Raw genomic sequence first — 461,373 nt, forward strand, 5'->3', positions numbered from 1 at the left:
CCTGGAACAGGCACAGGAAGATGAGACCGGGCGCGAGGTACTTCGCCGCGAGCGCGCGGCGGGAGAAGTAGACCCAGTTGACGATTCCCGCCACGAGCACGACCGCCGCGAGGACGATCCACTGCTCGTGGCCGAACAGCACGAGAGCCGCGTAGACGGCGATCGCGTCGACGATCGCGAGGGCCGCGATCTTCACGATCACGGAGGCCAGTCCGCCGCCGGCCTGGTCGGCGATCGACCGCGCGCGCCGCTGGCGCGCCGTGGGCTTCGGGTCTTCGGTCGCCGTCTCGGCGCCGGAGAGGGTGTCGGTCATGGGTTCCTATCGCTGTCTCGTGGGGTCAGCGGCCGGTCGCCAGGGCGGGCGGACCGCTGCGGTGCGCTCGGATGGTCCGCGGCCGCGGGCGGGGACGCCCCCGTCGAGGGGGCGGCCCGCCCGCGTCCGCGATCCGAGCGGGTGCGTCAGCCGATCGCGGCCTGCACGTCGGCGGCGAGCTTCTGCCACGTCGCGACGGGGTCGGCGCCGTTGATGATCTCGGCCTCCGCGATGCCCCAGTACTGCCACACGGCGCCCATCTCGGGGATCGCGGGCATCGGCACGGCCTCCGCGCCGACCGTCGCGAAGCCGCCGATGATCGGGTCGCTCGAGGCGGTCTCCGCGGCCGACGAGAGCGCGGGGAGGATGTTGCCGGCCTCGAAGAGCGCGAGCTGCGCCTCCTCGCTGCCGAGGTAGTTCACGAGGAAGTCGTTCGCGGCGACCTTGTCGTCCGACTCGGCCGACACGAAGAAGCCCTTCACGCCCGCGAAGGGCGATGCCGGCTGATCGGTCGGGCTCGGGACGGGATCGATCGCGACGTCGATGCCCGCGTCGACCGCTGCGCCGACGTTCCACGGGCCGGTCAGCCAGAAGGCCGCCGTGCCGTCGAGGAACGCCTGCTTGGCGATGTCGCCGTCGATGTCGGTGTTGAACGCGCCCTTGCCGCCCTGCTCGCCGAGCCAGGTCGCGAACTCCTCGCCGCCGGCGTTGCCCAGCTGCAGGTCGGTCGCGTCGTAGCCGTTCTCGTTCGTGCCGAAGACGGGAGCGCCGAATGCGGTCTGGAACGGGTAGAGGTGGTACGGGTTGCCCTCCGCGCCCTGCTCGACGACGAACGGGGTCTCGAGGCCGGCGGCCTGGCCCTTCGCGATCATGTCGTCGAAGCTCGTCGCGGCCTCGGGGACGAGCTCGGCGTTGCGCAGCATCGCGACGTTCTCGACCGCGTACGGGAGCATGTAGACGGTGCCGTCGTACGTCGAGGCCTCGACGGCGACGTCGAGGAAGTCGCCCGCGGCGTCGCCCAGCTCGAGCGGCGCCACGACGCCGTTCGTCGCGAGCTCGCCGAGCCAGTCGTGCGCGCCCATCGTGATGTCGGGGCCCTCACCGGTCGGCACCTGCTGGATGAAGTCGTCCTTGATCGTCGCGTTGTCCTTGCCGACGAGCTCGACCTCGACGCCGCTCTTCTCGGTGTACGCGTCGGCCACCGCCTGCAGCGCGTCGACGCGCTCGGCGTCGACCCACACGGTGAGCGTCGACGAGGGCGCCTCGGCGTCTCCGCCGCCCGAAGCGCCTTCGTTCGCGCTGTCGCTCGCACAACCCGCGAGCCCGAGTGCCGTCACGCCGGCCATCGCGACGACGGCCGCGAAGCGTCCCCTGCTGTTCACCTTCATTGGTGTGTCCTCCTGGTTGATGAGCCCGCAACTGTGCAAGCGTTTACAGGTATACACCGTCGAGCACCGATTTGAAAACCGCGAATCTGCGGGCGTGACCGATTCGATACGAATCGCGGGCCGAGTTACGCGCCCGTGAACTGCAAACGCTTACAACCGACGCCGAAATCCTCTAGAGTGGGCGACCATGACCCCTGAATGGTGGCGCACCGCCGCGATCTACCAGATCTACCCGCGCTCGTTCGCCGACGCCTCGGGCGACGGCGTCGGCGACCTCGCGGGCGTGACGTCGCGCATGGACGCGCTCGCCGAGCTGGGCATCGACGCGATCTGGCTCTCGCCGTTCATGACCTCGCCCCAGCGCGACGCGGGCTACGACGTGACCGACTACCGCGACGTCGATCCGCTTTTCGGGACGCTGGCCGACTTCGACGCGATGCTCGAGGCCGCGCGCGCCCGGGGCATCCGGGTCATCATCGACCTCGTGCCGAACCACTCCTCCGACCAGCATGTCTGGTTCCAGGAGGCGCTGACCGCCGCGCCCGGCAGCCGCGAGCGCGCACGCTACCTGTTCCGCGACGGCCGCGGCCCGGGCGGCCACGAGCCGCCGAACAACTGGCAGTCGATCTTCGGCGGCCCCGCGTGGACGCGCGTCACCGAGGCGGACGGCTCTCCTGGTCAGTGGTACCTGCACCTCTTCGACTCGAGCCAGCCCGACTTCGACTGGACGCAGCGCGAGGTGCGCGACGAGTTCCTCGACATCCTGCGCTTCTGGCTCGACCGGGGCGTCGACGGCTTCCGCGTCGACGTCGCGCACGGCCTCATCAAGGAGGACGGGCTCCCCGACTACATCCAGCCCGAGGACGCCGACTCGATGGGCGGCGAGGCCGAGGACGACGTGCCCTACTGGGGGCGCCCCGGCGTCCACGAGGTGTACCGCGAGTGGCGCGCGCTGCTCGAGGAGTACGACGGCGACCGCGCGCTGTGCGCCGAGGCGTGGCGTCCGACCGCGCGCGAGACCGCGCTGTGGGTGCGCCCCGATGAGATGCACCAGGCCTTCAACTTCCCGTACATGATGACCGAGTGGGACGCCGCGGCGCTGCGCACGGTCATCGCCGACTCGCTCGAGGCCTTCCCGGCCGTCGGCGCGCCCGCGACGTGGGTCCTGTCGAACCACGACGTCATCCGGCACGCCTCGCGACTCGCGCTGGGCGCCGACAGCCCGCAGGGCCACGGCATCGGCCCGCTCTCCCCGGGCAAGCCCGACCCCGTCGTCGGCCTCCGCCGCGCCCGAGCGGCGACGACCGTCATGTTCGCGCTGCCGGGAAGCGCCTACATCTACCAGGGCGAGGAGCTCGGGCTCCCCGAGGCGATCGAGCTTCCCGATGAGGCCCGCCAGGACCCGACCTGGTTCCGCACGAACGGCGAGCGCTACGGCCGCGACGGGTGCCGCGTTCCCATCCCGTGGGAGGCCGGCGCGCCGGCGTTCGGCTTCAGCGCGACCGGGGCGTCGTGGCTCCCCCAGCCGGCCGAGTGGCGGGCGCTCGCGCGCGACGTTCAGCGCGACGATCCCGCGTCGACGCTCTCGCTCTACCGCGACCTCCTGCGGCTGCGCCGCGAGGAGTCCCTCGCGAGCGGCGACCTCGAGTGGGTCGACGGATGGCCGACGCACGTCCTCGCGTTCCGCAACGGGCGTGTGACGGTGATCGCGAACACGGGATCCGAGGATGTCCCCGCGCCCGAGGGCATGCGGGTCCTGTGCGCGAGCGGGCCGCTCGGCGAGGGCGTCGTCCCCGTCGACACGGCCGCCTGGTTCATCGCAGGATGACGCGGGATGCCCCGCGTCTCCTACGATGAACGCGTGCATTCCGTGAGCATCGCCGAGGTCGCCCAGCGCGCAGGCGTCTCGACCGCCACGGTCTCGCGCGCCCTCTCCGGCCGCGGCCACGTGTCGGCGGCGGCGAAGGAGGCCGTCCTCGCGGCGGCCGACGCGCTCGGGTACGTCGTCTCATCGAACGCCTCGAGCCTCGCGAGCGGGCGCACGCGCAACGTCGGCGTCGTGCTGCCGTTCCTCAACCGGTGGTACTTCGCCTCCGTGCTCGAGGGCGCTCAGCAGGCGCTCCTCCGGGCGGGCTACGACGTGACGCTCTACAACCTCTCCGGCGGCGGAGAGGAGCGCGCGAGCGTCTTCGAGCACTTCCTCCTGCGCCAGCGCGTCGACGCCGTGATCGCCGTGTCGCTCGAGCTCACGGAGGACGAGGTCGCCCGCCTGCACGCGCTCGGCAAGCCCATCGTCGGCGTCGGCGGGCCCATCCCGGGGGTGCGCACGCTCGCGATCGACGACGTCGCGGTCGCCAAGCTCGCGACGGAGCACCTCACGGGGCTCGGGCACACGCGGATCGGCCACCTCGGCGGCCGACCGGAGTTCGACTCCGACTTCCACCTGCCTGTCCAGCGCCGGCACGGGTACGAGGCGGCGCTCGACGAGGCGGGCATCCCGTTCGACGCCGACCTCGTGGCGAACGCCGACTTCACGGTGCAGGGCGGGTACCACGCGGCCAAGCAGCTCCTCGGCGCTCCCCCGCGCAGCCGTCCGACGGCGATCTTCGCGGCCTCCGACGAGATGGCGATCGGCGCCATCCTCGCGGCCCGCGACCTCGGGCTCGCCGTGCCCCACGACGTCTCGGTCGTGGGCATCGACGACCACGACCAGGCCGAGTTCTTCGGGCTCACGACGGTCGCGCAGTTCCCGCGGAAGCAGGGAGCGCGCGCGGTGGACATCCTGCTCGAGCAGCTCGAGCCGCGCGACGGCTCCGAGCCGCTCGCGGACATCCCGCTGCCGTTCGAGCTCGTCGTGCGCTCGTCGACGTCGCGCCCGCGCGACTGAGCCGACCGGGCGCTCGGGCCGTCAGTCGCGCGAGATCCGCACCATCTCGTCGCGCGGGACGACCTTGATGCGCGCGCGGCCGTGCGGCTGGCCCAGCGCGATCTCATGCGCGTCGAGCCGATGCCACCCCTCGAGGTCGGTCCAGATGACGCCGCGCTCGGCGAGGAGCGCGGGGATGGCGTCGGCCGACGGGTCCTCCGGCTGCCACCACGAGCCCTGATCGTTCACGATGTGCTGCACGGTCTCCATCGCGTCGGACTTCGTGTGCCCGATGAGGCCGACAGGGCCGCGCTTGATCCAGCCGGTCGCGTACAGCCCGGGCACGCGCTCGTTCGAGTCCTCGTGCAGCACCTGGCCCTCGTGGTTCGGGATGACCCCGTGCTTCTCGTCGAACGGCACGCCGGGCAGGGGCGATCCGAAGTACCCCACGGCGCGGTAGAGCTGCCCCATCGGCACCTCGCGCATCTCGCCTGTCCCGATGACGCCGCCGTGGCCATCCGGTCGCGTCCGCTCGTACACGAGGGCGGCGACACGGCCCTGCTCATCGGTCTTCACCTCGACGGGGCGCGCCCAGAAGTGCAGGTGCAGACGACGCGAGGCGGTTCCCCCGGCCCCGTTCGCACCAGGGCGGGTGCGCCATTCCTGGAGGACGCGGTCGATGACCTTGACCTGCTTGTTCGACGCGACGGCGGCCTTCGACGCCTCGTCGTAGTCGAAGTCCTCGTCGTACACGACCATGTCCACGTCGCGCAGCTCGCCGAGCTCGCGCAGCTCGAGCGGCGTGAACTTCACCTGCGCGGGGCCTCGGCGGCCGAACACGTGCACATCGGTGACGGGCGATGCCGCGAGCACCTCGTAGACGTTGTCCGGGATCTCGGTGGGCAGGAGGTCCTCGGCGTGCTTGGCGAGCATGCGCGAGATGTCGAGGGCCACGTTGCCGTTGCCGATCACGCCCACCGACGACGCCGTGAGCGGCCACGTGCGCGGGACATCCGGGTGCCCGTCGAACCAGCTCACGAAGTCGGCGGCGCCGAACGAGCCGTCGGCGTCGATGCCGGGGATCGCGAGGTCGGCGTCGCGCACCGCGCCGGTCGCGAAGAGCACGGCGTGGTAGTGGCGCTTGAGGTCGTCGAGCGTGAGGTCCTCGCCGAAGCGCACGTTGCCGAAGATGCGGATGTCGCCGCGGTCGAGCACCTCGCGGAGGGCGCCGACGACGCCCTTGATGCGCGGATGATCGGGCGCGACGCCGTAGCGGACGAGGCCGTAGGGCGCGGGGAGCTGCTCGAACAGGTCGATCGACACGTCGAAGCTGCGCTCGGTCTTCAGCAGGATGTCCGCTGCGTAGATGCCGGCCGGGCCTGCGCCCACGATGGCGAGACGGAGCTGGGTCATATCGGTCCCTTCGTTCGGCACCGCGGAGGCGGGCGTCAGCTGGAGCGGATGGCGAGACTCTCCGCGAAGCGCGTGAGCGCCTCGCGGACGGCGCCGCGCGGGAGCGCGTCGAGCGCCGCGATGGCGCCCCTGGTCCATTCGAGCGACAGCTCGCGGGTGGCCTCGGTCACCGGGTGGTCGCGGAGCTCCGCGAGCGGCCCGTCGAGGATCGCGGGGTCGGCGCCGTCGGCGATGCGCGCGACGCCCTCGTCGATGCGCGCGAGGAGGCCGCGCGACGCGTCGTCATCGCGACGCGACAGGAGGAGGTAGGGCATCGTCGGCACGCCGGCGCGCAGATCCGTCCCCGGCACCTTGCCCGTGTCGTCGGGGTTCGCCGAGAGATCGATCACGTCATCCGCGAGCTGGAACGCGACGCCCACCTTCTCGCCGTACACGCGCAGGGGCTCGCCGTACTTCTCGTCGGCCCCCGAGAAGTACGCTCCGGCCTGGGCGGCCGCGGCGATGAGCGAGCCCGTCTTGTCGGCGAGCACGCCGATGTAGAACTCGATCGGGTCGTCGCCCGGCTGCGCTCCGAGCGTCTCGTGCATCTGCCCGAGGACGAGGCGCTCGAACGTCTGCGACTGGATGCGCATGGCCTCCTCGCCGTTGCGCGACATGATCACGCTCGCGCGGGACAGGAGCAGGTCTCCCGTGAGGATGGCGACGCTGTTGCCCCAGACCTGGTGCGCGGCCGCGACGCCGCGACGCCGGTCGGCGCCGTCCATGACGTCGTCGTGGTAGAGCGACCCGAGGTGCATGAGCTCGAGGGCCTTGGCGGCCTCGATGACCGGCTGCGTCGCCCCCTGGCCGAGCTGAGCGGTGAGCAGGACGAGCATCGGGCGGACGCGCTTGCCGCCGGCCTCGTAGAGGTACCGGCTCATCGCGTCGACGAGCGGGTCGGCGGCCTTGAGCTCGACGGCGAGCTCGCTCTCGACCTGCTCGAGTCCCTCCTCGATCTTCGCCGCGAGGCGCCGGGCGACGGGTCCGGCGAACACGCGGTCGCTCAGACCGAATCGGCTCGCCAGCTGCGAACCCGGCGCGGAGGGGCTCGGAGTCACCTGCCCAGCCTACCTGCCCGGCCCGCACCGGCGCTCACGGTGCCTTCAGGCCGAGACATCTCCGGATGCCGCCTCGCCCGTCGGCTTGACCCCGCGGTGCAGGGCGACGATGCCGAAGCTCAGGTTGCGGTACCGCACGTCGCCCCAGCCCGCCTCGCGGATCCACGTCGCGAGCGTCGCCTGGTCCGGCCAGTGCCGGATCGACTCGTTGAGGTAGTCGTAGGCCTCGCCGTTCGATCCGACGAGGCGCGCGACCCGCGGCAGCACGTTGTCGCCGTAGAACCGGTAGAGCTTTCCGAACAGCCGCCCGGGCGGGGTCGAGAACTCGTTGATGACGAGCCGTCCGCCCGGCTTCGTCACGCGGAAGAGCTCGGCGATCGCCTTCTTGGGGCGGTCGACGTTGCGGAGCCCGTACGACATCGTGACGGCGTCGAACTCGTCGTCATCGAAGGGCAGGTCGGTGGCGTCCGCCTGCACGAAGGTGAGGTTGCGGATGTCGCCGTGCCGCCGGCGCCCCTCGGCGAGCATGCCGGGCGAGAAGTCGGCGGCGACGACCTCGGCGCCGCTGCGCGCGAGCGACGCGGACGACGAGCCGGTGCCCGCCGCCAGGTCGAGGATGCGCTCCCCCGGCCGAGGCGCGACCGTGCGGGTCGTCGCCGCGCGCCAGAGCGCGTCGTTCCCGAACGTCATCGCGACGTTGGTGAGGTCGTAGCGCGCGGCGACCTGGTCGAACATCCCCGCGACGCTCGCGGGGTCCTTGCCGAGGTCGGCGCGGTTGGGTTCCTTCGGTGCGGCGCTCACCCTGTCGAGTCTAGGTCGTGCAGCACCCCGAACCAGCGGTCGGCGGTGGCGTCGTCGAACGGCGCGACGTCGGCGCGCACCTCCCGCTCGAGGACGAGCGTGCGGGCCTCGAGCTCCTCCTGCACGTCGGCGGGATAGCCGTAGTGCGCGCGGTGCTCGTCCCACTCGTCGCGGTCGTCGACGTAGATGCCGCGGTGGTCGAGGCGGTGCACGACGTCGAGGTCCATGTCGATCGCCGTCGGCTCAGGGCCATCCCAGCGCGCATCCCACGCGAGATCGATGTAGACGCGCGTGAGCGACGGCGCCGCGTTCCGCGTGAGCGTCCACGTGGCCTCGCCCGCGGGGAGGAGCGTGATGCACGCGGCGTCGAGGACGACATCGCGACCGGGGCGCGCGCTGCGCCACCCCGGGAGCTGGCCGAACCAGTCGCCCCAGTCGTCCGACCCGAGATACACGCACTCGTGCACCCAGTGCGGAGAGCCGTCCCACTTGCGCCAGCGGAAGAGCAGTCGGGTTCCCACGGCGGGTCGGTCGGCGCTCACCCTGCCGAGTGTAGACGCGCACGACGTGCGCTCAGCGTGAGTCCCTAGGCTGGAGGCCGTGCCCGACCCGCTCTCCCTGCCGCGCCTGCGCGCGGTGACGCGCCCCATCGACGCCCCCGAGGATCCGCTGCTGCTCGCCTCCGCCGAGGACCCGCTCGTCTGGATGCGCCGCGGCGAGGGGATGATCGGATCCGGAGCCGAGGTGCTGCGGATCGACGTCGGAGAGGACGGCCGGCTCGAGGCGATCGCCGACGTGTGGCGCGCGATCTCGGCCGCGACCGAGGTCGACGACGCCGTCCGCCTGCCGGGAACCGGACTCGTCGCGTTCGGGGCGTTCGCGTTCGACGAGACCTCGCTCGCGCCGAGCACGCTCATCGTGCCGAGCATCGTCGTGGGGCGCCGCGGCGGCCGCGCGTGGATGACGCGCATCTCGCGGCTGGACGGCCCGGAGCCGGCCGCCCCCGAGCCGCTCGCTTATGGCCCGCACTGGTCGGCGACGCTCGGTCCCGGCGAGCTCGACCCCGCAGGGCACACCGCGGCGGTCGCCGCCGCACTCGAGGCGATCGCCGCCGGCGAGGTCGAGAAGGTCGTCATCGCGCGGGACATCGCGGGCACGCTGCCCGCCGACGCCGACCTGCGGCGGCTCGTGCGCGCTCTCGCGGAGGGGTACCCCGACACCTGGGCCTATGCCGTCGACGGCATCATCGGGGCGAGCCCCGAGACGCTCGTGACGGTCTCGGGCGGCACCGTCACGGCGCGCGTGCTCGCCGGCACCCGCCCGCGTGGCGCGAACGCGGATGAGGACACGGCGATCACGGCCGAGCTCGCGACGACCGCGAAGGACCTCGACGAGCACCGCTACGCCGTCCAGAGCGTGCTCACGGCGCTCGAGCCCCACACGTCGGCTCTCGTCGCCGCCGAGCAGCCGTTCACCCTGAAGCTGCCGAACGTGTGGCACCTCGCGACGGATGTCGAGGGCACGCTCGCGAACGGCGACTCGGCTCTCGACATGGTGCGCGCGCTGCATCCGACCGCCGCCGTGGCCGGGACCCCGACGCCCGACGCGATCGCCGCCATCCGGCGCATCGAGCCGTTCGACCGCGGTCGCTACGCCGGGCCCGTCGGCTGGGTGGACGGCGACGGCGACGGCGAATGGGCGATCGCGCTGCGCTGCGCCCAGATCGGCGCACCCGAGGGGGCGCACCGCCCCGTCACCGCGCACGCGGGCGGGGGCATCGTCGCGGGCAGCCAGCCCGAGGCCGAGCTGCTCGAGACGCGCGTGAAGTTCCGTCCGATCGTCGACGCGCTCGCGTAGCCGGCGGCTCAGCCCGCCGCGGCGAGCACCCGGTCCAGGAACGGATTGCGCAGCTTCCCCTCGGGGTCGAAACGCCGCGCGAGCTCCGCGAAGTCGCCCAGGCGCGGCCAGACCGACCGGAGCATGTCGGCGTCGAGTCGCGTGAGCTTGCCCCAGTGCGGGCGCGCACCCCACGGCTCGAGGGCCTTCTCGAGCTTCGCCACGACGGCCTCGACCTCGGCCTGGCGCTGGTGCCACGTGAAGTGCAGGCCGATCGCGTCGTAACCGGAGGCGGGGCTCAGCCAGAGGTCGTCGGCGCGCATCGAGCGGATCTCCATCACCTGCACGAGCGGCGCGACCTCGTCGGCGAGCGCGCGGACGGCCTCGATCGCCCCCACCGCGTGCGTGCGCGGCACGAGGAGCTCCGACTGCAGCTCGGCGCCGTTCGAGGGCGTGTGGCTGAGCTTGAAGTGCGCGAGCCGGTCGAGCCACGCGCCGCGCTCGCCGAGCTGCGGCGTGGTCGCCTCGGGGGAGACGCCGGCGAGCATGTGCACCTGCTCGGTCGCCTCGGCGAGGTCGCCCGGCAGGCGCGGTGCCTCATCGCCGCGCGCCTTCGTCCAGACCTGGTCGATGACGTCGGGGTCGTCCCAGCGATGGAAGAGGCTGACGCTGTACGCCGAGGCCATGAGCACGTCGAACTCCGCGAGCGCGACCTCGAGCGGCAGCCGCTCGTACACGCGCTGGCGGATGGCGAAGGTCGGCTCGATGTCGAGGGTCACCTCGGTGACGATGCCGAGCGCGCCGAGCGAGACCACGGCCCCGTCGAAGTCGCGGTCGCCGCGGCGCAGGGTGACGACATCGCCCGTCGGCGTGACGAGCTCGAGGGCCGCGACCGCGGACGAGAGCGTCCCGACCGTGTCGCCCGATCCGTGCGTTCCGGTCGCGATCGCGCCCGCGATCGAGATGTGCGGCAGCGATGCGAGGTTCGCGAGCGCCCATCCCTCGGCCTCGAGCGCGGGCGCGAGCTCGCCGTAGCGCATGCCCGCGCCGACCGTGACGGTGCGGGCGTCTGCATCGATGCGCGGCGCGGCTGTGAGCCGCGCCGTGGACAGGAGCGTGTCGTCGGTGTCGGCGATGAGGTTGAACGAGTGCCCCGACCCCAGCGCGCGCACGCGGCCGGCCGAGGCCAGCACCGCGCGGACCTCGTCGACGCTCGACGGCGTCTCGACCCGCTGCGCGCCGAAGCGCACGTTCCCCGCCCAGTTGGCCTGCGCCATCCTCGTCTCCTTCATCGCCGTTGATTTGTTGCCACTATAGCGTTATTGAGGGCGGGGCGCATCCGCGCCCCGCCCTCCCGACCGTAGCGCGGCTCAGCTCAGCGCGATGGCCGACCACGACACGGGCTCGAGCCGGACCCGCAGGGTGCCGCCGTCGAGTCGGGCGTCGAGGGGCTTGAGCCCCACGCGCTCCTGGTCGTCGATCGTGTTCTTCGCGTACACGTCGTCGTCCCACAGGGTGACGGCCTCCGCCACCGCTGCGCGCCCCAGACCCGAGACGTCGATCGTCACGTCGACGGCCTCGCGCGAGCGGTTCACGAGGAACACCGCCGAGCCCTCGTCGCCGTCGGTCGCGACCGCGTCGACCGCCGATGCCTCTCCGTACTTCTTCGAGGTGACCGTCCCTGCCTCGACGCGCGGCTTGAGCACGCGGCCCTGCGCGAGGCGCGAGGTGACCGAGAACGGGAAGAACGTCGTCTGGCGCCACGCGTCGCCGCCCGGCTCGGTCATGATCGGCGCGATCACGTTGACGAGCTGCGCGAGCGAGGCCGAGCGCACGCGGTCGTGGTGCTCGAGCAGGGTCATCAGCAGGCTGCCGAAGACGACCGCGTCGGCGACCGAGTACACGTCCTCGAGCTGGCGCGGAGCGATCGGCCAGGTCTCGTTGACCTCGTCGGACTCCTGGTGCTCCTTGAGGTACCAGATGTTCCACTCGTCGAACGACAGCATGATCTTCTTGTCGGTCTTGCGCCGATGCCCCACCGCGTCGGCCGTCGTCACGACCGTCTCGATGAAGTAGCGCATGTCGAGGGCCGACGCGAGGAAGGAGTCGAGGTCGCCGTCGAACTCCTGGTAGTAGGCGTGGCACGAGACGAAGTCGACGTAGTCGTATGCGTGCTCGAGGACGGTGCGCTCCCACTCCCCGAAGGTCGGCATCGACGATCCCGACGACCCGCACACGACGAGCTCGAGGTCCTTCTGCGCGGCCTTCATCGCCTGCGCGGTGCGCGCAGCGAGCTTGCCGTAGTCGTCGGCCGTCATGTAGCCGGTCTGCCAGGGGCCGTCCATCTCGTTGCCGAGGCACCACATCCGGATGTCCCACGGCTCGGGGTAGCCGTGCGCGGCGCGCAGGTCGCTGAGCGCGGTGCCCGACGGGTGGTTGGCGTACTCGAGCAGGTCGAGCGCCTCGAGGATGCCGCGCGTGCCGAGGTTCACCGCGAGCATGAGCTCGCTGCCGATCTCCTGGAGCCACGAGGCGAACTCGTTCAGGCCGATCTGGTTCGTCTCGAGCGCGTGCCATGCGAGGTCGCGGCGGACGGGGCGACTCTCCCGCGGCCCGACGCCGTCCTCCCACCGGTAGCCCGACACGAAGTTGCCGCCCGGATAGCGGATGGTCGTCGCGCCGAGCTCCTTCACGAGGGCCGTGACGTCCTTCCGGAAGCCGTTCTCATCGGCCTGCGGATGGCCGGGCTCGTAGATGCCGTCGTAGACGCAGCGACCGAGGTGCTCGACGAACGAGCCGAAGATGCGGCGGTCGATCGGTGCGACGACGGCCTCGGGGTCGATGCGAATGCTCGCGGTGGACATGCGTACCTCTCGGTTTCTCTCTCAGGGGGTGGCCGGTGCCGGCCAGGGTGTCACGCGGTCGCGCGGTCGACGGCAGGGCCGATGAGCGCCGCGTGGACGAGGAGCGGCGCGCTCGCTCCGAAGAGGAGCGCGATGGGCGGTGCGGTCAGGAGCGCCGCGGCGACGGCGCCGAGCGCGGCGAGGACGACGAGGGCCCGGCCCGGGGTCAGCCAGGGCGCCACGACCGCGAACCGCAGGACGGTGCGGGTCGTCGCCCGCGGCGCACGGGCCAGGGCGACGACGGCGTACGCCGCCGACACGGCGGACACGGCGCCGACGATCGTGACGGCCGCGAGGGCGGCCGACGCGATGCCCGCCGGCAGCGACGACGAGACGGCGACATCGAGCGCGACGACGAGCCAGGCGACCTGGAACCCGGCGCCGACGAGGTTCGCGCGCCCGAACGCCTCGCGATAGGCCGCGACGAACGCGCGGACCGGCGCGGATGGCGCCTCGAGCGCGCGCACGGCGGCGACGGATGCCGGGAAGACGCCGAGCACGACGAGGCCGGCGAGCGCGCCCCCGAGCCACAGCCCCTGCACGAGCAGCAGCCGCGAGACGTGGCCGAGCACGTCCATGACGCGCCCCGACCATCCGATCGCCTCCTCGCCTGCCGCGCCCCGGACATCCGTCGTCGCCACGATCAGCCCTTCGATCCCGTGAGGGCGATCGACTCGATGATCTGCTTCTGGAAGATCACGAAGACCGCGAGGACCGGCACGAGCGCGATGCACGACGCCGCCATGATGAGCGGATAGTCGGTCTGGCTCGCGTACGTCGCGTTGAAGCGCGCGATCACGAGCTGCAGGGTCTGCACCTCGGGCGAGTTCAGGTAGATGATCGGCGCGAGGTAGTCGTTCCACACGGCCATGAACCACAGGATGAACTGCGCCGCGATCGCCGGGCGGATGATCGGGAAGATCAGGCGCCAGAAGATCGTGAAGTGGCTCGCGCCGTCGATCACGGCCGCCTCGATGATCGAGTCGGGCACCGTGTCGAGGTACTGGCGCAGGAAGAACACCATGACGATGTTCCCGAAGATCCCGGGCAGGATGAGCGGCCAGAGGGTGTCGACGAGGCCCGCGCGGGCGAACATCTGGAACTGCGGGATCATGAGCGTCGGGAACGGGATCATGATCGCCGCGAGCAGCGACAGGAACAGCGCTCCCTTGCCGGGCAGGCGCATCTTGGCGAACGCGTAGGCCGCGAGCGCCGACGCGGCACCGCCGATGAGCGTCACGCTCACGGCGACGATCGCGCTGTTGGCGATGCCCGTGAGGAGCGGCCCGGCCGTCCACACGCGCACGTAGTTGTCCCACTGCACGGGGTCGGGGATCCACTGCGGCGGCAGGAAGAAGACGGCCTCGCGGGTCTTGAGCGAGGTCGTGAGCATCCACAGGAGCGGAGCGACCATCGTGATGCCGCCGAGCGACAGGATGATCGCGACGATCACGTTGCCGAGGCGGGAGCGGCGCGTGCGGCTGCCCTCGGGGCGGCGGCCGCCCCTCTGCGGCTGCACGAGCGCGCGCGTCGACAGGCTCTGCGTCGTGGTCGGGGTGGGGGTCTGGAGAGCGGTCATCGTCGGCCTCACTCGATCGAGAACGTGCTGCGCCGGTTGAGCGCGAACTGGATGGCCGTGACGACGAACACGAGGATGCCGAGGACGATCGACATCGCCGTCGCGTAGCCCATGTTGAGGTACTCGAACGCCTGGCGCCAGATGTACCAGACGATCGTGGCCGTGGAGAACTCCGGGCCTCCCGTCGGGGTCATGATGTTGATCTCGACGAAGATCTGCGCTCCGCCGATGATGTTGGTCACGACGAGGAAGAAGGTCACGGGCCGCAGCATCGGCACGGTGATCGCGCGGAACTGCTGGAACGCCGACGCCCCGTCGAGGCTCGCCGCCTCGTACAGCTGCCGGGGAACGGACTGCAGCGCCGCGAGGTAGAGGAGCATCGAGTAGCCGAGGCCCTTCCACACGGTCATGAGGATGATCGCGGGCTTCGCGGTCGCGGCATCCTGCAGCCAGTTCGGCCCGTCGATGCCGACGTACGCGAGCGCCTGGTTCACGAGACCGAAGTCGCCGTTGTACGCCCACTGCCAGAGGATGGCGATGGCCGCGATCGAGGAGATGACCGGGATGTAGTAGATCGTCCGGAAGAACGTCGTGCCGCGCATCTTGCGGTTCATCGCGAGCGCGAGCAGGAGCGACAGGATGAGCCCGAGCGGGATGCCGAGCATGAGGAAGACGGTGTTGCCGAGCGACTTCCAGAAGTACTCGTCGCCGAGCATGCGGACGTAGTTGGCGATCCCGTTGGGCGCGGGGGCCGTGATGCCGTTCCAGTTCGTGAACGACGTCGCCGCGGCGAACACGAGCGGGTACGCGACGAACGCGAGGAACCCGATCACGGGGATCGCCACGAAGAGCGCGGCCGCCCGGTGCTCGCGCCGATGCAGCGCGCTGCGCCGGCGGGTCGCCCTGGGCGGGGCGACGGCGGAGGTGGTGGTCATCGTCGAGCTCCTTCGTTCGACAGGGAGAGGGAGGGCAGGGGCAGCGGCGCCGCGATCATCCGCCGGTCCTCGCCATCTCGGACTGGTCGTTGGCCATGTCGAGGAACTCCTGCATCCTCGGCTGCGCCTGCGCGAGGTACTCCTCGGCCGTGACCTTGCCGTCGATGACCGGCTGGATGTTCGTGAAGAGCTCGTCGTACCACTGCGCGTTGTACGTGTAGGTGGCGGGCAGCGCGCGGCCGTAGTCCTGCAGGACCTGGAGGAACTCCTCCTTGTTGGCCGGCATGGTGGAGTCGTCGGCCGCGTACTCCTCGGCCATGTCGATGAGGTTGGGGATCTGCACGCCCGCGTCGACGAGCGCCTGCTGCGTCTCGCGGTCCGCCGACAGGTACGCGGCCAGGTCGACGGCGGCCTCGGTGTTCGCGGTCGAGGCCGACACGGCGATGCCCAGGGTGCCGATCCAGGACGCGGTCTCCCCCGTCTCGCCGACCGGCCACGGGATGAGGTCCCACTCGAAGGGGAGGTCCTTGTAGATCGGGACGTCCCACGGGCCGACGGGGAAGAACCCGATCTCGCCCTGCATCCAGCGCTGGTAGGTGTCGAGCGTCTGCGCCTCGGCGACCGAGGGCGTCACGGCGTGGACGTTCTGCAGGTCCGCGAAGAACTGCAGCGCCTCGGCGAACTCGGGGGTGTCCACCGTGACGCTCTCGGCGTCCTCGTCGATCCAGTCGGCGCCGTTCGACCACGCGAACGACTGCAGGTTCCAGACCACGTTGAGGCCCGTGCCCCACTGGTCGAGCTCGCCGTCGCCGTCGGTGTCCTTCGTGATCGCCTTGAGGACCTCGACCCACTCCTCCCACGTGTACGGGTCGTCGGGGTCGGGCCGCTCGACGCCCGCGGCGTCGAGCATCGTCGCGTTGTAGCCGAACGAGAACGGGCCGACGTCCTTGGGGAGCGCGTAGAGCGGCCCCTGCCCGAGCTTCTCGCCGTCGTAGCGGTACGAGTCGATGCCGTAGTCCCACATGTTGTCGAGGTCGATCGCGTCGGACGCCTCGACGTACTCCGTGATGTCCTGGATCACCCCCGCGTTCACGTAGGACTCGACGCTGCCCGGATCGATGTAGAACACGTCGGGCACCTGGCCGCCGACGATCGCCGCACGGAGCTTCGTCGCGTACTCGTCGGCCGTTGTCATGATGATCTCGACGTCGATGCCGGTGTCGGCCTCGTACTGCTCGATAGCGGCGGTGTACGCCTCCTCCTCGGCGGGTCCGCCGCGGAACATGAACGTCAGGGTGTCCTCGTCCTGCGCAGCGGCGCAGCCGCCGAGCACCGGCGCGGCGATCGCCAGCACGGCGGTCATCCCCGCGATCGCGATCTTCCTCGGCATCGCGACCTCCTTCTTCTCAGGCGGCGACAGCGCCGCTCGAAACGCTCTTCTCCGAGCCTGGTTTCCAACGTTGTAAAGCCAACGTTGTAAAGATAGACCGCCGACCCCACGACGTCAAGACGACGCGGCGCCGTCAGGCTGCGGGGGCGTCGGCGCGCCGGGTCGACTCGCGCTCGACGATCCGGAACGGCGTCGTGTAGCGGCGCGGAGCCGCTGCGGCGCCGCCCGAGCGGCGCTCCTCGATGCGCGACAGCAGCACCCGCACCGCCTGCTGGGCGATCTGGAGGCGCCCGGGGTCGACGGTCGAGAGGGAAGGCGCCGTGTACCGGGTCTCGTCGAGGTCGTCGAAGCCGATGATCTTGACCTCGTCGGGCACGCGGCGCCCCTCGTCCTGCAGGGCGCGGAGCGCGCCGAACGCGAGCGTGTCGTTCATGCCGAACACGCCGTCGACGGCGACGCCGCGGGCGAGGACCTCGTGCATGGCCTGCGCGCCGTCCAGGCGGTGCCAGAGGCCGACGTAGCCGACGAGGCTCTCGTCGTAGGGCAGGCCGGCGGCCTCGAGCGCCTCGCGGTATCCGCGCAGGCGCAGGGCCGCGGAGCCCTGGTCCTCGCCGAGGTGCGCGCCGATGGCGGCGATCCGCCGGCATCCGGCCGCGATGAGGTGCTCGGTGGCCGCGCGCGCGGCGACCACGTTGTCCATGACGACGTGGTCGCAGGGCGGATCGAAGATGCGCTCGCCGAGGATCACGAGCGGGTAGTCGACCTCGAGGCGCGCGACGTCGTCCTGGCTCATCGCGAGCGGGCTGAAGATGAGCCCGTCGGTCAGCTGGAGGCTCGGGCTGCGCAGCACGTCGTACTCGGCGTCGAGCTCGGCCCCGGTCTGCTCGATGAGCACCGTGACCCCGTGCTCCTTCGCCTCCGAGATCACGGCTCCCGCGAGCTCGGCGAAGTACGGCAGGGCGAGCTCCGGCAGCGCGAGGCCGATGACGCCGCTGCGCCCGATGCGCAGGCTGCGCGCGGAGATGTTCGGCTGGTAGCCGGTCTGCTCGATCGCCGCGAGCACGGCCGTCCGCGTCGACTCCTTGACGTGCTTGTAGCCGCGGACGACGTTGGAGACCGTCTTGATCGAGACGCCGGCGAGCTCCGCGACGTCACGCAGGGTGGCGGCCATGGCGCCCCTCCTCCCCCGCGCCGCTCACAGCGCCTCCGCGAGCGCGGATCCGGCCGCGCGCAGGTGCGTCGCGGGGTCGGCGATCGCCGCCTCGGATGACCCCGCGAGCTCGGTGAGCGAGAGGGCGCGCCAGAGCCCCGACGTGTCGGCGGCGATGCGCCCGGCCACGATCGCGACGCGTGCGCCCGCGGCCTCGGCCAGAGCCGAGACGTGCGCGGGCGCCTTGCCCGAGGCGGACTGGCCGTCGTACGAGCCCTCGCCCGTCACGACGAGATCGGCGCCGGCGATCGCGTCGCCGAGGCCGGTGAGCTCCGCCACGCGCTCCGCTCCCGGGACGATCTCGGCGCCCCACACGAGCAGCCCGTAGCCCGCGCCGCCCGCGGCACCCGCGCCGGCCTCCTCGGGGTCGGCGACGCGCGCGAGCGAGCCGGCGACGGTGTCGCCGCTCACGCCGCGCAGCACCTCGACGAGGCGCGCGAGGCCCGCGTCAGCGCGCGCGACGCCCTCCTCGTCGAGGCCCTTCTGCGGGCCGAACACGGCCGCCGCGCCCCGGCCGCCGAGCAGCGGGTTCGTGACGTCGCAGAGCACCTGGACCCCGCCCTCCGGCAGCGGGCGCAGCCGCGAGAGGTCGACCTTCGCGACGTCGTCGAGGCCCGACGCCCCGGGCGCGATCGACGTGTCGAACGCGTCCGTGAAGCGCGCGCCGAGTGCGGTGAGCAGGCCCGTTCCGCCGTCGGTCGACGCGCTCGAGCCGATGCCGAGGACGAGCTGCGAGACGCCGGCGTCCAGGGCGGCCGCGATCGCCTGCCCGAAGCCGAGCGTCGACGCCTCCCACGGACGACGCGCGTCGCCCAGCAGCTCGATGCCCGAGGTCGATGCGAGCTCGACGACGCCGATGCCGCCCGGGGCGGCGTCGGTCGCGGGAAGGCGCAGCCACGACGCGTCGACGGCGAACCCCGACGGCCCGGTCACGCGGATGGGCACGCGCACAGCCCCGGGGACGGCCTCCGCGAACGCGGCGAGGGTGCCCTCGCCGCCGTCGGCCATCGGCCGCGCGACGATCTCGTCGTCGGGGCGCACCGCTCTCCATCCCTCGGCGAGCGCCGCGGCGACGTCGGCCGCCGCGATCGTGCCCTTGAAGCTGTCCGGTGCGATGACGATGCGAGCCATGCCCCCATCCTCCCGCATCCGCGGAGCGCGCACGGACCGCGGCCATCCGCCGTCGCGCGGTCAGCGCATGGTCGCGCGAAGCCGCGCCTTCTCGGCCTCGACGTCGAAGTCGGCGGCCGGCCACTGCGGGTCGATCTGCTCGAGCGTCTCGAGGAGGAGCTCCTGAACGGCGAGCCGCGCATACCATTTGCGGTTCGCCGGGACGACGTACCACGGGGCCTCGGGGGTCGAGGTGCGGTCGAAGACCGTCTGATACGCCTCCTGGTAGGCGGGCCACTGCGCGCGCTCGTCGACGTCGCCGGGGTTGTACTTCCAGTGCTTGTCCGGGCGCTCGAGGCGCTCCATGAGCCGCTCGCCCTGCTCGTCGTAGGAGATGTGCAGCATGACCTTCACGATGCGCGTGCCCTGCTCGACGAGGCGCTTCTCGAACGCGTTGATCGCGTCGTAGCGCCGCTCGATCTCGTCCGCCGGCGCGAGGGCGCGGACCCTCCCGATGAGCACGTCCTCGTAGTGCGAGCGGTCGAAGACCCCGATGAAGCCCGGGCGCGGCACGCGCTGCTCGATGCGCCAGAGGAAGTCGTGCTCGAGCTCCTCGGGTGACGGCGCCTTGAAGGCGACGAGCTCGATCCCCTGCGGATCCACACCGCCGACGACGTGGCGCACGATGCCGCCCTTGCCCGCCGAGTCCATCGCCTGCAGGACGAGCAGCACGCTGTCGCGGCCGTCGCCACCGTGGCTCTCGGCGTAGAGGCGCTCCTGGTACTCGGCCAGCTGCGTCAGACCGGAGGCGAGGTCGACAGCGCCGTCCTTCTTGTCGCCCGCGTAGCCAGGGGTCGCGTCGGGATCGAGATCGGCCAGGCGGAACCCCGCCGGCGCTCGGAGCGCGGTCAGCGCGTCCTCGGTCCACTTCACCTGGCTCTTCGCGATCATGGTCCCCATCCTGCCGCGCGCGGTCGCCGCGGCGCCAGGGCGGGTCAGCGCGCGAGCGGGACCTCGATGATCCGGCGGCGGCCGACGGTCGAGGTGAGCGCCTGATCGAGCGCGCCGCGCGTCGTGACGCGGTGGTGCTCCCACCCATACGCCGCGGCGAGCTGCTCGATGCGGGCGGACTGCGGCGTGTAGAGCACGCGCGTCATGTCCTCGTCGGAGGCCGTCGCCGCGACCTCGAGCCCGTCGAAGATCGTTCCGCCGCGGTCGTTGCCGACGATCACCTGCACACGCGGCTCGTCCTCGAAATCGGGCAGGAGGAGCGCGCCGGCGTCGTGGAGGAAGGCGAGGTCGCCGAGCAGGACGCGGGTGACGCCCGGCCGGTCCGGGCCCTGGCTCGCGAGCGCGACGCCCATCGCCGTGGCGACCGTTCCGTCGATGCCGGCGAGCCCGCGGTTCGCGTGCACAGGCACCTTCTTGCCCGGCAGCAGCGCGTCGGCGACCCGCACGAGCCGCGACGACCCGAAGACGAGTCGGTCGTGCGGCCAGGTCGCCGCCCAGACCGCCGACACGAGCTGCGCACGGTCGAGGGGCCGCCGCACGGCGTCGAGCTCGGCGCGCACGGCGTCGAGGCGCTCGTGCGGATCCGCCGAGCGCAGCCCGGGCAGGTCGGGCGCGGGCGCGTCGAGGTCGGCGGCATGCGCGTGCGAGAAGCGCATCCACGCGCCCAGCCACGCGTCGTCGACGGGTCCGTCCTCGACCGCGACGGCGTCGGCGGGGCGCGTGCGGCCGTTGAGGTTCAGCTCCTCGCCCCCACGGCGGACGGCCACGACGTCGACAGCGGGGTCGGACAGGAGCGCGGCGACCTCGCGGCTCAGGGTCGGATGGCCGAGCACGACGGCCCGCTCGACGCGGCCGCCCAGCTCGGGGTCCCGCAGCGCAGCGCGGTAGCCGTGGATGATCCGCCGACCGAACCGCGCGCCGCTCACGATCTCCGCGACGAGCGGCCAGCCCGCCTCGTGCGCGAGCTGCTCGGCGTCGGCGCCCGCACCCTCGCCCGCGACGACGACCGTGCGCGGGCCGCGCGGCAGGATCGTCGTCGTGCGCGCGGGTGCGCTCGGGGGGACGCCTGCCGACGGCCCCGGCTCCCGGTCCGGCTCCGGGATGGCGCCCGCGAGCGGCTCGCGGTACGGCAGGTTCAGGTGAACAGGGCCCGGCACGGCGTCCCCCGCCCGCCCCGTCGCGTGCGCGAGCGCGAGCGCCGCGAGCCTCGCCATCCGCTCGTCCTCGCCATCCGCGCCCGTCGGCGTCTCGGCATCCGTCGCGAACCGCGCGAGCGCGTCGAAGAGGCCCGGCTGGCGCGTGGTCTGGTTCGCGCCGACGCCGCGCAGCTCGGGCGGGCGATCCGCGGTGAGGAGGAGCAGGGGCACGCCCGAGTGGTGCGCCTCGAGGGCGGCCGGGAGGAGGTTCGCGACCGCCGTGCCCGACGTGCAGACGACCGCAGCGGGCACGCCGAGCTCGCGGCCGATGCCGAGCGCCGTGAACCCCGCGACGCGCTCGTCGATGCGGACGTGCAGGCGGATGCGACCCTCGCGCTCGAGACGCGCAGCGGCGAGCGCGAGCGCCTGCGACCGCGACCCCGGGCTCAGGACGACGTGCGAGACCCCGCCGCGGACGAGCTCGTCGAGCAGCCGCCACGCGGCCGCGGAGGCCGGGGAGGCGATGGCGTCCGGCATGTCAGCGGAGGCGTCCGTCGCCGTCGGGATCGTCGCGCTTGTCGTCGCGGGTCGGGTCGTCCTCGGCGTCGAGCCGGGCGAGCTCCTCCTCGAGCTGGCGGATGCGCTCGTCCTGGTCGGGAATCGGCCGCACGGTGCCGAGGAAGGTCGGGTCGTCGTCCGGCGCGATCGGGCGCTGGCGCTGCGCGTCGGGGCGTGTGCGCCCGATGACGAACCAGAGGATGCCGCCGATGACGGGGATGAGGACGACGATGGCGATCCATGCGCGCTTCGAGACGCCGCGGTGACGCGACGGCGGCTGCACCGAGCAGTCGACGATGCTGAACACCCAGAACACAGCAGCGGCGACCGCCAGGACGATGAGAGCGCGGGCCATCCTCACATCCTAGGCGGGGGAACCGGGAGCGGCCCGGGTGCCCCGGATTCCCTCAGACGACGCTCCGTAGGATGTCAGCGTGAAGATCCGGTCTGTCGTCGTCTACTCGGTGCTGCGTCTGCTCGCGTTCCTCGTGCCGTTCGGCGTGCTGATGATCTTCCCCGTCTTCCAGCAGCTGTGGTGGCTCGCGGCGATCTTCGCGGCGCTCATCGGGCTGAGCCTGTCGATCCTCCTCCTGCGCCGCCCGCTCGACGACGTCTCGACGGGGCTGTACGCGTCGCGTCAGGAGAAGCAGTCGCGCCGCCGCTCCGCCGCCGAGCTCGACGCCGAGGCAGAGGACTCCGCCACCGGCGCGTGACGCGCCCCGCGGCGTCCCGGCGGTGCGTGTCTCACGCCAGGCCGTGCATGTCTCACGCCAGGCGGTGCATGTCTCACTGCCTGCCGGAAAGACCCGGGCTACGCCGCGGCGAGTGAGACATGCAGAGTGGGGGTCTCACTCCAGGCCGTGCATGTCTCACTCCCTGCGGGAAAGGCCCGGGCTAAGCCGCGGCGAGTGAGACATGCGTGGTGGGCTCAGCCGACGAAGGCCCAGGCGAGGAAGGCGCCGTATGCGAGCGACCCGAGCGACGTCAGGGCGAGGGCGAGGATGAGCTCGCGCGCGGTCTGATACGTCCACACGATGAGGATGGCCGGCCCGACCGCCAGGAGCGCGAGCAGCGCGAGCCACGCGATCGGATAGAAGAACGCGAGGTACACGGCGATCGCGAACGCGAGCGCGACGAGCGCCGTGAAGAGCGCCTGCGTCGCGCGCTTGCCGATGAGCACCGTGAGCGTCCGCTTGCCGGCCGCTCGGTCCTGGTCGATGTCGCGGAGGTTGTTCGCGAGGAGCACCGCGCACGCGAGGAAGCCCGCCGCCACGGCGCCGAACCACGCCTCCTGCGGGAGGGCGAGCGCCTGCACCCACGTCGTCCCGAGCGTCGCGACGAGCCCGAAGAACACGAAGACGAACACCTCGCCGAGAGCGTTGTAGCCGTAGGGGCGCTTGCCGCCCGTGTAGAACCAGGCGGCGACGATGCAGACCGCGCCGACCGCGAGCATCCACCACTGCTGCGTGCGGATGACGATGGCGAGCCCGGCCACCGCGGCGATCCCGAAGAAGACGAGGGCGACGACGAGCACCGACTTCGCAGACACGCGCCGCGACGCGGTGAGCCGTGCCGGGCCGACGCGGTGGTCATCCGTGCCGCGGACGCCGTCGGAGTAGTCGTTGGCGAAGTTCACGCCGATCTGCAGCGCGACCGCGACGACGAGGCACGCGAGCGCGATGACCCAGTGGAAGAGGTCGCCGACGAGGACGGCGGCGCCGGTTCCGATGACAACCGGGGTGATCGCGAGCGGCAGCGTGCGCAGTCGCGCCGCGCCGATCCAGTCTCCGAGCGTGACGGGCTTCGGCGGAGGGGCGACGACGCTGCCGCGCTTCGCCGGGTTGCCGCTGACGTTCTTCCTGCGGTTCTTCGCCTGTGCCACGGCTTCCGATCCTACGACGCAGGCTCGCCCTGCCCGCGCACGAGGCTCCGGATGGCCTGACGGTCGGGCTTGCCGGAGGCGAGCCGCGGCAGCGCGTCGACGAGGACGAGGCGCGAGGGCCTGGCCGGCTTCCCGACGGCCGCGGCGACGGCCGCGCGCACGACGTCGAGGGACGGCGCGTCCCCTGCTCTGCGCGCCGCGACGACGACGGGCGTCTCTCCCCAGCGCTCGTCGGGCGCGCCGACGACGACCGCGTCGGCGAGACCGGGCAGCTCGCGGACGGCGCGCTCGACGCGGTCGAGCGAGACGTTCACGCCGCCGGAGACGATGACGTTGTCGATCCGGCCCGTGACCGACACCGCGCCATCCGCGACCGCTCCCGCGTCGCCCGTCCGGTACCAGCGGATGCCGTCGCCATCCGTCTCGAAGGTGCGCGCCGTGAGCTCGGCGTCGAGGTAGCCGTCGGCGAGCACGGGGCCCGCGATCCGCAGCTCGCCGCCGACCTCGGCGACGCGGACGCCGTCGAGCGGCACGCCGTCGTACACGCAGCCGCCGCTCGTCTCGGTCGAGCCGTAGGTGCGGACGATCCGCGCACCGAGCTCGGCCGCGCGCACGCGCAGGGCGACCGGCAGCGCCTGCCCTCCGACGAGGATGGCCTCGAACGACGCGAGCGCGCGCTGCACCTCGGCGCTCTCGGCCGCGGCATCGACGAGGGTCTGCAGCTGCGCGGGCACGAGGGATGTGTAGGTCGGCACGCGCTCGCCGCCGCGCGACGATCGCATGCCCGAGACGACATGCGCGAAGGCCTGCGCGGAGAACCGCCCGGACAGCACCGCCGGCTCGGTGCCCTCGACGAGTCCGCGCACGAGCACCTGGACGCCGGCGATGTACGTCGGCGCGAGGGGCAGGAGCCACTGCCCCGCGCCGATCCGCTCGCGCGTCGCGAGGGCGCTCGCGGTGAGCGCGTGCCGCGACAGGACGACGCTCTTCGGGACCCCCGTCGAGCCCGAGGTCGTGAGGACGACCGCGGTGCCCGCCGGGACATCCGCGGGCAGGCCATCCGCCGCCCCCACGGCGATCGCGGGGCCTGCCCCCAGTGCGCTGCGCAGAGCCCGCAGGAGGTCGCGCGGGTCGTCGCCCGCGAAGCGCTCGAGCTTCACCGCGCCATCCGGATCAGAAGTGCCACGGGAACGGCGCCCAGTCGGGATCCCGCTTCTCGAGGAACGCGTCGCGGCCCTCGACCGCCTCGTCGGTGCCGTAGGCGAGACGCGTCGCCTCGCCCGCGAAGAGCTGCTGCCCGACGAGGCCGTCGTCGACCGCGTTGAAGGCGTACTTCAGCATGCGGATGGCCGTGGGCGACTTCCCGAGGATGGTCCGGGCCATCGCGATCGCCTCGCGCTCGAGCTCCGTGTGCGGGACGACGCGGTTGACCGCGCCCATCTCGTACGCCCGCTGCGCCGAGTAGGTCTCGGCGAGGAAGAAGATCTCGCGCGCGAACTTCTGGCCGATCTGCCGCGCGAAGTACGCCGAGCCGTAGCCCGCATCGAACGAGCCGACGTCGGCATCCGTCTGCTTGAACTTCGCGTCCTCCGACGCGATCGAGAGATCGCACACGACGTTGAGGGAGTGCCCGCCTCCCGCGGCCCAGCCGGGGACCACGGCGATGACGACCTTCGGCATGAAGCGGATGAGCCGCTGCACCTCGAGGATGTGAAGCCGCCCCCCGCGCGCGGAGTCCGTGACCGAGGTCTCGTCCTCGGAGTACTTGTACCCGTCGCGGCCGCGGATGCGCTGATCCCCGCCCGAGCAGAACGCCCATCCGCCGTCCTTGGGGCTCGGGCCGTTGCCCGTGAGGAGCACGACGCCGATGCGCGGGTCGGTGCGCGCGAGGTCGAGGGCGCGGTAGAGCTCGTCGACCGTCGCCGGGCGGAACGCGTTGCGCACCTCCGGCCGGTCGATCGCGATCCGCGCGATGCGGCCGTCCTTCGACACGTGCGCCGTGATGTCCCGGTAGTCCTCGGAGCCGGGCGCGGCGTCCCACTCGGCGGGGTCGAACAGGTCGGATACGAAGGCGTCGCTCACGTGGTCCAGCCTATTCCGGGGCCCGGGGAGGCGGTTCGCCGCGTTTCGCGGCGAACGGGCTCGGGTTCGCCGCGTTTCGCGGCGAACCCGTCCCGTCTCAGCCGTTCTTCGCGTCGCGCCAGGCGAGCCAGCGCCGCACGAGGTCGAAGTCGAGCTCGGGGCCGCTGATCCCGAGCGTGAACAGGCGCACGCCGGCCGCGAAGAGCTCGTCGGCCTTCGCCTCGTCGCGCCCCTTGAGCTCGTTCGAGACGACGAGCTGCGACAGGTCGCGCTCCTCCTTCTCCCCCCAGCTCGCGAGCACGTCGAGCTTGCGCGCGAGCTCCTCGCCCTCCGTGAAGCTGTGCCAGATGTCCGCGTGCCTCGCGACGAGGCGCAGCGTCTTCTGCTCGCCCTTGCCGCCGATGAGCACGGGGATCCGCCGCGTCGGTGCCGGGTTGAGCGCGTCCCAGCGGCGCTCGATCCGCTCCATCCCCGCGGCGAGGTCCTTCAGGCGCGTGCCCGGGGTGCCGAACTCGTAGCCGTACTCGTCGTAGTCGCGCTCGAACCATCCGGCTCCCGTGCCGAAGATGAAGCGCCCGGTCTCGCCGCCCTTCGCGGAGATGTGGTCGACGGTCCGGGCCATGTCGGCCTGGAGATCCGCGTTGCGGTACGAGTTGCAGTTCACGAGGCAGCCGAACTCGACGCGCTCGGTCTGCTCGGCCCACGCGGCGAGCATCGTCCAGGCTTCGAAGTGCGTGCCCTCGGGGTCGCCCGAGAGCGGGAAGAAGTGGTCCCAGTTGAAGAGGATGTCGACGCCCATGTCCTCGAGGCGGGAGACCGCGTCGCGGATCGTGGCGTAGGAGGAGTGCTGCGGCGCGATCTGGACGCCGAGTCGGACCGGGGTGTCGAGAAGAGGCATGTGGCCAGCCTATGGGCGCGCGGATGGTGCGGGCTCGGACGGCAGGCCGCTCACGGGAGCTTGGCGCGCGCCTCTCTCCGGACGGACGCCGGGAGGCGCTCCCCCACCCGCTCCAGGAAGGCCCGCACCGCGTCGGGCGCGGCGACGAGGGCATCGGCAGTCAGCGCCATGCGGCATGGTACCGGCCGCCCGTGCAATGGAGAGGCGCCCCGCCCGCCGGCGAGGCGCCCCTTCTCGGTCAGCGCGCTGCGCGACGGGCCTTCACGAAGCCGTCGACGATCGACCACCCCGCGACGGCGAGGATCACGACCCCGAGGACCGCCTTCGTGACCGGGAGCGCCGCGCCCGGCAGGAACGCCGCCGTGAACGCGGGGCTCAGCAGACCGTCCTGCACGAGCAGCACGAGGGCCGGCACCGCGAAGGCGAGAGCGGCGACCGCGTTCAGCGCGGCAAGCGCGCTCGTCCACCGCCCCTTCGCGTACACCGCGATCGCGACGAGCGCCGACAGCACGAGGGTCGCGAACAGCCACGCGGTCCCCCAGGGCCACAGTCGCTGGTCGAGCACGGGCATCCATCGCTCGGGCGTCCGCGCGAACCCGACCGCGTTGTCCCAGAGGATGGCCCCCGCAAGCGCGCCGAGCAGGACGAGCGACGCGATGAGGTCGCTGCGCCCCGTGCCGTCGCCGCTCGGCTCGGGCAGCTGATCGACGCTCCACCGCACGCCGGTGTCGGTGCCCGTGCGCTCGAGGATCGCGAACACGAGCGTCGTCCAGAACGCGACATGGACCCCCACGGAGAGGCCGAGCGCGATCGACCCGCCGATCACCTCCCCGATGAGGTTCGCGCTCGCGTCCAAGCCGGCCGCACGCTTCGTGAGCACGAGGGCGATCGCATGGCCGACCATGGCGCACGGGATGACGATCCACAGCAGGAGCTTGAGGAGCCGCCACCACACGAGGTAGTAGCGCGGGCCGATGAGCTGCAGGGGCCGGTCGGCGTAGCGCGCCGCCAGCACGTCGGGGTCGCCGAGCTCGGTGAGCACGGCGCGCTCGGCGTCGACGAACGGCTGTCCCGCGTCGACGCGCGCGTCGATCGCGTCGGCGATCGATGCCTGGAGCTCATCGCGGACGTCGCCCTGGGCGGTGGGCGGGAGCGTGCGGATGGCGGCGGCGATGTACCGCTCGGTGTAGCCGGTCATGTCAGTCCTTCGAGGAGTCGGTGAGGGAGGCGATGGAGGCGGTGAGCGCGCGCCACTCGCCGGTGAGGGTCTCGGCGAGGCGGATGCCCGCCGCCGAGGTGCGGTAGAACTTGCGCGGGCGCGCCTCGTCGGTGTTCCACTCGCTCGTGAGGTGTCCCTGCTTCTCGAGGCGACGCAGCAGCGGGTACAGGGTGTTGGCGTCGGTCGCGAAGCCGTGGCGTTCGAGGTCTTCGAGCAGCCCGTACCCGTAGCCCGCGTCCCGCAGGAGCTGCAGGCATGCGAGCACGATCGTGCCGCGCCGGAGCTCCTGCAGGTGCGTCTCGAAGGCCTCGTTCTCGCTCATGCGCTTCACATTACTGTGTGACACACACTATTGCAATAGACACTACTGACTCGGGTCGCACACGCTGCGTCCCGCGGCGAGGCGCAGGATGGTCCCATGACCGCTCCGCTGCCCCCGCTCGCCGAGATCCTCGCGGGCACGCGCATCGTCTCGCTCCCGCTCGCGACGCGGTTCCGGGGTGTCGACCACCGCGAGGCCGCGCTGTTCGAGGGGCCGGAGGGGTGGGCCGAGTTCTCCCCCTTCCTCGAGTACGACGACGAGGAGGCGAGCACCTGGCTCGCGGCGGCGATCGACTTCGCCTGGAACCCGCAGCCCGCGGCGCATCGATCCTCGATCCCCGTCAACGCGACGGTGCCCGCCGTCGCCGCCGCAGACGTCGCGGCCATCCTCGCCCGCTATGACGGATGCCGCACCGCGAAGGTCAAGGTCGCCGAGCGCGGGCAGACGCTCGACGACGACGTCGCCCGCGTGAGGGCCGTGCGCGAGGCTCTGGGTGTCGAGGCGCGCATCCGCGTCGACGCGAACGGCGGCTGGAACGTCGACGAGGCCGAGCGGGCCCTCCACGCCCTCTCCGAGTTCGACCTCGAGTACGCGGAGCAGCCGTGCGCGAGCGTCGACGAACTCGCCGAGATCCGACGTCGTCTGCATGACTGGGACATCCCGGTCGCGGCCGACGAGAGCGTGCGGAAGGCGGCCGACCCGCTGCGGGTCGCCCGCGCGGGAGCGGCCGACATCCTCGTCGTGAAGGCGCAGCCCCTGGGCGGCACGAGGCGCGCCCTCGACATCGTGCAGGCGGCTGGGATCCCCGCGGTCGTCTCGAGCGCCCTCGACACGTCGATCGGCCTCGCGCAGGGTGCGGCCCTCGCCGCAGCTCTCCCCGACCTGCCATACGACTGCGGCCTCGGCACGGCCGCACTGCTCGCGGCCGACGTCGTCGATCCGCGCCTCGTCCCCTCAGGCGGCGCGATCCCCGTCACCCGGCCGGAGCCGGATCCCTCCCTCCTCGACGCGCACGGGGCATCCGCCGAGCGCGAGCAGTGGTGGCGCGCCCGTATCACCCGCTGCCACGCGCTCCTGACGTAGCGGACGCCGACTGCGACCCGAACCACACACCACCCCACCCAGGTCGCAACTCCCGTCCCCACAGGCGCCGATACCGACGCCAACCGCGACCCCAACCACACACCACCCCTCCCAGGTCGCAACTCCCATCCCCACAGACGCCGATGCCGACGCCAACCGCGACCCGGACCACACACCACCCCACCCAGGTCGCAACTTCCGTCCCCACAGGCGCCGATACCGACGGAAACCGCGACCCGAACGACGTCGCGGTCGCTCTGCGGACGAGATCAGCCGAGACGCGGCGAGCGCGGCGGCACCGCCATCGGCCGCCCGGCCGATGTGACGAAGAGCGGCACCGCGCGGCGCCCGAGCCCGAGCCGGTACTGCAGCTCGCCCTGGGCGAGTGCAGAGTCGAGCACCTCCGAGTGGGGCGCGAACGCGATGCCGCGCTCGGCGGCGAGAAGCCACACCCGCATGAGCGCGCGGCCGGCCTCGAACACCGTCTCCGCGGGCAGGCCGAGCGGCGAGTTGAGGATCCGCGTGAGCGCGGCGCCGGTGCCGAGGTCGAGCTCGTCCGACTCGACGACGAGCACGAAGTGGTCAGCGTCGGCGGCCTCGCCTGCGGCCTGCACCGGCACCTCGAGCAGCACGCGGCGCACGAGATCGCCGCCGATGCGCGCCACCCGGGCCGCGCCGTCGCGCAGCCGGCGGCGTCGCGTGAACCACACGGCGAGTGCCGCGAGGCGCGGCGGCAGGAGGAGCACGCGGTCGCTCAGCCCGTCGAGGTCATAGCGGGGGTGCTGCGGCGACAGCCTCAGCCAGGAGGCGAGCTCCTCCGCGACGCCGGGCCGGGTGAGCGTGTCGGCTGTGCCCAGTGCCGACAGCCGGCGCAGGTCGCCCGCGGCGATGGGCACGAGCCGGATCCACGGCGGCACGACGGCAGACGCCGCCTCGAGGAAGCCGGGCACGCGCCGCACGGCCCCGCGATACGTGAGCCGCCGATCCAGAGCCGTGCGCTGCACGGGCACCTCGCCACCGAGCGTGAGACGGGCGACGGGGTCGCGGCGCTCGGCGCGGACGATCACCGCGGGGTCCGCGAGGGCCGGCAGGGTCTGCACGTCGAGGGCGCGCCCGCGCGCACGCGCCGCGGCGACGGCGGCCTCGGTCCACGCGCCGAGCGCGAGCACGGTGTCGCGGCCCGTGGGGTCGCCCACGCGGAGCGTGCGGCCCTCCGCGACGCCCAGCTCGATCGCGTCCGAGCGGATGCGGGCGTCCCACGGCTGCGTGTTGTGCGCGGACGGCGCGCTCGACGCCGCCGCGACGATGTCGCGAAGATCGGTCATGACTCCTCCAGCCGGCGGCGGTAGAAGGCCGTCCCGTGCAGCGGACGGCCGCCGAGCCGCTCGATGGGTCGGGCCGAGGCCGCGTTCTCGCGCCCGATGTACGTCGTCCGCAGGGTGCGGTAGCCGCCCGCGCGGAGCCGCTCGGCGACGGCGCGCCAGAGGAGCCCGGCGATGCCCCGCCCCTGGCGCTCGGGCACGACGCCGTGGATGACGAGCACGGCGTCGCGGCCGCGCCCGCCGCGCAGCAGTCGAAGGGCCTCGCGCGGCCCGACGCGGCCGCCGGATCCTCTCAGCACGTCGACCGGGTCGGGCACGACGAGCACGAAGCCGACCGGCTCGCCCGTCCGCGCGTCCTCGGCGAAGAGCCACAGCCCGGGGTCCATGAGCCCGACGAGCCCGCTCGTCGCGTCGCGCATCTGCGCGCGCGAGATCTCGGTGTAGTACGGCAGCTGCGCGAAGGCGGCGTTGACGAGCGTCCGCAGCCGGGCCACGTCGCGCGCGAACCGCACACGCGACGCGCGCCGGATCCGGATGCCCGCGGCGGCGAGCTCCTCGGCCGACGGGCCGGATGGCGCGGGAGCGGCATCGAGGTCGGCGATCCAGGTGTCGGATGCGTTCCAGACCGCGAAGCCCGCCTCCTCATACACGCGCGGGACCCACTCGGGATTCCAGGCCCCGTCGAAGAAGCCGGGCTCGTCGAATCCGCTCGTGATCACCCCGCCGGTCTGGTTCGGCAGCAGCGAGACGGGGCCGATCACCTCGGCGCTGCCGTCGCGCCGCCCGCGATCCGCGATGAGCTCGAGCAGGGCCCGGAGGTCGTCGGGCGTCGCCGCCCACGTCGCCCCGAAGAGCGTCGCGCGCGTGCCGAGCTTCTCGTCGAGGGCGCGGTCGGCGTGGATCGTCGTGCGCCCCACCGTCTCGTCGCCGCGGCGTGCGAGGAGCAGCTCGGTGCGGCCATCCGCCGCCGCCGACCCGTCGAACCACGCGCGCACGACGTCCTCGAGGAGCGGCACCGCGAGGTGCGCGGGTTCGCCGCGGCGCGACACCGCGAGGAACTCCTGCAGCTGCGCCTCGGTCTCGACCCGCTCGAGGCGCAGCCGCTCCCCGTCCTCGCCGCCTGGGCCATCCGCCCGAACGCGCGCGGGCGCCTGCGCGGCCGCCGATGCCTGACGCGCGAGCTCGCCGCGCGAGGAGAAGATCCGGATGAAGCCGCCCGTCGCGTTGACCGTGTCGCGGACGATCCACTGCATGAGGTGGCGATGCTCCGGCATGCGCGCGAAGCGCATCATGTCGTCGCGCGTGCGATAGGTCGCGAGCGTGCCGAGCGTGAACGGCCACTCGGCGTAGACGCCGTGCCACACCGTGCCGGGCATGCGGTGCATCTTCGCGACCATGGACCACCAGTGCCGGTTCGTGGCGAGCCACGCGAGCGGATGGCGGTAGCGCGTCGCGCCGAGGAACATCGACTCCCCGTCGAAGATCGTCCAGCGACGCGGCTCGGGGCGACGGCGCTCCCGTCGCGGACGCCGCACCGGCCCGGCGATCTCGGGCGGCTCCCGGCCGTCGCGCAGCTCGGTGGAGACGGGGTGGAAGCGCTCGTTGTGCGCCATCCCGCCGTCCTCCGCGCGCCACACGCCGTTCGTGTAGCCGCGCGGCTCGGCCACGAGGAGCCGCACGCGCCCGCGGTGCGCGCGGGCGGCGGCCTCGGCGGCCGCGACCGACGAGAACAGGACGAGCTCTGCGCGGATCGACCCGTCACGCAGTCGGCGCCGCCACGTCACGCCGTCGCGGCGGCCCGCCGCGCACCGGCCCTCGGCGATCACGAGAGCGGCCGCGCGGCCCTGCACGGGGGCGCGGGAGAAGTCCTCGGTGAACACGTCAGTCCTTCACGAGGTAGACGTTCTTGATCTTGGACTCGCCGCCCGCGAACGGCCCCGTGCCGTGCGCGTGCACCTCGACGCGGATGTCGGCGGTCGTCGGGTCCTCCTCGAGCGACTGCGCGAAGTCGCGCGAGACCGCCTCGAGGTGCGCCACGATCCCGCCTCGCGCGGCCTGAGCGAGCTCGTCGCGCTCCGCCGCGCCGAGGGCCGCTCCCTCGCGCAGCTGCACATGCACGAGCGGGCGCTGCTCGTGCGCGCCGATGTCGACGAGCGCGAGCTTGAACGACTCGATCTGCGGCGCGAACCGGTTGTCCCGGTAGAGCCCGTTCTCGATGTCGATCGGATAGAGGTTCGCGCCCATGTACGAGATCGTGGAGTCCTTCCGCCCGAACAGGAAGAGGAACGGCAGGCGCATGCGCTGCACCGCGAACGCCCGGTGGAACGCGCGCTGCAGCTCGGGGTCGAAGGCGAGCGCGTCGAAGACCTCGGGGAGCGAGATGAGCTTCGCCTCGTCGCCGATGTTGTAGCGGAGCTTCGGGCTCATGACGGCGGTCGAGTTGAGCGTGACGACGAGCTCGCCGGCGCCGTTCACCTCGAGGAAGGTCTCGAGCGGGTTGTACTGGAACACCATCGGGATGCGCGTCTCATCGGGCCCCAGCAGCCGCTCGCGCACCCGCTCGTCGGCGTACATCGACCGCCGCAGCCACACCGCGACATCCGATTCCCCGCCCATCCCGATCGTGAGGTCGCTCGCGCCGTATCCCGAGTACACGCGTCCGAAGCAGACCTCGAGGTAGTCGCGCAGGCCCTCCGTCATGGCCTCGCCGCCGACGAACCCGTTCAGCTGGTAGTCGCGCCACGAGAACCACTCCTCGCGGTCGAGCCGGTCGCGGAGGTGCTTGAGGAACGGCGGGTACGCGCTCACGAGATACACGAAGCGCGGCCCGAAGTGGCGGATGGTGTCGACGATCTTGTCGAGGTCGGGTCCGGTGTTCTTCACCATGGCGATCTTCGACATCGCATGGCCGGTGTTCGTCCCCGTCGCCCAGGCGCCCATCGAGAACGCGTTGATGCAGAACAGCCGCTTCGAGCCGAACAGGAGCGTCACGTACCCCGCGACGTTGCTGTGGATGGTCTTCAGCTCGTGGCGGCCGCGCATCCAGTTGAACGGCGTGCCCGACGAGCCGGACGACTCGTCGACGACCGTGCCGATCGTCTCGATCTCGCCGTTCCAGCAGCGGTCGTCCTCCGAGTGCGCCGTGACGTAGCCGTGCTTGTCGGTCTCGGGGAAGCTGTCGAGCCGGAACCACCGGAAGCGGAACCCGTGCGCACGGAGGTGGCGCTGATAGGCCGGCACGTCGAGGTTCGCGAGCTGGCACATCATCCACGCGTTGAACCTCGCGAACCGCGCCATCCCGGGCTGGAAGTGCCGCGCCGTCCACCGCCAGACCACCGGATGGATGCGGTACAGCTCGTAGAGGTCGGTGATCGCCTTGGCCGAGAGCCGCAGGAGCGTCTGCCACAGAGCCGAGCCCGGCCCCTCGAGTCCGGCCGGCCCCGGGCCGCTGTGCCTGCGCGTCACGACGCCTCCCCCTCCGTCCGCGCCCGATGCGGACCCCTGGGCAGAAACCTAGCGCCCGGCGGCTCCTGTCTGAAGCACGGTCAGCACCGCTCGATGAGCAGCTGCACGACGCGGCCGACCTCCACGCTGCGCAGCTCGCGCGCGGCGTCCGCGTCGAGGCCCGCGATGGCCGCACGACCCGAGACGTCGCCCCACACGGCGAGGATGATGCGCGCGGCCTCGAGCGAGGTCACACGCAGCTCCAGCCGCTCGTTCTCGACGATCTCCTCGATGAGCTGGACGACCTCGTCGACCATCTCCTGCTCCTGCACCGCGTAGGCGACGGCGAAGTCGCGGTCGCGCATCGCGTGGAGATTGATCTCGTACATGAGGAGCGTGCTCAGCCGGTCGTCGCCGATCACGTCGAGGACCCGGATGATCGCCGCGACGTCGGAGGCCTCGACGCCGATCGTCGCGGCGACGTCGATCTCGGCGACACGCGCCCGCGCCGCGGCCACCCGGTCGCGGGCGACGACCTTCGCGAGCTCGAGGAACATCTCGTCCTTCGTGGCGAAGTTCGAGTAGAACGCGCCGCGGGTGTAGCCCGCCCGCTCGCAGATGCGCTCGACCGACGCCTCGCCGAGCCCCACCTCCGCGAACACCTCGGCAGCCGCCTCCAGCAGCCGCGCGCGCGTGTTCTCGCGGCTCCGCGTCCCGCTCCGCACCTCTTCTGCCACCTCGGCCTCCTCCCGCGGAGCGCGCCATCGGCGCGTCCCGCGCTGTTCACGATCTCACACCCGGGATTCAGCCCGGAATCCTGCTCGGTCGATTACGATACAGTCCTGTATCGGATACAGCGCTGTATCGAAGCCCGTCTGACGTGCCCCCGGAGGCGCCACCGTGTCCACTCTGCTGTTCTCGCTCGGCCGCTGGTCCTTCCGCCACCCCTGGCGCGTCCTCGGCGGCTGGCTGCTCCTCCTCGTCGTCGTGGGGGCGGGTGCCCTCGGCCTGAACCGCGGCTTCGACAACAGCTTCTCGATCCCCGGGACCGAGGGCCAGGAGGGCATCGAGCAGCTGAGCCGCACGTTCCCGCAGGTCTCGGGGACGGCCGCGCAGTTCATCGTCGTGGCCGCCGATGGCGACCGCATCGACGATGCGGCCTACCGGGAGCCGATCGAGGAGAAGGTCGATGAGCTCGCCGACTTCCCGGGGGTCGAGGCGACGACCTCGCCGTACAGCGAGATGGTCGACGGCCTCGTCTCCGACGACGGCGAGGCCGCGATCGTGCAGGTGCAGTTCACCGGCCAGAGCTCGACGATCTCCGATGAGACGAAGGACGGCTTCGCCGACGCCGTGCACGAGCTGCGCGGCGAGCTGCCCGACGGCGCGCGCGTCGCGCTCGGCGGCGACCTCTACGCGACCGAGCTCCCCGCCCTCTCGATCGTCGAGGCCGTCGGCGTCGTCATCGCGCTGCTCGTGCTCATCGTGACGTTCCGCTCGTTCGTCCTCGCTGGCCTCCCCCTCGGCATCGCCCTACTCGGCGTGGGCGTGTCGATGCTCGGCATCGTGGCGTCGACCGCGTTCGCGACCGTGTCGTCGACGACGCCGATGCTCGCCCTCATGCTGGGGCTCGCGGTCGGCATCGACTACGCGCTCTTCATCGCGGCGCGACACCAGGACCAGGTGCGCAGCGGCGTCGATCCCGAGGAGTCCGCCGCCCGGGCCACCGGCACGGCCGGATCGGCGGTGGTCTTCGCGGGCGTCACGGTGCTCATCGCGCTCGTGGGCCTGGGCTTCGCCGGCATCCCCTTCCTCACGACGATGGGCATCGCCGCCGCCGTCGCCGTCGCGGTCGCCGTGCTCATCGCGGTGACGCTCACGCCCGCCTTCCTCGGGCTCGTGAAGGGCCGAGCCGCCGGTCGGCCGCCCCGGGCCCGGCGCGCACGGAAGAGCGCGGCGGCCCCGGCGGATGGCGCAGAGCCGGCCGAGGACGCAGGCGCGCGCCCGGGGTTCGCGCTGCGCTGGGTGCGCGGAGTCACACGCCACCCCTGGATCACGACGGTCGCGGTCGTGCTCGGGCTCGGCATCGTCGCCATCCCGTCGGCCCAGCTCGGCCTCGCTCTGCCGAACGCGGGCGTGCTGCCCGAGGACAGCGAGGCGCGGCAGAGCTACGACCTCGTCGGCGAGCACTTCGGCGAGGGGTTCAACGGGCCCCTCATCCTCACCGGCACGATCGTGACGTCGGACGACCCGCTCGGCCTCATGGCGGACCTCGCGGACGAGGTCGAGCAGATCGACGGCGTCGCCCGGGTCGCGCTCGCAACGCCCAACGAGACCGCCGACACGGGCATCGTCCAGATCATCCCCGAGACCGGGCCATCCGACCCCGCGACGAGCGAGCTCGTGCGCGAGCTGCGCGCGCACCACGACGCGTGGCTCGACGAGTACGGCGTCGACCTCGTCGTGACGGGCTTCACGGCGGTCTCGATCGACATCTCCGACCGGCTCGGCGAGGCGCTCCTGCCGTTCGGCGTGTTCGTCGTGGGCCTCTCGTTCGTCCTGCTCATGATCGTCTTCCGCTCGATCTGGGTGCCGCTCAAGGCGACCGCGGGGTACCTGCTGTCGGTCCTCGCCGCCTTCGGCGTCGTCGCGGCGGTCTTCGAGTGGGGCTGGGGCGCCGACCTCCTGCACGTCGCGCGCACGGGCCCCGTGATCGCGTTCATGCCGATCATCGTCATGGGCGTGCTCTTCGGCCTCGCGATGGACTACGAGGTGTTCCTCGTCTCGCGCATGCGCGAGGACTACGTGCACGCGGCGCGGCGCCGCGGTCGCACGCGCGAGGTGGCGGTGGGCGCGATCCACACGGGCTTCGCCGCCTCGGCCCGCGTCGTGACGGCCGCCGCGGTCATCATGTTCGCGGTGTTCGCGGCCTTCGTCCCCGAGGGCGACAGCAGCATCAAGCCGATCGCGCTCGCGCTCGCCGTGGGCATCGCCGTCGACGCGTTCCTCATCCGCATGACGCTCGTGCCCGCGGTCCTCGCGATCCTCGGACGCCACGCCTGGTGGATGCCGGCGTGGCTCGAGCGCGCCCTGCCGCACTTCGACATCGAGGGCGAGGCGGTCGAGCGCGAACGCGAGCTCGCCGACTGGCCGGAGCCCGGCTCGACGGCGGTCGTGGCCGCAGAGGGGCTCGTCATCGCCGACGGCGACCGCGCACTCGTGTCCGGCGCCGATCTGCGGGTCGACCCCGGCGAGGCGCTCGTCGTGACCGCGGACGACCCGGCCCGATCGCGTGCCGTGCTGCTCGCGATCGCCGGCCGCCTGCCGATCGCCGACGGCCGCCTGCGCGTCGCCGGCCATCTCCTGCCCGGACGCGGGGCCTGGGTCCGCGGCCATGTCGGCGTCGCCCTCCTCGACGGCGCGGACGACCCGGCCGCCGACCTGCGCGCCGCGCTCTCCGGCGCGACGCGGCTCGTGGTCGTGGACGGCCTCGACACGCTCTCTCCCGCGACCGGCGACCAGGTCGCGGCGCTCCTGCGGGATGCCGCGCACGCGCAGGACCCGACCGCGCCGCTCACGGTGGTCGCCGCGGCGCGCGACTCCCGGGCGGCCCTCGCCCTCCTCGCCGCCGCGGGCTTCCCCGATGGCGGCACCGCAGACATCCGCACGCCCGACGAGACCCTCGAGGTGACCGCATGACGCCCTTCCGGCCATCCGCAGACCGCAGCCGCGTGCGCTGGCTCGCGGTGATCGGAGCGCTCGCGCTGCCCGCCCTGCTCGGCGGCGTGCTCGTGTCGGCGCTCGACGACCCGACCGCGCGACTCGGCAACATGACGGCCGCGATCGTGAACGACGACGACGGCACCGAGATCGACGGTCAGACCGTGCCGCTCGGCCGCCAGCTCGCCGCGGGGCTCGTCGAGGGTTCCGACGACCTCGACAGCAACCTCGACTGGGTGCTGTCGAACGAGGACGACGCCGAGGAGGGCCTCGCGGACGGCACGTACCAGGCCGTCGTGACGATCCCCGCCGAGTTCTCGGCCGCGGCGATGTCGTCGGCGCAGTCGCTCTCGGGCGAGGACGAGAAGCCGGAGCAGGCGCTCATCGAGGTCACGACCGCCCCCGACGCCCGGGTCGTCGACGGCGCGATCACGAGCGAGATCGCCGCGGTCGCGGCATCGACGCTCGGCACGACGCTGTCGGAGTCGACGCTCGAGAACGTCTTCGTCGGCTACACGACGCTCGGCGACCAGCTGGGCGAGGCGGCCGACGGCGCCCACGCGCTCGCCGACGGAGCGACGCAGGCGCAGGACGGGGCGACTCAGCTCGCCGACGGCGCGACGCAGGCGCAGGACGGGGCGATGCAGCTCGCGAACGGAGCAGATCAGGCGCAGGATGGCGCCGTCCAGCTCGCGAACGGAGCCGGAGCGGCCCGCGACGGCGCGACGCAGCTCGCCGATGGAGCAGGCGCCGCGCAGACCGGCGCGACGCAGCTGGCCGACGGGGCGACGCAGGTCGCGGACGGCATCGGCCAGCTCGGCACGGGCGCCGGCGACCTCGCGAACGGCGCCGACCAGCTCGCGACCGGAGCGACCGACGCCTCGGCCGGCGCGACCCGGCTCGCCGACGGAGCGGGCGCGCTCGCGGACGGGGCGACCCAGCTCGCCGCCGGCATCCGGCAGGCGCAGGATGGCGCCGCGCAGATGCAGACGCAGCTGTCCGACGGGGCGGCGGCCCTCACCGCGAGCGGACTCGTGCCCGACGATCTCCTCGCGGCCGCGAGCGGAGCGGCGCAGGCGACGACCGGCGTCTCCGACGGCCTGGACGCCCTCGTCGCGGGCTGCGCGGCCTCGGGAGCGGCGGCGGAGTACTGCGCGCAGCTGTCGGCGATCGCGGGAGCCGCAGACCAGGCCGAGCAGGCCGCGGCCGGCACCTCGGGCGGCCTGTCGGCGTTCGACGCGCAGGCCACGGCGCAGATCGCGGGGCAGCTGCAGGAGGCAGCGGGCGGCGCGGGCGCTCTCGCCGGCGACGAGGGCCTGGGCGCCCTCGCGACGGGTGCCGACGAGCTCGCGTCGGGCGCGAGCGAGCTGCAGACCGGGACCGGCGCGCTCGCCGACGGGGTCGCGCAGCTCGCGGGCGGCGCCACGCAGCTGGGCGACGGCGCGCGCCAGCTGCAGGGAGGCGCGGCCCCGCTCGCGGATGGCGCGACGCAGCTCGCCACGGGAGCGACCGACCTGTCGGGCGGCATCGGGCAGCTCGCCGACGGCGCGACCGACCTGTCGGACGGCATCGCGCAGCTCGCGACGGGCGCGGCCGATCTCGGCAGCGGCATCGGGCAGCTCGAGGACGGCGCGACCGACCTCGGCGGCGGCATCGGGCAGCTCGCCGACGGCGCGACCGACCTCGGCGACGGCATCGGCGAGCTGGGGTCGGGAGCGACCACGCTCGGCGACGGGCTGGATCAGGCGACCGAGGCTCTCCCCTCGTACACCGACGAGGAGGCCGCCGACCTCGCCTCGGCGGTCGCGGACCCGGTCGCCTCGAGCGCGTCCGATCTCGAGCTCTTCGGCGCCTCGGCCATCCCGCTCCTCATCGCGGCCGTGCTGTGGTTCGGCGGTCTCGCGACGTTCCTCGCGCTGCGCCCCATCGCCGGCCGGACGCTCACCTCGCGCCGCGCATCGGTCCTGCTGGCGGGCGGCGGACTCCTCCCCGCAGCGAGCATCGGCGCCGCGCAGGGCGTGCTCGTCGCGGGCGTCGTGCAGCTCGCGGCGGGCTACGAGGCGTCGACCTTCTGGGCGCTCCTCGGGCTGAGCGCGCTCGCGGGCGTGGCGTTCGCCGCCGTGCACCAGGCGCTCGTCACGATCCTCGGTGGGGCGGGCCGCTGGATCGCGGCCGTGGCCGGAACGCTCGCGATCGCCACGGGCATCGTGTCGACGACCCCTGGCGTGCTCGGCGACCTCGCCGCGGCCCTGCCCACGGCCCCGGCGCACCGCGCCCTGCTCGCGGTCATCTCCGATGCGCCGGGTGCTGGCGCCGCGATCGCCGGGCTCGTCGTCTGGGCGGTGCTGGCGTTCGCGGCGACCTCGATCGCGGTCGCCGCGCAGCGCACGGTGTCGGCGCGCGCCCTGCTCGCGAGCTGAGCCGAATGCAGGGCGCGACGCATCCGAACGCGGATCCGAGGCCGCTATCGTGACCGCATGAACGCCCTGCAGCTGCACACCACCATCCATGCGCGCGGGCCGGCCGCGGCCATCCTGCTCTCGGACGAGCAGGTGGCCGCGCTCGGCTCGGTGAAGAACCCGCCCGTCGTCGTGACGATCGGCGACCGGGCCGCACGGCTGCGCATCGCGCGGATGGGCGGCGAGAACATGCTCGGGCTCAGCAAGGCCGCGCGCGCCGAGCTGGGCGTCGAGATCGGCGACGAGGTCGAGGTCGAGATCGCCCTCGACGCGGCAGAGCGCACGGTCGAGGTGCCGCCCGCGCTCGCCGAAGCGCTCGCGGCGGATCCTGCAGCGAAGGTCGCATTCGACGCGCTCGCGTACTCGCGCCGCAAGGAGATCGCCCGGTCGATCGCGGAGGCCAAGCAGGAGGCGACGCGCGACCGCCGCCTCGAGAAGGCGCTCGCCGAGCTGCGGGGCTGATCGACAGCACGGCGCCCCATCCGACGAGCGGATGGGGCGCCGTGCGCCGCGCGGATCAGGCGATCGCGACGGCCTCCTCGAGGGCCGGTGCGGGAGCGTCGGTGCGGCGACGCGCGAACCGCTTGAGGAGCACGACCGCGAAGGCCGTGACGACGGTGCCGGCGACGAGCGAGAGCGCGAAGCCCCAGATCGGGTCGATCGCGAACCACACGAACAGGCCGCCGTGCGGGGCGCGCGAGCCGACCGAGAACAGCATCGAGAGCGCGCCCGTGACGGCCCCGCCGAGCATCGAGGCGGGGATGACGCGCAGCGGGTCGGCCGCCGCGAACGGGATCGCCCCCTCCGAGATGAAGGACAGGCCCAGGAGCCACGCGGCCTTGCCGTTCTCGCGCTCGGGCGCCGTGAACGCCTTGGGGGCGAGGACGGTCGACGCGAGCGCCATGCCGAGCGGCGGCACCATGCCGGCGGTCATGACCGCGGCCATGATGAGGTACGGCACGCTGTTGCCCTCGGTCGCCGTTCCCAGGCCCGCGACGGCGAACGCGTACGCGACCTTGTTCACGGGGCCGCCGAGGTCGAAGCACATCATGAGGCCGAGGACGATGCCCACGACGACGATGAGGCCGGACTCCGCGAGCCCGTTGAGGCCGTCGGTCATGGCGCTCATGAGCGCCGCGATCGGCCAGCCGAGGAACAGGATCATGAGGCCCGACGCGAAGATCGAGCCGAGCAGCGGGATGATCACGACGGGCATGAGGCCGCGCAGCCAGCGCGGGACGCTGAGCGAGCCGAGCCACCAGGCCGCGAGCCCGGCGAGCACGCCGCCGACGATGCCGCCGATGAAGCCCGCGCTCATGAGCACGGCGACCGAGCCGGCCACGAAGCCGGGCGCGATGCCCGGGCGGTCGGCGATCGCGAACGCGATGTAGCCCGCGAGCGCTGCGACGAGGAAGCCCATCGAGATGCCGCCGATGGAGAAGAAGACGGCGCCGAGGTATCGGAAGAGGCCGCCCTCCGGCAGGTTCCACAGGGCGTTCCCGAGGACGATGTCCTGGGCGTTCTCGTTGATGTCGAACCCGCCGAAGAGGAACCCGAGCGCGATCAGGAGGCCGCCGCCCGCGACGAACGGGATCATGTACGAGACGCCCGTGAGGAGCACGCGCTTGACCTTCGCGCCGAACGACTCCTTCTGCGCTGAGGCGGCGGCGGTCGACGCCGCCGCGCTTCCGCTCACGCGCTCCGCCGCCGGGTCGACCGCGGCCTTCGCGGCCGTCTCGATGAGCTCGGCGGCGTGCTCGATGCCCGCCTTCACCGAGCGCCGCACGACGGGCTTGCCGGCGAAGCGCTCGGGCTCGCGCACGTCGACGTCGACCGCGAAGATCACGGCGTCCGCCTGCGCGATCGTCTCGGCGTCGAAGCGGTCGAAGCCGCTCGAGCCCTGCGGCTCGACCGCGAACTCCACGCCCGCCTTCTTCGCGGCGGCGGCGAGCGCGTCGGCCGCCATGTACGTGTGGGCGATGCCGGTGGCGCACGCGGTGACCGCGACGATCCGCACGGGACGCCCGTCGATCTGCCGTCCGCCGTCGGCGGGAGCCGCCGGCGTCGGCGCCGCCGCGACCGGCTCCGCGTCGGCAGCTCCGTCGCCCTCGCCGATCGCGTGACGGACGATCGCGACGGCCTCATCGGCGTCCTTCGCGCCGCGCAGCGCGGCGAGGAAGTCCTCGTCCATGAGGTGCCGCGCGAGCGTGGAGAGCACGGCGAGGTGCTCCTCGGCGGCGGTGTCGGGCGCGGCGATCATGAAGACGATGTCGCTCGGGCCGTCGAACGAGCCGAAGTCGACGCCCGGCGAGAGCCGCGCGAAGGCGAGCGAGGCCTGGGTGACGGTCGCGCTCTTGGCGTGCGGGATCGCGATGCCTCCCGGCAGGCCGGTCGCGTCGGTCTCCTCGCGCGCCCACGCGGCGGCGAAGAGCTCCTCGGCGTCGCGGGCGCGGCCCTGCGCGACGAAGCGCGCCGAGAGCGAGCGGAGCACGGCTTCCTTGTCGGCTCCGAGATCCTCGTCGAGGCTGACGAGCTGGGGGGTGATGGTGGACACGGTGCCCTCCTGGATGGGTGCGGTGCGGGATTCGGGTGCGCTCAGTCGAGCGCGCGGACGGGGATGTCGCCGGTTGGGAGATCGGCGGGGGTCGCCAGGCGCGTCCCGGGCAGGGCCGCGGTCGCGGAGCCGTAGCGGACGGCGGTGCGGAGCCGCTCGGCGGGGGCGGCCCCGGCCCGGTCGGCGAGCAGGTAGCCGGCGAGCGAGCTGTCGCCCGCTCCGACGGTGCTGAGCACGTCGACGCCCGCCGGGATGCCGGCGTGCCAGACGCCGTGCGCGTCGACGAGGATCGCGCCGTCGCCGCCGAGCGTCACGAGGGCCGCGCGGACCGTGCCGGGCACGAGCTCCCGCGCGAGGCGCGCCGTGGCGGCGATCGGGTCGGCCTCGACCTCGCGGACGAGACGCGACTGCAGCGCGGGCCGGTCGACATCCGGCGCCGAGAGGTCGACCGCGAGCTGCACGAGCTCGTCCTCGTTGGGCTTGATGAGGTCGACGGCGCCGATCTCGTCGGCCTGGGCGAGCACGGTCTCGAGCGCGGGCCCGGTCGCGTCGACGGCGATCCGCGGCGGATGTGCGACGCGGGAGCGCACCGCGCGGATGACGGTCGCGTAGAGGCCGCCGGGGGCGCCCGCGGGCAGCGAGCCGCACAGGGCGAGCCAGTCGGCGCCGTCCGAGGCCGCGACCACGGCGTCGACGAGCGCGCGGAGCACGTCGTCGCCGAGCGGGGTGCCCGCGAGGTTGATCTTCGTCGTCTCGCCGGCGGCATCCGTCAGCGCGATGTTCGCGCGGGCGTGCGCCGTCGTCGGCACGGCGCGGATGGCCAGGGTCGGGTCGAGCAGCGCCGCGAACGGGTCGTCCGCGGCGAGCGGCAGGACCGCGAGGGTCTCGACCGCGGAGCCGTGGAGCACGCGGGCGACGTTGACGCCCTTGCCCGCGGCGTCCTCCTGCGCGGAGGAGGCCCGGTGCACCTCGCCCGGCACGAGGGCGCTGTCCAGCGCGATCGTGCGGTCGAGCGCCGGGTTGGCGGTGAGCGTGACGATCATGCGACCCAGACCTCCGTTCCCGCGTCCTCGAGCGCCGCGGCGAGCGCCGCGTCGGGGGCGCGATCGGTGACGAGCACGTCGAGCTGGTCGAGCCTCGCGAAGCGCTGGAGCGACTCCTCGCCGAACTTCGACGCATCGGCGAGGACGACGACGCGGCGCGCGGCGCGCACGATCGCGCCCTTGACATCGGCCTCGTCGGGATCGGGGGTGCTCGCGCCGAATGCGGCCGACAGGCCGTTGACGCCGACGAAGGCGATCTCGGGCCGGAGGGACGAGATCGCCTCGACCGTCCGCGCGCCGACCGCCGCTCCGGTCACGCCGCGGACCCGTCCGCCGATCGCGGAGAGGGCCACCCCCTCGCTCGCGCTCAGGGCGGCGGCGATCGCGACCGAGTGCGTGACCACCTCGACCCGCGCTCCGCCGAACCGGGCGGGAAGCAGATCGGCGAGCGCCGCGGTGGTCGTGCCCGCGTCGAGGAGGACGGAGCCCGTGAACCCGGAGGGCAGTGCGTCGAGCGCACGCTGCGCGATCCGCCGCTTGGCGACGCCGTGGCGGCCGACGCGCTCCCTGAGGTCGGTCTCGGCGAGGCTGCCGCGGTCGGCGGGAACCGCGCCGCCGTGGACGCGGCGGAGGACGCCGGCCTCCTCGAGGACGGCGAGGTCGCGGCGCACGGTCTCGGTCGTGACGCCCAGGCGCTCGGCCAGATCGGCGACCGCGACGCGGGCGTCGGCGAGCAGCGCCTGCTCGATGAGCTCTCTGCGCTCCGTTGCGTACATGCGACATCCTCCTTCGGATTCCCACACAATACAACCGAAACCCACACAAAGCAACAGAGTTGTGGATCCGCTGGCAGACCGTCCGCCACACGCGCAATCCCCTGGGACCGCTGAGGCCGCCGACTTAGGCTCTCCGGATGCTGCACCTCCGCCCGATGCTTCCCCGCGGGCGTCAGTACGCGCTCACGTGGTCGGTCGACGACACGTGGGGCGGGATGACCTCCGCGATGCTCCACCGCAGCCGCGCGTTCGTGCGTCTCGCCGACCGGCCGGTGACCGTGCTCACGTTCGATCCGGACCCGGACTACCCGGCCAGGGAGGAGCGTCTGCGGCGCGAGGGCATGATCGTCGATGGGATGGCCCTTCTCAATCTGTGGGACTGGCTGCGCGAGAACCCCCTGCCCGGCGGCTCCCTCCGCCCCGACCGGCACCCGTTCACGCCGCTCGCGACCCTGCCGCCGCGTGACGGCGAGCGGCTGTCCGAGCGGCGCCGGGGCGACATCGTCCTCAGCCGCGTGCGCGCATCAGAGGGCGGCGAGATCCTGCAGACCGACCACTTCCGCGCGGACGGCTCGCTGCTCCTCTCGGAGCGCCGGGATGTCGCCGAGCGCGGGACCCCGGGCGGGAAGTCCGTCGTCCTGTGCGACGGCGACGGCGAGCCGGTGCGGTCGTGGGGCCGCATCGCGCACCTCTACCGCGCGTGGCTCGACGCGCTCACCGAGGATGAGCCGTCGTACCTCGTCGTCGACAGCAAGACCGTCGCACGCTGGGCGATGGACTACCGCCGCCCGCACGCGGTGACCATGCACGTCGTGCACGCGTCGCATCTCGTCGGACGCCGGCGGCCGATGGGGCGCCTGCGCGAGTCGCGGAGGCCCGTGTTCGAGAACCTGGACGCGTTCGACGCCGTCGTGCTCCTCACGCGGCGCCAGCGCGACGACGTCGTGGCCCTGCTCGGCGAGCACGCGTGCCTGGACGTCGTGCCGAACGGGCGCGACCTGCCCGAGGCGCCGCCGCTCGAGGGCCGGCCGCCCGGCGCCGGCATCATGCTCGCGAGCCTGACCCGACGCAAGCGCATCGCGCACGCCATGGCGGCCGTCCGCGCCGCCCGCTCCGCGGGCCTCGACGTCGAGCTCGACGTGTGGGGCGAGGGCGAGGACCGCGCGAGCCTCGCCCCGCTCGCCGACGACGGCATCCGGCTGCGCGGGTACGCGCCCGACGCGGCCGCGCAGCTCGAGCGCGCCTCCTTCCTGCTGTCGACGTCCACCTCGGAGGGCTTCCCGCTCGTCCTCATCGAGGCGCTCGCCGCGGGCTGCGTGCCGATCGCGTACGACGTCCCCTACGGGGCGGCCGACATCATCCGCGACGGCGAGAACGGGTTCCTCGTTCCCGCGGGCGACGAGGAGGCGCTGGCCGCCGCGGTCGCGCGATTCGTCGGAGCGTCAGAGGAGGAGCGGATGCGGATGCGCCGTGCGGCCGTCGAGAGCGCGCAGCGCTTCTCCGACGAGGACGTCACCCGCGCGTGGGGACAGGCGATGCGCCGCGCGCACCGCAGGAAGCACCGCCTGCTCAGGCGGTGACGCGGGTGAACGCGCGCTCCGCGCGGCGCCCCGCCGCGCGCGCGGCACGGTGGGAGGGCCGCTCGACGCCGCGGTGGAAGAGCCACCCGACCGCGAGGCTCAGCGGGACGCCCGCGAGGGCGACCAGCGCCCAGTTCTCGTCGCCCCACGCGAACGCGAGCGTCGCGAGGATCGGCGCGTGCACGAGGTAGAGGCTGAACGAGATGTCGCCCAGCCAGCGCAGCGGGCGCGTCTGCAGCACGCGCTCGGCGAGCGGTGAGCACACGGCGAGCAGGATGAGCCCTGCCGCGCCCGCGCCCGCGAGACCCCACAGCGCCTCCCCCAGCGTGCTCGACGGCGGCACGAGCGGGCGCGTCCACCACGACGCGATGAGCAGCAGCCAGGAGGCGGCGAAGAGCGCGAGCCACAGGATGGGCCGCGGCCGACGCCGCGCCCACGCGGTGATCTCGTCGAGGCGGACGGCGATGAGGCAGCCGAGCAGGAACGTCGGCAGGTAGACGAGCGCGTCGAGGTCGAAGGGCCGCTCGTCGAGCACCCGACCGGCGACCATCGCCGCGATGCACGCGACCGCGGCCGGCCAGGCCCAGCGCCGCAGGAGCAGCGCGACGGCCGCGAACACCGGCAGCAGCACGCTGAAGACGATCTCCCAGCGCAGCGACCAGAGCGTGTTCACCGTGTCGTATGTCACGGGCATGAGGGTGGCCTCGTCGAACGCGAGCGCCCAGTCGGGGAAGGTGATGTTGGCGTTCACGATCCAGACGTCGGGCGTCACCCGGGCGGGGTCGCGCGGGATGGCCACGACGAGAAGGACAGCGAAGAGGATGGCCGCCCACACGGGCAGGTAGAGGCGCACGAGTCGCGAGACGAAGTAGCCGGGCCACGAGAACCCCGCGCGCAGCGCAGGGAGCGTCACGACGAGGCCCGACAGCACGAAGAACACCTGCACCGCCTCGGTTCCCGCGAACCCCAGCTTGAGGGGCGACTCGGTCGCCGTCTCCCAGATGAGGCGGGCCGTCCCGTCGTCGGCGAACGGCCGGGCGATGAGGCTCGCGTGGTAGAGCACGACGACGAGCGCGGCCGCTCCGCGCACGCCGTCGAGCGCGTGCAGTCGTGCGGGTCGGGGCGCGGCCATCCGATCAGCCTAGGCAACCGAGCGGGGCGCGGTGCTCAGGCTCCTCCCACGCTCAGCTGAGGCCGCTGTACGCGTGCAGCCCCTCGAAGAACATGTTCACGATCGTGAAGTTGAAGATCACGGCGGCGAAGCCGACGATCGAGAGCCACGCCGAGCGCGTGCCGCGCCAGCCGCGCGTCGCCCGCGCGTGGATGTAGCCCGCGTAGAGCACCCAGATGATGAAGGTCCAGACTTCCTTCGTGTCGAAGCCCCAGTAGCGCCCCCAGGCGTCGTTCGCCCAGATCGCCCCCGCGATGAGCGTGAACGTCCAGAAGATGAAGCCGATGATCGCGAAGCGGTACGCGAGGCCCTCGAGCGCCTCGGCGCTCGGGATGGTCCGGAGCATGCTGCGGCGCGCGGGCGCCTCGGCCGCTTCGACGGCCATCCGCTCGCGCCGTGCCTGCAGGAGCTGCAGCACCGACAGCGCGAAGGCGAGCGCGAGGAAGGCGGTCGCGAGCGACGCGACGAAGACGTGGATGACGAGCCAGACCGACTTGAGCGGGTCCATGAGCGGCGTGATCTGCACGTAGAACAGCGACGACGAGCCGAGCAGCACCGTCACGAGGCCGGTCATGAACGACCCGAGGAAGCGGAGGTCCTTCCAGAACAGGACGCCGAGGTAGACCGCCGTCATGAGGAGCGTGCCGGTCATCGCGAACTCGTACATGTTCGACCACGGCACGCGCCCCGCCGCGAGGCCGCGCAGGAGCGTCGCGCCGAGGTGGAACACGAAGCCGAGCCACGTGAGCGAGGTGCCGATCCGGCCCCACACGTAGCGCGGGGCCGCCGCGACCACGGTCTCGCTCGCGGCGGGCGACGCGGCGCGGGCGCCGACGCCGACGAGCTGCCGGGCGTCCTTCGCGGCCAGCGACGCCTGCGAGCGGTTCGCGAGGTCGACCGCGTAGGCGATGAACGCGAGGACGTAGAGCGAGATGGCCGTCCAGACGAGCACGACGGAGAAGCTGTCCATCGTCACGGGATCGAGCTGCATGGTGTCCATCCTAGGTTTCGGGGGTCGCGCGCGGTCGGGAGCCGAGCGCGAGGATCAGTCGTCGAGCGCGGCCCGGTGCTTCGCGCGCAGCTGCTCGACCGCGTCGGCGAGCGCGGGATCCTCGCCGCGGGCGAGAGCCGCGTACTCGAGGCGCACGCCGTCTCCGTCGGGCGTGGCCTTGACCCACATCCGGCGCCGGGGCACGAACAGCGCGACGAGCAGGCCGAGCGTCGCGAGGACCGCGAACACGAGCACGCCGAGCGCCGAGGGATCGTGGTGGATCTGGAGCGACACGAACCGCTTGACCGACTCGGTGTAGCCGAGGGCCGGATCGGTGCCCTCGGGCGTCTCGTCCTCGAACGTGATCGTGCCCATGCCGTTCGGCAGGTCGGCGGTGTCGCCCGGTGCCAGCTCGATCGAGTCGACGCCCGTGTCGCCGCCCGTGAGCTGCTCGAGCCCCGTCACGTCGAGGGCGTACACCGAGCGCGGCGTGCCGTCGTCGATGCCGAGGTCGCCCGCGTACACGTTCAGGGTGAGCATGGGGTTGAGCAGGTCGCCGTACGCCGAGGCGAACGCGCCCGTGTCGAGCGGCACCTGGGTCGGGTAGAAGAAGCCCACGAGACCGAGCTGCTCGGAGAGGCCGTCGGGCACCTTGACGACGCCGGTCGACGTCATCGCGGTGTCCTGCGGCAGGAACGGCACGGAGTCGCGGTACACGACCTCGCCCTCGGGGTTCCGGACGGTGATCGTCGGCGCGTACCCGTTGCCGAGCAGGTAGATCGCGTCGCCCTCGAGCTGGAGAGGGTGGTTGACGCGCACCGCGTCCTCCGAGGTCGACCCGTCGGGATGCGTGACCGTGACGTTGGCGGAGAAGTCGCCCGCCTGCCCCGACCCGGGCCCGCCGTACTCCTGGTAGGTGACGTCGAACGAGTCGAGCCGCATCGAGTACGGCGTGAGGGCGGCCTCCGACACGAAGCGGCCGCGGTTCATCGACGAGTAGTCGAGCAGCGAGTTGACGAAGGTCGTGCCCTCGACGACGACGCGCTGGCCCGTGTAGGCGAATCCTCCGCCGATGCCGACCGTGAGGAGCACGCCGACGAGCGACGCGTGGAAGACGAGGTTGCCCGTCTCGCGCAGGTACCCGCGCTCGGCCGACACCGAGAACGCGCCGCGGCCGTCGTAGCGCTCGACGCGATACCCCTGCGCCTTGAGCTGCGCGGCCGCGAGATCGACGGCGTGGGCGGCCTCGGCCTCCGGGTCCTCGGCCGCGATGCGGTCCTCGCGGAAGTCGTCGAGGCGCGCGAGCCGCGCGGGCGTGCGCGGCGGCTTCGTGCGCAGGGCCTTCGCGTGGTGCTTCGTGCGCGGCAGGATGCAGCCGATGAGCGAGACGAAGAGCAGGATGTAGATCGCCGAGAACCAGGCGGACTGGTACACGTCGAACAGCTGCAGCGCGTCGAGCACGGGGAACAGATCCGGGTTGTCGCGCTCCCACTGCGTGACGCCGTTCGGGTTCGCCATGCGCTGCGGGAAGATCGACCCCGGAACGGCCGCGATCGCGAGCAGGAGCAGCAGCACGAGCGCCGTGCGCATGCTCGTGAGCTGACGCCATCCCCACCGCAGCCATCCGACGAAGCCGAGCGCGGGCTGCGCGATCGCCTCGTCGGCGTCGACGTGGTCGGAGGGGCGCAGCGGCTCGCTGCCGTCGCGCTGGGGCGCGGTGCGCTGATCGGTCACGGTGTCCTTCCGGGCGGTCACGGTGTCCTTCCGGGCGGTCGCGGCGCCCTTCTCGGCGGTCATAGGGGCGGCTCGATCGTGGCGAACAGCACGCCGAGGCGCGACATCACGTCGGTCCACAGGCCCGTCACCATGAGCAGGCCGAGCACGATGAGGAGCACGCCGCCGACGATGTTCACGACGCGGATGTGCCGACGCAGGAACGCGGTCGATCGCGTGACCCAGCCGAAGCCGAGGGCGACGAGGAGGAACGGGATGCCCAGCCCGAGCGAGTAGGCGAGGCCGAGCACCGCGGCGCGCCATCCGTCTCCCTGGATGATCGCGAGCGACATGATCGCCGTGAGGGTCGGGCCGATGCACGGCGCCCAGCCGATGCCGAGGGCGATCCCGAGCAGCGGAGCGCCGATGAGGCCGAGGTCGCCCTTGACCTGCGGGCGCGCGATGCGCTGCGCGAACCCGAGGAAGCCGATGAAGACGACGCCCATGAGGATGATGACGACGCCGAGGATGCGGGTGATGAGGTCGCCGTAGAGCAGGCTGAACTGCTGCAGGCCGCTGCCCGCGAGCCCGCCGAGCACGATGAGGGTCACGAACACGAGCGTGAAGCCCGCGATGAAGAGGAGCACCCCGCCGACGAGGCGACCGCGCGAGCCGCCCGGCGCCGCGCCATCCGCCGCCCCGCCGCGGGGCGCGACGGCTCCCCCGATGAAGCCGAGGTAGCCCGGGATGAGGGGAAGCACGCAGGGCGACACGAACGACACGAGCCCCGCGAGCATCGCGATCGGGATCGCGAGCCACAGGGCCCCGCCGAAGACGACGGCGTCGAGGCTCACGATGCCGCGCCCGCGGCGGTCATGCCGACTCCGCGAGCGTGTCGGCCACGAGCGTCGAGAGGATGGACGCGCCCTCGAGCTGGCCGATGAGGACCGCGGCGACGCGCCCCTCGGTGTCGAGGACGAGCGTCGTGGGCGTCGCCTGGATCGAGGTCGCGCCGGCGAAGGCGAGCTTCGCGCTGCCGTCGTTGGCGTCGATGATGCTCGGGTACGTCACGCCCCACCGCTCGGCGAACGAGCGCGCGGTGTCGGCCTGGTCGTAGGTGTTGACGCCGACGAACGACACGTTCTCGCCCTGGTACTCCTGCCACACCGACTCGAGGTCGGCGGCCTCGGCCCGGCACGGGCCGCAGGCGGCGTACCAGAAGTTCACGACGGTGACATCGCCCGCGGTGTCGTCGCTCGAGAGCTCGTCGCCCTCCTCCGTGACACCCGACCACTCGACGGGCTCGCCGCGCTCCTCGACGGGGATCTCCTTCACCCGGAAGTCGCTCGCGATGTAGCCCTTGTCGTCGCCTTCGAGGTAGGCCTGCGTCACGGGGTCCGCGGAGCACGCCGCCAGACCGGCGATGAGCGTCGCGACGGCGAGCGCGGCGGCCGCTCTCGCGCCCCGGCGGATGCGGGGAGACAGGCTCGGGACGGCAGGCGTGCGCACGGCTCCCATCCTACGTTCCCGTGTTCGAGGTGCCTGGGTCGATGCTGTATGGCCGGGGCGGTGGCTTCGGGGCAAGGCTCGGCGAGCCTTGCCCCGAAATGCGGCGATCGGGCGCCGGTTCGCGCGAAGCGCGGCAGGCGGGTCAGACTGCGGCGCCCGCCCCCACGCGGCGCAGCTTGGCCATGGGCGCGAGCTCGCCGGGGAAGACGCGCTTGATGCCGTCGCCGAGGGCGGGCTCGATGTCGCGGATGCCGGCGACGAGGGCCGCGAGCTCGGTCGGCTCGATCGAGGCGGCGTGGTCCGAGCCCCACATGCCGCGATCGAGCGTGATGTGGCGCTCGACGGCGGCCGCGCCCAGCGCGACGGCCGCGAACGAGATCGCGAGCCCGCGCTCGTGCCCCGAGTATCCGACCGGGACGCCGGCGAAGCGGTCCTTCAGCGTCGGGATCATGCGGAGGTTCGCCTCCTCCGCCGGCATCGGATACGTCGACGTCGCGTGCAGGAGGACGAGGTTCTCCGTGCCGAGGAGGTCGACCGCCCGGTCGATCTGCTCCATGGTCGACATGCCCGTGGAGAGGATGATCGGCTTGCCCGTGTCGCGCAGCGCCGCGAGGAGTCCGTCGTCGGTGAGGCTCGCCGACGCGACCTTGTGCGCGACGACGTCGAGGTCCTCGAGGAACGCGACCGAGGGCTCGTCCCACGGCGACGCGAACCAGTCGACGCCGCGCTCGGCGGCGTGCGCGCCGATCTCGAGGTACTCGTCGCGGCCGAACTCGACCCGGTAGCGGTACTCGAGGTACGTCATGGTGCCCCACGGTGTCTCGCGCGGCACGTCGCGCATGTGCTCGGGCGTGGAGATCTCCGGGGTGCGCTTCTGGAACTTGACCGCGTCCGCGCCGGCGGCCGCGGCGACGTCGATGAGCTCCCTGGCGATCTCGACCGAGCCGTTGTGGTTCAGGCCGATCTCGGCGATGACGTAGGTGGGGTGCGCATCGCCCAGCGTGCGAGTGCCGATCGTGACCGTCATGAGTGCTCCTCCGGTTGTGACGAGGACGGGATGGACGCGCGGAGCGCAGCGCCCGCGCGCTCGGGCACGAGGCCCGTGCGGGAGCGCAGGACGCGCTCGGCCAGTTCGCGGACGGCGCCGTCGCCGCCCGCTCGGTGCAGGACGACGCGGGCGATCGCGAGCACGTCGGGATGGGAGCGCGGAACCGCGACGGGCCAGCCGACGATCCGCAGGCACGGCAGGTCGTTCACGTCGTTGCCCAGGTATGCGACATCCGCGAGCGCGACGCCCTGGGCATCCGCCCACTCGCGCAGAGCCGCCGCCTTGTCGTCGAGACCCTGGCGCACGTCGACGCGGAGCTTGCGGGCGCGCGCGGCGACGACGCCGTTCGTCTCGGTGGAGAGGATGAGGAAGGGGATGCCGGCCCTGCGCAGGAGCGAGACGCCCATCCCGTCGGAGCGGCTCACGCGGACGAACTCGCGGCCGTCGGCGTCGACGAAGGCGGTGTCGTCGGTGTGGACTCCGTCGAAGTCGGTCACGACTGCCCGGGCGTCGATCGCCTCTCGCCTCAGACCGCTCACGTGACCTCCGTCAGCGGGCGTCTCCCGCTGACCTTCTACGGTCAGCGCACTGCGTGAACGCGAGGGGTCCGGAAGGTGCCCGCGAGGCGACGGCGGGGTGAAGGATGGCGCGGTGCGGGTCTCAGACGGCCCCGACGTCGACCGCGCCCGCGGTCGACGCGGGCTCGACGTAGTCGACCTCGCGCCAGACGTCGCCCTTGCGCTCGAACGAGGTCACGCTCGAGAGGGCGCACCGGCGCGTGCGGGGGTCGTGCCGCAGCGGCAGACCCGCGACGGAGAGATGCGTGATCCAGATCGGCGCCTGGTGCGTCACGATGACGACGTCGCCGCCGTCGGCGGCGTCCCACGCGTCGTCGAGGGCCGCGTGCATGCGGTCGACGACCTCGCGGTACGGCTCGCCCCAGCTCGGCCGCGACGGGCGGCGGAGGTGCCACCAGTTCTGCGGGATGAAGACGGCGCGGCTCATGCGCTTCCCCGCGAACGCGTTCCACGGCTCGATGACGCGCTCGTCGGCGCGCGGCTCGAGCTCGAACAGCGCCGTGAACGGCTCGGCCGACTCGCGCGTGCGCTCGAGCGGAGAGCAGACGAGCTCGGCGAGCGGGCGATCGAGCGAGCGCACGTAGTCGGCCGCTGCCCTGGCCATCCGCCGCCCGTCCTCGCTCAGGCGGAATCCGGGCATGCGCTCGTACAGCACGCGCCGCGGATTGAAGACCTCGCCGTGGCGGACGAGATGGAGGCGTTCGGCGGGCACAGGCCCAGTCTACGAACGCTCAGTCAGCCGCCGGCGCCTCGCGCTCGGCGCGCGGAGCGACGGCACCAGCCGCGCGCTGGCGACGCTGCGCGCGGACGCGGACGACGACGAACCAGACGACCGCGGCCGCGACGCCCACGATGACGACGTTCTGGACGATGTCCATGTACTGCTCGACGATGTGCCAGCCGCTGCCGAGATACCAGCCGACGAGGATGAAGACGGTGTTCCAGATGACGCTCCCCGCGGCCGTGAGCAGCGCGAAGCGCCACACGGGCATCCGCACGACGCCGGCCGGGATCGAGATGAGGCTCCGGAAGATCGGGACGAACCGGCCGAGGAAGACGGCCTTGCCGCCGTGCCGGTGGAACCAGGCCACCGTCCGGTCGATGTCCTCTCCCGAGACGAGCGGCAGGCGCTCGGCGATGCGGCGCAGGCGGTCGACGCCGAACCAGACGCCGATGCCGTAGAGGAGGAGCGCGCCGACGACGGACCCGACCGTCGTCCAGAGGATCGCCTCCCACAGCGCGAATGCGCCGCGATGGGCGGCGAGGCCCGCCATGGGGAGGATGGCCTCGCTCGGCAGCGGCGGGAAGAGGTTCTCGGCCGCGATCGCGACGCCGGCGCCGTAGGGGCCGATGACGTCCATGAGCCCCACGACCGCATCCACGAGAGTGGAGAGCCAGGATCCTCCGTCGGCGGCGGCCGTGATCTCGGTCGTCGTCATGTCGGTGCGGCCTTTCCGTCGGCGCGGGCGGTGGGGTCGGGCTCGACGCTATCGACGGCGCATCCGGGTTCCCTGTGCGAAGGGCCGGGATCGCCTGTGCGCTCGTCGCGCGTGGTTCGGCATCTGCGCGGTTGTCAGCATCTGAGGTGTTGGGTGAGTTTGGCGTGGAGTCTGGTGCGGGAGGTGGGTGCTGGGCGGTGGCGGTGGTGTCGGTCGATCCAGTTGGGGGCGGCGATGTAGGGCACGCCGTGGTGCATGTGGATGGTCCAGCCGGAGGTGTCGAGGTGGTGGTGGTGCCACCAGCAGAGCAGGACGCCGTTGTCGGTTTCGGTGGGTCCGCCTTGGGCGTGGTCTTGGACGTGGTGGATCTCGCACCAGGCGGCGGGGATGGTGCAGCCGGGGATGATGCAGCCTCCGTCGCGGGCGACGATCGCTTTGCGCTGGGTGGGGGTGAAGCAGCGTTGGATGCTGCGCAGCTCGAGGATGCGTCCTTCGGGGGTGAAGAGGGCGCGGAGGATGTCTCCGGTGCATCCGATCCGGCGGGCCACGGTGGCGGGGACGGGCGCGTCGAAGCCGTCGAGGTGCGCGATGCCGTGCTTCGGGCGGGCGAACGCGGACCCCGGGCCGTGGGCCGCGGTGTCATGCACGCCGTCGCCGTCGCCGGTGCCTGTGTCTGTGTCTGTGGTGGTGAGGTCGTCGGCGGTGATGTGGATCATGACGGTGGGGGCGGCGCCGCCGAGGGTGGGGGTCTCGGCGGCGCGTGAGGCGGCCTGGATCATCGCGAAGAACGCGTCGTGGCGTTTCTGTCCGGGGGTGCGGGGGTCGTGGATGATCTCGTCCGGTCCCCACGGGTCTGTGTCGTTGCGGGTCTCGGTGTCGATCCCGTCGAAGAACCCGCCATCGCCATCCGCGTCCGCGCCGTCGTCGGCGTCGGCGTCGGCCGCGATGCTCGAGTCGCCGGCACCGGCAGGGCTCGCAGCGTCTTCCGCGCCGCTCGTGCCCGTTGCGCTGGCGTTCGACGCGTTGCCTGTGCCGTCCGGCCCGTCGCCCGCGTCGTCGTCGTGGTCTGTGGTGGGGGTGAAGGTGACGTGGCGGGCGGGGTTGGTGTGGGCGGAGAGGAGGTTCTGCAGGAGGGCGCCGGCTTCGGGGACGAGGGTGCCGTTGACGCGGAAGGCCCCGTCGGGCAGGGGTGTGAGGGTGAGGGTGCGGTTGCGGATGGGGCGTTCGGGGTCGGGCGGGAGGCCGTCCGCGGTGAGGACGTCCACCCACGCGTCCGCGTGGGCTTTCACGACGCTCCACGGCACGGCCGCGGCCGCGCCGTCCGGGAACGGCGAGGTGGCCTCGGCTGGGGGTGCGGCCTCGTCCAGGTCGGTCGCGATCGCGCCGGTGGCGATCCCGACGAGGTGCCGCTCCATCACCTCGAGCTTGTCGACCTCGGAGGCGGGCGCGCCGCGGCGGGCGGTGGCGACGGCCTTCACGATCAGCGCCGCCGGCTCCGCCCCGAGCAGGCCCGCTTCCACCGCCGCGGCCACCGCCGGGTGCGCCGGCGGCAGGGGGAGCCCGGTGGGGCTCTCCCGGTCCCGGGTGGCTTCATCCAGCCGCACCCGCGCGGATACCGCCGGCCCGGGGATCCCGGTGAGACGCTCGAGCAGCTCCCGCCCGTCCCGGCAGCCGAGCTCTCCCGCGAGGGGCCGTTCCAGGCCCCGCCGGGACCGCCACGCGACCTCTCCTGCCGCCCGCACCCGCAGCGCGTCCACGACCCGCCCCAGCTGCTCCACCCGCGCGGTGAACCCCGCGAGATCTCCCGACGCCACCTCCCCCACCCGTGTGAACAGCCCGTCCAGCAGCCCGACCGCGGCGCACACCGCGCCGGCCGGATCATCCTGCCCCTCATCGGGCGCCCATGGGAAGGCCATACCCCATGATAGAACACAACTACGACCAGGCACAAGCAATTTCTCGAAGATTCTTCGAAGATCCGTCGCCCGCAATCTCGCGTGCCCGGGGCCACAAGAGAAGGGGTCCATCCTAGTCCCGACCACCGACACACACCCTCCGGGACGTGTAAGCGAAACGCTTACATGCATCTGTCGCGACCGAGCGGGACCGCCCCGCGCACTGGCCACACCCCAGGATCGCGCTCGACGGACCGGCGCCATCCGCCGCCCGCCATCCGCCGCATGCCATCCGCACGCCATCCGCAGCGTTCGCTGTTCCGCGCGCCTCCGCCAGCCGCCCCGCGCCCTGCGAGCCCTGGCTAGCCCGCTCCCGCGAGCGGATGGCCAGGACGCGCGCGATCCGTAGAATGGTGCGGTTCCCTTTCCTACCAGGAGGATTCTCCGTGCTGCGCACCCACAAGGCAGGCTCGCTCGACGCCTCGCTCATCGGTCAGACCGTCACCCTCACCGGGTGGGTCGATCGCCGCCGCGATCACGGAGGCGTCGCCTTCATCGATCTGCGCGATGCATCGGGCATCGCACAGGTCGTCATCCGCGACGAGGAGATCGCGCACCCGCTGCGCAGCGAGTTCGTCCTGAAGGTCACGGGCGAGGTGTCGCGCCGCCCCGAGGGCAACGCGAACCCGAACCTCGCGACCGGCGAGATCGAGATCATCGCGTCCGAGGTCGAGGTGCTCAACGAGTCGGCCGCGCTCCCCTTCCAGGTCTCGACCGCGCTCGACGGCACCGAGACCGTCGGCGAGGACGCGCGCTTCAAGTACCGCTACCTCGACCTCCGCCGCCCTGCGCCCGCCGCGGCCATCCGCCTGCGCTCGAAGGCATCGGCGGCCGCGCGCCGTGTGCTCGAGGAGCACGACTTCGTCGAGGTCGAGACCCCCACGCTCACCCGCTCGACGCCCGAGGGCGCGCGCGACTTCCTCGTGCCCGCGCGCCTCAGCCCGGGCAGCTGGTACGCGCTCCCCCAGTCGCCGCAGCTCTTCAAGCAGCTGCTGCAGGTCGGCGGGATCGAGCGCTACTACCAGATCGCACGCTGCTACCGCGACGAGGACTTCCGCGCCGACCGCCAGCCCGAGTTCACGCAGCTCGACATCGAGGCGAGCTTCGTCGACCAGGAGGACGTGATCGCCCTCGGCGAGGAGATCGTGCAGGCGCTGTGGCGCCTCATCGACGTCGAGATCCCGACGCCGATCGAGCGCATCACCTTCGCCGACGCGATGCGCCTGTACGGCTCGGACAAGCCGGACCTGCGCTTCGGCAACGCGATCGTCGAGCTCGGCGACTACTTCGCCGACACGACCTTCCGCGTCTTCCAGCAGGAGTACGTCGGCTCTGTCGTGCACCCCGGCGGCGCCTCGCTCCCCCGTCGTCAGTTCGACGCGTGGCAGGACTGGGCCAAGTCGCGCGGCGCGAAGGGCCTCGCCTACGTCACGTTCGGCGAGGACGGGACGCTCGGCGGCCCGGTCGCCAAGAACCTCTCCGACGCCGAGCGCGAGGGGCTCGCCGCCGCGACGGGCGCTCAGCCCGGCGACGCCGTGTTCTTCGCTGCGGGCAGGACGAGCGAGGCGCGCGCGCTGCTCGGCGCCGCGCGCGTCGAGATCGCCAAGCGCACGGGACAGATCGACGAGAGCGCATGGTCGTTCGTGTGGGTCGTCGACGCGCCCCTCTTCAAGCCGACCGGCGAGGACGACGACGTCGACCTCGGCCACTCCGCCTGGACCGCCGTGCACCACGCGTTCACGTCGCCCAAGCCGGAGTGGATCGACCGCTTCGAGGAGGCTCCGGACGAGGCGCTCGCGTACGCGTACGACATCGTGTGCAACGGCAACGAGATCGGCGGCGGCTCGATCCGCATCCACCGCCGCGACGTGCAGGAGCGCGTCTTCGACGTCATGGGGATCGGCCCCGAGGAGGCGCAGGAGAAGTTCGGCTTCCTGCTCGACGCGTTCCAGTTCGGCGCCCCGCCGCACGGCGGCATCGCGTTCGGGTGGGACCGCGTCGTGTCGCTGCTCGCGGGCGCCCCGTCGATCCGCGAGGTCATCGCGTTCCCGAAGATCGGCAGCGGCTTCGACCCGCTCACGGCCGCTCCGGCCCCGATCACGCCCGAGCAGCGCGCCGAGGCCGGCGTCGACTACGAGCCCGAGGAGGACGACGAGGCCTGAGCCTCTCCCGCCCTCATGCACGACGCCCCCGCCGGATGGCGGGGGCGTCGTGCATGAGGGACGGGTCTCAGACCTCGAGGTCGATCGCCGCGCGCCCGCTGCGGACAGACCCGACGAAGCGCGCCGCCTCGACGTGGGCGGGGTGCACCTGGTACGCCTCGAGCGCGGCGAGGTCGGGGAAGAGCGCGTCGAGCACGATGTCGTGGTTCTCACCCTCGTAGGCGGCGTTGCGCGAGACGGTCAGCTCGAGCAGACCGGGGACGACGCCGACGAGCGCCTCGAGGCGCTCCTTCGCCTCGGCCGCGTGCGCTGCGCGGGTCTCGGGGTCGGACGCGGCGAGCTGGAACAGGACGATGTGGCGGATGGCCATGGCAGAGCCTCTCGGTTCAGGATGCGGCGACGAGGGCGTCGCGCAGGCGGTCGGGGGACACGCGCCAGTGGCCGTGCAGGCGTCCGTCGATGAGGACGACGGGGATCTTCTCCCACCACTGCGCGTGAAGCTCCTCGTCGTCGGCGATCGACCGCTCGACGACCTCGATGCGGTCGGCCGTCTCATCCGGGAGCTCGGCGAGGACCTGGTCGACGACCTCGCGCGCGACGTCGCAGAGATGGCAGTCGGGCTTGCCGATGAGCGTCAGCTGCGTCATCCGGCTCAGGCCTCGATGTCGTAGCCGGCCGCGCGCCACGCGCTCGTGCCGCCCGCGACGTTCGTCGCCTCGTAGCCCCGGGCCGTGAGCGCCTCGACGACCCGGGCGGAGCGTCCGCCGACCTCGCAGATGACGTCGAACGGCTCGGCGGGCAGCTCGTCGAGCCGCATCCCGAGCTCGGACATCGGCAGGTTGACGGCGCCCGGCACACGTCCTGCCGCGAACTCGTGCGTCTCGCGGACGTCGATGAGCGGAACGTCCTCGCGCGAGCGGAGCTCCTGGACCGTGATCTCGTTCATCCCTCCAGTATCCCGTGGATCACGGGCCGTCGCTCCGCTCGCGCTGCGGCTCAGCGGCGCGCCGTGTCGAGCAGCGGCTTGTAGGCGAAGCCCGCGATGAGTCCGCCGACGAGAGGGAACACGAGGAAGACCCAGAGCTGCGCGAGCGCGTCGCCTCCCCCGAAGATCGCCGACGCGATCGATCGCGCGGGGTTCACCGACGTGTTGTCGACGGGGATCGTGACGAGGTGGATGAGCGTCAGGGTGAGGCCGATCGCGAGACCCGCGAGCGCGGGGTTGCCGCGCGTGGGGTGCGTGACGCCGAGGATGACGAGCACGAAGAGCGCCGTGAACAGCACCTCGACGACGATCGCGCCGAGGATGCCGAAGCCGCCCGGCGAGAGCTCGCCGAACCCGTTGCTCGCGAACCCACCCTCCTGGGCCGCGGCGAGCCATCCGTCGCCGGACGAGCCGATGAGCGCGATGACGCTCGTCGCCGCGACGCCGCCGACGACCTGCGCGACGACGTAGCCGGCGACGCCGCCCCACGGGAACCGGCCGGCGGCGGCCAGACCGAGGGTGACGGCCGGGTTGAAGTGCCCGCCGGAGATCGGCCCGAAGGCGTACGCCCCTGCGACGACGGTGAGCCCGAACGCCAGCGCGACGCCGACGAAGCCGATGCCGAGGCTCGTCCCGGCATCGCTCGCGCCGAAGTCGGCGGCGAACAGCGCCGCGCCGACGCCGCCGAGGACGAGGAGGAAGGTGCCCAGGAACTCCGCGACGAGCGTCGCGACGGTGGACGGGCCCGTGGGGTCGGGGGTGTGCTCGAGAGGGGTGGGATCGACGTGACGCTCTGGCTTCGGATCGCTCATGGTTGCCCTTTCAGAGGAGGATCGCCGCGCCGGATCTCCGGCGGGCGGTTCACGCTCAACCTAGCGAATTCCAATATTCCAGACGAGGGCGAGTCATCATGTGACGAGTCGCGACGACAGGTGACGACCGGCGATGACGCCCGGATACCAGAAACGCCGGCCCGTGGATCACGGAGCCGGCGTTCGCGGGGGCCGCTACTTCTTGTTGCGGCGCTGGTGGCGAGTCTTGCGAAGCAGCTTGCGGTGCTTCTTCTTCGCCATGCGCTTGCGGCGCTTCTTGATGACAGAACCCACGGAAACCTCGCTATGTCAGGGGTTGGATGTCCGGTCGCGACGGCCGTCGCTGACATCCGGGATCGGGCACCATGGAAAAGTGCCTCAGAGCATCTTATCCCATGATGGGAGCGGCGCCTGAACGCCGACTCGGAGCGCTCAGCCGGCGTCGGCGATGGGGCGCTCCGACGGCATCTCGAGAGCGGCCGTGACGGCCGACTCGGGGACGCGGTAGCTGCGGCCGAACCGGACGGCGGGGAGCTCGCCCGAGTGGACGAGCCGATAGACGGTCATCTTCGAGACGCGCATGATGTCTGCGACCTCGGCGACCGTGAGAAACCGCACATCCGGCAGTTCAGCCATTCCCCCACGACCCTCTCTGTTCGATCCCGACAACTCTAGAGGCTAGCGGAGACGCCTGTAAACCCGAGTGGCCCGTGTGACCCGGGCACCCGTCAGCGCGCGGCGCGCTCCCGCGCCTCCTTGAGAGCCTGGGCCTGAGCCCTGCGCGCCTGGCGCAGCGCCTTCTCCGCGGCGACGAGCGCCTTCTGCGCGTCTCGGGACGCCTTCGCCGCCGCGCGGTAGCGCTTGTCCTCGAGCACGTCGGCGTCGTCGAGCTCGATCCATCCGCCCTCGCTCGCAGGGGGCTCACCGCGGTCGAGCCGGGCGATATAGCCCTCGACGCCGTCGAGAAGGCGGGCGAGCCCGAACCGGAAGGGATCGGCCTCGTCGAGGAAGACGCCCGCATCGATCGCGCCGCGCAGCGCGGGATACCCGTCGGCGTCGATGACCGCATCGAACAGGGCCGCCTCGCGCGCCGCCACCTCCTCGGGCGCGAGCCCGTCTGCGCGCGCGGCCTCGCTGTAGCCGGCGTTCACGATCCCGCACCACCGCGCCTGCCCGGTGACGGCCAGCGCGACCGCGAGCCGCTCCGACGGAGCGAGGGGCGTCTCCGCCAGCGCGCCGAGGGCCGCATCGAGCCACGCCGAGCTGTTCGGCGTGATCGGCGAGCCCGCGATCGGCAGAGCCAGGATCCACGGATGGCGGAGATAGATCTCGACCTGCGCGCGGAAGAGCACCTCGAGCGCCCGGCGCCAGCCATCCGCCGTCCGATGCTCCTCGGGTGGCAGCCCCGTCGCCTCCTCCTGCATGAGGAGGAGCAGGTCGTCCTTCGCACTGACGTACCGGTAGAGCGACATGGGCGTGAAGCCGAGCTTCTTCGCGACGGCGGCCATCGACACGGCGCCGATCCCCTCGCGGTCGGCCAGCTCGACGGCCGTCTCGACGATGCGCTCGACGCTCATCTCGCGCTTGGGCCCCCGCTGCGGATTCGCGGCGACCCCCCATGCGAGCGCGATGCCGCGGGGCAGCTCGACGGGGGTCTGCTCGATCTCGCTCATGCGTCTCAGCCTAGGCCTGTATATGACATAAACAGTGTGTTACTGTCATAAACAGTTTCACTCATACACAGAAGGGAGACGCCATGCGTCCCGCCATCGAGGTGCGAGGACTGCGCAAGCGGTTCGGCGCGCACACCGTCCTCTCCGGGCTCGACCTCTCGGTCGAGCCCGGAGAGGTCTTCGCCCTGCTCGGCCCGAACGGCGCGGGCAAGACGACGACCATCAGCATCCTCACGACGCTCGTGCACCCCGACGACGGCATCGCGCACGTCGCGGGCCACGACGTGGCGACGCAGCCCGACGAGGTCCGCCGTCGCATCAGCCTGACGGGTCAGTCCGCTGCGGTCGACGACGTGCTCACGGCGTCCGAGAACCTCGTTATGTTCGGCCGTCTCGCCGGCCTGTCGCCCCGAGCCGCCGCCGAGCGCGCACGGGATCTCCTCGCCCGCTTCGCCCTGTCCGATGCCGCCGCGCGGCGCGTGGGCACGTTCTCCGGCGGGATGCGCCGCCGTCTCGACCTCGCACTGAGCTTCGTCGTGACGCCCGAGGTGCTCTTCCTCGACGAGCCGACCACCGGTCTCGACACCCGCAGCCGCCGTGACCTGTGGGACGTCATCCGCGCCGTCGCCGCAGCCGGCACCACCGTCTTCCTCACGACCCAGTACCTCGAGGAGGCGGACCAGCTGGCCGACCGGATCGCCGTGCTGCACGAGGGCCGGGTCGCCGCGCTCGGCACGGCCTCGCAGCTGAAGGCGCGCGTGGGCGGCGACACCGTCGAGCTCCACGACGCCCGTGGCGACCTCCTCCGCGAGGTGCCGACCGACGGCACCGTGTCGGGCCTGCGCCGGGCCCTCGACGTGCTCGACGAGTCCGGCGCCGAGGGCGTCGTCTCGCTGCGACGCCCGACGCTCGACGACGTCTTCCTCGCCCTCACCGAACCCGCGCCCGCCCGGACGCCCCAGCTCAAGGAGTCCGCATGACCGCCGTCGACCTCGCCCGCCCGCGCCTGCGCGGCCTGACCGCCGAGTCGGTCTTCGTCGGGCGCAGCCTCCGCCATTCGCTGCGCGACGGGGAGTCGCTGCTCATGGCCATCCTCCTCCCCGTGATGCTCATGCTCATGTTCACGTGGATCTTCGGCGGCGCGATCGATCCGTCCGGCGGCTACGTCGACTATGTCGTGCCCGGGATCGTCTTCACGTGCGCGGGCTTCGGCGCGGCCTCGACAGCCGTCTACGTCGCCGGTGACATGAAGGCGGGCATCATCGACCGGTTCCGCACGATGCCGCTGCGAGCGAGCGCCGTCCTCACGGGACACGTCGTCGCGAGCCTCATCCGCAACCTCGTGGCGACGGGGATCGTCGTCGGCGTCGCCCTGCTCGTGGGCTTCCGCCCGACGGCCGGTCCGCTCGAGTGGATCGGGGCCGCCGCGCTCATCGCGCTGTACATCCTCGCCATCACGTACCTCTTCGCCGCGATCGGACTCGCCGCGTCGAGCCCCGAGGGCGCCAACGCCTACGGCTTCGTGCTCCTCTTCCTGCCGTACCTCTCGAGCGGGTTCGTCCCGGTGGACTCCCTGGCCGACTGGCTGCAGCCGATCGCGACCTACCAGCCCGTGACGCCCATCATCGAGACCATCCGCGGCCTGCTCTTCGGCACCGACATCGGTGCACAGGGCGCCTGGGCGCTGCTCTGGTGCGCCGCGATCCTCGTCATCGCGGTGGCCTGGGGCGGATGGCTGTTCCAGCGCAAGGCAGGGCGCCGCTGAGCAGGCGGGCGGAGGGCGCGCCCCTCCGCCCGCTCCCTCCCCTGCTCAGTCCTCCTCGTCGAGGCGGTACCACTTCCGGAACTCGCCCTCGAGCTCGCCGTTGAGCTCCTCGCGCCCGTCCGGCACGGCGACCCGCTGCGCCGTGAGGTCGCGCGGCCGCAGGGCGAACCCCTGCCAGTGCATGTCCATCGGCGACTGATCCTCATCGCGGACGACATGGTGGAAGCCCACGGCGACCCAGGAGACGACATCGCGCAGCTCCTCGTCCGCGGAGTCCTCGATGTAGTCGTGCACGCTCTGCCCGCACGTCGACCCCGCGCCGTTGCGGACGGCGAGCAGCTCGCACGGGTCGGCATTCGTGAACGCGACGTCGTACGCCTCCTCCTCGCCGTGGAAGAGGTGATCGTGGGTGAAGGTGAAGGTGTCGCTCTTGCCGAGATCGATCTCGTAGGAGATCGGACGGCCATCGGCGTTGAGCACGCCCGGGGCCAGGACGCGCCACCAGCGCCGATCCTCCCACTGCGCGATCGCCGGATGCTCGATGGCCCGCAGACTGCCCTCCACGATCGGCGCCTTCGGCCCCATCTCCCCCGTGTCCTCCGCGTCGTACTGCTCGACCGCGAGCGCGCCCGGATCGTCGAGCGCCCAGTGGACCCGCCAGACGGCGTTGTGGGAGTGGCTCGTCGCGTGCGCATGATCGCCCTCGCCCACCGCCGAGCCGTGCTCGTGGTCGCTGAAGTCGATCGGCGAGATGTCGCCGGTCGCGCCGAGGTCGGATCGGATGACGCCGTCGGAGCCGAACGAGTACTGCGTGACGTACTCGTACCATCCGACCTTCGAGATCGTGGAGAGCTGCCAGTCCTCGCGTCGCGCGGCGACGACCTCGCCGAACTCCCCCGATCGGTACCCGAGCCCGCCGTCGACGATGAGCGAGCACAGCACCTCGCGGTGACGGGTCTTGCCGTACGTGCCGTCGTCGATGTCGGGGATGTCCGTCGCGATCCGCTCCCCGACGCACTCCGTCTCGGTGAGGGTCTGCATCTTCGTGCCGCCGAAGCCGGCGTCGGTGAGGTCGTACGTGGTGTTCTCGCCCGAGTCGTAGGGGACCTCGAGCTGCGCGAGCGAGATCTCCTCGGCGATGAGGACGGGCTCGGCATCGGTCGGCGTGAAGCGGATGTCCGTGAGCACGAGGCCGCGATCGGGATCGACCTGCCAGCACATGGCCCACTCGGCGCCGTTCTCGAGGGCGTTCGCGAGCGGCTCGCCCTGATCGCAGTCGAACGTCGCGGCGTGCGGCGCCTCCTCGGGCGCTGCCTGCGGCTCATCCGTGCAGGCGGCGAGGCCACCCGCCGCCACCAGCGCGATCAACGCGGCCCCCGCTCGCCTTCGCATGCTCTCGATTCTCACAGAACTCCTCCCCCGCACACGCCGACGGCGGCCCCGTCTCCGAGGCCGCCGCCGGTGTGCGCGTCAGATGGTCAGTCCTTGCGGACCAGCCACTTGCTGCGGGTGGCGCCGAGCAGGATGCCCGTGCCGGCGAGGATCACCAGCAGCGCCAGCGGGATCGCGTCGAACTCGCCGCCGGTCGGCGAGAGCGGGCGCTTCTTGCCGCCGCTGTCGCCGTTGCCGTTGCTCGAGCTGTTCGCGTTCGCGTCGCTGTCGTTGTCAGCGTTCGCGTTGCTGTCGCTGTCCGCGGTGCTGTCGTTGTCAGCGTTGGCGTCGGACTCGTTGTCGGAGTCGGCGTTGCTGCTGCTGTCAGCGTTGCTGGAGCTGTCCGCGTTGCTGCTGCTGTCCGCATTGCTGGAGCTGTCCGCGTTGCTGCTGCTGTCCGCGTTGCTGGAGCTGTCCGCGTTGCTGGAGCTGTCCGCGTTGCTGGAGCTGTCCGCGTTGCTGGAGCTGTCCGCGTTGCTGGAGCTGTCCGCGTTGCTGGAGCTGTCAGCGTTCGCGTCGCTGTCGGCGTTGCTGCTGTCGTCGGCGTCGCCCTCGTTCGCGACGGTCAGCGGCGCCTCGACGACCGCGTCTCCGTCGGTTCCGACGACCGTGTAGTCGCCGGGCTCCGCGTCAGCGGGAACGGGGACGCACGTGCCGGCCGGCAGGTTGCCGTCGGCGTCCGCCGTGACGACCACCGGGTCGCCCACGGGGTTGCCATCGGCATCCGTCAGCTGGATCGTGACCTCCGAGTTCGGCAGCCAGCCACCCGAGACGACGTCGGCGCACGTACCGGGCGCCGCCGGGGTCTCGACCTCGAGCGTCGGCGAGTACACGTCGACGGTGTCGGACAGCTGCAGGCCCTCCGCGTCAGCCGCCGTGACGGTGAAGACACCGGCCTCGGCGTCCGCCGGGATCGGCACGACCGTGCCGGCCGGCACGTCGCCCTCGGCGTCGGTCGTCACGACCACGGGCTCGCCCGCGTCCGCGCCCTCGGGGTCCGAGAGCTGGAGGGTGACCTCCGACTCAGGGGCCCAGCCGCCCGACGTGATCTCCGACTCGCCGCCAGCCGGAACCGGCGACTCCGCGTCGAAGGTCGGCTCACCGGAGGCCGCGATGACCTCGACCGGTGCGGAGACCTCCGCGCCGTTCGCGTCGGTCGCGACGACCGTGTGCGCACCGAGTGCGGCGTCGGCGGGAACCGGAACCGTGGTGCCGGCGGGGACGCTGCCGTCCGCGTCGACCGTCACGGCCACCGGGTCGCCCACCGGCGCACCCTCGCCATCCGTCAGCTGCAGCGAGACCTCGCTTTCGCGGATCCAGCCGGACGACGTGACCTCGGTCGCGTCACCGGCCTCGACCGGAGACGTGGCCTCGATGACCGGCGCGTAGACCGCGAGCGGAGCCTCAGCCGTGTTCTCGTTGGCGTCCGTGCCGACGACCGTGAAGTCGCCCGCGGGAGCGTCAGCGGGAACGGGGACCGTCGTGCCAGCGGGGACGCTGCCGTCCGCGTCGGTCGGGACCGTCACCGGGTCGCCCACGGGGTTGCCGTCGGCGTCCGTCAGCTGGAGCGAGACCTCCGACTCAGGAGCCCAGCCGCCCGACGTCACCTCGGTCGCACCACCGGCCGGAACCGGCGACGTGGCCTCGAGCGTCGGAGCGATGATCTCCACGGTGTCGGAGACCGTGGCGCCGTTGGCGTCCGACCCGACGACCGTGAAGACGTCGTCGACCGTGGCGTCAGCGGGGATGGAGACCGTCGTGCCGGCGGGGACGCTGCCGTCCGCGTCGGTCGTGACGACCACCGGGTCGCCCACGGGCTCCCCGCCATCCGTCAGCTGGAGCGTGACCTCGGACTCGGGCACCCAGCCGCCCGACGTCACCTCGGTCGCACCGCCGGCCGACTCAGGCGAGGTGACCTCGATCGACGGCGCGTAGACCTCGATCGCGGCCGGGTCCGTCTGGACGCCGTTCTCATCGGTGCCGACGACCGTGTAGTCGCCCGCAGGAGCGTCGGCCGGGACCGGGACGACCGTGCCGGCCGGGACGTTGCCGTCCGCATCGGTCGTGACGACCACGGGCTCGCCCACGGGGTTGCCGTCGGCATCCGTCAGCTGGAGCGTGACCTCCGACTCGGGCAGCCAGCCACCCGACGTGATGTCAGAGGCGCCGCCGGCCGGAACCGGCGACTCCGCCTCGAGGGTCGGCGCGATGGCCGCGACCTCGACCGTGTCGGAGACCTCGGCGCCGTTCGCGTCCGTCGCGACGACGGTGAACACGTCACCCTCGGCGGCGTCGGCCGGGATCGGGACCACGGTGCCCGCGGGGACGGTGCCCTCGGCGTCGGTCGTGACCGGAACCGGGTCGCCCACGGGGTTGCCGTCGGCGTCCTCGAGCTGGAGCGTGACCTCCGACTCGGGCAGCCAGCCGCCCGACGTCACCTCGGTCTCGCCGCCGGCGATCTCCGGCGACGTGACGTCGATCACGGGAGCGTAGACCGCGACCGGAGCCGAGATCGCGTTGCCGTTCTCGTCGGTCGCCGTCACGGCGTAGTCGCCTGCCGTCGTGCCGGCAGGAACCGGGATGGCCGTGGCCGGGATGTCGCCGGCCGCGTCCGTCGTGGCCGGAACCGGGTCGCCCACGGGGTTGCCGTCAGCGTCCGTCAGCTGGAGCGTGACCTCCGACTCGGGCAGCCAGCCGCCCGACGTCACCTCGGTCTCGCCGCCGGCCGGAACCGGCGACGTCGCCTCGATGGCGGGAGTGTAGACCTCAACCGGAGCCGAGACATCGGCGCCGTTCGCGTCCGAGCCGACGACCGTGTACGCGCCCGCAGGAGCGTCAGCGGGGATCGGGAGGACCGTGCCGGCGGGGACGTTGCCGTCCGCGTCGGTCGTGGCCGGAACCGGGTCGCCCACGGGGTTGCCGTCGGCGTCCGTCAGCTGGAGCGTGACCTCCGACTCGGGCAGCCAGCCGCCCGACGTCACCTCGGTCTCGCCACCGGCGATCTCCGGCGATGTGGCCTCGATCGACGGCGCGTAGACCTCGACGGCGTCCTCGGCCGTGTTGCCGTTCGCGTCCGAGGCGACGACCGTGTAGTCGCCCGCAGGGGCGTCAGCCGGAACCGGAACCGCCGTGCCGGCGGGGACGTTGCCCTCCCCGTCCGTCGTGACCGTCACCGGGTCGCCCACCGGGTTGCCGTCGGCGTCCTCGAGCTGGAGCGTGACCTCCGACTCGGGCAGCCAGCCACCCGACGTGATCTCCGACTCGCCGCCGGCCGGAACCGGCGAGGAGGCGTCGACCGTCACCGCGCGGGCGACGATCTCGACCGTGTCGGAGACCTCGGCGCCGTTCGCGTCCGTCGCGACGACGGTGAACACGTCACCGGGGGTCGCGTCGGCCGGCGTCGGGACCGTCGTGCCGGCGGGGACGCTGCCGTCCGCGTCGGTCGTCACCGGAACCGGGTCGCCCACGGGGTTGCCGTCCGCGTCCTCGAGCTGGAGCGTGACCTCCGACTCGGGGACCCAGCCGCCCGAGGTGACCTCGGTCGGGTCACCGGCCTCGACCGGCGACGTGACCTCGATCGCGGGAGCGTAGACCGTGACCGGAGCCGAGATCGCGTTGCCGTTCTCGTCGGTCGCCGTCACGGAGTACTCGCCCGCGGGAGCGTCAGCCGGGACCGGGATGGCCGTGGCCGGGACGTTGCCGCCCGCGTCCGCCGTGACCGGAACCGGGTCGCCCACGGGGTTGCCGTCAGCGTCCACCAGCTGAAGCGTCAGCGGGGTGTCGGCCGGCCAGCCGCCCGACGTCACCGAGGTCTCGCCACCGGCCGGAACCGGAGACGTCGCCTCGATCGTCGGCGCGATGACGTCGACGGGGGCCGAGACCTCCGTGCCGTTCGCGTCGGTGCCGACGACGGTGTAGGCGCCCGCGGGTGCATCAGCCGGAACCGGGACGACCGTGCCGGCGGGGACGTTGCCGTCCGCGTCGGTCGTGACCGGAACCGGGTCGCCCACGGGGTTGCCGTCAGCGTCCGTCAGCTGGAGCGTGACCTCCGACTCCGGCAGCCATCCGCCCGACGTCACCTCGGTCTCGCCACCGGCGATCTCCGGCGACGTGGCCTCGAGAGTCGGCGCGTAGACCTCGATCGGGCCCTCGACCTGACCGCCTTCGGGGTCGGTGCCGATGACCGTGTAGTCGCCGGGCTCCGTGCCCTCGGGGATCGTGACGCACGTGTCAGCCGGGACGTTGCCCGCGCCGTCGGTGGTCGCCGTGACCGGGTCGCCGACCGGGTTGCCTGCCGCGTCAGTCAGCTGGAAGGTGACCTCCGTGTTCGGCTGCCAGCCACCCGAGACGATCGCGACGCACGCGCCGGGAGCGGCCGGGGTGAGCGGCTCGAGCGTCGGCAGGTACACCTGGATGGTGTCCTGCGCGGTCTCGCCGTTCGGGTCCGTTCCGACGACTGTGTAGTCGCCCGCCGGCGTGCCGGCCGGGATCGGCAGCGTCGTGCCCGCGGGGAAGGCGCCGGTGTCGTCGGTCGTCACCGTGATCGGGTCGCCGACCGCGTTGCCGTCGGCGTCCTGCAGCTGGACCGTCACGTCGACCGTGGGGTCCCAGTTCTCCGACGTGATCTCGGTCTCGTCGCCGGCCGGAGCAGGCGAGGAGGCGTCGAGCACGGGCGCGGTCGGGTCTGCGACGACGAGCGGCGACGTGATCTCGGCGCCGTTCGGGTCGGTGCCGACGACGGTGTAGTCGCCGGGCTCGGTGCCCTCGGGGACGAGGACGCACGTGTCAGCCGGGATGTTGCCCTCGGCGTCGGTCGTGACGACCACCGGGTCGCCGACCGGGTTGCCCGCCGCGTCGGTCAGCTGGAACGTGACCTCCGTGCTCGGCAGCCATCCACCGGACGTCAGCACCGAGCACTCCGTGGGGAACACGGGCGACTGGGCCGTGAGCGTCGGGGCGTAGACGGTGACCGGAGCCTCCGCGGTCTGCCCGTTCGGGTCGGCCGCGGTGAGCGTCAGCTCACCGGCCGGAGTGTCCGCGGGAACCGGGACGACCGTGCCGGCCGGGAACGCGCCGTTCGCGTCCGTCGTCACGACGACCGGGCCGCCGACGGGGTTGCCCGCAGCGTCCTCCAGCTGGAGGGTGACGTCGGTCGCGGGAGCCCAGCCGCTCGACGTGACGTCGATGTCGGTCCCCGCAGGAACCGGCGATTCGGCGTCCAGAGCGATCGCACAGGCGTCGACCCGGAGGCCGGCGTTGCCGATGTTGAACCGGCCGACGCCGCCCGCCACACCGAAGCTCAGCGCGGAGAGCTGGAGCGACGCGAGCGTCTCGCCGCCTGCCGGCAGCGTGCAGCTCGCGGTCTCCTGGTGGTTCAGCTGAACCGAGAAGACGTTGTCTGCGAAGAGCTCGATGAACGGGTCGAGAACCGCACGGACCGGAGCGGTGATCGTGTCGGTCTTGATCGTCTCGAACGCCTGGTACAGCGCACCCGCCGGGTCCGTCAGCACCGGGCTGAGCAGTCCGACCGCGGTCTGCACGAGCGGCACGGCCGTGCCACACAGAGCGACGCCGCCGAGGCCGCCGCCGACGCAGGGCTCGACGATGTCGCCCGAGAGGTTCATGGCGAACGCCGCCGTGCCCGCGACCGACGTGACGTCGAAGTCGATGACCACGCTGTCGAGCGAGTTGATCGCCGAGTCGAGAGCGACGTCGATCACCTTTTCGATGACGTCGTGGATGCTCGACGCGATGAACGGGTAGGTCTCATCGTCGATCAGCTCGGTGTTGGGGTTCTGGTTGTTGATCCCGATCGGGCGGTCGATGATGCCGTCGTCGTTGCCGCCGATCCGGGCGAGGTCGACCGTGATCGTGCCCTCGCTGAGGTTGATCGACGCGAGACCGTCGTCCGTCTCGATCGGACCGAGCATGACCGCATCGAGCACGTCCTGCTGAAGGTTGCTCGTGATCGTCGTCTCGACCGTCGCTCCAGGCACGAGCGTGCCGAGCCCGAGCGCGGTGTTGATCGTGTCGACGAGCGTCTGCTCCATCTGGCCTACGGCGTCGCTGAGGCCAGCGGCGGCCGTCTCAAGTGCAGGCGAGTGGAGTTCGAGCTTCATGTCGCCGACGCGGTACTGACCCGCGCCGCCGACCGCGTCGGGGTCCTGGAACTGTCCGTCGACGGCCTCGACCCACGCGCCGCCGAGCCCGAAGCTTAGGTCGGCCTGATCGACCGCCGGGTCCGTGACGCCGCCGAGACCGGCCGCCTGGAACACCGAGAGCAGGTTGATGCGCGCCGTGCCGAAGTCGGAATCGGTGCCGTCGAGCGCGAGCCCGCCGTCCGCACCGGCGATGCCGGTGATGGCCTCGCCGTTGCGGCCGTCGGTCGCGGTCGACTCGCTCTGGATGACGCCGAGCTCACCGAACTGGATGAACTGGTCCAGCGGGATGGTGTACCCCGCGCCGAAGTCGATGACCTCGGCTCCGACGAACGAGCCGCTGAACGCCTCGCGGTTCGGGCCGGGATTCGACACCGAGCCGGCGTGTGAGTGCGCGGCGCTGAGGACGTCGTCGCCGTTCAGCACCAGCTCGGCGATGTTCGCCTCGGCCTCGGTCGGCTCGTCCGGATAGGTGTTCAGTCCCGCGGCCATGGCCGCATTCGTGGTCGAGACGATCATCGCCGCGGCGACCGCGGCGGCTGTCCCGGTCAGAAGGCTGGGCAGCTGCCAGCGCTTCCTCCCCCTCGTGCCACCCCGAGCCGGCGGCAGATTTCGCTGTTGACGCATCAACCTTCGCCCTTCTATGTGACGCAACTCCCCCAAGTGCCGACACGGGTCGACCGAGCGCGCTCGTGATGCCAGTATTACGGGATCACATTCAGGTTGTCCACAGCCGATCAGAATGTTCCTCTCAGCGTCGCGAAGGCGCGCTCGAGCGATTCCGCGTCACGAAAATCGCCGGTCAACGGTGAGAGCGCTCCCCTATCGAATGAGAGCGGTCACATCGGCGCCGCGGCGCATGTGAGAGGGATCGGAGGCGCGGAAGCGCCCGCCCGGGGCGGGAGGTGGGTCAGGCCCCGAGACGACGCAGCGCCGACTGCACCACGTTCTTGGCGGACGCCGCGGCGCGGCCGACCGACTCCGCCACTCGTGCGGCCGGCTCCGGCAGGGTCGGCGCGTACGACGCGGCCTCCTCCGCGAGGTCGGACTCGTCGACGAAGAACGGCACGAGCCAGTCGTCGACCGCCTCGAGCGGCTCGGGCGACAGGCTGTAGTAGCGGTGCTGCCCTTCCTCGCGCACCGAGACGAGACCGGCCTCGCGCAGCACCTTGAGATGCTTCGAGACGGTGGGCTGGCTGACCCCCATCTCGGCGACGATCTGCGACACGCTCGTGCCGTCCTGGCCATCCGACGATCGGCGAAGCAGAAGCTGAAGGATGTCGCGCCTCGTGCCGTCCGCGATCACGTCGAAGATGTCCGCCATGCCGATAGGTTAGCCGCGCGCGCCGCGGAGTACCATGATGGGCGACTTCGGCGCGAAGGGGGAGAGCGGATGGCGGCGAGCCGGTCGGCGGCACTGGCCGGCGCGTTCAAGGATGCCGGGCGGGAGCTCGGCCAGTTCTTCCGCGACTTCACGACGTCCTCGCCGGCGCGATTCGCCATCCTCGTGTTCGTCTCGCTGATCCTCATCTTCACGGCGCTGCTGTCTCTGCCGATCGCGAGCGACGACCGCTCGCGCACCCCGCTGTCGGACGCGCTCTTCACGGCCGTCTCGACCATCTGCGTGACCGGCCTGTCGACAGTCGACATGGCGACGCACTGGTCGGCGTTCGGGCACGCCGTCATCTTCATCGGCGTCAACATCGGCGGGCTCGGCGCACTGACCCTCGCGTCGCTGCTCGGCCTCGTGATCTCGAAGCGGCTGGGCCTGCGCGCCAAGCTGATCGCCGCGGGCGACACCAACCCGCTGCGATCGCACGGGGGCGTCGTCAACGAAGGACAGGCCGTTCGCCTCGGCGAGATCGGCCAGCTGCTGCGCGTCGTCGCCCTGTCGACCCTCGTCATCGAGGTGGTCGTCGCCGTGCTCCTCTACTTCCCGATCGTCTGGGCCGGGTACAGCTGGCTCGACGCCGCGTGGATCGCGCCGTACTACGCCGCGATGTCGTTCACGAACACGGGCTTCACGCCGACCGTGGGCGGACTCGAGTCGTTCCACACCGACTACTTCTTCCTGACCGTCCTCATGATCTCGGTGTTCCTCGGCAGCATCGGGTTCCCCGTCATCTACGCGCTCTCGCGGCAGCTCACCCAGCCGCACCGCTGGCCGCTGCACACGAAGCTCACGCTCGTCACCACCGTCATCCTGTTCGTCGCGGGCGCGGCGGTGTTCCTGGTTCTCGAGTACGGCAACCCCGGGACCTGGGGCGAGAGCGATGCGTGGGACACGACCTTCCAGGCGTTCTTCCTCAGCGCCATGACCCGGTCCGGGGGCTTCTCCGTGATCGACCCCGGCGAGCTGTATGAGTCATCGATGCTCGCCGCGTCGATGCTCATGTTCGTCGGCGGCGGATCGGCGTCGACCGCGGGCGGCATCAAGGTGACGACCCTCGCCGTGCTGGCCCTCTCGGTGTGGTCGGAGGCCAAGGGCCGACGCAGCGTCGAGGTCTTCGGGCGGCGCATCCCCAGCGACGTGCAGCGCGTCGCCGTCGCGGTTCTCGCCTGGGGCGCCACGATCGTCGCCCTGTCGACCATCATCATCGCGCAGATCACCAAGGCACCCCTCGCCGAGGTGCTGTTCGACGTCATCTCCGCGTTCGCGACCGTGGGGCTCTCCACCGGCCTCACGGCGGAGCTGCCCGACTCCGCCGTCTACGTGCTCGCCGTCACGGTCTTCATGGGGCGCGTTGGTACAGTGACCCTCGCCGCGGCCGTGGCCGCGACCTCCAAGTCGCAGCAGTACGCGCTGCCCGTCGAAAGGCCCATCGTTGGTTGAGCAGATCCGCAGCGACGCGCCCGTCCTCGTCATCGGACTCGGGCGCTTCGGCGCCGCCTGCGCGGGCGAGCTCGACCGCCTCGACCGCGACGTCCTCGCGATCGACGACAACCTCGATCTCGTGCAGAAATGGTCCGAGCGCGTCACGCACGCCGTGCAGGCGGATGCCCGCAGTCTCGAGGCGCTCCAGCAGATCGGCGCCGGCGACTTCCAGGTGGCCGTCGTGGCCGTCGGCTCGTCGATCGAGGCGTCGGTGCTCATCACCGCCAACCTCGTCGACCTCAAGGTGCCGCAGATCTGGGCGAAGGCCGTCTCGCAGTCGCACGGCAAGATCCTCGCCCGCGTGGGCGCGAATCACGTCATCTACCCCGAGCGGGAAGCAGGAGAGCGCGTCGCCCACCTCGTGAGCGGCCGCATGCTCGACTTCATCCGCTTCGACGACGACTTCGTGCTCGCAAAGATGTACCCGCCGCGGTTCATCCGAGGCCGCGGTCTCAACGAGTCGGGCGTCCGCTCGAAGTACAACGTGACCGTCGTCGGCGTGAAGAGCCCCGGCAAGCCGTTCCGCTACGCCGAGGCGAACACGGTCGTGACGAACCACGACCTCATCATCGTCTCCGGGACGAACGAGGACATCGAGCGCTTCGCCTCGCTCGATCGCTGAGCAGCGCGCTCAGCGCAGCTGCGCGAACGACTCGACGCGCCGGGTCGGCCCGACGACGAGCACGACGTCGCCCTCATGCAGCACCGTGTCGGCGTCGGCGTTGGCCCACTCGTTCGACGCTCCGCGGAACGCCGCGATCGTCACGCCGTGTCGCCGACGCAGGTCGGTCTCGCCGAGCGGCACCCCCTGCACCTCGGCGGGAGCCGCCGTCTTGACGATCGCGTAGCCGCGATCGATCTCGAGGTAGTCCGAGGCGGCGCCACGGACGAGATGCGCGACACGGCGCCCCATGTCCTTCTCGGGATAGATGACGTGGTGCACGCCCAGCTGCTCGAGGATGCGACCGTGCTGCTCGTCGACCGCCTTCGCCCAGATCACCGGGACGTTCAGCTGCAGCAGGAGCGAGGCGACGAGGATCGACGCCTTGATGTCGGTGCCGATCGCGAGCACGACGCGGTCGAACTCGTCGACGGCGAGCTGACGGAGGACCTCCTCCTTCGTCGCGTCCGCGCGCACCACCTGGGTGAGCTGCGCGTTGTGGTCCTGCACCACCTCCTCCGAGCCGTCGATCCCGAGGACCTCGGTGCCCGACGCCATCAGCTCGAGCGCGAGCGAGCTGCCGAACCGGCCGAGCCCGATGACGGCGACCGAGTCGGCCTCGGCGATGCGGCGAGACGTGTCGCCGAATGAGAGGAACCTGCCCATGGATTCGATCCTTTCCGCCGGCGGCATCAGCCGATCGCCGGCCGCTCCTTCGGGAGCTCGTATGAGACGCGGCGCTCGCGCAGCGCGAGAGCCGAGCCGAGCGTGAGGGGGCCGATGCGGCCCAGGAACATCAGCGCGACGAGGATGAGCTTCGCCGCGTCGGGCAGATCGGCCGTGATCCCGGTCGACAGCCCGACGGTCGCGAACGCCGACACGGCTTCGAAGAGGACCGCGTCGAGATCGAGCTCCGTCATCGTGAGGATCGCGATGACGCCGGCCATCACGGCGGCGATCGCCATGAGGACGACGGAGATCGCCTCGCGGTGCACCGCGCGGGACAGGCGCTTGCCGAAGACGTTGACGGCCGTGCCCCCGCGCAGCTCGGTCCAGAGGATGAAGAGGAGCACGGCGAAGGTCGTGATCTTGATCCCGCCCGCGGTTCCGGCCGGCCCGCCGCCGATGAACATGAGCACATCCATCCCGAGCCACGTCTCGTCGTGCATCTGGCCGATGTCGAGCGAGTTGAATCCCGCGGTGCGCACCTGCACGGCGTGGAAGAAGCCCGCGAGGATGCGCGTCGCCGGGTCGAAGGCACCCAGCGTGCCGGGGTTCTCCCACTCGATCACCGTGATGTAGACCGTGCCGAGGACGAGCAGCACGACCGTGCCGGCGAGCACGATCCTCGTGTTCATCGTCCAGTGCAGGGGCCGCCCGATCTCGCGCCTCAGCTGCCGGAGCACGGGGAAGCCGAGCCCGCCGAGGATGATCGCGGCGCAGAGCGGGAGGCAGATCCACGGGTCGCCGACGAAGGACATGAGGTTGTCGCTGTACAGCGCGAAGCCGGCGTTGTTGAACGACGACACCGCATGGAACACCGCGAGCCACGCCGCCTCGCCCGCCGAGGACCCGTAGCCCACGACGAACCGGACGAACAGCAGCACGGCCACGACGCCCTCGATCGCGATCGACGTCGCGAAGATGCCCCACGCGAGCCGCCGGACATCGCCGATGGCGTCGGCTTTCGCCTCCGCGACGGCGTTGAGCCGTGAGCGCACGCTGAGCTTTCGGGCGAGGACGATGCCGACGAGCGACGCGAACAGCATGATGCCGAGCCCGCCGATATGGATCAGCGCGAGGATGACGACGAGTCCGAAGGGGCTCCAGTGAGCCGCCGTGTCGACGACCGTGAGGCCGGTCACGCAGAGCGCGGACGTCGCGGTGAACACCGCGTCGACGGGGTCCGTGAATTCCCCCTCGGCATTCGAGATCGGAAGCCAGAGGAGCGCGGTGCCGACTGCGAGCGCGAGTCCGAAACCGGTGACGATCGCCTGCGCGGGAGCGAGGTGCCGGAGCCGTGCGCGGTGTCGCCGCGACGACGTCGCTGAGAAGAGCACGAGGAAGCACGATACTCCTGCTTCGCGCGTCGCACGGACGACGCGCACTCCCCCGCTCTCGTGGACGCCCTTGCCGTCATCGGCTGGTCGCCGCATGATGGCTCCGTGCCCGCGCAGCGCAGAGCCCCGAGCCGGATCGACGCCGACTGCGTCATCGCGGGCGGCGGGCCGGCGGGCCTCATGCTGGGCCTGCTGCTCGCGCGGGCAGGCATCGATGTCGTCGTGCTGGAGAAGCACGGCGACTTCCTCCGCGATTTCCGCGGCGACACCATCCATCCGTCGACGCAGGAAGCGCTGCACGAGCTGGGCCTGCTCGACGACTTCCTCGCCCTCCCCCACGCGGACACAGAGCGGATTACGGTGAGCTGGCACGGCGAGGAGGGCGTCATCGCCGACTTCTCGCGTCTGCCGCTGCGGCGTCGCGTCATCACCTTCATGCCCCAGTGGGACTTCCTCGACCTGCTCGCCCGCGCGGGCGAGCAGGAGGCGTCCTACCGGCTCCTCCGGTCGACGCGCGTCGAGGGTCTGCTCCGCGACGCCGATGGCGTGACGGGCGTGCGGGCCGTCGGGCCGGACGGCCCGCTCGAGGTCCGCGCGCGGCTCGTCGTCGGGGCGGATGGCCGCGACTCGCGCGTCCGCGAGCGCGCGGGCCTCGTGCCGCGCGGGAAGGCCGCGGGCATGGACGTGCTGTGGTTCCGCCTGCCGAAGCGCGCTCGCGAGCGCCACCCCTTCGTGCAGGCGGGAGCGGGCATGATCATCGCGATCGACCGCGGCGACTTCCTCCAGGTCGCCCACGTCATCCCCGCGGGCGGCTGGCAGGGCAGCGCGGCGGATCTCGCGCGCATGCGCGACCGCATCGCGCGCATCTCCCCTCGCCTGTCAGAGGCGGTCTCCCGCCTGACGCCCTCCGACGTCCACCTCCTGCGGGTGCGGATCGAGCGCCTGCGCCGGTGGTGGTCGGAGGGGCTGCTCTGCATCGGCGACGCCGCGCACGCCATGTCGCCGGCGGGCGGCGTCGGCGTCAACCTCGCGCTGCAGGATGCGATCGCGGCCGCGCGGATCCTCACCCCGGCCCTCCACGCGGGCGGCGCTGTGCCCGGCAGCGTCCTCCGGCGCGTGCAGCGGCGACGCGCGTTCCCGACGATCGTGACCCAGGCCGTCCAGCGCCGGATGCAGGCGCCCCTCCTGGCCGAGCGCGCGCCCGGTGCTCCCCTGCCCCTGATGCTCCGCCTGCTGCGGGATCACCCGCGGCTGACCCACCTCACCGGGAGGTTCGTCGGGATGGGCGTGCGCCCCGAGCGCATCGGCCGCTGACGCGGCTGCGCCCGTCGCGGGCATCCCTCACGACGGGCGCAGCGCTCGGACGCCGCTGCGGGTCTCAGAACAGAGACGACAGGAGCCCTTCGGGGATGTCCACGGGCATCAGGGTGGGCAGCGCGAGCAGCGCGACGAAGAGCGCCGCGGTGTAGATGACGGCCGTGCGGACCCTCACCCTCGCCTGCACGAGGAGGAACGCAGGGACGAACACCATCGCGGCCGCGAAGTACCCCAGGAGGGCCGTGAGGAGGAGGAATCCCGCCATCCACGCGAAGGTGACGAGGGCGTTTCGCGTGGCGTGCGGATCCGCCTGCTCGGGGTGCACGATCTCCTCGCTCAGCTCCGTGAGCACCGCACCGGTGTCGGGGTCGTACTGCACACCCTCCGCGGAGGCCGGGGAAGCCCCGGAACCGGCCCGGTCGGGGCCGCCGGCGCCCGATGCGTCCGCTGCGTCGATCACCGCACGGCGTGCGCGATGCACGCGTCCTCGGACCTCGAGAGCGAGCATGGCGCCCGACAGCGCGACTCCCGCCCAGCCGACCAGCTGCGGCAGGAGCCGAGCGTCGGCGGAGTACTGCGCCGACAGCACGAGCGATCCCGCGAAGACGAGCAGCGCGACGGCGGCGGTGGCGAGCGAGACGATCGAGTTCTTGAGAGGGGCGTCGGGGTCGACGGCGCGGTGCGCCGCCTCCTCCTTCACCGTCCGCCCGCGCACGCGCATCCGGATGGTGCGGAAGACCGCCCAGAGGATCGGCAGCACGAGCACGGCGATGAACACGAGCGTCGCGGGCCGGAGCATCCACTCGAAGCCCTCGTACAGGCTGTCCGTGAGGAAGTAGTAGCGCTCCATCGGGATCGCGAGGACGAACCCGATGAGGAAGGGCGCGCGCGGCACGTCGATCGCCTTGAGGACCCACCCGGCCATGCCGAGGAGCAGCATGATCCACAGGTCGCCCAGCTGACCGCCCTCCTGGAATGCTCCGAGCAGCATGACGACGACGAGTCCCGCTGCCAGCGCCGCGAACGGCACCTTCGTGAGCGAAGCGAGCGGCTTCACCGAGAGGAAGCACAGGAGAGCTCCCAGAACGGAGGCGATCGCGAACGTCCAGATGATCAGGTACATCAGGTCGAGGTGCTCGCCGATGATGTTCGGGCCGGGCTGGATCCCGTAGGTCAGCAGCATGCCGAGCAGCATCGCGGACGGGACCCCGCCCGGGATGCCGAAGAGGAAGGTGGGGATGAGGTCTCCGGCCTCGACCGAGTTGTTCGCGCTCTCGGGACCGACGATCCCGCGCGGGTCGCCCTTCCCGAACATCCGCTTGTCCTTCGCCGTCGCGACGGCCTGGCCGTAGGCCATCCAGGTGCCGGCTGTGGCGCCGACGCCCGGGAGCACTCCCGCCACGATGCCGATCAGCGATCCGCGGAGAACCTGGGCCCAGTGCCGGAGCCACTCGTGGATGCCGCTCGCCCATCCGCCGCTCACGCGCACGGGGTGCGTCTCGGCGCGACGATGGCTCGCCCGCGATGCGATCTCCGCGAGTCCGAAGATCCCGAGCGCGACGGCGACGAGCGAGAGACCGTCGCCGAGGAAGAGACTGCCGAACGTGAACCGCTCCTCGGCGGTGGTCGGAGCGATGCCGATCATGCCGACGAGCAATCCGAGCAGGCCGGACACGAGCCCCTTCACGATGTTCCCGCGCGAGAGCACGGCGGCGAGCGCGACGCCGAGCACCGTGAGCATGAAGAGCTCGGGGCTCGCGAAGGAGAGCACGAGCGGCCGCGCGAGAGGGATCGCGAGCGTGAGGCCGATCGCGCCGATGATCCCGCCCGCCATGGAGGACAGGAAGGCCAGGCTGAGGGCTCGCTTCGCCTGCCCCCTGCGCGCCATCGCGTAGCCGTCGAGCATCGTCACGGAGGCGGATGCGGAGCCCGGTGCGCCGAGCAGCACCGCGGACACCGTGTCGGAGGTGTGGACGACCGCGAGTGCGCCGATGAGCAGCGCCAGTGCGGCGGATGGATCCATCCCGAACGTCACCGGGAGGAGGATCGCCACGGCGGCGGTTCCGCCGAGGCCGGGGATGAGGCCCATCACGAGACCGGCGAGAACGCCGGCGATGAGCATGAGAAGCAGGGAGGGGTCGGCCAGTGAGGCCAGCGCCGCAAGCGCCGCGTCGAGCATGGGTGTCTGTCCTGTCGTCCTGTGCGTCAGTGCACGGTGATGTCGTAGTCGTCCGCGAGGAGATCGAGGACGTAGTCCCGCGTCGCCTCCGAGACGGTGTAGGCGGCGCTCACGCTCTCCGCGACGGAGTCGTCCGCGAGGATCGGGTAGCCGCCCAGCACCTCCGCCGCGCGCTGGTTGAACGCGTCGTCCTCGGCCATGCGCTGCGCGCTCGCTCGAAGGAGGTCGACCGCCGCCGCGGGAGTGCCCTTCGGCACCCACAAGCCCTTCTGATACGTGTAGGTGAGACCGAGAAGCGTTCGGTATGCCTCAAAGGCGTCACCCGAGGGCTTCTCTCCGTGGAGCTCCTCGTAGACCTCCACGACCGTCGGGACATCCGGGAAGCTCGGGTCGCGGACGACCTCGCCATCGGCGTCGAGCTGGCCGAAGCTCATCAGCACGACCGCCTCGCCGCTTTCCACGAGCGGCTCGACGGACGGGCCGTACGCGCTCGTGGTCGTGTAGTCGATGTCGACCTCACCGCGCTGGAGGGCGAGATTGACCGGGCCCCGGCCCTCGAACCCGAACGTGGAGTCCACGTCGGCGTCGAGGAGGTCGAAGGCCACGAGGGTCGTGAGATCGAGGCCGGTCGCCGTGATTCCACCGAAGACGAGCGGCTCGTCCCGGTTCACGAGGTCGTCGACGCCCTCGACTCCCGCGTCGGTGCGGGCGTACACGACGCCGCCTGTGCCGTTCACGAGGATCGGGATCATGTCGGCGAAGGAGTACTTCACGACGTCGCGCTCGAGGACCCACGGCACGACGGTCGTCGCCGTGCTGACGAGCAGCTCGGCCCCGGTCGCGCCCGCGGACAGCGCGAAGTGGTTCGATCCGGTGATCCCCTCGCCTCCGTCCTCGTTCACCGGGGCGAAGCCGGGGTCACCGGGGATGAAGTGGGCCAGGTCCTGCCCCACGAAGCGCGCCCACGTGTCGGTTCCCCCACCCTCTGCGAGCGGGATCATGACCTCGAGCGTCTCCCCCGCGAAGTCCCCGTCCTCCGTGGTCGCCGGCGGATTGAGGGCTCCGCCCGCGAGCATCGTCGCCGCGATCCCGAGAACGGCGAAGACGCCCACGACCGTCACCGTCTTCGAGCGCGGGGCCGGGGGCGGATCGGCTGGAAGGGCGGAGACGTCGTCGTCAGGGCCCACAGGCGTGCTGGGCATCATTGCTCCTTGCGATTGAGATTACGCGCCGACGGGCGCGTCGGATGGCAGTGGCAGCTGGGCGTGCGCGAGCACGCGGGAGGTGCGGACCGTGCCGACGACGTCTTCGCCGTCGATCGTGCGCCGCCAGGTCGAGATCGTCCCCGCGGGCGTCCGCAGCCGGATCCCGTCGGACGCGCTCCCGCGCACCGCGTCGGCCACGATGCCCCCGGGGACCGCGGCCGCCATCGTGAGACCGACGCTGCCGGTGACGGGAAGCGCCGGGTGCGGCAGGCCCATGGAGAGCATGAGGACATCGAGGTCGGCGTCGCTGTCGGCGCCGGGAGTCGATACGATCGCGAGCTTCGGGACCGCGCGCTCAGCCTCCGCCGGCGACGGCGCGAGCCCCATCGCGACGGCGCCCGCCCGGCGGATCGCATCGAGCCGCGCGAGCGCCTCGCGTCCGAGTGAGGCCCAATCCGCATAGCGCGCGCCCGAGAGCGCGGCCGTCTCGGCGCTGACGATCACGAGCGGCGCACCGGCGTCGACGAGGCTCGCCTCGACCTGCCCCTCTTCCACCAGCAGTGTGTCGCGCACGCGCCCTGTGGGAAGCAGCCGTCCGGTCGTCCGTCCTGCGGGATTGACGAAGCCGAGCCCCACCGCCGTCCCGGAGAAGGGGACGCCGGGGATGTCGGTGTCGAGCCGCTCCTCCCACCGGCCGCCCGGAGTCGCGAGCCGCTCCCAGATCACCTGCCCCGTGTTGGTATTGCGGACCCGCACGATCGTCTCGTCCGCGGCCGGTGCGACCCACCCCCGCGCGAGCGCGAACGGCGCGACCACTGCAGAGCAGTTGCCGCAGTTGGAGCCCCAGTCCACCGTGGCCTCCCCGATGCCGACCTGCGCGAACGTGTAATCCACATCGGCCTCGTCGTCGGAGGCGCGGGAGAGGATGACCGCCTTGCTCGTGGTCGAGGTCGCGCCGCCCACGCCATCGACCTGCCGCGGGTCGGGGCTGCCGTACAGCCGCAGGAGGACGTCGTCGACGGACATGCCGGGGATCTCCAGCTGCTCGCGCTCGAACACCCAGCACTTGCTGGTGCCGCCGCGCATCCAGGTTGCGGAGATCGTGCGGTTCATCGGTCCTGCCTTCGAGATCGGGGCGCCGGGTGGCGACAGCACGATCGTGGATGCACCGCCACTGAAACACCAGTTACAGATTCAGCAGTGTCGTTAAGCAGCTCTTCAAGCACGGAACCACAGGGCGCACGGAGTGCCCGAAGTGCTTCCCAAGGCTCGGCGCCGGTCAGCGGCCTACCATGAGAGAGTCGCCCCTGAAGTGGCCATTCGGCTCTTCTGGGCGCCCATGAAGCATCCCTTCACGAGAGGAGCCCGCGTGCTCGACATCAATCGGCTCAGGGTTCTCCTGCGGGTCATCGAGACGGGGTCCGTCACCGCGGCGGCGGACGACCTCTTCCACACGCCGTCCGCCGTCTCTCAGCAGCTGCGCAAGCTCGAAGCCGAGGTCGGCCAGCCGCTGGTCCACCGGCGCACCGACGGCATGATCCCGACCGATGCCGGACTCGTCCTCGCCGGGCATGCCCGCACGATCCTGCGCCAGATGGACGCGGCCGAGTCCGACCTGCGTCGTCTGGCGCGCCTCGAAGGCGGCTCGCTGAGCGTGGGCACGTTCCCCACGATCGGGAGCTCGTTCCTCCCCCTCGTCATCGGACGGTTCCGCCGGGAGAATCCCTCGGTCGCCCTCGACGTCCGCTCAAGCCGGCTCGAGGATCTCGTCGATCTGCTCAGCCGGGGCGAGGTCGGCCTCTGCTTCCTGTGGGAGTACGCGTGGAACCCTCTCGACCCTCGCCAGTTCGACCTGACCCTCGTCTTCGAGGAGCCCACCGTGCTTCTCGTGGGCGCCGAGCACCCGCTCGCGGGGCGTGAGAGCGTGCAGATGAGCGAGCTCGCCTCAGAACCGTGGATCATCCGCGCCGACGACCACCCCGTGGCCGAGCTGCTGCAGAGGTCCTGCCTGGCCGCGGGATTCTCGCCCCGCATCGCCTTCCAGGCGAACGACTATCTGGAGGCGCAGGCGATGGCGAGCGTCGGCCTCGGCGTCGCGCTCGCTCCCGAGAGCGCCGTCGTGACCCGCCACCCGGGCGTGCGCGTGCTGGCCCTCGGCGACGATGCCCCGTCGCGTCGCATCCTGCTCGCGCAGCGGCACGACCGCGTGCGTGCGCCCGCGGAGGTCGCCTTCCAGTCGCTGGTCCTGCAGCTCGGCGAGAGCTGGCGCGCCGGCCGTGCCGAGGCGATCGGCCGCTGACCCGTCACGCGCCCGCGGCGAGCTCCTTCGCGCGCGCGATCGCGGCATCCGTCGCCGTCCGGAAGAGCTCGCTCAGGCGAGCGTCCTGCAGGACCGCGATCGCCCGCTCGGTCGTGCCCTTGGGGCTCGTCACCTGCCGACGCAGCTCGGCGGGGTCCTCCGCCGTCGCGTCGAGGAGCGCCGTCGCGCCGATGAACGTGCCCTCGGCCATCGCGCGCGCATCCGCCTCCGCGAACCCCTGCGCGACGGCCGCGCGCGTGAGCTCCTCGACGAGGAGGAAGACGTAGGCGGGCCCCGAACCCGAGATCGCCGAGAGCGCGTCGATGCGCTCCTCGGGCACCTCGATCACGGTGCCCACCGTCTCGAAGAGGCGGCGCACGACGCGCACATCCTCGTCGCTCGCGGCGGCGCCCCGAGCGAGGCCCGTGACGCCCTTGCCGATGCGCGCGGGGGTGTTCGGCATCGAGCGGAGGACCGCGGTCTCGGAGCCGAGGATGCTCTGGAAGGTGTCGAGCGTCACGCCCGCTGCGAGGCTCACGACGATCGCGTCGTCGCGGAGAGCGGACCCGATCTCGCGGAGGAGGTCGGGCACCATCGCGGGCTTCACGCCGACGAGCACGATGCGCGCCTCCGACGCGGCGCGCGCGTTGCCGTCGGGCTCGTCCTCGAGCGCGATGCTCGTGACCCCCGGGAGCGCGGCGAGCTCGGCCGCCTTCTGCGCCGAGCGGTTGGTCGCGAAGACGCCGCCGTCGACATCGAGTCCGCTCGCGACGAGGCCCCGCAGGATCGCACCGCCCATCGAGCCGGCACCGAGGAACGCGACGGAGGGGAGCGAGTCAGTCATGCGTCAATCCTAGGGATCGCGTGCGGCGCGCCGACGGGCGGGCGAGGCGCGAGCGCCCGCCTTAGACTGCGAGCATGAGCGCACACGGCGGTGGCAAGGCGATCCTGGCGGCCTTCGCGGCGAACATCGGGATCGCGATCGCGAAGTTCATCGGATGGATCATCTCGGGCTCCGCATCGATGCTCGCGGAGGCCATCCACTCGGTCGCCGACTCCGGCAACCAGCTCCTCCTCCTGCTCGGCGGACGCCGCGCGCGGCGAGCCGCCGACCGCGAGCACCCCTTCGGGCACGGCCGCGAGCGCTACGTGTACGCGTTCGTCGTCGCGATCATCCTCTTCTCGGTCGGCGGGGTCTTCTCGCTCTACGAGGGAGTCGAGAAGCTCACCCACCCGCACGCGGTCGAGAACGCCTGGCTGCCGATCGCCATCCTCGTCATCGCGATCGGGCTCGAGAGCTTCTCGCTGCGGACCGCCGTCAAGGAGAGCAACGCCGTGCGCGAGCGCGGGCAGTCCTGGGCGTCGTTCATCCGCCGCGCGAAGGCGCCAGAGCTGCCCGTCGTCCTCCTCGAGGACTTCGCGGCGCTGATCGGCCTCACCCTCGCGCTCCTCGGCGTGGGCCTCACGGTGCTCACGGGCGACGCCGTCTTCGACGCGCTCGGCACCATCTGCATCGGCGTGCTGCTCATCCTCGTGGCGATCGTGCTCGGGATCGAGACGAAGAGCCTGCTCGTCGGCGAAGGCGCATCGGAGGCCGACTTCGAGCGGATCGTCGCCGCGATCGAGGCGGGGCCCGAGGTCGAGAAGCTCATCCACGTCAAGACGCTCTACGTCGGGCCCGAGGAGCTCATGGTGGCCGGCAAGGTCGGCCTCCCGCAGGACATCTCCGTGGCCGATGCGGCGCGCGACATCGATGCGGTCGAGGCGCGCATCCGCGAGGCTGTGCCCGCCGCGCGGATCATCTACCTCGAGACCGACGTCTATCGCGCTCCCCACGAGCCCGGTCCTCCGACGGAGACCTTCATCCTCAAGTCCTCCGACTGACGGCTCGCTGCGCTGACAGACTGGGGCGCATGGAGTTCTGCGTCTTCACCGAGCCCCAGATGGGGGCCAGCTACGACACCCAGCTCGCGTTCGCGCAGCAGGCCGAGCGCGTCGGATTCGACGGCTTCTTCCGCTCGGACCACTATCTGACGATGGGCGGCGAGGGGCTGCCGGGTCCGACGGACGCCTGGACGACGCTCGCCGGCCTGGCGCGCGAGACGACCCGTCTGCGGCTCGGCACCCTCGTCTCGTCGGTCACCTACCGCTGGCCCGGGATCCTCGCGATCCAGGTCGCGCAGGTCGACGCGATGTCGGATGGCCGTGCCGAGCTCGGGCTCGGGACCGGCTGGTTCGAGGCGGAGCATCTCGCGTACGCGATCCCCTTCCCCCGGAAGCGGTTCGGGATGCTCGCCGAGCAGCTCGAGATCGTGAACGGCCTGTGGTCCACCCCGGTCGGCGAGCGCTACGGCTTCGAGGGAGAGCACTACCGGCTCGTGGACTCCCCCGCCCTGCCGAAGCCCGTGCAGGACCGGGTGCCCGTCATCGTCGGCGGCGCAGGCCTCACCCGGACGCCGGAGCTCGCGGCCCAGCACGCGACCGAGTTCAACATCGCCTTCCAGCCCGAGGACGTCATCGCCGACCGCTTCGCCCGCGTGCGCGCGGCGTGCGAGCGGATCGGCCGGGACCCCGAGACGCTGAAGCTCAGCGTCGCGCTCACGACCCTCGCGGGCGGCAGCGAGGCCGACCTCGAGCGGCGCGCGGCCGCGACCCGGACCGACCTCGCGGCGTTCCGCGCGGGAGACGGCTTCGCCGGCTCCGCCGACGACATCGTCGCCAAGGCGACCCGGTTGAAGGAGCTCGGCGCGTCTCGGCTGTACTTCCAGCTGATGGACATGGGCGACCTCGATCACGTGGCGTATCTCGGCGAGGAGGTGCTGCCGCGCCTGCGCTGAGCGAATCGCCGTCAGGGTCTTGCATTCCGATATTTCAGTAGGCGAGGCTAGGGACTGCGCCCGACCGGCGCACCTCTCCCACCTGGGCTCCGGCCCGCAGAACAAAGGAAACGACCATGGCAGATCTCCTCGGCCTCCTCTCCGGACTCCTCGAGACGCTCCTCGGCCTCCTCGGCGGCCTCGGCATCTGAGCCCATCGCTCGAGAGTCCCCGCGGCGCGGCCGCGGGGACTCTCTGCGTTCAGCGGCGCTCGGCGAAGAAGGCGCGCAGGAGCGCCACGGCCTCGTCCTCGAGCACGCCGCCGACGACCTCCGCGCGGTGGGGAAGGCGCCGGTCCCGCACGACGTCGTACATCGATCCCGCGGCCCCTGCCTTCTCGTCCCACGCCGCGAAGACGAGCCGGCCGATGCGGGCCTGCAGGACCGCTCCCGCGCACATGACGCACGGCTCGAGCGTCACGACGAGCGTGCATCCCTCGAGGTTCCAGGATCCGATAGCCTCGGCCGCGCGGCGCATGGCGACGATCTCGGCGTGCGCCGCGGGGTCGTGCGTCTCCTCACGGAGGTTCCGCCCCTCGCCGAGCACCGTGCCATCCGCCCCGAGCACCACGGCTCCGACCGGGATGTCCCCGCGCTCCCCCGCCGCGTCGGCCAGCGCGAGCGCGCGGCGCATCGCGGACACGTCGGATGGCGAGGAATTCACCCTCCGAGCCTAGAACGGCCCAGGCTCTCTGCATCCGCGCAACCGCGTCCCGGTAGCCTTGCCCTATGCGCCTGCACGTCGCCGACCACCCGCTCATCACGCACAAGCTCACGGTGCTCCGCGACAAGGCAACGCCGTCGCCGGTCTTCCGTCAGCTGACCGAGGAGCTCATGACGCTCCTCGCCTACGAGGCCACGCGCAACGTGCGCGTCGAGCCGGTCACGATCGACACCCCCGTCACGGAGACGAAGGGCGTCAGGATCGCCGACCCGAAGCCGCTCGTCGTCCCGATCCTGCGCGCAGGGCTCGGCATGCTCGAGGGGATGACCAAGCTCGTCCCGACCGCGGAGGTCGGCTTCCTCGGCATCGTGCGGAACGAGGAGACCCTCCTTCCGACCACGTACGCCGAGCGCCTGCCCGACGACCTCAGCGACCGCCAGTGCTTCGTGCTCGACCCGATGCTCGCGACCGGCGGCTCGCTCGCCGCGGCGATCAAGTACCTCTTCGACCGCGGCGCGACCGAGGTCACCGCCGTGTGCCTTCTCGGCACCCCGGAGGGCGTCCACGCGATCGAGAGCCTCGTGGGCGACCGCGACATCACGCTCGTGCTCGGCGCGCTCGACGAGGGCCTCAACGAGCACGGGTACATCGTGCCGGGGCTCGGCGACGCGGGCGACCGCCTTTACGGCACGGTCTGAGCCGGGGCGGCCCGGGCCGCGCCTCAGTCCACGTCGAGCCGGTAGACCCGCTCCTCGCCGTACGTCCGGAAGCCGGCGCGCGCGAGGATCGGCGCCGAGGTCGACACGCGCCCCTTGACGAGCGCGGTCGACGCGCCGAACGCGCGGGCGAGGCGGAGCCGCTCCGCGAGCACGGCCCGGTACGCGCCGCTCCCGCGGTCGGAAGCGAGGGTGGCCGCACCCCAGAGGCGCGCGAACTCCCCGACGATCGTCGCGCCGCCCGTGCTCACGGGGCGGCCGTCGATGCGCGCGAGCACGCGGAACCCGCGCCCCGCGCTCCAATCCGCCTCGAGCTCGCGCAGCTCGGCGTCGAGCCCCGCCTCGTCGAGCGGCGCCTGCTCCCAGACCGGCACGTTGACCGCGTCGACGTCGCGCAGCTGCTCTCGTGTGCGCACCGTCTCGACCGCGACGCCCGGGGACTCCCCCGGCGTCGCCTCGTCGAGGGCGAGCGCGAAGACCGTGACGGTGTCCTCGTGCACCGCGCCGCGCCGGAGCAGCGCGTCCGCGAGCCCTGCCGGGCGGTCGGATGCGCCGACCCAGAAGGTCGTGCGCCGCTCGCCCCAGTCGCGGGCGCGCTCGAGCGCGGCGTCCACCGCCTCATCGGCTGTGCCCTCGCGGTCGAACGCCGAGACCCGCACCCCGCCGCCGAAGCGCGCGGGATAGCGCACGGCGACCATCCCGTCGACGACGTGATCGGAGTCGCGCGGCAGCCAGACCCACTCGGCGGCTGCGCGGCGGATGGCGTCGGCGTCGGTCATGCGCTCTCCTCCTGGGCCACGAGGCGGGCGAACGCGCTCATGCGCGCGACGCCGGCGGGCGTGTGCGGCAGGTCGTCGAGCAGGGCGGGCGAGTGCACGAGGTACGCCGCGACCATCGCGCGCGAGATCGCGACGTTGAGCCGGTTCTGGAGCAGCAGGAACTCCGTCCCGCGCGGGGCGTCCCTGCCCGATGAGGCCGCGAGCGTCACGATCGAGATCGCGGCCTCCTGCCCCTGGAACCGGTCGACGGTCCCGACGCGCACGCGCGGCCATCCGGCACGCTGCAGGGTCTGCTCGACGAGCTGCTGCTGGGCGTTGTACGGCGCGACGACGATGATGTCGTCCTCCGTGAGCGGGCGCGGCGGGCACGCGTGGGCGACTGCGTCGTCGTCGATGCGGATGTCGGTGAACGCCCGCCCGACGACCTCGCCGACGATCCGCACGACCTCGTCGGCCTCGGCCTGGGACTCGGTCGCATCGCCCCGATGACGCACGGGCACCGCGTGCAGGCCCGGCGCGACGCCGTCGACCGACCGGCGCTCCGCGCCGGCGCGCGACGCGAGACGCCCGGCGTAGGACAGGTGCGAGACGGCCTCGGACACCTCCGGATGCATGCGCCACGACCGCGCGAGGAAGTAGCCGTGGGTCTCCGGGAGCACCTGCTGGCCATCCATCACCCAGCCGAGGGCCGAGGTGTCCACGGGCTCGGGATGCACCCCCTGGCTCACCTGCGGAAGCTGCTGCGGGTCGCCGAGCAGAAGCAGGCTGCGCGCCGCCGTCGAGACCGCGATGGTCGACGCGAGCGAGAACTGGCCCGCCTCGTCGATGACGAGCAGGTCGAGCCCGCCGCGCGCGATGCGGCCGGTGTGCGTGAAGTCCCACGCGGTGCCGCCGACGACGTAGCCGCCCTGCTGCTCGGAGACGAAGCGGGCCACACCGTTCTTGGGGATCAGCGTGAAGGCGGGGTCACGCGGCTCGGCTCCGGACTTCGGCGCCTTCGCGACGCGCGAGCCGGGCACCCCCGCCGCGACGACGCGGTCGAGCATGTTCTCGACCACGGCGTGCGACTGCGCGACGACGCCGACCCGGTAGCCGTGCTCCATGACGAGGCGCGCGATGACGTGCGAGCCGACATACGTCTTGCCGGTGCCGGGAGGGCCCTGGACGGCGACGTAGGAGCGGTCCAGGCCGCGCACCGTCCGGACGATCGCGGACACGTCGTCGCCGCCGGACGGCGCGATCCCGGCACCGCGCGGCGGGATGCGGCGCAGGATGTCGGTGGCCGGGTCGGCCGGGAGCTCCCCCGCGTCGGCCGCGCGCACGACCGTCTCGGCCCATGCGTCGATGGCCCCCTGCTGGTTGCCGGCACGCGGCGGGGGTGAGGGGGTGAGGGCTACGGGAAGCTCCTGCCACGTCTCGCCGTCGGCCGCGCGCTCCTCGATGACGGCACCGTCGTCGAGGACCTCGATGACGCGTGCCTGGCGGGGCACGTGCACCCAGCGCGGGGAGGCCTGGTTCGGGAACGGAGCGGGTCGCGGATAGAGCAGGTACGGCTCGACGCCCTCGCTCAGTCGCGTTCCCGGTGCGAGCTCGCCGCGGAGCTCGACCACGCGGCGGACGGATCGCGCGCCCTCGGGCATCCCCCAGTCCTCGACGACGCGGCAGCGCGAGGCGTCGACGGCGAGGACGTCGCGGGTGTCGAGCCAGAGGCCGAGCGGCTCCCGCAGCCGCTGGAAGTGCCCGTGCCAGAAGCTCTTCGCCTCGCGCGGGTAGTAGTCGATCGCGGCCGCCGCGAGACGCAGCGCGTCCTCGTCGGCGCTCGGGGCCGACAGCGGGTCTGCCGCCACGCGGGCATCGCGGCGCGCAGCGGCATGCGCGTCGAGCGCGAGCGCGAGCGGAGACGGCGCGTACGCGAGCTCGTCGGGCACCTCGGGCGGGGCAGGGGTCACGCCGGTCTCCCGCGCACGCTCGACGAGCCAGTCGCGCAGGCGCCGGGTCGAGACGCAGTCGTAGCGGTTGTAGTCGGCGAGGTCGTCGAGGATGGCCCGCGCGGCCGCCTCCTGCCCATCGGCCTGCAGGGCGCGCGCCTCGACATAGCGGACGATCGAGTCGTCGCCCTTCTGCACGTCCTGCGTGCGCACCTCGTCGCCCATGTAGAGCGGCTCGAGCTTCTTGATCGAGTACGACCGCGAGCCGATGCGCAGGGCCCGGCGCACGATCGGGTAGAGGTCGACGAAGAGCTCGTCGCGCAGCATCCGGTCGACGTCGGCCTCGCGCACACCGTGCCGAGCGGCCATCGCCGCCAGGTGCGTGGGCTCGTACGGCGCGTAGTGGTAGATGTGCATGTCGGGATGCGCGGCCCTGCGCGCCGCGACGAAGTCGCAGAAGCGCTCGAGGGCGGCCTTCTCCTCCGCGAGGGTGTGCGCCCAGAGCGCGGAGTACTGCTCGCGCAGGTCGACCCATCCGAAGAGGTAGTCGATGCCCCAGACGGCGGCCGAGCCGACCTGCTCGCTGTAGAGCGGATCGCCCTCGAAGTCGAAGAACACGTCGCCCTGGCTCGGGCGGGGCATCGCGCCGAGCGCGAGCGGCTGCACGACCTCGTACGCGGGAACCGGGTGCGCATCGGCCGGCTCGTCGCCCGGCACGCCGGCGGGGCTCTGCAGCTGGAGGCGCGCCTGCGTGCGCAGCGACGCGAAGACGTCGGAGTTCATCCGCGCGGGCCCGGTCTCGGCCGCCGCGAGGTCGTCGATCGTGCGGATGCCGATGTCGCGCAGGCGAGCGCGCTGCGACGGGCGCATGCCCGCGACGAGCAGCAGGTCGCGATGCGCGACGACCTCGAGCTCGCAGGTCGCGCAGCGCCCGCACGCGGACACCTCGAGCTCGCCGCGCTCGTCACCCCACGCGATCGCCTCGGCCGACGCGCCCCGCTCGATCCCGCGATCCGCGATGAGCGCCCGCAGGCGGCGACGGCGCACGTCGAACATCGGAAGCAGGTCGTCCACCCGGTGCGTCGACACCGAGCCGTCGCCGAGCAGGAGGTCGACCTCGTCGGAGGTCGGGATGCCGAGACGGCGCAGCTGATCGACGTATGCCGCGAGCTGCATGAGCGCCGTCACGCGGGCCGTGCGGGCGAGCTTGCTGTCCTGCACGCGCCAGCGGCCACCAGCCTCCTGCACGAGGAAGTCGGCGAATCCGACGAACTCGTCCGTGGTGAAGGCGGCCTGGAACAGCACCCGCGCATCCGACCGCAGCGCGTCGACCGTCTGGGCCGCCACGGCGGCGAGGGCCGCGGAGTCGGCCGACGACACCCGCTCGAGCTCGACCACCCCGGCGCCGAACTCCTGGCGGTAGCGCTCGAGGACGCGCTCCTCGTGGCGATCGCCGAGCCGGGCCGCGCGCTCGAGCATGGCGTCCTCCGGATCCTCGACGGCGGCGACGCGGCCGAGCTTCGCGTCGATCGCCCGCAGCCACGCGAACTCGCACTCGGCGGCGGCCTTGAGGTCGCTCGCGCTCCACACGAGGCGCTGCTCTGTCGGGATGAATCTCACACTCCGACGGTAGCCCGGGTCTCGGACATCCCCGTCCGCCGGCATGACACGATGGCTCTGATGCCCGCGAGCGGAGGAGACGGCATGGACGAGCGACCCGGCCCGTGGACCCGGCTGAGCGCCGCGGCCCATCCCCTCGGCGAGGGATCGCGGCTCATCGACGGCGTCGTGCACTGGGTGGACCTCGAAGGCGGCGTCCTGCACGCCTGGACCCCCGAGGGCGGCGACGCCGCGACCCATCGGCTCGACCGCCCGGTCGGCTTCGCCGAGAAGGCGCCGGACGGACGCCTGCTCGCCGCGGCGGGGACGGGCGTCGTCGAACTCGACATCTTCGGGCGCCACACCGCTCTCGGCGACACCGGTCTCGATCCCGCCCGGCATCGCGTCAACGACGGGACCATCGCGCCCGACGGATCGCTGTGGTTCGGGACGATGGTCCGGGACGGCTCCGATCCCGAGGGCTCGGTCTGGCGCTGGGACGCGGGCACCCGCGAGGTGACGCGCCTCGCGACCGGCATCGACATCCCGAACGGCCCGGCCTTCCATCCCGACGGCGAGACCGTGCTCATCGCCGACACCGTGGGCGGCCGCATCCTGCGCGCCCCGATCGCGGCACCCGACCGCCTCGACGTGTTCGCCGCGGTCGACGGGTCGCCCGACGGCCTGCACGTCGACGCGCAGGGACGCATCTGGAGCGCCGTGTACGACGGCGGGCGCCTCGACGTGTACCGAGCGGATGGCGCGCGGCTCGCGCGCATCGAGGTCCCGGCTGAGCACCCCACGAGCGTCCTCACGACGCCGGACGGCCGCGTCATCGTGACGAGCGCCGCGCAGGGGATGGACGAGCCGGGCCCGTTCGACGGGCACACGTTCGCCGCCGCGATCGCCGACGTGCTCGAGGCCTGAGCCCGGTCATCCGGCCCGGGCGTCGAGGTTCGCCGCGCCCCGGCTCAGCGCCGCGCTGACCGCTTCTGCACGCCGCGCGCGAGGCCGGCGAGACCCGCGACGAGGATGACCGCGCCCGCGGCCAGGACGACGGTCACCGCGGTCGAAACAGGGTCGGCCGTGAGAATCCAGTCGGCCACCGCCGCCTGGAGCGCGGCGTATCGCGTCGCGTCGAGCACCTGCCCCAGCCCGACGAGGGAGACGACGAGCATGAGCGCACCCCAGATGATCGCCGCCCAGCGGATGCGGGGCCGCTCGGCAGGCTCGGGACCCGCGGCCGGGGCGCCCTCGGGGACGCGCTGCTCTTCGCTCATCGTGCACTCTCCTCGTCAGCGGACGGCGTCGGCTCAGCCGCGCCGAACTCGGCCTCGTCGAGCACCCAGATCGACACCTCACCGCCCTCGGTCTGCGTGATGTCCACCGTGCGCAGGGGCGCATCCGCCTCGGCGCCGTCCTGCGCCCACTCGACGATCCCGTCGCGCGGCACCGGCAGGTCCTCCGACTCGTAGAAGCCCGCGTCGCTCATCCGGGTCACCGTGACGCGCGTGTCGTCGTCGGCGTGGATCCGGATGTCCGCCGCGACATCCGGAGGGACGGTCACCTGCGTGAAGCCGGCACGGCGGACGACCGTGGCGCCGCCCTCTCCGCCGCCGTCGGCCATCAGCCACAGCTCGAGGGAGCCGTAGGCGCGCGTCACCTCGTACGACGAGCCGTCGACGGCGATCGTCTGCCAGCTGTTCGCGCCGATCACGTTGTTCGCGCCGAGCGCCGTGCCGGCCCCTGCGGCGAGCGCGATCGCGGCGAGGGCCGCGAGCGCCCCGCTGCGGCGGCGCAGGGCACCCGCGATCACCATCCCGCCGGCCGCGACCGCCGACATCGCGAAGGCCGCGGCCGCAAGGGCGGCCGAGGCGCGCTCGGGCTCGATCGGCCAGGTCCCTCCGCCGAGGACGACGAGGGCTGCGGCCGATCCCGCGACGAGGGCGAGTCCGAGGGTCGACGCGCCGAAGGCGAGGGAGATCCTCGGACGACTCGCCCTGCGGGCCGCGCGCACGCGCGCCGCCTCCTCCGCGAACGCGCGCGCGGCCTGCTGACGGCGGGCGCGCTCCTCCTCGCGGGCGAGGCGCTCCGCGTCGGTCTGCTGCGCGCGCCACGCGTCGTGCTGCTCGCGCCACTCCTCGTGCTGGCGACGCCAGGCGTCGAAGTCGCCGTCGGCGGGCGGCTCGGGCGACGGAGCCGGCTCGAAGGGCGGGACGGCCGGCCCCCCGGCCGTCCCGCGGGCGGCGGGGGTTCCCTGCACCCCGCCGAGGCCCCCGCCCGACACGGGGGACGCGATGCGCCGGCCGGCCCAGATGCCGAGCGCGGCGATGGCCGCGACCGCCGCGAGCCCGACGAGGAGCGCGACGGGCGATCCGTACCCGAAGATCGCGGGCACGACGACGCCGAAGCCGATCCCGAGGATCGGGATGGCGGCCGCGACGCAGACGAGGACGATGAGCGCCGTCCGTCCCGGTCCGAGCGCGGCCACGCCGCCCAGGGGCCGCTCGCGCCGGACGAGCCAGAGCGCGAACGCGGCGAGCGCCGCGACGACCGCGATCCAGAACGAGGCCTCGATGGCGGTCCAGACGATCCGGCCCGGGTACGCCAGCGCGAGGAAGTCCTCCATGAGCGTCGCGCTCGCCCAGCTGGCGAGTGCGCCGAAGCCGATCATGATCGCGATGCCGACGAGGGCCGGGCCCGAGCCGGTCCGCAGGCGGATCGCGATGTCGCCCCGCTCATCCGGGAGCAGGGCCCATCCGAGGGCGTACAGCCACAGCGCGGGGAACCCGAGCACCGCGGCGACGACGAAGATGCCCCGCACGATGACGGGGTCGGCGCCCGTGCGGCGCGCGATCGCGGCGCACACGCCGCCGATCCAGCCCTCCGTGCGCACGAGGCCGAGCGATCGCACCCAGTCGAAGAAGCCTCCTCCCGGACGACGCGACGGCGCCTCGACAGCGGGAGCGCCGCCATCCGCCCCCACGGCGCTCGTCATCTCGGTTCCCCGCGGCTCGCTCTCGGTCATAGTCCGATCCTCGCGCGCTGCGCGCCGGCGCCGCCATGAGGGATCACCCCGGTCCTCCCCTGATTCGCCCGCTCAGGGCGGCCCGCGCGTGGTTGCATGGGGGCATGACCGCCGCGCCTCCCGCCTCGCGCCTCGCGCGCTCGCGCAGCGCGGTGGTCGCGGGCGTCGCCGAGGGCGTCGCGCGGCACCTCGGATGGCGCGTGCCGGTCACGCGGCTCCTGTTCGTCGCGACGGCGGGCATCTGGGGCGCGGGCGCACTCCTCTATCTGTGGCTCTGGGCTTTCACGCCCCTGCAGGATGGCGATGCGCGCGTCACGCGGCGGGCTCCCGTCGCGTGGATCCTCCTCGCGGGGGCGGCGCTGTTCCTCCTCGTCGCGCTCCAGATGAACTACTGGAGCCTCACTCAGGGCGTCCTCCCGCCCGCGAGCCTGCTCCCCGCGGTCTTCGCGATCGCGCTCGCGACCGCCGGGGGCGTGTGGTCGGCCGTCCTCGACCGGGCCGACCCGGCCCGCGGCCCCCAGCAGGACCTCCTCGTCCGCAGCATCGCGTCGGCCGTGCTCGCGGCCGTGGCCATCCTCATCCTCACCCGAACGGGCTCGGTCGCGGCCCAGCTCGCGCCGGTCATGCTCCTCATCGCGCTCGCGGCAGCGCTCGGCATCGCCGTCGTGTGGTCGTCGACCTGGATCGCGCGGTTCCGCGAGCTCCAGGCCGCGCGCATCCAGGGCATCCGCGAGGAGCAGCGCGCCGAGATGGCCGCGCACCTGCACGACTCCGTGCTGCAGACGCTCGCGCTCATCCAGAACCGCGCTGGTGCCTCGAGCGAGGTCGGCCGGATCGCCCGCGCCCAGGAGCGCGAGCTGCGTGCCTGGCTCTACGACGACGACGCGCCCGCTGACAGCGACCTCGCGACCGATCTGCGCGACTACGCGACAGCACTCGAGCTCGACTACGAGGTGGCGATCTCGGTCGTGTCGGCCGGATCGTCGACCGAGCGGGCAAGCGGCGAGGTCGCCGCGGCGGCCCGCGAGGCGATGCTCAACGCGGCGCGCCACGCAGGCGGCGAGGTCTCGGTCTACATCGAGGGCGCCCCGGGAGCCGTCGACGTCTTCGTCCGCGACCGCGGTGCCGGGTTCGACCTCGACGCCGTCCCCGAGGACCGCTTCGGCGTGCGCGAGTCGATCGTCGGCCGCATGCGGCGCACGGGCGGGATGGCCTCGGTCACGCGCGGCGCGGGAGGCGTCGGCACGCAGGTGCACATCCGCTACCCTTCGGCAGGTGCCCGTGCCTGAGCTCACCGTCGTGATCGTCGACGACCACTCCATCTTCCGCTCGGGGCTGCGCGCCGACCTCGACGGCGCGCTCCGGGTCGTCGGCGAGGCCGCCGACGTGCCGTCCGCGGTCGCCGTGATCGCCGAGACCGCGCCCGACGTCGTGCTCCTCGACGTGCACCTGCCCGGCGGCGCGGCCGGCAGCGCGGGCGGCGAGGACGTCCTGCGGCAGGCGTCGCCGCTCTCACCCGGAACCCGCTTCCTCGCCCTGAGCGTCTCCGACGCGGCGGAGGACGTCGTTCGGGTCATCCGCGCGGGCGCCCGCGGCTACATCACGAAGGGCGCATCGGGAGCCGAGGTCTCCCGCGCGGTGCGGGTCGTCGCATCGGGCGACGCGGTCTTCTCCCCGCGCCTGGCCGGATTCGTCATCGACGCCTTCGGCGCGGCCTCGGGCGAGACCGCGGTCGCCGACGACGAGCTCGACCGCCTCTCCGCGCGCGAGCAGGAGGTCATGCGGCTCATCGCCCGCGGCTACGCCTACAAGGAGGTCGCCGCCGAGCTCTTCATCTCGGTGAAGACCGTCGAGACGCACGTGTCGGCCGTGCTCCGCAAGCTCCAGCTCTCGTCGCGGCACGAGCTCACGGCGTGGGCGTCGGCGCGACGGCTGCTCTAGCGGCGGTCGGGCCGGCCCGCCGCGTCCGGTGACAGACTGGACGACGTGAGCGACTTCGACTTCGGCAGCGCATACGGCCACGGCTTCGCCCGCATCGCGGCGGCGACCATCCCGCTCGCGGTCGCGGACCCGGCGACGAACGCCCAGGCGGTCATCGAGACCGCCCGCGAGCTGAGCGACGACGCCGTCGCGGTCGCGGTGTACCCCGAGCTGTGCCTCTCCGGCTACGCGATCGACGACCTCGTGCTGCAGGACCCGCTCCTCGACGCGGTCGACGACGCGATCGCGACGATCGTCGCGGCCTCGGCCGATCTCTTCCCCGTGCTCGTCGTGGGCGCGCCCCTCCAGCGCGGCAGCCGCGTCTTCAACACGGCCGTCGTCATCCACCGCGGCGAGATCCTCGGCGTCGCGCCGAAGTCGTATCTGCCGACCTACCGCGAGTTCTACGAGCGCCGCTGGTACGCCCCGGGCGACGACCAGCGCGGCACGATCGCGGTCGCAGGTCGCGAGGTGCCGTTCGGCCCCGACCTCCTCTTCGAGGCGGCGGATGTGCCCGGCCTCGTCGTGCACGTCGAGGTGTGCGAGGACATGTGGGTGCCCGTTCCGCCCTCGTCGCTCGCGGCGCTCGCGGGCGCCACCGTGCTCCTCAATCTCTCCGGCAGCCCGATCACCATCGCGCGCGCCGACGATCGCCACCTGCTCTGCAAGTCGGCCTCGGCCCGATGCATCGCGGCCTACGCGTACGCCGCGGCCGGGCAGGGCGAGTCGACGAACGACGTCTCGTGGGACGGCCAGACGATGGTCTACGAGGTCGGCACCCTCCTCGCCGAGACCGAGCGCTTCCCGGATGGCGCGCGCCACTCCGTCGCGGACGTCGACCTCGACCGCATCCGGCAGGACCGCCTGCGCCAGGGGACGTTCGACGACAACCGGCGCACCTTCGCCGAGCAGACGCGCTTCCGGACCGTCCGCTTCGAGGTGGATCCGCCGCGCGGCGACGTCGGCCTGCGGCGAGCGCTCGACCGGTTCCCCTTCGTGCCCGACGACCCCGCTCGTCTCGCGCAGGACTGCTACGAGGCGTTCAACATCCAGGTGTCGGGGCTCGTGCAGCGCCTGTCGGCGATCGGCAGCCCGAAACCCGTCATCGGCGTGAGCGGCGGTCTCGACTCGACGCACGCGCTGCTCGTCATCGCCCGCGCGATGGACCGGATGGGCCGCCCGCGCAGCGACATCCTCGCCTACACGATGCCGGGATTCGCGACGAGCGAGCACACGAAGTCGAACGCCATCGCCCTCGCGGAGTCGGTCGGCGCGACCATCGAGACCATCGACATCCGCCCGGCCGCGACCGAGATGCTCACGCGCATGGGCCATCCGTTCGGCCAGGGCGAGCCGGTCTACGACGTGACGTTCGAGAACGTGCAGGCGGGCCTGCGGACCGACTACCTCTTCCGGCTCGCGAACCACCACGGCGGCATCGTCGTCGGCACGGGCGACCTGTCCGAGATCGCCCTCGGCTGGGCGACCTACGGCGTGGGCGACCAGATGAGCCACTACTCGGTCAACCCCGGCGTCCCGAAGACCCTCATGCAGCACCTCATCCGCTGGGTCATCGCACACGGCGAGGGCGTGTCGGAGGCCGAGCGGAAGGTCCTGCAGTCGGTGCTCGACACCGAGATCAGCCCCGAGCTCGTGCCGGCCGGCCAGGACGGCAAGGTGCAGTCGACCGAGAGCACGATCGGTCCGTACGCCCTCCACGACTTCACGCTGTTCCACATCCTGCGCTACGGCATGCGGCCGTCGAAGATCGCCTTCCTCGCCGAGCGGGCGTGGGGCGACGCCGAGGCGGGCGCGTGGCCCCCCGGGTTCCCCGCGGAGGACCACTACGCCTACGACCTCGCGACCATCGTGAAGTGGGAGCAGGTCTTCCTCAAGCGCTTCTTCGGGTTCTCGCAGTTCAAGCGGTCGGCCATCCCGAACGGGCCGAAGGTGTCGCCCGCCGGCTCGCTCTCGCCACGCGGAGACTGGCGTGCGCCGTCCGACGGGAACGCGAGGGCCTGGCTCGCCGAGCTCAAGGCCGCGCTGCCCGACCTCGTCGAGTAGTCACTCGGGGTCGCGGTCGCGCAGGCCGACGCGATCCGGGATCTGCATCGCGAGGCCCGGGAGCCACGTCGCGGGGTCCGGCCACGGGCGCGACGTCGGCAGGCTGCGGAGCATCCGCGCCGCCTGCTCGCGGCGCTCGGCCTCGGGCGCGTGCACGGGCACGATGCGCCGCGGCGCCCGGTGGCCGAGCGCGCCGCACCACCAGTGCCGCCAGATCTCGGGGGCCTCGTCGGGTTCGAGCACGAGGTAGTAGTCGGGCATGAGCGCGTCGCCGCGCTCGAACTGGCGGAGCGTGTCGCCGATCTCCGCCTCGAGCACGCCGAGGGTCGCGCGCTCCTCGAAGAGCTCGATCCACGCGGAGGCCACGTGCTCGAGCGGGTCGGCGTCGTGCACCACCCAGGGGGTGCCGGACGCCGAGATGCGATGCGCCGCGAGAGACGGCTCGGAACCGCGCAGCGAGAGCGCGGAGACGCCGTCGAGTGCATCGACGGAGGCGAGCACGTCGTCGGCACCGGGGCCGACGACGGCGACGATGGTTCCGGTCGTACCTTCCATGCCTCAATATATGCCGGGATCCGGATGCGAGGCCAGACCCCTCCGTCAACCCCGTGAGAGCCGGGCGCGACGGTCGTATCGTGGCGTCATGGACGGCTTCGCGGCGGTCGACTTCGCGTTCGCGCGCGAGGTGCTCCAGCGCGGCATCGCGGCGCTGTACCTCGTCGCGTTCCTCTCGACGCTCAACCAGTTCCGCGCGCTCCTCGGCGAGCACGGCCTGCTCCCGGCGCCCGAGCTGCTCGCGTGGGCGCGCTCCTCCGACCGCGCCGCCCGGGCGCTGCGGCCCACCCTGTTCCGATGGATCCGGTACACGGATCGCCGTCTCGTCGCGCTCTGCATCGGCGGGATGGCCGTCAGCGCGCTGATCGCGGCGGGCCTCCCCCAGCTCGGTCCGCCCTGGCTGCCGATGCTGTGCTTCCTCGCGATCTGGTTCGGCTACATGTCGATCGTCTCGATCGGGCAGACCTTCTACGGCTTCGGATGGGAGATGCTGCTCCTCGAGTCGGGCTTCCTCGCCGCGTTCCTCGGCTCGCACGACCAGCCGCCCGCGACGGCGATCATCGTCCTCTTCTGGTGGCTGCTGTTCCGGCTCGAGTTCGGCGCCGGCATGATCAAGATCCGCGGCGGACGCGAGTGGCGAGACCTCACGGCCCTGACCTACCACCACGAGACGCAGCCGATGCCGGGGCCCCTGAGCCGCCAGGCGCATCTGCTGCCGCGCTGGTTCCACAGACTCGAGGTCGTGGGCAATCACATCGCGCAGCTCGCCGTGCCCTGGCTCGTGTTCGCGCCGCTCCTCGGGCTGTGGCTGCCCGACGCGATCCCGCTTCTCATCGGCGCGTGCGCGGCGGTCGTGATCATCGCGACGCAGCTCTGGCTCGTCCTCACGGGCAACTTCGCATGGCTGAACGCGGCGACGATCGTCCTCGCTTTCTCGGCCGTGGGCATCCCCGCGGGCGACGAGCGCGGCGAGCTCCCCCTGCCCTGGCTCGTGGTCACCTCCGCCGTCGCGGTGCTCTACGTCGTGCTGAGCGGGCAGCCGCTGCGCAACCTCTTCGCGCATCGGCAGCTCATGAACGCGAGCTTCAACCGCTGGAACCTCGCCAACGCGTACGGCGCCTTCGGCACGGTCACGAAGGAGCGCATCGAGTTCGTCGTCGAGGGCACGCTCGACGCGAATCCCGAGCACGCGCAGTGGCACGAGTACGGCTTCCGCGGGAAGCCGGGCGACGTGCGTCGCAGGCCCCCTCAGGTCGCTCCGTACCATCTGCGGCTCGACTGGCTGATGTGGTTCCTCCCGCTCGGCTACCGCATCGACGACTGGTTCCTCGTGTTCCTCGTGCGGCTGCTCGAAGCCGACCGTCCGACGCTCCGGCTCCTCGCGCGCGACCCGTTCCACGGCCAGCCACCCCGCTTCGTCCGCGTCGTGACCTACCGCTACCGCTTCGCCTCGCGCGCCGAGAAGCGCGAGAGCGGAGACGTGTGGGTGCGCGACCGGCGCAGGACGCTCGTGCAGCCCGTGTCGCTGCACGACGTCGCGTGACGCCTGATCAGCCCTCCGCCCAGATCCGCCGCTCGTGCGCGACGCGGACGACCGCGTCGCGGACGAGCAGCACCGCAGGGCGCGACTCCCCCGCGGCCGTCACCGCGCACATCCGCCGCGACGCGAGACGGCTGCGGATCGGCACGGACACGCAGCCCGCGGGCACGACCGGCTGCTCGGGCACGACCGCGAGACCGAGCCCGGCCGTCACGAGACCGCGCACCGTGATGAGGTCCTCGCCCTCGAAGGCGATGCGGGGCGTCCGCTCGCTGCGCGCGAAGAGCGCGTCGAGCGAGTCCCGCAGCCCGAAGCCGCGCGCGAGGGTGACGATCGGCCACTCCGCGATCTCGGGCACCGAGACCGACGCGCGCCGCGCGAGCGGATGGTCGTCGGGCAGGAGCGCGACGAGCGGCTGCTCGAACAGGGGCACGACCTCGATGTCGCCGCCGATCGCCGGGGTGTCGACGACGAGGGCCATGGCGACGCGACCCGCATGCAGCTGCTCGATGAGGAGCGAGCGGGCGCCCTGGTGCAGCTCGAAGCGCAGATCGGGGCGGTCGCGGCGCACGGTGCTCACGACCTCGGGGATGAAGCGCTCCCCGAGCGAGGTCTGGAAGGCGAGCGACACCGTCGACGAGGCCGCGCCCGTGACGGCGCCGACGCCGTCCTCGATGAGCTCGATCGCACGTCGGAACGCGGGCAGGAGCGTGCGCGCGGCGGCGGTCAGGCGGATGCCGCGGCCCTCCCTCTCGACGAGCGCGACGCCGAGGCGCTGCTCGAGGGTGCGGATGGCGCGGCTCACGTTGGGCTGCGGCATGCCGAGGCGCTCGGCGGCGGCCGTGACGTGCTCGGTGTCGCCGAGCGCGACGAGCACCGGTACGAGCGGGAGGACGCCGCGGATCCGATCCGTTTTCATGCTCTCATGGTATGCATCAAGCCGATCCGGTATTGGATCCGCATGCATCGGGCGAGCTAGCGTCGAGGGCATGACGGCGACCGCCTCCCTCCCGACCGCGAGGGAGTCCGCCGTGCCGACGTCGCGCCGCCTCTCGATCGCGATGTGGTGCGCGGGCATCGCGAGCTTCGCGCTCCTCCACGCCCCGCAGGGGCTCCTCACGTTCGTCGCCGCCGACCTCGACCGCTCCGCCGCCGCCGTGGCCTGGATCATCTCGGGCGCGACGCTCGGCCTCGCCCTCTCGCTTCCGCTGTGGGCGGTGCTCGCGGCACGGCGCGGGGTGGCGTGGTCGATGCGCGTCTCGGCGACGACGTCGGCGCTCATCGCGCTGCTCCTCCCGCTCGCCCCCACTCTCGAGCTCCTCGTGGCGGGGCGGTTCCTGCAGGGCGCGGCGCTGGGCGGGATCCCGGCGCTGGCCGTCGCCCTCGTGCACGAGGTGATCTCGGGGCGCCGGGCCGCGGTCGTGGCGGGCGGCTACATCGCGGCGGCCTCGATCGGCGGGCTCTCCGGGCGGCTCGTCGCGCCGCTCCTCGCCGAGATCGGCGGATGGCGCCTCGGCCTGCTCCTCCTCGATCTCGTCGGCGCCGCGATCACGATCACGATGGCCGTCCTGCTGCCGCGCACGGCGCCATCCGGAGCCCCCGCCGGGCGCACGCTCCGGGTGTTCCTGCGGCAGCTGCGCGATGCGCGCCTGCGCGCGCTGTTCCTCATGGGCGGCATGCTGCTCGGGGCGATGATCGGCATGTACAACGCGATCACGTTCCGCCTCGAGGCCCCGCCCTATGCCCTGCCGGCTGCGGTCGTCTCCTTCGTGTTCCTCGCCTATCTCGGCGGGACGGCCGCCGCGCAGCTCTCCGGGCGTCTCTCGCTCCGCTTCGGCCTGCGCACGCCCCTGCTCGCGGGATGCGCGCTCATGCTCGCGGGCGCCCTGCTCACGGGCACGACCCCGCTGCCGCTCGTGATCGCGGGCGTCGTGCTGCTCACGACCGGGATGTTCCTCGCGCACTCCGTCGCGAGCTCGGCCGTGGCGGGCTTCGCGGGCGCCGACCGCGCGAGCGCGGGGTCGATGTACAACGTCTTCTACTACGGCGGGTCGAGCCTGTTCGGATGGCTCTGCAGCGCCGCGTGGACGGCGGCCGGATGGCCCGCGGTCGTCATCGTCCTGGGCGCGCTCGCGATCGCGGCGGGCGGATGCGCGCTCGCGGCCACGCGGCGCTGACGATCAGCCGCGCGCGTTGTAGACCGTGATCGCGCCGGCGTCGACCGCCGCACGGTACGCGCGGAAGACCGCGACCGCGTCGTCCTTCGCGACGCCGTCGATCACGGCGATGCCGCGGGCCTCGAAGGCCTCCGCCCAGTCGGCGACCATCGGGCCCTCGTCGAACGTCGTGATCTCCTCGCACTCCGGCCCCGATCCGGCGATCGCGAGGGTCGTGATGCCCGACCACATCGCCGCGCCGTAGCACTGCACGCACGGGCGCCAGTTCACGACGAGCTCGTGCCGCGGCTGGTCGGATGCGCCGAGGTCCCACGAGCCGACGCGCGCCTGGGCCATCCCGAGCGCCGTCACCTCGGCGTGCCCCGACGTGATGCCCGTGGACAGCACGACGTTCACGCCGACCGACACGATCCGGCCCGTGTCGGCCTCGGCGACGAGGGCCGCGAACGGGCCGCCGTTGCCCTCGCACCAGTTGCGGTCGGCGAGCCGGTTGACGAGGGCCATGCGCTCCTCGAGGGTCGGGATGACATCGGGCACGTCGGCGAGCTCCTCCGCGATCCAGGCGGGAAGGGAGATCGTGTACGAGGTGGCGAGGGGTGGGAACTCCATGACGCCAGCATGCTCCACGCATGTGTCGGCCGTGTGACGGACCGCGGGCGGCCGACAGTTCATCCGCCGGAAACGACAGATTGTGCGGCAGCGCCCATGCAGGTGCATGAACATCGGTGGAATGGGTGGCGGCGTCTGCGCACCGAGGCGGGACGCCGGCCTCCGCCGAGGGAGGCCCGCATCAAGAGGAGAGAACACGTGGGTTCAACGAAGGCCAAGGCGCCGATGTCGAACAGGAGGTTCCTCGCGATCTGGATCCCGATCGTCGCGTTCGTGGCCGTCCTGGCCGTCGGCGCGAACATCGCGATCGGGATGTTCCGCGGGGCGATCGAATCGTTCATGGGCACCGGCACGTACGTCGTCAGCAACACCGCCGAGGGCGCTGAGCTCGACACGACCTACTACGAGAGCGATCACGCGACGCAGGACGACGCCAAGGCGGCGTCGGCCGAGCTCGTCGAGGACATCGCCGACGAGGGCATGACGCTCCTCAAGAACAACGGCGCGCTGCCGCTCGAGACGGGCGCCGTGACGCTCCTCGGGCGTGGCGCCGCCGACCCCGTGTACGGCGGCTCCGGATCGGGAACCGCCGACACGCGCACGGCCGTGAACATCCGCCAGGGCATCGAGAACGCCGGCTTCACGGTCAACGACACGGTCTTCGACGAGCTCGCGGCCTTCGCCGAGGCGAACCCCGCGGCGGAGGGCGGCCGGACGAACATCGTCATGGACAAGCCCGAGGAGTCGAACTACAACATCGGCGAGATGCCGGTCGACGAGTACTCGCAGGACGCGCTCGACAGCTTCGCGGAGTACGGCGACGCGGCGATCGTCGTCATCGGACGCGCCGGCGGCGAGGGCGGAGACCTCGCCACCGACATGACCCCCTGGGACGAGACCGCCGAGCCGGGGCAGCACCAGCTCGAGCTCAACCAGGACGAGAAGGACCTCGTCGCCCTCGCCGAGGAGAATTTCGAGACCGTCGTGGTCGTCGTCAACGCGTCGACGTCGATGGAGCTCGGCATCCTCGAGGACGACCCCGCAGTCGACGGCATCGTGTTCGCCGGCTCGCCGGGTGTCTCGGGCTTCAACGCCCTCGGCAGCATCCTGAGCGGCGCGGTCAACCCGTCCGGTCACACCGTCGACGTCTTCTCGGCCGACTTCACGGCCGACCCGACGTTCGTCAACTTCGGCGACTTCGCCTACGCGAACCTCGAGGACGCGTACTTCGTGGACTACGAGGAGGGCATCTACAGCGGGTACCGCTACTACGAGACCGCCGCGGTCGAGGGCTTCATCGACTACGACGAGGCCGTCGTCTACCCGTTCGGCTACGGGCTGAGCTACACGACCTTCGACTGGAGCGTCGCGGACGCGCGCCTGGGCGAGGTCGACGGCGAGATCTCGATCGACGTCGACGTGACGAACACGGGCGACGTCGCTGGCAAGGACGTCGTCCAGCTCTACTACACCGCTCCGTACACCCCGGGCGGCATCGAGAAGGCCCACGTGGTGCTCGGCGACTTCGCGAAGACGGGGCTCCTCGAGCCCGGCGCGACGGAGACCGTCACGCTGACGCTCGCCGTTGAGGACATGGCCTCGTACGACGCGGCAGATGCCGCGGCCTACGTGCTCGAGCAGGGCGACTACGAGCTGAAGCTGCAGACCGACTCGCACAGCCTCAAGGACGGCATCGAGCCGCTCGTCTACACGGTCGACGAGACCGTCGTCTACACGGACGGACGCGCGAGCGACGAGGTCCCCGCGACCAACCGCTTCGACGACGTGACGGCCGCGTTCGAGGACGGCACCCGCACGGCGTTCTCGCGCGCGGACTTCGCCGGCACGTTCCCGACCGCTCCCGAGGGCGCCGACCTCGAGGCGAGCGAGGCGACGATCGCCGCGTACGAGCCGTTCGACGCCGCGGCCGCCGCGTCCGACGCCGAGGGCGCCGAGGCTCCGACGTGGAACGCCGACAACGACCTGTCCCTCGTCGATCTGCGCGGCCTGCCGTACGACGACCCCGCGTGGGAGGAGCTCCTCGACCAGCTCGACCCCGACGAGGTGCTCACGCTCCTCACGTCGGGCGCGTACAACACGGCAGGGCTGCCGGAGATCGGCAAGATCCGCACGAACGACCTCGACGGCCCCGCGGGCTTCTCGTCGTTCATCAACCCCGACCTCTGGACCGGGACCGCGTTCCCCTCGGAGTACCTCATCGGCCAGACGTGGAGCCGCGACCTCGCGAACGCCATGGGCGTGGCCGTGGGCAACGAGGCGCTGCACATGGGCGCGAACGGCTGGTACGCCCCCGCGGTGAACCTGCACCGCTCGCCGTTCGCGGGCCGCAACTTCGAGTACTACTCGGAGGACCCGGTGCTCTCGGGCGCCCTCGCGGCCCAGGTCGTCGACGGCGCGCTGACGAAGGGCGTGTACTCGTTCACGAAGCACTTCGCCATGAACGACCAGGAGACCAACCGCGTGAACGGCGGCGGGCTCTCGACCTGGGCGACCGAGCAGACCATCCGCGAGCTGTACCTCAAGCCGTTCGAGATGGTCGTGAAGGACGCGCGCGGCGAGGTCGAGTACTACGACGCGGATGGCGAGCTGCAGACGAGCGAGATCGGCTCGACCGCGATCATGAGCTCCTTCAACCGCATCGGCGCGACGTGGGCCGGCGGCTCGTCCGCGCTCATGCACGACGTCCTGCGCGAGGAGTGGGGCTTCCGCGGCTTCGCGATCACCGACTTCAACCTGTACGACTTCATGTACCCCGACCAGGCGTGGAACGCCAGGGGAACGGATCACATGCTGACGTTCGAGGGCTCGAAGACGATCGCGGACTCGACGAGCGCGGCCGCGCAGGACAACCTGCGGTACGCCATCCACAACGTGCTCTACACCGTGGCGAACTCCAACGCGGTGAACGGCATGGCCTCGGGTGCGACGCTCACGTACCAGCTGGCGGGCTGGGAGATCGGCGTCATCGTCGGGACGATCCTGCTCGCGCTGCTCGTCGTGGCCGGCGTGGTCTGGATGGTCGTGCGCGTGCGCCGTCACCGCGCTCGCCCGACCGTCGCCCCGGCCGACGCGGCGACGTACTGACCCAGCCATGAACCGGGGCCGGGAGGGCGACCTCCCGGCCCCGCACAGGAAGACCTCATCGTGAACGACACACCGGCGCTCCTCGCCCAGCTCACCCTCCTCGAGAAGGCCGCCCTGCTGAGCGGTCAGAACACCTGGCAGACGCGCGCGATCGCGCGTCTCGGCATCCCCGCGATCTGGATGTCGGATGGCCCACACGGTGTGCGCAAGCAGGTCGGCTCCGCGGACCACCTCGGTCTCAACGCCTCCGAGCCGGCGACCTGCTTCCCGACCGCGGCCACGATCGCCAACAGCTGGGACGAGGAGCTCGCCGCCGAGATCGGCCGAGCGCTCGGTGCGGAGGCGTCCGCCCAGGGCGTGCACGTGCTGCTCGGGCCGGGTCTCAACATCAAGCGCAGCCCGCTCGGCGGGCGCAGCTTCGAGTACTTCTCCGAGGACCCCGAGCTCGCGGGGCGCCTCGCCGCCGCGTACGTGCGCGGCATCCAGGAGCAGGGCGTCGCCGCGACGCCCAAGCACTTCGCCGTCAACAGCCAGGAGCTGCGCCGGATGGTGAGCAACTCGGTCGTCGACGAGCGGACCCTGCGCGAGATCTACCTGACCGCGTTCGAGATCGTCGTCGAGGACGCGGCGCCGTGGGCGATCATGTCGTCGTACAACCTCGTGAACGGCGCCTACGCGCACGAGAACGCGCATCTTCTCGCCGAGATCCTCCGCGAGGAGTGGGGCTTCGACGGCGCGGTCATCTCCGACTGGGGTGGCGGCAACGACGCCGTCGCCGCCGTGCGCGCGGGCGGCTCGATCGAGATGCCCTCGCCCGGGTTCGACTCGGCCCGTCAGATCGTCGCCGCCGTCGAGAGCGGCGAACTCGCCGAGGCGGACCTCGATGCGCGGGTCGCCGAGATCCTCGACCTCGTGCGGCGCGTCACGACGCGGACGACGCGCGCCCGATCGCGCTTCGACGCCGACGCGCACCACGCCCTCGCCCGACGCGCGGCGGCCGAGTCGGCCGTCCTCCTGCGCAATGAGGGCGGGCTGCTCCCCCTCTCGTCCGGCACGCGCGTCGCCCTCATCGGCGACTTCGCCGAGACCCCCCGCTACCAGGGCGCTGGATCGTCGGCGGTCAACGCCACCCGCGTGACGAACCTGCGGGATGCGCTCGCCGAGACCGACCTCGAGGTGCTCTCGTTCTCGCCGGGGTTCCGCCGGGACGGCCGCCCTGACGCCGCTCTCCTCGCGGGCGCCGTCGCCGCGGCGCGCGAGGCCGAGGTCGCGGTCCTCGCGCTCGGCCTCCCCGAGATCTCCGAGTCGGAGGGGCTCGACCGCGGCTCCCTCGCGCTGCCCGCGGCGCAGGTCGACGTGCTGCGCGCTGTCGCGGCCGCGAATCCGCGCACGGTGGTCGTGCTGAGCGCGGGCGGCGTCGTCGAGACGCCGTGGGCCGATGACGCGGCGGCTCTCGTGCACGCATACCTCGGCGGACAGGCCGGTGCGGAGGGGCTCGCCGACGTGCTGACCGGAGCCGTCAACCCCGGCGGTCGCCTCGCCGAGACCGTCCCGCACCGCCTCGCCGACACGCCGACCGCCGGACGCTTCCCGAGCGTCGACCGCACCGCCGAGTACCGCGAGGGCCCCTTCGTCGGCTACCGCTACTACGAGACCGCGGGCGTCGATGTCGCGTTCCCCTTCGGATTCGGACTGAGCTACACGACGTTCGCGTACTCCGATCTGCAGGTGGGCGACGACGCGGTCTCGTTCACCGTGACGAACACGGGCGGCGTCGCAGGCGCCGACGTCGCGCAGGTCTACGTCGGCCGCCGCGGCACGGGCGGCGTGCCGCGCGCGGTGCGCGAGCTCAAGGGCTTCCGCAAGGTGCGGCTCGCGGCCGGCGAGTCCGCGCGGATCACCGTGCCACTCGGCGCGCGCGCCTTCCGGTTCTTCGACGTCCGCACGGGCGCCTGGCAGATCGAGGAGGGCGACTACCTCGTGCAGGTGGGCCCGAATGTGCGCGATCTGCCGCTCGAGGCCGTCGTGCCCGTCGGGGGCACCGTGCCGCAGCGGACGCCGGAGGCAGCACTCGCCGTCTATGCCACGGGACGCGTGCACGACGTCTCCGACGCGGACTTCACCGCGCTGCTCGGGCGCCCGCGCCCGGAGTCGGAATGGGGCGACGGCCCGCTCGGGGTGAACGATCCGATCGATCGGCTCCGCGTCGCCCGCAGCCCCCTCGCGCGTCTTGTGTTCCGGATCGTCGACGGTCGTCGGCGCAAGGCCGAGGCGTCCGGGGAGCCCGACCTCAACATCCTCTTCCTCTTCAACGGGCCGTTCCGCGTCATCTCGAAGATGAGCGGCGGCCTCGCGACGAGCCGGCTCACCGACGCGCTGCTCACCCTCGTCAATGGGCAGACGATCCGCGGTCTGGGCCGCGTCGTCGCCGCCTTCTTCCGCGGACGCCGGGAGGAGAGGCGCACCCGCGACGCCTTCCTCTCCGCCGCCGACGCACCCACCTCGAACAGGAGCGCATGATGTTCACCGCGATCAAGGACTGGTGGCGAGGCTTCCAGGACCGGCACCCCGAGCTGTCGAAGTTCCTCATGTTCTTCGTGCTCTCGAACGGCGTGACCGTGCTGCAGCTCGCGCTCATGCCGATCTTCCGCTGGGCGTTCGACAGCTTCACGGGTCTCGTCGGGGTCGACTTCCAGGTGCTCCCGGTCGGCTCGAACGTCGACGGCTCGACGTACTTCATGTTCGACTACGCGGCCGGCGCCCTCCCCGAAGGGGGCGGTGGTCTCGCCTACTTCCTGGCCGTCCAGATCACGCTGCTCATCGCGCAGGTCATCAACTTCTTCCTCCAGCGCAACATCACGTTCAAGTCGAACACCTCGCCGTGGGTCGCGGCCGGATGGTACGCGCTCGCCTACGTCGTCATCACGTTCGTCGCGGCTGCCGCGCAGGGGTTCTACAAGGCCCCGATCTACGACCTCCTCATCGGGATGTGGGGCGGCACGGGCGAGGTCGTGGCCGACGTCGCGACGATGATCATCAACTCGGCGATCTCGTTCTGGGTCTTCTACCCGATCTTCAAGCTGATCTTCCGCCAGACGCCCGACGCCGCCGCCGTGGCCGCGCCCACCGCACAGGCAGACTAGAGCCATGCCCCTGCTCTCGATCGTGGTCCCCGCCTACAACGCGGCCGACCACCTTCACCGTGCCCTCGTCCCCCTTCTGCGGATGCGACACGACATCGAGGTGATCGTCGTCGACGACGGATCGACCGACGCCACCGCCGAGATCGCCGACGACTACGCGCGTCGGCGCCCCGACGTGTTCCGGGCCATCCATCAGCCGAACCGGGGGCACGGCGGGGCGATCAACACCGGTCTCGCCGAGGCGCGCGGCACGTACCTCAAGGTGCTCGACGCCGACGACTGGCTCAGCATCCCCGCTCTCGAGCAGGTGCTGCAGATCCTGCGCACCCTCGAGGAGTGCGGCGGCGTCGACGCCGTGTTCACCGACTACGTGCACGACCGCGTCGGGAAGTCCAACCGCGTCTCCCGGTTCGACAGCGTCTTCCCCGCGGGCCGGGTCTTCGAATGGGGCGACACCGAGCGGTTCAGCCGTCGCCAGTACCTCATGATGCACGCGATCATCTACCGCACGGAGATGGTGCGGGCATCCGGCCTCCGGCTGCCCGAGAACACCTTCTACGTCGACAACCTCTACGTCGTCGTGCCCCTCGCGCGCGTGCGGAGCATGTACTACCTGCCGGTGAAGCTCTACCACTACGTCATCGGCCGCGAAGGGCAGTCGGTCGAGGCCGACACGATGCTGCGCCGCGTCGACCAGCAGCTGCGGGTGAACCGCCTCGCCCTGCGCGCGCTCCCCTCTCCCGCCGAGGTCGCGACCGGAGAGGTGCCGGCGCCCCTGTACGCCGCGCTGCTGCACTACATCGAGGCGATCTGCGCGGTCACCTCCGCCACTCTCGCGCGAGGAGGAACGCGTGCGCACCTCGCTCAGCGCGACGCCTTCTGGCGCGAGGTCAAGGCGGAGAGCCCGTGGGTCTACACGAGGCTCCGACGGAGCTTCATGGGCGCGAGCAGCAACCTGCCCGGTCATGCCGGGCGCCGTGTGACCTCGCTCGCGTACAGCGTCGCGCGCCGGGTCGTCGGTTTCAGCTGATCCGAGGAGGGAGAGAGGATGATCCGCATCGCCGTCGTCGAGGACGACCCGGGGAGCATCGACCGTCTCCTCTCGCACCTCGACCGGTTCCAGCGCGAGCACGACGAGCGGTTCCACATCGGCGCGTTCCATGACGGCGCGGACATCCTCGACGACTACCGGCCCGACTGGGATGTCCTCCTCCTCGACATCCAGATGGAGCGCGTGGACGGCATGACCGCGGCCCGCCGCATCCGCGAGGTGGACGGCGAGGTCATCATCGTGTTCGTGACGAGCTCGCCTCAGTACGCGATCAGCGGATACGAGGTCGACGCGCTCAGCTACCTCCTCAAGCCGGTGTCCTACGCGGCCTTCGAGCAGGAGATGGAGCGGTGCCTCGTCCGCCTGCGGCGGCGCGAGCGCCGTCACCTCCTCTTCTCGACCACCGACGGGGCGCGCCACCGCGTCGACGTCGCCGACATCGTCTACCTCGAGAGCGCGAAGCACAACGTGCTGATCCACACGCTCGAGACCGACCACACGGTGGTCGCGACGCTGAAGGCCATGGAGGCCGAGCTCGCGGACGAGGGCTTCCACCGGTGCAACAGCGGCTACCTCGTCAATCTGCGCCACGTCACGGGCGTCGAGGGCAGCGACTGCCGGATGCGCGGCGGCGCGCGGCTGCAGATCAGCCGTCCGCGCAAGAAGGACTTCCTCGCGGCGCTCGCGAGCTACATCGGCTCGCGCGGGATCACGGCATGAGCGACGTCCTCACGAGCGAGCTCGCCGAGATCCCCCGCCTGTTCACCGCTCTCGCCGAGTGGGGCGCCTGCGTCGTGTTCATCGCGATCGTCCGCCGGCGCATGCGGTGGCTCCCCACCGTCGGCGTCGCCCTGGCCGGGCTCGCGGCTCTCGTCGGTCTGCAGCTGTGGGCAGACACCCTCCCTCTCGCGCTGTGGATCCCCGGCATGCTCGGCGCCGCTCTCACGATGTTCGCGCTCCTCTTCGCGTCGCTGCGGATCACCGCGGTGACGGCGGGGTACCTGACGGCGCGGGCGTTCGTGCTCGCCGAGTTCGTCGCGTCGCTGCATTGGCAGCTCGAGCGCTTCTACCTGCCCGACGCGGAGGGCGTCGCCCGGGCGGCGTTCCTCGCCCTCGTCTACGGCGGCGTGCTCGTGCTCGCCTGGCTCGCCGAGCGCCGGCATCTCACGCGCGGAGCGGAGATCGAGGTCGGATGGCGCGAGCTCGTGAGCGCGCTGGCGATCGCCGCGGCGACCTTCGGGATCTCGAACCTCAGCTTCGCCAACGCCAACACCCCGTTCAGCAGCCGTCTCGGCCCCGAGATCTTCTACATCCGCACGCTCGTGGACCTCTGCGGCTACATCGCGCTCTACGTGCAGCACGAGGTGCGCCGCGAGATGCAGACCCGGCGCGACGCGGAGGCGATGTCGCAGCTGCTCCGGAGCCAGCACGACCAGTACGAGCTCTCGCGACGCGCGATCGACGAGGTGAGCCGCAAGTACCACGACATGAAGCATCACCTCGATGCGCTCCGGGCCGAGACCGATCCGGGGCTGCGCGAGCGGATGCTCGACGACCTCGAGGAGTCCATCCGGGACTACGGGGCACAGGTGCGCACGGGCAACCGCGTGGTCGACGTGGTCCTCACTGGCAAGCGCCTGCGCGCCAACGAGGACGGAGTCGACGTCTCGTACGTGGCGGATGGCCGGCTGCTCGACTTCATGAGCCCGCTCGACGTGACGGCGGTGCTGGGGAACGCCCTCGACAACGCCATCGAAGCGACGAAGCGCATCGCGGACGCCGATGAGCGCCTCGTGCGGGTCGCCCTCTTCGCGCAGGACGACTTCGTGATGCTCCGTGTCGAGAACACCTTCGACGGCATCGTGAAGCGCTCGGATGGCCGGATCGTCTCACGCAAGCGCGAGGCCGGCCACGGCTACGGTCTGCGCAACATCGAGGCGGCCGTCGAGCGGTACGGCGGCTCGCTCTCGATCAGCGCGGACGAGCGCTGGTTCTCGCTGCGCGCGCTCTTCCCGCGCTGAGCGTTCCGGGCTCGGAGGTGCTCAGTCGCGCCGCGAGCTCACGAGCGACCGCAGCACGAAGAAGACGACCACGGCCACGACGGCGACGACCGCGAGCTTGAAGATCCAGAACATCACCGAGAACAGGATGTTCACGAGCCACCACGCGATGACGACCGCGGCGATGACGCCCAGGACTGTCCAGATGGTGCTCTTGTTCATGACTCCAGCCTAGGGCCCGCCGATCAGCAGGCCACCCGGTACCGGGTCGGCCCGCCACGACGCGGCGTGCGCGTGTGGTCGAGCCAGGGCGGCGGGATGAACCACGGCACCGCGTCGACGCCGGCGCCCTCGATGCGGATATCCCATCCGTCGTCGTGGATCCGATGATGACAGGCCACGCACAGGAGGATCCCGTTGTCGAGATCGGTCCTTCCTCCGCGCGACCACCACTCGATGTGGTGCACCACAGCGTGGCCGGGCGGGGCGCCGCAGAATGCGCACCCCTCGTCGCGGATGGAGATCGCGAGCTTCTGCTTCGGCGTGAAGAGACGCTCTCTGCGTCCGAGGTCGAGGATCTCGCTCTTGCCGCCGAGCACGCACGGGATGATCTGCGCATCGACCGCCATGCGCCGCACCGCCTTGGCGGTCACGGGCTGCTCGATTCCGTCGATGGTCGCCATGCCGCCGCCCGACGCGTCGCCGTTCTGCTCATCGAGTGCCGCACGGAAGGTGTCGTAGTCCATCCGCACGACCATCGTGGCGATGGGGCGGGTCGGGATGGCGGTGCAGCCGAGAGCATGCCGAGCGACGTCGGCGAGGATGTCGATCTGCATCTGCAGCCGCGTGCGGCGATCGCGCCGCGCCTCGTCGGGCTCGTGCTCGTTCGCGCGCATCCGCTGCGTCACCATGCCGTCGAGCAGCGCGACGATCGGCGCCGCCGTCTCGGGGTCGGCGCGCCCCGTGAAGGACACCGAGCCGTCGCGCTCCGTGCGCCACGCGAGCATGCGCCGATCGCGGCGATCCTGCTCTCGGTCTTCCGCGCCATCCGGATCGAGCCGCATCTCGGCATCGAGCAGCAGGCGCCGCAGCTCGTCACTCGTGAGCCCGGGGGCCTGCGCGACGAGGATCGACTCCATCTCGTCGCAGGCCGCCGTGCCGGCGCGCACGACCACCCGGTCGAGCATGCCGACGATGGCCTCCGCTGCGGCGAGGCCGAGGGCGCCGGCCCGAAGCGCCTCGGCGACATGCGGGTGCTTCGCGGGCAGCCGCTCCCCGACGAGGCTCATCCGCGGCGCGATCGCCTCGCCGACGCGCATGAGCCGAGCAGCCTCGCCCGTCGTCACACCCGTCGTGGCCGAGAGCAGAGTGCCCGGCGAGGAGTACCCCTGCCTGCGCGCGAACCCGTCCTTGCCGAGCTCGCGGCGCGACTGCCGGGCGATCTCTCCCGAGGCCGCGGCGAGCGACGCATCGACGCTCCGCCGGAGGGCGCCGAGCACATCGGTCAGCGCCCTCAGCTCGTCCGGAGCGAGACCATCCACATCGAGGTCAGCGACGTCGGCACGCAGGGCCGCCAGGCTCTCGCTGAGTGCTGATGTCATCCTCGACATGACTCCATAGTAGTTCTGTTCGATTGGTCGCGCAAGAGTTTTTAGAAGTTTTCTTCGAGCTCATTCGCACACGATCGCACGTCCCTCCCCCGCGAACGCAGCCGCAGCATCCGCTGATCTCCCCGCGATCCGCGCCCCGGCCATCCGACAGCTCATAGCCTGGAAGCCGGATCACCGAACGACTGGAGACACCATGGCACGGATCGGCACGAGCGAGCTCGACGTCTTCCCCCTGAATCTCGGCGGAAACGTGTTCGGGTGGACGGCGGACCGCGACGAGTCGTTCCGCATCCTCGACGCCTTCGTCGAAGGAGGCGGCGACTTCATCGACACGGCCGACTCGTACAGCGCCTGGGTTCCCGGCAACAGCGGCGGCGACAGCGAGCGGATCATCGGAGCCTGGCTCGCCGATCGCAAGCCGCAGGGCGTGACCGTCGCGACCAAGGTCAGCCAGCACCCCGACTTCCGCGGCCTCTCCGCCGCCAACGTCCGCGCCGCCGCGGAGGCGTCCATCGAGCGCCTCGGCGTCGAGTCGATCGATCTCTACTACGCGCACTTCGACGACGAGTCGACGCCGCTCGAGGAGACCGTCGCGGCGTTCGGCGAGCTCGTGCAGGACGGCCTCGTTCAGTACACCGCGATCTCGAACTACACGCCCGAGCGCATCCGCGAGTGGATCCGCATCGCGCGCGAGATCGGCGCCCCTGACCCGGTCGCCGTGCAGCCCCACTACAACCTCGTCGAGCGCGGCATCGAGCAGACGATCCTCCCTCTCGCCGAGGAGTTCCACCTCGGCGTCCTGCCGTACTTCTCCCTCGCGAAGGGCTTCCTCGCGGGCAAGTACCGCTCGGCGGCCGATGCCGGCTCTCCGCGTGCGGGCGCTGCGAAGGAGTACATCTCCGAGAAGAACCTCGCCCTCATCGACGGCATCGAGCGGATCGCGCAGGCCCACGGGGTGTCGATCGCGACGATCTCGCTCGCGTGGCTTCGGTCGCGCCCCACCGTCGTCGCCCCGATCGCGTCGGCCTCGCGCGTCGACCAGGTGGCGGATCTCCTCGCCGCCGGACGCCTCGAGCTCGCGCCGGAGGAGATCGCAGAACTCGACCGCCTGTCCGCGTAGCGGCTCGCAGCACCACCCGCGCGCGATGGCAGGATGAGCGGGATGGCTCCCGCGACCGACGACGAACTGCGACTCCTTCGCGAGCAGGCCTTCGGGCGTGGGGCGGACGGCGCGACGCGCGCCGCCGCCCTCGCCCGCCTCGCGGAACTCGACGGTGCGGCCCGGACCGCGAAGGTCGACACCGCGGGTGACGAGGGCGTCGCGGCTGCTTCCCCTTCGCTCGCGGCGGACGGGGCGGCGCGGCCCGGTGCGGCAGCGGACACGCAGAGCGCGGCATCGGAGAGCGATCCAGTGCTGTCCGCTCCAGCGGATGGCGTGTCGGGACGGCGATGGATCGAACGGCTTGCGGTGCGCATGCGCGGGCTTCCCTCGACCAGACTCCTCGCCCTCTGGGCTGCATCGCTCGTCCTCGCCGTCGCGGTCACCCTCGGGGGCATGGCCGCCGTGTCGAGCATCGACGTGCACCGCGTCGCCGTGCTGCACGTCGACCCCGACGGCGAGCTGCCGCCCGAACTCGATATGCCGGGAGATGTCACGGTCTTCGAGGAGTTCCACGGGTTGAGCGTCGCGGTGCACCCGGGGGCGACATTCGGGTACGACCCGGACGGACGCTGCGTTCAAGGGATGGCGCCCTTGTCGGAGGACCAGCCCGGCGCCTACTACGGCTTCGGCGCCTGTGAGGCCGGCTCGTTCCCGGTGGTCGCGACGATGATGGTCGAGGAGTCCTCGCCGGAGTCGGTTCGCGACATCTTCCCCGTCGGAACCGCCCTCCAGTTCGAGCTGTCCGGAGATCAGATCATCGTCCGAGCGGACTGACGGTCTCCTGGGTCACGGTGCTCCAGCCCTGAGGCGTGCGGTCGACGCGCAGCTGCGCGGGGATCTGCTCCTTCATGGCCTCGACGTGGCTGATCACGCCCACGGTGCGGCCGCCCTCGCGGAGGCCGTCGAGCGTGCGCATCGCGACCTCGAGCGTCTCGCTGTCAAGTGATCCGAAGCCCTCGTCGATGAAGAGGGTGTCGAGCGTGATCCCCCCTGCGCGGTTCGTGACGACCTCGGCGAGCCCGAGCGCGAGAGCGAGGGAGGCGAGGAACGTCTCTCCGCCCGAGAGCGACCGCGGTGACCGCGGCTGCCCTGTGAAGCGGTCGAGCACCTCGAGCCCGAGGCCGCTCGCCGCGTTGCGGTATGCGAGCGCGTCAGTGTGCTGGAGCGCGTAGCGGCCATCCGACATCTCGTCGAGGCGGCGGTTGGCGGCTTCGACGATGCCCTCGAGCTCGGCCGCGAGAACGAACGTCTCGAGGTCCATCTTCTTCATGTTCCGCCCGGCGACGGCGTCGGCCAGGTCGCGGATGATCGTCGCCTCCCGCACCGCGGCGGCGATGCTCTCATGCGCCTCCTGCGCCCGGCGGAGCGCGTCCTGCAGCGCCGCAGCGAGTTGACGCATCGACGACAGGTGCGCGACAGCCGCGTCGCGGGCGTCGTCCGCCGCCGCCAGCGCGGCCTGCGCGCCGTCGACATCGATCGGCTGCTCGGGCAGCACGAGGAACTCGAGCTCCATGAGCGCGGCCTTCGTGCTGCGCAGATCGCCGTCGTGGGTGCTGATCTGCTGCTCGAGCTGCTCCTGCGCGGCGACGTCGCGGATGGCCGCACGCGCGCTCTCGACATCGGCGAAGCCCGCGTTGCGGACGGCCCGATCGAGCGCCTCGGCCGCCTCTGTCGCGGCTCGCTCGGCACGAAGCGCATCATTCTGCGCTTCGGCGTAGGCCTCTGCGGCTCCCGCGCGCCGGGTCTCCGCCTCGATGCGATCGGCGACCGACTCGGCATCGCCTCTCGCTGCCTTGACCGTCGCGCGGTTCTTCTCCAGCCCGTCCTCGGCCGAGCGGATGCGCGAGGCCAGCTCGGTCTTCTCGGTCTCCACCGCGGTCCGCTCGGCCCCGAGACGCTGCTCCTCCTCGGCGAGCTCGCGCTGGGCCGACTCGATGGCCTTGAGCTCCTCTGCCGCGGCCGTCGCCGCGCGGAGCTCCTCTGCCGCTGCGTCGCGTTCGGACTCGAGCTGCTCGACGCTCCGCCCGCCCGACTTCGCCTCGGCTTCGGCGAGCGCGCGCTGCGCCTCTCGACGGGTCTCGGATGCCGCGAGCTCGGTTCGGCTCGCATGCGCCTTCCGCTCCTCCGCGGCGTCGATCTCCTCAGCGGAGACATGGTCGTCGTCCCGCTCGGCCGGCGCGGGGTGCGTTGTGGACCCGCAGACCGCGCACGCGACGCCGTCCGAGAGCTCCGCCGCGAGTTCGGCGGCGTAGCCGCTGAGGCGACGCCGATGGAGATCGGCGAGCTCGCGATCGGCGGCGTCGCGCGCACGCAGCGCCTCCTCGGCCGCCGCGGCGGCGCGCTCGTACTCGGACGCGAGTCGTGCAACCTCACGCGCAGCCTCGAGCTGCGCCGTCGCCGAGGTCAGCCGGTCCTCCGCGTGGCGGCGCTGCCCCGCGGTCTCCGTGGCAGACTTCGCCGTCGCGTCGAGCTCCCCGCGTCGACGCGGGATCTCCGCGAGGCGCGCCGCGACCTCGTCGGCGCGCTCCTGCGCTCGTGCGGCTTCGTCGCGCAGGGCGGCGAGGGCCTCCTCGTCGGCGACGAGACTCTGCTCGACGGCGAGAACCGGTCGCCATTCACCGATCCGCTGCTGCGCCTCCGTCGCGATCCGCTCGAGATCGGCGGGCTCGAGGCCCTCGCCCGACGCGAACTCGGACCACCGCTCCGCCGCGCCCTCGACCGCGCTCACAGCGGTCGCGACGGCGGCGAGGGCGCGTCCGGCGCCATCGAGCGCGCCGCGCACGCTCTCCGCCCGGCGCGCCGCGGTGAGCTCCTCCCGCGCGCGCTCGATGTCGTCGATGCGCGCTTCGAGCTCGTCGAGCCGGCGCCGCAGACCGTCACGCTGCTCCTGCTTCTCCCGTTCGCCGCGGAGGCGGTCGAAGGTCTCGGCGACCCTCTCGCGGCAGCGACGCGCCTCGGCCTCCGCGGCCTCCGCGATCTCCACCTCATGGCGCGAGCGCTGCTCGGCGCGCTCGAGCTCGGCGATCCGCATGTCCTCAGAGACGCGCCCGGCCGCAGCCTCCGTCGCCTCTCGGCCCGGGCCATCCGCTGTCGCCGCATCCGCGATCGCGCCGCCCTCGCCATCCGCCGCAGCCTCGGACGAGGACGGAAGCCGGGCCGCGATGCCGTCGGCCTGGTCGAGCACGACCGAGAGGAGCTGACGCCCCTCGGCGACCGTCGCCTCAGCCGATGCCCGCCGCTGATCGAGCTCCCTCTCGTAGTCCTCGAAGCGGCGCGAGCCGAACAGGGTGCGGAGGAGCTTCTGGCGATCGTTGTTGTCGGCGAGCAGGAAGCGGGCGAAGCGCCCCTGCGCGAGCAGGATGACCTGGAGGAACTGCTGCTGGTTGAGTCCGACGACCTCGGCGACGAGGTTCGCGACGTCGCGGTCCTTCACGGCGCTCCAGTCGACGGAGTCGCCGACCACCTCGCCCATCTGAGCGCGTGCGGGAGCCGTGGTCATCCCGTCGCCGCGCTTCTTCGGGCGCTCGTACTCGGGCGATCGCTCGATGCGCCAGCGGGTGCCGCCGGTCGTGAACTCGACGGCGACGCTCGTCGGGTCGTCGGGCTCGCAGTGGTCGCTGCGGAGGCGCTTCTCTCCGCCCTCGTAGCGCGGAACCGAGCCGAAGATCGCGAAGGTGATCGCGTCGAGGATGCTCGACTTGCCGGCGCCCGTGCGCCCGCCGATGAGGAAGAGGCCGTCGGCGGCGTATGCGTCGAGGTCGACGACCTGGCGCCTGCGGAAGGGGCCGAAGCCCTCGATCTCGACGCGGTGGATTCTCATGCGCGCGTCTCCGCGGCCTCGCGGGTCGAGACGACCTCGCCGATGATCTCCCGCTCGACGTCAGTCGCGCCCTCGCCGTTGCGCACGTGCGCCAGGAAGTCGTCGACGAGCTCGCGGTCGGAGCGCGCGCTCTCGACTCGCTCACGGAAGGTGCGACGCTCCTCCTTGACTCCTCCGACGGGTGCGAGCTGGATGGTGGCGCATCCGTCGAAGCGCGCGCGGAGCTTCCGCATCGGCTCGAGCGGCGGGTTCACGTCGGTCAGCACGGCGCAGACCCAGTCGCCCTCGTGCTCGCGGTAGCGCTCGTCGGACAGCAGCTCGTCGAGGGTGCCGCGCAGAGTGACCAGCCGGCGCGGGATGGGGAGGTCGAGCCATTCGATGCGCTCGACACCGTCGGCGCCGAGATCGACGATCCAGGCGCCGCGGGGCTTGTCGCCCTCACCGAAGCTGTAGTGCAGCGGCGCGCCCGAGTAGCGGACGTTCTCGGCGAGGCGCGACCGCCCGTGGATGTGACCGAGCGCGACGTAGTCGGGCCCGTCGAAGTCGACGAGCGGCACGACATCGAGCGATCCCTGCCGGATCTCGCGCTCGACGCCCGCGGTCGGTTCGACGTCGCCCGCGAAGCAATGGGACGCGACGATCGATCGCCCGCCGCGCTCGGAGCGGTCGGCGTTCACGAGGCTCATCGCGTGACGGATGGCGTGCTCCTGCGTGCGCAGGTCGACGTCTCGCCAGACGCTGCGCACGATCGCGGGCTCGAGGTAGGGAAGACCGTAGAAGTGCACGGGCCCGTGCTCGTCGTCGATCGTGACGGGGGTGCCGACCGAGCGCGGATCGGTGATGATGTGCACGCCGGCTGCGCCGAGCAGCGGCGCCTGGAAGCCCAGGCGCGCGGCCGAGTCGTGGTTGCCGCTCGTGACGACGAGCTGAGCCCCTGCCGAGCGGATGGCCCGGAGAGTATCGGTGAGCAGTTCGAACGCGGCAGCGGCGGGCGTACCGGAGTCGAAGACATCGCCCGCGACGACGACCACGTCGATCTTCCGGACACGCACCTCCTCGACTAGGGCATCGAACACGCCCCGCAGCGCATCGAGCGTCGAGAACCCGTGGAAGGTCCGCCCGATGTGCCAGTCCGAGGTGTGCAGGATCCGCATGCTTCAACGGTAAGGAGGGGGTCGGACATTGCCGCGGCGACGCGGCGGGCAGGTGAGCTACTCCTCGGGACCGTGTCGCGGGCCACCCATAGACTGTGGCCGTGTCGGAGGATCGAGTCGTGAAGAAGCAGATCAACGTCGTCGGTGCTGTTGTTGTGAAGGACGGCGAGGTCCTGTGCGCGCAGCGCGGTGGAGAAGGGACGCTCGCAGGAATGTGGGAGTTCCCTGGAGGAAAGATCGAGCCGGGCGAGACCGCGCGGGCTGCGCTTCAGCGCGAAATCGACGAGGAGCTGAGGTGCCTTGTCCACGTCGGCGACGAGGTCACCACAACCCACCACGAATATGAATTCGGCATCGTGTCGCTCACCACGTTCTACTGCGAGCTGTTGAGCGGAACACCCCAGCTCACAGAGCATTCCGCAGTCAAGTGGCTCGCACCGGCGGATCTTGGCAGCCTCGCATGGGCACCCGCGGATGTTCCCGCGGTCGAACGTATCCAGGCTCACTTCGCCGCCGATGGCCGCTGAGTTTTCCTGGGCGAACAGTCAACTTGCCTTTGACGTCGACTACGGATTTCTGAACAGCTCTCGTCTCGCCCCAAGGCAACAGCACCCTCAGGTCATCCTTAACAACGAACGTGACACGGTGCTGCGCACACTCCGCACGGAGCTTGCGCGCAGCACGGACTTCACGTTCTCCGTTGCCTTCGTCTCGCCAAGAGCGATCGCACTTCTCAAGCAGGAGTTGATCGATTTTTCGGGCCAGGGTCGGATCATCACATCCGACTACCTCTCCTTCAACAGCCCCAGAGCGTTCGCCGAACTCCTGCACCTGCACAAGCAACTCGGTGTGGACGTACGGATCCACAAGAGCAATGCCTTCCACCCGAAGGGGTACATCTTCCATCACACCGATGCTGTCACTGCCATGGTGGGCAGCTCGAACATGACGGAGAACGCTCTCGTACGCAACCACGAGTGGAACCTGAAGGTGTCCGCAGCCTCCGGCAGTGACCTTGCCTCGCAGTTCGCCGAGCTCGTGAAGCGAGAGGTTGAGGAGTCCACCCCTCTTTCGCAGGACTGGATCGACGACTACTCGTCACGGTATACCCCGCCCCCATCTCGCCCGCGACGAGACTCGGACCGCTCAGCACTCGAGTCCCTTGTCGCTGAACGCCTCATCACGCCAAACGCGATGCAGCGCGAGGCTCTCCTCTCGCTGGCACAATTGCGGCAGGACGGCAAGAGCCGCGCCATCATCATCTCGGCGACCGGAACGGGCAAGACCATTCTGTCTGCGCTGGATGTGCGCGCCTGCGCACCTCGGCGGATGCTCTTCGTGGTGCACCGTGAGCAGATTCTCGACCGTGCCATGGACGAGTTCCACAAGGTACTCGGAGGGCCCCGCGCTGACTACGGAAAGCTGTCGGGCAACGCAAAGCAGTTCGACCGCCGATACCTCTTCGCGACGGTTCAGACGCTCTCCAACCCCGAAGTCCTCTCGAAACTCGCGCGCGACGCTTTCGACTACGTCATTTTCGACGAAGCTCACCGTGTCGCAGCGAGCGGGCATCGGAAGGTCCTCGAGCACTTCACGCCCCGGTTCCTTCTCGGGATGACAGCGACCCCCGAGCGCGGCGATGGCGTGAACGTCTTCGAGTTCTTTGACTTCAACGTCGCGTACGAGATCCGACTCAACCGTGCGCTGGAAGAAAACATGCTTGCGCCGTTCCACTACTACGGCGTTGCGGATGTGACGTTGGAGAACGGCGTTCAGGTTGACGACAACGCGAGTCTCTCGGTGCTTATCTCGCCGGAGCGAGTTGGCCATGTCATTCACGCGCTCGAGCTGTACGGACAAGCAGGCGTCCCACCCCGCGGTCTGATCTTCTGCAGCCGCAAGGACGAGGCGCACGCGCTCTCTCATGCTCTCAATGAACGCAAGCTGCGCGGCCGTCCCCTCCGGACCCTGGCACTCACGGGAGATGACTCCCTCGCGTACCGAGAGCAAATGGTCGAGAGACTCGAAGCGGGCGAGCTCGACTACCTTCTGACGGTCGACATCTTCAATGAAGGCGTCGACATCCCGTCCGTCAATCAGGTGGTCATGCTGCGACAGACGCAATCATCAATCGTCTTTGTGCAGCAGCTGGGTCGAGGGCTCCGGAAGTCACGGGGAAAGGAATACCTCGTCGTCATCGACTTCATCGGGAACTACGCGAACAACTACCTCATCCCCATTGCGTTGTTCGGCGACCAGACTCTGAACAAGGAGTCGCTGCGCAAGAATCTCATTTCGGCGGAGGAGACCGGAGTCCTGCCCGGTCTCTCGAGCGTCCGGTTCGACCGGATCTCCCAGCAGCGCGTGCTCGCGTCGATCGCCTCCAACAAGTTGGATAGCACCACAACTCTTCGCTTGGCGCTCCGCTCAATGCGGGACCGGCTCGGGCGCACACCCTTGCTCGAAGACTTCTTCCGTTTCGACTCCGTCGACCCTGTCATTTTGGCTACGTCTGGGATCCACTACCCCGGCGTCCTCAAGCGTCTATTGTCGGTCGATCACAGCCTGTCGGAACCCGAAGAAGCCATGCTGAGGCTGCTTACACACGAGGTGTTGCCGGCCAAACGAATCCACGAGTACGTCCTGATCGACGCGCTGCGAGATGCGGGATCCCTCTCCATGGAAGGCGCGACTCAGGCATTGGCGCAAGCAGGGCTCGATGCCCCTTCCCGCGCTGTCGACGCGGCTATCGACACGCTGCGGGTCTCGGGATTTACCCAGCAGGATCAGGCGAAGTTCACTCATGCGATCGTGGAAACACAGTCGACCGGCGCGATCGCGTTGGCACCGGATTTTGCTTCGAGCCTTGCGACGCGGCCCGAGTTCGCCGCTGCTGTCGATGACCTCCTGCGAACGGGGCGCGCACTCACGGAAGCTCGGTACGACACGACGCGGGCGTTTACTCCGGGGCGCATGTACTCCCGGCGCGATGCCGCCCGTCTCCTCGGCTGGCCACGAAACGTCGCGTCGACGATCTACGGCTACAAGACGGATACAGAGAGCGACGCTTGCGCCATCTTCGTCACGCTCCATAAGCCGGAGGACGTTGCAGCAAGTACGGCGTACGAGGACGAGATTCTTGACCGGTCGCACATGCGATGGTTCTCCAAGAGCAAACGCACCCTAAGCAGCCCCGATGTCGCCCCCATCGTGCGGAACGACGTCGAGATTCATGTTTTCGCCCAACGCGACGGGGCTGAGGGAAGCGACCACTACTACCTGGGACAAGCCCGCTCGATATCCCCCGAGCAGAGCACGATGCCGGGGAACAACGGCGAGACGCTAAGCGTGGTCCAAATGATCTTGCAATTCGACGCCCCCATGGACGCGGCGCTGTACGACTACTTCCACCCGGAGCTCACGGCCTAACGCGCCACACGCAACAGCCGGAATTCCCGTCTCCGCAGCAATCGCAGCAGCCACGACGCCGGCGGTCCGAAGGCCCTGAGCCCCTCCTCGACGCCGTACGGCTCCACGGAAGTGATCTCGAACCACTCTCCTCGGTAGAGCACGCGCCCGCCGCCCGCGACGACGTTGCGGTACCAGTTCACCTGCGGACCGTACGTCAGCTCGGCGACGAAGCCCTCGGGCACGCGCGCGAGGATCAGCGGTGCTTCGAAGGTCCGACCCGAGCGCCGTCCGACATGCTCGATGAGCGAGAACGGACCCCGCCCGCTCCGCGCCGCGCGCAGAGTCAGGGGATTCAGGGTGCGGTTGAGCACCTTCAGGAACGACGACTTCATGCGGGTCATGGGATTCCCTTCCGGGACCATCTTGCGCCGTTTCGACGCGCGGAGACCAGAGCGAGGTGGGTCATGAGGTCGGCTTGCGGCGTTTCGACTCGCTTCGCTCGCTCAACGCCCGGAAGGGAGGCATCGCTCAACGACCGGGAGGGAGCGCTCGCTCAACGACCGGGAGGGAGCACTCGCTCAACGACCGGAAGGGAGGCTTCGCTCAACGACCGTGAGGGAGGCATCGCTCAACGACCGGGAGGGAGCGATCGCTCAACGACCGGCGGCGGCCCCGCCCCTACGCACCGTGCTTCGAGATGAGCCGATCGAACGCGGCGTCCAGCTCCGCGTCCACCTCCTGACGCGACGGATCCGCTCGATGCCACTCGACGATCTCGCGCGCGCCCTCCGCGAACGGCGTCGTCGCCGTCCATCCGGGCACGAGCTGCTTGATCCGCGTGTTGTCGAAGATCACCGAGTGCGCCTTGTCGCCCACGAGCCCGGGGCCCATCTCGGGAAGCTCGCGGGCGATCGCGTCCGACGCCACGTGCACGATCTCCGGCTCGCGACCGAGCGCGCGGCCGAGAAGTCGGGCGATCTCATCCCACGTGAGGCGCTCGTCGCTCGTGATGTGCACCGCCTGCCCGAGCGCGTGCGGATTGCCGAACAGCCCGACGAACGCCCGAGCGAAGTCGCGCGAGTGGGTGAGCGTCCACCAGCTCGTGCCGTCGCCGTGCACGACGATCGGCCGCCCGTCGAGGATGCGCTGCAGCGCGGTCCACTTGCCCTCGAGCGGGATGAGCGACGGACCGTACGTGTGGCTCGGCCGCACGATCGTCATCGGGAAGCCCGACCCGCGGTACGCCGCCACGAGCAGGTCCTCGCTCGCGATCTTGTCGCGCGAGTACTGCCAGAACGGGTTCCGCAGCGGCGTCGACTCCACGATCGGCAGCTGCGCGATCGGCTTCTGATACGCCGACGCACTCGAGATGTAGATGTACTGCGCCGTCCGGCCCTCGAAGATCCGGATGTCGTCGGCCACCTGCTGCGGGGAGAAGCTGCGGAAGTTCGCGACGACGTCGAACGTCTCGGCGCCGACCGCGCGCTCGATCGATGCGGCGTCGCCCGCGTCGCCGACGAGCGAGCGCACGCCATCCGGCACCTCGCTCTTCCCGCGGTTCAGCACGGTGACGTCGTGCCCGCGCGCGAGCGCCTCCTCCGTCACGTACGAGCTGATGTTGCCGGTGCCGCCGATGAGGAGGATGCGCATGGACGCCACGCTACTCCCGCCCGCGCTCCCAGGGCTCGACGTCGCCGGGCACGATCACGAAGAGCGGATGGCTGTCGCGCGTGAGGCGCGCGGCATGCGCCTCATGGAGCTCAGGAGAGCGGATGGCCAGCTTGCGCAGCAGGTGACCCCACTCGAATTCGAGCTGGCCCGCGGTCGCGGGGATCGCCTCGACCTCGCCGTGCGGCGGGACCGCGATGCGCTCGGCGTCGTATCGGTAGCCGCGGCGGGTCGCCTCCTGCTGCACGCCGGCGAGGTAGGCGCCGATCGCTGCCTCCGGGTCCGCGTGGACGCGGAAGCGGTCGAGCTGCGGGTGCGCGGTGTACCCCTTCGTCCGCCCCAGGAGCACCGCCTGCGCGAGCAGCCCCTCACGCCAGACGGCGGTGAGCCCCTGCCGATCGAGGAGCGAGGGGTGCAGCGTCCAGAGCCTCACGAAGCGAGCAGGCCGGCGCGCTCGGGATGCTCCGCGAACCAGTCGGCCACGTACCAGCACACCGGCAGCACGCGCCGATCGCCGCGGGACTCGATGTCGGCGACCGCGCGCTCGGTCACGACCGCGGCGTAGCCGTGCCCTCGGAAGCGGGGATTCGTGTACGCGCGCGTGAGCGCGACCGTGCGCCCGTTGTCGCGGTAGTCGAGGATGCTCACGAGGTCGTCGCCCCGCCGCAGCTCGTAGCGCGACGCCTCGGGTGCGTGGGTGAAGTGGAGCTCGGTCACCCTCCGAGAGTACGCCCGCCCACCGACACCGAGGCGCGTGCAGATCGCCCTGCCGGGAGGCTCTCAGGCGCGCACATCCGTCACATTTCTTCACGCAGACCGTCACATCCGGACTCCGTTTGACACACCCCGACACGCCCGGACATAATCGGCGACATGACTGACAGCACACAGCCCTTGTCCGCCTGGGAGGCGAACGGGACTGCCGGCATGATGATGGCCGGCTGTGTTGTCACGTGCTGTCGAATGTGCAGCTGACGTCGGATAACCCCTCAGCAGCACCGCCAGGGCACAGCGAGACCCCCATGGTCGCAACGCCCCCGAGCTCCGATCACCCCGGCAGCTTCGACACCGCCACACCCGGCAACGGCCGAGCTCACGATCAGGCGATCACCGCCGATCCGGCCGCACCTCAGCACGACCGAACCCACCGGGTTCCCCCGCAGAAGGACTCCATCATCATGTCTGCTTCCCTCCTCGAGCGCCCCGCGACCGTCCGCCCCGCCGCTCCCACCGCCCGTCCGACCCACCTCCGTGCCGTCCCCTCCCCCGCCGAGGCGCCGCAGACCGGCCCGCAGCCGGGCGTCTCGCCCCGCGGCTTCGCGCTCTACGTCGGGCTCGACGAGGCCAAGGCCGTCGCCGACGGCGTCTCGCTCTCGACGATCGTCGAGGCGCTCCGCCGCACCATCGCGGAGCTCTCCCCCAGCGCCGAGACCTACGCGGCCGTCGCGCTCGCTCCGCAGAACGCGGGCGGCCGCGACGTCGACGTCGTCCGCCTCGCCCTCAAGGAGCCGGGTGCGGTCGCCCGCGTCCAGCCCGAGACGACCGAGCCCGAGCAGGCCGAGGGCGTCGTCGTCGACATCTCGCGCAAGCGCGTCCTGCTCGACGGGGAGTCGGCCGCCCTCACGTTCAAGGAGTTCGAGCTGCTGCAGTACCTCGTCCTCCGCGAGGGCCGCACGATCGAGCGCACCGAGCTCGTCGAGTCGCTGTGGCAGGCGCAGAGCGAGGACGACGTGCCCGGCGAGCGCACCATCGACGTGCACGTGCGCCGCCTGCGCGCGAAGCTCGGGCGCTACGAGGACATCGTCCGCACCGTGCGCGGCGTCGGCTACCGCTTCGACCGCCACGCCGACGTCACCATCCGGTACGGCGCCGGCGCCCCGTCGCCCGACCGCTTCTGACCCGCGCTGCGCACCGCTTTGTCGGGTGCGGGGCGTAGCGTGGCGGCATGATCCCTCAGGCCGCGCTCGAGTCGCGCTTCGCGCCCCGCGAGCGCGACCCGCGGCCCGACCCCGGCCCGCGCCTCGAGACGGTCTACCGCCCGCGGCGCCCTCTCGACCTCTACGCGACGGTCGCCGTGCTGCAGCGCGGCCCGGGCGATCCGGCGCAGGCCTTCGACCGCGGCGTGGTCTGGCGCGCGACGCGCACCCCCGACGGCATCGCGTGCACGGCGCTGCGGCAGACGGCGGATGACGCGGTGCGCGCCGCGGCCTGGGGCCCGGGGCGCGCGTGGGCGATCGCCCAGGTGCCCGCCCTCTGCGGCGCGCTCGACGATGACGGCGATTTCGACGCACGCGCCCATCCGCTCGTCGCGGACGCGCACCGGCGGCACCCCGGCCTCCGCATCGCGCGCAGCGACCTGCTCTTCGACGCGCTCGCGCAGTCCATGACCGAGCAGAAGGTGACCCTGCGGCAGGCGTTCGGCGCCTGGCGCGCCCTCGTCACGTGGTTCGGCGAGCGCGTCCCCGGCCCGACACCGCGGCCCCTGTTCGCGCCGCCCTCGATCGACGGCTGGCGGCTCATCCCGTCGTGGGCATGGCACAGAGCAGGGCTCGAGCCGCCGCAGTCGCGCACCATCGTCGAGGCGGCCCGGCGCGGACCCTCGCTCGTGCGGGCGACGCTCGCCGCCGCGGATGGCGACGGTCGCGACCGCGCGCTCACGGCCATCCGCGGGATCGGCCTCTGGACCGCATCCGAGACGCGCATCCGCGCGCTCGGAGACCCGGACGCCGTGAGCGTGGGCGACTTCCATCTCGCGCATCAGGTCGGGTACGCGCTCACCGGCTGCCGGACGGACGACGACGGCATGCTCGAGCTGCTCGAACCCTGGCGCGGGCAGCGCTACCGGGTCATCCGCCTCATCCTCGCGTCCGGCGCGAGCGAGCCGCGGCGAGCGCCGCGGCTGCACATGGAGGACCACCGCGACCGCTGAGCGCGGCATGATGGAGGCATGACCCGCGGCCGCACCCTGCTCATCGCCCTCGGCGTGCTCGCGCTCGCCATCATCGTCGGGCTGATCCTGGGCAACGTCGGCCTCGGCATCGTGCTCGGCCTCGTCGTCGGGCTCATCCTCTTCATGTCGTTCGAGTCGCGCCGCGGGCGCAACCAGGGCGTGAACGACGAGGATCACGGCATCGAGCTGTAGGTCAGTAGTAGACCGCGAGCGGCCCGTTCGGGCCCGCCACCACCTGCACCGGGGTGTCGAAGACGCGCGTCAGCACCTCGTCGGTGAGGATCTCGTCGGGCGTGCCGAACTCGACGACCCTGCCGTCCTTGACCGCGCAGATGCGATCGGCGTAGTGGCCCGCGAAGTTGATGTCGTGCAGCACGATGACGATCGTCCGCCCGAGCTCCTCGGCCGCGCGCCGCAGCTGCTTCATCATCTGCACGGAGTGGCGCATGTCGAGGTTGTTGAGCGGCTCGTCGAGCAGCACGTACTCGGTCTCCTGCGACAGCACCATCGCCACGTAGGCGCGCTGCCGCTGACCGCCCGAGAGCTGGTCGAGATAGCGGTTCTCGAGCGCCGTGAGATCGAGGAAGTCGATCGCCCGGCTGATGATCTCCTCGTCCGCCCGCGTCAGACGCCCCTTGGAGTACGGGAAGCGCCCGAACGACACGAGCTGGCGCACGGTCAGTCGCGTGATGAAGTGGTTCTCCTGGCGGAGGATCGAGACGATGCGAGCGAGGTCCTTCGAGGCCGTGCTCGCGACGTCGCAGCCCGCGATCTCGATGCTGCCCTCGTCGATGCCGAGCAGGCGGCCGATCATCGTGAGGAGCGTCGACTTCCCCGCGCCATTCGGCCCGACGAGGGCCGTGATGCCGCCCTCGGGGATCTGCAGATCGACGGGGCCGATCGCGACCTCGGTGCTGTAGTCCTTGCGGACGCCGGTGAGCGAGATCACAGCCTGCCCTTTCTGAGGATGACGAAGAGGAAGACGGTTCCGCCGACGAGCTCGATGATGATCGAGACGACGCCCTGCGCGGCGAAGACGTTCTTCATGACGAAGTACGCCCCGGCCAGGACCACGAAGCCGGTCAGCGCGGCGACCGGGAACACGAGACGGTGGTCGTACGTGGCGGCGAACTGGTAGGCGAGCGTCGCGACGAGGAAGCCGAGGAACGTCATCGGACCGACCAGGGCCGTCGAGACCGCTATGAGGATGGACACGAAGAACAGCATCCGCATGACCTCGCGTCGGTGGTCGATGCCGAGGCTCGTGCTCAGGTCGCGGCCGAGGGCGATCGCGTTGAGCCGGCGGCCGTTCGCGAGGATGAAGATCACCGCGAGGCCCACGAGCGGGAGGGCCACGGGCAGGTAGGAGGCGTCGGCGTTCGCGATGCTCCCGAACAGCCGGGCCGCGAGCACGTCGAACTCGCTCGGCGTGAGCAGCCGCTGCATGAAGGTCGAGACCGAGCCGAGGCCCGCGCCGATGACGATCCCGACGAGGAGCATGATGTGGAGGCTTCCGTACCGCCCCGACAGCAGCCATCCGTAGAGCAGCAGCGAGAGCCCGACCATGAGGGCGACCTGCAGGAGGAACTGCGGCACGCCCTGAAGCGCGACCACGCCGGCCGCGCCGAGGAAGTAGACCGCCGATGTCTGCACGGCCGTGTAGAGGGACTCGAAGCCCATGATCGACGGGGTGATGATCCGGTTCTCGGTGACCGTCTGGAACGTCACCGTCGCGATCGCCTGGCACACCGCGACGACGGACAGCACGACGAGGTTCGTCGCGCGGAGGTTCGCGATGCGCCAGAACCCCTCGGAGCCGACGGGCATCGGGTTGTCCCACGCGAGCAGTCCGAACGCGGCGCCGGCCGCGAGCGCGGCGAGCGCCGCGAGCAGGATGGCGTAGCGGCGCCGCGCGCGGAGGGTCGGCAGCGGCGCGGCGCTGCGGCGGGTCGCAGCGCCTGCGGGGGCGAGGACGGTTCGGGTGTCAGCCACGTCGACGCTGCCTCAGGAGAAGGAGGATGAAGACGGCGGCACCGACGACACCCAGGATCAGGGACACCGGCACCTCGAACGGCATGATGATCGTCCGCCCGACGAGATCGCACACCGTGACGATCGCGATGCCGAGCAGGCAGACCCACGGCAGGTTGCTGCGCAGGTCGTCGCCGCGGACCATCGACACGACGTTGGGCACGATCAGCCCGAGGAAGGGCAGGTTGCCGACGACCACCGTCACGACGCCCGTGGCGACCGCGATGAGGGCGGTTCCGAGGAGCATGATGCGGTTGTAGTCGAGGCCGACGTTGGTCGCGACCTCCTCGCCCAGCCCCGCCACCGTGAAGCGGTCGGCGGCGATGAAGATCGCGATCCCCACCGCCAGGACGACCCACAGCGGCTCGTACTGACCGCGCAGGACGGAGGTGAAGCTGCCCGCGAACCACACGCCGAGGCTCTGCAGCATGTCGGTCTGCAGGGCGAAGAACATGGAGACCGAGCCGACCACAGCGCCGAGCATGATCCCGACGATCGGCACGATGAGCGAGGACCGCAGCGAGACCCTGCGCAGGAAGAGGAAGAAGACCATCGTGCCGACGAACGCGGCGACGACCGCGCCGACCATCCGCGTGAGGATGCTCGCGTCGGGGATGAGCACCATGACCGCGAGGAGGCCGAGCCCCGCCCACTCCGTCGTGCCCGTCGTCGTGGGCTCGACGAAGCGGTTCTGCGTGAGCAGCTGCATCACGAGGCCGCACATCGCCATCGCCGCGCCCGCGAGCACGAGGGCGATCGTCCGGGGGATCCGGGTGATCGCGAACATCTCGGCGCCGTCGTCGGCGCCGAGCACGTCGTAGACGCCGACGAAGAGCGAGAGCACGAGCAGCGCCGCGACCACGGCGACGCCGATCAGCAGCCGAGCGTCGAAGAGACGGCTACGGCGCGCGGGCGCCGCGGTGGGGATGGCCTGAGTCATGGGGTCCTCTGCGTCGACGGCGGGCCCGCGTCCTGCGGGCCCGCCACCGGTTCAGCCGTGTCGGATCACGCGCCCGCTTCGAGGGCGTCGGCGAAGTCGTTGAAGAACTCCGTGTACGTCTGGATGCCCTCGTTCGTGTACGTGTCGGCGGGCATGTACACGATCTGGTCCTCCTGCACGGCGGTGACGCCGGCGAGCGCCTCGGAGTCCTCGAGCACCTCGGCCGCCTGCGTGTACTCCGGGTCGTCTGCGGCGACGGCGGCGTCACGGTCCATCACGAGGAGCCAGTCCGGGTTCGAGTCGGCGATCGCCTCGACGGAGATGTCGTCGCCCTGGTGGTCCTCGCTCGACTCCGGAACCTCGAGCGCGGGGGTGAGACCGAGGATGTCGAACACCGGACCGAGCGTGCGGCCGTTGCCCGGCGCGGAGTACCCGATCTCTCCGCCCGACGTGATGACCGCCATCACCGAGTCGGCCGGGTCGTAGGCGGCCTTCACGCGCTCGATCGCGGCGTCGAGGTCGGCAGCGAGCTCCTCGGCCTCGGCCTGCTTGCCGAAGACCTCGCCGAGCACGGCGACCTGGCGCTTGAGCTCCGCGTCGAAGGGCTCGCCCTCGCGCGGGTCGAGCTCGAGGATCGTCGCCTCCGGCGCGAGCGCCGCGAAGTCGTCGTGGTACTGCGCGAAGCGCTGACCGTTCACGATGAGGTCGGGCTCGGCCGCGACCACGGCCTCGAGGTCGGGCTCGTTGTGCGTGCCGAGGTCGACGATCGCGTCGTCGGTCGTGTACGGGATCGTCTCGGGCATGAGCGACACGGCGGCGGCGGAGAGCTCGATGCCCCAGTCGGCGAGCGTCTCGAACGTGCGGTTGTCGGTCGCGACCACCGACGTCGGCGGGACGGCGACCGTCTGCGTGCCGTTGTTGTCCTCGACCTCGACCGAGGTCGGCTCGGCGGCCGCGGACTCCTCGGGCGCGGCCTCGGCGCTGTCATCGGCGGCCGAAGCGCAGCCGGCGAGAGCGAGGGCGGATGCCGCGACGAGCGAGAGCGCGGCGATCGGACGGGTCGTGGACATAGCGGTGCCTCCTGGGTCGGAGAGCGCGGTGTCATCCGCGGTCTCGTGGGGGACGATGCCGGGAGCGCCGCTCATCCTCGGGACGCTCGATTCAGGTAAGCCGAACCTAACCGGATCGCAGGAAGGCTAACCTAAGTCTTATGCACTTGTCGAATTCCACGGACGCCCGCTTCGCACTCGAGCGCTCGCGCGTCGACCTCCGCTTCCGGTTCACACGGCTCGCCTCCCGCGAGTGGATCGGTCCGGACTACGTCCGGGTGCGCGTTCAGGGCGACGACCTCGCGGGCTTCGGCGAGGGCCTCGGCCACGACGACCACATCCGCATCTTCTTCCCCGACGGCGCCCCGTCGAGCGTCGAGGAGATGCGCGAGGCACCGAGCCGCGAGTTCACCCCGCTGCGGTGGGGCGAGGACTGGCTCGACCTCGAGTTCGCCGTGCACGGCGACGAGGGCGTCGCGGGTGTGTGGGCGGCCGGAGCGCCGATGGGCTCGCTGCTCGGCGTCGGGGGCCCGCGCGGCACGCTGCGCATCGCCGGCGCGCCCGACGCGTGGCTCCTCGCGGGCGACGAGACCGCCATCCCGCAGATCCGCCGCTATGCTGCGGCGATCCCGGATGGCGCGAGCGCCCGCGTGCTCGTGGAGGTCGCGGATGCCGCGCATGAGGTGCCGATCGATGCACCGGTCGCCGTGGAGTACGTGCATCGGGACGGCGCCCGCCCGACATCGGCGCTCATCTCCCGGCTCGAGCAGCTCACCGAGGCCGACCGGCCCGATGGCGACGTCTTCGCGTTCATCGCCGCCGAGCAGGCGGTCGTCAGGGCCGGGCGCGCGCTCGCCGTCGACCGCTGGTCGCTCGACCCCGAGCGCATCATCGTCAAGGGCTACTGGAAGGCCGACGAGAGCGGCGCGACGTACCACGCCGCGCACTGAGGCTCACGGGTTCGAGCCGACTCCGTCGAGCCACTCGGCCCAGTGCGCCTTCCACCACTCCGCCTCCTCGGGCGTGGGCAGCTTCTCGTGCGTGACCGTGAGGCGCGTGCCGTCGCCCGCGTCCTCCGCGGTGAACGCCACGATCCCCGTCTCGACGCCCTCATGGGTGACGCGGAAGCGCAGGTTCTTCGCCGTGGGCCGCGAGAGCAGCTCGGTCTCGACCTCGCCGAGCAGCTCGCGCCGCAGCGCGTCATCGAGCAGGGCGTCGCGCAGGGTGTCGGCCTGCACGCGGAGACGCCGGCTGCGCGAGACGCTGAACGTCCCGTCTGGCATCTGCCCCGGCAGTCGCAGCCCGCGGATGCGCTCGTAGCCGACGGTCACGGACTGCGCCCACCACGCGTCGACAGCGTGCGCGTCGACGAGCCAGCGGGCGATCGCCGTGTGCCCGGCCTCGGGGCCCGGGCCGGCGTCGATGAGGGCGACCCACTCGTCCCATCCGCGCCCTGTGCTGGCCGTGACCGTGGCGTCGTCGACCGTGGGCTGCGCGATCCAGGTGCTGCTCATGCGCGGAGCCTACGCCGCATCGCTGGCGATATCCCGGACATCTCGGGTGGATCCATCCGCTGCGTGCTCACGCACGCCGAGACAGCCGTGCGACACTGGCGCCATGTGGATCGGCTGGGTCGAGTTCGACGTCCTGCTGGGTGACGTGCACTCCCTCAAGGAGAAGCGGAGCGTCATCCGGCCGCTCATCGCGAACCTCTCCCGCCGCACCGAGGCCGCCGCCGCGGAGGTGGGTGCGCACGACCTGCACCGGCGGACGGCGATCGGGCTCTCGGCCGTGGGCGCCGACCTCGCGCACGTGCGCGACGTGCTCGACCGCGCCGAGCGCGTGCTCGCGGAGGAGCACCCCGAGGTGACGCTCCTGTCCGTCCGACGGGGACTCCACTCGAGCGACGATTGAGGAGGTCAGCTCCGCACGGCGAGGATGGCGTCGATCAGCGCATCGGCGACCTCGCGCTTGGAGCCGGCGACGGATGCCGCGACCTGGTCCTGCGCGTCGATGATCGTGAGCGCGTTGTCGGCCTGCTCGAAGCCCTCCGACCATCCGACCGCGTTCACCGCGAGGAGATCGACGCCCTTCCGTCGACGCTTCCGCACCCCGCGCTCGAGAAGGGTCTCCCCCTCCGCGGGCGTCTCGGCGGCGAAGCCGACGACCGTCTGGCCCGGCGTCCGGTCGGCGGCCAGCCCCGCGAGGATGTCCTCGTTCTCGACGAGCTCGAGCGTCGGGGGCACGCCGCCGGCCGCCTCCTTCGTGAGCTTGCTCTCGAACACCGACGCGACGCGGTAGTCGGCGACCGCCGCGGCCATGATCACGACATCGACGCCGGGCGCCACCTCGCGCATCTCCCCGGCGAGCTCGGCGGCCGTGCCGGCGATGCGCACCCGGATGCCGGGGTGGCCCTCGAGGGCGCTCCGGACGGATTCGTCCACATGCGCGAGCACCGCGGTCACCTCAGCCCCGCGATCGGCGGCCGCGATCGCGATGGCCGCGCCCTGGCGACCGCTCGAGCGGTTGCCGAGGAAGCGGACGGGGTCGATGGGCTCGCGCGTCCCGCCCGCGGAGACGGCGATACGGAGCCCGGCGGCATCCTGGCGTCGCGAGAGGATCGCGCGCAGAGCCTCGTGGATCCGCTCGGGCTCGGCCATCCGACCCGGCCCGACGTCGTCCCCCGTGAGCTGCCCCGACTCCGGGCCGACGAAGAGCACGCCGCGGCGGCGCAGGGTGTCGACGTTCGCCTCCGTGGCGGGATGCCGCCACATCTCCGTGTGCATGGCCGGGGCGACGACGACCGGCGCCGTCGTCGCGAGCAGCGTCGTGCCGAGGAGGTCGTCCGCGATGCCCGCGGCCATCCGCGCGAGCGTGTTCGCGGTGGCAGGCGCCACGACGACGAGGTCGGCCGCCTGGCCCAGCGCGACATGGCGCACGCTCGCGACGTCCTCATGCACGGATGTCGTCACCGGATGGCGGCTGATCGCCTCCCAGGTCGGCAGACCGACGAAGCGCAGCGCGTCAGCGGTGGGCACGACGTGCACGTCGTGACCGTCCTTCACGAGCAGCCGCACGAGGTGCACGGCCTTGTACGCGGCGATGCCGCCGGACACTCCCACGACGATGTTCATCGAGTGCGATTCTCCCATCCGTCTGGCCGCCCGGCACCCCTCCGCACGGCCCTAGGCTGAACGGGATCGCTATGTGCACCGTCGTCATCCGCATTCCCGAGCCCGGCGCCACCGCCGAGCCCATCCGCCTTCTCGCCGTGCGCGACGAGGACCCGGCTCGCCCGTGGAACCCCCTCGGCCCGTGGTGGCCGCAGCTGCCGGACGTCGTCGGTGTGCAGGATCGCCTCGCAGGAGGCGCATGGCTCGCAGCCCGGCCGGGCCGCCTCGCCGTGCTGCTCAACCGCGCCGGCGAACCGGATCTCCCCGCCGCTCAGATCGCCTCGCGCGGGGGCATCGTCCTCGACGCGGTCAGCGGCGCCACCCCGCGAGGAGAGCTCCGCACCCTGGGCTTCAACCTCGTCGAGGTCGATGGAGAGGGCGCGTCGATCGTCTCGTGGGACGGGCAGGAGCTGCGACGCGAACGCCTGTCCCCCGGCACGCACATGATCGCGCACACCGATGCGGACGACCCGGCCACGCCGCGCATCGCGGCATGGCACGCGGCCTTCGAGGCCGCGTCGACGGATGGCGATGCGAGCGGATGGTGGGAGCCCTGGCTGACGGTGCTCGCGCAGAGCGCCGAGCTCAGCCCGGAGGACGACCGCGCGATCATCCGCGACAACCGCCCGCACGGCTACCCGACGCAGTCTCTCCTGGCGTGCGTGGCATCGGTCTCCGCGCAGGCGACCGACGTGCGGTACGCCGAGCTGCCCCACGCGGGCGAGTGGTCGCCGCTGAGCTTCGAGCCGCCGCGCGGCTGACTGCCGCGAGGCGGTGTTCGGGTGAGTGCCGTGTGATGCACGAAAGGCCACCCGGCGTTGGGTGGCCTTTCGTTCAGGTTAAGTCCGGCGGTGTCCTACTCTCCCACAAGGTCCCCCTTGCAGTACCATCGGCGCTGAGAGGCTTAGCTTCCGGGTTCGGAATGTGGCCGGGCGTTTCCCTCTCGCTATGACCGCCGAAACATCTGGTGATGTGTTCGACATCAAGCTTTCTCTATGAAAGTTTCTGGTGCCCGTACATCGGGAACCACAAAGTGGACGCGAGCACCGCAGAAGACGGTGTGTTATCAAGTCATCGGCTTATTAGTACCAGTCAGCTGCACCCATTGCTGGGCTTCCACGTCTGGCCTATCAACCCAGTAGTCTGCTGGGAGCCTCTCCACCCGAAGGTGATGGAAGTCTCATCTTGAGGCCGGCTTCCCGCTTAGATGCTTTCAGCGGTTATCCATCCCGAACGTAGCCAACCAGCGGTGCCCTTGGCAGGACAACTGGCACACCAGAGGTTCGTCCAACCCGGTCCTCTCGTACTAGGGTCAGATCCTCTCAAACTTCCTACGCGCGCAGCGGATAGGGACCGAACTGTCTCACGACGTTCTAAACCCAGCTCGCGTACCGCTTTAATGGGCGAACAGCCCAACCCTTGGGACCTACTCCAGCCCCAGGATGCGACGAGCCGACATCGAGGTGCCAAACCATGCCGTCGATATGGACTCTTGGGCAAGATCAGCCTGTTATCCCCGAGGTACCTTTTATCCGTTGAGCGACAGCGCTTCCACAAGCCACTGCCGGATCACTAGTCCCGACTTTCGTCCCTGCTCGACCTGTCAGTCTCACAGTCAAGCTCCCTTGTGCACTTACACTCGCCACCTGATTGCCAACCAGGTTGAGGGAACCTTTGGGCGCCTCCGTTACTCTTTGGGAGGCAACCGCCCCAGTTAAACTACCCACCAGGCACTGTCCCTGAACCGGATCACGGTCCGAAGTTAGATATCCAGAGTGACCAGAGTGGTATTTCAACAACGACTCCACAATGACTGGCGTCACTGCTTCACAGTCTCCCACCTATCCTACACAAGCCACACCGAACACCAATACCAAGCTGTAGTAAAGGTCACGGGGTCTTTCCGTCCTGCTGCGCGTAACGAGCATCTTTACTCGTAATGCAATTTCGCCGAGTTCGTGGTTGAGACAGTTGGGAAGTCGTTACGCCATTCGTGCAGGTCGGAACTTACCCGACAAGGAATTTCGCTACCTTAGGATGGTTATAGTTACCACCGCCGTTTACCGGGGCTTAAATTCTCAGCTTCGCCTTGCGGCTGACCGGTCCTCTTAACCTTCCGGCACCGGGCAGGCGTCAGTCCGTATACATCGTCTTGCGACTTCGCACGGACCTGTGTTTTTAATAAACAGTCGCTACCCACTGGTCTCTGCGGCCCACACACGCTTTCGAAGCAAGTTCTAATACGCGCTGGGCCCCCCTTCTCCCGAAGTTACGGGGGCATTTTGCCGAGTTCCTTAACCACGATTATCTCGATCTCCTCGGTATTCTCTACCTGACCACCTGAGTCGGTTTGGGGTACGGGCGGCTAGAACCTCGCGTCGATGCTTTTCTCGGCAGCATAGGATCACCCACTTTTCATCCCCATCACATCTCAGCCACATGAGCCACGGATTTGCCTATGGCTCGGCCTACATGCTTGGACCAGGACAACCATCGCCTGGCTTGGGCTACCTTCCTGCGTCACACCTGTTAATACGCTAACCGCACCAGCATGGGGTCGCGCGCTCCACCAGACGGTGCCACCCGAAGGCGGCGATGTCTGGCTTTGGGCGCTTAGCACCACTGGATTGATTGGGGCGGTTCTTCGCCGGTACGGGAATATCAACCCGTTGTCCATCGACTACGCCTGTCGGCCTCGCCTTAGGTCCCGACTTACCCAGGGAAGATTAGCTTGACCCTGGAACCCTTGGTCTTCCGGAGGACGTGTTTCTCACACGTCTTTCGCTACTCATGCCTGCATTCTCACTCGTGTGGCCTCCACGGCTGGATCACTCCGCCGCTTCACCGCCCACACGACGCTCTCCTACCCATCAACACGGCTGGACCACGAAGGCCTACCAAAAATGTCAATGCCACAACTTCGGTGGCGTGCTTGAGCCCCGTTACATTGTCGGCGCGGAATCACTTGACCAGTGAGCTATTACGCACTCTTTCAAGGGTGGCTGCTTCTAAGCCAACCTCCTGGTTGTCTGAGCAACTCCACATCCTTTCCCACTTAGCACGCGCTTAGGGACCTTAGATGGTGGTCTGGGTTGTTTCCCTCTCGACGATGAAGCTTATCCCCCACCGTCTCACTGCTGCGCTCTCACTTACCGGCATTCGGAGTTTGGCTGACGTCAGTAACCTTGTAGGGCCCATCGGCCATCCAGTAGCTCTACCTCCGGCAAGAAACACGCAACGCTGCACCTAAATGCATTTCGGAGAGAACCAGCTATCACGAAGTTTGATTGGCCTTTCACCCCTATCCACAGCTCATCCCCTCAGTTTTCAACCTAAGTGGGTTCGGCCCTCCACGACGTCTTACCGTCGCTTCAGCCTGGCCATGGATAGATCACTTCGCTTCGGGTCTAGGACACGCGACTAAACTCGCCCTATTCAGACTCGCTTTCGCTACGGCTGCCCCACACGGGTTAACCTCGCCACGTATCACTAACTCGCAGGCTCATTCTTCAAAAGGCACGCCGTCACCCCAACAAGGAGGCTCCGACGGTTTGTAAGCAAACGGTTTCAGGTACTATTTCACTCCCCTCCCGGGGTACTTTTCACCTTTCCCTCACGGTACTTGTCCGCTATCGGTCATCTGGGAGTATTTAGGCTTACCAGGTGGTCCTGGCAGATTCACACGGGATTTCACGGGCCCCGTGCTACTTGGGATACCACTCGCGGCAGGAAACGCATGTCGACTACGGGGCTACCACCCGCTCTGGCCGGCCATTCAAAACCGTTCGTCTATACGCACCTGTACCACCGAGACCTGCGGCAGCGGTCTCAGAATGGTCCCACAACCCCGAACGTGCAACACCTGCCGGCTATCACACACGATCCGGTTTAGCCTCATCCGCTTTCGCTCGCCACTACTCACGGAATCACTGTTGTTTTCTCTTCCTGTGGGTACTGAGATGTTTCACTTCCCCACGTTCCCTCTACCCGCCCTATATATTCAGACGGGAGTCACCAGGTCAGCACGCCGCCTGGCGGGGTTTCCCCATTCGGAAATCCTCGGATCACAGCCCGCTTATCGGCTCCCCAAGGCTTATCGCAGATTGCTACGTCCTTCTTCGGCTCCAGATGCCAAGGCATCCACCGTTTGCTCTTAAAGACTTGAAATCACATGAGCCAGCAAAGAAAAAATCCTTGCTGTTCGCTTCTTTAAGATGCTCGCGTCCACTGTGTAGTTCTCAAAGTACGGGCGGCACCCCACCCTCCCCGACCAACAGCCGGCTCAGACGAGGCCCACAAGGAAACAGACACCCGAAAGCGCCTGGTCCCTCAGGACCCAACAGCGTGCAGGCGCCCCGCTCACCGAACCCCCCGTTCCCACCCGACCCGAAGGCCAGACGTACTAGAAGGACTCAGCTGCGCTGACGCCTTGTCAAATGTTCCACCCATGAGCAACCCGTCGAGAACATTCGCCTCGAAACGGGCCTCTGCGAACCCCGAAGGGCTCGAGATGCTCCTTAGAAAGGAGGTGATCCAGCCGCACCTTCCGGTACGGCTACCTTGTTACGACTTAGTCCTAATTACCGATCCCACCTTCGACAGCTCCCTCCCACAAGGGGTTAGGCCACCGGCTTCAGGTGTTACCGACTTTCATGACTTGACGGGCGGTGTGTACAAGACCCGGGAACGTATTCACCGCAGCGTTGCTGATCTGCGATTACTAGCGACTCCGACTTCATGAGGTCGAGTTGCAGACCTCAATCCGAACTGGGACCGGCTTTTTGGGATTCGCTCCACCTCACGGTATTGCAGCCCTTTGTACCGGCCATTGTAGCATGCGTGAAGCCCAAGACATAAGGGGCATGATGATTTGACGTCATCCCCACCTTCCTCCGAGTTGACCCCGGCAGTATCCCATGAGTTCCCACCATAACGTGCTGGCAACATAGAACGAGGGTTGCGCTCGTTGCGGGACTTAACCCAACATCTCACGACACGAGCTGACGACAACCATGCACCACCTGTACACCGACCAAAAAGGGGCGACTGTTTCCAGACGTTTCCGGTGTATGTCAAGCCTTGGTAAGGTTCTTCGCGTTGCATCGAATTAATCCGCATGCTCCGCCGCTTGTGCGGGTCCCCGTCAATTCCTTTGAGTTTTAGCCTTGCGGCCGTACTCCCCAGGCGGGGAACTTAATGCGTTAGCTGCGTCACGGAGACCGTGGAAAGGCCCCCACAACTAGTTCCCAACGTTTACGGGGTGGACTACCAGGGTATCTAAGCCTGTTTGCTCCCCACCCTTTCGCTCCTCAGCGTCAGTAACGGCCCAGAGATCTGCCTTCGCCATCGGTGTTCCTCCTGATATCTGCGCATTCCACCGCTACACCAGGAATTCCAATCTCCCCTACCGCACTCTAGTCTGCCCGTACCCACTGCAGGCCCGAGGTTGAGCCTCGGGTTTTCACAGCAGACGCGACAAACCGCCTACGAGCTCTTTACGCCCAATAATTCCGGATAACGCTTGCGCCCTACGTATTACCGCGGCTGCTGGCACGTAGTTAGCCGGCGCTTTTTCTGCAGGTACCGTCACTTACGCTTCTTCCCTGCTAAAAGAGGTTTACAACCCGAAGGCCGTCATCCCTCACGCGGCGTTGCTGCATCAGGCTTCCGCCCATTGTGCAATATTCCCCACTGCTGCCTCCCGTAGGAGTCTGGGCCGTGTCTCAGTCCCAGTGTGGCCGGTCACCCTCTCAGGCCGGCTACCCGTCGACGCCTTGGTGAGCCACTACCTCACCAACAAGCTGATAGGCCGCGAGCCCATCCCCAACCGAAAAATCTTTCCCACCACAGACCATGCGGCCATGATGCATATCCGGTATTAGCAACCGTTTCCGGCTGTTATCCCAGAGTCAGGGGCAGGTTGCTCACGTGTTACTCACCCGTTCGCCACTAATCCACCCAGCAAGCTGGGCTTCATCGTTCGACTTGCATGTGTTAAGCACGCCGCCAGCGTTCATCCTGAGCCAGGATCAAACTCTCCGTAAAAAACGAAAGCAAACACCCACCCGGGAAAACGGGACAGGCACCTGCGAGTTCAATCATGACCAAAAAGGATGCCAAAAACTGACAACCATAAAATTTGATCCAAAGGAATTCTCAACCAGCCGAAGCTGGACGAGGATAATTTGGCATTTGACAAGTGCACGCTGTTGAGTTCTCAAGGATCAGACGCACCCAGCCCCACGACTCCCGCCGTGGCCCTCCGGGGCAACTTCTCTATCTTAGCCGCTCTCTCACCAGGATGCGAATCCGACACGCCGTGTCGATCGCAGCCGCTCGAGGGAACGACCACCACCCCTTCGAGTCGACGCACGAGTGCGTCTCTTCTTCGAGGTGGTTTCTGTCGCAGACCTGGGGCGGGGAACCTTCCGGCTCAACCTCACCGCTTGGCGGCGACAAGGGAATACATTACGCGGATCGGCGGGGTCGGGCAAACCGAGGTCAGCGTCGGGCGTGTCGCGCTCCTGCGCCGAGGCGGGGCGGCCGCCATCACGACCGCCCCGCCTCTCCCCAGCGTCCCCAGCTGTCAGTAGGCGACCGTGAAGCGCTTGCGGTGGTGCTTCGGCGCCTCGATCTCATCCACGATCGCGAGCGCGAGGTCGGCCCCCGAGATGAACGACTCCCCGTCCTCGTCCACGAGAAGCACGTCGCCGCCGAGACGGTACGTGCCCTTCGCCTCGCCGGGGTTGAATGCGCCAAACCCGCCCGCGGGGCTGATGAAGAACCAGTCCAGGTCCTCGGGCGAGGCCTTGAGCGCCTCCAGGACATCTGTCATCTCAAGGGCCTCTGCCTTGAACGCCTCCGGGAATCCGCTGTCGAGTACGCGAGGCCCGCCCTCCGACACGTGCAGCGACCCTGCGCCGCCGATGACGCCGATCCGCGTGCCGGCCGCGCGCGCGGCCTCGGCCAGCTGGGCGATGGCAGGCGCGACCGCGCCCTCCATGTCGCCCCGCGGGGCGACGGCGCTGATCACCACGTCGGCATCCGCGACGGCCTGCTTCACCGTATCGGCGTCGGCGATCGACCCCGTCCGGTACTCGACGCCCTCGATCGTCGTCGCGGGAACCGACCGGCTGTACGAGATCACCTCGTGTCCGCGCCCCACGGCGTTCTCGACGATGTGCCCTCCGGCGAAGCCGGTTCCTCCGAAGACGGCGATACGTGTCATCTGGATGTCCTCCTGTAGTCGGTCCGCGGCGATCACCGCGCAATAGTCACTCTAGGAGAGCCTGTTACTGTGGGGAAGCAGGCACTTTCCTGTGCCCTGGTCACCGCGACGTAAGTGAGGCGTGATGGACGCGTGGAACCCCTACGCGAAGGACTGCCCCAGCCGGCAGCTGCTCGACCGCATCGGCGACCGATGGACCGCGCTCGTCCTCGGCACGCTCGAGGACGGGCCGCTCCGCTTCTCGGAGGTCGCCCGCCGCATCGAGGGCATCTCGCAGAAGATGCTCACCCAAACCCTCCGTGCACTGGAGCGCGACGGACTCGTGACGCGGACCGTGTACGCCGAGGTGCCGCCGCGCGTGGTCTACGAGCTGTCCGACCTCGGACGCAGCCTGCGCGAGCCGCTGCGCGCGCTGGAGACCTGGGCGACGACGCACATGCCCGACGTGCTCGAGGCGCGCCAGCAGGCCGACGCCGCCTGACGCCACCGGACGCCTCAGGACAGCAGCGACCGGATCGTCTCGGCCGCCTTGAGCCCCGAGCCGCTGAGCATGACGACCGTCGTCTCACTGTCGCGGATCACCCCGCGCGCGACGAGCTCGTCGAAGGCGGCCGCGGCGAGCGCGCTGGTCGGCTCGGCGAACAGCCCGCGATCGCACAGCGCGCGCAGGGCGGAGACGATGCCCTCCTCCGAGATCGCGAGAGCCGCGCCATCCGTCTCGCGGAGCGCCTGCAGCATCTGGTCGAGGCGGAGAGGCGATCGGATGGCCGTGCCCTCGGCGATCGTCGGCGCATGCGCGTGGCGCTCTCCCGAGAGGGCGGCGACCACCGGGGAGCATCCCCTGGGCTGCGCGGCGAAGAGCCGCGGCATCCGCTCGATCTGACCGGCGGAATGCAGCTCGCGGAAGCCGAGCCAGCACCCGAGCAGACTGCTCCCGGCGCCGACCGGCACGATGACGTTGTCGGGCGCGCGGAACCCGAGGTCCTCCCAGAGCTCGTAGGCGAGCGTCTTCGTCCCCTCGAGGAAGAGGGCCTGCCAGTTGTGGCTCGCGTAGAACGTCTCGTCGGATGCGCGGATCGCCGCTTCCTGAGAAGCCTCCCGCGGCCCGTCGACGAGCTCGACCTCGGCACCGTATGCGCGCACCTGCGCGATCTTCGCGGGAGACGTCGAGGCCGGCGCGAAGATGCGCACCCCCATCCCACCGGCCGCGCCGTACCCCGCGATCGACGATCCGCCGTTCCCGGAGCTGTCCTCGAGCACGGCCTCGACTCCGCGCTCGCGCAGGTACGACAGCATGACGCTCGAGCCGCGGTCCTTGAAGCTCCCCGTCGGGCTGAACCACTCGAGCTTGAAGAGCGGACGATGGCGCCCCCACTCCCGCTCCACGAGCGGCGTGCACCCCTCGCCGAGCGTGATCGGATGCGCGATGTCGACGGGGAGCGCGGCGTGATACCGCCAGAGCGAGCGCTCGCGCGTCTCGATCTCGTCGCGGGCGATCCCGCGCTGCGCACTCACCATGAGGGGCCGTCCCGCGTCGGAGCGCCAGCGCGGCGTGTCCAGCCCAAAGGTGCGGCCATCGACAGGATCCACGTACACGGCGACCATGTCATCCCCTCTCGGACGCTCGGACGAGCAGACTATCGAGCGGGGAGTCAGATGCTGTCGCGGTACTCTTCGATCGGCGCACCCGGCGTGCCATCCGAGTACGCGACGCGGATCAGCGGATTGCTCAGCTTGAGGTCGACGAGCGACCTGCCCAGCGTGATCGACGCGGCACCGGAGCCGCCGAACGTGACCGAGCCCGCGGCGGACCCGCCGTAGGTGACGGTCGCCGTCGAGCCGGGCTCGCCGACCACCGAGAGCGTGTAGCTTCCGAGCACCTTGATTCCCAAGAGGCTGAGCGTGTAGTTCTCGCTCAGCCCGGCGAACCGGAGGGGATCGGGTGCCGGGGCCGGCGGCTCGCTTGTGGGCGGCGGAGAGGGCTCACTCGTGGGAGGAAGACTCGGGCTCGGCGGCTGTGAGGGCTCGCTCGTGGGCGGCGTCGAAGGCTCCTCGGTCGGCTCTGTCGGCTCGGATGGCGACGGCTCAGCGGGCTCGGACGGCTCGCGGGTCGGCGAGGGCTCAGACGGCTCGGACGGCTCGCGTGTGGGCGCAGGCTCCGAGGGCTCCCGGGTGGGCGAGGGCTCGGAGGGCTCGCGTGTCGGAGACGGGTCCGAGGGCTCCCGGGTCGGAGACGGGTCCGATGGCTCCCGGGTCGGAGACGGCTCGGATGGCTCGGACGGCTCCCGCGTCGGCGAGGGGTCGGATGGATCGCTCGGCTCGCGCGACGGCTGCGGCTTCGTCGTCGGAGACGGGTCGTCGAGATCGAAATCGAAGTCGGGCCACCACGGGAAGGGGCTCGGGCTCGAGTCCTGGTCCTCGTCCCCGTGGTCGTCCTGCCCCTCGCGGTCGTCGCCGTCGCGCTCGTCCTGGGGGTCATCGCCGCCGCCGTTGTCGTCGCCTCCGCCGCCGGAGCGATCGTGGGGCTCATTCGAGCGCAGGTCGTCAGGAAACGTCGACGGCAGGATCCCGAGCGGCTCGAGGTCATCGGCGGGCGGCTCGACCACCTCGACGGCGAGTCCGCCCTCGCCGTCCGCCTCGGGGGTGCTCGCGTAGGTCCCCTGCTGTGCCTCAGCGAAGGTGAAGCCCGACCCGAGGAGCGTCCCGCCGCCGCCTCCCGGAGTGAACGCGGTCGCCACGGCGGCGATCACCGCAGCCGCCGTGCCTGCGGCGACGAGCTGACCCGCGCGGAACGACGATCCGTTCGCGGCGACCTCGGTGCGCACGGGCGTGACCGGCGCGGCGAACGGCAGAGCCGCGATGCCCGAGGCACCGCCGCGGCGCGGAGCGGACCCGTACGACGGCAGGATGAGCGGCGTCACGGGGGCCGTGCCGAGACGGCGCACGGGCACTGCCTCCGGGAGGCTCTCCCGACGACTCCGACGCGCGCCGCCATGCGAAGACGCGGCCACGGCGTCGTCTTCGCCAGCGGTCATAGCTGCTCTCCGTGCCATCCGGTCGCGGACCCGCAGTCAGGGCCACGTCTTCCCCCGTGCCAGCCGGCACAGAACACCGGTATTCTAACCAGCCGTCATCCCGACGCAAGGAATCGCGTCGTCGCGCCGGCTGTCAAGCGCTGGGCGGCGGCGAACGGGGGCTCCTAGCCTGAGCGGATGATCGACCTCACGGCGCCCACGGGACACGAACCGGCATTGCGCGCGCTTCCGCGAGCTGACAGCACACCACCCCGCGCGCTCGTGCTCGGGGCGACGGGCTATGTCGGCGGCAGACTGACGCCGCGGCTCGTCGCAGCCGGATACCGCGTGCGCGTGCTCGTGAGAGACGCCGCTCGTGCACGATCGCTGCCGTGGGGCGACGAGGTGGAGATCGTCGAGGGCTCCGCTGCCGAGGCGAGCGCGGTCGCGCGTGCATGCGACGACGTCGATGTCCTGTTCTACCTCGTCCACTCCATGGGAGCCGGCCGGGGATTCGAGCGCGCAGACGAGCTCGCGGCGCAGACCGTCGGGAAGGCGGCGGCCACGGCCGGTGTCCGTCGCCTCGTCTATCTCGGCGGGCTGCATCCCGCCGATGCCGAGCTCTCACCGCACCTCCGCTCGCGCGTCGCCGTCGGCGAGATCCTCCTCAACTCGGGGGTGCCGACTCTGGTGCTGCAGGCGGGCGTCGTGATCGGCTCCGGCTCGGCATCATTCGAGATGATCCGCCATCTCACCGAGGTCCTCCCGTACATGCCCGCGCCGCGCTGGGTGCGGAACCGCATCCAGCCGATCGCGATCCGCGACGTGCTCCACTATCTGCTCGGAGCCGCACGGGCTCCCAGCGGGATCACCCGTGCGATCGACATCGGCGGTCCTGACGTGCTCCGATACGGGCAGATGATGAACGGCTACGCGATCGAGGCGGGGCTGCGCCAGCGCGCCATCGCCGCGCTGCCCGTGCTCACGCCGACCCTCGCGTCTCACTGGGTGAACCTGGTCACTCCGGTGCCGCGTGCGATCGCGCGCCCGCTCATCGCGTCGCTTCAGAACGAGTGCATCGTGAAGGACGGCGTGCCCGACGACCTCATCCCGCCTCCCGCAGGCGGGCTGACGCCGTATCGCGAGGCGGTGCGGCTCGCGCTCGGCCGCCTCGACGCGGACCGTGTCGAGACGAGCTGGCAGGACGCCGAGGTCTCCGGCGCACCGAGCGACCCGCTGCCGAGCGACCCCGAATGGGCCGGCCGCACCGTCTTCACCGATGAGCGCGAACGCTGCACGCGCGCGTCGGCCGAGGACGTCTGGGAGATCGTGCTCGGCATCGGGGGCGAGAACGGCTGGTACTCCTCACCCGTCCTCTGGGCGGCGCGGGGCTGGATGGACCGGGTTGCGGGCGGGGTCGGACTGCGCCGCGGGCGGCGCTCCCGCAGCGCGGCTCGCGTCGGCGACGCGATCGACTTCTGGCGTGTCGAAGCGATCGAGGACGGCCGTCTCCTGCGGCTGCGGGCGGAGATGAAGGTCCCGGGTGCCGCGTGGCTCGAGCTGGGGGTAGAGCCGCACGGCGCCGGCGCCCGGTACCGGCAGCGAGCGGTGTTCTTCCCGCGCGGTCTCGCCGGACGCCTCTACTGGCTTGCCGTCCTGCCCTTCCACGGATTCATCTTCGCGGGGATGGCCGAGCGCATCACGGCGGCCGCGGAGGCGCTCGGCGGCCTCAGCGCCCGATGACACTCGCGACCGCGCCGACCGCGACGGGCACGGCGAGCAGCGCCAGAAGCGCTGCCCGCCGCAGCCGTGTCGCGAGTCGCGCGCCGTCTGCGCGAGGGCTCAGCTCGCCGCCGGGACGATGAGGCCCGACGTCGCCGTGCGCGCGGCCTCGAAGCGGCGCTGCACGTCGGCCCAGTTGACGACCTCCCAGAACGCCTTCACGTAGTCCGCGCGCACGTTCTGGTAGTCGAGGTAGTACGCGTGCTCCCACACGTCGAGCTGGAGAAGCGGCGTGACGCCGAGGGGCGCGTTGCCCTGCTGGTCGAACAGCTGGAAGATCACGGGACGCGCGCCGACCGAGTCCCACGCGAGCACCGACCATCCCGAGCCCTGCACGCCGAGAGCCGTCGCGGTGAAGTGCGCGCGGAAGCCGTCGATCGAGCCGAACGCGTCCTCGAGCGCGGCCGCGAGCTCGCCCTCGGGCGCTCCGCCGCCATCCGGCGACATGTTCTGCCAGAACACGCTGTGGTTGATGTGACCGCCGAGGTTGAACGCGAGGTCCTTCTCGAGCTTGTTCACGTTGGCGAGGCTGTTCGTCTCGCGCGCCTCGGCGAGCTGCTCGAGCGCCGTGTTCGCGCCCGTGACGTAGGCCTGGTGGTGCTTCGAGTGGTGCAGCTCCATGATGCGCGCCGAGATGTGCGGCGCGAGCGCGGAGTAGTCGTAGGGAAGATCGGGCAGTGCGTATGCGGGCATCGTTTCCTTCTCTCTGGGTGGTTGCGGTCAGCCGACCGCGGTGGGGTTGAGGACGTGGAAGGCGCGATCGAAGTAGACGACCGGCTCGCCGGCCTCCCCTTCGATCACGTCGAGGACTTCAGCGAGGACCAGGGAGGACGCGCCCACGGGGGTCACCTGCAGAGGCCGGCAGCGCAGCGCGAAGCGCGCCGACGGGAGGTAGGGCTCGCCCGTCTCGAGCGTCGACCACCCCTGCTCGGGAGTGAAGCGGTCGGCGCCCGTGACCGCGAAGGCCTGCGCGGTCTCGACGTGGCGCGCGGTGACGAGGTTCACGACGAACGACTCGGCGCGGAGGATGCCGCCGGCGCTCCCCCGCGACCGGGTCACGGAGAACGCGAGGGCGAGCGGGTCCAGTCCGACCGACGCGACGCTCGAGGCCGTGAGCCCCACGGGCCCCTCCGCTGTGCGAGCCGACACCACCGCGATCCCCGCCGGATGCAGACGGAACGCGGTCTTGAAGGCATCGACGGATGGGCTGTGCATGCTTCGACGGTAGAACCTCAGGTGCGCTTGAGGTCAAATCGGCGACCGATCGCGGCAGACCCTCAGGAACCGTCGTCGACGTCGAGCCGCCGCGCGCCCGCGCCCTCCTGGCCCAGCTCGTCGTCGGGGTTGAGCAGGCGACACGCGTTCATCGAGAGGCAGCCGCAGCCGATGCAGCCGGTCAGCTCATGCTCGAGACGCTCGATCGCCTGCCGCCGTCGTTCGAGCACCCGCTTCCACTCGCGCGAGGCCCGCTGCCAGTCCTCCTGCGTGGGCCGTCGGTCGAGCGGCACGTCGGCAAGCGCTCGGCGGACGTCGGCGAGCGGGATGCCGAGCCGCTTCGCCACCGCGATCAGCGTGATGCGGCGGATCATGTGCCGGCGGAACCGGCGCTGGTTTCCCGACGTGCGCGAGGCCGCGATGAGTCCGAGCTGCTCGTAGTAGTGCAGCGCTGACACGGCGACTCCGGTTCGCGCGCTCACCTCGCCGACCGTGAGCAGCTGCTCGGGATCGCGTTCGACCTCCGCCATCCGTCCAGGGTAGAGCGCGCTCGCGCCATCCGATCGCCGGTCTCCTCCAACGTGAGAATTCCGGTAGCGTCGTCCGCGGCACCGCGTCGTGCCCTCCCGCGAACCCGATGAAGGGACACCATGCCGCTCGCGCGCACCACCCCGCCCATGGGCTGGAACAGCTGGGACTGCTTCGGCACCACCGTCACCGAGGCGGAGGTCCTCGCGAATGCCGAGTTCATGGCGAAGCACCTCCTGCCCTACGGGTGGGACACGGTGGTCGTCGACATCGACTGGTCCGATCCGACCGCGCGCTCGCACGGGTACAACGACGACGCGCCGCTCGCGATGGACGAGCACGGCAGGCTCATCCCCGACCCGGGGCGCTTCCCGAGTTCGGCCGGCGGCGCGGGCTTCGGGCCGCTGGCCGAGCGCATCCACGCGCTCGGCCTCCGCTTCGGCATCCACACGATGCGGGGCATCCCGCGGCGCGCGGTCGCCGCCGACGCGCCGATCCTGGGCACCGACGCGCGCGCGTCGGAGGTCGCCGACCCCGCGAACGCCTGCGACTGGAACCCCGACATGGTCGGGCTCGACCATGACCACCCCGCGGCGCAGGCGTACTACGACTCCACGCTCGATCTCTACGCGTCGTGGGGCGTCGACTTCATCAAGGCCGACGACATGCTGTGGCCGTACCAGGCGGCCGACATCGAGGCCTACGCGCGCGCCATCGCCCGCACCGGCCGCCCGATCGAGCTGAGCCTCTCGCCGGGCCGCGACCTCTCCCTCACGCGCCTCGAGCACCTCCGCGAGCACGCGACGATGTGGCGGATCTGCGACGACCTGTGGGACGACTGGCACGACGTCGAGGCGAACTTCGCCCGTTTCGCGCGCTGGGCGCCGCACGCGTCGGCGGGCGGATGGCCGGACGGCGACATGCTGCCGCTCGGCCGGATCGGCATCCGGGCCGAGCGCGGCGAGCCGCGTCACGACCGCCTGACCCCCGCCGAGCGGGTCTCGCTCATGACGCTGTGGCTCGTGGCCCGGTCGCCCCTCATGATCGGCGGAGACCTTCCGACGAGCGATCCCGCCACGATCGCGCTCTTCACGAACGCCGACGCGCTCGCGCTGCTGCGCGCCGAGGCGAGTCGCGAGGTGTTCCGCGAGAACGGCCTCGTGCTGTGGACGGCCGACGGCACCGACGGCGAGCGCTACGTCGCCGCGTTCAACCTCCACGACGAGGCGCGCGACATCGCCCTCGACGCGCAGAACGTCGGTCTCCCCGCCCAGCTCGACGGAGAGCTGCGCGAGCTGTGGACGGGTGCCGAGATCGCGGCCGATCATGCCGCCGTGCGCGGCGTCGCTCACGGCAGCACGGCCATCCGCCTCTCCCTCGCACCGCACGGAGCCGCGCTCCTCCGCTACGTCGCGCGCTGAGAGGTCGGGGTTTCCCCCGGCGGTGCGCCCCCGGATTTTGACGCCTCGGCAGCCGCGACGTATCATTCCCCGGGCTCTCCATGCCCGTTCCCCGATCCGAAGGCAGGTGATGCGCGATGTCCAGTGATAGTCGCCGCGCCGCCGATTCGCCTTCGTCGATCAGCGTCACTCCTCGCTGACGTCTTCGCCCATCGGCGGCGCCTGCCGCGTGCTCGAGCGCGCGGCCTCTCTGCACGTGCGGAGCCCTGCTCGCGCGTGCCTCGAAGTGAGCAGAAAGAGGTGAATGATGATGGCATTGATCGACAACGCGGTGTACGTGGACGGACACCGCACGGCCGACCCGGCCGACCTGACCGCGACCCGCGAGACCATGCGCGATCGCGACGGCATGGCGTGGATCGGGCTCTATCGCCCGACGGCGGAGGAGATCCGCGCCATCGCCGCCGAGTTCTCGCTCCACCCGCTCGCCGTCGAGGATGCGCTCAAGGGGCACCAGCGCGCCAAGCTCGAGCGCTACGGCGACACGCTCTTCGTCGTGCTCCGGCCGGCGCGCTACCGCGATGACGAGGAGCAGGTCGAGTTCGGCGAGCTCCACCTGTTCGTCGGGCCCGACTTCGTCGTCACGATCCGCCATGCCGAGGCGCCCGATCTCGCGAGCGTCCGCCGTCGGCTCGAGGCCTCGCCTCAGCTGCTCGCGATGGGGCCCGAGGCGGTGCTGTACGCCGTGCTCGACGAGGTCGTCGACAAGTACGCGCCCGTGGTCGCCGGCCTGGAGAACGACATCGACGAGATCGAGGACGAGCTCTTCTCGGGCGCCGACTCGGCTTCCCGTCGCATCTACGAGCTGGCCCGCGAGGTCATCGGCTTCCAGCGGGCGACGCAGCCGCTCGTCGCCATGCTCGAAGCTCTCCTGCGCGGCTCCGACAAGTACCGTGTCGACCTCGAGCTGCAGCGGTACCTGCGCGATGTGCTCGATCACGCCCTGCGCATCGCCGACCGCACGGGTGCCTTCCGGTCGATCCTCGAGAACGCGCTGACGGTCGACGCGACGCTCGCCGCTCAGCGTCAGAACGACGAGATGCGCCGGATGACGGAGTTCAATCTCGCGCAGAACGAGGAGATCAAGAAGATCTCGTCGTGGGCGGCCATCCTGTTCGCGCCGACGCTCGTCGGCACTGTGTACGGCATGAACTTCGAGCACATGCCGGAGCTGGACTGGACCTACGGCTATCCGCTGTCACTCGCCCTCATGGTCGGGCTCGGCTTCGCACTCTGGGGCGTGTTCAAGCGCAAGCGGTGGCTCTAGCGACCGCGCCCGTCACTCCGACGGGCGCGCCTCCTGCAGCCACTCGGTGCACGGCTTGAGGTAGAGCACGGCGACCGCGGCCACCCCGAGAAGACCCGTCGGCCCCTGGCCGGTGAAGATCCCGAGCAGCATGTTGCCGATCACGATGACCGTCAGCACGGTGCGCGCCCACATGCGCCCGAACCACACGAGGATCGCCAGCACGAGGTCGACGACGACGACGGCTGCGGCGATGAGGAAGAGCGCGGCGCCCTCCTCATCGCCGTGGTCGGATGCATCGACGAAGCCGAGGATGCCGAAGGTGAGCCCCAGGAGGCACGTGAAGACCATGAGCCCGACTCCGATGTGGAGGGCTGCCGGTCGAGGAGGGTGGGTCGCCGCTCGAGGTGCGCTCATGGCGCACAAGCTAGCGTCGCCGCCGGAACGGCGGAAGGCGGCGCGACGGTGCCCGGGTCTGCTCCCCGCGGAGCCGACGCGCACGCTCACTGCGCCGGCAGGCATCCTCCGTCGGCGATGCCCCCGCCGACATCGATCGTGACGGCCTCCGGCGCGACCGCGCCGAACACGCATCCGCCCGTGGCGGCGACAGCGCCGAACAGCACGTGCCCGGCGCCCTCGCGGGTCTGCACACTGGACAGGCCCTCCGCCTCGAGCAGATCGACGACCGCGTCCGCGGTCACCGGCTCGCCGCTCGTGCGAAGGGCCTCGAGGTCATCGGCGGCGGCCTCGGCGATGTCGCGCGCCGCCTCCTCGACCGCCGGGTCGAGCTCGCCCCGTTGGCGGTAGGCGTCGTTCTGCGCCATCGAGTGCTCGGGGTCGTAGCCGGCGCACTCGGGAGGCAGCTCGACACCCGGCTGCTCGGGGCACGCGGCGGTCGCTGTCGGCGAGGCGGATGGCGCGCGGCCGGCGGCCGGGGTCGCGCACCCCGTCAGCAGAAGCAGGGCAGCCGAGGCGACGACCAGCGTGCGCGTTCTCATCCCGGCAGGCTACGTCGAGCGTCGGGTCGAGCGCTGTCGGCTCTTCGGCGGACAGGGCTCAGCGGCGAGATCGCATCCCGAGGAGCGCGAGAAGACTGCCGAGCCCATCCTCGCTGCCCGGCCAGTGGCGTTCGATCGGCTCTCGCCCCGCCGTGCGGATGGCGTGCCGCAGCACGAGCACGACGATGATCACGTCATCCGCGTAGCCGAGAACAGGGATCACGTCGGGCACGAGATCGATCGGGAGGAGCAGGTATCCGAGGAGGCCCAGGAGCCACCATCGCGTCGGTCGAGGCACCGTGCGATCCGCCGCCAGTCGCCGGATGAGCCGGATCACGTCGGGAACGAGTCGGGCCGCCTCCCGCCAGTCCACGTCTCGCCCCGCCCGCTTCGCCTGGACCCACAGGATGGCGATGAGCCCGAGCCACAGGACGAGGAGCGCGCCGAGCACCGCGAGGAGGATGTCGAGCCAGTCCGGCAGCGGCGTCATGGATTCTGCTCCCGGACGGTCACGATGAACTCGGTGTCCCGCACCTCGATGGGCGTTCCCGTGTCGGCGTCTCGCAAGACGCTCACGTCACCCTCGTCGACGCCCCGCAGCGCGCGGCCGTCCGGCACTCGATCGATCCGCACGAGCTCGCCGCTCGCCGCACGCACGCGCAGGTCCGCGACCGTGCCCACCACTTCGACAACGGCGATGCCGTCTCGGTCGTGGTGAACCTCGTGAAGGCGCTCGCCGTTGCGCACGCATGTCCAGCGCACGTGATCGCCGCGCCGGATGGCCTCGCCGCAGCACTCGTGCTCCCAGCCCCCGACTCGCACGTCCACCACGGCGCCCACGCTAGCGGGCACCGAGATCGCGGATGTTCACACTGCCGCCCCAATCGAGCTCGCGGACAGGTGCGACTCCGCCGATCATGCGGTGCGGAGGGCCGCAGCGGCCTGGTCGAGGGCACCCTTGTCGATCGCGTAGTAGGCCCACTTCCCCCGCTGGTCACGCGTCACGAGGCCCGCTTCCGCAAGGAGCTTCATGTGGTGCGACACCGTTCCCTGGGAGAGCCCGACCGGTTCCGTGAGATCGCAGATGCACGCCTCAGCGCCATCCGCCGACGCGATCAGCGACAGCAGCCTCACACGCGTCGGGTCGGCGAGCGCCTTGAAGACGCGCGCGACGCGCTCCGCCTCCTCGGTGCTCATGATCGACGTGATCGGCGGCACGCAGCACGTGCCCGTTCCGTCGATCACCGCAGGAAGACTCATGTCCACAGTGTCGCACGCATTGACATCTTTCGATAGGTCGGGCACGCTCGTCACATTGACATCTTTCAATCTGAGGAGATCCGATGTCGCTGCTTCCCGTCGTCATCATCGGAGCGGGGCCGCAGGGCCTGGCCGCCGCCGCGCACCTCACCGAGCGCGGACGGGACGCCATCGTGCTCGAGAGAGGCCGCGCCGCGGGCGCCGCCGTGTCGGAATGGGGCCACGTGCGGCTGTTCTCGGCCTGGCCCGAGCTCATCGACGCCGCGGCCCGCCGCCTGCTGACTCCGACCGGATGGACCGCACCGACGGCCGGGTACCCCACCGGCGCAGAATGGGTCGACCGCTACCTCCTCCCCCTCGCCGCCGCCCTCGGCGAGCGCGTGCGCACGGGGGTCGAGGTGACCGGCGTGAGTCGCGTCGGACGCGACCGCGTGGTCGACGCCGGGCGCGACGAGCAGGCGTTCACCGTTCACACGAGGGACGCGGATGGTCGTGAGGCGCAGATCCTCGCCGGCTCGGTGATCGACGCGAGCGGCACCTGGAGCCACCCCAATCCCGCTGGTGCCGACGGGCTCCCCGCCATCGGAGAGAGCGCGGCAGCAGGCGGGATCTCCTATCGCATCCCCGACGACGTATCGGCGTTCGCGGGGCGCCGGGTCGCGGTCGTCGGCGCCGGGCACTCGGCAGCGCATGCCGTGCTCCGGCTGGCCGAACTCGCCCGGAAGACCCCCGGCACGGTCGTCACCTGGGCGCTGCGCCGGGGTGCGGCGGTCTTCGGATCCGGCGACGCCGACGGGCTGCCCGAGCGCGCCGCGCTCGGAGGCCGCGCGCGCCGCGCCGTAGAAGAGGGCCTCGTCGAGGTCGTCGAAGGGTTTCGCGTCGCGGAGGTGCGGGCTCACGCGGATGGCATCGACCTCGTCTCCGAGGACGGACGAGAGCTCGCGGGGCTCGGCCACGTGTTCGCGCTCACCGGCTTCCGGCCGGACACGTCTCTGCTGTCCGAGCTGCGCATCGCCCTCGACCCGACCCTCGAGGCCGTCGCGGGGATCGCCTCGGAGATCGACCCGAACATCCACTCGTGCGGCACGGTCGCCGCGACCGGGGCGCGCGAGCTCGTTCAGCCCGAACGCGGTCTCTTCATCGTCGGAGCGAAGAGCTACGGCCGCGCGCCCACGTTCCTCGCACTGACCGGCTACGAGCAGGTGCGCAGCGTCGCAGCCCACCTCGCCGGCGATCACGAGGCGGCCGCGCGGAGCGAACTCGCTCTTCCCGAGACGGGAGTCTGCGGAGGCGCGGCCGCATTCGACGAAGCCGGAGGAAGCTGCTGCGCGGCCCCGGTCCTGCAGATCGGATCGCGACCGACCCCCGTGGGGTAGATGCGCACGGCGCCATGGTGCCGCGCCGGACCACGCCGGACCAGCCTCGGCCGGCGCCCGCGCATCTGCAATAATCTGCGTATGGATGCAGATAAGCGGATATGCGGAATGGATCTCGACAGCCCGTACGTCGAGCTCGCCGTCGAGGTCTTCCGCCTCCTCGCCGATCCGACGCGCGTCCGCATCGTCCTCGCGCTCCGGAGGAACGGCGAGCTCTCGGTCAACCGCATCGCCGAGGCCGTCGGCAAGTCGCCGGCGGCCGCGTCGCAGCACCTCGCGAAGCTCCGGATGGCGCGGATCGTCGCGACGCGGCACGAGGGCCAGCGCGTGCACTACCGCCTCGAGAACGAGCACGCGTCACAGCTCGTCGCGGACGCGATCTTCCAGGCAGAGCACTCGCTCAGCGACCATCCCCGTCACCATCACACCGAGAGGGCCGGCGCGTGACCGCGCACAGCCACCCGCATCACGACCACGCTCACGCGCCTCACGACCGCGAGCATCACGACCACGACCACGACCACCCGTCGGGACTGCGCGGTCTTCTGCACGGGATCCTGGTGCCCCACTCCCATGACCCCGCCGACGCGATCGACGACGCGATGCGCGCCCACACTGAGGGCGTCCGCGCGCTGAAGATCAGCCTGGCGATCATGCTCGCGACGGCGCTGACACAGGCGGCCGTCGTCGCGCTGTCGGGCTCGGTGGCGCTGCTGGCCGACACCGTTCACAACTTCTCCGACGCGCTGACCGCCGTGCCCCTGTGGATCGCGTTCGCGCTCTCGCGACGCGTCGCCACCCGCCGCTACCCCTACGGCCTCAGCCGAGCCGAGGATCTCGCAGGGCTGTTCATCGTGCTCATGATCGCCCTCTCGGCCGTCGTCGCCGCGAGCGAGTCCATCCAGCGGCTGTTCGATCCGCGATCGGTGTCCAACCTCGGCTGGGTCATCGCAGCGGGTGTCGTCGGCTTCGCCGGCAATGAGATCGTCGCGATCTACCGCATCCGCGTCGGACGCAGGATCGGGTCGGCCGCGCTGGTCGCCGACGGAGTGCACGCGCGAGCCGACGGCTTCACGTCGCTCGCCGTCGTGGTCGGCGGGATCGGAGTCCTGCTGGGGTTCCCGATCGCCGACGCGATCGTCGGCCTGCTCATCTCGATCATGATCGGCGTCCTGCTCATCGGAACGGTGCGATCCGTCGGCCTCCGCCTGCTCGACGGAATCGAGCCCGAGCTCGTCGACCGGGCCGAGCACGTCCTTGCGCACACAGCGCGGGTGGATGCGGTCGAGCGCGTGCGGCTGCGGTGGGTCGGGCACCGCCTGCGCGGGGACGCCATCGTCTCCACGCGCGCGACCATGCTGATCGACGCCGACCGTCTCGCGATCGAGGCCGAGCACGCGGTGAAGCAGGCGATGCCGAACGTCGACGAGATGACCGTCCGCGTCCGCTCTGCGCGCACCTGACGCGGGCCAGCCCCCCCCTCGCCCACGCCGGGATGCGGTCCATCGGTCAACGATGGAAGATGGACGCGTGAGTGGATGGATCGCTCGACGCGCGGAGAGATTCGCGCGCGCGGCGCACGCGGACCAGGTCGACCTCCTCGGGAACCCGTACGTCGACCATCCCGCACGCGTCGCCGCACGAGCCGAGGGCGACCACGTGCTCGCGGCGATCGGATGGCTGCACGACGTGCTCGAGAAGACCGACACCTCCATCGAGGACCTGCGCGCGGAGTTCCCGGCGCACGTCGTCGAGGCTGTCGACGCCCTCTCGATCCGTGACGACGAGCCCGTCGAGGCCTACTACGGCCGCGTGCGCGCCAATCCGCTTGCGCGCGCCGTGAAGGAGCACGACCTCGCCGACAACATGCGCCCGGAACGGCTTGCGGCGCTCGACGCGGCCACGCGCGAGGTGCTGTTCGCGAAGTACGAGCGGGGGCGGGCGCTGCTCGGGCTCGGCGCTCCCGCACGTGAGGAGCAGCCGTCGACTCCGCTCGCTTCCTGAGCCCAGACCTCCGCCGGAGGACCCGGTCCCGCACCAGGTCGAGGCGCTGCCTGACTGATCGCTATGCGTCGGTGAAGAAATCACAGGAAGATAACGCCGAGGGTTGCTCCCGTTACCTCCCCGTTATAGAGTCATCGCACGGCAGCTGTTTTGCTGTGGCAGCTGCCGACATGTGATTGCAGGACACTCTTGGTGCAAGGGACAAGGGCCGGGCGGCTTCCTCTCCGCCCGGCCCTTACTTGTGCCGGCTGAGCCCCGGCGCCCGTCGAGCAGGAGTCGAGCTCCGGGTTGCAGATCCCTTCCACGCCGACCATCCGGGCAAGCGCTTGCCCATCCCCGATCAGCGGGCTAGCATCGTGCCACCCACCTTTGTCCGGACGTAGAGACAATCACACATCCGAGACATCCAGCCCGACCGCGGCATCGATGCCGCCGAGGAGGTTTCGATGACGAACCGCAGCACCCGCTTCATCCGCACGTCCGCCTTCGTCGCTGCAGGGAGCGCTGTCCTCGCACTCGCCGGATGCGCAGGCGGCGCGAGCGGCGAGGCCGACAGCATCACGTTCTGGCTGTCGACGAGCGTCGAGCAGCAGGCGGGCTACGACGCGCTCGCCGAGCAGTACGAGGAGGAGACCGGGACCGCCGTCGAGATCGTGAACATCCCGTACGACGGCTACGGCACGCGCCTGCGCAGCGCGGCGCAGGCGAACGAGCTCCCCGACGTGGCGCGCGTTCCGGGGCTCGATCCTCTGTGGACACCGGCGGCCCAGGATCTCGCCGAGATCGTCGACGACCCGGAGAACGGGATCAACGCCGATCTCATCGTGCGAGGCGACGACGACTCGGTGCTCAGCATCCCCTCGGACGTCACCGCATCCGGCATGTTCATCAACAAGACCCTCTTCGACGAGGCAGGCGTCGCCTACCCGACCGATCCGAATGAGACGTGGACGTGGGACGCGTTCCTCGACGCGACGACGCAGGTGCGGGAGGCGACCGGCGCGCAGTACAACCTGACCTTCGATGCATCGCCGTCGCGCTTCCGCGCGTTCCAGTACCAGCTGGGCGGCGAGGCCATCCAGTGGGATGACGGAGAGATCTCCACCAACGACGCGACGATCGACATCTACGAGCGCTTCAAGGCGATGAACGACGACGTGATCATGCCAAAGTCGGTCTGGACGAGCGGCGCCGACCCGAACGCCCTCTTCAAGAGCGGCCAGGTCGTCGCGTACTTCTCCGGCGTCTGGCAGATCGCGGACTTCAGCTCCACGATCACCGACTTCGAGTGGGCCGCAGTGCCGGCGCCGGCGCAGCCCGTGCACGCGACGGACCTCAACTTCGGCGGGCTGACGGTCGCATTCGACAACGGCGGCGGCCGCTCTGAGGCCGCATACGACTTCGTCGACTGGATGTACGACCCCGAGCAGTACGCGGTGCTCGCCGAGACGAACGGGTTCCTCCCCGTCGAGAACGGGCTCGACCTCGCCTACCCGTTCGAGTCGCAGGCCGCGCTCGACGGGTTCGAGCTGTACACGCAGGAGATCGAGCTGGCCGACCCGATCTCGAGCTCGTTCGCTCAGGCGCAGACACGCTGGGCGCTCGACGACAAGGCCCTCGCCGAGGACCCCACGGTCTCCGAGATGGGGGCGTTCATCAATGGACAGCAGGACGCGCAGACCACGCTCGACAACATCCTCGCGGGCTACGAGGACCAGGTCGGAGGCGAGTGAGCGCATGACGACCGCCCTCCAGGCACCGCCGGCGGCCCCTGGCGCCGGCGGTGCCCGGCGACGCCGACCGCTCCACCGCTACCGGGTCGCGCCGCTCACGCTCATCGCGGCGAACGTCGTCCTCTTCGCCCTCTTCTTCGTCTGGCCCGGGGCGATCGGGCTCGCGTACTCGTTCACCGACTACACGGGGATCGGCACTCCCGATTTCATCGGATTCGAAAACTACGCCGAGCTGTTCGCAGACAGCGGCTTCTACCAGGCGCTCGCGCGCACGTTCCAGTACGCGATCCTGCAGGTGCCGCTGTCATACGCACTCGCGCTCGGCATCGCATCGCTGCTCGTCAGCAAGTTCGCGCGGGGGCGCGCGGTGGCGCGCATCGTGTTCTTCATCCCCTGGCTCATCTCCCCCATCGTGACCGGCGTGGTCTGGCGCTGGATGTTCGGGGAGAACTTCGGCTTCGTCAACTTCGTCATCGGGATGCTCGGCGGTGCTCCCGTCCCCTGGCAGTCGAACGCCGACATCTCGCTTCTCGTCGTCGTCTTCGCCGGCGCGTGGGCCGGCACCGCGTTCAACATGCTCCTCTTCATCGCCGCGATCCGGAATGTTCCGCAGGCGTACTACGAGGCCGCCGAGCTCGACGGCGCCGGCTCCTGGCAGCGCTTCCGGCACATCACGCTGCCGAGCATCGCCCCGACGTCGTTCATCGTGATCCTCCTGTCGACCATCGGATCGATCAAGGAGTTCGCCATGATCCAGGCCCTCAACAACGGCGGGCCCGGAACCGAGAACAACCTGCTCGTGCAGTACATCTACCGAACCGGGTTCCAGAACGGCCAGATCGGCTATGCGAGCGCGGCATCCATGATCCTCATGGTCATCCTCATGGTGATCGCCCTGGTCCAACTCTGGTTCAACAAGAGGAGGGGCGCGGCATGAGCACGCTCACCGAGGTCGTGACGACGGCTCCTTCCCGACGCCGCCGCCCCGCAGCCGACCGCCTGCGCGGCCCCGCCGAGCGCGTGAAGGCGATCGGCGCGACGGCAGTCCTCTGGATCCTCGTGCTCGCGTTCGGCTTCCCGCTGCTGTGGTTCCTGCTGAGCTCGTTCAAGCCCGCCGGCGATCTCTTCTCCTACCCGCTGACGCTGCTCCCCGAGCGATGGGACTTCTCCGGATACGCCACGGCATGGTCGAGCTACGACTTCGCCGGCTACTTCCTGAACACGGCCTTCGTCGCGGTCACCACCACCGCACTCACCATCGTCGCCAGCGCCTGCACGGGATACGCGCTGGCGAAGTACGACCGGTGGTGGCTCAAGGCGTTCTTCATCTGCATCCTCGCCACGACGATGCTCCCGACGGAGGTCATCCTGTCGCCGACGTTCCTCGTCATCCGCGACCTGGGCCTCTACAACTCGCTGTGGGGCCTCGTGATCCCCTCGATCATCACGGCGACGGGCATCTTCATGTTCCGGCAGTTCTTCCTGACGGTGCCCGACTCGCTGGTCGAGGCCGCGCGCATCGACGGAGCGAGCGAGCTGCGGATCTTCGCGCGGATCATGATCCCGATCGCGCGGCCGATCATCATCACCCTCGCCATCTTCTCGTTCCAATGGCGCTGGAACGACTACATCTGGCCGCTCATTGTGCTCAACGATCCGGGGAAGTTCACCCTGCAGATCGCGATCCAGTCGATCGTCGGGGCCGAGAACGTCAACTGGTCCGTGCTGCTCGCCGCGTCTGTGATCTCGATCATCCCGCTCGTGATCATGTACGTCGTCTTCCAGAAGTACGTGATGAACGCCGACATCAACGCGGGGCTGAAGGAGTGAGCGAGGACCTCGTCTTCCGTCGGGCGGTGCTCGCGGCCGCGGACCGCGACATCGCGCGTCTTCTCAGCAGCCCGAGCCGAGCGGATGCCCTTCCCGCTCATCGCGAGCTCATGCGCCGGGCGAAGCTGCTCGTCGCTGCCGCACTCGCTCCCGGGAGCGCCCACGCCGGACGGGCCGATGCTGCCCGGGCGGCGGCCGACCTCGTCATGACGCTGAGCGAGCTGCAGTCCCCCTCCGGACTGTTCGCGGGCGGCGACAACGTCGAGTCGCCGCCCGATTCCGCCTTCACCGTCAGCGATGTCGCCGACGCGCTCGAGCTCATCCGGCGGGCGGATGATCCAGGACCGCTCCGCGAGGTCGCGACGGCGCTCGATCGGATCGCGGAGCGCGCGGCGCCCGCCATGCTGGCGGGCGGCGTGCACACGCCGAACCACCGATGGGAGCTCGCCGGGGCGCTCGCCCGACTCCACCGCCACACCGGCGATCCGGCGCTGCGGAGCCGCGCGGAGACGTGGCTCGAGGAGGGCGTCGACATCGACGCGAACGGGATGTACTCCGAACGGAGCGCCAACTACGCCGCGCACGTGTCGAACCCCTCCCTCACGGCCATCGCCGACATCCTCGGGCGCGAGGACCTGCGGGAGATCGTCGCGCGCAATCTCACGTCCTACCTCGGGCTCATCCGCGGCGACGGCTCCGTCGAGACGGTGCACTCGCGACGCCAGGATCAGCGGGACGATCGCTTCCCTGCCGCCCCCTTCCTCGTTCTCTACCGTCGGTACGCCGTGGAGACGGGCCGAGGCGATCTCGCGTGGGGCGCGGAGCGTGCCCGGGCCTCCGGCGTCTCGTCGGACGCCCTCGCCGAACTGCTCCTCCACCCGGCGATCGGCGAGACGCTTCCCGCGCCGCTCGCACCGGAGCTGCCGAGGCGCGACCGATGGTCCGCAAGCGGCCTCGTCGTCGACACGCGCAGAGAGCGCACCGTCGTGGTGTTCGGCGGGTCGGACTACGCCCGCATGCGCCGGGTCCGGTCAGGGCTTTCGAACAGTCCCACGTTCCTGCGGCTCGAGGCGGGGGCCGCGCGTCTCGTGTCCGCACGGCTCTCCCGGGACTTCTTCGGTCTCGGCCCCTTCCGTCCTGGCAGCCTCGTCGAGGAGCACGGTCGGCTCGTCCTCGACGAGCGCGTCGAGGGACGGTACTACCAGCCCCTCCCGTCCACGGCCATCCGCGCGATGGGCGACTACGCGCTCGCGGACGAGGGCCGCTTCGCGGCCGCGATGTCCTTCGACGCGAGGGAATCCGATGCGGTAGAGCTCGTGACGCGCATCGAGATCACGCCGAGCGACGACGGCGCCGACATCGAGATCTCGCTGCAGGGCCCTGCCCTGGCATGGTCACTCGAGCTCGCCTTCGCTCCGGGCGGCCGCATCGACGGCGCCGCACCGCTCGGAGGCGGTGCCTACCAGCTCAGGGACGGCTACGGCCGGTGCACGATCGGACACGACGTCATCGAGTTCGGCCCCGCGCTGCCCGGCGGCCCGCCTGCGTTCTATGAGCCGGGAGAGGACTACACCTACCTCGGTGGCACCGACGCGCAGTCCGGTCCGAGGGTCTACATCACGGGGCGCGCGCCCGGGGTGGCGCGTCTCACGCTGCGCGCGCGTGGCACCTGAGGGCGCCCCTGCGCCCCGATCAACTCCTATAGGCGCGCATGGAACGCTAGCCTGAGAGGCATGGCCGACCGCAGACTCGCTATCGCCGCGTGGGAGAGCCTCTTCCGTGCGCAGCACGAGGTGTTCGAGGACGTCTCGAACGACTTTGTGGGCGGCGACCTCTCGCAGGCGGAGTACGACGTGCTGCTCACGGTCACCCGTGCACCGGACATGACGGCGCGGCTGCGCGACGTCACGGCGAACATGCTCATCAGCCAGCCGAGCGTCTCCCGGCTCGTCGACCGCATGGTCGGGCGCGGGCTCGTCACGAAGTGCAGCGACCCCGACGACGGGCGCGGCGCCCTCGTGACGGCGACGGAGGACGGCGCCCGCGCGTTCCGATCGATCGCCGCGGCTCACGGCAAGAGCATCGCCGAGCGCATGTCGTGCCTCGACGACGACGACCTGCGGACGCTGCTCGACATCACCGAGAGGCTCCGCGCGGGAAGCTACCGGTCGGCCGACTGATCCGGCGCGACCGGCTCGTCCTCCGCGTGCGGAGTCGCGACGAGCCCCGCGGTCCCGGGCGTCGGAGCCCCCGGCGCCTCGGGTGCCGCGTTCGGCTCTTCGCCGTCGCTCTTCAGGAACTGGGCCGACAGCATCCGGTAGGCCGGCAGGAGGAATGCGCCGAGCGCCAGCAGGATGGCGACGACGCCGGCCGCGACGAACACGAGCGCGATGCCCCGCGCCTCGCCCTCCCCCAGCAGCCAGGACCACTGCCGTTGACCCGCGTCCGTCTGCATGTACGGGATGACCCAGAGCTGGGCGATCGGCGCGATCAGGAACGAGGTGATGGGCGCCGAAGCCGCTTCGAAGGTCATCGCGAACCCGAAGACGCGCCCCTGCTTCTCGTACGGCGTCACCTTCTGGATGACCGTCTGCTCGGCCGCCTCGACGGCGGGCATGAGGCACATGAAGACCCAGATGCCGCCGACGTAGAGCCACGCCCAGTCCCTCAGGGTGAAGACCGCCCCGACGACGCCGACGAGCGCGGCGATGAGCAGCATCGTGCGGATCGGGTTCCTGCCGAGCCCCAGCTTCGCGATCACCGCGCCGCCGACGATGAAGCCGGTCGAGCCCACCGCGAGCCAGATGCCCCACATCTCGACCGAGAACATCTCGAGCCCGTACGGGTCCATGAGCGCCATGTAGACGCCGCCCACGAGGTTGTTCAGCGTCGTGAAGAGCACGAGCGTGAGCAGCCCCGGAACCGCGCGCACCGCCTGGAACCCGCCGGCGACATCCACCCACCGGGTCTGCCCCTCGGCGTGCACGATCTCGCGCTCGGGGATGCGGATGGCCATGAGGTGCAGAAGCGACAGCGCCATCGCGACGAGGGCGATGAGCAGCGTCGTGCCCATGCCGAGGAGGCCGACGGAGAGCCCGCTGAACACGCTCGTGACGAGGAATGCGAGGCCCTGCACGGTGCCGACCATGCCGTTCGCGTTCGCATGGCGGTCGACGGGCACGAGAAGCGTGACGGTCGTCGAGAGGGCGATGTTGCGCAGCTGCTCGACCACGGCACCGGCGAGCATGACGACGGCGAAGATCCAGAACCACGGCTGCGTGAGGTCGACGATGCGCTCCTCGCCCAGCACGAAGAAGAAGATCGCGTCGAGGCAGAAGACGCTGAACGCGATGAGCGTGGCCCAGGCCATGACCGCCTTCTTGCGGAAGCGGTCGACGAGGGTCCCGAAGAACATGCTGAAGAGCGCGATGAACAGCATGTAGGCGCCGCCGATGACGCCCGTCGCGATGACGTTGCGCGTCTCGAGGTAGATCCAGAAGGTCAGGGCCCACCAGAGATAGCTCGTCGTGATGTTCGCGAATGCCGTGTTCACGAGCACGTGCAGGAAGCTGCGCATGCCGTTCTCGGGAGGCGCCGGGTTGCCGTCGCCGGGATGGGTCTGGGTGTCCGCCATGGTCTCTCTCCGTCGTCGCACGCCGTCGTTCGGATACTTGCAAAAGGCAAGTACGTCGTCAAGAGGATCTGTCGAGGAGAAGCTACGCGCCCCCTCGGACATTCCCGCGGACCGCCTCCGGGCTCCGGATCGGGCGTAACGTCGGAGGTACCGCAGGCAGGCTCGAACGGAGGCACGACCCATGACCGACGTCGCCCAGAACATCGTCGCGACCCTCAGGGCGAACGGCGTCGAGCGCGTGTACGGGATCCCCGGCGACTCGCTCAACGGCTTCACCGACGCGCTCCGCAAGGACGGATCCATCCGGTGGGTCCACGTGCGCCACGAGGAGTCGGCGGCGTTCGCGGCGGCCGCCGAGGCGGCGCTGACCGACGACCTCGCCGTCGTCGCGGGCTCGTGCGGTCCGGGCAATCTGCACCTCATCAACGGGCTCTACGACGCGCATCGCTCGCGGGTTCCCGTGCTCGCGATCGCGGCGCACATCCCGACCTCCGAGATCGGCACGAACTACTTCCAGGAGACGCACCCGCAGGAGCTGTTCCGCGAGTGCAGCGCCTACGTCGAGTACGTCGCGGACGCGAGTCAGATGCCGCGCATCCTCGAGATCGCGATGCGCACGGCCATCCAGGAGCGCGACGTCGCGGTCGTCGTGATCCCCGGCGACGTCGCGCTCGCGGAGGCCGCCTCCGACCGCGTGACCGTCATCGACCGGGCGCGCCCGGTCGTCCTGCCGAACGACGCCGAGCTCGACCGCGCGGCCGAGCTGCTCGATGGCGCGAAGAAGGTCACGATCCTCGCCGGCGCCGGCGTCCAGGGCGCGCACGACGAGGTCGTCGCCCTCGCCGACCGGCTCGCCGCCCCGGTCGTCCACGCGCTGCGCGGCAAGGAGTTCATCGAGTACGACAACCCGTTCGACGTCGGGATGACGGGACTGCTCGGATTCGCCTCGGGCTACCGCGCGATGGAGGGCGCCGACGCGCTCCTGATGCTCGGCACCGACTTCCCCTACCCGCAGTTCTACCCCGAGCACGCGACGACGATCCAGGTCGACATCCGCGGCTCCCAGCTCGGCCGCCGCCATCCGCTCGACCTCGGGCTCGTCGGAGACGTCAAGGCGACCGCGGCGGCGCTGCTCCCCCGTCTCTCCGAGAAGCGCAGCCGACAGCACCTCGACGACGCGCGCGACCACTACGTCAAGACGCGGCGCAAGCTCGACGAGCTCGCGGTTCCGCGCCGCGGGGCGCACCCCATCCACCCGCAGTACCTCGCGCGGCTCCTCGACGAGGCCGCTGCCGACGACGCCGTCTTCACCGCCGACGTCGGCTCGCCGACCGTCTGGGCCGCGCGGTACCTCACGATGAACGGGCGCCGGCGTCTCATCGGCTCGTTCAGCCATGGATCCATGGCGAACGCGCTCCTGCACGGCATCGGCGCGCAGGCCGCGCAGCCCGGCCGCCAGGTGGTCGCCCTCGCGGGCGACGGCGGGCTCGCGATGATGCTCGGCGAGCTCATCACCCTCACGCAGAACGATCTGCCCGTGAAGACCGTCGTGGTCAACAACTCGTCGCTGAACTTCGTCGAGCTCGAGATGAAGGCCGCCGGCTTCGTGACCTACGGCACGGGTCTCGAGAACCCCGACTTCGCTGCCGTCGCGAACGCGCTCGGCATCAAGGGCATCCGGGTGGAGCGGTCGGATGCCCTCCCTGCCGCGATCGAGGAGCTCCTCGCCCACGACGGGCCGGCGCTCCTCGACGTCGTGACCGAGCGGCAGGAGCTGTCGATGCCGCCCACGATCACGGCCGACCAGGTCGGCGGATTCGCGCTCTACGCCATCCGCACCGTCCTCTCCGGCCGCGGCGACGAGCTCCTCGACCTCGCGAAGGCGAACTGGCGCCAGCTCTTCTGAGCCTCCCGGGGGCGGCGATACTGGAACCGTGACCGCGAGCATCCCGACCGATCCGCACCGCGTCGAGCAGCCCGTCGTCGACACCGAGGCGGGTCGCGTGCGCGGGTTCTGGCGCCGGGACTGCGCGACGTTCCTCGGCATCCCGTTCGCGCAGCCGCCGGTCGGGCGCCTCCGCTTCCAGGCGCCCGCGCCGCACGAGCCCTGGGATGGCGTGCTCGACGCCACCCGGCAGGGGGCGACGCCCCAGCGCGGGGCGACCGGCATCACGCTCATCCCGGAGCCGTCGGTCCCCGGTCGCTCGACGCTCAACGTCAACGTGTTCACCCCGTCGACCGATCCGGGGGCGGAGCTTCCCGTCCTCGTGTACTTCCACGGCGGCGCCTACGTCTCCGGCTCGATCGCGAGCCCCTGGTACGACGGGCGCTCGTTCGCCCGCGACGGCGTCGTCGTCGTGACGGCGTCGTACCGCCTCGGCTTCGACGGGTTCGGCTGGATCGCCGACGCGCCGAGCAACCGCGGGGTGCGGGACTGGCTCGCCGCCCTCGAGTGGGTGCAGCGCAACATCCGCTCCTTCGGCGGCGACCCCACCCGCGTGACGATCGCGGGCCAGTCGGCCGGCGGCGGAGCGGTGCTCACCCTTCTCGGGATGCCCGCGGCGCAGCACCTCTTCTCGGCGGTCTGGGCGATGTCGGCCACGATCGGCGTGATCACGCCCGAGGAGGCCGAGCGCTTCGGGCGCCGGGCCGCAGCGGAGGGAGGCGTCGAGCCGACCGTGGCGGGATGGCGCGCGCTCACCGAGAAGCAGGTGCGCGACGCCGCGAAGGACCTCATCGCCATGCGCGATCTGCACGGCGCCCAGGCCGTGCTGTCGGATGGCCTGCGGCTGGGTCCTGCGATCGACGGCGAGCTCATCCTCGAGCCGACTCTGCGTGCCCTCGCGAAGGGCGTCGGCTCCGACAAGCCCCTCGTGATCGGCACCACGGACGACGAGTTCTCGATGATCGTCGACGACCACAGCCGGTGGCTCCGCTGGGTTCCGGCCTGGCTCGTCCTGACCGTGCTCGGGCTCCCTCGGAAGCGACGCCGCGCCTATCTCCGGGCGAACGCGGAGCTGCGGCGCGATCGCGGCGTCCCCGCCGCGATCGGCCGCTTCGTCACCGACGCGCTCTTCCGCCGCCACGTGGTGCGCATCGCCCGCGCGCGATCGGCCGCGACCTCGGGCGGCCGCACCTGGGCCTACCGGTTCGAGTGGGTGTCGCCGGCGCGCGGGTGGTCGCTCCACTGCCTCGACGTGCCGTTCTTCTTCGACGTGCTCGACGCCGAGGGCGTCGACCTCATGACCGGCGAGGACCCGCCGCAGGAGCTCGCCGACGCCGTCCACGGCGCGGCGGTCGGCTTCATCCGGACCCGCGCGGCCGATTGGAGTCCCTGGTCAGCGGGCTCGACGCCGTCGCGCGTGTTCGCGTACCCCGCGACCGCGGAGACCGAGTCACTGGACGCGTACGACGGGGCGATCCCGCTCGCGTGAGGCCGCGCGCTCAGCTGAGCGCCGGGATCACCTTCTGCTCGAACAGCTCGACGCCCGACCGGTCGTAGGCGGCCTCGGGGAAGTAGTGGATCGCGTAGGCCAGACCCTGGTCGCCGAGCGCGGCAAGGCGCTCGGTCACCTGCTCGACCGTGCCCACCGCGACCGCTCCCCGGTACTCGCCGATGAAGCCATCCGTCGCGTCACCGAGATGCGGCCGGACGCGCGCCTCGATCGCCGCGAGGCGCTCCTCGACCTCGGACTCGGTCTCGCCGATGACCGTGTTGTAGTTCGCCGACCGGACGATCTCGGCGAAGTCGCGGCCGATGGCGTCGCAGTGCTCGCGAAGCACGGCGCTCTTGTGGGCGAACGCGTCGGGCGCGCCGGCGAAGTTCGTGTACTGCGCGTACTCCGCGGCGATCTTCAGGGTGACCTTCTCGCCGCCGCCCGAGATCCAGAACGGGATGCCGGGGCGCTGGATGGGCCGGGGCTCGACGATCGCGCCGTCGACCTGGTAGAAGCGGCCGTCGAGGGTCGCCTCCCCCGTCTCCCACGCCTGCTTCATGATCTCGACGCCCTCGCGGAGCATCCGGAGCCGATCGCCGATCTTCGGGAATCCGTACCCGTACGCGCGCCACTCGTGCTCGTACCATCCGCCGCCGATGCCCATCTCGACGCGCCCGCGCGAGACATGGTCGACCGTCGCGGCGACCTTCGCGAGGTATGCGGGGTTGCGGTAGCCCATGCACGTGCACATCTGCCCGAGGCGGACGCGGCTCGTCGACGCCGCGAACGCCGACATGAGGGTCCACGCCTCGTGAGTAGCCTCGCGCGACGGCACCGGCGTCGTGTGGAAGTGGTCGTAGACCCACAGCGATTCCCACGGACCGGCGTCCGCGGCCTGCGCGAGCGACAGCATCGCGCTCCACTGCTCGGCCGGATCGATGCCGACGAGGTCGTGACGCCAGCCCTGGGGGATGAAGGTTCCGAAGCGCATGCCGCCAGGGTACCCGCCTTCCCGCGCGCGACATCCGCATGTCATCGGCCCCCCGTAAGGTGTCCCCCGTCGCCACCGCGACGCCCTCTCCCCTCTCCCGAACCAGGAAGGCACTCATGCGCAGGATCATCGCCGCGCCCGCCGCCGCCCTGCTCGTCCTGCTGCCGGCGGCACCCGCCGCATCGGCCGCTCCGGACGACGCAGAGCAGCGCATCCCGCTCACGCTCATGGCCACGACCGACGTGCACGGACACGTCGTGGACTGGGACTACTTCCAGAACGCGCCGTTCCCCGCCGACGACGCACTCGGGCTCACCCGGGTCGCCACCGCCGTCGATCAGGTGCGCGCGGAGAAGGGCGCCGAGTCGGTCGTCGTCCTCGACAACGGCGATGCGATCCAGGGCACTCCCCTCACCTACTTCTACGGGATGGGCGACGGAGCGCCGTCCGTGCTGTCGGGCGAGCTCGAGCACCCCATGGCGACGGCGTTCGACGCGATCGGCTACGACGCGCAGGTCGTCGGCAACCACGAGTACAACTACGGTCTCGACCTCCTCGCCGCCTACGAGCAGGGCCTCGACGCTCCGCTTCTCGGTGCGAACGTCATCGACGTCGCGACCGGCGAGCCCTATCACGAGCCCTACACGCTCATCGATCGCGAGATCGACGGCGAGACCGTCACGATCGGCGTGCTGGGGGTCGTGACCCCCGGCGTTCGGGTGTGGGACAAGGCGATCGTCGACGGCGTGCTGGAGTTCCGCGACGTCGTCGAGACCGCGGCGGAGTGGGTGCCCGTGGTCGAGGAGCAGGCCGATGTGGTCGTCGTGCTCGCGCACACGGGCAAGGGCACCACTGCCGACGCGGACTACGACCCGGCTCTGCTCGAGGAGGACGCCGCCCGCAACATCGCGACCCAGGTGCCGGGCATCGACGTCGTCGTGGCCGGCCACAGTCATCAGGACGAGCCGGAGGAGATCGTCGAGAACGCCGCGGGCGAGAAGGTGCTCATCACCCAGCCGGAGTACTGGGCGCGCAGCGCGAGCCAGGTCGACCTGACGCTCGTCGCCGACGGCGACGGCTTCCGCGTCGACTGGTCGGATGGCCACGCCCCGGTCGTCGTGCCGCACTACGGGCGAGAGGGGATCGGCGAGAGCGCCGGGCTCGCCGAGGCCGTTCAGCGCGCGCACGACACCACGGTGTCGTACGTCAACACCCCGGTCGCGACGTCGACCGAGGAGCTGCGCACCGAGACGTCGCGCTACGAGGACACCCCGATCATCGACTTCATCAGCGAGGTGCAGGCCGAGACCGTGGCGAACGCTCTCGACACGACGGAGTACGCCGACCTGCCGGTGCTCTCCCAGGCGTCGCCGTTCTCGCGGACGGCGCGCTTCCCGCAGGGCGAGGTCACCATCCGCGATCTCGCAGGCCTCTACATCTACGAGAACACGCTTCTCGGCGTCGTGCTCACGGGCGCGCAGGTGCAGGACTACCTCGAGCACTCCGCGCGCTACTTCGTCCAGACGGAGGAGGGCGCCGAGTTCGATCCCGAGAACGGCACGAACGCCCGCTACGAGGATGCCCCTGAGGGCATCCCCGACTACGCGTACGACGTGCTCACCGGGCTCGACTACACGATCGACATCTCGCAGCCGGTCGGCGAGCGCATCACGGGGCTCCGCCACCCCGACGGCACCCCCGTGTCCGACGACGAGCAGTTCGTGCTCGCCGTGAACAACTACCGGCAGAGCGGCGGCTCGGGCTACCCGCACGTCGCGGAGGCGCCCGTCGTGTACGACGAGCGCCTCGAGATCCGGCAGCTGCTCGTGGACTGGGCGCAGTCGCGCGGCGTGATCGACCCGGCCGACTTCTTCACCGAGAACTGGTCCCTCACCACCTCGCCCGTCGAGGAGGCGCCGTCGCCGGCGCCCACCCCGGAGCCGACTGCCGAGCCGACTGCCGCTCCCTCGCCGGAGCCCACTGCCGAGCCGACCGCGGCGCCCTCGCCCGCGCCCACCACAGCGCCCTCGCCCGCGCCCACCGCAGCGCCCTCGCCCGGGGCCGACGAGGATGCTCCGCTTGCGCCGACGGGCGGCTCGACGGTCATCGGCACCGGCGTCGCCGGCGTCCTCGTGCTCGCAGCGGGGGCCGTGGTCCTCGCGGCGCGCCGGCGCCGAGCCTGAGGAGGGGCGGCGGGGGCGGCGTGCGTCGCCCCCGCCGCTCCGCGCAGGCGCGGGCCGGCGCTACCTGCGGAGCACGACGCGCGCGTCGGGGATGCGGTCCCCCATGATCCGGATGGCGTCGGGGTTGTCGTCGATGAGCACCGCGTCGCGGCCGAGCGCTGCGGCGACCGCTCCGGTCGTGCCGCTGCCCGCGAACATGTCGAGGACGCGATCCCCCGGGCGCGAGGAGGCCTGGATGATGCGGCGCAGGATGCCCTCGGGCTTCTGCGTCGCGTATCCGGTCCGCTCCGCCCCGCTCGTCGGCACGATCGTGTGCCACCAGACATCCGTCGGCAGCTTGCCGCGACGCGCCTTCTCGCGCGTCACGAGTCCGGGCGCCATGTACGGCTCGCGGTCGACGGCCTCGGAGTCGAACCAGTAGCGGTCGGGGTCCTTGACGTAGACGAGGATCGTGTCGTGCTTCGTCGGCCATCGGCGGCGCGACTTCGCCCCGTAGTCGTACGCCCAGATGAGCTCGTTGAGGAACGCGTCGCGCCCGAAGACCGCGTCGAGCATCACCTTGGCGTAGTGCGCCTCGCGGTAGTCGAGATGCAGGTAGAGCGTGCCGTCGTCGGCGAGGAGCCGCCAGGCCTCCTCGATCCGCGGCATGAGGAAGCCCCAGTAGTCGTCGAACCGGTCGTCGAAGGTGCGCAGCGCACCCCGCACGCGCTCGTAGCTGCGGCCGTGGAAGCCCGTGTGCGTCGCCGCGCGGACCTCGGCCTCGTGCGCGTCGATCGCCGCGATGTCGGCGCCGTCCGGGCTCCCGAAGAGCGCGCCGTCCTCGAGGACGGGCTCGGGGGCATCCGCCGCCGCCTCGGGCTCGTCCGGCACGTGGATCGAGAAGCCGCGGCGGCTCTCGTCGGTCTCGCGGCCGCGCCCCGTGTTGAACGGCGGGTCGAGGTACGCGATGGTGAAGGCGCCGTCGGGCAGCCGTGCCGCGACGTCGAGGTTGTCGCCGTAGTGGATCGCGACCGCGCCGCGGCCCGGTGTGAGGGCGGCGAGCGGTGCGTCGTCGAGGATGTCCTGACTCACGGGACGCGGTGGAGCCACGCATCGGTCGCGAACTTGGTGCGCACGAGCTCCTCGGCCTCTGCGAGCTCGTCGGGCGCCACGTGCCCGCGCTCGGCGCCGGTGAACGCCTGGAACGACGCGATGAAGCGGTCGATGATCTCGCGGCGCGACATGCCCGTCTGGCTGCGGATCGGGTCGACGCGCTTCGCGGCCGACGCCGTGCCCTTGTCGCTGAGCTTCTCGCGCCCGATCCGCAGGACCTCGGTCATGACCTGGCCGTCGATGTCGTACGAGAGCGTCGCGTGGTGGAGGACCCCGCCGTTCGCGAGCCGCTTCTGCGCCGCCCCGCCGATCTTGCCCGAGGGGCTCGCGATGTCGTTGAGCGGCTGGTAGGTCGCCTCGATGCCGAGCCCGCGCAGCGCCTGCAGCACCCAGTCGTCGAGGAAGGCGTACGAGTCGGCGAACGTGAGGCCCGCCACGAGCGATGCCGGCACGTAGAGCGAGTAGGTGATGATCTGCCCGGCGCCCATGAGCATGGCGCCGCCGCCCGAGATGCGGCGGACGACCTGGAAGCCGTGGCGTGCGGCGCCCTCGGGGTCGACCTCGTTGCGGTACGACTGGAACGAGCCGATCACGACCGCCGACTCGTCCCACTCCCAGATGCGGAGCGTCGGCTTGCGGCGACCGTCGCCCACGCGCCCCGTGAGCACCTCGTCGAGCGCGAGGTTGACGAGCGGCGAGACGGCGGGGTCGTCGATGATCTCCCACTCGAAGTCGGTCCAGGTCGACGCCGTCACGAGCGCGCGGCGCACGGCCGTGCCGACGGCCTCGGGCGTGAACCCGAGCATCTGGACGCCCTCGGGGAGGCGCGCGCGGATGGCCGCGGCGATCGCCGGGACGTCGGCGGTGTCGGGCATGCCGATCAGCGCGCGGTTGATGTCGTCGAGCGCCGTGTCGGGCTCGAGGAAGAAGTCGCCCGCCAGGTGGAAGGAGCTGATCCTCCCGGCCTCGACCTCGAGGTCGACGACCACGAGCTTTCCACCGGGGACCTTGTACTCGCCGTGCACGCGTCCAGCCTACGTCGTCGCGTCGAGACGACGCCGAGAGAGCGAGCGCTCTCTCGCACGCTACGACCGCGCCGGCACGCGCGCGTCGAGCCAGGCGAGGATGTCGGCGCGCACGCGCCCCTGCACGGGCTCGTTGAGGATCTCGTGCCGCCCGTCGTAGACGAGCGTCGTCACATCCGTCAGCCCGGCGCGCTCCCGATACGCCTGCGCGAGCTTGTGCACGCCGCGCGGACCGCCGACCGTGTCGTCGCGCCCGACGAGGAGGAGCACGGGGACGTCGGCCCCCGCCCGCTCGCGGAGGTCGCGGCGGGGGCGCCCGTAGATCCGGGCGGCCTCGACCACGCCGAACAGCTTGACGAGCGGCACGTTGACCGCGAGCGGATCGTCGAGGAACGCCTTCTGCACGGCCGGGTCGGTCGAGAGCCACTCGACGCCCGTCGCGCCCGGCGCCTTCCACGGCGCGTTGAGGTCGCCCGGGTTCAGGGCGCCCGGCCACCGCAGCGACGATCCGACGAGGACGACCGCGTCGTACGCCTCGGGGTGGGCGTCGAAGAGGATCTGCGCGAGGAAGGATCCCCACGAGTGGCCGAGGAGCACGAGCGGGAGGCCCGGGCGCTCGTCGCGGATCCGCCGCGACAGCTGCCAGACCGCGTCGACCGCCGCGCGGTGCCCGCCGACGCCGAGGCGACCGAGCTTCGCCACGTCGCCGTGCTGGCGCATGCCCGTGCGGCCGTGACCGCGATGGTCGTCGGCGTAGACCGCGAAGCCGGCCCCGGTCAGCGCCTCGGCGAGCGCGGCATAGCGCCCCGCGTGCTCGCCGACGCCGTGCAGCACCTGGACGACACCGCGGGGCCGCCCCTCCGGCTCGTAGACGTCGTACACGATGGCGACGCCGTGCGCGTCGACGAACTCGGGCATGCGTCGATCGTACACACCCCTTTACTTAGCAAAGCTAATGAGCTAAGCTAATGGTTGACATGGCTAAACAATCCGCATCGACGAAGCTCTCCTCCGACGCCTCCGAGATCCGGGCCGCCGTCTTCCGCCTCTCGCGGCGGCTCAAGCAGCAGCGCGCCGTCTCGGACATGACCGACGGGCAGTTCGCCGTGCTCGTCGCCCTCAAGGTGCACGGGCCGCACACGCTGTCCGCGCTCGCCGAGCGCGAGGGCATCACCGCGCCATCCATGAACCGGACGGTCAACTGCCTCGAGGAGCTCGGCCACCTCAGCCGCACCGAGAACGGCGATGACCGGCGCAAGGTCGACATCCAGATCACCGAGAGCGGGCGTCGCGTCGTCGAGGAGACCGCGCGGCGACGCGACGAGTGGCTCTCGAAGGTGCTCGCCGATCTGTCACCCGAGGACCGCCAGACGCTCCGCAGCGCGGCGGCGATCATCATGCGGGAGGTCGAGCGATGAACGCGATGTTCCGGTCGTTCGCCTCGTTCAACTACCGCATCTGGTTCCTCGGGGCCCTCATCTCCAACGTCGGCGGATGGATGCAGTCGACGGCGCAGGACTGGGTCGTCCTGACCGAGCTCACCGACAACGACGCGACGGCCATGGGCGTCACGATGGCGCTGCAGTTCGGCCCGCCGCTCGTGCTCGTGAGCGTGACCGGCTGGGTCGCCGATCGCTTCGACCGGCGACGTCTTCTCATGGTCACGCAGGGCGTGCTCCTGCTCCTCGCGCTCGGGGTCGGCGCGCTCCTCCTCGCCGGCGTGATGACCCTGCCGCTCATGCTGCTCTTCGCGCTGGCCTTCGGCGTCGCGAACGCCTTCGACAGCCCCGCGCGGCAGGCGTTCGTGTCGGACGTCGTCGAGCGCCGGTACGCGGCTAACGCCGTGGCGCTGAACTCGGCGTCGTTCAACATGGCGCGCCTCATCGGCCCGGCCGTGGGCGGTCTGCTCATCGTCGCGGTCGGGAGCGGATGGGTGTTCTTCGTGAACGCCGCCACCTTCCTCGCCATGATCGTGGCGCTCATGCTCATGCGCCGCGACGAGCTCGTGCCGCGCGTGCGCAGCCAGGGCGCGGCGCGCGTCGCCGACGGCTTCCGCTATGTCTCGCGCCGCCCCGACCTCATCGTCGCGTTCGTCATGGTGTTCCTCGTGGGCGCGTTCGGCATGAACTTCCCGATCTTCGCGTCGACCATGGCGATCGAGTTCGGGCACGGTGCGGACGGCTACGGGCTGCTGAGCTCGGTGCTCGCGATCGGCTCGCTCACGGGCGCACTGCTCGCCGCCCGACGCGAGCGCGCCCGGCTGCGCGTCGTCATGATCGCAGCGGGCGGCTTCGGCGTCGCGTCGCTCGTGTCGGCGGCGATGCCGAGCTACTGGACGTATGCCGCCGCCCTCGTCTTCGTCGGCTTCGGCACGGTGACGATGCTCACCACCGCGAACGGCTACGTGCAGACGAACTCCGACCCGGCCCTGCGCGGCCGCGTGCTCGCCCTCTACATGGCGGTCATCATGGGCTCGACCCCGATCGGCGCGCCGATCGCGGGGTGGGTCGCCGACGCGTTCGGCCCTCGCGCCGCCATCGTCCTCGGCGGCACGGCCGGCGTGCTCGCGAGCCTGATCGGGCTCACCTGGGTCATCTGGTCGGGGCGCCTGCACCGCGATGCCGACCGCCGCCTCGGCGTCTCCCTCGACGAGACCCGGCCGCTCGACATCATCACGAAGGCCAATCCGACCGTCGCGCCGGAGGAGTTCAGCGACCAGGTGGCCCAGACCACGGCCATCCGCATCGACGACGAGGACGAGGACGAGGACGAGGACGAGGACGAGCGGATGGCGCGACGCGGCCGCTGAGGCTCGACGGCTAGCATGAAAGCGCTTGCCCGCCATCGAGAGAGGCCCCGCCCATGAGCTCCACGACCCGCGTCTGCTTCCGTCTCCGGGTGAAGCCCGAGATGCTCGACGAGTACATCGCGCGCCACAGCCCGGTGTGGCCGGAGATGCTCGAGGAGATCGCCGCAGCCGGGCGGCGGAACTACTCGATCTTCCACCTGGGCGGCGGGGAGCTCATCGGGTTCTACGAGACCGACGACGACGCCGCCGCGCAGGCCTACCTCGCGGAGTCGGAGGTCGCGGCACGCTGGGAGGAGTCGATGGCCCCCTTCTTCGTGTCGCTCGACGGCCGCGCCGACCAGGCGGCCGAGACATTCCCCGAGGTGTTCCACCTCGAGTCGCAGCTCGCCGACGCCCGCGGCGCCTAGCGGCGACGACGAAGCCCTCCTGCGCCGGCCGGCGCAGGAGGGCTTCGTGCTGCGGGAGCTCAGACGAGCGACTTCGCGGGAGCGCCGTAGCGCTCCTCCTCGATCTCCTCGAGCGTCTTGCCGCGCGTCTCAGGCGCCCAGATCGCGCCGACGAGCAGGGCGACCGCGAGGATGGCGATGAGCAGCGCGCCGAGTCCGTGCAGACCCATCGTGGTCAGCCAGACCGGGAAGCCGTAGCTCAGGATGCCGACCATGATGCGAGCGGCGAAGAACAGCACGCCCTGGGCCGACGCGCGGTAGCGAGTCGAGAACAGCTCGGCGGTCCAGAGGCCGTAGAACGCCTGCGCGCCGATGCCCGAGGCGAAGCCCCACAGCACCGCGAACGCGAGCATCGTGACGGCGGAGGCCGGCAGGTAGACGAGCACCACCCATCCGGCGATCCCCATGACCGCGCCGATCACATAGAGCAGGCGACGGGAGACGCGGTCGGCGAAGCGCATGAACCCGAAGTAGGTGCCGAGCACGGTGAAGAGCCACAGCAGCGACTGCAGGAAGAACTGCTGCTGCGCATTGGTGAGGCCCGCCGCGTCGTAGACACGCGGCATGAAGATGCCGGCCTGGCCCGCGACGGTGTTCCAGAAGCCGTAGACGCCGATGAGGAACAGCAGCGCCGTGAGGTTCTGCTTGCGGCCGAAGAGCGCCTTGAGCCCCTTGCCGCCGACCGCGTTGGCGGAGGCGTCGTCGCGCGAGGCCTTCCAGCGCTTCGACTCGGAGAGCCCCTGCCGGACCCACCACGTGACGAAGGCGACGACAAAGAGGTGCACGAAGATGATGCGCGAGCCGAGCAGTCCGAGCGGCTCGAGCAGAGCAGCGAGCAGGAAGCCGATCATCGGGCCCACCGACCAGGCGAGCTGCGCCGTGCCGACGTGGGCCGCGCGCTTGTCGGCGGGCGCCTCCTCGGCGATGTAGGTCCACGAGGCGGGCACGCCCGCGCCGACGGCGATGCCGGTGATGACGAACGCCGCGAGCAGCATCCACTCGTTCACGGCGAATGCCGCGATGAGCACGCCGACCATGTAGACCATGAGGTCGTAGGTGTAGATGAACTTGCGCCCGAACCGGTCGCACAGCGGCCCGCCGATGATCGCTCCGATCGCGGCGCCGAACGCGTTCGCGCTGAGCGCGGCGAGGAGGCCAGCGAAGCCGTCGGTGAACCCGAACTGCGCCTGCCAGAATCCGAGGCTCGTCGCGATCGCGATGATCGAGCCCGCTTCGATGTAGTTGGACATCGCGACCGAGATGGTGGCCTTCCACCCCGTGGTCGATTTCGCTCCGATGCGTGCCATGTGAGTCGTCTCTTCCTTGAATCCGTTCGACGTCGTCCGCGTCCTCGCGCTCCGATGTGACCGCTCTCATAAAACGATTCAACGACGCCGAGTCGGTACCTTACGCGGCGCGGGGACCATCCGCAAACCGCCGGACGACAGAAGCCCTCCGACCCCTGGCGGGGCGGAGGGCTTCTGGAGGAACGGGATCAGCCGGCGAGATCCGCCAGCACGACCTGGAGCTGCTCGAGCGCCCAGTCGATCTCGGTCGCGCGGATGACGAGCGGCGGGGCGATCCGGATGGTCTGCCCGTGGGTGTCCTTGACGAGCACGCCGCGCGCCATGAGCGCCTCGGACACCTGACGCCCCGTGCCGATGGACGGGTCGATGTCGACGCCGGCCCAGAGCCCGGCGACGCGGATCTCGGTGATGCCCTGACCCACGAGCGCCTCGAGCTTCTCCCGCAGGTGCGCACCGAGCAGCTGCGCGCGCTTCTGGAACTCGCCGGTCGCGAGCAGCTCGACGACGCGAAGCGCCACGGCCGCAGACAGCGGATTGCCGCCGAACGTGGACCCGTGCTCACCCGGGCGGATGACGCCCAGCACCTCGGCATCCGCGACGACAGCCGACACCGGCAGGATGCCGCCGCCGAGCGCCTTGCCGAGCAGGTAGACGTCGGGGACCACGCCCTCGCGATCGCACGCGAACGTCTCTCCCACGCGGCCGAGCCCCGACTGGATCTCGTCCGCGATGAAGAGCACGTTGCGCTCGCGCGTGACCTCGCGCACCCGCCGGAGGTAGCCATCCGGCGGGATCACGACGCCCGCCTCGCCCTGGATCGGCTCGATGAGCACGGCTGCCGTGTCGTCGTCGATCGCCGCGGCGAGCGCGTCGGCGTCGCCGTAGGGCACGGCCACGAATCCGGCCGGGAACGGCCCGAAGTCGTCGTGCGCCTCGGGGTCGTCGCTGAAGCCCACGATCGTCGTCGTGCGGCCGTGGAAGTTGCCGTGTGCGACCACGATCTTCGCGCGGTCGTCGGCGATGCCCTTCACCCGGTAGCCCCACGCCCGCGCCACCTTGATGCCGGTCTCGACGGCCTCGGCGCCGGTGTTCATGGGGAGGACGAGGTCTTTGCCGCACAGCTCGGCGAGTGCCGTCGCGAACGGCTCGAGGCGGTCGTTGTCGAACGCGCGGCTCGTCAGCGTGATCCGCCCCAGCTGCTCCATCGCGGCCGCGACGAGGTCGGGGTGCCGGTGGCCGAAGTTGAGGGCCGAGTACCCCGCGAGCATGTCGAGGTACCGCTTGCCCTCGACATCCGTCACCCACGCGCCCTCGCCGCCCGCGATGACGACGGGAAGGGGGTGGTAGTTGTGCGCGACGTGGCTCGTCGCGGTCTCGGCCGTGGTCACTTCGCGCCCCGCAGCTCGAGCGTGCAGCACTTGATGCCGCCGCCGCCGAGCAGGAGCTCGGACAGGTCGATGAGCACCGGGTTGTACCCGCGCTCGCGCAGCTGCGCCTCGAAGCCCTTCGCGCGCGGCGAGATGAAGACGTTGTACCCGTCGCTGGCGGAGTTCAGGCCGAAGACGGCGCCGTCCTCATCCGAGACCTGGATCGCGTCGGGGAAACGCTCCTCGAGGATCGCGCGGCTGCGCTCGTCGAACCCGCCGGGGAGATAGGCGATGTTCGCGGGCCCGGTCGTCTCGTCCTCGACCGGGTCGAGCACGCTCAGTGCCGTGTCGAGGTGGTAGAACCGCGGGTCGACGAGGTTGAGGCTGATCACCTCTCGGCCGAACACGCGGGCCACCTCGGCATGGCTGTCGCCCGTCGACCGGAAGCCCGTGCCCGCCAGGATGACGTCGCCCGCGAGGAGGAAGTCGCCTTCGCCCTCGTTGACCTCCTCGGGCACGACCGTCTCGAAGCCGTTCGCGCGGAACCAGTCGATGAACGCGGGCGCCTCGCCCTGGCGCTCGACATAGCGGAAGCTCGGCCCGTAGGCGATGCCGTCGATCACGAAGCCGCCGTTCGCCGTGTAGACCATGTCGGGGTAGTCGGCGAGGGGCTCGATGAGCTCGACCTCGTGCCCCAGCTCGCGGTAGGTGTCGTAGAGCACCTGCCACTGGGCGACCGCCCGCGCGGTGTCGGTCGGCCGCGTCGGCTCCATCCAGGGGTTGATCGAGTACGACACGGTGAAGTGCTCGGGGCGGCACATCAGATAGCGCCGCTTGTGCTGAGTGCGAGTCGGCGCCTCGGTGGGCGCGGGAGACGCGACGGACATATTTCGCTCCTCGTCGTGGCAACGGGCGGCGGACGCTGTCCAGAGGCCCGGCGGAGCTGGTAGCCGCGATCCGGGCACGCCGAGGTCATTCTTCCACGGTGATCCCGAGTCGTCGGTGAGAACGCGGCGTCAGGGCACCACGACGATCTTGCCGAGGGCGTGCCCACTGTGAGCGCCCGCTGTCGGTGAACGCTCCCGGATTCGGACCGGTGGGGCTGGTGTGAGCTCCTGGGGCCGACACGCGCACACGCGCCCCACCGATCCGGATCCGGACACGCCTGCGCGACGAGGGACACGCCAGCGCGACGCCGGACACGACGTGCTGCCGCCGCGCTGATCAGCCCCCGCGCCGCGCTGAGCGTCAGATCACGTCGGAGAAGCGGTCGTCGGGATTGCCGAAGCGGTGCGCCGTGATCGAGATCGACTGCTCGCGCAGGAACGGCAGCAGCTCGAGGCGTCCGGCCGTGGTGACCTCTCCCGCATAGACCGCGAGATCGGGATCGCCCTCGACGCGTGCGGCGAGCGCTCGATGCAGACGCTCGACGCTCTCGCGCGATCCGACGAGGCGCGCGCGGGACGGCCGCTCGCGTCGGATCCCGAGGATGTCCTCCGAGGTCGGCACCGCCGCGTCGTCGGCCTCCTCGTCGGAGACGTCTCGATCCTCACCGCCCTCGAGGGCCTCGTCGGCGGGCGCGGCTCCGGCCATCCGCTCGATCCACTCCGCGTCGCTCTCGACGAAGACCGGCACGTCGAGCTCGCCGAGCGCACGGCGCACGGCCGCCGGGAGCCCCGACGGCACGCTGAGGGAGAACCAGTCGGCGGCTCGGACGCCCGCGATCACGACCCGCAGCACGGCCTGCCACGGAGCGTCGGCGGTCGCGCGGATCGCGACAGAGGCCGCACGGTAGCGGAAGAGGTTGCGCTCGATTCCGAGCCGCGAGACGTCCTTGACGCGGCCGAACTCGCGGTCCCACGCGATCGCGTCGGACAGCGCGCCGCGCCGCAGCCACTCGAACTCGTCGTACGACAGCGAGGGCTGCGCGGCCTCGATGAGCGCGGCGATGCGCGTGTCGAGCCCGCGCAGGTGCAGCGACTGCGACGACGGGCCTCCGCTCGTCGCGCGCCACGATCCGAGGCCGACGAGGTAGTTCGGCCCGCCGGCCTTGGCGCCCGCTCCGACCGACGAGCGCTTCCAGCCGCCGAACGGCTGCCGCTGCACGATCGCGCCCGTGATGCCGCGGTTGACGTAGAGGTTCCCGGCCTGCACGGTCTCGAGCCACTGCTCGAGGTCGTCGGGGTCGAGCGTGTGCAGACCGGCGGTGAGACCGTAGTCGACGGCGTTCTGCAGCTCGATCGCCTGCTCGAGGCTCGCGGCGTGCATGATCCCGAGCACGGGCCCGAAGAACTCCTCGCGGTGGAAGCGCGAACCGGGCCGCACGCCGATCCGGATGCCCGGTGTCCAGTAGCGGGCATCAGCGTCCTCGAGACGGCGCGGCTTGAGGAGCCACGACTCTCCCTCCTCGAGCTCCGTGAGCGCCCACGCGAGCTTGCCCTGCGGCTCCTCGATCACCGGCCCCATCTCGGAGAGCGGGTCGTGCGGCGGTCCGACGCGCAGCGACCGGGTGGCGTCGACGAGCTGCCGCGCGAAGCGCCGGGAGCGGCCGACCGGCCCGACGAGGATCGCGAGCGATGCGGCAGAGCACTTCTGCCCGGCGTGGCCGAACGCGCTGCGCACGACATCGGCCGCAGCGAGGTCGAGATCCGCCGACGGCGCCACGACGATCGCGTTCTTGCCGCTCGTCTCGGCGAGGATCGGCAGATCGGGGCGCCACGACCGGAAGAGCTGCGCCGTGTCCCACGAGCCCGTGAGGATCACGCGCTCGACGGCGGGATGCGAGACGAGGCGCTGCCCGAGCTCTGGCTCGTCGAGCGCGACGAGGGCGAGCGCGTCTCGGGGCACGCCCGCGTCCCAGAGCGCCTCGGCGACGACCGCCGCGCAGCGCCGCGACAGGTGCGCGGGCTTGAAGACGACCCCCGAGCCCGCGGCGAGCGCGGCGAGCACGCCGCCCGACGGGATGGCGATGGGGAAGTTCCAGGGCGGTGCCACGACCGTGACGGCCGATGGCTGGAAGACGGCCCCGGCCACCCGGTCGAGCTCGCCCGCGTTCGCGGCGTAGTAGTTCGCGAAGTCGACGGCCTCGCTCACCTCGGTGTCGGCCTCGGCGAGCACCTTGCCGGTCTCCGACGCGGCGACCTCGATGAGCTCGGCCCGCCGCGCCTCGAGCGCCCGGGCGGCACGGCGCAGCACGGCCGCGCGCTCGGCCGCGGGGCGCGCGCCCCATTCCCTGCCCGCCGTGCGCACGCGCTCGACGATCTCGTCGAGCGCGCCGGCGTTCGCCACGTGCGACGTCGCGACGGTGTCGGCTCCTGCGCGCGAGTCGGGAATGCGGGCGAGGATCTCCCGCGCCCATTCCCGGTTCGCGGCCAGGGCGGGATCGGTGTCCGGGGTGTTCCGGAACCCCGGCGCGCCTGCCGCCGCCGCGCTCTCCTTTCTCGCGAAGACGGCGGTCTCGACCCAGTCGTCCTCGAAGCCCGCGGCCGACGCGGATTCGCCGGCCGCGATGTCGAGCACGACCTGCGTGAGCTGGCCATCCCCATCCGACGCCGCGTCGCCCGAGCCGCCATCGAGGTCCGCGTCGTCCGCCCGCCGCTGCCCACGGCGCGGCTCGCGCGCGAGAGACGTGTCGTCGGCTCGGCGCACGGCGCCCGCGAAGCGGTTCTCCTCGCGCGCGAAGAGCGTCTCGTCCTCGTGCAGCGAGAAGGCGGCCGACAGGAAGTTCTCGCTCGATGCGTTCTCCTCGAGACGCCGCACGAGGTAGCTCACGGCGACGTCGAACTCGTCGGGGTGCACGACGGGGACGTAGAGGAGCACGCGCCCGACCTCGCGCGAGACCGCCTTCATCTGGCCCTCGGCCATCCCGAGGAGCATCTCGAACTCGATCGCATCGCGCACCGCGCGCTCCCCCGCGAGCAGCCACGCGTAGGCGATGTCGAAGAGGTTGTGCCCGGCCACCCCGATGCGGACGGCCCGCGTGCGCTCGGGCGAGAAGGCCGCCCGCAGGCAGCGGATGTAGTTGGCATCGGTGTCGAGCTTGGTGTCGTACGGCGCCTGCTCCCACCCGTGCAGAGTCGCGTCCACCCGCTCCATCGCCAGGTTCGCGCCCTTGACGAGACGGATCTTAATGGGCGCGCCGTCGCCCTCGACGCGCTCGGTCGCCCAGTCCGTCAGGCGGTCGAGCGCCGTCAGCGCGTCGGGCAGGTACGTCTGCAGCACGATCCCGGCGTGGTAGCCGTGCAGTCTCGGGTCGTCGAGCACGCGCTGGAAGACCGCGATGGTGAGATCCAGGTCGCGGTACTCCTCCATATCGAGGTTGAGGAACGTGCCGTTCTTCGCCGCGGAGAGGTACAGGGGCAGGAGCCGCTCGGCGACGAGCTCCACGGTCTCGTCGAACGCCCACATCGAGAGGCGGCTCGCGATCGCGGACACCTTGACCGACACGTAGTCCACGTCGGGGCGGCGGACGAGATCGTGGATGCCCTCGAGGCGACGGCGCGCCTCCTTCTCGCCCAGCACGGCCTCGCCGAGAAGGTTGAGGTTGAGCCGCGCGCCCTTCTCGCGGAGCTTCTCGATCGCCGGCCCGAGCTTCTCCGGTCGCGCATCGACGATGAGGTGCCCGACCATCCGCCGCAGAGCGGCGCGGGCCGCCGGGACGACCGCGATCGGGGCGACGGGAGCGAGGACGCCGCCCGCCTGCACGGCGCGGCGGAGGTACCAGGGCAGGAAGCGCGGCGCCTTCGGGGCGATGCGGGCGAGCTGCGACGCCGCTGCCGAGAGGCTCTCGGGGCGCATGACCCCGTCGACGAAGCCGAGCGTGAAGGGCAGGCCGTTCGGATCCTGCAGCACGCCGGCGAGCCGCTTCGCGGCCGGATCGACCTCCGCCTCAGCCGCCTCGTGGACCCAGCGCCGCGCCAGCGCGACGGCGCGCTCGACCAGTTCGTCCGTGCCCTCGGATGGTGTCTGCTCGGCCATGCGCTCAGCCTACGAGCGCGATCCCCGCGGCGGCGGGCATGGATGATGTGGGTCTGCTGAGTCGTATGCTCTGCGTCATGGAGGAGGCGGAGGGCGCGCGGCCGACGGAGGCCGCCGCGTCGGAGTCGGCGGCGACCGCCGTGAACGCGGCCGCGCTCAGCGGCGGAGGAGCACCCGCCCTCGGCGCGTGGGCGCGGAACCTCATCGACCGGATCCCCACCGGGTGGAGCGCCACCATCCTCACCGGGCTCGCGCTCGGCGCCACGGCCATGTTCGGCGGTCTCGAGGACGCGCCCGTGCCCCCGCCCACGATCGTCTCGGTCGCCGCGGGCGAGGACCACGTGAACGACGCCCTGCGGATCACGGTGCAGCGCGCGATCGTCATCGACGAGCTGTCCGGGTCGGGGAGCTCCCCCGACGACGACTCCGACGACCGCGTGTTCGCCCTGGTCGTCGACGTCGAGAGCCGGTGGGACCGGCCCCTCTACGCGACGACGACCCTGCAGTCGAGCGTGCTCGCGCCGCACACGGAGCTCGACGAGTTCGACCGGGACGCCGAGATGAGCGTCGTGCGCCTGGAGGACGAGACGTCGGGCGTCGTGCTGCAGCCGCACGTGCCCGAGACCCTGGTGCTGTCCTGGGTCGTCCCGGGCGATCGCTATGCCGACGGCGAGCCCGTGGAGATCGCCCTCCGCGACCCCGAGCTCTTCGTCTACACGACCTTCGAGCACGAGGACGAGTGGACGGACTTCGCCGAAGCCGCGACCGTCTCCCTCACCGTCGAGGACCTTGGAAGCGGGGCATCGTGATCCGGCGCGCAGCCGCCCTCCGCTGGGGCGCCGGCCTCGCCCTCGTCGGCGCGGCCTGGGGCGTCATGCAGCTCACCCCCGACGACGACGTCATGCGCGAGCCGTTCCGCACCTGGGCATCGGTCGGCGAGCACGTCGAGACCCGCACGCTCGCGGGCGCCGTCACGGACGCACGGCTCGGCGAGCGCATCTCGGACGAGAGCGGATGGCGGGACACGGGGATGTGGCTGGTCCTCGACCTGGAGATCGCCGCCATGGAGACCGACGCCGACCGCTCCCTCGAGCACGTGCGGCTGACCCTCGACGACGGCACGGTGTACACGGCGAGCGAGCGCCCGGAGGACTCCCTCTATCGCGCCCCCACCCACGTCGGGCTTCCGCGCACCGGCAGCGTCGCCTTCGAGCTGCCGCTGGAAGCCGCCGACGAGCGGGCCCGCATCGACATCGGCACCGAGCTCGAGCCGTGGGTCGACGCACTGATCTCCCTCGACCTCGACCTCGGCTCCCTCGAGGTGCGGCCGTGGGTCGAGCTCCTGCCCCTCGGATGGAGCGGCTGAGATGCAGAGGTCCTGGCTGCGACGCAACGCCCTCGCCCTGACGGCGCTCGGCGTACTCCTCGTCGGCGCGATCGCCGGCATCGGCGGCCCCGCGTGGTGGTCGCGACACGAGACGATGCCGGTCTTCCCGCACACGGTCGCCGCCGGCGAGACCGGCGCGTTCGGCGGCGCCACCTGGCGCGTGCGCAGCGTGGAGGACGTCTCGACGGAGGTCACGTCGCCGCTGCCGCCCGGCGGGCGGGCGATCACGGTCACCGTCGAGGTGTCGCCCTCGGACGACGAACTCGCCTGCAGCATCATCCGCCTCAGCGAGATCGGCGGCTCGCACCGGCAGTGGAATGCGAACCCGCCCGACCTCGACGTGCCCTACGACCCGGAGGTCGACGCGTTCTGCGACGCGTCCGACGGGGATTTCCTACTTGGCTTGAGCTTCCTCGTCCCTCGCCAGGTCGACGGCGCCCTTGCTCTCGACATCCCGGTCCAGGGCGAGACCCCGGCGTTCGTCCGTCTCGAGCTGCCCCGCTGACAGCACGACGCGATCGAGGGTCGCGTCATAGGCGGACGCGACGAGCGCGAGCCGCAGCGGCTCGACGATCAGCGGCATGATCAGGAGGATCAGCCGATCGAACACGCCCCAGAACGTCGCGAGATCGTGCGGGCCGACGAGGCGCGTGATCGCGTAGAGGAGAACGGGCTCGAGCAGGAGCGTCACGCTGTACAGCAGGATGAACCCGCCGATGAGGACGGGCCCGCCTCGGAGCATCAGCCGGATCGCGCCGTAGATGGGCGCGACGCGCGACGCGGCCATCCCGCCGAGGTCGTTCAGCCGTCGCTGCGCCGACGCGGGAAGGCTCGACAGACGCGTGCGCGCCGCCCGGATGACGCGGTGATCGAGCTCGAGCCCGCGCGCGCTGATCGCGACGCCGTAGACGACGCCCGCGATCGCGAGCCACGCCAGCGGAAGGGAGACGACCTCGACGAGCTGCGTGACCAGCCACCAGAGTGCTTCCCACGCCCACGCGACGGGAGTCGCCGCGCGGGCGATGGCGTCGCCCACGCCCTCGGCCCAGGCCGTCGCGGCGCGGCTCTCGACCCAGTCGCGGACGGGCGCGGAGAAGGACTGGATGATGAAGCCGACGCAGAAGGTCCACACGAGCTCGAAGACCACGGCGACGGCCGCCGTCCACTCGGGCAGCCGGTCGCGGAACCTCGTCCAGAGAGTGCGCCCCGTGAACGCGACCACGATGAGCACGATCGTCAGCGCGCTCACCTCGACCTCGACGATCCGCGAGAGGTCGGCGCCGCTGTCGCCCCAGCCGAGGTCCGTCGCGTAGAGCTCGCCCGCGCGCCGGGCCCAGTCCAGCCGGTCCTCCTCGAGATAGCCGGCCGCCACGTAGAACGCGATGAACGGGATCATCGCCGCGATCAGGGCGTCGATGAAGAAGTCGCGCCGCTCTCGGCGATCGACGGGAGTCGGCGCGACCTGCTGCAGCGCGGCCATCCCGTCCCGCATCACGAGGAGCATCGCGACGAGCGCGACGAGCCGGAACAGCACGCCGAGCGCGAGGAGCATGAGCCCGCCGATGCCCGAGTAGAGCCCCACGTAGGCGGCGGCCTCGACCGCGAGGTGGCGCCCGAGCTGCCCGAAGAGGAACCACGCCAGCAGCGCCGGCCAGTGCGCGAGCAGCAGCCTCCCCATGGTCCCGAGCATCCGGAGCATGCGTTCACGGTACTGCCCCGGGACCGGGCGACATCAGTCCCAGATGCTGGGGGCGGGGCGCCGCGTCGACGGCAGCGCCGCCGCGTCGGCCCACGTGTGGATCCACTCGTCGACCTCGGGGAGGCCCTCGGGCACGTGCACCGCGGCGAACAGGTCGTCGTGCGGAACCGGCCCGCCGGGGCCGAGGAGGCGCGCCCGCACGATGGCGCGCGCGAAGACCTCGCCGTCGACCACGGCGCGGTGCTCCATGTAGAGCGCGCGGTCGTCGCGGCCGATCCAGCGCGTCTCGAGGTCGAACCGCTGCCACAGGTCGAGCGAGCGGCGGAAGGTGATCGTCTCGCTCGAGACGACCGGGTACCAGCCGCGGGCGCGGAAGACATCGGTGAGTCCGGCCTGCTCGAGCATGTCCCAGCGCCCCAGGTCGAACAGCGACAGGTAGCGCCCGTTGTTGAGATGCCGCAGGAGGTCGATGTCGGTCGGCAGCACGCGGAGACGGATGCGGTAGACGTCGGTGAGGGGCCGCGTCCCGCGGCGGCGCCTGCGCAGCTTCGCTCGGAGCATCACGAAGAGGGTTCGCCAGAGCACGTTCACGGGTCCGGACGCTACCGGCGGCGCTCGCCCGGACCGCTTTCCTTGTGCTCGTCCCACAACCCCGCGGCCGGCCATCCCCCTCCGATTTCGCCCCTCCTCCGGGCGCGCGTAATCTGACGGCATGGCCACCGAAACGCACGCCGACGTGCTCGTCCGACCTGTCCGCGATGTCGACGTCGAGGCACTCGGACGCGTGCACGCGAAGGTCTGGCACGAGACCTACGACCAGCTGATCAGCAAGGCCACGCTCGAGAACGTCTCGCCCAAGCGCCTGGCCGAGCTCTGGACCCACTACACGGCCCTCGGCCCCGAGTACCGGATGGCCGCCGCTCTCGTCGACGGCGAGATCATCGGATTCGCGGGCTCCGGTCCGGCGCGCGACACGGACGCCCCGGCCGCCCGGGAGCTGTACTTCGTGTACCTGCTCGACTCGTGGCACCGCAAGGGCATCGGCCGCGCGCTCTTCGACGCGGTCGTCGAGAAGGACGAGCCGCTGTACCTGTGGCTGGCCGAGCAGTACCCCGGCGCCCGCGACTTCTACGAGAAGCGCAACCTGCGCCTCGACGGCGGTCGGCGCGAAGAGGCGTTCCTCGGTGAGACGATCACCGAGGTGCGCTACTCGCGCAGCTGACGCGCGTGCTGCAGATCTGGGCGCTCGCCGGCATCGGCGAGGTCACGGCGGACGACGACCTCGCCCAGCTCATCGGCGACGCGCTCGCGGCGGCGGATGTCCCGGTGGCGGATGGCGACATCCTCGTCGTCACGAGCAAGATCGTCTCGAAGGCCGAGGGCCGGTTCGTGGTCGCCGACGACCGCGAGGACGCCATCACGCGCGAGACCGTGCGGGTCGTCGCGACGCGCACCGCGCCGTCCGGGCACACGACGCGCATCGTCGAGAACCGGCTCGGGATCGTGTCGGCGGCGGCGGGCGTCGACGCGTCGAACACACCCGAAGGCACGGTCCTCCTGCTGCCGGAGGATCCGGATGCGTCGGCGCGCGCGCTCGCGGCGGCGCTCCGGGACCGGTTCGGCGTGCGCCTCGGGGTGCTCGTCTCGGACACCCTCGGCCGAGCCTGGCGCGACGGGCAGACCGACCACGCGATCGGCGCGGGCGGCGTGCACGTCTTCGAGGATCTGCGCGGCGAGGTCGACGCGCAGGGCCGTCCGCTCGTCGTGACCCTCCCGTGCGTCGCGGACGAACTGTGCGCCGCAGCCGACCTCGTCAAGCGGAAGGCGACGGGGATGCCCGTCGCGGTCGTGCGCGGGCGCGGCGACCTCGTCGGCGACCTCGACCTGCCGGGCGCCCGGTCGATCGTGCGCACCGGGGAGCGCGACATGTTCCGACTCGGCGCCGACGAGGCGTACGCCGAGGGCTACGCCGCCGGCCGCGCCGCGCGCTGACCACTGAGTTAAGCATTGACTTATATAAGCGCCAGGTGAAGAATGGGCGCATGCACGCGCTCGATGTCCTCGGGGATCCGGTCCGCCGGCGCATCCTCGAGCTCCTGACCGACGGCGAGACCGCCGCGGGAGACCTCGGCTCGGTGATCCAGGCCGAGTTCGGCATCAGCCAGCCGGCCGTCTCCCAGCACCTTCGCGTGCTCCGCGAGCAGGGGTTCGCGACCGTGCGCGCCGAGGGCGTCCGGCGGATCTACGCGGTCGACCCGCGCGGGATGCAGGCCGCGAGCGCATGGCTCACCCCGTTCGAGCGCTTCTGGCGGGGCCCCCTCGCGGCACTCGACACCGAGCTCGCGCGCGGGCACGCGCGCCGTGCGGAGTGGCCATCCGAGCGCGAAGACGATGACCGGGAGCCTCCCGGCGACAGAGAGGAATGATCATGGTGGACATCCAGGCGCAGCTCGATGCGGTCTCGCGCGAGCTGCGGGAGGACGAGGTCGACGGGCACGCTGCGCACGTGCAGACCATCGCGCAGGAGTACCCGTCGGGCATCGACGACGTGTGGGAGGCCGTGACCTCGCCCGAGCGCATCGCCCGCTGGTTCCTCCCCGTGTCGGGAGACCTGCGGCTCGGCGGCCGGTACCAGCTCGAGGGCAACGCGGGCGGCGAGGTCCTCGCGTGCGCCGCACCGGACGGCGGCTCGGCGGGCTACCGCGTCACCTGGGAGTACGGCGGAGGCGTGACGTGGCTCGCCGTCCGCCTCAGGTCCGTCGCCGACGGCCGCACCCGGCTCGAGCTCGAGCACACGGCGCGCACGGCGGATGTGCCGCCGGGCATGTGGGAGACGTTCGGCCCCGGGGCGACCGGCGTCGGATGGGACCAGGGCCTCCTCGGCCTCGCGCTGCACCTCGGCGCGGTCGAGGGCGCGGTCTCACCCGCCGAGGCCGAGGCGTGGCAGCTGTCGGACGAGGGGCGGGCGTTCACGCGCGCCGCCGCGGACGGCTGGGCGACCGCCCACGTCGCGGCAGGGGCCGACCCGCAGGCCGCACAGGCGGCAGCCGATGCGACCTACGGCTTCTACACGGGCCAGCAGTGATCAGGCGACGTGCGCGCGCAGCCAGGCGCGCACCGTCTCGGTGAACCACTCGGGCGCGACGTTGTACTCCCAGGAGTGATCGGCCGCCGGCGCCTCCTGCACCTCGACGAGCCCGGGGTTCGCCGCCGCGAACCGCTCGGTCGAGTCGAACGGCACCGTGCGGTCGGCCCGCGAATGCACGACCAGCGTGGGCACGGCGAGGCGTCCGGGTCGCGTCCAGTCCAGCTCGTCGAGGTCGACCGGTGCGCGCATGCCCGCGAGCCGCGACAGCAGCGGATGGCCGAGCGCGGCGCACGCGATGCGCGCGGCCGCCCCGGGCAGCGGGACGCCCCCGGCCGCCGCACCCGATCGGATGGCCGCGCGCCAGTCGGTCGCGGGGCCGACGAGCACGAGGCCGGCGATCCGCTCGCGATGCGCGCTGCGCTCCGTGAGCCGCAGCGCGATCCCGCCGCCCATCGACCAGCCCACGAGCACGATCCGCTCGGCGCCCCGTTCGACCGCGAAGCCGATCGCGGCATCGACGTCGTCCGCCTCGTCGAGCCCGAGACGGCTCGCGCCTCCCGGTGCAGGGGCCGCGTCGCCGTCGCCGCGGTACGAGACGACGAGGCTCGACAGGCCCTCGGCCTCGGCGGCGGGCACGGTCCGCAGTGCGCCGTCGCGCGTCGAGCGGATGCCGTGGATGTGGACGGCCCAGGTCGCGTTCTCGGCCGGACCGAAGCGCCACGCGGGCGCGGACCCGCTCGGCGCGTCGATCAGCACGTCGACGTGCGGTCCGACATCCGAGGGGAGGGCATGCACGTCCCCCTCCCAGCTGACGCCTCCTCGACCGGGAGGGCGTCCGGAGACCTCGCGCAGCTCGCGGGTCACCGTCCGAGCGTCCTCGGTGACGACCGGGCCGACAAGGGCGTACCCGTCCTCGTACCGCAGGCCGAACACCCCGGGATGACGCGTCTTGAGCGATGCCGCGAGCACGACCATCCGCTCGTCTGCCGCGAGCACGCGCTCGTCGTCGTGCGGTCGCCAGCGGACGACCCGGCGCGCGAACGCCGCGGCGAGCGCGACGCCGAGGGCCCCGACCGCCGCTCCCCCGGCCGCGGCTCCCCCGAGCACACGGACGACGATGCGGGGGTCGCGCGGAGTTCCCATGGTGCTCGCCAGCGTATCTGTCTTCCGCGGCCTGCTCTTCCCCTCGCCCCGTCGCCGGGGCAGGATGGCGGAGTGTGCGCGACCCGCGCCATCCATCCGCTCTCTCACGACGAGGATCACGATGCCCTCTCCCTCCCTCAGACGCGCGACCGGCGCGGCCGCCATGACGGCCGCGTGCGCTCTCGCCTTCCTCCCCGGGGCGGCGAACGCCGCCGTCGAGCCCGAGACGACCGATCTCCGCGTGCTCACGATCAACGACTTCCACGGTCGGATCGAGGCGAACGGCGACGAGGTCGGCGCGGCCGTCCTGGCGGGCGCCGTCGCGCAGTTCAAGGCCGAGAACCCGAACACGATCTTCGCGTCGGCCGGCGACAACATCGGCGCCTCGACGTTCACCTCGTTCATCCAGGACGACAACCCCACGATCGACGCGCTCGTCGCATCGGGGCTCGACGTCAGCGCCGTCGGCAACCACGAGTTCGACCAGGGCTTCGCCGACCTGCGCGACCGCGTCATCCCGCGCTACGGCAGCGGCGAGTGGGCGGCGGGTGTGGACTTCGCGCTCGGCGCGAACGTCTACGCGAAGGGCACGACCGAGCCTGCGCTCAAGGAGTACGCGATCCGCGAGGTCGACGGCGTGCGCGTGGGCTTCATCGGCACCGTGACGAGCGACACCGCGACGCTCGTGAGCCCCGCCGGCATCTCCGAGCTCGACTTCGGCAGCCAGCTCGAGGCGGCCAACCTCGTCGCCGCCGAGATCGCCGACGAGACCGACGTCGTCGTGCTGCTCACGCACTCGGGCGCGGCGACCGAGGACTGCGCGGCGATCGCCGGCGAGCAGTCGGAGTACGGCGAGCTCATCCGCGAGGCGTCTCCCGAGATCGACGCCATCGTGTCGGGCCACACGCACCAGCTGTACTCGTGCGACATCGCCGACCGCCCCGTCATCTCCGCCCACCAGTACGGCACGACGCTCGGCTCGCTCGAGATCAGCGTCGACGCCGCGACGCACGAGCTCGTGTCGATCGCGGGGTCCACGGTCGACCTTGCGACGCAGGAGCTGGACGAGAACGGCGAGGAGATCGACGTCCCGCAGTTCCCCGCCGACCCCGAGGTTCAGGCGATCGTCGACGCGGCGACCGAGGAGGCGGACGTGCTCGGCCAGGAGGTGGTCGGCACGATCAGCGCCGACATCCTGCGCGGCGGCAACCCGCCGGGCGACGACCGCGGCGTCGAGTCGGCGATGGGCAACCTCGTCGCCGACATCTACCTCTGGTCGACGTCGCCCGAGTACGCGAACTACGGCGGCGAGCCTGCCGACATCGCCGTCATGAACCCCGGCGGCCTGCGCGACGACCTGCTCTACGGCGAGGACGGCACCGTGACATACGAGGAGGTCGCGGCGGTTCAGCCGTTCGGCAACACCCTCACCACGACGACGCTCACGGGCGCCCAGCTCGAGCAGCTCCTCGAGGAGCAGTGGCAGCCCGGCAACGAGCGCCCGAAGCTGCACCTCGGCATCTCGGACGGCTTCGCGTACGAGTACATCGAGGACGCGCCCGCGGGCGAGCACGTCGTGTCGATGACGTTCCAGGGCGAGCCGATCGCCGCCGAGGACGAGTTCCTCGTGACGACGAACTCGTTCGTCTCGGCGGGCGGCGACGGCTTCACCGCCTTCCTCGAGGGCACGGGCACGTCGGACACGGGTCTCATCGACCTGTCGGCGACGGTCGACTACTTCGCCGCGCACGAGGTCGTCGACCCCGCGCCGCTCGGCCGCGCCGCCGAGTACGTCGCGGAGCCGACGCCCACCCCGACCGCGACGCCGACCGCCTCGCCGACCGCGTCGCCGGAGCCGACCGAGACGCCGACGGCGTCTCCCGAGCCCACGGCGACGGCCACGCCCGAGCCGACGAGCGAGCCCTCGACGCCGCCCACGCAGAAGCCCGAGGACGAGCACCTCGCGCCGACGGGGACGGACGTCACCTGGGGCCTGGCCGCGGCCGCGGCCGGTCTCGTCGCGGCAGGCGCGCTCCTCGTCGCCCGTCGACGCCGCGAACGCGCGTAGCGATCACCCCACGGCGCCCCGCGACGATCCGTCGACGCGGGGCGCCGTGCTGTCCCCGCGGAGGGCGCGCCGACGTCGCCGACAGGCGTTCGCCATCCGTTCACGTCGGCGACACCTGCCGACGACAGGGTGGAGCACGGTGCCCGGGCATCCCGACCCGGCGCTCTCTCCGACCACGAGGACAGCGATGCCTTCTTCTCCCTTCCGTCGCGCCGTGGGCGCGGCCGCCGTCGGGGCGACCGCGTGCGCGCTCGCGATCGCGCCCGTCACCGCGGCGAGCGCAGCTCTCGTCCCCGATCCGCTCGTCCATGCCTCCGCGGACGCGCCGTTCGATCTCGTGCCCACGGGCACGTTCGAGACCGGCGTCTTCGACGAGGGCGCGTCCGAGATCGTGCAGGCCCACGGCGACCGCCTCTTCTCGATCAACGCCGCCGAGGGGTCGGTGAGCGTTCTCGACATGAGCGACCCGACCGCTCCCACCCTGCTCTACACGATCGGCGCCGAGGGCTTCGTCGCCAACTCCGTCGCGATCCGCGAGGACGGGCTCGGCGTCGTCGCGCTCGAGGTCGCCGATGACAAGACCGCGGAAGGCGCGCTGCTCTTCTTCGACGCGGATGCCGAGTCGGCGACCGTGCTCGGCACGGTGACGGTCGGCGCTCTGCCCGACATGGTGACCGTCTCACCCGACGGCGCATACGCGCTCGTGGCGAATGAGGGCGAGCCTGCCGACGACTTCTCGAGCGATCCCGAGGGCTCGGTCGGCATCGTCACGCTGCCGGAGGCCGGCACACTCGCCGCGCCCGCACAGGCGGATGTCCGGATCGCCGACTTCCACGCGTTCGAGGGCGGCGCACTCCCCGCCGACGTCCGCGTGTTCGGCCCGCGCCCCCACGGCGACGACCTTCCCGTGTCGCGCAATCTCGAGCCGGAGTACATCACCGTCTCGGGGACGACCGCCTATGCGGCACTCCAGGAGGCCAACGCGGTCGCGGTGATCGACGTGCCGACCGCGACCGTCACCGACATCTGGTCGCTCGGCTTCAAGGACTGGGGCCAGGTCGCCCTCGACCCGTCGGACCGCGATCCCGAAGACGCCCCCACGATCGACCTGCGCACGTTCGAGGGTCTGCACGGGATGTACATGCCCGACGGCATCGCGTCGTACGAGGTGGACGGCGAGACCTACCTCGTGACGGCCAACGAGGGCGATGCGCGCGAGTGGGGCGACTACGTCGAGCCCGCCCGCGTCAAGGACCTCGGCGAGGTCGACGACGAGACCGGGCTCATGACGGGCTACGGGCCCGTGTGCGAGACCGCCTTCGACGCCGCTCTGCTCGAGGACGACCAGCTCGGTCGCCTCGAGGTCACGACCGAGCTCGGCTTCGACGAGGAGCAGGGCTGCTACGACGAGCTCTACGCCTACGGCGCGCGCTCGTTCTCGATCTACACCGCCGACGGCACGCAGGTCTTCGACTCGGGCGCGCAGTTCGAGGAGATCACGGCCGAGCTGCTGCCGGAGCACTTCAACGCGGGCCACGACGACAGCGAGCTCGAGAGCCGCAGCGACGCCAAGGGCGTGGAGCCCGAGAATCTCGCCGTCGGGGAGGTGGACGGCCGCACCTACGCCTTCATCGGCTTCGAGCGCCTCGGCGGCGTCATCGCGTACGACATCTCCGACCCCGCGTCCCCCGCGTACGTGACCTACGTGAACAACCGCGACTTCTCGGTGTCGGCCGCGGACGACATCGAGGCCGCTCCCGAGCGCCAGGCCGAGATCCTCTCGCAGGCCGGCGACCTCGGACCCGAGGGCCTCGACTTCATCCCCGCGAGCGCGTCGCCCACCGGCAAGCCCCTGCTCGCCGTCGGGAACGAGGTGTCCGGGTCGACCACCCTCTACACCCTCGACGACCGCACGACCGAGGGGCGGATCCTCACGATCAACGACTTCCACGGTCGGATCGAGGCGAACGGCGACGAGGCGGGCGCCGCGGTGCTCGCAGGCGCTGTCGCGCAGTTCACGGCCGAGAACCCGAACACGATCTTCGCGTCGGCCGGCGACAACATCGGCGCCTCGACGTTCACGTCGTTCATCCAGGACGACAACCCCACGATCGACGCGCTCGTCGCATCGGCGCTCGACGTCAGCGCCGTCGGCAACCACGAGTTCGACCAGGGCTTCGCCGACCTGCGCGACCGCGTCATCCCGCGCTACGGCAGTGCCGACCTCGCGCTCGGCGCGAACGTGTACCTCAAGGGCACGGACACCCCCGCGCTCGAGGAGTACGCCGTGCGCGAGGTCGGCGGCGTCCGCGTCGCCTTCATCGGCACGGTCACGAGCGACACCGCGACACTCGTGAGCCCCGCCGGCATCTCGGAGATCGAGTTCGGCAGTCAGCTCGAGGCCGCCAACCGCGTGGCCGCGGAGATCACGGCGGATGGCGCCGCGGACGTCATCGTCCTGCTCACGCACTCGGGTGCCGCATCGGAGGACTGCACTTCGGTCGCCGATGAGCAGTCGGAGTACGGCGAGCTCATCCGCGAGGCGTCTCCCGAGATCGACGCCATCGTGTCTGGTCACACGCACCAGCTGTACTCGTGCGACATCGCCGACCGCCCCGTGATCTCGGCGCACCAGTACGGCACGACGCTCGGCGCCCTCGACTTCCAGGTGGACGATGCGACGGGCGAGCTGCTCTCGATCGCCGGCTCCACCGTCGACCTCGTCGCCCAGGAGACCGACGAGCTGGGCGAGGAGATCGACGTCCCGCTCTTCCCGGCCGACCCCGAGGTGCAGGCGATCGTCGACGCCGCGGCGGCCGAGGCGGATGTGCTCGGGCAGGAGGTCGTCGGGCGCATCAGCGCCGACATCCTCCGCGGCGGCACCCCGCCCGGCGACGACCGCGGCGTCGAGTCGACGATGGGCAACCTCGTGGCGGACATCTACCGGTGGGCGACGTCCGCGGAGTACGCGAACTACGGCGGCCGACCCGCCGACATCGCGATCATGAACCCGGGTGGTCTGCGCGACGACCTGCTCTACGGCGAGGACGGCACCGTGACGTACGAAGAGGCCGCGGCCGTCCAGCCGTTCGGCAACACGCTCGTCACCACGACGCTCACCGGCGCGCAGCTTGAGCAGATCCTCGAGGAGCAGTGGCAGCCCGGCAACGAGCGCCCGAAGCTGCACCTCGGCATCTCGGACGGCTTCGCGTACGAGTACATCGAAGACGCTGCGGCCGGAGAGCACATCGTCGAGATGACGTTCGAGGGAGCCCCGATCGCCCCCGAGGACGAGTTCCTCGTGACGACGAACTCGTTCATCGCGTCGGGCGGCGACGGATTCACGACCTTCGCAGAAGGCGTCGGAACGGCGGACACGGGCCTCATCGACCTGTCGGCGACGGTCGACTACTTCGCCGCGCACGAGGTCGTCGACCCCGCGCCGCTCGGCCGCGCCGCCGAGCACGTCCCGGGTGAGACCCCCGCTCCCGAGGCACCCGAGGAGACGCCGTCACCGGAGTCGCCCGCGCCGGAGAGCCCCGCGCCGGAGGAGCCGCAGGGCGAGTCGCCCGCGCCGGAGTCGCCTGCGCCGCAGGAGCCCGCGCCCGAGTCGCCTGCGCCGCAGGAGCCCGGGGCCGAGCAGAAGCCGCAGGGCGAGCTCGCTCCGACGGGTGGCGACATGGCCGTCGTGGGCGGCATCGCGGCAGCCGTGCTCATCGCCGTCGGCGCGCTGCTGTTCGTCGTGCGACGCCGTCGCGTCTGACGCGACCGGATCCCAGACGGGGTCGGGTCTCTCCGGAGATCCGACCCTGTTCGGCATCCTGCGCGCTCGCGGCGCCGGGGTCATCCCTCGGAGTCGGAGGATCCCCGGCCGAAGATCCCCCATGCGAGCAGGGCCGCACCACCGGTCAGCACGAGAAGCGACGCTCCGTGCGTGATCCAGCCGAGCGCCGAGTCCATTCCGAGCACGCTCTCGAGGCCTTCCAGCTTCCGGACCACCATCCACGCGAGGAAGACGATCACGAGCAGCGCGCCCGCGGCTGTCGAGAGCCCGCGTCGGAGGTTGCGCCGCGATCCGTTCAAGGCCCATCCCCTTCGCCGTACGGAGCGCCCTGGTGCGCCAGGGTCCGTGCCACCGTACCCGCCCCGGGCCGTCGCCGTCAGTCGGCCATTCGGCGGACATCCGAGGGCAACATCCCGTGACCACGAGCCGCAGCGGCGGCCACTTCCGTGCGCGGACGATGTCGTCTCACCGAACCGACCCGGAAGATCGAGCGATTCCGTGTCTCCTCGACGGGACGACATCGTCGGACGAGATCAGCACCTCCATGCAGACGCATGGAATAGTCGGCACGCCGCCCGCGTTGCGCCGGATATGACTCCGCAGCCCGTCGACGTCGTCGTCATCGGCGCCGGGCAGGCCGGACTCTCCGCGGCCTTCCACCTCCGCCGTCGCGGATTCGCGCCCGTTGACGAGGGCGGCGAGCGCACCTTCGTCGTGCTCGACGCGAACGCCGCACCGGGTGGCGCGTGGCAGCATCGCTGGGCCTCGCTGCGCATGGGCACGGTCAACGGCATCCACGAGCTCCCCGGCCATCCTGTGCCTCAGGCGGATCCGGCGAGCGCGAGCCGCGACGTCCTCCCCGCGTACTTCGCGGAGTACGAGCGGATGTTCGACCTGCGCGTGCACCGTCCGGTCGCCGTGCGCGCGGTGCGGCGCGAGGACGACCACCCCGATGGCCGCCTGCGTGTCGAGACGGATCGCGGCGCCTGGTCGGCGCGCTTCGTCGTCAACGCCACGGGAACGTGGACGAGCCCCTTCGTCCCGCGCTACCCGGGCCAGGAGCGCTTCCTCGGACGCCAGCTCCACGTCGCGGACTACGTCTCCGCCGACGAGTTCGCCGGGCAGCGCGTGATCGTGGTCGGCGCGGGCATCTCGGCCGTCCAGCTGCTCGACGAGATCTCGCGCGTTGCCGACACCGTGTGGATGACCCGGCGCGAGCCGCGATGGATCGACGACGACTTCGACGAGGCGGCTCGCATCGCGGCGATCGCCGGTGTCGAGGAGCGCGTGAGCCGCGGGCTCCCTCCCGGCAGTGTCATCTCGGTGACGGGCATGCACTGGACGCCCTGGGCGCGGGCCGCCCGCGACCGCGGAGTGCTCGTGCGCCATCCGATGTTCGCGCGGATCGAGGAGGACGGGGTGCGGATGGCCGACGGCACGTTCGTCGCCGCCGACGCGATCCTCTGGGCCACCGGATTCCGGCCCGCGCTGCGTCACCTCGCGCCCCTGGGCCTGCGGACACCCGAGGGCGGCATCCGCGCGTCGCACGGCCGTGCCCTCGACGAGCCGCGGCTCTTCCTCATCGGGTACGGACCGTCCGCGTCCACGGTCGGCGCTAATCGCGCCGGGCGTGCGGCCGTGAATGCGATCGTCGCTGAGCTCGACCGCGCGGGCGCGCAGGCGGCGTGATCGACCCGCCACCGCCATCCGCTACGCTGTCCGTTACCGTCCCGCACCCGGGACCGCGATGACGCGGCACGACCCCTGCCGGCACCTCTCCGCCGCTCCCCCGAGAGCGACCGCTGCCGCCAGGAGGCATCATGAGCCGTACCCGCATCCGCGACTTCCACGACGACGATCTCGACGGGATCGTCCGACTGTGGGAGGACTCCCACGACGATGACGCACCCGTCTACGCACTGTCGGAGGTCATCGCGTCGTGCCAGGCCGACCACGCGGTCGTCGCCGTGCGCGACGACGAGATCGTCGGCGCCGCCGTCGGCCGTGCCGCGCACGCGCAGGGCTGGGTGGTGTTCTTCGCGGTGGCGCCGCACGAGCGCACCGACCGCGTCGAGGCAGGGCTCCTCGACGCGCTGGAGCGGCGGATGGCTCCGCTCGGCCTCGGCAAGCTGTCGATCCTCGTCGCGGATCGGGCGGGAGCGATCGACGGCCTCACCGCGAACGGGTTCGAGGCGCGCACGCAGCTGCGGTACCTCGAGCGCCAGATGCCCGTGCAGCGCCGTGAGCTCGACCTCCTGAAGGGCGTCGGTGGGCGCATCCTCCCCCGCCACCTGTGGGATGCCGTGAGCGGCATGCAGCTCGAGAAGGACCTGCTCGAGGAACGGCTCGTCGTGCCGCTGTCGCGGCCCGACCTCGCCGATCGGTTCGGGGTCGTGCCGCCGCGCGCGGTCATGCTGTTCGGACCTCCCGGCACGGGCAAGACGACCTTCGCGAAGGCGGTGGCCTCGCGCCTCGACTGGCCGTTCGTCGAGCTGTTCCCCTCGCGCCTGTCGGGTGAGCCGGGCGGGCTCGCCGCGGCCCTGCGCGCGACGTTCGAGATGATCGGCGAGCTCGAGCACGCGGTCGTGTTCATCGACGAGGTCGAGGAGATCGCGGCACGGCGTGGAGGCGAGCCGCCGTCGCCCATGCAGGGCGTGACGAACGAGCTGCTGAAGCTCGTGGCGGAGTTCCGCGAGCGCGAAGGGCGTCTGCTCGTGTGCGCGACGAACTTCGTGCGCGCCCTCGACGCGGCTTTCCTGCGACATGGGCGGTTCGACTACGTGATCCCGATCGGGCTCCCCGACGAGGAAGCCCGTCGGGCGATCTGGCGCCGCTACGTGCCGTCGCAGCTCGTCGACGGACTCGATCTCGACGCGCTCGTCGACGCGAGCGACGGCCTCACGCCGGCCGACATCGAGTACGCCGCCCGACGCGCGTCGCAGGAGGCGCTGGCCCGTGCCCTGCGCGACGGCGAGACGGGAGAAGCGGATCTCGGCACCGACGACTACCTCGCGGCGCTCGGCGCGACCAGGGCGACGGTGTCGGAGGAGACGGCACGGGAGTTCCGCGACGACGTGCAGACCATCGCGCGGCTGTGACGGCGCGGCCCCGGCCGCCGAGACTAGCGTCCGTCGTCGAGGCCGGTGCCCGGAGCGCCGGTCTCGACGACGGACGCTAGTCTCAGGCAGCCGCGGCTACTTGCGCAGGCGCACGTCGCCGAAGCGCCGGGCGAACGCCGCGATCCACGCGTCGTTGCGGATGGCGAACCAGCCGACCACGAGGGCCACGACCGAGAGCACGAAGATCCCGAAGCCGAGCCATCCGTCGCCGTCGTTGCCGGCGTACATCGTGTTGAGGTTGCGCACGATGCCCGTCGTCAGCACGAGCCCCACGTGCACGACGACGAACGCCACGAAGAACAGCATCGTCGGCCAGTGCAGGGCCTTCGCGATGCGCTCGGGGAAGAGCGCGCTCAGTCGCTCGCTCTGGCGCGGCCAGAAGGCGCTCAGGCGGAACCCCGTGATCGCCGCGAGCGGAGCGGCGAGGAAGACGATCGCGAAGTAGCTCAGCTGCTGCAGCGCGTTGTAGTTCGTCCAGCCGTCGTGCGTCGGCCAATCGAAGGACGCGTACTGGATGAGCGCCGACAGCGCGTTCGGGACCACCTCCCAGCTCGTCGGCACGATGCGTGCCCAGTGACCCGACGCGAACAGGAGCACGACGAAGACGACGCCGTTGACGAGCCACAGCACGTCGACCGCGATGTGGCCCCACAGCGCGAGACTCATCCGGCGCTTCTTCACGCGCTTCGACGACCACAGCCCTCCGGCCACCTTCTCGTTCCGCACACGCAGCCCCGACCGGATGATGAGCACCAGGAAGAACGCGTTGAGGAAGTGCGTCCACGAGACCCACGCGGGGATGCCCGGGGTGACGAAGTCGGGGAGCGTCGAGTCGCCGGGGTACGCGCGCAGGAACTCCGCGACGGGCTCCAGGCTGGCGACGACGCGCACCGCGGCGACACCCGCGGCGGCGAGGACGAGGAGACCGGCGGCGCCCAGCAGATACGCGAGCGCACGCGGCCATGGCGTGCGGGGGCGGGGGGACGTCACGAGAAGATCATGCCAATCGCGGCACCTCATCCGGAAACCGGATGAAACACAACGCACACGGAGGGCTCGCGGCCGTTCGGCCGCGAGCCCTCCGTGTCGTTCAGACCAGTCGGGTCTTCGGCGAGACGCCGTACGTGTCCTCGGGGTCGTCGTTCACGACGCCCTCGAGCGCCGCGTCGATCGCTGCCAGGACTCCGGGCTCGAGGACGACGCCCGACGCCTTGACCGTGTCGGCGAGCTGCTCGGGGCGCGAGGCGCCGACGAGGGCGGCCGCCACGTTCTTGTTCTGCAGCACCCACGCGATCGCGAGCTGTGGCATCGTGAGGCCGAGGTCCGACGCGATGGGCTTGAGCTTCTGCACGGCGGTGAGCGTCTCCTCGGTGAGGAAGCGCTGGATGAATCCGGCGCCGCTCTTCTCGTCGGTTGCGCGGCTGCCGGCCGGCACGGGCTGGCCCGGCAGGTACTTGCCGCTCAGGACACCCTGCGCCATGGGCGACCAGACGATCTGCGAGATGCCGAGCTCCTCGCTCGCGGGGACGACCTTGCCCTCGATGACGCGGTGCAGCATCGAGTACTGGGGCTGGTTCGACACGAGCTGGAAGCCGAGCTGCTTCGCGAGCGCGTGGCCCTCACGCAGCTGCTCCGCCGTCCACTCCGAGACGCCGATGTACAGCGCCTTGCCCTGGCGGACGACGTCGGCGAACGCCTGCATCGTCTCCTCGAGGGGCGTCTCGTAGTCATAGCGGTGCGCCTGGAAGAGGTCGACGTAGTCGACGTTCAGGCGGCGCAGCGATCCGTGGATGCCGTCGAAGATGTGCTTGCGGCTGAGCCCGGTGTCGTTCGGCCCCTTCGGACCGATCGGGAAGTAGACCTTCGTGAAGATCTCGAGGCTCTCGCGACGCTGCCCCTTGAGGGCCTCCGCGAGCACCTCCTCGGCCGCGGTGTTGGCGTACGTGTCCGCGGTGTCGAACGTCGTGATGCCGGCGTCGAGGGCGGCGTGCACCGTCGCGATCGCCGCGTCGTTCTCGACCTGGGAGGCGTGCGTCACCCAGTTGCCGTAGGTGATCTCGGAGACCTTGAAACCGCTGTTGCCGAGGTAGCGATAGTTGACCATGCCTTCACGCTAGCCGCCCCTGATGGCACCTCGGCGCGAAATCCGGAAACCGCTTGCTTCGACTCAGCCCGCGGCTGCCGCAGCCGCCTGATCGTCCTCCGTGGCGGTTTCGTCTCGCTTCGCTCGCTCAACCCGCGGCGACGGGCGAGCCGCTTCGCGGCTCAGGATCATCCGCCGCGAGCTGACCGCAGGCGCCGTCGATCTCCTTGCCCCGGGTGTCGCGGATGGTCGTCGGCACGCCCGCATCGTTGAGGCGGCGGACGAACTCCATCTGCACCGAGCGCTCCGACGCGTCCCACACCGAACCCGGCGTCGGGTTCAACGGGATGGGGTTCACGTGCACCCAGCCCTTGCCGCGCGCGTTGAGCTTCTCGGCGAGGAGGTCGGCACGCCACGCGTGGTCGTTCATGTCGCGGATGAGGGCGTACTCGATCGAGACGCGGCGTCCGGTCGCGTCGAAGTATGCGCGCGCGGCATCGAGCGCCTCATCGACCTTCCAGCGCGAGTTGACGGGGATGAGCTCGTCGCGCAGCTCGTCGTCGGGCGCGTGCAGCGACAGCGCGAACGTGACGGGGATGTCCTCGGCCGCGAGCTTGCGGATGGCCGGGACCAGCCCCACGGTCGACACCGTGATGCCGCGGGCGCTCATGCCGAGGCCCTCCTTCTTGTCGACCATGACCCGCACCGCCTGCATGACGCGGGCGTAGTTCGCGAGCGGCTCGCCCATCCCCATGAAGACGATGTTCGAGACGCGCTCGGCGCTGTGATCGTCGGCCTTCTTGCCGCCCAGCTCGCCCGACGCGATGACCTGGTTCGCGCGCACGATCTGGTCGACGATCTCGGCCGCCGACATGTTGCGCGTGAGACCCGCCTGCCCCGTCGCGCAGAACGGGCAGTTCATGCCGCAGCCGGCCTGCGACGACACGCACAGCGTGATGCGCCCGGGGTAGCGCATGAGCACCGACTCGACGAGCGCTCCGTCGTGCAGCCTCCAGAGGAACTTGATCGTGTCGCCGCCGTCGGTCTGCAGGCGGCGCACCTCGGTCAGCAGCGGGGGCAGGAGCCCCGCGACGAGCTCCTCGCGCCCTTCCGCGGGGAGGTCCGTCATCGCGGCGGGGTCGCTCGTGTAGTGCGTGAAGTAGTGCTTCGCGAGCTGCTTCGCCCGGAAGCCGGGGAGGCCGAGCTCCTTGACCTTGGCGACGCGCTCCTCGGGCGTGAGGTCGGCGAGGTGCACGGGCGGCTTGCCCCGCTTCGGGCTCGCGAACTGCAGGAGCGGGCGCCCGCTCTCGTCCTTCTGCTGCTGCCACCCCTCCGTGCGCGGGCGCACCTGCCGCACGCCGGTGCTCGTCGGGCGTGTCGTCGTGCTCTCGGGGCGCTCGGTCATTCCTCCAGGGTAGAGCCCCGCCCTGCGAAGCCGCTGGTTCCGGCAGGGCAGGATGGCTGCATGAGCATCCCCGTCGACGACATCGCCGTACCGGACCGCGTGCGCGCCCTCGCGGGGCCCGCGCGGCTCGAGCCCGCCTGGCGGAACGAGCTCGGCGGTCTCACCTTCCGCACCGACGACGGGCGGTACATCAAGTGGGGCCCGCTCGACCTCGAGACGTCGATGGCGGCAGAGGCCGAGCGCCTCGCGTGGGCGGTGCGATGGGCTCGGGTTCCCGAGGTGATCGCGCACGGGTCGGATGGCGCGCACGAGTGGATGGTGACGCGCGCGCTCCCGGGGCGCAGCGCGGTCGCACCGCGGTGGCTCGCCGACCCCGCGACGGCCGTGCGCGCCGTGGGCGAGGGCCTGCGTGCGCTGCACGAGGCGCTCCCCGTCGCCGAGTGCCCCTGGTCGTGGCAGGTGCCCGACCGTGTGTCCAACGCCGCGCGCCGCGGCATCCGCGTGCCCGACGCCCTCCAGGCCGCGCCGCCCGTCGACCGGCTCGTCGTCTGCCACGGAGACGCCTGCTGCCCGAACACCCTCGTGGACGACGCGGGCCAGTGGGCGGGTCACGTGGATTTCGGCGCGCTCGGCGTCGCCGACCGCTGGGCCGATATCGCGGTGGCCGCCATGAGCACCGAGTGGAACTACGGCCCCGGTTGGGAGGACGCTCTCGTCGAGTCCTACGGCGTCGCGCCCGACCGCGAGCGGATGGCGTACTACCGCGATCTGTGGAACGCCACGTGAGCCACGGCTAGAGGAAGACGTCGGGGATGAGGTCCTCGTCGGGCGTCCCGGGCACGGCCGCGTAGCCCGAGAGGTCGGTCACGCCGGCGTCGGCGAGCACGTCCTCGACGATGAGCGTCTGGCCCGAGTACGCGCGCGCCTGCTGGGTGAGCACGACGTGCGCGGCGTCGGCGTAGATCTCCGGCGTCCGGCTGCGCGCCATCATCGCGTCGCCGCCGATGACGTTGCGCACCGCCGCGGTCGCGATGAGCGTCTTCGGCCAGAGCGCGTTCGCGGCGATCCCCGCGTCCGCGAACTCGGCGGCGAGCCCGAGGGTCGCCATGGTCATCCCGAACTTGGCGATGCTGTAGCCGGGATGAGCCCCGAGCCACCGCGGCGTGACGGTGAGCGGCGGCGAGAGCGACAGGATGTGCGGATTGCCGCTCTCGCGCAGGACGGGGATGGCGGCCCGGCTCAGCATGAACGTCCCTCGGACGTTGACGTCCTGCAGGAGGTCGTACTTCTTCGCCGCGAGGTCCTCCGAGCCGGAGAGGTCGATCACGCTCGCGTTGTTGACGACGGCGTCGATGCCCCCGAACGTCCCGACGGTCTCCATGACGGCCTGCGCGATCGCGTCGTCGTCGCGGACGTCGCCGACGATCGCGAGGGCCTGCCCGCCCGCGGCGCGGATGGCATCCGCCGCCGTGTGCACCGTGCCCTCGAGCCGCGGGTGCGGGCTGTCGGTCTTCGCCAGCAGCGCGACGTTGGCCCCGTCACGCGCGGCGCGCAGCGCGATCGCGAGTCCGATGCCGCGGCTCCCACCCGACATGAGGATCGTCCGCCCTGCGAGGGAACCGTCCTGGATCATCCGCTCTCCTTCGAACGTGCACGTGGCGCGCGGGCGCGCGCGGATCCATCCTGCCCCGGCGCGGCACCGACGGGCGAAGGCGTTATCGGATGCGCACAACGCGGCCGCCGCGCTCCCGCCCGCGCACCACCCCGGAGCGGATGCGCCGATCCGCCGCGATCTGCCGTTAGCGTCGGAGTGCGCGGGCCGTGCCGCGCCGCGAGACGAGGAGGTTCGCATGTCGACGTCGCCTGAGCAGACCCCGAAGTGGAAGGTGATCGGCCCCGGCCTGGTCGTCGCGGCGACCGGCGTGGGCTCGGCCGACATGGTCGCGACCCTCGTCGCGGGCTCGAACTACGGCTACATGCTCCTGTGGGCCGTGGTCCTCGGCGTGATCCTCAAGATCGTGCTCGTCGAGGGCGCGGGGCGGTACACGGTCGCGACCGGCCGCACGATCTTCGAGGGGTGGCGCTCCCTCGGGCGCTGGCCCGTGTGGTACTTCGCCCCGTACATCGTCATCTGGGGCTTCGTGTACGCGGCGTCGGCCATGAGCTCGACCGCGCTCCCGCTCGTCGCGCTGTTCGGCGGCGAGACCTGGATGTGGGCGGTCGCGATGGGGCTCGCCGGCTTCGTCCTCATCTGGTTCGGCAAGTACCGCTTCTTCGAGCGCATCACGGCCGCGCTCGTCGGCCTCATGTTCGTGACGATCGTGATCCTCGCGATCATCGCGGCGCCCAATGTCTTCCAGGTGCTCACCGGCCTCGTCCCTCTCCTGCCGGATGCCCCGAACGGCATCTTCTACACGCTCGCGCTCGCCGGCGGGGTCGGCGGCACGATCACGCTCGCGGCGTACGGCTACTGGCTGCGCGAGAAGGGGTGGGACAAGCCCCGCTTCCTCCGCGTCATGCGCATCGACAACACGGTCGCGTATGTCGTGACCGGCATCTTCGTGATCTCGATGCTCATCGTCGGGGTCGAGGTCGTGCAGGCGGCGGGCGTGGCGCTGGCGTCCGGCGACCAGGGCCTTCTCGAGCTCGACGCCGTCCTGCGCGAGCGCTACGGCGAGTTCATCGGAGTGTGGTTCCTGGTCGGCTTCTGGGCCGCGGGCTTCTCGTCGCTGCTCGGCGTCTGGAACGGCGTCTCGCTCATGTTCGCCGACTTCATGGGCAACATCACCGGCAAGGGCTCCGATCACGCCGACTCCCGCGGACACGGCAAGTGGTTCCGCGTCTACGTGCTGTGGCTGACGTTCCCGCCCATGCTCATGCTGTTCCTCGACCAGCCGATCTTCCTCGTGCTGCTCTACGGATTCCTCGGCGCGCTCTTCATGCCCTTCCTCGCGATCACGCTCCTGCCCATCCTCAACACCGATCGCGTGCCGACGGAGTTCCGCAACCGCTGGCACCACAACGTCGCGCTCGGCATCACGGCCGTGCTCTTCATCGTGCTCGGGGTGTACCAGGCCTGGAACGCGATCGCGACGGTCATCGCGGGCTGAGCCCGCGCCGCCTCACCAGCGCGGGTGGATGGCCTCGCGCAGGTGGGCGTCGTAGATCCGGCGCACGCCGGCCTCGAACGCCTCGCCGAGCGGGGAGACGGAGCCCGCGGCTGCGTTGCTCCGCGCCTGGGCGATCGAGCGGGCGCCGGGGATGACGCTGCTCACGCCGGGCTGCTGCCAGAGCCACGCGATCGCCGCCTGCGCGGGCGACACGCCCTCGGGTGCCTGCTCGGCGACGAGCGCGCTGAACTCGCGCGCGGCCTGGACGCCGGTCGCGTAGTCGACGCCGGAGAAGGTCTCGCCCACGTCGAAGGCCTCGCCCGAGCGGTTATATGTGCGGTGGTCGTTCGCCGCGAACGAGGTCGTCTCGTCGTACCGCCCTGACAGGAGACCCGACGCGAGCGGCACCCGGGCGATGATCCCGACCCCGGCCTCCTGCGCCGCGGGGAGCACCTCGTCGAGCGGCTTGAGGCGGAAGGCGTTCACGATGATCTGCACGGTCGCGACGTTCGGCCGCGCGATCGCCGCGAGCGCCTCCGCGACGGTCTCGACGCTCACGCCGTAGTGGGCGATCGCCCCCTCGTCCACGAGCACGTCGAGCGCGTCGAAGACCGCGTCGTCGGCGTACACCGACGACGGCGGGCAGTGCAGCTGGACGAGATCGAGAGTGTCGACGCCGAGGTTGGCGCGCGACCGGTCGGTCCACGCCCGGAAGTTCTCGAGCGTGTAGTTCTCGGGCACCTGATCGACGCGACGGCCCATCTTCGTCGCGACCGCGATGTCGTCGCGCAGACCGCGCTCGTCGAGGAAGCGGCCGATGATCTGCTCGCTGCGGCCGTCGCCGTAGACGTCGGCGGTGTCGAAGAACGTCACGCCGCCCTCCGTCGCCGCCGCGAGCACGCCGAGCGCGTCGGTCTCCGACACGTCGCCCCAGTCGGCGCCGAGCTGCCACGTGCCGAGTCCGACGACAGAGACGTCGCGTCCGGTTCGTCCGAGTGTCCTGTGCTCCATGTCCGCCTCCGCGTCGTGGGTTGTCGAGCCGCGTCCGATTATGCCCGCCCGCGAGGACACCGGGCTCAGCTCGGGCCGAGGATGAAGTTCCACGCGCCCGTCGCGACCGCGACGGCGACCGCGGTGAGCGAGATGCCGAGGCCGATCGCGAGGAGCATCCACTCGCGCGCGCCCCAGGGCGAGCGGCGCGCCCACGTCCGGGCGCGGTCGCTCCCGAAGCCGCGCGCCTCCATCGAGGTCGCGAGGGTCGCCCCGCGACGCAGGGCGAGGACGACGAGGGCGAAGGCCATCCCGAGGACGCGGCGCACGCGGCCGGTATCGGCGACGCCGCGCGCACGACGGGCGAGCTCGAGCTCGCGCCAGTCGTCGAAGAGGAGCCCGACCAGGCGCATGCCGCCGAGCGCGCCGAGCACGAACCGCGCCGGGAGCCGCACGCGCTGCGCGAGACCATCCGCGAGATCGGTCGGATCGACGGTCGCGAAGAGGACGACGCCGGGCAGCGCGAGCGCGAGGATGCGCAGGCACGTCGCGGCGGCGAGGGCGAGCGATCCGTCGCTCACGCGCACGAGCAGCCACTCGAAGTGGACGGTGCCGCTGGGCTCGCCGTACAGCGCGATCGTCACGGCGGCGAGCGGCGCCGCGATCCAGACGGGCGCGGTGCGGCGCCAGAACGTGCGCGCGTCGACGCCGGCGGCGAGGAGCAGCGGGATCTCGAGGAGGAGCGCGACCGCCGCCGAGACGACGTCGATCGTGAGGATGAGCGGGAACGCGATGAGGAGCGCGGCGCCGAGCTTCGCGACCGGGTTCACGTGCGCGAGCGGGCCCCGAGGGATGGGCGGCGCTGGGATCATCCGAGCACCCCCGCTCCGTCGAGGCGGTGGACGCGCGCGTCGAGGGCCGCGAGGACGTCGGCGTCGTGCGTCACGGCGACGACCGCCGACGGAGCGGCGTCTGCTCCGTCGCGCAGCCGCGCGATGATGTCGACGAGCTCGGCCCACGTCGTCGCGTCCTGGCCGAACGTCGGCTCGTCGAGGACGCAGACGCGCGGCCGGGTCGCGAGCATGGCCGCGACCGTGAGGCGGCGCTTCTCGCCGCCCGAGAGGGTATGGGGGTTGGCGTCCGCGAGGTGGGCGAGGCGCAGCGCGGCGAGGAGCTCCTCCCCGCGCGCCGAGATCTCCGCGTCGGGCACTCGGAGCGCGCGCATGCCCACCTCGAGCTCGGCGCGCACCGTGTTCGCGAGGAGCTGGTGATCGGGCGACTGCAGCACGGTGCCGATCCGGGTGAGGAGCTCGCGCGAGCGCCATCGGATGGGCGCGGGGCCTGCGCCTGCCGCGAGTTCGGGTGCCGCCGCCACTCGGCCGTCGACCGGCGGCAGGAGCCCTGCGAGCGTGCGCGCGAGGGTCGACTTCCCCGCGCCGTTGCGGCCGGTGATGCCGAGCACCTCGCCGGGGCGCACCTCCAGGTCGACGGGGCCGGCCACGGCCGTGTCGCGCAGGCGCCCCACCTGCAGCGCTTCCGCAGCGAGGAGAGGAGCGCCCGGCGCGTGGCGCGGCGGGCCGGGGCGACGCGGCGGGATGCCCGGCACCCACACGCCGCCCGACGCGAGCTCGGCGCCACGTCGGGCGAGGACGACCTCGGGCGTCCCGTCGGCGACGACGCCCTGCTGACCGCCGCCGAGGACGATCACGCGATCGACGACGGGAAGCCACACGTCGACCCGGTGCTCGACGACGACGAGCGTGGCACCCGTGTGCGCGACGACGCGCGACACCGCGTCGCGCACCTCGACGACCCCTTCGGGATCGAGGTTCGCGGTCGGCTCGTCGAGCAGCAGGAGCCCGGGGCGCATGGCGAGCGCACCGGCGAGGGCGAGGCGCTGCTTCTGCCCGCCCGACAGCGCGGACGTCGAGCGGTCGAGCGGCACGTCGAGGCCGACGATCGCGAGCGCCTCCTGCACGCGCGACCAGATCTCGTCGTGCGGGACGCCGAGGTTCTCGCACCCGAACGCGACGTCGTCCCCGACGCGCGCGAGCACGGCCTGTGCGTCGGGATCCTGCTGCACGAGCCCGGTCCGTCCGCGTGCGGCCTCCGGCGGCGCGCCGTCGACGAGGAGACGGCCCGCCTGCTCTCCCTCGTCCTCCCCGCCGAGCACGCCGGCGAGCGCCTGCAGCACGGTCGACTTGCCCGATCCGCTCGCTCCGAGGAGCAGCACGCGCTCCCCCGGCCGGATCGACAGCGTGACGTCCTGGGCCGCCCATGCCAGGCGCGTGCCGTACCGCCATCCCCACCCCTCGGCGAGGATGCCGCAGGGGCGGGTCTCCGCGGCCGTCACGTCAGACGCGTCGCGCGACGTCGCGCCCCGCGGCGAAGCGGCTGAGCGCTCCGGTCGCCGCGAGTGCGCGCACGATCGCCCAGCCGCCGAGGCCGGCGATGACGGCGCCCGACAGCGTCGTCGACGCGATGTAGATGGCCGTGAAGGCCGCGTCGGCCCCCGCGTACCAGTTGACGATGTCGTTGATGCCGCAGGCGAGGCCCGCCGCAGCGCCCGCGAGCGCCGCGACGACGGGACCGAAGGCGCGGTACAGGAAGATCGCGAGGACGATCTCGGCGCCGAGGCCCTGCACGAGGCCCGAGACGATCGTGAGCGGACCCCACTGGTTGCCGACGAGCGCCGAGATCACGGCGGCGAGCAGCTCGGTGTAGAGCGCGGCGCCCGGCTTGCGGACGACGAGTCCGCCGATCACGCCCGCGATGAGCCACGGGCCGGCGACGAGGCCGCCGAGCCCGGGCAGGAGCGGGCTGAGCAGCGTGCTCGGCAGCTCGTAGGCGATGTTCCAGACGAGGAACACGACCGCGCACGCGACGCCGATCACGCTCGCGACGACGATGTCGACGACCCGCCACGTGAAGCGGCGGCCGGTCGCGGTCTGTCCTGCGGAAACGGACGTGGACATTCGTTCTCCTTCCTTCGCCGGCATGACCCGGATCAGGTTCGACGGTCGACGCGCGGCTCGCGTCCTCTCAGTCCGGCTCGGCGGACTCCCGTGTGATGTGGGCTGATTCTACTCGCATCCCACGAGCCGCTTCCCGTCTTCGCAGGAGCAGCGGGTACCGTATGCGGGTGGCAATCGACGACATCCCTGCGGCGGAGACCGCGCCGTCGCAGGACGCCGCTGCGGCGCTCACGGCGCTCGGCTGGGTCGACCCCGACGCCGTCGCCGCCTCGCGCACGGCCGGCGCGCTTCCCACGAGCCGCCTCGTGCCCGTCGAGCCGTCGCTCCTTCCGCCGCGCACGCGCCGCCGGTTCTGGCTCGGGCCGACCGTCACTCTCGGTGTGCTCGCCCTCGGCTACGTCGCGTCCTGCGCGGTGTGGCCGCTCGCGAACGTCGCCCCCACCATCTCGGATCTCACCGTCGAGACGCCGATCGGCGAGGAGTTCCCCGTCACCTGGCCGGAGGACGGCATCGCCGCCCTCGCTGCGGAGGGCGGCCCCGGCGGCCCGATCGCCTCGAGCGACGAGGCGCTGCCGATGGCGAGCATCACGAAGATCATCACCGCGCTCATGATCATCGAGCGCGAGGGCCTCGAGCTGGGTCAGGATGGGCCGTCCTACGCCTTCACGCAGGCCGACAGCGACGAGTACTGGGCCTATCTCACGGCCGATGAGTCGTCGCTCGATGTCCCCGTGGGCGGCACGCTCACGCTGCACGAGATGCTGCAGGGCGTCATGCTCGGCTCGGCGAACAACTACGTCGACCGGCTCGTCCTCGAGCTGTGGGGCACGCAGGAGGCCTGGCTCGCCGACGCGCAGGCCTGGCTCGCGCAGCACGAGCTCACGGGCATCACGGTGGCCGACCCGAGCGGCATCGACCCGGCGAACACCGCCGACGCGCGCTCGCTCATCCGCCTCGCCGAGATCGCGCTCGAGGATCCGGTCCTCGCGAGCATCATGGCCGAGGACTCCGTCGTGCTCCCGGGAGCGGGGCTCGTCGAGAACTCGAACCCGCTCATCGGGGACGAGGGCGTGGTCGGCCTGAAGACCGGCTCGCTGTGGTCGACGGGCACGCAGTACTGGAACCTCCTGTCCGCGAAGGAGGTCACGATCGGCCAGACGAGCGTGACCCTCTACGCCGCGGTCGTCGGCCAGCCCGACGACGACAGCCGCGCGATCGTGAGCCGCGAGCTCCTCGCGCAGCTCGAGGAGGGCATGCAGCTCACGACCGCCGTCGCCGCCGAGGTGCCCGTCGCGCACGTCCGGACCGAGTGGGGCGCGCAGAGCACGATCGTGACCGCCGACGAGGCCCAGGTGATCTCGTGGCAGGGCGTCGCGCCATCCACCGATCCGTCGTACGAGGTCGAGCTCGGAGCCGAAGCCGGCGACGAGGTCGGCACGCTGGCCGTGCAGGGCGGGATGGACGACACGAGCGTCGCGCTCACCCTCACCGACGACGTGCCCCCGCCCTCCTTCTGGTGGCGGCTCACGCACCCGCTGTCGCTGCTCGGCCTCGACTGACCCGACCGCCCGAAGCCGACCAAGCATGTCTCGCTCGGCGCGGGAAGCCGACCGAGCATGTCTCGCTCGACGCGGGATACGGCATCCCTATCCCGCCGGGAGTGAGACATGCAGATCGGGCGGCATGCAGATCGGGCGAGACGCGGACGGACGGGGGACAGAGGCGGACCGCCCGTGGCAGAGGCGGACCGCCCCGGGGAGGGAGCGGCCCGCCTTCTGATCAGGCGTCGGCGAGACCGGGAACGACGTACCGCCGCTCGTTGCCGAAGCGGTGCGCCGTGATCGACACCGCCTGCTCGTGCAGGAACGGCAGCATCTCCACGCGGCCGGCCGACGTCACGGGACCGTCGTACACGGCGACGTTGGGGGCGCCGTCCGTCGCCGCCACGACGTCGGCGAGCGCACCGCCGAGGAGGCGGATGCGCCCGCCCGTCTGGGCGAGGCGCGCCGCGCGGGCCGCCCACGCCTCCGCATCCTCGAACGCCACCTCGACGCCTGCGTCCGTCAGCCACGTCGCGACCCGCTCGGGGAGAGCAGTCGGCGTGCTCACGACGAGCTCTGCGCCGACACGCAGCCCCGCGGCCGCCACGCGCACGAGCTCCGCCGCCGGGCGTCCGTCGAAGCGGATCGTCACGGGAACCGGCGCGTACCGGAGCACGTTCTGCTCGAGCCGGAGGCCCTGCACATCCCGCGCGACGCCGAACTCCTCCGCGAACGCGACGACGTCGGTCGCGAGTGCCTTCTCGAGCCACTCCGCGCCATCCGCGGTGCCGAGCGCCTCGACCGCGCGCCGCGCCGCGCCATCCGCCCTGCTCGCCGTCGCGACGGGCGCATCCGTCCAGGTGCCGAGACCGAAGAGGTAGCTCGGGCCGCCGGCCTTCGTCCCGGCGCCGACCGCCGACTTCTTCCAGCCGCCGAACGGCTGGCGCTCGACGATCGCGCCGGTCGTGCCGCGGTTCACGTAGGCGTTGCCGACGTCGATGCGCGAGAGCCACCGGGCGATCTCGTCCTCGTCGAGGGCGTGCAGCCCCGACGTGAGGCCGTAGTCGACGGCGCGCACGAGGTCGATCGCCTCGTCGAGGGTCTCGGCCGTCATGATGCCCAGCACGGGGCCGAAGTACTCCGTGAGGTGGAACTCGCTGCCGGGCTGTACCCCGTCGCGGATGCCGGGCGTCCACAGCGCGCCGGAGTCGTCGAGCTGCTTCGGCTCGCGGACCCACGTCTGACCGGGCTCGAGCTCGGTGAGGGCGCGGCGGAGCTTGCCCTCAGCGGGGCCGATGAGAGGGCCGATCCGGGCGGCGGCCTGCCACGGCATGCCCACCTCGAAGCCCTCGACGGCGTCGACGAGCTGGCGGCGGAACCGCTCGCTGCGGGCGACCGATCCCACGAGGATGACGAGCGACGCCGCCGAGCACTTCTGGCCGGCGTGGCCGAACGCCGAGTACGCGACGTCCTTCGCGGCGAGGTCGAGGTCCGCCGACGGGGTGACGATGATCGCGTTCTTCCCGCTCGTCTCGGCGAGGAGCGGGAGGTCGCGCCGGAACGACCGGAAGAGCTCGGCGGTCTCGTACGCGCCGGTGAGGATGACGCGCTCGACGCGCTCGTGCGACACGAGACGGCGGCCCAGCTCGTTCTCCTCGACCCGCGCGAGACGCAGCACGTCACGCGGGACGCCCGCCTCCCACAGCGCCTCGGCGAGCACGGCGCCGCAGCGTCGCGCCTGCGACGCCGGCTTGAGGATCACCGGCGACCCTGCGGCGAGCGCCGCGAGGGTCGAGCCTGCGGGGATGGCCACGGGGAAGTTCCAGGGCGGCGTCACGACGGTGAGGCGGACGGGCTCGAACGCGGCCCCGTCGACCTCGGCGAGCCGCAGGGCGCTCTCGGCGTAGTAGTGCGCGAAGTCGATCGCCTCGGAGACCTCGGGGTCACCCTGCTCGATGACCTTGCCGCACTCGGACCCCATGACCTCGAGCAGCTCGGCGCGCCGGGCCTCGAGGATGTCGCCCGCGCGATGCAGGATCGCCGCGCGCTCCTCGGGGGCGAGCGCACGCCATCCCTCGCCCGCCGCGACCGCGCCGTCGACGACGGCGTCGACCTCCTCGAGCGTGCGGAGCGTGTGCGCGGCGAGCGTCTCCTCGCCGAGGGTCGACGCCGCCATGCGGGCGCGGATCTCCGCGGCCCAGGCCCGGTTGCCGGCTATGCTCGGGTCGCTGTCGGGCGCGTTGCGGAAGCCGTCGCGCGTACCCTCGGGCTGCGGCTCACGGCGATCCTGCACCCGGTTGGACGGGGGCACGTCGCTCGGCATGAGGTCGATCGACGCGAGGAAGCGGTCGCGCTCGCGCGCGAACAGGGCGGGATCGGCGTCGAGGTCGAACACGGCCGACATGAAGTTCTCCGGGCTCGCGCCCTCCTCGAGGCGGCGGATGAGGTACGCGATCGCGACGTCGAACTCGTCGGGGTGCACGACCGGCGTGTAGAGGAGGAGCGACCCGACCTCGCGGCGCACGACCGCGGCCTGAGCCGTGGCCATCCCGAGGAGCATCTCGAACTCGAGGCCCGGGCCGTCGGCGATGCCGCGGCGCTTCGCGAGCAGCCATGCGAGCGCGATGTCGAAGAGGTTGTGGCCCGCGACGCCGATGCGCACCGATCGCACGCGCTCGGGGTGCAGCGCGTAGTTGAGCACAGCCTTGTACGACGCGTCGCTGTGCTGCTTGCTCGGCCAGGTCGCGAGCGGCCAGCCGTGGGTCTCCGCGTCGACCTGCTCCATGGGGAGGTTCGCGCCCTTCACGACGCGGACCTTGATCGGGGCGCCGCCTCCCGCGACGCGCTCACTCGCCCATTCCTGAAGGCGCATCATCGCGCCGAGCGCGTCGGGGAGGTATGCCTGGAGGACGATGCCGGCCTCGATGTCGTGGTACTCCGGGCGCTCGAGAAGGCGCATGAACACCGCGAGCGTGAGGTCGAGGTCCTTGAACTCCTCCATGTCGAGGTTGATGAACGTGCCGTTCGCGCGAGCGGCCGTGTAGAGCGGCGCAAGCGCGACGACGGCGTGGTCGACGGCCTCGTCGAACGCCCACGGGCTGTGCGGCGCGACGGTCGAGGACACCTTGATCGAGACGTAGTCGACGTCGTCGCGCTCGATGAGGCGTCGGGTTCCGGCGAGGCGCTTGTCGGCCTCGCGCTGGCCGAGGATCGCCTCGCCGAGGAGGTTCACGTTGAGGCGGATGCCCTCGCCGCGCAGGCGCGCGAGCGTCGATCCGAGCTTCTCGTCGCGCGCATCGACGATGAGGTGCCGGACCATCCGGCGCAGGACGGCGCGGCTCGCGGGCACGACGACGCTCGGGAGGACGGGCGCGAGCGCGCCGCCGAGACGGATGAGCCCGCGCAACGGTGCCGGCAGGAAGCGCGGGATGAGCGGCACGAGGCCGGCGAGACAGCGCGCGGCGACGCGCGTGTCCTCGGGGCGCACGACGCCGTCGACGAAGCCGACGGTGAAGGCCAGGCCGTTGGGGTCGCGGAGGACGCCGGCGAGGTTCTTCGCGGCCGCGTCGACCTTCTCGTCGCGCGCCTCGCGCAGCCAGGTGCGGACGAGCGCGATCGCCTCCTCCGCGAGCTGCGGGTCGATGTCGGGGACGTGTGCCGCCTCGTGAGCGGATGACGGGGGTGCGATGGTCATGGCGAGGTCTTTCTCGAGAGGATCGCTCTCATTGTGCGACCGTCCACCATCCGGCAAAAGCGCACGTTTTCGCTCATGACCTTTCGATATTCTCGAACGATGGCGACTCCCTGGAACAGCCGCGGTCTCCTGCTCCTGCGCGAGCTGCGGATGCGCGGCACCGTCTCGGCCGTCGCGGCCGCGCGCAGCTACAGCGCATCGACCGTGTCGCATCAGCTGCAGCAGCTCGAGAGGGAGGTCGGCCTCCCCCTCCTCGAGCCGGAGGGGCGAGGTCTGCGCCTGACGGCAGCGGGCGAGGCGGTCGCCCGCCACGCCGCGCAGCTGCTCGCTGCCGAGGAGGCGCTGCGCGGCGAGCTCGCGGCCCTGGCGCCCGACGCGGCGCCGCTGCGGATCGCGGCGCTCCAGACGAGCGCGCGCACGCTCATCCCCCGCATGCTCGACGCCCTTCGCGACGCCCTCCCCGCGCTGCGCGTCGAGGTGATCGTCACCCCTCCCGAGCACGGCCTCTTCGAGACCGAGGCCGGGGGCTTCGATCTCGCGATGGCCGAGCAGTACCCGGGCCATACGCGGCCGCATCGCGCCGGTCTCGACCGCGAGCTGCTCGGCCGCGACCCGATCCGCTTCGCCGCGGGGCCCGCGAGCGGCATCGCGTCGCTCTCCGACGCGCGCGAGGCGGCATGGGTGATGGAACCCGAGGGGACAGCCGCCCGCGCGTGGGCGGTGCAGCAGTGCCGGGCTGCGGGGTTCGAGCCCGACATCCGGTACGAGGCGACGGACCTCTCCGCGCACCTCCGTCTTATCGCCGCCGGGCATGCCGTCGGGCTCATCCCGGGTCTCGCCGTCGCGGCCGACGAGGCAGAGCCGCGGCTCGTGGACCTGCCCGGCTCGCCGCACCGCGAGATCTTCACCTCGACGCGCGTGTCGGCACAGCGTCTGCCCGGGCTCCGGATCGCCCGCGACGCCCTCGCGGAGGCGTTCCGCTCGCTCCCCGAGACCTGAGTCGCACCTCAGCGGGACGCCGCGACGAGGATGCCGCCGAGATGTGATGGGCTGGAGTCGTGGATGAGACGCAGTGGCTGTGGGTGGCAGGCGCGGGGTGCGGTGTGCTCCTCATCGCGGTCGTGGTGCTCGTCATCGCGAACCGCCGCGGCAGGGAGCGCGCACGTCGTCGAGTGGCGGAGATCGAGGTCGCGAGCGCGACGCGCGCCGCGGAGCTGACCCGCGCGCATGAAGACCAGGTCGCGACGATGGCGGCCGAGCACGAGAGCCGGCTCGCCGCGGTATCCGACGATCACGAGCGCGAGACCATGCGACTGCGCGCCGAGACGGCGGCGTCGATGGAGGTGGCGCGACGCACGCGCGAGACGCTCGCGACGGGGCTGAAGTGGGAGGCCGCATCGCGTCGGCTCATCCTCGCCGCGTGCGAGCAGCTCGGTCTTCGCGGGAGCCTCCACACGAACGTCGTGTTCATGCCCTCCGACGCGCTCGAGACGCGGACCTTCGTCACGCAGATCGACCACGTGCTCCTGCTCGACGGCGCGCGGCTCGTCATCGAGAACAAGCGCTGGCAGGGCGTGCTCTTCGACGGCGTGCGGCCATCCGCCGTGCACGAGGCGTTCGGCAAGCTCGTCGACGAGAACGACCTCGGCGAGCACTTCGCCGTGCAGCTGCGCCGCGATCCCGAGTCGCCGCAGTCGATCACCGTGAACCGCCATCTCGGCGAGCGGGCGCCCGTCGTGCAGGTGCGGCGTCAGGCGCAGCAGCTCTCGCGCTTCGTCGAGCAGGAGCTGTCGGAGCCGATCTGGTTCGACACCTGCGTGCTCTACTCGCACGAGCGGGCCGAGGCGCACCTCCGGCAGCGAGACCAGTCATCGGGCGGGGCGAGCACGTGGGTCGTCGCGGGCGCCGATGGACTCATCGCGTGCCTCGAGTCGTTCGCGAGCCGGACCGGCAACGACGACACGCGGCGAGACGACGCGGCCCTGTTCGAGACGCTGTCCGCCCTCGGCGCCGACGCCACGCGCTTCGGGCCCGACGAGAGCTGACCGGGCGGGCACGTGCGCGCGCTTCTCAGCCCGGGACGTGCGCGCGCGTCCAGGCGTCGATCGCTGCGCGCTCGGTCTGCATGAACGCGTTGATCGCGTCGGTCGCGGCGCGATCGTGCGCGATGGCGCGCCCGTCGATCGCGGTGACGGACTGCACGAACGATGCGCCCATCATCCACACCTGGTCGGCCGCGTGCAGCCGCTCGACCTCGACGTCCTCGTAGGCGACCTCGAGGCCGTTCAGCGACGCCCAGGCGAAGAGCTCGACCTGCGTCGTGCCGTGGAGGATGCCGATCCGCGGATGCGGCGTCACGACGCGGGCGCCCTCACGCAGGACGATCGACGACTGCGGCCCCTCCAGAACGAAGCCGTCGCGGGTCACGTAGACGCCGTTCTGGGCTCCCCGTCGCTCGTACTCGCGGCGCGCCGCCATGTTCGTCGCATACGAGAGGGTCTTGGCGCCGAGAAGCAGCCACGGGGCGCGCTGAGCGGAATCGCGCAGGAGCTCGCGCTCGAGCGTGGCGACCGCGATCTCGGGCTTCTTGGGAGCGAACCCGGGGTCGATGATCGCGAAGACGGTCGGGGACGTCGGCACATCGACCGCCGACAGGGTCGCATCGGCCCCGCGCGTGATCACGAGCTTGATGTGGGCGCGCGCGATCGGGCTCATCCGCCGGATGGCCGCGCGCACGAACTGGTCGAGCGCGCGGACGTTCGGGGCCGGCAGGTCGAGCGCGACCGCTGACTGGAGGAGGCGCCGCACGTGGAGGTGCCAGGCGAGCGGCACGTCGTCGACGATCGTCGTGGCCTCGAAGACGCCGTCGCCGCGGAGCAGCCCGAGGTCGAACACGGACACGTTGGCGGCGGCGGGGTCGATCGCGCGGATGTCGGGCTCGCCCGCGAAGGACGTGTCGAGGAGCTGGTCGGCCCGCCCGAAGAAGACTCCGAAATCGGTCATGGGATCACGCTAGTGCCGGGGTTCAGCGGAGCGCGGCCGCCCACTCGGACGGATCGCTGCCGAACGGGATGGCCATGAGCCCGTGCCAGAGGATGAGAGCTTCGAGCCATGCGCGCTCCGCTTCTCCGAGGGCTCTCACGGACTCGTACCCGCGCCGCAGGCTCTCGCGGGTTGCCACGGAGGTCGGCCGCCAGTCGGTGAACCGAGTGCGCAGGTACACCGACGCGCGTGCGAGGTCGTTCACCCGATGTGAGGTCGCGACCTCGTCGAAGTCCAGCACGGCGGCGACGGTGGACCCGCGGGTCAGGATGTTCGCGGCCCGGAAGTCGTTGTGCACGAGCTGGGGCGGGTCCTCGAGGTCAGGCAGGTCGGCGAGGAGCGCTTCGAGCCGCGAGGAGGCCTCCGGGGCCTCACGGTGATCGTGGTGCGCGAGCCAGGTTCGGATCCGTGCTCGCGGGTCGCCGAGGTCGATCTGGAGGGCGCTGTCACCGCTTTCGCGGCCCAGGGCGTCGTGGAGTCGAGCAAGGCACTGCCCCGCGGCGTGAACGGCGTTCAGATCAGCCGTGTCGAGCCAGACGCCCGACACCTCGGGGAGGACGGCCATGGAGAGCGGACCGCGCGGGCCGTCCTGCACCGCGCGTGCACGACGTTCCGTCGTCAGGATCGGATCCGCCACGGGAACCCCGCGCGCTGCAAGCGATCTGAGGATCTCGGCGGAGGCAGCCAGCCGATCGAACTGCTCCGTCGCGCAGGACCATTTGACGACCAACGGGCCGCTGCCGCTGCGCACCCAGACGATCGCGTTGCGATCGCTGATCACGAGACGGGCGACGCCGTGCAGATCGATGCCCCACCCCTCGCGCAGCGTGACCGAGAGCCACTCCGAGGCGTCGGGAAGACCGGTGAACCCGAACCGTTCGAGAAGCGCCGCGTCGGGAGAGGTCTGCTCCCACAGCATCGACAGGCCAGCAGGCAGGGTCATGCAGCGATGCTACGGGGAGCAGATCTGTGGACGACCGTCATGGTGCGGTTGTCAGCATCTGAGGTGTTGGGTGAGTTTGGCGTGGAGTCGGGTGCGGGAGGTGGGTGCTGGTCGGTGGCGGTGGTGTCGGTCGATCCAGTTGGGGGCGGCGATGTAGGGCACGCCGTGGTGCATGTGGATGTTCCAGCCGGAGGTGTCGAGGTGGTGGTGGTGCCACCAGCAGAGGAGGACGCCGTTGTCGGTTTCGGTGGGTCCGCCTCGGGCGTGGTCTTGGACGTGGTGGATCTCGCACCAGGCGGCGGGGATGGTGCAGCCGGGGATGATGCATCCTCCGTCGCGGGCGACGATGGCTTTGCGTTGGGTGGGGGTGAAGCAGCGTTGGATGCTGCGCAGCTCGAGGATGCGTCCTTCGGGGCTGAAGACGGCGCGGAGGATGTCTCCGGTGCATCCGATCCGGCGGGCCACGGTGGCGGGGACGGGCGCGTCGACGCCGTCGAGGTGCGCGATGCCGTGCCGGCCGGTGTCGGTGGGGTCTGTGGTGGTGAGGTCGTCGGCGGTGATGTGGATCATGACGGTGGGGGCGGCGCCGCCGAGGGTGGGGGTCTCGGCGGCGCGTGAGGCGGCCTGGATCATCGCGAAGAACGCGTCGTGGCGTTTCTGTCCGGGGGCGCGGGGGTCGTGGATGATCTCGTCCGGTCCCCACGGGTCTGTGTCGTTGCGGGTCTCGGTGTCGATCCCGTCGAAGAACCCGCCCTCCCCATCCGTGTCCGCGCCGCCGCCATCGCCGTCGCCGCCGCCGTCGGCGTTGTTGCTCAGGGCGTCGTCGCCGTCCGGGCCGTCGTCGCCGCGGTCTCGGGTTTCGGTGAAGGTGACGTTGCGGGCGGGGTTGGTGTGGGCGGAGAGGAGGTTCTGCAGGAGGGCGCCGGCTTCGGGGACGAGGGTGCCGTTGACGCGGAAGGCCCCGTCGGGCAGGGGTGTGAGGGTGAGGGTGCGGTTGCGGATGGGGCGTTCGGGATCGGGTGGGAGGCCGTCCGCGGTGAGGACGTCCACCCACGCGTCCGCGTGGGCTTTCACGACGCTCCACGGCACGGCCGCGGCCGTGCCGTCCGGGAACGGCGAGGTGGCCTCGGCTGGGGGTGTGGCCTCGTCCAGGTCGGTCGCGATCGCGCCGGTGGCGATCCCGACGAGGTGCCGCTCCATCACCTCGAGCTTGTCGGCCTCGGAGGCGGGCGCGCCGCGGCGGGCGGTGGCGACGGCCTTCACGATCAGCGCCGCCGGCTCGACCCCGAGCAGGCCCGCTTCCACTGCCGCGGCCACTGCGGGGTGCGCCGGCGGGACGGGGAGCCCGGTGGGGCTCTCCCGGTCGCGGGTGGCCTCATCCAGCCGCACCCGCGCGGATACCGCCGGCCCGGGGATCCCGGTGAGCCGCTCGAGCAGCTCCCGCCCGTCCCGGCAGCCCAGCTCTCCTGCGAGGGGCCGTTCCAGGCCCCGCCGGGACCGCCACGCGACCTCTCCTGCCGCCCGCACCCGCAGCGCGTCCACGACCCGCCCCAGCTGCTCCACCCGCGCGGTGAACCCCGCGAGATCCCCCGACGCCACCTCTCCCACCCGTGTGAACAGCCCGTCCAGCAACCCGACCGCGGCGCACACCGCGCCGGCCGGATCATCCTGCCCCTCATCGGGCGCCCATGGGAAGGCCATACCCCATGATAGAACACAAGTACGACCAGACGCAAGACATTTCTCGAAGATTCCTCGAAGATTTCTCTCCACCAGAATCCCACGCGCGCCTGTCCAGCAGTGCGTGAACCTTACCGTGAAGCACCGACATTGATCCGTGCAGGTAAGCGAAATGCTTATGTATAGCCACCGCGGTTGAGACATGCTCCGTTCGCGCGTGTTTGCGTGTGCGCGGCCGTCTCCATTCGGCGACTCCCGGGGGCGGCTTGCGGCGTTTCGACTGCGCTCGCTGGCGCTCGCTCCGCTCAACGACCGAGGGGGGTGAACCCCGCCCTGTTCGCTCCGTTCAACGACCGAGAAGGGAACCTCGCTCCGCTCAACGACCGAGAAGGAGAACCCTGCCCCCTCCGCGAGCGAAGCCATGCCCGGTCCGGCGCACGGGACCCCTCCCCTACGGGCGAGCGCGTCCCCAGGCCTCGAAGGCCGCCTGGACCTCGTCGAAGAACGCGGTCTTCCCGCGCGTGTAGTCGTCGTAGTCGGCCTTCCCGCGGTTCTCCTCCGAGAGACCGCGCTTCACCTGCTCGTAGCGATCGCGCTGGTCGGGATGGGCGCGGAGCCAGTCTCGGAACCAGACTGCGTACCGCCCCCAGGGGGAGTCCATCCGACGCACGTGGAGGATCGTCGTCCCGTCGCGCCCGACGAAGAGCCGCTTCTCCCACACCTCGTCCGCCACGGCCTCGCTGCCGCGGGGCAGGTCTCGGTACACGCCGGGCGAATCCGGCCGTGAGCCGTGGGCTCGCCGATACCCGATCCGAGCGAACGCGGCGTCCACCGCCCCTTCGGCCGGCAAGGGCGAGATCCGCACCTGCAGGTCGACGAACGGCTTCGCCGCGAGCCCGGGCACCGACGTCGAGCCGATGTGATCGAGGACGGCCTCGGATCCGCCCTCGACGTCCTCTAGCGCGTGAGCAACCGCGGCGAGCTCCTCTTGTGCGATCAGAGACCACGACGGATCATGCGCGACAAGACGCGCAGGGTTGCCTGCATCAGACCGGGGCATGACCCGATTCTCCCCCGCGCGCGGGATCCGGCACCGGCCCGCCGCGCACGAGAATGAGCGCATGACCTCCGCTGTCCGGCTCATCCGCTCGTCCTCGCTATCCGACGTCGCCGAGTACGCCTACGCGGCGACCGCGCCGAAGGACGCTCGCCTGATCTTCCTCGCCGGAGCCTGCCCGCTGGATGACGACGGCGCCACTGTCGCTCCCGGAGACTACGTCGCGCAGGCCGCCCGCTGTGTCGAGACGCTGACGACCGCGCTCGCCGACGCGGGCGCGACGCTCCGTGACGTGATCAGCACGCGCGTGCTCGTCGCGTCCTCCCGCCAGAGCGACCTCGTGGCCGCGTGGGAGGTCGTCCGAGACGCGTTCGGCGACCACGATGTGCCGAGCACGCTCCTCGGCGTGACCGTCCTCGGCTACGACGACCAGCTCGTGGAGATCGAGGCCGTCGCCGCCGTCATCGACTGATCGGTGCGCGGGTTCGGCCACCTCGCCCGGATCGCACGCGTCGGCGTCAGAATCGCGCGAGAGCCTCGTCGAGCATCCGGAGTCCCTGCCGTTCAAAGCGCTCGTCGCCGACCCGGTGCGACCAGACAGCGGTCGAGATCGCCTCGCGCAGGAGGGTGAGCGACCAGTCCGGCTCCGTGCGCGGGTCCGCCCCGTAGCCCTCGAGGAAGGCGCCCTCGAGCGCGGGCTCGTCTCGCCACTGCTGCACCGCGAGGCGAGCGAGGTCCGTTGCGGCAGGTCTCAGATCGAAGCGCCCGAAGTCGATGATGCGCACGCTCCCCGTGGCGTCCACGAGCCAGTTGCGGGGCTGCCAATCGCCGTGCGTCGGGACGAGCGGCACATGCGCCGGCGCGGATGACCCCAGCACGGCACGCGCGCGCCGCATGATGGCCGCCTCGATTCGATGCGGCTGCTCGAGCATCGCCAGCACTCGCTCGGTCTGCCGCTGCGCGTAGCCGGCCTCATCGTGCTGCGCCTCCGCGTGGAAGACGCGCAGCAGCCGTCCGGCCTGCCGGTGCACGTCCGGAGCGAACTCGGCGCCGCTTCCCTGCACGAGCCGACCTTCGAGGTACCGCGTCACGAGCACGTTCGCGTCGCGGTCCGCGGCCACGAGCGGTGCCGCCGCGCCCCGGCGCACGAGCGGAGCCGTCGCCCGCTCGTGCGCCGTGATCTCGCGGCCGATGTGGTGGTTCCCGAGGCCAGCGGCCTTGACGATGAACTCGCCCTGCTCCGCCCGCACGTGGAGAACCCGAGTGTCGACCTGCCCCCACGAGAGGTCTGCGATGAGCGCGCTGGTCGGGAGCCATGCCTCCACGAGTGCCGCCTGCGCTCGGGTCGGCAGCGCCTCGCTCCACCAGCCGCCGGTCACGTGACTACGCCCACACCCCGCTTGTACCGCGGCGATGGCTGCCGACGAGGTGGGTGTCGACGATGCCCACGGCCTCCATGAGCGCGAACATCGTGGTCGGGCCGACGAAGCGGAAGCCGCGCTTCTTGAGCGCCTTCGACAGCGCGATCGACTCGGGCGAGGTGGTCGGGATCTCGGCGTACGAGGTCGGCGCGGGCGTCTGCGCGGGTCGGTGACTCCAGATGAAATCGACGAGTCCGCCCTCCGCGCGCAGCTCGACGGTCGCGCGTGCGTTGCCGATGGTCGCGAGGATCTTCGCGCGATTGCGGATGATCCGGGCATCGCCCAGCAGCCGCTCGACGTCGGACTCGTCGAAGGCCGCGACGGCATCCGGATCGAAGCCCGCGAACACCTCTCGGAACGCCGGCCGCTTCCGCAGGATGGTCGCCCACGACAGCCCGGACTGGAACGCCTCCAGGCTCAGCCGCTCGAAGAGGCCCGTCTCGTCGCGGACGGGCATGCCCCATTCCGTGTCGTAGTACGCGCGCATCAGCTCATCGGAAGCCGCCCAGCGCGGGCGGCCGAGACCATCCGGCCCGATGACGAGATCCGCTGAGGCGGCACCGGGGCCGGCCGCGAGGCCGGCCCCGGTGTGCGCGTCGGCCATCAGGGTCGTCGACCCTCGCCGTCGTCCTCGCCTTCCGGAGAGGACGTCGGGATCGCGCCCGTCACGACCGAGACGCTGCCCGCGACGACCGGCGCGGGGCTCATCCCGCCCGGGGCCGGCGCCGAGTCCGCATCGGCGCCGTCGGCCTCCGCCTCCGCGGTCTCGGCCTCCGCGGCGTCGAGGTCGACGACGGCGTGCTCGAACTGCGACTGGTACAGCCGCCAGTACGCGCCCTCCTTGCGGATGAGCTCGTCGTGCGTGCCCTGCTCGACGATGTCGCCGTGCTCCATCACGAGGATGAGGTCGGCGTCGCGGATCGTGGAGAGGCGGTGCGCGATCACGAACGACGTGCGGCCCTCGCGCAGCGCCGCCATCGCGTGCTGCAGCAGCAGCTCGGTGCGGGTGTCGACCGAGCTCGTCGCCTCGTCGAGGATGAGCACGCTCGGTCGGCGCACGAACGCGCGCGCGATCGTGATGAGCTGGCGCTCGCCCGCCGACACGTTGGCCGCGTCCTCATCGAGGACCGTGTCGTACCCGTCGGGCAGCGAGTGCACGAACCGGTCGACGTACGTGGCCTTCGCGGCGGCGAGGATCTCCTCGTCGGTCGCCGACTCGCGTCCGTAGCGGATGTTGTCGCGGATGCTGCCCGCGAACAGCCACGGGTCCTGCAGGACCATTCCGGTCCGCGAGCGGACATCCTCGCGCGTGAGCTGGGAGATGTCCTGTCCGTCGAGCAGGATGGCGCCGCCGTCGAGCTCGTAGAACCGCATGATGAGGTTCACGAGCGTCGTCTTGCCCGCACCCGTGGGCCCGACGATCGCGACGGTCTGACCCGGCTCGACCCGGAACGACAGATCGCGGATGAGCGGCTTCTCGGGAGAGTAGGAGAAGGACACGTTGCGGAACTCGATGACGCCGCGTCCATCGGGCACGGCGGGCGCGTTCTCGGCGTCGGGCTCCTGCTCCTCCTCGTCGAGCAGCGCGAACACGCGCTCGGCCGAGGCCGTTCCCGACTGGACGACCGGCAGCATGCCGCCGAGCTCGGTGAGCGGCTGCGTGAACTGCTGCGAGTACTGCACGAACGCCTGCACGTCGCCGATGCGGATCTGGCCGCTCGCGACCATGATGCCGCCGAGCACCGCGATGCCGACGTACGTGAGCGAGCCGACGAACTGCATGCTCGGCATCATGATGCCCGAGAGGAACTGCGCCTTGAACGCGGCCTGGTAGAGCTCCTCGTTCTCCTCCTGGAAGGCGGCGGCCGTGGAGCGCTCGCGACCGAAGACCTTCACGAGCGCGTGGCCCGAGAACGACTCCTCGACGCGGGCGTTGAGACGCCCGACCTTGCGCCACTGCGTCTGGAACGCCTTCTGCGACGCGGGCCCGATGCCGAGCATGATGAACGCGATGAGCGGCAGCGCGACGAGGGCGACGAGCGCGAGCTGCCACGAGATCGAGAACATCATGATGAGCACGCCGACCACGGTGAGCAGCGAGGTGATGGCTCCCGACAGCGCCTGCTGGAGCGTCTGGGTCATGTTGTCGATGTCGTTCGTGACGCGCGAGATGAGCTCGCCGCGCTGCACGCGGTCGAAGTAGGCCAGCGGCAGGCTGTTGATCTTGCGCTCGACCTGCTCGCGCAGGTTGAACATCGTGCGCACCATGATCACGTTGATCACGTAGCCCTGGATCCACTGCAGCAGGGACGACACGACGTAGATCGCGAGCGCCCAGACGATGACCACGCGGAGCGCGTCGAAGTCGACTCCGGCGCCGAGCTCGAAGTGGGTCATCGCCGCGACGACGTTCGCGAGGTCGTTCTGCCCCGCGGCGCGCAGAGCGGCCACGACCTCGTCCTGCGAGGCGCCGGCCGGGAACTGGTCGGCGAGCGTCAGCGAGAGGACGCCCTCGAAGACGATGTTCGTCGCCTCGCCCAGCACCTTGGGCGCGATCACGGCGAGCACGACGCCGACCGCTCCGAGGAGCGAGACGAGCGCGAACACCCACGCGTAGGGGCGGAGAAGGCCGATGAAGCGGCCGAAGCTCTTGCCGAAGTCGGCGGCCTTGCCGGGGGCGACCGAGTCCCAGTCCCCCGAGTTCAGGCGCGCCTGCTCGGCGAGCTCGAGCTCGAGCTGCTCGTCGATCTCGGCCTGCGTCTTCTTGTCGCTCACGCTTCCACTCCCAGCTGCGATTCGACGATCTCGCGGTAGGTGCGGTTCGTCGCGAGGAGCTCCTCGTGCGTGCCGGAGCCCACCATCTTCCCGTCGTCGAGCACGATGATGCGATCGGCGTCCGTGATCGTCGACACGCGCTGCGCGACGACGATCTTCGTCACGTGCGGCAGCTCGCGCCACAGCGCCTGCCGCAGACGCGCGTCCGTCGTGAGGTCGAGTGCGGAGAACGAGTCGTCGAACACGAGGATGTCGGGGTTGTGCACGATCGCGCGCGCGATCGAGAGCCGCTGCCGCTGGCCGCCCGACACGTTCGTGCCGCCCTGCGCGATCCGCGAGTCGAGGCCATCCGGCATCTCCTCGACGAAGTCCTTCGCCTGCGCGATCTCGAGCGCCTTCCAGATCTCCTCGTCCGTGGCGTCCTCGCGGCCGAACCGCAGGTTGCTGGCGACCGTGCCGCTGAACAGGAACGGGCGCTGCGGCACGAGGCCGATGCCGCTCCACAGCCTCTCGAGGTCGGCCGAGCGCACATCGACGCCCTGCACCTGCACCTGCCCGGCGGTCGCGTCGAACAGACGCGGGATGAGCGACACGAGGGTCGTCTTGCCGGAGCCGGTCGATCCGATGATCGCGACGGTCTCCCCCGGCTCGGCGTGGAAGGTGATGCCCTCGAGCACGGGCGACTCCGCGCCCGGATAGGTGAACGCGACGTTCTGCATCCGGACGGACCCGCGGCGCGGGAACTCGGTCACGGGCCTGTCGGGGCGCAGGAGGGTCGACTCGCTCTCGAGGACGGCGCCGACGCGGTCGGCCGAGACGGCCGCGCGCGGGATCATGATCGTCATGAAGCTCGCCATCATCACGCCGCCGAGGATCTGGCCGACGTACTGCATGAAGGCGAACAGCGTGCCGATCTGGGTCTCGCCCGCGTCGACCTGGATGCCGCCGAACCACACGACGCCGACGATCGTCACGTTGAGCACGAGCATGACGAGCGGGAACATCAGCACGAAGAGCGAGCCGACCTTGCGTCCGACGACCATGATGTCGGTGTTGGCGAGGCGGAAGCGCTCCTCCTCGATCGCCTCGCGCACGAAGGCGCGGACGACGCGCACGCCCGTGAGCTGCTCGCGCATGACGCGGTTCACGCCGTCGAGCTTCTCCTGGTAGGCGCGGAAGAGCGGCACCATGCGGCCGATGATGAGGCCCGCGACGATGAGCAGGGTCGGGATCGAGACCGCGAGGATCCAGCTGAGGCCGATGTCCTGCCGGAGCGCCATGATGATGCCGCCGATGGCGAGCATGGGCGCCTGGACGAGCATCGTCGCGCTCATCATGGACACCATCTGGATCTGCTGCACGTCGTTCGTGTTGCGCGTGATGAGCGAGCCGGCGCCGAACTGCGACACCTCGCGCTCGGAGAACGCGCTCACCTTGCCGAACACGTCGCGGCGGATGTCGCGGCCCGCGCTCATGGCGGCGCGCGCGGCGCAGTAGGTCGCCACGATCGACGCGAGGATCTGGCCGAGCGAGACGGCGAGCATGAACATGCCCGTGCGGATGATGTAGCCGGTGTCGCCGCGGGCGACGCCGTTGTCGATGATGTCGGCGTTCAGCGTGGGAAGGTAGAGCGCCGCGAGCGCGGAGCCCAGCTGGAAGACGAGGACGCCGACCAGGAGCCATCGGTATCGACCGAGGTAGCGGATGAGCAGCTTGAGAAGCACCTGGAAAGGATGCCACCGACCTCCGACATCGGCATCCTCCTGAAGGGGGATATCCGCTGACAGCGGAACAGATCCGGATGTCCGGGGCCGGCCGAGCGAGGCCGGCCGTCGGCTCCCTCAGTCCCCCGTCGGCGCGGCGGCCTCGCGGCGGCCCTCCTCGCGCGCCTGCGCGAGGAGGCGCTCGATGCGGCGGCGCGAGCGACGACGGCCCCACACGCCGGATCCCACGATGAGCGCGATGCCCGCGAGCACGGCCAGCTGGGACCACGGGATCGCCCACATCCCGGTCTCGACGCGGACCGCGTCGACGGGCGTGCCCTCGCCCTCGCCGACCACGGTCGGGACGACCTCGAGCTCGACGGGGACGGAGAAGAGCGGCCACACGTCGTCCACGGGCACGGTGAACGTCCGCCGATCGCCCGGCAGCAGCTCCTGGTCGATCTCGTCGGGGCCAGGGAACGCCGACTGGCGGCCTCCCGCGGCGGCAGTGCCCGTCACCATGAGCCGCGTGTTGCCCGAGTTCACGACCTCGAACCGCACGACCGCGTCGCCCGGGGCCAGCGGATTCCACGACACGTCGTACTCCGACGAGACCGCCTCCACGGATGCGGACGGCGTGAGCTCCCCCGCCACCCGCGTCATGACGCGGAAGCCGACGCGCGACTCGACACCCACCGACGAGCCGTCCTCGCCGACCTGCTGCGACAGGATCGACGCGGCGATCCCCGCGGCGTGGTCTCCGGGGGTCGCGTTCTCGGGAACCGTCGTCGTGAACGGCACGATCTCCACCTCGCCCGCGCCGACGACGACCTCGTCGACCACGTCGATCCACGTGCCCGCGTCGACGGACTCCTCCGTCGACGGCAGCATGCTGAAGCGGCCGTTCTCCTGGAAGTACGCGTCCGCGGTCGTGATGCGGAAGGTCACCTCCTGCTCCGAGAAGTTCCGGATGGCCAGATGCTCGGTCGCGCTCGCGCCCGGGTCCAGCTCCTGCTCGACCCAGGCGCGGCCATCCTCGCCCGACGCGTCGGCCGGCCGCACCGACCACGTGACCGTCCCGTCGTCCTGCGCCTCCGCGAGCGCGGGCGCCGACGCGCCGAGTGCGAGGAGCAGCGCGAGCGCGAGGGCGGAGACGCGCGGCAGGGTGCGTCGGATCGGGGTTGTGGGGGAAGCCATCGTCGGCCTTTCGGGATCGGGTGGGACCGAACGCAGGAGATCCGACCCGGAGCGGGGCGGGAACACGGTTCCCGCTCCTCGATCCGCTCGGATCTCCTGCGCTGCGTCCTGCTTACTCGAACAGCGACAGGGTCAGCGTCGACGTGTACGCACCCGGCGCCGTCTCCGCCGGCACCTTCAGCACCAGCTCAGCCGTCGCCTCCCACGACCCCACTGCCTCCTCGCTCGTGAGCGCCATCGCCAGCAGCTCACGCCCCTGCAGACCCACGTTATTCGGCCCCTCATCCAGAACCGTGTCCACATCCGACCCCACCGCGACCGCACCCGACCCGTCATCGGCCACATGAGGACGCCACCCCAGATGATCCGGCGTGATCTCCGCCTGACCCGCATCCCCCACGAAGCTCGACGCCGTGCCCTCGACCCACCAGAACGCCCCGTCCGGGATCTCCTCCGCCGTGCGCGTATCCGTCACCGTCACCGTCGGCAGAGCACCCGTGAACTCCCGCACCAGCTCCGACGACCCCGACTCCGACAGAGACGTCGACGTCCCCGCCACACTCATCGCCAGAACCCCCGCACCCGTGTCCTCGATCTGCACATTCACATCCACCTCCCCCGACCCCACTTGCTCCTCCGCGAACGCCGCACCCGCGACCCCCGCCAGCAGCACACCGCCCACAGCCGCCACACCCAGCCGCGCCTTCACACCCTGCTTCATCATCGAAACCACCTGCCTCTTCCTTCCGTTCGGTTCACCGACGAAACGCGCCCTTCGCGCCTCGCCCCATCTCGCGCCCGCCGCAGCGGCGGACGCGCCTGCTCATCCGCAGCTCGCGCCCGCGTACGCGACCGTCTTCTCGGTCGTCGCGCCCTGGCCATCCGTCGCCGTGACCGTCAGCGAACCTGCCGCCACCTCGGCGGAACGCGTCGTCACCGCGACCGACGCGGCCCTGCCGGGCGCGATGCTCGCGATCGTCTTCTCCCCGTACGCGCTCGAGACCGTCGCCGACACCGGCCGCTCGCTCTCGTTGCGGACCGAGACCGTCAGCATGACCCTCCCCGCGACGCAGCGCGGCGAGACCGTCGCCGAGATCTCGGGGCCGACGGCGGGCACCTCGTGCGGGGCGACGCTCGTGAGCGTCGGCGTCACGGTCTGGAACAGCCCGTCCTCGCCGATCTCGAGCCGGTCGATCGTCGTCTCCCGGTGCGTGCCGTCCCCGCCGGGGATGGCGAACCGGTGATACGCGATGTACCAGTCGTCGGTGCCCGGCACGTTGATGATCGAGCTGTGCCCCGTGCCCCTGATCCCGAGTGCGGTGTCCTTCTGCAGGATCACGCCGCGATACGTCCAGGGGCCGTCGAGGCTCGTGGCCGTCGCATAGCCGACGCGGTAGTTCTCCGAGCCGGTGTCGTCGATCGAGTACGTCAGGTGGTAGAGCCCGTCGCGGTAGTTGAGGAACAGCCCCTCGCGGAAGTCCGTGAGACCCGCGATGCGCCTCAGCGTGCCCGCCTTGAGCGAGGTCATGTCGTCGCCGAGCTCGGCGATGACCGGACCGTTCGACGGCCCGCCGTTGCCCCACGCGAGGTAGTACCGGCCGGACACCGGGTCGCGGAACGCGGCGGGATCGATCGCCTGACCCGAGGTCACGGCCTCGTTGTTCAGGATCATCGCCTGCGGCTGCGCCGTGAAGGGCCCCGTGGGGCTGTCGGCGACCGCGACCCCGATCGTCTTGCGACCCAGGGCCGTGTTGTGCCCCGAGAAGTAGAACCAGTACCTGCCGTCGCGCTCGATGATCGTCGGCGCCCACGCGTTGCCGCTCGCCCACGGCACGTCGCCGTTCGCGCCGTCGAGGGTCAGGATGGGCTCCTCGGAGCGCGTCCACTCCACGAGGTCCTTCGAGCTCCAGACGAAGAACTCCTTGCCGCCCCACCCCGCGTAGCCGTCGCTGGTCGCGTAGATGTAGTACGTGTCGCCGAACACGGCGATGTTCGGATCGGCGTACAGACCCGGCAGCACGGGGCTGCTCATGACCTGCGCCGAGAACGTCCACGTCGTGGTCTGCCCGTCGGCGGTGATCTCGTATGTCACGGGTTCGGTCAGATCGACGGTCTCCCCCGACGCCGGGGACGCCGTCGCACCCCCGGCGGTGACGAACGTCGGAGCGAGGGAGGACACGTCCGTTCCCGGCACGACCGGCAGGACGACGGTGTGCTCGGCCTGGTCGACGATCGGCGCGACCTTGAGCGCCGCGGGGTCGGCGAGCGACACCTCGCCGATCGCTCCCGGGGCTCCCGCCGTCTCGAGGACCTCGCGCGCCGTGAGGGCGCGGTCGTAGATCGCGAACTCGCGGAACCGACCCGTGAAGCGCGCGTCCTGCTCGTAGAGCGACCGGCCGAGATAGTTCGCCCAGGTCTCGCCGCCCGAGATGTCGCCGGGATCGATCGTGACCCCGTCCTTGGTCGCGACGAGCACTCCGTCGAGGTAGAGGCGTGCGGTCTCTCCCTCGAGCGTGTAGGTCAGGTGCGCCCAGCGTCCACGCGGCAGCGGCGACCCATGGCGCACGGTCTGCTCATCCGTGTAGGTGCGGGTCGTGATGCTCGTCCGATACGCGCTGTCGCCCGTCGTGAAGAGGTACCCGCGACCGGCTCCCGCGGCGTCGGTCGTGCCGAGCCCCCAGATGAAGTAGCTGCCGGACTGCGCCGGGTCGACCCAGACGTCGGCGTCCACCGTGATGTCGTCGAGGCCCGCCAGGAGATCATCCGGCAGGTCGACGTAGTCGTCGACGCCGTCGAAGTGCAGCGCGCCATCCGTCCACGTCGCCCCGTGGATGGCCGCATCGCGTCCGTTGCCCGATACGTCCGTGAGCGTCGCGCCCGCGCCATCCGAGAAGTCGTAGCGCACGACCTCCCCCTCGGCGTTCGAGGAGACGGGATCCTTGCCGGCGTACAGGCCGGCGAGCTCCGCCGCCGTGACCGGGATGACCGTGCCGTGGCGCGGGCTCGCCGGCAGGTCGTACTCGGGCGCGACCGACCATCCGCCCGCCGAGATGTCCTCGGTCACCAGCGGGATGTACCCGCGCCCGCCGTACTCGTCGACGAACAGGTAGTGCCTGCCGCCGCCGTTGACGTCGCCGGGGTTCGACTCGAAGATCGTCGGGCCCTCGACGGCGCTCGTGCCGGCGTCCCGCCCGATGCACGAGTCGATCATGGTCCACTCCTCGAGCGGAGCGCGCAGGGAGGGCGACGACTCCTGGATGATGTCGGAGCATCCGGTCGTGCCGGCGCCCTCGTCCTTCGTGAAGCGGTAGTAGACGCCGTCGGAGCGCGTCACGGTCGAGTCGATCCGCGACATCCCGTCCTGCCAGATCTGCGGCTCGGAGAAGGTGACGAAGTCGCGGGTCGTGGCGTACATCATCCGGTTGTAGGTGCTGCCCGTGTGACCGGGGTCGTCCTCCGCGTAGAGCTTCGATGCCCAGAACACGACGTACGCGCCGAGCTCCTCGTCGTAGTACGCCTCGGGAGCCCACGTGTTGCCGGCCGTGTCGGGTGAGACGCGCACGTGCCGCTGCGCCGACCAGTTCACGAGATCGTGCGACTCCCACACCTCGAGGTACTTGCTGCCCTGGCGCTGCGACGTGTCCCACGAGGTGCCAGAGCCGATCGAGAGGTCGGTCGCGATGAGGTAGAAGGTGTCGCCCTCGGGCGAGCGGATGATGAACGGGTCGCGCAGGCCCTGCTCTCCGTACTGCGACGAGAGGACGGGCAGCCCGCCGTTCAGCTCGTTCCAGGCGAGGGCGTTGTTGCCGTCGCTCGCAGCGAAGTGGATGTTCTCGCCCTCGACCGTGTTGCCCGTGAAGTACGCGAACGCGTAGCCCTCGTACTCCTCCTGGGGGCGCGCGGCGCGCACCGTGAGCGAGAACTCGCGCGTGAGGCCGCCCGCCGTCGCGGTCAGCACGACGTCCTGGTCGGTCGCGCCGCGGGTCACGACGCCCGGGGCGATCTCGCCGTCTGCGCTCGTGCTCACGACGCGCTCGGGTGAGGCCGTCCACGAGATCGGCGTGCCGTGCACCGGCCCCGTCTCGGGGAGCGTGATGTTGCCGCGGACGTCGTCGGCGTTCGGGATGGAGATCGCATCGAGGTCCGCGCGGAGATCGGCCTCGCCCGCGGCGGGGACCGTGGCGGAGAACGCACGCGTGGCGGTCGCGTCGCCCTTCACAGCCGTCGCCGTGAGCGTGACGTCCGCGGATCCGGATGCGGGCCGTGTGACCTCGCCGGACGGCGAGATGACCGACTCGTCGCTCGATGCCCACGTGATCGCGGATCCGTTCGGCGCGGCCGTCGGCAGCGCGAGGTCGGCGGTGACGTTCGAGAGGTCGCCGAGGGAGAGGGCGTCGACGTCGCGCTGCGCCTTGACCTGGTCGGATGGCTGGAGCGCGGCGACCTCGGATGCCGAGAGCGCGGTGTCGTAGATCCGGAAGTCGCGCAGGCTGCCCGCGAGATGGCGGTCGGCGGAGTAGTTCGACCGTCCGAGGTAGTTCGCGGAGGTGCGCCCTCCGCCGATCTGCCCGGGCTGGATGGTCACGCCCGTCTTGCGGGCGACCTCCGTGCCGTCGAGGTAGAGCACGGCGGTGTCGGTCGCGTCGTCGAGCGTGTAGGTGATCGTCTTCCAGACGCCGCGCGCGAGGTTCGCGCCGCTCGTCGCGGTCTGCTCGCCCGACCAGTTGCCGGTCGTGATCGACGTGCGGTACGCGTTGCCGGTCGAGAAGAGGTAGCCCGTGCCCGAGCTCGACGACGCGGGGTTGCCGAGGCCGTAGATGAAGTAGGGGGTGCCCTGCTCGGGACGGACGAGCACCTCGGTGCTCACGGTGATCGACGTGAGGCCCGCGAGGATGTCGTCGGGCAGCTCGACGTGATCGTCCACGCCGTCGAGGCGGATGCCCTCGCCGCCAGTGAGGGTCGCGCCGCCGAGGATCGCCGCATCCCGGCCGTTGCCGGAGCTGTCGACGGCGACCGCGCCGGTCGTCTCGTCGAGGGCGTAGTGGGCGACGAGGTGCTCGTCGGCGGCCGCGGCGTGCACGGGGGCGATGCCCGCCGCGACGATGCCGAGGGTCGTCGCCGTCGCGAGGACGGCGCGGCGCGCGAGACCGCGCGCGCGGGTGGGGGCGACCATGCGCTCTCCTTCGAGGGGTCGTGGCAACGTCGGGTTGTTACCGGTATCAGATGTTAGCGTCACCACTCGCCCGGGACAAGGATTCGTGTCCGGCCTCCTTCATGTCTCACCCGTCGTTGGAAAGGCGGCGCTGAACCCGCCGCGAGTGAGACATGCAGACAGGTGGTCCCCCCGCCCTGGCCACCGTGTCTCACTCGCCGCGGGAAAGGCGGCGCCGAACCCGCGGCGAGTGAGACATGGATGGCGCGGGCTCAGCCGCAGGTGGTGGCCTCGTAGGCGATCTCGCGGACGGCGGAGGTGCCATCCGCGCCCTCCGCGGCGACCTCGACGGAGCCGGCCGGGATCGCCGCCTGACGCGTCGTGAACGAGACGGACGCCCGTGCTCCCGGGGCGAGGTCCTGCTTCGTCTTCACCCCGTACGGCGAGGTCACCGTCGCGGTGAGCACGGTCTCGTCTTCGTTCGCCACGGTGACGGTCTGCACGACGCGGCCCGCGACGCAGCGCGCCCCCACCTCGGCCTCGAGGGCGAGCGCGGGCTCCATGACCGTCACCTCGACGCTCACGGCACGGTTCGCGGGAGCGACCTCCTCATCGGCCTCCTGGTCGAACACGGGCATGCCGTCGACCGCCCAGTGCACCCGGCGCACGAACGTGTCGCGCCCCGTGAGGCCGAGGTTGTCGGTCCGCGCGTGGAAGACGTAGAGCAGGTTGCCGTCCTCGTCGGTCGACCACATGCCGTGCCCCGTCCCCAGCTGCCATGCGCCGTTGAACGGCCCCGACTTCTGGATCGGGTAGTTCAGCTTCGTCCACGCCGCGGGGTCGGTGAGGTCGATCCCCTCCCCCGCCGTCGCCGTGGCAAGACCGGTGGTGTAGGTGTCGCCCACGGTCGAGCCCGAGTAGATGAGGAAGAGCGTGCCGTCGTGCGCGAGCACGTTCGGCCCCTCGGCGATGACGTTGTCCCATGCGTACTCCGGCACGACGATCCGCACCGGATCCGACGTGATCCGCGTCGGATCGGACGGGTCCATCGTCGCGATGAAGACGGAGCCGAGCATCTGCCACACGTAGTACGACTGCCCCGAGTCCTCGACGTACGTCATGTCGAGCGAGATGCCCTGGGCGGCGTTGAGCGCCGTCCCGTCCGCGCGCACGACGTGCTCGGCCTTCGTCCAGTTCGCCGGGACCGCCGGATCGAGGTCGTTCCCCTGCGCGTCCTTCTTCAGCTGGATGATCGAGGAGCGCCCCGTCCACATGTCGGGGCGCCCGTTCGCGCCGTCGTAGCAGGGCATGAAGAGGATCGACAGCGTGCCGTCGATGACGTGGAACTCAGGAGCCCAGAAGCACCCCGTCATCGCCTTGCCGTATGCGTCGAGGTCGCCGTCGCGCAGCAGATCGACCTCGGTGTTGCGCCCCGAGCGGATGGCCTCATCCGAGAGATCCTCGATCGTGTCGGCGATCCGGAACGGCATGTGCGGGCCGTTCGCGGGGTCGATCGGATTCATGTGGAGGTCTTCCGTGGCGATCATGAGGAACTTCGTCTGGCCGTTCCACTCGTAGCGGAAGACGGATGGATCGGCGCGCTCGTCCGCGAAAGGCGTCGGATAGGCCTGCTGCGCGATCGTCCCGGTCACCTCGTACGTGCCGGGCGTCGAGGTGTCCACGGCGGCGAGAGAGGCAGGATCCCAGTCGATCGCGCGCGTCGCGGTCGATCCGTCGTCGTAGGCGAGGTCGGCGCGCGGCGGGAGAACCGACGCTTCGAGAGGAGCGCCCGCGGCGACGTCGACGCCGTCGAGGGGCGCGACGGTCGTGTTGGCGATCCGCCCGAAGCGCACCTGCAGAGCGCGCGCGACGTCATCCGTCACCGCGATCGCGTTGCCGCTCGCGTAGTCCTCGACGCCGGTCTCGGACTCGCCGGCCGTCGCCGACACGGCCCCGCGCTCGACCGGGCCACGCGTCGAGGCGTCGGCGAGGTCGGCGAACGTCGTGTGCATCGCGGCGCCGCCGTCCGAGGTCCAGGAGACGACGTACCGCCGCGTCGCGGAGTCCCAGACCACGGCCGGATCGTTCACGCCGCTCGTCACGCCGAGGTCGACGAGGCCGACCTCCTCGTAGGACAGGAGGTCGGTGCTGCGCGCGAAGAGCATGCGCCCGCTCTGCGTGCCGTCGGATCCGCCGCCGCGCGCCGTCCGCGTCGCCACGATGCCGAACGAGCCGTCCTCGAGATAGAACAGGTGCGGGCTCCTCAGGCTCCGCAGGATGGCCTCGGTCGTGCCGTTCGGACCGGGAGTCTGCGCGGTCTTGGCGAAGAAGACGCCGTAGTTCTCGTTGAGCGGCACCCATCCGCCATCCTGCCCGAGCGCGAGGTGCATGCTCAGCGCGATGTCGGCGTTGTTGGCCTCGGCGGCCGTCGTCGGCAGACGGTCGTAGGCGAGCAGCGGCGTCGACGCATCGGCCGGGAGCACGCGAACCGCGTACGTGCGCGTGGCGCTCGCGCCCGTTGCCGCGTCGGTCGCGGTCACCGAGATCTCCCCGTCGACCGGCTCGTCGGCGTCGGTCGAGATCGCCTCGTCGACCGTGAGGCCCTCGCTGACCGCGGTCGCCGCGATGTCGACGCCCTCGGGTGCGGCAGGAAGGGCCGTGCCGGACGCGACGACCGAGGGGATGACGAACCGCTGCGCGAGCCGCTCGATGCGCTGCGCGGGGGTCTCGTCGGAGGGCAGCACGGTCACCGCGATCGAGGTGCTCGCGCTCGCACCGCGGATCTCGACCGTGGCCGTGAGCGTGACCTCGACCGCCGACCCTCCCTGGAGCGGCGGGGTGACGGCGCCGTCGGGAGCGACGATCGCGGGATCGCTCGACGTCCACGTCACCTGGCCGCCCGCGGTCGGCAGGTCGATGTCGTCGCTCGTCTCGAGATCGGACAGGCCCAGGCCATCCAGGATTCCCTGCGCCTCGGCGCGCAGCTCGTCCGCGTGGACGAGCGCGTCAGAAGCCGACACGTCGGCCACCTCCGCCGCGGTGAGGGCGCGGTCGTACACGCGGAACGACGACAGCGCACCCTGGAAGAGCGGGTCGGGCCACGGCGCGCGGCCGATCGCGTTGAGCGACTGGTCGACGATGTCGGCCGGGGTCGCTCCGAGGGCGCCCTCTGCGACGAGCGCGCCGTCGAGGTAGAGGCGCCCCGTGCCGTCGGCGTCGAGGACCGAGGCGACGTTGACCCACCGGTCGGCCGTGACGCCGCATGAGCCCGACTGCACGAGCCGCTCGGCCCCGGCGGCCTTGAGGCCGACGAGCGGCGAGCGCCCCGAGCCGCAGTTCAGCGACGCGAAGAAGTACTCGGTCGCCGAGGACTCGTTGCCGATGTTCCAGAGGAAGTGGAAGCCGCCGAGCATCGCCTCCGACGCCTTCACCTCCGCGATGACCGTCGCGGCGGTCTCGCCCTTCAGCAGGTCGTCGGGCAGCTCGACCCAGTTGCCCGGCCCGTCCTTCGCCCCTCCGCGCAGCGTCAGGGCGTCGCCGGTCCAGTCGGCGTCCTGCACGTTGCGCACGATCGCGGCTCCGAACGGCGAGCCGGGCGCCGTGTTCGACACCTCCGACCCGGTCGTCTGCCCGAAGGCGTACTGGGCGAGGAGCCCGTCAGACGGAGCGTCGGCGAACGCCGCTGTCGCCCCCGTCCCCAGGATCATCGCGCCGACGGCCATGGCCGTCGCCGCTCGTCGTCGGAAGGTCTGCATCATTGCACTCTCCATCGTTGTAAATCGCCGCGGCTGCGGCGGGCGGTGGTTGAAGTCGCCGGGCATCGGCCGGGTGGCCCGGTTTCGGGGGGGGGTGGGGTCGGGTGGCGAGTCCGGGGTGGCCAGTCCGGGATGTCGGACGGCCAGCCCAGGATATCGGACGGCGAGTCCGGGGTCGGGGGTGGCCAGTCTCGGGTGGCCAGTCCCGATGTCTCGCTCGCCGCGGGAAAGGGGGCGTCTTTCCCGCGGCGAGTGAGACATGCTGACCCGTGCGTCAGCGACCGGGGTCAGCCGCAGGTAACGGCGGCGTAGGGCGCGTCGATCTGAGCGCCGCCGGCCGCCGCGGTGACGACGCCGGCGGGGATGGTCGCGGCGCGCGTCGGGAACGCGACCGAGCCGCTCGCGTCGGGCTGCAGCGCGGCGAGGGTCTTCGCTCCGAAGCTCGACGACAGGGCGACGTCGACCGCCGCCGCTCCGACGTTCGTCGCCTTCACGACGACGGTCGCCTTCCCGCCGACGCAGCGCGTCGACGCCGAGACCTCGAGCGGCGCCGTCACCGCGACGGTCGCCTCCACGGGCGCGCGGGATGCGTCCTGCGCGACGCCCCGCACGGTGAACGTGCCGGGCTGCGCGTATGCGGCCGGGTCGATCGCATCCCAGACGACCGCGACATCTTGCTCCGAGCCATCCGCCATCGTCAGGTGCGCACCGGGCAGCGCCGGCGCCGTGCCCGCGGGCGTCGTCACGGCGATCGCGTCGGCCTCGGCCACCGCGAGGTCTGGCGCGAACGCCTCGAGCACCGTCTCGTACTCCTCGCGGGTCACGGGCAGCACGGTTCCGTGCCGCGGCTTGCCGCCATCGGCGTTCTGCGGCAGGTTCTCCCGCAGCGTGGCGCCGACGGGCTGCCACGCATCGCCGTCGGCGATGTCGTCGGTCGCGAACGGGATGTAGTAGTTCGGCCCCGCGTGGTACGACGGCTGGTCGATGAACAGGTACCACTCGTACCCGTTCACGTCGCCGTCATTCGCCGGGAAGATGCTCGGCCCCTCGCCCTGGGTGAAGATGCCGCCGGGCTCGCCGTTCGGCAGCCCGGTCGCGACCTGGTCCTTCACGAGCGTCCACTCGTCGGCCGCGCCTTCGCCATCCGGCAGGGTGCCCGAGACGGTCGAGAGCAGGTCCGTCGAGCGCTCCTGGCGGATCGTCATGGACGCCTCGTCCTTGAGGAACCGGTAGTACGTGCCGTCGACCCTGGCGATCGTCGCGTCGATCGTCCCGCGGCCGGTGCCGCGCTTCACGTCGACCCACGGCCGCGCCTCGGAGAACGTGACGAAGTCGTCGGTCGTCGCGTACATCATGCGGTTGTACGTCACGGCCGTCCGGTCGGCGGGATCCGTCGTGTCGTAGAGGTTCGAGGCCCAGTACACGACGTACGTGTCGAGCTCCTCGTCCCAGTACGCCTCGGGCGCCCAGGTGTTCCCCGCGAAGTCGCTCGACACCTTGACATGGCGCTGCTCCGACCAGTGCACGAGGTCGTTCGACTCCCAGACCTCCATGTGCAGCGAGCCCGTGCGCTGGGCCGCGTCGAAGCCCCCGGCCAGGCCCGCGACCTTGAGGTCGGTGGCGAGCATGTAGAAGCGGTCGCCCTCCGCCGAGCGGATGATGAACGGGTCGCGCAGGCCCTGCGTGCCCTGCGTCGACGTGAAGAGCGGCTGCCCGTCGTTGAGCGTGTTCCAGCGGAGGGCGTCGTTGCCGCGCGAGGCGGCGAGGCTCACGCGCTCGGCGCCGTCGCCCTCGCCCGTGAAGAAGGCCCACACGTACGCCTCCTCCTCTGCCGTGTCGGATGGCAGGGGCTGGATGGTCAGGGCGATCTCGCGGGTTCGCGTCGCGTCGCCGACGCGGGCTGTCGCCGTCAGGATGACGTCGACCGCCTCCTCGCCGGCCGCGGGCCGCTCCACGACGAGGGTCTGCGTGCCCTCGGCCGCGCCGTCGCGCAGCGAGACCGGAGCACCCTCGGGCACCGTCCAGCTGATCGCCGATCCGTGCGCGCCGGTCGTGGGCACGGAGACGTTCGTCCGCACGTCTGCGGCGTTCGCGATCTCGATCGCCGCGAGGTCGCCATCCGCCTTCTCCGCGTCGGTGAGGTCCTCCGGAACCGTCACGGCGAATGTCGCCGTGCGCGTCTGCGCTCCCGCGGTGAACACCGCGGTCAGGGTCACGGCCGCGTCGCCCGAGCCCGGTGCGGGGCGCACCACGGTCGCCGATCCACCCGAGATCGCGATCGCGGGGTCATCCGAGCTCCACGCGATCGACGTGCCGTACGCGGTCGTCGGCAGCGTGAAGTCGGCCTCCGCGGTCGCGGGCACGTCGACCGACGCCACCGCGCGATCGAGGGCGCCGTCGCTGTAGAGCGCGGCGGCCTCGGTCGGGTCGAGCGCCTCGCCGTACACCGCGAGATCGTCGATGTCTCCCGCGAAGAACGGGTCGCGGTACGTCGAGCGGCCCAGGTAGGCGACGAGGCTGCTGCCGAAGCTCGCGACGTCGCGCGCGATGGCGTGCTCGGCGGCCTTCTCGCCGTTCACGTAGAGGGTGAGTCGCCCGTTCGTCCCGTCGATCACGGTCGTGTAGAGCGCCATCCCGGCGGGCGTGCGCACCCCCGCGGTCGGCGTGCCGGTGGCGCCGGCGCCGACCTCGGTGCCCCACGGCGCCGACGCGCTGACCGTGTTCGTGACGACCGACTTCACGTAGCCGCTCGGATTCGACGGGTTGAGGAGCCAGTATCCGCTCGAGTACGACGCGCCGCTCGCGACGGGCGCGCCGATGAACGCCGCGGCGAGGTTCCCCGGCCCCGACCGGTGCGACGCCCACATCGACACGGTGAGGTCCTTGCGGCCGACGAGGTCGTCTGTCGGCAGCTCGACGTAGGCCGCTGAGCTCGTGGCCGACCCGCCCGGGAGCGACAGCACGCCGTCGGCGAAGGCCGCGCCGGACTGCCGCAGGGCGCCGTGATTGCCGTTGCCGCTGAGGTCGTCGATCGTGACGCCGTCTGCGGGGGCCGCGTCGAACGCGTAGTGCAGAAGGGGCGCGGCGTCCTCGGCGGCGGCCGGAGCCGTCGCCGCCGCGAGCCCGACGGTCAGGGCCGCCGCGATGCCGATCGCGGCGGGTCGGAGCGTTCTTCTCAAGGTCGTGCCTCTCGTCGTCGAGAACGGCGTCGTCATCGGCGCCGGGGGTCGCGCGCAGGGCGCAGGGGAACGCCCGTCGAGGGCGGAGGGGCGCGGCCGGCGCCTCACGCTCGATCGGTCGATGAGGCGCCGGCGCGTCGGTGCGCTACTCGCGACGCCGTGCGAGCACGGCGCGCTGCAGCAGGACGAACACGAGGAGGATGCCTCCCGTGATGATGGTCGTGGCCTCCGGCGGGATGCCGCCGTCGCGCGTGATGAGCACGTTCATGAGACCGAGCACGAGGGCGCCGACGACCGAGCCGAGCACGAAGCCCGCGCCGCCCGTGAGCAGCGTGCCGCCGATGACCGCCGCCGCGATCGCGTCGAGCTCCCACCCGATGCCGGTGATGTTCTGGGCGCTGCCGAGACGGGCGGTGTAGACGACGGCGGCGAGCCCCGACAGGGTGCCGCTGATGACGTAGACCCACATCTTGGTCGCGGCCACGGGCAGGCCCATGAGCGCCGCGGACTGCTCCGAGCCGCCGATCGCGTACACCGTGCGCCCGGTGCGGGTGCGGTGCAGCACGAAGAACGCGATCGCGACGACGACCACGGCGATGAGCACGCCGGGGGTGATCACGATGTCGTTGACCTTGGGCCCGTCGACGACCTTGATCTGCGTGCCCAGCGTGCGCAGCGCGGAGTCGTCGGCGAGGCGCTCGGGCACCGTGCTGAGCATCGACGCGAGACCGCGGCCGAGGAACATCATCGCGAGGGTCGCGATGAACGGCTGCACGTGGAAGTACTGGATGAGCACGCCCGAGATCGCGCCGAACACGGTGCCGATGAGGATCATGAGCACGGTCGCGACCCAGGGGTCCCAGCCCGCGTTGATGAGCAGCACGCCGGCGACGCTGCTGAACGCGATCACGGCGCCGACCGAGAGGTCGATCCCGCCCGTGAGGATCACGAACGTGAGGCCCACGGCGAGGATGATGAGGTGCGCGTTGTTGATGAGCAGGTTCGACAGCGTGTTGAACTGCACGATCTGGCCGTACGCGGCCTCGCCGTAGATGATCATCCCGACGAAGATCACGACGGCCGCGGCGGTCGGGAGCGTGTCGAGGTGGAGGGACAGCCGCTGGAGGATCGGGCTCAGGCGGCCGGGCTCCTGCGCGGGTGCGGGAGCCGGGGGCGTGGTGAGAGCGCTCATGCCGCGACGACCTCTCGCTGGGCCGGGCGGGCTGTGCGCGCCCGGCGCTGACGGAACACGCGCCGCACCCGCTCCGACTGGAGGAGGCAGAGCGCGACGATGACGATGGCCTTGAAGGCCGGGGTCGCCGACGACGAGATGCCGAGGAAGACGACCGTCTTGTCGAGCGTCGCGATGAGGATGGCCCCCACGACGGCGCCCGTGACGTTGAACTTGCCGCCCGCGAGCGACGTGCCGCCGATGACCACCGCGAGGATCGCGTCGAGCTCGAGCTGGTAGCCCGTGCGCGACACGTCGACGGTCATCACGCTCGCCGTCGCGAAGACCCCCGCGATGCCCGCGAGCACCCCGCCGACGATGTACACCGTGAACAGCAGCGCGCGGCGGTTGACGCCGGCCAGGCGCGCGGCCTTGGCGTCCATGCCGATCGCCTCGAGCATGAGGCCCAGGGCGCTGCGGCGGACGAGGAGGCCGACGGCGATCACGATGAGCAGCGCGAGCAGGAACACGACGGGCAGGCCGAGCACGTACCCGTTCGCGATCCACCGGAACGCCTCGTTCGAGGCCGTCGTGTTCTGGCCTCCCGTGATGACCTTCGCGAGACCGCGCCCCGCGAGCATGATGACGAGCGTGCTGATGAAGGGCTGCAGGCCCACGACCGACACGAGCACGCCGTTCACGGCGCCGAGCGCCGCGCTCACGACGACCACGAGACCGAGCGCGGCGAACGCCGAGCCGAGTGTGTCGGGTGCCGCGCTGAGGAACTCCATCGACACGGCGCCGGCGACGACCATCACGGATCCCACCGAGAGGTCGATCCCGCCTGTCGCGACGACGAGGCACATGCCGACCGCGATCATCATGATCGGCGCGGCGGCCCGCAGGATGTCGATGACGTTTCCGACGAGGTGGCCCGACGATCCGACCGTGACGGCGAGATAGCCGGGGTCCTTCGCCAGGTTGACGGCGAGCAGGAGCACGATGGCGACGACGCCCCACACGTACTGGCTCTTGAGCAGTCCCCTCAGGACCTCTCGGGAGCGGGATGCGCTCTCGCTCATGATGCGACCTCCTCGCGGATGGCGCCATCCGCGTCTGCACCGTCGAGGCCGTCCTCGGCGATGATCGTGACGATGGAATCGGCGGAGACGCCGGGGCCGCCGTCGATCTCGGCGATCTTGCGGTGGTCCTTGAGGACGACGATGCGGTCGCTCTGCCGGACGACCTCCTCGAGCTCCGACGAGATGAAGACGACCGAGAGCCCCTCGTCGGCGAGAGCGGCGACGTACTCCTGGATCTCGGCCTTGGCGCCGACGTCGATGCCGCGCGTCGGCTCGTCGAGGATGAGGATCTCGGGCTCGGTCGCGAGCCACCGGCCCAGCAGGACCTTCTGCTGGTTGCCGCCCGAGAGCAGGCGGATCGGCCGCTCGGGATCGGTCGGGCGGACGCCGAGGGCCGAGATGTACTTCCTCACGAGCTCATCCTGCTCGCGGCGCGGCAGCGGGCGCGCCCAGCCGCGCTTGGCCTGGACGGCGAGGATGAGGTTCTCGCGGACGCTGAGGTCGCGGATGATGCCCTCGTCGCGGCGGTTCTCGCTCGAGAACGCGATGCGCTCGGCGAGCGCCTTCGCCGGCGTCGAGATGTCGGCCTTCTTGCCCCGGAGCGCGACCTCGCCCGTGTCGGGGCGGTCGGCGCCGAAGACGAGGCGCGCGAGCTCCGTGCGCCCCGATCCGAGGAGGCCGGCGAACCCGACGACCTCTCCGCGGTGCAGGTCGAGGTCGACCTCCTCGATCGCGCCCTTGCGGCTGATCCCCTTGGCCGAGTACAGCGCGTCGCCGCGCACACGCCGTGCGGGCTTGGCGTCGAGCGACGCCAGCGTCTGGGCGTCCTTGCCGATCATGGTGGAGATGAGGGTCGCGCGGTCGATCTCGCGCGTGCGGAACTCGCCCTCGAACCGGCCGTTGCGCAGCACCGTGAGGCGATCGCTGATCGCGTAGACCTGGTCGAGGAAGTGCGAGACGAACAGGATGGCGACGCCCTGGTCGCGCAGGCGGCGGATGACCGCGAAGAGCTGCTCGACCTCGTTCGCGTCGAGGCTCGAGGTCGGCTCGTCGAGGATGAGCACCTTGCACTGCGCGACCATCGACCGGCTGATCGCGACGAGCTGCTGGATGGCCAGGGGCAGGGTCGCGAGCGACTGCTTGGGGTCGAGGTGGCCGAGCCCGAGCTTCTCGAGCGTCTCCCCGGCACGGCGGTGCGTCGCGCGCCAGTTGATCCCGAGCGGGCCCTTCACCTCGTGGCCGAGCATGACGTTCTCGCCGATCGTGAGGTTCGCGCAGAGGTTGACCTCCTGGTATACGGTCGAGATGCCCGCGCTCTGCGCGTCGGCCGTGCCGCTCAGCCGCCGCGGCTCGCCCGCGATGCGGATCTCGCCCTCGTCGATCCGGTAGACGCCCGTGAGCGCCTTGATGAGGGTCGACTTCCCGGCCCCGTTCTCGCCCATGAGCGTGTGCACCTCGCCGGGGAAGAGCCGGAAGCTCACCTCGTCGAGGGCCTTCACGCCGGGGAACGATATCGAGATGCCCTCCATCTCGACGATCGGACGCGATTGCGTCATCGCATGCTCCACATCTGTCGCCGCGAGCGTGCCGCGGGTGGTCTGAGCGTGCGGGGCCCGCGAGGGCCCCGCACGTCGGGCGCGTGCCCGATCAGTACTTGCGGTCGGGCAGCGCGGTCTCGGCGGCCTCGGGCGAGTCGAAGGTCTCGCTCGGGACGACGATGCTCGGCTCGACGTCCTCGCCCGCGAGCACCTTCTCGACGACGTCGAGGGCGGTCTCGCCGAACAGCGGGTTGTACTCGGCGACGAAGCTGAGGTCGCCGGCCGCGAGGGCCTCGAGGGCGCCCTGCGTGCCGTCGATCGTGGCGATCTTGACGTCCTCACCCGGCGTCAGGCCCGCCTCCTCGACGGCCTGGACGGCGCCGAGGCCCATCTCGTCGTTCTGCGCGAAGATGAACTGCACGTCGTTGTCGTTGGACTTCAGGACGGTCTCGACGACGCCCTTGGCCTCCTCGGTCGACCAGTTCGCCGTCTGCGCGCCGATCTTCGTGAAGCTCGACTCGGCGCCGACGACGGCGTCGAAGCCCTCGTTGCGCTCGTTCACGACAGAGACGCCTGCCGGGCCCTCGAGCACGAAGTAGTTCGCGCCGTCGGGGAAGGCCGACACCGCCCACTCGGCGACCGCCGTGGAGACCTCGATGTTGTCGGGCGCGATGCGCGTGACGTAGAGGCTCGTGTCGTCGGGCTCGATGCCGCGGTCGAGCAGCACGACGGGGATCTCCGCCTCCTGGGCCCGCTTGAGCGAGTCCTCCCAGCCGGTGGCCTCGGTGGCCGACAGCAGGATCACGTCGACGCCCTCGTCGACGAACGACGTGAACGCGTCGATCTGCGACTTCTGGTCGAGGTTCGTGGCGGGCGCGTACTTGAGCTCGTAGCCCGCCTCCTCCGTGAACGTGTCCTGGATGTTCTGCTCGTTCGCCTCGCGCCAGGCGCCCTCGGGCCCGACCGCGACGAAGCCGATCGTGGTGACGTCGTCGTCGCCGGCCGCCCCGCCCGAGCAGGCAGCGAGACCGAGCGACAGGGCGCCGACGGTCGCGAGACCGAGCACCTGGAAGACGCGCTTGTGTGCAGACATGGTTCTCCTCCTCGAGACACCGGGCGCAGGGCCGCCCGGCGATCCGGATCCGTCGTGGATCCGCTGCCGATTGCAGTGACGCGTGGTGCGCCATGCTCGAGATGTTACCGGGAACAATTTGTTCCGTGCAAGGGCGAGATCGGATCGTGACGGGATCAGTCCCCGAGATCCCCGTCGAGGTCGGCGGCGATCATCTCGACGATCGTGTCGACGGTCACGCCGGGGCCGTTGCTGAGCTCGCCGATCTTCTCGCGGTCCTTGAGCACGACGATGCGATCGCTCAGGCGCACGACCTCCTCGAGCTGCGACGAGATGAAGACGACCGCGACGCCCTCCCCCGCGAGCTGAGCGACCTTGCGCTGGATGTCGAGCTTCGCGCCGATGTCGATGCCGCGCGTGGGCTCGTCGAGGATGAGCACGTGCGGGCGCGTAGCGAGGAGGCGCGCGAGCATGATCTTCTGCTGCGTGCCGCCCGAGAGCTCCTCGACGGGGCGGTCGATGTCGGACGGCGACAGGCGCAGGGCCTCGAGGTACGTCTCGATGAGCGCGTCCTGCTCGCCGCGCGACAGCGGCCGCGACCATCCGCGCAGCGCCTGCAGAGCGAGCACGATGTTCTCGCGCGCCGTGAGCCCGCCGATGATCCCCTCGTCGCGGAGGTTCTCCGTGGAGAGGGCGATGCGGTGGTGGAGCGCGGCGCCCGGGCTGCTGAGCTGCACCCGCCGTCCGTCGACCCAGAGCTCGCCGCTGTCGGCGCGCTCGGCGCCCGCCATGAGGCGCGCGAGCTCGGTCCGCCCCGAGCCGCGCAGCCCGGCGAAGCCGACCACCTCGCCACGGGAGAGCTCGAGATCTGTCGGCTCGAGCGTGCCGCGTCGTCCGAGCGCTGAGGCCGACAGGGTCGGCTCCCCCGAGGCCGCGTAGTGGTGGGACAGGCGCTCCGAGCGCAGCGCCTTGAGCGCCTCGATGTCCTCGCCGATCATCTTCGAGATGAGGTCGGCCCGGTCGAGATCGTCGGCGGCGTACTCCCCCACCACGCGCCCGCCGCGCAGCACGGTCATCCGGTCGGCGATCGCGAAGACGTGCTCGAGGAAGTGCGAGACGAAGAGGATGGCGACGCCGCGGTCGCGCAGACCCCGCACGACCCGGAGGAGCGTGCGGACCTCGGCCGCGTCGAGGCTCGCGGTCGGCTCGTCGAGGATGAGGACGCGCGGCTCGAGCACGAGGGCTCGCGCGACGGCGACGAGCTGCTTGACCGCGGGCGACAGAGCCGTGAGCGGCGCGCGGGGGTCGACGTCGTCGAGGCCGAGCCGCGCGAGCACCTCCTGGGTGCGGGCGCGGTTGGCCTTCCAGTCGATGCCGAGGCGGCCTCGGATCTCGTTGCCGAGCATGACGTTCTCGGCGACCGTGAGGTGCGGACTGAGACGCGTCTCCTGGAACACGGTCGCGATGCCCTGTGCGCGGCTGCGCGCGACGCCCACGGGAACGCTCTCGTCTCCGTCGATCCGAACCTCGCCCGAGCGGATGGGCACGGTTCCGGTGAGCGCGCCGATGAGCGTGGACTTGCCGGCGCCGTTCTCGCCCATGAGCGCGTGCACCTCGCCCGGGCGCAGCGTGAGGTCCACGTCGTCGAGGACGCGGACCCCCGCGAACTCGACGCAGATCCCCGTCATCTCCACGACGGGCTGACGCGCGGTCATCGCCCCTCCCGCGGCGCGGCCGTGGAGGAGCGCACGAGGAGCTCGGCGGGGATGCGCGTCACGCGAGGGATCTCGCGCTTCTCGATCGCCGCGCGCAGCATGTCGACCGCGGAGACGCCGAGCGCGTGGAAGTTCTGCCGGATGGTCGTGAGCGGCGGCAGCACGTGCGCCGAGAGCGGCACGTCATCGAAGCCGACGACGCTGAGGTCGTCTGGCACGGAGAATCCGCGGTCGGCGAGCCCGTGGATGAGCCCGACCGCCATGTCGTCGTTGCCCGCGAAGATCGCGGTGTAGTCGGGCAGCTCGCGGATGCCCCTGGCGAAGTCGTAGGCGAAGTCGGCCGTCCAGTCGCCGACGACGATCGGGCGCTCCCGGATGCCCCACGCCTTCGCGCGTGCGTGGAACGCGCGCTCGCGTGCGCGGGCGTCGAGCCAGTCGAGCGGCCCGGCGAGGTGCAGGATGTCGCGGTGCCCGAGCGAGACGAGATGGTCGACCGCGAGGGTCGTGCCCTCCTGCTGGTCGACCGAGACGGTGAGGAACGCCGGGTCCTTGTCGGGCTTGACGACGAGCACCGGGACGCCGATCGAGATCTTGCGGAGGGCGGCGATCGACGACGAGCGCGGGGCGACGACGCACAGGGCGTCGATCCCCTGGGTCGTGAGGTTGTCCACGGCCTCCTGCGGCGTGATCTCGTCGCCGCCGCGCAGGGCGATCGCGCCCACGGAGTATCCGGCCAGCCGCGCGGCCGACTCGACGGCGCGGAGCGTGCTCGTCGGGCCGAACTCGACCGCGCTCTCCACGAGCACGCCGATCCGCTGGCTGCGCTGCGTCGCAAGGGCACGCGCCGCCATGTTGGGGCGGTAGTCGAGCTCCTCGATGACCTCGAGCACGCGGCGGCGCGTGGCCTCCTTGATGTAGGGGTAGTCGTTGAGGACGCGCGAGACCGTCATGTGCGAGACGCCGGCGAGCTGGGCGACCTGCCGGATGTTCGGCTTGTCCGCGCTCGTGTTCGCCACCGGAGTCCTCCATCGGTCTCGCCGTCGCCGGGAGCGGGACGGGGGCCGCGCGCGACGGCGCGCGGCCCCCTCAGCCTAGCGATCGCGGCGGCCTGTGAGCGGGAACAAGCCCCGGCCATCCGCTCTCCCCGAGACTCCGCGTCCCCGACTCTGCATGTCTCACTCTCGGCGGCTTCGCGCCCGCCAGAGCCGCGGAGAGTGAGACATGCAGAGTCGGAGTGGGTGGAAGGGGCGGCGGGGTCAGGCCCCCGCGCGGCGCTCGGGGATCCAGATGCGCATCGTGGAGGGACCCCGCTCGGCCCACTCGTGATACGGGATGAGCGGCACGTCGACGATCTGCTCTTCGTCTGCGACCTCGGGGTCTCCGAACGGCCACGGCAGGTCGACGGGGCGGCGGATGGCCAGGCGCGCGACGACGCGTCCGTCCTCTTCGCGCAGGGGCGCGTCGGGATCGATCGCCACGACATCGACGCCGATCCCCTCGGGGAGGTCGACCGATTCTAGCGCCAGCACCTCGGGGCCGCGCTCCACCGCCACCGCGCCCCGGATCGCGTCGATGCGCGCGTCCGGCCGCGTGAGCCGCGGCGCGACAGGGAGGCGCAGCGTCACGACATCGCCTGCGGAGAACGCGCGACGCACGGTCGCGTACCCGGGTTCCGCCGCGAGCGTCTGGACCCCGCCGTCCGCCGAACGGACCTCGAGCGCTGCTCCGACCGCCCAGCTGGGCACGCGGAGCGAGAGCGCCCACTCCGCGTCCGCTGCGGCGTCCACGGTGACGCGGATGTCGCCGGCCGCGGGGTAGTCCGTCTCCACGTGCAGTGCGACGTCGTGCCCGGCGACCGTCGTGGAGATCGTGGCCGGAGCGTACTGGTGGATCTGGAGCCCCTCCTCGTCGACGGTCGCGACGTACGCGGCGAGGCTGGCGAGGGTGCGGGCGACGTTGGGCGGGCAGCACGACACCTCGAACCACGGCGCGCGCAGCGACGACTCCGCACGCGCGGACGGCGCATCCGGGTCGGCGACCTCTCCCGGCGTGCGCTGGTGCAGCGTGTTCGCGTAGTAGAACGCCGTGCCAGCGGACGAGGGCGAGGTCGCGACGACGTTGTACAGCGTGCGCTCGATGAGGTCGGCGTACTTCGCCTCCCCTCGCTCGAGCAGCAGGCGCCAGCTGAACTGGACCGATGCGATGCCCGCGCAGGTCTCGGAGTAGGCGCGGTCGGGCGGCAGCTCGAAGTCGGCGCCGAACGCCTCGTCCTGGTGGTGGGCGCCCTGCCCGCCGGTGATGTACGTGCGGCGGGCGACCGTGTTGTCCCACTGCCGCACGAGCGCCGACGACAGCTCGCCGTCGGCCGTCTCGACCGCGACGTCGAGTGCCCCCGACGAGAGGTAGTTCGCGCGCACGGCGTGGCCGCGGAGGACGTCGGCCTCGCGGATCGGGATGTCGTCCTGGAAGTACGAGCGGCCGAACTCGATGTCCGCGAGCACGCCCGTGCCGTGCCGGTCGACGAAGAGCTTCGCCTGCGCGATGTAGCGGGGCTCGCCTGTGACGCGACCGAGCTCGACCAGTCCCATCTCGATCTCCGCGTGCCCGCACATCGACGGGATGCCGTCCTCGCCGAACACCTCGCAGACGAGGTCGGCGGCGCGTGTCGCGATCTCGAGGAGCCCGTCGTCGGCGCCGGGCTTCGTGCGTGCCCGCGCGACCGCGGCCTGGAAGAGGTGCCCGAGGCAGTAGAGCTCGTGCCCCCATTCGAGGTCGGACCACCTCGGGCCCTGACCGGGGCGGCCGAACCGCGTGTTCAGGTACCCGTCGGGCTCCTGCGCCGCGCCCACGACCGAGACGACGTCGCGGAACGCGCGCTCGAGCTCGTCATCGGGGGCACGGCCGATCTCCCACGCGAGCGCCTCGAGGTACTTGTAGACCTCGGAATCGGAGAACTCACGACCACGGCGGCCCTCGGGCGGCCCACCGGCGACGGCGAGCTCGAAGTTGCGGATCCAGCCCTCGCGCTCGAGCCACGTGCCGATGTGCGCGAGGGTCGCGCGCCGGTTCACGCGCTGCCGAGCACCCCAGAACCCTCCCGTGATCGCGACCTCCTCGATCCCCAGGGGACGCAGCGCGCCCGAGCTCGGCAGGACAGGAGCGGCAGCCGCCGCGGTCGCGCGGTGCGATGTGGTGAGTGTCATGATCATCCCTTGAAGGCGCCGGACATGAAGCCCTGCACGTAGTGACGCTGGAGAACGAGGAACAGGAGCACGCAGGGCAGCGCGAGGACCGCGACCCCGGCGAGCGTGGCGCCGTAGTCGATCACGCCCATCGTCTGGCCGCGCAGATTCGCGACCGCGAGCGGCAGCGTCATCCGATTCGTGTCGCTGATGAGGATGAGGGGCGCGATGAAGTCGTTCCACGCGGTGAGGAAGGCGAAGAGCCCCACCGTGATGAGCCCCGGCTTGGTCGCGGGCAGCAGCACGCGCCACAGCGCCGAGAAGCTGTTGCAGCCGTCGACGAGGGCGGCCTCGTCGAGCTCGCGCGGGATCGACTCGAACGAGATCCGCATCATGAACGTGGAGAACGGCAGCTGGAACATCGTGAGCACGAGGGCGACGCCCACGGTCGTGTTGCCGAGGCCGAGGCCGTTGAGGATCACGTACAGCGGGATGAGGAGGGTCGCGTACGGGACCATGAGGATGGCCAGGGTCGTGAGGAACAGCGCGGTCTTCCCCGGGAACGAGAACCGGGCGAATGCGTATCCGCCGAGGAACGAGATCGCGAGCGTGAGGATCACGGTGAGGCCCGACACGACGAGCGAGTTGCCGAGGTAGACCCAGATGCCCGCCTGGAACTCGGCGAGCGTCGCGTAGTTCCCGAGACCCCAGCCTTCCGTCTGACTCGTGCCGGCGCGCGGCGCGAACGACGACACGACGGCCCAGACGAGCGGGTAGAGGAAGACGGCCGCGAGCGCGGCCGAGAAGATGCCGAACGGCGCCCTCGCGAGCAGCCGGCGCCATCCGCCCTGCCGCGGCGCGCGCGACGCGCCGCGGCCCTCCGTGACGATGACCTCGGTCTCGGTCGGAGCGAGCGCGGTCATGTCAGCTCTCCTCTCCGCCGCGGAGCGCCCGCAGCTGGAAGACGTTGATGACGACGAGGGCGATGAGCACGATGACCGACAGCGCCCCCGCGATCCCGAGGTCGTTCTGCCCCTGGAAGGCCATGGAGTACATGAGCTGCACGACCGTCATCGTGGAGTTGTCGGGACCGCCCTTGGTGAGGATGTAGAACTGCTCGAACGCGAGCAGCGAGCCCGTGACGCACATGACGATCGTGAGCGCGAAGGTGGGCCGCATGAGGGGCATCGTGACGTGCAGGAAGGTCTGCAGCTTCGAGGCCCCGTCGATGCGCGCCGCCTCGTACACCTCGCCCGGGATCGCCTGGAGGCCCACGAGCATGAGGAGCATGTAGAACCCCGTGAAGCGCCACACGATGAGGAAGACCGTCGCCCAGAGCGCGCCGCCCGGCGTCCCGAGGATCGTGAAGCCGGATGACTCCATCCACTCCGCGAACGGACCCGCGATCGGCGAGTACAGGACATAGAAGAGGAGCGACGCCGAGGCGAGGCCGAGGGCGCTCGGCACGAGGAAGGCGGTGCGCAGGAACGACCGCCACCGCGACGACTCCTGGACGAGCAGGGCCAGCCCGAGGCCGAGGCCGATGAGGAGGACCGTCGCGGCGATCGTGTAGATCACCGTGAAGCGGATGGCCTCCCAGAACAGGCGGTGGTCGACGGCGGCGACGTAGTTGTCGGGGAAGTTCCAGCCCCGGAAGCCCGCGAGCAGCGGCCAGTCGCCGAGCGACATGGCCACGACGAGAACGAGGGGGACGACGAAGAGAACGCCGACGAAGAGGGCGGTGGGCGAGGCGTACAGCCATCCCTGGATGGCGTGCGCGCGCTGCGCGCGGGTCCGCCCGGGACGTCGCGCGGTCGTGGCGGCGGTGGTCATCGTGGATCCTTCTGTCCGATGCCGTCGGGGCGCTCCGCTGCGGGGAGCACCCCGACGGCGGCTGTCACTGCGAGAGGATCTCGGTGATCGCGGCGTTGTCCTCTTCGAGGGTTCCGCCCTCGCCGAGCACCTCGTTGCGCACGAGGGTGAGCCAGGGGCTTCCCGCGGCGTTGAAGGCCTGCTGGAAGCTGACGGCCACGGGGGTGTCGCCCTGGGCGGCGACCTCGTTGATCGTCACGAGGCGCGGGTCGGCCGATGCGTGCTCGTTGTCGGCGAGGTCTCCGCGGGAGACCACGTTGCCGTTCGCCGCGAGGACGTCGACCTGCGTCTCCTCCGACATCATCCACGCGAGGAAGTTCCACGCCTGCGCAGAGAGCTCGGAGTCCTTCGAGATGCCGATGCTGTCGCCTCCGACGAAGGTCGAGGCGCCGCCGTCGACGCCGGGGAGGCCCGCGACGCCCGCGTCGAACTCGAGAGCCGGGAGAAGCGTCGCCGGGTACGGCATGATGCCGACCTTGCCCTCCTGGAAGCCGGCGACCCACGTGGCGCCGGTCTCGTCCTCGGACCCGGGCGCGACGACGCCGTCGTCGACGAGGCCCTTCCACGTGCGGTAGATCTCCTGCGCCGCCTCGCCGTCGAGGAGCGACTCGGTGCCGTCCTCGCTGAGGACCTCCTCACCCGACGCCCAGATCGACGGGAACCACGTGAAGAGCAGGCAGCCGCCGCAGTTGAGGCCGGTCGAGGTGCCGGAGACGCCGTCCAGGCCGAGCGCGTCGACGTCACGCGCGATCTCGGCGAACTCCGCGATCGTCTCGGGGGCCTTCTCGGGGTCGTGGCCCGCCTGCTCGACGAGCTCCTTGTTCCACATCATGACCGACAGGTCGAGCACGAAGGGCAGCGTGTACTCGGCATCGTCGATCGTGCCGGCCGACATGTGGCCCGCGTTGATCTCGTCGGCGTAGTCGAGCTGCTCGACGAGCGGCGAGATGTCCTGGAAGAGGCCCTGGCCCGCCCAGTTCGGCACGTAGACGACGTCGGCGGCGAACAGGTCCGGCAGCCCGCCGGACCCCGCGGCCGCCCCGACCTTCGCCACGTAGTCGTCGTTCGGGACGACCGTGAGCTCCACCTGGTTCTCGTGCGTGGCGTTGTACTCCTCCACGAGCAGCTTGGCCTGCGCCTCGATCGGCGCACGCGTCCACAGCGAGAGGGTGGAGCCGTCGTCTACGCCCTCGGCGGGGATCTCGTCGACCGCGGCCTGGCCTCCGCTGCCGCCCGAGCACGCCGTGAGGCCCACCGCGAGCGCACCCGCGACGGCGAGTCCTGCGGCGCGCATCGCTGTGCCGCGCCGGATGGTCGTGATCATGTGTCTGCTCCTCTGGCTCTTCGTTGAGCGAGCACGCCGCCGTTGCCGCCGATGCTCGACATGCCGCACGAAAGCTTTCGAAACGGCTTTCGTTGAATCTAGCGGCGACACTTCGGGCCGTCAAGCACGACCGCGCAGAAGTCCATGTAACGGTTTCGAGACTGTGGCACGCTAGAGCGATGAGCACGGAGCGCAACGGGCGGGCCGCCACCCTGAACGACGTCGCGCAGCGCGCGCGCGTCTCGGCGGCGACCGCCTCCAAGGCACTCAACGGCCGCACCGACGTCGCAGCGGCGACGAGGGCTCGCGTGCTGGCGGCAGCCGAGGAGGTCGGGTTCACCCCCAACGCGGTCGCGCGCGGCCTCACCGCCGGGCGTACGAGCACGGTGGGACTCCTCACGAGCGACCTCGACGGCCGCTTCGTCCTGCCCATCCTCATGGGTGCCGAGGACGCCTTCGGCGCGGGGCGCATCGACGTGTTCCTGTGCGACGCGCGCGGCGACGCCGTCCGGGAGCAGCATCACCTGCGCGCGCTGCTCAGCCGCAGGGTCGACGGGATCATCGTCGTGGGCGACCGCACCGATCCCCGCAGGAGCCTCGGCCGCGCGCTGCCGGTCCCCGTGGTGTACGTCTATGCACCGTCCAGCGATCCGCGGGACCTGTCGCTCACGCCCGACAACGTCGAGGGCGGCCGTCTGGCCATCCGCCATCTGCTCGCGTGCGGCCGCAGCCGCATCGTGCACATCGGAGGCGATCCCTCCTATGCCGCCGCGCAGGATCGCCTGAGCGGAGCACAGGAGGCGCTCGCCGCGGCCGGCACGGCCTTCGCGGCGGAGCCGATGCTCGGCGAGTGGTCGGAGCACTGGGGGCGGGCGGCTGCGGCCCTTCTGCTCGAGCGCGATCCGGAGATCGACGCCGTCTTCTGCGGCTCGGACCAGATCGCGCGCGGCGTGCTCGACGCGGCGCGCGACCTCGGACGCGACGTGCCGCGCGACCTCGCGGTGATCGGCTTCGACAACTGGACGGTGCTCGCAGAGAACTCGCGTCCGCGCCTGACGACGGTCGGCGTGGACTTCGAGGCGCTGGGTCGCACCGCCGCGCAGCACCTCTTCCACGCGTTCGACGACAACGGGATCGAGAGCGGCGTCCTGCACACGCCCGTCCAGCTCGTCGTGCGCGGAACGACCATCCCGGTCGACTGAGCGCGGGACACGACGCAGGAGATCCGCGGCCACGCCCCGGAATCCGGTTCCCGCGGCTCAGGCCACGGGAACTCCTGCGCTGTGTCCCGCACACCGCACCCCGACGCCCGCAGCAAGCCCTGCATGTCTCACTCTCGGCGGCTTCGCCCCCGCCAGAACCGCGGAGAGTGAGACATGCAGAGCCTGCAGAGCCCCGACATGCTGAGCGCGCAGAGGCGTCAGAGCGCGATCGGCGTCCGGCTCGTCAGAAGGCCCGCGTCGGCGAGGAAGCGCTCGAGCGCGATGACGGCGATTCCGGTGGACACGGTGCTCCCGCCGATCGTCGACACGCCGAGCTCGACGTCGGCCCCGGCCGTCCCGGGCGCCTGGTCGCGCAGGTGCTCGCGGGTCGCCGGCAGCAGGCGGTCGCCGAGCGCCCAGGCCGTCCAGCCGGTGAGCGTCACCACCTCGGGGTTGACGACCGCGACGAGATCGGCGAGCGCCGAGCCCAGGTACCAGGCGGTGCGCGCGATCGTCTCGTCGACCGCCGCATCCTGCTCGGGCCCATCCGCCGCCCCGGCCATCGCCTCGATGAAGTCGCGCTGCGAGTCGAGCGCGAGAAGCGGATGGTCCGGGGCGATCTCGCGGAGCGTCTGCCGGATCCCGGGCGCTCCGACGTAGGCCTCGACGCAGCCGCGGCGGCCGCAGCGGCACCCGCGTCCGTCGAGCGCGAGCAGCGAGTGCCCCCACTCCCCCGCGAGATTCGTCGCTCCGCGCAGGATGCGCCCCTCGAGCACGATCGCGGCGCCGACGCCCGTGCCGAGGTTCACGGTGACGAGACTCGAGTGCGACCGGCCGCGCCCGAGCCACAGCTCGGCCGTCGCGATGACCTTGAGCGGGTTGTCGATGACGAGCGGCAGCCCCACCCGCTCGCGCAGGCGGTCGAGCTCGACGGTGTGCCAGGTCCAGTTCGGCACGAGCACCGAGACGCCGGCGGGCGCCTGCACGAGGCCCGGGAGCGAGACCCCGACGCCGAGCACATCGCGCCGGTCGACGCCGCCCTGCTCGAGCACGCGGTCGAGCGCGCTGCCGATCGCCTCGACGACGGAGTCGGGGTCGAGGAGGTGCTCGTCGCGCTCGACGTCGACGAGCGCGATCTGGGTGAGCGCCGTATCGAACAGCTCGGCGCGCACGTAGGTCTCGGCGACGTCGATGCCGACCACCCGGCCGCGATCGGGGTTCATCGCGAGCGTCGCCGTCGGCCGCCCGATCCGGCCGACCGTGACCTTGGTCTCGACGACGATGCCCTCGACGAGGAGCTCGCCCACCACCGTGGCGACGGTCGCCGGGCTGAGTCCCGTCGTGCGGGCGATCTCGTTGCGCGTGGTCTCGCCCTGCGACAGCAGGACATGCAGCACGTCGAGCCGCGACTCGCTCCGGATGTCGCGCGACGTGCGCCTCGAGACAGCCATGTTCACTCCCGCACCGCGGCCATCCGCATCGGGTCCGCCGCCGCGGCGGGCGATCCCGGCGACCGGTCCCCCGCCGGTCGTCGCCAGTATGTCACGGCCCGCACTCCACGATCGTCTCGGGGAGCCCCTCGGCCCGGAGGCGCACGACGGCGCCGGCGTCCGCGCGCACGAACACGGCGAGCCGCCCCTCGAGGGTCCGCCGCTGCGAGCTCGCGTAGGGCGTGACGTCGGCGAGGTCGCCGTTCTCGATCCCGAGCAGCTCGCCGCCGGAGACCTCGACCGAGACCATCCGCTCGTCCCGCGCCGATCCTCCGTCGGCGTCGCGCAGCGCGCACTCGATCTGCACGAGACCGTCGAACGGGGCGCCGTCGAGAGCGAGGCCGGCGTCGGCGCAGCGGCGCGCCGCATGCTCCGGGGCCTCCCAGACGACCGCGTCGAGGCGATCGGCCGCCCCGCGCGCGCGGAGCTCGTCCTGTGCGACGACGGCGCCGTCGCGGATGATCTCGAGCACGAGCGGCGCGGAGCGCACGTCGGTCTCGGCCGTCCAGAAGCCGCCCTCGTCGTCCCATGCGAGCGGGATCGCGTCGCCTCCGCACGTGAGCCTCGGCTCGCCGCCGCCCGCGAAGCAGAGCACCTCGACCCGCTCCCCGCCCTCCCATGCGCGCGAGACGGGATGGCTCCAGAAGCTGCGCGGACCCTCCCCTGCCGGCCGGGTCACGAGATGCGCGACGGGCTCGTCGGTCCACCAGCTGCGCCGCAGATGCCACGTGTGCTTCGCGAAGCCCGCGAGCGTGAGCAGTCCCGCCCCCGAGCCGCGCACGGGCCATCCGTGCGCCTCGCCGAGATAGTCGATGCCGGTCCACAGGAACTGCCCCGCCACGTAGTCGGCTCGCACGACGTGCTGCCAGTCGGCGTAGCCGTGGCCGTTCTCGCTGCCCAGCAGAGGCTTGTCGGGGAACCGCGCGTGGTCGGCCTCGTACAGGTGCTCCTTGTAGTTGTAGCCGACGACGTCGATGTCGTCGAGGAAGCCCGTGAGGCTCGACAGCTCGGGGAAGGCCGCCGCGATCGTCACGGGCCGCGTCGGGTCCTTCGCGCGGACGATCGCCGCGAGCCGCCGAGCGATCGTCGTCAGGCGCCGGATGTCCGGGCGCGACGGATCGTAGACGCGCTCGGCCGCGGGCTTGCTCGCGTCGTTGTTGCCGGTCATCTCGTCGAAGAGGGGGCTCGCGTACGGGTCGTTCGGGTAGTCGATCTCGTTGCCGATGCTCCACGCGATGATCGACGGATGGCCGCGATGCGCGTCGATCATGGCCGCGAGGTCGCGCTCGTGCCACTCCGGGAAGTCCTTGGCGTAGCCCTCGTGCCGCGGCGGGTACACGTTGTGCCCCTGCCACCACTTGTTCTTCGGGTTCTCCCACTCGTCGAAGGCCTCGTCGATCACGAAGAGGCCGAGCGCGTCGCAGAGGGCGTACAGCTCGGGGGCGTGCGGATTGTGTGCCATGCGGACGGCGTTCGCGCCCATCTCCTTCAGCCGCAGCAGGCGCCGCAGCCACACCGCCGGAGGCACGGCGGTGCCGAACGGCCCCGCGTCCTCGTGCAGGCACACGCCCGTGAGCGTGCGCGGCTCGCCGTTGACCGAGAAGCCCGCGTCGGCGTCGAAGGCGACCGTGCGGATCCCGACGGTCTGCGTGTAGCGGGCGGATGGCCCCCGATCGGGCACGAGGGTCGTCGACAGACGGTGCAGATGCGGATCGGTATCGGACCAGAGCTCGGGATCGGGCACGCGCGTCTCGCTCTCGACGTCGGCCGCGCCGCCCGCTGGCACCTCGACGGCCGCGTCGAAGGCGTGCACGCGCCCCGATGTCAGGGAGCGCAGCTCGTGCCGGACCTGCACCGACACCGGCTCGGGGCCGTCGTTGACGAGGGTCTGGACGACGCGCACGACGGCCTCGTCGGCGTCCGCCGACAGGGTCGTGAAGGCTGTGCCGTACTCACGGAGGCGCACGGCCTCGTGCACCTCGATCTCGACGCCGCGGGTGATCCCCGCGCCGTTGTACCAGCGCGAGTCGGAGAGGTCGGAGTGATCGACCCGCACGCTCAGCACGAGGTCGTCGTCGGGCGCGTACGAGAGGATCTCGGTCAGGTCGAACGAGAACGCGGCGTACCCCGACGGCCGTCCGCCGAGGTGGTATCCGTTCGCCCAGACCTGCGCGTTCTTGTAGACCCCGTGGAACACGAGGCGCACATGCGGGGCGTCGGCGAGCTCGCCCATCGGCACGTGGGCGCGGTACCAGCCGACGCCGCCCGGCAGATATCCCGTGCCGCTCGAGCAGTCGCGCGAGAACTCCTGCTCGACGCTCCAGTCGTGCGGCACCCTCACGGCACGCCATGCGGTGTCGTCGAAGCCCTTCTTCCACGCGTCGGGCTCGTCGCCGAGGTGGAAGCGCCAGGGGATGATGGGGTTCGCGCGCACGCGCCTACCTCTCGCTCGAAGAGTCGATGTACCGGCTGAAGACCCGGTCGAGCACGCTGCCGATGACGATGGCGAGCCCGCCGAATCCGATGAGGAGCCACAGCAGGCCGTAGCCGGTGGCCTGCGGGGAGAAGATCGTGACGACCGCCGACAGCACGAGGACGGTCAGGATGAGGAACGTCGAGAGCGGGTGCCGCAGGGAGAGGAGCCGCGCGTTCCGGAGGACCTCGGGGATGGTCCCCTCGAAGGTCGCGAGATAGGGGAAGACGTAGACGGCCCACGCGACGCAGAAGAACACGACGACGTACCAGATCGCGAGGAGGGCGAACTCGAGCATCGGCGGGACTCCGATCCCGTTCACGACGACGAACCATGCGGCGAGCGCCGCGCCGACGAGCAGCATGAGCAGCCACAGGGACGTCGCCTGGCGGAGGTTCCGCCGGAAGGACCGGAGGAAGTCGCCCGTGACCGATTCGCACGCGCCCGTCGCGAGCCTCCGCCCCGTGAAGCTCAGCGCGGTGAGCGATGCGCCGATCGTCACGACGGGCAGCGACGCCACGATGAACAGGCCGTTGAGGATCATCGCGTCCGCGACGCGCGTGAGAAACCGCATGAGCGCGGAGTCCGCCGCGAAGATGCCGTTCATCCTCTCCCCTTTCGAGATCGGGCGGGCCCGCGGTGCGCGGGCCCGCCCTTGCCGATGCAGGCGCTCAGTCGCCTGCGGTCACTGGCTCTCCGCCCAGGCGTCCATGTCGGCCTGGACCGAGGCGAGGGCGTCCTCGTAGCCCGCGTCGCGGAGCTTCTGGCGCATCTCCTCGATCGCGGCCTCGGGGTCGTCGAACTTGCCGTACTGCAGCTGCGGGATGTACTCCGAGAACACCGCGCCCATGGCGGCGAGGGTCGGATCGATCGCGTCCTTGTTGAACAGGAGGGTCGAGTACGGGTAGTCCTTCGCCTCGGCGTCGAGCTGGTCGTAGAGCTCCTGCTTGTTCTCCGCGTCGGTGACCCGCGGCAGCTCGTACTCGTCCATGCGGCCGGCCCAGAAGTTGGCGCCGAGCGCGTCGGTCGACGGGTCGTAGCCCTCGGGGTTGTCGAGCTTGCCGTCGTCCGTGATGACGTAGTCGGTGCCCTCGATGCCGTAGTTGATGAGGCGGTACGACTCCTCGTCGTTGCGGAGCATGTCGTACACCTCGAGCGCCTTCTCCGGGTTCGCCGAGGTCGCGCTCACGGCCATCGCGCCGTGCGTGAGGATGTCGCGGAAGTAGTTGCCGTTCTCCTGGCCCCAGTAGAAGAACTTGGGGTCGGATCCGGGCTGGCGCTCGTTCATGTTGTGCACGATGCCGCCCACGAACGTCTGGGTGTGGTGCTGGTCGGCGCCCGACAGGCCCGAGTAGAAGAGCTCGCGGGTGTCGCCGTCGTAGTTGAGCGCGTCCTCGCGCCACACCCCGATGTCGTTCCACTCCTTGGCGAGCTCGGCGGCCTCGAGCAGCTCGTCGCCCTCCATGTACCAGGACGTGACCGTGTACGGGTCGGACTCGGACGTCTGGAACGGGTAGTAGATGCCCGCGCTGATCTGCTGGATCGTCTGCAGGTCGGTGTGCCCCTGCAGGTAGCCCGTGAGGGCGGCCTCGTTCGTGCCGGCGACATCCCACGGGTAGGCCTCCGGCTTGTTCTCCTTGACCCACTGGAAGTAGGTCGTGAAGTCCTCGAAGGCCGTGATCTCGCCGTTCTCGAAGCCCGCCTCGGCCGCCCAGTCCCCGCGGTAGAAGAACCCGTGGTTCGTCCACTGGGTGAAGTTGTCCTCGGGGATGAAGTAGATCTGCCCGTCGTCGAGCTTCGTGAGATCCCAGTGCCCGTCGGCTTCGACCTGCTCCCACGTCTTCGGCGCGTGCTCCTGGAGCATCTCCTCCGACAGCGGCAGGAAGGCTCCCTTCTCCGCGTTCTCCCACGCGAACAGCCAGTCGGTGGCCGTGGTGATGAGGTCGATGTTCGAGTCGCCGGAGAGCAGCTGCACGTTGTACTGCGTCTGCCAGTCGGCCCACTCGACGTAGTAGAGGTCGAGCGTCGCGCCCACCTCCTCGGCGAGGCGCTCGTTGAGCTTCTCGAGCATGGCCTCGACGCGCCCGTTGGTCGGCTTGTCGCCGAGCACGAGCATCGTGATCTCGGCGGTGCCGCTCGACTGCTCGCCGCTGCCGGCGGTGCACGCCGACAGCATGCCCGCGCTGACGCCCACGGCGAGCAGCGCTGCTCCCGCTCGGACGATGTTCCTTCTCATGTGAGACTCCTTCGGCTCATTCCTGGTGGAGGGGTGGGATCGGGTTCAGCCCTTGACGGCGCCGACGGTGATGCCGGTGACGAAGTACTTCTGGACGAACGGGTAGACGAGGAGGATCGGGCCGGTCGCGATCACGGCGCTCGCCATCTTGAGGGTGTTGCTCGGCAGCTCGGAGATCACCACGTTGTCGCCGGCGACCGAGTTGCGCAGCGCGTTCGCGGTGTTGATGACGTTGTAGAGGTAGTACTGCAGCGGCTTGAACTCCACGGAGCTGCCGAGGTAGAGCGATGACAGGTACCACTCGTTCCAGTAGCCGAGAGCGAGGAAGAGGCCGATCGTCGCGAGCGCCGGCTTCATCATCGGGAGCGTGAGCTGCGCGAAGATCCGGAAGTCGCCCGCGCCGTCGACCTTGCCCGACTCGACGATCTCGTACGGGACCGTCCGCATGAAGTTCTTCATGAGGATGATGAGCCACGGCGTCATGAGCAGCTGCAGGAAGACCGCGAGGTAGCTGCCGCGCAGCCCCAGGTCACGCCCCACCCAGAGGAAGGTCGGCGCGAGGCCCGCGGAGAACAGCGTCGTGAAGTAGATGAAGAACGAGATGACATTGCGGTACCGGAAGTCCCGGCGGAACAGGGCGTACCCCGTCATCGAGATGATGAAGAGCCCGATCGCCGTGCCCGCGACCGTCATGATGATCGTCACGGCGTAGGAGCCGAGGATCTGCCGAGGCGAGTTGAAGATGTACTCGTACGCCGTGAGCGTGAAGCCCTTCGGCCACAGTCCGAACCCGCTCTTCATGATCTCGGACTCGCTCGAGAACGACGCCGAGATGATGAGGATGAACGGCAGCGCGCAGAACAGCGAGAAGAGCGAGATCGTCACATACGAGATCGCCTTGAGCGTGTAGTCGCTCTTCGCGAGCTTGATGGTCGTCGGCCGCCCGGTCGGGCCGCCGCGGCGCTTCCTCGCGTTCGCGGTCGTGACCGCCTCGGTGACCGTGGGCGGGGGGACGAGCGTCTCAGAAGATTGCATAGTCCTTGTTCATCCTTCGCACGACCCAGTTCGCCGTCATCACGAGGGCGAAACCGAAGAGGGACTGGTAGAGGCCGACCGCGGTCGACGTCGTGAAGTTGTTCTGCGACATGACCATCCGGTACACCGAGGTCTCGATGATGTCGGTGGTCGAGAACAGGGCGGCGTTGTTGCCGATGAGGTTCCAGAACAGGCCGAAGTTGCCGTTCATGATCCCGCCCAGCGAGAACAGCAGCAGGATGATGAACGTCGGCTTGAGGCTCGGCAGGATGACGTAGCGGATCCGCTGCCACGCCGAGGCCCCGTCGATCGCCGCGGCCTCGAACAGCGTCCGGTCGATGCCCATGATCGCCGCGAAGTACACGATCGACCCGTACCCGGTGCTCTGCCAGAGGTGGACGAGGATGATGATGAGCGGCCACGCGCCCGCCGTGCTGTAGATCTTGATCGGGTCGCCGCCGGTCGACTCGATGAGGGCGTTGAGCGCGCCGGTGTCGTAGTTGAGCAGGTTGAACGCGATCACGCCGATGAGCACGACCGAGATGAAGTACGGCAGGAACATCACCGTCTGCGTGACCTTCTTGAAGTACTTCGAGGCGATCTCGCTGAGCATGATCGCGAGCGCGATCTGCAGGATGTTCCCCAGCACGATGAACGCGAGGTTGTAGAGGATCGTGTTCCGCGTGAGCAGCCAGAGCTGGCCCGACTTGATGAGGAACTCGAAGTTCTGGAACCCCACGAACGGGCTGCCGAAGATGCCGTCGCGGTAGTTGAAGTTGGTGAACGCGATCCAGATCCCGGGGAGCGGCGCATAGCTGAAGATCGCGAAGAACACGATCGCCGGGATGCACATGAGGATGAGCACCCTGCTGTGCGTGAGATCCTTCAGCAGCCGTCGTCTGGGCTGCACCCTGTCCGTCACGGACATCCTCTGCCTCTCTGCAGTCGGAGCGTCGGCTCCATCGCCGACGGGTGTCTCTTCGAGGATAAATCTAACCGTCGATGAAACTACGAAGACAGTAGCGATCCCCTGCCGGCTTGGCAAGAGCCGCCTTCGGGAAGCGGTCGGATTCGGTCGCGGGTGCCCCGGCCGCGGCCGGGGCACCCGCGCGCGCTCAACCGCAGCTGGCGGCGGGGTAGCCCACCGTCACGGGCACGCCATCCGCTCCCGTGAAGGTGGTCTCGCCTGCCGTCGCCGAGGCTGCTCGGACGGCGATCGCGGCCGAGGCCGCGTGTCCTGGCGCGAGCTCGTCGAGGACGCGCCCTCCGTACACGCTCTGCACCGCGACATCCGCCGCGCCGTCCGCCGTGTTGCGCGCGGTCGCGACGAGCTGGACCTTGCCTCCCACGCAGCGGCTCGTCACGGCGGGCTCGACCGCGGCGTCGACCGCGCCGACCGCGAGCACGGGGATCTTGAGGTACGAGCCCGGCGTCGCGAAGACGAGACGCACGGCCGAGGCGAGCACCGGCTCGAAGGTGAACGACGTGGGCGAGCCGTTCGCGCTCGGGACGACGTCCTTCGCGGTCGTCGGGTGCCAGGTGCCGTGCGCGTCGCGGTACTCGACGCTCACGCCCGTGATGGTGCCCTCGCGGTTGGTGAAGCCGACCCGATCCACGATGTGGGCCTCGGCGGGCTCGATCGTGAGCGTCGCCTGGTCGCGCTTCGTGCTGTCCCACGTCGACCACGAGGTCGCGGCGCTGCCGTCGCACGCGTTCGCGGGCGGCATCGTCTCGTACTGCGTCTGGTGGAAGCTCGCCGTGAGCGTCGTGCCGTCGGCACCGCAGACATCCCGCACTCCCTCGGCGCCCCACAGCTGCACCTCGGAGATCGACTGCCACACGTTCGTCGCGGTCTTCAGCTGCAGGCGGACCCCGCTGGTCGCCGGGATGCCCGACACGTCGAGCTTCGCGACGGGTGCGGTGGCCGAGGCGTCCTGCGCGAGGTCGACGCTCGCGTTCGCCGACACCCAGGCTCCCGATGCGTCGAGGTACTCTGCGGCGATGGTCGACGGCCACGTCGCGCCCGCGCCGTCCTTGTAGGTGTGCACGACGACCTCGTCGACGTCCTGGGGGAAGGCCCACGTGTACGACAGCCAGCTGCTCTTGGGGTACACGCCGCCCCCGACCCAGTCGTCCCAGCCCTTGCCCTTGACGTTGCCGTCGGCCGTCGTGCCGGCGAGGTCCTGGCGACTCGATGCCGCCACCGCGGCGTCGAGCGCGAGGTTGACGATGCCGGGCGTCGCGACCTCGATCGTGCGCGTGAACGTGCGCCCCGCCGTGAACGTCGCATCGGCCGCCAGGGTGCCGGTGATGAGCTGCGTGCCCCGCTCGTCGAACGACGTCGCGCTCCACGTCACCGCGACCTCAGCCGTCGCACCGTCGACGGCGACCGGGACGGTCTCGGGCAGCTTCGCGGAGAAGTCCTCCCCCGGCTCGACGGTCTCCGGCAGGCGGTCGTCGACGACCGACCAGATGCCCTCGCCCAGACCGTGCTCGTCGAAGTACGACGCATCCCAGCCGGCGCCCCAGCGCTCCGGGTCCTCCGTCGCGGGATTGCGCATCTCGGCTCGGCCGTTCTCGCCGATGGTGATCGGCAGCCACACGTAGGTCGAGTCGGCGGCGCCGGAGTTCCAGCGATCGCCCATGTAGACGAAGCGGCCACCGCCCAGGTCGAGCACGTTCGTGGACTGCGAGCCGAACGTCGTGCGGCGCACGTCGCCGACCGAGAGGAGGCCGTCGCCGCCCTCGGGGATCGCGTTGTACGCGACGTTCTCGTAGGCGTCGTCGGCCTGGACGCCGCGGATCCACGGCCCGAGGATCGTGTCGGCCGTGTGGTACGTCTGCGGGTTCGGCGCCCAGCCCGTCGCGCCCGATGCGACGACGTAGTACCGGCCGCCGTGCTGGAAGAGCGCGGGCGCCTCGAGCATGCCGCACTCCTTGACGATCTGGAAGTCCTCCCCGCGCACGGGCGCCTCCGGAGTCCCGTCTGCGAAGAGATAGGGGAAGCGGCCGTCCTCCGAGTACTGCCCCGCGTCGGCCATGTCGGTGTCGGTCGTGTGGGTGACGTTCGTGTACGACGCGTCGAGCTCCGCGATGTAGAGCGAGCGGTTCTCCTCTGAGGAGTAGACGATGTACGCCGTGCCGTCGTCGTCCTGGAACACGGTCATGTCGCGGGCCTGGCCGGGAACGGCCGCCGAGATGCACGCCTTGTAGTCGGTGCGGTTCGGCATCCGGTAGACGCCGGTCATCTTGAAGGGCCCGGTCGGGCTGTCCGAGACGGCCACGCCCGCCATCGAGCGGGCGTACATGCTCCCGCCCGGGCTCGTCTGGCCATCCGAATGCCACCACAGCACCCACTTGCCCGTCGCCTCGTTGAAGAGCACCTTGGGCCGCTCGAAGATCGTCGTGTACTCGGCCGCGTCGTTCGTGTTGAGGTGGTAGTTCAGCTCGGCGATGCGCTCCGTGCGCGGCTGACCCGCCTCGTCGACCGTGTCGTAGAGGGCGTCGAAGTACTCCGTCTCGAGTTCGGAGGCGTCGGACACCGAGCGCAGCACGACGCCCTGGTCGACCCAGTTCACGGTGTCGTACGACTTGTAGGCGTGCACGCCGGGGCTGCCGTAGTAGCCGTTGCTGCGGTCTTCGCCGTACCAGTAGTAGACGGTGCGGCCGTCCTCCTCGGCGGTCACGATCTGGCCGCCGTGCGCCTGGATGTGCGCGCCGTTGTCATCGAGCCACAGCGGCTGGAAGTAGTCGGGCGCGCTGCTGCCCGGATCCTGGATGGCCGGATACGACGTGTACGTCGTCGGCTCGCCGACCGGGACCTCGGCCGTCGCCGGCCCCGCCAGGGACATCGTCAGGGCGGCGGCGAGAGTCAGCCCCGCCGCGGCCGTCATGGTTCTCTTCAACATCACTCCCTCGTGAGCGAGGCGACGCCGCCTCGCGGATGTTTGCGTGAACATCAGTCAAGCGGGAGTCCGCATCGCGCGGCAACCATGCCTTCGTGGAAGCGATCGCAATCGATCATGCGGGCGGATGGCCGGGATGGACGGCTCGCCTCCCGGCGCCTGTGGCCGCGATCTCGCTAGGGCAGCGTCGTGTACCCGTCGGAGGCGAGCTGCATCCACAGGGCGAGGTGGAAGTCCTGGTCGTTCGCGAGCGGATCCGCGCTGTGGGCGGGCACTCCATCCACCGAGGAGGGCATCACGAAGGCGCACGTCGCGGAGCCGTCGTCGCCGTAGTTCGCCATGTTCGCCCGCAGGATCCGGTCGGCGAGCGCATCCGTCGCCGATGTGCGCAGCTCGGAAGGCAGGCGCAGGAGCACCCCTGCCGTGAGGGCGCTCCAGTAGTGAGGGAAGACATCCCCCCACTGCCTGCGCTGACCGAACCAGTACCCGTCCCAGTGCCGGATGGCGATTCCGCCGAGGCGCGCGTGCGGCTGCGGGCCGCCGAAAGCGAGCAGCCACGGAAGCCGTTCGCGGATGGCCTCGAGCAGCGCCTCGTCGCCGGTGAGCGCGTGCGCGTCGATCAGCAGGTTGAGCAGCGGCGCCACGATCGCCTGCTCGTAGGCGACCTCGTGCCCGGGAAGGTCCGCGCCGCGGGCGGCGTACTGCCGCGCGCTTTCGACGACGGCCGAGCGGAGCGCGCCCGCCCGACCGGAGGCGCCCGCGACGGCGAGCGCGCTCGCGACGGCGACAGCGACCTCGGAGAACCCGATCGTGAGCACCTTCCCGATCCCGAGCTCGAGGGCGCGCTCGAGGATCCGCGCCGCGAGCTCGAGGTCCTCCGCGCGCCGGCGGTGCGCGTGCCGGAGGAGGAAGAAGCGCGCGAGCCAGGGCGAGTCATAGAGCCGGATGCCCGCGTGATGCTGCTGGGAACCGCGCCGCGGGGCGGCGGTGTCGTCGAGGAGGTGCTCCCGCGCAAAGCCCGCCCAGCCGTCGAGCGCGTCGTCGACCTCCGCGCCGAGCCAGCCGCGGGCGACACCGTGCTGGAGCATGATCGCCACCCCGATGCGCTCGGACCCGTCGGTCCAGTCGGACCAGCCGTTCGTGAGCTGCGTCAGGCGCGTGCGGGTGTCGACGGGCAGGATGGCGTGGGAGAGCAGTCCTGGGCGCTCGCGGCCGAGCTGATACCGCATGACGAACTCCGCCCGCTTCCGGACGGCGTCGGCCACCGAGTCGTGGAAGAGCACCTCGCTGCGCGCGCCGTCGCCCAGCCGGATCGCGTAGAGACCGTGCACCCGAGCGGTGATGCGCGCGCCGGCGGGCTCCGTCACCACCTCCACCCCGCCCGCCGCCCGGACCTCGCACGGCGTTCGGATGGAGATGGGCTCCCCGACGGTCGCCGCCAGCGCCGAGAACTCGGCGGGCGCGTGGGTCGCCTCGATGAAGGACGCGATGTCGCTGTGCCAGCCGAGCTCCCAGCCGAGCACGTATTCCGCCCCGGCGTCGAGCGCCAGCGCGGGCTGACCGCCGAAGGCATCCGGGTTGCGCGCCCGATCGGTGACGTTGAGCACGAGATGCCCTCGCGCGTTCGAGATCGTGTTCGCGTTCCGCGTCTCGACCGAGTACGACCACAGTTCACCCTCGGTCACTCTCAGCCCGAGGACGTGCCCCCGACCGTCCATCGGCTGGGCGGCCACCCACGCCCATCGTCCGCCAGTGAAGACGTGCGCGTGCACCCGCCTGGTCAGAGCGTCGAGCGCGCCAGGGTAGAGGTCGGCGAAGGGAGTCTGGACCCCGAGACCTGTGATCCGGATGGCGCTGTCTGAGGTGTTTCGGAACCGATAGGTCTCCCGCAGCAGGTCGCCACCGCGACGCTCGACGTCGACGACCAGCGGGCCGACCTTGTACGCGGCCCGCACGACGTCGCCGTCGATCTCGAGCTCATGCGGAGCGTTCCATCGGCCGGCGAACGTGTCCGCGACGACGTGTCCGCTCCCCCATGCGTGCTCGAGGGAGTGCCAGGGCGTCCGCCCGTCGAGGAGGTAGGTGCGCTCGGGGGCGGTGTCGTCGACGAACTGCTGCGGGCTTCCCGTCTCCGCGTCGAGGAGAGCACGCCCCGAACCGAGGCGCAGCTCGATCTCGCGCGCCACGGCGCGCTCGACGGGGTCGACCGCGATGGTCGTCTCCTGGTCGATGGTCTCTGTGGACGTCATGCGGTCGCTCCGTCTCGTCGTGCCATGTCAGCCCTTGATCGATCCGGCGACGCCGCCGATGACCTGCCGCTGGAGGATGAGGTAGAACACCACGAGCGGCAGGACCCCGAGGACCATCATCGGGAAGAGCGAGGTCCAGTCGATCGAGAACTGGCCGATGTTGCGGTACACCTCCTGCAGGATGACCTGCTTCTCACGGGACTGCAGAAAGTAGAGCGGGCCCATGAAGTCGTTCCACGCGCTGAGGGTGTTGAGGATGGCCACGGTCACCACGGCGGGGCGGAGCAGCGGGAACACGATCGTGACGAAGGTGCGGATCGTCCCCGCGCCGTCGATGCCCGCCGCCTCCTCGAGCTCGCGCGGAACGGTCGTCGTGAAGGCGTGGAACAGCAGGGTCGCGAAGGGCAGGTTCACCGCGACGTTGATCAGGATGACCGCGAGCAGGCTGTTCATGAGGCCGAGCGCCTTGACCACCTCGTAGAGGCCGAGGATCGACATCTGGTACGGGAACATCAGCCCCGAGAGCAGGGTGAGGAACGCGATCGAGGCGACTCGGCTCCCTGACTTCCGGCTGAGGGCGTACCCGGCCGGAGCCCCGAGGAGCACGACACCCGCAACCGACCCGACCGTGATGAGGAAGGTGTTCAGGAACGCACGCGGATACTCCATCTTCACGAAGGCATCGACGTAGACGGTCAGGTCGAACGACGCGGGCAGGCCCATCGGATTCGCCGCGGCCTCGGCCGGCGACTTGAACGTGGTGACGACGAGGTAGTAGATCGGCACGAGCACGAGCACGGCGAGGATGCTCAGCACGATCAGCGCGAGGATCGAGGTCCGCCGGCGGCTGCGTCGGAGGGAGGGCATGCGGATGACGGTGGACGCGCTCATGAGTACCTCGCCTCGAGTCGACGGAACAGACGCAGGAGCAGACCGCCAATGAGCAGGCTGACGATGAGGAAGAGCACGCCGAACGACGCCGCGAGGCCGTAGTTCCCCTCCGAGAACTTGCGGTACATGAGGGTCAGGACGGTCTCGGTCGCGAAGCCCGGACCGCCGTTGGTCATCGAGATCACGATGTCGAACACCTTGAGGCCGGAGATGAGTCCCGTGACGAGCGTGATCTGTAAGGCCGGGATGAGGCCCGGCAGGGTGACGGTGCGGAACGATCGCCACCGCCCCGCGCCGTCGAGCGCGGCCGCCTCGTAGAGATCGGGGTTGATGGTCTGCAGGGCCGCGAGGTAGATGATCATCTGGTAGCCGAACCACTGCCACACCTGGGTGACGATGATGCTGCCGAGCGCGAGATCCGGGTCACCCAGCCAGTTGACGTTCGACAGCCCCACGGAGCGCAGCAGCACGTTCAGCAGGCCGTAGTCGTTCGACGAGAAGATGTAGCTCCACAGGTATCCGACGACGAGCACGCTCAGCACGGCCGGGCCGAAGAAGATCGTCCGGAATCCGCTGCGGAACGGGATCCGCCCGTGCAGCAGCAGCGCCACGGGCAGCGCGATGGCGTTCTGCAGGACGACGACCGCGACCGCGTAGAGCAGCGAGTGCTGGATCCCGGCGAGGATCTGCGGGTGGGTGAGCGCTTCGACGTAGTTCTCGAGCCCGATGAAGGCGACGTCCTGGCTGTGGTTGCTCTGGTCCGTGAGGCTCAGCACAGCGGTGCGGACGACCGGGATGATGAAGAACACCGCGAAGATCGCGAGCGCCGGCGCGACCATGAGGATGTAGGGGGCGTTCGCCCGAAGCCGTGGCCGGCGGGCGCGGGCGCCGCGCCCGATCGAAGCCGAAGGCTCAAGGCGCGGCCCGCGCGCGGCGGGCGCCGGGCGCAGCTGCTGCGTCGTCATGCGGTGTCTCCTGTCCGGGGCGCGGCCGCATGCGGCGGCCGCGCCCTCGCGGCTCAATAGCGGGTCGAGTCAGCCTGGCTGTCGAGCTGGGCGATCAGATCGTCCGTGGTCTGCTGTCCGCTGATCACGCTCTGAAGTCCCTTGGTCAGGGTGTCGAGCATGGTCTGGGCCGGCATGTTCACACCCCACCGGTCCCATGCGACCGCGACGCGCCCTTCGTCGAGCAGAGGGGCGACGAGCTCGTACTCCGAGGGGAACGTGCCCTGGACGCCGTCGAGGTAGCTGAACGCGCCGAGGTTCGCGTCGACGACCGCCTGCCGCGCCTCGGGCGACGCAAGCGCACGCAGCGCGGTGAGCGCCGCGTCCGGCTGGTCGCTGTCGGCATTGACGCCCATGCTCGCCGCCGGCCCGCCCAGCAGCCACTGGTTCTCGGCGTCTTCGCCGACGTGGGAGAACATGCCGAAGTCGAGACCGGCGTCCTTGATCGCCTGGTAGTCCCACGGACCGCTGATGTACATGGCCGCCTCGCCGTTGGTGAACTCGGCGACCGCCTGTGACAGCGGAACGCCGACCATCTCCGGCGTGAGGACGCCGTGCTCGATCACCTGACTCCAGTCCGAGAGGGGATCGTTCCAGTTGCCATCGAGGGCCGCCTCGCCGTACGCGAAATCCGTGTCGAGCTGCACGCTCCCGTCGCCGTTGTTGTAGTAGGCGTTCTCGAGGTAGCCCATGAGCGAGTGGATGGCCTTGTCGCTGTCGGCGAGGCCGGCGGCCATCGGCTGGATCCCCGCAGCCGTCAGCTTGTCGGCGGCGTCGAGGAACTCGTCGAACGTCGTCGGCACCTCCGCGCCTGCTTCTTCGAAGAGCGCCTTGTTGTAGAAGATGCCGGAGAACCAGCCGTAGGAGGGGACCCCGAAGACCCGACCCTCGGCATCGCTTGCGAGAGCGAGGCCGACCTCGCTGAAGCCCTCGATGACGTCGTCGTCGCTGAGGTCGACGAGATTGCCCGCGGCCACGCGCGCCGGGAAGCTCGCGCCGTCCATGATGATGTCCGGCCCCTCGCCCGAGGCGAGCTGCGTGCTGAGCCAGGTGTTGTACTGATCCAGGGGGACCTGCGTGTACTCCAGCGTGATGCCGTCGGCGGCGAGGAGCTCGTTCGCCGCCTCGAGCGTGCTGCCGATCACGCCGTCTTCATACCAACCGGCGATCGTCACTGTGCCCGCGTCGTCGCCATCGTCCGTCGCTGACGAGCACGCGGCCAGGGCGGCCGAGGCGGTGAGTGCGACCGCCGAAGCAGCCGCTGCGCGCATCCAAGCTCGACGTCGAGTCATCGGAGTTCCTTCCATGCCGTCGCCAGCGGCGGCCGATTCGTGATTCGATGCGCATCGATTCGATGCGCATCGACAGACTAGACGCCGAGGCGGGTGAACGCAAGCACACGCACGACGCCTGCGCGCCGCGATCAGCGCGGCGGCGCGGTCGTGCGACGTCGTGTGAGTCTCGGCGAGACGAGCTGCACGCCCCGTTCAGCCGGGCGCCCATCCAATCGCGCGAAGAGACTCTCCATCGCGAGCCGAGAGACCTCGCGCGGCTCGGGCGAGATGTTCGTCACCGGGATGCGGAATGCCTCGGCCGTGCTGTCGGTGCAGACGCCGACGAGCGAGACGTCCTTCCCGGGCGTGACCCCGGCAGCCTGCAGGATCTGCAGGGTCATGTCGATCGCCTGCGGGGTGCGGGCGATGACGCCCGCCCGCACCGCCGCGAGCTCTGCCGCCTGCGACTCGAAGCGCGTGAAGCCCGCCCACCCTTCGGCGTCCGGCTGATAGGTCGATACCGCGATGCCTGCGTCGGCTGCCGCGCTCTCGACGCTCTCGGCGAACTGCGCGACGAAGCCGAACTGGTCTGCCCGAACCACAGGACTCTCGCCGATGAGCGTGATGCGCCGATGGCCCGCCTCCGCGAGTTCGCGAACCGCCAGACGGCCGGCCGCCTCGACGTCGACGTCGACGCAGTCGAGATCGCGCGGGTCATCCGGTACGCCGATGAGGACGACGGGCACCTGCACGGAGTGCGCAGCCGGGACGCGGTCGTCGTCGCGGCGGATGTCCATCAGCACGATTCCGTCGACGATCGCGCGTCCCGCGAGCCGCTCGAGGCCGGCAGGGCCCTCGTCCTCGGTCACGAGCACGACGTCGTAGTCCCGCTCTCTGCAGTAAGACGAGATCGTCTCGATGAAGGGCAGCAGAGCGGCCACATCCGTATTGGCGGCGAACCGGACGACGAGTCCGACGACATTCGTCCGACGACCCGCGAGGGCCCGGGCGCCGGCATTGGGGTGGTAGTCGAGCTGGCGCATCGCGGCCTCGACGCGCGCGCGGGTCTCGGCGGAGATCGATCGCGTGCCGCTCATCACGTACGAGACCGTGCTCTGCGAGACGCCAGCCAGCCTCGCCACATCCGCGCTCGTCGCCATCCAGACCTCCTCGTCGAGTCTAGGACTCCCGTCGATGCGCATCGGCTGCCGCGAGGCGGGGCGCGAGAAGAGCGAATGGCTTGGACGGCGCGCACGGCGGGACACCACGCAGGAGTTCTGGCGCGGAAAGGGGCGGGAACCGGGTTCCCGCCCCTTGATCCGCTCGGATCTCCTGCGCTGTGTCCCGCTGAGCACCGGCGGCGTCGGGGTCACCCCCGGACGGTCCGGAGGGCGGCGGCTCGTGGCCGCCGCCCTCGCGTCACCGGCAGGTGAAGGCGGCGTACTCCGCCGAGGAGGTCCCCGTCTCCTCGCCGGCCGTCGCGGTGGCGTCGACCGCGCCCGCCGGAACCTCCTTCTCACGGGTCTTGAACGCGACCGAGACGCTGTCTCCCGGCTCGACGCCCGCGAACGTCTTCTTCCCGTAGGGCGAGCGGATCTCGATGTCCGCCGCCGCGCTTCCCTCGTTGGTCGCCTTCACCGCGATCACGCCCTTCGCGCCCACGCAGCGGCCGTCCACCGACACGGCGACCGAGACGGGGCTCTCACCGCCGCCTGCCCCGACGATGACCGAAGCGGTCGCCGTCTTGTCGCCCGCATGGTCGCTCTGGACCGTTCCCGCCACCTCGAACTCGCCCTCCGAGGCGTACTGGGCAGGATCGATCTCGTCCCAGACCACCGGAAGCGTCTCCTTCGAGCCGTCGTTGTACAGCACCGACGTGCTCTCCGGCAGCGCAGGTGCGACGCCGACAGCGGTGTGGACGGAGACCGTGTCGACCTGGTTGATCGTCAGCTCGTGCGTCGAGCGCACCCAGACCGTCGCTTTCGCGGTCGCCGAGGCGCCCTCGACGATGCCGCGCACCTCGAAGCTCCCCTCGGCCGCGACCTGGTCCTCCGTCACCGGTGCCCACGTGACCGCGGCGAGCGCTCGGCTGTCGTCGGCGTACGTGACGCCGACCTGCTGCGGCAGGGTCGGGAGCGCACCCACATCCGTGCGGACGTGGGTCTCGTCGATCGCCGCGGGGGCCGCCGAGAAGACGTCCCATTCGCTGACGCCGACGGCCGAGTACGATGTCCCGGCCGCATTCGGCGAAGCCTCGAAGGTCGCGCGCAGTGCCGTCGTCGTCACCATGTCGAACGTCGTCGCGTTGGTCCCGGTGCGCTCCGTCCCGTAGCCGGATGCGTTCGGGACGTCGACCCACGCTCCCTCGGCGTCGAGGTACTGGATCTTCCACGATGTCGGCACCGCGACGCCCTCGCCCGTTCCGGCCGCGGAGTCCGTCCAGAACATGATCTCCGACCCGGCGACGCGCACCGGCTCCTCCCACGTGTACTGCAGCCATTGGGAGGCGGGACGATCCCCGGACCAGGTGCCCCAGATCTGGGCCTGATCGCCGCCCTCGTTCACACCGCTGCCGTCGTTCACAGCCGTGACGCGGTTCCATCCGGCCGTGTACGAGGCGGTCGGGGTAGCCGACGGTCCGACGTCCGTTCCGCCGTCTGCGGCCTCGCCGCGGATGACGACGTCGTCCGAGACCGAGTGCTCGCCATCCGTCGCGGTGAGCCGAAGGCGGTACTCGCCCGCGACCGTGAAGCGCACGATCGTGTTCGCGCGGTCGGCGTGCTCGATGAAGGCATCGCCACCCTCGGGTGCGGACACGACGCTCCACGAGACGGTGAGCGGATCGGAGGGAGCACCGTCGTCCTTCACGATGCCCGTGAGCTCGGCTCGTCCGGCGCTCACCGCTCCCGCCTGCGTGTAGGCGAGGACGCTCGGGGCGGCGTTCTCCGCCGCCCCGACCGGCTCCCCGGTCCGGAGCACCTCGAGCTCCTTGAGCCCGGTCTTGTACCCCTCTGCGTGCGCCACGGAGATGCGGATGCGCTGCGTCGTGATCTCGGGGAACCGCGCCTCGTTCAGGTTCGGCTGCGGCACGGTCGGCGCCTCGACGGCACCGGGCACGGCTTTCCATCCCGCGCCGTCCCAGTACTCGATGCCGTACCGCGAGGGCTCGGCGTAACCGGACGCCGTCGCGCTCGAAGACGTGTCGTAGAAGTACGCGCGCACCGTGTCCACGGCCTGCGGCGATCCCAGGTCGATCTCGAGCCAGTCGGTGGCGTTCGGCGATCCGGCCGTGCCCCAGAAGGGCTCGTTGATCGTCGTGCCGTTGACTGCGGCATTCGCGGGGCGGCCGTCCGCCGAGAACGACGCCGTCACCGGGCTCCCCTCAGCCAGATTCTCCGCCGCGTGCGAGGAGATGTCCTGTCCGGCCTTCGCGAACAGGTCGACGACACGGGAGTCGTCCGCGTACGCCACGTCCTGCGGCGACCGGAGCGCAACCGGGGCGGCGTCGATGACCTTCGGTTCGGACACCCCGTTCACGACGTCCTCCTCGAAGGAGACCTGGCCGGTCGCGGGGTCGTAGACGACATGGGTGAGAGCGTCGACCGTGAACGCCCGCTCGCCGTCGACGAACACGGAGTAGCCCTCGGGCACCGAGTCGCCGTACGGGCGCTCGCCGTCTCCCGGCTCATCCCATGTGATCGTGAGATCGCTGCCGTGATACGAGACGTTGTTCACGGTGAAGTGCGGCCAGTCGATGTCGATCGGGTAGAGCTCGATCCTGTCGTCCGTGCGGGGCTGCAGACCCATCGCGTCCTCGATCATCGTGAAGTTCGTCGTCCCGAGGATCGTGTGGTGGATCCATGAGCGGTACCCGATGCTCTGCGGATCGGCGTCCCCGTCGGCCCAGAACTCATTCGCGTCAGGAAGGCGGTTGTCGCCACCGTTCTGATAATGCGCCCACGCGTTCCAGTAGAGGAGCTTCTTGTACCACTCGGCGTCGATGGCATCGCTCGGGTACTCCCGGAGCGCCGCTGCGACCATCCGGAACGTGACGGTGGAGTTGATGATCGAGAAGTTGTTCGTGCCGGGGTGCCCCGCGGCCGCCGCTTCGGCCTTGTCGGCCTGGTTCGCTGTCGTGAAGGGGAAGATCGGGTACTCCGCGTCATCGGCGAACAGGCGGAGGGCGTCCACGTAGTCGTCGGCGTAGTCCTCCTCGCCCGGCTTGGGCATGAGGCCGACCGAGAACGGGTAGTAGTTGTTGATCTCCTTCCAGGGGATCAGCTCGCCTGTCTGGAGATCGCGGTGCTTGATGAGGTTCTCCTCGGCGTCCCAGAGGTTCTCGAGGACGCCGGTCTTCACCTTCTCGGCGATCGCGTCCATCTCCGCCGACTTGTCGTCGCGGCCGAGCAGCCCGTAGGCGGCCGACGCCGCACGGGCGCCGCTATACACGTAGGCGGACTCGGCCCGCTCATTCGCGCGCCGGAAGTAGTCGAACGACACGGCGTCGGCGTCGTTGCCCGTCCACGCATTCCAGTTCGTCTCGAGGAGCCCGTTGCCGTTGGAGTCGTACGAGCTGAGCTGCCCCTTCGCGTCGCCCTCCGCGTAGCGCGCGAGGTTCTCGACGATCCCGAGCGGGCCGCCGTGCACCTGGTACGACTTCCAGGCGGCCTCGGCGATGTACTGCGTGTGGCTCGCGTTCCAGTTCGCCGGGTCACCCGGGTTGTCGACGAAGCGCCCGCCCTTCGACGTCTCGCCGGTCGACACCCATCCGCCGTACGAGTAGATCGGGTTGCGGAAGTACTTGAGGTCGTCGATGAACATGCCGACCGTGAGGTCGATCGCGTTGTTGTAGCCGAGCGCGCCCTCGACGGCGGTCGGGAACTGGTACGCGTTGCCGGGCGCATTCGCATCGAGGTAGTTGAACCGCAGGAGCCACCAGCGGTAGAAGAGCGTCTTGTCGATGTCATCCTCGGGGGTGTCGAGGTACGGCACGTTGTCGGCCCACCAGCGGTTGTACGCCGTGACGTGCTCCGTGTACGTGTCGGAGGGCGAAGCGGCGGCGATCGCGTCGTACGCGGGGCGCGACTCCGCGATCTCCTCGGTGACGAGGCCCAGCTGCAGCTTGGTGACGGCGCTCTCCCCCGCGCCGATCGAGAGTGTGGTCTCGAGACCGCCGTCGACCGGCGCGAACCCGTCCCCGGAGAATCGCGGATGGACCCTGGTGATGTCGTTGAGGGCGTCGAACGTTCCCGTGAGCTCGTTCTCCTCGGCCACCGTCGCGTACGGCGACACGGCGCGGAGCCCGACCTCGACGGCCGCTCCGGTGGATCGCACCTCGAGTTCGGTAACGAGGACGTTGGCGTCGGTGATGAACTTCGTCTGGACGATCTCGACGCCCGCGTCGGCGTTGCGGTGCACGCTGCGCCAGTAGCTGGGCGTCTGCTTGCGCGCGGCCGCGTCCTCGGTGAGCGTGATCTGCTCGCCGCCCACGCTCGCGGTGACCGTGTAGGCGTCGCGGCCGTCGACCGCTTCCCAGTACGCCAGCTGGCCGCCGAATCCGAGCTTCGCCGGGTCGTGCACCTTCATGAAGGCGGCGCGCCCTCGGCTGAACAGCCACTGGTTCTCGTCGCCGAAGCTTCCCGCGGTCCCCGTTCGCGTGAGCATCCGATCGAACCAGAAATCCTTTTCGGTGCTGGCGCCCGCTCCCGCAGCGAGATCCGCATCGAAGATGGCCTGCAGCTGATTGCCGACGGTGTATCCCGTCCCCGTGTCAGGAACGGGGTTCTCGCTTCCCGAGAAGACCGGGTAGCCGAGATCGCTGTTGGCTGCGAACGCCGGCGAAGCCGACAGTCCCACAGCCAGCGTGCATGCGACCCCGACGGCGATCCATGCCCTCGCGGGCCGACGGGATCTCTCCTTCATTGACCAGACCACTGTGTCTGCTCCCTTTCTCGCCGAGCTTCGGCGCACGCTCGTCACCCTAGGGACGGCGCAGGAGCGACCGCAAGCCTTTTCGAAAGCTTTCGGTACGAGGAAGAGCGGATGGCCGGGATGGCACGGACAGCGCGCGCACGGCGGATGGCGGGCCGAGACACCACGCAGGAGTTCCGACGCGGAAAGGGGCGGGAACCCGGTTCCCGCCCCTCGATCCGCTCGGATCTCCTGCGCTGTGTCCCGCTGTCACGCGGGTCCGCCTCCCCTCAGCCGCAGGAGAGCGGGCCGTACGCGGCGGTGAGCGTCTCCGTCACCGCCTCGCCGTCGATCTCGCCGGTGATCTCGACCGACGCCTCGCCTTCCGGCACCGACGCCTCGCGGGTCGAGAAGCTCGCCGACCGCTTCTTCTCCGCGTCGACCTGCAGGGTCTTCGCCCCGAACGGCGTGGTGATCTCGACCGACCCGTCCGCGACGGCGCCGTTTCGGACCTCGACGACCGCGACCGCCTTGCCTCCGACGCACCGCAGCGACGCAGTCGCCGACGCCTCGAACGAGGGCTCGTCCGCCTGTGCGACCGCGAGCCAGCTGATCACGGGGTCCTGCGAACCGGTCTTCCGCACGGTGTAGGTGACGGTCGTCGGCTCGGTCAGCGTGAACGTCACGTCGCTCGTCGCCCGCGTCGTGCTGCTCGAGAGGGAGACCGGCGCCCCGGCGACGGTGTGCGTCCCCGTCGAGTCCGTGAACGACACCTCGGTCGCCATGGGGCGGTTCTGCCCCCACCACTCCGCGAACCCGGCCGTCAGGGTGTACTCGCCGGCATCGAGAGGCAGCCGGTAGCGCACCGTCTTGCCCGCGCCCGCCCACAGGCCGGTGGAGAAGATGTCGTTCACATCCGTCCCGCCCTTCACGTTGAGCCCGTCGTTGACGAAGCCCCACGAGGCCGCGTCGGCCGAGGCCCGGTCGACGGCGTCGTTCGCGAGATCGAACGTGCGCGACACGGCATCGAACGCGGGTGACGTCTGACCGCTCGGCACGCCCGAGTCGATGAAGTACCGGATGCCGTCGGGCACGACCTGGAAGCGGGCGGAGATCTGCTGCTTCCGGCCGTCGGCGATCGGCTCGGTCGTCCAGCCGAGCACGGTCACCGCCGCGTAGGGCCGACGCTCGGCCTCGTCGCTCCCTGGCGCCCACTGCACCGCACGCTCGACGCCGTCGATGACGACCGATGCCGGAAGGTCGCCGCCGACCGAGACCGCCCCGGCCAGGCCGAGATCGCGCACGTCGTCCGTCACGTCGGCCGGCCGCAGCCCGTTGGCCGCGGACTCCAGCCGCGCGGCGAGCTGGGCGGCGCCGATCGCGTCGAGACCGGCCTGGCCGTCGACCGCCGCCTCGGCTGCCGCGCGCGCGGCGGCGAACGCGGCCCACGAGGCCTCCGAGTAGTCCCCCTGCTCGTAGCCGGCGGTGTCGTCGAGTGCGTCGCGGATCTCGTCGGTGTCGACGGTTCCGTCGACGACGCCCGAGATGACGGAGTAGCCGTCGATGACGACCGTTCCCGAGACCACCTCGATCGCGACCGTGTGCTCGCCGTCGGGCAGGCCGCGCAGGGAGTACGCCGCCTCGCGCTTCGAGGTCGCGCGCAGCGTCGCGCCCTCGACGGGCTGCCCGTCGACCGAGACGCGGATGCGCGCACCCGCGGCGTTCCCGCCGATGAGGTCGACGCCCGTGCCCGAGAACGCGATCGTCGCCGTCGCGCCCGCGGCCGACGTGGTCGACGTCGAGCGGTACCAGTCGTCGGCGCTGCCGGCCGTGGCCTTGTGCGCCCACGCCCCGGTGTACGCCACGCGGGAGTCCATGTTGTCCACGAGCTCCGAGGCGTAGGCGGTGTAGCCGTCGACCTTCTCCACGCGCAGGTCGTCGAACGCGACCTCGTGGAACTCCGTGCCGAGGTTGACGCGACCGGCGTACTCCGGGTTGGGGTCGGTCCACGTCGCCACCTGCTCGCCGTCGACCCATGCCGTGATCTGCGCGCCCTTGGCCTCGATCGCGAGACCGTAGCCATCCGCTGCGGCGACCGAGCCGCTCGCGACCGTCGTGTCGTGGCGCGCGAGCGTCCACGCGCCCGCCTTCGTGATGCGGATGCTGTACGCGGCGTCGCCCGCGCCCATCCCCTTCTGCTGCCGTACGCCCAGGCGCGCGAGCCCGCCCGCCTCGTCGACGAACGACACGTCGACGGACGCCCGGTAGTTCTGCCAGCGGAAGTCGCCGACGAGCGTGTTCGGCTGGCGCACGTTCCAGGCGCGCGTGTCCTTCATGGACTGGTCCATCCGCTGGAAGAGCACGCGGTCTCCGGTGCCGTCGTCGCCGACCTCCCACGCCCCGGTCTGGTCGACCATGTAGCGGGGCTGGTGGCCGCGCGAGGTCAGGTAGTCCTGCTCCTCCGTCCGCGCGCCGTTGTCGACGCCGACGCGCACCGGTCCCTCCTCGTCGTACTCGAAGTCGTCGGCGTAGAGCACCTCGTCCGATGCGTCGAGAGCGCCGCCGGTCTCGTCGGTGTCGAGCACGGCGCGCTCGGCCTGCTCCGGAAGGCGCTCGGCGAGGTCGGCGTCGCCCGAGCGATCGAGCGTCGTGAAGGTGATGATCGACCGCGGCGCGACCGTGAAGGTGTACGAGCCGTCGGACGCGGGCTGCAGCTCCTGGGCGAGGTGCAGCATGTTCGCGTCGTAGGCCTCGCCGGCGTCGGCCGCGCGGGTCTCCCAGAGCTCCGCCGTGAGGTCGTCGCCGAGTGCGAGGGCGGATGGCGCGATGCGGTAGGTCTTCGTCTGGTCGCTGTCGTTCACGACCACGGTCGAGAAGTCCGAGGCGTCGGGCGCCGCGAGCGTCATGTAGCTCGGCGCCCCGTTCGACCCGTCGAGGTTCTCCGTGCCCAGGACGCCGCTCGCGCTCGCCTCGGGGATGGTCCGCCAGATGCCGGCGGTGTTGTCGGCGTTCTCCCACCCGGTCTTCGCGAACGACGTGAAGTGGCGCATCACGTACGTCGCCGCGTCGTAGTGGATGGATCCCGACCACGGGTCGCGGGCGCTCAGCAGCTCCTTGTGGCTGTACTGCGCCCCCTCGTAGAACGAGCCGATCGCGGGCTGGAAGATGTAGTGCGTGCGCTTGGAGTTCGCGTACCCCTTGACGACGCGGTTCGCGAGGTCGAGCGCGCTCTGCACGCCGCCGATCCCCGTCGACGCGCCGCCCGGGCCATCCGTGTTGTTCACGCGGTAGTCGGTGTAGCCGAACGAGCCCACGCCCTCCGAGTACCAGACCTCGCGATCCTCGCCCGTGGGCGTCTGTCCCGTCGCGAGCTTCGTGTACGGCTGGTAAGTGCTGCTCGTCGGGTCGCCGTCGAGCCGGTCGTCTGTGTTGTAGTGGTAGCCGACGGCGTCGACGATGTCGAACAGCTCGGGGTCGTCGAGCAGCGCGGGCCCGATCTTCTTCGTCTGGTTCTCGTCGGACGCGACGATCCGAATGGACCGGTACGCCTCGCCGACGGCCTCCTGCTCGTCGGCGGGGATCCCGTAGCGGGGGTCGGCGAAGTCGGTGTCGTTCGCGACGCGGTCCGCGTACCACTTCACGAACGCGATGTCGGGGTTCGTCGTCTCGTTGGTGTCGGGGTTCACGTAGTCGACGATGAAGCCGTACTTCTCGTACGCGTCGAGGATGGTCTCCTTGTACCAGGTGTACATCTCGTCCTGGCCGGTGCCGGCGCTCCAGGCGGTCTGCACCCACTGCGGCATCGTCCAGCGCAGGATCGACACCTTCACGTCGGGGTTCACCGTCTTCGCGTCGGCGGCCAGCTGCCATCCGGGCGAGCGCGACGCGTCCGCGAGCTCGTCGGGAGTGCGCATCGTGGCGGCGTCCGCCCCCGTCGAGTTGTTCGTGTCGGAGCCCATCTCGATCTTCACGTGGCTGATCAGCGGGTACTCGCCGCCGAACAGCACATCGATGAGCTGCCAGTACGCCTCGGGGTGCTCGGCCTTGTAGTCCATGAGCAGGTTGCTCGTGGAGTTGGCGCTGAGCACGCCGAGCCCCTTGAAGGGCAGGCCCGCCGTGTTGTCAGGGCGGATGTCGCCGCCGTCGACGGCGATCTGGACGGTCTCGTCGGCCGCCTGGGCGGCGGGCGCGACGAGGGCGGATGCCGTGAGCGCGGCGAGCGCGACGGCGGCGGCTCCCGCGGTGCGGGCGGGTGAGGGCATGCGAAGACTCCTTCGTCTTGCGGATGGGGGCGTGCCGCTCGAGGCAGGTGCCTCTCGGACGGAGCGCCTCAGGCGGAGTGCCTCAGGCGGCGATGACGAGCGATTCGAGCAGGACGGGGTGGGCGAGCGGCTCCCCCGCGGCGACGCGGCGGAGCTCGGCGATCTCGGTGTCGATCATGCGATCGACCTCGGTGCCGACGGACCCGGCGATGTGCGGCGTGAGCAGCACGTTCGGGTGGTCGTAGAGCGGATGGTCGGGCGGGAGCGCCCACGGGACGGTCACGTCGAGCACCGCGTGCAGGTCTCCGACGAGGATCCGCTCGGTGAGCGCCTCCTGGTCGACGATCTCGCCGCGGGCCGTGTTGATGAACGTCGCCCCGGGGCGCATCGACGCGATGAGCGGGGCCGAGATGAGACCGCGCGTCGACGGCAGCGAGGGCGCGTGCACCGACACGACATCGCTCTCGGCGCACAGCTCGGCGAGCGCGACCGGTCGCGCGCCGAGTGCGGTCACCGCGTCGTCGGACAGCGTGGGGTCGAACAGGAGCACGTCGAGGTCGAAGGGGCGCAGGAGCTCGACGACGCGGCGGCCGATGCGCGACGCGCCGACGATGCCGACGACGCGCCGGTAGTTGCCGACGACGCCGAGCCCGGCCTGGTCGATGAGCTCGCGGCGCTCACGGTACTCGCGCGCGATCTGCACGATGCGCTTGTTCGACATGAGGATGGCCGCGAGGGTGAACTCGGCGACGGGCACGGCGTTCGCGTCGACGGCCGAGCTCACCTGGATGCCGCGCTCCCACACGACGGGGTCGAGCTGGTCCTTCACGGATCCGGCGACGTGCAGGATCCAGCGCAGCCGAGGCGCGCGATCGAGCACGGCCGCGTCGACGCGCGGCGTGCGCCAGCCGGTGATGAGCACGTCGGCCTCGGCGAGCGCGGCGAGCGCCTCGGGGGTGTCGAACGCGTCGACGGTCGCGAGCAGCTCGCCGTGGGCGGCCAGCTCCCGAGCGAGGTGCGTCTCGGACTCGGGGGCGAACGCGCCGGAGCCGACGGCGCTCACGATGCGCGGGCGGATGGTGATGGCGGGCGGGTTCATGGTGGTCCTTCGGGAGAGAGGGGAGGGTCAGGACTCCGCGGGCGCGAGCACGGGCTGCAGGGTGTAGCGCCCGCCTGCCCACACCACGTAGAGGCACGCGGCTGCCGTGAGCCCGATCCCGAGCGCGGGCGCGGCGACGACGACCGCTGCCTGCACGGCGACGACGGCGAACGAGGCGACGGTGAGCGGCCAGCGCCGCACGGCGAGCACGAGGCCCGCGCGCAGCACGTCGCGCAGCCGCGCGTGCGGATCCTCCGCGACCGCGACCATCCCGACCATCCCCATCGCGATCGCGAGCAGGGCGACGACGATGAGCAGCGGGGCGACGGCCGCGCCGGCGCCGGTCGGCACGAGCACGAACACGTCGACGAGGGCGACGGTCACGACGGCGCCGACGAGCGCGGAGAGCGCGAGGGCGCGTCGCCAGGTCGCGCGCAGCGAACGGGCGAAGGCGCGCAGGACGCCGGTCTCGCCGTCGGCGTGCGCCCGGAACGTGCCGAACGCGGCGGCGACGCCGGGCCCCGCGAGCACCGCGGCGAGCGCGAGCGCGGGCCACGAGAGGGAGGGGTCGGTTGTCAGGAGCAGCGCGATGAACGGCAGGGCGACCGCGGCGAGCGCGAGGTTCACGCCGAGCGCGAGGTGCACGACGCCGAAGAGCGTCGCGTACACGCTGTGCGGGATGCGCTTCATGATCAGCCCTTCATGCCGCTCGTCGCGATGCCCTCGACGAAGAACCGCTGGCCGAGGAGGAAGACGATCGCGATCGGCAGGATCGAGATCACGAGGCCCGCGAAGAGCACGCCGTAGTCCACGTCGTAGAGGCTCGAGACGAAGTTCTTGAGACCCAGCTGCATCGTCCACAGGCTCGGGTCGCGCAGGTAGATGAGCGGTCCGAGGTAGTCGTTCCACGTGTTCACGAAGGTGAGGAGCGACAGGCTCGCGATCGCCGGCACCGACAGCGGGAGCATGATCCGGCGCCAGATGCCGTACTCGCTGAGCCCGTCGAGGCGCGCCGCCTCGGACAGGTCCTCGGGGACGGTCTCGTAGAACTGCTTCATGAGGAACACGCCGAACGCGCCGAACGCCTGGAGCAGGATGATCGACCACAGCGTGTTCGCGAGGCCCGCGTCCGACAGCAGGATGAACTGCGGGATCATGTACGACTGCCACGGGACGGCGATCGTCGCGACGTAGAGGAGGAACAGCGCGTCGCGCCCGGGGAAGCGGATCCGAGAGAACCCGTACGCCGCGAACGAGCCGGTCAGCACCTGCAGGGCCGTGACCGTGACCGAGAGGACGAGCGTGTTGCGGATCCACGTGACGATGTCGGAGCGCGTCCAGATCTCCACGTAGTTGTCCCACACGAACACCTCGGGGATCCAGCGGATCGGCACCGAGAAGACCGCGTTGGCCTCCTTGAGCGAGCTCATGATCATCCAGAAGAACGGAGTGAGCATGGCGGCCGCCGCCGCGATGAGCGCGACGTAGAGGAGCGCGCGGGCGATCGGGTGCGCCTTCCCTCCCGCACCGCGCGGGCGGGGCTTCGGGTCGATCGAGAGCCGGCGACGGGTCGGCTCGGGGGCGACGAGGGTCATGGTCTCGCTCATCACGAGTCCTTCCGCTTGTTCCACAGGAACTGCGCGATCGTCACGACGATGCACAGGAGGAAGAGCACGACGGCCGCGGCGGACGCGTAGCCGAACTGGTTCTCCTCGAAGCCCTTGCGGTAGATGAACTGCGAGATCACGGTCGTCGACTGGCCGGGGCCGCCGTTGGTGAGCACGAGGATGAGGTCGAAGATCTTGAACGAGTTGATCGTGAGCATGACCGTGACGAAGAACATCGTCGGCCGCAGCATCGGGATCGTGACGTTCCAGAACCGCTCGAAGACGTTCGCGCCATCCATCCGGGCCGCCTCGTGCAGCTCGCGTGGCACCGTCTGCAGCGCCGCGAGGAAGAGCACCATGTAGTAGCCCATGTCGCGCCAGGTGCTGATGATCACGACCGCGGGCATCGCCCATTCGGCCGAGGTGAGCCATCCGGGCGGCTCGGCGATCCCGATGAAGCGGAGGATCTCATTGATCGGGCCGTACTGCGGGCTGAACAGGAGGTTCCACACGAGCGCGATCGCGACGATCGACGTGATGTAGGGGAAGAACGCGGCGGTGCGGAAGAACGCGACGCCGCGCAGCTTGTTGTTGAGCAGGAGCGCGAGCCCCAGCGACACGACGATCGTGAGCGGGATGTGCAGGACCGAGTAGTACAGCGTGTTGACGAACGCGGTCCGGAAGCTCCCGTCGCCGAGCAGGCGCTGGAAGTTCTGCAGCCCGACGAACTGCGACGATCCGAAGATGTTCCAGTTCGTGAGGGACATGTAGAACAGGACGACCACGGGCACGAGCGTGAGGACGGCGAACCCGAGGAAGTTCGGCAGGATGAAGCTCCACCCGATGAGGGTGTTGCGCATCCGCAGGCGGGATGGGCGACGCCGTGCAGGCGGCGCCGTCGCGGTGGTGGTCATGATGCTCCTAGGTCCTGGTCCTGATGTCTCACGCGCGATGTCGTTCACTCCGGTCGTTGAGCGAGCGAGGAACGAGCGAGTCGAAACGCGGTGCCTCGTCTCGAGGTCGGCTTGCGACGTTTCGACTCGCTGCGCTCGCTCAACGACCGGAATGCGGGTCGCTGCGACCTGTGTTGAGCGAGCGAGGAACGAGCGAGTCGAAACATCGCTGAGTGCTTCGACTCGCTGCGCTCGCTCAACGACCGGGAAGCGGGTCGCTGCGCTCGCTGAGTGCTACTCGGTGCCGACCTCGTTGGCGACGCGCTCCTCGGCCTCCGCGATCGCGGCGTCGACGTCAGCCGAGCCCGACAGGATGGCCGAGTGCATGTCGGCGAGGATGTTCTGCACCGCGGCGGTCTTGCTCGAGGTCGGGCTCTCGGCCTTCGTCTCGTGGGTCTGCACGGCGAACGCCGACAGCTCGTCCTGCGGAGCGCCCTCGACGCCGAAGTACGCCTCGACGACCGGGTCGGTCAGAAGCGCGGGCGAGATGCCGATGCCGGCGAGTGCCGTCGCGGCCTCCTCGCTCGCGGCGAAGGCGAGGAAGTCCTTCGCGATCTCGACCTTGCTCTGGTCGATGTTGGCGTTGATCGCGAGACCCGTCGGGTCGCCGAACGTGACCGGCGTCGCGTCGAGACCGGTCGTGGAAGCGTCCTGCTGCGGGATCGGCGCGATGCCCCACTCGAAGTCGTCGGCCTCGCCCGAGGCCTGCTGCGCGATGAGGGTCGCGACGAACCACGTGCCCATGGGCAGCATGGCGGCCTTCTGCTTGCCGAACTCGCCCTGGTAGGTGAGCTGGTTCGCCGTGACCGTGTTGTACGCCTCCTGGGCGCCGGCCTCCTGCAGCGCGAGGACGCGCTCGTAGTACGGGGCGAAGTAGTCGTAGTCGCCGCTCAGCAGGTCGGCTCCCTCGGTCTGCGCGGTCGCGAAGCCCTGCACGGTCGACTGCCAGCCGTGCTGGTACGCGCCCTTCGCGGTCGATCCCGCCTCGCCGAGCTTGGTCGTGAGCTCCTCGGCTGCCGCCTCGTAGTCGTCCCAGGTCCACGATCCGTCGGGCTGGGCGACGCCGGCCTCGTCGAAGAGCGCCTTGTTGTAGAAGAGGACCCACGAGTCCTGGCGGTACGGCACCGCGTACGCCGTGCCGTCGACCTCGTACGACGCGGCGCCGCCGATCCCCTCGGGCAGCTCGACGTCGGACACGTCGAGCAGCTGCCCGCCCTCCTGGAAGGTCGTGACGTACTTGACCTCCTTCTGGGTGATGATGTCGGGGCCCTTGCCCGCAGCGAGGTCGGCCGTCACGAGGGTGTTGTACTCGGCCGGGTCGTAGTCCACGATCTCGACCGTCACGTCGGGGTTGGCCTCCTCGAACAGGTCGGCGAGGAGCTGGAATTCGGGCGTCGTCTCGACGCTCCAGCCGGAGAGGGTCAGCGTGACCGGCCCGTCGGGATCGGCCGCCGGCGTGCCGCCGCTGCATCCGGCGAGGGCGATGGCCGAGGCCGCGAGGCCGGCCGATGCGGCGATGATGCGCTTCTTCATGGGAGTGCTGCTCCTTTGCTGCAGGATTTTCGGGTGTTCGGGGATCACCGCTGCGCGGGCTGCGCGAGGCGGAGGTCTGAGAGGGCCGTCGTCGTCTCGACGCCGTCGGGCCAGGTGATGTGCGCGCTGTCGCCGTCGAGACGGAGCTGCACGCTCGGCAGCTCCTCGGCGCCCGAGAGGGCGAGTTCGACCGCATGCCACTCGCCGACGACGACCGCGCTCTCGAGAACGGGGACGGCTGCGGTCTCGCCGAGCGGGCTCGCGTCGCGTCGCTGCTCGACCCGGGCGCTCGCGACGTGCCCGAGCGCGCGGATGGCGCTGGTCGCGCCCTCGACCGACGCGATCGCGATCGCGTCGGGTGCGGTCTCGACGCGCGCGTCGACCCGGGCGCCCGCGGCGGGCCATCCGCCCCAGCGCAGCCGCCATCCGGCGAGGCTGCACTCGGGGTCGTCGACTCGCGCGAGGCGCACCTCGTGCGCGCCGCGGAGGATCGACACGACCGACAGCCGCGCGACCGCCTCTGCCGTGCCGCGCAGGCCCGAGCCGTGCGCGACCTGGTCGGCATCGGCCGAGAAGGTGTGCGCGACCGCGGTCGATGCGCCGACGCCGACGCCGTCGCCCGCGCGCACCCCGTGGCAGGACATCCCGGCGCGGTGGGTCGCGGCGCCGGTCGGGTCGACGAGCGAGACGGACTGCTCGAGCGGCTCGCGCCATCCGCGCGCGTCGAGCAGCGGACTCGTGGCGGTCGAGTATCCGAGCCGCGCGTACAGCGGCGAGTCGGCGACGAGCGCCCCCTCGACCTCGTGGTCCGTGCCGTGGTTCGCGACGCGCACGATGCCGTCCCGGGCCGTGCCCGAGACGATCCACCCCGGCGCCGCGATCGCGCGCACGAAGTCGCCGTGCTCGACGGGGAGCGGCTCCGCGGGAGCGTCCCAGACCGGATGGTCGGCCGGGAGCATGATCCCGAGCAGGCCCTTGGCGGCCCAGTAGGGCGAGCCCGGCCCCGAGTACGACTGCGCGAGCTGGCGCCATTCGCCGTGCCAGCCCATCGTCAGCACGCCGCGGTCGTCGGGGATGCCCCGGTCGGCGAAGTGCGACACGATCCGTGCGGCCGCATGACGCAGCGCGCCAGCGGAGACCGACGGCACGTCGGCGACGACGCCCGCCCAGAACGGCGCGGCCGCCGCGAAGCGGTAGATGAGGCTGCGGCCCTGGATGAGGGGCGAGCCGTCGGCGCCGACGAGGTGCACGGCGTCCTGCAGGAAGCGGTCGAGCGACGCCCGGTCTGCCGCGATGCGGTCGCCGGCGAGATCGGCGGCGCCCGCCATGCGCGCCCAGAGCACGGGGTAGAGGTGCAGCGCCCAGCCGACGTAGTGGTCGTACGAGCGCGCCGCGCCGTCGGCCATCCACCCCTCGCCGCGCGCGAACGTGTCGTGCAGCGCGAGGTCCGCGGCGATGTCGTCGGCGGACCAGGGGCCGCCCACCGAGCGCAGGAAGGTCTGCACGACGACGCGGAACCACAGCCAGTTGATCGGCGGATAGGTGTCGTCGCCGACCGCGGGAGCCAGGTAGTCGATCACGCGCTTCTGCGTGAGCGCGTCGAGGCGATCCCAGATCCAGGGGCGGGTCAGATCGAGGATGAGCGCGATCGACGCGGCCTCGACCTTCGCCTGCGCATGCTCCTCCATGCGCACCCAGCGGTCGGGCGCGTCGGGATCGACGCCCGCGCGGATGCCCTGGGAGAAGAAGTCGATGAGGTGATCGACGCCGCGGCCGCGCTCTCCCGCGATGCGGAAGCCCGCGATGAGGAAGGTGCGCGCGAAGCCCTCGAGGCCGTCGACGTCGCGTCCGTAGCCGCCCTCGGCGCCGGGGATGAGGATGCGCCCGCGGCCGGCGGAGCCGTGCGCCATCGCGCCCTCCAGGAGGCGGTCGGCGTAGGCCGTCCAGTCGGCGCGCGTCCACTCGGACGAGTGCGCTGCGCGGGCGGGTGCGGGTGTCACGGGTTCCCCTTCGAACGGCGTGCGGGCGGGCTGACGTTGAGGAGCGTATCAATCAGATCCGCTCTTGCAAACACAATCTTGAACGGGCATGATCGTTTCTGATCACTTCGGCGGATGTCGCCGAGGGCAGGAGGAGATCGACGATGACCCCTTTCCGTGGACCGCTCGCGGACGCGCTCGCGCGCGCAGCCGGCGTCGAGCTGGACGCCCTCGACCGGGCCCTCGCCGAGCGACTCGCCGAGCCCGACGCCGCTCTTCCGCCCGCCGATCTGCGGCGCGCAGACCCCGCTGCCATCGCCGCCTTCCGCGCGCGGGCCGAGCGCGAGCTGCCGGAGCCCTGGCCGCAGCCCCGTGCGCACGACGCGGCCCGATTCCACGGCGACGGCGACCGCGTCGCCTGGGAGGCGCCCGCCTTCGCACGCCAGGAGCGCCTCACGCGCGTCGCGGTCCTCGCGGGCGCCGGGGGCGAGGAGAGGTGGCTCGACGAGACGCTCGACGGCGTCGTGATGCTCTGCGAGCAGAGCTCGTGGTGCTGGCCCGCGCACGATGACACGCGCGATCGGCACGGCGCCGTCCTCGCGACCGTGACCGACCCGTATGTCGATCTCGGCGCGGGCGAGGTCGTGTCGCAGCTCGCCTGGCTCGACCACGCGGTCGGCGAGCGGCTCGAGGCCCGCTTCCCCGGCATCCGGGCGCGCGTGCGGCATGAGGCGCACGTGCGGATCTTCGAGCCGTTCCTCCGCCGCCGCGACTGGCGGTGGATCGGCCTCGACGGACACGTCCACAACTGGAACCCCTGGATCCACGGCAACGTGCTCGTCGCCGCGCTGCGGCTGCTCGACGCCCCCGAGCAGCGCGACGAGCGGGCGCGTGTCGTCGCCCTCGTCGTCGAGGGCCTCGACCGCTACGTCGCCGCGCTGCCCCTCGACGGCGCGATCGACGAGGGCTACGCCTACTGGTGGAACGGCGCGTGCCGCCTGCTCGAGGCGCTCGACGTGCTCGCGCACGCGACCGGCCTCGACGTGACCGGCGACATCCCGTCGCTGCGCGAGACGATCGCCTTCCCGCATCGCATGCACCTCGGCGGGCCGTGGTTCGTGAACGCCGCTGACGGGCAGGCGCGTCAGACCGGGCCGCAGCCGTGGCACGCGCTCCACCGCGCGGCGCGGCGCGTGGGCGACGACGCGGCGGCCGCCTTCGCCGCGCTCCACCGCGATCCGTCGCGCCCCGCCGTCGCCGAGCCGGAGGGTCTCGGCCGGGTGCTCCGCGGGCTGACCGATCCCGCGTGGCTCGCGGCCGCCCCGGGCTCCGACCCGCTGCCCGCCCGCGTGTGGCTCCCGTCGACCGAGATGCTCGTCGTCCGCGAGCGCGAGGGCGAGCCGCGCGGCCTGACCGTGGTCGGCAAGGGAGGGCACAACGCCGAGAGCCACAACCACGACGACGTCGGGAGCGTCATCGTCGCATCCGACGGAGTGCCCGTCCTCGTGGATGCGGGCCGGCCGACGTACGAGGCGCGGACGTTCAGCGACGCGCGGTACGAGCTCTGGCCCATGCAGAGCGCGTGGCACAGCGTCCCGTTCATCCGCGGACGGGGGCAGTCGGAGGGGCGCGAGCGCGCGGCGCGCCTCGTCGACGTCGGCGACGCCGAGCTCGTCCTCGAGCTCGCGGACGCCTACGACGTGCCCGAGCTCGAGAGCTGGCGCCGCGCCATCCGCCTCGACCGCGCGCGACGCACGGTCGCGATCGCCGACGCGTGGCGTCTCGCGCCCGAGGACGGCGCGACCGAGGTCCGCCTGCTCGCGGCCGGCGACGTCAGCCTCGCGGCGGGCGCCGCGCGGATCGTCCCGCTCGACGGGGCGCGGTCCGTCGAGCTCTCGTGGGACCGCGCGGCCCCGGCCCGGCTCGTCGAGCAGCCGCTCACCGACCCCATGCTCACCCATGTGTGGGGCGAGCGCCTCGTCCGCATCGACATCGACGTGTCGGGCCTCGCCGAGCTCACGGTCACCGTGCGCCAGGATGGATCGACCGAGGAGGGACGATGACCGATCAGAGCGCGCCGCTCGCGGCCTCGCGCCGCGACCTCATCCTCGACGCGCTGGCGCGCGCGGGCGCCGTCCGCGTGTCGCAGCTCACCGAGGACCTGGGCGTGGCGGCCGTGACGCTGCGCCGCGACCTCCAGCAGCTCGAGGAGGAGGGCCTGCTCATGCGCGTGCACGGCGGCGCCGTGCCGCCGCCGGGAGGCGTCGTCGCCCGGCGCCCCTCCCCCGACCGCGCGTCGGCCGCGAGCATCGGCGTGCTCGTGCCGTCGCTCGACTTCTACTGGCCGCAGGTCGTGCGCTCGCTCGAGGGCGCCGCCCGCGAGCACGGCGCGTCGATCCTCCTGCGCGGCACCTCGTACGACATGCAGGACGAGCGCCCCGTCCTCGAGCGGATGGTCGAGGCAGGCGATCTCGCCGGGCTGGTCGTCGCGCCCAACACCGACACCGAGTACGCGCAGGACGTCATCGCGTGGCTCACCTCGTCGGGGATCCCGTTCGTGCTCGCCGAGCGCGAGGCGGTGTCGCGCCCCGACGGGGCACCGGTCGAGTCCGTCACGACCGACCATGCGCTCGGCGCGGTGCTCGCGGCGCGTCACCTCGCGCAGCTGGGCCACCGCAAGGTCGGCCTCCTCATCTCGCGCAACTCGCCGACCTCGCGCAAGATCATCGCCGGATGGACGGCCGCGTGCCGTGAGCTCGAGCTCACCCCCGCGGAGCACGTGGAGCGGATCCTGCCCGACCGGGGCGCCCCCGGCTTCTCGAAGGGCGTCGACGAGATGCTCGACAGCGTGCTGAAGGCCGGTGTGACCGCTCTGCTCGTCCACTCCGACCGCGAGGCCATGGCGATCGTCGACCTCGTGCTCTCGCGCGGCCTGTCGGTGCCGGGCGACCTCTCCGTCGTCGCCTACGACGACGAGTTCGCCGAGCTCTTCACGCCCGCCCTCACGGGCGTCGCTCCCCCGCGTGCGGCGATCGGGCGCGCGGCGCTCGAGCTCCTCTTCGCGCGCATCGCCGACCCGTCGCGTCCCGTGCACCGCGTGACGCTGAGCCCCGCGCTCAACGTGCGCGCGTCGACGGGGGCACCGGCGTAGCGGCCGGCTCCGCGTCGGCGGCGCGGCCGGGTCAGTGCCGCAGGGGCTCGAGGCCGAGCGCCGGCGCGAGCCGCTCGAGCGACCCGAGCGGGTCATCTCCGAGCGGCTGCAGCGCCACGTGGTCGGCGCCCGCGCCGAGGTGCGTGCGCAGCGCGGCGGCCGCGGCCTCGGGGTCGGGGTTCGCCGCGACGGCGTCGATGAGCTCGTCCGACCCGCCGCCCGCGAAGTCCTCGTCTCTCGCGCCGAAGCGCTTGAGCGCGTCGACGTAGTTCGACAGCCCGAAGTAGCGCTCGAGGGAGGCCCTGGCCGTCGCGCGTGCGGCCTCGGCCGAGTCGGCGAGCGCGACCTTCATCTCCGGCGCGAGGAGCGCGTCGCCGAGCACCTCGCGCGCATGCGCCGTGTGCGCGGGGACGGTGAGGTACGGATGGGCGCCGAGCGTGCGCTCCGCGGCGAGCGCGAGCGTGCGGTCGCCGAGCGCCGCGAGCACGCGCTGATCGGGGCGGACGCCCTCCGCGTCGAGCACGTCGAGGTACGCGTTGAGCGCGGCGAGCGGCTTCTCGCGGCGCGGCGTGGCCTCGCGGTGCCCCGAGCCGATGCCGAGGACGAGCCGGCCGGGATGCGCGTCCTCGATCCGATGGAACGCTCGGGCCACGCTCTCGGCGTCGGCCTGCCAGATGTTGACGATGCCGGTGGCGACGATGATCGAGGTCGTCGCGTCGAGGAGCTCCTCGACGATCACGAGGTCCTGCGCGGGCGACCCGCCCACCCACAGCGTTCCGTATCCGAGCTGCTCGACGCCCTGGGCGAAGGCGCCGTCGAGGCGCGCCGCGGGGCGCCACACGCCGTAGGAGCCGAACTCCGCCTTGTCGGTCATGCTCACCTCTCCAGGTCGGGGAACAGCATCCGCTCCGCGCGGTGCGCGAAGGCCGTGCCCACCGTGTCGGGGTGCACATCCGCCACCGTAGCCGGGTTCCAGCGCGGCTGCCGGTCCTTGTCGATCACCTGCGCCCTGATCCCCTCGACGAGGTCGGGCTGCGTCGCGAGGTACCAGCACATGAGGTGGTACTCCTGCTCGAGCGCGTGGCGCTGCGACGGCAGCGCGCGAGCCGAGCGGATGGCCCCGAGCGTGACGACGAGCGCGGTCGGCGAGCGCTCGTCGAGGGCCGCGAGGGCCGCGGCCGGCGACGGGTCCTCGTCGGCGGCGACGCCCTCCGCGACCAGCTGCTCGAGCCGCTCTCGGATCTCGGGGAGCGTGTCGGCCGAGAAGGCGCGATCGATCCACGGCTGCGCGCGCTGGATTCGGCTCGGCTCCGGCGTCTCGTCGAAGAGCATGACGAGCTCGGTCGGCGTGGCCGGGTCCGCGCGCATCTCGAGGGCGTCGACGACCGACGGGATGCGGTCGCTCGGGACGTAGTGGTCGGCGAAGCCGCAGTGGATGGCGTCGGCGGCGTCCATCGTGTCGCTCGTGAGCGCGAGGTACTCGCCGAGACGGCCTGGCGCGTGCGCGAGGAGCCACGAGCCGCCGGCGTCGGGCGAGAATCCGATGCGCGTCTCGGGCATCGCGAGGCGCGAGCGCTCGGTCACGATGCGGACGTGCGCGTTGCCGGCGAGCCCGATCCCGCCGCCCATGGTGACGCCGTCGGCGATCGCGACGATCGGCTTGGGGTACGCGGCGACCTCTGCGTCGACGCGGTACTCGACGCGGAAGAACGGCTCGGCGGCCGGCTCGCCGCCGTCGAGCATGCTCGCGTACAGAGCTCGGATGTCGCCGCCCGCCGAGAACCCGCGGTCGCCGGCGCCCTCGAGCAGCACGATCGCGACATCCGGCTCATCCCGCCATCCGTCCAGGATCTCGCCCACCGCCTGGAGCATCTCGAGCGAGAGGGCGTTGATGGCCTCGGGGCGGTCGAGCGTGATGCGCCCCACCCCGCTCTGCATCTTCGCGGCGACTCTGGCCGAAGGCGTCGTGTCCGTCACGCGTGCCACGTTACCCGGCGCGCGTCCCGGCCCCGGCCGCGGGGTGCCCACGGAGGGGTTTGCGCCGATGTGCCACGGTTCTCAGCGGGATTCCGACAAGATAGGGGGAACATGCATGCAGATGAAGGGGTCACCATGACCGACGGCAAGGTGCTCGAGTTCACGGGCGTCACGAAGACCTTCGACGGGATCGCCGCTGTCTCGGACTTCACCGCCCGCGTGGACCCCGGCTTCGTGACCGCGTTCCTCGGCCCCAACGGAGCGGGCAAGACGACGACGCTGCGGATCCTCCTCGGGCAGCTGCGCGCCAACGCGGGCACCGCGACGATCGGCGGCAAGACGTTCGCGCAGCTCTCCAGCCCGCGCCGCGTCGTGGGCTGGGTGTCGGAGTCGCCGACGTTCCGGGCGCGCCGCACGGCGGTCAAGCACCTGAGCACGGTCGCCCGCCAGGCCGGTGTGCCCTCGTCGCGCGTGGCCGAGGTGCTCGCGCTCGTGGGCCTCTCCGAGGTCGCCGACATGCGCATCTCGGGCTACTCCCTCGGCATGACGCAGCGACTCGCGGTCGCGGAGGCGATGATCGGCGACCCCGGCGTGCTCGTCCTCGACGAGCCCGCGAACGGACTCGACCCCGAGGGCATCCGGTGGATGCGCCTCCTCATGCGCCGCCTCGCCGACGAGGGCCGCACGGTGCTCGTGTCATCGCACCTGCTCAGCGAGATCCAGCAGGTCGCGGATCGGCTCCTCGTCATCTCGAACGGCTCGCTCGTCTTCGCGGGCGCCATCGAGGACCTCGAGGACGCGTCGTCGCAGACGGTCGCGGTCGACTCGCTCGACCGCGCTGCGCTCTCGCGCGCCCTGCGCGACGCGGGCTACGAAGTCGAGCTGCTGCGCTCGGGCATCAACGTGCAGGGCGCCTCGGCCGCGGAGATCGGCGCGCTCGCCGCGCAGGCCGGTGTCGCGCTCACCACGCTGCAGCAGCGCAGCCCCAGCCTCGAGGACGTCTTCATCCAGCTCGTGAGCGGCGAGTACGTGCCGCCGATGACCGCGGCGCTGCCGCCGACGGCGGGTGCGGCGGACGGCGCGGTCGCGGACGCCCCGGGTGCGGATGCCTCGGGTGACGCGGACGCGGACGCGGATGTCTCAGGTGACGCGGACGCGGCGCCTGCGGATGTCTCGGATGTCGCAGCTGCGGATGTCTCGGATGGCGCGGCTGCGGATGTCTCGGATGGCGCGGCTGCGGATGTCTCGGATGGCGCGGCTGCGGATGTCTCAGATGAGGCGGACGCGACGACCGTGGACGCCGAGGCCGACCGCCGCGAGGACGCGGAGTCGAACTCCGAGGATGCGGGTCTCTCCCCCGCCGAGGTCGGCGTGACGGCTGCCGCGGGCGCCGCTGCCGGAGTCGGCGTGGCCGCCATCGTGACCGACGCGACCGACGAGCAGCCGGCCGACGCCGACTCGGGGGAGACTGCCGACGCCGACGAAGCTCGCCAGGGCGCCGACGCCACCGGTGAGAACGCGGACGCCGCCGAGGAGGGCGAGGCGGACGCCGAAGACGCCGCACCCCAGGGCGCTGCGGACGCAGAGGGAGAGACGGCCTCCGACGAGACGATCTCCAACGAGACGGCCTCCGACGGGACGGCCTCCGACGAGACCGAGGACTACGCGCCGGCGGAGTACGAGGCCGCGGGCGCGGAGGACGACGCCGAGGGCGACGACGCGGCAGCGGAAGCGCTCGAGCACACCGCCCCCGAGGACGCGCCGTTCGTCGCCGACGCGCCGGCGCCGGTGCCCACGTGGCACATCCCGGCCGCTCCTGCACCGACCACCGACGCCGACTTCGAGCGCGAGGTCGCCGAGGCCGACGCCTTCCTCCAGGCTCCGGCCATGGACGGCGACCCCGGCGCCGCGCACGCGTGGGACGACGAGGCTCCCGCGGCTCCCGAGCACGTCGCCGAGAGCCACGAGGACTGGACGCCCGAGGGCGACGACGCCGACGCCCCGGCCGACGCCTTCGCCGCCGATTCCGATCCGTCGGAGGCTCCCCACGACAGGCACGAGGGCGAGCAGGATGCTCCTCGCGACGACGCCGACAGCCCCGACGTGCTCGAGGAGCCCGATGCGGTCGTCGAGTTCGACGGTGGCGACGACGCCGAGGACGCCGAGGCGGCTCCGTTCGCGGGCGGCCTGCCGGGGTCGGCGCGTCTGGCGAACCTCCTGGCCGGTGGCGACGAGCCGGTCGGCGGCGCGGCCGCGTTCCTGGGCCATGACGCCGACGAGCACGAGCCGGGCGAGCCGACCATCGCCATCCCGACCATCGACCACCTCTCGACGGAGACCGTGGCCGTGCCGATGATCGGCGCCGAGGAGTCCACCGAGGAGGAGGACGCGGCCGTCGTCGAGGGCGAGAACGAGGAGGGCTTCTCGTTCGACGACATCCTGCGCGGAGCGGGCGTCGACCCGGCGACCTACGAGGGCACTGAGCAGCCCACCGAGGACGACGCCGACTGACGACGGCGCCGCCGGCTCAGATCGCGGGAGCGGGACGCGGGGCGGGGCGGGGTGTGCGCTGCGGCTCCTTCGCAGGCTCCGCGCCGAGTTCGACGGCCTCGGCGGCCTCGTCGAGGTTGAGGCGCAGCGCGCGCGTGAGCGCGAGGCCGTGACGTGTCGAGATGACGAGACGCTCGAACTCGCCGTCGCCATCCAGATCGATCACGACTCCGGGCAGACGGCGCCCGCGCACCGCGACGAAGTCGTCTCCGGTCTCCGTCCGCCACGTGCCGAGCGCGGTGAAGCCGGGCAGGAACGTGCCGCGGGCGCGCACGCCGCGCAGCCAGGTCCACGGGTCGTCCGTGAGCTGCACCTTGACGATCGACGAGCGCTCGACGCGGATGCTCGTGCGGCGGAACGCGAGGGCGCGCTCGGTGGCCGACAGCGAGATCTCGAGCTGCGCGTGATCGAGGAGCAGGGTGACCATGGCATCCATCCTGCCAGCGGACTCCTCCCGAGAGGCTGGTGAGTTCGCACAGCTTCGCCGCGGCCGTGCTGTCCGCGGCGGCGCCCGTCGCCGCGCACGGTGCGAGACTGGATCGGTGACCCTGCTCAGCGCGAACGCTCCGGCTCTCGCCGCCGCTCTGCGAAAGGCCGAGCGCGGGGAGCGCCTCGACGCCGACGACGCGCTCGCGCTCCTCGAGGCGACGGGCCCCGATGCCGAGCGCGTGCTCGATCTCGCCGCGCGCACGCGCGACGAGGGGCTCGCCCTCGCGGGCCGCCCCGGTGTCGTGACGTACTCGCGCAAGGTGTTCATCCCGCTCACGACGCTGTGCCGCGACCGCTGCCACTACTGCGTGTTCGTCGACACCCCCGGCCAGCTGCTCAAGAAGGCGAAGCCCGCGTACATGTCGCCCGAGCAGGTGCTCGCCGTCGCCCGACAGGGGCAGGCGCTCGGCTGCAAGGAGGCGCTGCTCACGCTCGGCGATCGCCCCGAGGACCGCTGGCCCGAGGCGCGCGCCTGGCTCGACGAGCACGGCTACGCGTCGACTCTCGAGTACGTCGGCGCGATGGCCGAGCTGATCGTCGATGAGATGGGGCTCCTCCCCCACCTGAACCCGGGCGTGATGAGCCCCGACGAGCTCGCGGCGCTGCGCCCGTTCGCCCCCTCGATGGGCGTCATGCTCGAGACGACCTCGCGCGCGCTCTTCACGGAGCCGGGGCGCGTGCACCACGGCTCGCCCGACAAGGACCCCCTCGTCCGGCTCGAGCTGCTCGAGAACGCCGGCCGCGCCCGCATCCCCTTCACCTCGGGCATCCTCGTCGGGATCGGCGAGACGCTCCGCGACCGCGCGGAGTCGATGATCGCCCTCCGCGACGTGCACGAGCGCCACGGGCACGTGCAGGAGGTCATCGTCCAGAACTTCCGCGCGAAGCCGCGGACCGCGATGCAGGACGCGCCCGACGCCGCGCTCCACGAGCACGCGATGGCCGTCGCCGTGACGCGGCTCGTCCTGGGGCCGCGCATGCGCGTGCAGGTGCCGCCGAACCTGTCCGACCCGCAGGAGTTCGCGCTCCTCCTCCGCGCGGGCGCCGACGACTGGGGCGGCGTCTCGCCGCTCACCGCCGACCACGTGAACCCCGAGCGCCCGTGGCCGCACCTCGACGACCTCGCGGCGCGCACGGCAGAGCTCGGCTTCACGCTCCGCGAGCGCCTCACGGCCCACCCCGAGTACGTGCACGCGGACGCCTGGGTCGACGCGGCCATCCGCGGTGCGACGCGCGCCCTCGCCGACGAGAGCGGGCTCGCGCGACGCGCGGCGGATGGCGGCATCGTGCGACCCGAGGCGCGCTCGCCCCGCGCGGGACACGACGCAGGAGTTCCGGGCCCGCAGGAGCCGGGAGACCGCTCCCCCGATGCGGGCGCGGTCGAGACTCCTGCACTTTGGTCGCCCGGCGGGCTCATCGCCGCCGTCATCGAGCGCGCCGCGCAGGACCCTGGAGCGCTCGACGACGCGGAGTGGGAGCGCCTCCTCACCGCGACCGGCGACGAGCTCGAGGCCCTCGTGCAGACGGCCGACGACGTGCGCCGGTACACCGTCGGCGAGACCGTGAGCATCGTCGCGAACCGCAACATCGCCTCGACCGGCTTCCGCGCGCGAGGCGGCCGGGCGGATGACGAGTTCGACCTCCCGCTCCTCGAGGACGCCGCGCGCGACGCGGTCGACCTCGGTCTCACGGAGATCTGCGTGCAGGGCCTCCTCGCGCCGGGCGAGGAGCCTGAGGCGTACCTCGAGATCGCTCGCGCCGTGAAGCGCGCGGCCCCGGCCATCCATCTCCACGCCTTCCGCCCGCAGGATGTCGCCGACCTCGCCGACCGCGCGGGGCTCGGGGTCGACGGCGCGCTCGCCGCGCTGCGCGAGGCGGGAGTCGATACGGTGCCGGGAACGGGCGTCAAGATCCTGAGCGAGCGCGTGCGCGCCGAGGTCGCGCCCGGCGACCTCGAGATCGACCGCTGGATCGAGACCATCACGGCCGCCCACCGCGCGGGCTTCCGCTCGACATCCGTCCTGTTCTACGGGCACGTCGAGACCGCCGCGGAGCGCATCGCCCACCTCCGCAGGCTCCTGGCCATCCAGCGCGAGACCGGAGGGTTCTCCGAGTTCGTGCCGATCCCGATGCCGGGCTGGGGCCGGCCGCTCGTCGACGGCCGCAGCCCGCGTGATGAGCACCGTGCCATGGTCGCGGTGTCTCGCCTCATGCTGTCGGGCGCCATCGCGCACGTGCAGATCCCGTGGACGCGCCACGGCCTCGAGCTGTCGGCTGACCTCCTGCGCGCGGGCGGCGACGACCTCGGCGGAACGCTTCTCGACGGACGCGTCGCGCCTCGCGCGGGGGTCGAGGCCGGCCTCGAGCTGCCGCTCGACACGGCGCGCGGCATCGCGAAGCGGCTGTTCCGGCCGTTCCGGCAGCGGACGACGACCTACGGCGACGTCCAGCGGAGCGGCGGATGATCCGCGTCGGCACGCTCATCGTCGGCGCCGGCTTCGCAGGCCTCGCGGCCGCGCTCGCCCTCCGGGCGCAGGGCGTCGACGACTTCGCGATCATCGAGCGCGCCGACGGAGTCGGCGGCACGTGGCGCGACAACACCTATCCCGGCGTCGCGTGCGACGTGCCCTCTCACCTGTACGGGCTCGCGAGCCATCCGTCCCCCGACTGGACGCGCGTGTTCGCTCCCGGCGCGGAGATCCGGGAGTACCTCGAGCGGATCGCGCGCGACGAGGGGCTCGACGCGCGGATCCGCTTCGGCACCGCGCTGATCGACGCACGGTGGGATGGCGACGAGTGGGCGGTGCGCACCGGCCCGGGACACATCGCAGGACCTCCGAGCGGCTCCGCGCGCGGGAACCGGATTCCCGGTGCGGCGGGCGAGGAGGATCCTGCGTCGTGTCCCGAGGAGATCCGGGCGCGACATCTCGTCCTCGCGTGCGGGCGGCTCACCGAGCCCCGGATCCCGGACGTCGTGGGGCTCGAGACCTTCCCCGGCCCGCTCTTCCACTCCGCGCGGTGGGACCACACGCAGGACGTCGCGGGGCGCCGGATCGCGGTCGTCGGCACGGGGGCGAGCGCCGTGCAGCTCGTGCCCGCCCTCGTCGATGCGGGCGCCGAGGTCGTGCTCTTCCAGCGCACGCCCGCGTGGATCGTCCCCAAGGGCGACCGGGTGTACGGCCCCGAGGAGCGCGCCGCCCTGCGCGAGCCGTCGGCCGCCGCGCGCCTGCGCGACGAGCTGCTCCGCGAGGGCGAGGCGCGCTTCGCGTCGCGCTCTGGCGACCGCGCGGCCGCCGCCGAAGCCGAGGCCGTCGCGCGCGCCCACCTCGCCTCGCAGGTGGCGGACCCGGCCCTGCGCGCCGCTCTCACCCCGGACTACGCGTTCGGCTGCAAGCGCGTGCTCCTGAGCGACGCGTTCTACCCGGCCGTCGCCTCGGGTGCCGTGCGTCTCGTGCCATCTGCCCTGGCCGCCGTGGAGAACGGCGCGCTCGTCGCGGCCGACGGCACGCGGCACGCGGCCGACGCGGTCGTCCTCGCCACGGGCTTCGCCTCCACCCGCCAGCCCTACGCGCCCCTCGTGACCGGAGAGCACGGTCGATCGCTCGACGCGCACTGGTCCGACGGCATGCGCTCGGTCGGCTCGACCCTCGTGCACGGCTTCCCGAACCTCTTCATCCTCGGCGGGCCGAACGCGGCGCTCGGCCACAACTCGGCCGTGCTCATCCTCGAGGAGCAGGCCGCCTTCGCCGCGGCTCTCGTCGCCCGGGGACTCGACGTGCGCGTGAGCGCGCAGGACGAGGCCGCCTACACGCGGGAGATCGTCGAGCGCTCGACCGGGACCCCGTGGGTGTCAGGCGGCTGCGAGAGCTGGTACGTCGACTCCCGCAGCGGCCGGCTCACGCTCCTCTGGCCGGGGACCGTCGCCGCCTTCCGCGAGCGTCTCGCGCGCGTCTCCCGCGACCTGCTCGAGCCATCCGCCGTCCTCACCTCCGAAGGAGCCCTGCCATGACCATCCCCTTCCGGTTCGGCTACAAGGCCTCATCCGAGCAGTTCGGGCCGCGCGAGCTGCTCGACTACGCGATCCTCGCCGAGGAGGTCGGGTTCGACTCGGTCTTCCTCAGCGACCACCTTCAGCCGTGGATGCACGAGGGAGGGCACGCACCCGCCGCGCTGCCCTGGCTCGGCGCCGCGGCCGAGCGCACCTCGCGCGTGCTGCTCGGCACGTCGGTGCTCACGCCGACCTTCCGCTACCACCCGGGCGTCGTGGCGCAGGCGTTCGGCACCCTCGGCGCCATGCACCCCGGGCGGATGATCCTCGGCGTCGGCACGGGCGAGGCGCTCAACGAGGTCACCCTCGGCCTCGACTGGCCCGAGTCGCCCGAGCGGTTCCAGCGCATGAAAGAGGCGATCACGCTCATCCGCCGGCTGTGGACCGACGATCGCGTGACCTTCGACGGCACGTACTACTCGGTGCGCAACGCCACGATCTACGACCGCCCGGACGAGCTCGTGCCCATCTACATCGGCGCCTCGGGCCCCGCGGCGACGCGGCTCGCCGGCCGGATCGCCGACGGCTACATCACGACGAGCGGCAAGGCTCCCGAGCTGTACAGCGAGAAGCTCCTGCCGGCATTCGACGAGGGGCTCGCCAAGGCGGGCCGCGACCGGTCCGACGTCGACACGCTTCTCGAGGTCAAGGTCTCCTTCCGGCACGACCGCGCCCAGGCGCTCGAGAACACGCGCTTCTGGGCCCCGCTCGCCCTGAGCCCCGAGGAGAAGATGGGCGTGGACGACCCGCTCGAGATGCAGCGCCTCGCCGAGCAGCTGCCCACCGAGCGCGCCGCCTCGCGCTTCATCGTGTCGGACGACGTCGACGAGCACCTCGCGGCGATCCGCACCTGGATCGACCTGGGCTTCCGGCACCTCGTCTTCCACGACCCCGGTCACGACCAGGAGACCTTCCTGCGCCTCTACGGCGAGGAGGTGCTGCCTCGGCTCCGCGCCGAGTACGGGGCGTGAACGGCGACGCGGGCTTCGCCTGGCACGTCGTCATCCCCGTGAAGCCGCCCGCACGGGGGAAGTCGCGGCTCGAGGCGCCCGGCGTCGATCGCGCGGCGCTCGCCGACGCGATCGCGCGTGACACGGTCGACGCGGTCGCGCACGCCTCGCGGGTCGCCGAGGTCGTCGTCGTCACGGCGGCCTCCGGATGGCCGGAGGGCCTCGCAGACAGCACACCCCCGCCCGCGCGCGCACGGCCATCCGCCCCCATCCGCGTCGTCCGCGAGTCCGAGCCCGCGGGGCTGAACGCCGCCATCCGCCGCGGGCTCGCGACGATCGACCGCGTCCTCCCGCGGGCGGTGCTCCTGGGCGACCTGCCCGCGCTCCGACCGGCAGACCTCGATGCCGCGCTCGCGCTCGCCGGCGCGGCGCGGCTCGGGCTCGTCGCGGACGCCGAGGGCACGGGATCCACCCTCATCACGGCGCGCGCGGGCACCGCACTCGTGCCGGCCTTCGGAGCGGACTCGGCCGCGGCGCACCGGGCGGCGGGGCACGTCGACCTCGGGGTGGCGCAGGACTCGACGCTGCGCCGTGACGTCGACACCGTCGAGCAGCTGCGCTCCGCCGCCGCACTCGGCCTCGGCTCGCGGACCGCGAGGCTGCTGGGCTGAACAGCGTCGCACCGCCGCGGTGCCTCATCGCGGGAGGCCCCTTCTCGCGCCGATCGCGGCCTCGCCCTGTTCGCCTGGCGGCCGGAGCGGTGCCCCGACGCGAACGCGCCCGCGTCGGCCCCCTGGCGCCGGCGCCCTCTCCTCGGGGAGAGCGCGTCGACGTAGGCATCGACCCGGCTTCGACGTGACGCGAGGACGAGGTCGGTTCCGCTCCCCGCCTCCTCGATGATCGCGCGGCGGTTCTCGGCGATGCGCGCCGCGGCGCCGGCCCCGAATCCGCGGACGAACCCGCTGCGCGCGCGACGGCGGTCGCTCTCCGTGCACCAGTCGTACGACGCTCGCTCGATGAGCCACCATGCGCGCATCGCGACGAGCGCCTGGACGCGCAGGCTCGCGATGAGAACGCGCGCCTGCTGCACGTCGGACGCGAACCCGACGAGATACGGCACCGATCCGCGAGCGGAGTCGGCGATGAGCGGCCGGATCGTGCCGAGGGCGCGCGCGACCCCGCCGCCGAGCTCTCGGAGGTCGCGCGCGTAGGCGCCCGTGAAGAGCATCTGCTCCTCGACGACGGGGTCCTGCGTCTCGCCCAGTCGAGCACGTCTCTCATCGAGCAGCGCCTGCCCGATCCCGTACTTCACCATGAGGCGCTCGGCGTGCTCGGTGAGCGCCTCGGCCTCCTCGGGCGTCGTGCTCTCGGCCTTCGCGAGCAGCTTCGCGATGAGGTCGAGCTTGGCGTCGGTCATGGTCTCCTCCTCGGTCGGATGCGTCACATCCTCGGAGGGACCACCCCCGTCGGCGGCTCGCACGCGGTTCGCCTGGGGAGGGCGCGCCGGCGGGAGCCGCCTGTGCAGAGGGCGTCGCGGCTCAGGCGGTCGCGGCCGCGGCGGCCCGCGCGGCCGCGGGCAGCGCGTCGACGATGCGAGCGAGCGCCTCGTCGTCGTGCGCTGCCGTGAGGAACCACGCCTCGAACACGCTCGGGGGCAGGGCGACGCCCGCCTCGAGCATCGCGTGGAAGAACGGCGTGTAGCGGAACGCCTCCTGCGTCTTGGCAGTCGCGTAGTCGGCCGGCGCCTCGGGCAGGAACGCGAGCCCGAAGAGGTTGCCGGCGCGCGGGATCGCGTGGACGACGCCCTCCGCCGAGAGCGCGGCGGCCAGCGCGTCGGCGACCGTGGCCGCGGCGGCGTCGACGGCCGCGTAGACCTCGGGAGTGGCCAGACGCAGCGTCGCGATGCCGGCGGCGACGGACAGCGGGTTCCCCGAGAGCGTGCCGGCCTGGTAGACGGGGCCGACGGGAGCGAGCTGGTCCATGACGGCGCGCTTGCCGCCGAGCGCTGCGAGAGGCATGCCGCCGCCCATGACCTTGCCGAACGTGATGATGTCGGGCTCGAAGGCCTCGCCCGCCTCGACCTGGAGCCCCCAGTGCCCCGCCGGGTGCACGCGGAAGCCCGTGAGCACCTCGTCGAGGATGAGCAGCGCTCCCGCGTCGTGCGCGATCTGCGCAAGCGCCGCGTTGTAGCCGGGCGCCGGCTGCACGACCCCCATGTTGGCGGGCGCGGCCTCCACGATGATCGCGGCGATCTCGTCGCCGCGGACCGCGAAGATCTCGCGCACCGCGTCGAGGTCGCCGTACGGGGCGACGAGCGTCTGCGCCGCGATCGGCGCGGGCACCCCCGCCGTGCCGGGGAGGGCGAGCGTCGCGACGCCGGAGCCCGCCGCCGCGAGGAGCCCGTCGGAGTGCCCGTGGTAGTTGCCGTCGAACTTGAGCACGAGGTCGCGGCCGGTGACGCCGCGCGCGAGGCGGATGGCGGTCATGGTCGCCTCGGTGCCCGTCGAGACGAGGCGCACCTGCTCGACCGGACGGAGGCCGCCGGCCTGCACCCGGCCGACGATGAGATCGGCCAGCTCGACCTCGCCCTCGGTCGGAGCGCCGAATGACAGACCGCGCGCCGCCGCCTCCTGCACCGCGGCGACGACCTCCGGATGCGCATGACCGAGCAGAGCCGGGCCCCACGAGGCGACCAGGTCGACGTACTCTCGGCCAGCGGCATCCGTCACGTACGCCCCGCGCGCCGACGCGAGGAACCGGGGCGTCCCGCCGACCGAGCCGTACGCCCGCACGGGCGAGTTCACGCCGCCGGGGATCACTTCGCGGGCGTGCTCGAACAGGACGTCGTTGCGATCGGTCATGCGTCCATTCTCCCGCGCCGCGGATGGGCGAATCGTGCGAGGACGTTCGCCGCGAAACGCGGCGAACCCGCCGCGCCCGGACGACGCCGCGCCTCCCGGATCAGCGCAGCCAGCGCGCGGCTTCGACGGCCCAGTACGTGAGGATGGCGTCGGCGCCGGCGCGGCGGATGCCGAGGAGCGACTCCTCGATCGCGCCGCGGCGGTCGATCCAGCCGTTCGCGCTCGCCGCCTCGATCATCGCGTACTCGCCCGACACCTGGTACGCCCAGACGGGCACGTCGACGGCCGCACGCACGTCGGCGAGCACGTCGAGGTACGGCAGCGCGGGCTTCACCATGACGATGTCGGCGCCCTCCTCGACGTCGATCACCGCCTCGCGGACTCCCTCGCGCGCGTTGCCGGGGTCCATCTGGTAGGTGCGCCGGTCGCCCTTCAGCTGCGAGTCGACCGCCTCGCGGAACGGCCCGTAGAACGCGCCCGCGTACTTCGCCGAGTACGCCATCACGATCGTGTCGACGAAGCCCTCGGACTCGAGCGCCTCGCGGACGGCCGCGACCTGGCCATCCATCATCCCCGAGAGCCCGAGCAGCGTCGCACCCGCACGCGCCTGCGCGAGGGCCATCGCGGCGTACCGCTCGAGCGTCGCGTCGTTGTCGACACCGCCCTCGGGCGTCAGCACGCCGCAGTGCCCGTGGTCGGTGAACTCGTCGAGGCACAGGTCGGCCTGCACGACGAGGGCGTCGCCGACCTCCGATGCGAGCGCCGACACGGCGGCGTTGAGGATGCCCTCGGGATCGTCGGCGCCCGATCCCACCGCGTCGCGCACGGCCGGCACGCCGAAGAGCATGATGCCGCCGACTCCGGCCTCCGCCGCCTCGACGGCGGCCCGGCGGAGGGAGTCGAGCGTGTGCTGGCGCACCCCGGGCATCGACGAGATCTCGACGGGCTCGGCGATGCCCTCCCGCACGAAGGCGGGCAGCACGAGCTGGGATGGCGCGAGGTGCGTCTCGCGCATGAGCCGGCGGACCGCCGGCGACTGGCGGAGGCGTCGCGGCCGGTGCACGGGGAAGGTCATCGGCGCGCCTTCATCCCGGGGATCCGGACGACGTCGGTCGGCGTCGTGGGCGGGATGGCCCTGGCCTCCTCGGTCGGCTCGGGCACCGGGATCTTCGCGAGGGAGTCGATGAGCGACTCGATGGTCTGCCGTGGTGCGACGAGGTGGATCGGCAGCCCCACGGCGTCGGCGTCGCGCGCGGTGCGCGGGCCGATCGCGGCGATGATCGTCTGGTCGGGGATGTCGGGGAACTGCTCGCGCACCTGCTCGGCGACCGAGCCGCTCGTCACGAGGATGGCGTTGATGCGGCCGTTGAGCACGTCGCGGTGCGCGCGCTCCGGGGCGGGCACGCCCACCGTGCGGTACGCGACGACGCTGTGCACGTCGTGCCCCGCTGCGATGAGGGCGTCGGTGAGGACGGGCTTGGCGATCTCGCTGCGCAGGGTCAGGATGCGGCGGGGCTCCGACTCCCGGGCGAGGAGCTGCCGCGCGAGTCCGGCTGCGGAGTTGTCGGTGTCGGGCACGAGGTCCACGCCGTACCCGACGGCCTGCAGCGCGGTCGCGGTCGTCTCGCCGACCGCCGCGACCTTCGTGCTCTCGGGGATCGTCGCGCCGTAGGAGTAGAGGACGTCGACGGTCGTCGCGCTCGTCACGGTGAGCCAGTCGAACATGCCGTCGGCGAGGTCGCGCAGCGCCTGCTCGAGAGCGGCCTTGTCCTCCGTCGGGGCGAAGTTGATGAGCGGCGCGATGACCGGCGTCGCGCCGTCGGCACGCAGACGCGCCGCGACGCCATCGCCCCACGGGCCGCCGCGAGGCACGAGCACCCGCCATCCGGCGAGAGGCTTTCCGGTCATGTGTTCCACTGGCTTCGTCATGGTGTGGTCGAGGGGGAGACGAGGTCGGACGCCCCTCGGTCGAGAAGCCGACCGGCGACAGCGGTGCCGATCTCGCTCGCTCGTCGGGGGACGACGCGCCGGGCGGAGTCCGCACCGTCGCTTCCGCCCTCAGGACGAATATACTCCTGCGCCACGGCCTCGGCGTGCTCGACGGCGATCTCCTCGCCCGGCTCGCGGCCGTACGCGACCGCGGTGACCGAGAGCTGCTCGCCCCGGAGGACGGCGTGGATCCCGAGGGGCGCATGGCACCCGGCTTCGACGCCCGCGAGGATCGCCCGTTCGACCGTCACGGCGAAGCGGGTCGCGGGGTCGTCGAGGGCGCGGATGGCCGCGAAGAGCTCCTCGTCGATGTCGCTGCGGGTCTCGACGGCGAGAGCTCCCTGCCCCGCGGCCGTCGGCCATCCGCCCAGGTCCTGCGGCTCGAGAGCGAGGTCGATGTCGGCTCCGAGGCGCGACAGGCCCGCCGCGGCCAGCACGATCGCGTCGAGCTCGCCGTCGCGCACGCGCTGCATGCGGGAGTCGACGTTGCCGCGGATGTCGTGGAGCTCGACACCCGCGTTCGCGCGCCGGACCTGCGCGATCCGGCGCGGCGAGCCCGTGCCGATCCGCGCACCGGGGGCGAGGTCGCCCAGCCGCACGCCGTCGCGCGTGAGCACGACGTCGCGTGCGTCCGCACGCGCGGGGGTCGCCGCGATGACGAGGCCGGGGGCGTCGGCGGTCGGGAGGTCCTTCAGGGAGTGCACGAGGAGATCGCACTCGTCGCGCAGCAGCGCCTCGCGCAGGCGCGTCGCGAAGACGCCCGTCCCGCCGAGCTGCGACAGCGACGCGCGCGACGTGTCGCCCTCCGAGACGATCGGCACGAGCTCGACGGGCCTCCCCGCCTGCTGCTCGAGAGCGCGGGCGATCTGCGACGACTGCGCCGTCGCGAGAGCGCTCCGGCGCGTGCCGAGACGGATGGGCGTGGTCACTGGAGCACCTCGGGCACGGCCGACGCGGGGATGCGTCGACCCGTGAAGAACGGCACCTCCTCGCGCACGTGGCGACGGGCCTCGGTGTAGCGCAGCTCGCGCATCATGTCGACGAGCTCGTTGAGCTCGTCCGACTCCATCGGGAGCATCCACTCGTAGTCGCCCAGGGCGAACGACGCCATCGTGTTCGCGACGACTCCCGAGAACGCGGCGCCCTTGCGGCCGTGGTCGGCGAGCATCGTGCGGCGCTCGTCCTCGGGCAGCAGGTACCACTCGTGGCTGCGCACGAACGGGTACACCGTGAGCCAGCCCTTCGCGGGGATGCCGCGGAGGTAGCCCGGGATGTGCCGCTTGTTGAACTCCGCGTCGCGGTGGACGGCCATCGCGTTCCACGTCGGCAGGAGGTCCTTGAGCAGCTCGGTGCGGCGCAGCCGGCGCACGGCCCGCTGCAGGTCCTCGGCGACGGCGCCGTGCAGCCAGACCATGAGGTCGGCATCGGCGCGCAGGCCGCTGACGTCGTAGAAGCCGCGGATCGTCACGCCCTCGCCCTCGAGCAGGGCGACGATGTCCTCGAGCTCGGTCGCGTCGGGCTCCGTCACGGGGCGGTCGGGGTTCCGCCGCCACACCGCCCAGAGGCTGTAGTTGTCGCCGGTCGTCTCGGGTGCTGCAGACATGACTCCATCATGCTCCCGCGTCGCGAGAAGGCGAAAACGAGGCCCTCCCCCTTGACGGGAGCGGAGGGCCTCGCCACCGATCAGCGCGCGATGATCCGCGCGACGCCCCAGATCGCGAGCCCGACGGCCGCGGCGACGCCCGCCGCGGCGGCGGCTGCCGCCACTGGGCTGCGCTGCGCGAACGCGCGCGCCTTCACCGCGCCGCGCTGGCTCGCCTCGGCCGCTCGACGCGGCAGGTTGCCCTTGACCTCGATCGCGGCGAGCGCGGCCTTCAGCTCCGCCCGCGCGAGCTCGACCGGGTCGGAGATCCCGCTGGGCACGACCGTCTTCGCGAGCCGCTCCTCGGCGCGTGCACGGTCAGAACTCATCTGCGACCTCCTTGACGATGGCGACGTCCGTCTGCACGGCGCGGGCGGGGTTCTCGCTCTTCGCGAGGTGCTTGAACCGGAGCAGGCCGAGCAGCGCGAACACCGCGGCGAGCACGAGGCCGACGCCGAACACGATGAGCGCCGACGCCCACACCGGCAGCCACAGCGACAGGAGCGCGACGACGAACGCGAGGAAGGCCGGGATCGCCCAGAACACGAAGAACAGGGCGACGATCATCCAGCCGGTGCCGAAGCCCGCGTCCTTCGCGGCGGCGATCGCCCACTTCTTCGCCGCGTTGACCTCGGCGACGACGAGGTTGCGGACGAGCTCCGGCAGGTCGCCGATCAGCGAGAAGAGACTGTCGTCGGCGCGGTCCCGCACCGGCGACGGCGGAAGCTGCGCCATCAGCCGGCAGCCTTCCGCTGCGCCTCCTGCTTGACGTCGTCGGCGGCGTCCTCCGCCTCGCCGAGCGCCGCATCGAGACGCTGCCCCGGGGTGCCGGACGTCGTGGCCGCCTTGACGACCTTGATCGCGCCGTTCCAGGCGGCGCGGGGGATCGCGAGCGCGCTCGACTTGGCGAGCTTCGTCGCCTTCTCGGCCTGCGCCTGGACGATGGGGAGCTCCCACACCTCCTGCGCCTTCTCCTTGATCTGCTCGTAGCGCTCGCGGCCGGCTCGCGTGCCGAGCACGTAGCCCACTCCGAGGCCGATCACGAGTCCCAGCTTCCCCCGCATCGGGTTCTCCTCACGTCGTTTCGGGTGCTGCCCTGGTGTCCCACAGTAACCGTGTATGCCGCTTTCGGCATCCGCCTTGCGCGAGAGCGCCCGCGGGTGTACCCGGGTCAGGTCACGAGAAGAGCGCGCGGCGTCGCACGCGCTCCGCCTCCGCGATCGCGTCGGGCACGACCTGAGCGAGTCCCGTCCCGGCGAGCCAGGCGCCGACGGCGCCGATGCCGGGAGCGGTCTGGATGGCCGCGCGCGCCTGCGCGGTCGCGGCCTTGAGTCCGACGGTCGCGGCCGGCTGCGCCTGGAGGAAGCTCTCGCGCCGGGCGCCCGCGAGCTGATGCGGCGCGAGGGCGACGCCGAGCAGGGCGCTCGCCTCCTCCAGCGCGAGGGCTGCCGCCTCGTCGTCGTCGAGGCCCGCGGTCGCCGGCTCCTCGTTCTGGGTGCCGAACGAGACCCGGACGACGTGACGGTGCGCGCCGGCGGCCTCCGCGACCCACTGCCATTTCGCGGTCGCGTGGGTGAGTGCCTTCGCACGGTGCGATCCCGGGACGGTGAGCACGCCCGTCCCCCGCGGCTTCGCGTCGAGCTCGGGGGCGTCGAGGACGAGTGTGACGATCTCGACGACCGGGCCGGGCCGTGCCGGCTCGGCGGCCAGGCCGGTCACGTGCGGCGCGAGGAGGCGACGTGCGCCCGCCTCCCCGATCGCGACGACGACCACGTCCGCCTCGATCGGCCCGTCGTCGACAGCGGCGTCGCTCACGTCCTCGTCGCGCTCCTCGCGCGCCGCGAGGCGGATGGTCCAGGTCGCACCCGCGCGCTCGAGCCCGTCGACGGCGGCGCGGGTCCTGACCTCGGCGCCGAGCACCTCGAGACGCTCGACGAGCGCGTCCGCGAGCCGCGCCATCCCGCCGCGCAGACCGAGCACGGCGCCTCCCGGAGCGGACGTGCGCGCGCCCGCGAGGTCGGCGACGGCGCCGGTGAGCGAGCCGGTGCGGGTGAGCGCCGCGTTGAGCCCCGGCGCCGCGACGTCGGGATCGATGTCGTCGGGATGCGCGGAGTACACCCCGGTCGTGACGGGCGCGACGAGCCGATCGAGGGCCTTCTCACCGAGCCGCGACCGCACGAGGCGCCCCAGGCTGTGCTCGTGGCCGATCGTGAGCACGGGCTTCAGCCGATCGAGGTAGGCGCGCCAGGCGCCGCCCCAGCCGAGGATCCGTCGGACGTCGTCCGCGAAGGGGTTGGCGGGGATGCCGAGCACGCCGCCCTTCGGCAGCGGGGCCGCCCCCACGCCGGGCACGCCGGCGACCCACGCGCCGCCTGCGCCCGTGCCCGGCGCCACGACGTCGTCCGACAGCCCGAGCTCGTCGATCAGCGCGCGGACGTGCCCGCCGCGGGTCGCGAAGCTCTCCGCGCCGAGGTCGAGGACGAGACCGCCCACCTCGGCCGAGCGCAGCACGCCGCCCGGGCGCTCGCCGGCCTCGAGCACGGTCACGCGCATGCCCACCTTGGCGCACTCCCACGCGGCGATCAGGCCCGCGACGCCGCCGCCCACGACGACGACGTGCTTCTCATGAGCGTGGGCGTAGAGCTCGTCGAGCTGCTCCGTCACGGTGTGCCTCCTCCGACGATCAGACCGAGTGGACGAGCTCGACGATGCGCGTCAGCACCGTCGGGTCGGTCTCCGGCGGGACGCCGTGGCCGAGGTTGACGATGTGCGCACGGGCAGCGCGCCCGCGTTCGAGCACGTCGCGGACGTGCGCCTCGAGCACCTCCCAGGGCGCGGCGAGCAGGGCGGGGTCGATGTTGCCCTGCAGGGTCGTCTCGCCGCCGACGGTGCGCGCGGCCTCGTCGAGCGGCACGCGCCAGTCGACGCCGACCGCGGACGCGATGCCCCCGAGGCGCATGTCGGCGAGCACGGGGCCCGTGCCGACGCCGAAGTGGATGACCGGCACGTCGAGGCCCTCGACGGCGGCCGTCGAGTGCGGGAGCACGAATGCGCGCAGATCGGATGGCGCGAGCGAGCCCGCCCACGAGTCGAACAGCTGCACGGCCGCAGCCCCCGACTCGATCTGCGCCTGGAGGAACGCGCGCGAGACCTGCGCGAGCCATCCGGCGAGCGCGTGCCATGCGCCGGGGTCGGCGTGCATCAGGGCGCGGGCGCGCAGGTGCTCCTTCGACGGCCCGCCCTCGACGAGATAGGCCGCGAGCGTGAAGGGCGCCCCCGCGAAGCCGATGAGCGGCGTGCCGGCGCCGTCGAGCTCCGAGACGACGGCGCGCACCGCGGCGCGCACGGGGTCGGCGGCCGCCGCGACCTCCGCGGGGTCGATGGCCGTCACGCGGTCGACGTCGGCGCGCGTGCGCACGGGGTCGGCGAAGACGGGCCCGCGCCCGGGGACGATCTCGACCTCGATGCCGGCGAGCCGGAGCGGCACGACGATGTCGCTGAAGAAGATGCCCGCGTCGACCCCGTGCCGCCGCACGGGCTGCAGCGTGATCTCCGCCGCGAGGTCGGGCGTGAGGCAGGCGTCGAGCATGCGCGTGCCGACGCGGAGCTCGCGGTACTCGGGAAGCGAGCGGCCCGCCTGTCGCATGAACCAGATCGGAGCGGTATCGGGGCGCTCGCCGCGCAGGGCGCGCAGCAGCGGCGCATCGGGGGAAGGCATGCCCCCATCCTCCCATCCGCGCCTTCGGAGTCGCGGAAAGCGCCGGTTAGGCAACCCTTCCTTTTCATGAATCATTCAGAAGAGACTTTTACGCGGGGTAGAATGGCTGTCGTGCTGTTCTGCCTGTCTGCGAGTCACAAGACCGCGCCGTTCGATCTCCTCGAGCGCCTGAGCACGCACACGACCGCCGTCGCCCCGCTCATCGCGGGCCACAGCGAGGACGTCAAGGGCACCGTCGTGCTCTCGACCTGCAACCGCTTCGAGGCGTACATCGACCTCGACGTGCCGTCCGGCGCCGCGCGCGAGGCCGGCCTCGCCGCCGCGCATGAGGCCATCCGCACGGCCACGGGCGTGACCCCCGAGGACCTCGAGGGCGCCTGCGAGGTGACCGCGGGCACGAAGGTCGCCGAGCACCTCTTCTCCGTCGCCTCGGGGCTCGAGTCGGTCATCGTCGGCGAGGGCGAGATCGGCGGCCAGGTGCGCCGCGCCCTCGACGAGGCGCGCGAGCACGGCACCACCTCGAGCGAGCTCGAGCGCCTCTTCCAGCGCGCGACCGAGACGCAGAAGGGCGTCAAGAACGGCACCGCCCTCGGCCGAGCAGGCCGCTCGCTCGTGCGGCTGGCGCTCGACCTCGCGGGCAGCCGCATCGCCGACTGGACCACCCAGCGCACGCTGCTCGTCGGAACCGGCTCCTACGCGGCTGCGACGCTCGCCGCCCTGCGCGACCACGGCGTGACCGACATCACGGTCCACTCGCCCTCCGGCCGGGGGGCGCGCTTCGCCGCGAAGCACGGCCTGCTCAGCGTCGCGAGCGACGAGTTCGCCGCGGTGGCCGCGTCGTCCGACCTCGTCATCACCTGCACGTCGCGTGAGGAGCCGGTCATCGACGCTGCCCTCCTGCAGGGCGCCGGGTTCGACGGCGCCGCGATGATCATCGATCTCGGCATGCCGCGCAACGTCGCCCCCGATGTCGCGACCGTGCCGGGCGTCACGCTGCTCGACCTCGAGACCATCCGCCTCCACGCGCCGCTCGAGGAGCTCCAGGCGACCGAGGCCGCGCGCGCGATCGTGCAGGACGCCGCGGCGCGCTTCCACCTCGCGAGCCGCCAGCAGAGCGCGCAGCCCGCGATCGTCGCGCTGCGCCAGCACGTGTTCGAGCTCACCCAGGCCGAGGTCGACCGTGCCCGACGTCGCGGCGACGGCGAGCAGGTCGAGCAGGCGCTGCGCCACCTCGTGGGCGTCCTGCTGCACACGCCGACCGCGCGTGCGGGTCAGCTCGCGGCCGAGGGACGCTCCGACGAGGTCTTCGACGCGCTCGAGACCCTCTTCGGCATCGACGCGCGCCCCGCTGCGGCCGCGGCCGAGGCGCCGGTCTGCCCGTTCACGGGCGACGCGCAGGCCTCCTGACCCCTTCCGGGACTTCCTGACGCCTCCCCCGGGACACATTGCAGGAGTTCCGCGGGCCGCACTGTCGACCATCCGCGCGATCCCGCGCACGCGCTGCCGCCATCCGCTCGATTCTCCTGCGCTCTGTCTCGCCCCGCGCGCCCGGCCGGGGCCTGAGAGCATAGGAGCATGGCTCTCACGATCACGGGCGACGACGCCGCAGACACGCTCCTCAGCGAGAACCCCCTCGCGCTCCAGCATGTGCGCTGACCATGGAGCCGACATCACGACCTTCGCGCTGGGACGGCGATGTCCGTCAAGCGATGGAAGGCCGAGCGAACTTCCGGGTGAGCACGCCGGTCACGTTGATCGCAGCATGCCTGTGGGACTGCGGCGAGGATGAGCTCGCCGAACGCGCGCTCATAATGACCGCAGACGATCATGCTGCCATCGAGCGGATCCAGGCGGTTTATGAGGATGCGAACTATCCGCTTCCCGTGTTGGGCCGGCGCGCCACTCATCGGCACGTGACGGCGCTCGCGGCGATCGCCTACTTCGAGGGCAGTCTCCGGCCACTTGCTCGCACCCGCAGTCGACCACGTCGAAATCGTCCGGCCCGATTCGATGGGAAGCCGTCCGACCACGACCACGACCACGACCACGACCACGACCACGAGGAAGACGCATGACCCTGCACATCACGGGCGACGACGCCGCCGACACGCTCCTCAGCGAGAACCCCCTCGCGCTCCTCATCGGCATGCTCCTCGACCAGCAGGTCGCGATGGAGACGGCGTTCGCGGGGCCCGAGAAGATCCGCGAGCGGATCGGCGCGGTCGACGCCGCGACCATCGCGTCGTATGACCCCGAGGCCCTCGTCGAGGCGTTCCGCCAGACGCCGGCGGTGCACCGCTACCCCGGCTCGATGGCCGAGCGCGTGCAGCAGCTGTGCCGCGCGATCGTCGAGGACTGGGATGGCGACGCCGCGCAGCTCTGGACCCGCGGTGCCCCTTCGGGCGCCGAGGTCCTGAAGCGGCTGAAGGCCCTGCCCGGATTCGGCGACCAGAAGGCGCGCATCTTCCTCGCGCTCCTCGGCAAGCAGTGCGGTTTCGACGGCTCCGGATGGCGCGAGGCCGCGGGCGCGTACGGCGAGGACGGCTCGTTCCGCTCGGTCGCCGACATCACGAGCCCCGAGTCGCTCGCCAAGGTGCGCGAGCACAAGCGGGCGATGAAGGCCGCCGCGAAGGCGAAGGCCTGACGGGCCGCGACGCCGTCGAGCAGCTCGACGGCGTCGCGGCCCGCGCGGAGGCGCTCGCTCAGCTCGGACCGGGCGGGAGCGACGGGATGGCCCTGGAGGTCACGAGCTGAGGACCGCGTCGCGCGACGCGACCTCGGCGGAGAGGCGGTTCGCCGGGCGCGGCAGGCCGTAGTGCTCGCGCAGGGTGCGCCCCGTGTACTCCGTGCGGAACAGCCCGCGCTCCTGCAGGATCGGCACGACCTTCTCCGCGAACGCCTCGAGCCCGGACGGCAGCACGGCGGGCATGATGTTGAACCCGTCCGCCGCGCCGGTCTCGAACCACTCCTGGATCGTGTCGGCGACCTGAACGGGGGTGCCGGTGAAGGTCCGGTGCCCGCGGCCCCCGCCCAGTCGCCCGATCAGCTCGCGGACGGTCAGGCTCTCGCGCCGGGCGAGCTGGACGATGAGCGTGTAGCGGCTCTTCGCCCCCTCGATCTCGTCCTCGTCAGGGAGGTCGTCGGGCAGCGGGCGGTCGAACGCGAGCGACTCGGGGTCGACGCGGAGAGTCCTCGCGAGCTGCTCGCGCGCATACTCCGGCCGGATGAGCCGATCGAGCTCGGCCTCCAGCTCACGGGCCTCCTCCTCCGTGTCGCCGAGGATCGGGACGATGCCCGGGAGGATCTTCACGTGGTCGGGGTCGCGGCCGTTCTCGACGGCCCGCCGCTTGACGTCGTCGGCGAAGGCCCGCGCCTCCTCGATCGTGGGCTGGGCGGTGAAGACCGCCTCGGCCCAGCGCCCCGCGAACGCCTTGCCGTCCTCGCTCGATCCGGCCTGGACGAGCACGGGGTACGCCTGGGGGCTCCGCGGCGCGTTGAGCGGGCCGTCCACACGGAAGTGCGGACCGCGATGGTCGATCGCGCGGACCCGGTCGGCGAGCGTGTGGACGCCCGCCGCCTTGTCGGCCACGACCGCGTCGTCCTCCCACGAGTCCCAGAGCTTCGTCGCGACCTCGAGGAACTCCGAGGCGCGCGCGTAGCGGTCGCGGTGCAGCGGCTGGTCCTCCAGGCCGAAGTTCCGAGCGGCCGCCTCCCCCGCGGTGGTGACGATGTTCCATCCCGCCCGGCCATCCGAGATCCAGTCGACCGACGAGAGGCGCCGGGCGAGATTGAACGGCTCGTTGTACGACGTCGACGCCGTCGCGATGAGCCCGATGCGCGAGGTCGTCACGGCGAGGGCCGCGAGCAGGACGGTCGGCTCGATGCGCCCCTGGGGCCGGCGCCCGACGTCCCCGAAGAGCACGGGCGAGTCCGCGAGGAACAGCGAGTCGAAGCGCGCGTCCTCCGCGATCCGGGCGAGCCGCTGGTGATAGGCGAGGTCGAGCAGCGCGTGCGGATCCGCATCGGGCAGCCGCCAGGACGCCTCGTGGTGCCCCGTGTCGTGCAGGAACAGGTTCAGGTGCAGCTGTCGCGTGGTCATCTTTCCTCCTTGTCGGCCGCGGTGGCGGCACCGGGTTGCGGGGAGACCCCCAGAGACGCGAGCAGCTGCTCGCGGTAGCGCGCGAACGCGGGATCGTGCGGACTCCGGTCGCGCGGGAGCTCGATCGGGACGTCGAGGGCGAAGCGGCCCTTCTCGATGACGAGGACGCGGTCGGCGAGCAGGACCGCCTCGTCGACGTCGTGCGTGACGAGGAGCACCGCGGGATGGTGGACATCGAGGAGGTTCCGCAGGAGGGCGTGCATCCGGATGCGCGTGAGCGCGTCGAGCGCGCCGAACGGCTCGTCTGCGAGGAGCAGCTGCGGCTCGCTCACGAGCGACCGCGCGAGCGCCGCGCGCTGCTGCTCGCCGCCGGACAGCTCATGCGGCCAGGCGCGCTCGCGGCCCGCCAGCCCGACCTCGGCGAGGACGCCGCGTCCGCGTTCGGCGGCGCCCGCCCCGCTCTGCCCGAGGGTCACGTTCTCGAGCACGCGGAGCCACGGCAGCAGCCGGGAGTCCTGGAACACGAGCGACACGCGCTCGGGGACGAGGACGTCCCCGCCGCCGTCCACCCCGTCGTCGAGGCCGGCCACGGCGCGCAGGAGGGTGCTCTTCCCCGACCCGCTGCGCCCGATGAGGGCGACGAAACCGCCCCGCCCGATGCGCAGGTCGATGCCGTCGAGGACGGTCCGGCCGTCGAACCTCCGCGTCAGGCTCGAGATCTCGACCGCCGCGGTCAGCTGCCCAGGGTGCGTCGCCACGAGAGCGCCCTCCTCTCGAGCAGGCGGACGAGCGCATCCGAGGCGAAGCCGAATGCGCCGTACACGACGAGGCCGACGAGGATGATGTCGGACTGCGCGTACAGCTGCGCCTGAGACATCATGTAGCCGATTCCCGACGTGGCGTTGATGGTCTCGACGACGATGAGCGCCGTCCACGAGCCGACGACCGCGAGACGGAATCCGACGAAGAACCCGGGGAGGGCGCCCGGCAGGAGGACCGAGCGCACGTACTGGCGTCGGCTCAGCCCGAGGGATTCCGCGAGCTCGATGTAGCGCCGGTCGATGCCGGTCAGCCCGCTGTAGGTGTTGATGTAGACCGGCACGAGGACCCCGAGCGCGACGACGACGACCTTGAACTCCTCGCCGATGCCGAGCCACAGGATGAGGAGCGGGATCAGCGCGAGGTTCGGGACCGCCCGCTTCACCTGCAGCGTCCCATCGATGAGGGAGTCGCCGAGCCTGCTCAGACCCGCGAGCACGGCGAGCACGACGCCCGTGACGGTCCCCACCGCGAGACCGAGCAGCGCGCGCCCCAGCGAGGTGGCGATGCTCTCCCCCAGCCGGCCGTCGGCGATGAGCTCGCCGGCCGTGCGGAGCACGGCATCCGGCCCGGTCAGCAGACGCGGATCGAGGAGGCCCGCCCACGCGGCGGCCTGCCAGACGATGAGCACGAGCAGAGGCCCCAGCAAGCGCGCGCCGGGGAGGCCGGGGCGGCGACCGAGTCGACGGCGACGGCCCTGGCGGACGAGCCCGGGCGCCGAGCCGACGGGCGCGGGGGCGATCGCGATGCGCCCCACGGGGCGGGCGATGGTGGTCATCGTGCGCCTCCTCGGTACTCGGCGGCCACGGCCGCGGCCGCGTCGCCCTCGAACCGGCGGTCGAACAGCACCTCGGCGTCGAATGTCTCGACGAAACCGCCCTCCGCGAGGAGATCGATCGACGACTGCGCCCAGTCGACGGCGACATCCCAGTCCTCGGGGAACAGCGGGCGGTTGGCCGTCTCCCAGATGCGGTCGGCGTCCGCGGCCGTCACCCCCTCGGTGTCGACGTAGTAGAACTGCTTCCACGCGTCGGCGTTCTCCCAGGCCCAGACCTGGCCCTGCGCCCAGACGCGGATGTAGTCGCGCACCGCGCGCACGTTCTCCTCGTCGGCGAGCAGCTCGGTCGGCACCCAGAGGACGCTGAGCAGGTCCGGTTCCTCCGACGGGATGGCGATGGCGCCATCCGCCCCGTACTGATCGATGTACTTCGTGACGGCCGGCTCGCTGAGCGGCGCGACGTCGACCTGCCCCGACTGCAGCGCGGTGAGGAACTGCGTGCTCGGGAGGGGGACGAGCTCGACCTCGTCGTTCGCGATTCCCGCCGTCCGGAGAGTGCGGAGCACCGTGTCGCCCTGTGACTGCCCCTGCGAGAACGCGATCTTCTTGCCGCGGAAGTCGTCGAAGCTGTCGATGGAGGAGCCGGCGGCCGTCGCGTAGACGTACGACGGCTCGGGGCGCTCGAGCACCGCGACGATCGTCGCGTCGAACCCGATCGCGTGCGCCTGGATCGGCGGGATGATGGCGTTCTGCGCGATGTCCGCGGCGCCCGCCCGGAAGGCCTGGATGACGTCAGGCCCGGCAGAGACGTTGACCCACTCGCCGACCGTGAACGCGGGGCCCTCGAGGTCGGCGCCCGCCGCCTCGAGCTGGAGCTGCGTCGTGCGGCCGGCGACGCGCAGCGTCGTGTCCGCTTCGGGCGCGCCGGACGGCAGGGCGGTCGTGTCGCGCTCGGCGCCGGCCGTCGCCCCCTGGCTGGCCGTCGCGCAGCCCGTCAGGGCCACGAGCGCCGCCGCGGTCATCATCACGACCGCCCGTCGGCTGATCGTCGATGTGCGGAGTGTCCCGTTCATTGCTGTCCTTCCCGTGCCTGTCGTCGAGTGCGTTGGGAGAGATCCTGGAAGCCGCGTCGGCCGCCGTCCAATGCCGTGAAGTCGGGAGACGCCTCATGAAGTCGCGTGTCTGCGCATTGCGGCATGTGACGCGCTGCCGAAGGGCCCGTCGACGGCGGGCGAGCGCTCACCGGGCGGCTGAATCCCACTCACCGGGAGAACGGCCCGGCTCCGCGGCGGGGCTCTGACAGCATGTCCCGGTGCATCGTCGCGCACGGGGGCGCGGCGAGACGACCCGAGGAGACGACGACGTCATGACCGAGACCGCCGCGCCATCCGCGCGCACCCGCAGCCGCACCTGGATCGGCATCCTCTGCTTCCTCATCGTGGTGTTCGAGGGGTACGACATCGTCGCCCTGGGCGCCACGATCCCGGTGCTGACCGATCCCGCCATCGGGGGCTTCTCGGTCGGCGAGATGAACCTCGTGAACACGGTCTCGCTCGTCGGGGTCGGGCTCGGCGCGGCGATGATGGGGCGCATCGCAGACCGCTTCGGCCGCCGCACGCCGCTTCTCATCGCGGTCGCCGTCTTCTCCGTCTTCACGATCGCGTTCCCGCTCATGCCCGACGCGGTGTGGATGGGCGCGAGCCGCCTCATCGCGGGCCTCGGTCTCGGCGGCTGCATGCCCGTGGCCCTCGCGATGATGCAGGAGGTCGCTCCGACGGGGCGGCGCGCGCTCGCGAACAACATCCCCATGATCGGCTACCACCTCGGGGCGGTGCTCGCCTCACTCGCGGGGCGGTTCGCCGGCGCGGAGTGGTCGCTCCTCTACTATCTCGGCGGTGGGCTCGGCGTCGTCCTCTTCGCCGTGCTCTGGCTGCGGCTGCCCGAGACGGCCCCCGCCGAGCTGCGCGCGCAGGCCGAGCGCACCTCGATCGCCGACGTCCTGAAGCCGCGCTACGTGCGCTCGTCGATCGGACTCTGGGTCGCGACGTTCATGGGCCTCGTGCTCGTGTACGGCCTGAACGCGTGGCTGCCGAAGATCATGGGCGCAGCGGGCTACCCGGTCGCCGACTCGCTCATCATGCTGTTCGTGCTGAACCTCGGGGCCATCGCCGGGCTCGTCATCAGCGCCTTCGCAGCCGACGCACGCGGCATCAAGGGCGTCGGCATGATCTGGTTCGGCGCCGCAGCGGTTCTCCTCGTCGTGCTGTCGATCCCGTTCGACTCGCAGCTCGTGCTCACGACGGCGATCTTCGTCACGGGGGTCTTCGTCTTCAGCGCCCAGACCCTCATGTACGCGTTCGCGGGGCACGTCTATCCGCGCACCCTCGTCGCGACCGGCATCGGGCTCACCTCGGGCATCGGCCGTTTCGGCGCGATCGTGGGTCCCTGGGCGACCGGGCTCATGGTCGCGGCCGGAACCGCCTACCCCGGGGCGTTCTACCTCTACGCCGGCGCCGCGGTGCTGGCCGTGATCGCCGTGCTGCAGATCCCGAGGCCCGGCGCCCGCGCCTGAGGGCGGACGCGCAGAAGCGCCCCGTCCGGCTCCGGATGACCCGCTCGGCCGGACGGGGCGCTTCTGCGCCGATCAGGCGCCGCGGAGGCGCTCGGCGAGGTAGGCGTGCAGACCCTCGAGCGGGATGCGCTCCTGGCCCATCGTGTCGCGGTCGCGGACCGTGACCGCGCGGTCCTCGAGCGAGTCGAAGTCGACCGTGACGCAGAACGGCGTGCCGATCTCGTCCTGACGGCGGTAGCGGCGGCCGATCGCACCGGCGTCGTCGAAGTCGACGTTCCACGAGACCCGCAGCTGATCGGCGACCTCGCGGGCGAGCGGCGAGAGGCGCTCGTTGCGCGACAGCGGGAGGACAGCGACCTTGACCGGAGCGAGGCGCGGGTCAAGGCGGAGCACGGTGCGGGTGTCGGTGCCGCCCTTCGCGTTCGGCACCTCCTCCTCGCGGTACGCGTCGACGAGGAACGCCATCATCGAGCGGGTGAGGCCGAACGACGGCTCGATGACGTACGGCACGTACTTCTCACCCGAGGCCTGGTCGAAGAACGAGAGGTTCGAGCCGGAGTGCTCGATGTGGTTCGACAGGTCGAAGTCGGTGCGGTTGGCGATGCCCATGAGCTCGCCCCAGCCCTTGCCCGCGAAGCCGAACTCGTACTCGACGTCGATCGTGCGGTCGGAGTAGTGCGCGCGCTCGCCGTCCGGGACGTCGAACTTGCGCATGTGCGCCGGGTCGATGCCGAGGTCGACGAACCAGTTCCAGCATGCGTCGACCCAGTGCTCGAACCACTCGCCGGCCTCGGCCGGGGGCACGAAGAACTCGATCTCCATCTGCTCGAACTCGCGGGTGCGGAAGATGAAGTTGCCGGGCGTGATCTCGTTGCGGAACGCCTTGCCGACCTGGCCGACGCCGAACGGGGGCTTCTTGCGCGCGGCCGTCACGACGTTCGCGAAGTTCACGAAGATGCCCTGGGCCGTCTCGGGGCGCAGGTAGTGCAGGCCCGACTCGTCGTCGACGACGCCCACGTAGGTCTTCATGAGGCCCGAGAACGAGCGCGGCTCGGTCCACTGGCCGCGCGTGCCGCAGTCGGGGCACACGATGTCGGCCATCCCGTTCTCGGGGGCACGGCCCTTCTTGGCCTCGTACGCCTCGATGAGGTGGTCCTCGCGGTGGCGCTTGTGGCACTGGAGGCACTCGACGAGCGGGTCGGTGAAGGTCGCGACGTGGCCGGACGCCTGCCAGACCTTGGTCGGCAGGATGATCGACGAGTCGAGGCCCACCATGTCGCCGCGGCCGCGCACGAACGTCTGCCACCACTGACGGCGGATGTTCTCCTTGAGCTCGGTGCCGAGGGGGCCGTAGTCCCACGCGGACCTCGAACCGCCGTAGATCTCGCCCGCTTGGAACACGAACCCGCGATGACGGGCGAGGGCGATGACTTTGTCGAGGCGGGACTGCTCGGCCACGGTGGCTCCAATGGTCGGAAAGGGGGCGAGGGCGCCGTGAGCGGTTCCGCGACGGGATCCGGGCACCCCCTCAATCCTAGTCCGCGGGTCCGGCGGGGTCGGCCTCCGCCGGGCCCGCGCCGAGCGCCACGCCGCCGGCCTGCGCGCGGGCGAGCGCGTCCGAGATCGCAGCGGACGTGTGCGCGAGCTGGTTCAGGGCGACGAGGACGCGCGTCTGCGCCGCCGCGCCCTGCAGCAGCGCCCGCGCGACGGCATCCCGGGTGCCGTCCGTGCGGATGGACGCGATGTCCTCGCGGGCGAACTCGGCGAGCATCCGCGCGTACCGGGCGAGGGTCTCCCGCCCGAACGTGACGCCGACCGCCTCCGCATCGCGCAGGGCCGCGGAGAGCGCGTCGCGCGCGACGCTCGTCGCGTCGGGCCATCCGACATCGGCGAGCAGCCTCGGCACGCGCGCGTCCTGCCCGGCGTCGCCCGCGCGCAGCCCCGTCGCGATGAGCTGGCACTCCTCCATGATGTCCAGGAGCGGGACGCCGGGGTCGTCGATGCGCACGACGAGCGCCCGGATCCGCGCGATCGGCAGGTCGAACTCCTCCCGCAGCGTGCGCACGAGCGCGATCCGCTCGACGTGCCCCTCGCCGTAGACGGCGGTGGTCTGGTTGCGGAGCTCGCCGGGCGGCAGGATCCCTTCCCGGATCCAGAACTTGAGCGTCGCGGTCGATGTGCGGGTGCGCGCGGCCAGTTCGCTGAGCTTCATGCCCCTCCTCGGATAGCGCGGCGGCCCGGCGCTATCCAGGATGCGCCGCATTGGATAGTGACTCTATCTTGTGAGCATGGACCCGCACGCGCTCCTCATCCCGATCCACGCGATCGCGGCATCGCTCGTCATCCTCCTCGCGCCGGTCAACATCCTCCGTCGTCGCAAGGACCGCGCCCACAAGACCCTCGGCCGCACGTGGGTCATCGCCATGTACCTCGTCTGCGTCTCGGGGATGTTCATCTACACGATCGGCGGCTTCACCGTCTTCCACGCGCTCGCGATCTTCACGTTCGCCACCACGACCCTCGGCGTGATCGCCATCCGCCGCGGCAATGTGCGCTCGCACATCGGCAACATGGTGGGCTCCTGGCTGGGCGCACTCGCCGCCGGCGCGTTCGCGGCATTCGTCCCCGGCCGCTTCATCCCCACGCTCGCCGTGTCGGACCCCGTGGTGCTCTGGTCGGCCGTCGCCGCGATCGTCATCGCCGCGACGGCGTGGGTCGCGTTCGTCCTCGCGCGCTTCGGCGCCCCGGCCCGCCGTCGCGTGCCGCGGGCAGCGCTCATCCGCTGACGGCGGGAGGCGTCACCGGGCCGCCTGCGCCGCTGCCGCGGCACGCGCGAGCCACGCGGGCGTCGCGCCGGGCCGCTGCGGCGGCACGAGCCGCCCCGCCTCGCAGTCCTCGACGAGCTGACGCGCCCGGCGCTCGCGCGTGGTCTCCTGCTTCGCCGACATGATCCAGTGGCGGACGGCCTTGCGGTAGCCCGGCGTCGCCTCGGCGAGGAAGGCGACCGCGCCCGGCGAGGCGTCGACGATCGCCTGGAGCGGGGCCGTGAGCTCGGCCTCGGGATTCTCGTGCGAGTACGTCCCGGTGCGCGCCTCGGTGCGGCGCTCGAACGCCGCGATCCCGGCGGGGTGCATCCGCCCCTCCGCGAGCAGCCGCTCGACGTGCGCGATGTTGACGCGCGACCAGGTGCTCCCGCGCTTGCGCGGGGTCCAGCGCTGCCGCCTCGAGTCGTCGTCGATCCTCTGCGAGACCGAGTCGATCCATCCGAAGCACAGCGCCTCGATCACGGCGTCGCCCCACGTGAGCCCGCGGTCGGGCACATGCGCGAGCCGCAGGCCCATCCACAGCTCGGTCGCGGTGTCGTGGTTCCGCTCGAGCCACGCGCGGAACTCCGCGGCGTCGCGGAAGAACACGGCGGGCCGCTCGGGGGTCCCTCCCGGAGTGCCGGGCTCGGGGGAAGTGCTCACGCGAACAGGATGGCACGCGGCGCCGACACCGACGCGACGGTGCGGATGGCGGGTGCCGATGGAGGGCGGATGGCGGGCGCCGATGTCCGGGGCGGATGGCACGATGGGGGCATGGCAGCGGCTGCGGCGTCCTCTCCCCCGATCGGCATCGTGTTCCGTCCCCAGTCCCCGCCCGAGGACCTCGTCGCCGTCGCGCGTGCCGCCGACGCCGCGGGGGTCGCGGAGCTGTGGCTCTGGGAGGACTGCTTCCTCGAAGGCGGCCTCGCGACCGCGACGGCGGCGCTCGTCGCGACCGAGCGGCTGAAGGTCGGCATCGGCCTGCTTCCCGTGCCGCTGCGGAACCCGGCGCTCGCGGCGATGGAGGTCGCCACGATCGAGCGACTCGCGCCGGGCCGGTTCATCGCCGGCTTCGGGCACGGCGTGCTCCCGTGGATGGGCCAGGTCGGCGCGAGGGTCGCGTCGCCCCTGACGCTGCTGCGCGAGTACGTCGGCGCCGTGCGCTCGCTCCTCGACGGGGAGACCGTCGACGTGGCAGGGCGGTACGTGAAGCTCGACGGCGTCTCGCTCGGATGGCCGCCCGCCACCGCGCCCGAGATCACGATCGGAGGGAGCGGGCCGAAGACCCTGCGCCTGGCCGGAGAGATCGGCGACTCGGTCCTGCTCGACGCCTCGATCGACGTCGAGGGCCTCCGCCGCGCACGGGGGATCATCGACGAGGGACGCGAGGCCTCAGGGCGCGGAGGCCGCGCCCGCGTGCGCGTCTACACGGAGATCGACCCTCGGGCCGATGCGCTCGAGAACCGCATCGCCGACCGCATCGGCGAGCTCGTCGACGCCGGGGCCGACGCCGTCGCGTTCCAGGGCACGGACGAGGCGCCCGACCCGAGGCCCCTGCTCGACGCGCTCCCGGGCTGAGCCGCGCTGGTCACCCCCAGGGACTTCCGCCCTCGCCCGTCGTGAGCGGGCGGAGGTCGCGCGGCGGCGGCCACGGCAGCTCGATGAGCTCGTAGGGCACGTCGATCGCGCCGAAGTCGTCGGTCTTCACGACGACGCGTCCGGGAGCGACGACGCCGCCCTCGAGCCGATCGGGAGAGAACTCGACCAGGCGGACGCGCACGTCGCGGCCATCCGGCCGGCGCAGCATCCACACATCCGCCATCCACGACAGGCCCTGGCGCTCGAGCGCCTCCTCCGCCTCGAGCCAGTCGACCGAGCTCGTGATGTCGGCGCCGAAGAGCGACACGGCGACCCAGCCGTCGCCATCCGGACGCACCCAGCCCACGAGCTCGCCGTCGGAGGCGCGGCGGTGCGGGATCCAGTCGGGCGTGATCATGTCCTCACCCTAGGCGGAGCCCGTGTCCGGAGCGGAGCCTAGGGTGGAGAAGGTGCGCGACGACGACAGACCCCGAAGCAGGCTCGCCCACCCGCCGCGCTGGCTCACGGTCGCCGTGCTCGCGTTCGCGGGCCTGTGCTCCGCGTTCATGTTCACGCTCGTCGTGCCGCTCCAGGCCGAGCTGCCGACGCTCCTCGACGCGTCGCGCGAGGACACGTCGTGGGTCATCACGATCACCCTGCTCGTCGCCGCCGTCGCGACGCCCATCTCCGGGCGTCTCGGCGACATGTACGGCAAGCGGCGGGTGATCGTCGTCCTGCTCGCGCTGCTCATCGTGGGCTCCCTCGTCGCGGCCCTCTCGAGCTCGATCGTCGGGGTGATCATCGGCCGCGCCCTGCAGGGAGCGGTGACCGGCGTCGTGCCGCTCGGCATCGCGATCATGCGCGATGTTCTGCCTCCCGACCGCCTCGGGACCTCCGTTGCGCTCATGAGCGCGACGATGGGGGTCGGCGGAGCCGTCGGCATGCCGGTCGCGGCGTACCTCGCGCTCAACGCCGACTGGCACTCCCTGTTCTGGCTCGCGGCCGCTCTCGGCGTCGTCGGGCTCGCGCTCGTCCTGGCCTACGTGCCGGAGGACATCCTGCGGGCGCCGGGCCGCCTCGACGTGGTGGGCGCGATCGGCCTCGCCCTCGGGCTCACCGGGCTGCTGCTGTTCGTCTCCCGCGGCGCGGAATGGGGATGGACGTCGCCCGCCGCGCTCACCAGTGTCATCGGCGGGCTCGTGGTGCTCGGCGTGTGGGGCGCGTACCAGCTGCGCACGCGCGACCCGCTCCTCGACCTGCGCGTCGCGGCTCGTCCGGCGGTGCTGTTCACGAACATCGCCGCGATCGGGATGGGCTTCGCGCTGTTCTCGTCGAACGTGACGTTCCCGCAGATGCTCGAGCTGCCGACGGAGACGGGGTCCGGTTTCGGGATGGACATGGTCGGCGCCGCGCTCATCGTCATGCCCGCGGGCCTCGTGATGATGGTGATCTCGCCGCTGTCCGGATGGCTCGAGCGCACGATCGGGCCGCGGCCGCTGTTCACGGGCGGCGCGTCGTTCATCGTCCTGGCCTACGTGTTCGTGCTGCTGTGGTCGAGCGAGATCTGGCACATCTTCGTGGCGAACCTCCTCATCGGCGTCGGGATCGGGTTCACGTTCGCCGCCATGCCGATGATCATCATGCGCGCCGTGCCCGCCGACGAGACCGGGGCGTCGAACGGCCTCAACGCGCTCTTCCGCTCGGTGGGGACGTCGAGCGCGTCCGCCGTCATGGGCGGCGTGCTCGCGGCCATGAGCGTCGAGGTCGGGGGCGCGACCATCCCCACGCGCGAGGCGTTCGACGTCTGCTACTGGCTCGCGATCATCGCGGCCGCGGTCGCGGTGGCGCTGTCGCTCTTCATCCCGCGCCACCCGACCTCAGCCCATCCGTCGCTGCCGAGCTGACAGCCGACCGGCTCACTCCCAGGGCATCGCCGCGGGGAGCTCGACGGAGAAGCGCTTGGCCAGCCACGCGGCCGCGAGCGGCACCCAGTGCGCGGCATCGTCGTCGATCATCGGCTCGGCAGGGGCGGTGGCGCGCGTCGCGAGCGAGAGGCCGTGCTGCCCCGCCTCGAAGGCGTGGAGCTCGAAGGGCACGCCGTGCGCGGCGCATGCCGACGCGAACCGGAGGGAGTGCTCGACGGGCACGAGCGCGTCGGCGACCGTGTGCCACAGGAAGGTCGGCGGGGTCTGCGCGCTCACGTGCAGCGCGGGGCTCGCCGCGTCGAGCAGCTCGGGCGCCGGGTCGATCTCGGCGAAGTACGCGACGGCGGCCATCTCGCGGACGGCGCGCTCCGCGGGCGGCATGGCATCCAGACGGGCGTGCTGGAAGCGGTAGTCGCTGAGCGCGTAGCCCATGATGAGCGCGGCGGGCCGCAGCTCGTCCGGGGTCGCGTCGACCGCCTCGGTGACGAGGGCGTCATGCCATCGCGTGCCGTACATGCCGGCGTTGTGGCCGCCGGCGGAGAACCCCGCGATCGCGATGCGGTCGGCGTCGACGAGCCACTCCGCCGCCCGTGACCGGATGTGCTTCATCGCGAGGGCGACGTCGATGAGCGGGTTCGGGAAGACGCTGTGCGCGCGGGGCTCCATCGCGCGAGCATCGACGTTCCAGTCGAGCGGCCCGCCCGCGCCGTACACCGAGTAGCGCAGCACGAACGCGTGATACCCGAGCGCGGCGAACGCGAGGGCGACCGGCTCGGCCTCGCGATCGGAGCAGCCCATGTACGCTCCCCCGGGCAGGATCAGCACGGCGGGGCGGGCGCGGCCGTCGAGCAGCTCCGGGGAGTCGTCGAGGACGTACGTCGTGAGGGTCACGTCGTCGCGTCCGTCGTGGAGGGCGATGCGCTCGTGCTTCACGGTGCTCCTTCGCAGTCATGCCGCGGGTGCGGCGTCTCCAGCATCGCGTCACCGCGCGATCGGCGCCATTCGCCTCTCCCGCATGCGCATGAGGCGACGGCTCACACGAGACGCAGATCGGCCTCGATCGCCTGCGTCGCCGCGATCAGACGCGGGAGGTGCTCGTCCCGGAGGCGCTCGATCGGAACGCGCCCGGCGCTCGCGGACACGTTCACCGCCGCGACGACCCGGCCATCCCGGCCGCGCACGGGAGCCGCGACCGATCGCACGCCCGACTCGAGCTCGCCATCCGTGATCGCGAATCCCGCGGCCGCGACCTCGTCGAGCCGGCGCGCGAGGGCCGATCGGTCGGTGATCGTGCGCTCGGTGAGGGGCTCGAGAGCGGATGCCGCGAGCAGGGCATCGCGCTCATCCTGCGGCAGGTGCGCGAGCAGCACGCGGCCCATGCTCGTGGCGTAGGCCGGGAAGCGGGTGCCGATCGTGATCGCGACGCTCATGATCCGACGCGTCGGAACGCGCGCGACGTAGACGATGTCGCCGCCGTCGAGGACGGCCGCCGAGACGCTCTCGTCGACCTCGCGCGAGAGCCGCTCGAGGTGGGGCTGGACGATCTCGGGCAGCGACAGCGCGGAGAGGTAGCTGAAGCCGAGCTCGAGGACGCGCGGCGTGAGCGCGAACTCCCGCCCCGTGCTGCGGACGTACCCGAGCGTCTCGAGCGTGAGCAGGAACCGCCGGGCGGCTGCGCGGGTCATCTCCGTCCGGGCGGCGACCTCGCTCAGGGTGAGGCTCGGGTGCTCCGCGTCGAACGAGCGGATGACCGCGAGGCCGCGCGCGAAGGACTGGACGAAGTCGCCGCGGCCCTCTTCGACGTCGTTCGTGCTCATCCTCGCGACCCTATCGCCCTCCGAGCCACCCCGTGTCTCACGCGGTGCGGCCATCCGGGCCCGAAACCCGCGTGGAATGAGACATGGGGGTGGTGGCGGGGCTTCCATGTCTCACCTGGTGCGGCTATCCGGGCCCCATTCCCACGCCAACCGAGACATGCACGCACCCCGGTCCCGCGTACGTCGCCTGCGGCTCAGCGCTCGAGGACGACGGCCAGCCCCTGCCCGACGCCGATGCAGAGAGCGGCGACCGCCACTCCCCCGCCCCGGCGCTTGAGCTCATGCGCGGCGTGCCCGATGATGCGTCCGCCCGAGGCGCCGAGCGGATGCCCGATCGCGATCGCGCCGCCGTGGATGTTCACGCGCTCGGGGTCGATATCCCACTGACGGATGCACGCGAGGCTCTGCGAGGCGAACGCCTCGTTGAGCTCGACGAGGTCGACGTCGGCCCACGTCTTCCCCGCTCGGCGGAGGGCGATGTTCGCCGCCTCGACCGGCGCGACGCCGAAGAGGTGCGGCTCGTTTCCGAAGACGCCTCGGCCGGCGATGCGCGCGAGCGGCTCGGCGTCGATGGCCCCCTCGGCGCCGAGGAGCACGGCCGACGCCCCGTCGTTGATCGACGAGGAGTTGCCCGCGGTGACCGTGCCGCCCTGCTTGAACAGCGCCTTGAGGCCGCCGAGCTTCTCGACGGTCGAGCCGTCGCGGATGCCCTCGTCGCGGGCGAGCTCATGCCCGTCGACCTGCACGATCTCCGCGTCGTAGCGACCCTCGGCCCACGCGCGGGCCGCGAGCTCGTGGCTGCGCACGGAGAAGGCATCCTGGTCGTCACGCGAGATGCCGTAGGTCTCGGCCAGCAGCTCGGCGCTCTCGCCGTTCGAGATCGTCCATTCCCGCGGCAGAGCGGGGTTGACCATCCGCCATCCGATCGATGTGTTCCACATCGTCTGGTTTCCGACCGCCGGGAACGGCTTGGCCGACTTCTCCACGACGAACGGCGCGCGGCTCATCGACTCGACCCCGCCCGCGAGCACGATCCGGTCGTCGCCGGCCTCGATCGCGCGCGAGCCCTGGATGACCGCCTCGACCGACGAGCCGCAGAGGCGGTTCGCCGTCGCGCCGGGCACCGTCACGGGGAACCCCGCGAGCAGCGCACCGAAGCGCGCGACGTTGCGGTTGTCCTCGCCGGCCTGATTCGCGTCGCCGAACATGACGTCGTCGATCCGTGCGGAGTCGAGACCCGTGCGGTCCACGGTCGCCCTCATGACGACGGCGGCGAGGTCGTCGGGACGCACCCCCGACAGCGCTCCGCCCGCGCGCCCGAACGGGGTGCGGACGGCGTCGTAGACGAAGCTCGCGGTCATGCCGCCACCTCCTGCAGAGAGAGCCCGGTGAGGGACTCGAGGCCCTCGATCGTGTTGTCGCCGAAGAGCTCCCGCACGCGGAAGCCCTCGTCGGTCACATCGAACACCGCGTGATCGGTGTAGACCCGCGTGACGCAGCCGACGCCCGTGAGGGGATACGTGCAGGCGGCCACGAGCTTCGACTCGCCCTGCTTCGTGAGCAGGTCGGTCATGACGAACACCTGCTTCGCGCCGATCGCGAGGTCCATCGCGCCGCCCACGGCGGGGATGGCCCCGGGCGCGCCGGTCGACCAGTTCGCGAGGTCGCCGCGCTCCGACACCTGGAACGCGCCGAGCACGCAGATGTCGAGGTGCCCGCCGCGCATCATCGCGAACGAGTCGGCGTGGTGGAAGTAGGCCGCCCCCGGCAGCGCAGTCACGGGTTGCTTGCCCGCATTGATGAGGTCGGGGTCGACGCGGTCGGCGGCAGGAGCCTCGCCCATGCCGAGCAGGCCGTTCTCCGTGTGCAGGATGATCTCCTGATCGGATGGCAGGAAGTTCGCCACGAGGGTGGGCGCGCCGATTCCGAGGTTCACGTAGGAGCCCTCGGGGATGTCGGCGGCGATCCGTGCCGCGAGCTCGTCGCGGCTGATGCGGGTGGTCATCGTGCGGCCTCCTCGGCGAGCGGACGTCCCTCGATGTCGACGCCTCCGACGAAGACGCCGTCGCGCAGCCACGCGCGCTCGCCGACCGCCACGACGCGGTCCACGAAGAGACCCGGGGTCACGACCATCTCGGGGTCGAGCGCTCCGAGCTCGACGACCTCGTCGACCTGGACGATCGTCGTCGTGGCGGCCGTCGCCATGATGGGCCCGAAGTTGCGCGCGGTCTCGCGGTAGACGAGGTTGCCCCAGCGGTCGGCGCGGTGCGCGCTGATGAGCGCGACGTCGGCCCTGATCGGATACTCCAGGACGTACATGCGCCCGTCGATGTCGCGGTGCTCCTTGCCCTCCGCCAGCTGCGTGCCGACGCCCGTGGGCGAGAAGAAGGCGCCGATCCCCGCGCCGGCGGCGCGGATCCGCTCGGCGAGATTGCCCTGGGGCACGAGCTCGAGCTCGATCTCGCCCGCGCGGTACAGACCGTCGAAGACCCAGGAGTCGCTCTGACGAGGGAAGGAGCAGACGATCCGGCGCACGCGTCCCGCCGCCAGGAGCGCTGCAAGGCCAGTGTCCCCGTTGCCGGCGTTGTTGTTCACGATCGTGAGGTCGCGGGCTCCGTGCGCGATGAGCGCGTCGATGAGCTCGACGGGCTGTCCGGCGCGCCCGAAGCCGCCGATCATGACGGTCGCGCCGTCCGCGATCCCCGCGACGGCGTCCTCGACGCTCGCGACGGTCTTGTCGATCACCGGTTCCTCCTCGATCGGTTCGCTGTGCGAACGTATGTTCGCTATACGGCCAGTGTACCGAGCGGATGTTCGCCGCGCGACCCCCGGGCGCACGCCGCGTCGGACTCATGCGCACGCCGCGTCGGACCCGTGGTGCGGATGTCGCCTGCCGGGGACGACACGCGCACACGAGCCCCAGCCATCCGATTGCGCGTACGGGGTCGGGGCCCAACGGCCGACCATCCGTCACTCTTCGACATGCGATGCGGAAGTCGCACCGTGCCCGCCGTCGCGACGGCGGGCACGCCCGCAGAAGGAGCGAGGAGCAGCATGACGACCATCGAGACGACGACCGCCGGAAGCCTGCCGCGCACGAAGGCCCTCATCGAGGCCAACGCCGCGCGCACGTTCGAGGAGGACGGCTTCACGCTCACGTCGACGCCCGAGTACGAGGCGCTCGTCGCGGAGGCCGTGCGCGATGTCGTCGAGCGCCAGCGCGCGGTCGGGATCACGCAGCCGGGAGACGGCGAGTTCGGCAAGGCGATGTCGAGCCCCGTCGACTACGGCGCATGGTGGGGCTACTCGTTCCAGCGCGTCGACGGCCTCTCGCTCACCGAGGTGAACGCGTTCAACGAGCCGCCCCGCCGCTCCGAGCCGGGCAACATCGTGCTCACGTCGTTCCTCGACCGCCGCGACCGCCAGGCCTTCGCCGAGGTGTACCACGACCCGGAGAACGGCGTCGAGACCGGACGGACGGCCACGGCGTTCCCCACGACGACGGGCCCGATCTCGTACCGCGGGCAGGCCGCGACCGCGGCGGATGTCCGCCACCTCGCCGACGCGCTCGGCGAGGGCGAGACCGGATTCCTCACGGCGATCGCGCCGGGTTCCGCCGCACGCGTGCGCAACGACTACTACGCGACCGAGCTCGAGCACATCCGCGCGTGGACGGACGCCCTGAAGGAGGAGTACCGGGCGATCACGGACGCCGGTCTCATCCTGCAGCTCGACGATCCGTCGCTCGCGGAGAACTGGGACCAGATCAACCCCGAGCCGAGCGTCGAGGACTACCTCGCGTTCACGCAGATCCGCATCGACGCGATCAACGAGGCCATCGCCGGGCTGCCGAGGGAGCAGGTGCGCCTGCACCTGTGCTGGGGCTCTTGGCATGGGCCTCACACGACCGACATCGAGCTCAAGCACATCCTCCGCACCGTGCTCGGCGCGAAGGTCGGCCAGATCTCGTTCGAGGCGGCCAACGTGCGCCACGAGCACGAATGGGCGGTGTGGGAGGAGAACAGGGATCTCATCCCCGACGACCTCGTCCTCGTGCCGGGCGTCGTGGGTCACTCGACGAACCTCGTCGAGCATCCGGACCTCGTCGCGCAGCGCATCGAGCGCTTCGCGGCATCGTCGGCCCCGACCGCGTGATCGCCGCGACCGACTGCGGCCTGGGCGGCCGCGTCCACGAGCAGATCGCGTGGGCCAAGCTCGAGGCCCTCGGCGAGGGCGCGCGCCGCGCCGCGAAGCGGGTCTGACGGCCCCGGCCGTCAGCGCGCCCGGGCTCGCGACCGAGGACGGGCGGGCGGGATCGGCGGGGCCGGGACGGGGGCCCCGACGTGCCCGACGAGCTCGCCGATGCCCTCGACCGTCATCCGCACCTCGTCGCCCTCGCGCAGCGGCGGCAGGGTGCTGCCGCGCCCCCAGAGCTCGCCGAGGCAGCCGCCGTTGCCGACGGTGCCCGAGCCGAGCACGTCCCCCGGGACGACGCGCGCATTGCGCGAGGCGTACGCGACGAGCTCGGCGAAGGGCCATCCCATGTTCGACACGAGATCCTCGCCGTACCGCTCGCCGTTGACGGACACCTCGGCGCGCAGGGCGAGGAAGCCGTCCTCGTCGCGGAAGCGCTCGAGCTCGTCGGCCGTGACGATCCACGGGCCGAGGCTCGTGGCGAAGTCCTTGCCCTTGCACGGCCCGAGGCGCACCTTCATCTCCCGCGACTGCAGGTCGCGGGCCGACCAGTCGTTCATGATCGTGTAGCCGAAGATCACGGCGTCCGCCTCGGCCGGCGAGAGGTTCGCACCTGCGCCGCCGAGCACCGCGGCGACCTCGAGCTCGAAGTCGAGGCGCTGCGTCTCGGGCGGGGCGATCGTCTCGCCGGGACCGGCGATCGTGTGCGGGTTCGTGAAGTAGAACGTCGGCGCCTGGTACCACTCGGGCACGACCTCGCTCTTGCCGTCGACCGACGCGCTGACCCCCTCGACGTGCTCCTCGAACGCGACGAAGTCCCGCACGGACGCCGGCGACAGCGGCGCGCGCAGCGTCACGTCGGCGAGGGGCGCGACCGGATGGCCCGCGCGCTCGCGAAGCGCGGGGAGCGCCCCGAGCCCTGCGGCGAGCACGTCGCCCACCGTGAGCGCGTCGGGGAACGGGATGACCCCCTCGTCCTCGATGAAGCCGTCCTCCTCGCGGCCGGCGCGCGTCCACCGCCCGATCCTCATGCCCGCGCCTCCGCGATCGGAGCGCTCGCGGCATCCGCCCCATGTACGCCCGCGGCGAGCGCGTCCGCCGTGCGGGAGAGCACGGCATCGGCATCCGCGAGCCCCGCCCCCTGCACGAAGCCGACGGGGTCGTCGAGCCCCATGTCGAACGGGAAGTCGCTGCCGAGCACGACGCGGTCGACCCCCGCGACCTCGACGAGCGCGCGCAGCGTGCGCTCGTCGTGCACGACCGTGTCGAACCAGAGCCGGCGCAGGTACGTCGACGGCGGCTCGGCGCAGCCCCGCGCCTCGGGGCGCACCGCCCACGCGCGATCCGAGCGGCCGATCACCGTCGGCAGGTAGCCCCCGCCGTGCGCGGCCACGATCCGCAGCTCCGGATGGCGGTCGAGCACGCCCGCGAAGATGAGGTGCGAGAGCGCGACGGCGTTCTCGGTGGGCTGCCCCACGGTGTTCGAGAGGTAGAACCGGTCGAGGCGCTCGTCGAGCGAGCATCCGAACGGGTGCAGGAACACGATCGCGCTGAGCTCGGCGGCGCGGGCCCAGAACGGCTCGAGCCGCTCGTCCGACAGCTCGACGTCTCCCGCGAACGAGGAGATCTCGACACCGAGCAGCCCGTGCGCGAGCACCGCGTCGTCGAGGCACTCGACGAGACGCGACGGGTGCTGCAGCGGCACGGTGCCGAGCCCGCGGAGGCGGTCGGGGGCGGTCGCGATGTGCGCCGCGATCTGCCGGTTCGCCTCCTTCGCGATCCACACGCCGAGCTCCTCGTCGGCCCACGGATGGAAGTGGTTCGGCGACGGGCTCACCCACTGCTGCGCGACCCCCTGCTCGTCCATGGCCGCGATGCGCGCGGCCGGGTCGGTGAGCAGCGGGATGCGCGCGCCGATCATGCGGCCGGATGCGGCCAGGCTCTCCGGCCCGTTGCGGCGCGCGTCGAGCGCGTTCGCGGCCGCGAAGCCGTCGGGGTCGCGGCGCGCGACCTCCTCCTGCAGAGCGGGCAGGAGGAGGTGCGCGTGGACGTCGATCGCGCCGCTCATGCGGGCTGCGCCATCTGCTGCGCGACGCCGAAGATGAGGCCGGCCGCGTCGGCGTCGCGGTTGTGCTCGAGCTGCCAGCGTCCGAGCTGCACCGACGCCTCGACGACCGCGGTCGCACGCGGCACGCGGCGCGCGTGGAACGCGTCCCAGAGGCCCTGGTCCACGGTGTCGGCGGCGATGAGGAGCTCCGCGAGCACGATGCCGTCCTCCATCGCCTGCGCGGCGCCCTGGGCGACCGTGGGCGGGCAGCTGTGCGCAGCGTCGCCGATGACGACCGTGCGGCCGCGGTTCCACGCGCCGTCGAGGATGTGCGCCGTGAACCACGTGTAGTTGATGCGGCTCGACTCGGACAGGCTCTCGCGGATGGCGTTCCACGGGCCGCCGTAGGCCGCCGAGAGCCCCTTCATGATCACCACGGCCTCCGCCGGGGCCACACCGAAGCGATCCTGGGCGTCCTCGACGAGGAACGCGTACATCGTGTCCTCGCCCGTGGGCGTGTAGCCGGCGATGTACGCGGGGCCGCCGTAGTAGAGCTGGCTCTGCGTGACTTCGGCCGGACGCGGGACGAAGGCGCGCCAGATGCCCATGCCCGTGTGCTCGGGCTGGGTCTCGATGCCGATGAGTTCGCGCACGGTCGAGTGGATGCCGTCGGCCCCGATGAGCAGGTCGTACTCGCCGACGGGCGCACCGCCGACGTCGACGAGCACCCCGCCCTCGGTCTCGCGCACGCCGGTGACCTTCGCACCGTAGTGCACGCGCACGCCGAGCGACTCGGCGCGCTCGACGAGGATGCGCGCGAGGTCGGGCCGGTACATGCCCATGCAGGCGGGGAAGTCGGGGCCGCCGGTCTTCACCTCGGGAAGCTCGGCGATGACGGGCGCGTCCGGGCCCGGCGCGCGCAGGGTGAGCCCCTCGAACGGGTAGCCCTGGGCGGCGGCCTGCTCCCACACCCCCAGGCGGCCGAGAGCGCGCAGCGCATTGCCCTGCAGCGTGATCCCGGAGCCGAGCGCCGACAGCTCGGGCTTGAGCTCGTACACGTCGACGGAGACGCCGGCCTCGGCGAGCGGGATCGCGGCGGCCATGCTGGCGGCGCCGCACCCGGCGATCGCGACCTTCGTCACTGCGGTCATGGAAGAACCTCCTCGTTCTCGGATGTGTCTGATGCGGATGGCCCGCGGATGTCGGATGGTCAGAGGATCGCGAGCGGGTTGACCGGCGACCCGACCGCGCCCGTGATCGGGATCGTCGCCGCGGTGAGCAGGAACTCCCATCGTCCCCGTTCCCGGCACGCGTCGGCCAGCCGGTCGAGATCCCACATCTCGCCGACCGTGAGCCCCATGTTGGGGATGACGACCTGGTGCAGGGGCTGGAAGGCCGCGTCGAACTCGTTCGGGCGCACCTCGAAGCCCCACGTGTCGGTCGCGATCGCCGCGATCTCCGAGCGGTGCAGCCATCCGGCCGTCGTGAACGACAGCCCGGCCGAGGGGCCGCCCGCGTAGTCTCCCCAGCCCTCGCGCCGCGCGCGTGCGAGCCGGCCGGTGCGCACGAGCACGATGTCGCCGCGGCCCACGCCGCTCGTCGGGCCCTGCGCGGCGATGCACGCGTCGAGCTCGGCGGCCGTGATCGCGTAGCCGTCCTCGAGCTCGCCCGTGTCGGGTCGCAGGAACGCCCCCAGGTCGAGCAGCACCCCGCGGCTCACGAGCCGGTCGGCCGTGTGCTCGATGCCCGTGACGAGGTCGCCGTCGCTCGTGACGACATCGCCCGCGCGGCGCCCGTTCCACGCGAAGCCGCGGTCGAAGATGTGGCCGAGGCCGTCCCACTGCGTCGAGCACTGCAGCGGCATCGCGATCACGTCGTCGGCGCCCCCGATCCCGTGCGGGAAGCCCTGGGCGCCGCGCTCGGCGTCGGTGCCGGTGTCGAGCATCGTGTGCACGGGGTTCGTTCGGCGTCGCCATCCCTTCTGCGGTCCGTCCATGTCGAACGACTGCGCGAGCGAGACGACGAGGCCGTCCTGCACGAGGCCGGCGGCCGTCCGCCGCTTGGCGTCGTCGATGAAGTTCAGCGTGCCGACGACGTCGTCCTCGCCCCAGCGCCCCCAGTTCCGGTACGCCTCGGCCGCCGCCGCGATGTGGCCGGCGGGGTCGGCGCGGTCGAGCTCCTGCGGATCCTCGGTGGGCGTCATCGCGCGGTCCCCTCGGCGACGCAGCGCACGACCTGGGCGCCCAGGCCCGAGATCGCCCCGGTCATGACGTCGCCGTCGCGCAGGAACCTCTTCCAGTGCTGGCCGTTGCCCGCGGGGCTGCCCGTGAGGAGCAGGTCGCCCGGGAGCAGCGGCATCGTCTGGCTCGCCGCCGAGACGAGCGCGGGGATGTCGAAGAGGAGATCGCTCGTCGAGGAGTCCTGCATCGTCTGCCCGTTGAGCTCGAGGCGCACGCGCGCGTCCTTCTCGTCGACGAGGCCGGCCGGCACGAGGAACGGCCCGGTCGGCAGGAAGCCGGGCGCGTTCTTCGACCGGTACCAGTCGGTGCCGATCTCCTTCATGTCCTTGCGGAACACGAGGTCGCGCGTCGTGATGTCGTTGACGATCGTGTAGCCCGCGACGTGCTCCATCGCGTCCTCCCGCGAGACGCGGAACGCCTCGCGGCCGATGACGACGGCGAGCTCGAGCTCCCAGTCGTGCACTTCGCTGTAGGGCGGCAGCGCGAGCGGCACGTCGTCGCCCACGACGCACGCGGGCAGGCCGATGAAGAAGTACGGCTCGCCGCTCGCCGCGCGCTCGTCCATCATGTCGGCCGCGAACGCGCGCGCCTCCTCGGGCGTGCGGTCGGTGTTGTTCGTGAGCCCCGCCGCGACGAGCTCGATGACGTGCTGACGGTAGTTCGCCCCCGTCTGCAGCACCTGGCGCGGCTCGACCGGCGCCGTGAGCACGACCTCGTCCAGCGGCTGCCATGGGCCGTCGGCCTCGGCGAGCGCGGCCATCCGCTCCCAGCCGGCGAAGGCGTCCGCGAGGAACGCGTTGAGGTCGGGGGCGCCGAGCTCGTCGGGCCCCACGGGCCGGATGCGATCTCCGGCCACGAGGCCGAGGCGCACCTCCGCGCCGTCACGGTAGCGCGCGAGCGCGAAGCGGTTGTCGAGCCGCGGGTGCGACGTCATCGTCATCTCCTCATCATGAAGCGGATGGCCGGAGTCCGGCCCTGGGGACGCGGGAACGCGGGTCGCGTGCGCGACCCGCGTTCCGTCGGCGTCAGCCCCGGCCCTGGACGGCGTAGGGGTTGAGCAGGGCTTCCTTGATCTCGTCGGGCACGCCCTCCTCGGTGGCGGACGGGCCGTTCGCGGGCGGGAACGACTCCGTCATCGACATCGGCATCGCGCCGTTGCGGTAGAAGTTGTTCGAGCCCTGCGAGGGGCGCCACGTGTTCGCCTCCCAGTCCGGCACGTAGTTGCGGTAGCCGCCCGTGTTGAGCTCGATGCGCAGGCTCGAGGGCTCGCGGTAGTAGAGGAACGTCTGCTCGCCGATGCCGTGGATGTTGGGGCCGTACTCGATCGGCGTGCCGTTCTCCATGAGCACGTCGGCGGCGATGAGCAGCTCCTCGCGGGTGTCGACCCAGAAGGCGTAGTGGTTGATGCGGCCGTCGCGGTCGGAGCCGTCGAGCACGACGCCGAGGTCGTGCGACTTCTCGTTGGTCGTCAGCACGCTGAACACCGAGATGGGCGCCTCGTCGAGCACGGTGCGCGCCATGAAGCGGAAGCCGAGGACGCGGACGTACCACTCGACGAACGCGTCGACGTCGCGCGCCGCGATCGTGACGTGGTCGAGCTGGCGCGGGGCGCCCGCGTGAGACGAGCGGCGCGCCGGGCGGTCGGGGTAGATCGACGCCTGGTCTGCGCCCGAGACGTAGTGCTCGACGTCCCAGTGCAGCGTCATGCGGTGACCCTGCGGGCCGACGAAGCGGTAGGCGCGGCCGATCGCGTGCCCCTCGAACCACTCGCCATCGACGCCCTCGGCCTCGAGCCGGCGGACGGCCTCCTCGAGCGCCTCGGGGCTCGTCGTGCGCCATGCGGCGGTCTCGAGCGCGGGCTCGTCGCCCGGGACGACGACGACGCTGTAGCGGTAGTAGTCGCCCCAGCAGCGCAGGTAGACGGCGCCGTCGATGCGGTCGACGACCTGCAGGCCGACCTGCTCCTCGTAGAACTTCACCGACGCCTCGACGTCGGGCGTCGTGATGGCGACGTAGGACAGATGCGAAAGCAGTTTGATCATCTTCGATCCCTTCTCGGGTAGGTCTGCATCCACTCTCCGGCCATCGGGACTATCAGGGAACCCGAATTCTTCGATCCCCGGCATCACTCTGATTTATGACTCGATGGGCCGCGAGCGCGCTCTTCAGCGCGGCCGATGACCGGCATTCGGATCGCTGATATCGCCCCCTCCCGCTCCCCCGCCGCGCGCTAGATTCGAAGGAACGACAGCGGCGAAGGCGCCGCGCGCGACGGTGGACGAGGGAGTGACACGACGTGATCGACAAGCAGATCCCGACGGCGGCCGAGGCGGTCGCTGACATCCCGGATGGCGCGAGCATCGCGGTCGGCGGCTTCGGGCTCTCGGGCAACCCCATCGCCCTCATCGAGGCCCTGCTCGCGCAGGGGACCACCGACCTCTCGATCGTCTCGAACAACTGCGGCGTCGACGACTGGGGGCTCGGCGTGCTCCTCGGCGCTCGCCGCATCCGCAAGATGACCTCGTCGTACGTCGGCGAGAACAGGGAGTTCGAGCGGCAGTTCCTCTCCGGCGAGCTCGAGCTCGAGCTCACTCCGCAGGGCACGCTCGCGGAGAAGCTGCGGGCGGGCGGCGCGGGGATCGCGGCGTTCTACACGCAGACGGGCGTGGGCACGCAGGTGGCCGACGGCGGCCTGCCGCGCCGGTACGCCGCCGACGGCTCAGTCGCGGTCGCCTCGCCCGCGAAGGACGTCCGCACCTTCGGCGAGCGCGAGTACGTGCTCGAGGAGGCCATCACGACCGACTTCGCGCTCGTCCACGCCTGGAAGGGCGACCGACACGGCAACCTCGTCTTCCGCAAGGCGGCCCGGAACTTCAACCCGCTCGCCGCGATGGCGGGCCGCGTGTGCATCGCGCAGGTCGAGGAGCTCGTCGAGCCCGGCGCCCTCGACCCCGACGCCGTGCACCTGCCCGGCGTGTTCGTGCACCGGGTCGTCGAGGTGGGCACCGACATCGAGAAGCGCATCGAGAAGCGCACCGTCGCGACCGAGGGGAACTGACATGGCACTCACCCGCTTTCAGATGGCCGCGCGCGCCGCGCGCGAGCTCCACGACGGCGAGTACGTGAACCTCGGCATCGGTCTTCCCACGCTCGTCCCGAACTTCGTGCCCGACGGCGTGACGCTTGTGCTCCAGTCCGAGAACGGCATCCTGGGGGTCGGGCCCTACCCGGCCGAGGACGCCGTCGATCCCGATCTCATCAACGCGGGCAAGGAGACCGTCACGACGCTCCCGGGCGCGGCCTTCTTCGACTCGAGCCTGAGCTTCGGGATGATCCGCGGCGGCAAGATCGACGCGGCCATCCTCGGCGCCATGCAGGTGTCGGCGTCGGGCGACCTCGCGAACTGGATGATCCCCGGCAAGATGGTCAAGGGCCCCGGCGGCGCGATGGATCTCGTGCACGGCGCCGGCCGCGTCATCGTCCTCATGGAGCACGTCGCCAAGGACGGGTCGCCCAAGATCGTCGACGCGTGCTCGCTCCCGCTCACGGGGCGGGGCGTCGTCGACCGGATCATCACCGACCTCGCCGTCATCGACGTGACCGCGGACGGGCTCGTCCTCCGCGAGCTCGCGCCGGACGTGACCCTCGACGAGGTCGTCGCGGCCACCCAGCCGACCCTGATCGTCGCCCTCGAGGAGGAGGCAGCATGAACCCGCAGGACATCGTCATCGTCGCCGCAGCGCGGACCCCGCAGGGGCGGCTGAGCGGGCAGCTCTCGTCGCTGACCGCTCCGCAGCTCGGCAGCGCGGCCATCCGCGGCGCACTCGAGCGCGCGGGCATCGCGCCCGGCGCGGTCGACGCCGTCATCGTGGGCCAGGTGCTCCCGGCCGGATCAGGCCAGAACGCCGCCCGCCAGGCCGCGGTCGGCGCGGGCATCGGCTGGGACGTCCCGTCGCACTCCGTGAACAAGGTCTGCCTCTCGGGGCTGACGGCCGTCATCGACGCCGCGCGGATGATCGCCGTCGGCGACGCCGAGGTCGTCGTCGCGGCCGGCATGGAGTCGATGTCGCGCGCCCCGCATCTGCTCATGGGGTCGCGCACGGGCTGGACCTACGGCTCGGTCGAGGTTCTCGACCACATGGCGCACGACGGACTCACCGACGCGTACGACGGCGTGAGCATGGGGCTCTCGACCGAGAACCACAACCCGCGCTACGGGGTCGAGCGCGCGGCGCAGGACGAGGTCGCCGCGCTGTCGCATCAGCGTGCCGCCGCGGCGACCGAGGCAGGCGTGTTCGACGACGAGATCGTGCCAGTCGAGATCCCGCAGCGTCGGGGCGAGCCCGTCGTCGTGACGCGGGACGAGGGGATCCGCCCCGACACGACAGTCGAGACCCTCGCGCGGCTGCGCCCCGCGTTCGCCGAGGGCGGGAGCATCACGGCCGGCAACTCGTCGCAGATCTCCGACGGCGCGTCGGCCGTGGTCGTGACGACGCGCGAGCGGGCCGAGCGCGAGGGATGGCGCGCGCTCGCGACGATCGGAGCATCGGGCCAGACCGCGGGCCCCGACAACTCCCTCCAGGCGCAGCCGGCCGCGGCCATCCGCCGTGCCCTCGAGAAGCAGGGCATCGACGTCGCCGACCTCGATCTCGTGGAGATCAACGAGGCGTTCGGCGCCGTCGTCGCGCACTCGGCACGCGAGCTCGGCCTGTCGTCCGACATCGTGAACATCCACGGCGGCGGGATCGCGATCGGGCACCCGATCGGCGCCTCCGGCAACCGCCTCGTCGTGCACGCCGCCCACGAGCTCGCGCGCCGCGGCGGAGGGACCGCCGTGGTCGCACTGTGCGGTGGAGGAGGCCAGGGCGACGCCCTCGTGCTCACGGCGTGATCGAGGCGTTATCGACCGGCGCTATGGTGATGGCGCCGGTGATCGACGGCGGTGATACGATCCGGGTACGCTCATCGCCGAGCGGACCCGACCCGAGGACCACGCCGCCGTGCCCGATCAGCCGCTGCTCTCACGACTCGACCTGAACCTGCTCGTCTCGCTCGACGCGCTGCTCACCGAGCGCAGCGTGACGCGCGCCGCCGAGCGCCTCCACCTGAGCCAGCCCGCGCTGAGCGCGTCGCTCTCGCGGCTCCGCGCGCACTTCGACGACCCCATCCTGGCGCGACGCGGCAACGCGTACGAGCTCACGCCGCTCGCGATGCGCCTGACCGAGCACACGACGACGGCGCTCGAGGCCGCGCGTCGGGTCTTCGAGAGCCAGGCCGCGTGGAACCCCGAGCAGTCCACGCGCGAGTTCGCGATCTTCGGTTCGGACTACGGCTTCGCGACGGTCGGGCGGACGGTGAGCCGCATCGCCCGCGAGCGGGCGCCGGGCGTGCGCTTCCGGTTCATGCTCCACAACCAGACCATCGTCGAGGACGCCGCCACGCGCCTGCGCGCCGCCGACGCCATGCTCATCCCGCACGGCTTCCTCACCGACCTGCCGTACGCCGATCTGTGGCAGGACGACTGGGTCGGCATCGCGAGCGCCGACGACGCGCGCATCGGCGCGCAGGCCACGATGAAGGACCTCGCCGAGCGCCCGTGGGTGTTCACCTACCAGTCGCGCGAGGCGTTCACGTCGGCGAGCCGCCAGCTGCAGCAGCTCGGCATCGAGCCGCGCGTCGAGGCGGTCGTCGAGAGCTTCCTCGCCCTCGGCCACTTCGTCGAGGGCACCGACCGGCTCGGCATCGTGCAGTCGGCGCTCGCGCCGATCGTGGAGCGCTCGGCGGCGGTGCGCACGTTCGCGCTCCCGTTCGACGCGACGCCCGTGCTGAACGCCATGTGGTGGCATCCCGTGCACGACCGCGACCCCGAGCACCAGTGGATGCGCGAGCTCTTCGTCGACGCCGCCGCCGAGCTCGGCGCGCGCGCCGACCCGAAGCGGCTTCCGTAGACTCGGGCCGTGGCGCGCGCACGCCGCGCCGCAGCGGGAGGACGACGCGAGGGTGACGGCACGGACGGCTTTCGGCTGGTCTCGCCTGGCGGCGGCGGCCCTGTGCCTGGTCGCGCTCGTCCACCGGCTCGCCTGGGGCCTCAGCTCGCAGACGATCGCCGGTGAGAACTTCCTCGCCTACCTCACGATCCAGTCGAACATCGCCTTCACGGTGCTCGCGACGATCGCCGGGGTGATCGCCCTCCGACACGATGAGGACCCGCCCTGGCTGACCACGGCGCGCGCCCTCATCCTCAGCTGGACGATCACGGCCGGTCTCGCCTTCGCGCTCATCGTCTGGCAGGCGGGGCTGCGCGGCATCCGGATCGACGTGCCCTGGTCGGACGTCGTGCTGCACTTCGTGCTCCCGATCTGGACCATCCTCGCGTGGCTCTTCGGGCCCGGCCGCCGCGCGGCGTCATGGCGCGTCGTGGCGTTCGTGCTCGTGTACCCGCTCGTGTGGGGCGGGTTCACGATGTGGCGCGGCGCGATCGTCGGATGGTTCCCGTACTACTTCCTCGACCTGCGGCAGGTGTCGGGCTTCGCGGAGTTCGCGGTCACGTGCGCGATCGCGCTCGCGATCTTCGCGGGCGTGGCATCGGGTCTCGTGCTGCTGAGCCGCATCCGGCCGACCGTCCGCGACGCGGACGGTCGCCCCTGACGCGCGCAGGGCCATCCGCTCGATACGCTCGGAGTTCGCCCCCGATGACGGATGTCGGCGGCGCGATCGACGAGGAGGACCCCCGATGAGCCGGTTCGCGATCGGGGAGCACGACTTCCTGCTCGACGGAGAGCCGTTCCGCGTGCTCGCGGGCGCGCTGCACTACTTCCGCGTGCACCCCGACCAGTGGCGCGACCGCATCCGCAAGGCGCGGGCCATGGGGCTGAACACGATCGAGACGTACATCGCGTGGAACGCGCACGCGCCGCGGCGCGGTGAGTTCCGCCTCGACGGGGGCCTCGACCTCGGCCGCTTCCTCGACGACGTCGCGGCCGAGGGCATGCACGCGATCGTGCGGCCGGGGCCGTACATCTGCGCCGAGTGGGACAACGGCGGCCTGCCGGCCTGGCTCTTCCGCGACGGCGCCGGGGTGCGCCGCTCCGAGCCCCGGTATCTCGACGCCGTGCGCGAGTACTACGCGCAGATCGCGCCCGTGCTCGTGCCGCGGCAGATCGACGCAGGCGGGCCGATCATCCTCATGCAGGTCGAGAACGAGTACGGCGCGTTCGGCGACGATGCGGCCTATCTGCGCGAGGTCGCCGACCTCACGCGCGCGATCGGGATCACCGTGCCGCTCACCACCGTCGACCAGCCCACCGACGAGATGCTCGCCGCGGGCGGCCTGCCCGACCTGCACCGCACCGGCTCGTTCGGCTCGCGGGCGACCGAGCGGCTCGCCACGCTGCGCCGTCACCAGCCCACGGGGCCGCTCATGTGCTCGGAGTTCTGGTGCGGATGGTTCGACAGCTGGGGCGAGCACCACCACACGACCTCGGCGGAGGACTCGGCGCGCGAGCTCGACGACCTGCTCGCGGCGGGCGCCTCGGTGAACATCTACATGTTCCACGGCGGCACGAACTTCGGATTCACGAACGGAGCGAACGACAAGGGGCGGTACATCCCCATCGTCACGAGCTACGACTACGACGCGCCGCTCGACGAGACGGGCCACCCGACCGCGAAGTACCGCGCGTTCCGCGACGTCATCGCGAAGTACGCGCCGGTCCCCGACGAGGAGCCAGCGGCCGTCCGGCCCGACGCGCCCGTCTTCGACGTCGCGCTCGACCGCGCGCTCTCGCTGTGGGATGGTCTCGAGCTGCTCGGCGCGGAGACCTCGGTCGACCACCTGCCGACGATCGATGAGCTCGACCACTTCGGCGGGTTCACGCTGTACCGCGCCACGCGCCCGATCGAGGCGCCGGGCGTGCTCGCATTCGACGAGGTCCGCGATCGCGCCCAGGTCTTCCTCGACCGGAAGCCGGTCGGGGTCCTCAGCCGCGATCACGGCGAGCGGCGCATCGCGCTGCCCCACGGCGGCGTGCTCGAGTTGCTCGTCGAGGACCAGGGGCGGGTGAACTACGGCCCGCGCCTCGGCGAGCCCACGGGGCTCATCGGTCCCGCGACGCTCGACGGCGCGCCGATCGACGCATGGGAGGCGGCACCGCTCACGTGGGAGCGCCTCGACGAGCTGGCCGACCGCGCGAGCGCACACGGATCCGCCGCGCACGCGGGCCCCGGCGTCGCGTTCGGGATGTTCGACGCGCCCGCGGGCCGCGACCTGCTGCTCGACACATCCGGATGGGGCAAGGGCGTCGTGTGGGTGAACGGGTTCTGCCTCGGCCGGTTCTGGTCGCGGGGCCCGCAGCGCACGATGTACGTGCCCGGCCCGGTCGTGCGCGAGACGGGCAACCGGATCGCCGTGCTCGAGCTGCACGCGGGCGAGGCGGTCGCGCGGTTCGTCGCGCAGCCCGACCTCGGCCACACCGAGCTCTGAGACCGCGCTACCCCGCGGACGGGGTCGGCTCGGACGGCGTCGGCTCGGACGGGGTCGGCTCGGGCGTGGGCGACGCCGGCGCGAAGAACCCGAGCGACTCGAGAGCAGCGGACTGCGCGTCGCCGTCGTCGAGCGCCGCGAACGCCTCGGCCTCGTCGCCGCCCACGAGGCCGACGAGCACGGGCTCGCCGGTCGCGGGCGCGAGATTGAACCAGGTGCGGATGGCGCCTGTCCCGCCGGCGAGGTGCCAGATCGCGGCGTCCGTCGCCCAGAACCGCTCCTCGAAGCGGAGCCACACGGTCTCGATCGCGCCCATCCCGAGCGCCGCCACGGCTCCCCGCTGAGCGGCCGGCAGCTCGGGCGAGAACTCGATCCCCTGGTGCTTGAGCACGCCGAGCGGCACCGTGACGACGACCCGGTCGTACGACAGGGCCTCGCCCGTCGCGAGGCGCAGGCTCACGCCGCGGTCGTCGTGCGCGATGCGGACGACGGGCGACGAGAGCGTCACCTGGATGTCGTCGAGCGGCCCCTCGACGAGGCCGGCGAGATCGCCCGCCGCCGCGCGCAGCGTGTCGGCGGGCAGCGGCGGCGGGAACCAGCACGAGGCATCAGCCGCACTCGCGCCCGTCGTCGCCGCGAGCCAGGCGAGCGACGCGGCGAGCGCCTGATCGTCGAGGTCGGCGCCTGTCGCGAGCAGTGCGGCCTCGAGCGGCACGTCCGCGGCGCCCGCGCTGCCGCGTTCGACCGCCTCGCGCACGGCGTCGAACGCGAGCGTCGCCGTCTCGCCCTGCTCGGACCATCCGGCGGCCGTGTCGAGGTCGATGTCGGGGATCCCGAGCAGCCGCAGGCGCCCGAGGAACGCCTCGTCGTCGTCTCCGAAGGTCCACGCGCCGAGCTGGGCCGGGATCGGCCACGGGTCGTCGGGCACCGAGTGGAGGCGCCCGCCCACGCGGTCGCGCGCCTCGAACACCGTGACGTCGTGACCGGCGTCGGCGAGCGCGCGCGCCGCGACCGCGCCGGCGATGCCCGCTCCCACGACCGCGAGGCGCTCCCCCGAGCCCGCGGCCGCGAGCACCTCGTCGGCCGCGCGTGAGCCCGAGCGGTGCGCGCCCATGACCGTCGCCGGCTGATCGGTGGCGGTCGCCTCGCCCGCGAAGAACACCCGGTCGCCGACCGGCTGCGCGAGCGCCTCCCGGTGCTGCGGCGTCGCGCCGACCGCGATGAAGCTGCGCGCTCCGCGAGCGTACGGGTCGGCCGACCACGTGCTGCGCAGCCAGGCGGAGGGCACCGGCACGCCGTTCGACGGCGTCGGGATCGGGGCCGGCGTCGACGGCGCGGGCGTCGACGGCGCGGGCTGCGGATCGCCCGTGCACGACGCGAGAAGCATCGCGACGGCGCCCGTGCCGGCGCCGACGAGCAGGGTGCGGCGCGTGATCCTCATCGTGTCGCCAGACTACCCGCCGGCGTCGGGTTCGATCCGGTACCGGAACGTCCCCCGGTACGCGTACACGCGGCCCACGACGGGCGCGTCGACCGTCAGCTCCACGCGCTGGCGGCCGTCCGCGTCGTCCCAGCTCTCGCGGAGGCGCACGACGGGCGCCACGCGACGCGGGAGGCGCACCCGCAGGCGCCCCCAGCGCAGCCCGACCGACCGGCTCACGAGCACGAGCGCCCCGTCGTCCACCCGGACGTCGAACACCGCCGCGAGCGTCGGGGGCTCCCCGAGCCGATCGACGACGCGCCCTGTCTCGGCGAGCGCGACGGCGTCGACCATCGTCCAGTCGCCGCCCGGGAGCCGCAGCTCCCTGCGGGCGAGCGCGCGGCCATCCGCCGTCCGGTTGACGATCCGGAACGGCACGTCGCGCGCCCAGCCGGCCCACACGACGCCGCGCGCCTCGAGCACGCGCAGCAGGGGATGCAGCCAGCGGCGCGGCGTGCCCACCGTGTCGAACACGCCCTCCCCGACGCCGACGCTCCCCTCGGGGATCGTCGAGAAGTACCGCCGCAGGGTCGGATGGAGCTCGTCGATCCGCGCCCCGAGCGCCCGCGCGTACGGCGATCCGGTCACGCCGCGAGCCTACGCGTCGTCGGAGAGGACCTCGTTCGCGATCCGGAACGCCGTGTTCGCGGCGGGCACGCCCGAGTAGATCGCGGACTGCAGGATGACCTCGCGGATCTCGTCGACCGTGAGGCCGTTGCGGAGGGCCGCGCGCAGGTGCATCGCGAGCTCCTCGTGATGCCCGTGCGCGATGAGCGAGCTGAGCACGGCGACCGAGCGCGACCGGCGATCGAGGCCGGGGCGCGACCAGATGTCCCCCCACGCGTAGCGGGTGATGAGGTCCTGGAAGTCCGCGTTCAAGGGCGTCTGATGCGCCGTCGCGCGCTCGACGTGCGCGTCGGAGAGCACCGCGCGGCGCACCGCCATCCCCTGGTCGTAGCGCTCCTCGTCGGTGAGCCCCTGGCCGTCGGGTCGGGTCATCGTGCGATCCCCTCGAAGTGGCGGATGAGCTGCTCGGCGACCGCCGCCGGCTGCTCGGCGGGCGCGAGGTGGCTCGCGTCGGGGATCACGACGGAGCGGCCGTCCTGCACCCCCTGCGCGATCGCCTCGGCGTGGGCGGGCGGCGACACGGGATCGTGCGCGCCCGCGACCGCGAGCACGGGCACCGCGATCTCGCCGAGGCGATCGGCGACGTCGTACTGCGCGAGGGCCTCGCAGCACAGCGCGTAGCTCTCGTCGTCGGCGTCGCTCAGCGCGTGAAGCAGCCGCCCGCTGAGCACCGGCACGCGGGCGATCGAGCCCGGCGCGAACCACCGCTCGGCCGAGCCGCTCACGAGCACGGGCGTGCCCTGCGCGCGCACCTGCGCTGCACGGTCATGCCACGCCTGCGGCTCGCCGAAGCGCGGCGACGCGCACACGATCGCGGCGCGGGAGACGAGGCCCGGGTGCCGTAGCAGGAGCTCGAGCCCCGTCGCGCCGCCCAGCGAGACGCCCGCATAGAGGAAGGGCTCGCCGACCGCCTCGGCCACCGCGTCGGCGAGGTCGCCGACCGTGAAGGGCTCCGCGACCGGCTTCGCAGCGCCGTGCCCCGGGAGGTCCCACAGGGCGACGCGGAAGCGCGCGGCGAGGAGCGGGGCGACGCTCTCCCAGAGGATGGTCGAGGTGCCGAGCGAGGGCCCGAGCACGACGAGCGGGGCGTCGGCGGGGCCGACGGGGGCGGTGAGGGCGATCATGCGCTCTCCTCCTCGGTCAGGGGCGAGTGGTCGGCGGCATCCTCGGTCGCGCGGTCGACGGAGGCCCCCGCGAGCCCCGTGTACCGCGCGGGGTCGAGGAGGTCGTCGACGTCGACGCCGTCGACGCCCGCCTCGGCGAGGGCCGCCGCGACGAGCGCACGCAGGTCGCCGCCCGCTCCCGCGGCCGAGACGATGTCCTTCACGCGATCGCGCCCGAGCACGGGGCCCAGCGCGACGGACAGGCGCTCGGCGACGATGAGCCCTCCGGTCGCGGCGAGGTTCCGCTCCACGGCGTCGCGGTTGACGCGGAGCCCCGAGACGAGGTCGACCGCGTGCGCCGAGGCGCCGAGGGCGAGCCGCAGGAGCTCGCGCAGCGTCGGCCACTCGGCATGCCATGCGCCGTCGGGGCGCTCGTCGACGGCGAGGCCGGCCGCCGAGTGCAGCGTCGCGGCGAGGTGCGGGGCGCGGATGGCGGCGGAGCGGATGAGCACCGACCGCGCGGGATTCTGCTTCTGCGGCATGGCGGACGAGCCGCCGCCCGTGCCCTCGGCGAGCTCGCCGATCTCGGTCCGCGACAGCGTCGCCACGTCGGCGGCGATGAGGCCGAGCGCGTCGAGTGCCTGCGCGAACGCGTCTCCGGCCTCGGTCACGGGCCAGCGGGTGACGTGCCAGACGCCGTCGGGAGCCGCGAGGCCGAGCGCCGTCGCGAAGGCGGCCGGCAGCTCGCTCGCGCGTGCGCGCCCCGCGACCTCGACGAACGAGGCGAGCGTGCCGCCTGCTCCGCCCAGCTGCGCGGGGAACTCCAGCGCGGCCAGCCGCGCTCGCGCCCGGCGGACGGCCCGCAGCCAGTTCGCGGCGCGGAGGCCGACGGTCGTGGGCACCGCGTGCTGGGTGAGCGTGCGCGCGGCGGCCGGCACGTCGCGGTACTCCTGCGCGAAGTGCTCGAGCGACCCGACGACCGCGTCGAGCGAGGCGAGCACGTGCGCCGCGGCATCCTTCGCGACGAGCATGAGCGCCGTGTCGAGGATGTCCTGGCTCGTCGCGCCCCGGTGGATCCACGGCTTGACGTGCGGCCCCGCGAAGATCCGCAGCTCGTTCGCGAGCGGGATCACGGGGTTCCCGCCGGCGACCGCGGCCAGCGCGAGCGCGCGCACGTCGGCCACGCCGAGAGCGTCGGCCTCGGCGCGCACGGCGTCGACGTCCGTCACCGCCCCGACCGCGATGTAGGCCTCGATGAGCGCGCGCTCGGCGAGCACGAGAGCCGACAGCACCGCGGCGTCCGACACCCGATCCTCGCGCCCGGCGGTCACCGGCGAGAGGAGTCCGGCGTCGAAGCGGTCGGGGTCAGTATGCAAGGAAGACGGTCTCCTCATCCCCCTGCAGCCGGATGTCGTGGTGCAGGTAGCCATCGGACGTGCGTGTCGCGACGAGCGTAGCGCGCTCGCCCTCGTCGAGGGAGGCGAGGAGCGGGTCCTGCGCGAGGCGCTCGGGCTCCTCCGGCAGGTAGATGCGCGTGTGCAGCTTGTTGGGAAGCCCGCGCGCCCACAGCACCACCGCGAAGAACGGCGCCTTGCCCTCGATCGGGCCGGGGTTGCGTGTCCAGAACTCGTAGTGGCCCTCGTCATCCGTGAACGAGCGGCCGTAGCCCGTGAACGAATGCCCGTCGCGGCGGAGCGTTCCGCGCGCACGCGGCACCGTGCCATCCGTGTCGGCGCCGAAGATCTCGACGACGGCGTCGGGAATGGGGTGCCCGTTGCCGTCGCGCACGGTGCCGCCGAGCACGATCGCGCCGGGGCTGTGCGGGAAGGCGACCTGCGCCATCCCGTCGAACTCGAGCCCGAACTTGAAGAACGGTCCGACGGTCTGGCCGGCGGTGGGGGCGAGCGTCTTCTCGCCGAGGTCGCTGCGGGTCATCAGTGCTCGTCTCCCTCGGGCTCGAACCACGTCGCGTCGGGGCCGTCGACGACGATGTCCCAGCGGTAGCCCATCGAGAACTCGGGCACCGTGAGGTCGTGGTCGTAGGTCGCGATGAGCCGCTCGCGGTCCTTCTGGTCGCGGATCGTGTTGTAGATCGGGTCGAGCGCGAACAGCGGGTCGCTCGGGAAGTACATCTGCGTCACGAGGCGCTGCGTGAAGCCGCGGCCGAAGACGGAGAAGTGGATGTGCGCAGGACGCCACGCGTTGACGTGGTTCTTCCACGGGTACGGGCCCGGCTTGATCGTCGTGAAGGAGTACTCGCCGTTGGCGTTGGTGATCGTGCGGCCGGCGCCCGTGAAGTTCGGGTCGAGCGGAGCGGGGTGCTGGTCGCGCTGGTGGATGTAGCGGCCAGCGGCGTTGGCCTGCCACAGCTCGATGAGCTGGTTCGCGATCGGACGCCCCCAGCCGTCGAGCAGACGGCCGCTCACGGTCATCCGCTCGCCCTGCGGCTCGCCCGCGTGCTGCAGCGTCAGGTCGGACTCGATCGCCGCGACATCCCGCTCGCCGTAGGCGGGCGACCACAGCTCGATCGTCTCGGGGTCGACGAGCTTCGGGTTCTTCGTCGGGTGACGCAGGATGCTCGACCGGTACGGGGGGAAGTCGTAGAGCGTGCTGGGCACGTTCTCCCCCGCGGCCACGCGCGCGGCGGCGTCGGCGTGGATCTGCCGGATCTCCTCGGTGATCTCGGCCTGGCTCACCTGATCGGGCGAGGCGAGCAGCGACTCGGGGGCCGCCGCGGTCTGCTCTGGCGTCATGGTGTCTCCTTCGACGAGCTGCCGGTCCAGTGTGGCGCGACCGCCGCGCTGGCGGGCGGGATTCTCCCGGTGAGTGGGAGGAGGGGTCGGCGAGGGGCGGCGTTGGGGGCGAGGGGCGGCGTTCGGGCGGCGTTCGCGGGACACAGCGCAGGAGTTCCGGGCGCGACGCGGACGGTGGGCCGCGTGATTCCGGGGTCGGGCAGCCGCGAAGGCGCGGGAAGTCCTGCGTCGTGTCCCGGGCGGATGGCCGGAGCGAGCTCGTCAGCTCGCGTCGCGGAGCTCGCGCGTCAGGGCGGCGGCCGTCTGCCGCACGAGAGCCGCGAGGCGCCGCTCATCCGCCGTGTCGATATGCGCGACGACGCCGATCGCCGTGGGCGGGAGACCGCGCACGTGCCCGAGCATCGCGGCGATCGAGATGTTGCCGAGGGTCATCTCCTCGCGCGCGACCGCGTAGCCGCGGGCCTTGGTGGCGGCGAGGTCGGCGCGCACGGCCTCCTCGGTCGTGAGGGAGTGCACGGTCTCGCGCTCGAGCGGCGCCCGGAAGAACTGCCGCAGCCACTCCTCCCCCTGCTGCGCGAGCATGGCCTTGCCGACGCCGACGGTGTGGAGCGGGTGGCGACCGCCCATGCGCGACAGGGTCGGGATGGATCCGTGGCCTGTGACGCGTCCGACGTAGAGCGCGGATGCGCGTTCGGGCGTCGGCGCGTCGAGCACCGCGAGGTGGACGTTCTCGCCGGTCGCCTCGTAGAGCCGCTGCATGTGCGGCAGCGCGGTCTCGCGCAGCCGGAGGGACAGCGGCGAGAGCTCGCCCAGCTCCCACAGCCGCGGCCCGACGATGTAGCGCCGCCCCGGAGCGCGGGCGAGCAGGCCGTGATCGACGAGCTGGGCGAGAATGCGGTGGAGCGTCGACGACGACAGCCCCGTCTGCTCCGACAGCCGCGTCGCGCTGAGATCGGGCTCGTCGGCCGTGAAGCACGCGAGGATCCGCATCGCCCGCGTGAGGACCCCTTCGCCCTCTCCCTCCACTCCCATGTCTCGATTGTCGCGCCTCTGGGCCATCCGAACCCGCACGACGCGAGACATGGAGACCTGGCCGGATGGCCTCCCGCGTCCCCCGAATCGGATCCGTGCGACAGGAGTCGCCCCCTGCGCACGACACGCGCACACGCGCCCCAGCCATCCGATTCCGGTCACGCACGAAACGAGACATGCCCGGACGGCGGGCGACAATGGCCCCATGGCGAACTCCCCGTCGGGCGACTCGGTCACCGAGCGGATCGTGCGCGTGCTCGAGACGTTCACGACCGACCGCACGGTGCAGACGACCGCCGAGATCGGCCGCCGCGCCGGCCTGCCGTCGTCGACGGCGCATCGGATGGTCGCCGACCTCGTCGCGTCGGGGCTGCTGGAGCGGGATGGCGAGCGCCGCATCCGCCTCGGCCTGCGCCTGTGGGAGCTCGCCGAGCGCGGTTCCCTCGCCCTGCGGCTGCGACAGGTCGCCCTGCCGTTCATGGAGCGCGTGCAGAGCCGGATCCGCGAGCACACCCAGCTCGCAGTGCTCGAGCGGGGCGAGGCGCTCTTCCTCGAGCGCCTGTCGTCGCCGACGTCGGGTGCCAACATCACCCGCGTCGCCGGGCGGCTGCCCCTGCACGCATCGTCGTCGGGTCTCATCCTCCTCGCCTTCGCACCGGAGGAGGAGCGCGAGCGGGTGCTCGCCGAGCCGCTCGCCGCGGTCTCACCGGAGACCGTCGTCGACCCCGTCGAGCTGCGGCGCCGCCTCGGCGCCATCCGGCGCGACGGATTCGTCGTCGCGGAGGGCTCGATCGAATCGGTGTCGACGGGCGTCGCCGTTCCGGTGCGGGATGGCCGGGGCCCGGTGATCGCGGCCCTGTCGGTCGTCCTGCCGCGCGAGGCGCCGACCGCCGGCGCGGTCGAGGAGCTCCGTGCGGCAGCGGCGGGGATCTCCGCTTCGCTCGGCGCGTCCCGGCGCTGACGCCGCGCGGGACGCGATTCCCGTTGAACGGGAACAATCGCGCAGGCGGGCCGTCCCGCCCGAGAGACTCGTGCCATCCCGACCACGTCGAAGGAGACGGACATGACCGAGCGCACGCGCGTCGCCATCATCGGAGCCGGCCCGGCCGGCCTCCTCCTCTCGCACCTGCTGGGCCGTCAGGGGATCGAGTCGATCGTCATCGACCAGCGCTCGCGCGAGCAGATCGAGACGACCATCCGCGCCGGCATCCTCGAGCAGGGCACGGTCGAGATCCTCAGCGAGACCGGGGCATCCGACCGCGTGCACACCGTCGGGCGGCGCCACGAGGGCATCGAGCTCGCGTTCGCCGGCGAGCACCATCGCATCGACTTCGCTGCGACCGCGGGCAGGGCCGTGTGGCTCTACCCCCAGCACGAGGCGCTCAAGGACCTCATCGCAGCGCGACTCGCCGCCGGCCAGGACCTCCGCTTCGAGGTCACGGCAGAGCGTGTCGAGGACGCCGAGTCGGATCGACCCCGCCTCATCGCGCGCGACGCGTCCGGCGCGCCGGTCGAGATCGAGGCTGATTGGATCGTCGGCGCGGATGGCTCGCGCTCGGTCGCGCGGTCATCGGTCAGCGGGCAGCGGGCGGGGTACTTCCGCGAGTACCCGTTCGCGTGGTTCGGCATCCTCTGCGAGGCGCCGCCGAGCGCCGAGGAGCTCATCTACTCCAACTCGGCCGAGGGCTTCGCGCTCATCAGCCAGCGCAGCCCCGAGGTGCAGCGGATGTACTTCCAGTGCGACCCAGAGGCCGACCCGGATGCGCTGACCGAGGCCGAGCTGTGGGAGACGCTGCAAGCGCGCGTTCCCGGCACGACGCTCAAGGAGGGTCGCATCTTCCAGCGCGACATCCTGCGGTTCCGCAGCTTCGTGGCCCACGAGCTGCGCCGCGGCCGCGTCGTGCTCGTCGGCGACGCGGCGCACACCGTCCCGCCGACGGGCGCCAAGGGGATGAACCTCGCCGTCGCCGACGTCGTGCTCCTCAGCGAGGCGCTGCGCAGCGCGCTGGCCGACGGCGACGACGCGCTCGTCGACGCCTATCCCGAGACCGCGCTCCAGCGGATCTGGAAGGCGCAGCACTTCTCCTGGTGGATGACGAGCATGCTGCACCTGCAGCCGGAGGCGAGCGACTTCGACCGCCGGCGCCAGCTCGGGGAGCTCCGCACGGTCGTCGAGTCGGAGGCCGGACGCACCTACCTCGCCGAGGCGTACACCGGATGGCCGATGCCCGGCATCGAGGCCGTGCTCGGCCGGTAGGCACCCCGGGAGGGACGCGCGGCCGCCGGTGCGTGCGGCGGCCGCGGCGCGTGCGGCGGCGCGTGCGGCGGCGCGTGCGTGCGTGCGTGTCTCACCCCCTGCGGGAATCCAGCCCGCTAACCAGCCAAAACCGAGACACGACCACTCAGGCCCCTACCAACCCGCCCGCGCCCGCCGCCGGAGAAAGGCCGAAAGACCGGGAGCAGGAGACAGACCGCGCGCAGGAGAAAAGACCGAGAGCAGGACGATCGGGCGAAGATCGTCCTGCTCTCGGCGGATTGTCCTGCTCCCGGAGCGGGACAAGCCATCGCCCCAGAGCGGAAGCAGCTCAGCCGGCCGCCGGCACCGCCCGCACCGCCCGCGCCGCGCGCACGGCATCCGCGTACACCGCGGCACTCGGCTTGGGCGTGCGCGCGAACGTGTCGCGGTCGACCGACACGAGGCCGAGCTTGGGGCCGTAGCCGAAGATCCACTCGAAGTTGTCCATGAGCGTCCAGTGGCAGTAGCCGAGCACGGGCGTGCCCGCCGCGATCTCCTCGCCGAGGGCCTCGAGCGCCGCCGGGATGAACGCCGCGCGCTGTGCGTCGTCGTCGGTCTGGATGCCGTGCTCGGTCACGAGCACGGGCACGCCCGACACCTCGTGCGCGTAGCGGACGGCGCCCGCGAGCGACGCCGGCTCGATGACCGTGCCCATCCCGTTGCGCGGCCCGTCGGGGACGACCTCGCCCGAGGCGTCGTGATAGGTCCGCTCGTAGTTCTGCACGCCGATGAAGTCGTCGTCGCGGGCGACCTCGAGCCAGTGGTCGTAGACCGCCGCACGGCGCGCGTCGCGACGCGCCTCACCGCCGGGCAGCGCGACCTCGTCGGAGATCGCGATCGAGACGCCGACGAGGAGGTCCGCCCGCCGGGCCTGGACGGCGGCCTTCGCGGCGCGGTGCGCGACGGTGAACGCCTCCTGGAAGTCGGCCTGCGCCTCGGCCGGCAGCACGTTCGACGCGAAGTAGCGCTCGGCGCCGGCCGCCCGCGCGGCCGCGGCGAGCATGTCGCGCTTGAGCTGCTCGGCGACAGGAGGCAGCTTGCCGCCCGCCTGCAGCAGCTGCTCGAGGTTCGGCTCGTTGAGCGTCACGACCGCCTCGAGGCGGTCCCCGAAGCGCGCCATGACGCGGTCGGCCTGCTCGGCGAACAGAGCCGCGGCGTCGGGGGCGAGCCAGGACCCCGCGGCCGAGAACCAGTGCGGCGACGCGAAGTGGTTGAGCGTCACAAGGGGTGCGAGGCCGCGCTCGAGCGCGGCGTCCACGACCCGCTCGTAGTGGTCGAGCTCCTTCTGCGACACGACGCCGCGCTCGGGCTCCATGCGCGCCCATTCGACCGAGAAGCGGAAGGCGCTGAGCCCGAGGCCCGCGACGAGGTCGAGGTCGCTCTCGAAGAGGTCGTATGCGCGGCAGGCCTCACCCGAGCGCTCCCGGAACAGCGTCGGCGTCGTGTTCTCGAGGAACCAGATGTCGCTGTGGACGTTGCCGCCCTCGTTCTGGTGGCCGGCCGTCGCGACGCCCCAGAGGAAGCCGTCGGGGAAGGAGGTCATGTCGTCACTGCTTTCTTCGGGATTCGATCGAGGAGGGATGGCCGCCCGCGCGGGGCGGCCATCCGAGGTCAGCGCGCTCCGCGCACGAAGAGGATCACGAGGCCGCCGATCACCGCGGCGATCGCGCCGGCGATGAAGAGCGCGGCGAAGTTCGGGCCGGCCGGCCCCGCGCCGATCGCGAGGAGGGCGGGCGCCGCCGCGGCGACGATCGTCACGGGCAGGTTGTCGGCGATCTTGAGGATGCCGAGGTCCTTCGCGGGGTTGTCGGGGTCGGGGAGCACCTGCGTCGCGAGCACGAGCTCGACCGCGAAGTACACGCCCTGGCCGAGGCCGACGACCGTGCACGCCACGAGGTAGAAGCCGAAGTCGGGCGCGAGCGAGGCGAGCACGAGGCCGACGGCGAGGATGACCGCGGCGACGAGGATGAACGGCTTGCGGACGCCGAGGCGGTCGCTGAGCTTGCCGACGAGCGGGGCGACGAGCATCGTGATGCCGAGGTTCACGACGACGGTGAGCAGGATCATCGAACCGAGAGCCGCGGGATCGATGTGAAGCTTCTGCATGAGGAAGATGGGCTGGTATCCGTTCAGCGCGGCGACGCCCGAGAACACGAGCATGCGGCTCGTGAAGACCCACGTGAACGCGGAGTGCTTGAGCGGGTTCACCCAGAACACGCGCAGGGCGGCTCGCAGGTCGAAGGGCGGCTGCGGGAACTCCCACTTCGGGTCGCGGACGACCACGGCGAGCACGAGCATCCCGATGACGGCGAGAGCGGTCGGGATGCCCACGAGCGGGAGGAGCTGCTGCCCGAACGGCACCGCCACCGCCATCCCGAAGAGCGCGCCGATCGGCGTGCTCATGCTCACGAGGGCCGTGGCGACGCCGCGCTGGTCGGCGGGCAGCTGGTCGGTGAGGAGCGCCATGACCGTGACGTTGGCCGCGACGAACCCGGTCGTGATGAGGAGGTGCGCCGCGACGAACACGGGCACACTGGTGGCCGTCACGAGCAGGATGGCTCCGAGCACGAACGCGATCGCCCCCACGACGAGATACGGACGGCGCCGGCCGAAGCGCGACCGCGTGCGGTCGCTCAGTGTGCCGACGATGGGCAGCGCGAACAGCGTGAGGATGCCCGCGACGGCGCTCGAGATCGAGATCGTCGTCGTCGCGGTCGCGGCGTCGATCTCCGTCGCCTTGAGCGCGAGGGTGAGGAGCGCCGCCGACATCTGGGCGGCGGCCGCGCCCACCATCGCGAGGACGAGGAAGAACGTGAAGCCGCGGGGGCGCTTCACGCTCTGGCGGAACGCCTCGGTCGGGGTGACCTCGCGCAGGGTGTCGGTCGTGATCGCGGGGGCCGCGCCGAACGGCGTGGCCGCGGGGGCGTCTTCGGGAATGGTCATGGTGGCTTCCTTGCCGATGGGGGCCGTCGGGTCGGCCGTCTCTTCGTCGATGGGGTCCCGTCGCCGGGATGCGGGAGACGCTAACACGAAAAGTTGAAGGGTTCAATGTTTTTGCGCGGATCCTGGTACGGTGCTGACATGGCAGGGCCCCGAGGCGAGTACCGGAAGAGCGCGGAACGCCGCGCGCAGATCCTCGACGCCGCGTTCGCGATGTTCGCGAAGAACGGGTACACCGCGAGCTCGGTGAACGAGATCGCGCGCGCCGTGGGCATCACCCAGACGGGGGTCCTCCACCACTTCGCGGGCGGCAAGATCGCCCTCCTGCGCGCCGTTCTCGAGCAGCGCGACGCGCGCGCCGAGGGCGTCCTCGAGGCGCGGCGCGGCCGCGACTTCCTCCTCGGCCTCGTCGAGATCTCCCGCGCGCAGGCCGCCCAGCGCGGTGTCGTGCAGCTCTACCGCAACCTCTCGGCCGAGGCGGTCGACCCGGACCATCCCGCGCACGAGTACTTCCACGCCCGCCTCGAGCGCATCGCCGACGCCGTCACCCGCGCGTTCGCCGAGGTGCGCGACGACGGAGGGCTCCGCGACGGCGTCGACCCGCGCACCGCCGCGCTGCGCACGATCGCGATGACGGAGGGCCTCGAGCTCCTCTGGCTGAACGGCTTCGACGTCGACATGGCCGACGACATCCGCGACGTCATCGACGGCTATCTCGTCGATCCCCTCTGACCCGACCACGACCATCCGCGGACGCCGTCGTCCGCCATCCGTCAGGAGCCCCATGAGCATCGCCGCCCGCCCTGTGACCGTCGAGCACCACCGCGAGCCGATCGGCATCGGCGAGACGCGTCCGCGCCTGTCGTGGATCGTCGACGCCGACCAGCCCGGATGGGCGCAGCGCGCCTACGAGATCGAGATCGTCTCCGACGCGGGCGCGTTCACGACCGGACGCGTCGAGTCGGTCGATCAGGTGCTCGTGCCCTGGCCTGCCGAGGCGCTCGGCAGCCGGGCGCGCCGCTCGGTGCGGGTGCGCGTGTGGGGCGCCGAGGGCGACGCGTCGGACTGGAGCGCGCCGACCGTCCTCGAGACGGGGCTGCTCGACTCCGCACTGTGGGAGGCGCGGATGGTCGCTCCCGCGCTGCCCGAGACGGGCGACGGCGGCGAGCCGGCCGCGCTGCTGCGCGGCGAGGCCGAGCTCCGCGGCGGGATCGTGCGCGCCCGCGTCCGCGCCACGGCCCGGGGCGTCATGACGCTGCGGATCAACGGGCGCCCCGTCGGCGACGACGTGCTCCACCCCGGATGGACGAGCTACGCGCGGCGGCTGCGCTATCGCACGTGGGATGTCACCGAGCTCGTGCACGAGGGACGCAACGCCCTCGGAGTGCACCTCGCGGACGGCTGGTACCGCGGGTACCTCGGGTTCGGCGGCCTCCGCGACCTCTACGGAGACCGGACGGCCGCGCTCGTGCAGCTCGAGGTCGAGCACGCCGACGGTTCCCTCACGGTGGTCGGGAGCGATGAGACCTGGCGCTCGACCCTCGGGCCCGTGACGCGCGCCGACCTGTACATGGGCGAGACCTACGATGCGCGGCGCGCCGTCGCCGGATGGGACGAGCCCGGCTTCGACGACGCCGCGTGGGATGCCGTGTCGACGGTCGCGTTCGACCCCGCGACCCTCGTCGCGCCCGACGGTCCGGCCGTCCGCCGCACCGAGGCCATCCGCCCCGTCGAGGTGCGCACCTCGCCGACCGGCCGGACGATCCTCGACTTCGGGCAGAACCTCGTCGGCCGCCTCCGGGTGCGCGTCCCGGCCGACGCAGGCGAGATCGTGCTGCGGCACGCCGAGGTGCTCGAGCACGGCGAGCTCGGCACCCGACCGCTGCGGCGCGCCCGCGCGACCGATGTGGTCCTCGGCGATGGCGCCGCGTTCACGTGGGAGCCCGCTTTCACGTTCCACGGCTTCCGGTACGCGGAGGTGAGCGGATGGCCCGGCGACGTCGATCCGTCGGCGTTCGAGGCCGTCGTGCTGCACACCGACATGCGCCGCGTCGGCACCTTCTCGTGCTCGGATCCGCTGCTCGACCGTCTGCACGAGAATGTCGTGTGGGGCATGCGCGGCAACTTCCTCGACGTGCCGACCGACTGCCCGCAGCGCGACGAGCGCCTCGGCTGGACGGGCGACCTGATGGCCTTCGCGCCGACCGCCGCGTACCTCTACGACACGTCGGGGATGCTCACCGGATGGCTCGCCGACCTCGCCGCCGACCAGCACGACGACGGCAACGTGCCGGTCTACATCCCCTGGGCCGACGTCGACCCGAACATGCCGCCGCTCGGGGCCGAGGCCGGCTGGGGCGACGCCGCGACGGTCGTGCCGTGGACGCTCTACGAGCGCTACGGCGACGTCGAGATCCTCCGCCGCCAGTGGGGTTCGATGACCGGATGGGTCGAGGCGCTCGCCGCGCGAGCGGGCGACGCCCTCGACTTCTCCAGTGGAGGTTTCTCGTTCGGCGACTGGCTCGACGCGGCGGCGCCCGACGACCAGCCGTGGGCTGCGCGCTTGCCGTGGCAGGCGGTCGCGACCGCGTACCTCGCGCTGTCGGCGCGCATCCTCCGCGACGCCGCCGCCGTACTCGACCGCCCCGAGGACGAGGCGCGCTACGCGGACCTCTTCGCCCGCACGGCGGCGCGCTACCGCGACGAGTACGTCACCCCCACGGGGCGCGCGGCGTTCCCGTCGCAGACCGCGTACGCCCTGGCCATCCGCTTCGGCCTCCTGCTCCCCGAGCAGGAGGAGCACGCGGGAGAGCTCATGGCCGCCCAGGTCGCCGCCGACGGGTTCGCGATCGGCTCGGGCTTCCTCGGCACGCCGCACGTGCTCGAAGCGCTCGCCGACACCGGTCACGCCGCGACGGCGTGGCGGCTCCTCCTGCAGACGGAGTGCCCGTCGTGGCTCTACGCCGTGACGATGGGGGCGACCACCGTCTGGGAGCGCTGGAACTCGATGCTCCCCGACGGCTCGATCAACCCCGGCGAGATGACGTCGTTCAACCACTACGCGTTCGGCGCTGTGGCCGACTTCCTCCACCGGCGAGTCGGCGGACTTGCTCCGGCAGCGCCGGGCTACCGCCGCATCCGGGTCGCGCCGCTTCCGACTCCCGAGCTCACGTGGGCGCGCACCGCCCACGAGACGCCCTACGGTCGCGCGGAGGCGTCCTGGACTCTCGAGGACGACGCCTTCGCCCTCGAGGTCGTCGTCCCGCCGTCGACGGAAGCCGAGATCGTGCTGCCCGACGGGTCAGAGCCGACGATCGTCGGCTCGGGGACGCACCTGTTCGCGTGCGCGTTCACCGCCGGTGAGGCGGCCGCGGTGGCCGCGTCGTTCACGGGCTAGCGGCGGCCTGGCGTCCGGCGGGCGGAGCGCCTCGCGCAGGCACCCCGCCGCGCGGAGAACCGCACGATGAGCGCGAGTGCCAGGGCGGAGGCGGCCATCGCCGACCAGCCGATCGCCGAGACGGCGGCGAGCGACGCCGCCATGCCGACGCCCGCGGCGAGCATGCCGAGGGCGAAGAGCAGCCCGAGCGCGCCTGCGCCCCGACGGAGCGCGCGGCCGATGAGCCAGCCGGCGACGAGGATGGGCCCGGCGACCGAGATCGCCGCGACCCCGATCGCCGTCGGCATGATCCACGCTTGGCCGGTGAGGCTCGCGTAGATGAGGGCGCCCGCGCCCGCGCCGAGACCCGCCGCGAGCCAGATGCCGAGCCACAGGGCGGCGCGCCGCGGCGGTGCGGTCCGCTTCGGGCTGGCGGGTGCCGTCGCGCGCTCGGCGCGGGCCTCAGTCGGACGGGTCTCCTCGAGTGCGATGCGGGTGCGCATGACTCGAGGAGACCATCCGAACCTCAGACGACGCTCAACGCGCCGCCGCCTGGCGCTCCGTCGCGAGCGTGCGGATGAGCGCGTGCTGGCGGCGCAGCTGATCCGAGGCGCGGTACGGGTGCTTGTGCCCCTCGTACTCGCTCGAGAGCCAGCCCGTGTATCCCGATTCGAGGACGATGTCGATGATCTCGGCCCACGGGATGTGGTGGTCGACGAGCTCGTCGTCGATCTCGTGGAACTTCGCCTGGAAGTACACCGTATAGGGCATGACGTCGCGCAGATCAGAGACCGGCACCACGGGCACGACGGGGAACGCGGGCGCGCCGCCCGTGCCGAGCTGCGACGTGATGCCGGGCTCCTCGCGGCGGAACATGCTCTTCTGGAACACGCCCGTGTCGATGAGCAGTCCGAAGTTCTCGGTGCCGGTGCGCTCGATGAACGCGATGTACTCGTCGACCACGGGCGACCTGATGACCGACGGCCAGTGGATCTCGGGGCAGATCGTGATGCCGAGGTCGTGCGCGAGGTCGAGGTTGCGCTCGACGGCCTGGTCCCAGATCGGATCGACCTGGAGGTCGCTCGTCACGACGCCGATCTTGGGACGCACGAACGAGAACCCGAGCGTCGCGGCGAGACGCAGGTCGAGCGCGAGCTGCTCGGCGCCCTCCTCGACGGTCATGCCGCGCCCCGGGAACCGGCGCGTGTCGAGCCACGATCCGTACAGTGTCGGCGTGAGCCCGAGCTCGGCATTGCGGGCGTGCCACGCGTCGATGAAGGCCGTGGATGGCTCGGGGTAGCTCTCGACATGGCCCTCGCCGAGGATCTCGATTCCGGTCGCGCCGAGATCGGCGATGTCGCGCGCGCAGTCGTCGAGGTCCATGACGACGCCGAAGTCGCCGGTGTAGCTGTAGACCGAGACGCCCAGCTGGAACGGGAGGGCGCTCATCGGACGATCACCGCCTTCCGGGTCGCGGTCCAGGCCTGCGGCTGGAGCTCTTCGGGGATGTACGACATGCGCATGCGCAGGGTGAACGAGACGTCGTGGACGCCCGGCGCGAGGCCGCCGTCCTTCGCCACCGTCAGCACCGCCGCGTGCTCGAGCGGCCAGCGGACATCCGTCGACTCCCGCAGCTGCGCGAACGAGTACTCGCCGCTCGGGAGGCCCCATGTGATGTCGGAGGCGTCGAACTCCTCGCCGTCGACGACGAGCGTGGGCTCCTCGAGCAGGTTCGCCCAGACGCCGCGGTAGTAGGGGCTGCGCACCTGCAGCTGGAATCCGGTCGGGCGGTCTCCGCCGACGTTGCGGAATCCCTTCGACTGGATGAGGGATTTCTCGAGCATCCTCGCTCCTCTCGCGCCCCGTCGTGGGGCTCACTTATGTCGAGAATAGTCATAAGATCGCGTGAAGCCAACGTTGAGAGGATCCGCAATGACGCCGTCCGATGCCGACGAGCTCCGCGCGCGCAATCGCGCGGTGGTCGAGGCCTTCTTCTCGTCGAACCTCGACAACCCCGAGGAGCGCATCGCGCTCTGGCACCCCGACGGCGTCAAGGAGCTGCCCTTCGCACCGCGCGAGCTGCCCAAGACCCGATGGGAAGGGCGCGACGAGATCGTGGCGAACACGGTCAGCAACGCCGGCATGTTCGCGAACTGCGTGCACCAGGACCTCGAGATCTTCGCGTGCGAGGATCCTTCGCTCTTCTCGTGACGAGCCGGATGGTGCCGGAGGCGACGTTCCTGGGCGAGCCGTACCCGCAGTCGTTCGTGCACCTCCTGCGCGTCGAGGACGGCAGGATCATCCTGCAGCGCGAGTACTTCGACTCGGGTATCCTCGCCGACGCCGAGCGCGCCGCCCGCGCGAAGGGGCGCACGCCGATGGTCTGAGGGGCCCGCTCGGGCGCCTCGGCCGTCGCCGCGTTTCGCGGCGAACCGGGCGCGGATCGACGCAGGACGCGGCAGGAGCCTGGGACTCCTGCCGCGTTTCGCGTCCAACGGATGGCCGTCTGCCGCGTTCCGGGGCGAACGACAGGCGAACCCGCACGCCGGCCGACGCCCCCCCCCGCATCGGCCGGCGCGGTCTTACAGGCGCGCCGCGGCGTCCTGCGCGGCCCGCACGGCGAGCGCGACCGACATGAGCGTCGGGTTCATCGTCGTCGCGGTCGGGATGGTGCCGTTGCCGCCGACGTAGAGGTTCTCGAAGCCCCACACCCGCGAGTGCGGGTCGGCGACCGAGGTGCCGTCCTCAACGACGCCGAGCCGGGTGGTGCCCTGGTAGTGCAGGCTCGATCCGTTGGGCATGAGCCGCGGCTCGGCGATGAAGACGCCGAGCCCCTCGCCGATGCGGCGCAGGCGCTCGGTCGCGTCGGCGATCTCGGCCTCCTCCTCGGGGCCGAGCGCGTACTCGATGGTCATGTTCGGCAGCCCGCGGTAGTCGAGCTCGTCGTCTGAGAACGTGACGCCGTCCTCGAAGCGCGGACGCTTGCGCATCCCGTAGCCCATGTTGACGTAGCCCCACCGGTTGCCGGCGTGCGGATGGCTCTCATCGAGCGGGAAGGGGGGCTGCTCGGCGTACATCACCTGCAGGGAGTACGGATGGCCCGGCTCGGCGAACGGGATGCGGTTGACGGCGGCGACGGGGTCGACCGGGTTCGCCGCGCGGCGCGCGAGCTCCGCCTCGAGATCGGCCTCCGAGGCGAACCGCGACATCTGATCGCCGGACAGCGCGACGGTCGAGATGACGACCGGGTGCTCGGTGAGGTAGCGGCCGAGTGCGCGCGGCCGGATGCCCGACGCCCACAGCAGCTGCGGGGTGCGGAACGCGTCGGCAGCGACCACGACGAGGTCGGCCTCGACCGTCGAGGTCTCGCGGGTGCGGAGGTCCTCGACGACGACGCCGGTCGCGCGCGCGCCGTCGACGACGATCTGGCGCACGAGCGACAGGTCGCGCAGCTCGAAGCGCGCCGCGATCGGGGAACCCGGGTCGACGAGCGGGCCGAGCACGACGTCGGCGCCGGCCCAGCGGACCGTGCCGTCGGGCTGCGGGTCTCCCGCGACCGGCAGCGTGCTCGGCGCGGGGTCGGAGCCCGCTGCCTCCTCGAGCAGCGAGCGGATGGCCGCGCCGACCGCCGAGTCGGCGAACGCGGCGCTCTGCACGTGCAGGAGCTCCTCCGCGCGCTGGATGAGCGCATCCCACTCCGCGTCGTCGATGAAGTCGACGCGCTCCGAGCCGGAGGGGCGGGGCGTCGCGCACGTCCAGTGGGCGCCCATCCCGCCGACGTTCGTCGAGGCCGCGGCCGCCGGGAAGGTCGGTGCGTGCGCGGCGCCCTCCCCGCCGAAGTCGAGCAGATGCGTGCCCTGGCGCGCCGTGAACATCCCCTCGACGACCGTTCCGGCCGGGATGCCGAGCGACTCGCGCAGGGCGCCCGCCTGCGGGCCCTGCGACAGCTCGCGCGCCCGCGCCTTCTCGTCAGGCGACGGGATGTTGCGCACGCTCTCCCCCGGCACGGCGGTGAGCTGCGGACCGGCCTCGAACATGACCACACGGGCGCGCGGATGGCGCTCGAGCAGCTCGCGCGCGAAGGTCGAGCCGATGGGTCCGCTGCCGACGACGGCGATGACGGGCTGGTCGTTCATGGAGTCTCCTCGCGGGATGAGGCGGGGCCGCCTGCGGCGGCCTGGGGGATCGGATGGCCGCGCCCGACGAGGCGGGTCGGCTCTGCGGCGGGCGGATGGGCAGGGGCGTGCTCGTCCGAGAGGCGCCCGGCAGGCAGGAGGAGCGCGATGACGAAGCCGAGGAGGTAGACGAGCGCGAGAGCGCCGAAGACGGGCCCCATGACGTCGCCGTACGCGCGGGCGACGGCGTCCTGCACGGCCGCGGGCGCCGCGTGCACCTCCTGCGGCGTGAGCGCGGCGACCTCGGAGACGAGGGCGGCGGCCACGCCGGCGCCGATCACGCCTCCGACGATCGCGGTCGCGACCGTGGAGCCGATCTGGCGGACGAGGTTGACCGCAGCGGTCGCGGCCCCGGTCGCCGAGCGCGGCGCCGAGCTCTGCGCGACCGCGACCACGAGGCTCATGAAGAGGCCCGTGCCGATGCCGACGAGCGCCATGAGCGCCATCGGCACCCACAGCGGCAGCCCGAGCGGGAGGACGGCCATCGCTCCGAGGCCGAACGACGCCAGCAGCGGACCGGCGATCGCGAAGCGCCGGTAGCGCCCCGTGCGCCCGACGAGCCATCCGCTGAACAGGCTCGACACGAGCATCCCGAACACCGTGGCGATCGGCACGAGACCCGAGACCGTCGCGCTCGTGCGGTACGCCATCTGGAAGAACGTCGGAAGGTACGCCGTGACCGAGAAGAGCCCGACGCCGATGACCGCGGAGAGAGCGGTCGACGCGGCCATCCGGCGGTCGGCGAACAGGCGCAGCGGAACGAGCGGGTGCGATGCGCGGAACTCCACGAGCACGAAGACCGCGAAGCCCGTCGCCGACAGCGCCGCGCACGCGAGGCCGGCGCCGAGCGCGGCGGGGTCGCCGAGCCAGGTGACCGCGAGCACGAGCGAGACCATGGCGACCGCGAACGCGAGGGCCCCGGCGACGTCGATGCGCCCCCGCTCCGCCCCGCTCTCGACGTGAGGCAGCGCGAACGCCGCGAACGCGAGCGCCGCTCCGCCGAGCGGCAGATTGATCCAGAAGACCCACGGCCATCCCCACGTGTCGACGATCACACCGCCGAGCACGGGGCCGGCGAGGATCGCGACCGGGAAGGCCGCGCCGATGACGCTCATGTACCGCGCGCGCTGCCGGGGCGTCGTCACGTGCGCGACGATCGTCTGCGACATGAGGTGGAGACCCGCCGATCCGATGCCCTGGACGACGCGCGCGACGATGAGCGCCGTCATGCCGGTGGCGAAGCCGCACGCGAGCGACGCCGCGAGGAACACCGCGAGCGAGACGAGGAAGACCAGGCGCGGGCCGATCATGTCGCCGAGGCGGCCGATGACCGGCATGAGCACCGTGCTCGCGAGCGTGTAGGCCACGATGATCCAGCTCATCTGCGCGAGCGCGTCGAGCTCGCCGGCGATCGTCGCGAGCGAGGTCGAGACGATGGTGTGGTCGAGCGCGCCCAGGAACGACACGACGAAGAGCGCGCCGACGAGGAGTCGGATGCGGAGCGGAGAGAGGTTCATCAGCGGATGGCCCGTACGACTGGGCTGTCGACTCGACCTGGTGTGCCCCGTCGGCCTCGGCGCCGACGGGAACGAGCCCTCGCGGGCCCCGATGTCCCCGCCAGCATATCAGCTTCAGTAGAAAAACTACATAAGTAGGTCGAAAGTCATCCTTGACGTGCGTGCAGCCAGTCGCTCACGACGTCGAGCGTGCGGAGCGCACCCGCGTCGCCCGGCTGGTCGATGTGACCATGCGCGGCGCCCGGCTCCACGTGCAGCTCGACCGTCCCTCCGGCCGCACGCACCGACCCGGCGAACGACTCGCCGGATGCCCGGAGCGCGTCTCGCTCGCAGACGACGACGAGCGCGGGCGGGTATCCCGCGCCGCTCCCCTCGCCCGGGAACGCGTGCGGATCGCTCAGGGCGTCGACGGAGCCCGCGAAGTTCAGGGCGAGCTGCGCATGGGGTGATGCGGGATCGAGCGGCACCCCCGGGTTCGCGCTGTTCGCGTGAAGCGCAGGGTAGACGGCCAGGAGCCCGCCCGGCAGGGGCCCCTCTGCGCCGTCGCGCACACGCGCGGCCACGCCGACCGCGAGGTTGCCGCCCGCACTCGCCCCGCCGAGCACCAGTCGATCAGCCGGGAGCCCCAGCAGGGCGGGCGCGGAGCGCCAGGCCGCGAGCACATCGTCGGAGGGCGCGGGGAAGTGCGCCTGGCCGAGGCATTTCGTGTAGTCGACGGCGAGAACCGGGATCCCGCGTGCCGCGAGCTCCCTGGCCACCCAGTTCGACTCCGGCATGTCGAGGTGCCCGCCGATGAACCCGCCGCCGTGCACCCAGACGAGCGCGACGCGCGCTTCCGCCCCGGGGCGCCGGTAGAGCCGCACGGGCACGCCGCCCTGCGGGCCGTCGACCGTGTGCTCGACCGTCTCGATCCCGCGCAGATGCGGGAACCGCCGCTCGAGCGACGCCGTGTCGATGTCGGGGCGCGGATCCTCCGGCTCCCCGTGCTCGGCGAGCCAGCGGATGGCTTCGCGCACGGGGAGGCGCCGGAAGTCGGGCAGGCCGGCTGCGTCGGCGTCGCTCATGTCAGTTCCCTTCGGAGAGGACGGCGCGCACGCGCTCGTCGTGCACGAGGTCGGACAGGTCGGTCGCCCCGCCGTGCACCGCACGCCGCAGGGCAGCTCGCGCGGCGGACTCGCGCACCCGAGGGAGCACGAGCTCGCCGTCCGCCGAGGCGACCCGCACGTCGACGCCACGGGGATCGACGCGCACCTCGACCCGCTGCTCGCCGAGCGTCCGCGCCACGATCGCCGGATGGCCCGAGGTCGCGCCCGCGAGGAGCGTCACGGGGACCCCGTGGGGCGTCGCCAGGAGGGCGAGGACGCCTGCCGAGCTGCGCGTGCACGCGGACGGCGCGAGAGGCCCGGCGAGCACGCGGCCCCAGCCGATCGCGTCGCGGAGCCACTCCGCCGCCGCGTCGGTCGGCAGAGCCGCCTCGACGACGACAGCGCGAGCCGCGGCAGCCGCGCGGGACGCCTGGTCCGGCAGCGGGCGCAGCCGCTCGCGCTCGACCGCGCACTCCGCTGCGCCGAGCACGTCGAGCGCCTCGGCCGGAACGGACACCGGCTCGGCCACGAGCGGCGACGTCGAGCGGCTGCTCCCTGCGAGAGCGTCGCGCAGCCGCGAGACCCATCCGTCGGCGCCGTCGACCACGACCACCCGCTCGCCCCCGGGCTCCGCGGTGCGCCCGCGGCCGGGACCGACCGTCAGCGGCAGCTCGATCGCGGCGACCCGGAAGCGGTCGGCGGACTCCCGCGCGGACGCGAGGTCCACGCCGATCATGCGGCGCTCCGCACGGCGTCCGCGACCGCATCCGCGAGATCGATCGCGTAGTGCGCGTCGGCCGCGATCTCGTCGTACTCGATGGGCGCGTCGCCATCCAGTGCCGCCGCGAACGCGCGCCAGAGTGCGACATAGCCGTCGTCCGCAGCGCGCGGATGGCGGATCAGCCGGCCGTCGTCATGCCGGATCCGCACCTCGGCGGAGCCGTCGTGCACGAACGACGGCGGGAAGTCGATCTCGACGCCATCCCCCTCGGTCCGGATGGAGACGCGCCACAGCGCCTCGGCGCCGTCGGGCACCATCGCCGTCGCGAGCTGCACGAGCACGTCGCCCGCGCGGAATCCGATCGCGTATCCGATCGGCGGCACGGGGCGTGCGAACACGACCTTGTCGAGGCGGGGCGCGAGATCGCGCAGCAGCGGGGCGTCGTGGATGGCGAGGCCGAGGACGAGCTGGCGGATGACCGCCGCAGCGAAGCCGGTATCCGACCAGTCGGGCGCCGAGCGCGCGGGCGCGGCCACGCCGCGGTCCGCGAACTCGGTCACCGCCGCGTGATAGCGGTCGTTGGCCGGCAGCGACACCGTGACGGAGATGCTCTGAACCCGTTCGCGCCGTGCGATGAGGAAGTGCTTGGCGCGCCCCCACGCGGGGTCGTGGAGGTGATTCGTCCCCACGATGAGCGCGACCCCGGCCTCGCGGCAGGCGCGCAGCACCGCGTCCACCTCGCCGTGCGCGAGAGCGAGCGGCTTCTCGCACAGGACGCCGCGCTTGCCGGCCGCGACCGCCGCGAGAACCTGGCCCGCATGACGCTCTGGCGGCGACGCGATCACGACGACCTCGACGGCCGGGTCGGCGAGCAGCTCCTCGGCGCTCGAGGAGGCGCGGGCTCCGAGCGGCGCCGCGATGGCGGCCGCCCGCCCGCTGCCGGCGTCCGCGACGTGCACGACCGCGAAGCGATCGCCCAGGCGGGCGAGGGTGGGGACGTGGAGCGCTGCCGCGCCCGGGCCCGCGCCGATGATCCCGACTCCTGTGGGCATGCGACCTCCTCGTCGTGCGCACTTACGTTAAAAGTACACGTAAGTTTCGGCGCGATCGACAATAGATCGCGCAATCTCGCGGGCACTGTGCCAGAATCCGAGGATGGCGAACCAGTCCACCCTCCGATTCGGGGCCCAGACCGACGAGGTCACGAGCCTGCTGCGGATCGTCAATCTCGTCCGGACCGGCGAGGCCACCACGCGGCCCGAGATCGGCCGGCTGACCGGACTCGGGCGCGGCGTCGTGTCGCAGCGCGTCGACCGCGCGATCGAGGCGGGCTTCCTCGAGGACGCCGAGCTGGGCCCGTCCTCCGGAGGGCGCGCGCCCCGCGTGCTGCGCTTTCGATCCGAGCAGGCGCGCATCCTCGTCTGCGCCCTCGGCGCCCTGCACATCCGCGTCGGCGTGACCGATCTCGACGGGCGCGTGATCGCCGACGATCACGCACCGTGGGACATCACACGCGGGCCGGACGCGACGCTCGACGCCGCGATCGAGATGGCCGAGACCGTGCTCGCGCAGACGGGGGACGCCCCGATCTGGGCCGTCGTCGTCGGCGTCCCCGGGCCCGTCGACTTCAGCTCGGGGCGCCCGGTCGCTCCGCCGATCATGCCCGGCTGGAGCGGATTCGACGTCCGAGCGCGCTTCGAGGAGCGGTTCTCCGCGCCCGTGTGGGTCGACAACGACGTGAACCTCCTCGCGCTCAGCGAGCGCGACCGCCGCCGTGCGCAGAACGTCGACCTCATCTTCTGCAAGATCGGATCCGGCATCGGCGCCGGGCTCCTCTCGCAGGGGCACCTCCACCGCGGTGCGAACGGCGCGGCCGGCGACATCGGCCACGTGCGCGTGCTCGGCTCGGAGGAGCTGTGCCGGTGCGGCAAGATCGGCTGCCTCGAGGCCGTCGCGAGCGGATGGGCGCTCATCCGCGACGCGCATCGCGCGGTGGCGGAGGGCGACGAGGGAGCCCTCGCCTACTTCGTCAAGAACGACGAGGAGCTCATCCCGGAGCACGTCGCGATCGCCGCCACCCACGGCGATGCGCTCGCGATCTCGCTCATCCAGAAGTCCGCACGCGTCGCCGGGGAGTCGATCGCGACGCTCGTCAACATGTTCAACCCGGCGGTGATCGTCATCGGCGGTGCGATCGCGTCCGCGGGCGAGGTCTTCCTCGCGGAGGTGCGCCAGCGCGTGTACGAGCTCTCGCTGCCCCTCGCGACCCGCGACCTGCAGATCGTGAACTCCGCGAACGACCCGACCGAGCCCATCCGCGGCGGCGCGCAGCTCGCGATCGAGCAGCTGTTCGACGCGACCTTCCCGCGCTGGTTCGCGGACGGCCGGCCCACCATCCAGGGGGTGCTCGCCGCGGCCTGAGACCACTTCTTACGAAAAACAACGGAAGTGTGTATCTTCTGGGTCTAAGTCACACGAAGGAGTGTCATGACCCCGAAGCCCATCCGCACGCTCATCGTCACCGGGATGACCGACGTCCACCACGACTGGAGGAAGACCACTCCGGCCCTCGTCGCGCTGCTGGAGTCGACCGGGCGCTTCGATGTCCGGGTCTCCGAGGAGTTCCGGGGCGCGACCGCCGAGACGCTGCGCCCATACGATCTCGTCGTCCTCAACTACTACGGGCGGCGCGACCCCTGGCGCGACGTGCCCGAGGAGCGCTTCGGCGAGGAGACGGAGCGCGCGCTGTTCGACTTCGTCGCCTCGGGCAAGGGCCTCATCGCCTACCACCCGACCCTTGCGGGAGGCGTCGGCTGGCATCCGGAGTACGAGCGCCTCCTCGGCGGCGTGATGCGCGAGGACACCTCGCGGCGGGCGCCGAACAACGACTTCCTCCTCCGCACGGCCGAGGCGCACCCCATCACGGCTGGATGGCCCGCCGAGTTCCCGCACTACGGCGACGACCTCTACGTCGGCCTGCGCTGGCCCGATGGCGTGCGGAAGACGATCCTGCTCACCGGCTGGGACAACCCGCTGCGCTACACCCAGGTGCCCGCCCAGTGGCGCGCGCTGCCGGGCATGGGCGAGGAGCACCCCGTCGCCTGGACGGTCGAGTACGGCGCGGGCCGCTCGGCCTCGATCGGCATCGGCCACGACGTCGCGGCGATCGGGCACCCCGCGTTCCGCGCGCTCTTCCCGCGAGCCGCCGAGTGGGCGGCGACGGGGGAGGTGACCATCCCCACGCCCGAGGATCTGGGCGAGCCCGTCGAGGGCGGCGACTGGTGGCCGACGACGCTCGAGCCGATGGTGCGCCGCATGTTCGACGAGTGGGTCGCGGCGGGCGAGCCCGCGACGCAGAAGGGCGGCGCATGACGCTCCCCGTGCTCCGCGACGACGCGCTCGTCTCGGATCGGGAGGGGTTCGCCCTGCGCCTGTCGCTGCCGTGGATCCGCTCGCTCCCTCTGTCATCGCTTCAGGACCTCGCGGTCTCGGTCGACGGAGAGCCGGTCGGCGCGCGGGTGCGCGAGGGCCACCCGGAGTGGTGGTTCCTGCAGGACCGCGTCGAGGTCGTGGCTCCGGGGCCGCTTGCCGACGGCTGTCACGAGGTCGAGGTGGCGTTCTCGCTCCTCATCCCCTATCTCCCCGGCGCTCCCGGCCATCCGCTCGTTCTGCCGTTCCGCGCGCGGCGCGTGCTCGAACTCGACGCGGCGCCGTCCGCTCCCTCCCCCGCCGCGGCGCCGCGCGCGCCGGAGCGGACGGCCGCGGCCGCGGGCCGATGGACGCTCGCCGCGAGCGCCTTCAACTGGACGCCCGAGGTCATCCGCGCCGAGCGCTCGGCGCCCGACATCGCCGTCGCGATCGCCGCCGAGGGCACGGCCGATGTCCTCGAGGTCGAGCTCGGGCAGTCCCTCCGATCGTTCCCCGCGCCATCCGCTGACGAGGCGACAGGGCTCGGCACGCGCATCGCGGATGTGGGCGGACGCGTCAGCATCGCCGGGGCGAGCATCGACGACTGGACCGGCGACGGCGAGCGCCGATCGGAGGACGAGCGGCTCGCCTTCCTGCTGCCGCAGCTGCACGCGGCGCACGCCCTCGGCGCCGAGGGCGTGCGGCTGCCGATCGGGCAGGCCGGCGAGGCGCTGCTGCGCCGGCTCCTGCCGACCCTGCAGGAGCTCGACCTCACGCTCTACGAGGAGATGCAGGGGCACCAGACGCCCGAGCGCGAGGCCGCCGCGGTCGACGTGGTCGCCGGGATCGACGACCCGCACGTGCGCCTCCTCGTGGACATCAGCATGCTCATGCCCGCGCTCCCGAGGACCTACCTCGAGCGGATGTCGGCGCTGCCGCCCGCCCTGCACGCGCGGCTCCGCGAGGAGTGGCGCGACCCGGGCACCTCGGCGGCGGTGACGGCGGCCCTGCGCGCGGGCGAGGTGCCGCCCGAGCTGCGGACGCTCTTCATGAACCTCATCGTGCGGTTCGGCCGATCCGAGGCCGCCGTGCTCCGCCCCATCCTGCCGCTCGTCGGCGCCTTCCACCTCAAGTTCTGGGACCTCGAGGACGACGACGGCCGGGTCAGCGCGCCCATCCGCGACCTCGGGGCGCTGCTGCGCGGCTCGGACTTCCGCGGCACGCTCTGCAGCGAATGGGGCGGGCACGAGTGGCTCGACGACGACCCGACCGAGACGACCCGCGCCCACCTCGCGCTCGCGCGCGAGGCGCTGGGCGCACCATCCCCCGAGTGAAGGAGCTCACCATGGCCGAACCGACCATCCACGACCTCGCGGAGCAGGTCGCCGACCTGCGCGCGCAGCTCGCCGAGGCGCAGCGAACCGCGCAGGCCGCGCACGACCGCGGCGCGATCGAGAACCTCTTCAACAGGTACATGTACCTGCACAACGCGTTCCAGGACGAGCAGATCATCCCGCTGTGGGTGAAGCGCGGCACCGAGGGCATTCGCGCGCGCTACACGAACGCGGGGCAGTACACCGACTACGACAGCGTCATCCGCTACCACCAGGGCCGCCCCGCGCCGGTCGGCAAGCTCATCCTCCATGCCACGACGACGCCCGTCATCGAAGTGGCCGCGGACGGGAAGACGGCGAAGGGCGTGTGGCTCATGGCCGGAACGGAGTCCGGTCTGACCGACGTCGAGGTGGCGAAGGAGAGCCCGGAGTACATGTACTCGCCCGGCCTCGTGGCGGGCAAGCGGGTCTGGGCTCACTGGGTGTGGTGCAAGCACGCGATCGACTTCCTCCGCCAGGACGGCGAATGGCGCATCTGGAAGTTCCGGTGCTACGAGCTGGCCCGGGCTCCGTTCGAGGAGAACTGGGTGAGCTTCGGCGAGAAGAACCAGCACGCCTTCGACCTCGACCTCATGTACTTCGGCGATGACGGCAAGCCCGTCTTCATGCCTCCCGCCGACGAGCCCGTCCCCGAGAGGAACCACCCGTACAGCCCGTCGACGCGCCAGAAGCTCGAGCCGGTGCCGCCCGTCCCGCACGCGACCTTCGAGGACACCTTCGCCTGATCCCTCCCCCGCGCAGAGAGCCGCCCCGGAGCCCATGACGGGCTCCGGGGCGGCTCTCTGCGCGCGCTACTTCGTCGAGAACGCCGCGTCGAACGACGCTGCGGGCGGCGTGATGGCGTTGAGCTTGCGCACGAACGCGAGCGCCTCGGGAGCGCCCTGCAGACGGTCCATGCCCGCGTCCTCCCACTCGACGCTCGTCGGGCCGTCGTAGCCGATCGCGTTGAGCGCGCGGAACAGCGGCTCCCAGGGCACGGCGCCGTGGCCCGTCGACACGAACGTCCAGCCGCGCCGCGGGTTCGCCCACGGCAGGTGCGACCCGAGCACGCCGTTGCGTCCGTCGAGGTTCGTCACCGACTCCTTCACGTGGACGTGGAAGATGTGGTCGGCGAAGTCGAGCACGAACGCCACCGGGTCGAGCTGCTGCCACATGAAGTGCGACGGATCGAAGTTGATCCCGAAGCCCGGACGGTGCCCGATCGCCTCGAGCGTCGCCTTGGCCGTCCAGTAGTCGTAGGCGATCTCCGACGGATGTACCTCGAGCGCGAAGCGGACGCCGACCTCCTCGAACACGTCGATGATGGGGTTCCACCGGTCGGCGAAGTCCTGGTAGCCGGCCGCGATCATCTCGTCGCTCGCCGGCGGGAACATCGCGACGTACTTCCAGATCGACGACCCCGTGAAGCCCGTGACAGTCTTCACGCCGAGCTTCGCCGCGAGGCGCGCGGTGTTCTTCATCTCCTCGGCCGCCCGCTGGCGCACGCCCTCAGGATCTCCGTCGCCCCAGACGACGTCCGGGAGGATGTCGCGGTGGCGCTGGTCGATCGGGTCGTCGCAGACCGCCTGGCCCTTGAGGTGATTCGAGATCGTCCACACCTTCAGCCCGTGGCGCTCGAGCGTGTCGAGCTTGCCCTGGACGTAGGCGTCGTCATCCCAGCGCCACGGATCCAGGTGGTCGCCCCAGCACGCGATCTCGAGGCCGTCGTAGCCCCACTCCCCCGCGAGGCGGCACACCTCCTCGAACGGCAGGTCGGCCCACTGGCCCGTGAACAGCGTGATCGGTCGCGCCATCGCGAACTCCTCCCGATTGTCGTTGATTACAACTTACTCGCGGACCGACGGTCAGGCCAGCACGAGCTCGCGCTCGACCGGCACGCGGTTGGTCACATACCGGCCGGGCCCGCCGTCGACCCCCGGCGCGATCTGCATGTAGAGCAGGCGCATGGTCAGCACGACCTCGACAGTGGTGCGCTCCCCCACGGCAGGCACGCCGCCGTCGAGGACACCCTCGAGCGGGATGACGATGTCAGGTCGGTCGGCGACGAACCAGAGGGTGTCCCACTGGTCGGGCAGCTCCGCCACGGTGTACGAGCGCCCCTGCAGCTCGAAGCGCAGCGTCTCCTTGGGGATCACGACGCCGTTGACGGTGACGTCGACGTCATCGACGGCAGACAGCCAGAGGCTGCGGTACCACGGCAGCTGGATCGAGACGGCGATGCCGTCGTCGCGGCGCGTGACGTCCTTCTCCGAGAACAGGGAGTTGTGAGTGGCCATGTCGTCTCCTCCTAGACCGTCGCCGCCGCGACGGATTCCTCGATCGCGCGGCGCATGAGCGCGTGCTGCTTCCGGACGAGGTCGATCGGGTCGGCCTCGCCGAGGTCGGAGAACGCGTGGCCCTCCCACTCGCTGGACAGGAAGCCCTCGTAGCCGCCCTCGACGAACTGGCGCACGATGCGGGGGATGTCCATGGCCGGCTCCTCGCCGTCCGCCCCGATGTCGTAGAACTTCGCATGCACGTGGAAGATCTGCGGCATGATGTCGAGCCACTCCTCGGGCGGCACGAGTCCGTGCATGTTGAAGGCGAGGCGCGTGAAGGGCCCGAACCGGAGGAAGTCGAAGCCCTCCGCGGTGAGGAAGTCCTCGAACTCCTGATTGCGCACGTGCATGGGCAGCGGCTTCCGCCAGATCTCGTCCATGACCGGGAAGTACTTCTCGGGCATGCCCATCGTCCGCAGCGTGCGCAGGAGCGTCGGCGACAGGCTGTGCATGGTCGATGAGAAGTCGGCCGTGAACCCGAGGCGCTCGGATCCGAGCTCCTCGTACATCGCGCGGATCTCGAGGATCTTCGGATCGTTGGGGCCCTGCGGTGCGTGGATCTCGTAGCCCAGGCGCTGGTCGTACTTCTCCGCGAGCGGCAGGAGGCGACGCAGCAGCTCCTTGCCGGCCGAGCGGATGACGATCCTCCGGAATCCGAGCGTGTTCGCCGTGGCGAGCTGCCGCGAGAAGAAGTCGAACTCCTCGTCGGGGGTCATGTCGCGATCCTTGCGGCGGCCCATGTCGAGGTTCGTCCCGACCGCGCTCGGCTCGAGCTCGTGCTCGTGCTTCTCGAGCGTGTCGAACCAGAGCCTCGTGAACTCGGCGTCGACATCCGGGTAGGTGCGCAGGAGCTGCGCGATGTTGAACTCCACACCCGGCCCGATGCCGTTCTCGGCGACGGCGGCGATCAGCGTCTCGGGCGTGTACAGCCCGGCGGCGAACTCGCTCGTCATCGAGTACAGGGTGGTTCCGAGGCGGATGCCGGTGCCGGCGATGCCCTCGCTCGTCATGCGCTCACTCCTTCCGTTCGAGGCAGCCACGCTGCCAGCTGCGTCCGTGCCTGCGCGGCCTCCGTCACCATGCGGCTGCCCACGGCCTCCGCTGCGGAGCGCTGCACGGCCTGCTCGCCCGCGATGATCTCGAAGGGCGACTGCCAGTGGTTCCAGTGCCAGCCCTCGTACTCGCTCGAGATCGCGCCGTTGTAGCCGTTCTCGACGAGGAGCGTCACGAGATCGCGGACGGGAACCGACGGCTCCTCGCCGTTCTCGTCGATGCCGAAGAACTTGCCGTGCACGTGCTTGATCCACGGCATGATCTCGAGCCAGTCGTCGACGCGGGCAGGGCCGAACAGGCCCGTGCCGTTGATGCCGAAGTCGATGCCGAACTCGGGCTGCCCGTGCTGGGCCGCGAGGCCGATGAAGCGCCCGAAGCGCTGTCCGTGCTCGGCCTGGTCGGCCGGCGGCCCCTGCTCGTAGAACGCGCTCCACAGGTCGACGACCTCGCCGAGCAGCTCCTCCGATGCGCCGCGACGGCGGTACGCCTCGATGAGCGACGGCGCGAAGCCGGTCACGGTGGCGCCCCAGTCCATCGTGAAGCCGAGGAACGGCGAGCCGACCTTCTCGTAGCGGTCGCGCAGGGCGAGGATGCGCGGATGGGAGGCGTACTGGTCCGCGTGCACCTCGAGCGCGAGCGTCACGCCGTGCTCCTCGGCGATGGGAGCGAGCGCCTCCATCGAGTCGGGCGTGATCGAGATCTGCACGCGCGCGATCGGGAAGCCGAGCTTGGCGGCGGCGAGGATCTGCCTCCGCATGTACGCGATGAGCTCGTCCTGGTCGAGCAGGCGGTCGCGGTGGATGCCGATGTCGGCGTTGATCGCGAGCGAGGTCGTGACGAGGCCGGTCTCGGCGACGAGATCCCGGAAGCGGCCCGCGAACGCGTCGTCGACCTCCGGGAAGCCGCGGAAGCTCGAGAAGCCGATGATCTCGAGACCGGGACCGTAGCCTTCGGCTGCGACCTTGCGGATGAGCCCTTCGAGGTCGTACTCGCGGCCATGGAACGCGCGCGTGAAGCTGTAGAGGGTGACGCCCTGGATGGGCGCGCCGAGGTTCGTCATGCGGCTGCCGCCTTCATGGTCTTGGCGTCGCGCTCCTCGATGTGGAGGGTCTCGTCGTCGCCGATGATGATGTACGGGATGTAGAGGGTGAGGCCCACCTCGACGCGGTGCTCCGCGTCGTCCGCGGGCACCGGGAGGTCGCCGGAGAGCACGGCGGAGTCGACGGGGAACCACCAGCTCTCGGTGTCGTCGACCATGTCGGCGAAGGTGCGCTCCTCGCCGTTGAGACGCCAGCGCAGCGAGTCGGCCGGCGCCTCGACGCCGTCGACGGTGAGCGTGGCGCCGGCGATGCACGACGCGGGCAATGCGCGGTACCAGGGGATGCGCACGTCGACCGCGACGCGCGCGCCGTCGGTCCTGAGCGTGCCGGGCTCGATGATGCGATCGGGGATCACGGATGTCCTCCAAGACGTCTTTGTCTGACTTCCGTCAGACTAATGCTTCTTTTCTACCTAAGTCAAGGCCTGGTGGGGCCCGGAGCCCCTCACGGCGGTCTCAGCCTGCGGCTACGGCTCCCGAGACCCGCTCGGATGCCGTCTGCGGGCTGAGCCTCTCCGCGATGCGGCGAGCGCCGCGCACCGCGAGCGCCACCGCGGTCAGCGTCGGGTTGCACGCCGTGGCCGTCGGGATGACGCCATTGCCGGCGACGAAGAGCCCCGGCACGCCCCAGACCTCGCTGTACGGGTCGCACACGGAGGCGCCGTCGTTCGCCGCGCCCATCCGCACCGTGCCCTGGTAGTGCAGAGACGACCCGAGGGGCATGACGAAGGGGCGGTCGTCGAGCGGCTCCCCGACGGCGCTCCCGAGTCGGACGATCTCGCGCTTCGCGCGCTCGATGACCGCGCGGTCGCGATCGGTGAGGGTGTAGTGGATGCGCATGGCCGGCATCCCGTACGCGTCGGCCCGGGAGTCGTCGAACGCGACCCGGTCGGAGGCCTGCAGGTCCTTCGCGCAGAAGAGCCCGAGCCCGACGATCGATCCCGGCACCACAGGGTCGTCATCCGCGAGCGGGATGGGCGACGCGTCGAGCTGCATGATCTGACCGTGGAAGGGCAGGTCGTCGGTGAACGGCACCCAGCTCACGCCGCTCGTCTCGCTGAGAGCGCCGTCGCCGCCCTCCCGGGTCGCGGGCGCCTCGACGTCGCGCAGACGCGACGCGAAGACGATCTGCGCCTGGTCGTTGAGGTAGCGGCCGAGGGCCTCGGGGCGGATGCCGGACGCCCAGAGCACCTGCGGCGTGCGCAGCGCGTCGGCCGCGACGACGACGAACCGGGCGGCGATCCGATGCGTCTGCCCGTCGCGGAGATCGCGGACCTCGACACCCGACGCGCGGCCGTCGGCGACGAGCACGCGCGTGACGAGCGACTCGTCGTGGAGCGAGAACCCGTGGTTCGCGCGCGTGACGTCGCCGAAGACGACGTCGGATCCCGACCACACGAGGCGCCCGTCGTCGCGACGGTGCACGGCCAGCGGCATCCGCTGCACGCGGCGGTCCGCTGGCCGCTCCGCGTCGACCTCGGCGGCCAGGCGCTCGCGGACGAGCCCGGAGAACGGCGCGGCGTCGAAGGCGTCGGAGGTGACGCCCAGGAGGCGCTCGCCCTCCGACAGCAGCTCGTCGAGGGCGCCGTCCTCGTCCAGGAAGCCGATGCGCTCGCTGTCGCCCGGGCGCGGGCACGCGGCGGTCCAGTGGGCCCCCATGCCCCCGACGTTGCTCGAGAACGCTGCCACTGGGAGGCCGTCCTCGCCGTCCTGGGCGTAGCCGTCATCGAGCAGGTAGGTGCCGGCGCGGGCGCGCCGCTGCCCCGCCTTCACCGCCCCCGGGTTCGTGACGGTGGCGGTCTCCGCCGCGGGGCCCTGCGAGCGCACCTGCGCGCGGGCGCGCTCGGCGTCGTCGACGATGTTCTTGACGTGCGCGCCGGGCGGGTCCGACACGGTCGGCCCCACCTCGAGCATGGCGATCCGCGCCCCCGGCGCGCGCTCGGAGAGGATCCGCGCGTAGGCGGCGCCCGTGGGCCCCGAGCCGACGATGACGACGTCGACCTCGTTCGGGTAGCGGCTCATGCGCGGGCCGCCGCTTCGACGATGCGCCGCACCGATGCGGACGACTCGACCGTCGGGTAGTACTCGAGTCCGATCGGACCGTCGTACCCCGACGTGCGCAGGATGCCGAGGCGCTCCTCCCAGTCGAGCTCGCCCGTTCCCGGCTCGCCGCGCCCGGGGGCGTCGGCGAGCTGGACGTACTTCACGAGGTCGCCGGCGCCCGCGAGCTCCGCCGCCATGTCCTCGCCCTCGACGGCCGAGTGGTAGATGTCGTAGAGGACGCCGAACGCGGGCGAGTCGACGCCGCGCGCGACGTAGGCGGCCTCGGAGGTGCGGTCGAGCAGCGAGCCGGGGTGGTCGACGCGCACGTTCACCGGCTCGAGCACGAGCGTGACGCCCGACCCGTCGATCTGCGCGATCGCCGTCCGGTAGATCTCGATGAGCTTGTCGAGCTGGACCTGCCGCTTCCAGCCGCCGAAGCCCGTCCCGCTGCCCACGACGATGCGCGGGCATCCGAGCGCACACGCGATCTCGACGCCCTCGTCGAGCTTGCGGAAGAACTCCGAGTGGTCCCACGGCGGGATCATGAACTGCGTGCGCGGCTCGGCGAGCTGCGCGGTCAGCTGCGTTCCCGTCTCCTCGAGCGCGGCGCGGAGAGCCGGGATGTCCTTGGGCTTCGCGGGCGCGTCGACCCCGGTCGGGCCCCACATCTCGACGGCGTCGAACCCGGCCGCCGCCGCCGCGCGCACGCGCTCCGGGTAGTCGCCGGCCTCGGTGAAGAGCAGTTCGATATTCGGTGCGAGCTGGTACATCGGTCCTCCTGGATCAGAACATCGGGTGGTCGTGGACGGCATGCACGGAGGCGCCGCCCCCGTGCTCGACGATCCGGCCGTCCTCGAATCGGCGGGTGCTCATCGGGCCCCCTCGATCACGACGGGTCCGAGCAGGCCGGTCGGCTCCTGCGCGGCCCATGCCGAGAAGAAGTCGGGCTGCTCCTTCGCGAGTGTGTTCACGACCTCGACGACGAGCTCGTCGTCGCCCGTGAGGACGCCCGCCGGCACGTCGTAGCGGTAGGGCGGCGCGACCCGCACTCCGAGATCGGCCCCGTTCACGAACACCTGCGCGACCTCGTGAGCCTCGCCGAGGTCGATCACAGCGGGCGCGGATGGCGTATGCCCGAGGACGCGGGTCGTGTAGCGGATGGTCCCGCTGAAGCGGGGCAGGAGCCCCGGCCGGTCGAGCGGGACGAGGTCGTCGATGCTCCGCCACGCCTCGAAGGCGGGGTAGGCGAGAGCCGAGGCCGTCTCGATGCGCCAGGGCCCCGGGACGGGCGATGGCGTGGCGCGCTCGCGCAGCGGCGCGACGGGCATCCCGGCCCACGCGGCGGGATCGCCCACGATGAGGAGCGCGGTCTCCCCCGGGGCGAGCGTCACGTCGATCGCGACCTCGTCCGCTCCGCCCTCGTGAACAACCGCGCGGAGCGCCCCCGTCCACGGGTCGACGGAGACCGCCTCGCCGCCGCGCGGAACCGCGACGCGCACCGGGAGCGCGGCGCGGACGCCCTCGTTCATGAGCATGACGACATCGGCGGCGCCCTGGTCGACACGATGCACGCGGAGCTCGGGGGCAGGCGCGGCGACGCGCACGGCGCGCGCGGTGCGCTCGGCGACGGCGGCCGCGAGCCCCGCCTGCGCGACGGGCGCGAAGGCGCTCTGCAGAAGGCGCGTGTCACCGTCCGCGACCGCCGGCACCTCGTCGACGAAGAGCACAGGGAGACCGTCCTGCGCGAGTCGCTGCAGTGTCCGCGCCGTCGAATCGGGCAGCTGCGCGCTGCCCGGGACGACGAGCACGTCGTAGGCCTCCTCATGGACCCGCAGCGCGCCATCCGCGACGACCGCATCGTGGAGCGCGTCGGCGGGCACGATGTCGGCGTCGATCTGCGCCTCCGCGAGCAGGCGGACGGGGCGCTCCGCCGGCATCGCCCGCCCGAGCCAGTCGGCCTCGGCGGGGTAGAGCACCGCGGCGGGCGCGATGTGCCGCCCGCCCGAGAGCAGGTGGCTCACCCGGTTCGTGTACGCGCTCAGCACCGCCTGGTGGCGGTACTGGGGATTCCGTCCGCGCGCGAAGAAGTGCGGCGGGCAGTCGAGGTCGGGGTACTCGGCCGGGGAGTACGCGTGCGGCACGATGTGCGTCACGCCGCGGACGAGGAGGTGCGACGTCACCCACGCCTGATGCCGCAGGCCGAACGACCAGCCGTACGCGCCGAATGCCTCGCACATCGAGCGACCGCGCTTGAGCGGGTCGATGTGCGCGGCCGACGACGCGAGCTTCGCGAGACCGAACTGGAAGAACTCGCCGTCGCCCGAGCCGGCCATGTTCGCAAGCGGCCCTCGGCCGAACCCCGGCACGACCTGCGCGCCGATGACGTCCACGCCCGCCATGTCCTGCCCGGCCATCGCGCGGAAGTAGTGGCCGGCGCCGGGGCCGAGTCGCATGTGCGCGCCGTTGTCCTCGACGACGTGGCCGATGTGCTCGACGCCGTGCGCACGGCACCACTCCCCGACGGGCCGCGCGAAGCTGCGCTCGTAGAGGCGCGTGAGGGCGTCCATGTACGCCAGGCGCGTCCGTGTCGCCCCATCGCCGTCCCACCACAGCAGGGGCGCGGCGAGCGGATCGAGGCCCAGGTCGGGGTGCCACGGCAGGACGACGCCCGGCTTGCCGACCGTCGAGGTGAAGTCGAACGTCTCGCGGTCGTTGTAGAACCCGGGCTCGTCGGTGAAGAAGCCCGCGATGACGCCCCCGAAGTCGTCGGCGTACCGCGCGTGGATGGCCTCGTGCACGGTGTCGAGGAGCAGGCGCGTCGCATCGGCGTCGATGTAGGAGAGGTGGTCGCGATGCCGCTCGCTCGCCCCGTCGGACACGACCGACACGAAGAACACGCGCCAGTGCCCTTCCGGCACGTCCCAGAAGACGCGGCCGTCGGCGATGCGCTCGGTGAGGTCGATCGGCTCTCCGATGAGCGCCTCGCCGCCCTCCTCGCGCCGGTAGGCGACGACGCGGACGAGCTGGCCTGGATCCCACCCCGCCTCGGGGCCGAAGAACTTCCGCCGGTCGACGATGAACGACGCTCCGCGGGCGGGCCCGACCGCGTCGGTGTGCCGCTCGGCGAGGAACCGGCGGCGCCGCTCGGCGGGCGCGCCTTCGAGGGCGCCCGCCGCATGGCCGGTCGGGAACGTGTCGTCGTCGAAGAACCAGACCCTGAGCCCGCGCTCGCGCGCCACCTCGAGCACGGCGTCGACGTCGCGCCACCATCCGTCGCCCAGGAACTCCGGGTGCGGCCGCGCCTCGAGGATGACCGCGCCGATCCCCGCGTCGGCGATGCGGTGCGCCTCCTCGACGATCGTCTCGACCGGGCCCCCCTTCTGCCAGAACAGCGGCATGATCGCGTTCGGGACGACGCCGTCGACGACGTCGCGGAGCTGCGGGAGCGTCATCCCTTGAGACCGCCCGCGAAGCCCTGGATGAATTTCTTCTGCGCGACGAGGTAGAACGCGAGGATCGGGATCATCGAGACGAGCACGATCGCGAAGATCTTGTTCCACTGCGACACGAGCGATCCGATGAAGTAGTACATCGCGACCGGCAGGGTCTGCGCGTCGGATCCGCCGAGGAAGATGAGCGCGGTCATGAAGTCGTTCCACACGATGAGACCCGTGAGGATGGCGACCGTGCCGGTCGCGGGGGCCATGAGCGGGAGCACGATCCGGAAGAAGATCTGCGTCCGGGTGGCGCCGTCGATCGCGGCGGCCTCCTCGTACTCCGTGCCGAGGCCGCGGAAGAACCCCGCGTAGAGGAAGATCGCGAGCGGCAGCATCATCCCCGTGTAGAGGATGATCATCCCCCACAGCGAGCCGGTGAGCCCGATCGCGCGCGCCCCGATGTACAGGGGCACGGTGCCGAGCTGCGCGGGCAGGATGATCGCGATGAGGAAGAGGTAGTAGGCGCCCTTCGTCCACCGCTGCGTCGAGCGCATGATGACGTACCCCGTCAGCGAGCCGAGCAGCACGAGGCCGAGAATCGCGCCGAGGGTGAGGACGACCGAGTTCACGAGCCCGGCGAGGATGTTGCCCTGCCCCTGCGCGGCGAACAGGTCGACGAAGTTGGCGAGCTGCGGCGCCTCGGGGAGCGCGAGCGGCGAGGACCGGAAGACCTCCTCGTCGGTCTTCAGCGCGGTGGAGACGAGGAAGAAGAACGGCAGCAGGAACACGAGCGCGAGCACCCAGATGAGCACCTCGCGGACCGCGGTGAGCTTCGTGTAGCGGAACATGTCAGTCCTCCTTCTCCTGCGTCACGCGCTGCTGGATGATCGCGAAGACGAGGATGATCGCGGTGAGCACGAGGGCGAGCGCGGCGCCGTACCCGAACTGGCCGAGCGAGAACGCCTGCTTGTAGACCTCGGTCGCGAGGGTCTCGGTGGCGCCGGCGGGGCCTCCGCCGGTGAGCGCCATGATCTGGTCGAAGATGCGGAGGCCGTTCACGAGGCCGAGCGTGGTCGCGATCGCGACGGCGGGGCGGATGGCCGGGAGCGTCACGTGCCAGAACCGCTGCCAGAGCGTGGTTCCGTCGATCGTCGCGGCTTCCTCGATCTCGACCGGGACCCCCGCGAGGCCCGCGGCGTAGATGACCATCGAGAAGCCGGTCTGCTGCCAGACGATCACGATGAGGATGGTCCAGATCGCGAACGTCGGGTCGCCGAGCCACGCGCGGGCGAGGTCGCCCATCCCGATCGCCGTGAGGAACGCGTTGAGCGGTCCGTTGAAGTCGAAGATGAACTTCCAGATGTAGGCGACGGCGAGCGGGCTCAGCACCACGGGCATGAAGAAGAGCGTGCGGAGGATGTACCGCGTCTTGAGCAGCCGGTTGAGGGCGACAGCGAGCGCCAGGCCCAGGACGTTGGTGAGGATCACCGAGCCGAACGCCAGGAAGAGGGTGTTCCCCAGCGCGAGCATCTTCGAGGGGTCGCCGAAGATGCGCTCGAAGTTCGCGAAGCCGACGAACTCGAACGAGCCGAGGCCCGTCCAGTCCGTGAAGGCGAAGAAGCCGCCCGCGATCGTCGCGGCGTAGTGGATGCCGAGCACCATGAGGATGCCCGGAAGGGCCCACCACCAGTGCCCGAACGTCAGCAGGCCGGGGCGGCGGGGCCGCGCCTTCGGGCGCAGCCCCCGCCGCTTGCCGCTTCGGGGGACGACGACGGCCTCCGTCGCCGATTCGTCGGCTGTGTCGTGCTGCAGCATCGCGGTCATCGTCCTGTCCCTCGCGTCCGGTCGGGTCACTCGCCCCAGGCCGTGTCCATCTCGGTGAGCACCTGCTCGACCGTCTTCTGACCGGTGAGGAGACCCTGCACGCCGGCGCCGAGGGCGTCGTACACGGCGGGGTTCGACCAGTCGGAGTTCGGCAGCGGCACGAAGTCGCCCGCCGCGAGCATGTCGGCCAGCGGCTCGAACGCCGTGCCCGTGAAGTCCATCTCGGCGTAGCCCGTGATCGGGAGCGTGCCCGACTCCTCGGCGACCGTCTCCGCCTGCGCGGGCTCGGCCATCCACTCGAGGAACGCCTTCGCCGCGTCCTTGTTCTTCGACGACGCCGGGATCGAGTACGAGTAGGTCGAGCTGGCGTAGCCGAAGACGCCGTCGGCCGCGTCTGCGGGCGGGAACGTCTGCGCGACGAAGGCCGCCTCGCCGCCCGCGGCCTCGCCGAGGTCGCGCGTGACGCCGCTCGGGCCGAACATCGCGCTCGACGTGCCCTGGACGAGTCCGTTCGTGATGGCGTCGAAGCCCGCGCCCTCGACACCGGGCTGGAAGCACCCCGCATCCTTCATGTCGACGATCGCCTGGAGCGTCTGCTGCCATCCCTCGCTGTCGGCGAAGGTGACCTCGCCGTCGGCGCGCTGCGTGTTCCAGTCGGGGTCCTCGGCGTACACGCGCGTCGCGGCGACCGCCTGCGCCATCATGCCCGCGTTGGGCGGGATCGAGCCGGCCACGACGAAGTACGAGCCGCCCGCCTGGGCCGCCGTCTCGCACGCGTCGAGCACGCCCTGCCAGTCGGCCGGGTACTCCGTGATGCCGGCGGCCTCGGCGGCCGTCTGGTTCACGACGACGCCCGCGGGCGCGATGTTCAGCGGCTGCCCGTACACGGCGCCGTCGACGACGAACTGGTGCTCCGAGCCGTCCGGGATGAGGCTCGTCGCCGTCTCGCCGAGCGGCTCGAGGAGCCCGGCCTCTGCGAGCGGGACGATGCTGAAGGACTGGCCGTTGCCGGGAGCGGAGAGGAAGATGTCGGAGGCGTTGCCGCCCTGCAGCTGGGTCCGGATCGTCGTGTTGTAGCTCTCGCCGGGCAGCTTGTCGATCGTGATCTCGACGTCGGGGTTCTCCTCCATGTACTGCTCAGCGAGGATCTCGTACGGGGTCTTCGCCTCGTTCGAGACGGGGAACGCGAGCGAGAAGCTCTGGCCGTCTCCCGCGCCGCCGCCGGCGGAGGTCGAGCAGCTCGCGAGCACAAGCGCTCCGATCGCCGCGGTTCCTGCGAGGGCGCCTGCCCGGATGATGCGACGCTGCTGTGTCATGTCGTTGCCCTTCTGACGTCGTCGTCGAGTGCTGCGGCTCCCGCCCAGGTGCGGGGCCCTCTTCAGTATCGACCACCTAGGTCGAAAACACACATAACTAATTTCGATATCCGACATAAGCCGGTGCGGACAGGGGATCGGCGGGCGCTTCCGCCCGCCGATCCCCTGTCCCAGGTCAGTCGCCCCAGGCCGCGTCCATGTCGGCGAGGACGGCGTCGACCGTCTTCTGGCCCGTGAGCAGGCCCTGCACGCCGCTCGAGAGCTTCTCGTAGACCTCGCCCTTCCAGAACGCGTTCGGGAGCCCCGCGTAGTAGCCGGACTGCAGGAGATCCGCCACGGGCTCGTAGATCGTGCCCGTGAGGTCGAGGCCCTCGATGCCGGAGACGGGGAGCTCGCCGGAGAGCTCGGAGAAGCGCTCCGCCTGCTCGGGCTGCGCGAGCCACTCGAGGAACGCGGCCGCCGCCTCCTTGTTCTCCGACGCCGCGTTGATCGAGATCGTGTAGTTCGAGCTCGCAATGAGGTACGGGTCGCCGCCGTCAGCGGGCGGGAAGGGCTGGATGGCCCACTCCACGTCGGGCGCGGCACGGCCGATCTCGACGGCCGACCCCGACGGGATGAAGCTCCCGAGCGAGGTGCCCTGCGCGAGGCCGTTCGTGATGGCGTCGAAGCCGGCACCCTCGGCGCCGGGCTGGAAGCACCCGGCGTCCTTCATGTCGAGGATCGTCTGCAGCACGTCGTGCCATCCGTCGCTCTCGGCGAAGGTCACCTCGCCTGCGGCGCGCTGGTCGTTCCAGTCGGGCGTCTCGGCGTACACGCGCGTCGCGGCGATCGCCTGGGCCGTGAGGCCCGCGTTGGGCGCGGCGGCGCCCGCGAGCACGACGAGCGACGCGCCGTTCTCGGCGACCTCGCCACAGGAGGCGAGCAGCTCGTCCGTCGTCGCGGGGAAGTCGTCGAGCCCCGCCTCCGCGGCGGCGGACATGTTCACGACGAGCGTCGAGAGGGTGAAGTCCATGGGCTGCCCGTAGACCTCCCCGTCCACCGTGAAGAGCGCGTCGGCGCCCTCGGGCACGAGACCGGCCGCGGTTTCGCCGAGCGGCTCGAGGAAGCCGGCCTCGGCGAGCGGGACGACGCTGCGGGGGTCGCCCGATCCGGGGGTGGTCTGGATGACGTCGGGGGCGTTGCCGGCCTGCAGCTGCGTGCGGAGCGTCTCGCCGTAGCTGTCGTTCGGGAGCGGGTTCGTCGTGATGGTGACGCCGTCGTGCGCCTCCATGTACTCGTTCGCGAGGGTCTCGTAGGGGCTCTCGAGGTTGTTCGAGGTGGCGTACATGAAGCTGAACTCGACGGACTCTCCCCCGTCGTCGCCTCCGTCGCCCGAGCCATCCGAGCCGCCCGCGCATCCTGCGAGGAGGATGAGGCCCGCGGCGGGGATGGCGATCGCGGCGAGCCGCCGCGTGGTGCGCTGTGTCATGATCTGGCCTTTCTGACATCGTCGTCGGAAGTGCAGGGACAGGAGCTCGGGTGCTCCTGTCCACAGCATGACCGCGTTACGTCAGAAAGTCACATAAGTGTTTCCGATGCGGGTTATCACCCGCGTGGAAGCCGCCCGTGCTCAGTCGGGCTGCCCGCGCTCAGGCGGGCTGCCCGGTGCGCATGCTCGCGCGGATGAGGTCGTGCTGGCGCCGCACGAGGGCGAGCGGGTCGACCTCCCCGAGCTCGGCGAACGCGTGGCCCTCCCACTCGCTCGACCAGAAGCCGCGGTAGCCGCCCTCCACGAACACGCGCACGAGCTCGGGGTAGTCGATCGCGGGCTCCTGACCGGCTTCGTCGATGTCGTAGAACTTGGCGTGCACGTGCAGGATCTGCGGCATGATGTCGGCCCACTCGCGCGGGTCGACGTGGCCGTGCATGTTGAAGGCCAGGTGGGCGAACGAGCCGAGCCGGCCCGGGTCGAAGTCGCGACCGCGCAGGTACGCGATGAACTCCTCCTGCCGTGCGCGCATGGGCTCATCCGTCGCCCAGATCTCCTGCAGCCGCGTGACGGCCTCGTCGTCAAGGCCCGCGCGCCGCACGGCGCGCAGCAGCGTCGGCGACATCGCCCGCATCGTCGCCGAGAAGTCGGCGACGAAGCCCAGCAGGGGCGAGTCGAGCTCGGCGTAGAGGTCGCGGATGCGCAGCACCTCGGGGGCGTTCGGCCCGGAGGGCGCGTGGATCTCGTACGCGAGACGGAGGTCGAGCTCCTCGGCCACGGGCAGCAGCCGACGCAGCAGGTCGGGCTTGGCCGACTGGATGCGCACGAGCGGGAAGCCGAGGCGCTTCGCGCCGCGGAAGAGCAGCTCGGTGACCTCGAACTCCTCATCGGGCGTCATGTCGCGGTCGCGTCGACGCCCCATGTCGAGGTTCGCGCCGAACGAGCTCGCCTCGAAGCCGTGCCGGTCGAACGCCGCGCGCCACGCGCGCTCGAACTCCTCCGACACCCGCGGGTAGGTCGGCACCATCTGCGATGCGACGATCTCGATGCCCGGCCCGATGCCGAGCTCGGCGACGCGATCGAGCAGGCCGTCGAAGTCGTACCAGCCGGCCCGGAACTCCGCGCTCGCGGAGTACAGCGTCAGGCCGAGACGGAACGGGTCGTCATCGGATCGCTCGGGCGCCGGCGGCACCTCGAGCTCGAGGCCGACGGGCGCGGCGTCGCGGTCGGTGGCCGTGAGCGTCAGCTCATGGTGCACGACGTTCGGCACGTACAGCCCGGGGCCGCCGTCCTGCCCCGGCGCGATCTGCATGTAGGGCAGGCGCAGCTCGCCGTGCAGCACGATCTCGTGCGTCTCGCCGAGAGCGATCGGCGCCGCGCGGCGGACGATGAGAAGCGGATGGTCCTGCAGATACCAGAGGACGTCGCTCTGCTGCGGGAGGTCGGCGATCGCGTAGCGCGTGCCGTTCAGCTCGAAGGTGAGATCGCTCTCGGGAACCTGCTCGCCGTCGACCGTGAGGGCGATGCTCGTGACGGAGGACAGCCAGAGGCTCCGGTACCACGGGATGGTGAGCTGGAGCGCCGCTCCGTCGGGGTGGACGCGGAGGCTCGCGGCATCGAGCAGACCGTTGGGCATGGCGACTCCTTCGTCGGCGGATTCGTATACGCCGAGAGTAGACCTACTTTCGCCGCTTTTCAACATAAGCCCGACGGAGCACACGACGGCGCCGCCCCGGAACCCCGGAGCGGCGCCGTGCCGGATGCGTCTACTGGTTGCTGAACGCGGCGTCGAACGACGCCTCGGGGAGCTTCCACAGCAGCGAGCGGATGTAGCCGACCGCCTCGGCTGCCCCGTGCAGTCGGTCCATCCCGGCGTCCTCCCACTCGATCGAGATCGGGCCGTCGTAGCCGATCGCGGCGAGCGCGCGGAACGCGTCCTCCCACGGGATGTCGCCGTGCCCGGTCGAGACGAAATCCCACCCTCGCCGCGGGTCGCCCCAGGCGAGGTGCGACCCGAGGATGCCCTGCCGACCGGATGCCCTGCGGATCCGCGTGTCCTTGCAGTCGACGTGGTAGATCCGGTCGGCGAAGTCCGTGATGAACGCGACCGTGTCGACGCCCTGCCACGCCATGTGCGACGGGTCCCAGTTGAACCCGAAGGCCTCGCGCCGGTCGATGGCCTCGAGGGTCCGGACGCTCGTCCAGTAGTCGTACGCGATCTCGGAGGGGTGCACCTCGTGCGCGAACCGGACGCCCTCGGCGTCGAACACGTCGAGGATCGGGTTCCACCGGTTCGCGAAGTCCTCGTAGCCCGCGTCGATGACGTCGGCGGGAACGGGCGGGAACATCGCGACGTAGGGCCAGATCTTCGATCCCGTGAAGCCGACGACCGTGTCGACGCCGAGCTTGCGCGCGACGCGGGCGGCACGCTTCATGTCCTCGGCCGCGCGCCGGCGCACGCCCTCGCCATCGCCATCCCCCCACACGTAGTCGCGCAGGATCGCCTGATGGCGGAAGTCGATCGGGTCGTCGCACACGGCCTGCCCGGCGAGGTGGTTCGAGATCGCCCACACCTTGAGCCCGTAGCGGTCCAGGATGTCGAGACGCGACTGCGCGTACGCGTCGTCCTCGTCGGCCCGCTGCAGATCGAGGTGGTCGCCCGACGCGGCGATCTCGAGGCCGTCGTAGCCCCACTCGGCCGCGCGGCGCGCGAGCTCCTCGAACGGCATGTCGGCCCACTGGCCGGTGAACAGCGTGACGGGATGCCGCGCCTCGGTCATGGATCCTCCTCCGGTCGTCATGCGTCGACCGGCGTCTCGACCCACGCGCCCGTGCGCGCCGACTCGACGACGGCCTCGGTCAGCTGCGCGGCGCGCAGGCCGTCGCGGAACGACGGCAGCCCCTCGGGCTCCGCCCCCGCGGTCGCGGCGTATGCGTCCGACACGAAGGCGTTGAACGCATCCTGATACCCCATCGGGTGACCCGAGGGGACGCGGCACAGGCGCGCGGCGTCGGGGGCGAGCAGGCCCTCCTCGCGCGGAAGCAGGAGCGAGCCGTCGCGCCGGCCGATCCACAGGTCCTCGGGGCGCTCCTGCTCGAAGCGGTAGGCCGCATCGCCCGTGTGGACCTCGAGCACGAGACCGTTCTTGCGACCGGCCGCCATCTGGCTGACGAGCGCCGTGCCGGGTGCCCCTCCCGAGAGCTGGAACAGGACGGCGGCGATGTCCTCGTTCGCGACCGGATGCCCGGCGCGCTCCTCGAAGACGGTGCGGGTGAGCGCGCTGAGCTTCACGACCCGCTCGCCCGTCACGAACTCGAGGAGGTCGAACAGGTGCGAGCCGATGTCGGCGAACGCGCGAGATGCGCCGCCCTCCGCGCCGGCTCGCCAGTTGCCGTCCTCGGCGCCCAGCAGCCAGTCCTGGAGGTACGCCGCGTCGATCGAGAGCACGGCCTCGCCGCTCTCGGCGATGCGGGCGCGCGCCTCGCGGACCATCGGGTGGTAGCGGTAGACGAACGGGACGGCGCCGACGAGACCCGAGCCGGCCTGCGCCTCCACGAGGCGGCGCGCGTCGGCCGAGGTCGTGGCGATCGGCTTCTCGCACACGACGTGCTTGCCTGCCGCGAGCGCCGCGAGCGTCTGCTCGGCGTGCTGCGCGTTCGGCGTGCACACGTGCACGACGTCGACGTCGTGGTCGTCGAGGAGCGCGTCGTAGCCCGAGAAGGCGTTCTCGATGTCGAGGTCGGCCGCGGCAGAGGAGGCCCGCTCGGCCGACGAGGAGCTGATGCCGCGCAGTCGGGCGCCGGCGGCCCGCGCGGCCCGGCTGTGCACGCGGGCCATGAACCCGCCGCCGACGAAGCCGGCTCCGATCTCAGAGCTCATAGGGCGTCCAGTCCGCGGGGATCGGCGCGGGGCGCTCGATCCGGCTCTCGACCGCGACCGTCTCGCCGGTCTCGATGGACCGCTCGATCGCGATCATCGTCTCGAGCACGTGCAGGCCGATCTCGCCCGACGCGCGGTGCGGGCGGTCCTCCCGGATGGCGCGCACCATGTCGATCACGCCCAGACCGCGGCCGCCCACGACGCCGTCGCTCTCGAGCTCCTCCCACTGCTGCTCGCGCGGGTCGCCGCCCGCGCGGATGATCCGCAGCGGCCCCTCGAACATGTTCGGGTCCGGGATCGAGAGGGTGCCCTCGGTGCCGGTGATCTCGACCACGCCCATGCGCATGAGGGGCGACTCCCAGCTGAAGATGCTCGAGCTCGTTCCGCCGCCTTCGAACTCGAGGTTCGCGTTGACGTGTGTCGGGACGAGCACCGGGAACTCCGCCCCCGCGCGGTCGCCCGCGATGACCGTGCGGGTGGGCGTGCTCGTGAGCCCGAAGGCCGAGGCCTTCGCGACCGAGCCGAACACGTTGACGAGCGTCGTCAGGTAGTACGGGCCCATGTCGAAGACCGGTCCGGCGCCGGGCAGGAAGAAGAAGTCGGGGTTCGGGTGCCACTTGTCGGGGCCGAGGCTCATCATCGCCGTCGACGCGCCGATCGGCTGGCCGATCTCGCCGCGCGCGATCGCCCGCAGCGCGCTCTGCACGCCGCGGCCGAGCACCGTGTCGGGGGCGATGCCCACGCGCAGGCCCTTCTCGGCGGCGCGCTTCACGAGGCCCTGACCCGAGGCGAAGTCGACCGCGATCGGCTTCTCGCTCCACACGTGCTTGCCGGCGTCGATCGCCGCGAGCGACACCTCGGCGTGCACCGCCGGGATCGTCAGGTTCACGACGAGCTCGACATCGGGGTGCGCGAGGATCTCGTCGGGCGAGCCCGACACCGGCACGCCGTGCTTCTCGGCCTGCGCCTTCGCGCGCACCGTGTCGATGTCGCCGACCGCGACGACCTCGACGTCGGGGAACTGCGCGAGGTGCTCGAGGTAGGTGTCGCTGATCATCCCCGCGCCGATGAATCCGACGCCGACGGGGTGGTGTCCGCTCACGGGACGCTCTCTTTCTCTCTGGTTCGGGATGGCGGCTGTCACGCGCCGAGCAGCGCGCGGGTTCCCGCGAGGCCCTGGGCGATGCCGTCGAAGATGTCGCCGCGGTACTCGTCGAACTCGACGACGAGCAGCTCGGCCGCAGGCGCGGCGGCGAGCACGGGCTGCCACGCGATCGCGCCCTGTCCCGCGGGCAGCTGGTCCTCGCGGTCCTTGCTCAGCGCGCCGTCGACGAGGGGCGCGTCCTTGATGTGGAGCTGGCGGACCCGGTCGCCGAGCGACGTGAGCAGAGCGGGCACGTCCGCACCGCCGACGGCGGCCCAGTACGCATCGACCTCGAGGCCGACGTCGGCCGGGAGGGCGCCGGCGAGGACCTCGAGGGCCGTCTCGCCGTCGAAGACGTTCTCCACCTCCCAGAAGTGGTTGTGGTAGCCGAACGCGAGGCCGTACGCCTTCGCCTTCTCGGCGTGCGCGGCGAGCTCGTCGGCGATGCGGAGCACCTCGTCGCGGCTCGTCCAGCGCTCGGGCGCGATGAACGGGTCGATGAGCGTCTTCACGCCGAGGGCCTGCGCGGCCTCGAAGAACTGCTCGGGCTCGCCGCTCGAGAGCACCGCGTGCGCGGTGGGAGCGGTGAGGCCGTGCGCGGCGAGGCCCGCCTCGAGCTGCGCGCGCCACTCGACGATGTTGAAGAGCTCGATCTGCTCGAAGCCGATCTCGGCCGCGCGGGCGAGCGCGGCGCCCGCATCCTCGGCCACCGCCTCTCGGATCGTGTACAGCTGGAGCGCGATGGCGGGGGCAGAGGTCATGTGACTCTTCTCTCGACGGTGAGGTCTCGGGGATGGCGCGCTCTCGCAGGCGCGTCCCCGACGGTATCAGGACTTCCGTCGATCAACAAGCAAAAGTTGCGTGTTCCCAGACAGAGGAGGAGGCGCCCGCCTCCCCCGCGGGCGCCTCCTCCTCGGCTCTTCCGGGCTCGACCCGTCAGGACTCGAAGGCGAGGTCGATGAACTCCTCGACGTTGTCCTTCGTCACGACGGGCGCGTCGAGCACGATCCGATACGGCACGCTCGGCGTGACGAGATCGCTCATCGTCTTCTCCTGCGCGACGAGACGCGCGAGCGCGATGCCGTCGGCCGCCTGCGTCGAGGGGTAGATGACCGTCGCCTTGATGACGCTGTCGTCCGCCTCGATCCGCTCCATCATGTTGACGCTGCCTGCGCCGCCCACGAGGAAGAACTCGTCGCGACCCGCGGCCTCGATCGCGGCCATCACGCCGACGCCCTGGTCGTCGTCGTGGTTCCAGATCGCGTCGATCTCGGGGTTCGCCGAGAGCAGCTGCGAGGCCGCCGCCTCGCCGCCGGCCACGGTGAAGTCGGCGGCCACGCGGGCCGACACCTCGAGACCGCAGTCCTCGAGGGCGTCGGCGAAGCCCTGCGACCGGTCCTGCGTGAGCGGGAGGGAGTCGATGCCCGCGATCTCGGCGACGACCGCGTCGCTCTGCCCCTCGAGCTCCTCGCAGATGTAGGTGCCGGCGCTCACGCCCATGCCGTAGTTGTCGCCGAGGATGGTGACGCGCGAGGCGAACGTGCTCGAGAACTCCCGGTCGACGTTGATGACCGGGATGCCCGCCTCCATGGCCTGGATCGCGACCTCGGTGAGCGCGGCGCCATCCGTCGGGAGCAGGACGATGGCGTCGACTCCCTCGTTGATGAACTGCTCGACCGCCGCGATCTGCTGACTCGCGTCGTTCGTGCCCTCGGCCTGCCGCAGCTCGACGTCGCCGAAGCTCTCAGCCGCGGCGAGCGCGCCGGAGTTGATCGCGCCCAGCCAGCCGTGATCGGCCTCCGGCCCCGACCATCCGATGACGACCGTGTCGCCCTCCTCGGCGTTCTCGTCGCTCGTCGTGCCCTGGTCGACGACGTCGCCCTCGCCCTCGTCGCCGTCGCTGGTGCACCCGGCGAGCAGGCCGATCGTCGCGAGTGCCGCCATCCCCGCGACCGCAGCGCGTCCTGCGCGCGTGCGCACTGTGCCCATGTCTCCTCCTTGAAACGTGATGCAGATGCGGTCAAGCTAACAGCCTTGCGGACGCCTGTACAGGTTCTGACTCATCGACAGCAGAAGCCCCGCGGTGTTAGGTTTCAGCCGTGATCAAAGACGACCACGCCGCGTCATTACTCTCGGTCCGCGGAATCGAGAAGAGCTTCGCGGGAGTGCAGGCCCTGCGCGGGGTCGACCTGGACGTGCTCCCGGGCGAGGTGCACTGCCTCCTGGGCCAGAACGGCGCGGGGAAGTCCACGCTCATCAAGACCCTCGCCGGCGCGCACGAGCCCGACGCCGGCGAGATCCGCTGGAACGGCGAGCCGATCGCGATCACGAGCCCCCAGGCGGCGATCGATCACGGCATCGCGACGATGTACCAGGAGCTCGACGTCGTCGACGATCTCACCGTCGCCGAGAACATCTTCCTCGGGCACGAGCTCGCGCGCGGCGGCGTCACCCGGCGGCGCGATGCCGCTCGCGAGACGCGCCGACTGCTGGAGCGCCTCGGTCACGGCGGCATCTCGCCGCACGCGGAGGTCGGCTCGCTGAGCGCAGCGGGCAAGCAGATCGTGAGCATGGCGCGCGCGCTGTCGCACGACATCCGCCTCATCGTGATGGACGAGCCGTCGGCCGTGCTCGACGCCGAGGAGGTCCGCAACCTCTTCCACGTCGTGCGCGAGCTGACCGCCCAGGGCATCGCCGTCATCTACATCACGCACAGGCTCGAGGAGATCCGCGCGATCGGGGATCGCATCACGGTCCTCAAGGACGGCCGCAGCACGGCCAGCAACCTCTCCGTCGCCGACACCCCCACGGCCGACCTCATCCGCCATATGACGGGCCGGACGGTCGAGAACGTCTTCCCGCCCGCGACGCCCATCGCGCCGGACGCGCCCGTGCTGCTCGAGGTCGAGGGACTCGGCTTGGCCGGCGTCTTCGAGGACGTGTCGTTCTCCGTGCGCGCGGGGGAGATCGTGGGCCTCGCAGGGCTGGTCGGCTCGGGTCGCTCGGAGATCCTCGAGACGATCTACGGGGCGCGGCGAGCGACCGCGGGCACGGTGAAGCGGGATGGCCGCCCGCTGCCGCGCGGATCGGTCACGGCCGCGGTGAAGGCCGGCATGGGCCTCAGCCCCGAGGAGCGCAAGTCGCAGGGGCTCGTGCTCGACGAGCCGATCTTCCGCAACATCACGCTGTCGACGTTCCCGCGCATCGCGCGACGGGGCGTGCTCGACGAGCGGGCCGAGCGCCGCGTCGCGAGGGAGCAGATGGACGCGCTCGAGCTGCGGCCCGCCGACCCCGACCGTCCGGTGGCCACGCTCTCCGGCGGCAACCAGCAGAAGATCCTCCTCGCCCGATGGCTCGTGGAGGGCAGCCGGGTGCTGCTGCTCGACGAGCCGACCCGCGGTGTCGACGTCGGCGCCCGTGCCGAGATCTACGGGCTCATCCGGCGGCTGGCCGCGTCGGGGACCGCGATCGTCATCGTCTCGAGCGAGATCCCCGAGGTGCTCGGCCTCGCCGACACCGTGCTCGTCATCGGCGACGGGCGCGTGCTCGATCGTCTTCCCGCATCCGACATCGACGAGCACGGCGTGCTCGATCTCGTCATGAAAGGAGCCGCCGAATGAGCGTGCAGAGCCCCGCCGCCGAGCCGCAGGCCTCGCCCCTGCGGCGGATCTTCTCGGGATCGGTCGGACGCAACCTCGGCCTCGTGCTCGCGCTCCTCGCGCTCGTCGTCGTGGGGGCGATCACGGCGCCCGGGACGTTCCCGACCTTCGACAACGCGCTCGTCATCCTGCGCCAGGCGTCGATCATCGGCGTGGTCAGCATCGCGATGACCTTCGTCATCATCGCGGGCGGGATCGACCTCTCCGTGGGCGCGGTGGTGGCCCTGGCCTCGGTCGTGGCGACGCTCGCGGCCGTGCAGGACCTCGCCGACTCGGTGCACTGGACGCTCATGATGCTCATCGCGCTCGTCGTCGGCGCCGCAGCCGGCCTCATCAACGGGGTCGTGATCGCGTACGGCAAGGTCGTGGCGTTCATGGCGACGCTCGCGATGCTCGTCGGAGCGCGCGGCCTGGCCGAGCTCCTCGCGAACAACCGCACGCTCATCGTGTCGGATCGCGACTTCATCCGCGCGCTCAACATCGACATCCTCGGCATCGACATGCTCATCTGGATCTTCGCCGTCGTCGCCGCGGGCGGCTGGTTCCTCCTGAACCGCACGACCTTCGGCCGCCGCACGGTCGCGATCGGCGGCAATCGCGAGGCCGCGCGCCTCGCGGGCATCGCGGTGAAGCGGCACACGATGTGGCTCTACGCGCTCAGCGGGCTGGCCGCCGGCGTCGCCGCGATCATGCTGCTCGGCCGCACGACAGCGGGCACCTCGACGCACGGTTCGCTGTGGGAGCTCGATGCGATCGCCGCCGTCGTCGTCGGCGGCACGCTTCTCACGGGCGGCCGCGGCACGATCACCGGGACGGTCTTCGGCGTCCTCATCTTCGCGACGCTCAGCAACGTCTTCGTGCAGAACAACCTGTCCTCGTCGACGCAGGCGGTCGCCAAGGGCGTGATCATCGTCATCGCGGTGCTGCTCCAGCAGCGTTTCGCCGGGCGGCCGTCGCGCAGCAGCTGACGCGGCTTCCGCCGACACCGGCACGTAGGATGACGGATCACGGCAGAAGTCGGCCGACTTCTGCCGGCGCGAGAAGGTGAGTGCGCATGTCCGATAGCCCGACGGGGCGCGCCGACGTCGGCGACCTCTTCCAGCTGCTCCGCGACGGCGTGCCGCGCACGCGCGCCGAGCTCGCCAAGTCGACGGGGCTCGCGCGGTCGACGGTCGCCGCGCGGGTCGACGAGCTCATGCGCATGGGGCTCATCACGGCGGTCGCCGACGCCGTCTCGACGGGAGGACGCCCGCCGTCGCAGTTCGCACTCAACCCGTCCGCGAAGGTGGTCGTCGCCGCCGACCTGGGCGCGTCGCATGCGAACGTCGCGATCACCGACCTGACCGGCGCCATCCTCGCCGAGGCGAGCGAGCGCGTCGAGATCGCGCAGGGCCCCGAGGCGGTGCTCACGTGGCTCGTCGAGTCGGCGCAGCGGCTTCTCGACGAGACCGAGCGGTCATCAGCCGACGTCGCCGCGATCGGGATCGGCCTGCCCGGCCCGGTCGAGCACTCGACCGGGCAGCCCGTCAATCCGCCGATCATGCCGGGATGGGATCGCTTCGACGTCCCGGCGTGGGTGCAGCGGCACTTCCCCGTCGCGGTGCTCGTCGACAACGACGTCAACATCTCGGCGCTCGGCGAGCGTGCGGTCGCGTGGCCGGGCGTCGACCACTTCCTCTTCGTGAAGGTCGCGACGGGCATCGGCGCGGGCATCGTGTCGGATGGCCGGCTGCAGCGCGGAGCACAGGGCATCGCGGGCGACATCGGGCACGTGCGCGTGGCGCGCGGCGTCGACGTCCCGTGCCACTGCGGCAACCACGGGTGCCTCGAGGCGCTCGCGTCGGGGCCCGCGATCGCCCGCACGCTGCGCGACCAGGGCGTCGAGGCGCACACGGGCGACGATGTCGTCGCGCTCGTCAAGCACGGCAGCCTCGAGGCCATCCAGGCGGTGCGCCAGGCCGGGCGCGACATCGGCGAGGTGCTCACCGCGTCGGTCAGCCTCCTCAACCCCTCGGTCATCTCGATCGGCGGGTCGATGGCGCGCGTGAGCGAGCACCTCATCGCGGGCGTGCGCGAGATCGTCTACACGCGCTCCACCCCGCTCGCGACCGAGCACCTCACAATCGTGCAGTCGACCGCCGCGTCGAAGGCAGCCGTGATCGGCGCGAGCATCCTCGCCGTCGAGCACGCGCTCTCGCCCGCCGGCCTCTCGACCGCCTTCGCCCCGGCCTGACCGCCCACCGGACGGCCGCCATAGGTCCGGCCGGACCTCCGCCATCCGTCCCTCCGGACCGCCGCCATCTGTCCAGGTCGCAGTTGCGGTCCGAAAACCGGCCGTTTAAGGACGCCAACTGCGACCCCGACGAAGGCCCGTCCGCCGGGGTCGCAGTTCCCGTCCGAAAACCGGCCGTTTAAGGACGCTAACTGCGACCCCGACGAAGACTCATCCGCCGGGGTCGCAGTTGCCGTCCGAAAACCGGCCGTTTAAGGACGCCAACTGCGACCCGGACCGGCGGTGGCGGCGACTCAGACCTGGGCGAGCAGCGCCTCGGTCGCAGCCGTCCCGTCGACCTCGCCGCCGAAGCCGAGCATCGTGCGCAGCGGCATCGACTCCATCATCCGGCTGATCTCGGGGTCGGCGAAGATCGCCGCCGACGCGCCGCCGTGCGCCGCGAGCGCGCCTTCGAGCACGCCGCGACCGACCGGATGACGCTGCCAGTCGCCGATCGTCGACTCGAGGTCGAGCTCGGGCACGACCGGCGGCACGTCGAGCTCGATCTCGGTCGTCGCGACGATGTCGCGCGACGACGTGCCGACCTCGACCGTGAACGCGCCGGGCTCGACGGTCCAGCCCGTCTCACCCCAGAAGGCGAATGCACGCTCGTCGAGCTCGAGCCGCACGCGCGTCGACTCCCCCGCCGCGAGGCGCACCTTCCGGAAGGCGCGCAGCTCGCGCACCGGCCGGTCGACCGACGCCTCGGGGTCGCCGACATAGACCTGCACGACCTCGGCGCCGTCGCGCGCACCCGTGTTCGAGACCGTCACCTCGACCACGGCGTGCGCGCGACCCGCGTCGGGAACCGACACCGCGACATCCGTGAGCTCGAACGTCGTGTAGCCGAGCCCGAATCCGAACGGGAAGGCCACCTCGCGCTCAGTGCGGTCGTACCAGCGATACCCGACGTAGACCCGCTCGCCGTACACGACCTTCTTCGGGCTGCCGGGGAAGTTCACGTGCGCGGGGTTGTCGGCCAGGCGCAGCGGGATGGTCTCGGCGAGGCGACCCGCCGGCTCGGCGGCTCCGAAGAGCACGTCGGCGGCGGCGGAGCCGGACGCCTGTCCGCCGAGCCACATCTCGAGGATGGCCGGGGCCCGGCCCACGATGCCGTCGAGCGAGACGACGGAGCCGTTCGAGAGCACCACGACGACGCGCTCGTTGACGGCGAGGACGGCGTCGAGGAGGTCGCGCTGCACGCGCGGCAGCTCGATGTGCGTGCGGTCGAACCCCTCGGACTCGTCCTCGGCGGGGAGACCCAGGAACAGCACGACCGTGCGGGCGGCGCGGGCCGCCGCGACCGCCTCGTCGACGAGCGCGGCATCGGCCTCGCCGTCCAGGCGGAAGCCCGCGGCGAAGGACACGTCGCCCGCGACCTCGCGGATGGCATCGAGCGCGGCGTCGAGGCGCGTGGGCTGGATGTGCGAGCTCCCGGCGCCCTGGTAGCGCGGCGACCGGGCGAACTCGCCGATCACGGCGATCGATCCCTCATCGGCCGACAGCGGCAGGATGCCGTCCTCGTTCGCGAGGAGGACGGTGCTCTCAGCCGCGATCCGGCGGGCGAGAGCGTGGTGCGCATCGTGGTCGACCGCGGGAGTCTCGCCCCGTGCCGCACGGAGGCGGTCGTGCACGGTCAGGATGCGCGACACCGCGAGGTCGATGGCCGCCTCGTCGAGGTCGCCGCGGTCGAGCGCCGCACGGATGTCCGCGGCGTGGCGGGAGCCGGCCGCCGGCATCGTGAGGTCGAGACCCGCCGCGACGGCCGCGGGCGGGTTGCTCACGGCACCCCAGTCGGACACGACGTACCCGTCGTAGCCCCACTCGTCGCGGAGGACGTCGGTCAGCAGCCACCGGTGCTCCGACGCGTAGGTGCCGTTGATGCGGTTGTACGCGCACATGACGGTGGCCGGCTGGGCCTCCTTCACGACGCGCTCGAAAGCCGGAAGGTAGATCTCGCGCAGTGTGCGCTCGTCGACCTCGGCGCTCACGCGCATGCGCTCGGTCTCCTGGTTGTTCGCCGCGAAGTGCTTGAGCGAGGCCCCGACACCCTGCGCCTGGAGCCCGCGGACCCATCCGGCGCCGAGCGCCCCGGCGAGCAGCGGATCCTCGGAGAAGTACTCGAAGTTGCGCCCGCACAGCGGCGAGCGCTTGATGTTGACGCCGGGTCCGAGCAGCACGTCGACGCCGAGCGCCCGGCTCTCCCGTCCGAGCGCCTCGCCCATCTCCTCGAGCAGCTCGGGGTCCCACGTCGAGCCGGTCGCCGCGGCCGTCGGGAACGAGGTCGCGGGGTGGCTGTCGTTGATGCCGAGGTGGTCGGCGCTCCCCGTCTGCAGGCGGACGCCGTGCGGGCCATCGGTGAGGACCGCCCCCTCCACGCCCGCGTGCTCGACACCGCGCGTGGTCCAGAACGAGTCTCCCGTGAGCAGGGAGATCTTCTCGTCGAGGGAGAGTCGGGAGACGGCTGCGTGCATCAGGGAGGCCTTTCTCGTCCGCGGCGACCTCGGCTCCGAGATCACTTACGCGCTTCAGTGTAGGGTTGAATGTATCGGGATCCTCCTCGGAAAGCAAGGACGCCCATGACCACCTCCCGACGAGCCGGCCGCGTCACCGCCGCCGATGTGGCGCGCGCGAGCGGCGTCTCGCGCGCCACCGTGAGCTACGTCCTCAACGACACCCCGGGCCAGACGATCCCCGAGCCGACGCGCCGCCGCGTGCTGCAGGCCGCCGCCGACCTCGGGTACGTGCCGAGCGTGCACGCTCGCGCGCTGGCATCCGGGAGCACAGGGATCGTCGTGATCGACACGAGCACCATCCCGCCGGGCGAGCTCGTCGCGACGGCGACCCGCACGCTCTCGAGGGCGCTCGTCGAGCGCGGATACGTGCCGGTGGTGAACCAGTACACGGGCGCCGACGCCGGCGGCGAGGTTCTCGTGACGCTCGCGCAGCGCCTGCACCCGACCACCGTGCTCGCGCTCGGGGAGCTCTCCGACGACATCATCCGACGCATCCGCGAGGCCGGCGTCGCGCGGGTCTTCGCCACGCCGTCGAGCGCAGGGATCCGCGACATCGCGGAGGTGCAGGTCGCGCACCTCGCCGGCCGCGGGCACCGCTCGGTGGCCTACGTCGCGCCGCCCGAGCCCGAGCTCGCGGGCCTGTCGGAGCTGCGGCTGGCCGGCGCGCGCGCCGCTGCCGCACGGCACGGGGTCGTGCTCACGGCCATCCCGCTGCTCGATCAGAAGCCGCTCGCCCGTGAGCTGCGGCGCCTGCGCGACGAGGGCGTCACGGCCGTCGCCGCCTACAACGACGAGGTCGCGGTCGGCGTGCTGGGCGCCGCTCGCCGCGCCGGCATCGCGCTTCCCGATGAGCTCGCGGTCATGGGCATCGACGACCTCCCCCTCGCGCGGCGCACGTTCCCGCAGCTGACGACCGTCGCCCAGGGCGACGTGGCAGACGCCGACGTCGACCTCGCGACGATCGACGCGATCCTCGCGGGCGAGCAGCCCGTGCTCCCCCGCACGGCACCGCGGGTCGTCGTGCGCGAGTCGGCGTAGGCCCTACGCCGCGAGCCGGCGGAAGCGGTCGCTCACGCGCGTGGAGCCCGACACGACCTCGGCACCCGAGACACCCGTCGCACCCACGTGCAGGATGGCCCGGGCCAGGACCTCGTCGCGCACCTCGCGGCGCGCATGGTCGTCGGCGAGCATCTCGACGAGCGCCGCGACCTCCGCCTCGGCGAGGGCCGCGATGGGGAACCACGGCAGCGCGGCACGCCATGCCCGGAACGCGAGCAGCAGCAGGTCGTGGCGCTGCTCGACGTGCGCGCGCTCGTGCGCGATGACGGCGACGAGCTCGTCCGCGTCGAGCCGGTCGAGGAGCCCCTGCGACAGGACGGTGACCGAGCCGACGCCGCGCGGCAGGCAGTAGGCGACGGGGACGGCGTCGTCGAGCACGCGCGTGCGGGCACGGGTGGGGTGCGGCGACGTCAGCATGTCGAGGAGGGCGTGGTGGCGCCGCCGCTGCCGGACCACCTGCGCGATCGTCACGCCGAGGTGGGCGAGCAGGTACACCGTGAACGCGGCGGCGGGCACGAGCGCGAGAAGCGGATGGCTGGGGGCGACCGCATATCCGGCGAGCGTGAGGGCCGCGATCATCGACAGTCCACCCGCGAGGCCGATCGCCTGCCACAGGAGCAGCGCGACGACGGGAGCCCGCATGGGCCACGCCGCACGGGAGAACGCGACCGGAACAGGCCACGCGAGGGCGAGGGCGAAGAGGCCGAGGACGACCGCTCCCCACACGATCGTCTCGTGGGGGATGACGAGGGCGCCGTCGAGCCCGGATCCGACGACGGCTCCGATGCGCGTCACGGGCGGCTCGATCAGACCCCGCCGCGCAGGAGCTTGCGCAGCACCGCCGCGTCCTCGTCGGAGACCCCGCCCACGAAGCGCTCGAGCACGGCCATCCGGTCGGCCGACTCGCCGAGCACCTCGTGCATGAGCTCCGCGACGTGGTCGGCGCGCGAGGCGACGGCCGTGTAGCGGTGCGGGCGCACCGATCGGTCGGAGGCCACGAAGCCCTTCTTCTCGAGACGGGACAGCACGGTCAGCAGGGTCGTCGCGGCGAGCGCGCGCCCCTGATCCTGCTCGAGCTGCTCCTTGACGTCATACGCGGTCATGGGCATCTGCGCGTCCCACACCGCGTCCATGACGGCGCGTTCGAGTTCGCCGAGCGTTCCCATGCGCACCTCCTCGCCTCGTGTCGCGGCCGCGCCATCCGACCGCCTGCGCCAATTCTACCCCCGGTCGAATTTCTTCTATGCTCTGTCGAACTAGTTCTACACGGCGTAGAATTGGTTTCGGCCGGACGCGGCGTCCGGCCCACACCTCCCGAAGGAGAACGCGCGTGGACGTCCTCGACATCGCCCGCTGGCAGTTCGGCATCACGACCGTCTACCACTTCCTCATGGTCCCGCTCACGCTCGGGCTCGGCATGACGGTCGCCGTGCTGCAGACCGCGTGGGTCCGCACGGGCGACGAGCGCTTCCTGCGCATGACGAAGTTCTGGGGGAAGCTCTACCTCATCAACTTCATCGTCGGCGTCGCGACCGGCCTCGTGCAGGAGTTCCAGTTCGGGATGGCCTGGAGCGAGTACTCGCGCTTCGTCGGCGACGTGTTCGGCGCCCCGCTCGCGCTCGAGGGCCTGCTGGCCTTCTTCGCCGAATCGACGTTCCTCGGGATCTGGATCTTCGGATGGGGCCGGCTGCGCAAGGGGCTCCACCTCGCCGCGCTGTGGTGCGCGGTGATCGGCTCGTGGGCCTCGGCGTACTTCATCATCGTCGCGAACTCGTGGATGCAGCACCCCGTCGGCGTCGAGCTCGGTGCCGACGGCCGCCCCGTCATGACCGACATCTGGGCCGTCCTCACGAACAACACCGCGATCGCGGCCTTCACCCACACGATCTTCGGCGCGCTCGTGGTCTCGGGGATGTTCCTCCTCGGCCTCTCCTGGTACCACCTCTGGCGCCGCCGCCACGACGGCATCGACACGGTCGGCGCCGACGGCCGCGTGGTCGTCGGGCGAGCGGATGTCCCGGGTCGCGACGAGAAGGACCACGGCGTGTGGCTGTGGTCGCTCCGGATCGGCGCGGTCGTCGCGATCCTCGGATTCGGCGGCACGGTGCTGACCGGCGACATCCAGGGCAAGCTCATGTACGAGCAGCAGCCGATGAAGATGGCCGCCGCCGAGGCGGCCTGCCACACCGGCTCGGCCTTCTCGGTGCTCTCCCTCGGCGACCCGGGCTCCCGCGACTGCTCCGACGTCATCACGCTCATCGAGGTGCCCGGCGTGCTCGGCTTCCTCGGCACCGGCGAGTGGGGCGCCGAGATGCCCGGCATCAGCGACCTCGAGCCGCAGTACGTCGACCAGTACGGCGAGACGATCCCCGACGACGCGCTCTACGGCGACCGCGCGGGCAGCGAGGTCGAGTACGTGCCCGTCATGTGGGTGACCTACTGGGGCTTCCGCCTCATGATCGGGCTCGGCGGAATCGTCGCGGCGGCCGCGGTCGTCGCGCTGTGGCTGACCCGCAAGGGCACGGTCCCGCGCTCGCCGTGGATCATGCGGCTCGCCCTGCTCGGCATCCTCGCGCCGTTCGCGGCGAACATCGCCGGCTGGATCTTCACCGAGATGGGCCGCCAGCCGTTCGTCGTGGCGCCGAACCCCGACGCGACCGGCGTCGACGGGGTGTTCATGTTCACGGCGGCGGCGGTCTCGCCCGGCGTCACCGCCGGCGAGCTCCTCTTCTCCGTGATCGCGCTCGCCTCGGTGTACGCCGTGCTCCTCGTCGTCGAGCTCTTCCTCCTCACCACGTACGTGCGCGGAGGCGTCGCGAGCGCGATGCCCGAGCTGTCCCACCCGCGCGACGACGACCATCCCGACGACGACGCGCAGCGAGACGACGTGCTCGCGTTCGCCTACTGACCGACTGCAGAGGAACCCCCATGGACACGCTCCCCGTCTTCTGGTTCATCGCGATCGCCATCCTGTGGACCGGCTACCTCCTGCTCGAGGGATTCGACCTCGGCGTCGGGATGCACATGATCCTCGGCACGCGCGACGACCGCGATCGCCGCGTCATGCTCAACACGATCGGCCCCGTGTGGGATGGCAACGAGGTGTGGCTGATCACGGCCGGCGCGGCGATCTTCGCGGCCTTCCCGCACTGGTACGCGTCGCTCTTCTCGGCGCTCTACCTCCCGCTCACGATCATGCTGCTCGGCCTCATCGTCCGCGCGGTCGGGATCGAGTACCGCGGCAAGGTCGCGACGGCGCGCTGGGCGCGCATCTGGACCTACGGCATCGGCGTCGGCTCGATCGTCGTCGCGTTCTGCGTCGGCGCAGCGCTCGCGCTCACGTCGACCGGGCTGCCCCTGAACGCGAACGGCGATCGCGTCGGCGGGCCGTTCGTCTGGCTGACTCTGCCCGCGATCGTGGGCGGTCTCGCGGTCGTCGGCTTCGCCCTCGCCCACGCGGCGACCTTCCTCGGGCTCAAGGCGGATGGTCCGGTGCGCGAGCGCGCGGGGCGCTTCGCCGCGCGCTGGGCTCCGCTCTGCCTCGTGCCCGCGGCCGTCTGGGCCCTGTGGGTGCAGCTCGCCCACGGCGGGACGCCCCTCTCGTGGACCCTCGTCGGCCTCGCCGTGGTCGCCGCGGTGCTCGGATGGGCGAACGCGCGCCGGCGCCGCGAGGGGCGGGCGTTCCTCGGCTACGCCGGCTTCGGCCTCTTCGGCGCGGGCGCGATCTTCGCGGGCATGTTCCCGCGCGTCCTCCCGTCGACGGTCGACCCCGCCTTCGACCTCACGGTCTGGAACGCGGCGAGCGGCGAGTACACACTGGGGGTCATGACGGTCGTCGCGTGCGTGGGCCTCCCGGTCGTGATCCTCTACCAGGCGTGGAGCTACTGGGTCTTCCGCAAGCGCGTCACGCCGGGCATGATCCCCGACGCGCACGTCGTGCTCCCCGCGGCCCTGCGCGCGCGGTGACCGCCCCCGCGGCCCGCGCGCGGGCCATCCGCGAGCCCGGCATCGATCCGTGGGCCATCGAGGCCGAGCGCGCGGCAGCGGCCCCCGGGTTCCGGCGGCCCGACCTCGGCCCCGTGCCGCGCGCGCGCCTCGTCGCGCTCGGTGTGCTCGCGGCGCTGCGAGCGGTCGGCCTCGTGCTCATCGCGGACGCGGTCGCCCGCGGGATCGGCGGCCTCGCGGCGGGCGGCCTCGATGCCGCGGACATCCGCGCTGTGCTCGTCGCGGGTCTCGCGGGCGCGCTGCTGAGGGCCGGCGCGGAGTGGGCGACCTCGGTCGCGGCGCGCCGCATCGCGTCGGACGTCAAGCGCGACCTGCGCGCGCGGCTCTGGCGCCGCATCGCCGCGGGCGACGTCGACGGCGGCGGGACCGCCGTCCTCGCCGCGGACGGGCTCGACGACCTCGACGACTACTACGTGCAGTCGCTGCCCGCGCTCATCGCGGCCGCGGTCGTGCCCCTCATCGTGGGCCTGCGGATCCTCGGCGCCGACTGGCTGAGCGCCGCGGTCGTCGTCCTCACGGTGCCGCTCGTGCCCCTGTTCATGATCCTCATCGGCCGGCACACGCAGCAGCGGACCGACGCGGCGCTGTCGGCACTCACCCGTCTCGCCGACCACCTGGCCGAGCTGGCGCGCGGCCTTCCCGTGCTCGTCGGGCTGGGCCGGGTCGAGGAGCAGACCCGCGCCCTCGACGGCATCCAGGGCGCCTACCGTGCGCGCACGCAGGAGACGCTGCGCTGGGCGTTCCTGTCGGCGCTCGCGCTCGAGCTCATCGCGACCATCTCGGTCGCCATCGTCGCCGTGTTCCTGGGGCTCCGCCTTCTCGACGGGACGATGGAGCTCGAGCCGGCGCTGCTCGCCCTCATCCTCGCGCCCGAGTGCTACGCGGCGCTGCGCGAGGTGGGCACGGCGTTCCACGCCTCGCAGGACGGCCTCGCCGCGCTCGAGCGCGCGAAGGCGCTCCTCGCGCGCCCGCTCGCGCGCGACATCCGCTCGCGGGGGCGCGCGGAGCTCGCCGCGACATCCGCCCCTTCCCCCTCGCCCACCGCAGGAGAATCCGCCGGCGACAGGACGCGGATGCCCGACTCGTCCTGCTCTCGACGGAATCTCCTGCCCCCGGTGCGGCTCGAGAACGTCGCCGTGCGGTACGCGGGGCGCGATCGGCCCGTGATCGAGGGGCTGAACGCCGAGCTGTCGGGCATCGTCTCGGTCGCGGGGCCGAGCGGCTCGGGCAAGTCCACGCTGCTCGCCGCGCTGACGGGGACGCTCCCCGCGGACGCCGAGGTTACCGGGACGATCACCGGGGCGGATGGCGCCGGCTGGGCCCCGCAGGCCGCGCGCGCGTTCGCGGCCACGCCCCGGGCGGAGCTCGCGCTGCACGGCGCGCCCGGCCCGGAAGCCGCTCTCGCCGAGCTCGGTCTCGCGCACGTCGCCGAGGCCGCGATCCCCGAGCTCAGCCCCGGCGAGCTGCGTCGTCTCGCGGTCGCGCGCGCCCTCGCCCGGGTCGACGCGGGCGCGCGTCTGCTCGTGCTCGACGAGCCGACCGCGCACCTCGACCGCGCCGCGGCGGAGCGCGTGCGCGCGGCCATCCTGCGTCGCGCCGCGCACGCGACGGTCGTGCTCGCGAGCCACGAGCCCGAGACGCTCGCCCTCGCGACGATGACGGTTCCGGTCGGCGGAGCTGCCGCCCCGCACGCCCCGGCGACCGCCGCCCCGGTCAGCATGTCTCACTCGACGACAGAAACGGGCGCCGTCACCCGCAACAACCGAGACATGCATGAGGCGGACTCGGCCCCGGCCGGCCCGGCGGATGGCCCGGCGGATGGCGTCACGCTCGCCTCCCTCGTCCGGCCGCACCTCGCGGCGTGGGCAGGCGCCGTCGGGCTCGGCGTCATCGCGACGGCGCTGGGGCTCGCGCTCACGGCCGTCTCGGGATGGCTCATCGTCCGGGCGAGCGTCGAGGAGTACATCATGTACCTCCTCGTCGCGATCGTCGGCGTGCGGGCGTTCGGCATCGGGCGCTCCGTGGGCCGCTACGCCGAGCGCCTCATGACGCACCGCGCGGCGTTCCGGACGGTCGACGACCTGCGTCTGCGACTGTGGCGCGCGATCGCGGCGCGCGGCGCGGGCTCCCGCCGTCTCCTCGAGGGCGGGGCGCCCGTCGACTACCTCGTGACGCTCTCCGACGACCTGCGCGACCAGCTCCCCCGCGTCGTCGCGCCGCTCGCGGTCGGCGTCCTCGTCATCCTGGGCGCCTCCGTCACGACCTGGTTCGTCGTGCCGCACCTCGCCCTGCTCGTCCTCGTCGTGCTCGCGGCGGCCGCCGCCGTCGCCGCCGCGCTCGCGATCGCGTCCGAGCGGGGGGCGGGCCGCGCACGCGTCGCCGCCCGCTCCGAGATCGTCCGCGGCACGTCGGCCCTCGCCTCGGCGTCCGCCGATCTCCGCGGGAACGGCGCCTCCGAGGCGGCTCTCGCGGAGCTCGACGCCGCCGCGGCGCGCCTCGCCCAGGCCGAGCGCCGCGCCGCCTGGGCCGCGGGGCTCGGCGGCGCCGTCGTCACGGCGGTGACGTCGATCCTCGCGTGCGCGGTCGCGCTCCTCTCCCCCGCTTCGCCGGCCGAGCAGGTGTCGGTGATCGCGCTCCTCGCCCTCGCCGTGCTCGAGCCGATCGCGGGCCTCGTCACCGCCGCCCACCGGCTGCCGGCCCTGCGCGAGGTCGTGCGCCGCCTCGCGCCCGTGCTGCGGCCCGCCCCATCCGCGCCGTGGGGCGACGGCGCCCTCGCGGAGCCCGTCGCCTCGATCGCGCTCGACGACGTCGCCGTCCGGTACCCCGGCACATCACGCCCCGCCGTGACGGATGTCTCGGGCCGGGCCGCACGCGGACGCTGGCTCGTCCTCGAAGGCCCGTCGGGATCGGGCAAGTCGACCCTCCTCTCGGCGATCATGGGCGCCCTCCCCGTCGCGCACGGCGAGATCCGCGCCGACGGGGCGCCGCTCCCGTCGCTCGACGAGCGCGCCTGGCGCTCGCGTGTGGCCTGGTGCCCGCAGGACGCCTACGTCTTCGACTCGACGCTGCGCGGCAACCTCCTGCTCGCCCGCGCGCACGACGACGCGCCCGACGACGCGGCACTGCACGACGCCCTTGCGCTGGCCGGTCTCGGCGCTCTCCTCGACGCGCTGCCCGACGGGCTCGCGACGCGGGTGGGAGCCGGCGGCTCCGCCCTGTCCGGCGGCGAGCGCCAGCGCCTCGCGGTCGCCCGCGCGCTCCTCGCGCGCGCCGACGTCATCCTGCTCGACGAGCCGACCGCGCACCTCGACGCCCCGACGGCCGCCGCGATGATGGCGGATGTCCGCGGTGCGACCGCGGACCGCGTCGTCGTGCTCGTGTCGCACCGGGCCGACGACCGTCGTCCCGATGACGCGGTCGTGCAGCTGGGGTCCGTGCGAGAGTAGTGCCGTGTCTCCCCCGCGGTCCGAGCTGCGCCGCGTCGCGGTGATCGTGCTCGAGGGCGCGAAGCCGCTCGACGTCGGCATCCCCGCGCAGGTCTTCACGACCCGCGCGAGCATGCCGTACGAGGTGCGCGTCTGCGGCCCCGCACCCGGTCTCGTCACGGGCGGCGACGGCCTCTCGTATCACGTCGCCCACGGGCTCGAGGCGCTCGAGTGGGCCGACATCGTCTTCATCCCGGGCTACCGTTCCCCCGACCAGGACGACCCGCCCGCGGCGGTCGTCGAGGCGCTCATCGCGGCCCACGCGCGCGGAGCGCGCCTGGCCGCGATCAGCACGGGGGCGTTCGCGCTCGCGGCGACCGGCCTCCTCGACGGACGCCGCGCGACCACCCACTGGCACTACACGCGCGCGCTCGCGCGCCGGCACCCGCGCGTCCGCGTCGACGAGAACGTGCTGTTCGTCGACGAGGGCAGCGTCCTCACCTCGGCGGGCGCGGCGTCGGGGATCGACCTGTGCCTGCACATCCTCCGCTCCGACCTGGGCGTCGCCGCGTCGAATCATGCCGCACGGCGGCTCGTCGCCGCGCCGTATCGCAGCGGAGGCCAGGCGCAGTACGTGCCGCGCAGCGTGCCCGAGCCCATCGGCGAGCGCTTCGCGGCGACCCGCGAGTGGGCGCTGCATCGCCTCGGCGACCCGCTCACCCTCGAGGTGCTCGCGCGGCACGCCGCGGTCTCGCCGCGGACCTTCTCGCGCCGGTTCGTCGAGGACACCGGCTACACGCCGATGCAGTGGATCATGCGCGCGCGGATCGACCTCGCGCGCGAGCTGCTGGAGAGATCCGAGCGGAGCGTCGAGCAGATCGCGGCGGATGTCGGGCTCGGCACGGGAGCGAACCTGCGCCTGCACTTCCAGCGGATCCTCGGGACGACCCCGACCGACTACCGGCGGACGTTCACGCAGGGCGAGTAGCCCGCGCTCACGCGGTGCGCTCGAGCCACGCCCGCAGCCGCTCGAGGGGCCACGTCGTGACGATGCGCTCGGGCGGGACGCCCGCGCGCTCGGCCCGTTCTGCTCCGTAGTCGAGCAGCGAGAGCTGCCCGGGGGCGTGCGCGTCGCTGTCGATCGAGAACAGGCATCCCTGCTCGAGCGCGAGGGCGATGAGCTCGTCCGGCGGATCCTGGCGCTCGGGGCGCGCGTTGATCTCGACCGCGACGTCGTGCTCGGCGCATGCCGCGAAGACCGCGTGCGCGTCGAACGCGGAGGGCGGCCTCGTGCCGCGCGCGCCCTCGACGAGCCGCCCCGTGCAGTGGCCGAGCACGCGCATGCGGGGGTTGCGGATGGCGCCGAGCATGCGGCGGGTCATGCTCGCGGCGTCCATCCGCAGTCTCGAGTGCACGCTCGCCACGACGACGTCGAGGCGCGCGAGCAGGGCGTCGTCCTGATCGAGCGCGCCGTCGTCGAGGATGTCGACCTCGATGCCGCTCAGGAGCGTGAACCCCTCGTCCGAGAGTGTCGCGACGACCTCGAGCTGCCGCTCGAGCCGCTCGGCCGAGAGCCCGTTCGCCACCGTGAGGCGGGGCGAGTGGTCGGTGAGCGCGAGGTACTCGTGGCCCAGCCGCCGGCCTGCCGCGACCATGAGGCCGATCGGGGTGAGGCCATCCGACCAGTCGGAGTGGCTGTGGAGGTCGCCGCGCAGGAGGCCGCGGAGGGCGCTGCGGCCGGCGCCCCCTGTGCGCTCGCGCAGATCGGCGAGGTATGCCGGCACCTCGCCCGCGAGCGCCTCCTGGATGACGCGGAAGGTCGACTCGCCGATCCCCTGCCGACGCCGCAGCCGCGCCGCATCGCGCAGCTCCTCGGGCGAGAGACCCGCCACGACATCGGCCGCGGTGCGGAACGCCTTCGACTTGTAGCGCGACGACCGCTCGCGCTCGAGCAGGTAGGCGATCTCGGTGAGCGCGTCGAGCGGGTCCATGGCTGCCAGTCTGCCGCGCGGGATCGACGACGGCACGGCCGCACGACGAGCAGGGATGGCGAGATCCTTGCGGACGCTGTCCATCACGCCGCTGTCGCCCGCGCGCCATCCGGGAGACGCTGTGAGGGTATTCGACGGGGCTGACGCTCGCACCGCCACCTCGTCCGCCATACCTTCCGAACGGGCCTGACGCACAGCGGGCCCGTTCGGCTGTTTCCGGGCCGCGCTCTCGCGGGCGGCGTCTCAGGCGACGATCTTCTCGACCGTCCGGATGTTCCGCGTCGTCGTCACGGCCTTCCAGCGCGGCTTGGCGAGCTCCTTCGCGAACGCCGTCGACACGCTCGCGCCCTTCGGCGGGTTCCAGTAGACGACGCCGGGGCCCTCCGCCACCGGATCGTCCGGTGCATCCGCAGCGAGCGCGAGCACGGCGTCGCGCGCCTCGACATCGGCGCAGAAGACGATGTACGGCTGGCGATCGGAATCGGACGCGTCGAACGGGAAGCCTGCGAGGGCGGCTCGCAGCTCATCGCAGGTGGCCAGCACGATCCACGCCTCGTAGCCGAACCTCTCCCCGAGCGCCCGCTCGATCCGCCGCTTGAGGGCGGCGCGATTCTCGCCGGCGGTGAAGCGCACGTTGCCGCTCGCGAGGAACGTGCGCACATCCGTGAACCCCAGTTCGGCGAACAGCGCGCGCAGGTCGGCCGAGCGCACGGTGATGCCGCCCACGTTGACACCGCGGAGCAGGGCGACGAAGTCGGTCATGCCACGACCCTATGAGCCGACGAGCGACTCCAGAAGCGCGCGCACCGTGCGGACGACGAAGGCGCGTCGCGCCGCGACGCGCTCGGGGCGGTCGGCGGCATCGCCCACGTACAGCCGGTCCACCGAGCGGAACACCTGCCAGCCGTCGGCGAGGGTCACGATCGTGAGGAGCAGCTCGGCGGCGGCCGCGTCGTCGAGGGCGGGAAGGGTCCTGCGCAGCTGAGCGACCTTGCGCCGGTGGGCCTCGGAGCGCGCCTCGAACGCGACCGGGGTCTCGCGCTCGAGGCCCTCCCACGCGAGCAGGCGCGAGAGCTGAGGGTGCGCGGCGTGGTAGTCGAAGACAGCCTCGACGTACCGCAGCACCGCGTCGGCGCCCTCGCCCTCGATGGGGACGGCGTGGATGACCGCGAGCAGCTCGCTCTCGAGCGCCGCGCCGAAGAGCGCCTCCTTGTCGCCGAAGTGCGCGTAGATGCGCTCCTTGTTCACCCCGGCGGCACGTGCGATCCGGTCCACGCGCGCCCCGGCGAGACCGTGCGCGCTGAACTCGTCGACGGCCGCCTCGAGCAGGCGTCGCCGCGTCTCCTCCGGGGTGTAGGCCATCCGCCCATCCTATTCCCAACCGAACAGTTGCCTTCCGGGTCGGAACGTGGTTCACTGTTCCCAACCAGCCAGTTGGAAAGTGAGATGCCATGCCCGCACCCACCCCGCCCTCCATCCACGTCCGCGCCGTCATCACGTGGCTCGCGATCTTCCCGCTCGTCACGATCGGCCTGTACGCCATCGCGCCCTTCAGCGAGACCTGGCCGCCCGTCCTCCGCTCGCTCGCGCTCACGGTCGTCGTCGTGCCGCTCGCGGTGTACCTCGTCGTCCCGCAGCTGATGCGCGCCTGGATGGCGCTCAGCGGCCGCCGCGCCGCCGAGGCCGCCCAGGTCGCGCCGGCCACACCCGTCGCGCCGGCCACCCCCGCCGCTCCCGAGACGTCCCCCGAGGTCGTCAGCCGCGGATGAGCCGGAGCGTCGCGCGCTCGAGCGCGACCTGCCGTGCGTCGGCGTCGGCATGGCGCCGACGCACGGCGGCCGCGATCGTGCGCCCCTCGTCGAACGCCGAGACGACGCGCGGATCGACGTACGAGGTGCGCGCCATCGTCGGGGTGTTGCCGAGGAACTCGGCGACATCGCGCATGGTCGCGGTCACCGCGCGGCGGCGCTTCGTCGCGCTCGCGCCCTCCTCGATGTCGAGCCCGCGCTCGGCGAGGCGCGCGGCCGCGAGCACCGTCGCATGCCACGTGCGGAAGTCCTTCGCGGTCGCGTCGGCCCCCGTCGACGCGCGCACGTAGTCGTTGACGATCGCGGGCGTGAGGCGCCGCCATCCGCCTGCCTCCCGGTACGCCAGGAGCGCGGGCTCGCCGTCGCGTCGCCGCCTCATGCTCTCGATCGCCGCGACGACGGGGGCATCCGCGATCTCGATGCGGTGCGCGACGCCCGACTTGCCCATGAAGCGGAAGACGAGGGCGTCGCCGGTCCGCCGCACATGCGCGCGCTCGAGGGTCGTGAGCCCGAAGCTGCCGTGCCGGTCGGCGTACACGTCGTCGCCGATGCGGAAGCAGCCGAGGTCGAGCAGCCGCACGGCGGTCGCGCACGCGCGCTCGAGCGGCATGCCGTCGAGCCCGAGCTCGCCGAGGATGGCCGGCCGCGCACGGCCCAGCGCGACGCCGAAGTCGAGCACGCGGTCGAACTTCTGCGCATCGCGGCGCGCACGCCACTGCGGGTGGTACAGGTACTGCCGGCGCCCCGCATCGTCGGTGCCCACGGCCTGCAGGTGCCCGTTGGGGTAGGGCGTGATCCAGACGTCGCGCCATGCGGGCGGGATGGCCAGCGCGCGGATGCGAGCGACCTCCTCCGCGGGCAGCCGCTCGCCCTCGGAATCGAGGTAGGCGAATCCGCGGCCGGAGCGGCGCCGCGTCCAGCCCGGCTCCTGGGGAGAGGTGCGTCGGAGCCGTGGCATGCGGTCGAGTCTGCCTGACGGCATCCGCCGCCCGTCAGGCCTTGACAGCGCCTCCGGAGAGCGTCGCGGATGTTGGGCTTTCCAACGTCGTAGCCCTACGCTCGACACTCGACGCCCTTTCTGCCCTCCCGGGAGCCACGATGAAGTTCTTCCCTGCCCGCGCGGTGCGCGTGACCGCCGGCCCGTTCGCCGACGCGCTGCGCGTCGACCTCGACTACGTGCTCTCGCTCGACGCCGACCGGCTGCTCGCGCCCTTCCTGCGCGAGGCGGGCCTCGAGCCGCGTGACCGCTCGTACGGCAACTGGGAGGATGCGGGGCTCGACGGGCACACCGCGGGGCACTGGATCTCGGCCCTCGCCCACCTGCACGCGGCGACGGGCCATCCCGAGGCCCTTCGCCGACTCCGCTACGCCGTGGGCGAGCTCGCGCGTGCGCAGGAGGCGCGCGGCACGGGGTGGGTCGGCGGCGTGCCCGGCGGCGAGCAGCTCTTCGCGGGGCTCCGCGACGGCGGCGTGGCGGCGGCCCGGGCGCTCGCATCGAGCGGGCACTGGGTGCCCTGGTACAACCTCCACAAGACGTTCCAGGGGCTCATCGACGCACACGTCGTCGGCGGCGACGAGCGCGCCCTCGACATCGCCGTCCGCCTCGCGGACTGGTGGCTCGACATCGCCGACGGCATCGACGACGCGGCCTTCGAGGCCATGCTCGACACCGAGTTCGGCGGCATGAACGAGGCCTTCGCGGAGCTCGCGGCGCTCACCGGACGCGACGACCTCGCGGCGATGGCCTGTCGCTTCGCGCACCGCGCCATCCTCGACCCCCTCCGCGAGGGGCGAGACGATCTGACCGGGCGCCACGCGAACACGCAGATCCCGAAGGCCGTGGGCTACGCGGTCGCCGGCGAGCGCGCGGCGGCCGCCGCGTTCTGGCGCACGGTCGTCGAGCGGCGCACGGTCGCGATCGGCGGCAACAGCGTCCGCGAGCACTTCCACGCGCCGGACGACTTCGCGCCGATGATCGAGGACCGCGAGGGGCCAGAGACCTGCAACACCTACAACATGCTGAAGCTCACGCGCGCCCTCGCCGAGGCCGAGCTCGACCCCACCCACCTCGACTTCGCCGAGCGCGCGCTCTTCAACCACGTGCTCTCGGCGCAGCATCCCGAGCGCGGCGGGTTCGTGTACTTCACGCCGATGCGCCCCCGCCACTACCGCGTCTACTCGCAGCCCGACCAGTGCTTCTGGTGCTGCGTCGGCACGGGCATGGAGATGCAGGCCCGGTACGGCGAGTGGATCTTCGGACAGGAGGGCGACGCGCTCGCCGTCAACCTCTTCGCACCCGCCGACCTCGACGCATCCGAGTTCGGCGTCCGGCTGCGCATGACGACGGACTTCCCCGCCGACGAGCAGGTGCGGATCGCGGTGGAGGCGGACGGCGCGCGCGCGTTCGCGCTGCGCCTGCGCGTGCCGGGCTGGAGCGACGGACTCCGCGACTTCCGCGTGAACGGCGACGACGCGGAGGCGACCGCGGAGGACGGCGCCGTGCGCATCACGCGGACCTGGGCGGACGGCGACGAGATCGTCTTCCGCGTGCCCCTCGCCCTGCGTGCGGAGCGCCTGCCCGACGGGTCGCCGTGGCAGGCCTACCTCGCGGGGCCCGTCGTCCTCGCCGCGCGCGCGGGGGAGGACGGGCTCGACGGGCTCGTCGCCGACGACAGCCGGATGGGCCACATCGCGTCGGGCCCGCTGCTCCCGTTCGCCGACCTGCCGCTCGTCGCGGAGGGCGCCGACGCGGTCGCCCAGGTCGGCCCGCTGCGCTTCCGGCTCGAGACGGACGACCCGGCGGGCGCCGTCGACCTCGAGCCGTTCGCGGGCATCCACGACAGCCGGTACACCGTCTACTGGCCGATCGCCGACGGCCCCGGCCGCAGGGACGAGCTCCTCGCCCAGGACGGCCGTCTCGCGATCGACGCGGCGACCGTCGACGCCGTGGCGTTCGGCGAGCAGCAGCCCGAGTCCGACCACGCCTTCTCGGGCGACGGCTCGACCGTCGGCGTGGACGGCGACGCGCACTGGCGCGAGCTCGGAACCGGCGTCTCGATCGAGCTCCGCGACCCCGCGTGGCAGTCGCGTCGCCTGCGCCTCGAGCTGCGGCCATCCGCCGAGGCGACGGCGATCGCGGTGCGCGTCGGCGAGCAGCTCGCCGTCGAGGAGCGCCTCGCGCCCGGCGCGACATCGCTCGAGGTCGTCATGGCGCCGCCGTCGCCCGGCACGCGGATCACCCTCTCTCCCGTCGACGGTGCTCCCGCGCCGGGCGTGGTCTCGGCGCGCCTCCTGCGCTGAGCACCGGCGAGACTGGAGGCATGCTCACCCGGATCCGCCCTCGGGGAATGACCGCCTCGGTCGCCCTCGTCATCGGCTCGTGCACGTCGCTGCAGTTCGGCGCGGCGCTCGCCGTGCAGCTCTTCCCCGAGCTGGGGACGTGGGGCGTGACGGCGCTGCGCCTCTCGATCGCGGCGCTCGTCCTGTGCGCGGCGGTGCGCCCGCGCGTGCGCACCTGGACCCGCGAGCAGTGGGGATGGGTGGCCGCGTACGGCCTCTCCCTCGCGGCCATGAACGGCTCCTTCTACGCCTCCCTCGAGCGGATCCCGCTGGGCACCGCGGTCGCGATCGAGTTCCTCGGTCCGCTCGTGCTCGCGGCCGTGCTCACGCGACGCGCCCTCGATTTCGCGTGGGTCGGCGTCGCCCTCGTCGGCATGGCGCTCCTGGGCGTCGACAGCGCCATCGGCGTCCCGCTGGATGGAGCCGGCGTGGTGTTCGCGCTCGTGGCCGCCGGGTTCTGGGCCCTCTACATCCGCACGAGCGCGCGCGTCGGCCAGCTCGTCCCGGGGATGGGCGGGCTCGCGGTCGCGCTCGTCATCGCCTCGACCGCGCTGCTGCCCTTCGGCGTGCCGGCGGCGGTCGAGGTCGTCGCGGAGCCGCACCTCCTCGTGCTCGCCGTCGGGACGGCGCTCCTCGCGTCGGTCATCCCGTACGCGCTCGAACTCATGGCGCTGCGGAGACTTCCGCAGCGCGTGTTCGGAGTGCTCCTGAGCCTCGAGCCCGTCATCGCGACGGCGGCCGGATGGCTGCTCCTCGCTCAGGCGATGAGCCCGCTGCGGATCGCCGCGATCGCGCTCGTCGTCGCCGCGAGCGTCGGCACCGCCCTCGCGGCGCGACGGGCGAGCGAGGACGCACCCGGATCCGCCCTCACCGGGGCGATCCCGGTCATCCGCGACTGACCGCGGTCTCCGCCGTCGTGACGCGACGCGACGGCCAGGCGGCGAGCAGGCGCTCCCGCTCCTCCGCCGTGATCGGCACGACCGAGCCGTGCCGGAAGCGCGGCGGAACCGCGTGCGCGCTCGGCGTCCACGTGCCATCCGCGAGGTCTGCGCTCTCGAAGACGCGGTAGCCCGTGCCGCCGCCGTAGGGCGGCCAGTCGATGAAGAGCAGCCACGAGCGCTCGTCGAGCGACCGGACGATGATCGGCCCCTCGCCGTGCGAGATGACGTCGCTGCCGATCCCCTCGGCGAGCAGCTCCCACGCCGAGCCGATGCGCCCCTCGGTCGGGCGCAGCACGTCGTCGCCGCGCTCGGCGAACACGTGCATGGTGCCGGGCTCTTCATCCTTCGTGAAGCGGTACCAGTGGGCGCCGTCGCGCGCGAGAGTCGAGTCGATCGTCCCGTACCCGGGCCCCCGGCGCACGTCGATCCACACGCGCGGCTCCGAGAAGGTCGCGAAGTCGGCGGTCTCCGCGATCATCATCCGGTTGTAGCTGTCGGCGGCCCGCCGCTCGCCGCCCTCGGGGTAGAGGTTCGAGGCCCAGTAGACGAGGTAGGCGCCGTGCTCCGCGCTCCAGACGGCCTCCGGGGCCCACACGTTGCCGGCCTCGGGGCCCATCACCGAGACCGCACGCGGGCCCGTCCAGGTCACGAGGTCATCCGACTCCCAGACGAGGATGTCGGTGCTGCCGTTCTCCTGCCCCGCACCGAAGCCGCCGGCCCCGTGCACCTTGAGGTCGGTCGCGAGGATCACGAACCCGCCGTCCTCCTTGCGGAGCAGGAACGGGTCGCGCACGCCCCGCGTGCCGAGCTCCGACGTGAGCACGGGCGCGCCGTCCGCCAGCAGGTCCCAGTCGCTCAGGGAGGCGCCGTCGCTCACCGCGAAATGGACCTGCTCGGCCGCGTCGTCATCTTCGCCCGTGAAGTGGACGAAGAGGTACGAGGAGAATTTACAACGTTGCACAAGTGCACGATACCAAGGGACGGCCACCGCCGCGACCCCGGGCTCCGCCCTACGCGCCCAGGAAGGTCGCGGGGTCGAACTCGTCGATCGGGATGACGCGGAGGCGCGGGAGCTGCGCGTCGAACACCGCGGCGTCGTACTCGAGGTCGAATCGCTGCAGGCCGGGCAGGGTCGCATACCCCGCGTTCCGGAACTCGTTGAACGCGACGATTCCGACGCGCCGGTCGCCGCCGATGAGCGCCGCGACGTCGTCGAGGAAGTCCCCGTCGTGGCTCACGAGCATCACGTCGTCGTCGCGGTCAGCCAGGGCCCGCAGGGTGCGCTGGATCGCGATGTCGACGACCTTCTCGTCGGGGGCGCCTGCGAGGAGTACGACCTCGTAGTCCATCGCCTTGAGCGCCTGGACGAAGCTCTGCGGGATGACGGACGAGGCGTTGATGAAGAACACGCCGCGTGCGCGCTGGTTCCACTGCCGCGCCGCGAACGAGACGAGCCGGTCCCACCGAGGCCGCTCATCCGGCTGCGGCCGTCGCCCGATGATCGACGTCCCCAGCGTCGCGTCGATGTTCTCGCCGTCGACGAGCACCCAGGTCACGTCTTCACCGCTCACGCGCATGCGCGCCTCCCCATCCGGCGCCGTCGAGGTGGCGGGGCCTCGTCCGATCCTACGAGGGCGCGGGGCGGCTCAGCCGCAGAGGGTCGCGAGCGCGCCCTTGGCCTGTTCGACGGCCTCGACCGTCTCGGGCGCCGCGAGATCGCTCACCTGCGACAGCTGCTCGGCGTTCGCGCGGATGAGCTCCCCCGGCTGGCCGCCCACGTCATCAGCGAGCCGCTCGAGGGTCGCGACGAGGTCGTCGCGCGCGACGTCGGCCTGCTCCGCGGTCACGTCGCCCTGCTCGAGGATCGCCTGGTACTGCGCGTAAGCGGCATCGGCGGTCGTGCAGATCTCGTCGACCGGGACGCCGAGGGCGTCACCGGCGATGTCGGCGGCCTGTGCGCAGCCGGCGAGCAGGCCCACGGCGAGGAGCGGGAGGATGGCGAGTCGGCGCATGCGACGACGGTAGCCGCTCGACCTTGGACGCCGATGCATGCCGCATCTGCGGCAGAATCGACCCAGACCATCCGCATCTGCGAATCGAGAAGCGCATGCCCGACATCCGCGTCCGCGACGCCGCCCATCTGCTCGGCGTGAGCGACGACACCGTCCGACGCTGGATCGCCGCGGGCGCGCTCGCGGCGCACCGCGACGACGCGGGTCGCCGGGTCATCGACGGAGCCGAGCTGGCCTCGTTCGCGCGGTCGCATGCCGAGGCCCCCGAAGATCCGCTCTCCGGGGGCCGCTCCGCCCGCAACCGCTTCACCGGACTCGTCACGGCCGTCACGAGCGACACCGTCATGAGCCAGGTCGAGCTGCAGTGCGGGCCGCACCGCGTCGTGTCGCTCATGAGCACGGAGGCGGTGCGCGAGCTCGGCCTCGAGCCGGGATCGATCGCGGTGGCCGTCGTCAAGGCCACGACCGTCCTCGTGGAGACGCCGTGAGACGGCGGGCGCGCGCAGCGGCGGCGGGCGCGGTCGCGCTCGCGCTGTCCGGCTGCGCTGCGCCGCCGACCGCGGGGCAGGAGCTTCACGTGTTCGCCGCGGCGTCGCTCACCGAGGTCTTCACCGAGATCGCCGACGCGTTCGAGGAGGCGCATCCGGGTGTCTCGGTCAGCCTGAGCTTCGACGGGTCGGCCGGTCTCGCGACGCAGATCGCCGAGGGAGCGCCCGCCGCGGTGTTCGCCTCGGCCGACACGGCGACCATGGAATCCGTCGCGCAGCACGCCGCCGACGAGCCGGCGGTGTTCGCGCGCAACGCCCTCGAGATCGCCGTGCCCGCGGGCAATCCGGCCGACATCCGGGGATTCGCGGATCTCGCACGCGACGACGTGGTCGTCGTCGTGTGCGCGGTCGCCGTCCCGTGCGGGCGCGCGACGGCCGAGGTCGAGCGGGCGCTCGACGTCGCGGTCGACCCTGCGAGCGAGGAGAACGCCGTGACGGATGTGCTCGGCAAGGTGACCTCGGGCGAGGCGGATGCGGGCGTCGTCTACGCCACCGACGTCCGCCGTGCGGGCGACGCGGTCGAGGGTGTGCCGGTCGACGCGCCCGATGCCGCCGTGAACGACTACCCCATCGCGGCGCTCGACGGCGCACCCGACCCGGCGCTCGCTCGCGCGTTCGTCGACTTCGTCCTCGACGACCCCGCACAGCGCGTCCTCGCCGACGCGGGCTTCCTCCCGGCGGACTAGCGGATGGTCGAGCACGAGGAGAGAGACGCGGCGGCCCGCGCCCCGCGACCGCCCGAGGTCGCCGCGGCGCGGCCATCCGCTCGGGCGGGGCGGCCCGCTGGGGCGGGGCGGGCATCCGCTCGGGCGTCGCGGCCGATCGCCACCGACCTGCCGCGCTGGCTGTGGATTCCGGCCGCGCTGGGGCTCGCGCTCATCCTCGTGCCCCTCGCCGCCCTCGTGCTGCGCGCGGAGTGGGGCGACTTCTGGCACCTGCTGACCGGGGCGGCCGCGCGCGACGCCCTCGCGCTGAGCCTGCGGACGGCCCTCGTCTCGACCGCGCTGTGCCTTCTCATCGGCGTGCCGATGGCGGCCGTGTTCGCGCGGGGGCGCTTCCCCGGGCTGAAGGCGCTGCGCGCGCTCGCACTCGTGCCGCTCGTGCTGCCGCCGGTCGTCGGAGGCATCGCGCTGCTGTACGCGTTCGGGCGCCGCGGGCTCGTCGGGCAGGCGCTCACGCCGTTCGGGATCCAGATCCCGTTCACCGAGGTGGCGGTCGTCATGGCCCAGACCTTCGTCGCCCTGCCTTTCCTCGTGATGAGCGTGGAGGGGGCGCTGCGCTCCGCCGGCACGCGCTACGCCGCGGTCGCGGCGACGCTGGGGGCATCGCCCGGGCGGGTGCTGTGGCGCGTGACGCTCCCGCTCATCGCGCCGGGCATCCTCTCGGGGGCCATCCTCTCCTTCTCCCGTGCGCTCGGGGAGTTCGGCGCGACCCTCGCCTTCGCCGGGAGCCTGCAGGGCGTCACCCGCACGCTTCCCCTCGAGGTGTATCTCGTCCGGGAGAGCGACAGCGCCTCGGCCGTGGCGCTGTCGCTCGTGCTCATCGCGCTCGCGGTCTGCGGCGTCGTGCTGGCGTATCGTCCGCGGAGGGGGCAGCCGTGACCGACGAGGAGGCGGGCGGGTTCGAGGATGGCCCCGGGGCCAAGGCGGGTCCCACCGGGTTCGCCGCGAAACGCGGCGAACCGACGCCGGGTCGCCCCGAAACGCGGCAACCCCCGCAAGGCCCTGCCCCGAAACACGGCGAACCCGCCCCGGGTCGCCCCGAAACGCGGCAGAGCCCGGATGACGCGGCTCGCTTCCTCGAGGTGCACGCACGGGTGACGGGCCGCGGGGTCGCCGTCGACCTCGACGTCGCGCGCGGGGAGACCGTCGCGATCGTGGGGCCGAACGGCGCGGGCAAGTCGACGGCCCTTGAGCTCGTCGCGGGGCTCATCCGTCCCGACGCGGGCGCCGTCGTCCTCGAAGGGGCGCCCCTGGCGGACGGACGCCGCTGGGTTCCGCCGCATCGACGCGGCATCGCCCTCATGACGCAGCAGACGCTGCTCTTCCCCCACCTCACGGTCCGCGACAACGTCGCGTTCGGTCCGCGCGCGTCCGGCCTGTCGCGGTCCGCCGCGCGCGACGCCGCGGAGCGCTGGCTTCTCGAGACCGGCGTACGGCACCTCGCCGAGCGCCGCGCATCCGACCTCTCCGGAGGCCAGGCGCAGCGGGTCGCCCTGGCCCGGGCCCTCGCGGCCGAGCCGGCCGTCCTCCTGCTCGACGAGCCCACGACCGCGCTCGACGCGACGGCCCGGCCCGAGCTGCGGGCGGTCCTCGCGCGCGTCCTCGCCGGGCGCACGGCCATCCTCGTCAGCCACGACGCCGACGACGTCGCGGCCCTCGCGCACCGCACCATCCGGATGGCCGAGGGCCGCGTCGTCGGCTGACGTGCGCCGGCGCGCGCCAGTCGGGCACTACGTGGCCTGCGCGTCGACCCGCGCCCGCACACAGCGGCCGCCACCTCCGGTCCGACGTCGACCCCGCGGCCCTCAAAGCAGGAGGATCGCGCTTTCCCAGGATGGTTCTGCCGTATCCGTCCTGGGAAAGCGTGATCCTCCTGGCGACGGGCCTCCCGGCCGTGCGGCAGGCCCGCGTCGTCGGCTGGGCGACAAGCCGCCCGGCCTTACGGCAGGCCCGCGAAGCCGCCGCTACGGGACGATGTGGCCCGCCGCGCGGGTGAGCTCGTACCACTCGGCGCGCGTGAGCGGGAGGTCGCTGCCCTGCGCGGCCGCCGCGACCCGGGCCGGAGTCGTCGTGCCGAGGACGACCTGGATGCCCGCGGGATGACGGGTGATCCACGCCGTCGCGATCGCGATCGGCTCGACGCCGTACCGCGCGGCGAGGCGTTCGATCACGGCGTTCAGCTCGGGGTGCGCCTCCGAGCCGAGGAACACGCCGGTGAAGAAGCCGGCCTGGAAGGGCGACCACGCCTGCAGCGTGATGCCGTTGATGCGGCTGTACTCGACGAGCCCTCCGCCGTCGAGCACCTGCGACTGCTCGACGCCGAGCATGTTGGCCGCGATGCCCTGCGTGATGATCGGCGCATGCGTGATCGAGAGCTGCACCTGGTTGGCGACGATGGGCTGGCGCACGGCCGTCTTCAGCAGGTCGATCTGACGCGGCGTGTGGTTCGAGACGCCGAACGCGCGCACCTTGCCCGCGGCCTCGAGCTCGTCGAACGCGCGGGCGACCTCGTCGGGCTCGACGAGCGCATCCGGGCGGTGCAGGAGGAGCACGTCGATGTAGTCGGTGTCGAGCGCGCGCAGCGACTCCTCGACCGACATGACGATGTGCTCGTACGAGAAGTCGAAGTACGGCCCCTCGCGCACGATGCCGCACTTCGTCTGGATCGTGAGCTCGGCGCGCTCAGACGGCGTGAGGCGCATCGCCTCGGCGAAGCGGCGCTCGCACTGGTGCAGCTCGGTGCCGTAGATGTCCGCGTGGTCGAAGAAGTCGATGCCGGCCTCGCGGGCGGTGTCGACGAGCTCGCGGATCTGCGCGTCGGTCTTGTCGGAGATGCGCATGAGCCCCGCGATGACGTTGGGAGCCTGCTGGCCTCCGGGGCCGAGGGAGACGGTCTTCATGGGTGTCCTTCCGGTGCCGCCCGGCGACGGCGCCGCGGGCGCTCCTACGATAGGGAGCGGTGCGGCAGAAATCCAACAACTGGAGCAGATGCCTGCCAGAAGGAGAAGTGCTGATGGATCTGCGCCAGATGGAGTACCTCGTCACGCTCGCCGACGAGCAGCAGTTCACGCGCGCGGCCGCCGTCTGCGGCATCTCGCAGTCGGGCCTGTCGGCGGCCATCCGGGCACTCGAAGCCGAGCTCGGCACGGAGCTCTTCACGCGCTCGCCCCGCGGGGTGGAGACAACGCCGGCCGGCCGCGCGCTCCTGCCGCACGCGCGCTCGATGCTCGCACAGGCGTCCGCAGCGCGCGGCGCCGTCGCGCGCGCGACGGAGGAGCTGACCGGGAGGCTGCGCATCGGCGCCGAGCAGTGCCTCGGCCTGGTGGATGTCTCGGGCCTGCTCGAGCAGGTCCACCTGCGCCATCCCCTCGTCGAGCTCGAGTTCGCGCAGGCCGGGTCGCACGAGCTCGCCGCCCGGGTCCGCGAGGGCGATCTCGACCTCGGTCTCGTCGCGGCGACGGAGCACCTCGGCTCGCTTCACCGGGAGGAGCTCGGTCGCCTGCCGCTCGTCCTGCTGACGCCGCCCGGCCATCCGCTCTCGGGCGCGGAGCCCGTCTCGTGGGCCGACCTCGACGACGTCGACTTCGTGGACTTCCAGGGGTCGTGGGCGGTGCGCTCGCTCAACGACGCGGTCTGCGCCGCGCGCGGCATCGCGCGGCGCGTGCGGTGCGCCACCGGCGACGTCCACACGCTCATCGACCTCGTGCGCCGGGGTCTCGGCGTGGCGATCGTGCCCGCGCACGTCGGGGCGAAGCCCGAGGCCGCAGCGCTCGCGGTGCGGCCGATGCCCGCGGATGCGCCGCCGTGGGTCGTGTCGGCGATCGCGCGGCGTCCGTCCGAGCCGGCCACCGCTCTCGCGCTCGAGCTCGTGCGGACCCAGGCGGCGCCCGCGCGGTGACGCGGGTGAGGAGGGACGCCCGACAGCGACCCTCCTCACGACCTCACGCCGCCTGGAGGGACTCCGCGAGCTCCCGGCCGGCGACGCGGGCGGCGTCCTCGGCCGCCGCCCGCAGGTCCGCCGCGACGTCGGCGAAGGCGTCGAGGGCGGGGTTCACGCCCACGAGCGTGAACGGCCGCTGGACGACCCGGAGGTCCAGACCCCAGACATCCTCGAGCACGCGGCGCAGCCACGCCGTCGAGTGGTCCCAGCCCTCCTTGGGCGTCCCGGGCGCGTAGTTGCCGCCGAGCACGGTCACGAGCGTCGCGGGCTTGCCCCGCAGCGCCGTGCCCTGCGGGTCGATGCGCGGGTCGGTGTAGGCGACGTCGAACCAGGTCTTGAAGTGCTGCGAGACGCCGTAGTTGTAGAGCGGCACGGTGAAGAGCAGCGCGTCGGCGTCGATGAGCTCGTCGGCGAAGGCGCGGGCGAGCGCCTGCGCTGCGCGCTGCTCCTCGGTGCGATCGGCCTCGGGCGCGAAGCCCGCGGTCACGGCGTTCTGCCACACGGTGGACGAGACGGGCTCGGCGGCGAGGTCGCGGCGCACGACGACGTCATCGGGGTGCGCCGCCGTCCACTCGGACTCGACGAGATCGCCGAGGGAGCGGCTGGCGGAGGTTGCGGGGAGGATGCTCGCATCCAGGCGGAAGAGAGTCATGGGTGCTCCGATCAGGTTCGATGAGTCACTCTGAAAAGAAGAGCGGCTATCGGGACATTAGCACAGGTAGGATGGCTGCATGGCGGAGATCGAGCACGGCGGACCGGCGTGCGACGCCGCCGTCTCGCTCGCGTTCTCGGTGCTCGGCAAGCGCTGGAACGGCATGATCGTCGACACGCTCAGCAGCGGCCCCCTCTCCTTCGTGGCGCTGCGGCGCGGAGTGGCGGGCATCAGCGACGCCGTCCTCTCCGACCGCCTCGCCGAGCTCGCTGCGGTCGACCTCGTCTCGCGCGAGGTGCATGCCGGCCCTCCGGTATCGGTCGTCTACACGCTGACACCGGCCGGCGAGGCGCTCATCCCGGTGCTCGAGCAGCTCGGCGAGTGGGCTTCAGCGCATCTGCGCGCCGCACCGTGACCCCACCGCACCGGTAACACGAGCGGGCGCGCCCGACAAGGCCGCGACAGCCCGCCGTGCGCTCCGTAGCCTGGGCCCAGGCACACGGAAGGGAACACGATGGCCGAGAAGAAGCAGCAGTCCGCCCCGAAGAACCGCCGCCGCCCCGCCCGCTCGGGAGCCGAGCTGACGGATGAGCAGAACGCCGAGAAGGGGTTCACCGCGTCCGAGCAGCTCAGCGGGCACATGCAGTCCGTGCTCGTCGATCTCATCGAGCTGTCGCTGCAGGGCAAGCAGGCGCACTGGAACGTCGTCGGCACCAACTTCCGCGACACCCACCTCCAGCTCGACGAGATCATCGCCGCGGCGCGCGAGTTCGCCGACACGATCGCCGAGCGCATGCGCGCGCTGCACGCGCTCCCCGACGGACGCAGCGACACCGTCGCCGAGACGACCTCGCTCCCGGAGTTCCCGCAGGGCGAGATCGCCACGACCGAGGTGATCGACCTCATCACGGAGCGCCTCGACGCCGTCTGCCAGACGTGCCGCGAGGTGCACGACGCGGTCGACGAGGAGGATCCGACGACCGCCGACATCCTCCACGCCGTGCTCGAGCGGCTCGAGCAGCTGTCCTGGATGGTCAGCGCCGAGAACCGCACGCCGCGCGCGAGCTGACGGGTCAGTCGGCGGGCTGGGACCTCCGGTCGCCGACGGGCTCGGTCGCGTTCGGGAACGCGATCGAGCCTGCGGCGGCCCACCATTCGACGACCTCGAACGACAGCCGCCCCGCGATGACGGACGGATCGGCGGCGGACAGCCGCGCGGCCTCCTCCGGCGAGCGCGCGAAGACCGACATTCCGCGCAGGGTCTCGTCGCTCTGCGCGAGGAACGGGCCGTTCGCGACCGTCGCGCCGTCGCGTGCGAGCTGCGCCCGGTAGGCGAGGTGGCGGGCCTGCAGTGCGTCGAGTTCGTCCTCGGTCATCTCCGGCGCGTCCGCGGGGCGCCGCAGGAGAACGACGGTGAAGACGTCGAACGCGTCAGGGATGTTCGGGTCCGGCATCAGTCCGAGCCCTTGACCACGACGCGCTCGACGCGCGCCGTCCCGGCGTCGACCTCGGGCCATCCGTCGACCGGCAGCTCGAGCACGGCGAGCGTCGCCGTGGGGTACGCGAGCGGGACGCGCCCGCGCTCTGCCGCGAGCGTCGCGACGAGATCGTGGACGCCCGGGTTGTGCCCGACGAGCAGGAGCGAGCGCGCGTCGCCGCCCTGCTCGCGGACGACCTGGAGCAGCCGCCGCGCGGACGCCGCGTAGACGTCGTCTTCGAACTGCACGGGCGGCGCCTCCTGCCACGGCGACGCGACACCCGCCCACGTCTCGCGCGTGCGCTGGGCGATCGAGACGACCGCGCGGTCGGGGATGAGCCCGCGTTCCTGCATGTACGCGCCGACGTCGCGCGCCTGGGCTGCGCCACGCGGCGTCAGCGGGCGGTCGACGTCGTCGACCCCCTCGGGCCAGTCGGACTTCGCGTGGCGCAGGAGCAGGAGGCGCAGCATGCTCGGCATGCTACGCGCGGTCGCCGCCCTCCTGCGCGTCCGCCGCCTCGCCCGGCTCGCCGAAGCCGGGGCGCACCGCGGCGTCCTCCGCGACGTCGATGCGGGTCACGCCCTCGCGACGGGTGACCTCGATGCGCGGCTTCGCGTCCTCCTCGGTCGCGTCGGGCGCCGACGTGAGCTGGTCGCGACGCTTCTCCTCATCGGTCATCTCGTCCTGTCCCATGGCGCCTCCTCCGATCGTGGCCTGCTCCGCCGACGCTAGGCGATGAGACCGCCCGCTGTCTCCCCCTTGCGCGGGCGCGTCCGTCTCGCTCTCGAGCAGGCGCGGGAGCGTGTGAATACCACCCCGGCCGCACGTCCACAAGCCTCCTCCGCCTGTCGGAGGTCGCGCATAGAGTCGTGAGGCGGTCAACGACGACCGCGTTTGCCGGAGCACTCTCCGTGCGCCCCGGTGAGAGAAGGAGACACAGCGATGACCATCGCCGATCACGGCACGCACACGACCTGGAGCCGCGTCCAGAAGGGACTCCACGTCGCGAATCGAGACGGAATGTTCATGGGCTTCGTGGAGAAGGGGCCGGATGGCCGCTTCCTCGCCTTCGACGCTCATTCCGAGCGCGTCGGCGCGTTCTCCGAGCTCGCGGAGGCGATGGCCGCGGTCGACCGCGGGTGATCACGCGTCGGGGGATGCGATCCTCGGGCGGTCGGCGTTCAGCTCGACGAGTCGCGCGTAGCGGGTCGCCGCCACCGCGTACGCCTCCGTGTGCGCGGGATCGGGCTGCACCGTGACGTCGGCCGAGCCGCTCAGCGCGCGGACCTCGTCCGCCGTCGCGAAGTGGCCGACGGCCCATCCCGCCATCGCCGCGGCGCCCTGCGCCGCGCCGTGACCGCTGTCGGGGCGTACGACCGGCACGCCGAGCACATCGGCCTTGATCGTGAGCCATGCGAGCGATGCGGCGCCGCCGCCCGTGCTGATCACGCGGTCGACGGGGAAGCCGTGGTCGCGCAGGACCTGGACGTCCTGCGCCATCGCGAGGGCGTTGCCCTCCATCGCGGCGAGCATGAGATCGGTGCCGTCGGTCGCGAGGTCGATGCCGTCGATGATGCCGCGGGCCTCGGGATTCCAGCGCGGGGTGCGCTCCCCCGCGAGGCTCGGAACCATCGTCAGACGGCCGGGACGGGGCCGAGCGAGCAGCGCGGTCTCGTCGCGCAGGTCGCGCGCCCCGTCGAGCCCGTTGACCCAGTCGATCGTGGCGCCGGCGGTCACCTGAGCGGTGATCAGCAGGTCCACGTCGGCTACACAGTGCCGCGAGTGGATGAATCCGGGAACGCGCGTGCCGCGCGGCACGGCGAGGATCGTCACGCTCGAGAACCCGGTCATGTCGACGAGCGGGTCGCCCGGAGCGAGGCACCCCGCCTCGAGCGCCGAGCCGATGGCGTCGATCCCGCCGGCGACGACCGGGGTCCCCTCCGGGATGCTCGTCGCGGCCGCGGCCGACGCCGTGACCGTGCCGACGACCGACAGCGCGGGCACGATCTCGGGGAGCAGCCGGAGCGACGGCTCCGCCGCGAGGAGCGCGTCGGGGAATCGGCTCGACGCGTCGTCGAACCCCTGCATGAGGGACGCGGTCGTGTCGTCGAGGACGGCGCGACCCGTCAGCTGCCGCACGACGAAGCCGTTGGCCGAGAGCACGTGCTGTGCGCTCTCGAGGGCCGATGCCCGGTGCGCGGCCATCCAGGGCAGCTTGGCGGTGCCGAAGAACGGGTCCTTCCCGTTGCGGGACTCGGGGACGATGTCCGCGATGCGGGCGGCCTCGTCGACGGCGCGTCGATCGAGCCACGTGAGGGCCGGCGCCGTGGGGGCGCCGTTCTCGTCGACGGGAACGAGGGTCGGCGCCTGCGAGGTCACCGCGACCGCGAGGACAGGAGCGCCGGCCACCGCGTGCCGGGCTGCCTCTCCGACCGCCTTCCACCACGTCGCCGCGTCCTGCTCGGCGCCCCTCCCGTGGGTCGAGGTCGGGTATCGCACCGCCGTGTCGGCGACCCGGCGACCGGCGGCGTCGATCACGACGACCTTGACCGAGCTCGTCCCGACGTCGATCCCGACGAGCGCTCCGGTCACGGCGCGCTCCACGCGAACGGCGCCTCGCCCTCGACGAGCGGATGGAGGGCGGGCTCGCCGGCGAGGAAGCGGCGGACCTCCTCCGCGACGCCCGTCGCGGCGCGCTCGGCGGTCTCACGGCTCGCGCCCGCGATGTGCGGCGTGAGCACGAGATCGCGCCCCTCGCGAGCGAGTGCGAACAGGCGGTGCCCGAAGTCGACCGGCTCCTCGGGGTACACGTCGAACGCGGCGCCGCCGAGATGGCCGCTGTCGATCGCACGGGCGACCGCGTCGTAGTCGACGAGGCCGCCGCGGGCGGCGTTCACGAGCAGAGCGCCCTGCCGCATGAGTCCGATGCGACGCTCGTCGACCAGGTGCCGGGTCTCCGGGGTGAGACGGGCGTGCACCGAGACGAGATCGCTGCGGCGAAAGAGCTCGTCGGCGTCGTCCACGCGCTCGATGATGCCATCCAGCGCCGACGCGCGGAGGTAGGGGTCGAACACGAGCACGCGCGCGCCCATCGCGTGGAAGACCTTCGCGACGTGGCCGCCGACCATCCCCGCGCCGAGGAGCCCGATCGTCGCCCCCGAGATCTCGCCCCCGATCGCGTCGGAGCGGTAGAGGTCGCCCCGCCACTCGCCCGCGAGCATGCTGTCGTGGGCAAGGGGGATGCGCCGCAGGAGCGCGAATGAGAGCCCGAGCGTCATCTCGGCCGTCGCGATGCCGTTGCGACCCGGGACGTTGGCCACGCGAACGCCGAGCTCGCGCGCGGCGTCGAGGTTCACGTTCGTGGGTCCGCCGCGCGAGACCGCGATGAGCCGCAGCTCGGGCCGAGCCCGCAGCACGCGGTCGGTGAGGGGCGCGAGCTGGGTCACGATCGCCGTGACGCCCTCGAGCGCCTCGATGAGCTCGTCCTCGGTGCCCGACGCCTCGTCGACCTCCGCGACCGAGCCGAACGGCTCATCCGGCCAGGGGAACTCGATCTCGCGGATGTCCACATCGTCCGGCACGACGCGGGCGACGGCGTCGCGGAGTCGCGCGGCCCGGATGAACCGGTCGCCGGCGGCAAGAATGCGGGTCATGTCTCGTCCTTCCGTGCGCGCACCGCGGCCATCCGGCCCGTCGCGCGGTCTGTGCGGGGAGGTGCGGCGCCGCGCCGCACCTCCCCGAGGGGCATCAGTCGCCGAAGATCTCGTCGTAGTAGTCCTGCGCGTTCGAGGAGTCGATGACCTCGATCGGCATGTACTGGTCCTTCTCGACGTCCTCGCCCTCGAGCAGGTCGACCGTGATGTCGACGAGCGTCCGGCCGTGCGCCTTCCCGCCGCCGAGACTGACCGACGCCTTCTGCGGGTCGCCGTTGATGATGTTCTGGATCTCGTTCTCGGTCGCGTCGATGCCGAAGAGGCCGAACGCGTCGTAGTCGGTCACACCGGCCGACTTCACGCCCTCGTTGCCGCCGACCGCGCCGCCGCCGCCGATCGTCGCGATGACCTTGAGGTCAGGGTTCGCCTGCAGGAAGTTCTCGGCGTTCGCGACGCCCTCCTCCGCCGTCAGAGCGGGTGCCGTCGCCACGAGCTCGGCCTGCGGAGCCAGCTCGGCGATGGCGTCCTTGATGCCGTTGGCGCGGTCGATGATCTCGGGGAACATCGGCAGATCCATGAGCGCCCACTCGACGACGGGCTCGTCGCCGTAGTTCTCGTTGATCCACTCAGCCGCGGCCTCGCCGTTGGCGTAGCCGGTCTTGTACGCGTCGACGAGGTACTGCGCGTCGTAGTTCTCGAGCACCTGGGTGTAGCCGACGACCTTGATGCCGGCCTCCTGGGCGCGGGCGGTGACAGCCGACAGCGCGTTCGACTCGACCGCGCAGATGATGATCGCGTCGACGCCCTGCTGGATGAAGTTCTCGATCTGCGTGACCTGCTGCGCGGAGTCGCCGCGTGCATCGACGTAGTTGACGCTCAGGCCCTGCTCGGAGCCGTACGCGGTCGCCTCCTCGACGAGCTCGGCCCAGACCGGGTTGCTGAGGTCGGAGAAGGTGACGCCGACCGTGTAGCTGCCGTCGTCGCCGTCCGCCGCCGGGGTGCCGTCGGGGCCGACCGTCGTGCAGGCGGCGAGCGAGAGGGCGACGGCGCCGACGGCGCCGATCGCGGCCAGTGCGCGGGTCTTCTTCATGGGGTTCCTTTCGGGTGCTGCCGGCGACGTCCGCGTCGTCGGCGAAGGGTGGGATGGCCGGGGCGCTCCCCGGCGGAGGGATCAGCCGGCGTTTTGCCCGGCCGGAGCGATGGCGACGCCGCCGATCTGCTTCCTGCGGCCGCCGGAGGTCTTCGACATCGCGTCGTAGATCACGGCGGCGAGGAGGATGACGCCCTTGATGACGAGCTGGATGTACTCGCTCACGTTCAGCAGGACGAGGCCGTTGTCGAGCACGCCCACGATGAGCACGCCGACGAACGCCCCGAAGAGCGAGCCGCGGCCGCCCATGACGCTCACGCCGCCGAGCACGCACGCGGTGAGCACGCTGAACTCGAAGCCCGCGCCCGTCGCCGACTGGGCGGAGCTCAGGCGGGAGAGCAGCAGCACCGCGCCGATCGCCGTGAAGAACCCGCACAGGGCGTACACGAGGATGAGCGTGGCCTTGGTGTTGACGCCCGAGAGACGTGCGGCCTCGGGGTTGTTGCCGATCGCGTAGAAGTAGCGGCCGACGTAGGTCTTGTTGAGGATGAAGATGCCGACCGCCCACACGGCGATGAGCACGATGAGCGAGACCGGAACGCCCAGCACGGCCCCCTGTCCGAGGATCGCGAAGTCGGCGGGGAAGCCGAAGATCGGCAGCCCCCGCGACAGGAGGTAGCTGACGCCGTTGAGCACGGTCATCATCGACAGCGTGACGATCAGGGGCGCGACGCCCGTGAGGGTGATGATGAGTCCGTTGAGGACGCCGATGCACGTCCCGAGGACGAGGACCACGAGCACCGCGAGGTACCAGGGCAGCCCGGATTCGGCCATGAGCATCCCGCATACGACGACGTAGAGCGAGATCTGGTAGCCGACCGAGAGGTCGATGCCGCCCGTGATGAGGACGAAGGCGAACCCGACCGCGCAGATGCCGAGTGTGGCGATCTGTCGCGCGATGTTGAAGAGGTTCGAGGGGTCGAGGAACGACGGCGCCATCACGCTGAAGGCGATGACGAGGACGACGAGGACGAGGACGATGCCGAGGTCCTTCACCCGCGGGACGAATCTGCTCATCATGCTGCTTCTCCTTCGGCCGCGAGGGCCATGATCGCTTCCTGGGTGATCTCGTGACGGCGGAGGGTCCCCTGCTGGACGCCCTCCTGGAGGACGACGACCCGATCGGACATCCCGATGAGCTCCTCCATGTCGGACGAGATCATGAGGATGGTCTTCCCCTCCGCGGCGAGGCGGTTCATGATCTGGTAGATCTCGTGGCGGGCGCCCACGTCGATGCCGCGCGTGGGCTCGTCGAAGATGAGCACCTCCGGCTCGGTGGCGAGCCACTTCGCGAGCACGACCTTCTGCTGGTTGCCGCCGCTGAGGTTGCCGACGCGCTCGCGTGAGCTCGGCGCCTTGATGCGCAGGCTCTCCATGTAGGTCGCCGCCAGCTTCGCCTCGCGCGCTCTCGGGATGACGCCGAACCGCGACATCCCCTTGAGGACGGGCAGCGAGATGTTCTCCTTGATCGTGAAGTCGAGCACGACGCCGTGGCGCTTGCGATCCTCGGGGACGAGCGCGAAGCCGTTCCGGATGGCGGCGATCGGCGTCTTCGCCTCGGCGGCCCTCCCGTGCAGCCGGACCGAGCCTCCGTGCGCGCGGACGCTTCCGAAGATGAGCTCCATGAGCTCGGTCCTGCCCGCGCCGATGAGGCCCGCGAACCCGAGCACCTCGCCGCGGCGGGCCTCGAACGAGATGTCGCGGACGCCGTTGCCGGTCAGGCCCTGCACCGTGAGCGACACCTCGCCGGGCTCGACGTCGCGGTCGGGGTACGCCTCGCTGAGCTCTCGGCCGACCATGAGCGTGATGAGCTCGCGGCGCGTCGTGTCCGCCGTGTCGAGCGTCGCGACGTGCTTGCCGTCGCGGAGCACCGTGACGCGGTCGGAGAGGCGGAAGATCTCGTCCATGCGGTGCGAGATGTAGACGATCGTCATGCCCTGCGCCTTGAGCGCGTCGACCACGCGGTACATCGCCTCGACCTCCGCGGAGGTCAGGGGCGCCGACGGCTCATCCATGATGAGCAGGCGCGCGTCCTTCGAGAGCGCCTTGGCGATCTCGACGACCTGCTGGTACCCGGTCGTGAGGGTCTCGACGAGCGCACGGGGCGAGATGCGGACCCCCAGGCGAGCGAAGAGCTCCGCCGCGCGGGCGTCCATGCGCTTGCGATCGAGGACGGGGCCTCGGGTGAGGTACTCGCCGAGGAAGACGTTGTCGGCCGCGCTCAGTGTCGGGACGAGCGTGAACTCCTGGTAGATCACGGCGACGCCGAGCTCGCGGGCCAGCGCGGGGGTGAGCTGCGTGTGGGTCTCGCCGTCGACGGCGATCGTGCCCTCCGTCGGCTCGACAGCCCCCGCGAGGATCTTGATGAGCGTCGACTTGCCGGCGCCGTTCTCGCCGACGATCGCGTGCACCTCGCCGCGGCGCAGCTCGAGGTCCACCCCGTCGAGCGCGGCGACGCCCGGGTAGTGCTTGCGGATGCCCGTGGCGCGCAGGAAGGCCGTGTCGCGCTCCTGGGCGCCCCGCGGCGCTGCGAGATCGGCGTCGGTCATGGTGACCACCACTCCTTCGTGACTGATCGGGTGAATCGGATACATCCTGTTCGAGAATGTTAGATCTTGTCAAGAGTTGGGAGATCTTGTTACCTGGCCGAGACATGCGCCGCCCGCTCTCCGGCGCACAGATGGCGCGCGGAACGGCAGACGCGGAGCCGGTGGCAGGCAAGCGGCGGGAGCCGGTCGACCGGAGGCGCGGGAGCGCCGCGGCTCAGCGGAGCTCGGAGACGACCCCGCGATAGCCGGCCACGCGGACGTCCGCGGGGTCGAGCTCGGTCGCGAAGACGCTCACGCGATCGAGCGTGACCGCGGCGGCGGTCGCGTTGCCGCCGAGCTTGGCGAGGTTCGCGCCGATGAACACGCGGGCCGATGAGCGCGCGAACGCGCGCTTGACGTCGGCCTCCTCGAGGGTGTCCTCGTAGCAGGCGAGCTCGTCGACCGCGGCGGCCGACGCGAAGAAGCCCTGGAACCGCATGCCCTCCAGGCAGGCCGTCGCGACCGGCCCGACGAGGGAGTCCGATCGGCGGTCCGCGGCGCCGCCGGTCAGGATGGCCGTCACGCCGGGACGATCCTGGAGCACCTGGAAGGTCAGCAGGCCGTTCGTGACGACCGTGAGATCCTCGGGCTCGGGGAGCATCTGGGCGAGGCGGTGGATGGTCGTGGACGAGTCGAACGCGACGACGCCGCGCTCGGGAACGAGCGGAAGGAGCTTCTCGGCGATGATCCGCTTCTCCTCGGCGTACGACCGCTCGCGCCCCTGGAAGCTCACCGGCCCGCTGTAGACCGCGCCGCCGCGCACACGGCGCACGAGGCCCGACCGCTCGAGGTGGTCGAGGTCGCGCCGCACGGTCATCTCGCTGACCTCGAGCGCGGACGACGCCTCGACGAGGGACACCGTCTTGGTGGCGCGCAGCTGCGCCAGCAGCCAGCTGCGGCGCTCTTCTGCGGCCAGGGAGCTCATGCGCTCATTCTAGGCAGGCGGATGGCCGATGATGTGAGATCCTGTGAGATCGCGTCGCGCCGTTGCTGACGCGATTCCGCCGGATGCTGACCGGAATCGCCTCACGAGCGGCGCCATCCGCCCGCGAGAGTGGAGGCGAGACCGAGAGGATCCCATGTCGCCCGCACAGATCGACGCGCTCATCGCGCCGCCCACGCCCGTCGCCGCACGTGCCCGCGAGGTGCTCGAGGCCTGGTCGCCGCCCGAGCTCGTGCGGCACTGCCTGCGCTCGTGGGTGTGGGCATCGACGCTCGGCGACGCGCTGGGCCTGACCTACGACGCCGAGCTGCTGTACGTCGCGACGATGCTGCACGACCTCGGGCTCGTCGCGGAGTTCGACGCCGACGTCGTCCCGTTCGAGGCGGCGGGCGGAGCGGCGGGATGGGCCTTCGCCGCCGGCGCAGGCTGGCCGCGCGCACGCAGAGAGCGCGTCCAGGAGATCATCGTGCGGCACATGTGGACGGCGGTCGATCCGGACGAGGACGCCGAATCGCACCTCCTCGAGGTCGCCACGAGCCTCGACGTCTCGGGCGTCGACCCGGAGAAGTGGGATGCCCCGCTGCTCGTCGCGGTGGAGTCGCACCTGCCGCGAGGCGCCTTCTCGACGGACTTCGCGCAGCGCATCCACGATCAGGCCGAGCGCAAGCCGACCTCGTCGGCGGGCAGACTCGACGCGTCAGGTCGGATCGACGCCGGCGCTCGCACGTGGGAGCGCCTGGTCGCGCCGAACGGCTCCGCGTAGCGGCGCGACCGGGCAGATCACTCGCCCGAGGGCTCCTCGTCGGAGGCCTCGGAGAAGTCGTCGCCTTCGTCCGGCTCCTCGGGCGCGCCGCCCGATGCCGTGTCGGCTTCGGCGTTCTCGTCGGGGACGCCTTGCGTGTTGTGCTGTCCGCCATCGCTCATGGGATTCCTCCGCGACATCTCCCCGGATCGCGTCCGGCTGCGCGCCACGGTACGCCGACCGCGACCCCGGGGCGAGGGGTTGACAGCCCGGCGCACGCGACGGAGAGGCGATGAGTACACCGATTCCTGTACTATCGCCCCATGCTCACCGCGACCCTGACGCACACTGCGGCGCTCGCTCGCCTCGGGCACGCGCTGTCCGACCCGACGCGGGCGGGCGTCCTCCTCGCACTGCGCACCGCGTCCGCGCACCCGGGAGATCTCGCGGAGTCGCTCGGCGTCTCGAAGCAGGCGATGTCGAACCACCTCGCCTGCCTGCGCGGCTGCGGACTCGTCGAATCGACGCCGGACGGGCGCCGCAGCCTCTACCGTCTCGCCGATCCGCACCTCGCTCCCGCGCTCGACGAGCTCCTCCGCGTCGCGCTCGTCGTGGAACCGGACTGCTGCGCGAGCGAGGGGTGCACCTGCTGATGCCGGGTACGCCGGCCACGGGGGCCGCGCGGCGCGCCGTCCTGCACCGACGCATCCGGCTGATCGTCGCCGCGACCATCGCCTACAACCTCGTCGAGGCCGTCATCGCGCTGATCGCCGGAGGCGCCGCGTCCTCGGCGGCGCTCATCGGCTTCGGGCTCGACTCGACGATCGAGGTGCTCTCCGCGGCGGCCGTCGCCTGGCAGTTCACGCGACGCGACCCGGCCCGCTGGGAGAAGCCGACGTTGCGCGTGATCGCCATCGCGTTCTTCGCGCTCGCGATCTACGTCGCGGCGAGCGCGACGCTCGCGCTCGCGAACGGCGATGTCCCCGACCACAGTCCGGTGGGCATCGTCCTGACGGCCGCGAGCGCGGTGACGATGCCGTTCCTCTCCGCGGCCGAGCGCCGCGCCGGGCGGGAGCTCGGCTCGGCGACCGCGGTCGCCGACTCGCGCCAGACCCTCATCTGCGCCTGCCTGTCGGCGTCCGTGCTGGCCGGTCTGCTTCTGAACAGCGCGCTCGGATGGTGGTGGGCCGATGCGGCCGCCGGCCTCGTCATCGCGGCCTTCGCCATCCGGGAGGGCGTCGAGGCATGGCGCGGAGACGCGTGCGCGACCGCGGTCGGGATGGTCCTCGAGCACGACGAACACGACGGCTGAGGGCCTGGTATCGCGCCTCGGAACCGAGTACGGTTTCTCCCGGAGTGCCGGGAAGCCTGGTCGGCGATCGATACCGTTCGTCCCGGAAGGCAGCGACATGCGAGCGCTCATCTCCACATACGGCACACGCGGCGACGTCGAGCCGTACGTCGCACTCGCCCGGAGGCTCGTGGCCGAGGGCCATTCGGCCGTGCTCGCGGCGCCCGAGGCCTACCGTCCGACCGTCGAGGGGTCTGGAGCGGAGTTCGCCCCCGTGTGCACGGCGATGCACGAGGTCATGCGGGAGGGGATGTCCGGAATCGGCGGCCCGCGCGAGGCGCTCGGCCTGGCACGGCGCATGTCGGCGGCGATGCGGACCTCGCTGAGCGAGCAGTGGACGGCCGCACAGGAGGCGGCGCCCACCGTGATGGTGTCGCACCCGAAGGCGCTCGGCGGGCTTCACATCGCGGAGCGTCTCCGCGTCCCCTTCGTCGCCTCGCTGCCGCTTCCGTTTCTCACCCCGACGCGCGACTTCGCCATCCCGTTCCTGTCGCGCGGCCTTCCGCCCGCGCTCAACCGGGCGACCTACGCGTTCAACCGCTTCACCGGCATCGCATACGGCGGGATGATCAACCGATTCCGCACCGAGGAGCTGGGCCTCGGCCGCATGAGCCGAGCCAGCGACTACCTCCATGGAGCGGACGGCCGCCCCGTGCCCGTGCTCTATCCGTTCAGCCGGCACGTCGTCCCCGTCCCGCGCGACTACCCCGATTCGGCCCACGTCACGGGATGGTGGTTCGACCGCAACCGCGATTGGACCCCGCCGCCGGAGCTCGAGGAGTTCCTCGCGGCGGATGGCCCGGTCGTCTATATCGGGTTCGGGAGCATGGGCTTCGGGCGCCACGCGCCCGAACGAGGTCGCGCCGTGCTCGACGCCGTGCGCCGCGTGGGCGTCCGCGCCGTCGTCGCGACCGGATGGGGCGGCGTGGAGGTCGGCGCGTCCGAGGACATCATGGTGATCGAGGATGTGCCGCATGCGTGGCTCTTCCCCCGTGTGACGGCGGTCGTCCACCACGGCGGCTCCGGAACGACCGCGGCCGGCCTGCGCGCGGGGCGCCCCACGCTCGTCTGCCCGGTGCTCGGAGACCAGCCGTTCTGGGGCGCGCGCATCCACCAGCTCGGGCTCGGCCCGCGGCCGCTTCCGCTGCGGAAGGTCACCGGAGAGGCGCTCGCGGCGCGCCTCGCCGAGCTCATCGGCTCGCCGGCGGTGGCGAGCCGCGCAGAGGCGATCGGCGAGCTCATCCGTGCAGAGGACGGAACCGGCGCCGCCATCCGCGCTCTCGAGGAGATCACCGCGGAGCGGGCCCTGAGATGAGAGCTCACACGAGCCGGTAGCCCGCACCGCGGACCGTCTCGATGCGGTCGGCCCCGAGCTTCTGGCGCAGGTAGCCGATGTAGACGTCGGCGACGTTCGACCCGGGGTCGAAGTCGAAGCCCCACACCCGGCTCAGCAGCTGCTCGCGGCTCAGCACCTGGCCGGCGTGCCGGATGAGCTCCTCCGCGAGGGCGTACTCGCGCGCCGAGAGGTCGACGGACGGCCCGCCGTCGATGACGACGCGGCGGGTGCGGACGTCGAGTGTGAGGTCTCGATGGCGCAGGGCGCCCGCCGCGGGAGCGACCTCCTCGTCGCGGCGCATGCGGAGGCGGATGCGCGCGAGCAGCTCGTCGAAGCGGAACGGCTTGCCGATGTAGTCGTCGGCCCCGCCCTCGAGCCCTGCGACGGTGTCGCCGAGATCGGTGCGCGCGGTGAGCATGATGATCGGCATGCGCGAGCCCGAGCCGCGCAGGTTCTCGAGCACGTCGAAGCCGTTCATGCGCGGCATATTCACGTCCAGGACGAGCAGGTCGAACTCGCCGGTCTGCGCGAGCTCGAGCGCCTCGACGCCGTCGGCGGCGACGCGGGTCGCGAAGCCGGCGGCGCGCAGGCCCTTCTCGATGAACCCCGCGATGCGCTGCTCGTCATCGGCGATGAGAATCGATGCCACGGTGGCTCCTTCCGTCCGAGTGCGGCGGCGTGTCCTCGTCGTCGGGCGCGAGCGGCACGAGGATCGCGAACAGCGCGCCGCCGCCCGGGGCGTCCGTCACGCGAGCTCGGCCGCCGTGGGCGCGCGCGATGACCTGCACGATGTTGAGGCCGAGGCCGCTCCCTGCCGCGCGCTCGCGTCCGCGTCCGCGCCGGAAGCGCTCGAACACGGCCTTCTTCTCGTCGTCCGGGACGCCAGGGCCGTAATCGCGCACCCACAGGGCGAGGCGGCCTTCCTCGACATTGCTGCCGATCACGAAGCGCCCGCCGCCGTGGGTCACGGCGTTCTGCGCCAGCTGCAGCACGGCCTGGGTGATGCGGGCCGCGTCGAGCGGCGCGACGACATCCGCGATCGGCCCGGCGGCGACATCCGCGCCCTCGATCGCCTGGGCCTTGCGCACGATCTGCGCGACGAGATCCGCCGCGTCGGTCGGCTCGGGGGCGACGGGGGATGGCCCATGGAGCGCCGCCGCGGACGACAGATCCTGCACGAGTCGGCTCATCCGGTCGAGCTCGTCGACCGCGAGCTGCTGCGTCTCCCGCACATCGTCGGGGTCGGCGGGGTCCATCAGCTCGACGTGCCCGCGCACGATCGTGAGCGGGGTCTTCAGCTCGTGGCCGACATCGCTGAGCAGCTGCCGCTGCGAGTCGAGCGCATCGTCGAGTCGATCCAGCATGGCGTTCATCGTCGCCGCGAGCTCCGACACGTCGTCACGCCCCTCGATCGGCAGGCGCTCCGAGCGCGACTGGGCCGACACGCGCTCCGCCGTCTCGCGCATGCGCCGCAGCGGGCGCAGCAGACGACCGGCCGCGACCGTGCCGACCCCCGCGATGACGACGAGCACGATGCCGCCCGCGACGAAGAACACCCGAGCCGGCCCGTTGATCTCCGACAGCTCGGCCTCGACGTCGTAGGCCATGACGAAGAGCACGCTCTCGGCATCGGGGGCGCCGGGCACCTCGACAGGCGTGGCGAGGAAGCGCCAGACGACGCCCTCCTCGGCGTACGTCCCGAGCACGGGCTCGCGCCCGGCGGTCGTCCGCACCGCGAACGGGATGAATCCGGGCGCGCTGCGGAGGTCGACGTCGAGCGGCACCCCGGGCACGAACGCCGCCTTGCCGTCCACGACGCCCGCGACCCCCGTGTTGTCGTCGGGGCTCATCCGCCGCACGATGTCCTCAGCGGCTTCGCGCGACGACTCCCAGGCCTGCGGCTCCTCCGGCGTCCCTGCCACGATGAAGCGGGCGGAGTCGAGGTTCGCGCGGAGGCGGTCGTCGATCTGAGCCATGATCGTCGCCTGCTCGACGATGTACACGGCGAGGCCGACCGCGGCCATCCCGAGCGCCGCGACGATGGTGATGACGGCGATGAGGCGCACGCGCACCGAGACGACGCGCCGCCGCCTCGGTCCGCCGTTCCCGTCCGCCACGGTCCCAGTATCGTCGCCGGGGCGCGCGCGACCGCTCGGATCCGGCGACCATAAGGGTTGTCTCATGTGCGGCTGTCGACCCGTTTAGGCGAGGCGCGCATCCTGGAGGGGAGAGGGAGGAGCCACGATGCGGAAGGCGATCGCGTACACCGTCATCGGCGGCATCGGCCTGCTCGCCCTCACCGGCGGCGTCGTCGTCGCGTCGGAGGCGCTCGAGCAGCGCACGGATGGCGGACAGATCCTCGACGGCGGTGCGGTCACGGGCGACTACACGGGCGGGGCCGTCGGCCGCGACCTCCGCTCGGACCAGCGCGGAGCGACCCCCACGCCGACGCCCACGCCGACGACCGCACCGCCCGAGCAGACCGAGCCGCCGACCCAGACCGAGCCCGAGCACCTGCCGCCGGCTCCTCCCGTCGAGGTCGAGGACGATCCCGACACCGACGTCGATGACGACACGGACGTGGACGTGGACGACGACGCGGACGACGTCGACGACGACTGAGCCACCGGGCCCGCCTCGGGCGTTCGCCGCGAAGTGCGGCGAACGCCCGCAGCCCCGGCCTCACCGCCCTGCCGTGACGGGGCTCCCGACTCGCCGCAGAAGGGCGCGCGCGACATCGTGCCATCCGTCGCGCTGCGCGTAGACACCGGCGAGCCGCAGCCGCGCCGCAGCGGAGTACGCCGGCACGCGTGCCCAGAGCGGGCCGTCGCCGACGCCGCGGCGGAAGGCCTGGCCGGCGGCGTCGGCCCGCGTGGTCGGCAGCAGCCCCTGCAGCACCCGCAGCTCGAGGTGCACGAGCAGGTTCGCCACATCGAGCGCGCGTTCGCCGATCGCGAGGGTGTCGACGTCGATGAGGCCGACGCGCGTGCGCCCCGCCGCGAGGTCCTGCGCGGTGAACGAGCCGGATGGCACGAGCAGCTGCTTGTCGTGGAGGTCGCGATGGAGGACGCCGTCGACGCGTTCCGGCGGATCCGCCGCGAGCGCGGCCTCGACCGCGGCGAGCGCGTCGGCGACATCGTCGCCATCGAGCGCGCTGCCGACGGACGCCAGGGCACGGCGGATGGCGCGCATCTCGTCCGCGACGCCGTGGCGCGGGAGCCCCGCGGGGTCGAGCGCATGCAGTTCGGCGAGTCCGACTCCGACGCGCGTCCACACGGCGACGAGCGCGTCGTCGGAGACGGACGGGTCGCCCCCGGCGTCGAGGAGGGTCCGCTCGCCGACGCTCGCGAGGCGGAGGACACCGGCCGCGTCGTCGCGCGCGACCACCTGGGGCGACCGAAGCGTGCGCAGGCCCGAGACGCGCTCGGCGCGCTCCGCCACCTCGGCGAACCGTGCGGGCCGGACGAGCTTCACGAAGTCGCCGTCCGCTCGGCGGAGGACCGCGCGCCGCCCCGGCCGATGCGCGATGACGCGCGCCGACGCGAACGGTTCGACCGCCGCGGCCCCGGGAAGCGCCGCGTCCGCACGGAGCGCCGCGAGCCCGACGAGGCGCTCGCTCTCGGCGACGAGGTGCGCGACCTCGGCGTCCCAGTCGGCGATCCTCGCCCGGAACGGCTCCACGGCGCGCCGCAGCAGACCGGCGGCCGTGTGGGCGAGCAGGGCCGCCTCGTCGACAGCGCCGCCCGCTTCCCGATACCCCGCGACGAGCGCGGTGCCCGCGCGGCACGCGCTCTCGCCCCGGGCGATCGCATCGGCGGCCCACGAGCCCAGGTCGGACAGCGGGTCGCCGTCCCCCGCCCGATCGAGGTCGATGAGCCACGGGCGGCCGTCGGGGCCCACGATGACCTGGTCGATCGAGCAGTCGCCGTGCACGAGGGTGCGGACGCGCCGCTCCTCGAGCAGCGATCGGATGGCGCCCGCCGCGCGGAGCGCGCGATCCTCGAGGGCGGGCAGCACGGCCGCGACCCCCGACGCCGCGGCGTCGAGCGCGCGCTCGATCCCCGGCGGACGCGCGCCATCCGCCGCCCCGCCCTCTCGGGCCGATGCCGTGTGCAGCCGCGCGAGCATTCCGCCCACGCGATGCTCCGCCTCCGGATCCGCGATCTCCGGCAGCGGCCTTCCGGCGAGCAGGTGGGTCTCGACGAGCCCGACGGCCGCGTCGGCGCGGACGAGCGCGGCGGTCGGCACGAACGTCTCGACGCGATGCTGCGCCCGGATGGCCGACGCCGCGCGATCGGGCGCGTGCACCTTGACGATGACGCGGCAGCCTGCGCAGCGCGCGACCCAGCGACGGCCGGGCTTGTAGACGAGCACCTCCGCGTCCGGGTGCCGCTCGAGCGCGACGCGGATGCCCGGGAGCGCGCGGTCGGCGGCCGCGTCGACCACCGCGATCCCCCGTTCGGTATCGAGCAGGAGGAGGCCGTCGCCCGCGTGCGCGGCCATCCGCTCGAGCTTCCGGTGGACGCCGACGGGATACGCGACCGCCTGCGCCCGGATCGACCGGCTCGGGGTCTCGATGCGCACGCCCGCGACCGCCGAGGTGCCCGGCTTGAAGCGCAGATACGTGGTCTCGACGCGCTGAACGGGGACCCCCGCGGCCTCGAGAGCGCGGTGCAGCGTGGCCGCATCGAGCACGAGGGGAAGCCCCGGCAGCGCGGTCTCGCGCGCGGCGAGCGCCGCATCGGCGGGCGCGAGGTGCGGGATCGGGTCACGCACGGGCGGCCTCGTTGAGGATCGCCAGCCGCGACCCCGCGCGGGCCAGCAGCTCGTCCGGACGCCCCTGCTCGACGATCCTGCCGCGCTCGAGCACGACGATGCGATCGCACGCGAGGGCGTCCTCGAGCGCGTGCGTGATGACGAGCGTCGTCCGCCCCGCGCTCAGCCGATCGAGCGCGGGGCGGACGGCGGCGCCGCTCGCGGCGTCCAGCCCCGTCGCGGCCTCGTCGAGGATGACGATGCGCGCGTCGCGGAGCACGGCTCGCGCGATCGCGATGCGCTGGCGCTGGCCGCCCGAGAGGGTGTCGCCGCGCTCGCCGACGAGCGTGTCGAGGCCCTCGGGCATCCGCGCCGCGAACTCGTCGACGCCCGCCGCGCGAGCGGCCCGCTCGACCTGCGCATCGGTCGCGTCGGGGCGGCCCATCCGGATGTTCTCGCGGATCGAGCCCGTGAACAGCACCGACTCCTGCAGGACGATCGCGATGCCGCTGCGAAGGGAGGCGAGCGTGTAGGCGCGCAGGTCGCGGCCGTCGATCATGACCGACCCGCGGACGGGGTCCTGGAGGCGCAGCAGCAGCGACGCGAGGGTCGACTTGCCCGACCCCGAGTGCCCGACGATCGCGACCCGCTCGCCGGCGGCGATGTCGAGGTCGACCTCGTGCAGGGCGGGCTCGCCGTCGCCGTACGAGGCGGACACGCAGTGGAAGGTCACCGCACCCGCCACGCTTCCCATGCGGTGGGCACCGGGCAGGTCGGCCAGGTCGCTGCGCGTCGCGATGAGGTCGAGGATGCGCTCGCCCGAGGCCGCGGCCTTCGCGATGCGGCCGGTGTACTTCGCGAGGTCGCGCATGGGCTTGAACGCGCCCTTGAGGTACTGCACGAACACGACGAGCTCACCCGGCGTGAGGTGGCCCTCGAGCACGCTCCAGCCGCCGACGAGCAGGACGGCGGCGGTCGCGACGCCCACGAGCAGATCGGTCGCGCGCTCGAGCCCGGCCGACAGCCGGGTCGCGCGGACGCCCTCGGAGAGCTCCCGCTCGTTCGACCGCGCGAAGTCGCGCTCGAGCGTGCCCTCGAGCGTGTAGGCCTGCACGACCTTGATGGCTCCGAACGACTCTCCCGCCGTGCCCGCGATCTCGCCCTCGCGGCGCCGCTGCACGCGCGCGGCGTCGGTGATCCGGCGCGACGCGCGGCGCGAGTGCAGGAGGAAGACGGGGAGGGCGGCGGCGACGACGAGACCCAGGCGCCAGTCGAGGACGAGCATGACCGCGAGCATCGCGACGAGCGCGACGACGTTGCCCACGAGCGGCATCGCGGCGGTGACGGCGACGTCGCGGAGCTTGCCGATGTCGGAGACGAGCCGGTTGATGAGGTCGCCCGAGCGGGTTCCGGTGTGGAAGCGCAGGGGCAGGCGCAGCGCATGCGCGAAGACGTCTGCGCGCACGGCGTTCATGGCCCGCGTGCCGGCGAGGGCGAAGCACACCGTCATGAGGTACGACGCGAGCGCGCGCAGGCCGGCCGCCGCGACGACGGCGAGTGCGCACGCGAGGAGCAGGGTGAGGATGCCCGGCTCCTGCGCCGCACCCGGCGCGATCACGGCGTCGATCACGACCTTGAGCGGCCACGGCTCGAGCAGCCGGAAGGCCACCTCCGCGAGCATGGCGACGAACCCGCCCGCGACGAGCCCGGCCTGCGGGCGGAGGTACGGCCGGAGGAAGCGGACGAGGCGCCGCCCGCGCCCCGCTTCGGCGTCGCCGCGCCGACGGCTCATGCCGCCGCCTCCTCGTCCGGTTCGAGAGGGAGGCCGGCTGCGCCGAGGGTCCGGCGCACGACGTGCCGCCACGTCCGGGTCTGCGCCACGTCGTCTCGCGCGGCGTCGGCGAGAGCCCGGCGAAGCCCCGGGTCGGCGGCGAGGCGGTCGAGGGCCGCCGCGAGCGCCTCGGGATCGGATGGCGGCACGAGGAGCCCCGTGCGGCCATCCGCGACGAGCTCGGGGAGCTGGCCGACCCGCGATGCGACCACGACCGCGCCCGAGGCGAGGTACTCGAGCACCTTGAGCGGAGAGAAGTACGGGTCTCCGTGCGCGGGGTACGGCGCGACGGCCGCGTCGAGGGCGGCGAGCTGCTCGGGCACGTCGGCGGGATCGACGGCCCCCGTGAACACCGTGCGGTCGGCGATGCCGCGCTCGCCCGCCCGCCGCTCGAGGGCGGCGCGCTCCGGCCCGTCGCCGACGATCACGAGGCGCGCATCGGGGCGCCTCCGCGTGAGCAGGGCGAAGGCGTCGACGAGATGCTCCGTGCCGTGCCACGGCTTGAGAGTGCCGACGAAGCCGACCGTGAACGGCCGGCCAGCGGGTCGCGGAGCGGGCGCGAAGCGGTCGGCGTCGACGCCGTTGGGCTCGACGACGATCCGGGCGGCGGGCGCCTGCGTGCGCGCCCACGCCGCGACCGGCTCCGAGACGCACGTGACGAGCGAGGCATCGGAGATCACGGCGCGCGCGACCGCGTCGGCGGTGTCGGCGTGCACGAGGGAGCGGTGCCGCGCCTGCTCGATCGGAAGGGGCGCGTTGACCTCCAGGATCGAGGGGATGGCGGCCTCGCGCGCGAACGACGTGCCCGCGATCGCGAAGAGCGCGTACCGCTCGTACACGAGGTCGAACGGCCGATCGGCGTGCGCGGCGAGGAGAGCGCGACGGGTGCCCTCCTCCGCGGCCATGAGCATCCGCTCGCGCTGGCGCACGTCGGATTCCCCCGTGACGGGAGCGGGGTGCACGCGGAGGCGTCCGTCGTCGTGCGCGCGGGCGAGGGCGCCGCGAGGCTCGCCGCCCGTCCGCCGGCAGTGGAGGTCGACCTCGTGGCCGGCGGCGAGGAGCACGCGCAGCACCTCCTGCACGTGGACGGACGCGCCCTTCGCGCCGAACACGGGGATGCCGGGGTCGCCGCAGACGTAGGCGATGCGCATCAGGCCACCTCCTGCAGCGAGCGGGCGCGGGCGATCTCGTCGAGCTCGCGCGCCTGGCGCCGCACGTCGAACGTGCTCTCGACGAGCGCCCTGGCCCGCCGTGCGAGGGCCTCGGCGAGCGCGGGGTCGTCGAGCACGCGCGCGATCGCCGCCGCGAGCGCCGCGGGAGCGTGCTGCGGCACGACGAGGCCGGTCTCGCCGTGTCGCACCGCCTCCGTGATGCCCGTGACGTCGGTCGAGATGCAGGGCGTGCCGAGGGCCATCGCCTCGAGGAGCACGGTCGGCAGGCCGTCGGCGTTGCCGTCCGACCCGACGACGCACGGCGCCGCGAACACGCTCGCGCGCGCGACCTCGGCCCGCACCTCGCCCTGCGGCAGAGGGCCCGTGAACGTGACGAGGTCATCGAGGCCGAGCGCGCCGACGAGCGCGCGCAGCTCTCCCTCGCGCTCGCCGGCCCCGACGATGCGGCACGGCACGGCGCGCCCGCCCTCGCGGAGAAGGTGCACGGCGGCGATGAGGTCGGCGAAGCCCTTCTTCTCGACGAGCCGCCCCACGGCGACGATCGAGGGCGAGGCGGGTCGGCCCGGCGCGTACGGGAAGCGGTCGAGGTCGAGGCCGTTGTAGACGCGGTGGATGGGCGTGCGAGCCGCCGCGGGGTAGCGCTCGCGCAGGTGCCGCAGGTTGAAGCCCGACACGGTCACGACATGCGACGCGTCGGCGATCTTCCGATCGACGTCCTGCGGATCGACGCTCTCGTGGAAGAGGTCCTTCGCATGCGCCGTGAACGAGTACGGCACCCCGGTGAGGAGGGAGGCCAGGCGTGCGACGGTCGTCGCGAGGCTCGCGAAGTGCGCGTGCAGCGCCGTGATGCCCTCGCGCTCGACCGCGATCGCGAGCCGGATGGCCTGGGCCGCGTCCGCGACGTCGGCCGCGAGCAGCTCCTCGAGCACGTGCGGCACGCGCGGCAGCACGCCGTGCGCCTCGCCCAGGAGCTCCCACAGCTCGGACACGCGCGTCGGCCGGGGGATCTGCTCGACCGGCGCCGCGACGCGCGCGAGGGTGTCGTGGAAGCGGACGTCGACCGTGGGGCGCAGCGAGAAGATGCGCAGGTCGGCGCCGCGCTCCTCTCGCGCGATGATCTCCGACACGATGAAGGTCTCCGAGAAGCGCGGGTACATCTTCACGACGTAGCCGATCCGCTCGGCGGCGCGCTCATGCGACATGGCGGCTCTCCTCGGTGCGCATGCCGACGAGGTCGGCGAACAGGCGGGGCAGACGGCTGAGGCCGTCGAGGTCGATGGGCGGCGCCGGTCGCGGCGCGCGGCGGATGGCGCGCGCGGTCCACGCGGAGATCGCGTCGGGCGAGAGGTCGTCCGGGAGCACGACGTCGAGGGCGCCGCGCCGCGCGAGCGCCTCGGCGCGCACGAGCTGCTCGAGGCGCGGCTCGACGCGCGGCACGACGAGCAGCGGCGCTCTCGCGGCCAGCGCCTCGCACACTGTGTTGTAGCCGCCCATCCCGACGACGGCGGCGGCGCGCGCGATGAGGCCCGCGGCGTCCGGCGCGGAGCGCACCACGCGCAGATCGTCGCGCTCGGCCGCGATCGCGCGCAGCGCGTGCACCGCCGGGTCGGGCATGTGCGGGCCGGCGATGACGACACCGCGATGTCCCTCCGGCAGGCGCGAGCGGGCGAAGGCGTGCGCGACGTGCGCGCCATCCTGCCCCGCGCCGACCATCGCGAGCACGAACGGCTCGTCGGCGCGCGTGCGCATCCGCGGCGCCGGGCGCCCGTGCGCGAGGTAGCCCGTGTACCGCACGCGCGCGGGGGTCTCGAGCCCCGCGAGGGGGTCGTGCACGTCGCGGTCGCCGTAGACCCACACCTCGTCGTACCAGGCCGCGAGCGCCGCTGCCCCCTCGGCCTCGCGCCACTCGCGCGCCGCGGTGTGCGCGTCGTCGAGCACGTCGCGGATGCCGAGGACGACGCGCGCGCCGTGCGCGCGGACGGCGTCGAGGGCGGGCTCGAGCTCGCCGCGGAAGCCGCGCGGGTGCTTGTCGACGATGAGCACGTCGGGGCGGAACGAGGCGAGGGCGGCGTGCAGCACCGCTGTCCGCATCTCGGAGAGCTGCGCCGGGTCGACCGAGAGGTGCCGCGCGCCGTACCTCCCCGCGCCGTCCTTGGCGAGCGCGGGCAGCGACACGATGTCGCATCCGGATGGCCGACCCGCGTGCGCGGCGTCGGGAGCGCTCGTGAGGAGCAGGAGGTCAGGCGCCTCGTCCATCCCGCTCAGCGCATGCGCGATGGCGAGGTTGCGGCGGATGTGGCCCAGGCCCTGTGCATCGTGCGAATAGAGCGCGACGCGCAGGCGGCCCTGGCCATCCGTCGTGTCGCGGATCGGGGTGCGGCGTCTCGTCTCGTCTCTCACGGACTCCACGATGGCGCTGCGCCATGAGGCGCCTGTGATGGGAACGTGAGGAGAGTCTTAGACGCCCGTCAGGCCTCCGCGGCGCGGTGCGCGCGAGAGGGGATCTGGGTGGCGAGCTTGCCGCCGCTCACGTCGATGAGCGTGCCCGTGACGTAGCGCGCCGCCGGGCTCGCGAGGAATGCGACGACGTCGGCCACCTCGTCGGCCGTCCCCCAGCGGCGGAGGGTGAGCGTGTCGAGCAGCTCGTCCTGCTGCGCGGCGGGCATGTCCGCGAAGCCGTTCATCGCGGTCGGGACCATGCCCGGCGCGTAGGCGTTGACGGTGATGTCCCACGGGCCGAGCTCGCCGGCGAGCACGCGGGTGAGCTGGACGACGGCCGACTTCGTCGCGGCGTAGGCGCCGCCGCCGATCGCCGGCACGATGGCCGCGAAGGACGCGGCGTTCACGATGCGCCCGGCCCCTGCGCGCTTCATCGTCGGGATCACCGCCTGGCACATCCGGAGGAGGCCCACGACGTTCACGTCGAAGCAGGCGCGGACGGCGTCGAGATCGGCGGTCTCGAGCGGGCCGGTGAGGTTGACGCCCGCGTTGTTGACGAGGACATCGATGCGCGCGGTCGCCGCGAGCACGCGCTCGACGGCGGCGGCCACGTCTGCGTCCGAGGTGATGTCGCACGCGATGCCGGTGATGCCCTCGCCGACCTCGGCGACGTCGCGGTCGAGTGCGAACACCGTGTCGCCCTCGCGGGCGAGGCGCTGGGCGATGACGGCGCCAATGCCGCGGCCCGCGCCAGTCACGATGACGGTCCTGCTCTCGGACATCCGATCTCCTCATGTCATACTTCATTGCATGGTGACGAGTTCAGATCATACTTCAAAGCGCCGCGTGCTCGTCACGGGCGCCGGTTCGGGCACCGGACGCGCCGTCGCGGAGGCGCTCGCGGCGACGCACGACCTCGTGCTGCTCGGCCGCCGTGCCGACCGCCTCGCGGAGGCCGCGGACGCCGCCCGCGCAGCCGGCGCCGCGGTGACGGCGCGCGCCTTCGACGTCACGGCGGACGACCCGCGCGCCCTGCTCGACGAGATCGGGCCGGTCGACGACCTCGTGCTGTCGGCGGGTCTCAACGCGCCCCGCCGCGCGTGGGCCGATCAGCGCATGGACGAGTTCGAGGCCATCGTCGCGACGAACCTCACGGCGCCCGCCCGGATGATCGACGCGGCCCTGCCTGCCCTGCGGGCGGCGTCGGGCACGGTCGTGATCGTCTCGTCGATCGCGGCCTGGAAGACCTCTCCGGGGGCAGGCGTGGCGTATCGCGCGAGCAAGCGCGGCCTCCGCGCGCTCTCGGACTCGCTCAACGAGCAGGAGGCCGCGCACGGGGTGCGCGCGTCGATCGTGTGCCCGGGTGACATCGACACGGAGTTCCTGCACCAGCGCCCGAATCCGCCGCGCGGAGCCGCCCTCGAGGTCATGCTGTCGCCCGCCGACGTGGCGCGGGCCATCCGATTCATCCTCGACAGCCCGCCGCACGTGCGGATCGACGAGCTCGTGATCAGCCCGCTCGGCACGGTCGCGCGATGACCTCGCTCGTCGCGGGCGTCGTCGACGCCCTCGGCGCGGACATCTGCGCCGGGCGGCTCGCGCCCGGAACCGCGCTCACCCTCGAGGCCGTGCAGGAGCGCACGGGCGTCTCGCGACCGGCGGCGCGCGAGGCGATGAGCGCGCTCGCGACGCTCGGGCTCGTCGCCCCTCGGCGCCGGATCGGCTTCGAGGTCGCCGACCCCGAGCGGTGGCAGCGGCTCGCGCCGGAGGTCATGCGGTGGCGTCTCGCCGGCCCGGCGCGCGATGCCGTGACCGCCGAGCTGACCGCGCTGCGCGCCCTCGTCGAGCCGGCCGCCGCGCGCGCAGCCGCCTCGACGGCCTCGGCGTCGGACCGCGTCGAGATCGCCACGCGGGCCGGCGCGCTCTGGTCGGCGGCGGCAGGAGCCGACCGCGAGGCGTTCGTCGCCGAGGACCGCGCCCTCCACACGGCCGTGCTCGCGGCATCCGGCAACAGCCTCTTCCGGGCGCTCGGCGGCCTCCTCGCCGAGTCGCTTCCACCGCGCGCGCCCGACGCCGCGCACATCTCGCTCGAGGCGGCCCGCCGCCATCTCGAGCTCGCCGAGGCGATCACGGCCGGGGATGGCGAGCGCGCGGCGGCCGCGGCGCACGCGATCGCGGCGGCCGACGCCCCGTGATCGCCCTCCGCGCATCGGTCAGGAATCGAGAAGCCGCGGCCCCGCGCCATCCCTAGCCTGGGTTCATCAGGGACGAACCCGACCGAGAGGAGAGCAGGGATGACCGCATCGGATGGCCTCAGCAAGGAGGAGCGCGACGCCGTCAAGCAGCGCGCGAAGGAGCTGCGCGAGCAGGAGAAGGCGGGGAAGAGCCGCGCGGCGGGCAAGAAGGCCGTGCGCGACGCCATCGCGAAGCTCGAGGACGCCGACAGGACGCTCGCGGAGGGCTTCTTCCGAGTGGTGTCCGACGTCGCGCCTCACCTCGTGCCGAAGACCTACTACGGAATGCCGGGCTTCGCTAACGCCGAGGGCAAGATCGTCGTCTTCCTGCAGCCGGCCGCGAAGTTCAAGGCGCGGTACGCCACGATCGGCTTCGAGGATCGTGCCGCTCTCGACGACGGCGACATGTGGGCGACCGCGTTCGCGGTGCTCGCGTGGACGCCGGAGGTCGAGCAACGGGTCTCCGAGCTCGTGCGCCGCGCGACGAGCTGACACTCGTGGCGAGGGAGGGCGGCGTGCCGCCCTCCCTCGCCTCACGCGGGCTGGGCTTCGCGCGGGGCCGCCGTGTCCTCGAGCTCCTCGACGCTGCGGTGCGCGCCCTCTCGGAGAAGCAGGGTGCAGCCCCCGAGCACGAGGCACGTGAAGATGCAGTACACCGCGACACCGGTCGGGTTGCCGCCGAAGACGACGAGCAGGCCGCTCGCGACGGACGCCGCGGTGCCGGCCATCCTCAAGGAGGGTCCCGTCGACGCGATCGTCGCGCTCACCGGCCGACATGCGGCCGGTGCGGCGGCCGGATTGCGGGAAGCCGGCCTGCGGATTCCCGCCGACACGATGGTCGTCGCGGCATCCGACTCGGCGCAGACGCGGTTCGGACGCCCCGCGATCTCGGCCCTCGAGCATCCGCACCGCGAGATCGGCAACGCGCTCGTCGAGATGCTGCACGACATCATCTCCGGGCGCCCGCCGGAAGCGCCGAGGGCGCTCCAGACGATCTACCGCCGCCGCGCGTCCACGGCGCGCGACGTGGCGTGAGGGTTCACTGTCTCGGCCGTTAAGCGGAGCGAGCGGGTCGGGGTTCGCCCCCTCGGTCGTTGAGTGGAGCGAGCGCCAGCGAGCGCAGTCGAAACGCCGCAAGCCGGGCCCGGGAGCCACCGCGGGCTTCGTCTCGGTCGTTGAACGGAGCGAGCGGGTCGGGCTTCACCCCCCTCGGTCGTTGAGCGGAGCGAGCGGGTCGGGGTTCACCCCCCTCGGTCGTTGAGCGGAGCGAGCGCCAGCGAGCGCAGACGAAACGCCGCAAGCCGCCCCCAGGGAGCCGCCGAGCCGAGACAGCCGCGCGCACGCAGGCACGCACGAACGGAGCTTGTCTCAACCGCGATGGCCATGGGTAAGCAGTCCACTTACCTGCATGAATCAATGTCGGTGCTTCACGGTAAGGTTCTCACACGGGTTGGCTCGCATTCGCGGGATTGCGTAGGCGACGAATCTTCGAAGAATCTTCGAGTAATTGCTTGTGCCTGGTCGTAGTTGTGTTCTATCATGGGGTATGGCCTTCCCATGGGCGCCCGATGAGGGGCAGGATGATCCGGCCGGCGCGGTGTGCGCCGCGGTCGGGCTGCTGGACGGGCTGTTCACACGGGTGGGGGAGGTGGCGTCGGGCGATCTCGCAGGGCTCACCGCGCAGCTGGAGCAGCTGGGGCGAGTCGTGGACGCGCTGCGGGTGCGGGCGGCAGGAGAGGTCGCGTGGCGGTCCCGGCGGGGCCTGGAACGGCCCCTCGCAGGAGACCTCGGCTGCCGGGACGGGCGGGAGCTGCTCGAGCGTCTCACCGGGATCCCCGGGCCGGCGGTATCCGCGCGGGTGCGGCTGGATGAAGCCACCCGGGACCGGGAAAGCCCCACCGGGCTCCCCCTGCCGCCGGCGCACCCGGCGGTGGCCGCGGCGGTGGAAGCGGGCCTGCTCGGGGCGGAGCCGGCGGCGCTGATCGTGAAGGCCGTCGCCACCGCCCGCCGCGGCGCGCCCGCCTCCGAGGTCGACAAGCTCGAGGTGATGGAGCGTCACCTCGTCGGGATCGCCACCGGCGCGATCGCGACCGACCTGGACGAGGCCGCACCCCCAGCGCAGATGACCTCCGCCTACCCGGACGGCACGGCCGCGGCCGTGCCGTGGAGCGTCGTGAAAGCGCACGCGGACGCGTGGGTGGACGTCCTCACCGCGGACGGGCTCCCGCCCGACCCCGAACGCCCCATCCGCAACCGCACCCTCACCCTCACACCCCTGCCCGACGGGGCCTTCCGCGTCAACGGCACCCTCGTCCCCGAAGCCGGCGCCCTCCTGCAGAACCTCCTCTCCGCCCACACCAACCCCGCCCGCCACGTCACCTTCACCCCCACCACAGACCACGACGACGACGCGGGCGACGGGCCGGACGGCACAGGCAACGCGTCGAACGCCAGCGCAACGGGCACGAGCGGCGCGGAAGACGCTGCGAGCCCTGCCGGTGCCGGCGACTCGAGCATCGCGGCCGACGCCGACGCCGACGACGGCGCGGACGCGGATGGCGATGGCGGGTTCTTCGACGGGATCGACACCGAGACCCGCAACGACACAGACCCGTGGGGACCGGACGAGATCATCCACGACCCCCGCACCCCCGGACAGAAACGCCACGACGCGTTCTTCGCGATGATCCAGGCCGCCTCACGCGCCGCCGAGACCCCCACCCTCGGCGGCGCCGCCCCCACCGTCATGATCCACATCACCGCCGACGACCTCACCACCACAGACACAGACACAGGCACCGGCGACGGCGACGGCGTGCATGACACCGCGGCCCACGGCCCGGGGTCCGCGTTCGCCCGCCCGAAGCACGGCATCGCGCACCTCGACGGCTTCGACGCGCCCGTCCCCGCCACCGTGGCCCGCCGGATCGGATGCACCGGAGACATCCTCCGCGCCCTCTTCACCCCCGAAGGACGCATCCTCGAGCTGCGCAGCATCCAACGCTGCTTCACCCCCACCCAGCGCAAAGCGATCGTCGCCCGCGACGGAGGCTGCATCATCCCCGGCTGCACCATCCCCGCCGCCTGGTGCGAGATCCACCACGTCCAAGACCACGCCCAAGGCGGACCCACCGAAACCGACAACGGCGTCCTGCTCTGCTGGTGGCACCACCACCACCTCGACACCTCCGGCTGGACCATCCACATGCACCACGGCGTGCCCTACATCGCCGCCCCCAACTGGATCGACCGACACCACCGCCACCGCCCAGCACCCACCTCCCGCACCCGACTCCACGCCAAACTCACCCGCACCCTCAGATGCTGACAACCGCGGGATCCGCAGTGAACCGCGTACCATGACCGCTGCTCGACCGCGCGGCCATCTACTCGCAGAGCCACAGAGGCAGACGCACCATGAAGAGCTCCGACAGTCGCGTCACCATTCGGCTGTCCGGATCGACCGTCTGGGCCGCGGACAGGTACGCCATCGCGAGCGATCGCTGCCCGCCCGCCCAGTGCAACCAGGCGAGCACGCAGAAGATCGGCACATCGAAAAGAGCCGGCGCCAATGCTGCGGTCAGGCGCAGCACCTGGATGCCTCGGCGCACGCGAGCGATGTCGATGGCGCGCCGAACCTCACCGCGAAGCACCCTTGCGAGTGGCGCGAACGTCGGCGGCGGCTGGGGCAGGACGACGTCGCCATCAGCGTCGAGTCCCACTCGCTCGAGGCACGCCGTCAGCTCGGCGAAGCGCGGAACGTTCGCGTCCGCCATCGCCACGCCGAAGGCGACCTGCAGAGCAACCGCGAACGTGACGCCCGGAACGAGAGTGAGAAACAGCAGCTGCCCGTGTTGCTCTGGGCTGATCTCGGGGCCATCCTCAGCGAGCATCGTCTCGACGAGCGCCACGAGAGCCGCGAAGACGCGCTCATTCGTCGGCACGTCGAGCCGATCCTCCCGGATGTGCTTCTGCGCCACCGTGAGACAGAGGGTCGGAAGATCGTCGAACAGATCAGTGATCTCCGCGAGCACGATGTCGCGCTCCTCCTCGTCGACGTACGGAAGATGGAGGGGAGGTCGGTCGGGCAGGAACCCGGAGGTGCTGAGCGCGCTCATCCCCTCATCGTGAAGCGGCGAACGACCCCGTCACCGCGCCGAGGGACGGTCCGAGGACGACGCGCTGGCGGACGAGACCCTGTGCACGCGGCGAGAGGATGGTCACATGAGCTACGAGGTCGACGAGACGGTCTTCGAGTACACGGCCCGCCGAGTTCGACTCGCCGCGAACGCGCAGTTCGACGCGCTCGTCGACGCGTTCGAGGCCGCGGTGCCTTCCCTGTCCGAGGCGGATGCCCGGGCGCAGCTCTCCGGCGATTGGGCCGCATTCATCCGCGGCCTGCAGTGGGAGTCGCCGAGCGGCTTCGTGCGTCTTGCGACCTCTCGCCCGAGCGATCTCCTGCAGCACGCGGGAAGCACGACGCGGAGCGTCGTCTGGACGATCGCGCACCACGGCATCGCCGCGCGACTGCACCGCCTCGACCCCGGCGCGATCCTCTCCGCCCACGTGCGCGTCGAGGCGCACACGACCGCGCAGCCCGGCACCATCCTGACCTTCGATGTGCCGAGCGCGCGCCTGCGCTCCTTCGAGATCAACAAGGTGACGCAGGGCGGAGCCGAGCTCGACCGCGCCCTCGGCGACCTCATCGAGGATCTTGGCTTGCCGCGCCCGGCGGCCCTGCGGCGCTGACCGCTACCCGGCCACTCGCGTGGTCGACGCGCGCGGCATGAGCGTCGGGAGGACCTTCCGGATCGTCGCCTCGCCGGGCGGGGCGAAGAGCAGATCGATGGCTCCGGCCGCGATCTGGTCGAACGGGACGTGCACGGTCGTGAGCGGCACCGGGAGGCGCGACGCCAGCGGGATGTCGTTGTAGCCGACGAGCGAGAGATCGTCGCCGACGACGCGTCCCGCGAGGTGGGCGGCCCTCATGACGCCGATCGCGAGGTTGTCGTTCGCGGCGAACACGGCGGTCGGCCGGGAGCTCGTGAACACCGCACGGCCCGCCTCGACGCCCTCGTCGATTCCGTAGCCGGCGTACACGACCCGCTCAGCGTCGAGCGCGAGTCCCGCTTCCGCGAGAGCCCGCCGCGCCCCCTCCACGCGGCCGTTCGCGCTCGATGCGAAGCGCGGGCCGGTCACGATCGCGATGTCGCGATGACCGAGATCGACGAGGTGGCGCACCGCGAGATACCCGCCCATGTCGTCGTCACCCAGTGACGACGGGCTCACTCCGTCGGTCCGCAGCGCGAGGGAATGGCGGATGCCCCGGGCCCGCAGCGCTGCCGGCAGTTCGTCATCCAGGCGCGCCGTCGCGAGCACGAGACCGTCGACCCCGCGTTCGAGCAGGATCTCGGTCGAGCTGCGCTCGCTCTCGGGATCGTCGCCGCAGGTCGCCACGACGGCGAAGTAGCCGCGAGCTCTCGCGGCGCGCTCGAGCGCCTCGAACATCAGCGCCATCACCGTGTCCGTGAGACGAGGGACGAGAACGCCGATGGTCCCGGTCTGGCCGCGCCGCAGCCCCGAGGCGTAGGCATTGCGTCGGTATCCGAGTTCGTCAGCCACTTGGCGGACGCGCACCGCAGTGGCCGACTGCGAGCGCGGAGCGCGCTCGTCGAGCACGCGACTGACCGTGGACACGCTCACCCCCGCGGCCTCCGCGACGTCGCGGAGCGTCACGCTTCCGCGATCCGCCATCGTGTCCACTCGCTCTCCTTCGTCCGCCCCGAGCCTAACGGTCGTCGCGTCGCGTTCCGGAGCTCGGGGGTTGACATCCGTTCCTGCCCTCACCATACTTGCAAACGTTCCTGCAAACGTTCCCGCGAACGATTGCACCGTGACTCGAAGAAGAGAAAGCGAGAGAGCCATGACGCTCGACCTCCGAGGCCTCAGCCCCGCCCCCGTCACCCCGTTCACCGAGGACGGCGACATCGACTTCGCCGCCATCCAGCGGCTCGGCTCCTGGCTCGGCTCGATCGACGGCGTGAAGAGCCTCGTCGTGCTCGGCCACGCCGGCGAAGGCACCTTCCTCACGATCGACGAGCAGCTCGACGTCATCCGCGCCTTCCGCGACTCCGTCGACGGCGCGATCCCGATCGTCGCCGGCATCACAGGCGAGGGCAACAAGGTCGCCGCCCTCGAGGCGAAGCGGGCCGTGGAGGCCGGAGCCTCGGCAGGACTCGTCTACCCGTCGCACGGATGGCTGCGCTTCGGATACCAGAAGGGAGCGCCCCAGACCCGCTACCGCGACATCTACGAGACGAGCGGCCTTCCGCTCATCCTCTTCCAGTACCCGGACAACACCAAGGCCACGTACGACCTCGACACCCAGCTCGAGATCGCCGGCCAGGAGGGCGTCTTCGCAACCAAGAACGGCGTCCGCAACATGAAGCGCTGGTACACCGAGATCCCGGCACTGCGCGCAGCGCACCCCGATCTGCAGATCCTCTCCTGCCACGACGAGTACCTGCTCCCCACCATGTTCGATGTCGACGGCCTCCTCGTCGGGTACGGGAACGTCGCGCCGGAGCTCCTCGTCGAGCTCATCGAGGCCGGCAAGGCGCAGGACTACGCGCGTGCCCACGCGATCCACGAGCGCCTCCTGCCGGTGACCAAGAACGTCTACCACCGCGGGTCGCACATGGAGGGCACCGTCGCCCTCAAGTGGGGCCTCGTGAACCGCGGGATCCTCGATCACGCCACGGTCCGGACGCCGCTGCTTCCGCTCGCCGACGGCGCGGACGCCGAGATCGCCGCCGCGTTCGCCTCCGCAGGGCTCGGCAAGGTCGCCGTCCCCGCGTGACGCCGGGAGCGGCGACCAGCCGGTCGCCGCTCCTCCCCCGGTGCCAG

394 protein-coding genes, 3 rRNA genes, 2 pseudogenes and 1 riboswitch (1 of these 400 only partly in view) are annotated in these 461,373 nt (G+C 71.7%); of the genes and pseudogenes, 140 read left to right on the forward strand and 259 right to left on the reverse strand.

Annotated elements, in window-relative coordinates; all coding sequences use genetic code 11:
- Positions 1-313, reverse strand: the beginning of a protein-coding gene (locus M1D56_RS13195; protein ID WP_456283808.1) for an ABC transporter permease subunit. It extends 1,310 nt beyond the left edge of the window; only the first 313 of its 1,623 coding nucleotides appear in the window; it begins with the start codon at positions 311-313; its stop codon lies beyond the left edge, outside the window.
- 146 nt (positions 314-459) lie between these two features.
- Positions 460-1,701 (reverse strand): sugar ABC transporter substrate-binding protein, encoded by a 1,242-nt coding sequence (locus tag M1D56_RS13200; RefSeq protein WP_456283809.1) that lies wholly within the window; start codon positions 1,699-1,701, stop codon positions 460-462.
- 187 nt (positions 1,702-1,888) lie between these two features.
- Between M1D56_RS13200 and M1D56_RS13205 the strand changes: the two genes are divergently transcribed.
- Positions 1,889-3,529 (forward strand): glycoside hydrolase family 13 protein, encoded by a 1,641-nt coding sequence (locus M1D56_RS13205; RefSeq protein ID WP_456283810.1) that lies wholly within the window; start codon positions 1,889-1,891, stop codon positions 3,527-3,529.
- A gap of 33 nt (positions 3,530-3,562) precedes the next feature.
- On the forward strand, positions 3,563-4,588 hold the full coding sequence (locus M1D56_RS13210) for a LacI family DNA-binding transcriptional regulator (protein WP_456283811.1): 1,026 nt from the start codon (positions 3,563-3,565) through the stop codon (positions 4,586-4,588).
- Positions 4,589-4,609: 21 nt separating this feature from the next.
- Here M1D56_RS13210 and M1D56_RS13215 read toward each other — a convergent pair whose 3' ends face one another.
- From M1D56_RS13215 to M1D56_RS13230, 4 genes are all read right to left on the reverse strand, one after another.
- Positions 4,610-5,980, reverse strand: a complete 1,371-nt coding sequence (locus tag M1D56_RS13215) for an FAD-dependent oxidoreductase (protein ID WP_282980364.1) — start codon at positions 5,978-5,980, stop codon at positions 4,610-4,612.
- Between the two features lie 35 nt (positions 5,981-6,015).
- The gene (locus M1D56_RS13220) at positions 6,016-7,077 is read right to left on the reverse strand and encodes a polyprenyl synthetase family protein (protein WP_271174588.1); all 1,062 of its coding nucleotides are present in this window, start codon (positions 7,075-7,077) and stop codon (positions 6,016-6,018) included.
- Between the two features lie 45 nt (positions 7,078-7,122).
- Positions 7,123-7,812 (reverse strand): class I SAM-dependent methyltransferase, encoded by a 690-nt coding sequence (locus M1D56_RS13225; protein WP_456285244.1) that lies wholly within the window; start codon positions 7,810-7,812, stop codon positions 7,123-7,125.
- A gap of 62 nt (positions 7,813-7,874) precedes the next feature.
- Entirely contained in the window at positions 7,875-8,420 is a 546-nt protein-coding gene (locus tag M1D56_RS13230; RefSeq protein ID WP_456283812.1) for a DUF402 domain-containing protein, read from the reverse strand.
- Positions 8,421-8,478: 58 nt separating this feature from the next.
- On the opposite strand from M1D56_RS13230, the gene M1D56_RS13235 reads away from it, so the two are divergent.
- On the forward strand, positions 8,479-9,735 hold the full coding sequence (locus tag M1D56_RS13235; protein WP_282980361.1) for an isochorismate synthase: 1,257 nt from the start codon (positions 8,479-8,481) through the stop codon (positions 9,733-9,735).
- Between the two features lie 8 nt (positions 9,736-9,743).
- Here M1D56_RS13235 and M1D56_RS13240 read toward each other — a convergent pair whose 3' ends face one another.
- The 11 genes from M1D56_RS13240 to M1D56_RS13290 form a co-directional block, all read right to left on the reverse strand.
- Entirely contained in the window at positions 9,744-10,991 is a 1,248-nt protein-coding gene (locus M1D56_RS13240; protein ID WP_456283813.1) for an FAD-binding protein, read from the reverse strand.
- Between the two features lie 93 nt (positions 10,992-11,084).
- The gene (gene arfA / locus M1D56_RS13245) at positions 11,085-12,578 is read right to left on the reverse strand and encodes an arabinosylfuranosidase ArfA (RefSeq protein ID WP_456283814.1); all 1,494 of its coding nucleotides are present in this window, start codon (positions 12,576-12,578) and stop codon (positions 11,085-11,087) included.
- A 50-nt stretch (positions 12,579-12,628) separates the two neighbouring features.
- Positions 12,629-13,258 (reverse strand): DUF624 domain-containing protein, encoded by a 630-nt coding sequence (locus tag M1D56_RS13250; RefSeq protein ID WP_456283815.1) that lies wholly within the window; start codon positions 13,256-13,258, stop codon positions 12,629-12,631.
- Between the two features lie 2 nt (positions 13,259-13,260).
- Positions 13,261-14,196, reverse strand: a complete 936-nt coding sequence (locus M1D56_RS13255) for a carbohydrate ABC transporter permease (RefSeq protein WP_456283816.1) — start codon at positions 14,194-14,196, stop codon at positions 13,261-13,263.
- A gap of 8 nt (positions 14,197-14,204) precedes the next feature.
- A complete protein-coding gene (locus tag M1D56_RS13260) occupies positions 14,205-15,131 on the reverse strand; it encodes a carbohydrate ABC transporter permease (protein ID WP_271174580.1) in 927 nt (308 codons plus the stop codon).
- Positions 15,132-15,186: 55 nt separating this feature from the next.
- Positions 15,187-16,521 (reverse strand): ABC transporter substrate-binding protein, encoded by a 1,335-nt coding sequence (locus M1D56_RS13265; protein ID WP_282980355.1) that lies wholly within the window; start codon positions 16,519-16,521, stop codon positions 15,187-15,189.
- Positions 16,522-16,654: 133 nt separating this feature from the next.
- On the reverse strand, positions 16,655-17,692 hold the full coding sequence (locus M1D56_RS13270) for a LacI family DNA-binding transcriptional regulator (protein WP_271174578.1): 1,038 nt from the start codon (positions 17,690-17,692) through the stop codon (positions 16,655-16,657).
- A 24-nt stretch (positions 17,693-17,716) separates the two neighbouring features.
- Entirely contained in the window at positions 17,717-18,862 is a 1,146-nt protein-coding gene (locus tag M1D56_RS13275; RefSeq protein ID WP_456283817.1) for a glycerate kinase, read from the reverse strand.
- Positions 18,863-18,922: 60 nt separating this feature from the next.
- Positions 18,923-19,792: a polyphosphate kinase 2 family protein gene (locus M1D56_RS13280; protein WP_271174576.1), complete on the reverse strand. Its 870-nt coding sequence runs from the start codon at positions 19,790-19,792 to the stop codon at positions 18,923-18,925.
- A gap of 44 nt (positions 19,793-19,836) precedes the next feature.
- A complete protein-coding gene (gene menD, locus M1D56_RS13285) occupies positions 19,837-21,525 on the reverse strand; it encodes a 2-succinyl-5-enolpyruvyl-6-hydroxy-3-cyclohexene-1-carboxylic-acid synthase (protein WP_456283818.1) in 1,689 nt (562 codons plus the stop codon).
- Position 21,526: 1 nt separating this feature from the next.
- Positions 21,527-21,901: a PLD nuclease N-terminal domain-containing protein gene (locus M1D56_RS13290; RefSeq protein WP_271174574.1), complete on the reverse strand. Its 375-nt coding sequence runs from the start codon at positions 21,899-21,901 to the stop codon at positions 21,527-21,529.
- 79 nt (positions 21,902-21,980) lie between these two features.
- Between M1D56_RS13290 and M1D56_RS13295 the strand changes: the two genes are divergently transcribed.
- Positions 21,981-22,259 carry a DUF4229 domain-containing protein gene (locus M1D56_RS13295; RefSeq protein WP_282980350.1) on the forward strand — a complete coding sequence of 93 codons (279 nt, stop codon included), beginning with the start codon at positions 21,981-21,983 and terminating at the stop codon, positions 22,257-22,259.
- A gap of 215 nt (positions 22,260-22,474) precedes the next feature.
- Here M1D56_RS13295 and M1D56_RS13300 read toward each other — a convergent pair whose 3' ends face one another.
- The 6 genes from M1D56_RS13300 to M1D56_RS13325 form a co-directional block, all read right to left on the reverse strand.
- Positions 22,475-23,428: a 1,4-dihydroxy-2-naphthoate polyprenyltransferase gene (locus M1D56_RS13300; protein WP_282980348.1), complete on the reverse strand. Its 954-nt coding sequence runs from the start codon at positions 23,426-23,428 to the stop codon at positions 22,475-22,477.
- Positions 23,429-23,439: 11 nt separating this feature from the next.
- Positions 23,440-24,588: an AMP-binding protein gene (locus tag M1D56_RS13305; protein WP_456283819.1), complete on the reverse strand. Its 1,149-nt coding sequence runs from the start codon at positions 24,586-24,588 to the stop codon at positions 23,440-23,442.
- Between the two features lie 13 nt (positions 24,589-24,601).
- Positions 24,602-25,510, reverse strand: a complete 909-nt coding sequence (locus tag M1D56_RS13310; protein ID WP_456283820.1) for a 1,4-dihydroxy-2-naphthoyl-CoA synthase — start codon at positions 25,508-25,510, stop codon at positions 24,602-24,604.
- Between the two features lie 97 nt (positions 25,511-25,607).
- Positions 25,608-26,408 (reverse strand): LLM class F420-dependent oxidoreductase, encoded by an 801-nt coding sequence (locus M1D56_RS13315; protein WP_324014021.1) that lies wholly within the window; start codon positions 26,406-26,408, stop codon positions 25,608-25,610.
- Between the two features lie 238 nt (positions 26,409-26,646).
- Positions 26,647-27,606 carry a permease prefix domain 1-containing protein gene (locus tag M1D56_RS13320; RefSeq protein ID WP_456283821.1) on the reverse strand — a complete coding sequence of 320 codons (960 nt, stop codon included), beginning with the start codon at positions 27,604-27,606 and terminating at the stop codon, positions 26,647-26,649.
- Position 27,607: 1 nt separating this feature from the next.
- Entirely contained in the window at positions 27,608-27,949 is a 342-nt protein-coding gene (locus M1D56_RS13325; protein WP_456283822.1) for a PadR family transcriptional regulator, read from the reverse strand.
- Positions 27,950-28,045: 96 nt separating this feature from the next.
- On the opposite strand from M1D56_RS13325, the gene M1D56_RS13330 reads away from it, so the two are divergent.
- Positions 28,046-29,032 (forward strand): o-succinylbenzoate synthase, encoded by a 987-nt coding sequence (locus M1D56_RS13330; RefSeq protein WP_456283823.1) that lies wholly within the window; start codon positions 28,046-28,048, stop codon positions 29,030-29,032.
- A 269-nt stretch (positions 29,033-29,301) separates the two neighbouring features.
- Here M1D56_RS13330 and M1D56_RS13335 read toward each other — a convergent pair whose 3' ends face one another.
- The 4 genes from M1D56_RS13335 to M1D56_RS13350 all read right to left on the reverse strand — a co-directional run bounded on the left by M1D56_RS13335 (position 29,302) and on the right by M1D56_RS13350 (position 34,535).
- Complete coding sequence (locus tag M1D56_RS13335; RefSeq protein WP_456283824.1) at positions 29,302-30,357, reverse strand: hypothetical protein; 1,056 nt, start codon at positions 30,355-30,357, stop codon at positions 29,302-29,304.
- On the reverse strand, positions 30,354-32,234 hold the full coding sequence (locus M1D56_RS13340; protein WP_456283825.1) for an N-acetyltransferase family protein: 1,881 nt from the start codon (positions 32,232-32,234) through the stop codon (positions 30,354-30,356). Before M1D56_RS13340 ends, M1D56_RS13335 begins: the two co-directional genes overlap by 4 nt.
- A 1-nt stretch (position 32,235) precedes the next feature.
- Positions 32,236-33,819: a phenylacetate--CoA ligase family protein gene (locus M1D56_RS13345; RefSeq protein ID WP_456283826.1), complete on the reverse strand. Its 1,584-nt coding sequence runs from the start codon at positions 33,817-33,819 to the stop codon at positions 32,236-32,238.
- A gap of 80 nt (positions 33,820-33,899) precedes the next feature.
- A complete protein-coding gene (locus tag M1D56_RS13350; protein WP_456283827.1) occupies positions 33,900-34,535 on the reverse strand; it encodes a TetR/AcrR family transcriptional regulator in 636 nt (211 codons plus the stop codon).
- 163 nt (positions 34,536-34,698) lie between these two features.
- On the opposite strand from M1D56_RS13350, the gene M1D56_RS13355 reads away from it, so the two are divergent.
- The 3 genes from M1D56_RS13355 to M1D56_RS13365 are packed head-to-tail and all read left to right on the forward strand — an operon-like array spanning position 34,699 to position 40,439.
- Positions 34,699-37,497 (forward strand): MMPL family transporter, encoded by a 2,799-nt coding sequence (locus M1D56_RS13355; RefSeq protein ID WP_456283828.1) that lies wholly within the window; start codon positions 34,699-34,701, stop codon positions 37,495-37,497.
- Positions 37,494-39,938, forward strand: a complete 2,445-nt coding sequence (locus M1D56_RS13360; RefSeq protein WP_456283829.1) for a YhgE/Pip family protein — start codon at positions 37,494-37,496, stop codon at positions 39,936-39,938. Before M1D56_RS13355 ends, M1D56_RS13360 begins: the two co-directional genes overlap by 4 nt.
- Before the next feature lie 57 nt (positions 39,939-39,995).
- Positions 39,996-40,439 carry a YdeI/OmpD-associated family protein gene (locus M1D56_RS13365; RefSeq protein ID WP_456283830.1) on the forward strand — a complete coding sequence of 148 codons (444 nt, stop codon included), beginning with the start codon at positions 39,996-39,998 and terminating at the stop codon, positions 40,437-40,439.
- 55 nt (positions 40,440-40,494) lie between these two features.
- On the opposite strand, the gene M1D56_RS13370 is transcribed toward M1D56_RS13365, so the two are convergent.
- Genes M1D56_RS13370 through M1D56_RS13380 form a run of 3 tightly spaced genes read right to left on the reverse strand, consistent with a single transcriptional unit; the run spans position 40,495 to position 44,350 of the window.
- Complete coding sequence (locus M1D56_RS13370; RefSeq protein WP_456283831.1) at positions 40,495-42,531, reverse strand: PTS fructose transporter subunit IIABC; 2,037 nt, start codon at positions 42,529-42,531, stop codon at positions 40,495-40,497.
- A 41-nt stretch (positions 42,532-42,572) separates the two neighbouring features.
- Positions 42,573-43,574: a 1-phosphofructokinase family hexose kinase gene (locus M1D56_RS13375; protein WP_456283832.1), complete on the reverse strand. Its 1,002-nt coding sequence runs from the start codon at positions 43,572-43,574 to the stop codon at positions 42,573-42,575.
- Complete coding sequence (locus tag M1D56_RS13380; protein ID WP_324013996.1) at positions 43,571-44,350, reverse strand: DeoR/GlpR family DNA-binding transcription regulator; 780 nt, start codon at positions 44,348-44,350, stop codon at positions 43,571-43,573. The genes M1D56_RS13375 and M1D56_RS13380 overlap by 4 nt, the downstream gene beginning before the upstream one ends.
- A 137-nt stretch (positions 44,351-44,487) precedes the next feature.
- On the opposite strand from M1D56_RS13380, the gene M1D56_RS13385 reads away from it, so the two are divergent.
- A complete protein-coding gene (locus M1D56_RS13385; RefSeq protein ID WP_456283833.1) occupies positions 44,488-45,930 on the forward strand; it encodes a glycosyltransferase in 1,443 nt (480 codons plus the stop codon).
- On the opposite strand, the gene M1D56_RS13390 is transcribed toward M1D56_RS13385, so the two are convergent.
- The 10 genes from M1D56_RS13390 to M1D56_RS13435 form a co-directional block, all read right to left on the reverse strand.
- Positions 45,920-47,062 (reverse strand): acyltransferase family protein, encoded by a 1,143-nt coding sequence (locus M1D56_RS13390; RefSeq protein ID WP_456283834.1) that lies wholly within the window; start codon positions 47,060-47,062, stop codon positions 45,920-45,922. The genes M1D56_RS13385 and M1D56_RS13390 overlap by 11 nt on opposite strands.
- A gap of 52 nt (positions 47,063-47,114) precedes the next feature.
- The gene (gene ccsB, locus M1D56_RS13395; protein ID WP_416383289.1) at positions 47,115-48,092 is read right to left on the reverse strand and encodes a c-type cytochrome biogenesis protein CcsB; all 978 of its coding nucleotides are present in this window, start codon (positions 48,090-48,092) and stop codon (positions 47,115-47,117) included.
- Between the two features lie 54 nt (positions 48,093-48,146).
- Positions 48,147-49,889 carry a cytochrome c biogenesis protein ResB gene (gene resB / locus M1D56_RS13400; RefSeq protein ID WP_456283835.1) on the reverse strand — a complete coding sequence of 581 codons (1,743 nt, stop codon included), beginning with the start codon at positions 49,887-49,889 and terminating at the stop codon, positions 48,147-48,149.
- Positions 49,886-50,659: a cytochrome c biogenesis CcdA family protein gene (locus M1D56_RS13405; protein WP_282980321.1), complete on the reverse strand. Its 774-nt coding sequence runs from the start codon at positions 50,657-50,659 to the stop codon at positions 49,886-49,888. Before M1D56_RS13405 ends, resB begins: the two co-directional genes overlap by 4 nt.
- A gap of 19 nt (positions 50,660-50,678) precedes the next feature.
- Entirely contained in the window at positions 50,679-51,314 is a 636-nt protein-coding gene (locus M1D56_RS13410) for a TlpA family protein disulfide reductase (protein ID WP_456283836.1), read from the reverse strand.
- Positions 51,315-51,456: 142 nt separating this feature from the next.
- A complete protein-coding gene (locus M1D56_RS13415) occupies positions 51,457-52,341 on the reverse strand; it encodes an N-acetylneuraminate synthase family protein (protein ID WP_456283837.1) in 885 nt (294 codons plus the stop codon).
- Entirely contained in the window at positions 52,338-52,901 is a 564-nt protein-coding gene (locus M1D56_RS13420) for a KdsC family phosphatase (protein WP_374727746.1), read from the reverse strand. Before M1D56_RS13420 ends, M1D56_RS13415 begins: the two co-directional genes overlap by 4 nt.
- 121 nt (positions 52,902-53,022) lie before the next feature.
- On the reverse strand, positions 53,023-53,652 hold the full coding sequence (locus M1D56_RS13425; protein ID WP_456283838.1) for a histidine phosphatase family protein: 630 nt from the start codon (positions 53,650-53,652) through the stop codon (positions 53,023-53,025).
- Positions 53,653-53,671: 19 nt separating this feature from the next.
- Positions 53,672-54,379 carry a DedA family protein gene (locus M1D56_RS13430; protein WP_456283839.1) on the reverse strand — a complete coding sequence of 236 codons (708 nt, stop codon included), beginning with the start codon at positions 54,377-54,379 and terminating at the stop codon, positions 53,672-53,674.
- Between the two features lie 134 nt (positions 54,380-54,513).
- On the reverse strand, positions 54,514-56,295 hold the full coding sequence (locus M1D56_RS13435; RefSeq protein ID WP_456283840.1) for a DUF222 domain-containing protein: 1,782 nt from the start codon (positions 56,293-56,295) through the stop codon (positions 54,514-54,516).
- 425 nt (positions 56,296-56,720) lie between these two features.
- Here M1D56_RS13435 and aspS point away from each other — a divergent pair, with 425 nt between their 5' ends.
- Positions 56,721-58,496 carry an aspartate--tRNA ligase gene (gene aspS, locus M1D56_RS13440; protein WP_456283841.1) on the forward strand — a complete coding sequence of 592 codons (1,776 nt, stop codon included), beginning with the start codon at positions 56,721-56,723 and terminating at the stop codon, positions 58,494-58,496.
- A 67-nt stretch (positions 58,497-58,563) separates the two neighbouring features.
- Here the strand turns inward: aspS and M1D56_RS13445 are convergent, their stop codons facing one another.
- The 7 genes from M1D56_RS13445 to M1D56_RS13475 form a co-directional block, all read right to left on the reverse strand.
- On the reverse strand, positions 58,564-58,866 hold the full coding sequence (locus tag M1D56_RS13445; protein ID WP_271174421.1) for a Dabb family protein: 303 nt from the start codon (positions 58,864-58,866) through the stop codon (positions 58,564-58,566).
- Positions 58,867-58,882: 16 nt separating this feature from the next.
- Positions 58,883-59,143, reverse strand: a complete 261-nt coding sequence (locus tag M1D56_RS13450) for a glutaredoxin family protein (protein WP_282980178.1) — start codon at positions 59,141-59,143, stop codon at positions 58,883-58,885.
- Positions 59,144-59,148: 5 nt separating this feature from the next.
- Positions 59,149-59,442 (reverse strand): rhodanese-like domain-containing protein, encoded by a 294-nt coding sequence (locus M1D56_RS13455; RefSeq protein ID WP_456283842.1) that lies wholly within the window; start codon positions 59,440-59,442, stop codon positions 59,149-59,151.
- A 50-nt stretch (positions 59,443-59,492) separates the two neighbouring features.
- Positions 59,493-60,293: an aquaporin Z gene (gene aqpZ / locus M1D56_RS13460; protein ID WP_456283843.1), complete on the reverse strand. Its 801-nt coding sequence runs from the start codon at positions 60,291-60,293 to the stop codon at positions 59,493-59,495.
- Between the two features lie 195 nt (positions 60,294-60,488).
- On the reverse strand, positions 60,489-60,587 hold the full coding sequence (locus M1D56_RS13465) for a 30S ribosomal protein bS22 (protein WP_003792170.1): 99 nt from the start codon (positions 60,585-60,587) through the stop codon (positions 60,489-60,491).
- A 138-nt stretch (positions 60,588-60,725) separates the two neighbouring features.
- On the reverse strand, positions 60,726-60,929 hold the full coding sequence (locus M1D56_RS13470) for a helix-turn-helix domain-containing protein (protein ID WP_271174418.1): 204 nt from the start codon (positions 60,927-60,929) through the stop codon (positions 60,726-60,728).
- A gap of 92 nt (positions 60,930-61,021) precedes the next feature.
- Positions 61,022-61,966: a TetR/AcrR family transcriptional regulator gene (locus M1D56_RS13475; RefSeq protein WP_271174417.1), complete on the reverse strand. Its 945-nt coding sequence runs from the start codon at positions 61,964-61,966 to the stop codon at positions 61,022-61,024.
- Positions 61,967-62,049: 83 nt separating this feature from the next.
- Here M1D56_RS13475 and M1D56_RS13480 point away from each other — a divergent pair, with 83 nt between their 5' ends.
- The gene (locus M1D56_RS13480) at positions 62,050-62,946 is read left to right on the forward strand and encodes an ATP-binding cassette domain-containing protein (RefSeq protein ID WP_456283844.1); all 897 of its coding nucleotides are present in this window, start codon (positions 62,050-62,052) and stop codon (positions 62,944-62,946) included.
- A complete protein-coding gene (locus M1D56_RS13485; protein ID WP_456283845.1) occupies positions 62,943-63,731 on the forward strand; it encodes an ABC transporter permease in 789 nt (262 codons plus the stop codon). The genes M1D56_RS13480 and M1D56_RS13485 overlap by 4 nt, the downstream gene beginning before the upstream one ends.
- 45 nt (positions 63,732-63,776) lie before the next feature.
- On the opposite strand, the gene M1D56_RS13490 is transcribed toward M1D56_RS13485, so the two are convergent.
- The 3 genes from M1D56_RS13490 to M1D56_RS13500 form a co-directional block, all read right to left on the reverse strand.
- On the reverse strand, positions 63,777-65,123 hold the full coding sequence (locus M1D56_RS13490) for a copper amine oxidase (RefSeq protein WP_456283846.1): 1,347 nt from the start codon (positions 65,121-65,123) through the stop codon (positions 63,777-63,779).
- 86 nt (positions 65,124-65,209) lie between these two features.
- Entirely contained in the window at positions 65,210-71,812 is a 6,603-nt protein-coding gene (locus M1D56_RS13495; RefSeq protein WP_456283847.1) for a hypothetical protein, read from the reverse strand.
- A gap of 418 nt (positions 71,813-72,230) precedes the next feature.
- Positions 72,231-72,644 (reverse strand): ArsR/SmtB family transcription factor, encoded by a 414-nt coding sequence (locus tag M1D56_RS13500; RefSeq protein WP_271174412.1) that lies wholly within the window; start codon positions 72,642-72,644, stop codon positions 72,231-72,233.
- A 69-nt stretch (positions 72,645-72,713) separates the two neighbouring features.
- Between M1D56_RS13500 and M1D56_RS13505 the strand changes: the two genes are divergently transcribed.
- Together M1D56_RS13505 and M1D56_RS13510 are read left to right on the forward strand one after the other, a co-directional pair.
- Positions 72,714-74,153, forward strand: coding sequence for a TrkH family potassium uptake protein (locus M1D56_RS13505; protein ID WP_456283848.1), 1,440 nt, complete (start codon positions 72,714-72,716; stop codon positions 74,151-74,153).
- The gene (locus tag M1D56_RS13510) at positions 74,146-74,817 is read left to right on the forward strand and encodes a potassium channel family protein (protein WP_271174410.1); all 672 of its coding nucleotides are present in this window, start codon (positions 74,146-74,148) and stop codon (positions 74,815-74,817) included. The genes M1D56_RS13505 and M1D56_RS13510 overlap by 8 nt, the downstream gene beginning before the upstream one ends.
- A gap of 9 nt (positions 74,818-74,826) precedes the next feature.
- On the opposite strand, the gene M1D56_RS13515 is transcribed toward M1D56_RS13510, so the two are convergent.
- Together M1D56_RS13515 and M1D56_RS13520 are read right to left on the reverse strand one after the other, a co-directional pair.
- The gene (locus M1D56_RS13515) at positions 74,827-75,522 is read right to left on the reverse strand and encodes a potassium channel family protein (RefSeq protein WP_456283849.1); all 696 of its coding nucleotides are present in this window, start codon (positions 75,520-75,522) and stop codon (positions 74,827-74,829) included.
- Positions 75,523-75,548: 26 nt separating this feature from the next.
- Positions 75,549-77,012: a TrkH family potassium uptake protein gene (locus M1D56_RS13520; protein WP_456283850.1), complete on the reverse strand. Its 1,464-nt coding sequence runs from the start codon at positions 77,010-77,012 to the stop codon at positions 75,549-75,551.
- Between the two features lie 9 nt (positions 77,013-77,021).
- On the opposite strand from M1D56_RS13520, the gene M1D56_RS13525 reads away from it, so the two are divergent.
- On the forward strand, positions 77,022-78,230 hold the full coding sequence (locus M1D56_RS13525) for an FAD-dependent oxidoreductase (RefSeq protein ID WP_456283851.1): 1,209 nt from the start codon (positions 77,022-77,024) through the stop codon (positions 78,228-78,230).
- A 64-nt stretch (positions 78,231-78,294) separates the two neighbouring features.
- On the opposite strand, the gene M1D56_RS13530 is transcribed toward M1D56_RS13525, so the two are convergent.
- Genes M1D56_RS13530 through M1D56_RS13540 form a run of 3 tightly spaced genes read right to left on the reverse strand, consistent with a single transcriptional unit; the run spans position 78,295 to position 82,730 of the window.
- Positions 78,295-80,412, reverse strand: coding sequence for a tripartite tricarboxylate transporter permease (locus tag M1D56_RS13530; protein ID WP_456283852.1), 2,118 nt, complete (start codon positions 80,410-80,412; stop codon positions 78,295-78,297).
- A 26-nt stretch (positions 80,413-80,438) separates the two neighbouring features.
- Entirely contained in the window at positions 80,439-81,614 is a 1,176-nt protein-coding gene (locus M1D56_RS13535; protein ID WP_456283853.1) for a Bug family tripartite tricarboxylate transporter substrate binding protein, read from the reverse strand.
- A gap of 21 nt (positions 81,615-81,635) precedes the next feature.
- Complete coding sequence (locus tag M1D56_RS13540) at positions 81,636-82,730, reverse strand: PrpF domain-containing protein (RefSeq protein ID WP_456283854.1); 1,095 nt, start codon at positions 82,728-82,730, stop codon at positions 81,636-81,638.
- A gap of 256 nt (positions 82,731-82,986) precedes the next feature.
- Between M1D56_RS13540 and M1D56_RS13545 the strand changes: the two genes are divergently transcribed.
- Positions 82,987-83,916, forward strand: a complete 930-nt coding sequence (locus M1D56_RS13545) for a LysR family transcriptional regulator (protein WP_455970233.1) — start codon at positions 82,987-82,989, stop codon at positions 83,914-83,916.
- Positions 83,917-83,920: 4 nt separating this feature from the next.
- Here M1D56_RS13545 and proC read toward each other — a convergent pair whose 3' ends face one another.
- Positions 83,921-84,760: a pyrroline-5-carboxylate reductase gene (gene proC / locus M1D56_RS13550; RefSeq protein WP_324013965.1), complete on the reverse strand. Its 840-nt coding sequence runs from the start codon at positions 84,758-84,760 to the stop codon at positions 83,921-83,923.
- A 74-nt stretch (positions 84,761-84,834) separates the two neighbouring features.
- On the opposite strand from proC, the gene M1D56_RS13555 reads away from it, so the two are divergent.
- Positions 84,835-85,800 (forward strand): cation diffusion facilitator family transporter, encoded by a 966-nt coding sequence (locus M1D56_RS13555; protein ID WP_282980161.1) that lies wholly within the window; start codon positions 84,835-84,837, stop codon positions 85,798-85,800.
- Between the two features lie 29 nt (positions 85,801-85,829).
- Entirely contained in the window at positions 85,830-86,753 is a 924-nt protein-coding gene (locus M1D56_RS13560; protein WP_456283855.1) for an LLM class F420-dependent oxidoreductase, read from the forward strand.
- Between the two features lie 240 nt (positions 86,754-86,993).
- Here the strand turns inward: M1D56_RS13560 and tadA are convergent, their stop codons facing one another.
- Complete coding sequence (gene tadA, locus M1D56_RS13565) at positions 86,994-87,425, reverse strand: tRNA adenosine(34) deaminase TadA (protein ID WP_324014833.1); 432 nt, start codon at positions 87,423-87,425, stop codon at positions 86,994-86,996.
- Between the two features lie 95 nt (positions 87,426-87,520).
- Here tadA and upp point away from each other — a divergent pair, with 95 nt between their 5' ends.
- Positions 87,521-88,153, forward strand: a complete 633-nt coding sequence (gene upp, locus M1D56_RS13570; protein ID WP_456283856.1) for a uracil phosphoribosyltransferase — start codon at positions 87,521-87,523, stop codon at positions 88,151-88,153.
- A 23-nt stretch (positions 88,154-88,176) separates the two neighbouring features.
- On the opposite strand, the gene M1D56_RS13575 is transcribed toward upp, so the two are convergent.
- Entirely contained in the window at positions 88,177-88,950 is a 774-nt protein-coding gene (locus tag M1D56_RS13575; RefSeq protein WP_456283857.1) for a hypothetical protein, read from the reverse strand.
- Positions 88,947-92,498, reverse strand: a complete 3,552-nt coding sequence (locus M1D56_RS13580) for a TM0106 family RecB-like putative nuclease (RefSeq protein ID WP_456283858.1) — start codon at positions 92,496-92,498, stop codon at positions 88,947-88,949. Before M1D56_RS13580 ends, M1D56_RS13575 begins: the two co-directional genes overlap by 4 nt.
- An 84-nt stretch (positions 92,499-92,582) precedes the next feature.
- On the opposite strand from M1D56_RS13580, the gene M1D56_RS13585 reads away from it, so the two are divergent.
- Positions 92,583-93,404, forward strand: a complete 822-nt coding sequence (locus M1D56_RS13585) for an SMP-30/gluconolactonase/LRE family protein (protein WP_456283859.1) — start codon at positions 92,583-92,585, stop codon at positions 93,402-93,404.
- A 44-nt stretch (positions 93,405-93,448) separates the two neighbouring features.
- Here the strand turns inward: M1D56_RS13585 and M1D56_RS13590 are convergent, their stop codons facing one another.
- A complete protein-coding gene (locus M1D56_RS13590) occupies positions 93,449-93,757 on the reverse strand; it encodes a mannitol-1-phosphate 5-dehydrogenase (RefSeq protein WP_271174402.1) in 309 nt (102 codons plus the stop codon).
- Positions 93,754-95,505, reverse strand: a complete 1,752-nt coding sequence (locus tag M1D56_RS13595; RefSeq protein ID WP_456283860.1) for a PspC domain-containing protein — start codon at positions 95,503-95,505, stop codon at positions 93,754-93,756. Before M1D56_RS13595 ends, M1D56_RS13590 begins: the two co-directional genes overlap by 4 nt.
- A 104-nt stretch (positions 95,506-95,609) precedes the next feature.
- On the opposite strand from M1D56_RS13595, the gene M1D56_RS13600 reads away from it, so the two are divergent.
- Genes M1D56_RS13600 through M1D56_RS13610 form a run of 3 tightly spaced genes read left to right on the forward strand, consistent with a single transcriptional unit; the run spans position 95,610 to position 99,549 of the window.
- Entirely contained in the window at positions 95,610-96,794 is a 1,185-nt protein-coding gene (locus M1D56_RS13600; RefSeq protein ID WP_456283861.1) for an ATP-binding protein, read from the forward strand.
- Positions 96,781-97,446: a LuxR C-terminal-related transcriptional regulator gene (locus M1D56_RS13605; RefSeq protein WP_271174399.1), complete on the forward strand. Its 666-nt coding sequence runs from the start codon at positions 96,781-96,783 to the stop codon at positions 97,444-97,446. The genes M1D56_RS13600 and M1D56_RS13605 overlap by 14 nt, the downstream gene beginning before the upstream one ends.
- 45 nt (positions 97,447-97,491) lie before the next feature.
- Positions 97,492-99,549: an NAD(+) synthase gene (locus tag M1D56_RS13610; protein ID WP_282980153.1), complete on the forward strand. Its 2,058-nt coding sequence runs from the start codon at positions 97,492-97,494 to the stop codon at positions 99,547-99,549.
- Here the strand turns inward: M1D56_RS13610 and M1D56_RS13615 are convergent, their stop codons facing one another.
- Positions 99,550-100,104 carry a hypothetical protein gene (locus M1D56_RS13615; RefSeq protein WP_271174397.1) on the reverse strand — a complete coding sequence of 185 codons (555 nt, stop codon included), beginning with the start codon at positions 100,102-100,104 and terminating at the stop codon, positions 99,550-99,552. It lies immediately after the preceding gene.
- An 88-nt stretch (positions 100,105-100,192) separates the two neighbouring features.
- On the opposite strand from M1D56_RS13615, the gene M1D56_RS13620 reads away from it, so the two are divergent.
- Positions 100,193-101,647 (forward strand): lipase maturation factor family protein, encoded by a 1,455-nt coding sequence (locus M1D56_RS13620; RefSeq protein ID WP_456283862.1) that lies wholly within the window; start codon positions 100,193-100,195, stop codon positions 101,645-101,647.
- A gap of 7 nt (positions 101,648-101,654) precedes the next feature.
- Here the strand turns inward: M1D56_RS13620 and M1D56_RS13625 are convergent, their stop codons facing one another.
- Positions 101,655-102,563, reverse strand: a complete 909-nt coding sequence (locus tag M1D56_RS13625; RefSeq protein WP_456283863.1) for a LysR family transcriptional regulator — start codon at positions 102,561-102,563, stop codon at positions 101,655-101,657.
- Positions 102,564-102,633: 70 nt separating this feature from the next.
- On the opposite strand from M1D56_RS13625, the gene M1D56_RS13630 reads away from it, so the two are divergent.
- Complete coding sequence (locus M1D56_RS13630; protein WP_456283864.1) at positions 102,634-103,821, forward strand: MFS transporter; 1,188 nt, start codon at positions 102,634-102,636, stop codon at positions 103,819-103,821.
- 3 nt (positions 103,822-103,824) lie between these two features.
- Here the strand turns inward: M1D56_RS13630 and M1D56_RS13635 are convergent, their stop codons facing one another.
- Positions 103,825-104,430, reverse strand: a complete 606-nt coding sequence (locus M1D56_RS13635) for a hypothetical protein (protein WP_456283865.1) — start codon at positions 104,428-104,430, stop codon at positions 103,825-103,827.
- A gap of 198 nt (positions 104,431-104,628) precedes the next feature.
- Here M1D56_RS13635 and M1D56_RS13640 point away from each other — a divergent pair, with 198 nt between their 5' ends.
- Genes M1D56_RS13640 through M1D56_RS13665 form a run of 6 tightly spaced genes read left to right on the forward strand, consistent with a single transcriptional unit; the run spans position 104,629 to position 113,750 of the window.
- Positions 104,629-107,535 (forward strand): glycoside hydrolase family 3 C-terminal domain-containing protein, encoded by a 2,907-nt coding sequence (locus M1D56_RS13640; RefSeq protein WP_456283866.1) that lies wholly within the window; start codon positions 104,629-104,631, stop codon positions 107,533-107,535.
- A 60-nt stretch (positions 107,536-107,595) separates the two neighbouring features.
- The gene (locus M1D56_RS13645) at positions 107,596-110,055 is read left to right on the forward strand and encodes a glycoside hydrolase family 3 C-terminal domain-containing protein (protein ID WP_456283867.1); all 2,460 of its coding nucleotides are present in this window, start codon (positions 107,596-107,598) and stop codon (positions 110,053-110,055) included.
- Positions 110,055-110,678 (forward strand): hypothetical protein, encoded by a 624-nt coding sequence (locus tag M1D56_RS13650; protein WP_456283868.1) that lies wholly within the window; start codon positions 110,055-110,057, stop codon positions 110,676-110,678. The genes M1D56_RS13645 and M1D56_RS13650 overlap by 1 nt, the downstream gene beginning before the upstream one ends.
- A 4-nt stretch (positions 110,679-110,682) precedes the next feature.
- Positions 110,683-111,708, forward strand: a complete 1,026-nt coding sequence (locus tag M1D56_RS13655) for a glycosyltransferase family 2 protein (protein ID WP_271174389.1) — start codon at positions 110,683-110,685, stop codon at positions 111,706-111,708.
- Positions 111,709-111,726: 18 nt separating this feature from the next.
- Positions 111,727-112,449 (forward strand): LytR/AlgR family response regulator transcription factor, encoded by a 723-nt coding sequence (locus tag M1D56_RS13660; RefSeq protein WP_282980144.1) that lies wholly within the window; start codon positions 111,727-111,729, stop codon positions 112,447-112,449.
- Positions 112,446-113,750, forward strand: a complete 1,305-nt coding sequence (locus M1D56_RS13665) for a GHKL domain-containing protein (RefSeq protein ID WP_456283869.1) — start codon at positions 112,446-112,448, stop codon at positions 113,748-113,750. The genes M1D56_RS13660 and M1D56_RS13665 overlap by 4 nt, the downstream gene beginning before the upstream one ends.
- A 21-nt stretch (positions 113,751-113,771) precedes the next feature.
- Here the strand turns inward: M1D56_RS13665 and M1D56_RS13670 are convergent, their stop codons facing one another.
- Positions 113,772-113,951 carry a hypothetical protein gene (locus M1D56_RS13670; protein ID WP_324013943.1) on the reverse strand — a complete coding sequence of 60 codons (180 nt, stop codon included), beginning with the start codon at positions 113,949-113,951 and terminating at the stop codon, positions 113,772-113,774.
- A 23-nt stretch (positions 113,952-113,974) separates the two neighbouring features.
- Positions 113,975-115,339, reverse strand: a complete 1,365-nt coding sequence (locus tag M1D56_RS13675) for an HNH endonuclease (protein ID WP_282980140.1) — start codon at positions 115,337-115,339, stop codon at positions 113,975-113,977.
- 193 nt (positions 115,340-115,532) lie between these two features.
- Between M1D56_RS13675 and M1D56_RS13680 the strand changes: the two genes are divergently transcribed.
- Both M1D56_RS13680 and M1D56_RS13685 read left to right on the forward strand, forming a co-directional pair.
- The gene (locus tag M1D56_RS13680; RefSeq protein WP_421076073.1) at positions 115,533-116,459 is read left to right on the forward strand and encodes an aldo/keto reductase; all 927 of its coding nucleotides are present in this window, start codon (positions 115,533-115,535) and stop codon (positions 116,457-116,459) included.
- A 42-nt stretch (positions 116,460-116,501) separates the two neighbouring features.
- Positions 116,502-117,275 carry a hypothetical protein gene (locus M1D56_RS13685; RefSeq protein WP_456283870.1) on the forward strand — a complete coding sequence of 258 codons (774 nt, stop codon included), beginning with the start codon at positions 116,502-116,504 and terminating at the stop codon, positions 117,273-117,275.
- On the opposite strand, the gene M1D56_RS13690 is transcribed toward M1D56_RS13685, so the two are convergent.
- Positions 117,256-120,321, reverse strand: coding sequence for an AAA family ATPase (locus tag M1D56_RS13690; RefSeq protein ID WP_456283871.1), 3,066 nt, complete (start codon positions 120,319-120,321; stop codon positions 117,256-117,258). The genes M1D56_RS13685 and M1D56_RS13690 overlap by 20 nt on opposite strands.
- Entirely contained in the window at positions 120,318-121,475 is a 1,158-nt protein-coding gene (locus tag M1D56_RS13695; RefSeq protein ID WP_456283872.1) for an exonuclease SbcCD subunit D, read from the reverse strand. Before M1D56_RS13695 ends, M1D56_RS13690 begins: the two co-directional genes overlap by 4 nt.
- A 119-nt stretch (positions 121,476-121,594) precedes the next feature.
- Between M1D56_RS13695 and M1D56_RS13700 the strand changes: the two genes are divergently transcribed.
- Both M1D56_RS13700 and M1D56_RS13705 read left to right on the forward strand, forming a co-directional pair.
- A complete protein-coding gene (locus M1D56_RS13700) occupies positions 121,595-122,002 on the forward strand; it encodes a (deoxy)nucleoside triphosphate pyrophosphohydrolase (protein WP_456283873.1) in 408 nt (135 codons plus the stop codon).
- Positions 121,992-124,904, forward strand: coding sequence for a DEAD/DEAH box helicase (locus M1D56_RS13705; RefSeq protein WP_456283874.1), 2,913 nt, complete (start codon positions 121,992-121,994; stop codon positions 124,902-124,904). The genes M1D56_RS13700 and M1D56_RS13705 overlap by 11 nt, the downstream gene beginning before the upstream one ends.
- Here the strand turns inward: M1D56_RS13705 and M1D56_RS13710 are convergent.
- From M1D56_RS13710 to M1D56_RS13725, 4 genes are all read right to left on the reverse strand, one after another.
- A complete protein-coding gene (locus M1D56_RS13710; RefSeq protein WP_456283875.1) occupies positions 124,901-125,287 on the reverse strand; it encodes a nitroreductase family deazaflavin-dependent oxidoreductase in 387 nt (128 codons plus the stop codon). The genes M1D56_RS13705 and M1D56_RS13710 overlap by 4 nt on opposite strands.
- 277 nt (positions 125,288-125,564) lie before the next feature.
- Positions 125,565-126,536, reverse strand: a complete 972-nt coding sequence (locus tag M1D56_RS13715) for an SDR family oxidoreductase (protein ID WP_456283876.1) — start codon at positions 126,534-126,536, stop codon at positions 125,565-125,567.
- A gap of 10 nt (positions 126,537-126,546) precedes the next feature.
- Entirely contained in the window at positions 126,547-126,987 is a 441-nt protein-coding gene (locus M1D56_RS13720; RefSeq protein ID WP_456283877.1) for a pyrimidine dimer DNA glycosylase/endonuclease V, read from the reverse strand.
- On the reverse strand, positions 126,984-127,271 hold the full coding sequence (locus M1D56_RS13725; RefSeq protein WP_282980131.1) for a GNAT family N-acetyltransferase: 288 nt from the start codon (positions 127,269-127,271) through the stop codon (positions 126,984-126,986). The genes M1D56_RS13720 and M1D56_RS13725 overlap by 4 nt, the downstream gene beginning before the upstream one ends.
- Before the next feature lie 461 nt (positions 127,272-127,732).
- Between M1D56_RS13725 and M1D56_RS13730 the strand changes: the two genes are divergently transcribed.
- Genes M1D56_RS13730 through M1D56_RS13740 form a run of 3 tightly spaced genes read left to right on the forward strand, consistent with a single transcriptional unit; the run spans position 127,733 to position 129,696 of the window.
- The gene (locus tag M1D56_RS13730; RefSeq protein WP_419775793.1) at positions 127,733-128,452 is read left to right on the forward strand and encodes a winged helix-turn-helix domain-containing protein; all 720 of its coding nucleotides are present in this window, start codon (positions 127,733-127,735) and stop codon (positions 128,450-128,452) included.
- Between the two features lie 47 nt (positions 128,453-128,499).
- Positions 128,500-129,483 (forward strand): DNA-3-methyladenine glycosylase family protein, encoded by a 984-nt coding sequence (locus tag M1D56_RS13735; RefSeq protein WP_456283878.1) that lies wholly within the window; start codon positions 128,500-128,502, stop codon positions 129,481-129,483.
- Positions 129,484-129,501: 18 nt separating this feature from the next.
- Positions 129,502-129,696, forward strand: a complete 195-nt coding sequence (locus M1D56_RS13740; RefSeq protein ID WP_271174366.1) for a hypothetical protein — start codon at positions 129,502-129,504, stop codon at positions 129,694-129,696.
- A gap of 1 nt (position 129,697) precedes the next feature.
- On the opposite strand, the gene M1D56_RS13745 is transcribed toward M1D56_RS13740, so the two are convergent.
- From M1D56_RS13745 to M1D56_RS13760, 4 genes are all read right to left on the reverse strand, one after another.
- Positions 129,698-130,453, reverse strand: a complete 756-nt coding sequence (locus tag M1D56_RS13745; RefSeq protein WP_271174365.1) for an iron ABC transporter ATP-binding protein — start codon at positions 130,451-130,453, stop codon at positions 129,698-129,700.
- Positions 130,450-131,496 (reverse strand): iron chelate uptake ABC transporter family permease subunit, encoded by a 1,047-nt coding sequence (locus M1D56_RS13750; protein WP_456283880.1) that lies wholly within the window; start codon positions 131,494-131,496, stop codon positions 130,450-130,452. The genes M1D56_RS13745 and M1D56_RS13750 overlap by 4 nt, the downstream gene beginning before the upstream one ends.
- Positions 131,489-132,475 (reverse strand): ABC transporter permease, encoded by a 987-nt coding sequence (locus M1D56_RS13755; protein WP_456283881.1) that lies wholly within the window; start codon positions 132,473-132,475, stop codon positions 131,489-131,491. Before M1D56_RS13755 ends, M1D56_RS13750 begins: the two co-directional genes overlap by 8 nt.
- Before the next feature lie 65 nt (positions 132,476-132,540).
- Positions 132,541-133,545, reverse strand: a complete 1,005-nt coding sequence (locus M1D56_RS13760; RefSeq protein WP_456283882.1) for a siderophore ABC transporter substrate-binding protein — start codon at positions 133,543-133,545, stop codon at positions 132,541-132,543.
- A gap of 146 nt (positions 133,546-133,691) precedes the next feature.
- Here M1D56_RS13760 and M1D56_RS13765 point away from each other — a divergent pair, with 146 nt between their 5' ends.
- Entirely contained in the window at positions 133,692-134,474 is a 783-nt protein-coding gene (locus tag M1D56_RS13765; RefSeq protein WP_456283883.1) for a siderophore-interacting protein, read from the forward strand.
- 3 nt (positions 134,475-134,477) lie between these two features.
- On the opposite strand, the gene M1D56_RS13770 is transcribed toward M1D56_RS13765, so the two are convergent.
- Positions 134,478-135,038: a hypothetical protein gene (locus tag M1D56_RS13770; protein WP_282980126.1), complete on the reverse strand. Its 561-nt coding sequence runs from the start codon at positions 135,036-135,038 to the stop codon at positions 134,478-134,480.
- A gap of 103 nt (positions 135,039-135,141) precedes the next feature.
- Between M1D56_RS13770 and M1D56_RS13775 the strand changes: the two genes are divergently transcribed.
- Entirely contained in the window at positions 135,142-135,438 is a 297-nt protein-coding gene (locus M1D56_RS13775) for a DUF503 domain-containing protein (protein WP_456283884.1), read from the forward strand.
- A 5-nt stretch (positions 135,439-135,443) separates the two neighbouring features.
- Here M1D56_RS13775 and coaBC read toward each other — a convergent pair whose 3' ends face one another.
- Positions 135,444-136,658, reverse strand: coding sequence for a bifunctional phosphopantothenoylcysteine decarboxylase/phosphopantothenate--cysteine ligase CoaBC (coaBC, locus tag M1D56_RS13780; protein ID WP_456283885.1), 1,215 nt, complete (start codon positions 136,656-136,658; stop codon positions 135,444-135,446).
- Positions 136,659-136,729: 71 nt separating this feature from the next.
- Between coaBC and M1D56_RS13785 the strand changes: the two genes are divergently transcribed.
- Entirely contained in the window at positions 136,730-137,458 is a 729-nt protein-coding gene (locus M1D56_RS13785) for an NRDE family protein (RefSeq protein WP_456283886.1), read from the forward strand.
- Positions 137,459-137,540: 82 nt separating this feature from the next.
- On the opposite strand, the gene rrf is transcribed toward M1D56_RS13785, so the two are convergent.
- The 4 genes from rrf to M1D56_RS13805 form a co-directional block, all read right to left on the reverse strand.
- A 5S ribosomal RNA gene (rrf, locus tag M1D56_RS13790) occupies positions 137,541-137,657 on the reverse strand.
- 102 nt (positions 137,658-137,759) lie between these two features.
- Positions 137,760-140,864 (reverse strand): 23S ribosomal RNA (locus M1D56_RS13795).
- 354 nt (positions 140,865-141,218) lie between these two features.
- Positions 141,219-142,742, reverse strand: a 16S ribosomal RNA gene (locus tag M1D56_RS13800).
- The 16S, 23S and 5S rRNA genes sit together here, the layout of an rRNA operon.
- 541 nt (positions 142,743-143,283) lie before the next feature.
- On the reverse strand, positions 143,284-143,925 hold the full coding sequence (locus M1D56_RS13805; RefSeq protein WP_271174289.1) for an NAD(P)-dependent oxidoreductase: 642 nt from the start codon (positions 143,923-143,925) through the stop codon (positions 143,284-143,286).
- A gap of 124 nt (positions 143,926-144,049) precedes the next feature.
- On the opposite strand from M1D56_RS13805, the gene M1D56_RS13810 reads away from it, so the two are divergent.
- Positions 144,050-144,406, forward strand: coding sequence for a winged helix-turn-helix transcriptional regulator (locus tag M1D56_RS13810; protein WP_271174290.1), 357 nt, complete (start codon positions 144,050-144,052; stop codon positions 144,404-144,406).
- A gap of 14 nt (positions 144,407-144,420) precedes the next feature.
- Here the strand turns inward: M1D56_RS13810 and M1D56_RS13815 are convergent, their stop codons facing one another.
- Entirely contained in the window at positions 144,421-145,530 is a 1,110-nt protein-coding gene (locus tag M1D56_RS13815; RefSeq protein WP_456283887.1) for a threonine synthase, read from the reverse strand.
- 47 nt (positions 145,531-145,577) lie between these two features.
- Positions 145,578-146,870: a hypothetical protein gene (locus M1D56_RS13820; RefSeq protein ID WP_456283888.1), complete on the reverse strand. Its 1,293-nt coding sequence runs from the start codon at positions 146,868-146,870 to the stop codon at positions 145,578-145,580.
- A 267-nt stretch (positions 146,871-147,137) separates the two neighbouring features.
- Here M1D56_RS13820 and M1D56_RS13825 point away from each other — a divergent pair, with 267 nt between their 5' ends.
- Complete coding sequence (locus M1D56_RS13825; RefSeq protein ID WP_456283889.1) at positions 147,138-148,682, forward strand: SDR family oxidoreductase; 1,545 nt, start codon at positions 147,138-147,140, stop codon at positions 148,680-148,682.
- Between the two features lie 99 nt (positions 148,683-148,781).
- Here the strand turns inward: M1D56_RS13825 and M1D56_RS13830 are convergent, their stop codons facing one another.
- The 3 genes from M1D56_RS13830 to soxR all read right to left on the reverse strand — a co-directional run bounded on the left by M1D56_RS13830 (position 148,782) and on the right by soxR (position 150,466).
- Positions 148,782-149,414, reverse strand: a complete 633-nt coding sequence (locus tag M1D56_RS13830) for a superoxide dismutase (RefSeq protein ID WP_271174294.1) — start codon at positions 149,412-149,414, stop codon at positions 148,782-148,784.
- Positions 149,415-149,441: 27 nt separating this feature from the next.
- Positions 149,442-149,936 carry a flavin reductase family protein gene (locus tag M1D56_RS13835; protein ID WP_421076052.1) on the reverse strand — a complete coding sequence of 165 codons (495 nt, stop codon included), beginning with the start codon at positions 149,934-149,936 and terminating at the stop codon, positions 149,442-149,444.
- A 62-nt stretch (positions 149,937-149,998) separates the two neighbouring features.
- Positions 149,999-150,466 (reverse strand): redox-sensitive transcriptional activator SoxR, encoded by a 468-nt coding sequence (gene soxR, locus M1D56_RS13840; protein ID WP_421076051.1) that lies wholly within the window; start codon positions 150,464-150,466, stop codon positions 149,999-150,001.
- Between the two features lie 120 nt (positions 150,467-150,586).
- Between soxR and M1D56_RS13845 the strand changes: the two genes are divergently transcribed.
- Positions 150,587-151,885 carry an alpha-galactosidase gene (locus M1D56_RS13845; protein WP_456283890.1) on the forward strand — a complete coding sequence of 433 codons (1,299 nt, stop codon included), beginning with the start codon at positions 150,587-150,589 and terminating at the stop codon, positions 151,883-151,885.
- Between the two features lie 289 nt (positions 151,886-152,174).
- Positions 152,175-153,191, forward strand: coding sequence for a magnesium/cobalt transporter CorA (gene corA, locus M1D56_RS13850; protein WP_421076049.1), 1,017 nt, complete (start codon positions 152,175-152,177; stop codon positions 153,189-153,191).
- Positions 153,192-153,203: 12 nt separating this feature from the next.
- Here the strand turns inward: corA and M1D56_RS13855 are convergent, their stop codons facing one another.
- The 5 genes from M1D56_RS13855 to M1D56_RS13875 form a co-directional block, all read right to left on the reverse strand.
- Positions 153,204-153,587 carry a hypothetical protein gene (locus tag M1D56_RS13855; protein ID WP_456283891.1) on the reverse strand — a complete coding sequence of 128 codons (384 nt, stop codon included), beginning with the start codon at positions 153,585-153,587 and terminating at the stop codon, positions 153,204-153,206.
- A gap of 86 nt (positions 153,588-153,673) precedes the next feature.
- On the reverse strand, positions 153,674-154,168 hold the full coding sequence (locus M1D56_RS13860; protein WP_456283892.1) for a hypothetical protein: 495 nt from the start codon (positions 154,166-154,168) through the stop codon (positions 153,674-153,676).
- A gap of 58 nt (positions 154,169-154,226) precedes the next feature.
- Complete coding sequence (locus tag M1D56_RS13865) at positions 154,227-154,658, reverse strand: YkvA family protein (protein WP_456283893.1); 432 nt, start codon at positions 154,656-154,658, stop codon at positions 154,227-154,229.
- Positions 154,655-154,999, reverse strand: a complete 345-nt coding sequence (locus tag M1D56_RS13870; RefSeq protein WP_456283894.1) for a DUF6578 domain-containing protein — start codon at positions 154,997-154,999, stop codon at positions 154,655-154,657. Before M1D56_RS13870 ends, M1D56_RS13865 begins: the two co-directional genes overlap by 4 nt.
- Before the next feature lie 84 nt (positions 155,000-155,083).
- Positions 155,084-155,428, reverse strand: a complete 345-nt coding sequence (locus M1D56_RS13875; RefSeq protein WP_456283895.1) for an ArsR/SmtB family transcription factor — start codon at positions 155,426-155,428, stop codon at positions 155,084-155,086.
- Positions 155,429-155,511: 83 nt separating this feature from the next.
- Between M1D56_RS13875 and M1D56_RS13880 the strand changes: the two genes are divergently transcribed.
- From M1D56_RS13880 to M1D56_RS13920, 9 genes are all read left to right on the forward strand, one after another.
- The gene (locus M1D56_RS13880; RefSeq protein WP_456283896.1) at positions 155,512-156,804 is read left to right on the forward strand and encodes an NAD(P)-binding domain-containing protein; all 1,293 of its coding nucleotides are present in this window, start codon (positions 155,512-155,514) and stop codon (positions 156,802-156,804) included.
- Between the two features lie 81 nt (positions 156,805-156,885).
- Positions 156,886-157,251: an ArsR/SmtB family transcription factor gene (locus M1D56_RS13885; protein ID WP_456283897.1), complete on the forward strand. Its 366-nt coding sequence runs from the start codon at positions 156,886-156,888 to the stop codon at positions 157,249-157,251.
- Entirely contained in the window at positions 157,248-158,267 is a 1,020-nt protein-coding gene (locus M1D56_RS13890) for a cation diffusion facilitator family transporter (RefSeq protein WP_456283898.1), read from the forward strand. Before M1D56_RS13885 ends, M1D56_RS13890 begins: the two co-directional genes overlap by 4 nt.
- Before the next feature lie 67 nt (positions 158,268-158,334).
- The gene (locus M1D56_RS13895) at positions 158,335-158,808 is read left to right on the forward strand and encodes an HD domain-containing protein (protein ID WP_456283899.1); all 474 of its coding nucleotides are present in this window, start codon (positions 158,335-158,337) and stop codon (positions 158,806-158,808) included.
- A gap of 446 nt (positions 158,809-159,254) precedes the next feature.
- On the forward strand, positions 159,255-160,541 hold the full coding sequence (locus M1D56_RS13900; protein ID WP_324013902.1) for an ABC transporter substrate-binding protein: 1,287 nt from the start codon (positions 159,255-159,257) through the stop codon (positions 160,539-160,541).
- Between the two features lie 4 nt (positions 160,542-160,545).
- The gene (locus tag M1D56_RS13905; protein ID WP_456283900.1) at positions 160,546-161,478 is read left to right on the forward strand and encodes a carbohydrate ABC transporter permease; all 933 of its coding nucleotides are present in this window, start codon (positions 160,546-160,548) and stop codon (positions 161,476-161,478) included.
- Positions 161,475-162,371 (forward strand): carbohydrate ABC transporter permease, encoded by an 897-nt coding sequence (locus tag M1D56_RS13910; RefSeq protein WP_456283901.1) that lies wholly within the window; start codon positions 161,475-161,477, stop codon positions 162,369-162,371. Before M1D56_RS13905 ends, M1D56_RS13910 begins: the two co-directional genes overlap by 4 nt.
- Positions 162,368-164,044, forward strand: coding sequence for a hypothetical protein (locus M1D56_RS13915; RefSeq protein ID WP_456283902.1), 1,677 nt, complete (start codon positions 162,368-162,370; stop codon positions 164,042-164,044). Before M1D56_RS13910 ends, M1D56_RS13915 begins: the two co-directional genes overlap by 4 nt.
- Before the next feature lie 60 nt (positions 164,045-164,104).
- Positions 164,105-164,551 carry a MarR family winged helix-turn-helix transcriptional regulator gene (locus tag M1D56_RS13920; protein ID WP_456283903.1) on the forward strand — a complete coding sequence of 149 codons (447 nt, stop codon included), beginning with the start codon at positions 164,105-164,107 and terminating at the stop codon, positions 164,549-164,551.
- Here the strand turns inward: M1D56_RS13920 and M1D56_RS13925 are convergent.
- On the reverse strand, positions 164,533-166,005 hold the full coding sequence (locus M1D56_RS13925) for an MFS transporter (RefSeq protein ID WP_456283904.1): 1,473 nt from the start codon (positions 166,003-166,005) through the stop codon (positions 164,533-164,535). The two genes, M1D56_RS13920 and M1D56_RS13925, sit on opposite strands and share 19 nt — an antisense overlap.
- Before the next feature lie 181 nt (positions 166,006-166,186).
- Here M1D56_RS13925 and poxB point away from each other — a divergent pair, with 181 nt between their 5' ends.
- Positions 166,187-167,911 carry a ubiquinone-dependent pyruvate dehydrogenase gene (poxB, locus tag M1D56_RS13930; RefSeq protein ID WP_282980071.1) on the forward strand — a complete coding sequence of 575 codons (1,725 nt, stop codon included), beginning with the start codon at positions 166,187-166,189 and terminating at the stop codon, positions 167,909-167,911.
- 28 nt (positions 167,912-167,939) lie between these two features.
- On the forward strand, positions 167,940-169,439 hold the full coding sequence (locus M1D56_RS13935; protein WP_456283905.1) for a carboxylesterase/lipase family protein: 1,500 nt from the start codon (positions 167,940-167,942) through the stop codon (positions 169,437-169,439).
- Positions 169,440-169,449: 10 nt separating this feature from the next.
- Here the strand turns inward: M1D56_RS13935 and M1D56_RS13940 are convergent, their stop codons facing one another.
- A complete protein-coding gene (locus M1D56_RS13940; RefSeq protein WP_271174318.1) occupies positions 169,450-170,433 on the reverse strand; it encodes an LLM class F420-dependent oxidoreductase in 984 nt (327 codons plus the stop codon).
- A gap of 116 nt (positions 170,434-170,549) precedes the next feature.
- Here M1D56_RS13940 and M1D56_RS13945 point away from each other — a divergent pair, with 116 nt between their 5' ends.
- A complete protein-coding gene (locus M1D56_RS13945) occupies positions 170,550-172,616 on the forward strand; it encodes a 5'-nucleotidase C-terminal domain-containing protein (protein ID WP_456283906.1) in 2,067 nt (688 codons plus the stop codon).
- Between the two features lie 60 nt (positions 172,617-172,676).
- Here the strand turns inward: M1D56_RS13945 and M1D56_RS13950 are convergent, their stop codons facing one another.
- Genes M1D56_RS13950 through M1D56_RS13960 form a run of 3 tightly spaced genes read right to left on the reverse strand, consistent with a single transcriptional unit; the run spans position 172,677 to position 175,651 of the window.
- Positions 172,677-173,687: a DNA-methyltransferase gene (locus M1D56_RS13950; RefSeq protein WP_324013887.1), complete on the reverse strand. Its 1,011-nt coding sequence runs from the start codon at positions 173,685-173,687 to the stop codon at positions 172,677-172,679.
- Positions 173,684-174,733, reverse strand: a complete 1,050-nt coding sequence (locus tag M1D56_RS13955; protein WP_271174321.1) for a lipoyl protein ligase domain-containing protein — start codon at positions 174,731-174,733, stop codon at positions 173,684-173,686. Before M1D56_RS13955 ends, M1D56_RS13950 begins: the two co-directional genes overlap by 4 nt.
- 60 nt (positions 174,734-174,793) lie before the next feature.
- On the reverse strand, positions 174,794-175,651 hold the full coding sequence (locus M1D56_RS13960) for an alpha/beta fold hydrolase (protein WP_456283907.1): 858 nt from the start codon (positions 175,649-175,651) through the stop codon (positions 174,794-174,796).
- A gap of 59 nt (positions 175,652-175,710) precedes the next feature.
- Here M1D56_RS13960 and M1D56_RS13965 point away from each other — a divergent pair, with 59 nt between their 5' ends.
- The 3 genes from M1D56_RS13965 to M1D56_RS13975 are packed head-to-tail and all read left to right on the forward strand — an operon-like array spanning position 175,711 to position 177,949.
- Complete coding sequence (locus M1D56_RS13965; RefSeq protein WP_271174323.1) at positions 175,711-176,151, forward strand: MarR family winged helix-turn-helix transcriptional regulator; 441 nt, start codon at positions 175,711-175,713, stop codon at positions 176,149-176,151.
- Entirely contained in the window at positions 176,148-177,542 is a 1,395-nt protein-coding gene (locus M1D56_RS13970) for an MFS transporter (protein WP_456283908.1), read from the forward strand. Before M1D56_RS13965 ends, M1D56_RS13970 begins: the two co-directional genes overlap by 4 nt.
- A gap of 53 nt (positions 177,543-177,595) precedes the next feature.
- The gene (locus M1D56_RS13975) at positions 177,596-177,949 is read left to right on the forward strand and encodes an L-rhamnose mutarotase (RefSeq protein WP_282980080.1); all 354 of its coding nucleotides are present in this window, start codon (positions 177,596-177,598) and stop codon (positions 177,947-177,949) included.
- Positions 177,950-178,008: 59 nt separating this feature from the next.
- On the opposite strand, the gene M1D56_RS13980 is transcribed toward M1D56_RS13975, so the two are convergent.
- The 4 genes from M1D56_RS13980 to M1D56_RS13995 form a co-directional block, all read right to left on the reverse strand.
- Positions 178,009-179,295 (reverse strand): MFS transporter, encoded by a 1,287-nt coding sequence (locus M1D56_RS13980; RefSeq protein ID WP_456283909.1) that lies wholly within the window; start codon positions 179,293-179,295, stop codon positions 178,009-178,011.
- 188 nt (positions 179,296-179,483) lie between these two features.
- Positions 179,484-180,683 carry an ornithine--oxo-acid transaminase gene (rocD, locus tag M1D56_RS13985; protein ID WP_456283910.1) on the reverse strand — a complete coding sequence of 400 codons (1,200 nt, stop codon included), beginning with the start codon at positions 180,681-180,683 and terminating at the stop codon, positions 179,484-179,486.
- On the reverse strand, positions 180,680-181,549 hold the full coding sequence (ddaH, locus tag M1D56_RS13990; RefSeq protein WP_456283911.1) for a dimethylargininase: 870 nt from the start codon (positions 181,547-181,549) through the stop codon (positions 180,680-180,682). The genes rocD and ddaH overlap by 4 nt, the downstream gene beginning before the upstream one ends.
- 361 nt (positions 181,550-181,910) lie before the next feature.
- Positions 181,911-185,639: a proline dehydrogenase family protein gene (locus M1D56_RS13995; RefSeq protein ID WP_456283912.1), complete on the reverse strand. Its 3,729-nt coding sequence runs from the start codon at positions 185,637-185,639 to the stop codon at positions 181,911-181,913.
- Between the two features lie 38 nt (positions 185,640-185,677).
- Between M1D56_RS13995 and M1D56_RS14000 the strand changes: the two genes are divergently transcribed.
- From M1D56_RS14000 to M1D56_RS14010, 3 genes are read left to right on the forward strand one after another with little or no spacing between them, the layout of a single operon-like run.
- Positions 185,678-186,448, forward strand: coding sequence for a hypothetical protein (locus tag M1D56_RS14000; protein ID WP_456283913.1), 771 nt, complete (start codon positions 185,678-185,680; stop codon positions 186,446-186,448).
- On the forward strand, positions 186,445-187,005 hold the full coding sequence (locus M1D56_RS14005) for a hypothetical protein (protein WP_456283914.1): 561 nt from the start codon (positions 186,445-186,447) through the stop codon (positions 187,003-187,005). Before M1D56_RS14000 ends, M1D56_RS14005 begins: the two co-directional genes overlap by 4 nt.
- Before the next feature lies 1 nt (position 187,006).
- Complete coding sequence (locus M1D56_RS14010; protein ID WP_421076028.1) at positions 187,007-187,531, forward strand: hypothetical protein; 525 nt, start codon at positions 187,007-187,009, stop codon at positions 187,529-187,531.
- Here the strand turns inward: M1D56_RS14010 and M1D56_RS14015 are convergent.
- Both M1D56_RS14015 and M1D56_RS14020 read right to left on the reverse strand, forming a co-directional pair.
- Entirely contained in the window at positions 187,421-188,725 is a 1,305-nt protein-coding gene (locus M1D56_RS14015; protein WP_456283915.1) for a hypothetical protein, read from the reverse strand. The two genes, M1D56_RS14010 and M1D56_RS14015, sit on opposite strands and share 111 nt — an antisense overlap.
- A gap of 33 nt (positions 188,726-188,758) precedes the next feature.
- Positions 188,759-189,286 carry an acyl-CoA thioesterase gene (locus M1D56_RS14020; RefSeq protein ID WP_456283916.1) on the reverse strand — a complete coding sequence of 176 codons (528 nt, stop codon included), beginning with the start codon at positions 189,284-189,286 and terminating at the stop codon, positions 188,759-188,761.
- A 151-nt stretch (positions 189,287-189,437) separates the two neighbouring features.
- On the opposite strand from M1D56_RS14020, the gene M1D56_RS14025 reads away from it, so the two are divergent.
- From M1D56_RS14025 to M1D56_RS14040, 4 genes are read left to right on the forward strand one after another with little or no spacing between them, the layout of a single operon-like run.
- Positions 189,438-189,947, forward strand: a complete 510-nt coding sequence (locus M1D56_RS14025) for a GNAT family N-acetyltransferase (RefSeq protein WP_271174330.1) — start codon at positions 189,438-189,440, stop codon at positions 189,945-189,947.
- 5 nt (positions 189,948-189,952) lie between these two features.
- Entirely contained in the window at positions 189,953-190,717 is a 765-nt protein-coding gene (cofE, locus tag M1D56_RS14030) for a coenzyme F420-0:L-glutamate ligase (RefSeq protein ID WP_324013872.1), read from the forward strand.
- Positions 190,718-190,767: 50 nt separating this feature from the next.
- Positions 190,768-191,151 (forward strand): ArsR/SmtB family transcription factor, encoded by a 384-nt coding sequence (locus tag M1D56_RS14035; RefSeq protein ID WP_456283917.1) that lies wholly within the window; start codon positions 190,768-190,770, stop codon positions 191,149-191,151.
- Between the two features lie 2 nt (positions 191,152-191,153).
- Positions 191,154-191,810 carry an SRPBCC domain-containing protein gene (locus M1D56_RS14040; protein WP_456283918.1) on the forward strand — a complete coding sequence of 219 codons (657 nt, stop codon included), beginning with the start codon at positions 191,154-191,156 and terminating at the stop codon, positions 191,808-191,810.
- Here M1D56_RS14040 and M1D56_RS14045 read toward each other — a convergent pair whose 3' ends face one another.
- On the reverse strand, positions 191,811-192,956 hold the full coding sequence (locus M1D56_RS14045) for an alpha/beta hydrolase family protein (RefSeq protein ID WP_456283919.1): 1,146 nt from the start codon (positions 192,954-192,956) through the stop codon (positions 191,811-191,813). It abuts the gene before it with no gap.
- A 121-nt stretch (positions 192,957-193,077) separates the two neighbouring features.
- Here M1D56_RS14045 and M1D56_RS14050 point away from each other — a divergent pair, with 121 nt between their 5' ends.
- Both M1D56_RS14050 and M1D56_RS14055 read left to right on the forward strand, forming a co-directional pair.
- A complete protein-coding gene (locus M1D56_RS14050) occupies positions 193,078-195,024 on the forward strand; it encodes a 5'-nucleotidase C-terminal domain-containing protein (protein ID WP_456283920.1) in 1,947 nt (648 codons plus the stop codon).
- A 187-nt stretch (positions 195,025-195,211) separates the two neighbouring features.
- A complete protein-coding gene (locus tag M1D56_RS14055) occupies positions 195,212-198,787 on the forward strand; it encodes a choice-of-anchor I family protein (RefSeq protein WP_456283921.1) in 3,576 nt (1,191 codons plus the stop codon).
- 80 nt (positions 198,788-198,867) lie between these two features.
- On the opposite strand, the gene M1D56_RS14060 is transcribed toward M1D56_RS14055, so the two are convergent.
- Positions 198,868-199,107, reverse strand: coding sequence for a hypothetical protein (locus M1D56_RS14060; RefSeq protein WP_456283922.1), 240 nt, complete (start codon positions 199,105-199,107; stop codon positions 198,868-198,870).
- 292 nt (positions 199,108-199,399) lie between these two features.
- Here M1D56_RS14060 and M1D56_RS14065 point away from each other — a divergent pair, with 292 nt between their 5' ends.
- A complete protein-coding gene (locus M1D56_RS14065) occupies positions 199,400-200,497 on the forward strand; it encodes an NAD(P)-binding domain-containing protein (protein WP_456283923.1) in 1,098 nt (365 codons plus the stop codon).
- A 131-nt stretch (positions 200,498-200,628) separates the two neighbouring features.
- Complete coding sequence (locus M1D56_RS14070) at positions 200,629-201,906, forward strand: ATP-binding protein (RefSeq protein WP_271174338.1); 1,278 nt, start codon at positions 200,629-200,631, stop codon at positions 201,904-201,906.
- A 96-nt stretch (positions 201,907-202,002) separates the two neighbouring features.
- Here M1D56_RS14070 and M1D56_RS14075 read toward each other — a convergent pair whose 3' ends face one another.
- The 3 genes from M1D56_RS14075 to rlmN form a co-directional block, all read right to left on the reverse strand.
- Complete coding sequence (locus M1D56_RS14075) at positions 202,003-202,917, reverse strand: cytochrome b/b6 domain-containing protein (RefSeq protein ID WP_456283924.1); 915 nt, start codon at positions 202,915-202,917, stop codon at positions 202,003-202,005.
- Between the two features lie 100 nt (positions 202,918-203,017).
- Positions 203,018-204,031, reverse strand: coding sequence for an aldo/keto reductase family protein (locus M1D56_RS14080; protein ID WP_324013854.1), 1,014 nt, complete (start codon positions 204,029-204,031; stop codon positions 203,018-203,020).
- A gap of 127 nt (positions 204,032-204,158) precedes the next feature.
- Positions 204,159-205,415 carry a 23S rRNA (adenine(2503)-C(2))-methyltransferase RlmN gene (gene rlmN, locus M1D56_RS14085; protein WP_324013852.1) on the reverse strand — a complete coding sequence of 419 codons (1,257 nt, stop codon included), beginning with the start codon at positions 205,413-205,415 and terminating at the stop codon, positions 204,159-204,161.
- 60 nt (positions 205,416-205,475) lie between these two features.
- Here rlmN and M1D56_RS14090 point away from each other — a divergent pair, with 60 nt between their 5' ends.
- Positions 205,476-206,201, forward strand: coding sequence for a phosphotransferase (locus M1D56_RS14090; RefSeq protein WP_456283925.1), 726 nt, complete (start codon positions 205,476-205,478; stop codon positions 206,199-206,201).
- A 7-nt stretch (positions 206,202-206,208) separates the two neighbouring features.
- On the opposite strand, the gene M1D56_RS14095 is transcribed toward M1D56_RS14090, so the two are convergent.
- Entirely contained in the window at positions 206,209-207,048 is an 840-nt protein-coding gene (locus tag M1D56_RS14095; RefSeq protein ID WP_456283926.1) for an SDR family oxidoreductase, read from the reverse strand.
- Between the two features lie 217 nt (positions 207,049-207,265).
- Between M1D56_RS14095 and M1D56_RS14100 the strand changes: the two genes are divergently transcribed.
- A complete protein-coding gene (locus M1D56_RS14100; protein ID WP_456283927.1) occupies positions 207,266-208,525 on the forward strand; it encodes an Nramp family divalent metal transporter in 1,260 nt (419 codons plus the stop codon).
- Between the two features lie 12 nt (positions 208,526-208,537).
- Here M1D56_RS14100 and M1D56_RS14105 read toward each other — a convergent pair whose 3' ends face one another.
- The 4 genes from M1D56_RS14105 to M1D56_RS14120 form a co-directional block, all read right to left on the reverse strand.
- Positions 208,538-209,536, reverse strand: coding sequence for an aldo/keto reductase (locus tag M1D56_RS14105; RefSeq protein WP_456283928.1), 999 nt, complete (start codon positions 209,534-209,536; stop codon positions 208,538-208,540).
- Between the two features lie 65 nt (positions 209,537-209,601).
- The gene (locus tag M1D56_RS14110) at positions 209,602-210,387 is read right to left on the reverse strand and encodes an energy-coupling factor transporter transmembrane component T family protein (protein ID WP_271174346.1); all 786 of its coding nucleotides are present in this window, start codon (positions 210,385-210,387) and stop codon (positions 209,602-209,604) included.
- The gene (locus tag M1D56_RS14115; RefSeq protein WP_456283929.1) at positions 210,384-211,868 is read right to left on the reverse strand and encodes an ABC transporter ATP-binding protein; all 1,485 of its coding nucleotides are present in this window, start codon (positions 211,866-211,868) and stop codon (positions 210,384-210,386) included. The genes M1D56_RS14110 and M1D56_RS14115 overlap by 4 nt, the downstream gene beginning before the upstream one ends.
- A 1-nt stretch (position 211,869) precedes the next feature.
- Positions 211,870-212,490, reverse strand: a complete 621-nt coding sequence (locus M1D56_RS14120; protein WP_271174348.1) for an ECF transporter S component — start codon at positions 212,488-212,490, stop codon at positions 211,870-211,872.
- Positions 212,482-212,592, reverse strand: a riboswitch (TPP riboswitch). It overlaps the preceding gene by 9 nt.
- 65 nt (positions 212,593-212,657) lie before the next feature.
- On the opposite strand from M1D56_RS14120, the gene M1D56_RS14125 reads away from it, so the two are divergent.
- Entirely contained in the window at positions 212,658-214,049 is a 1,392-nt protein-coding gene (locus M1D56_RS14125) for a D-alanyl-D-alanine carboxypeptidase family protein (RefSeq protein ID WP_282980115.1), read from the forward strand.
- A 220-nt stretch (positions 214,050-214,269) separates the two neighbouring features.
- Here M1D56_RS14125 and M1D56_RS14130 read toward each other — a convergent pair whose 3' ends face one another.
- Complete coding sequence (locus M1D56_RS14130; RefSeq protein ID WP_456283930.1) at positions 214,270-217,725, reverse strand: bifunctional proline dehydrogenase/L-glutamate gamma-semialdehyde dehydrogenase; 3,456 nt, start codon at positions 217,723-217,725, stop codon at positions 214,270-214,272.
- A gap of 99 nt (positions 217,726-217,824) precedes the next feature.
- On the opposite strand from M1D56_RS14130, the gene M1D56_RS14135 reads away from it, so the two are divergent.
- A complete protein-coding gene (locus M1D56_RS14135; RefSeq protein ID WP_456283931.1) occupies positions 217,825-218,724 on the forward strand; it encodes a LysR family transcriptional regulator in 900 nt (299 codons plus the stop codon).
- 59 nt (positions 218,725-218,783) lie between these two features.
- The gene (locus M1D56_RS14140; protein ID WP_456283932.1) at positions 218,784-219,770 is read left to right on the forward strand and encodes a nuclease-related domain-containing protein; all 987 of its coding nucleotides are present in this window, start codon (positions 218,784-218,786) and stop codon (positions 219,768-219,770) included.
- Between the two features lie 25 nt (positions 219,771-219,795).
- On the opposite strand, the gene M1D56_RS14145 is transcribed toward M1D56_RS14140, so the two are convergent.
- The 4 genes from M1D56_RS14145 to M1D56_RS14160 form a co-directional block, all read right to left on the reverse strand.
- Complete coding sequence (locus M1D56_RS14145) at positions 219,796-220,728, reverse strand: aminotransferase class IV (protein ID WP_456283933.1); 933 nt, start codon at positions 220,726-220,728, stop codon at positions 219,796-219,798.
- Positions 220,729-220,750: 22 nt separating this feature from the next.
- On the reverse strand, positions 220,751-221,710 hold the full coding sequence (locus tag M1D56_RS14150) for a phosphotransferase enzyme family protein (RefSeq protein WP_456283934.1): 960 nt from the start codon (positions 221,708-221,710) through the stop codon (positions 220,751-220,753).
- 51 nt (positions 221,711-221,761) lie between these two features.
- Positions 221,762-223,411 carry a DUF222 domain-containing protein gene (locus M1D56_RS14155; protein WP_456283935.1) on the reverse strand — a complete coding sequence of 550 codons (1,650 nt, stop codon included), beginning with the start codon at positions 223,409-223,411 and terminating at the stop codon, positions 221,762-221,764.
- 430 nt (positions 223,412-223,841) lie between these two features.
- Positions 223,842-224,450: a GrpB family protein gene (locus M1D56_RS14160; RefSeq protein ID WP_456283936.1), complete on the reverse strand. Its 609-nt coding sequence runs from the start codon at positions 224,448-224,450 to the stop codon at positions 223,842-223,844.
- A gap of 61 nt (positions 224,451-224,511) precedes the next feature.
- On the opposite strand from M1D56_RS14160, the gene M1D56_RS14165 reads away from it, so the two are divergent.
- Complete coding sequence (locus tag M1D56_RS14165; protein ID WP_456283937.1) at positions 224,512-224,919, forward strand: RidA family protein; 408 nt, start codon at positions 224,512-224,514, stop codon at positions 224,917-224,919.
- Positions 224,920-224,965: 46 nt separating this feature from the next.
- Here the strand turns inward: M1D56_RS14165 and M1D56_RS14170 are convergent, their stop codons facing one another.
- From M1D56_RS14170 to M1D56_RS14260, 19 genes are all read right to left on the reverse strand, one after another.
- Complete coding sequence (locus tag M1D56_RS14170; protein ID WP_456283938.1) at positions 224,966-225,826, reverse strand: phosphotransferase; 861 nt, start codon at positions 225,824-225,826, stop codon at positions 224,966-224,968.
- A gap of 4 nt (positions 225,827-225,830) precedes the next feature.
- Positions 225,831-226,472, reverse strand: coding sequence for a DNA-3-methyladenine glycosylase I (locus tag M1D56_RS14175; RefSeq protein ID WP_271172871.1), 642 nt, complete (start codon positions 226,470-226,472; stop codon positions 225,831-225,833).
- Positions 226,472-228,643, reverse strand: a complete 2,172-nt coding sequence (locus M1D56_RS14180) for an ABC transporter ATP-binding protein (protein WP_456283939.1) — start codon at positions 228,641-228,643, stop codon at positions 226,472-226,474. The genes M1D56_RS14175 and M1D56_RS14180 overlap by 1 nt, the downstream gene beginning before the upstream one ends.
- Positions 228,640-230,367, reverse strand: coding sequence for an ABC transporter ATP-binding protein (locus tag M1D56_RS14185; protein ID WP_271172873.1), 1,728 nt, complete (start codon positions 230,365-230,367; stop codon positions 228,640-228,642). Before M1D56_RS14185 ends, M1D56_RS14180 begins: the two co-directional genes overlap by 4 nt.
- Before the next feature lie 117 nt (positions 230,368-230,484).
- Complete coding sequence (locus tag M1D56_RS14190) at positions 230,485-231,543, reverse strand: WxL protein peptidoglycan domain-containing protein (protein WP_456283940.1); 1,059 nt, start codon at positions 231,541-231,543, stop codon at positions 230,485-230,487.
- Between the two features lie 112 nt (positions 231,544-231,655).
- Entirely contained in the window at positions 231,656-232,267 is a 612-nt protein-coding gene (locus tag M1D56_RS14195) for a hypothetical protein (RefSeq protein WP_271172875.1), read from the reverse strand.
- Between the two features lie 99 nt (positions 232,268-232,366).
- Complete coding sequence (locus tag M1D56_RS14200) at positions 232,367-236,716, reverse strand: family 43 glycosylhydrolase (protein WP_456283941.1); 4,350 nt, start codon at positions 236,714-236,716, stop codon at positions 232,367-232,369.
- Between the two features lie 251 nt (positions 236,717-236,967).
- Positions 236,968-240,453, reverse strand: coding sequence for a family 43 glycosylhydrolase (locus M1D56_RS14205; protein WP_456283942.1), 3,486 nt, complete (start codon positions 240,451-240,453; stop codon positions 236,968-236,970).
- 284 nt (positions 240,454-240,737) lie between these two features.
- On the reverse strand, positions 240,738-243,629 hold the full coding sequence (locus tag M1D56_RS14210; protein WP_456283943.1) for an immunoglobulin-like domain-containing protein: 2,892 nt from the start codon (positions 243,627-243,629) through the stop codon (positions 240,738-240,740).
- Between the two features lie 145 nt (positions 243,630-243,774).
- Entirely contained in the window at positions 243,775-244,821 is a 1,047-nt protein-coding gene (locus M1D56_RS14215; RefSeq protein WP_271172879.1) for an ABC transporter permease subunit, read from the reverse strand.
- The gene (locus M1D56_RS14220; RefSeq protein WP_271172880.1) at positions 244,818-245,882 is read right to left on the reverse strand and encodes an ABC transporter permease; all 1,065 of its coding nucleotides are present in this window, start codon (positions 245,880-245,882) and stop codon (positions 244,818-244,820) included. The genes M1D56_RS14215 and M1D56_RS14220 overlap by 4 nt, the downstream gene beginning before the upstream one ends.
- Positions 245,879-247,438: a sugar ABC transporter ATP-binding protein gene (locus M1D56_RS14225; protein WP_456283944.1), complete on the reverse strand. Its 1,560-nt coding sequence runs from the start codon at positions 247,436-247,438 to the stop codon at positions 245,879-245,881. The genes M1D56_RS14220 and M1D56_RS14225 overlap by 4 nt, the downstream gene beginning before the upstream one ends.
- A 91-nt stretch (positions 247,439-247,529) precedes the next feature.
- Entirely contained in the window at positions 247,530-248,513 is a 984-nt protein-coding gene (locus M1D56_RS14230; protein WP_282978719.1) for an ABC transporter substrate-binding protein, read from the reverse strand.
- A gap of 155 nt (positions 248,514-248,668) precedes the next feature.
- A complete protein-coding gene (locus M1D56_RS14235; protein ID WP_282978720.1) occupies positions 248,669-250,207 on the reverse strand; it encodes a sugar ABC transporter ATP-binding protein in 1,539 nt (512 codons plus the stop codon).
- Positions 250,204-251,223, reverse strand: a complete 1,020-nt coding sequence (locus M1D56_RS14240; protein ID WP_456283945.1) for a LacI family DNA-binding transcriptional regulator — start codon at positions 251,221-251,223, stop codon at positions 250,204-250,206. Before M1D56_RS14240 ends, M1D56_RS14235 begins: the two co-directional genes overlap by 4 nt.
- A 240-nt stretch (positions 251,224-251,463) precedes the next feature.
- Entirely contained in the window at positions 251,464-253,410 is a 1,947-nt protein-coding gene (locus tag M1D56_RS14245) for a glycoside hydrolase family 127 protein (RefSeq protein ID WP_456283946.1), read from the reverse strand.
- 2 nt (positions 253,411-253,412) lie between these two features.
- Positions 253,413-254,312 carry a carbohydrate ABC transporter permease gene (locus M1D56_RS14250; protein ID WP_456283947.1) on the reverse strand — a complete coding sequence of 300 codons (900 nt, stop codon included), beginning with the start codon at positions 254,310-254,312 and terminating at the stop codon, positions 253,413-253,415.
- A gap of 1 nt (position 254,313) precedes the next feature.
- On the reverse strand, positions 254,314-255,222 hold the full coding sequence (locus M1D56_RS14255) for a carbohydrate ABC transporter permease (protein ID WP_456283948.1): 909 nt from the start codon (positions 255,220-255,222) through the stop codon (positions 254,314-254,316).
- A gap of 64 nt (positions 255,223-255,286) precedes the next feature.
- Positions 255,287-256,585, reverse strand: coding sequence for an ABC transporter substrate-binding protein (locus tag M1D56_RS14260; RefSeq protein WP_456283949.1), 1,299 nt, complete (start codon positions 256,583-256,585; stop codon positions 255,287-255,289).
- 179 nt (positions 256,586-256,764) lie between these two features.
- Between M1D56_RS14260 and M1D56_RS14265 the strand changes: the two genes are divergently transcribed.
- Positions 256,765-257,787 carry a LacI family DNA-binding transcriptional regulator gene (locus tag M1D56_RS14265; protein WP_421075205.1) on the forward strand — a complete coding sequence of 341 codons (1,023 nt, stop codon included), beginning with the start codon at positions 256,765-256,767 and terminating at the stop codon, positions 257,785-257,787.
- 218 nt (positions 257,788-258,005) lie between these two features.
- Here M1D56_RS14265 and M1D56_RS14270 read toward each other — a convergent pair whose 3' ends face one another.
- From M1D56_RS14270 to M1D56_RS14365, 20 genes are all read right to left on the reverse strand, one after another.
- Positions 258,006-259,238: an ROK family transcriptional regulator gene (locus tag M1D56_RS14270; RefSeq protein ID WP_456283950.1), complete on the reverse strand. Its 1,233-nt coding sequence runs from the start codon at positions 259,236-259,238 to the stop codon at positions 258,006-258,008.
- 91 nt (positions 259,239-259,329) lie between these two features.
- Complete coding sequence (locus M1D56_RS14275; protein WP_456283951.1) at positions 259,330-261,711, reverse strand: glycoside hydrolase family 2 TIM barrel-domain containing protein; 2,382 nt, start codon at positions 261,709-261,711, stop codon at positions 259,330-259,332.
- Between the two features lie 4 nt (positions 261,712-261,715).
- On the reverse strand, positions 261,716-262,357 hold the full coding sequence (locus M1D56_RS14280; protein WP_456283952.1) for a YesL family protein: 642 nt from the start codon (positions 262,355-262,357) through the stop codon (positions 261,716-261,718).
- Between the two features lie 78 nt (positions 262,358-262,435).
- The gene (locus M1D56_RS14285) at positions 262,436-263,986 is read right to left on the reverse strand and encodes an ABC transporter substrate-binding protein (protein WP_421075201.1); all 1,551 of its coding nucleotides are present in this window, start codon (positions 263,984-263,986) and stop codon (positions 262,436-262,438) included.
- Between the two features lie 45 nt (positions 263,987-264,031).
- Positions 264,032-265,021 (reverse strand): carbohydrate ABC transporter permease, encoded by a 990-nt coding sequence (locus M1D56_RS14290; RefSeq protein ID WP_271172903.1) that lies wholly within the window; start codon positions 265,019-265,021, stop codon positions 264,032-264,034.
- Positions 265,008-265,943 (reverse strand): ABC transporter permease, encoded by a 936-nt coding sequence (locus M1D56_RS14295; RefSeq protein WP_455969319.1) that lies wholly within the window; start codon positions 265,941-265,943, stop codon positions 265,008-265,010. Before M1D56_RS14295 ends, M1D56_RS14290 begins: the two co-directional genes overlap by 14 nt.
- Before the next feature lie 193 nt (positions 265,944-266,136).
- On the reverse strand, positions 266,137-268,929 hold the full coding sequence (locus M1D56_RS14300) for a discoidin domain-containing protein (protein ID WP_456283953.1): 2,793 nt from the start codon (positions 268,927-268,929) through the stop codon (positions 266,137-266,139).
- A 173-nt stretch (positions 268,930-269,102) separates the two neighbouring features.
- Positions 269,103-271,175 (reverse strand): hypothetical protein, encoded by a 2,073-nt coding sequence (locus M1D56_RS14305; protein ID WP_456283954.1) that lies wholly within the window; start codon positions 271,173-271,175, stop codon positions 269,103-269,105.
- Positions 271,176-271,202: 27 nt separating this feature from the next.
- Positions 271,203-272,066, reverse strand: coding sequence for a carbohydrate ABC transporter permease (locus M1D56_RS14310; RefSeq protein WP_456283955.1), 864 nt, complete (start codon positions 272,064-272,066; stop codon positions 271,203-271,205).
- Positions 272,063-273,031 (reverse strand): carbohydrate ABC transporter permease, encoded by a 969-nt coding sequence (locus M1D56_RS14315; protein WP_456283956.1) that lies wholly within the window; start codon positions 273,029-273,031, stop codon positions 272,063-272,065. Before M1D56_RS14315 ends, M1D56_RS14310 begins: the two co-directional genes overlap by 4 nt.
- 53 nt (positions 273,032-273,084) lie before the next feature.
- Positions 273,085-274,215, reverse strand: a complete 1,131-nt coding sequence (locus M1D56_RS14320) for an ABC transporter substrate-binding protein (RefSeq protein ID WP_456283957.1) — start codon at positions 274,213-274,215, stop codon at positions 273,085-273,087.
- Between the two features lie 278 nt (positions 274,216-274,493).
- Positions 274,494-275,717, reverse strand: a complete 1,224-nt coding sequence (locus tag M1D56_RS14325; protein WP_456283958.1) for a LacI family DNA-binding transcriptional regulator — start codon at positions 275,715-275,717, stop codon at positions 274,494-274,496.
- Between the two features lie 46 nt (positions 275,718-275,763).
- Positions 275,764-280,200 (reverse strand): Ig-like domain-containing protein, encoded by a 4,437-nt coding sequence (locus M1D56_RS14330; protein ID WP_456283959.1) that lies wholly within the window; start codon positions 280,198-280,200, stop codon positions 275,764-275,766.
- 344 nt (positions 280,201-280,544) lie between these two features.
- Positions 280,545-284,516, reverse strand: coding sequence for a hypothetical protein (locus M1D56_RS14335; RefSeq protein WP_456283960.1), 3,972 nt, complete (start codon positions 284,514-284,516; stop codon positions 280,545-280,547).
- An 82-nt stretch (positions 284,517-284,598) separates the two neighbouring features.
- Positions 284,599-285,615 carry a hydroxyacid dehydrogenase gene (locus tag M1D56_RS14340; protein WP_456283961.1) on the reverse strand — a complete coding sequence of 339 codons (1,017 nt, stop codon included), beginning with the start codon at positions 285,613-285,615 and terminating at the stop codon, positions 284,599-284,601.
- 27 nt (positions 285,616-285,642) lie between these two features.
- Complete coding sequence (locus tag M1D56_RS14345) at positions 285,643-286,305, reverse strand: ferredoxin-NADPH reductase (RefSeq protein WP_456283962.1); 663 nt, start codon at positions 286,303-286,305, stop codon at positions 285,643-285,645.
- Positions 286,306-286,307: 2 nt separating this feature from the next.
- Entirely contained in the window at positions 286,308-287,222 is a 915-nt protein-coding gene (locus tag M1D56_RS14350; protein ID WP_271172910.1) for a carbohydrate ABC transporter permease, read from the reverse strand.
- Positions 287,222-288,136: a carbohydrate ABC transporter permease gene (locus tag M1D56_RS14355; protein ID WP_271172911.1), complete on the reverse strand. Its 915-nt coding sequence runs from the start codon at positions 288,134-288,136 to the stop codon at positions 287,222-287,224. The genes M1D56_RS14350 and M1D56_RS14355 overlap by 1 nt, the downstream gene beginning before the upstream one ends.
- Positions 288,137-288,409: 273 nt before the next feature.
- The gene (locus tag M1D56_RS14360; protein ID WP_456283963.1) at positions 288,410-289,708 is read right to left on the reverse strand and encodes an ABC transporter substrate-binding protein; all 1,299 of its coding nucleotides are present in this window, start codon (positions 289,706-289,708) and stop codon (positions 288,410-288,412) included.
- Between the two features lie 44 nt (positions 289,709-289,752).
- A complete protein-coding gene (locus tag M1D56_RS14365; protein WP_456283964.1) occupies positions 289,753-291,708 on the reverse strand; it encodes a DUF2264 domain-containing protein in 1,956 nt (651 codons plus the stop codon).
- 143 nt (positions 291,709-291,851) lie between these two features.
- On the opposite strand from M1D56_RS14365, the gene M1D56_RS14370 reads away from it, so the two are divergent.
- Both M1D56_RS14370 and M1D56_RS14375 read left to right on the forward strand, forming a co-directional pair.
- Positions 291,852-293,750 (forward strand): heparinase II/III domain-containing protein, encoded by a 1,899-nt coding sequence (locus M1D56_RS14370; RefSeq protein WP_456283965.1) that lies wholly within the window; start codon positions 291,852-291,854, stop codon positions 293,748-293,750.
- Positions 293,747-294,838, forward strand: a complete 1,092-nt coding sequence (locus M1D56_RS14375; protein WP_271172915.1) for a substrate-binding domain-containing protein — start codon at positions 293,747-293,749, stop codon at positions 294,836-294,838. Before M1D56_RS14370 ends, M1D56_RS14375 begins: the two co-directional genes overlap by 4 nt.
- 31 nt (positions 294,839-294,869) lie before the next feature.
- Here M1D56_RS14375 and M1D56_RS14380 read toward each other — a convergent pair whose 3' ends face one another.
- Together M1D56_RS14380 and M1D56_RS14385 are read right to left on the reverse strand one after the other, a co-directional pair.
- Positions 294,870-295,712, reverse strand: coding sequence for a TIGR03620 family F420-dependent LLM class oxidoreductase (locus tag M1D56_RS14380; RefSeq protein WP_456283966.1), 843 nt, complete (start codon positions 295,710-295,712; stop codon positions 294,870-294,872).
- Positions 295,713-295,714: 2 nt separating this feature from the next.
- Positions 295,715-296,815 (reverse strand): enoyl-CoA hydratase/isomerase family protein, encoded by a 1,101-nt coding sequence (locus M1D56_RS14385; RefSeq protein ID WP_456283967.1) that lies wholly within the window; start codon positions 296,813-296,815, stop codon positions 295,715-295,717.
- Between the two features lie 135 nt (positions 296,816-296,950).
- Here M1D56_RS14385 and M1D56_RS14390 point away from each other — a divergent pair, with 135 nt between their 5' ends.
- The gene (locus tag M1D56_RS14390) at positions 296,951-299,326 is read left to right on the forward strand and encodes an ABC transporter ATP-binding protein (RefSeq protein ID WP_456283968.1); all 2,376 of its coding nucleotides are present in this window, start codon (positions 296,951-296,953) and stop codon (positions 299,324-299,326) included.
- A gap of 16 nt (positions 299,327-299,342) precedes the next feature.
- On the opposite strand, the gene M1D56_RS14395 is transcribed toward M1D56_RS14390, so the two are convergent.
- On the reverse strand, positions 299,343-299,792 hold the full coding sequence (locus M1D56_RS14395) for a hypothetical protein (RefSeq protein ID WP_456283969.1): 450 nt from the start codon (positions 299,790-299,792) through the stop codon (positions 299,343-299,345).
- A gap of 115 nt (positions 299,793-299,907) precedes the next feature.
- On the opposite strand from M1D56_RS14395, the gene cofG reads away from it, so the two are divergent.
- The 4 genes from cofG to cofC are packed head-to-tail and all read left to right on the forward strand — an operon-like array spanning position 299,908 to position 305,523.
- A complete protein-coding gene (gene cofG / locus M1D56_RS14400) occupies positions 299,908-302,319 on the forward strand; it encodes a 7,8-didemethyl-8-hydroxy-5-deazariboflavin synthase CofG (RefSeq protein ID WP_456283970.1) in 2,412 nt (803 codons plus the stop codon).
- The gene (locus M1D56_RS14405) at positions 302,316-303,863 is read left to right on the forward strand and encodes a flavin-containing monooxygenase (RefSeq protein WP_456283971.1); all 1,548 of its coding nucleotides are present in this window, start codon (positions 302,316-302,318) and stop codon (positions 303,861-303,863) included. The genes cofG and M1D56_RS14405 overlap by 4 nt, the downstream gene beginning before the upstream one ends.
- Positions 303,860-304,873 (forward strand): glucose-6-phosphate dehydrogenase (coenzyme-F420), encoded by a 1,014-nt coding sequence (gene fgd, locus M1D56_RS14410; RefSeq protein ID WP_324013769.1) that lies wholly within the window; start codon positions 303,860-303,862, stop codon positions 304,871-304,873. The genes M1D56_RS14405 and fgd overlap by 4 nt, the downstream gene beginning before the upstream one ends.
- Entirely contained in the window at positions 304,870-305,523 is a 654-nt protein-coding gene (gene cofC, locus M1D56_RS14415) for a 2-phospho-L-lactate guanylyltransferase (protein WP_456283972.1), read from the forward strand. Before fgd ends, cofC begins: the two co-directional genes overlap by 4 nt.
- A gap of 668 nt (positions 305,524-306,191) precedes the next feature.
- Here the strand turns inward: cofC and M1D56_RS14420 are convergent.
- From M1D56_RS14420 to hemE, 11 genes and pseudogenes are all read right to left on the reverse strand, one after another.
- Positions 306,192-306,269 (reverse strand): annotated as a pseudogene (locus tag M1D56_RS14420) (hypothetical protein); the annotation flags it as partial.
- A gap of 121 nt (positions 306,270-306,390) precedes the next feature.
- Complete coding sequence (gene hemL, locus M1D56_RS14425) at positions 306,391-307,713, reverse strand: glutamate-1-semialdehyde 2,1-aminomutase (protein ID WP_456283973.1); 1,323 nt, start codon at positions 307,711-307,713, stop codon at positions 306,391-306,393.
- 100 nt (positions 307,714-307,813) lie between these two features.
- Positions 307,814-308,788 (reverse strand): porphobilinogen synthase, encoded by a 975-nt coding sequence (gene hemB / locus M1D56_RS14430; protein WP_456283974.1) that lies wholly within the window; start codon positions 308,786-308,788, stop codon positions 307,814-307,816.
- The gene (locus tag M1D56_RS14435; RefSeq protein WP_271172927.1) at positions 308,785-309,621 is read right to left on the reverse strand and encodes a uroporphyrinogen-III synthase; all 837 of its coding nucleotides are present in this window, start codon (positions 309,619-309,621) and stop codon (positions 308,785-308,787) included. Before M1D56_RS14435 ends, hemB begins: the two co-directional genes overlap by 4 nt.
- Positions 309,622-309,638: 17 nt before the next feature.
- Positions 309,639-310,631: a hydroxymethylbilane synthase gene (hemC, locus tag M1D56_RS14440; protein WP_282978765.1), complete on the reverse strand. Its 993-nt coding sequence runs from the start codon at positions 310,629-310,631 to the stop codon at positions 309,639-309,641.
- Positions 310,628-311,305, reverse strand: coding sequence for a hydrogen peroxide-dependent heme synthase (gene hemQ, locus M1D56_RS14445; RefSeq protein ID WP_271172929.1), 678 nt, complete (start codon positions 311,303-311,305; stop codon positions 310,628-310,630). Before hemQ ends, hemC begins: the two co-directional genes overlap by 4 nt.
- An 80-nt stretch (positions 311,306-311,385) precedes the next feature.
- The gene (locus tag M1D56_RS14450; protein ID WP_271172930.1) at positions 311,386-311,673 is read right to left on the reverse strand and encodes a hypothetical protein; all 288 of its coding nucleotides are present in this window, start codon (positions 311,671-311,673) and stop codon (positions 311,386-311,388) included.
- Positions 311,663-312,079 (reverse strand): phage holin family protein, encoded by a 417-nt coding sequence (locus tag M1D56_RS14455; RefSeq protein ID WP_456283975.1) that lies wholly within the window; start codon positions 312,077-312,079, stop codon positions 311,663-311,665. The genes M1D56_RS14450 and M1D56_RS14455 overlap by 11 nt, the downstream gene beginning before the upstream one ends.
- Entirely contained in the window at positions 312,079-312,408 is a 330-nt protein-coding gene (locus M1D56_RS14460; RefSeq protein WP_456283976.1) for a hypothetical protein, read from the reverse strand. Before M1D56_RS14460 ends, M1D56_RS14455 begins: the two co-directional genes overlap by 1 nt.
- Before the next feature lie 112 nt (positions 312,409-312,520).
- The gene (locus M1D56_RS14465; RefSeq protein ID WP_456283977.1) at positions 312,521-314,008 is read right to left on the reverse strand and encodes a protoporphyrinogen/coproporphyrinogen oxidase; all 1,488 of its coding nucleotides are present in this window, start codon (positions 314,006-314,008) and stop codon (positions 312,521-312,523) included.
- Between the two features lie 19 nt (positions 314,009-314,027).
- The gene (hemE, locus tag M1D56_RS14470; protein WP_456283978.1) at positions 314,028-315,062 is read right to left on the reverse strand and encodes a uroporphyrinogen decarboxylase; all 1,035 of its coding nucleotides are present in this window, start codon (positions 315,060-315,062) and stop codon (positions 314,028-314,030) included.
- A gap of 111 nt (positions 315,063-315,173) precedes the next feature.
- Between hemE and M1D56_RS14475 the strand changes: the two genes are divergently transcribed.
- From M1D56_RS14475 to M1D56_RS14485, 3 genes are all read left to right on the forward strand, one after another.
- Positions 315,174-316,469 carry a glutamyl-tRNA reductase gene (locus M1D56_RS14475; RefSeq protein WP_282978919.1) on the forward strand — a complete coding sequence of 432 codons (1,296 nt, stop codon included), beginning with the start codon at positions 315,174-315,176 and terminating at the stop codon, positions 316,467-316,469.
- A gap of 251 nt (positions 316,470-316,720) precedes the next feature.
- Positions 316,721-317,137, forward strand: coding sequence for a hypothetical protein (locus M1D56_RS14480; protein ID WP_456283979.1), 417 nt, complete (start codon positions 316,721-316,723; stop codon positions 317,135-317,137).
- Positions 317,134-317,706, forward strand: a complete 573-nt coding sequence (locus M1D56_RS14485; RefSeq protein ID WP_456283980.1) for an HhH-GPD-type base excision DNA repair protein — start codon at positions 317,134-317,136, stop codon at positions 317,704-317,706. Before M1D56_RS14480 ends, M1D56_RS14485 begins: the two co-directional genes overlap by 4 nt.
- A 99-nt stretch (positions 317,707-317,805) precedes the next feature.
- Here the strand turns inward: M1D56_RS14485 and M1D56_RS14490 are convergent, their stop codons facing one another.
- The 4 genes from M1D56_RS14490 to M1D56_RS14505 are packed head-to-tail and all read right to left on the reverse strand — an operon-like array spanning position 317,806 to position 321,831.
- Positions 317,806-319,161: an LLM class flavin-dependent oxidoreductase gene (locus tag M1D56_RS14490; RefSeq protein ID WP_456283981.1), complete on the reverse strand. Its 1,356-nt coding sequence runs from the start codon at positions 319,159-319,161 to the stop codon at positions 317,806-317,808.
- A complete protein-coding gene (locus M1D56_RS14495; RefSeq protein ID WP_456283982.1) occupies positions 319,158-319,919 on the reverse strand; it encodes an ABC transporter ATP-binding protein in 762 nt (253 codons plus the stop codon). Before M1D56_RS14495 ends, M1D56_RS14490 begins: the two co-directional genes overlap by 4 nt.
- The gene (locus M1D56_RS14500; protein WP_456283983.1) at positions 319,895-320,758 is read right to left on the reverse strand and encodes an ABC transporter permease; all 864 of its coding nucleotides are present in this window, start codon (positions 320,756-320,758) and stop codon (positions 319,895-319,897) included. The genes M1D56_RS14495 and M1D56_RS14500 overlap by 25 nt, the downstream gene beginning before the upstream one ends.
- On the reverse strand, positions 320,755-321,831 hold the full coding sequence (locus M1D56_RS14505; protein WP_456283985.1) for an ABC transporter substrate-binding protein: 1,077 nt from the start codon (positions 321,829-321,831) through the stop codon (positions 320,755-320,757). Before M1D56_RS14505 ends, M1D56_RS14500 begins: the two co-directional genes overlap by 4 nt.
- A 293-nt stretch (positions 321,832-322,124) precedes the next feature.
- Between M1D56_RS14505 and M1D56_RS14510 the strand changes: the two genes are divergently transcribed.
- On the forward strand, positions 322,125-323,330 hold the full coding sequence (locus M1D56_RS14510; RefSeq protein ID WP_456283986.1) for an MFS transporter: 1,206 nt from the start codon (positions 322,125-322,127) through the stop codon (positions 323,328-323,330).
- A 72-nt stretch (positions 323,331-323,402) separates the two neighbouring features.
- On the opposite strand, the gene M1D56_RS14515 is transcribed toward M1D56_RS14510, so the two are convergent.
- Positions 323,403-324,788: a glycine--tRNA ligase gene (locus tag M1D56_RS14515; protein WP_324013740.1), complete on the reverse strand. Its 1,386-nt coding sequence runs from the start codon at positions 324,786-324,788 to the stop codon at positions 323,403-323,405.
- A gap of 76 nt (positions 324,789-324,864) precedes the next feature.
- On the reverse strand, positions 324,865-325,542 hold the full coding sequence (locus M1D56_RS14520) for a MerR family transcriptional regulator (protein WP_456283987.1): 678 nt from the start codon (positions 325,540-325,542) through the stop codon (positions 324,865-324,867).
- A 76-nt stretch (positions 325,543-325,618) separates the two neighbouring features.
- Here M1D56_RS14520 and M1D56_RS14525 point away from each other — a divergent pair, with 76 nt between their 5' ends.
- The gene (locus M1D56_RS14525) at positions 325,619-326,116 is read left to right on the forward strand and encodes a DUF2306 domain-containing protein (RefSeq protein ID WP_456283988.1); all 498 of its coding nucleotides are present in this window, start codon (positions 325,619-325,621) and stop codon (positions 326,114-326,116) included.
- Between the two features lie 12 nt (positions 326,117-326,128).
- Here the strand turns inward: M1D56_RS14525 and M1D56_RS14530 are convergent, their stop codons facing one another.
- Positions 326,129-326,797, reverse strand: coding sequence for a YdeI/OmpD-associated family protein (locus tag M1D56_RS14530; RefSeq protein WP_271172945.1), 669 nt, complete (start codon positions 326,795-326,797; stop codon positions 326,129-326,131).
- Between the two features lie 9 nt (positions 326,798-326,806).
- Between M1D56_RS14530 and M1D56_RS14535 the strand changes: the two genes are divergently transcribed.
- A complete protein-coding gene (locus tag M1D56_RS14535; protein WP_456283989.1) occupies positions 326,807-327,712 on the forward strand; it encodes an LLM class flavin-dependent oxidoreductase in 906 nt (301 codons plus the stop codon).
- Between the two features lie 10 nt (positions 327,713-327,722).
- On the opposite strand, the gene M1D56_RS14540 is transcribed toward M1D56_RS14535, so the two are convergent.
- Positions 327,723-328,130 carry a hypothetical protein gene (locus M1D56_RS14540; protein ID WP_456283990.1) on the reverse strand — a complete coding sequence of 136 codons (408 nt, stop codon included), beginning with the start codon at positions 328,128-328,130 and terminating at the stop codon, positions 327,723-327,725.
- A 52-nt stretch (positions 328,131-328,182) separates the two neighbouring features.
- On the opposite strand from M1D56_RS14540, the gene M1D56_RS14545 reads away from it, so the two are divergent.
- Positions 328,183-329,616 carry an MFS transporter gene (locus M1D56_RS14545; protein ID WP_456283991.1) on the forward strand — a complete coding sequence of 478 codons (1,434 nt, stop codon included), beginning with the start codon at positions 328,183-328,185 and terminating at the stop codon, positions 329,614-329,616.
- A 12-nt stretch (positions 329,617-329,628) separates the two neighbouring features.
- On the opposite strand, the gene M1D56_RS14550 is transcribed toward M1D56_RS14545, so the two are convergent.
- From M1D56_RS14550 to M1D56_RS14570, 5 genes are all read right to left on the reverse strand, one after another.
- A complete protein-coding gene (locus tag M1D56_RS14550; RefSeq protein WP_456283992.1) occupies positions 329,629-330,570 on the reverse strand; it encodes an alpha/beta hydrolase in 942 nt (313 codons plus the stop codon).
- A gap of 101 nt (positions 330,571-330,671) precedes the next feature.
- Positions 330,672-331,454 carry an IclR family transcriptional regulator domain-containing protein gene (locus M1D56_RS14555; protein WP_456283993.1) on the reverse strand — a complete coding sequence of 261 codons (783 nt, stop codon included), beginning with the start codon at positions 331,452-331,454 and terminating at the stop codon, positions 330,672-330,674.
- 194 nt (positions 331,455-331,648) lie between these two features.
- Positions 331,649-332,815, reverse strand: a complete 1,167-nt coding sequence (locus M1D56_RS14560; protein ID WP_456283994.1) for a thiolase family protein — start codon at positions 332,813-332,815, stop codon at positions 331,649-331,651.
- Positions 332,812-333,459 (reverse strand): 3-oxoacid CoA-transferase subunit B, encoded by a 648-nt coding sequence (locus M1D56_RS14565; protein ID WP_456283995.1) that lies wholly within the window; start codon positions 333,457-333,459, stop codon positions 332,812-332,814. The genes M1D56_RS14560 and M1D56_RS14565 overlap by 4 nt, the downstream gene beginning before the upstream one ends.
- Positions 333,456-334,199: a 3-oxoacid CoA-transferase subunit A gene (locus tag M1D56_RS14570; RefSeq protein WP_456283996.1), complete on the reverse strand. Its 744-nt coding sequence runs from the start codon at positions 334,197-334,199 to the stop codon at positions 333,456-333,458. Before M1D56_RS14570 ends, M1D56_RS14565 begins: the two co-directional genes overlap by 4 nt.
- 309 nt (positions 334,200-334,508) lie before the next feature.
- Here M1D56_RS14570 and M1D56_RS14575 point away from each other — a divergent pair.
- A pseudogene (locus M1D56_RS14575) lies at positions 334,509-335,716 on the forward strand (cobalamin-independent methionine synthase II family protein).
- Positions 335,717-335,728: 12 nt separating this feature from the next.
- On the opposite strand, the gene M1D56_RS14580 reads toward M1D56_RS14575, so the two are convergent.
- The 6 genes from M1D56_RS14580 to M1D56_RS14605 all read right to left on the reverse strand — a co-directional run bounded on the left by M1D56_RS14580 (position 335,729) and on the right by M1D56_RS14605 (position 341,977).
- Positions 335,729-336,679: a fumarylacetoacetate hydrolase family protein gene (locus M1D56_RS14580; protein WP_456283997.1), complete on the reverse strand. Its 951-nt coding sequence runs from the start codon at positions 336,677-336,679 to the stop codon at positions 335,729-335,731.
- Positions 336,676-337,716, reverse strand: coding sequence for an amidohydrolase family protein (locus M1D56_RS14585; RefSeq protein ID WP_456283998.1), 1,041 nt, complete (start codon positions 337,714-337,716; stop codon positions 336,676-336,678). Before M1D56_RS14585 ends, M1D56_RS14580 begins: the two co-directional genes overlap by 4 nt.
- Positions 337,713-338,846 (reverse strand): FAD-dependent monooxygenase, encoded by a 1,134-nt coding sequence (locus tag M1D56_RS14590; protein WP_456283999.1) that lies wholly within the window; start codon positions 338,844-338,846, stop codon positions 337,713-337,715. The genes M1D56_RS14585 and M1D56_RS14590 overlap by 4 nt, the downstream gene beginning before the upstream one ends.
- Positions 338,847-338,905: 59 nt before the next feature.
- Positions 338,906-339,898, reverse strand: a complete 993-nt coding sequence (locus tag M1D56_RS14595; RefSeq protein WP_456284000.1) for a cyclase family protein — start codon at positions 339,896-339,898, stop codon at positions 338,906-338,908.
- The gene (locus tag M1D56_RS14600; RefSeq protein WP_456284001.1) at positions 339,895-340,875 is read right to left on the reverse strand and encodes a fumarylacetoacetate hydrolase family protein; all 981 of its coding nucleotides are present in this window, start codon (positions 340,873-340,875) and stop codon (positions 339,895-339,897) included. The genes M1D56_RS14595 and M1D56_RS14600 overlap by 4 nt, the downstream gene beginning before the upstream one ends.
- 85 nt (positions 340,876-340,960) lie before the next feature.
- A complete protein-coding gene (locus tag M1D56_RS14605; RefSeq protein WP_282978794.1) occupies positions 340,961-341,977 on the reverse strand; it encodes a VOC family protein in 1,017 nt (338 codons plus the stop codon).
- A 254-nt stretch (positions 341,978-342,231) separates the two neighbouring features.
- On the opposite strand from M1D56_RS14605, the gene M1D56_RS14610 reads away from it, so the two are divergent.
- The 6 genes from M1D56_RS14610 to M1D56_RS14635 all read left to right on the forward strand — a co-directional run bounded on the left by M1D56_RS14610 (position 342,232) and on the right by M1D56_RS14635 (position 348,417).
- Positions 342,232-342,993 carry a CoA transferase subunit A gene (locus tag M1D56_RS14610; RefSeq protein WP_271172961.1) on the forward strand — a complete coding sequence of 254 codons (762 nt, stop codon included), beginning with the start codon at positions 342,232-342,234 and terminating at the stop codon, positions 342,991-342,993.
- A 1-nt stretch (position 342,994) separates the two neighbouring features.
- The gene (locus M1D56_RS14615; protein ID WP_456284002.1) at positions 342,995-343,645 is read left to right on the forward strand and encodes a CoA transferase subunit B; all 651 of its coding nucleotides are present in this window, start codon (positions 342,995-342,997) and stop codon (positions 343,643-343,645) included.
- Positions 343,642-344,826 (forward strand): acetyl-CoA C-acetyltransferase, encoded by a 1,185-nt coding sequence (locus tag M1D56_RS14620; protein ID WP_456284003.1) that lies wholly within the window; start codon positions 343,642-343,644, stop codon positions 344,824-344,826. The genes M1D56_RS14615 and M1D56_RS14620 overlap by 4 nt, the downstream gene beginning before the upstream one ends.
- Before the next feature lie 109 nt (positions 344,827-344,935).
- A complete protein-coding gene (locus M1D56_RS14625; protein WP_282978798.1) occupies positions 344,936-345,883 on the forward strand; it encodes a LysR family transcriptional regulator in 948 nt (315 codons plus the stop codon).
- A gap of 52 nt (positions 345,884-345,935) precedes the next feature.
- Positions 345,936-346,583 (forward strand): Pr6Pr family membrane protein, encoded by a 648-nt coding sequence (locus M1D56_RS14630; protein WP_456284004.1) that lies wholly within the window; start codon positions 345,936-345,938, stop codon positions 346,581-346,583.
- 85 nt (positions 346,584-346,668) lie between these two features.
- Entirely contained in the window at positions 346,669-348,417 is a 1,749-nt protein-coding gene (locus M1D56_RS14635; protein WP_456284005.1) for a glycoside hydrolase family 35 protein, read from the forward strand.
- Between the two features lie 7 nt (positions 348,418-348,424).
- Here the strand turns inward: M1D56_RS14635 and M1D56_RS14640 are convergent, their stop codons facing one another.
- The 8 genes from M1D56_RS14640 to M1D56_RS14675 all read right to left on the reverse strand — a co-directional run bounded on the left by M1D56_RS14640 (position 348,425) and on the right by M1D56_RS14675 (position 355,412).
- Positions 348,425-349,858 carry an FAD-dependent oxidoreductase gene (locus M1D56_RS14640; RefSeq protein ID WP_456284006.1) on the reverse strand — a complete coding sequence of 478 codons (1,434 nt, stop codon included), beginning with the start codon at positions 349,856-349,858 and terminating at the stop codon, positions 348,425-348,427.
- A 12-nt stretch (positions 349,859-349,870) separates the two neighbouring features.
- Positions 349,871-350,485: a DUF4166 domain-containing protein gene (locus M1D56_RS14645; protein ID WP_456284007.1), complete on the reverse strand. Its 615-nt coding sequence runs from the start codon at positions 350,483-350,485 to the stop codon at positions 349,871-349,873.
- Positions 350,486-350,494: 9 nt separating this feature from the next.
- Positions 350,495-350,896, reverse strand: a complete 402-nt coding sequence (gene pcaC, locus M1D56_RS14650; protein WP_456284008.1) for a 4-carboxymuconolactone decarboxylase — start codon at positions 350,894-350,896, stop codon at positions 350,495-350,497.
- Positions 350,893-351,648: an alpha/beta fold hydrolase gene (locus M1D56_RS14655; RefSeq protein WP_282978806.1), complete on the reverse strand. Its 756-nt coding sequence runs from the start codon at positions 351,646-351,648 to the stop codon at positions 350,893-350,895. The genes pcaC and M1D56_RS14655 overlap by 4 nt, the downstream gene beginning before the upstream one ends.
- Complete coding sequence (locus M1D56_RS14660; RefSeq protein ID WP_456284009.1) at positions 351,645-353,003, reverse strand: lyase family protein; 1,359 nt, start codon at positions 353,001-353,003, stop codon at positions 351,645-351,647. The genes M1D56_RS14655 and M1D56_RS14660 overlap by 4 nt, the downstream gene beginning before the upstream one ends.
- A complete protein-coding gene (gene pcaG / locus M1D56_RS14665) occupies positions 352,993-353,562 on the reverse strand; it encodes a protocatechuate 3,4-dioxygenase subunit alpha (RefSeq protein ID WP_456284010.1) in 570 nt (189 codons plus the stop codon). The genes M1D56_RS14660 and pcaG overlap by 11 nt, the downstream gene beginning before the upstream one ends.
- Complete coding sequence (gene pcaH / locus M1D56_RS14670) at positions 353,562-354,380, reverse strand: protocatechuate 3,4-dioxygenase subunit beta (protein WP_271172973.1); 819 nt, start codon at positions 354,378-354,380, stop codon at positions 353,562-353,564. Before pcaH ends, pcaG begins: the two co-directional genes overlap by 1 nt.
- Positions 354,381-354,641: 261 nt before the next feature.
- Entirely contained in the window at positions 354,642-355,412 is a 771-nt protein-coding gene (locus tag M1D56_RS14675; protein ID WP_456284011.1) for an IclR family transcriptional regulator, read from the reverse strand.
- A 205-nt stretch (positions 355,413-355,617) separates the two neighbouring features.
- Between M1D56_RS14675 and M1D56_RS14680 the strand changes: the two genes are divergently transcribed.
- Entirely contained in the window at positions 355,618-356,373 is a 756-nt protein-coding gene (locus tag M1D56_RS14680; protein ID WP_456284012.1) for an IclR family transcriptional regulator, read from the forward strand.
- A gap of 102 nt (positions 356,374-356,475) precedes the next feature.
- Positions 356,476-357,669, forward strand: a complete 1,194-nt coding sequence (locus tag M1D56_RS14685) for a 4-hydroxybenzoate 3-monooxygenase (RefSeq protein ID WP_456284013.1) — start codon at positions 356,476-356,478, stop codon at positions 357,667-357,669.
- A gap of 328 nt (positions 357,670-357,997) precedes the next feature.
- On the opposite strand, the gene M1D56_RS14690 is transcribed toward M1D56_RS14685, so the two are convergent.
- The gene (locus tag M1D56_RS14690) at positions 357,998-359,251 is read right to left on the reverse strand and encodes a glycoside hydrolase family 1 protein (protein WP_456284014.1); all 1,254 of its coding nucleotides are present in this window, start codon (positions 359,249-359,251) and stop codon (positions 357,998-358,000) included.
- A gap of 68 nt (positions 359,252-359,319) precedes the next feature.
- Positions 359,320-360,651 carry an MFS transporter gene (locus tag M1D56_RS14695; protein WP_456284015.1) on the reverse strand — a complete coding sequence of 444 codons (1,332 nt, stop codon included), beginning with the start codon at positions 360,649-360,651 and terminating at the stop codon, positions 359,320-359,322.
- 138 nt (positions 360,652-360,789) lie between these two features.
- Between M1D56_RS14695 and M1D56_RS14700 the strand changes: the two genes are divergently transcribed.
- The gene (locus M1D56_RS14700; protein ID WP_456284016.1) at positions 360,790-361,380 is read left to right on the forward strand and encodes a TetR/AcrR family transcriptional regulator; all 591 of its coding nucleotides are present in this window, start codon (positions 360,790-360,792) and stop codon (positions 361,378-361,380) included.
- A gap of 52 nt (positions 361,381-361,432) precedes the next feature.
- Positions 361,433-364,045 (forward strand): family 78 glycoside hydrolase catalytic domain, encoded by a 2,613-nt coding sequence (locus M1D56_RS14705; protein ID WP_456284017.1) that lies wholly within the window; start codon positions 361,433-361,435, stop codon positions 364,043-364,045.
- Here the strand turns inward: M1D56_RS14705 and M1D56_RS14710 are convergent.
- From M1D56_RS14710 to M1D56_RS14720, 3 genes are read right to left on the reverse strand one after another with little or no spacing between them, the layout of a single operon-like run.
- The gene (locus M1D56_RS14710; protein ID WP_456284018.1) at positions 364,042-364,527 is read right to left on the reverse strand and encodes a hypothetical protein; all 486 of its coding nucleotides are present in this window, start codon (positions 364,525-364,527) and stop codon (positions 364,042-364,044) included. The two genes, M1D56_RS14705 and M1D56_RS14710, sit on opposite strands and share 4 nt — an antisense overlap.
- A 34-nt stretch (positions 364,528-364,561) precedes the next feature.
- Positions 364,562-365,473: a sugar phosphate isomerase/epimerase family protein gene (locus tag M1D56_RS14715; protein ID WP_456284019.1), complete on the reverse strand. Its 912-nt coding sequence runs from the start codon at positions 365,471-365,473 to the stop codon at positions 364,562-364,564.
- Positions 365,470-365,868 (reverse strand): C-glycoside deglycosidase beta subunit domain-containing protein, encoded by a 399-nt coding sequence (locus M1D56_RS14720; RefSeq protein WP_456284020.1) that lies wholly within the window; start codon positions 365,866-365,868, stop codon positions 365,470-365,472. The genes M1D56_RS14715 and M1D56_RS14720 overlap by 4 nt, the downstream gene beginning before the upstream one ends.
- An 88-nt stretch (positions 365,869-365,956) precedes the next feature.
- Here M1D56_RS14720 and M1D56_RS14725 point away from each other — a divergent pair, with 88 nt between their 5' ends.
- Both M1D56_RS14725 and M1D56_RS14730 read left to right on the forward strand, forming a co-directional pair.
- Positions 365,957-366,235, forward strand: a complete 279-nt coding sequence (locus tag M1D56_RS14725) for a hypothetical protein (RefSeq protein ID WP_456284021.1) — start codon at positions 365,957-365,959, stop codon at positions 366,233-366,235.
- Positions 366,232-366,411 (forward strand): hypothetical protein, encoded by a 180-nt coding sequence (locus M1D56_RS14730; protein WP_456284022.1) that lies wholly within the window; start codon positions 366,232-366,234, stop codon positions 366,409-366,411. Before M1D56_RS14725 ends, M1D56_RS14730 begins: the two co-directional genes overlap by 4 nt.
- A gap of 195 nt (positions 366,412-366,606) precedes the next feature.
- Here the strand turns inward: M1D56_RS14730 and M1D56_RS14735 are convergent, their stop codons facing one another.
- From M1D56_RS14735 to M1D56_RS14755, 5 genes are all read right to left on the reverse strand, one after another.
- On the reverse strand, positions 366,607-368,160 hold the full coding sequence (locus M1D56_RS14735) for a GMC oxidoreductase (protein WP_456284023.1): 1,554 nt from the start codon (positions 368,158-368,160) through the stop codon (positions 366,607-366,609).
- Positions 368,157-369,716 (reverse strand): MFS transporter, encoded by a 1,560-nt coding sequence (locus M1D56_RS14740; RefSeq protein ID WP_456284024.1) that lies wholly within the window; start codon positions 369,714-369,716, stop codon positions 368,157-368,159. Before M1D56_RS14740 ends, M1D56_RS14735 begins: the two co-directional genes overlap by 4 nt.
- Positions 369,717-369,862: 146 nt before the next feature.
- Positions 369,863-370,780: an alpha/beta hydrolase gene (locus M1D56_RS14745; RefSeq protein ID WP_456284025.1), complete on the reverse strand. Its 918-nt coding sequence runs from the start codon at positions 370,778-370,780 to the stop codon at positions 369,863-369,865.
- Between the two features lies 1 nt (position 370,781).
- Positions 370,782-371,537, reverse strand: a complete 756-nt coding sequence (locus M1D56_RS14750) for a hypothetical protein (protein WP_456284026.1) — start codon at positions 371,535-371,537, stop codon at positions 370,782-370,784.
- On the reverse strand, positions 371,534-372,574 hold the full coding sequence (locus M1D56_RS14755) for a Gfo/Idh/MocA family protein (RefSeq protein WP_456284027.1): 1,041 nt from the start codon (positions 372,572-372,574) through the stop codon (positions 371,534-371,536). The genes M1D56_RS14750 and M1D56_RS14755 overlap by 4 nt, the downstream gene beginning before the upstream one ends.
- 103 nt (positions 372,575-372,677) lie before the next feature.
- Between M1D56_RS14755 and M1D56_RS14760 the strand changes: the two genes are divergently transcribed.
- The 4 genes from M1D56_RS14760 to M1D56_RS14775 all read left to right on the forward strand — a co-directional run bounded on the left by M1D56_RS14760 (position 372,678) and on the right by M1D56_RS14775 (position 377,049).
- Positions 372,678-373,943, forward strand: coding sequence for an ROK family protein (locus M1D56_RS14760; RefSeq protein ID WP_282978835.1), 1,266 nt, complete (start codon positions 372,678-372,680; stop codon positions 373,941-373,943).
- A gap of 66 nt (positions 373,944-374,009) precedes the next feature.
- Positions 374,010-374,894: a ThuA domain-containing protein gene (locus tag M1D56_RS14765; protein ID WP_456284028.1), complete on the forward strand. Its 885-nt coding sequence runs from the start codon at positions 374,010-374,012 to the stop codon at positions 374,892-374,894.
- Positions 374,891-376,264, forward strand: a complete 1,374-nt coding sequence (locus M1D56_RS14770; protein WP_456284029.1) for a restriction endonuclease subunit R — start codon at positions 374,891-374,893, stop codon at positions 376,262-376,264. Before M1D56_RS14765 ends, M1D56_RS14770 begins: the two co-directional genes overlap by 4 nt.
- Before the next feature lie 11 nt (positions 376,265-376,275).
- Positions 376,276-377,049, forward strand: coding sequence for a nuclear transport factor 2 family protein (locus M1D56_RS14775; protein ID WP_456284030.1), 774 nt, complete (start codon positions 376,276-376,278; stop codon positions 377,047-377,049).
- Positions 377,050-377,115: 66 nt separating this feature from the next.
- Here M1D56_RS14775 and M1D56_RS14780 read toward each other — a convergent pair whose 3' ends face one another.
- The 18 genes from M1D56_RS14780 to M1D56_RS14865 all read right to left on the reverse strand — a co-directional run bounded on the left by M1D56_RS14780 (position 377,116) and on the right by M1D56_RS14865 (position 397,895).
- Entirely contained in the window at positions 377,116-378,117 is a 1,002-nt protein-coding gene (locus M1D56_RS14780; protein ID WP_271172994.1) for a sugar phosphate isomerase/epimerase family protein, read from the reverse strand.
- 51 nt (positions 378,118-378,168) lie between these two features.
- Positions 378,169-378,600 carry a C-glycoside deglycosidase beta subunit domain-containing protein gene (locus M1D56_RS14785; protein WP_456284031.1) on the reverse strand — a complete coding sequence of 144 codons (432 nt, stop codon included), beginning with the start codon at positions 378,598-378,600 and terminating at the stop codon, positions 378,169-378,171.
- Between the two features lie 11 nt (positions 378,601-378,611).
- Complete coding sequence (locus tag M1D56_RS14790) at positions 378,612-379,652, reverse strand: sugar phosphate isomerase/epimerase family protein (protein WP_456284032.1); 1,041 nt, start codon at positions 379,650-379,652, stop codon at positions 378,612-378,614.
- Positions 379,649-380,755: a sugar phosphate isomerase/epimerase family protein gene (locus tag M1D56_RS14795; RefSeq protein ID WP_456284033.1), complete on the reverse strand. Its 1,107-nt coding sequence runs from the start codon at positions 380,753-380,755 to the stop codon at positions 379,649-379,651. The genes M1D56_RS14790 and M1D56_RS14795 overlap by 4 nt, the downstream gene beginning before the upstream one ends.
- Positions 380,752-381,150 (reverse strand): C-glycoside deglycosidase beta subunit domain-containing protein, encoded by a 399-nt coding sequence (locus tag M1D56_RS14800; protein WP_271172998.1) that lies wholly within the window; start codon positions 381,148-381,150, stop codon positions 380,752-380,754. Before M1D56_RS14800 ends, M1D56_RS14795 begins: the two co-directional genes overlap by 4 nt.
- A gap of 100 nt (positions 381,151-381,250) precedes the next feature.
- Complete coding sequence (locus M1D56_RS14805; RefSeq protein WP_456284034.1) at positions 381,251-382,816, reverse strand: GMC oxidoreductase; 1,566 nt, start codon at positions 382,814-382,816, stop codon at positions 381,251-381,253.
- Positions 382,813-383,607, reverse strand: coding sequence for a TIM barrel protein (locus tag M1D56_RS14810; protein ID WP_456284035.1), 795 nt, complete (start codon positions 383,605-383,607; stop codon positions 382,813-382,815). Before M1D56_RS14810 ends, M1D56_RS14805 begins: the two co-directional genes overlap by 4 nt.
- Positions 383,608-383,706: 99 nt before the next feature.
- A complete protein-coding gene (locus M1D56_RS14815; RefSeq protein ID WP_456284036.1) occupies positions 383,707-386,289 on the reverse strand; it encodes a hypothetical protein in 2,583 nt (860 codons plus the stop codon).
- Complete coding sequence (locus tag M1D56_RS14820) at positions 386,286-387,122, reverse strand: carbohydrate ABC transporter permease (protein WP_271173004.1); 837 nt, start codon at positions 387,120-387,122, stop codon at positions 386,286-386,288. The genes M1D56_RS14815 and M1D56_RS14820 overlap by 4 nt, the downstream gene beginning before the upstream one ends.
- A gap of 1 nt (position 387,123) precedes the next feature.
- Positions 387,124-388,098 carry a carbohydrate ABC transporter permease gene (locus M1D56_RS14825; RefSeq protein WP_271173005.1) on the reverse strand — a complete coding sequence of 325 codons (975 nt, stop codon included), beginning with the start codon at positions 388,096-388,098 and terminating at the stop codon, positions 387,124-387,126.
- A gap of 26 nt (positions 388,099-388,124) precedes the next feature.
- Positions 388,125-389,414 carry an ABC transporter substrate-binding protein gene (locus M1D56_RS14830; protein WP_456284037.1) on the reverse strand — a complete coding sequence of 430 codons (1,290 nt, stop codon included), beginning with the start codon at positions 389,412-389,414 and terminating at the stop codon, positions 388,125-388,127.
- Positions 389,415-389,589: 175 nt separating this feature from the next.
- On the reverse strand, positions 389,590-390,882 hold the full coding sequence (locus tag M1D56_RS14835; RefSeq protein WP_456284038.1) for an ABC transporter substrate-binding protein: 1,293 nt from the start codon (positions 390,880-390,882) through the stop codon (positions 389,590-389,592).
- A 160-nt stretch (positions 390,883-391,042) separates the two neighbouring features.
- A complete protein-coding gene (locus tag M1D56_RS14840) occupies positions 391,043-392,518 on the reverse strand; it encodes a C-glycoside deglycosidase beta subunit domain-containing protein (RefSeq protein WP_456284039.1) in 1,476 nt (491 codons plus the stop codon).
- A 130-nt stretch (positions 392,519-392,648) separates the two neighbouring features.
- Entirely contained in the window at positions 392,649-393,662 is a 1,014-nt protein-coding gene (locus tag M1D56_RS14845) for a sugar phosphate isomerase/epimerase family protein (protein WP_456284040.1), read from the reverse strand.
- Between the two features lie 17 nt (positions 393,663-393,679).
- The gene (locus M1D56_RS14850; RefSeq protein ID WP_324013656.1) at positions 393,680-394,762 is read right to left on the reverse strand and encodes a Gfo/Idh/MocA family protein; all 1,083 of its coding nucleotides are present in this window, start codon (positions 394,760-394,762) and stop codon (positions 393,680-393,682) included.
- On the reverse strand, positions 394,752-395,819 hold the full coding sequence (locus M1D56_RS14855) for a Gfo/Idh/MocA family protein (protein ID WP_456285245.1): 1,068 nt from the start codon (positions 395,817-395,819) through the stop codon (positions 394,752-394,754). The genes M1D56_RS14850 and M1D56_RS14855 overlap by 11 nt, the downstream gene beginning before the upstream one ends.
- Before the next feature lie 83 nt (positions 395,820-395,902).
- Positions 395,903-396,667 carry a sugar phosphate isomerase/epimerase family protein gene (locus M1D56_RS14860; protein WP_271173012.1) on the reverse strand — a complete coding sequence of 255 codons (765 nt, stop codon included), beginning with the start codon at positions 396,665-396,667 and terminating at the stop codon, positions 395,903-395,905.
- 175 nt (positions 396,668-396,842) lie between these two features.
- Positions 396,843-397,895 carry a substrate-binding domain-containing protein gene (locus M1D56_RS14865; RefSeq protein ID WP_271173013.1) on the reverse strand — a complete coding sequence of 351 codons (1,053 nt, stop codon included), beginning with the start codon at positions 397,893-397,895 and terminating at the stop codon, positions 396,843-396,845.
- Between the two features lie 155 nt (positions 397,896-398,050).
- Here M1D56_RS14865 and M1D56_RS14870 point away from each other — a divergent pair, with 155 nt between their 5' ends.
- The 3 genes from M1D56_RS14870 to M1D56_RS14880 all read left to right on the forward strand — a co-directional run bounded on the left by M1D56_RS14870 (position 398,051) and on the right by M1D56_RS14880 (position 401,798).
- Positions 398,051-399,526, forward strand: a complete 1,476-nt coding sequence (locus M1D56_RS14870; RefSeq protein ID WP_456285246.1) for a sugar ABC transporter ATP-binding protein — start codon at positions 398,051-398,053, stop codon at positions 399,524-399,526.
- Positions 399,523-400,533, forward strand: a complete 1,011-nt coding sequence (locus tag M1D56_RS14875; protein ID WP_282978857.1) for an ABC transporter permease — start codon at positions 399,523-399,525, stop codon at positions 400,531-400,533. Before M1D56_RS14870 ends, M1D56_RS14875 begins: the two co-directional genes overlap by 4 nt.
- Positions 400,534-400,619: 86 nt before the next feature.
- A complete protein-coding gene (locus tag M1D56_RS14880) occupies positions 400,620-401,798 on the forward strand; it encodes an ROK family transcriptional regulator (RefSeq protein ID WP_421075117.1) in 1,179 nt (392 codons plus the stop codon).
- A 293-nt stretch (positions 401,799-402,091) separates the two neighbouring features.
- On the opposite strand, the gene M1D56_RS14885 is transcribed toward M1D56_RS14880, so the two are convergent.
- Positions 402,092-404,311 carry a beta-glucosidase gene (locus M1D56_RS14885; protein WP_456284041.1) on the reverse strand — a complete coding sequence of 740 codons (2,220 nt, stop codon included), beginning with the start codon at positions 404,309-404,311 and terminating at the stop codon, positions 402,092-402,094.
- Positions 404,312-404,416: 105 nt separating this feature from the next.
- On the opposite strand from M1D56_RS14885, the gene M1D56_RS14890 reads away from it, so the two are divergent.
- Complete coding sequence (locus M1D56_RS14890; protein ID WP_456284042.1) at positions 404,417-405,391, forward strand: LacI family DNA-binding transcriptional regulator; 975 nt, start codon at positions 404,417-404,419, stop codon at positions 405,389-405,391.
- A 3-nt stretch (positions 405,392-405,394) separates the two neighbouring features.
- On the opposite strand, the gene M1D56_RS14895 is transcribed toward M1D56_RS14890, so the two are convergent.
- Complete coding sequence (locus M1D56_RS14895; protein ID WP_456284043.1) at positions 405,395-406,207, reverse strand: M56 family metallopeptidase; 813 nt, start codon at positions 406,205-406,207, stop codon at positions 405,395-405,397.
- An 11-nt stretch (positions 406,208-406,218) separates the two neighbouring features.
- Entirely contained in the window at positions 406,219-406,578 is a 360-nt protein-coding gene (locus tag M1D56_RS14900; protein WP_271173019.1) for a BlaI/MecI/CopY family transcriptional regulator, read from the reverse strand.
- A 164-nt stretch (positions 406,579-406,742) separates the two neighbouring features.
- Between M1D56_RS14900 and M1D56_RS14905 the strand changes: the two genes are divergently transcribed.
- Genes M1D56_RS14905 through M1D56_RS14920 form a run of 4 tightly spaced genes read left to right on the forward strand, consistent with a single transcriptional unit; the run spans position 406,743 to position 413,830 of the window.
- Entirely contained in the window at positions 406,743-408,320 is a 1,578-nt protein-coding gene (locus M1D56_RS14905) for a cytochrome ubiquinol oxidase subunit I (RefSeq protein WP_271173020.1), read from the forward strand.
- 20 nt (positions 408,321-408,340) lie between these two features.
- The gene (cydB, locus tag M1D56_RS14910; protein ID WP_456284044.1) at positions 408,341-409,378 is read left to right on the forward strand and encodes a cytochrome d ubiquinol oxidase subunit II; all 1,038 of its coding nucleotides are present in this window, start codon (positions 408,341-408,343) and stop codon (positions 409,376-409,378) included.
- On the forward strand, positions 409,375-412,863 hold the full coding sequence (gene cydC, locus M1D56_RS14915) for a thiol reductant ABC exporter subunit CydC (RefSeq protein ID WP_456284045.1): 3,489 nt from the start codon (positions 409,375-409,377) through the stop codon (positions 412,861-412,863). Before cydB ends, cydC begins: the two co-directional genes overlap by 4 nt.
- 40 nt (positions 412,864-412,903) lie before the next feature.
- Positions 412,904-413,830, forward strand: coding sequence for a GlxA family transcriptional regulator (locus M1D56_RS14920; protein WP_374727777.1), 927 nt, complete (start codon positions 412,904-412,906; stop codon positions 413,828-413,830).
- A 7-nt stretch (positions 413,831-413,837) separates the two neighbouring features.
- Here the strand turns inward: M1D56_RS14920 and M1D56_RS14925 are convergent, their stop codons facing one another.
- The 3 genes from M1D56_RS14925 to M1D56_RS14935 form a co-directional block, all read right to left on the reverse strand.
- Entirely contained in the window at positions 413,838-414,833 is a 996-nt protein-coding gene (locus M1D56_RS14925) for a PHP domain-containing protein (RefSeq protein WP_456284046.1), read from the reverse strand.
- A 243-nt stretch (positions 414,834-415,076) separates the two neighbouring features.
- Positions 415,077-415,595, reverse strand: coding sequence for a DUF1697 domain-containing protein (locus M1D56_RS14930; RefSeq protein WP_456284047.1), 519 nt, complete (start codon positions 415,593-415,595; stop codon positions 415,077-415,079).
- 9 nt (positions 415,596-415,604) lie between these two features.
- On the reverse strand, positions 415,605-416,195 hold the full coding sequence (locus M1D56_RS14935) for a TetR/AcrR family transcriptional regulator (RefSeq protein ID WP_456284048.1): 591 nt from the start codon (positions 416,193-416,195) through the stop codon (positions 415,605-415,607).
- Positions 416,196-416,284: 89 nt separating this feature from the next.
- Here M1D56_RS14935 and M1D56_RS14940 point away from each other — a divergent pair, with 89 nt between their 5' ends.
- Positions 416,285-416,602 (forward strand): hypothetical protein, encoded by a 318-nt coding sequence (locus tag M1D56_RS14940; RefSeq protein ID WP_456284049.1) that lies wholly within the window; start codon positions 416,285-416,287, stop codon positions 416,600-416,602.
- On the opposite strand, the gene M1D56_RS14945 is transcribed toward M1D56_RS14940, so the two are convergent.
- Entirely contained in the window at positions 416,589-417,599 is a 1,011-nt protein-coding gene (locus tag M1D56_RS14945; protein ID WP_456284050.1) for a DNA topoisomerase IB, read from the reverse strand. The two genes, M1D56_RS14940 and M1D56_RS14945, sit on opposite strands and share 14 nt — an antisense overlap.
- Before the next feature lie 140 nt (positions 417,600-417,739).
- Between M1D56_RS14945 and M1D56_RS14950 the strand changes: the two genes are divergently transcribed.
- Positions 417,740-419,941 (forward strand): beta-L-arabinofuranosidase domain-containing protein, encoded by a 2,202-nt coding sequence (locus M1D56_RS14950; RefSeq protein WP_456284051.1) that lies wholly within the window; start codon positions 417,740-417,742, stop codon positions 419,939-419,941.
- A 20-nt stretch (positions 419,942-419,961) separates the two neighbouring features.
- On the forward strand, positions 419,962-420,879 hold the full coding sequence (locus M1D56_RS14955) for an EamA family transporter (RefSeq protein ID WP_456284052.1): 918 nt from the start codon (positions 419,962-419,964) through the stop codon (positions 420,877-420,879).
- On the opposite strand, the gene M1D56_RS14960 is transcribed toward M1D56_RS14955, so the two are convergent.
- From M1D56_RS14960 to M1D56_RS14970, 3 genes are all read right to left on the reverse strand, one after another.
- Positions 420,866-421,882, reverse strand: a complete 1,017-nt coding sequence (locus M1D56_RS14960; RefSeq protein WP_456284053.1) for a glycoside hydrolase family 43 protein — start codon at positions 421,880-421,882, stop codon at positions 420,866-420,868. The genes M1D56_RS14955 and M1D56_RS14960 overlap by 14 nt on opposite strands.
- 49 nt (positions 421,883-421,931) lie before the next feature.
- A complete protein-coding gene (locus M1D56_RS14965; protein ID WP_419775773.1) occupies positions 421,932-422,498 on the reverse strand; it encodes an NYN domain-containing protein in 567 nt (188 codons plus the stop codon).
- A gap of 69 nt (positions 422,499-422,567) precedes the next feature.
- Positions 422,568-422,933: a hypothetical protein gene (locus tag M1D56_RS14970; RefSeq protein ID WP_456284054.1), complete on the reverse strand. Its 366-nt coding sequence runs from the start codon at positions 422,931-422,933 to the stop codon at positions 422,568-422,570.
- Between the two features lie 95 nt (positions 422,934-423,028).
- Here M1D56_RS14970 and M1D56_RS14975 point away from each other — a divergent pair, with 95 nt between their 5' ends.
- The 4 genes from M1D56_RS14975 (at position 423,029) to M1D56_RS14990 (ending at position 425,906) form a co-directional block, all read left to right on the forward strand.
- A complete protein-coding gene (locus M1D56_RS14975; RefSeq protein WP_456284055.1) occupies positions 423,029-423,421 on the forward strand; it encodes a TOBE domain-containing protein in 393 nt (130 codons plus the stop codon).
- Positions 423,418-424,167, forward strand: a complete 750-nt coding sequence (gene modA / locus M1D56_RS14980) for a molybdate ABC transporter substrate-binding protein (protein ID WP_456284056.1) — start codon at positions 423,418-423,420, stop codon at positions 424,165-424,167. The genes M1D56_RS14975 and modA overlap by 4 nt, the downstream gene beginning before the upstream one ends.
- A gap of 3 nt (positions 424,168-424,170) precedes the next feature.
- A complete protein-coding gene (locus tag M1D56_RS14985; protein ID WP_456284057.1) occupies positions 424,171-425,082 on the forward strand; it encodes an ABC transporter permease in 912 nt (303 codons plus the stop codon).
- Positions 425,083-425,285: 203 nt separating this feature from the next.
- Positions 425,286-425,906 (forward strand): ATP-binding cassette domain-containing protein, encoded by a 621-nt coding sequence (locus M1D56_RS14990; RefSeq protein ID WP_437354426.1) that lies wholly within the window; start codon positions 425,286-425,288, stop codon positions 425,904-425,906.
- Between the two features lie 261 nt (positions 425,907-426,167).
- Here the strand turns inward: M1D56_RS14990 and M1D56_RS14995 are convergent, their stop codons facing one another.
- The gene (locus M1D56_RS14995) at positions 426,168-427,103 is read right to left on the reverse strand and encodes an aldo/keto reductase (RefSeq protein WP_456284058.1); all 936 of its coding nucleotides are present in this window, start codon (positions 427,101-427,103) and stop codon (positions 426,168-426,170) included.
- 113 nt (positions 427,104-427,216) lie between these two features.
- On the opposite strand from M1D56_RS14995, the gene M1D56_RS15000 reads away from it, so the two are divergent.
- Positions 427,217-428,101, forward strand: a complete 885-nt coding sequence (locus M1D56_RS15000) for a LysR family transcriptional regulator (protein WP_456284059.1) — start codon at positions 427,217-427,219, stop codon at positions 428,099-428,101.
- A 43-nt stretch (positions 428,102-428,144) separates the two neighbouring features.
- Here the strand turns inward: M1D56_RS15000 and M1D56_RS15005 are convergent, their stop codons facing one another.
- The gene (locus tag M1D56_RS15005; RefSeq protein WP_456284060.1) at positions 428,145-428,795 is read right to left on the reverse strand and encodes an FMN-dependent NADH-azoreductase; all 651 of its coding nucleotides are present in this window, start codon (positions 428,793-428,795) and stop codon (positions 428,145-428,147) included.
- A 79-nt stretch (positions 428,796-428,874) separates the two neighbouring features.
- Here M1D56_RS15005 and M1D56_RS15010 point away from each other — a divergent pair, with 79 nt between their 5' ends.
- Both M1D56_RS15010 and M1D56_RS15015 read left to right on the forward strand, forming a co-directional pair.
- Positions 428,875-429,210 carry a winged helix-turn-helix transcriptional regulator gene (locus tag M1D56_RS15010; RefSeq protein WP_282978894.1) on the forward strand — a complete coding sequence of 112 codons (336 nt, stop codon included), beginning with the start codon at positions 428,875-428,877 and terminating at the stop codon, positions 429,208-429,210.
- A 99-nt stretch (positions 429,211-429,309) separates the two neighbouring features.
- Positions 429,310-429,864, forward strand: a complete 555-nt coding sequence (locus M1D56_RS15015) for a Dps family protein (protein ID WP_455970316.1) — start codon at positions 429,310-429,312, stop codon at positions 429,862-429,864.
- Positions 429,865-429,868: 4 nt separating this feature from the next.
- Here M1D56_RS15015 and M1D56_RS15020 read toward each other — a convergent pair whose 3' ends face one another.
- The 3 genes from M1D56_RS15020 to M1D56_RS15030 are packed head-to-tail and all read right to left on the reverse strand — an operon-like array spanning position 429,869 to position 430,966.
- On the reverse strand, positions 429,869-430,249 hold the full coding sequence (locus M1D56_RS15020) for a YciI family protein (protein ID WP_456284061.1): 381 nt from the start codon (positions 430,247-430,249) through the stop codon (positions 429,869-429,871).
- Positions 430,249-430,743 carry a SixA phosphatase family protein gene (locus M1D56_RS15025; RefSeq protein ID WP_456284062.1) on the reverse strand — a complete coding sequence of 165 codons (495 nt, stop codon included), beginning with the start codon at positions 430,741-430,743 and terminating at the stop codon, positions 430,249-430,251. Before M1D56_RS15025 ends, M1D56_RS15020 begins: the two co-directional genes overlap by 1 nt.
- 10 nt (positions 430,744-430,753) lie before the next feature.
- Entirely contained in the window at positions 430,754-430,966 is a 213-nt protein-coding gene (locus tag M1D56_RS15030; protein WP_421075093.1) for a multidrug transporter, read from the reverse strand.
- A gap of 249 nt (positions 430,967-431,215) precedes the next feature.
- Here M1D56_RS15030 and M1D56_RS15035 point away from each other — a divergent pair, with 249 nt between their 5' ends.
- A complete protein-coding gene (locus M1D56_RS15035) occupies positions 431,216-431,416 on the forward strand; it encodes a hypothetical protein (RefSeq protein ID WP_271173047.1) in 201 nt (66 codons plus the stop codon).
- Here M1D56_RS15035 and M1D56_RS15040 read toward each other — a convergent pair whose 3' ends face one another.
- The 6 genes from M1D56_RS15040 to M1D56_RS15065 form a co-directional block, all read right to left on the reverse strand.
- Positions 431,417-432,865, reverse strand: a complete 1,449-nt coding sequence (locus tag M1D56_RS15040) for a xylulokinase (protein ID WP_456284063.1) — start codon at positions 432,863-432,865, stop codon at positions 431,417-431,419. It abuts the gene before it with no gap.
- The gene (locus M1D56_RS15045) at positions 432,862-433,926 is read right to left on the reverse strand and encodes a 2-hydroxyacid dehydrogenase (RefSeq protein WP_456284064.1); all 1,065 of its coding nucleotides are present in this window, start codon (positions 433,924-433,926) and stop codon (positions 432,862-432,864) included. Before M1D56_RS15045 ends, M1D56_RS15040 begins: the two co-directional genes overlap by 4 nt.
- A 94-nt stretch (positions 433,927-434,020) precedes the next feature.
- A complete protein-coding gene (locus M1D56_RS15050) occupies positions 434,021-435,016 on the reverse strand; it encodes a sugar ABC transporter substrate-binding protein (protein ID WP_456284065.1) in 996 nt (331 codons plus the stop codon).
- Between the two features lie 81 nt (positions 435,017-435,097).
- Complete coding sequence (locus M1D56_RS15055) at positions 435,098-436,096, reverse strand: ABC transporter permease (protein WP_421075085.1); 999 nt, start codon at positions 436,094-436,096, stop codon at positions 435,098-435,100.
- On the reverse strand, positions 436,093-437,625 hold the full coding sequence (locus M1D56_RS15060; protein ID WP_456284066.1) for a sugar ABC transporter ATP-binding protein: 1,533 nt from the start codon (positions 437,623-437,625) through the stop codon (positions 436,093-436,095). Before M1D56_RS15060 ends, M1D56_RS15055 begins: the two co-directional genes overlap by 4 nt.
- Before the next feature lie 214 nt (positions 437,626-437,839).
- Entirely contained in the window at positions 437,840-438,589 is a 750-nt protein-coding gene (locus tag M1D56_RS15065; RefSeq protein WP_421075083.1) for a DeoR/GlpR family DNA-binding transcription regulator, read from the reverse strand.
- A 154-nt stretch (positions 438,590-438,743) separates the two neighbouring features.
- Here M1D56_RS15065 and M1D56_RS15070 point away from each other — a divergent pair, with 154 nt between their 5' ends.
- Positions 438,744-439,370 carry an HD domain-containing protein gene (locus M1D56_RS15070; protein WP_456284067.1) on the forward strand — a complete coding sequence of 209 codons (627 nt, stop codon included), beginning with the start codon at positions 438,744-438,746 and terminating at the stop codon, positions 439,368-439,370.
- 17 nt (positions 439,371-439,387) lie between these two features.
- On the opposite strand, the gene M1D56_RS15075 is transcribed toward M1D56_RS15070, so the two are convergent.
- Positions 439,388-439,531, reverse strand: a complete 144-nt coding sequence (locus tag M1D56_RS15075; protein WP_271173049.1) for a hypothetical protein — start codon at positions 439,529-439,531, stop codon at positions 439,388-439,390.
- 141 nt (positions 439,532-439,672) lie between these two features.
- On the opposite strand from M1D56_RS15075, the gene M1D56_RS15080 reads away from it, so the two are divergent.
- From M1D56_RS15080 to M1D56_RS15090, 3 genes are all read left to right on the forward strand, one after another.
- Complete coding sequence (locus M1D56_RS15080; protein WP_324013598.1) at positions 439,673-440,002, forward strand: ArsR/SmtB family transcription factor; 330 nt, start codon at positions 439,673-439,675, stop codon at positions 440,000-440,002.
- Positions 440,002-440,661: a cation transporter gene (locus M1D56_RS15085; RefSeq protein ID WP_456284068.1), complete on the forward strand. Its 660-nt coding sequence runs from the start codon at positions 440,002-440,004 to the stop codon at positions 440,659-440,661. Before M1D56_RS15080 ends, M1D56_RS15085 begins: the two co-directional genes overlap by 1 nt.
- Positions 440,662-440,758: 97 nt before the next feature.
- Positions 440,759-442,015 carry a glycosyltransferase gene (locus M1D56_RS15090; RefSeq protein WP_456284069.1) on the forward strand — a complete coding sequence of 419 codons (1,257 nt, stop codon included), beginning with the start codon at positions 440,759-440,761 and terminating at the stop codon, positions 442,013-442,015.
- Positions 442,016-442,019: 4 nt separating this feature from the next.
- Here M1D56_RS15090 and M1D56_RS15095 read toward each other — a convergent pair whose 3' ends face one another.
- Complete coding sequence (locus tag M1D56_RS15095) at positions 442,020-442,685, reverse strand: response regulator transcription factor (protein WP_456284070.1); 666 nt, start codon at positions 442,683-442,685, stop codon at positions 442,020-442,022.
- Complete coding sequence (locus M1D56_RS15100) at positions 442,660-444,153, reverse strand: sensor histidine kinase (protein WP_421075081.1); 1,494 nt, start codon at positions 444,151-444,153, stop codon at positions 442,660-442,662. Before M1D56_RS15100 ends, M1D56_RS15095 begins: the two co-directional genes overlap by 26 nt.
- Positions 444,154-444,280: 127 nt before the next feature.
- Between M1D56_RS15100 and M1D56_RS15105 the strand changes: the two genes are divergently transcribed.
- Entirely contained in the window at positions 444,281-444,658 is a 378-nt protein-coding gene (locus tag M1D56_RS15105; protein ID WP_456284071.1) for a hypothetical protein, read from the forward strand.
- Positions 444,659-444,718: 60 nt separating this feature from the next.
- Here the strand turns inward: M1D56_RS15105 and M1D56_RS15110 are convergent, their stop codons facing one another.
- The 6 genes from M1D56_RS15110 to M1D56_RS15135 form a co-directional block, all read right to left on the reverse strand.
- Positions 444,719-446,812, reverse strand: coding sequence for a phosphotransferase (locus M1D56_RS15110; RefSeq protein WP_456284072.1), 2,094 nt, complete (start codon positions 446,810-446,812; stop codon positions 444,719-444,721).
- A complete protein-coding gene (locus M1D56_RS15115; RefSeq protein ID WP_456284073.1) occupies positions 446,805-448,583 on the reverse strand; it encodes an ABC transporter ATP-binding protein in 1,779 nt (592 codons plus the stop codon). Before M1D56_RS15115 ends, M1D56_RS15110 begins: the two co-directional genes overlap by 8 nt.
- Complete coding sequence (locus tag M1D56_RS15120; RefSeq protein WP_456284074.1) at positions 448,580-449,773, reverse strand: glycosyltransferase family 4 protein; 1,194 nt, start codon at positions 449,771-449,773, stop codon at positions 448,580-448,582. The genes M1D56_RS15115 and M1D56_RS15120 overlap by 4 nt, the downstream gene beginning before the upstream one ends.
- A complete protein-coding gene (locus M1D56_RS15125; RefSeq protein WP_456284075.1) occupies positions 449,773-450,996 on the reverse strand; it encodes a glycosyltransferase in 1,224 nt (407 codons plus the stop codon). Before M1D56_RS15125 ends, M1D56_RS15120 begins: the two co-directional genes overlap by 1 nt.
- Positions 450,986-452,194, reverse strand: a complete 1,209-nt coding sequence (locus M1D56_RS15130; protein WP_271173057.1) for a glycosyltransferase family protein — start codon at positions 452,192-452,194, stop codon at positions 450,986-450,988. Before M1D56_RS15130 ends, M1D56_RS15125 begins: the two co-directional genes overlap by 11 nt.
- A 68-nt stretch (positions 452,195-452,262) precedes the next feature.
- Entirely contained in the window at positions 452,263-453,015 is a 753-nt protein-coding gene (locus tag M1D56_RS15135; RefSeq protein WP_456284076.1) for an SDR family NAD(P)-dependent oxidoreductase, read from the reverse strand.
- A gap of 28 nt (positions 453,016-453,043) precedes the next feature.
- On the opposite strand from M1D56_RS15135, the gene M1D56_RS15140 reads away from it, so the two are divergent.
- The 3 genes from M1D56_RS15140 (at position 453,044) to M1D56_RS15150 (ending at position 454,959) form a co-directional block, all read left to right on the forward strand.
- A complete protein-coding gene (locus M1D56_RS15140) occupies positions 453,044-453,772 on the forward strand; it encodes an SDR family oxidoreductase (RefSeq protein ID WP_456284077.1) in 729 nt (242 codons plus the stop codon).
- Positions 453,769-454,428, forward strand: coding sequence for a FadR/GntR family transcriptional regulator (locus tag M1D56_RS15145; protein ID WP_456284078.1), 660 nt, complete (start codon positions 453,769-453,771; stop codon positions 454,426-454,428). The genes M1D56_RS15140 and M1D56_RS15145 overlap by 4 nt, the downstream gene beginning before the upstream one ends.
- A 99-nt stretch (positions 454,429-454,527) precedes the next feature.
- The gene (locus tag M1D56_RS15150) at positions 454,528-454,959 is read left to right on the forward strand and encodes a hypothetical protein (RefSeq protein ID WP_456284079.1); all 432 of its coding nucleotides are present in this window, start codon (positions 454,528-454,530) and stop codon (positions 454,957-454,959) included.
- A gap of 41 nt (positions 454,960-455,000) precedes the next feature.
- On the opposite strand, the gene M1D56_RS15155 is transcribed toward M1D56_RS15150, so the two are convergent.
- The gene (locus tag M1D56_RS15155; protein ID WP_456284081.1) at positions 455,001-455,195 is read right to left on the reverse strand and encodes a hypothetical protein; all 195 of its coding nucleotides are present in this window, start codon (positions 455,193-455,195) and stop codon (positions 455,001-455,003) included.
- Between M1D56_RS15155 and M1D56_RS15160 the strand changes: the two genes are divergently transcribed.
- Together M1D56_RS15160 and M1D56_RS15165 are read left to right on the forward strand one after the other, a co-directional pair.
- Positions 455,185-455,502 carry a substrate-binding domain-containing protein gene (locus M1D56_RS15160; protein WP_456284083.1) on the forward strand — a complete coding sequence of 106 codons (318 nt, stop codon included), beginning with the start codon at positions 455,185-455,187 and terminating at the stop codon, positions 455,500-455,502. The two genes, M1D56_RS15155 and M1D56_RS15160, sit on opposite strands and share 11 nt — an antisense overlap.
- A 511-nt stretch (positions 455,503-456,013) precedes the next feature.
- Positions 456,014-457,795 (forward strand): DUF222 domain-containing protein, encoded by a 1,782-nt coding sequence (locus M1D56_RS15165; RefSeq protein ID WP_456284084.1) that lies wholly within the window; start codon positions 456,014-456,016, stop codon positions 457,793-457,795.
- A 58-nt stretch (positions 457,796-457,853) separates the two neighbouring features.
- On the opposite strand, the gene M1D56_RS15170 is transcribed toward M1D56_RS15165, so the two are convergent.
- On the reverse strand, positions 457,854-458,501 hold the full coding sequence (locus tag M1D56_RS15170) for a hypothetical protein (RefSeq protein ID WP_456284085.1): 648 nt from the start codon (positions 458,499-458,501) through the stop codon (positions 457,854-457,856).
- Positions 458,502-458,691: 190 nt separating this feature from the next.
- On the opposite strand from M1D56_RS15170, the gene M1D56_RS15175 reads away from it, so the two are divergent.
- Positions 458,692-459,216 carry a hypothetical protein gene (locus tag M1D56_RS15175; protein WP_456284086.1) on the forward strand — a complete coding sequence of 175 codons (525 nt, stop codon included), beginning with the start codon at positions 458,692-458,694 and terminating at the stop codon, positions 459,214-459,216.
- 3 nt (positions 459,217-459,219) lie between these two features.
- Here M1D56_RS15175 and M1D56_RS15180 read toward each other — a convergent pair whose 3' ends face one another.
- On the reverse strand, positions 459,220-460,221 hold the full coding sequence (locus tag M1D56_RS15180) for a LacI family DNA-binding transcriptional regulator (RefSeq protein WP_456285247.1): 1,002 nt from the start codon (positions 460,219-460,221) through the stop codon (positions 459,220-459,222).
- 169 nt (positions 460,222-460,390) lie between these two features.
- Here M1D56_RS15180 and M1D56_RS15185 point away from each other — a divergent pair, with 169 nt between their 5' ends.
- Positions 460,391-461,326: a dihydrodipicolinate synthase family protein gene (locus M1D56_RS15185; protein WP_324013569.1), complete on the forward strand. Its 936-nt coding sequence runs from the start codon at positions 460,391-460,393 to the stop codon at positions 461,324-461,326.
- Positions 461,327-461,373 lie beyond the last annotated feature (47 nt).

Source organism: Microbacterium sp. JZ101 (genome assembly GCF_053903175.1).

Bases quoted from the DNA above. Each gene is read 5' to 3' on its own strand.
- M1D56_RS13200 (WP_456283809.1), bottom strand. From the start codon at position 1,701: ATGAAGGTGAACAGCAGGGGACGCTTCGCGGCCGTCGTCGCGATGGCC.
- M1D56_RS13205 (WP_456283810.1), top strand. From the start codon at position 1,889: ATGACCCCTGAATGGTGGCGCACCGCCGCGATCTACCAGATCTACCCG.
- M1D56_RS13215 (WP_282980364.1), bottom strand. From the start codon at position 5,980: ATGACCCAGCTCCGTCTCGCCATCGTGGGCGCAGGCCCGGCCGGCATC.
- M1D56_RS13225 (WP_456285244.1), bottom strand. From the start codon at position 7,812: ATGTTCGACCAGGTCGCCGCGCGCTACGACCTCACCAACGTCGCGATG.
- M1D56_RS13240 (WP_456283813.1), bottom strand. From the start codon at position 10,991: ATGGCGCAGGCCAACTGGGCGGGGAACGTGCGCTTCGGCGCGCAGCGG.
- arfA (WP_456283814.1), bottom strand. From the start codon at position 12,578: ATGTCCACCGCGAGCATTCGCATCGACCCCGAGGCCGTCGTCGCACCG.
- M1D56_RS13255 (WP_456283816.1), bottom strand. From the start codon at position 14,196: ATGACCGCTCTCCAGACCCCCACCCCGACCACGACGCAGAGCCTGTCG.
- M1D56_RS13260 (WP_271174580.1), bottom strand. From the start codon at position 15,131: ATGACCACCACCTCCGCCGTCGCCCCGCCCAGGGCGACCCGCCGGCGC.
- M1D56_RS13265 (WP_282980355.1), bottom strand. From the start codon at position 16,521: ATGCCGAGGAAGATCGCGATCGCGGGGATGACCGCCGTGCTGGCGATC.
- M1D56_RS13270 (WP_271174578.1), bottom strand. From the start codon at position 17,692: ATGGCCGCCACCCTGCGTGACGTCGCGGAGCTCGCCGGCGTCTCGATC.
- M1D56_RS13275 (WP_456283817.1), bottom strand. From the start codon at position 18,862: ATGGCTCGCATCGTCATCGCACCGGACAGCTTCAAGGGCACGATCGCG.
- M1D56_RS13280 (WP_271174576.1), bottom strand. From the start codon at position 19,792: ATGATCGCGAAGAGCCAGGTGAAGTGGACCGAGGACGCGCTGACCGCG.
- menD (WP_456283818.1), bottom strand. From the start codon at position 21,525: ATGCCGGACGCCATCGCCTCCCCGGCCTCCGCGGCCGCGTGGCGGCTG.
- M1D56_RS13290 (WP_271174574.1), bottom strand. From the start codon at position 21,901: ATGGCCCGCGCTCTCATCGTCCTGGCGGTCGCCGCTGCTGTGTTCTGG.
- M1D56_RS13315 (WP_324014021.1), bottom strand. From the start codon at position 26,408: ATGCCTCTTCTCGACACCCCGGTCCGACTCGGCGTCCAGATCGCGCCG.
- M1D56_RS13320 (WP_456283821.1), bottom strand. From the start codon at position 27,606: ATGACCGGCTACACCGAGCGGTACATCGCCGCCGCCATCCGCACGCTC.
- M1D56_RS13325 (WP_456283822.1), bottom strand. From the start codon at position 27,949: ATGAGCGAGAACGAGGCCTTCGAGACGCACCTGCAGGAGCTCCGGCGC.
- M1D56_RS13330 (WP_456283823.1), top strand. From the start codon at position 28,046: ATGACCGCTCCGCTGCCCCCGCTCGCCGAGATCCTCGCGGGCACGCGC.
- M1D56_RS13335 (WP_456283824.1), bottom strand. From the start codon at position 30,357: ATGACCGATCTTCGCGACATCGTCGCGGCGGCGTCGAGCGCGCCGTCC.
- M1D56_RS13360 (WP_456283829.1), top strand. From the start codon at position 37,494: ATGACGCCCTTCCGGCCATCCGCAGACCGCAGCCGCGTGCGCTGGCTC.
- M1D56_RS13365 (WP_456283830.1), top strand. From the start codon at position 39,996: ATGAACGCCCTGCAGCTGCACACCACCATCCATGCGCGCGGGCCGGCC.
- M1D56_RS13375 (WP_456283832.1), bottom strand. From the start codon at position 43,574: ATGATCGTCACGCTCACCGCCAACCCGGCGCTCGACCGCACGATCGCG.
- M1D56_RS13380 (WP_324013996.1), bottom strand. From the start codon at position 44,350: ATGTACGCAACGGAGCGCAGAGAGCTCATCGAGCAGGCGCTGCTCGCC.
- M1D56_RS13385 (WP_456283833.1), top strand. From the start codon at position 44,488: ATGCTGCACCTCCGCCCGATGCTTCCCCGCGGGCGTCAGTACGCGCTC.
- M1D56_RS13390 (WP_456283834.1), bottom strand. From the start codon at position 47,062: ATGGCCGCGCCCCGACCCGCACGACTGCACGCGCTCGACGGCGTGCGC.
- ccsB (WP_416383289.1), bottom strand. From the start codon at position 48,092: ATGCAGCTCGATCCCGTGACGATGGACAGCTTCTCCGTCGTGCTCGTC.
- resB (WP_456283835.1), bottom strand. From the start codon at position 49,889: ATGACCGCCGAGAAGGGCGCCGCGACCGCCCGGAAGGACACCGTGACC.
- M1D56_RS13415 (WP_456283837.1), bottom strand. From the start codon at position 52,341: ATGACGGTCACGATCGGCACTCGCACGCTGGGCGATGCGCACCCCACC.
- M1D56_RS13430 (WP_456283839.1), bottom strand. From the start codon at position 54,379: ATGACGACGACCGAGATCACGGCCGCCGCCGACGGAGGATCCTGGCTC.
- M1D56_RS13435 (WP_456283840.1), bottom strand. From the start codon at position 56,295: ATGGCCTTCCCATGGGCGCCCGATGAGGGGCAGGATGATCCGGCCGGC.
- M1D56_RS13445 (WP_271174421.1), bottom strand. From the start codon at position 58,866: ATGGCCATCCGCCACATCGTCCTGTTCCAGCTCGCCGCGTCCGACCCC.
- M1D56_RS13450 (WP_282980178.1), bottom strand. From the start codon at position 59,143: ATGACGCAGCTGACGCTCATCGGCAAGCCCGACTGCCATCTCTGCGAC.
- M1D56_RS13455 (WP_456283842.1), bottom strand. From the start codon at position 59,442: ATGAACGAGATCACGGTCCAGGAGCTCCGCTCGCGCGAGGACGTTCCG.
- aqpZ (WP_456283843.1), bottom strand. From the start codon at position 60,293: ATGAGCGATCCGAAGCCAGAGCGTCACGTCGATCCCACCCCTCTCGAG.
- M1D56_RS13470 (WP_271174418.1), bottom strand. From the start codon at position 60,929: ATGGCTGAACTGCCGGATGTGCGGTTTCTCACGGTCGCCGAGGTCGCA.
- M1D56_RS13475 (WP_271174417.1), bottom strand. From the start codon at position 61,966: ATGAGCGAGATCGAGCAGACCCCCGTCGAGCTGCCCCGCGGCATCGCG.
- M1D56_RS13480 (WP_456283844.1), top strand. From the start codon at position 62,050: ATGCGTCCCGCCATCGAGGTGCGAGGACTGCGCAAGCGGTTCGGCGCG.
- M1D56_RS13485 (WP_456283845.1), top strand. From the start codon at position 62,943: ATGACCGCCGTCGACCTCGCCCGCCCGCGCCTGCGCGGCCTGACCGCC.
- M1D56_RS13490 (WP_456283846.1), bottom strand. From the start codon at position 65,123: ATGCGAAGGCGAGCGGGGGCCGCGTTGATCGCGCTGGTGGCGGCGGGT.
- M1D56_RS13495 (WP_456283847.1), bottom strand. From the start codon at position 71,812: ATGGCCGCGGGACTGAACACCTATCCGGACGAGCCGACCGAGGCCGAG.
- M1D56_RS13500 (WP_271174412.1), bottom strand. From the start codon at position 72,644: ATGGCGGACATCTTCGACGTGATCGCGGACGGCACGAGGCGCGACATC.
- M1D56_RS13505 (WP_456283848.1), top strand. From the start codon at position 72,714: ATGGCGGCGAGCCGGTCGGCGGCACTGGCCGGCGCGTTCAAGGATGCC.
- M1D56_RS13515 (WP_456283849.1), bottom strand. From the start codon at position 75,522: ATGGGCAGGTTCCTCTCATTCGGCGACACGTCTCGCCGCATCGCCGAG.
- M1D56_RS13520 (WP_456283850.1), bottom strand. From the start codon at position 77,012: ATGCGGCGACCAGCCGATGACGGCAAGGGCGTCCACGAGAGCGGGGGA.
- M1D56_RS13530 (WP_456283852.1), bottom strand. From the start codon at position 80,412: ATGCTCGACGCGGCGCTTGCGGCGCTGGCCTCACTGGCCGACCCCTCC.
- M1D56_RS13535 (WP_456283853.1), bottom strand. From the start codon at position 81,614: ATGCCCAGCACGCCTGTGGGCCCTGACGACGACGTCTCCGCCCTTCCA.
- M1D56_RS13540 (WP_456283854.1), bottom strand. From the start codon at position 82,730: ATGAACCGCACGATCTCCGCAACCTGGATGCGCGGCGGCACCAGCAAG.
- proC (WP_324013965.1), bottom strand. From the start codon at position 84,760: ATGACTGACTCGCTCCCCTCCGTCGCGTTCCTCGGTGCCGGCTCGATG.
- M1D56_RS13555 (WP_282980161.1), top strand. From the start codon at position 84,835: ATGAGCGCACACGGCGGTGGCAAGGCGATCCTGGCGGCCTTCGCGGCG.
- M1D56_RS13560 (WP_456283855.1), top strand. From the start codon at position 85,830: ATGGAGTTCTGCGTCTTCACCGAGCCCCAGATGGGGGCCAGCTACGAC.
- tadA (WP_324014833.1), bottom strand. From the start codon at position 87,425: ATGCGCCGCGCGCTCGCGCTGGCCGACGCGGCGGGGGAGCGCGGGGAC.
- upp (WP_456283856.1), top strand. From the start codon at position 87,521: ATGCGCCTGCACGTCGCCGACCACCCGCTCATCACGCACAAGCTCACG.
- M1D56_RS13575 (WP_456283857.1), bottom strand. From the start codon at position 88,950: ATGACCGACGCCGACGCCATCCGCCGCGCAGCCGCCGAGTGGGTCTGG.
- M1D56_RS13585 (WP_456283859.1), top strand. From the start codon at position 92,583: ATGGACGAGCGACCCGGCCCGTGGACCCGGCTGAGCGCCGCGGCCCAT.
- M1D56_RS13590 (WP_271174402.1), bottom strand. From the start codon at position 93,757: ATGAGCGAAGAGCAGCGCGTCCCCGAGGGCGCCCCGGCCGCGGGTCCC.
- M1D56_RS13595 (WP_456283860.1), bottom strand. From the start codon at position 95,505: ATGACCGAGAGCGAGCCGCGGGGAACCGAGATGACGAGCGCCGTGGGG.
- M1D56_RS13600 (WP_456283861.1), top strand. From the start codon at position 95,610: ATGACCGCCGCGCCTCCCGCCTCGCGCCTCGCGCGCTCGCGCAGCGCG.
- M1D56_RS13615 (WP_271174397.1), bottom strand. From the start codon at position 100,104: ATGGAAGGTACGACCGGAACCATCGTCGCCGTCGTCGGCCCCGGTGCC.
- M1D56_RS13620 (WP_456283862.1), top strand. From the start codon at position 100,193: ATGGACGGCTTCGCGGCGGTCGACTTCGCGTTCGCGCGCGAGGTGCTC.
- M1D56_RS13625 (WP_456283863.1), bottom strand. From the start codon at position 102,563: ATGAAAACGGATCGGATCCGCGGCGTCCTCCCGCTCGTACCGGTGCTC.
- M1D56_RS13630 (WP_456283864.1), top strand. From the start codon at position 102,634: ATGACGGCGACCGCCTCCCTCCCGACCGCGAGGGAGTCCGCCGTGCCG.
- M1D56_RS13635 (WP_456283865.1), bottom strand. From the start codon at position 104,430: ATGGAGTTCCCACCCCTCGCCACCTCGTACACGATCTCCCTTCCCGCC.
- M1D56_RS13650 (WP_456283868.1), top strand. From the start codon at position 110,055: ATGTTCACCGCGATCAAGGACTGGTGGCGAGGCTTCCAGGACCGGCAC.
- M1D56_RS13655 (WP_271174389.1), top strand. From the start codon at position 110,683: ATGCCCCTGCTCTCGATCGTGGTCCCCGCCTACAACGCGGCCGACCAC.
- M1D56_RS13660 (WP_282980144.1), top strand. From the start codon at position 111,727: ATGATCCGCATCGCCGTCGTCGAGGACGACCCGGGGAGCATCGACCGT.
- M1D56_RS13665 (WP_456283869.1), top strand. From the start codon at position 112,446: ATGAGCGACGTCCTCACGAGCGAGCTCGCCGAGATCCCCCGCCTGTTC.
- M1D56_RS13670 (WP_324013943.1), bottom strand. From the start codon at position 113,951: ATGAACAAGAGCACCATCTGGACAGTCCTGGGCGTCATCGCCGCGGTC.
- M1D56_RS13675 (WP_282980140.1), bottom strand. From the start codon at position 115,339: ATGTCGAGGATGACATCAGCACTCAGCGAGAGCCTGGCGGCCCTGCGT.
- M1D56_RS13680 (WP_421076073.1), top strand. From the start codon at position 115,533: ATGGCACGGATCGGCACGAGCGAGCTCGACGTCTTCCCCCTGAATCTC.
- M1D56_RS13685 (WP_456283870.1), top strand. From the start codon at position 116,502: ATGGCTCCCGCGACCGACGACGAACTGCGACTCCTTCGCGAGCAGGCC.
- M1D56_RS13690 (WP_456283871.1), bottom strand. From the start codon at position 120,321: ATGAGAATCCACCGCGTCGAGATCGAGGGCTTCGGCCCCTTCCGCAGG.
- M1D56_RS13695 (WP_456283872.1), bottom strand. From the start codon at position 121,475: ATGCGGATCCTGCACACCTCGGACTGGCACATCGGGCGGACCTTCCAC.
- M1D56_RS13705 (WP_456283874.1), top strand. From the start codon at position 121,992: ATGGCCGCTGAGTTTTCCTGGGCGAACAGTCAACTTGCCTTTGACGTC.
- M1D56_RS13710 (WP_456283875.1), bottom strand. From the start codon at position 125,287: ATGACCCGCATGAAGTCGTCGTTCCTGAAGGTGCTCAACCGCACCCTG.
- M1D56_RS13715 (WP_456283876.1), bottom strand. From the start codon at position 126,536: ATGCGCATCCTCCTCATCGGCGGCACCGGCAACATCAGCTCGTACGTG.
- M1D56_RS13730 (WP_419775793.1), top strand. From the start codon at position 127,733: ATGTCTGCTTCCCTCCTCGAGCGCCCCGCGACCGTCCGCCCCGCCGCT.
- M1D56_RS13735 (WP_456283878.1), top strand. From the start codon at position 128,500: ATGATCCCTCAGGCCGCGCTCGAGTCGCGCTTCGCGCCCCGCGAGCGC.
- M1D56_RS13740 (WP_271174366.1), top strand. From the start codon at position 129,502: ATGACCCGCGGCCGCACCCTGCTCATCGCCCTCGGCGTGCTCGCGCTC.
- M1D56_RS13755 (WP_456283881.1), bottom strand. From the start codon at position 132,475: ATGACTCAGGCCATCCCCACCGCGGCGCCCGCGCGCCGTAGCCGTCTC.
- M1D56_RS13760 (WP_456283882.1), bottom strand. From the start codon at position 133,545: ATGTCCACGACCCGTCCGATCGCCGCGCTCTCGCTCGTCGCGGCATCC.
- M1D56_RS13770 (WP_282980126.1), bottom strand. From the start codon at position 135,038: ATGAGCAGCACCTGGATCGCGCAGCCCACGGTCGACGACGCCACGGTC.
- M1D56_RS13775 (WP_456283884.1), top strand. From the start codon at position 135,142: ATGTGGATCGGCTGGGTCGAGTTCGACGTCCTGCTGGGTGACGTGCAC.
- coaBC (WP_456283885.1), bottom strand. From the start codon at position 136,658: ATGAACATCGTCGTGGGAGTGTCCGGCGGCATCGCCGCGTACAAGGCC.
- M1D56_RS13785 (WP_456283886.1), top strand. From the start codon at position 136,730: ATGTGCACCGTCGTCATCCGCATTCCCGAGCCCGGCGCCACCGCCGAG.
- M1D56_RS13805 (WP_271174289.1), bottom strand. From the start codon at position 143,925: ATGACACGTATCGCCGTCTTCGGAGGAACCGGCTTCGCCGGAGGGCAC.
- M1D56_RS13810 (WP_271174290.1), top strand. From the start codon at position 144,050: ATGGACGCGTGGAACCCCTACGCGAAGGACTGCCCCAGCCGGCAGCTG.
- M1D56_RS13815 (WP_456283887.1), bottom strand. From the start codon at position 145,530: ATGGTCGCCGTGTACGTGGATCCTGTCGATGGCCGCACCTTTGGGCTG.
- M1D56_RS13825 (WP_456283889.1), top strand. From the start codon at position 147,138: ATGATCGACCTCACGGCGCCCACGGGACACGAACCGGCATTGCGCGCG.
- M1D56_RS13830 (WP_271174294.1), bottom strand. From the start codon at position 149,414: ATGCCCGCATACGCACTGCCCGATCTTCCCTACGACTACTCCGCGCTC.
- M1D56_RS13835 (WP_421076052.1), bottom strand. From the start codon at position 149,936: ATGCACAGCCCATCCGTCGATGCCTTCAAGACCGCGTTCCGTCTGCAT.
- soxR (WP_421076051.1), bottom strand. From the start codon at position 150,466: ATGGCGGAGGTCGAACGCGATCCCGAGCAGCTGCTCACGGTCGGCGAG.
- M1D56_RS13845 (WP_456283890.1), top strand. From the start codon at position 150,587: ATGCCGCTCGCGCGCACCACCCCGCCCATGGGCTGGAACAGCTGGGAC.
- corA (WP_421076049.1), top strand. From the start codon at position 152,175: ATGGCATTGATCGACAACGCGGTGTACGTGGACGGACACCGCACGGCC.
- M1D56_RS13855 (WP_456283891.1), bottom strand. From the start codon at position 153,587: ATGAGCGCACCTCGAGCGGCGACCCACCCTCCTCGACCGGCAGCCCTC.
- M1D56_RS13860 (WP_456283892.1), bottom strand. From the start codon at position 154,168: ATGAGAACGCGCACGCTGGTCGTCGCCTCGGCTGCCCTGCTTCTGCTG.
- M1D56_RS13865 (WP_456283893.1), bottom strand. From the start codon at position 154,658: ATGACGCCGCTGCCGGACTGGCTCGACATCCTCCTCGCGGTGCTCGGC.
- M1D56_RS13875 (WP_456283895.1), bottom strand. From the start codon at position 155,428: ATGAGTCTTCCTGCGGTGATCGACGGAACGGGCACGTGCTGCGTGCCG.
- M1D56_RS13880 (WP_456283896.1), top strand. From the start codon at position 155,512: ATGTCGCTGCTTCCCGTCGTCATCATCGGAGCGGGGCCGCAGGGCCTG.
- M1D56_RS13885 (WP_456283897.1), top strand. From the start codon at position 156,886: ATGGATGCAGATAAGCGGATATGCGGAATGGATCTCGACAGCCCGTAC.
- M1D56_RS13900 (WP_324013902.1), top strand. From the start codon at position 159,255: ATGACGAACCGCAGCACCCGCTTCATCCGCACGTCCGCCTTCGTCGCT.
- M1D56_RS13905 (WP_456283900.1), top strand. From the start codon at position 160,546: ATGACGACCGCCCTCCAGGCACCGCCGGCGGCCCCTGGCGCCGGCGGT.
- M1D56_RS13910 (WP_456283901.1), top strand. From the start codon at position 161,475: ATGAGCACGCTCACCGAGGTCGTGACGACGGCTCCTTCCCGACGCCGC.
- M1D56_RS13920 (WP_456283903.1), top strand. From the start codon at position 164,105: ATGGCCGACCGCAGACTCGCTATCGCCGCGTGGGAGAGCCTCTTCCGT.
- M1D56_RS13925 (WP_456283904.1), bottom strand. From the start codon at position 166,005: ATGGCGGACACCCAGACCCATCCCGGCGACGGCAACCCGGCGCCTCCC.
- poxB (WP_282980071.1), top strand. From the start codon at position 166,187: ATGACCGACGTCGCCCAGAACATCGTCGCGACCCTCAGGGCGAACGGC.
- M1D56_RS13940 (WP_271174318.1), bottom strand. From the start codon at position 170,433: ATGCGCTTCGGAACCTTCATCCCCCAGGGCTGGCGTCACGACCTCGTC.
- M1D56_RS13945 (WP_456283906.1), top strand. From the start codon at position 170,550: ATGCGCAGGATCATCGCCGCGCCCGCCGCCGCCCTGCTCGTCCTGCTG.
- M1D56_RS13960 (WP_456283907.1), bottom strand. From the start codon at position 175,651: ATGCCCGAGTTCGTCGACGCGCACGGCGTCGCCATCGTGTACGACGTC.
- M1D56_RS13965 (WP_271174323.1), top strand. From the start codon at position 175,711: ATGGCTAAACAATCCGCATCGACGAAGCTCTCCTCCGACGCCTCCGAG.
- M1D56_RS13970 (WP_456283908.1), top strand. From the start codon at position 176,148: ATGAACGCGATGTTCCGGTCGTTCGCCTCGTTCAACTACCGCATCTGG.
- M1D56_RS13975 (WP_282980080.1), top strand. From the start codon at position 177,596: ATGAGCTCCACGACCCGCGTCTGCTTCCGTCTCCGGGTGAAGCCCGAG.
- M1D56_RS13980 (WP_456283909.1), bottom strand. From the start codon at position 179,295: ATGGCACGCATCGGAGCGAAATCGACCACGGGGTGGAAGGCCACCATC.
- ddaH (WP_456283911.1), bottom strand. From the start codon at position 181,549: ATGTCCGTCGCGTCTCCCGCGCCCACCGAGGCGCCGACTCGCACTCAG.
- M1D56_RS13995 (WP_456283912.1), bottom strand. From the start codon at position 185,639: ATGGCCGAGCAGACACCATCCGAGGGCACGGACGAACTGGTCGAGCGC.
- M1D56_RS14000 (WP_456283913.1), top strand. From the start codon at position 185,678: ATGGATGATGTGGGTCTGCTGAGTCGTATGCTCTGCGTCATGGAGGAG.
- M1D56_RS14010 (WP_421076028.1), top strand. From the start codon at position 187,007: ATGCAGAGGTCCTGGCTGCGACGCAACGCCCTCGCCCTGACGGCGCTC.
- M1D56_RS14015 (WP_456283915.1), bottom strand. From the start codon at position 188,725: ATGCTCCGGATGCTCGGGACCATGGGGAGGCTGCTGCTCGCGCACTGG.
- M1D56_RS14020 (WP_456283916.1), bottom strand. From the start codon at position 189,286: ATGCTCCGAGCGAAGCTGCGCAGGCGCCGCCGCGGGACGCGGCCCCTC.
- M1D56_RS14025 (WP_271174330.1), top strand. From the start codon at position 189,438: ATGGCCACCGAAACGCACGCCGACGTGCTCGTCCGACCTGTCCGCGAT.
- M1D56_RS14035 (WP_456283917.1), top strand. From the start codon at position 190,768: ATGCACGCGCTCGATGTCCTCGGGGATCCGGTCCGCCGGCGCATCCTC.
- M1D56_RS14040 (WP_456283918.1), top strand. From the start codon at position 191,154: ATGGTGGACATCCAGGCGCAGCTCGATGCGGTCTCGCGCGAGCTGCGG.
- M1D56_RS14045 (WP_456283919.1), bottom strand. From the start codon at position 192,956: ATGGGAACTCCGCGCGACCCCCGCATCGTCGTCCGTGTGCTCGGGGGA.
- M1D56_RS14050 (WP_456283920.1), top strand. From the start codon at position 193,078: ATGCCCTCTCCCTCCCTCAGACGCGCGACCGGCGCGGCCGCCATGACG.
- M1D56_RS14055 (WP_456283921.1), top strand. From the start codon at position 195,212: ATGCCTTCTTCTCCCTTCCGTCGCGCCGTGGGCGCGGCCGCCGTCGGG.
- M1D56_RS14065 (WP_456283923.1), top strand. From the start codon at position 199,400: ATGACTCCGCAGCCCGTCGACGTCGTCGTCATCGGCGCCGGGCAGGCC.
- M1D56_RS14070 (WP_271174338.1), top strand. From the start codon at position 200,629: ATGAGCCGTACCCGCATCCGCGACTTCCACGACGACGATCTCGACGGG.
- M1D56_RS14080 (WP_324013854.1), bottom strand. From the start codon at position 204,031: ATGGTCAACTATCGCTACCTCGGCAACAGCGGTTTCAAGGTCTCCGAG.
- rlmN (WP_324013852.1), bottom strand. From the start codon at position 205,415: ATGACCGAGCGCCCCGAGAGCACGACGACACGCCCGACGAGCACCGGC.
- M1D56_RS14090 (WP_456283925.1), top strand. From the start codon at position 205,476: ATGAGCATCCCCGTCGACGACATCGCCGTACCGGACCGCGTGCGCGCC.
- M1D56_RS14095 (WP_456283926.1), bottom strand. From the start codon at position 207,048: ATGATCCAGGACGGTTCCCTCGCAGGGCGGACGATCCTCATGTCGGGT.
- M1D56_RS14100 (WP_456283927.1), top strand. From the start codon at position 207,266: ATGTCGACGTCGCCTGAGCAGACCCCGAAGTGGAAGGTGATCGGCCCC.
- M1D56_RS14105 (WP_456283928.1), bottom strand. From the start codon at position 209,536: ATGGAGCACAGGACACTCGGACGAACCGGACGCGACGTCTCTGTCGTC.
- M1D56_RS14110 (WP_271174346.1), bottom strand. From the start codon at position 210,387: ATGATCCCAGCGCCGCCCATCCCTCGGGGCCCGCTCGCGCACGTGAAC.
- M1D56_RS14120 (WP_271174348.1), bottom strand. From the start codon at position 212,490: ATGTCCACGTCCGTTTCCGCAGGACAGACCGCGACCGGCCGCCGCTTC.
- M1D56_RS14130 (WP_456283930.1), bottom strand. From the start codon at position 217,725: ATGACCATCGCACCCCCGTCATCCGCTCACGAGGCGGCACACGTCCCC.
- M1D56_RS14135 (WP_456283931.1), top strand. From the start codon at position 217,825: ATGGCGACTCCCTGGAACAGCCGCGGTCTCCTGCTCCTGCGCGAGCTG.
- M1D56_RS14145 (WP_456283933.1), bottom strand. From the start codon at position 220,728: ATGACCGATTTCGGAGTCTTCTTCGGGCGGGCCGACCAGCTCCTCGAC.
- M1D56_RS14150 (WP_456283934.1), bottom strand. From the start codon at position 221,710: ATGACCCTGCCTGCTGGCCTGTCGATGCTGTGGGAGCAGACCTCTCCC.
- M1D56_RS14155 (WP_456283935.1), bottom strand. From the start codon at position 223,411: ATGGCCTTCCCATGGGCGCCCGATGAGGGGCAGGATGATCCGGCCGGC.
- M1D56_RS14160 (WP_456283936.1), bottom strand. From the start codon at position 224,450: ATGCCCCGGTCTGATGCAGGCAACCCTGCGCGTCTTGTCGCGCATGAT.
- M1D56_RS14165 (WP_456283937.1), top strand. From the start codon at position 224,512: ATGACCTCCGCTGTCCGGCTCATCCGCTCGTCCTCGCTATCCGACGTC.
- M1D56_RS14175 (WP_271172871.1), bottom strand. From the start codon at position 226,472: ATGGCCGACGCGCACACCGGGGCCGGCCTCGCGGCCGGCCCCGGTGCC.
- M1D56_RS14190 (WP_456283940.1), bottom strand. From the start codon at position 231,543: ATGGCTTCCCCCACAACCCCGATCCGACGCACCCTGCCGCGCGTCTCC.
- M1D56_RS14195 (WP_271172875.1), bottom strand. From the start codon at position 232,267: ATGATGAAGCAGGGTGTGAAGGCGCGGCTGGGTGTGGCGGCTGTGGGC.
- M1D56_RS14200 (WP_456283941.1), bottom strand. From the start codon at position 236,716: ATGGTCGCCCCCACCCGCGCGCGCGGTCTCGCGCGCCGCGCCGTCCTC.
- M1D56_RS14205 (WP_456283942.1), bottom strand. From the start codon at position 240,453: ATGATGCAGACCTTCCGACGACGAGCGGCGACGGCCATGGCCGTCGGC.
- M1D56_RS14215 (WP_271172879.1), bottom strand. From the start codon at position 244,821: ATGAGCGCTCTCACCACGCCCCCGGCTCCCGCACCCGCGCAGGAGCCC.
- M1D56_RS14220 (WP_271172880.1), bottom strand. From the start codon at position 245,882: ATGAGCGAGAGCGCATCCCGCTCCCGAGAGGTCCTGAGGGGACTGCTC.
- M1D56_RS14225 (WP_456283944.1), bottom strand. From the start codon at position 247,438: ATGACGCAATCGCGTCCGATCGTCGAGATGGAGGGCATCTCGATATCG.
- M1D56_RS14230 (WP_282978719.1), bottom strand. From the start codon at position 248,513: ATGTCTGCACACAAGCGCGTCTTCCAGGTGCTCGGTCTCGCGACCGTC.
- M1D56_RS14235 (WP_282978720.1), bottom strand. From the start codon at position 250,207: ATGACCGCGCGTCAGCCCGTCGTGGAGATGACGGGGATCTGCGTCGAG.
- M1D56_RS14245 (WP_456283946.1), bottom strand. From the start codon at position 253,410: ATGACACTCACCACATCGCACCGCGCGACCGCGGCGGCTGCCGCTCCT.
- M1D56_RS14250 (WP_456283947.1), bottom strand. From the start codon at position 254,312: ATGACCGCGCTCGCTCCGACCGAGACCGAGGTCATCGTCACGGAGGGC.
- M1D56_RS14255 (WP_456283948.1), bottom strand. From the start codon at position 255,222: ATGACCACCGCCGCCACGACCGCGCGACGTCCCGGGCGGACCCGCGCG.
- M1D56_RS14260 (WP_456283949.1), bottom strand. From the start codon at position 256,585: ATGATCACGACCATCCGGCGCGGCACAGCGATGCGCGCCGCAGGACTC.
- M1D56_RS14265 (WP_421075205.1), top strand. From the start codon at position 256,765: ATGAGCACGGAGCGCAACGGGCGGGCCGCCACCCTGAACGACGTCGCG.
- M1D56_RS14270 (WP_456283950.1), bottom strand. From the start codon at position 259,238: ATGGCTGTCTCGAGGCGCACGTCGCGCGACATCCGGAGCGAGTCGCGG.
- M1D56_RS14280 (WP_456283952.1), bottom strand. From the start codon at position 262,357: ATGAACGGCATCTTCGCGGCGGACTCCGCGCTCATGCGGTTTCTCACG.
- M1D56_RS14285 (WP_421075201.1), bottom strand. From the start codon at position 263,986: ATGAGAAGGAACATCGTCCGAGCGGGAGCAGCGCTGCTCGCCGTGGGC.
- M1D56_RS14290 (WP_271172903.1), bottom strand. From the start codon at position 265,021: ATGCAATCTTCTGAGACGCTCGTCCCCCCGCCCACGGTCACCGAGGCG.
- M1D56_RS14300 (WP_456283953.1), bottom strand. From the start codon at position 268,929: ATGTTGAAGAGAACCATGACGGCCGCGGCGGGGCTGACTCTCGCCGCC.
- M1D56_RS14305 (WP_456283954.1), bottom strand. From the start codon at position 271,175: ATGACGTCCACAGAGACCATCGACCAGGAGACGACCATCGCGGTCGAC.
- M1D56_RS14310 (WP_456283955.1), bottom strand. From the start codon at position 272,066: ATGAGCGCGTCCACCGTCATCCGCATGCCCTCCCTCCGACGCAGCCGC.
- M1D56_RS14315 (WP_456283956.1), bottom strand. From the start codon at position 273,031: ATGACGACGCAGCAGCTGCGCCCGGCGCCCGCCGCGCGCGGGCCGCGC.
- M1D56_RS14335 (WP_456283960.1), bottom strand. From the start codon at position 284,516: ATGCCCTCACCCGCCCGCACCGCGGGAGCCGCCGCCGTCGCGCTCGCC.
- M1D56_RS14340 (WP_456283961.1), bottom strand. From the start codon at position 285,615: ATGAACCCGCCCGCCATCACCATCCGCCCGCGCATCGTGAGCGCCGTC.
- M1D56_RS14345 (WP_456283962.1), bottom strand. From the start codon at position 286,305: ATGAAGCGCATCCCGCACAGCGTGTACGCGACGCTCTTCGGCGTCGTG.
- M1D56_RS14350 (WP_271172910.1), bottom strand. From the start codon at position 287,222: ATGAGCGAGACCATGACCCTCGTCGCCCCCGAGCCGACCCGTCGCCGG.
- M1D56_RS14355 (WP_271172911.1), bottom strand. From the start codon at position 288,136: ATGACCACCACCGCGACGGCGCCGCCTGCACGGCGTCGCCCATCCCGC.
- M1D56_RS14360 (WP_456283963.1), bottom strand. From the start codon at position 289,708: ATGAAGAAGCGCATCATCGCCGCATCGGCCGGCCTCGCGGCCTCGGCC.
- M1D56_RS14370 (WP_456283965.1), top strand. From the start codon at position 291,852: ATGACCCCTTTCCGTGGACCGCTCGCGGACGCGCTCGCGCGCGCAGCC.
- M1D56_RS14375 (WP_271172915.1), top strand. From the start codon at position 293,747: ATGACCGATCAGAGCGCGCCGCTCGCGGCCTCGCGCCGCGACCTCATC.
- M1D56_RS14380 (WP_456283966.1), bottom strand. From the start codon at position 295,712: ATGACCGACAAGGCGGAGTTCGGCTCCTACGGCGTGTGGCGCCCCGCG.
- M1D56_RS14390 (WP_456283968.1), top strand. From the start codon at position 296,951: ATGACCGACGGCAAGGTGCTCGAGTTCACGGGCGTCACGAAGACCTTC.
- M1D56_RS14395 (WP_456283969.1), bottom strand. From the start codon at position 299,792: ATGGTCACCCTGCTCCTCGATCACGCGCAGCTCGAGATCTCGCTGTCG.
- M1D56_RS14405 (WP_456283971.1), top strand. From the start codon at position 302,316: ATGATCCGCGTCGGCACGCTCATCGTCGGCGCCGGCTTCGCAGGCCTC.
- fgd (WP_324013769.1), top strand. From the start codon at position 303,860: ATGACCATCCCCTTCCGGTTCGGCTACAAGGCCTCATCCGAGCAGTTC.
- hemL (WP_456283973.1), bottom strand. From the start codon at position 307,713: ATGACCGATCGCAACGACGTCCTGTTCGAGCACGCCCGCGAAGTGATC.
- hemB (WP_456283974.1), bottom strand. From the start codon at position 308,788: ATGACCTTCCCCGTGCACCGGCCGCGACGCCTCCGCCAGTCGCCGGCG.
- M1D56_RS14435 (WP_271172927.1), bottom strand. From the start codon at position 309,621: ATGACCGGAAAGCCTCTCGCCGGATGGCGGGTGCTCGTGCCTCGCGGC.
- hemQ (WP_271172929.1), bottom strand. From the start codon at position 311,305: ATGTCTGCAGCACCCGAGACGACCGGCGACAACTACAGCCTCTGGGCG.
- M1D56_RS14450 (WP_271172930.1), bottom strand. From the start codon at position 311,673: ATGAGTTCTGACCGTGCACGCGCCGAGGAGCGGCTCGCGAAGACGGTC.
- M1D56_RS14455 (WP_456283975.1), bottom strand. From the start codon at position 312,079: ATGGCGCAGCTTCCGCCGTCGCCGGTGCGGGACCGCGCCGACGACAGT.
- M1D56_RS14460 (WP_456283976.1), bottom strand. From the start codon at position 312,408: ATGCGGGGGAAGCTGGGACTCGTGATCGGCCTCGGAGTGGGCTACGTG.
- hemE (WP_456283978.1), bottom strand. From the start codon at position 315,062: ATGCCTTCCCCCGATGCGCCGCTGCTGCGCGCCCTGCGCGGCGAGCGC.
- M1D56_RS14480 (WP_456283979.1), top strand. From the start codon at position 316,721: ATGGAGCCGACATCACGACCTTCGCGCTGGGACGGCGATGTCCGTCAA.
- M1D56_RS14485 (WP_456283980.1), top strand. From the start codon at position 317,134: ATGACCCTGCACATCACGGGCGACGACGCCGCCGACACGCTCCTCAGC.
- M1D56_RS14490 (WP_456283981.1), bottom strand. From the start codon at position 319,161: ATGACCACGCGACAGCTGCACCTGAACCTGTTCCTGCACGACACGGGG.
- M1D56_RS14500 (WP_456283983.1), bottom strand. From the start codon at position 320,758: ATGACCACCATCGCCCGCCCCGTGGGGCGCATCGCGATCGCCCCCGCG.
- M1D56_RS14505 (WP_456283985.1), bottom strand. From the start codon at position 321,831: ATGAACGGGACACTCCGCACATCGACGATCAGCCGACGGGCGGTCGTG.
- M1D56_RS14510 (WP_456283986.1), top strand. From the start codon at position 322,125: ATGACCGAGACCGCCGCGCCATCCGCGCGCACCCGCAGCCGCACCTGG.
- M1D56_RS14520 (WP_456283987.1), bottom strand. From the start codon at position 325,542: ATGAAGCTCAGCGAACTGGCCGCGCGCACCCGCACATCGACCGCGACG.
- M1D56_RS14525 (WP_456283988.1), top strand. From the start codon at position 325,619: ATGGACCCGCACGCGCTCCTCATCCCGATCCACGCGATCGCGGCATCG.
- M1D56_RS14535 (WP_456283989.1), top strand. From the start codon at position 326,807: ATGGCACGCGGCGCCGACACCGACGCGACGGTGCGGATGGCGGGTGCC.
- M1D56_RS14540 (WP_456283990.1), bottom strand. From the start codon at position 328,130: ATGATCACGCCCGACTGGATCCCGCACCGCCGCGCCTCCGACGGCGAG.
- M1D56_RS14555 (WP_456283993.1), bottom strand. From the start codon at position 331,454: ATGAGCACGAACGACGTCGAAGAGGGCCGCGGCGACTTCGTCCAGTCC.
- M1D56_RS14560 (WP_456283994.1), bottom strand. From the start codon at position 332,815: ATGACCGCGAGCTTCGTCTACGACGCCGTCCGCACCCCGTTCGGGCGC.
- M1D56_RS14565 (WP_456283995.1), bottom strand. From the start codon at position 333,459: ATGACCACCCGCATCAGCCGCGACGAGCTCGCGGCACGGATCGCCGCC.
- M1D56_RS14580 (WP_456283997.1), bottom strand. From the start codon at position 336,679: ATGAGGATCGGGCGGTGGACGCGCGCCGGCCGCGAGGAGGACGGCTTC.
- M1D56_RS14585 (WP_456283998.1), bottom strand. From the start codon at position 337,716: ATGAGCGGCGCGATCGACGTCCACGCGCACCTCCTCCTGCCCGCTCTG.
- M1D56_RS14590 (WP_456283999.1), bottom strand. From the start codon at position 338,846: ATGACCGCAGTGACGAAGGTCGCGATCGCCGGGTGCGGCGCCGCCAGC.
- M1D56_RS14595 (WP_456284000.1), bottom strand. From the start codon at position 339,898: ATGACGCCCACCGAGGATCCGCAGGAGCTCGACCGCGCCGACCCCGCC.
- M1D56_RS14600 (WP_456284001.1), bottom strand. From the start codon at position 340,875: ATGACGATGACGTCGCACCCGCGGCTCGACAACCGCTTCGCGCTCGCG.
- M1D56_RS14605 (WP_282978794.1), bottom strand. From the start codon at position 341,977: ATGATCAAACTGCTTTCGCATCTGTCCTACGTCGCCATCACGACGCCC.
- M1D56_RS14615 (WP_456284002.1), top strand. From the start codon at position 342,995: ATGGCACTCACCCGCTTTCAGATGGCCGCGCGCGCCGCGCGCGAGCTC.
- M1D56_RS14620 (WP_456284003.1), top strand. From the start codon at position 343,642: ATGAACCCGCAGGACATCGTCATCGTCGCCGCAGCGCGGACCCCGCAG.
- M1D56_RS14635 (WP_456284005.1), top strand. From the start codon at position 346,669: ATGAGCCGGTTCGCGATCGGGGAGCACGACTTCCTGCTCGACGGAGAG.
- M1D56_RS14640 (WP_456284006.1), bottom strand. From the start codon at position 349,858: ATGAGGATCACGCGCCGCACCCTGCTCGTCGGCGCCGGCACGGGCGCC.
- pcaC (WP_456284008.1), bottom strand. From the start codon at position 350,896: ATGACCCGACCCGACGGCCAGGGGCTCACCGACGAGGAGCGCTACGAC.
- M1D56_RS14655 (WP_282978806.1), bottom strand. From the start codon at position 351,648: ATGATCGCCCTCACCGCCCCCGTCGGCCCCGCCGACGCCCCGCTCGTC.
- pcaG (WP_456284010.1), bottom strand. From the start codon at position 353,562: ATGACCCGCAGCGACCTCGGCGAGAAGACGCTCGCCCCCACCGCCGGC.
- pcaH (WP_271172973.1), bottom strand. From the start codon at position 354,380: ATGACGCCAGAGCAGACCGCGGCGGCCCCCGAGTCGCTGCTCGCCTCG.
- M1D56_RS14675 (WP_456284011.1), bottom strand. From the start codon at position 355,412: ATGGGAGTGGAGGGAGAGGGCGAAGGGGTCCTCACGCGGGCGATGCGG.
- M1D56_RS14680 (WP_456284012.1), top strand. From the start codon at position 355,618: ATGGCGAACTCCCCGTCGGGCGACTCGGTCACCGAGCGGATCGTGCGC.
- M1D56_RS14685 (WP_456284013.1), top strand. From the start codon at position 356,476: ATGACCGAGCGCACGCGCGTCGCCATCATCGGAGCCGGCCCGGCCGGC.
- M1D56_RS14690 (WP_456284014.1), bottom strand. From the start codon at position 359,251: ATGACCTCCTTCCCCGACGGCTTCCTCTGGGGCGTCGCGACGGCCGGC.
- M1D56_RS14695 (WP_456284015.1), bottom strand. From the start codon at position 360,651: ATGACCATTCCCGAAGACGCCCCCGCGGCCACGCCGTTCGGCGCGGCC.
- M1D56_RS14700 (WP_456284016.1), top strand. From the start codon at position 360,790: ATGGCAGGGCCCCGAGGCGAGTACCGGAAGAGCGCGGAACGCCGCGCG.
- M1D56_RS14705 (WP_456284017.1), top strand. From the start codon at position 361,433: ATGAGCATCGCCGCCCGCCCTGTGACCGTCGAGCACCACCGCGAGCCG.
- M1D56_RS14710 (WP_456284018.1), bottom strand. From the start codon at position 364,527: ATGCGCACCCGCATCGCACTCGAGGAGACCCGTCCGACTGAGGCCCGC.
- M1D56_RS14715 (WP_456284019.1), bottom strand. From the start codon at position 365,473: ATGAGCGCCCTCCCGTTCCAGCTGGGCGTCTCGGTCTACAGCTACACC.
- M1D56_RS14720 (WP_456284020.1), bottom strand. From the start codon at position 365,868: ATGCTCGAGAAATCCCTCATCCAGTCGAAGGGATTCCGCAACGTCGGC.
- M1D56_RS14725 (WP_456284021.1), top strand. From the start codon at position 365,957: ATGACGCCGTCCGATGCCGACGAGCTCCGCGCGCGCAATCGCGCGGTG.
- M1D56_RS14735 (WP_456284023.1), bottom strand. From the start codon at position 368,160: ATGAACGACCAGCCCGTCATCGCCGTCGTCGGCAGCGGACCCATCGGC.
- M1D56_RS14740 (WP_456284024.1), bottom strand. From the start codon at position 369,716: ATGAACCTCTCTCCGCTCCGCATCCGACTCCTCGTCGGCGCGCTCTTC.
- M1D56_RS14745 (WP_456284025.1), bottom strand. From the start codon at position 370,780: ATGAGCGACGCCGACGCAGCCGGCCTGCCCGACTTCCGGCGCCTCCCC.
- M1D56_RS14750 (WP_456284026.1), bottom strand. From the start codon at position 371,537: ATGATCGGCGTGGACCTCGCGTCCGCGCGGGAGTCCGCCGACCGCTTC.
- M1D56_RS14755 (WP_456284027.1), bottom strand. From the start codon at position 372,574: ATGCCCACAGGAGTCGGGATCATCGGCGCGGGCCCGGGCGCGGCAGCG.
- M1D56_RS14760 (WP_282978835.1), top strand. From the start codon at position 372,678: ATGGCGAACCAGTCCACCCTCCGATTCGGGGCCCAGACCGACGAGGTC.
- M1D56_RS14765 (WP_456284028.1), top strand. From the start codon at position 374,010: ATGACCCCGAAGCCCATCCGCACGCTCATCGTCACCGGGATGACCGAC.
- M1D56_RS14770 (WP_456284029.1), top strand. From the start codon at position 374,891: ATGACGCTCCCCGTGCTCCGCGACGACGCGCTCGTCTCGGATCGGGAG.
- M1D56_RS14775 (WP_456284030.1), top strand. From the start codon at position 376,276: ATGGCCGAACCGACCATCCACGACCTCGCGGAGCAGGTCGCCGACCTG.
- M1D56_RS14780 (WP_271172994.1), bottom strand. From the start codon at position 378,117: ATGGCGCGACCGATCACGCTGTTCACGGGCCAGTGGGCCGACCTGCCG.
- M1D56_RS14785 (WP_456284031.1), bottom strand. From the start codon at position 378,600: ATGGCCACTCACAACTCCCTGTTCTCGGAGAAGGACGTCACGCGCCGC.
- M1D56_RS14790 (WP_456284032.1), bottom strand. From the start codon at position 379,652: ATGACGAGCGAGGGCATCGCCGGCACCGGCATCCGCCTCGGAACCACC.
- M1D56_RS14795 (WP_456284033.1), bottom strand. From the start codon at position 380,755: ATGACGAACCTCGGCGCGCCCATCCAGGGCGTCACCCTCTACAGCTTC.
- M1D56_RS14805 (WP_456284034.1), bottom strand. From the start codon at position 382,816: ATGAGCCGCTACCCGAACGAGGTCGACGTCGTCATCGTCGGCTCGGGG.
- M1D56_RS14810 (WP_456284035.1), bottom strand. From the start codon at position 383,607: ATGTACCAGCTCGCACCGAATATCGAACTGCTCTTCACCGAGGCCGGC.
- M1D56_RS14815 (WP_456284036.1), bottom strand. From the start codon at position 386,289: ATGACGCTCCCGCAGCTCCGCGACGTCGTCGACGGCGTCGTCCCGAAC.
- M1D56_RS14820 (WP_271173004.1), bottom strand. From the start codon at position 387,122: ATGTTCCGCTACACGAAGCTCACCGCGGTCCGCGAGGTGCTCATCTGG.
- M1D56_RS14825 (WP_271173005.1), bottom strand. From the start codon at position 388,098: ATGACCGCGATGCTGCAGCACGACACAGCCGACGAATCGGCGACGGAG.
- M1D56_RS14830 (WP_456284037.1), bottom strand. From the start codon at position 389,414: ATGACACAGCAGCGTCGCATCATCCGGGCAGGCGCCCTCGCAGGAACC.
- M1D56_RS14835 (WP_456284038.1), bottom strand. From the start codon at position 390,882: ATGACACAGCGCACCACGCGGCGGCTCGCCGCGATCGCCATCCCCGCC.
- M1D56_RS14840 (WP_456284039.1), bottom strand. From the start codon at position 392,518: ATGCCCAACGGTCTGCTCGATGCCGCGAGCCTCCGCGTCCACCCCGAC.
- M1D56_RS14845 (WP_456284040.1), bottom strand. From the start codon at position 393,662: ATGACCGAGGCGCGGCATCCCGTCACGCTGTTCACCGGCCAGTGGGCC.
- M1D56_RS14850 (WP_324013656.1), bottom strand. From the start codon at position 394,762: ATGAGCTCTGAGATCGGAGCCGGCTTCGTCGGCGGCGGGTTCATGGCC.
- M1D56_RS14855 (WP_456285245.1), bottom strand. From the start codon at position 395,819: ATGATCAGCGACACCTACCTCGAGCACCTCGCGCAGTTCCCCGACGTC.
- M1D56_RS14860 (WP_271173012.1), bottom strand. From the start codon at position 396,667: ATGACCTCTGCCCCCGCCATCGCGCTCCAGCTGTACACGATCCGAGAG.
- M1D56_RS14865 (WP_271173013.1), bottom strand. From the start codon at position 397,895: ATGGGCACAGTGCGCACGCGCGCAGGACGCGCTGCGGTCGCGGGGATG.
- M1D56_RS14875 (WP_282978857.1), top strand. From the start codon at position 399,523: ATGAGCGTGCAGAGCCCCGCCGCCGAGCCGCAGGCCTCGCCCCTGCGG.
- M1D56_RS14880 (WP_421075117.1), top strand. From the start codon at position 400,620: ATGTCCGATAGCCCGACGGGGCGCGCCGACGTCGGCGACCTCTTCCAG.
- M1D56_RS14885 (WP_456284041.1), bottom strand. From the start codon at position 404,311: ATGCACGCAGCCGTCTCCCGACTCTCCCTCGACGAGAAGATCTCCCTG.
- M1D56_RS14890 (WP_456284042.1), top strand. From the start codon at position 404,417: ATGACCACCTCCCGACGAGCCGGCCGCGTCACCGCCGCCGATGTGGCG.
- M1D56_RS14900 (WP_271173019.1), bottom strand. From the start codon at position 406,578: ATGGGAACGCTCGGCGAACTCGAACGCGCCGTCATGGACGCGGTGTGG.
- cydB (WP_456284044.1), top strand. From the start codon at position 408,341: ATGGACACGCTCCCCGTCTTCTGGTTCATCGCGATCGCCATCCTGTGG.
- M1D56_RS14925 (WP_456284046.1), bottom strand. From the start codon at position 414,833: ATGGACCCGCTCGACGCGCTCACCGAGATCGCCTACCTGCTCGAGCGC.
- M1D56_RS14930 (WP_456284047.1), bottom strand. From the start codon at position 415,595: ATGACCGACTTCGTCGCCCTGCTCCGCGGTGTCAACGTGGGCGGCATC.
- M1D56_RS14935 (WP_456284048.1), bottom strand. From the start codon at position 416,195: ATGGCCTACACCCCGGAGGAGACGCGGCGACGCCTGCTCGAGGCGGCC.
- M1D56_RS14940 (WP_456284049.1), top strand. From the start codon at position 416,285: ATGCCCGCACCCACCCCGCCCTCCATCCACGTCCGCGCCGTCATCACG.
- M1D56_RS14945 (WP_456284050.1), bottom strand. From the start codon at position 417,599: ATGCCACGGCTCCGACGCACCTCTCCCCAGGAGCCGGGCTGGACGCGG.
- M1D56_RS14950 (WP_456284051.1), top strand. From the start codon at position 417,740: ATGAAGTTCTTCCCTGCCCGCGCGGTGCGCGTGACCGCCGGCCCGTTC.
- M1D56_RS14955 (WP_456284052.1), top strand. From the start codon at position 419,962: ATGCTCACCCGGATCCGCCCTCGGGGAATGACCGCCTCGGTCGCCCTC.
- M1D56_RS14965 (WP_419775773.1), bottom strand. From the start codon at position 422,498: ATGCGCGTGAGCGGTGAAGACGTGACCTGGGTGCTCGTCGACGGCGAG.
- M1D56_RS14970 (WP_456284054.1), bottom strand. From the start codon at position 422,933: ATGCGCCGACTCGCCATCCTCCCGCTCCTCGCCGTGGGCCTGCTCGCC.
- M1D56_RS14975 (WP_456284055.1), top strand. From the start codon at position 423,029: ATGCCCGACATCCGCGTCCGCGACGCCGCCCATCTGCTCGGCGTGAGC.
- M1D56_RS14985 (WP_456284057.1), top strand. From the start codon at position 424,171: ATGGTCGAGCACGAGGAGAGAGACGCGGCGGCCCGCGCCCCGCGACCG.
- M1D56_RS14995 (WP_456284058.1), bottom strand. From the start codon at position 427,103: ATGAAGACCGTCTCCCTCGGCCCCGGAGGCCAGCAGGCTCCCAACGTC.
- M1D56_RS15000 (WP_456284059.1), top strand. From the start codon at position 427,217: ATGGATCTGCGCCAGATGGAGTACCTCGTCACGCTCGCCGACGAGCAG.
- M1D56_RS15005 (WP_456284060.1), bottom strand. From the start codon at position 428,795: ATGACTCTCTTCCGCCTGGATGCGAGCATCCTCCCCGCAACCTCCGCC.
- M1D56_RS15010 (WP_282978894.1), top strand. From the start codon at position 428,875: ATGGCGGAGATCGAGCACGGCGGACCGGCGTGCGACGCCGCCGTCTCG.
- M1D56_RS15015 (WP_455970316.1), top strand. From the start codon at position 429,310: ATGGCCGAGAAGAAGCAGCAGTCCGCCCCGAAGAACCGCCGCCGCCCC.
- M1D56_RS15020 (WP_456284061.1), bottom strand. From the start codon at position 430,249: ATGCCGGACCCGAACATCCCTGACGCGTTCGACGTCTTCACCGTCGTT.
- M1D56_RS15025 (WP_456284062.1), bottom strand. From the start codon at position 430,743: ATGCTGCGCCTCCTGCTCCTGCGCCACGCGAAGTCCGACTGGCCCGAG.
- M1D56_RS15030 (WP_421075093.1), bottom strand. From the start codon at position 430,966: ATGGGACAGGACGAGATGACCGATGAGGAGAAGCGTCGCGACCAGCTC.
- M1D56_RS15035 (WP_271173047.1), top strand. From the start codon at position 431,216: ATGACCATCGCCGATCACGGCACGCACACGACCTGGAGCCGCGTCCAG.
- M1D56_RS15045 (WP_456284064.1), bottom strand. From the start codon at position 433,926: ATGACCCGCATTCTTGCCGCCGGCGACCGGTTCATCCGGGCCGCGCGA.
- M1D56_RS15050 (WP_456284065.1), bottom strand. From the start codon at position 435,016: ATGAAGAAGACCCGCGCACTGGCCGCGATCGGCGCCGTCGGCGCCGTC.
- M1D56_RS15055 (WP_421075085.1), bottom strand. From the start codon at position 436,096: ATGATGAGCAGATTCGTCCCGCGGGTGAAGGACCTCGGCATCGTCCTC.
- M1D56_RS15060 (WP_456284066.1), bottom strand. From the start codon at position 437,625: ATGACCGACGCCGATCTCGCAGCGCCGCGGGGCGCCCAGGAGCGCGAC.
- M1D56_RS15065 (WP_421075083.1), bottom strand. From the start codon at position 438,589: ATGAGCTCCCTGGCCGCAGAAGAGCGCCGCAGCTGGCTGCTGGCGCAG.
- M1D56_RS15070 (WP_456284067.1), top strand. From the start codon at position 438,744: ATGTCGCCCGCACAGATCGACGCGCTCATCGCGCCGCCCACGCCCGTC.
- M1D56_RS15075 (WP_271173049.1), bottom strand. From the start codon at position 439,531: ATGAGCGATGGCGGACAGCACAACACGCAAGGCGTCCCCGACGAGAAC.
- M1D56_RS15080 (WP_324013598.1), top strand. From the start codon at position 439,673: ATGCTCACCGCGACCCTGACGCACACTGCGGCGCTCGCTCGCCTCGGG.
- M1D56_RS15085 (WP_456284068.1), top strand. From the start codon at position 440,002: ATGCCGGGTACGCCGGCCACGGGGGCCGCGCGGCGCGCCGTCCTGCAC.
- M1D56_RS15090 (WP_456284069.1), top strand. From the start codon at position 440,759: ATGCGAGCGCTCATCTCCACATACGGCACACGCGGCGACGTCGAGCCG.
- M1D56_RS15105 (WP_456284071.1), top strand. From the start codon at position 444,281: ATGCGGAAGGCGATCGCGTACACCGTCATCGGCGGCATCGGCCTGCTC.
- M1D56_RS15115 (WP_456284073.1), bottom strand. From the start codon at position 448,583: ATGAGCCGTCGGCGCGGCGACGCCGAAGCGGGGCGCGGGCGGCGCCTC.
- M1D56_RS15120 (WP_456284074.1), bottom strand. From the start codon at position 449,773: ATGCGCATCGCCTACGTCTGCGGCGACCCCGGCATCCCCGTGTTCGGC.
- M1D56_RS15125 (WP_456284075.1), bottom strand. From the start codon at position 450,996: ATGTCGCATGAGCGCGCCGCCGAGCGGATCGGCTACGTCGTGAAGATG.
- M1D56_RS15135 (WP_456284076.1), bottom strand. From the start codon at position 453,015: ATGTCCGAGAGCAGGACCGTCATCGTGACTGGCGCGGGCCGCGGCATT.
- M1D56_RS15140 (WP_456284077.1), top strand. From the start codon at position 453,044: ATGGTGACGAGTTCAGATCATACTTCAAAGCGCCGCGTGCTCGTCACG.
- M1D56_RS15145 (WP_456284078.1), top strand. From the start codon at position 453,769: ATGACCTCGCTCGTCGCGGGCGTCGTCGACGCCCTCGGCGCGGACATC.
- M1D56_RS15150 (WP_456284079.1), top strand. From the start codon at position 454,528: ATGACCGCATCGGATGGCCTCAGCAAGGAGGAGCGCGACGCCGTCAAG.
- M1D56_RS15155 (WP_456284081.1), bottom strand. From the start codon at position 455,195: ATGGCCGGCACCGCGGCGTCCGTCGCGAGCGGCCTGCTCGTCGTCTTC.
- M1D56_RS15165 (WP_456284084.1), top strand. From the start codon at position 456,014: ATGGCCTTCCCATGGGCGCCCGATGAGGGGCAGGATGATCCGGCCGGC.
- M1D56_RS15175 (WP_456284086.1), top strand. From the start codon at position 458,692: ATGAGCTACGAGGTCGACGAGACGGTCTTCGAGTACACGGCCCGCCGA.
- M1D56_RS15180 (WP_456285247.1), bottom strand. From the start codon at position 460,221: ATGGCGGATCGCGGAAGCGTGACGCTCCGCGACGTCGCGGAGGCCGCG.
- M1D56_RS15185 (WP_324013569.1), top strand. From the start codon at position 460,391: ATGACGCTCGACCTCCGAGGCCTCAGCCCCGCCCCCGTCACCCCGTTC.